This window comes from Thermosynechococcus sp. NK55a (genome assembly GCF_000505665.1).
Classification (GTDB): Bacteria; Cyanobacteriota; Cyanobacteriia; order Thermosynechococcales; family Thermosynechococcaceae; genus Thermosynechococcus.
Genome location: NC_023033.1, coordinates 284,591 through 741,414 on the forward strand (window position 1 = coordinate 284,591; position 456,824 = coordinate 741,414).

The 456,824-nt window shown below is 53.9% G+C and carries 435 protein-coding genes, 8 tRNA genes, 1 other RNA gene, 12 pseudogenes and 2 riboswitches (2 of these 458 running past the window's edge); of the genes and pseudogenes, 229 read left to right on the plus strand and 227 right to left on the minus strand.

Features of this window, described 5'->3' with window-relative positions; translation table 11 throughout:
- On the plus strand, positions 1 to 421 hold the 3' portion of the coding sequence (gene pheT / locus NK55_RS01415; RefSeq protein ID WP_024124070.1) for a phenylalanine--tRNA ligase subunit beta. 2,042 nt of this gene lie to the left of the window's left edge; only the last 421 of its 2,463 coding nucleotides appear in the window; its start codon lies off the left edge, out of view; its stop codon occupies positions 419 to 421.
- Between the two features lie 10 nt (positions 422 to 431).
- Positions 432 to 1,442, plus strand: a complete 1,011-nt coding sequence (gene bioB, locus NK55_RS01420; RefSeq protein ID WP_024124071.1) for a biotin synthase BioB — start codon at positions 432 to 434, stop codon at positions 1,440 to 1,442.
- Between the two features lie 19 nt (positions 1,443 to 1,461).
- Here bioB and rsmA read toward each other — a convergent pair whose 3' ends face one another.
- Both rsmA and eno read right to left on the minus strand, forming a co-directional pair.
- Positions 1,462 to 2,262 (minus strand): 16S rRNA (adenine(1518)-N(6)/adenine(1519)-N(6))-dimethyltransferase RsmA, encoded by an 801-nt coding sequence (rsmA, locus tag NK55_RS01425; RefSeq protein ID WP_081711804.1) that lies wholly within the window; start codon positions 2,260 to 2,262, stop codon positions 1,462 to 1,464.
- Between the two features lie 3 nt (positions 2,263 to 2,265).
- Complete coding sequence (gene eno, locus NK55_RS01430; RefSeq protein ID WP_024124073.1) at positions 2,266 to 3,546, minus strand: phosphopyruvate hydratase; 1,281 nt, start codon at positions 3,544 to 3,546, stop codon at positions 2,266 to 2,268.
- 226 nt (positions 3,547 to 3,772) lie between these two features.
- On the opposite strand from eno, the gene NK55_RS01435 reads away from it, so the two are divergent.
- Entirely contained in the window at positions 3,773 to 6,097 is a 2,325-nt protein-coding gene (locus tag NK55_RS01435) for a heavy metal translocating P-type ATPase (RefSeq protein WP_024124074.1), read from the plus strand.
- Here the strand turns inward: NK55_RS01435 and NK55_RS01440 are convergent.
- The 6 genes from NK55_RS01440 to NK55_RS01465 all read right to left on the minus strand — a co-directional run bounded on the left by NK55_RS01440 (position 6,069) and on the right by NK55_RS01465 (position 12,303).
- Positions 6,069 to 6,833: a pseudouridine synthase gene (locus NK55_RS01440; RefSeq protein ID WP_024124075.1), complete on the minus strand. Its 765-nt coding sequence runs from the start codon at positions 6,831 to 6,833 to the stop codon at positions 6,069 to 6,071. The genes NK55_RS01435 and NK55_RS01440 overlap by 29 nt on opposite strands.
- Before the next feature lie 370 nt (positions 6,834 to 7,203).
- Positions 7,204 to 8,973 (minus strand): ABC transporter ATP-binding protein, encoded by a 1,770-nt coding sequence (locus tag NK55_RS01445; protein WP_024124076.1) that lies wholly within the window; start codon positions 8,971 to 8,973, stop codon positions 7,204 to 7,206.
- A gap of 27 nt (positions 8,974 to 9,000) precedes the next feature.
- A complete protein-coding gene (locus tag NK55_RS01450) occupies positions 9,001 to 9,354 on the minus strand; it encodes a hypothetical protein (RefSeq protein ID WP_024124077.1) in 354 nt (117 codons plus the stop codon).
- Positions 9,355 to 9,408: 54 nt separating this feature from the next.
- On the minus strand, positions 9,409 to 9,798 hold the full coding sequence (locus tag NK55_RS01455) for a YkgJ family cysteine cluster protein (RefSeq protein WP_041428912.1): 390 nt from the start codon (positions 9,796 to 9,798) through the stop codon (positions 9,409 to 9,411).
- A gap of 4 nt (positions 9,799 to 9,802) precedes the next feature.
- Positions 9,803 to 11,833 (minus strand): ribonuclease catalytic domain-containing protein, encoded by a 2,031-nt coding sequence (locus NK55_RS01460; RefSeq protein WP_024124079.1) that lies wholly within the window; start codon positions 11,831 to 11,833, stop codon positions 9,803 to 9,805.
- Positions 11,834 to 11,871: 38 nt separating this feature from the next.
- On the minus strand, positions 11,872 to 12,303 hold the full coding sequence (locus NK55_RS01465) for a Holliday junction resolvase RuvX (RefSeq protein ID WP_157869621.1): 432 nt from the start codon (positions 12,301 to 12,303) through the stop codon (positions 11,872 to 11,874).
- Positions 12,304 to 12,345: 42 nt separating this feature from the next.
- Between NK55_RS01465 and NK55_RS01470 the strand changes: the two genes are divergently transcribed.
- Together NK55_RS01470 and NK55_RS01475 are read left to right on the plus strand one after the other, a co-directional pair.
- On the plus strand, positions 12,346 to 13,941 hold the full coding sequence (locus tag NK55_RS01470; RefSeq protein WP_024124081.1) for a DUF6930 domain-containing protein: 1,596 nt from the start codon (positions 12,346 to 12,348) through the stop codon (positions 13,939 to 13,941).
- 6 nt (positions 13,942 to 13,947) lie between these two features.
- Positions 13,948 to 14,691 carry a type 1 glutamine amidotransferase gene (locus NK55_RS01475; protein ID WP_024124082.1) on the plus strand — a complete coding sequence of 248 codons (744 nt, stop codon included), beginning with the start codon at positions 13,948 to 13,950 and terminating at the stop codon, positions 14,689 to 14,691.
- Here NK55_RS01475 and miaA read toward each other — a convergent pair.
- Positions 14,634 to 15,572, minus strand: a complete 939-nt coding sequence (miaA, locus tag NK55_RS01480) for a tRNA (adenosine(37)-N6)-dimethylallyltransferase MiaA (RefSeq protein WP_024124083.1) — start codon at positions 15,570 to 15,572, stop codon at positions 14,634 to 14,636. The two genes, NK55_RS01475 and miaA, sit on opposite strands and share 58 nt — an antisense overlap.
- A gap of 126 nt (positions 15,573 to 15,698) precedes the next feature.
- Here miaA and gyrB point away from each other — a divergent pair.
- The 11 genes and pseudogenes from gyrB to NK55_RS01530 all read left to right on the plus strand — a co-directional run bounded on the left by gyrB (position 15,699) and on the right by NK55_RS01530 (position 32,938).
- Positions 15,699 to 17,620: pseudogene (gyrB, locus tag NK55_RS01485) on the plus strand (DNA topoisomerase (ATP-hydrolyzing) subunit B).
- 37 nt (positions 17,621 to 17,657) lie between these two features.
- Positions 17,658 to 17,844: non-coding RNA, 6S RNA (gene ssrS, locus NK55_RS12630), on the plus strand.
- 10 nt (positions 17,845 to 17,854) lie between these two features.
- Entirely contained in the window at positions 17,855 to 18,442 is a 588-nt protein-coding gene (locus NK55_RS01490) for a pseudouridine synthase (RefSeq protein WP_024124084.1), read from the plus strand.
- 88 nt (positions 18,443 to 18,530) lie between these two features.
- Complete coding sequence (locus NK55_RS01495) at positions 18,531 to 19,694, plus strand: ABC exporter membrane fusion protein (protein WP_024124085.1); 1,164 nt, start codon at positions 18,531 to 18,533, stop codon at positions 19,692 to 19,694.
- Positions 19,695 to 19,703: 9 nt separating this feature from the next.
- Positions 19,704 to 20,858 carry an ABC transporter permease DevC gene (gene devC, locus NK55_RS01500; protein ID WP_024124086.1) on the plus strand — a complete coding sequence of 385 codons (1,155 nt, stop codon included), beginning with the start codon at positions 19,704 to 19,706 and terminating at the stop codon, positions 20,856 to 20,858.
- 9 nt (positions 20,859 to 20,867) lie between these two features.
- A complete protein-coding gene (locus tag NK55_RS01505; protein WP_024124087.1) occupies positions 20,868 to 21,563 on the plus strand; it encodes a DevA family ABC transporter ATP-binding protein in 696 nt (231 codons plus the stop codon).
- 392 nt (positions 21,564 to 21,955) lie between these two features.
- Positions 21,956 to 25,282: a DNA-directed RNA polymerase subunit beta gene (rpoB, locus tag NK55_RS01510; protein ID WP_024124088.1), complete on the plus strand. Its 3,327-nt coding sequence runs from the start codon at positions 21,956 to 21,958 to the stop codon at positions 25,280 to 25,282.
- Between the two features lie 76 nt (positions 25,283 to 25,358).
- The gene (locus NK55_RS13930) at positions 25,359 to 27,227 is read left to right on the plus strand and encodes a DNA-directed RNA polymerase subunit gamma (RefSeq protein WP_024124089.1); all 1,869 of its coding nucleotides are present in this window, start codon (positions 25,359 to 25,361) and stop codon (positions 27,225 to 27,227) included.
- A 19-nt stretch (positions 27,228 to 27,246) separates the two neighbouring features.
- On the plus strand, positions 27,247 to 31,230 hold the full coding sequence (locus NK55_RS01520; protein ID WP_024124090.1) for a DNA-directed RNA polymerase subunit beta'': 3,984 nt from the start codon (positions 27,247 to 27,249) through the stop codon (positions 31,228 to 31,230).
- Between the two features lie 209 nt (positions 31,231 to 31,439).
- Positions 31,440 to 32,270, plus strand: a complete 831-nt coding sequence (locus NK55_RS01525; protein WP_024124091.1) for a M48 family metallopeptidase — start codon at positions 31,440 to 31,442, stop codon at positions 32,268 to 32,270.
- Between the two features lie 2 nt (positions 32,271 to 32,272).
- Positions 32,273 to 32,938: a cytochrome b/b6 domain-containing protein gene (locus NK55_RS01530; protein WP_024124092.1), complete on the plus strand. Its 666-nt coding sequence runs from the start codon at positions 32,273 to 32,275 to the stop codon at positions 32,936 to 32,938.
- Here the strand turns inward: NK55_RS01530 and NK55_RS01535 are convergent.
- The 3 genes from NK55_RS01535 to NK55_RS01545 all read right to left on the minus strand — a co-directional run bounded on the left by NK55_RS01535 (position 32,922) and on the right by NK55_RS01545 (position 33,978).
- Complete coding sequence (locus tag NK55_RS01535; RefSeq protein WP_024124093.1) at positions 32,922 to 33,524, minus strand: HAS-barrel domain-containing protein; 603 nt, start codon at positions 33,522 to 33,524, stop codon at positions 32,922 to 32,924. The two genes, NK55_RS01530 and NK55_RS01535, sit on opposite strands and share 17 nt — an antisense overlap.
- Positions 33,525 to 33,527: 3 nt before the next feature.
- The gene (ndhS, locus tag NK55_RS01540; RefSeq protein ID WP_157869622.1) at positions 33,528 to 33,860 is read right to left on the minus strand and encodes a photosynthetic/respiratory NAD(P)H-quinone oxidoreductase subunit S; all 333 of its coding nucleotides are present in this window, start codon (positions 33,858 to 33,860) and stop codon (positions 33,528 to 33,530) included.
- Positions 33,861 to 33,886: 26 nt separating this feature from the next.
- Positions 33,887 to 33,978: transfer RNA gene (locus NK55_RS01545), tRNA-Ser, on the minus strand.
- 226 nt (positions 33,979 to 34,204) lie between these two features.
- On the opposite strand from NK55_RS01545, the gene NK55_RS13755 reads away from it, so the two are divergent.
- The 5 genes from NK55_RS13755 (at position 34,205) to NK55_RS12635 (ending at position 38,371) form a co-directional block, all read left to right on the plus strand.
- A complete protein-coding gene (locus NK55_RS13755) occupies positions 34,205 to 34,873 on the plus strand; it encodes a TolC family protein (protein WP_051372750.1) in 669 nt (222 codons plus the stop codon).
- 77 nt (positions 34,874 to 34,950) lie between these two features.
- A complete protein-coding gene (locus NK55_RS13760) occupies positions 34,951 to 35,961 on the plus strand; it encodes a TolC family protein (protein ID WP_398507939.1) in 1,011 nt (336 codons plus the stop codon).
- 3 nt (positions 35,962 to 35,964) lie between these two features.
- On the plus strand, positions 35,965 to 37,044 hold the full coding sequence (gene gmd / locus NK55_RS01555) for a GDP-mannose 4,6-dehydratase (protein WP_024124095.1): 1,080 nt from the start codon (positions 35,965 to 35,967) through the stop codon (positions 37,042 to 37,044).
- A 2-nt stretch (positions 37,045 to 37,046) separates the two neighbouring features.
- Positions 37,047 to 37,988 (plus strand): GDP-L-fucose synthase, encoded by a 942-nt coding sequence (locus NK55_RS01560; protein WP_024124096.1) that lies wholly within the window; start codon positions 37,047 to 37,049, stop codon positions 37,986 to 37,988.
- A gap of 101 nt (positions 37,989 to 38,089) precedes the next feature.
- A complete protein-coding gene (locus tag NK55_RS12635) occupies positions 38,090 to 38,371 on the plus strand; it encodes a GxxExxY protein (protein ID WP_255325337.1) in 282 nt (93 codons plus the stop codon).
- Between the two features lie 35 nt (positions 38,372 to 38,406).
- On the opposite strand, the gene NK55_RS13765 is transcribed toward NK55_RS12635, so the two are convergent.
- From NK55_RS13765 to NK55_RS01575, 4 genes are all read right to left on the minus strand, one after another.
- Positions 38,407 to 38,544: a hypothetical protein gene (locus NK55_RS13765; protein WP_225871770.1), complete on the minus strand. Its 138-nt coding sequence runs from the start codon at positions 38,542 to 38,544 to the stop codon at positions 38,407 to 38,409.
- A 42-nt stretch (positions 38,545 to 38,586) separates the two neighbouring features.
- On the minus strand, positions 38,587 to 38,745 hold the full coding sequence (locus NK55_RS13770) for a hypothetical protein (RefSeq protein WP_225871771.1): 159 nt from the start codon (positions 38,743 to 38,745) through the stop codon (positions 38,587 to 38,589).
- Positions 38,746 to 38,839: 94 nt separating this feature from the next.
- A complete protein-coding gene (locus NK55_RS13370) occupies positions 38,840 to 39,013 on the minus strand; it encodes a hypothetical protein (RefSeq protein WP_162147160.1) in 174 nt (57 codons plus the stop codon).
- A gap of 29 nt (positions 39,014 to 39,042) precedes the next feature.
- Positions 39,043 to 40,290, minus strand: a complete 1,248-nt coding sequence (locus NK55_RS01575; protein WP_162147161.1) for a pitrilysin family protein — start codon at positions 40,288 to 40,290, stop codon at positions 39,043 to 39,045.
- A gap of 224 nt (positions 40,291 to 40,514) precedes the next feature.
- Between NK55_RS01575 and NK55_RS01580 the strand changes: the two genes are divergently transcribed.
- Positions 40,515 to 43,109 carry an EAL domain-containing protein gene (locus NK55_RS01580; protein WP_225871772.1) on the plus strand — a complete coding sequence of 865 codons (2,595 nt, stop codon included), beginning with the start codon at positions 40,515 to 40,517 and terminating at the stop codon, positions 43,107 to 43,109.
- Here the strand turns inward: NK55_RS01580 and NK55_RS14190 are convergent.
- Positions 43,053 to 44,470 (minus strand): annotated as a pseudogene (locus NK55_RS14190) (sugar transferase). The gene NK55_RS01580 and the pseudogene NK55_RS14190 sit on opposite strands and share 57 nt — an antisense overlap.
- 260 nt (positions 44,471 to 44,730) lie before the next feature.
- On the opposite strand from NK55_RS14190, the gene NK55_RS12640 reads away from it, so the two are divergent.
- From NK55_RS12640 to dxs, 3 genes are all read left to right on the plus strand, one after another.
- Positions 44,731 to 45,126: a cofactor assembly of complex C subunit B gene (locus tag NK55_RS12640; protein WP_255325338.1), complete on the plus strand. Its 396-nt coding sequence runs from the start codon at positions 44,731 to 44,733 to the stop codon at positions 45,124 to 45,126.
- A 355-nt stretch (positions 45,127 to 45,481) separates the two neighbouring features.
- On the plus strand, positions 45,482 to 45,727 hold the full coding sequence (locus tag NK55_RS13375) for a hypothetical protein (protein ID WP_041428920.1): 246 nt from the start codon (positions 45,482 to 45,484) through the stop codon (positions 45,725 to 45,727).
- 177 nt (positions 45,728 to 45,904) lie between these two features.
- Positions 45,905 to 47,821, plus strand: coding sequence for a 1-deoxy-D-xylulose-5-phosphate synthase (gene dxs, locus NK55_RS01600; protein ID WP_024124099.1), 1,917 nt, complete (start codon positions 45,905 to 45,907; stop codon positions 47,819 to 47,821).
- Here dxs and NK55_RS01605 read toward each other — a convergent pair.
- On the minus strand, positions 47,818 to 48,912 hold the full coding sequence (locus NK55_RS01605; RefSeq protein ID WP_024124100.1) for a beta-ketoacyl-ACP synthase: 1,095 nt from the start codon (positions 48,910 to 48,912) through the stop codon (positions 47,818 to 47,820). The two genes, dxs and NK55_RS01605, sit on opposite strands and share 4 nt — an antisense overlap.
- Before the next feature lie 40 nt (positions 48,913 to 48,952).
- On the opposite strand from NK55_RS01605, the gene cutA reads away from it, so the two are divergent.
- The 13 genes from cutA to cobU all read left to right on the plus strand — a co-directional run bounded on the left by cutA (position 48,953) and on the right by cobU (position 59,461).
- On the plus strand, positions 48,953 to 49,324 hold the full coding sequence (gene cutA, locus NK55_RS01610; RefSeq protein ID WP_225871773.1) for a divalent-cation tolerance protein CutA: 372 nt from the start codon (positions 48,953 to 48,955) through the stop codon (positions 49,322 to 49,324).
- 72 nt (positions 49,325 to 49,396) lie between these two features.
- Entirely contained in the window at positions 49,397 to 49,534 is a 138-nt protein-coding gene (locus NK55_RS14265; protein ID WP_398508286.1) for a hypothetical protein, read from the plus strand.
- A gap of 41 nt (positions 49,535 to 49,575) precedes the next feature.
- Positions 49,576 to 50,757: an ABC transporter permease gene (locus NK55_RS01615; RefSeq protein WP_024124102.1), complete on the plus strand. Its 1,182-nt coding sequence runs from the start codon at positions 49,576 to 49,578 to the stop codon at positions 50,755 to 50,757.
- Positions 50,754 to 51,287: a hypothetical protein gene (locus NK55_RS01620; RefSeq protein ID WP_157869623.1), complete on the plus strand. Its 534-nt coding sequence runs from the start codon at positions 50,754 to 50,756 to the stop codon at positions 51,285 to 51,287. The genes NK55_RS01615 and NK55_RS01620 overlap by 4 nt, the downstream gene beginning before the upstream one ends.
- Positions 51,288 to 51,345: 58 nt before the next feature.
- Positions 51,346 to 52,905: an NYN domain-containing protein gene (locus NK55_RS13380; RefSeq protein ID WP_024124104.1), complete on the plus strand. Its 1,560-nt coding sequence runs from the start codon at positions 51,346 to 51,348 to the stop codon at positions 52,903 to 52,905.
- Complete coding sequence (locus tag NK55_RS01630; protein WP_024124105.1) at positions 52,878 to 53,582, plus strand: biotin--[acetyl-CoA-carboxylase] ligase; 705 nt, start codon at positions 52,878 to 52,880, stop codon at positions 53,580 to 53,582. The genes NK55_RS13380 and NK55_RS01630 overlap by 28 nt, the downstream gene beginning before the upstream one ends.
- Before the next feature lie 69 nt (positions 53,583 to 53,651).
- Positions 53,652 to 54,941 (plus strand): hypothetical protein, encoded by a 1,290-nt coding sequence (locus NK55_RS01635; RefSeq protein WP_024124106.1) that lies wholly within the window; start codon positions 53,652 to 53,654, stop codon positions 54,939 to 54,941.
- A gap of 4 nt (positions 54,942 to 54,945) precedes the next feature.
- The gene (locus NK55_RS01640; protein ID WP_024124107.1) at positions 54,946 to 55,350 is read left to right on the plus strand and encodes a DUF3119 family protein; all 405 of its coding nucleotides are present in this window, start codon (positions 54,946 to 54,948) and stop codon (positions 55,348 to 55,350) included.
- A 7-nt stretch (positions 55,351 to 55,357) separates the two neighbouring features.
- Positions 55,358 to 56,308: a DUF3086 domain-containing protein gene (locus tag NK55_RS01645; RefSeq protein ID WP_024124108.1), complete on the plus strand. Its 951-nt coding sequence runs from the start codon at positions 55,358 to 55,360 to the stop codon at positions 56,306 to 56,308.
- 24 nt (positions 56,309 to 56,332) lie between these two features.
- The gene (gene plsY / locus NK55_RS01650) at positions 56,333 to 56,968 is read left to right on the plus strand and encodes a glycerol-3-phosphate 1-O-acyltransferase PlsY (protein WP_024124109.1); all 636 of its coding nucleotides are present in this window, start codon (positions 56,333 to 56,335) and stop codon (positions 56,966 to 56,968) included.
- Between the two features lie 140 nt (positions 56,969 to 57,108).
- Positions 57,109 to 58,023, plus strand: a complete 915-nt coding sequence (argF, locus tag NK55_RS01655) for an ornithine carbamoyltransferase (protein ID WP_024124110.1) — start codon at positions 57,109 to 57,111, stop codon at positions 58,021 to 58,023.
- 4 nt (positions 58,024 to 58,027) lie between these two features.
- Positions 58,028 to 58,873 (plus strand): ABC transporter permease, encoded by an 846-nt coding sequence (locus NK55_RS01660; protein WP_024124111.1) that lies wholly within the window; start codon positions 58,028 to 58,030, stop codon positions 58,871 to 58,873.
- Between the two features lie 21 nt (positions 58,874 to 58,894).
- Positions 58,895 to 59,461, plus strand: a complete 567-nt coding sequence (gene cobU / locus NK55_RS01665; protein ID WP_024124112.1) for a bifunctional adenosylcobinamide kinase/adenosylcobinamide-phosphate guanylyltransferase — start codon at positions 58,895 to 58,897, stop codon at positions 59,459 to 59,461.
- A 3-nt stretch (positions 59,462 to 59,464) separates the two neighbouring features.
- Here the strand turns inward: cobU and radA are convergent, their stop codons facing one another.
- Genes radA through NK55_RS01680 form a run of 3 tightly spaced genes read right to left on the minus strand, consistent with a single transcriptional unit; the run spans position 59,465 to position 61,667 of the window.
- Positions 59,465 to 60,856 (minus strand): DNA repair protein RadA, encoded by a 1,392-nt coding sequence (gene radA / locus NK55_RS01670; protein ID WP_024124113.1) that lies wholly within the window; start codon positions 60,854 to 60,856, stop codon positions 59,465 to 59,467.
- Between the two features lie 8 nt (positions 60,857 to 60,864).
- The gene (locus NK55_RS01675; protein WP_024124114.1) at positions 60,865 to 61,353 is read right to left on the minus strand and encodes an FKBP-type peptidyl-prolyl cis-trans isomerase; all 489 of its coding nucleotides are present in this window, start codon (positions 61,351 to 61,353) and stop codon (positions 60,865 to 60,867) included.
- The gene (locus tag NK55_RS01680; protein WP_024124115.1) at positions 61,347 to 61,667 is read right to left on the minus strand and encodes a phasin family protein; all 321 of its coding nucleotides are present in this window, start codon (positions 61,665 to 61,667) and stop codon (positions 61,347 to 61,349) included. Before NK55_RS01680 ends, NK55_RS01675 begins: the two co-directional genes overlap by 7 nt.
- 120 nt (positions 61,668 to 61,787) lie before the next feature.
- Between NK55_RS01680 and secG the strand changes: the two genes are divergently transcribed.
- Positions 61,788 to 62,021 carry a preprotein translocase subunit SecG gene (secG, locus tag NK55_RS01685; RefSeq protein ID WP_024124116.1) on the plus strand — a complete coding sequence of 78 codons (234 nt, stop codon included), beginning with the start codon at positions 61,788 to 61,790 and terminating at the stop codon, positions 62,019 to 62,021.
- A gap of 10 nt (positions 62,022 to 62,031) precedes the next feature.
- Entirely contained in the window at positions 62,032 to 62,529 is a 498-nt protein-coding gene (locus NK55_RS01690) for a GNAT family N-acetyltransferase (protein WP_024124117.1), read from the plus strand.
- Here the strand turns inward: NK55_RS01690 and NK55_RS13385 are convergent.
- The 5 genes from NK55_RS13385 to NK55_RS01700 form a co-directional block, all read right to left on the minus strand.
- Entirely contained in the window at positions 62,513 to 62,809 is a 297-nt protein-coding gene (locus tag NK55_RS13385; RefSeq protein ID WP_051372753.1) for a hypothetical protein, read from the minus strand. The genes NK55_RS01690 and NK55_RS13385 overlap by 17 nt on opposite strands.
- A 3-nt stretch (positions 62,810 to 62,812) precedes the next feature.
- Positions 62,813 to 63,073: a hypothetical protein gene (locus tag NK55_RS13390; protein ID WP_051372754.1), complete on the minus strand. Its 261-nt coding sequence runs from the start codon at positions 63,071 to 63,073 to the stop codon at positions 62,813 to 62,815.
- Positions 63,074 to 63,142: 69 nt separating this feature from the next.
- Positions 63,143 to 63,640 carry a protein kinase domain-containing protein gene (locus NK55_RS13395; protein ID WP_051372755.1) on the minus strand — a complete coding sequence of 166 codons (498 nt, stop codon included), beginning with the start codon at positions 63,638 to 63,640 and terminating at the stop codon, positions 63,143 to 63,145.
- On the minus strand, positions 63,621 to 63,899 hold the full coding sequence (locus tag NK55_RS13400; protein WP_051372756.1) for a hypothetical protein: 279 nt from the start codon (positions 63,897 to 63,899) through the stop codon (positions 63,621 to 63,623). The genes NK55_RS13395 and NK55_RS13400 overlap by 20 nt, the downstream gene beginning before the upstream one ends.
- Before the next feature lie 36 nt (positions 63,900 to 63,935).
- Positions 63,936 to 64,586: a hypothetical protein gene (locus tag NK55_RS01700; RefSeq protein WP_024124118.1), complete on the minus strand. Its 651-nt coding sequence runs from the start codon at positions 64,584 to 64,586 to the stop codon at positions 63,936 to 63,938.
- Between the two features lie 495 nt (positions 64,587 to 65,081).
- On the opposite strand from NK55_RS01700, the gene NK55_RS01710 reads away from it, so the two are divergent.
- The 6 genes from NK55_RS01710 to NK55_RS01735 all read left to right on the plus strand — a co-directional run bounded on the left by NK55_RS01710 (position 65,082) and on the right by NK55_RS01735 (position 68,642).
- Positions 65,082 to 66,137, plus strand: coding sequence for a phytoene/squalene synthase family protein (locus tag NK55_RS01710; RefSeq protein ID WP_024124119.1), 1,056 nt, complete (start codon positions 65,082 to 65,084; stop codon positions 66,135 to 66,137).
- 93 nt (positions 66,138 to 66,230) lie between these two features.
- Complete coding sequence (locus tag NK55_RS01715) at positions 66,231 to 67,103, plus strand: 6-carboxytetrahydropterin synthase (protein WP_024124120.1); 873 nt, start codon at positions 66,231 to 66,233, stop codon at positions 67,101 to 67,103.
- Entirely contained in the window at positions 67,104 to 67,517 is a 414-nt protein-coding gene (locus NK55_RS01720) for an MAPEG family protein (protein ID WP_024124121.1), read from the plus strand.
- 48 nt (positions 67,518 to 67,565) lie between these two features.
- Positions 67,566 to 68,051, plus strand: coding sequence for a Fe-S cluster assembly sulfur transfer protein SufU (gene sufU / locus NK55_RS01725; RefSeq protein WP_024124122.1), 486 nt, complete (start codon positions 67,566 to 67,568; stop codon positions 68,049 to 68,051).
- The gene (locus NK55_RS01730) at positions 68,051 to 68,539 is read left to right on the plus strand and encodes a Ycf51 family protein (protein ID WP_024124123.1); all 489 of its coding nucleotides are present in this window, start codon (positions 68,051 to 68,053) and stop codon (positions 68,537 to 68,539) included. Before sufU ends, NK55_RS01730 begins: the two co-directional genes overlap by 1 nt.
- Before the next feature lie 29 nt (positions 68,540 to 68,568).
- Positions 68,569 to 68,642: transfer RNA gene (locus tag NK55_RS01735), tRNA-Val, on the plus strand.
- Positions 68,643 to 68,742: 100 nt separating this feature from the next.
- On the opposite strand, the gene NK55_RS01740 is transcribed toward NK55_RS01735, so the two are convergent.
- Positions 68,743 to 69,198: a hypothetical protein gene (locus tag NK55_RS01740; protein ID WP_041428937.1), complete on the minus strand. Its 456-nt coding sequence runs from the start codon at positions 69,196 to 69,198 to the stop codon at positions 68,743 to 68,745.
- A 296-nt stretch (positions 69,199 to 69,494) separates the two neighbouring features.
- Complete coding sequence (gene metE, locus NK55_RS01745) at positions 69,495 to 71,771, minus strand: 5-methyltetrahydropteroyltriglutamate--homocysteine S-methyltransferase (RefSeq protein ID WP_024124125.1); 2,277 nt, start codon at positions 71,769 to 71,771, stop codon at positions 69,495 to 69,497.
- A gap of 284 nt (positions 71,772 to 72,055) precedes the next feature.
- A riboswitch (cobalamin riboswitch) is annotated at positions 72,056 to 72,201 on the minus strand.
- 229 nt (positions 72,202 to 72,430) lie between these two features.
- Between metE and NK55_RS12290 the strand changes: the two are divergent.
- Positions 72,431 to 72,859, plus strand: a pseudogene (locus NK55_RS12290) (SufE family protein); the annotation flags it as partial.
- A gap of 22 nt (positions 72,860 to 72,881) precedes the next feature.
- On the opposite strand, the gene NK55_RS01750 reads toward NK55_RS12290, so the two are convergent.
- The 3 genes from NK55_RS01750 to clpS all read right to left on the minus strand — a co-directional run bounded on the left by NK55_RS01750 (position 72,882) and on the right by clpS (position 75,147).
- A tRNA-Leu gene (locus NK55_RS01750) sits at positions 72,882 to 72,963 on the minus strand.
- Between the two features lie 55 nt (positions 72,964 to 73,018).
- Entirely contained in the window at positions 73,019 to 74,734 is a 1,716-nt protein-coding gene (locus NK55_RS01755) for a diflavin flavoprotein (protein ID WP_024124126.1), read from the minus strand.
- Positions 74,735 to 74,862: 128 nt separating this feature from the next.
- Entirely contained in the window at positions 74,863 to 75,147 is a 285-nt protein-coding gene (gene clpS / locus NK55_RS01760; protein WP_011056930.1) for an ATP-dependent Clp protease adapter ClpS, read from the minus strand.
- Between the two features lie 93 nt (positions 75,148 to 75,240).
- Here clpS and NK55_RS01765 point away from each other — a divergent pair, with 93 nt between their 5' ends.
- Genes NK55_RS01765 through NK55_RS01775 form a run of 3 tightly spaced genes read left to right on the plus strand, consistent with a single transcriptional unit; the run spans position 75,241 to position 78,534 of the window.
- Complete coding sequence (locus NK55_RS01765; protein ID WP_024124127.1) at positions 75,241 to 75,657, plus strand: DUF2237 family protein; 417 nt, start codon at positions 75,241 to 75,243, stop codon at positions 75,655 to 75,657.
- An 18-nt stretch (positions 75,658 to 75,675) separates the two neighbouring features.
- Complete coding sequence (locus NK55_RS01770; protein WP_024124128.1) at positions 75,676 to 77,736, plus strand: zinc metalloprotease HtpX; 2,061 nt, start codon at positions 75,676 to 75,678, stop codon at positions 77,734 to 77,736.
- Between the two features lie 3 nt (positions 77,737 to 77,739).
- Complete coding sequence (locus tag NK55_RS01775; protein WP_024124129.1) at positions 77,740 to 78,534, plus strand: PD-(D/E)XK nuclease family protein; 795 nt, start codon at positions 77,740 to 77,742, stop codon at positions 78,532 to 78,534.
- Here NK55_RS01775 and NK55_RS01780 read toward each other — a convergent pair.
- A complete protein-coding gene (locus NK55_RS01780) occupies positions 78,466 to 79,101 on the minus strand; it encodes a ribonuclease H-like domain-containing protein (protein ID WP_024124130.1) in 636 nt (211 codons plus the stop codon). The two genes, NK55_RS01775 and NK55_RS01780, sit on opposite strands and share 69 nt — an antisense overlap.
- Before the next feature lie 14 nt (positions 79,102 to 79,115).
- Positions 79,116 to 79,445, minus strand: a complete 330-nt coding sequence (locus NK55_RS01785) for a hypothetical protein (RefSeq protein ID WP_011056925.1) — start codon at positions 79,443 to 79,445, stop codon at positions 79,116 to 79,118.
- Between the two features lie 135 nt (positions 79,446 to 79,580).
- Here NK55_RS01785 and NK55_RS01790 point away from each other — a divergent pair, with 135 nt between their 5' ends.
- Complete coding sequence (locus NK55_RS01790) at positions 79,581 to 80,921, plus strand: TldD/PmbA family protein (protein ID WP_024124131.1); 1,341 nt, start codon at positions 79,581 to 79,583, stop codon at positions 80,919 to 80,921.
- Here NK55_RS01790 and deoC read toward each other — a convergent pair whose 3' ends face one another.
- The gene (gene deoC / locus NK55_RS01795; protein WP_024124132.1) at positions 80,922 to 81,575 is read right to left on the minus strand and encodes a deoxyribose-phosphate aldolase; all 654 of its coding nucleotides are present in this window, start codon (positions 81,573 to 81,575) and stop codon (positions 80,922 to 80,924) included.
- A 196-nt stretch (positions 81,576 to 81,771) separates the two neighbouring features.
- Between deoC and NK55_RS01800 the strand changes: the two genes are divergently transcribed.
- Positions 81,772 to 82,086, plus strand: a complete 315-nt coding sequence (locus NK55_RS01800; RefSeq protein ID WP_225871774.1) for a DUF760 domain-containing protein — start codon at positions 81,772 to 81,774, stop codon at positions 82,084 to 82,086.
- Positions 82,087 to 82,089: 3 nt separating this feature from the next.
- Positions 82,090 to 83,196, plus strand: coding sequence for an A/G-specific adenine glycosylase (gene mutY / locus NK55_RS01805; RefSeq protein ID WP_024124134.1), 1,107 nt, complete (start codon positions 82,090 to 82,092; stop codon positions 83,194 to 83,196).
- Here mutY and pgl read toward each other — a convergent pair.
- The 12 genes from pgl to NK55_RS01860 all read right to left on the minus strand — a co-directional run bounded on the left by pgl (position 83,193) and on the right by NK55_RS01860 (position 94,248).
- Positions 83,193 to 83,918, minus strand: a complete 726-nt coding sequence (gene pgl / locus NK55_RS01810) for a 6-phosphogluconolactonase (protein ID WP_024124135.1) — start codon at positions 83,916 to 83,918, stop codon at positions 83,193 to 83,195. The two genes, mutY and pgl, sit on opposite strands and share 4 nt — an antisense overlap.
- A 23-nt stretch (positions 83,919 to 83,941) precedes the next feature.
- The gene (locus NK55_RS01815; protein WP_225871775.1) at positions 83,942 to 85,894 is read right to left on the minus strand and encodes a DUF3769 domain-containing protein; all 1,953 of its coding nucleotides are present in this window, start codon (positions 85,892 to 85,894) and stop codon (positions 83,942 to 83,944) included.
- A 68-nt stretch (positions 85,895 to 85,962) separates the two neighbouring features.
- Positions 85,963 to 86,079, minus strand: a complete 117-nt coding sequence (locus tag NK55_RS01820) for a photosystem II reaction center protein I (RefSeq protein WP_024124137.1) — start codon at positions 86,077 to 86,079, stop codon at positions 85,963 to 85,965.
- Between the two features lie 63 nt (positions 86,080 to 86,142).
- Complete coding sequence (locus NK55_RS01825) at positions 86,143 to 86,616, minus strand: Tic20 family protein (RefSeq protein ID WP_024124138.1); 474 nt, start codon at positions 86,614 to 86,616, stop codon at positions 86,143 to 86,145.
- Between the two features lie 10 nt (positions 86,617 to 86,626).
- Positions 86,627 to 87,061 carry a hypothetical protein gene (locus tag NK55_RS01830; protein ID WP_157869627.1) on the minus strand — a complete coding sequence of 145 codons (435 nt, stop codon included), beginning with the start codon at positions 87,059 to 87,061 and terminating at the stop codon, positions 86,627 to 86,629.
- Between the two features lie 46 nt (positions 87,062 to 87,107).
- On the minus strand, positions 87,108 to 87,704 hold the full coding sequence (locus tag NK55_RS01835) for an ATP-dependent Clp protease proteolytic subunit (RefSeq protein ID WP_041428943.1): 597 nt from the start codon (positions 87,702 to 87,704) through the stop codon (positions 87,108 to 87,110).
- A gap of 72 nt (positions 87,705 to 87,776) precedes the next feature.
- Positions 87,777 to 88,748, minus strand: a complete 972-nt coding sequence (gene egtD, locus NK55_RS01840) for an L-histidine N(alpha)-methyltransferase (RefSeq protein WP_024124141.1) — start codon at positions 88,746 to 88,748, stop codon at positions 87,777 to 87,779.
- 301 nt (positions 88,749 to 89,049) lie between these two features.
- Positions 89,050 to 89,313, minus strand: coding sequence for a hypothetical protein (locus NK55_RS13945; RefSeq protein WP_398507961.1), 264 nt, complete (start codon positions 89,311 to 89,313; stop codon positions 89,050 to 89,052).
- A gap of 38 nt (positions 89,314 to 89,351) precedes the next feature.
- A complete protein-coding gene (locus tag NK55_RS13950) occupies positions 89,352 to 89,969 on the minus strand; it encodes an ABC transporter substrate-binding protein (RefSeq protein ID WP_255325290.1) in 618 nt (205 codons plus the stop codon).
- Between the two features lie 67 nt (positions 89,970 to 90,036).
- Positions 90,037 to 92,901 carry a translation initiation factor IF-2 gene (gene infB / locus NK55_RS01850; protein WP_024124142.1) on the minus strand — a complete coding sequence of 955 codons (2,865 nt, stop codon included), beginning with the start codon at positions 92,899 to 92,901 and terminating at the stop codon, positions 90,037 to 90,039.
- Positions 92,902 to 93,101: 200 nt separating this feature from the next.
- The gene (rimM, locus tag NK55_RS01855) at positions 93,102 to 93,653 is read right to left on the minus strand and encodes a ribosome maturation factor RimM (RefSeq protein WP_024124143.1); all 552 of its coding nucleotides are present in this window, start codon (positions 93,651 to 93,653) and stop codon (positions 93,102 to 93,104) included.
- Positions 93,634 to 94,248: a precorrin-8X methylmutase gene (locus tag NK55_RS01860; protein WP_024124144.1), complete on the minus strand. Its 615-nt coding sequence runs from the start codon at positions 94,246 to 94,248 to the stop codon at positions 93,634 to 93,636. The genes rimM and NK55_RS01860 overlap by 20 nt, the downstream gene beginning before the upstream one ends.
- A 184-nt stretch (positions 94,249 to 94,432) precedes the next feature.
- Here NK55_RS01860 and NK55_RS01865 point away from each other — a divergent pair, with 184 nt between their 5' ends.
- The 3 genes from NK55_RS01865 (at position 94,433) to mtnA (ending at position 97,079) form a co-directional block, all read left to right on the plus strand.
- Positions 94,433 to 94,924, plus strand: coding sequence for a CGLD27 family protein (locus NK55_RS01865; RefSeq protein ID WP_024124145.1), 492 nt, complete (start codon positions 94,433 to 94,435; stop codon positions 94,922 to 94,924).
- Positions 94,925 to 94,967: 43 nt separating this feature from the next.
- Complete coding sequence (locus tag NK55_RS01870) at positions 94,968 to 95,915, plus strand: asparaginase (RefSeq protein ID WP_255325291.1); 948 nt, start codon at positions 94,968 to 94,970, stop codon at positions 95,913 to 95,915.
- A 93-nt stretch (positions 95,916 to 96,008) separates the two neighbouring features.
- Complete coding sequence (mtnA, locus tag NK55_RS01875) at positions 96,009 to 97,079, plus strand: S-methyl-5-thioribose-1-phosphate isomerase (RefSeq protein WP_024124147.1); 1,071 nt, start codon at positions 96,009 to 96,011, stop codon at positions 97,077 to 97,079.
- Here mtnA and NK55_RS01880 read toward each other — a convergent pair.
- Complete coding sequence (locus NK55_RS01880) at positions 97,076 to 97,423, minus strand: hypothetical protein (protein ID WP_024124148.1); 348 nt, start codon at positions 97,421 to 97,423, stop codon at positions 97,076 to 97,078. The genes mtnA and NK55_RS01880 overlap by 4 nt on opposite strands.
- An 87-nt stretch (positions 97,424 to 97,510) precedes the next feature.
- On the opposite strand from NK55_RS01880, the gene NK55_RS01885 reads away from it, so the two are divergent.
- The 3 genes from NK55_RS01885 to ilvD are packed head-to-tail and all read left to right on the plus strand — an operon-like array spanning position 97,511 to position 100,507.
- Positions 97,511 to 97,816, plus strand: a complete 306-nt coding sequence (locus NK55_RS01885) for a hypothetical protein (protein WP_041428947.1) — start codon at positions 97,511 to 97,513, stop codon at positions 97,814 to 97,816.
- Positions 97,806 to 98,783 (plus strand): stage II sporulation protein M, encoded by a 978-nt coding sequence (locus NK55_RS01890; protein WP_024124150.1) that lies wholly within the window; start codon positions 97,806 to 97,808, stop codon positions 98,781 to 98,783. Before NK55_RS01885 ends, NK55_RS01890 begins: the two co-directional genes overlap by 11 nt.
- Before the next feature lie 41 nt (positions 98,784 to 98,824).
- Positions 98,825 to 100,507: a dihydroxy-acid dehydratase gene (gene ilvD / locus NK55_RS01895; protein ID WP_024124151.1), complete on the plus strand. Its 1,683-nt coding sequence runs from the start codon at positions 98,825 to 98,827 to the stop codon at positions 100,505 to 100,507.
- On the opposite strand, the gene NK55_RS01900 is transcribed toward ilvD, so the two are convergent.
- The 4 genes from NK55_RS01900 to rsmD all read right to left on the minus strand — a co-directional run bounded on the left by NK55_RS01900 (position 100,504) and on the right by rsmD (position 103,192).
- Positions 100,504 to 101,274 (minus strand): cobalt-precorrin-6A reductase, encoded by a 771-nt coding sequence (locus NK55_RS01900; protein ID WP_024124152.1) that lies wholly within the window; start codon positions 101,272 to 101,274, stop codon positions 100,504 to 100,506. The genes ilvD and NK55_RS01900 overlap by 4 nt on opposite strands.
- A 2-nt stretch (positions 101,275 to 101,276) precedes the next feature.
- The gene (locus NK55_RS13650; RefSeq protein WP_024124153.1) at positions 101,277 to 101,453 is read right to left on the minus strand and encodes a hypothetical protein; all 177 of its coding nucleotides are present in this window, start codon (positions 101,451 to 101,453) and stop codon (positions 101,277 to 101,279) included.
- Between the two features lie 21 nt (positions 101,454 to 101,474).
- Positions 101,475 to 102,437: an aldo/keto reductase gene (locus tag NK55_RS01910; RefSeq protein WP_024124154.1), complete on the minus strand. Its 963-nt coding sequence runs from the start codon at positions 102,435 to 102,437 to the stop codon at positions 101,475 to 101,477.
- 206 nt (positions 102,438 to 102,643) lie between these two features.
- Positions 102,644 to 103,192 carry a 16S rRNA (guanine(966)-N(2))-methyltransferase RsmD gene (gene rsmD / locus NK55_RS01915; RefSeq protein WP_024124155.1) on the minus strand — a complete coding sequence of 183 codons (549 nt, stop codon included), beginning with the start codon at positions 103,190 to 103,192 and terminating at the stop codon, positions 102,644 to 102,646.
- Between the two features lie 861 nt (positions 103,193 to 104,053).
- Here rsmD and NK55_RS01920 point away from each other — a divergent pair.
- The 3 genes from NK55_RS01920 (at position 104,054) to NK55_RS01930 (ending at position 105,059) form a co-directional block, all read left to right on the plus strand.
- Positions 104,054 to 104,127: transfer RNA gene (locus tag NK55_RS01920), tRNA-Pro, on the plus strand.
- A gap of 57 nt (positions 104,128 to 104,184) precedes the next feature.
- Complete coding sequence (locus NK55_RS01925) at positions 104,185 to 104,838, plus strand: DUF3318 domain-containing protein (protein WP_024124156.1); 654 nt, start codon at positions 104,185 to 104,187, stop codon at positions 104,836 to 104,838.
- A gap of 2 nt (positions 104,839 to 104,840) precedes the next feature.
- Positions 104,841 to 105,059 carry a hypothetical protein gene (locus tag NK55_RS01930; RefSeq protein WP_024124157.1) on the plus strand — a complete coding sequence of 73 codons (219 nt, stop codon included), beginning with the start codon at positions 104,841 to 104,843 and terminating at the stop codon, positions 105,057 to 105,059.
- Between the two features lie 67 nt (positions 105,060 to 105,126).
- Here the strand turns inward: NK55_RS01930 and NK55_RS01935 are convergent, their stop codons facing one another.
- A complete protein-coding gene (locus NK55_RS01935) occupies positions 105,127 to 106,203 on the minus strand; it encodes a chlorophyll a/b binding light-harvesting protein (protein WP_024124158.1) in 1,077 nt (358 codons plus the stop codon).
- Positions 106,204 to 106,435: 232 nt separating this feature from the next.
- Between NK55_RS01935 and NK55_RS01940 the strand changes: the two genes are divergently transcribed.
- Positions 106,436 to 108,112, plus strand: coding sequence for a diguanylate cyclase (locus NK55_RS01940; protein WP_024124159.1), 1,677 nt, complete (start codon positions 106,436 to 106,438; stop codon positions 108,110 to 108,112).
- An 83-nt stretch (positions 108,113 to 108,195) separates the two neighbouring features.
- Entirely contained in the window at positions 108,196 to 108,837 is a 642-nt protein-coding gene (locus tag NK55_RS01945) for a response regulator transcription factor (RefSeq protein WP_024124160.1), read from the plus strand.
- Between the two features lie 57 nt (positions 108,838 to 108,894).
- Here NK55_RS01945 and NK55_RS01950 read toward each other — a convergent pair whose 3' ends face one another.
- From NK55_RS01950 to NK55_RS01960, 3 genes are all read right to left on the minus strand, one after another.
- Positions 108,895 to 111,321, minus strand: a complete 2,427-nt coding sequence (locus NK55_RS01950; RefSeq protein ID WP_024124161.1) for a sucrose synthase — start codon at positions 111,319 to 111,321, stop codon at positions 108,895 to 108,897.
- A gap of 82 nt (positions 111,322 to 111,403) precedes the next feature.
- A complete protein-coding gene (locus tag NK55_RS01955; RefSeq protein ID WP_024124162.1) occupies positions 111,404 to 112,834 on the minus strand; it encodes a sodium/glutamate symporter in 1,431 nt (476 codons plus the stop codon).
- 55 nt (positions 112,835 to 112,889) lie between these two features.
- Positions 112,890 to 113,816, minus strand: a complete 927-nt coding sequence (locus NK55_RS01960; protein WP_051372757.1) for an alpha/beta fold hydrolase — start codon at positions 113,814 to 113,816, stop codon at positions 112,890 to 112,892.
- Between the two features lie 66 nt (positions 113,817 to 113,882).
- Between NK55_RS01960 and sat the strand changes: the two genes are divergently transcribed.
- The 4 genes from sat (at position 113,883) to rlmB (ending at position 120,205) form a co-directional block, all read left to right on the plus strand.
- A complete protein-coding gene (sat, locus tag NK55_RS01965) occupies positions 113,883 to 115,079 on the plus strand; it encodes a sulfate adenylyltransferase (RefSeq protein WP_024124164.1) in 1,197 nt (398 codons plus the stop codon).
- A 1,254-nt stretch (positions 115,080 to 116,333) separates the two neighbouring features.
- The gene (locus NK55_RS01975; protein WP_024124165.1) at positions 116,334 to 117,893 is read left to right on the plus strand and encodes a glycoside hydrolase family 3 N-terminal domain-containing protein; all 1,560 of its coding nucleotides are present in this window, start codon (positions 116,334 to 116,336) and stop codon (positions 117,891 to 117,893) included.
- A gap of 77 nt (positions 117,894 to 117,970) precedes the next feature.
- The gene (locus NK55_RS12295) at positions 117,971 to 119,290 is read left to right on the plus strand and encodes an META domain-containing protein (protein ID WP_024124166.1); all 1,320 of its coding nucleotides are present in this window, start codon (positions 117,971 to 117,973) and stop codon (positions 119,288 to 119,290) included.
- Positions 119,291 to 119,317: 27 nt separating this feature from the next.
- Positions 119,318 to 120,205, plus strand: a complete 888-nt coding sequence (gene rlmB, locus NK55_RS01985; RefSeq protein ID WP_024124167.1) for a 23S rRNA (guanosine(2251)-2'-O)-methyltransferase RlmB — start codon at positions 119,318 to 119,320, stop codon at positions 120,203 to 120,205.
- Here the strand turns inward: rlmB and NK55_RS01990 are convergent.
- Both NK55_RS01990 and dxr read right to left on the minus strand, forming a co-directional pair.
- The gene (locus NK55_RS01990) at positions 120,202 to 121,410 is read right to left on the minus strand and encodes a 4-hydroxy-3-methylbut-2-enyl diphosphate reductase (protein WP_024124168.1); all 1,209 of its coding nucleotides are present in this window, start codon (positions 121,408 to 121,410) and stop codon (positions 120,202 to 120,204) included. The genes rlmB and NK55_RS01990 overlap by 4 nt on opposite strands.
- 41 nt (positions 121,411 to 121,451) lie before the next feature.
- Positions 121,452 to 122,639, minus strand: coding sequence for a 1-deoxy-D-xylulose-5-phosphate reductoisomerase (dxr, locus tag NK55_RS01995; RefSeq protein WP_024124169.1), 1,188 nt, complete (start codon positions 122,637 to 122,639; stop codon positions 121,452 to 121,454).
- Positions 122,640 to 122,754: 115 nt separating this feature from the next.
- On the opposite strand from dxr, the gene NK55_RS02000 reads away from it, so the two are divergent.
- Positions 122,755 to 123,933: a DNA double-strand break repair nuclease NurA gene (locus NK55_RS02000; RefSeq protein WP_024124170.1), complete on the plus strand. Its 1,179-nt coding sequence runs from the start codon at positions 122,755 to 122,757 to the stop codon at positions 123,931 to 123,933.
- Positions 123,934 to 124,040: 107 nt separating this feature from the next.
- On the opposite strand, the gene NK55_RS02005 is transcribed toward NK55_RS02000, so the two are convergent.
- Positions 124,041 to 125,426, minus strand: coding sequence for a hypothetical protein (locus tag NK55_RS02005; protein ID WP_200865509.1), 1,386 nt, complete (start codon positions 125,424 to 125,426; stop codon positions 124,041 to 124,043).
- A gap of 117 nt (positions 125,427 to 125,543) precedes the next feature.
- On the opposite strand from NK55_RS02005, the gene NK55_RS02010 reads away from it, so the two are divergent.
- Positions 125,544 to 126,245 (plus strand): YggS family pyridoxal phosphate-dependent enzyme, encoded by a 702-nt coding sequence (locus NK55_RS02010; RefSeq protein ID WP_041428957.1) that lies wholly within the window; start codon positions 125,544 to 125,546, stop codon positions 126,243 to 126,245.
- 126 nt (positions 126,246 to 126,371) lie between these two features.
- Here the strand turns inward: NK55_RS02010 and NK55_RS13035 are convergent, their stop codons facing one another.
- On the minus strand, positions 126,372 to 126,515 hold the full coding sequence (locus tag NK55_RS13035; protein WP_157869628.1) for a hypothetical protein: 144 nt from the start codon (positions 126,513 to 126,515) through the stop codon (positions 126,372 to 126,374).
- Between the two features lie 279 nt (positions 126,516 to 126,794).
- On the opposite strand from NK55_RS13035, the gene cysH reads away from it, so the two are divergent.
- The 3 genes from cysH to NK55_RS02025 are packed head-to-tail and all read left to right on the plus strand — an operon-like array spanning position 126,795 to position 129,285.
- Positions 126,795 to 127,505 (plus strand): phosphoadenosine phosphosulfate reductase, encoded by a 711-nt coding sequence (gene cysH / locus NK55_RS02015; RefSeq protein ID WP_024124172.1) that lies wholly within the window; start codon positions 126,795 to 126,797, stop codon positions 127,503 to 127,505.
- Positions 127,506 to 127,509: 4 nt separating this feature from the next.
- Positions 127,510 to 128,397, plus strand: a complete 888-nt coding sequence (gene glyQ, locus NK55_RS02020; protein WP_024124173.1) for a glycine--tRNA ligase subunit alpha — start codon at positions 127,510 to 127,512, stop codon at positions 128,395 to 128,397.
- 24 nt (positions 128,398 to 128,421) lie between these two features.
- Positions 128,422 to 129,285, plus strand: coding sequence for a polysaccharide deacetylase family protein (locus NK55_RS02025; protein WP_024124174.1), 864 nt, complete (start codon positions 128,422 to 128,424; stop codon positions 129,283 to 129,285).
- On the opposite strand, the gene NK55_RS02030 is transcribed toward NK55_RS02025, so the two are convergent.
- Positions 129,282 to 129,782 (minus strand): hypothetical protein, encoded by a 501-nt coding sequence (locus NK55_RS02030; protein ID WP_041428959.1) that lies wholly within the window; start codon positions 129,780 to 129,782, stop codon positions 129,282 to 129,284. The two genes, NK55_RS02025 and NK55_RS02030, sit on opposite strands and share 4 nt — an antisense overlap.
- A gap of 103 nt (positions 129,783 to 129,885) precedes the next feature.
- On the opposite strand from NK55_RS02030, the gene NK55_RS02035 reads away from it, so the two are divergent.
- The 11 genes from NK55_RS02035 to NK55_RS02085 all read left to right on the plus strand — a co-directional run bounded on the left by NK55_RS02035 (position 129,886) and on the right by NK55_RS02085 (position 142,829).
- Positions 129,886 to 130,506: a flavin prenyltransferase UbiX gene (locus NK55_RS02035; protein WP_225871776.1), complete on the plus strand. Its 621-nt coding sequence runs from the start codon at positions 129,886 to 129,888 to the stop codon at positions 130,504 to 130,506.
- Positions 130,506 to 131,039, plus strand: coding sequence for a LapA family protein (locus tag NK55_RS02040; RefSeq protein ID WP_024124177.1), 534 nt, complete (start codon positions 130,506 to 130,508; stop codon positions 131,037 to 131,039). Before NK55_RS02035 ends, NK55_RS02040 begins: the two co-directional genes overlap by 1 nt.
- Before the next feature lie 29 nt (positions 131,040 to 131,068).
- A complete protein-coding gene (locus NK55_RS02045) occupies positions 131,069 to 131,731 on the plus strand; it encodes an SDR family oxidoreductase (RefSeq protein WP_024124178.1) in 663 nt (220 codons plus the stop codon).
- A gap of 10 nt (positions 131,732 to 131,741) precedes the next feature.
- Positions 131,742 to 132,410: a glycoside hydrolase family protein gene (locus NK55_RS02050; protein WP_024124179.1), complete on the plus strand. Its 669-nt coding sequence runs from the start codon at positions 131,742 to 131,744 to the stop codon at positions 132,408 to 132,410.
- Positions 132,411 to 132,546: 136 nt separating this feature from the next.
- Positions 132,547 to 136,098, plus strand: a complete 3,552-nt coding sequence (gene metH / locus NK55_RS02055) for a methionine synthase (protein WP_041428962.1) — start codon at positions 132,547 to 132,549, stop codon at positions 136,096 to 136,098.
- A 479-nt stretch (positions 136,099 to 136,577) separates the two neighbouring features.
- Complete coding sequence (locus tag NK55_RS02060) at positions 136,578 to 137,921, plus strand: four-carbon acid sugar kinase family protein (protein WP_024124181.1); 1,344 nt, start codon at positions 136,578 to 136,580, stop codon at positions 137,919 to 137,921.
- 105 nt (positions 137,922 to 138,026) lie between these two features.
- The gene (locus NK55_RS02065) at positions 138,027 to 138,401 is read left to right on the plus strand and encodes a cytochrome c (protein ID WP_024124182.1); all 375 of its coding nucleotides are present in this window, start codon (positions 138,027 to 138,029) and stop codon (positions 138,399 to 138,401) included.
- Positions 138,402 to 138,493: 92 nt separating this feature from the next.
- Entirely contained in the window at positions 138,494 to 138,709 is a 216-nt protein-coding gene (gene sipA / locus NK55_RS02070) for a regulatory protein SipA (protein ID WP_024124183.1), read from the plus strand.
- Positions 138,709 to 139,833, plus strand: coding sequence for a glycosyltransferase family 2 protein (locus tag NK55_RS02075; protein WP_024124184.1), 1,125 nt, complete (start codon positions 138,709 to 138,711; stop codon positions 139,831 to 139,833). The genes sipA and NK55_RS02075 overlap by 1 nt, the downstream gene beginning before the upstream one ends.
- Before the next feature lie 58 nt (positions 139,834 to 139,891).
- A complete protein-coding gene (rlmN, locus tag NK55_RS02080; RefSeq protein WP_024124185.1) occupies positions 139,892 to 140,905 on the plus strand; it encodes a 23S rRNA (adenine(2503)-C(2))-methyltransferase RlmN in 1,014 nt (337 codons plus the stop codon).
- A 55-nt stretch (positions 140,906 to 140,960) separates the two neighbouring features.
- Positions 140,961 to 142,829: an NYN domain-containing protein gene (locus NK55_RS02085; RefSeq protein WP_024124186.1), complete on the plus strand. Its 1,869-nt coding sequence runs from the start codon at positions 140,961 to 140,963 to the stop codon at positions 142,827 to 142,829.
- On the opposite strand, the gene NK55_RS02090 is transcribed toward NK55_RS02085, so the two are convergent.
- Entirely contained in the window at positions 142,826 to 143,554 is a 729-nt protein-coding gene (locus NK55_RS02090; RefSeq protein ID WP_024124187.1) for a response regulator transcription factor, read from the minus strand. The genes NK55_RS02085 and NK55_RS02090 overlap by 4 nt on opposite strands.
- A 468-nt stretch (positions 143,555 to 144,022) precedes the next feature.
- On the opposite strand from NK55_RS02090, the gene NK55_RS02095 reads away from it, so the two are divergent.
- Both NK55_RS02095 and NK55_RS02100 read left to right on the plus strand, forming a co-directional pair.
- Positions 144,023 to 145,690: a DUF3370 domain-containing protein gene (locus tag NK55_RS02095; RefSeq protein WP_024124188.1), complete on the plus strand. Its 1,668-nt coding sequence runs from the start codon at positions 144,023 to 144,025 to the stop codon at positions 145,688 to 145,690.
- An 11-nt stretch (positions 145,691 to 145,701) separates the two neighbouring features.
- A complete protein-coding gene (locus NK55_RS02100; protein WP_024124189.1) occupies positions 145,702 to 146,433 on the plus strand; it encodes a metallophosphoesterase family protein in 732 nt (243 codons plus the stop codon).
- On the opposite strand, the gene lspA is transcribed toward NK55_RS02100, so the two are convergent.
- Both lspA and NK55_RS02110 read right to left on the minus strand, forming a co-directional pair.
- Positions 146,430 to 146,906 (minus strand): signal peptidase II, encoded by a 477-nt coding sequence (gene lspA, locus NK55_RS02105; protein WP_024124190.1) that lies wholly within the window; start codon positions 146,904 to 146,906, stop codon positions 146,430 to 146,432. The two genes, NK55_RS02100 and lspA, sit on opposite strands and share 4 nt — an antisense overlap.
- The gene (locus NK55_RS02110; protein WP_024124191.1) at positions 146,903 to 147,982 is read right to left on the minus strand and encodes an Mrp/NBP35 family ATP-binding protein; all 1,080 of its coding nucleotides are present in this window, start codon (positions 147,980 to 147,982) and stop codon (positions 146,903 to 146,905) included. The genes lspA and NK55_RS02110 overlap by 4 nt, the downstream gene beginning before the upstream one ends.
- 230 nt (positions 147,983 to 148,212) lie before the next feature.
- Between NK55_RS02110 and guaA the strand changes: the two genes are divergently transcribed.
- The gene (guaA, locus tag NK55_RS02115) at positions 148,213 to 149,820 is read left to right on the plus strand and encodes a glutamine-hydrolyzing GMP synthase (RefSeq protein ID WP_024124192.1); all 1,608 of its coding nucleotides are present in this window, start codon (positions 148,213 to 148,215) and stop codon (positions 149,818 to 149,820) included.
- A 61-nt stretch (positions 149,821 to 149,881) separates the two neighbouring features.
- On the plus strand, positions 149,882 to 151,747 hold the full coding sequence (locus NK55_RS02120) for a hypothetical protein (RefSeq protein ID WP_024124193.1): 1,866 nt from the start codon (positions 149,882 to 149,884) through the stop codon (positions 151,745 to 151,747).
- A gap of 173 nt (positions 151,748 to 151,920) precedes the next feature.
- On the opposite strand, the gene NK55_RS13040 is transcribed toward NK55_RS02120, so the two are convergent.
- The 7 genes and pseudogenes from NK55_RS13040 to NK55_RS02155 all read right to left on the minus strand — a co-directional run bounded on the left by NK55_RS13040 (position 151,921) and on the right by NK55_RS02155 (position 156,793).
- Entirely contained in the window at positions 151,921 to 152,106 is a 186-nt protein-coding gene (locus NK55_RS13040) for a hypothetical protein (RefSeq protein WP_200865510.1), read from the minus strand.
- A 413-nt stretch (positions 152,107 to 152,519) separates the two neighbouring features.
- Positions 152,520 to 152,972 (minus strand): annotated as a pseudogene (locus NK55_RS02130) (type I restriction enzyme endonuclease domain-containing protein); the annotation flags it as partial.
- Between the two features lie 120 nt (positions 152,973 to 153,092).
- Positions 153,093 to 153,875 (minus strand): annotated as a pseudogene (locus NK55_RS02135) (N-6 DNA methylase); the annotation flags it as partial.
- A 243-nt stretch (positions 153,876 to 154,118) separates the two neighbouring features.
- On the minus strand, positions 154,119 to 155,468 hold the full coding sequence (dnaB, locus tag NK55_RS02140) for a replicative DNA helicase (RefSeq protein WP_024124196.1): 1,350 nt from the start codon (positions 155,466 to 155,468) through the stop codon (positions 154,119 to 154,121).
- Between the two features lie 14 nt (positions 155,469 to 155,482).
- The gene (rplI, locus tag NK55_RS02145) at positions 155,483 to 155,941 is read right to left on the minus strand and encodes a 50S ribosomal protein L9 (RefSeq protein ID WP_024124197.1); all 459 of its coding nucleotides are present in this window, start codon (positions 155,939 to 155,941) and stop codon (positions 155,483 to 155,485) included.
- 194 nt (positions 155,942 to 156,135) lie between these two features.
- The gene (psaJ, locus tag NK55_RS02150; protein ID WP_011058244.1) at positions 156,136 to 156,261 is read right to left on the minus strand and encodes a photosystem I reaction center subunit IX; all 126 of its coding nucleotides are present in this window, start codon (positions 156,259 to 156,261) and stop codon (positions 156,136 to 156,138) included.
- A 37-nt stretch (positions 156,262 to 156,298) separates the two neighbouring features.
- On the minus strand, positions 156,299 to 156,793 hold the full coding sequence (locus NK55_RS02155; protein WP_024124198.1) for a photosystem I subunit III precursor, plastocyanin (cyt c553) docking protein PsaF: 495 nt from the start codon (positions 156,791 to 156,793) through the stop codon (positions 156,299 to 156,301).
- 364 nt (positions 156,794 to 157,157) lie between these two features.
- Between NK55_RS02155 and NK55_RS02160 the strand changes: the two genes are divergently transcribed.
- The 5 genes from NK55_RS02160 to NK55_RS02180 all read left to right on the plus strand — a co-directional run bounded on the left by NK55_RS02160 (position 157,158) and on the right by NK55_RS02180 (position 162,603).
- The gene (locus NK55_RS02160) at positions 157,158 to 158,357 is read left to right on the plus strand and encodes an adenylate/guanylate cyclase domain-containing protein (protein WP_024124199.1); all 1,200 of its coding nucleotides are present in this window, start codon (positions 157,158 to 157,160) and stop codon (positions 158,355 to 158,357) included.
- 239 nt (positions 158,358 to 158,596) lie between these two features.
- A complete protein-coding gene (psbU, locus tag NK55_RS02165) occupies positions 158,597 to 159,001 on the plus strand; it encodes a photosystem II complex extrinsic protein PsbU (protein WP_024124200.1) in 405 nt (134 codons plus the stop codon).
- A 46-nt stretch (positions 159,002 to 159,047) separates the two neighbouring features.
- Positions 159,048 to 160,688 (plus strand): L-aspartate oxidase, encoded by a 1,641-nt coding sequence (gene nadB, locus NK55_RS02170; RefSeq protein WP_024124201.1) that lies wholly within the window; start codon positions 159,048 to 159,050, stop codon positions 160,686 to 160,688.
- Between the two features lie 41 nt (positions 160,689 to 160,729).
- On the plus strand, positions 160,730 to 161,944 hold the full coding sequence (locus NK55_RS12300) for an MlaD family protein (protein ID WP_051372759.1): 1,215 nt from the start codon (positions 160,730 to 160,732) through the stop codon (positions 161,942 to 161,944).
- A gap of 125 nt (positions 161,945 to 162,069) precedes the next feature.
- Complete coding sequence (locus NK55_RS02180) at positions 162,070 to 162,603, plus strand: tetratricopeptide repeat protein (protein ID WP_024124203.1); 534 nt, start codon at positions 162,070 to 162,072, stop codon at positions 162,601 to 162,603.
- A 104-nt stretch (positions 162,604 to 162,707) separates the two neighbouring features.
- Here NK55_RS02180 and NK55_RS02185 read toward each other — a convergent pair whose 3' ends face one another.
- The 6 genes from NK55_RS02185 to pyk form a co-directional block, all read right to left on the minus strand.
- On the minus strand, positions 162,708 to 162,824 hold the full coding sequence (locus NK55_RS02185) for a photosystem I reaction center subunit VIII (protein WP_011058237.1): 117 nt from the start codon (positions 162,822 to 162,824) through the stop codon (positions 162,708 to 162,710).
- 50 nt (positions 162,825 to 162,874) lie between these two features.
- Positions 162,875 to 163,342: a photosystem I reaction center protein subunit XI gene (locus NK55_RS02190; RefSeq protein ID WP_024124204.1), complete on the minus strand. Its 468-nt coding sequence runs from the start codon at positions 163,340 to 163,342 to the stop codon at positions 162,875 to 162,877.
- Positions 163,343 to 163,504: 162 nt separating this feature from the next.
- Positions 163,505 to 164,677: a molybdopterin-synthase adenylyltransferase MoeB gene (gene moeB, locus NK55_RS02195; protein ID WP_024124205.1), complete on the minus strand. Its 1,173-nt coding sequence runs from the start codon at positions 164,675 to 164,677 to the stop codon at positions 163,505 to 163,507.
- 71 nt (positions 164,678 to 164,748) lie between these two features.
- Positions 164,749 to 166,050 carry a DUF3370 domain-containing protein gene (locus tag NK55_RS02200; protein WP_398508289.1) on the minus strand — a complete coding sequence of 434 codons (1,302 nt, stop codon included), beginning with the start codon at positions 166,048 to 166,050 and terminating at the stop codon, positions 164,749 to 164,751.
- 60 nt (positions 166,051 to 166,110) lie between these two features.
- Positions 166,111 to 166,818, minus strand: a complete 708-nt coding sequence (locus tag NK55_RS02205; protein ID WP_024124207.1) for an SIMPL domain-containing protein — start codon at positions 166,816 to 166,818, stop codon at positions 166,111 to 166,113.
- A 52-nt stretch (positions 166,819 to 166,870) separates the two neighbouring features.
- Positions 166,871 to 168,304, minus strand: coding sequence for a pyruvate kinase (gene pyk, locus NK55_RS02210; protein WP_024124208.1), 1,434 nt, complete (start codon positions 168,302 to 168,304; stop codon positions 166,871 to 166,873).
- A 148-nt stretch (positions 168,305 to 168,452) separates the two neighbouring features.
- On the opposite strand from pyk, the gene NK55_RS02215 reads away from it, so the two are divergent.
- From NK55_RS02215 to NK55_RS02225, 3 genes are read left to right on the plus strand one after another with little or no spacing between them, the layout of a single operon-like run.
- The gene (locus tag NK55_RS02215) at positions 168,453 to 170,177 is read left to right on the plus strand and encodes an ABC transporter permease subunit (RefSeq protein ID WP_024124209.1); all 1,725 of its coding nucleotides are present in this window, start codon (positions 168,453 to 168,455) and stop codon (positions 170,175 to 170,177) included.
- Between the two features lie 19 nt (positions 170,178 to 170,196).
- Positions 170,197 to 171,336: an anhydro-N-acetylmuramic acid kinase gene (locus NK55_RS02220; RefSeq protein ID WP_041428972.1), complete on the plus strand. Its 1,140-nt coding sequence runs from the start codon at positions 170,197 to 170,199 to the stop codon at positions 171,334 to 171,336.
- Entirely contained in the window at positions 171,333 to 172,877 is a 1,545-nt protein-coding gene (locus NK55_RS02225) for a bifunctional ADP-dependent NAD(P)H-hydrate dehydratase/NAD(P)H-hydrate epimerase (RefSeq protein WP_024124211.1), read from the plus strand. Before NK55_RS02220 ends, NK55_RS02225 begins: the two co-directional genes overlap by 4 nt.
- Here the strand turns inward: NK55_RS02225 and gatB are convergent.
- Together gatB and NK55_RS02235 are read right to left on the minus strand one after the other, a co-directional pair.
- A complete protein-coding gene (gene gatB / locus NK55_RS02230; RefSeq protein ID WP_041429431.1) occupies positions 172,833 to 174,353 on the minus strand; it encodes an Asp-tRNA(Asn)/Glu-tRNA(Gln) amidotransferase subunit GatB in 1,521 nt (506 codons plus the stop codon). The genes NK55_RS02225 and gatB overlap by 45 nt on opposite strands.
- Before the next feature lie 135 nt (positions 174,354 to 174,488).
- Positions 174,489 to 175,637 (minus strand): citrate synthase, encoded by a 1,149-nt coding sequence (locus tag NK55_RS02235; RefSeq protein ID WP_024124213.1) that lies wholly within the window; start codon positions 175,635 to 175,637, stop codon positions 174,489 to 174,491.
- 198 nt (positions 175,638 to 175,835) lie between these two features.
- Here NK55_RS02235 and bchB point away from each other — a divergent pair, with 198 nt between their 5' ends.
- The 10 genes from bchB to NK55_RS02285 all read left to right on the plus strand — a co-directional run bounded on the left by bchB (position 175,836) and on the right by NK55_RS02285 (position 188,931).
- Positions 175,836 to 177,362: a ferredoxin:protochlorophyllide reductase (ATP-dependent) subunit B gene (gene bchB / locus NK55_RS02240; protein ID WP_024124214.1), complete on the plus strand. Its 1,527-nt coding sequence runs from the start codon at positions 175,836 to 175,838 to the stop codon at positions 177,360 to 177,362.
- A gap of 83 nt (positions 177,363 to 177,445) precedes the next feature.
- Positions 177,446 to 177,826: a hypothetical protein gene (locus NK55_RS02245; protein ID WP_024124215.1), complete on the plus strand. Its 381-nt coding sequence runs from the start codon at positions 177,446 to 177,448 to the stop codon at positions 177,824 to 177,826.
- A 50-nt stretch (positions 177,827 to 177,876) separates the two neighbouring features.
- A complete protein-coding gene (ahcY, locus tag NK55_RS02250) occupies positions 177,877 to 179,166 on the plus strand; it encodes an adenosylhomocysteinase (RefSeq protein WP_024124216.1) in 1,290 nt (429 codons plus the stop codon).
- A 371-nt stretch (positions 179,167 to 179,537) separates the two neighbouring features.
- Positions 179,538 to 181,097 (plus strand): ferredoxin--nitrite reductase, encoded by a 1,560-nt coding sequence (locus tag NK55_RS02255; RefSeq protein WP_024124217.1) that lies wholly within the window; start codon positions 179,538 to 179,540, stop codon positions 181,095 to 181,097.
- Positions 181,098 to 181,170: 73 nt separating this feature from the next.
- Positions 181,171 to 182,490 (plus strand): CmpA/NrtA family ABC transporter substrate-binding protein, encoded by a 1,320-nt coding sequence (locus NK55_RS02260; RefSeq protein ID WP_024124218.1) that lies wholly within the window; start codon positions 181,171 to 181,173, stop codon positions 182,488 to 182,490.
- A gap of 25 nt (positions 182,491 to 182,515) precedes the next feature.
- Positions 182,516 to 183,361, plus strand: a complete 846-nt coding sequence (ntrB, locus tag NK55_RS02265; protein ID WP_024124219.1) for a nitrate ABC transporter permease — start codon at positions 182,516 to 182,518, stop codon at positions 183,359 to 183,361.
- A gap of 63 nt (positions 183,362 to 183,424) precedes the next feature.
- Positions 183,425 to 185,419, plus strand: coding sequence for a nitrate ABC transporter ATP-binding protein (locus NK55_RS02270; protein WP_024124220.1), 1,995 nt, complete (start codon positions 183,425 to 183,427; stop codon positions 185,417 to 185,419).
- A 28-nt stretch (positions 185,420 to 185,447) separates the two neighbouring features.
- Positions 185,448 to 186,263 carry an ABC transporter ATP-binding protein gene (locus tag NK55_RS02275; protein WP_024124221.1) on the plus strand — a complete coding sequence of 272 codons (816 nt, stop codon included), beginning with the start codon at positions 185,448 to 185,450 and terminating at the stop codon, positions 186,261 to 186,263.
- A gap of 7 nt (positions 186,264 to 186,270) precedes the next feature.
- Positions 186,271 to 188,442, plus strand: coding sequence for a molybdopterin oxidoreductase family protein (locus tag NK55_RS02280; protein WP_024124222.1), 2,172 nt, complete (start codon positions 186,271 to 186,273; stop codon positions 188,440 to 188,442).
- 33 nt (positions 188,443 to 188,475) lie between these two features.
- Complete coding sequence (locus NK55_RS02285) at positions 188,476 to 188,931, plus strand: nitrate reductase associated protein (protein WP_024124223.1); 456 nt, start codon at positions 188,476 to 188,478, stop codon at positions 188,929 to 188,931.
- 117 nt (positions 188,932 to 189,048) lie between these two features.
- On the opposite strand, the gene NK55_RS02290 is transcribed toward NK55_RS02285, so the two are convergent.
- From NK55_RS02290 to NK55_RS02340, 11 genes are all read right to left on the minus strand, one after another.
- On the minus strand, positions 189,049 to 190,101 hold the full coding sequence (locus tag NK55_RS02290; protein ID WP_024124224.1) for an anthranilate phosphoribosyltransferase family protein: 1,053 nt from the start codon (positions 190,099 to 190,101) through the stop codon (positions 189,049 to 189,051).
- Entirely contained in the window at positions 190,082 to 190,990 is a 909-nt protein-coding gene (locus NK55_RS02295) for a LysR family transcriptional regulator (protein WP_041429436.1), read from the minus strand. Before NK55_RS02295 ends, NK55_RS02290 begins: the two co-directional genes overlap by 20 nt.
- Positions 190,991 to 191,207: 217 nt before the next feature.
- Positions 191,208 to 191,654 carry a molybdenum cofactor biosynthesis protein MoaE gene (locus tag NK55_RS02300; RefSeq protein WP_024124226.1) on the minus strand — a complete coding sequence of 149 codons (447 nt, stop codon included), beginning with the start codon at positions 191,652 to 191,654 and terminating at the stop codon, positions 191,208 to 191,210.
- Between the two features lie 7 nt (positions 191,655 to 191,661).
- On the minus strand, positions 191,662 to 191,925 hold the full coding sequence (moaD, locus tag NK55_RS02305) for a molybdopterin converting factor subunit 1 (protein ID WP_041428977.1): 264 nt from the start codon (positions 191,923 to 191,925) through the stop codon (positions 191,662 to 191,664).
- Positions 191,909 to 192,967: a cyclic pyranopterin monophosphate synthase MoaC gene (gene moaC, locus NK55_RS02310; protein ID WP_024124228.1), complete on the minus strand. Its 1,059-nt coding sequence runs from the start codon at positions 192,965 to 192,967 to the stop codon at positions 191,909 to 191,911. Before moaC ends, moaD begins: the two co-directional genes overlap by 17 nt.
- 4 nt (positions 192,968 to 192,971) lie before the next feature.
- A complete protein-coding gene (gene moaA, locus NK55_RS02315) occupies positions 192,972 to 193,937 on the minus strand; it encodes a GTP 3',8-cyclase MoaA (protein WP_024124229.1) in 966 nt (321 codons plus the stop codon).
- 5 nt (positions 193,938 to 193,942) lie between these two features.
- On the minus strand, positions 193,943 to 195,118 hold the full coding sequence (locus NK55_RS02320; RefSeq protein WP_024124230.1) for a molybdopterin molybdotransferase MoeA: 1,176 nt from the start codon (positions 195,116 to 195,118) through the stop codon (positions 193,943 to 193,945).
- 11 nt (positions 195,119 to 195,129) lie between these two features.
- A complete protein-coding gene (locus NK55_RS02325) occupies positions 195,130 to 195,825 on the minus strand; it encodes an urease accessory protein UreF (RefSeq protein WP_024124231.1) in 696 nt (231 codons plus the stop codon).
- Positions 195,815 to 196,249 (minus strand): urease accessory protein UreE, encoded by a 435-nt coding sequence (gene ureE, locus NK55_RS02330; RefSeq protein WP_041428983.1) that lies wholly within the window; start codon positions 196,247 to 196,249, stop codon positions 195,815 to 195,817. Before ureE ends, NK55_RS02325 begins: the two co-directional genes overlap by 11 nt.
- Positions 196,249 to 199,437: an ATP-binding protein gene (locus NK55_RS12305; RefSeq protein WP_024124233.1), complete on the minus strand. Its 3,189-nt coding sequence runs from the start codon at positions 199,435 to 199,437 to the stop codon at positions 196,249 to 196,251. Before NK55_RS12305 ends, ureE begins: the two co-directional genes overlap by 1 nt.
- A 56-nt stretch (positions 199,438 to 199,493) precedes the next feature.
- Entirely contained in the window at positions 199,494 to 204,119 is a 4,626-nt protein-coding gene (locus NK55_RS02340; protein ID WP_024124234.1) for a glutamate synthase-related protein, read from the minus strand.
- Positions 204,120 to 204,496: 377 nt separating this feature from the next.
- On the opposite strand from NK55_RS02340, the gene gyrA reads away from it, so the two are divergent.
- The 4 genes from gyrA (at position 204,497) to NK55_RS02360 (ending at position 209,746) form a co-directional block, all read left to right on the plus strand.
- On the plus strand, positions 204,497 to 207,058 hold the full coding sequence (gyrA, locus tag NK55_RS02345; protein ID WP_024124235.1) for a DNA gyrase subunit A: 2,562 nt from the start codon (positions 204,497 to 204,499) through the stop codon (positions 207,056 to 207,058).
- On the plus strand, positions 207,055 to 208,044 hold the full coding sequence (hpnA, locus tag NK55_RS02350; protein ID WP_024124236.1) for a hopanoid-associated sugar epimerase: 990 nt from the start codon (positions 207,055 to 207,057) through the stop codon (positions 208,042 to 208,044). Before gyrA ends, hpnA begins: the two co-directional genes overlap by 4 nt.
- A gap of 49 nt (positions 208,045 to 208,093) precedes the next feature.
- Positions 208,094 to 209,176 (plus strand): class I SAM-dependent methyltransferase, encoded by a 1,083-nt coding sequence (locus NK55_RS02355; RefSeq protein WP_024124237.1) that lies wholly within the window; start codon positions 208,094 to 208,096, stop codon positions 209,174 to 209,176.
- Between the two features lie 120 nt (positions 209,177 to 209,296).
- Positions 209,297 to 209,746 (plus strand): hemerythrin family protein, encoded by a 450-nt coding sequence (locus NK55_RS02360; protein WP_024124238.1) that lies wholly within the window; start codon positions 209,297 to 209,299, stop codon positions 209,744 to 209,746.
- Between the two features lie 9 nt (positions 209,747 to 209,755).
- Here NK55_RS02360 and NK55_RS02365 read toward each other — a convergent pair whose 3' ends face one another.
- The 3 genes from NK55_RS02365 to NK55_RS02375 form a co-directional block, all read right to left on the minus strand.
- Positions 209,756 to 211,492 carry a diflavin flavoprotein gene (locus NK55_RS02365; protein WP_024124239.1) on the minus strand — a complete coding sequence of 579 codons (1,737 nt, stop codon included), beginning with the start codon at positions 211,490 to 211,492 and terminating at the stop codon, positions 209,756 to 209,758.
- A gap of 103 nt (positions 211,493 to 211,595) precedes the next feature.
- Positions 211,596 to 213,014, minus strand: coding sequence for a D-alanyl-D-alanine carboxypeptidase/D-alanyl-D-alanine-endopeptidase (gene dacB / locus NK55_RS02370; protein WP_024124240.1), 1,419 nt, complete (start codon positions 213,012 to 213,014; stop codon positions 211,596 to 211,598).
- Positions 212,980 to 213,435 (minus strand): GNAT family N-acetyltransferase, encoded by a 456-nt coding sequence (locus tag NK55_RS02375; protein WP_398508292.1) that lies wholly within the window; start codon positions 213,433 to 213,435, stop codon positions 212,980 to 212,982. The genes dacB and NK55_RS02375 overlap by 35 nt, the downstream gene beginning before the upstream one ends.
- Positions 213,436 to 213,774: 339 nt before the next feature.
- On the opposite strand from NK55_RS02375, the gene NK55_RS02380 reads away from it, so the two are divergent.
- The 3 genes from NK55_RS02380 to NK55_RS02390 are packed head-to-tail and all read left to right on the plus strand — an operon-like array spanning position 213,775 to position 217,323.
- Complete coding sequence (locus NK55_RS02380) at positions 213,775 to 215,505, plus strand: succinate dehydrogenase/fumarate reductase flavoprotein subunit (protein ID WP_024124242.1); 1,731 nt, start codon at positions 213,775 to 213,777, stop codon at positions 215,503 to 215,505.
- 4 nt (positions 215,506 to 215,509) lie between these two features.
- Entirely contained in the window at positions 215,510 to 216,559 is a 1,050-nt protein-coding gene (locus NK55_RS02385) for a TrkA family potassium uptake protein (RefSeq protein ID WP_024124243.1), read from the plus strand.
- Positions 216,556 to 217,323: a TrkA family potassium uptake protein gene (locus NK55_RS02390; RefSeq protein WP_024124244.1), complete on the plus strand. Its 768-nt coding sequence runs from the start codon at positions 216,556 to 216,558 to the stop codon at positions 217,321 to 217,323. Before NK55_RS02385 ends, NK55_RS02390 begins: the two co-directional genes overlap by 4 nt.
- Here the strand turns inward: NK55_RS02390 and NK55_RS02395 are convergent.
- The 5 genes from NK55_RS02395 to psbH form a co-directional block, all read right to left on the minus strand.
- On the minus strand, positions 217,320 to 218,138 hold the full coding sequence (locus NK55_RS02395; RefSeq protein WP_024124245.1) for a carbohydrate ABC transporter permease: 819 nt from the start codon (positions 218,136 to 218,138) through the stop codon (positions 217,320 to 217,322). The genes NK55_RS02390 and NK55_RS02395 overlap by 4 nt on opposite strands.
- Before the next feature lie 130 nt (positions 218,139 to 218,268).
- Positions 218,269 to 219,486: an ABC transporter permease gene (locus NK55_RS02400; RefSeq protein ID WP_041428988.1), complete on the minus strand. Its 1,218-nt coding sequence runs from the start codon at positions 219,484 to 219,486 to the stop codon at positions 218,269 to 218,271.
- A 72-nt stretch (positions 219,487 to 219,558) separates the two neighbouring features.
- The gene (pth, locus tag NK55_RS02405) at positions 219,559 to 220,176 is read right to left on the minus strand and encodes an aminoacyl-tRNA hydrolase (protein WP_024124247.1); all 618 of its coding nucleotides are present in this window, start codon (positions 220,174 to 220,176) and stop codon (positions 219,559 to 219,561) included.
- A gap of 5 nt (positions 220,177 to 220,181) precedes the next feature.
- The gene (locus NK55_RS02410; protein WP_024124248.1) at positions 220,182 to 220,415 is read right to left on the minus strand and encodes a TatA/E family twin arginine-targeting protein translocase; all 234 of its coding nucleotides are present in this window, start codon (positions 220,413 to 220,415) and stop codon (positions 220,182 to 220,184) included.
- A gap of 3 nt (positions 220,416 to 220,418) precedes the next feature.
- On the minus strand, positions 220,419 to 220,619 hold the full coding sequence (psbH, locus tag NK55_RS02415) for a photosystem II reaction center phosphoprotein PsbH (protein ID WP_024124249.1): 201 nt from the start codon (positions 220,617 to 220,619) through the stop codon (positions 220,419 to 220,421).
- An 86-nt stretch (positions 220,620 to 220,705) separates the two neighbouring features.
- Here psbH and psbN point away from each other — a divergent pair, with 86 nt between their 5' ends.
- Complete coding sequence (psbN, locus tag NK55_RS02420) at positions 220,706 to 220,837, plus strand: photosystem II reaction center protein PsbN (protein ID WP_011057227.1); 132 nt, start codon at positions 220,706 to 220,708, stop codon at positions 220,835 to 220,837.
- Positions 220,838 to 220,839: 2 nt separating this feature from the next.
- Here the strand turns inward: psbN and NK55_RS02425 are convergent, their stop codons facing one another.
- Entirely contained in the window at positions 220,840 to 221,427 is a 588-nt protein-coding gene (locus NK55_RS02425) for a photosystem I assembly protein Ycf4 (protein WP_024124250.1), read from the minus strand.
- A gap of 226 nt (positions 221,428 to 221,653) precedes the next feature.
- Between NK55_RS02425 and clpB the strand changes: the two genes are divergently transcribed.
- The 5 genes and pseudogenes from clpB (at position 221,654) to NK55_RS02450 (ending at position 227,642) form a co-directional block, all read left to right on the plus strand.
- Positions 221,654 to 224,269 (plus strand): ATP-dependent chaperone ClpB, encoded by a 2,616-nt coding sequence (clpB, locus tag NK55_RS02430; RefSeq protein WP_024124251.1) that lies wholly within the window; start codon positions 221,654 to 221,656, stop codon positions 224,267 to 224,269.
- Positions 224,270 to 224,636: 367 nt separating this feature from the next.
- Positions 224,637 to 225,886 (plus strand): annotated as a pseudogene (locus tag NK55_RS02435) (MFS transporter).
- Between the two features lie 9 nt (positions 225,887 to 225,895).
- Positions 225,896 to 226,645, plus strand: coding sequence for a creatininase family protein (locus NK55_RS02440; protein ID WP_024124252.1), 750 nt, complete (start codon positions 225,896 to 225,898; stop codon positions 226,643 to 226,645).
- Positions 226,646 to 227,530 carry an alpha/beta fold hydrolase gene (locus tag NK55_RS02445; protein ID WP_024124253.1) on the plus strand — a complete coding sequence of 295 codons (885 nt, stop codon included), beginning with the start codon at positions 226,646 to 226,648 and terminating at the stop codon, positions 227,528 to 227,530.
- 38 nt (positions 227,531 to 227,568) lie between these two features.
- Positions 227,569 to 227,642 (plus strand) — tRNA-Pro (locus tag NK55_RS02450).
- A 231-nt stretch (positions 227,643 to 227,873) separates the two neighbouring features.
- Here NK55_RS02450 and NK55_RS02455 read toward each other — a convergent pair.
- The 8 genes from NK55_RS02455 to egtC form a co-directional block, all read right to left on the minus strand.
- On the minus strand, positions 227,874 to 228,662 hold the full coding sequence (locus NK55_RS02455) for a hypothetical protein (RefSeq protein ID WP_024124254.1): 789 nt from the start codon (positions 228,660 to 228,662) through the stop codon (positions 227,874 to 227,876).
- Positions 228,655 to 229,974 (minus strand): ParA family protein, encoded by a 1,320-nt coding sequence (locus tag NK55_RS02460; RefSeq protein WP_162147163.1) that lies wholly within the window; start codon positions 229,972 to 229,974, stop codon positions 228,655 to 228,657. Before NK55_RS02460 ends, NK55_RS02455 begins: the two co-directional genes overlap by 8 nt.
- Positions 229,975 to 230,071: 97 nt before the next feature.
- On the minus strand, positions 230,072 to 230,545 hold the full coding sequence (locus tag NK55_RS02465; RefSeq protein WP_024124256.1) for a hypothetical protein: 474 nt from the start codon (positions 230,543 to 230,545) through the stop codon (positions 230,072 to 230,074).
- Between the two features lie 3 nt (positions 230,546 to 230,548).
- Positions 230,549 to 232,156 (minus strand): 2-isopropylmalate synthase, encoded by a 1,608-nt coding sequence (locus NK55_RS02470; RefSeq protein ID WP_024124257.1) that lies wholly within the window; start codon positions 232,154 to 232,156, stop codon positions 230,549 to 230,551.
- Between the two features lie 127 nt (positions 232,157 to 232,283).
- Positions 232,284 to 233,306 (minus strand): sirohydrochlorin chelatase, encoded by a 1,023-nt coding sequence (locus tag NK55_RS02475; protein ID WP_024124258.1) that lies wholly within the window; start codon positions 233,304 to 233,306, stop codon positions 232,284 to 232,286.
- A 32-nt stretch (positions 233,307 to 233,338) separates the two neighbouring features.
- A riboswitch (cobalamin riboswitch) is annotated at positions 233,339 to 233,483 on the minus strand.
- A 32-nt stretch (positions 233,484 to 233,515) separates the two neighbouring features.
- A complete protein-coding gene (locus NK55_RS02480) occupies positions 233,516 to 235,042 on the minus strand; it encodes a peptide ligase PGM1-related protein (protein WP_024124259.1) in 1,527 nt (508 codons plus the stop codon).
- Between the two features lie 83 nt (positions 235,043 to 235,125).
- Positions 235,126 to 236,250 carry an SUMF1/EgtB/PvdO family nonheme iron enzyme gene (locus NK55_RS02485; RefSeq protein ID WP_024124260.1) on the minus strand — a complete coding sequence of 375 codons (1,125 nt, stop codon included), beginning with the start codon at positions 236,248 to 236,250 and terminating at the stop codon, positions 235,126 to 235,128.
- Complete coding sequence (egtC, locus tag NK55_RS02490) at positions 236,225 to 237,007, minus strand: ergothioneine biosynthesis protein EgtC (protein WP_024124261.1); 783 nt, start codon at positions 237,005 to 237,007, stop codon at positions 236,225 to 236,227. The genes NK55_RS02485 and egtC overlap by 26 nt, the downstream gene beginning before the upstream one ends.
- Before the next feature lie 136 nt (positions 237,008 to 237,143).
- Here egtC and NK55_RS02495 point away from each other — a divergent pair, with 136 nt between their 5' ends.
- Positions 237,144 to 237,854 carry a DUF2232 domain-containing protein gene (locus NK55_RS02495; RefSeq protein ID WP_024124262.1) on the plus strand — a complete coding sequence of 237 codons (711 nt, stop codon included), beginning with the start codon at positions 237,144 to 237,146 and terminating at the stop codon, positions 237,852 to 237,854.
- On the opposite strand, the gene fni is transcribed toward NK55_RS02495, so the two are convergent.
- The 10 genes from fni to NK55_RS13405 all read right to left on the minus strand — a co-directional run bounded on the left by fni (position 237,851) and on the right by NK55_RS13405 (position 245,173).
- Complete coding sequence (fni, locus tag NK55_RS02500) at positions 237,851 to 238,912, minus strand: type 2 isopentenyl-diphosphate Delta-isomerase (protein WP_024124263.1); 1,062 nt, start codon at positions 238,910 to 238,912, stop codon at positions 237,851 to 237,853. The genes NK55_RS02495 and fni overlap by 4 nt on opposite strands.
- A 69-nt stretch (positions 238,913 to 238,981) precedes the next feature.
- Positions 238,982 to 240,118, minus strand: a complete 1,137-nt coding sequence (locus NK55_RS02505; protein ID WP_024124264.1) for a geranylgeranyl reductase family protein — start codon at positions 240,116 to 240,118, stop codon at positions 238,982 to 238,984.
- Positions 240,119 to 240,174: 56 nt separating this feature from the next.
- Entirely contained in the window at positions 240,175 to 241,065 is an 891-nt protein-coding gene (locus NK55_RS02510) for a cation diffusion facilitator family transporter (protein ID WP_041428995.1), read from the minus strand.
- 15 nt (positions 241,066 to 241,080) lie between these two features.
- Positions 241,081 to 242,382, minus strand: a complete 1,302-nt coding sequence (gene ctpC / locus NK55_RS02515; RefSeq protein ID WP_024124266.1) for a carboxyl-terminal processing protease CtpC — start codon at positions 242,380 to 242,382, stop codon at positions 241,081 to 241,083.
- A 123-nt stretch (positions 242,383 to 242,505) separates the two neighbouring features.
- Positions 242,506 to 242,844: a hypothetical protein gene (locus NK55_RS02520; RefSeq protein ID WP_024124267.1), complete on the minus strand. Its 339-nt coding sequence runs from the start codon at positions 242,842 to 242,844 to the stop codon at positions 242,506 to 242,508.
- Positions 242,845 to 242,910: 66 nt separating this feature from the next.
- Entirely contained in the window at positions 242,911 to 243,798 is an 888-nt protein-coding gene (gene argB / locus NK55_RS02525; protein WP_024124268.1) for an acetylglutamate kinase, read from the minus strand.
- Between the two features lie 19 nt (positions 243,799 to 243,817).
- Entirely contained in the window at positions 243,818 to 244,288 is a 471-nt protein-coding gene (locus tag NK55_RS02530) for a hypothetical protein (RefSeq protein ID WP_051372760.1), read from the minus strand.
- A 174-nt stretch (positions 244,289 to 244,462) separates the two neighbouring features.
- Positions 244,463 to 244,708, minus strand: coding sequence for a chlororespiratory reduction protein 7 (locus tag NK55_RS02535; RefSeq protein ID WP_024124270.1), 246 nt, complete (start codon positions 244,706 to 244,708; stop codon positions 244,463 to 244,465).
- Between the two features lie 64 nt (positions 244,709 to 244,772).
- A complete protein-coding gene (locus tag NK55_RS02540; RefSeq protein ID WP_051372761.1) occupies positions 244,773 to 245,021 on the minus strand; it encodes a CAP domain-containing protein in 249 nt (82 codons plus the stop codon).
- Positions 245,000 to 245,173 carry a CAP domain-containing protein gene (locus NK55_RS13405; RefSeq protein WP_162147156.1) on the minus strand — a complete coding sequence of 58 codons (174 nt, stop codon included), beginning with the start codon at positions 245,171 to 245,173 and terminating at the stop codon, positions 245,000 to 245,002. Before NK55_RS13405 ends, NK55_RS02540 begins: the two co-directional genes overlap by 22 nt.
- Before the next feature lie 173 nt (positions 245,174 to 245,346).
- Between NK55_RS13405 and groL the strand changes: the two genes are divergently transcribed.
- Positions 245,347 to 246,978, plus strand: a complete 1,632-nt coding sequence (groL, locus tag NK55_RS02545) for a chaperonin GroEL (RefSeq protein WP_024124271.1) — start codon at positions 245,347 to 245,349, stop codon at positions 246,976 to 246,978.
- A 75-nt stretch (positions 246,979 to 247,053) separates the two neighbouring features.
- Here groL and bchD read toward each other — a convergent pair.
- Positions 247,054 to 249,050 (minus strand): annotated as a pseudogene (gene bchD, locus NK55_RS02550) (magnesium chelatase ATPase subunit D).
- Positions 249,051 to 249,160: 110 nt separating this feature from the next.
- On the opposite strand from bchD, the gene NK55_RS02555 reads away from it, so the two are divergent.
- Together NK55_RS02555 and petM are read left to right on the plus strand one after the other, a co-directional pair.
- Entirely contained in the window at positions 249,161 to 249,523 is a 363-nt protein-coding gene (locus tag NK55_RS02555; protein WP_024124272.1) for a hypothetical protein, read from the plus strand.
- A gap of 86 nt (positions 249,524 to 249,609) precedes the next feature.
- Positions 249,610 to 249,711: a cytochrome b6-f complex subunit PetM gene (gene petM, locus NK55_RS02560; protein WP_011057256.1), complete on the plus strand. Its 102-nt coding sequence runs from the start codon at positions 249,610 to 249,612 to the stop codon at positions 249,709 to 249,711.
- Positions 249,712 to 249,722: 11 nt separating this feature from the next.
- Here petM and NK55_RS02565 read toward each other — a convergent pair whose 3' ends face one another.
- Genes NK55_RS02565 through NK55_RS02580 form a run of 4 tightly spaced genes read right to left on the minus strand, consistent with a single transcriptional unit; the run spans position 249,723 to position 252,538 of the window.
- On the minus strand, positions 249,723 to 250,652 hold the full coding sequence (locus tag NK55_RS02565) for an AEC family transporter (protein ID WP_024124273.1): 930 nt from the start codon (positions 250,650 to 250,652) through the stop codon (positions 249,723 to 249,725).
- The gene (cbiM, locus tag NK55_RS02570; RefSeq protein WP_024124274.1) at positions 250,615 to 251,301 is read right to left on the minus strand and encodes a cobalt transporter CbiM; all 687 of its coding nucleotides are present in this window, start codon (positions 251,299 to 251,301) and stop codon (positions 250,615 to 250,617) included. The genes NK55_RS02565 and cbiM overlap by 38 nt, the downstream gene beginning before the upstream one ends.
- Complete coding sequence (locus NK55_RS02575) at positions 251,301 to 251,780, minus strand: carboxypeptidase regulatory-like domain-containing protein (RefSeq protein ID WP_024124275.1); 480 nt, start codon at positions 251,778 to 251,780, stop codon at positions 251,301 to 251,303. The genes cbiM and NK55_RS02575 overlap by 1 nt, the downstream gene beginning before the upstream one ends.
- Positions 251,777 to 252,538 (minus strand): hypothetical protein, encoded by a 762-nt coding sequence (locus NK55_RS02580; protein ID WP_024124276.1) that lies wholly within the window; start codon positions 252,536 to 252,538, stop codon positions 251,777 to 251,779. The genes NK55_RS02575 and NK55_RS02580 overlap by 4 nt, the downstream gene beginning before the upstream one ends.
- A 172-nt stretch (positions 252,539 to 252,710) precedes the next feature.
- Here NK55_RS02580 and NK55_RS02585 point away from each other — a divergent pair, with 172 nt between their 5' ends.
- The 6 genes from NK55_RS02585 to acsF all read left to right on the plus strand — a co-directional run bounded on the left by NK55_RS02585 (position 252,711) and on the right by acsF (position 256,862).
- The gene (locus NK55_RS02585) at positions 252,711 to 253,295 is read left to right on the plus strand and encodes a thylakoid membrane photosystem I accumulation factor (RefSeq protein WP_024124277.1); all 585 of its coding nucleotides are present in this window, start codon (positions 252,711 to 252,713) and stop codon (positions 253,293 to 253,295) included.
- 26 nt (positions 253,296 to 253,321) lie between these two features.
- Positions 253,322 to 253,507: a hypothetical protein gene (locus tag NK55_RS02590; protein ID WP_024124278.1), complete on the plus strand. Its 186-nt coding sequence runs from the start codon at positions 253,322 to 253,324 to the stop codon at positions 253,505 to 253,507.
- A 10-nt stretch (positions 253,508 to 253,517) separates the two neighbouring features.
- Complete coding sequence (locus NK55_RS02595; protein WP_024124279.1) at positions 253,518 to 254,267, plus strand: dienelactone hydrolase family protein; 750 nt, start codon at positions 253,518 to 253,520, stop codon at positions 254,265 to 254,267.
- Between the two features lie 394 nt (positions 254,268 to 254,661).
- Positions 254,662 to 255,240 carry a hypothetical protein gene (locus tag NK55_RS02600; RefSeq protein ID WP_041429005.1) on the plus strand — a complete coding sequence of 193 codons (579 nt, stop codon included), beginning with the start codon at positions 254,662 to 254,664 and terminating at the stop codon, positions 255,238 to 255,240.
- Between the two features lie 24 nt (positions 255,241 to 255,264).
- The gene (locus tag NK55_RS02605) at positions 255,265 to 255,633 is read left to right on the plus strand and encodes an Npun_F0494 family protein (RefSeq protein ID WP_024124281.1); all 369 of its coding nucleotides are present in this window, start codon (positions 255,265 to 255,267) and stop codon (positions 255,631 to 255,633) included.
- An 86-nt stretch (positions 255,634 to 255,719) separates the two neighbouring features.
- Complete coding sequence (gene acsF, locus NK55_RS02610; RefSeq protein WP_041429009.1) at positions 255,720 to 256,862, plus strand: magnesium-protoporphyrin IX monomethyl ester (oxidative) cyclase; 1,143 nt, start codon at positions 255,720 to 255,722, stop codon at positions 256,860 to 256,862.
- Positions 256,863 to 257,183: 321 nt separating this feature from the next.
- On the opposite strand, the gene NK55_RS13410 is transcribed toward acsF, so the two are convergent.
- Entirely contained in the window at positions 257,184 to 257,321 is a 138-nt protein-coding gene (locus NK55_RS13410) for a hypothetical protein (RefSeq protein WP_162147164.1), read from the minus strand.
- Between the two features lie 2 nt (positions 257,322 to 257,323).
- Positions 257,324 to 258,313 (minus strand): carbohydrate kinase, encoded by a 990-nt coding sequence (locus NK55_RS02615; RefSeq protein WP_024124284.1) that lies wholly within the window; start codon positions 258,311 to 258,313, stop codon positions 257,324 to 257,326.
- A gap of 114 nt (positions 258,314 to 258,427) precedes the next feature.
- Between NK55_RS02615 and ndhC the strand changes: the two genes are divergently transcribed.
- The 4 genes from ndhC to NK55_RS02635 are packed head-to-tail and all read left to right on the plus strand — an operon-like array spanning position 258,428 to position 260,780.
- Complete coding sequence (gene ndhC, locus NK55_RS02620) at positions 258,428 to 258,790, plus strand: photosynthetic/respiratory NAD(P)H-quinone oxidoreductase subunit C (protein ID WP_041429010.1); 363 nt, start codon at positions 258,428 to 258,430, stop codon at positions 258,788 to 258,790.
- 35 nt (positions 258,791 to 258,825) lie between these two features.
- On the plus strand, positions 258,826 to 259,332 hold the full coding sequence (locus NK55_RS02625) for an NAD(P)H-quinone oxidoreductase subunit J (protein WP_024124286.1): 507 nt from the start codon (positions 258,826 to 258,828) through the stop codon (positions 259,330 to 259,332).
- 6 nt (positions 259,333 to 259,338) lie between these two features.
- Complete coding sequence (dprA, locus tag NK55_RS02630) at positions 259,339 to 260,454, plus strand: DNA-processing protein DprA (RefSeq protein ID WP_024124287.1); 1,116 nt, start codon at positions 259,339 to 259,341, stop codon at positions 260,452 to 260,454.
- A 41-nt stretch (positions 260,455 to 260,495) separates the two neighbouring features.
- Positions 260,496 to 260,780 (plus strand): DUF3288 family protein, encoded by a 285-nt coding sequence (locus tag NK55_RS02635; RefSeq protein WP_024124288.1) that lies wholly within the window; start codon positions 260,496 to 260,498, stop codon positions 260,778 to 260,780.
- On the opposite strand, the gene NK55_RS02640 is transcribed toward NK55_RS02635, so the two are convergent.
- Positions 260,777 to 261,340, minus strand: a complete 564-nt coding sequence (locus NK55_RS02640; protein WP_024124289.1) for a J domain-containing protein — start codon at positions 261,338 to 261,340, stop codon at positions 260,777 to 260,779. The two genes, NK55_RS02635 and NK55_RS02640, sit on opposite strands and share 4 nt — an antisense overlap.
- 108 nt (positions 261,341 to 261,448) lie before the next feature.
- Here NK55_RS02640 and NK55_RS02645 point away from each other — a divergent pair, with 108 nt between their 5' ends.
- Entirely contained in the window at positions 261,449 to 262,222 is a 774-nt protein-coding gene (locus NK55_RS02645; protein ID WP_255325300.1) for a WecB/TagA/CpsF family glycosyltransferase, read from the plus strand.
- Here the strand turns inward: NK55_RS02645 and NK55_RS12310 are convergent.
- Positions 262,190 to 263,410: a YcjF family protein gene (locus tag NK55_RS12310; RefSeq protein WP_024124291.1), complete on the minus strand. Its 1,221-nt coding sequence runs from the start codon at positions 263,408 to 263,410 to the stop codon at positions 262,190 to 262,192. The genes NK55_RS02645 and NK55_RS12310 overlap by 33 nt on opposite strands.
- Before the next feature lie 158 nt (positions 263,411 to 263,568).
- Here NK55_RS12310 and cfa point away from each other — a divergent pair, with 158 nt between their 5' ends.
- The 6 genes from cfa (at position 263,569) to NK55_RS02680 (ending at position 271,148) form a co-directional block, all read left to right on the plus strand.
- Positions 263,569 to 264,753, plus strand: coding sequence for a cyclopropane fatty acyl phospholipid synthase (gene cfa / locus NK55_RS02655; RefSeq protein ID WP_024124292.1), 1,185 nt, complete (start codon positions 263,569 to 263,571; stop codon positions 264,751 to 264,753).
- A 117-nt stretch (positions 264,754 to 264,870) separates the two neighbouring features.
- On the plus strand, positions 264,871 to 265,974 hold the full coding sequence (locus NK55_RS02660; RefSeq protein WP_024124293.1) for a type I restriction-modification system restriction subunit HsdR family: 1,104 nt from the start codon (positions 264,871 to 264,873) through the stop codon (positions 265,972 to 265,974).
- 260 nt (positions 265,975 to 266,234) lie between these two features.
- Positions 266,235 to 267,287 (plus strand): zinc-dependent dehydrogenase, encoded by a 1,053-nt coding sequence (locus tag NK55_RS02665; protein ID WP_041429453.1) that lies wholly within the window; start codon positions 266,235 to 266,237, stop codon positions 267,285 to 267,287.
- Complete coding sequence (locus NK55_RS02670; RefSeq protein ID WP_041429011.1) at positions 267,287 to 267,589, plus strand: DUF2499 domain-containing protein; 303 nt, start codon at positions 267,287 to 267,289, stop codon at positions 267,587 to 267,589. Before NK55_RS02665 ends, NK55_RS02670 begins: the two co-directional genes overlap by 1 nt.
- A 197-nt stretch (positions 267,590 to 267,786) precedes the next feature.
- A complete protein-coding gene (locus tag NK55_RS02675) occupies positions 267,787 to 269,664 on the plus strand; it encodes a sodium:proton antiporter (protein ID WP_024124296.1) in 1,878 nt (625 codons plus the stop codon).
- Positions 269,665 to 269,837: 173 nt separating this feature from the next.
- Positions 269,838 to 271,148, plus strand: coding sequence for an S-layer homology domain-containing protein (locus NK55_RS02680; RefSeq protein ID WP_225871778.1), 1,311 nt, complete (start codon positions 269,838 to 269,840; stop codon positions 271,146 to 271,148).
- A 3-nt stretch (positions 271,149 to 271,151) separates the two neighbouring features.
- On the opposite strand, the gene NK55_RS02685 is transcribed toward NK55_RS02680, so the two are convergent.
- Complete coding sequence (locus NK55_RS02685; protein WP_024124298.1) at positions 271,152 to 272,540, minus strand: NAD-dependent malic enzyme; 1,389 nt, start codon at positions 272,538 to 272,540, stop codon at positions 271,152 to 271,154.
- A 46-nt stretch (positions 272,541 to 272,586) separates the two neighbouring features.
- The gene (locus NK55_RS12315; protein ID WP_024124299.1) at positions 272,587 to 273,033 is read right to left on the minus strand and encodes a hypothetical protein; all 447 of its coding nucleotides are present in this window, start codon (positions 273,031 to 273,033) and stop codon (positions 272,587 to 272,589) included.
- Positions 273,034 to 273,501: 468 nt separating this feature from the next.
- On the opposite strand from NK55_RS12315, the gene NK55_RS02695 reads away from it, so the two are divergent.
- The 8 genes from NK55_RS02695 (at position 273,502) to NK55_RS02730 (ending at position 281,949) form a co-directional block, all read left to right on the plus strand.
- The gene (locus NK55_RS02695; RefSeq protein ID WP_162147165.1) at positions 273,502 to 274,179 is read left to right on the plus strand and encodes a hypothetical protein; all 678 of its coding nucleotides are present in this window, start codon (positions 273,502 to 273,504) and stop codon (positions 274,177 to 274,179) included.
- 252 nt (positions 274,180 to 274,431) lie between these two features.
- Entirely contained in the window at positions 274,432 to 274,704 is a 273-nt protein-coding gene (locus tag NK55_RS02700) for an RNA-binding protein (protein ID WP_024124301.1), read from the plus strand.
- 39 nt (positions 274,705 to 274,743) lie between these two features.
- Positions 274,744 to 275,295, plus strand: coding sequence for a DUF3172 domain-containing protein (locus tag NK55_RS02705; protein ID WP_024124302.1), 552 nt, complete (start codon positions 274,744 to 274,746; stop codon positions 275,293 to 275,295).
- Positions 275,296 to 275,304: 9 nt separating this feature from the next.
- The gene (locus NK55_RS02710; RefSeq protein WP_024124303.1) at positions 275,305 to 276,108 is read left to right on the plus strand and encodes an MlaE family lipid ABC transporter permease subunit; all 804 of its coding nucleotides are present in this window, start codon (positions 275,305 to 275,307) and stop codon (positions 276,106 to 276,108) included.
- A gap of 11 nt (positions 276,109 to 276,119) precedes the next feature.
- Entirely contained in the window at positions 276,120 to 276,500 is a 381-nt protein-coding gene (locus tag NK55_RS02715) for a DUF1818 family protein (RefSeq protein ID WP_024124304.1), read from the plus strand.
- 30 nt (positions 276,501 to 276,530) lie between these two features.
- A complete protein-coding gene (locus NK55_RS02720; RefSeq protein ID WP_024124305.1) occupies positions 276,531 to 279,419 on the plus strand; it encodes a GAF domain-containing protein in 2,889 nt (962 codons plus the stop codon).
- Positions 279,416 to 281,206: a ferrous iron transport protein B gene (gene feoB, locus NK55_RS02725; RefSeq protein ID WP_024124306.1), complete on the plus strand. Its 1,791-nt coding sequence runs from the start codon at positions 279,416 to 279,418 to the stop codon at positions 281,204 to 281,206. The genes NK55_RS02720 and feoB overlap by 4 nt, the downstream gene beginning before the upstream one ends.
- Positions 281,197 to 281,949, plus strand: a complete 753-nt coding sequence (locus NK55_RS02730) for a precorrin-2 C(20)-methyltransferase (RefSeq protein WP_024124307.1) — start codon at positions 281,197 to 281,199, stop codon at positions 281,947 to 281,949. The genes feoB and NK55_RS02730 overlap by 10 nt, the downstream gene beginning before the upstream one ends.
- Here the strand turns inward: NK55_RS02730 and NK55_RS02735 are convergent.
- The 9 genes and pseudogenes from NK55_RS02735 to NK55_RS02775 all read right to left on the minus strand — a co-directional run bounded on the left by NK55_RS02735 (position 281,935) and on the right by NK55_RS02775 (position 289,023).
- Positions 281,935 to 282,390, minus strand: coding sequence for an NUDIX domain-containing protein (locus NK55_RS02735; RefSeq protein ID WP_024124308.1), 456 nt, complete (start codon positions 282,388 to 282,390; stop codon positions 281,935 to 281,937). The genes NK55_RS02730 and NK55_RS02735 overlap by 15 nt on opposite strands.
- On the minus strand, positions 282,387 to 282,857 hold the full coding sequence (bcp, locus tag NK55_RS02740) for a thioredoxin-dependent thiol peroxidase (protein WP_024124309.1): 471 nt from the start codon (positions 282,855 to 282,857) through the stop codon (positions 282,387 to 282,389). The genes NK55_RS02735 and bcp overlap by 4 nt, the downstream gene beginning before the upstream one ends.
- Before the next feature lie 80 nt (positions 282,858 to 282,937).
- Entirely contained in the window at positions 282,938 to 284,056 is a 1,119-nt protein-coding gene (locus tag NK55_RS02745; RefSeq protein WP_024124310.1) for a hypothetical protein, read from the minus strand.
- A gap of 3 nt (positions 284,057 to 284,059) precedes the next feature.
- A complete protein-coding gene (locus NK55_RS02750; protein WP_024124311.1) occupies positions 284,060 to 285,358 on the minus strand; it encodes a hypothetical protein in 1,299 nt (432 codons plus the stop codon).
- A gap of 128 nt (positions 285,359 to 285,486) precedes the next feature.
- Positions 285,487 to 286,079, minus strand: a pseudogene (locus NK55_RS02755) (peroxiredoxin).
- 16 nt (positions 286,080 to 286,095) lie between these two features.
- Positions 286,096 to 286,506: a hypothetical protein gene (locus NK55_RS02760; RefSeq protein ID WP_157869639.1), complete on the minus strand. Its 411-nt coding sequence runs from the start codon at positions 286,504 to 286,506 to the stop codon at positions 286,096 to 286,098.
- Positions 286,507 to 286,537: 31 nt separating this feature from the next.
- Positions 286,538 to 287,326 (minus strand): TlyA family RNA methyltransferase, encoded by a 789-nt coding sequence (locus tag NK55_RS02765; RefSeq protein ID WP_024124313.1) that lies wholly within the window; start codon positions 287,324 to 287,326, stop codon positions 286,538 to 286,540.
- On the minus strand, positions 287,323 to 288,912 hold the full coding sequence (locus NK55_RS02770) for an ABC transporter substrate-binding protein (RefSeq protein ID WP_225871779.1): 1,590 nt from the start codon (positions 288,910 to 288,912) through the stop codon (positions 287,323 to 287,325). Before NK55_RS02770 ends, NK55_RS02765 begins: the two co-directional genes overlap by 4 nt.
- Before the next feature lie 38 nt (positions 288,913 to 288,950).
- Positions 288,951 to 289,023: transfer RNA gene (locus NK55_RS02775), tRNA-His, on the minus strand.
- 46 nt (positions 289,024 to 289,069) lie between these two features.
- Here NK55_RS02775 and NK55_RS02780 point away from each other — a divergent pair.
- The 3 genes from NK55_RS02780 to NK55_RS02795 all read left to right on the plus strand — a co-directional run bounded on the left by NK55_RS02780 (position 289,070) and on the right by NK55_RS02795 (position 293,030).
- Complete coding sequence (locus NK55_RS02780; protein ID WP_024124315.1) at positions 289,070 to 289,453, plus strand: DUF4359 domain-containing protein; 384 nt, start codon at positions 289,070 to 289,072, stop codon at positions 289,451 to 289,453.
- A gap of 402 nt (positions 289,454 to 289,855) precedes the next feature.
- Positions 289,856 to 292,438: an AAA-like domain-containing protein gene (locus NK55_RS02790; RefSeq protein WP_024124316.1), complete on the plus strand. Its 2,583-nt coding sequence runs from the start codon at positions 289,856 to 289,858 to the stop codon at positions 292,436 to 292,438.
- A gap of 163 nt (positions 292,439 to 292,601) precedes the next feature.
- The gene (locus NK55_RS02795) at positions 292,602 to 293,030 is read left to right on the plus strand and encodes an ATP-binding protein (protein ID WP_024124317.1); all 429 of its coding nucleotides are present in this window, start codon (positions 292,602 to 292,604) and stop codon (positions 293,028 to 293,030) included.
- Here NK55_RS02795 and NK55_RS02800 read toward each other — a convergent pair.
- From NK55_RS02800 to NK55_RS02825, 6 genes are all read right to left on the minus strand, one after another.
- On the minus strand, positions 293,027 to 293,938 hold the full coding sequence (locus NK55_RS02800) for a branched-chain amino acid transaminase (RefSeq protein WP_024124318.1): 912 nt from the start codon (positions 293,936 to 293,938) through the stop codon (positions 293,027 to 293,029). The two genes, NK55_RS02795 and NK55_RS02800, sit on opposite strands and share 4 nt — an antisense overlap.
- A 91-nt stretch (positions 293,939 to 294,029) precedes the next feature.
- On the minus strand, positions 294,030 to 295,040 hold the full coding sequence (locus tag NK55_RS02805) for a DUF389 domain-containing protein (protein WP_024124319.1): 1,011 nt from the start codon (positions 295,038 to 295,040) through the stop codon (positions 294,030 to 294,032).
- Between the two features lie 47 nt (positions 295,041 to 295,087).
- Positions 295,088 to 295,552: an MEKHLA domain-containing protein gene (locus NK55_RS02810; protein ID WP_024124320.1), complete on the minus strand. Its 465-nt coding sequence runs from the start codon at positions 295,550 to 295,552 to the stop codon at positions 295,088 to 295,090.
- A gap of 3 nt (positions 295,553 to 295,555) precedes the next feature.
- A complete protein-coding gene (locus NK55_RS02815) occupies positions 295,556 to 296,710 on the minus strand; it encodes an alanine--glyoxylate aminotransferase family protein (protein ID WP_041429016.1) in 1,155 nt (384 codons plus the stop codon).
- A 36-nt stretch (positions 296,711 to 296,746) separates the two neighbouring features.
- Positions 296,747 to 297,760 (minus strand): type I glyceraldehyde-3-phosphate dehydrogenase, encoded by a 1,014-nt coding sequence (locus tag NK55_RS02820; RefSeq protein ID WP_041429017.1) that lies wholly within the window; start codon positions 297,758 to 297,760, stop codon positions 296,747 to 296,749.
- Positions 297,761 to 297,847: 87 nt separating this feature from the next.
- Complete coding sequence (locus tag NK55_RS02825; protein WP_024124323.1) at positions 297,848 to 299,410, minus strand: photosystem II high light acclimation radical SAM protein; 1,563 nt, start codon at positions 299,408 to 299,410, stop codon at positions 297,848 to 297,850.
- A 218-nt stretch (positions 299,411 to 299,628) separates the two neighbouring features.
- Between NK55_RS02825 and NK55_RS02830 the strand changes: the two genes are divergently transcribed.
- Complete coding sequence (locus tag NK55_RS02830) at positions 299,629 to 299,985, plus strand: DUF1830 domain-containing protein (protein WP_051372764.1); 357 nt, start codon at positions 299,629 to 299,631, stop codon at positions 299,983 to 299,985.
- Entirely contained in the window at positions 299,982 to 300,662 is a 681-nt protein-coding gene (locus tag NK55_RS02835) for a RibD family protein (RefSeq protein WP_024124325.1), read from the plus strand. The genes NK55_RS02830 and NK55_RS02835 overlap by 4 nt, the downstream gene beginning before the upstream one ends.
- A gap of 23 nt (positions 300,663 to 300,685) precedes the next feature.
- On the opposite strand, the gene NK55_RS02840 is transcribed toward NK55_RS02835, so the two are convergent.
- Positions 300,686 to 301,435 (minus strand): HAD family hydrolase, encoded by a 750-nt coding sequence (locus tag NK55_RS02840; RefSeq protein WP_024124326.1) that lies wholly within the window; start codon positions 301,433 to 301,435, stop codon positions 300,686 to 300,688.
- Positions 301,436 to 301,507: 72 nt separating this feature from the next.
- Between NK55_RS02840 and NK55_RS02845 the strand changes: the two genes are divergently transcribed.
- The 12 genes from NK55_RS02845 (at position 301,508) to NK55_RS13415 (ending at position 312,493) form a co-directional block, all read left to right on the plus strand.
- A complete protein-coding gene (locus tag NK55_RS02845) occupies positions 301,508 to 302,110 on the plus strand; it encodes an aminodeoxychorismate/anthranilate synthase component II (RefSeq protein WP_024124327.1) in 603 nt (200 codons plus the stop codon).
- Between the two features lie 51 nt (positions 302,111 to 302,161).
- Complete coding sequence (locus tag NK55_RS02850) at positions 302,162 to 302,911, plus strand: MBL fold metallo-hydrolase (protein WP_024124328.1); 750 nt, start codon at positions 302,162 to 302,164, stop codon at positions 302,909 to 302,911.
- 65 nt (positions 302,912 to 302,976) lie between these two features.
- The gene (locus NK55_RS02855; RefSeq protein ID WP_024124329.1) at positions 302,977 to 303,948 is read left to right on the plus strand and encodes an ABC transporter ATP-binding protein; all 972 of its coding nucleotides are present in this window, start codon (positions 302,977 to 302,979) and stop codon (positions 303,946 to 303,948) included.
- A complete protein-coding gene (locus tag NK55_RS02860) occupies positions 303,941 to 304,768 on the plus strand; it encodes an ABC transporter permease (protein ID WP_024124330.1) in 828 nt (275 codons plus the stop codon). The genes NK55_RS02855 and NK55_RS02860 overlap by 8 nt, the downstream gene beginning before the upstream one ends.
- 12 nt (positions 304,769 to 304,780) lie before the next feature.
- Positions 304,781 to 306,322: a Gldg family protein gene (locus NK55_RS02865; protein ID WP_024124331.1), complete on the plus strand. Its 1,542-nt coding sequence runs from the start codon at positions 304,781 to 304,783 to the stop codon at positions 306,320 to 306,322.
- 10 nt (positions 306,323 to 306,332) lie between these two features.
- Complete coding sequence (locus tag NK55_RS02870) at positions 306,333 to 307,595, plus strand: chloride channel protein (protein WP_024124332.1); 1,263 nt, start codon at positions 306,333 to 306,335, stop codon at positions 307,593 to 307,595.
- Positions 307,596 to 307,777: 182 nt separating this feature from the next.
- The gene (gene psbA / locus NK55_RS02875; protein WP_024124333.1) at positions 307,778 to 308,860 is read left to right on the plus strand and encodes a photosystem II q(b) protein; all 1,083 of its coding nucleotides are present in this window, start codon (positions 307,778 to 307,780) and stop codon (positions 308,858 to 308,860) included.
- 107 nt (positions 308,861 to 308,967) lie between these two features.
- A complete protein-coding gene (locus NK55_RS02880) occupies positions 308,968 to 309,771 on the plus strand; it encodes a hypothetical protein (protein ID WP_024124334.1) in 804 nt (267 codons plus the stop codon).
- 771 nt (positions 309,772 to 310,542) lie between these two features.
- The gene (locus NK55_RS02885) at positions 310,543 to 310,746 is read left to right on the plus strand and encodes a DUF751 family protein (RefSeq protein WP_024124335.1); all 204 of its coding nucleotides are present in this window, start codon (positions 310,543 to 310,545) and stop codon (positions 310,744 to 310,746) included.
- 9 nt (positions 310,747 to 310,755) lie between these two features.
- Positions 310,756 to 311,358, plus strand: coding sequence for a DUF3038 domain-containing protein (locus tag NK55_RS02890; RefSeq protein WP_024124336.1), 603 nt, complete (start codon positions 310,756 to 310,758; stop codon positions 311,356 to 311,358).
- A complete protein-coding gene (locus NK55_RS02895) occupies positions 311,358 to 312,185 on the plus strand; it encodes a DUF4335 domain-containing protein (protein WP_041429018.1) in 828 nt (275 codons plus the stop codon). The genes NK55_RS02890 and NK55_RS02895 overlap by 1 nt, the downstream gene beginning before the upstream one ends.
- Positions 312,182 to 312,493, plus strand: a complete 312-nt coding sequence (locus NK55_RS13415) for a hypothetical protein (protein ID WP_041429019.1) — start codon at positions 312,182 to 312,184, stop codon at positions 312,491 to 312,493. Before NK55_RS02895 ends, NK55_RS13415 begins: the two co-directional genes overlap by 4 nt.
- Positions 312,494 to 312,497: 4 nt before the next feature.
- Here NK55_RS13415 and NK55_RS02905 read toward each other — a convergent pair whose 3' ends face one another.
- From NK55_RS02905 to NK55_RS02930, 8 genes are all read right to left on the minus strand, one after another.
- A complete protein-coding gene (locus tag NK55_RS02905) occupies positions 312,498 to 313,916 on the minus strand; it encodes a protein kinase domain-containing protein (RefSeq protein ID WP_024124337.1) in 1,419 nt (472 codons plus the stop codon).
- A gap of 43 nt (positions 313,917 to 313,959) precedes the next feature.
- A complete protein-coding gene (locus NK55_RS02910) occupies positions 313,960 to 314,604 on the minus strand; it encodes an FHA domain-containing protein (protein WP_024124338.1) in 645 nt (214 codons plus the stop codon).
- 168 nt (positions 314,605 to 314,772) lie between these two features.
- Entirely contained in the window at positions 314,773 to 314,982 is a 210-nt protein-coding gene (locus NK55_RS12860) for a hypothetical protein (protein WP_157869642.1), read from the minus strand.
- A 107-nt stretch (positions 314,983 to 315,089) separates the two neighbouring features.
- Complete coding sequence (locus tag NK55_RS12865; protein WP_051372766.1) at positions 315,090 to 315,281, minus strand: hypothetical protein; 192 nt, start codon at positions 315,279 to 315,281, stop codon at positions 315,090 to 315,092.
- A gap of 28 nt (positions 315,282 to 315,309) precedes the next feature.
- Positions 315,310 to 315,597, minus strand: coding sequence for an ATP-binding cassette domain-containing protein (locus NK55_RS12870; RefSeq protein ID WP_051372767.1), 288 nt, complete (start codon positions 315,595 to 315,597; stop codon positions 315,310 to 315,312).
- Between the two features lie 38 nt (positions 315,598 to 315,635).
- Complete coding sequence (locus NK55_RS02920) at positions 315,636 to 318,827, minus strand: efflux RND transporter permease subunit (protein WP_024124339.1); 3,192 nt, start codon at positions 318,825 to 318,827, stop codon at positions 315,636 to 315,638.
- Positions 318,828 to 318,946: 119 nt separating this feature from the next.
- Complete coding sequence (locus tag NK55_RS12335; protein WP_162147166.1) at positions 318,947 to 319,933, minus strand: GGDEF domain-containing protein; 987 nt, start codon at positions 319,931 to 319,933, stop codon at positions 318,947 to 318,949.
- A gap of 373 nt (positions 319,934 to 320,306) precedes the next feature.
- Positions 320,307 to 321,131 (minus strand): alpha/beta fold hydrolase, encoded by an 825-nt coding sequence (locus NK55_RS02930; protein WP_024124341.1) that lies wholly within the window; start codon positions 321,129 to 321,131, stop codon positions 320,307 to 320,309.
- A gap of 330 nt (positions 321,132 to 321,461) precedes the next feature.
- On the opposite strand from NK55_RS02930, the gene NK55_RS02935 reads away from it, so the two are divergent.
- From NK55_RS02935 to NK55_RS02945, 3 genes are all read left to right on the plus strand, one after another.
- On the plus strand, positions 321,462 to 322,277 hold the full coding sequence (locus NK55_RS02935) for an FAD-dependent thymidylate synthase (protein WP_024124342.1): 816 nt from the start codon (positions 321,462 to 321,464) through the stop codon (positions 322,275 to 322,277).
- Positions 322,278 to 322,345: 68 nt separating this feature from the next.
- Complete coding sequence (locus NK55_RS13960) at positions 322,346 to 322,480, plus strand: hypothetical protein (protein WP_024124343.1); 135 nt, start codon at positions 322,346 to 322,348, stop codon at positions 322,478 to 322,480.
- Between the two features lie 32 nt (positions 322,481 to 322,512).
- Positions 322,513 to 324,135, plus strand: a complete 1,623-nt coding sequence (locus NK55_RS02945) for an MBL fold metallo-hydrolase (protein ID WP_024124344.1) — start codon at positions 322,513 to 322,515, stop codon at positions 324,133 to 324,135.
- Here the strand turns inward: NK55_RS02945 and NK55_RS13420 are convergent.
- The 4 genes from NK55_RS13420 to NK55_RS02965 all read right to left on the minus strand — a co-directional run bounded on the left by NK55_RS13420 (position 324,132) and on the right by NK55_RS02965 (position 327,981).
- The gene (locus NK55_RS13420; protein ID WP_162147167.1) at positions 324,132 to 324,707 is read right to left on the minus strand and encodes a hypothetical protein; all 576 of its coding nucleotides are present in this window, start codon (positions 324,705 to 324,707) and stop codon (positions 324,132 to 324,134) included. The two genes, NK55_RS02945 and NK55_RS13420, sit on opposite strands and share 4 nt — an antisense overlap.
- On the minus strand, positions 324,674 to 325,549 hold the full coding sequence (locus tag NK55_RS13425) for a hypothetical protein (RefSeq protein WP_041429021.1): 876 nt from the start codon (positions 325,547 to 325,549) through the stop codon (positions 324,674 to 324,676). The genes NK55_RS13420 and NK55_RS13425 overlap by 34 nt, the downstream gene beginning before the upstream one ends.
- Positions 325,550 to 325,622: 73 nt before the next feature.
- On the minus strand, positions 325,623 to 326,798 hold the full coding sequence (locus NK55_RS02960) for a PP2C family protein-serine/threonine phosphatase (RefSeq protein WP_024124345.1): 1,176 nt from the start codon (positions 326,796 to 326,798) through the stop codon (positions 325,623 to 325,625).
- Positions 326,799 to 326,844: 46 nt separating this feature from the next.
- On the minus strand, positions 326,845 to 327,981 hold the full coding sequence (locus NK55_RS02965) for an ABC transporter permease (protein ID WP_024124346.1): 1,137 nt from the start codon (positions 327,979 to 327,981) through the stop codon (positions 326,845 to 326,847).
- A gap of 399 nt (positions 327,982 to 328,380) precedes the next feature.
- Here NK55_RS02965 and NK55_RS02970 point away from each other — a divergent pair, with 399 nt between their 5' ends.
- Genes NK55_RS02970 through NK55_RS02980 form a run of 3 tightly spaced genes read left to right on the plus strand, consistent with a single transcriptional unit; the run spans position 328,381 to position 330,288 of the window.
- Positions 328,381 to 328,782, plus strand: coding sequence for an AbrB family transcriptional regulator (locus NK55_RS02970; RefSeq protein WP_024124347.1), 402 nt, complete (start codon positions 328,381 to 328,383; stop codon positions 328,780 to 328,782).
- Positions 328,763 to 329,527, plus strand: coding sequence for a pantothenate kinase (locus NK55_RS02975; protein ID WP_024124348.1), 765 nt, complete (start codon positions 328,763 to 328,765; stop codon positions 329,525 to 329,527). The genes NK55_RS02970 and NK55_RS02975 overlap by 20 nt, the downstream gene beginning before the upstream one ends.
- Positions 329,527 to 330,288 (plus strand): carbon dioxide-concentrating mechanism protein, encoded by a 762-nt coding sequence (locus NK55_RS02980; protein WP_051372768.1) that lies wholly within the window; start codon positions 329,527 to 329,529, stop codon positions 330,286 to 330,288. The genes NK55_RS02975 and NK55_RS02980 overlap by 1 nt, the downstream gene beginning before the upstream one ends.
- On the opposite strand, the gene NK55_RS02985 is transcribed toward NK55_RS02980, so the two are convergent.
- The 3 genes from NK55_RS02985 to NK55_RS02995 form a co-directional block, all read right to left on the minus strand.
- Positions 330,222 to 331,496 carry an NAD(P)/FAD-dependent oxidoreductase gene (locus tag NK55_RS02985; RefSeq protein ID WP_024124349.1) on the minus strand — a complete coding sequence of 425 codons (1,275 nt, stop codon included), beginning with the start codon at positions 331,494 to 331,496 and terminating at the stop codon, positions 330,222 to 330,224. The genes NK55_RS02980 and NK55_RS02985 overlap by 67 nt on opposite strands.
- 2 nt (positions 331,497 to 331,498) lie before the next feature.
- Positions 331,499 to 333,247 (minus strand): mechanosensitive ion channel family protein, encoded by a 1,749-nt coding sequence (locus tag NK55_RS02990; protein WP_024124350.1) that lies wholly within the window; start codon positions 333,245 to 333,247, stop codon positions 331,499 to 331,501.
- Positions 333,248 to 333,330: 83 nt separating this feature from the next.
- Positions 333,331 to 333,567 carry a hypothetical protein gene (locus NK55_RS02995; RefSeq protein ID WP_024124351.1) on the minus strand — a complete coding sequence of 79 codons (237 nt, stop codon included), beginning with the start codon at positions 333,565 to 333,567 and terminating at the stop codon, positions 333,331 to 333,333.
- 259 nt (positions 333,568 to 333,826) lie between these two features.
- Here NK55_RS02995 and aspS point away from each other — a divergent pair, with 259 nt between their 5' ends.
- Entirely contained in the window at positions 333,827 to 335,632 is a 1,806-nt protein-coding gene (gene aspS, locus NK55_RS03000) for an aspartate--tRNA ligase (RefSeq protein ID WP_024124352.1), read from the plus strand.
- A gap of 10 nt (positions 335,633 to 335,642) precedes the next feature.
- Here aspS and NK55_RS03005 read toward each other — a convergent pair whose 3' ends face one another.
- From NK55_RS03005 to NK55_RS03015, 3 genes are all read right to left on the minus strand, one after another.
- Positions 335,643 to 336,188, minus strand: coding sequence for a gamma-glutamylcyclotransferase (locus NK55_RS03005; protein ID WP_024124353.1), 546 nt, complete (start codon positions 336,186 to 336,188; stop codon positions 335,643 to 335,645).
- Between the two features lie 381 nt (positions 336,189 to 336,569).
- Positions 336,570 to 337,049 carry a hypothetical protein gene (locus NK55_RS03010; protein WP_255325302.1) on the minus strand — a complete coding sequence of 160 codons (480 nt, stop codon included), beginning with the start codon at positions 337,047 to 337,049 and terminating at the stop codon, positions 336,570 to 336,572.
- Positions 337,024 to 339,069, minus strand: a complete 2,046-nt coding sequence (locus NK55_RS03015) for an NAD(P)/FAD-dependent oxidoreductase (protein ID WP_024124355.1) — start codon at positions 339,067 to 339,069, stop codon at positions 337,024 to 337,026. The genes NK55_RS03010 and NK55_RS03015 overlap by 26 nt, the downstream gene beginning before the upstream one ends.
- A 120-nt stretch (positions 339,070 to 339,189) precedes the next feature.
- Here NK55_RS03015 and NK55_RS03020 point away from each other — a divergent pair, with 120 nt between their 5' ends.
- Positions 339,190 to 339,459, plus strand: a complete 270-nt coding sequence (locus NK55_RS03020; RefSeq protein WP_024124356.1) for a hypothetical protein — start codon at positions 339,190 to 339,192, stop codon at positions 339,457 to 339,459.
- Here the strand turns inward: NK55_RS03020 and ruvC are convergent.
- The 4 genes from ruvC to psb29 are packed head-to-tail and all read right to left on the minus strand — an operon-like array spanning position 339,409 to position 342,494.
- Positions 339,409 to 339,888, minus strand: coding sequence for a crossover junction endodeoxyribonuclease RuvC (gene ruvC, locus NK55_RS03025; RefSeq protein WP_024124357.1), 480 nt, complete (start codon positions 339,886 to 339,888; stop codon positions 339,409 to 339,411). The genes NK55_RS03020 and ruvC overlap by 51 nt on opposite strands.
- Positions 339,889 to 339,893: 5 nt before the next feature.
- On the minus strand, positions 339,894 to 341,099 hold the full coding sequence (locus NK55_RS03030) for an NAD(P)/FAD-dependent oxidoreductase (RefSeq protein ID WP_024124358.1): 1,206 nt from the start codon (positions 341,097 to 341,099) through the stop codon (positions 339,894 to 339,896).
- Entirely contained in the window at positions 341,096 to 341,839 is a 744-nt protein-coding gene (locus NK55_RS03035; RefSeq protein ID WP_024124359.1) for an HAD family hydrolase, read from the minus strand. The genes NK55_RS03030 and NK55_RS03035 overlap by 4 nt, the downstream gene beginning before the upstream one ends.
- Complete coding sequence (gene psb29 / locus NK55_RS03040) at positions 341,826 to 342,494, minus strand: photosystem II biogenesis protein Psp29 (RefSeq protein WP_024124360.1); 669 nt, start codon at positions 342,492 to 342,494, stop codon at positions 341,826 to 341,828. The genes NK55_RS03035 and psb29 overlap by 14 nt, the downstream gene beginning before the upstream one ends.
- 71 nt (positions 342,495 to 342,565) lie before the next feature.
- Between psb29 and NK55_RS03045 the strand changes: the two genes are divergently transcribed.
- Positions 342,566 to 342,940, plus strand: a complete 375-nt coding sequence (locus NK55_RS03045) for a DUF309 domain-containing protein (protein WP_041429023.1) — start codon at positions 342,566 to 342,568, stop codon at positions 342,938 to 342,940.
- 67 nt (positions 342,941 to 343,007) lie between these two features.
- Here the strand turns inward: NK55_RS03045 and NK55_RS13060 are convergent.
- The 20 genes and pseudogenes from NK55_RS13060 to NK55_RS14140 all read right to left on the minus strand — a co-directional run.
- Positions 343,008 to 343,265 (minus strand): annotated as a pseudogene (locus NK55_RS13060) (integrase core domain-containing protein); the annotation flags it as partial.
- Between the two features lie 304 nt (positions 343,266 to 343,569).
- Entirely contained in the window at positions 343,570 to 344,817 is a 1,248-nt protein-coding gene (locus NK55_RS03050) for a glycosyltransferase family 4 protein (protein WP_024124362.1), read from the minus strand.
- A 15-nt stretch (positions 344,818 to 344,832) separates the two neighbouring features.
- On the minus strand, positions 344,833 to 345,666 hold the full coding sequence (locus tag NK55_RS03055) for a bifunctional 2-polyprenyl-6-hydroxyphenol methylase/3-demethylubiquinol 3-O-methyltransferase UbiG (protein ID WP_024124363.1): 834 nt from the start codon (positions 345,664 to 345,666) through the stop codon (positions 344,833 to 344,835).
- Positions 345,667 to 346,460: 794 nt separating this feature from the next.
- Entirely contained in the window at positions 346,461 to 347,405 is a 945-nt protein-coding gene (locus NK55_RS03060) for a hemolytic protein HlpA (protein ID WP_024124364.1), read from the minus strand.
- Positions 347,406 to 347,577: 172 nt separating this feature from the next.
- A pseudogene (locus NK55_RS03065) lies at positions 347,578 to 348,317 on the minus strand (GDP-mannose 4,6-dehydratase).
- A gap of 22 nt (positions 348,318 to 348,339) precedes the next feature.
- Complete coding sequence (locus NK55_RS03070; protein ID WP_041429024.1) at positions 348,340 to 348,834, minus strand: hypothetical protein; 495 nt, start codon at positions 348,832 to 348,834, stop codon at positions 348,340 to 348,342.
- 1 nt (position 348,835) lies between these two features.
- The gene (locus NK55_RS03075; RefSeq protein WP_041429025.1) at positions 348,836 to 349,165 is read right to left on the minus strand and encodes a hypothetical protein; all 330 of its coding nucleotides are present in this window, start codon (positions 349,163 to 349,165) and stop codon (positions 348,836 to 348,838) included.
- 632 nt (positions 349,166 to 349,797) lie between these two features.
- The gene (locus tag NK55_RS03080; RefSeq protein ID WP_081711751.1) at positions 349,798 to 350,409 is read right to left on the minus strand and encodes a glycosyltransferase family 2 protein; all 612 of its coding nucleotides are present in this window, start codon (positions 350,407 to 350,409) and stop codon (positions 349,798 to 349,800) included.
- 45 nt (positions 350,410 to 350,454) lie between these two features.
- Entirely contained in the window at positions 350,455 to 350,889 is a 435-nt protein-coding gene (locus NK55_RS03085) for a hypothetical protein (RefSeq protein ID WP_041429027.1), read from the minus strand.
- A 401-nt stretch (positions 350,890 to 351,290) separates the two neighbouring features.
- Complete coding sequence (locus tag NK55_RS12340) at positions 351,291 to 352,196, minus strand: glycosyltransferase (RefSeq protein ID WP_051372769.1); 906 nt, start codon at positions 352,194 to 352,196, stop codon at positions 351,291 to 351,293.
- A complete protein-coding gene (locus NK55_RS03095) occupies positions 352,193 to 353,074 on the minus strand; it encodes an alpha-1,2-fucosyltransferase (protein ID WP_024124365.1) in 882 nt (293 codons plus the stop codon). Before NK55_RS03095 ends, NK55_RS12340 begins: the two co-directional genes overlap by 4 nt.
- Positions 353,075 to 353,076: 2 nt before the next feature.
- A complete protein-coding gene (locus NK55_RS03100) occupies positions 353,077 to 353,439 on the minus strand; it encodes a hypothetical protein (protein WP_157869643.1) in 363 nt (120 codons plus the stop codon).
- 52 nt (positions 353,440 to 353,491) lie between these two features.
- Positions 353,492 to 353,644 (minus strand): hypothetical protein, encoded by a 153-nt coding sequence (locus NK55_RS13065; RefSeq protein ID WP_157869644.1) that lies wholly within the window; start codon positions 353,642 to 353,644, stop codon positions 353,492 to 353,494.
- A gap of 176 nt (positions 353,645 to 353,820) precedes the next feature.
- Positions 353,821 to 354,228, minus strand: a complete 408-nt coding sequence (locus NK55_RS03110) for a hypothetical protein (protein ID WP_041429030.1) — start codon at positions 354,226 to 354,228, stop codon at positions 353,821 to 353,823.
- Entirely contained in the window at positions 354,225 to 354,368 is a 144-nt protein-coding gene (locus NK55_RS13430; protein ID WP_162147168.1) for a hypothetical protein, read from the minus strand. Before NK55_RS13430 ends, NK55_RS03110 begins: the two co-directional genes overlap by 4 nt.
- A 22-nt stretch (positions 354,369 to 354,390) precedes the next feature.
- Entirely contained in the window at positions 354,391 to 355,266 is an 876-nt protein-coding gene (locus NK55_RS12345) for a hypothetical protein (protein ID WP_051372770.1), read from the minus strand.
- A 208-nt stretch (positions 355,267 to 355,474) separates the two neighbouring features.
- Positions 355,475 to 356,167, minus strand: coding sequence for a DUF268 domain-containing protein (locus tag NK55_RS03125; RefSeq protein WP_200865511.1), 693 nt, complete (start codon positions 356,165 to 356,167; stop codon positions 355,475 to 355,477).
- 154 nt (positions 356,168 to 356,321) lie between these two features.
- Positions 356,322 to 357,053: an FkbM family methyltransferase gene (locus tag NK55_RS03130; RefSeq protein WP_200865512.1), complete on the minus strand. Its 732-nt coding sequence runs from the start codon at positions 357,051 to 357,053 to the stop codon at positions 356,322 to 356,324.
- Positions 357,046 to 357,543, minus strand: coding sequence for a methyltransferase domain-containing protein (locus NK55_RS03135; RefSeq protein ID WP_024124368.1), 498 nt, complete (start codon positions 357,541 to 357,543; stop codon positions 357,046 to 357,048). The genes NK55_RS03130 and NK55_RS03135 overlap by 8 nt, the downstream gene beginning before the upstream one ends.
- Complete coding sequence (locus NK55_RS14140; RefSeq protein ID WP_024124369.1) at positions 357,540 to 358,088, minus strand: DapH/DapD/GlmU-related protein; 549 nt, start codon at positions 358,086 to 358,088, stop codon at positions 357,540 to 357,542. The genes NK55_RS03135 and NK55_RS14140 overlap by 4 nt, the downstream gene beginning before the upstream one ends.
- Before the next feature lie 216 nt (positions 358,089 to 358,304).
- On the opposite strand from NK55_RS14140, the gene NK55_RS03145 reads away from it, so the two are divergent.
- The 4 genes from NK55_RS03145 to cobS all read left to right on the plus strand — a co-directional run bounded on the left by NK55_RS03145 (position 358,305) and on the right by cobS (position 366,570).
- Positions 358,305 to 361,394, plus strand: coding sequence for an ABC transporter ATP-binding protein/permease (locus NK55_RS03145; RefSeq protein WP_024124370.1), 3,090 nt, complete (start codon positions 358,305 to 358,307; stop codon positions 361,392 to 361,394).
- A 90-nt stretch (positions 361,395 to 361,484) separates the two neighbouring features.
- A complete protein-coding gene (gene polA, locus NK55_RS03150; RefSeq protein ID WP_024124371.1) occupies positions 361,485 to 364,322 on the plus strand; it encodes a DNA polymerase I in 2,838 nt (945 codons plus the stop codon).
- An 8-nt stretch (positions 364,323 to 364,330) separates the two neighbouring features.
- The gene (locus NK55_RS03155; RefSeq protein ID WP_024124372.1) at positions 364,331 to 365,842 is read left to right on the plus strand and encodes a pitrilysin family protein; all 1,512 of its coding nucleotides are present in this window, start codon (positions 364,331 to 364,333) and stop codon (positions 365,840 to 365,842) included.
- The gene (cobS, locus tag NK55_RS03160; RefSeq protein ID WP_024124373.1) at positions 365,839 to 366,570 is read left to right on the plus strand and encodes an adenosylcobinamide-GDP ribazoletransferase; all 732 of its coding nucleotides are present in this window, start codon (positions 365,839 to 365,841) and stop codon (positions 366,568 to 366,570) included. Before NK55_RS03155 ends, cobS begins: the two co-directional genes overlap by 4 nt.
- Here cobS and NK55_RS03165 read toward each other — a convergent pair.
- Complete coding sequence (locus NK55_RS03165; RefSeq protein WP_024124374.1) at positions 366,501 to 367,214, minus strand: ComF family protein; 714 nt, start codon at positions 367,212 to 367,214, stop codon at positions 366,501 to 366,503. The genes cobS and NK55_RS03165 overlap by 70 nt on opposite strands.
- Positions 367,215 to 367,232: 18 nt before the next feature.
- Complete coding sequence (locus tag NK55_RS03170; protein ID WP_024124375.1) at positions 367,233 to 367,520, minus strand: Mo-dependent nitrogenase C-terminal domain-containing protein; 288 nt, start codon at positions 367,518 to 367,520, stop codon at positions 367,233 to 367,235.
- Positions 367,521 to 368,051: 531 nt separating this feature from the next.
- Here NK55_RS03170 and NK55_RS03175 point away from each other — a divergent pair.
- The gene (locus tag NK55_RS03175; protein WP_024124376.1) at positions 368,052 to 368,933 is read left to right on the plus strand and encodes a universal stress protein; all 882 of its coding nucleotides are present in this window, start codon (positions 368,052 to 368,054) and stop codon (positions 368,931 to 368,933) included.
- A 57-nt stretch (positions 368,934 to 368,990) separates the two neighbouring features.
- On the opposite strand, the gene NK55_RS03180 is transcribed toward NK55_RS03175, so the two are convergent.
- The 4 genes from NK55_RS03180 to NK55_RS03195 form a co-directional block, all read right to left on the minus strand.
- A complete protein-coding gene (locus NK55_RS03180; protein WP_024124377.1) occupies positions 368,991 to 369,305 on the minus strand; it encodes a DUF5132 domain-containing protein in 315 nt (104 codons plus the stop codon).
- Positions 369,306 to 369,435: 130 nt separating this feature from the next.
- On the minus strand, positions 369,436 to 369,642 hold the full coding sequence (locus NK55_RS03185; RefSeq protein WP_041429482.1) for a hypothetical protein: 207 nt from the start codon (positions 369,640 to 369,642) through the stop codon (positions 369,436 to 369,438).
- Between the two features lie 84 nt (positions 369,643 to 369,726).
- Positions 369,727 to 370,902, minus strand: a complete 1,176-nt coding sequence (gene bioF, locus NK55_RS03190) for an 8-amino-7-oxononanoate synthase (RefSeq protein WP_024124379.1) — start codon at positions 370,900 to 370,902, stop codon at positions 369,727 to 369,729.
- Between the two features lie 56 nt (positions 370,903 to 370,958).
- Entirely contained in the window at positions 370,959 to 371,705 is a 747-nt protein-coding gene (locus tag NK55_RS03195; protein WP_024124380.1) for a response regulator transcription factor, read from the minus strand.
- A gap of 246 nt (positions 371,706 to 371,951) precedes the next feature.
- Between NK55_RS03195 and NK55_RS03200 the strand changes: the two genes are divergently transcribed.
- Positions 371,952 to 374,933: an ABC transporter ATP-binding protein/permease gene (locus tag NK55_RS03200; RefSeq protein ID WP_024124381.1), complete on the plus strand. Its 2,982-nt coding sequence runs from the start codon at positions 371,952 to 371,954 to the stop codon at positions 374,931 to 374,933.
- A gap of 23 nt (positions 374,934 to 374,956) precedes the next feature.
- Here NK55_RS03200 and NK55_RS13070 read toward each other — a convergent pair whose 3' ends face one another.
- Both NK55_RS13070 and NK55_RS03205 read right to left on the minus strand, forming a co-directional pair.
- A complete protein-coding gene (locus tag NK55_RS13070) occupies positions 374,957 to 375,154 on the minus strand; it encodes a hypothetical protein (protein ID WP_157869645.1) in 198 nt (65 codons plus the stop codon).
- Between the two features lie 32 nt (positions 375,155 to 375,186).
- On the minus strand, positions 375,187 to 376,425 hold the full coding sequence (locus NK55_RS03205; RefSeq protein ID WP_024124382.1) for an aspartate aminotransferase family protein: 1,239 nt from the start codon (positions 376,423 to 376,425) through the stop codon (positions 375,187 to 375,189).
- Positions 376,426 to 376,580: 155 nt separating this feature from the next.
- On the opposite strand from NK55_RS03205, the gene nrdJ reads away from it, so the two are divergent.
- Positions 376,581 to 378,854, plus strand: a complete 2,274-nt coding sequence (nrdJ, locus tag NK55_RS03210; protein WP_024124383.1) for a ribonucleoside-triphosphate reductase, adenosylcobalamin-dependent — start codon at positions 376,581 to 376,583, stop codon at positions 378,852 to 378,854.
- 24 nt (positions 378,855 to 378,878) lie between these two features.
- On the opposite strand, the gene NK55_RS03215 is transcribed toward nrdJ, so the two are convergent.
- A complete protein-coding gene (locus NK55_RS03215; protein WP_024124384.1) occupies positions 378,879 to 380,453 on the minus strand; it encodes a serine/threonine-protein kinase in 1,575 nt (524 codons plus the stop codon).
- 359 nt (positions 380,454 to 380,812) lie between these two features.
- On the opposite strand from NK55_RS03215, the gene yqeK reads away from it, so the two are divergent.
- Both yqeK and NK55_RS03225 read left to right on the plus strand, forming a co-directional pair.
- The gene (gene yqeK, locus NK55_RS03220) at positions 380,813 to 381,463 is read left to right on the plus strand and encodes a bis(5'-nucleosyl)-tetraphosphatase (symmetrical) YqeK (RefSeq protein WP_024124385.1); all 651 of its coding nucleotides are present in this window, start codon (positions 380,813 to 380,815) and stop codon (positions 381,461 to 381,463) included.
- Between the two features lie 45 nt (positions 381,464 to 381,508).
- Positions 381,509 to 382,354: an ABC transporter permease gene (locus tag NK55_RS03225; protein WP_024124386.1), complete on the plus strand. Its 846-nt coding sequence runs from the start codon at positions 381,509 to 381,511 to the stop codon at positions 382,352 to 382,354.
- Here NK55_RS03225 and NK55_RS13435 read toward each other — a convergent pair.
- The 3 genes from NK55_RS13435 to phoU all read right to left on the minus strand — a co-directional run bounded on the left by NK55_RS13435 (position 382,351) and on the right by phoU (position 385,010).
- Positions 382,351 to 382,788, minus strand: coding sequence for a hypothetical protein (locus tag NK55_RS13435; protein WP_041429034.1), 438 nt, complete (start codon positions 382,786 to 382,788; stop codon positions 382,351 to 382,353). The genes NK55_RS03225 and NK55_RS13435 overlap by 4 nt on opposite strands.
- 17 nt (positions 382,789 to 382,805) lie before the next feature.
- Positions 382,806 to 384,227 carry a caspase family protein gene (locus NK55_RS03235; RefSeq protein ID WP_041429035.1) on the minus strand — a complete coding sequence of 474 codons (1,422 nt, stop codon included), beginning with the start codon at positions 384,225 to 384,227 and terminating at the stop codon, positions 382,806 to 382,808.
- 132 nt (positions 384,228 to 384,359) lie between these two features.
- On the minus strand, positions 384,360 to 385,010 hold the full coding sequence (gene phoU, locus NK55_RS03240; protein ID WP_024124387.1) for a phosphate signaling complex protein PhoU: 651 nt from the start codon (positions 385,008 to 385,010) through the stop codon (positions 384,360 to 384,362).
- A gap of 170 nt (positions 385,011 to 385,180) precedes the next feature.
- Between phoU and NK55_RS03245 the strand changes: the two genes are divergently transcribed.
- Both NK55_RS03245 and NK55_RS03250 read left to right on the plus strand, forming a co-directional pair.
- Entirely contained in the window at positions 385,181 to 386,431 is a 1,251-nt protein-coding gene (locus NK55_RS03245) for a branched-chain amino acid ABC transporter permease (protein WP_024124388.1), read from the plus strand.
- A 58-nt stretch (positions 386,432 to 386,489) separates the two neighbouring features.
- Positions 386,490 to 387,233, plus strand: coding sequence for an ABC transporter ATP-binding protein (locus NK55_RS03250; RefSeq protein ID WP_157869767.1), 744 nt, complete (start codon positions 386,490 to 386,492; stop codon positions 387,231 to 387,233).
- A gap of 132 nt (positions 387,234 to 387,365) precedes the next feature.
- Here the strand turns inward: NK55_RS03250 and dnaG are convergent, their stop codons facing one another.
- Positions 387,366 to 389,450, minus strand: coding sequence for a DNA primase (gene dnaG, locus NK55_RS03255; RefSeq protein ID WP_024124390.1), 2,085 nt, complete (start codon positions 389,448 to 389,450; stop codon positions 387,366 to 387,368).
- Between the two features lie 192 nt (positions 389,451 to 389,642).
- Here dnaG and NK55_RS03260 point away from each other — a divergent pair, with 192 nt between their 5' ends.
- Entirely contained in the window at positions 389,643 to 390,752 is a 1,110-nt protein-coding gene (locus NK55_RS03260) for an ATP-dependent 6-phosphofructokinase (RefSeq protein WP_024124391.1), read from the plus strand.
- An 11-nt stretch (positions 390,753 to 390,763) separates the two neighbouring features.
- Here the strand turns inward: NK55_RS03260 and miaB are convergent, their stop codons facing one another.
- Positions 390,764 to 392,116, minus strand: a complete 1,353-nt coding sequence (gene miaB, locus NK55_RS03265; RefSeq protein WP_024124392.1) for a tRNA (N6-isopentenyl adenosine(37)-C2)-methylthiotransferase MiaB — start codon at positions 392,114 to 392,116, stop codon at positions 390,764 to 390,766.
- A gap of 15 nt (positions 392,117 to 392,131) precedes the next feature.
- Positions 392,132 to 392,827: a nucleotide exchange factor GrpE gene (gene grpE, locus NK55_RS03270; RefSeq protein WP_024124393.1), complete on the minus strand. Its 696-nt coding sequence runs from the start codon at positions 392,825 to 392,827 to the stop codon at positions 392,132 to 392,134.
- A gap of 387 nt (positions 392,828 to 393,214) precedes the next feature.
- Between grpE and NK55_RS03275 the strand changes: the two genes are divergently transcribed.
- The 8 genes and pseudogenes from NK55_RS03275 to cobJ all read left to right on the plus strand — a co-directional run bounded on the left by NK55_RS03275 (position 393,215) and on the right by cobJ (position 400,394).
- Positions 393,215 to 393,613: a hypothetical protein gene (locus NK55_RS03275; RefSeq protein WP_200865513.1), complete on the plus strand. Its 399-nt coding sequence runs from the start codon at positions 393,215 to 393,217 to the stop codon at positions 393,611 to 393,613.
- Positions 393,614 to 393,760: 147 nt separating this feature from the next.
- Positions 393,761 to 394,456 (plus strand): aldehyde oxygenase (deformylating), encoded by a 696-nt coding sequence (locus NK55_RS03280; protein WP_024124395.1) that lies wholly within the window; start codon positions 393,761 to 393,763, stop codon positions 394,454 to 394,456.
- A gap of 44 nt (positions 394,457 to 394,500) precedes the next feature.
- Positions 394,501 to 395,529: a long-chain acyl-[acyl-carrier-protein] reductase gene (locus NK55_RS03285; RefSeq protein WP_024124396.1), complete on the plus strand. Its 1,029-nt coding sequence runs from the start codon at positions 394,501 to 394,503 to the stop codon at positions 395,527 to 395,529.
- A 23-nt stretch (positions 395,530 to 395,552) separates the two neighbouring features.
- Complete coding sequence (locus NK55_RS03290; protein ID WP_024124397.1) at positions 395,553 to 396,527, plus strand: acetyl-CoA carboxylase carboxyltransferase subunit alpha; 975 nt, start codon at positions 395,553 to 395,555, stop codon at positions 396,525 to 396,527.
- Positions 396,524 to 397,231, plus strand: coding sequence for an SDR family oxidoreductase (locus NK55_RS03295; RefSeq protein ID WP_024124398.1), 708 nt, complete (start codon positions 396,524 to 396,526; stop codon positions 397,229 to 397,231). Before NK55_RS03290 ends, NK55_RS03295 begins: the two co-directional genes overlap by 4 nt.
- Positions 397,232 to 397,279: 48 nt before the next feature.
- Positions 397,280 to 397,952, plus strand: a pseudogene (folE, locus tag NK55_RS03300) (GTP cyclohydrolase I FolE).
- Positions 397,953 to 398,057: 105 nt separating this feature from the next.
- Positions 398,058 to 398,540: a TM2 domain-containing protein gene (locus NK55_RS03305; RefSeq protein ID WP_024124400.1), complete on the plus strand. Its 483-nt coding sequence runs from the start codon at positions 398,058 to 398,060 to the stop codon at positions 398,538 to 398,540.
- A 3-nt stretch (positions 398,541 to 398,543) separates the two neighbouring features.
- Complete coding sequence (cobJ, locus tag NK55_RS03310) at positions 398,544 to 400,394, plus strand: precorrin-3B C(17)-methyltransferase (RefSeq protein WP_024124401.1); 1,851 nt, start codon at positions 398,544 to 398,546, stop codon at positions 400,392 to 400,394.
- On the opposite strand, the gene NK55_RS03315 is transcribed toward cobJ, so the two are convergent.
- Entirely contained in the window at positions 400,363 to 400,722 is a 360-nt protein-coding gene (locus tag NK55_RS03315; protein ID WP_024124402.1) for a phage holin family protein, read from the minus strand. The genes cobJ and NK55_RS03315 overlap by 32 nt on opposite strands.
- Before the next feature lie 42 nt (positions 400,723 to 400,764).
- Entirely contained in the window at positions 400,765 to 400,977 is a 213-nt protein-coding gene (locus tag NK55_RS03320; protein WP_024124403.1) for a hypothetical protein, read from the minus strand.
- A 140-nt stretch (positions 400,978 to 401,117) separates the two neighbouring features.
- Between NK55_RS03320 and NK55_RS03325 the strand changes: the two genes are divergently transcribed.
- The gene (locus NK55_RS03325) at positions 401,118 to 402,365 is read left to right on the plus strand and encodes a site-2 protease family protein (protein ID WP_024124404.1); all 1,248 of its coding nucleotides are present in this window, start codon (positions 401,118 to 401,120) and stop codon (positions 402,363 to 402,365) included.
- A gap of 67 nt (positions 402,366 to 402,432) precedes the next feature.
- Here NK55_RS03325 and NK55_RS03330 read toward each other — a convergent pair.
- The 3 genes from NK55_RS03330 to NK55_RS03340 form a co-directional block, all read right to left on the minus strand.
- Positions 402,433 to 402,505, minus strand: a tRNA-Trp gene (locus NK55_RS03330).
- Between the two features lie 8 nt (positions 402,506 to 402,513).
- The gene (rplS, locus tag NK55_RS03335; RefSeq protein ID WP_024124405.1) at positions 402,514 to 402,876 is read right to left on the minus strand and encodes a 50S ribosomal protein L19; all 363 of its coding nucleotides are present in this window, start codon (positions 402,874 to 402,876) and stop codon (positions 402,514 to 402,516) included.
- A gap of 65 nt (positions 402,877 to 402,941) precedes the next feature.
- The gene (locus NK55_RS03340) at positions 402,942 to 403,538 is read right to left on the minus strand and encodes a nucleoside triphosphate pyrophosphatase (protein WP_024124406.1); all 597 of its coding nucleotides are present in this window, start codon (positions 403,536 to 403,538) and stop codon (positions 402,942 to 402,944) included.
- Between the two features lie 113 nt (positions 403,539 to 403,651).
- Here NK55_RS03340 and NK55_RS03345 point away from each other — a divergent pair, with 113 nt between their 5' ends.
- The 5 genes from NK55_RS03345 (at position 403,652) to NK55_RS03365 (ending at position 409,222) form a co-directional block, all read left to right on the plus strand.
- The gene (locus NK55_RS03345; protein ID WP_024124407.1) at positions 403,652 to 405,628 is read left to right on the plus strand and encodes an AMP-binding protein; all 1,977 of its coding nucleotides are present in this window, start codon (positions 403,652 to 403,654) and stop codon (positions 405,626 to 405,628) included.
- Between the two features lie 5 nt (positions 405,629 to 405,633).
- Entirely contained in the window at positions 405,634 to 406,080 is a 447-nt protein-coding gene (locus NK55_RS03350) for a YlqD family protein (RefSeq protein WP_041429038.1), read from the plus strand.
- A gap of 73 nt (positions 406,081 to 406,153) precedes the next feature.
- Entirely contained in the window at positions 406,154 to 407,398 is a 1,245-nt protein-coding gene (locus NK55_RS03355; protein ID WP_024124409.1) for a dihydrolipoamide acetyltransferase family protein, read from the plus strand.
- Between the two features lie 3 nt (positions 407,399 to 407,401).
- Positions 407,402 to 408,049 carry an energy-coupling factor ABC transporter ATP-binding protein gene (locus NK55_RS03360; RefSeq protein ID WP_024124410.1) on the plus strand — a complete coding sequence of 216 codons (648 nt, stop codon included), beginning with the start codon at positions 407,402 to 407,404 and terminating at the stop codon, positions 408,047 to 408,049.
- A gap of 3 nt (positions 408,050 to 408,052) precedes the next feature.
- Entirely contained in the window at positions 408,053 to 409,222 is a 1,170-nt protein-coding gene (locus tag NK55_RS03365; RefSeq protein WP_024124411.1) for a glycoside hydrolase family 10 protein, read from the plus strand.
- Here the strand turns inward: NK55_RS03365 and ilvB are convergent.
- The 3 genes from ilvB to efp form a co-directional block, all read right to left on the minus strand.
- Positions 409,219 to 411,027, minus strand: a complete 1,809-nt coding sequence (gene ilvB / locus NK55_RS03370) for a biosynthetic-type acetolactate synthase large subunit (RefSeq protein ID WP_024124412.1) — start codon at positions 411,025 to 411,027, stop codon at positions 409,219 to 409,221. The genes NK55_RS03365 and ilvB overlap by 4 nt on opposite strands.
- A gap of 194 nt (positions 411,028 to 411,221) precedes the next feature.
- Positions 411,222 to 411,701 carry an acetyl-CoA carboxylase biotin carboxyl carrier protein gene (gene accB, locus NK55_RS03375; protein WP_024124413.1) on the minus strand — a complete coding sequence of 160 codons (480 nt, stop codon included), beginning with the start codon at positions 411,699 to 411,701 and terminating at the stop codon, positions 411,222 to 411,224.
- Between the two features lie 11 nt (positions 411,702 to 411,712).
- Positions 411,713 to 412,270 (minus strand): elongation factor P, encoded by a 558-nt coding sequence (gene efp, locus NK55_RS03380; protein WP_011057134.1) that lies wholly within the window; start codon positions 412,268 to 412,270, stop codon positions 411,713 to 411,715.
- Here efp and NK55_RS13080 point away from each other — a divergent pair.
- From NK55_RS13080 to NK55_RS03395, 4 genes are read left to right on the plus strand one after another with little or no spacing between them, the layout of a single operon-like run.
- Positions 412,269 to 412,415: a hypothetical protein gene (locus tag NK55_RS13080; RefSeq protein WP_157869649.1), complete on the plus strand. Its 147-nt coding sequence runs from the start codon at positions 412,269 to 412,271 to the stop codon at positions 412,413 to 412,415. The two genes, efp and NK55_RS13080, sit on opposite strands and share 2 nt — an antisense overlap.
- Positions 412,416 to 412,450: 35 nt before the next feature.
- Positions 412,451 to 412,693: a NifU family protein gene (locus tag NK55_RS03385; RefSeq protein WP_024124414.1), complete on the plus strand. Its 243-nt coding sequence runs from the start codon at positions 412,451 to 412,453 to the stop codon at positions 412,691 to 412,693.
- Between the two features lie 28 nt (positions 412,694 to 412,721).
- Entirely contained in the window at positions 412,722 to 413,198 is a 477-nt protein-coding gene (locus NK55_RS03390; protein ID WP_024124415.1) for a CRR6 family NdhI maturation factor, read from the plus strand.
- A gap of 3 nt (positions 413,199 to 413,201) precedes the next feature.
- Positions 413,202 to 414,458 (plus strand): FGGY-family carbohydrate kinase, encoded by a 1,257-nt coding sequence (locus tag NK55_RS03395; protein WP_024124416.1) that lies wholly within the window; start codon positions 413,202 to 413,204, stop codon positions 414,456 to 414,458.
- On the opposite strand, the gene NK55_RS03400 is transcribed toward NK55_RS03395, so the two are convergent.
- The 5 genes from NK55_RS03400 to NK55_RS03420 form a co-directional block, all read right to left on the minus strand.
- Complete coding sequence (locus tag NK55_RS03400; protein ID WP_024124417.1) at positions 414,434 to 415,822, minus strand: GTP-binding protein; 1,389 nt, start codon at positions 415,820 to 415,822, stop codon at positions 414,434 to 414,436. The two genes, NK55_RS03395 and NK55_RS03400, sit on opposite strands and share 25 nt — an antisense overlap.
- A gap of 62 nt (positions 415,823 to 415,884) precedes the next feature.
- Positions 415,885 to 415,958 (minus strand) — tRNA-Arg (locus NK55_RS03405).
- 37 nt (positions 415,959 to 415,995) lie between these two features.
- Positions 415,996 to 416,586, minus strand: a complete 591-nt coding sequence (locus tag NK55_RS03410; protein WP_024124418.1) for a peroxiredoxin — start codon at positions 416,584 to 416,586, stop codon at positions 415,996 to 415,998.
- A 29-nt stretch (positions 416,587 to 416,615) separates the two neighbouring features.
- Entirely contained in the window at positions 416,616 to 417,800 is a 1,185-nt protein-coding gene (locus NK55_RS03415) for an NAD(P)H-quinone oxidoreductase subunit H (protein ID WP_024124419.1), read from the minus strand.
- Between the two features lie 88 nt (positions 417,801 to 417,888).
- A complete protein-coding gene (locus NK55_RS03420) occupies positions 417,889 to 419,178 on the minus strand; it encodes a glucose-1-phosphate adenylyltransferase (protein ID WP_024124420.1) in 1,290 nt (429 codons plus the stop codon).
- Positions 419,179 to 419,321: 143 nt separating this feature from the next.
- On the opposite strand from NK55_RS03420, the gene NK55_RS03425 reads away from it, so the two are divergent.
- The 6 genes from NK55_RS03425 (at position 419,322) to NK55_RS03450 (ending at position 425,321) form a co-directional block, all read left to right on the plus strand.
- A complete protein-coding gene (locus NK55_RS03425) occupies positions 419,322 to 419,525 on the plus strand; it encodes a hypothetical protein (RefSeq protein WP_024124421.1) in 204 nt (67 codons plus the stop codon).
- A gap of 21 nt (positions 419,526 to 419,546) precedes the next feature.
- Positions 419,547 to 420,038, plus strand: coding sequence for a photosystem II cytochrome c-550 (gene psbV, locus NK55_RS03430; protein WP_024124422.1), 492 nt, complete (start codon positions 419,547 to 419,549; stop codon positions 420,036 to 420,038).
- Positions 420,039 to 420,068: 30 nt separating this feature from the next.
- Positions 420,069 to 420,596, plus strand: coding sequence for a photosystem II cytochrome PsbV2 (gene psbV2 / locus NK55_RS03435; RefSeq protein WP_024124423.1), 528 nt, complete (start codon positions 420,069 to 420,071; stop codon positions 420,594 to 420,596).
- A 135-nt stretch (positions 420,597 to 420,731) separates the two neighbouring features.
- Positions 420,732 to 421,034, plus strand: coding sequence for a cytochrome c6 PetJ (gene petJ / locus NK55_RS03440; RefSeq protein ID WP_071823292.1), 303 nt, complete (start codon positions 420,732 to 420,734; stop codon positions 421,032 to 421,034).
- Positions 421,035 to 421,260: 226 nt separating this feature from the next.
- The gene (locus NK55_RS13440; protein WP_051372772.1) at positions 421,261 to 422,286 is read left to right on the plus strand and encodes a PAS domain S-box protein; all 1,026 of its coding nucleotides are present in this window, start codon (positions 421,261 to 421,263) and stop codon (positions 422,284 to 422,286) included.
- On the plus strand, positions 422,253 to 425,321 hold the full coding sequence (locus NK55_RS03450; RefSeq protein ID WP_255325339.1) for a response regulator: 3,069 nt from the start codon (positions 422,253 to 422,255) through the stop codon (positions 425,319 to 425,321). The genes NK55_RS13440 and NK55_RS03450 overlap by 34 nt, the downstream gene beginning before the upstream one ends.
- A gap of 8 nt (positions 425,322 to 425,329) precedes the next feature.
- Here the strand turns inward: NK55_RS03450 and NK55_RS03455 are convergent, their stop codons facing one another.
- Genes NK55_RS03455 through rpsF form a run of 3 tightly spaced genes read right to left on the minus strand, consistent with a single transcriptional unit; the run spans position 425,330 to position 428,245 of the window.
- Positions 425,330 to 426,199 (minus strand): S-methyl-5'-thioadenosine phosphorylase, encoded by an 870-nt coding sequence (locus NK55_RS03455; RefSeq protein ID WP_024124425.1) that lies wholly within the window; start codon positions 426,197 to 426,199, stop codon positions 425,330 to 425,332.
- Positions 426,200 to 426,250: 51 nt separating this feature from the next.
- A complete protein-coding gene (locus tag NK55_RS03460; RefSeq protein WP_041429039.1) occupies positions 426,251 to 427,861 on the minus strand; it encodes an ABC transporter substrate-binding protein in 1,611 nt (536 codons plus the stop codon).
- 39 nt (positions 427,862 to 427,900) lie between these two features.
- Positions 427,901 to 428,245, minus strand: a complete 345-nt coding sequence (gene rpsF, locus NK55_RS03465; RefSeq protein ID WP_024124427.1) for a 30S ribosomal protein S6 — start codon at positions 428,243 to 428,245, stop codon at positions 427,901 to 427,903.
- A gap of 115 nt (positions 428,246 to 428,360) precedes the next feature.
- Here rpsF and NK55_RS03470 point away from each other — a divergent pair, with 115 nt between their 5' ends.
- From NK55_RS03470 to pgsA, 4 genes and pseudogenes are all read left to right on the plus strand, one after another.
- Positions 428,361 to 429,170, plus strand: coding sequence for a fumarylacetoacetate hydrolase family protein (locus NK55_RS03470; protein ID WP_024124428.1), 810 nt, complete (start codon positions 428,361 to 428,363; stop codon positions 429,168 to 429,170).
- Positions 429,171 to 429,466: 296 nt separating this feature from the next.
- Positions 429,467 to 431,701 carry a glycoside hydrolase family 57 gene (locus NK55_RS03475; RefSeq protein ID WP_024124429.1) on the plus strand — a complete coding sequence of 745 codons (2,235 nt, stop codon included), beginning with the start codon at positions 429,467 to 429,469 and terminating at the stop codon, positions 431,699 to 431,701.
- Between the two features lie 173 nt (positions 431,702 to 431,874).
- Positions 431,875 to 432,919: pseudogene (gene glpX / locus NK55_RS03480) on the plus strand (class II fructose-bisphosphatase).
- Between the two features lie 88 nt (positions 432,920 to 433,007).
- On the plus strand, positions 433,008 to 433,514 hold the full coding sequence (pgsA, locus tag NK55_RS03485) for a CDP-diacylglycerol--glycerol-3-phosphate 3-phosphatidyltransferase (RefSeq protein WP_024124430.1): 507 nt from the start codon (positions 433,008 to 433,010) through the stop codon (positions 433,512 to 433,514).
- On the opposite strand, the gene NK55_RS03490 is transcribed toward pgsA, so the two are convergent.
- Positions 433,499 to 435,154 carry an alpha/beta hydrolase gene (locus NK55_RS03490; protein ID WP_024124431.1) on the minus strand — a complete coding sequence of 552 codons (1,656 nt, stop codon included), beginning with the start codon at positions 435,152 to 435,154 and terminating at the stop codon, positions 433,499 to 433,501. The two genes, pgsA and NK55_RS03490, sit on opposite strands and share 16 nt — an antisense overlap.
- Positions 435,155 to 435,374: 220 nt before the next feature.
- Here NK55_RS03490 and rpiA point away from each other — a divergent pair, with 220 nt between their 5' ends.
- Positions 435,375 to 436,082 carry a ribose-5-phosphate isomerase RpiA gene (gene rpiA / locus NK55_RS03495; RefSeq protein ID WP_024124432.1) on the plus strand — a complete coding sequence of 236 codons (708 nt, stop codon included), beginning with the start codon at positions 435,375 to 435,377 and terminating at the stop codon, positions 436,080 to 436,082.
- 151 nt (positions 436,083 to 436,233) lie between these two features.
- Here rpiA and NK55_RS03500 read toward each other — a convergent pair whose 3' ends face one another.
- Genes NK55_RS03500 through NK55_RS03510 form a run of 3 tightly spaced genes read right to left on the minus strand, consistent with a single transcriptional unit; the run spans position 436,234 to position 440,121 of the window.
- Positions 436,234 to 437,166: a 5'-nucleotidase gene (locus NK55_RS03500; RefSeq protein WP_024124433.1), complete on the minus strand. Its 933-nt coding sequence runs from the start codon at positions 437,164 to 437,166 to the stop codon at positions 436,234 to 436,236.
- A complete protein-coding gene (locus NK55_RS03505) occupies positions 437,150 to 439,024 on the minus strand; it encodes a tetratricopeptide repeat protein (protein WP_024124434.1) in 1,875 nt (624 codons plus the stop codon). The genes NK55_RS03500 and NK55_RS03505 overlap by 17 nt, the downstream gene beginning before the upstream one ends.
- A 2-nt stretch (positions 439,025 to 439,026) precedes the next feature.
- Positions 439,027 to 440,121, minus strand: a complete 1,095-nt coding sequence (locus NK55_RS03510) for a hypothetical protein (protein ID WP_024124435.1) — start codon at positions 440,119 to 440,121, stop codon at positions 439,027 to 439,029.
- Between the two features lie 264 nt (positions 440,122 to 440,385).
- Between NK55_RS03510 and NK55_RS03515 the strand changes: the two genes are divergently transcribed.
- Both NK55_RS03515 and NK55_RS03520 read left to right on the plus strand, forming a co-directional pair.
- Entirely contained in the window at positions 440,386 to 440,883 is a 498-nt protein-coding gene (locus NK55_RS03515; RefSeq protein WP_024124436.1) for an orange carotenoid protein N-terminal domain-containing protein, read from the plus strand.
- Between the two features lie 77 nt (positions 440,884 to 440,960).
- On the plus strand, positions 440,961 to 441,371 hold the full coding sequence (locus NK55_RS03520; RefSeq protein ID WP_024124437.1) for a nuclear transport factor 2 family protein: 411 nt from the start codon (positions 440,961 to 440,963) through the stop codon (positions 441,369 to 441,371).
- On the opposite strand, the gene NK55_RS03525 is transcribed toward NK55_RS03520, so the two are convergent.
- From NK55_RS03525 to NK55_RS03535, 3 genes are all read right to left on the minus strand, one after another.
- A complete protein-coding gene (locus NK55_RS03525) occupies positions 441,340 to 441,714 on the minus strand; it encodes a hypothetical protein (protein WP_024124438.1) in 375 nt (124 codons plus the stop codon). The genes NK55_RS03520 and NK55_RS03525 overlap by 32 nt on opposite strands.
- A 111-nt stretch (positions 441,715 to 441,825) precedes the next feature.
- On the minus strand, positions 441,826 to 442,290 hold the full coding sequence (sixA, locus tag NK55_RS03530; protein ID WP_024124439.1) for a phosphohistidine phosphatase SixA: 465 nt from the start codon (positions 442,288 to 442,290) through the stop codon (positions 441,826 to 441,828).
- An 87-nt stretch (positions 442,291 to 442,377) separates the two neighbouring features.
- Positions 442,378 to 443,637: a bifunctional oligoribonuclease/PAP phosphatase NrnA gene (locus NK55_RS03535; RefSeq protein ID WP_024124440.1), complete on the minus strand. Its 1,260-nt coding sequence runs from the start codon at positions 443,635 to 443,637 to the stop codon at positions 442,378 to 442,380.
- Positions 443,638 to 443,750: 113 nt separating this feature from the next.
- Here NK55_RS03535 and NK55_RS03540 point away from each other — a divergent pair, with 113 nt between their 5' ends.
- Positions 443,751 to 444,653, plus strand: coding sequence for a ChaN family lipoprotein (locus NK55_RS03540; RefSeq protein WP_225871781.1), 903 nt, complete (start codon positions 443,751 to 443,753; stop codon positions 444,651 to 444,653).
- 6 nt (positions 444,654 to 444,659) lie between these two features.
- On the opposite strand, the gene NK55_RS03545 is transcribed toward NK55_RS03540, so the two are convergent.
- Positions 444,660 to 445,340 carry a response regulator transcription factor gene (locus tag NK55_RS03545; RefSeq protein ID WP_024124442.1) on the minus strand — a complete coding sequence of 227 codons (681 nt, stop codon included), beginning with the start codon at positions 445,338 to 445,340 and terminating at the stop codon, positions 444,660 to 444,662.
- 74 nt (positions 445,341 to 445,414) lie between these two features.
- Between NK55_RS03545 and NK55_RS03550 the strand changes: the two genes are divergently transcribed.
- On the plus strand, positions 445,415 to 446,164 hold the full coding sequence (locus tag NK55_RS03550) for a hypothetical protein (protein WP_024124443.1): 750 nt from the start codon (positions 445,415 to 445,417) through the stop codon (positions 446,162 to 446,164).
- Between the two features lie 9 nt (positions 446,165 to 446,173).
- Here the strand turns inward: NK55_RS03550 and NK55_RS03555 are convergent, their stop codons facing one another.
- Entirely contained in the window at positions 446,174 to 446,869 is a 696-nt protein-coding gene (locus tag NK55_RS03555; protein WP_024124444.1) for a hypothetical protein, read from the minus strand.
- A 747-nt stretch (positions 446,870 to 447,616) separates the two neighbouring features.
- Between NK55_RS03555 and coaD the strand changes: the two genes are divergently transcribed.
- Together coaD and NK55_RS03565 are read left to right on the plus strand one after the other, a co-directional pair.
- On the plus strand, positions 447,617 to 448,123 hold the full coding sequence (gene coaD, locus NK55_RS03560; RefSeq protein ID WP_024124445.1) for a pantetheine-phosphate adenylyltransferase: 507 nt from the start codon (positions 447,617 to 447,619) through the stop codon (positions 448,121 to 448,123).
- Positions 448,078 to 448,710 (plus strand): ATP synthase F0 subunit B, encoded by a 633-nt coding sequence (locus NK55_RS03565; protein WP_024124446.1) that lies wholly within the window; start codon positions 448,078 to 448,080, stop codon positions 448,708 to 448,710. The genes coaD and NK55_RS03565 overlap by 46 nt, the downstream gene beginning before the upstream one ends.
- Before the next feature lie 99 nt (positions 448,711 to 448,809).
- Here NK55_RS03565 and NK55_RS03570 read toward each other — a convergent pair whose 3' ends face one another.
- Complete coding sequence (locus NK55_RS03570) at positions 448,810 to 449,769, minus strand: alpha-E domain-containing protein (RefSeq protein ID WP_024124447.1); 960 nt, start codon at positions 449,767 to 449,769, stop codon at positions 448,810 to 448,812.
- A 57-nt stretch (positions 449,770 to 449,826) separates the two neighbouring features.
- Between NK55_RS03570 and NK55_RS03575 the strand changes: the two genes are divergently transcribed.
- The 4 genes from NK55_RS03575 to murQ all read left to right on the plus strand — a co-directional run bounded on the left by NK55_RS03575 (position 449,827) and on the right by murQ (position 453,173).
- Entirely contained in the window at positions 449,827 to 450,159 is a 333-nt protein-coding gene (locus NK55_RS03575) for a DUF565 domain-containing protein (protein WP_024124448.1), read from the plus strand.
- Positions 450,160 to 450,590: 431 nt separating this feature from the next.
- Positions 450,591 to 451,619: a pyruvate dehydrogenase (acetyl-transferring) E1 component subunit alpha gene (pdhA, locus tag NK55_RS03580; RefSeq protein WP_024124449.1), complete on the plus strand. Its 1,029-nt coding sequence runs from the start codon at positions 450,591 to 450,593 to the stop codon at positions 451,617 to 451,619.
- A 58-nt stretch (positions 451,620 to 451,677) separates the two neighbouring features.
- A complete protein-coding gene (locus tag NK55_RS03585) occupies positions 451,678 to 452,250 on the plus strand; it encodes a hypothetical protein (protein ID WP_024124450.1) in 573 nt (190 codons plus the stop codon).
- On the plus strand, positions 452,247 to 453,173 hold the full coding sequence (murQ, locus tag NK55_RS03590) for an N-acetylmuramic acid 6-phosphate etherase (RefSeq protein WP_024124451.1): 927 nt from the start codon (positions 452,247 to 452,249) through the stop codon (positions 453,171 to 453,173). Before NK55_RS03585 ends, murQ begins: the two co-directional genes overlap by 4 nt.
- On the opposite strand, the gene NK55_RS03595 is transcribed toward murQ, so the two are convergent.
- Complete coding sequence (locus tag NK55_RS03595; RefSeq protein WP_024124452.1) at positions 453,170 to 453,466, minus strand: hypothetical protein; 297 nt, start codon at positions 453,464 to 453,466, stop codon at positions 453,170 to 453,172. The two genes, murQ and NK55_RS03595, sit on opposite strands and share 4 nt — an antisense overlap.
- Positions 453,467 to 453,992: 526 nt before the next feature.
- On the opposite strand from NK55_RS03595, the gene NK55_RS03600 reads away from it, so the two are divergent.
- The 4 genes in view from NK55_RS03600 to NK55_RS03615 are tightly spaced (at most 23 nt apart) and all read left to right on the plus strand, a layout consistent with a single transcriptional unit that may run on beyond the window.
- The gene (locus NK55_RS03600; protein WP_051372774.1) at positions 453,993 to 454,442 is read left to right on the plus strand and encodes a hypothetical protein; all 450 of its coding nucleotides are present in this window, start codon (positions 453,993 to 453,995) and stop codon (positions 454,440 to 454,442) included.
- 12 nt (positions 454,443 to 454,454) lie between these two features.
- Complete coding sequence (locus NK55_RS03605) at positions 454,455 to 455,444, plus strand: o-succinylbenzoate synthase (RefSeq protein ID WP_024124454.1); 990 nt, start codon at positions 454,455 to 454,457, stop codon at positions 455,442 to 455,444.
- A 23-nt stretch (positions 455,445 to 455,467) separates the two neighbouring features.
- Entirely contained in the window at positions 455,468 to 456,781 is a 1,314-nt protein-coding gene (locus tag NK55_RS03610; RefSeq protein ID WP_024124455.1) for a nicotinate phosphoribosyltransferase, read from the plus strand.
- A protein-coding gene (locus NK55_RS03615; RefSeq protein WP_024124456.1) for a nicotinate-nucleotide adenylyltransferase crosses the window boundary here: on the plus strand, positions 456,778 to 456,824 show its 5' portion. 514 nt of this gene lie beyond the right edge of the window; the window shows 47 of its 561 coding nt (coding positions 1–47); its start codon is at positions 456,778 to 456,780; its stop codon lies beyond the right edge, outside the window. Before NK55_RS03610 ends, NK55_RS03615 begins: the two co-directional genes overlap by 4 nt.

The window sequence follows — 456,824 nt, forward strand, 5'->3', positions numbered from 1 at the left end:
GTTACACCCGCAGTATGCCGCCGCCCTAGAGCTTCCCGCTGCCGTTTATGTTTTTGAACTAGACCTGGAGGTCCTCCTGAGTTGCCTTGAGGAACGCTATCAGCAGATTATCTTTCACCCCTTTTCCACCTATCCCGCCAGCGATCGCGACCTCGCCTTCTTTGCGCCGGCGGCTCTCACGGTGGCGGAACTCAGTCGCACCATTTGGAAAGCAGCGGGGGGACGCGACTCTCTCCTGGAGAGTGTCGAACTCTTTGATGAGTACAGTGGCAGCGGTGTCCCCGAAGGGCAGCGCAGTTTGGCCTTTCGCCTCAGCTACCGCGCCAGCGATCGCACCCTCACCGAGGCTGAGGTAAATGAACTCCATCAGCGCATCCGCGACAGCCTTGTGGAAAAATACGCTGTTACCCTTCGTAGTTAAGAGCACCCCCATGAGTACTGTATTGACCACTGACTGGCAGCACCTTGCCAATTTAGCCCTTGCCGACGAGTGCCTCAGCCGCGATCAAGCGCGAGCGGTGCTCCAGGCCCCCGATACGGAACTCCTGAATCAACTGGCGGCAGCCTATCGTGTCCGCTACCACTACTGGGGCAATCGGGTACGGCTCCACTATCTCCTGAATGCCCAAAGTGGTCTGTGTCCGGAAGACTGTCACTACTGCTCCCAGTCCAAAATCTCGACGGCTGAGATTGAAAAGTATCCCCTGCTCTCGCAGGAAAAAATTCTTGCCGCCGCCGATCGCGCTGCCCAACTCAAGGCCGGTACATTTTGCCTGGTTATTTCCGGGCGATCGCCCAGTGAGAAGGTGTTTGAGCAAGTGCTCGGCGCTATTCGAGCAGTTAAGGAACGCTATCCCCTAAAAATCTGTGCCTGCTTGGGCTTACTCACCGCTGAGCAAACGGCACGGCTGGCGGCAGCCGGTGTCGATCGCGTCAACCACAACCTGAATACCTCGGAAAACTTCCACAGTGAAATTTGTACCACCCACACCTTTAGGGATCGCGACCAGACCTTAGCAAATATCCAAGCCGCTGGGATTACAACCTGCTCTGGGGGCATCTTAGGCATGGGGGAATCCGATGACGATGTGATTGATCTTGCCCTCTCCCTGCGGCAGCGTCAGGTGACTAGTGTACCCGTGAACTTTTTGATTCCAATTCCGGGGACGCCCCTGGGCGAACAGCACAACCTCAATCCCCGCCAGTGTTTACGCATTCTCGTGCTGTTTCGTTTGCTCTTGCCGCGCCAAGAGATCCGCATTGCCGGTGGCCGCGAAGTGCATCTGCGATCGCTCCAACCCCTTGGCCTCTACGCCGCCAACTCCATTTTTATTGGCGACTATCTGACCACTCCCGGGCAAGCTCCCCACCAAGATTGGCAAATGATTGCCGATGCCGGCTTTGTTCTTGAAGACCCCAACGGGCGGGCGATCGCCCCTTAAACCTTGCTCAGCAGCCTTCTCACCGATTGGGCCGATGGGACGGTTCTAGGATGTCACTCAGGGCGAGCCAATCCTCTAGGCTCAGGGCTTCGGCACGGCTATTGGCATCTCGTCCCAACTGCAGGAGGGCTTGGCGTACCTGCGCCGGCGCCACAAGGGACTTGAGGGCATTGGCCAGCATCTTGCGGCGAGTGGCAAACCCCTGTTTCAGTAGCGTTTCTAACCATTGGGGCGATCGCACCCTTGGCAGTGTCCTGTGGGGCCGCAGACAAACCACCACCGAATCCACCTTAGGCGGTGGCTGAAAGACACGGGGGGGCACTGCACACACCTTCTCACAGGTGGCCAGAAATTGCACCCGTACAGAGAGGGCACCGTAGGCCTTGCTGCCGGGTGAGGCCATCAGGCGATCGCCAATTTCTTTTTGCACAAGTAGAATCAACCGCTCAAAGGCTGGGCGACGCGGTCGGGCAATACTGCCAAGCAAATGCCCCAGCAATGGCCCCGTGATGTTGTAGGGGATATTGGCCACCACTTTGTTGCACCCCAGGGGGCTTAAGTCCAGCCGCAGAATATCCCCCTCAATCAACTGGAACCGCTCACTGTCAAACTGCCGCTGCAATTGGCCACAGAGATCCCGATCCAGTTCAACGGCAACCACCTCAGCACCGCTCCCTAGCAGCGGTCGAGTCAGGGCACCCCGACCAGGACCAATTTCTAGGACGCGATCGCCCGGATGCAGTTCAGCGGCTGCAATTATCTGAGCTAAAATCGATTCACTGCGCAGCCAATGCTGGCCAAACCGTTTGCGGGCACGAATCACCTAGCACGGCCCCAAGCCCACCCTGGGCGCATAGACCGCCTGATCCCCCAGTTCTGCTTCAATGCGCAGCAGGCGATTGTACTTGGCCACTCGTTCACTGCGACACAAGGAACCCGTTTTAATTTGACCCGCACGGGTCGCGACAGCCAAATCCGCAATCGTGGTATCCTCTGTTTCCCCAGAGCGGTGGCTAATCACCGAGCGGTAACCCTTGCGGGTTGCCAGATCGATGGTTTGCAGGGTTTCGGTTAATGAACCAATCTGATTGAGCTTAATCAAGATGGCATTGGCCACACCATTGTCAATCCCCCGTTGCAAACGCTTGGGATTGGTGACAAACAGATCATCCCCGACCAGTTGAATGCGGCTCCCCAGGGTTTCCGTCAAGAGTGCCCAGTTGTCCCAGTCCTCCTCGTGCAGGCCATCCTCAATGGAAATGATGGGATAGGTACTCACCAGTTGGTCGTAGTAGCGGATTAACTCAGAGGCGCTACGGCTGGCATGATCAAACACATATTTGCCGTCTTCATAAAACTCACTGGCGGCGACATCGAGGGCCAGGGCAACGTCAGTGCCGGGGCTGTAACCGGCTGTTTCAATTGCCTGAAGCAAAATATCCAAAGCCGCTTGGTTGGAGTCTAGGTTAGGCGCAAAGCCTCCTTCATCCCCGACACCGGTCAGTAACCCCTTATCAGCCAGCACCTTGCTCAGAGCAGCAAAAACCTCTGCCCCCCAGCGCAGACCCTCCCGAAAACTAGGGGCACCAATGGGCATGATCATGAATTCCTGAAAGTCAATGTTGTTGGCCGCATGGGCCCCGCCGTTGATGACATTCATCATAGGCACGGGTAGGACATTGGCCAGAGGCCCCCCCAAGTAGCGGTAGAGGGGTTGACCGAGATATTCTGCGGCTGCTTTAGCCGTGGCAAGGGACACCGCCAGAATGGCATTGGCACCGAGGTTGGATTTATTCTCACTGCCATCTAGTTCCAAGAGGCACTGGTCAATCACCGTTTGATCAAGGGCGTTGAGATCCACAAGGGCACTGAGAATCCTGGTTTCAATGTTTTCAACGGCGGTGAGGACGCCTTTGCCACCATAGCGCTTGGGATCGCCGTCCCGCAGTTCATGGGCCTCAAAACTCCCTGTTGAGGCACCACTAGGAACCTGAGCCAGTCCGACAACGCCACAATCCAGTTCAACTTCTGCTTCTACCGTGGGGCGACCCCGCGAGTCGAGAATTTCGCGGGCACGAATTGTTGCGATCGCCGTATCCATCATCTGCTTATCCTCAATATGCAGCTAGATTGTACGATAGATGCCCCATCAAACTGAAATACTTTAAGGATAACCTAGGCTATAAAGTGTCCTGTATTACATTGCCTTTTTTGTCTGAGACGGGTTTCATATGCGTCAATTTGGTGTAGATTATCCAAAAACTGGGCAGAAATGATTACCTAGACGTTATAGTCAGCTTCATTGGCCCGACCATTTGTAGGAATTCATCATGACCACCCTTGCCCAAAGTTGTTCCCCACAGTCTGAGATACCTGCCCGCCCTATCACCACAGAAACCGTTCACTATCAGGTTGTGCATTGGATTAGGGGTCGCTTTCGGATTCGTATTCCTCGGTTGGGCTTTGATGTTGAATATGGGGAAAGGCTGCTTTACATTGTTGGCAGTTTACCCGCGGTGACAACGGCGCGCATTAACCCCCCGGCTTGCTCCCTTGTGGTGGAATATAGTCCCAAGCTTTTTGGAGAAGCCCTAGCAACGATTCAGGGGCAAATTTTTGAATCGATTCAAGTGGCGGCCAAGCCAGACCTTCCCGCCTTTAGCACTGAGAAAGCCACCCCTGCGGCGGCAGCGCACCAAATTAACTATTGGGAACGCTTGGGCTTACCAGCTCTTGGCTTGGGTTTGAGTGTGGCCTCCCTAATGGGGATACCGATTCCCGGCTATGTGATTGCTGGTGTGGTGATTGCCGGGGCAATGCCAGTGTTTCAGCGAGCATGGGAAGCGATTCAAGAGGAGAAACAGTTAACGATTGACTTCCTCGATGGGTTGGCAATTTTTCTTCATACCCTGCAAGGCCACTATTTTGCTCCCTCCTTTATGCTGGGTTTGATTGAGGGGGGGGAAGTGATCCGCGACCTCACAGCACGGGGCTCGGAACGGGCAAACCTTGATTTGCTGGACTGTCTGGGCAAAACCGCCTTTGTGGAGAGGGACGGCCTTGAGGTGGAAGTGGAAGTCAAAGACCTCGTGGAGGGCGATCGCGTTGTTGTCTATCCGGGGGATCAAATTCCCGTTGATGGCATCATTTTGCGGGGCACAGGCCTGATTGATCAGTGCAAACTGACGGGCGAGTCAGTACCCGTAACGCGCACTGAGGGGATGGAGGTTTTTGCTTCGACGCTACTGGTGGAGGGTCAATTGGTGATCTTGGCGGAGCGGGTGGGCAACAATACCCGTGCGGGTGTGATTGTCAACTTGATGCAGTCGGCACCGGTGCATGACACTCGCATTGAAAACTATGCAGCCACTGTCGCCAACCAAATGGTGGTTCCCACGTTGGCTATTGGCGCAGGCGTGGGGGTGCTCTCGGGGGATTTGAATCGGGCGATCGCCCTGCTGACCCTTGATCTTGGTACGGGGATTCGCGTCTCTGTGCCCACCACGATTTTGTCGGCCCTTACCTATGCTGCCCAACATGGCGTGCTCATTCGCAGTGGCCGGGCAATTGAAAAACTGGCTCAAATCGACACAATTGTTTTTGATAAAACCGGCACCCTGACCCAAGGTCATGCTGGTGTGACGGATATTAAAGTCATGGATCCTCGCTTCAGCGCCGATGACATCCTTAGTATGGCCGCCAGTGCTGAGCAGGGACTCACCCACCCCGTAGCCGAGGCAATTGTCCGCCATGCCCGCGAAACCCATCAGCCCCTCTTTGACTGTGAAGACTGGGAATACCGCGTTGGCCTTGGTGTGGCCACAAAAGTGCGGGGTGTCGATCTGCGGGTGGGCAGCCGCCGCATGATGGAGCAGGAAAACATTTGCCTGATTGATCTGAATGCCCGCTTCCCTGACCTCGATTCTGGGCGGGCTTCGATTGTCTATGTGGCTGGGGATGGACGTTTGATTGGCGTGATTCTCTACAGCGACCCGATCCGCAATGAAAGTCCCGCAGTTATCCGTGAACTCAAGGAGGCAGGCATTATTCCCCATATGCTGACCGGTGACATTGGCCGCGTTGCCCATGCGGTGGCCAAAGACTTAGGGATTGCTCCCAATAATATCTACGCCGAAGCCTTCCCAGAAAAGAAAGTGGAGGTGGTGCGTGCCCTCCATGACAGCGGTAAAGTGGTGGCCTTCTGTGGCGATGGTATCAATGACTCCGCAGCTCTCGCCTATGCAGATGTGTCTATTTCCTTTGCTGGGGCAACCGATATTGCCCGTGAAACTGCAGATGTGGTCCTCATGGAGGATGATTTGCGGGGACTGACCCTTGCCATTCGCATTGCCAAGCAGGCAATGGAGATCGTCTGGCAAAATACGGCGATCGTTGCTATTCCCAATATTGGTGCGCTGCTGTCGGGGATATTCTTTGCCCTTGACCCAATTTTGGCAGTGGTCATTAACAATGGCACCGCCATCTTAGCGGAGTTCAATGGGTTGCGGCCCTTGGCAGGTCCCGGTGGCTCGTTGCCCTTACCTGCGGTCAAAGATACGAAGGAATTTCTCGCCGAATGGGAAGCTACCCACCCGGATCACCCGGTGCAGCATAGGCCGCCGGCAGTCACTGGCTCTCAGGCTGGGTCTTCGTAGTTGGCTGGGTAGTTGGCTGGAGGGCGGCCAATTCATGGCGGCTAAGGGGACGAACCGCTCTGGGTCGAAGATTACCTAGGCGAACTGGGCCAATCGCGATCCGTTGCAAGGCCACAACAGGATAGCCAAGTTGCTCGGCTACACGGCGAATCTGGCGGTTGCGGCCTTCCTGGAGGATGATTTCCAAAAGGGAGCGATCGCCTTCGGTGCGAAGCAGCTTAACCGCTGCGGGTAAGGTCATCACACCCTCCAAGGGAATCCCCTCTCGCCATCTTTGCAACGCCTTTTCGGGCGGTTGTCCCTGTACCCAAACGCGGTAGGTTTTGGGGATGTGATGGCGGGGATGACTGAGATAGTAGGTGAAGGCCCCATCATTTGTGAGCAGGAGGGCGCCACTGGAGTCAGCATCTAAGCGACCCACAGGATGCAGCCCCCCCGCGCGCTGATACATTGGGGGCAATAGGTCGAGAACCGTGGTTCGACCTTGGGGATCGTGACAGGTACAGAGCACCCCCTTGGGTTTATGGAGGAGCAGATAGAGCCGTTGGGGTGGACGGGGCGGGTTCAGGCGCTGTCCTTTGTATTCAATGCAATCACGCTTTGGATCCACTTTGTCCCCCAATTGGGCCCGCTGACCATTGACAAAGACCTGACCGCTGCGGATGAGGGCTTCCGCATGGCGTCGCGAGGCCACTCCCCAATGGGCAAGGACTTTTTGTAATCGCTCAGTGGGCATAGGGGGTAGAGTTGCTCTCTAGGTTTCGGTGGTACTTTTGAGGGGAATCTCTATGGCAGATGGTTGCCCGGCAGTTGCCAATGCCGCAGCAAACTTGATAGAAAAGAACTGTTTAATCCTTACCTAATTACTTACCGTGAGGAGTTCTATGAAATCTCTTTACAAGCTTGCTGCTTTGATCTTGATTTTAGTTGGTTTTTCTACCACACTAGTGGCCTGCGGGGGCGGCGGTGGTACGACTAATAACCAAGCACCGACGGAGTCTCCTAGTCCACAAAAGCCAGGGCAGTAGTTCCCTTTAACCCTTACTAGCATATTGACGACACCAACTGGGGTAGCCGATTTACTTTGGATGTAGTGGTCGGCTCCCCTAGGCGAGGGAGCTTTCCAGTTGATACTGCTCCCAAAGGAATTGATACAGTCCCTCGGTGGCCACGAGTTCATTGTGGGTTCCCTGTTGAACAATCCGCCCTTTGTCCATGACAAGAATGCGATCGCAGGTTGCTGCTGCTGATAGTTGATGGGAAATAAACAGCACGGTACGCGTGCGCCGTTGTTCCCGTAGCGCCCGCAAGATTTGGCTGGCGGTTTGGTTATCAACACTGGCAAGGGCGTCATCTAAAACAAGGATGGGCGCTTCTACCAGCAGAGCACGGGCTAAGGCGGTTCGCTGTCGCTGTCCCCCCGAGAGGGTAATGCCCCGCTCCCCCACTAGGGTTTCGTACTGCTGGGGAAAGTTGCGAATTTCGTTGTGAATTTGGGCTTGGCTGGCAGCAGCAATGACCTTGAGTTCGGTGGCGTCAGGTTCGCCATAGCGAATGTTGTTTTTGATGGTGGTGCTAAAGAGAAAGCTTTCTTGGGGCACGTAGGCGATCGCCCCCCGCAGATCGGCAAGGCGCAACCGTGTAATGTCAATGCCATCAAGGAAAATTTGATTGGGGGCAATCTCTAGCAAACGAGGCAGGGCACTGGCCAAGGTGGATTTGCCACAGCCAATGGGGCCAACGATCGCTACCATTTCCCCCGCTTGAATTTCAAAACTGAGGTGATTGAGAGCGGGGGTGCTGCGATTCGGGTAGGTAAAGGTCAAGTCCTGACAACAGAGGTGTCCCTGAACGCGATCGCGGGGGAGGGCAATGGCAGCGGGGTCATCCTTAATGCGCGGTTCGACACTCAAAATCGCTTCAATACGGTCAATGCTCACCTCCCCCCGCTGGTAGGTGGTAATCGTAAAGCCCAATAGCGCCGTCGGGAAAATTAGCCGCTCAATGTACAGCAACAGGGCAATAAAATCCCCCACTTGAATTGTATGAGCAGCAATCATGCGGCTGCCAAACCACAGGAGAATCAATAGGCTAAAGCTGACCATCCCCCCCAAAAGCGGAAAGAGAATGTTGCGGGTTTTGGCCAGTACCAAGTTATTGCGGAGTAGGTCTTGATTTAACTGGTGAAATTGGCGCTGCTCGTTGGTTTCTTGGCCATAGATTTTAATGAGGGCAATGCCACTCATGTCCTCTTGGATGAGCTCGCTCAGTTCCGAGAGGCTTTGTTGCACCTCTAGCTGCTCTGCCCGCAGGCGATCGCTAAAACTTTGGACAATAAAGAGAACTGCTGGATAGACGGCGATCGCCCCTAAACTCAACCCCGGATGAATTGCCAGCATCACCGGCAGCGTCATACCATAGGCAAAGACTGTGTTGGCGGCACTCAAAAGAGCAAAGCCCACGAGCCGCCGAATGTTATCCACATCACTGGTGGCACGGCTAATGAGATCCCCAGGGGTGTTTTCCGCAAAGTAACTGGGTTCTAAACGCAGGAGATGGTCAAAGAGCCGTTGCTTGAGGTCAAATTCCACCAATCGTCCGGCACCAAAGATCCACAGGCGCGAGGCCATGCGAATCAGCCACATCAAGGAGGCTAAGCCAATCAGCAGCAGGGCATAGAACACCACCCGTTGAAAGTCAAACTTGGTCTGCAACTCATCAACGGCAGTGCCGATCAGTAGGGGCAAATAGGTCCCTAGGAGGTTGACAATGAAAAGCGCTGCAATGCCCCCCCAGATTTTTGTTTGGTGAGGACGCAGATAGGCCAGCAGGCGACGAAAACGGCCAGAGCGGCCAGCTTTAGGAAGAGTAACCATATCCTCAACCTAACAGATATTGCCCCCCTAGGGGGTAGCGCTTTCAAGAAACTGGTTGAGGTCTTCCACAAGACGATTGAGTTCTGCCTCAGTCATTAAGCGCATGCGCTGATCGCGTACCGTCAAAAGAACTTTAGCAGCGTAGGGGTTTGGCCAGATATTCGGATTACAAAACACTTCAAGAAAGACTTCGCCAACGTGCTGGTATTCCATCGCCGCTTGCGCGGCCAAAGGCGTACCGCTGGCTTTGGCTCTGGCGATCGCCCGCATCCGTTCCATTAAGGCTTGAATCTCTTGGCGTAGAGCCTCTGCCGCTGGGCGCGAAAAGCAAAAACTTACCGAGCCTTCTACCAAGTTAACCCGCATCCACTGCTCGCTCATGGCTCTGGCTGAACACACTTGCTGTCATTTGCTGTCATTATAGAGGGCAGTGTCTCAGTGACAAGGTGGGGGATCTGCTTGGGGAGAATCTACGCTACGCCCGACTAGATATTCATAGCGCAGCAGTTCAAAACTCCGTTCACCGTAGCGATCGCAAATGTGTTCACAGCAACACTGAACCGCAAACTCATCCAGTTCCGCCGGTAGGATGCCGTACAAGTCCTCAAAAACCTCTGGGGTGACGCGGCAAAAGCGGGGGCGATTCTCATAGATACGACAGCGGCGGCTCAGGGGTTCAAAGTGAATACACCAGCCATCGGCACCAATGAGGGATTGGTAGAGGGCAAATTCCGCGTCATTGAGAATAGTGGGCACCTCTGGGCGATCGCTCAAGTCAAGGTAACAGCAGGCCCCACACCCTTGCATACACTGCCACTTTTTCATGCTTTTAGGATAATGCAACGGTTTCTGCGGGCATTGGTGTCTCAGCAGGCACCTCCTCCAGCCAAATTTGATCACTGCGGGGATCCACACGACTGACGCGCACCAGCACACACTCTCCCAACTTGGCCTGCCGTTGAAAGCGCATTGCCAGTTCCACCGCCAAATCCTCCAACAGAACCAGCCCCAGCCCCTCCTCAGGACGCAACCAACGCAGTAAAATGCCCCGCCACACCTCTTCGCGATGCCGCCGCAGATACTCTAAGCACCAATAGCGGTTGGTTTGCCGCTCCACAAGGGAAGACTCCTGAAGGGAAGACACCAGCCCCAGGAGAATTTCATTCAGTTGCTCGGGTGTTAGGGGTGGGGTTTCCCCCCGCAGGTGGGCTTTAATCTGACGGTGTGCCAGCAGATCCGTGTAGCGGCGAATGGGGGACGTCACTTGGCAGTAGGCATCAAGGCCAAGGCTCGCATGGGGATTGGGTTGGGTACCCATTTCACTGCGGGGCATACAGCGGCGAATGGCACAGTCGCGCACTATTCCAGCGGGTAGTTGCAGCAATTCCTCCTCTGAGGGCAGTTCTGGCGGCGCTTGACTGCGAAAGGGCAGGGGGATGCCCTCACGGGCGCCAAAATGGGCAGCCACTTCACCGGCAAGAATCATCATTTCTGCCACGAGCTGGCGGGCGGGTGAATCATGGAGGGGCGAGATTTCCACCTCTTCACCAGCCACTTTAATGTTTGGTTCAGGGATGTGGATGCGAATCGCTCCCCGTTGCCGTCGCCACTCACTGCGCCGCTGTCCCCATTGGGCGATCGCCAGCAGATCCGCTTCTCCAGTTACCCCTTGCTCCAAAATCATGTCCACATCGTCATAGCTAAGGCGATAGGTGGGACGAATCCAACTGGGGCAAATTTCGTACTCTAAAACCTCGCCACTCTCAGCCAAAAGAATGCCAAAACTCAGGGCGCAACAGGTTTGTCCCGCAACCAAACTCATCGGGCCTGTGGCCAACTCGGTGGGAAACATGGGAATCATCCCCGTCGGCAGATAGACTGTTGTGGCGCGGCGGCGAGCCTCCTGATCTAAAACATCATCCACCATCACCCAGCGGCTGGGATCGGCAATGTGAATCCAGAGCTTTTGGCGATCGCCCAGGACCTCTAGGCTAAGGCCATCGTCAATTTCTTGGGTGCTTTCATCGTCAATCGTATAGACCTTGAGATGGGTGAGATCGCGGCGCAGGGGAGCGTCAATGTCCGTGGGGGGTGAGGTCAGGCGTTCATGGGCCACAGCAAGTACCTTGGCAGAAAATTCAACATCAATTTGACTCCGGCGCAGGAAGAGATTTTCGTGCTCCGACCAAAGGCCGAGATCCACCAGCAGTTGGAATGCCCCTAGGGGTTGAGTAGGACGCTTTAACTCACTGAGGAGATCAATGGCAGCTTGGTGTTGGGCACTGGATTCAATGGCTATAGCATAACGTTCTAACTGTTCCAGGCGCCTGCGATCGCTGGCCGACCACTCCACAGCTTCGCCCCTAAGGGCTTGAGCTAAATGTTCGCGAAAGCTGACTTCCTCCGCCAGGCGTTGGGCTTCCCGCTGGCTTTGATGTTTGAGTTCTGCCACTTGAGCCGCTGGCCGAGGCTCGTAGGTTTCTCCCTTGAGCTTGAAATAGAAGCGATCCTCGCTGAGAAGATAGTAGGCGGCATAGCAGGCCACCGCCGATCGCTCCGAAAAAAGCAGCTCGGCTAAATCCGCCGGTGTAATGGTGCGGTTTTCCTCGCGGATAATTTCCCAAGCCACTTCTAAACTGTCGGCATCCAAGAGGGGCTGCACCTGCTGCCAAAATGTGGGAATCTCTTGGGGGCGAAACCGCTCTTCGGGCACCGTAAATGTGAGTTGGCGCGGATGGATGGTGTGGGCTTGCAGATGCTGATCAATGGCAATCCAATGCTTTTTACCTTCGGGGCGATCGATGACCGCCAAGCGACGCTGGTTATTGACCCGAAATTCAATGAGGGTGCCTTTCTCCACGGCTGCCGTGCTGTACTGTAATCCGACAATTATAAAGTTTATTGCCTCTGACTGAGCAGCAGAGGATAGCCACAGTAGCGTTCCAATAAAACAATAGCCACAATGTCGTCAATGGGGCGGGGGGGCACGCGCAACCCCTTGGGAATGAGCCGTTGCCAACTGCGGGGTGGAAAGAGTTGCCAATAGCGATCGCGGGCCTCTAGGGTACTATTGCGCTCATCCACTGGAATAATTTCCACAGCTAAAGCTGCTTGCAGTTGCTGCTGCCACCGGCGGGAGGTGGTTTGATTGCCTATAATCACCTGTTCAAAGGGGTAGGCTTGGTGCCACTGCTGCACACAGGCGATCGCGCGATCGCTGGCCACCACTTCATGGCGCACCACTTCTTGACCAAGGGCAAGGGCTAGACCGCACTTGTCTTGCCCCGGATCAAACCCCAAAAAATACTTAGTGCGACCCATTTTTATCATTTGCTAGAGTGGAAGGGTTATGGAATTGGGAGCGATCGCCCTGTGAACCTACCCACTGCGACCATCCGTCGTCTGTTGAATTTACCGCAAGTTGCCGCCATTTGGGTGGGTGGCGGTCGCAGTCTCGGTACTGACAACGATGAGGCCTTTTGTGCTGCTTGGCTCGATCCTAAGGAGCAGGTGATACGCAGTATGGGGATCGGTCAGTTTCCACCTACCCCAGAGCAACTGACGCGGCTGTTGGTGCAGGCGATCGAATATCCCCGTCATCCCGAAGCTCAGCCCTGCCGTCCCGACGCCATCATCGTTGATGACCGTGAGTTGCAATTTTTCCTGCGCGGTGTGGTTGCTCCCCTCGACATCCAGGTGGAGTATCAAGCCCAGGTTCCCCCCCTTGATGATTTTTTTGAATTTATGGCGGCGGCAGCAACCAGGGATGATCAAAATGTCAAGGTACTCCCCCGGGAATACGTTCCCCTCTACAAACAGAAAATTGGGGAATTTGCCCAGCTGGATATCTGGCGGCGCCTCAACAGTGTTACCCCCCTTCAACTCCACTGCGATGCTTGGGACTCCCCCACCCTTTTTGCAGTACTGGTGAGCCCCCAGGGGGCCAAGCGTGACTTTGGTTTGATGCTCTACCGAGGGCAGGAGGCACTGCGCAACTTTTGGCAGCAGATTGATCAAGAGTATCCCTACATTGATGAAGAGGACGCTGAACGCCTCGAGGAAACGGTTTTGCGCAACGATTGTTTCTTCTTGAATTTTTCCGAGGTTGATGAGGAGGATTTAGGCAACGATCTCTCTTTCGTCCTTAGGGGGCATGCTTACACCATTGAACTGGGGGTCATCCATCCTTTGGAGGGGATCCGTCACTTCTATGCCCCTGAAGAGGCTGAGATGGTCTATGTGGCGATCGCGGCGCTGATCAAATTCTGGAAAAAGACAAAGAAACAGTTTGAGAAGGAAGAGTACCCTGAACTGAATCTGCGGTTCAAGATTCCTTCACCCTGCCATTTTGCCCTTGGTTATCAGGTGCAAGTGGCAACAGCGCCCCAGATGATACCGGGCATTGATGAGGACACTGAGGACAGCAAATCACAGCGCCAGATTCCCATTGATACCGCAGCGATTCCTGAGGAGGCCTACATTCTCTTCAAGCGGTTTCCTCCTAAGGAGCTAGAGGAATTACAAGCAGCGGTTGCTTACCATCAACGGGGAGAGATTCCCGAGGAGTTTAAGGGCTATCCTGTGTTGACGATTCAAACCAAAAAATCAGCGGCGGCGGCGCTCACCGCCAAAATTGTTGAGGAGGGCGGCATTCACCATCTGACGGTCTTTCCCCTCTCCGGCCCTGAGCAAATCGTCATGCTCCTGGCTCAGACAAACGCCAATCATCTGTGGCTTTTGGATACCTTTGACGCCGCAAGTGGTTCGCTGCTCCTCGACTGGATCAAGGAAGTCAATGACCTTGGGGGCACCTGTGGCCTTGCTGTGGCCTATGGCCTGACGGGCAAAACCCGGATGCAGCCAACCCTCCAGCAAAACGTGGGACTCTTTGAAACCTCCCTTGTGTTTAGTTTTGTGGACACCCAGCGCCCGCCAACCCCTCAGCCCATTGAGATTTCTAAACCCTAGAAAACTGTGAAGTCCCTAAGAATTCTACTGCTGCAGGCACGGGGCGATCGCGCCACCCAGCAAGAGGAACTATCGGAATTTATTCGCTTCAGTGGCCTGGCTGCCGAGCAATTTACAGTCCTCAATGGCTTCGCCTGTGATGACTTTACCCCCGACTGTATTCAAGGCTTTGATGCACTTTTTATTGGCGGCTCCAGTGATGCCACAGTGCTCAAGCCAGACCTCTATCCCTTTGTGCCACCAGCCATGGACTTAATTTTGGCCTGTATTGAGCAGGGGATCCCCGTGCTGGCCTCCTGCTTTGGCTTTCAATTGGCAGTGCAGGCCTTGGGGGGACGGGTAATTGTGGATCGCGCGGCCATGGAAATGGGCACCTACCCTCTGTATCTCACCCCGGCCGGAGTCGCGGATCCCCTGTTTGCTGGCTTTCCCAATCCCTTTTGGGCCATTTCTGGACATCAGGAGCGCGCCTTGACCCTGCCCGCGGGAGCAACCTTACTGGCCTACAGCGAGTTGTGTCCCTACCATGCTTTTCGTTTGGAGGGGAAACCCTTCTACGCCTTTCAGTTTCATCCCGAGGTGGACGATCGCGACCTCCTTGCCCGCATTCGTCGCTATTGCGATCGCTATCAACTGAGCACTGCAGACCTGGAAAACCTCAAGCAAACGGCTCGCCCCACCCCCTATGCCAATCAGCTCATCCGCCGCTTTGTTGCAGTGGTGTTGGGGCAGAGAGTTAATTGTGCTTGAATCTCTGCCAGTTGCCCTTCTAGGGTGGTGGCTTGCAGCCAATGGATGCCCGGTTCTGCCCGGAACCATGTCCGCTGTCGTTTGGCAAATTGTTGGGTGTGCTGCACTGTGAGGGCAATAGCCTCCGCGAGTGTAACTTCTCCCCGCAGATATTGGCGCATTTCCCGATAGCCCAAGGTGTCTAGGAGGGGCAAATCCTCCCCGTAGTGCCTTTGCAGTTGCCGAATTTCATCGAGCCAGCCCATGGCTAGCATCTGCTCAGTGCGGGCTTCGATACGGCGGCGCTGCTGTTGGCGATCGCCCCCCGTGAGGGCAAAGTACCAAATCCGGTAGGGAGGCGGTTGGCGCCGTTGCTGCTGGCTGAGGGGCCGCCCAGTGGTGTAATAGACCTCCAAGGCGCGCAGGGTACGCACTTGATCGTGGGCATGGATCCGTTGCGCCGCCACAGGATCCACCTGCTGCAGCCACTGATAGCATTCCTGCTGACCCAGAGCCATGAGTTGGGCCCGTAGATGGGGTTGCGGTGGGACTTGGGGCATGGTTAGCCCTTGGGTAATACTGCGGATATACAATCCTGTCCCCCCCACCAAGAGGGGCGTGATCCCTTGGGCGTGGTAGTGGGCAATCAGGGCTTGAGCCTTGGCTTGGTAAATTGCTAGGGTCAGCGTATCGCGGGGGTCACAAATATCAATGAGGTGGTGGCGCACCTGCTGTTGCTGGGCTGGGGTGGGCTTGGCTGTGCCAATGTCAAAGCCGCGATAGACCTGGCGGGAATCGGCACTCAAAATGACGCTCTTCAATTGCTGGGCAAGGGCGATCGCCAGCGCCGTTTTGCCCGTAGCCGTTGCCCCCCCAATAACAATTAACCCTGCATCCCCCACTCAAATACAGCCTGAAAATTTCCTAGAATCGCCTATAAGCCTTATGTGCTAAAATTTAGGTCAGATTTGACATTTAGGCAAGTGAAAACGCATTTGCCTCAATTCTATAGCAGTTAGGGAGTTGCCATGACCGCCGAGTATTCCTCTGCCCAGTTGCGGGTGCTCAAAGGCCTTGAACCCGTGCGGACACGACCGGGGATGTACATCGGCAGCACTGGCCCCAAGGGACTTCACCACTTGGTCTATGAAGTCGTGGACAACTCCGTTGATGAGGCCCTGGCCGGTTACTGCTCCACCATTTTAGTCCAGATCAATGCCGATGGCTCCGTCACTGTCACCGACAATGGGCGCGGCATTCCCACGGATATTCACCCCGATACAGGCGTCTCTGGAGTTGAAACCGTGATGACGGTGCTCCATGCGGGGGGCAAGTTTGGCGATGGTGGCTACAAAGTCTCAGGGGGGTTGCATGGGGTGGGTGTCTCTGTGGTGAATGCCCTCTCGGAATGGTTAGAGGTGACAGTGTGGCGCAATGGTTTTGTCCATCATCAGCGCTATGAACGGGGGGTTCCCACGACTCCCCTCGAAAAGACCCCCGATACTGAGGAACGGCGCGGCACCTCAGTGACCTTTTTTCCCGATCGCCAGATTTTCACTGAAACGATTGAATTTGATGCCAAGGTGCTGATGACACGGCTGCGGGAACTCGCCTACCTCAATGCTGGCATTCGCATTGAATTTAAGGATTTGCGTGTTAGCCCCCCCCTGGCTGAAACCTACTGCTATGAAGGCGGCATCCGCGAATATGTCCGCTACATGGTGCAGGAAAAGGAACCGCTGCATCCGGAGATTATTTATATTCAAGGGGAAAAAACGATGTGCAGGTGGAGGCAGCCCTACAGTGGTGTGCCGATGCCTATAGTGAAAATCTCCTAGGCTTTGCCAATAATATCCGCACCATTGATGGCGGTACCCACATGGAAGGGCTCAAGGCGGTGCTGACGCGGACCCTCAATGCCCTTGGCCGCCAGCGCAACAAACTCAAAGAAAACGATCCCAACCTTGCCGGGGAAAACATTCGCGAGGGCCTCACAGCCATTATTTCGGTAAAGGTGCCCAACCCTGAATTTGAAGGGCAAACAAAAACAAAGCTGGGCAATACAGAAGTGCGCGGCATTGTCGATGCCATTGTTGGCGAAGCCCTCACGGAGTACCTTGACTTTCATCCCAACATCACCGACACGATTTTGGAAAAAGCCATCCAAGCCTTCAATGCGGCTGAAGCAGCGCGGCGGGCACGGGAAATGGTACGGCGCAAGTCGGTGTTGGAGTCTTCAACGCTGCCAGGGAAATTAGCGGATTGCAGTTCACGGGATCCGGCTGTCTCAGAAATTTTCATTGTCGAAGGGGATTCTGCTGGTGGGAGTGCTAAACAGGGGCGCGATCGCCGATTCCAAGCAATTTTGCCGCTGCGGGGCAAGATTCTCAACATTGAAAAAACCGATGATGCCAAAATTTACAAGAATAACGAGGTGCAGTCTTTAATTACTGCCCTTGGTCTGGGCGTGAAGGGGGAGGAATTTGACCCTGCCAAGTTGCGCTATCACAAGATTATTCTCATGACCGATGCTGACGTAGATGGCTCCCATATCCGCACCTTGTTGTTGACCTTTTTCTACCGCTATCAGCAGGAGCTAGTGAACCAAGGGTTTATCTATATTGCTTGCCCACCCCTGTATAAAGTGGAACGGGGCCGCCAGCACTTCTACTGCTATAGCGATCGCGAGCTGCAACAGCAGATTGCCTCCTTCCCGGAAAATGCCAACTACACCATCCAACGCTTTAAGGGTTTAGGGGAAATGATGCCAGAACAATTGTGGGAAACAACGATGAACCCAGAAACCCGCATTCTCAAACGGGTGGAGATTGAAGATGCCGCTGAGGCGGATCGCATTTTTACAATCCTCATGGGCGATCGCGTGGCACCTCGGCGTGAATTTATCGAGACCTATGGCCCACAGTTGGCACTAGAGAACCTCGATATCTAAAGCTAGCCCCCAAAGTAGATGTGCTATAGTAGCTCTAGTCTAGCTGCGACGTTGGTGACTGCCAATATTGTTTTGTGATCTACAATTGCAAAACATTTGGGAATCAACACTGCGGGCGGCAGTAAACTGGTCTTTCAACCAGAAACTTCTAAGTCTGCAGTTGGCATTCCCCCCTAGTTTTTACTAGGTCATAAACTGAGGTAAAACGGCGTCGCGGTTAGACTTTTCCTAACCATGAATTATCGCTATATTCTCTTGTACAAACCCTATCGGGTTCTGTGCCAGTTTCAAGATCAAGAGGGGCGATCAACCCTTAAAGATTACGTTCCTATCCCCGATGTTTATCCCGCTGGCCGCCTAGACTACGACAGTGAGGGGCTAGTTCTCCTCACCAATGATGGTTGGTTGCAACACCGCTTAACGGATCCTCGCTATGGTCATCCGCGCACCTACTGGGTACAGGTGGAAGGTGAGCCCGATACAGCAGCCCTGAGCCAATTAGCAGCGGGGGTAGTGATCCAAGGCTATCGCACCCGACCCGCTCGCGTGGCAGTCCTCGATCAAGACCCCCCCTTGCCGCCACGGCATCCCCCCATTCGCTATCGCCGCCATATCCCCACGCAGTGGCTAAGCCTGACCCTATGGGAGGGGCGCAATCGCCAAGTCCGCCGCATGACGGCTGCGGTAGGATTTCCCACACTGCGTTTGGTACGGGTGGCGATCGCCAACTTGCAATTGGGCGACCTTGCCCCCGGACAATGGCGGGACATTCTGCCTTTAGAACGGCAAGCCCTTTGGCGATCCTGTGGTCGGCGACCTTAGCACTTCTTCATAATCGCGTAAGCCTATATTAAGATGAAGTCATAATTATTAACCTTAACTGCCCTGCAGGGATTGATGAGGTCGTCCCATGGGACAGCCATTTCTGAGCAAAATTGGTCGTCCATGGCTGATCGGGGGGGCGATCGCCATCGGATTAGGGAGCTTACTCCTGAGCTGGAACTATTGGCAGCAGCTTCAGCGAGCCCGTGAGGAACAAGCAATTCAAGCTGCCCTAGCCAACCCTATCAGCGATCGCATTACCGCCCTTGGTCGACTCGAGCCAGAAGGGGAAGTGGTGGCGGTGAGTGCCCCCTCGATGACGGAGCGATTGGGACAGTTGTTGGTACGCGAAGGCGATCGCGTGGTTGCCGGTCAACCCCTTGCCTATTTAGATACCTATCCGGAGCGCAAAGCCGAACGAGACTTGGCGGCCAGTCAATTGCAGGAAGCCCGCCTACGCTATGAGGCTGAAACCCGCTTAGCCCTTGCTCAAATTGCCGAAGCCGAGCGGCGTCGCGATCGCGCCAATGAACCCGCTATTGCCGCCATTGCTGCCCAGCAGGCCACCATTCAACGTATCCAAGCGGAACTCGCAACTGCCAATCGGGAATATCAGCGCTTTGCCCAACTCTTTGCCGATGGGGCAGTGTCGCAACAGGATCTCGACGATCGCACGGTCCGTGTTCGCAGCTTACAGGAAGAACTGCGCAATGCCCAGGCCAACCTCGTTCGCTTACAGGAAGAGCGCCGCACAGAACTGGCCACTGCTAATGCTGCAGTGGACGCTGCCCAAGCGAATCTAGGACGCGTACAAACCCAAGTGCAACTTCTTTCAGCGGAGCGCAATCTAAAGCTGGCGGAAGCCCGCCTGCAGCGGACAATTATTCGGGCACCGCGCAAAGGCCGCATTCTGCGCATTCACACCCGTGCTGGCGAAAACATTAATGAACGGGGCATTCTCGAACTGGGCAATACTGACCAAATGTATGCCGTTGCGGAGGTGTATGAAACCGATGTGCCCCGGGTGCGTGTGGGTCAGCGGGCTGAAATTCGCAGTAGTGCCCTCAGGGCGCCCCTGAGTGGCCGTGTCGCTCAGGTGGGGTTGGTGGTGGCCAAAAATGACGTGACCGATACAGATCCGGCTGCAAAAACAGATGCGCGGGTAGTGGAAGTCAAAATTCGTTTAGATAACAGTGAACCGGTGGCAGGTCTGACCAATATGCAGGTGGAAGTGGCCATTGATCCCCGTTGAGGTGTACCGATGATTTTTGCAATTCCCCTTGCTTGGTTGCAATTGATTCGGGAGCGGATTCGGCTGTTGGTGGCGATCGCCGGTATTGCCTTTGCGGTTGTACTCATGCTGATGCAGTTTGGCTTTCGCGATGCCCTCTTTAAGGCCGCAGTGCGCTTCCACGAGAGCTTAAACACCGATATTGTCCTCATTAGTCCGCAATCCACGGCGCTGATCGCTATGCGCAGCTTTCCGCGGCGGCGGCTCTACCAAGCAGCGGGCTTTGAAGGGGTCGAGTCTGTTTCTCCCCTTTACCTCAGTTTTGGCCTCTGGCGCAATCCCATTAATAAAAGTACTCGCCAACTGATGGTGATTGGTGTGGATCCGATGGCCGTCTCCATTGCCGTCTCCGATACCCCCCACTGGCAGGATGCCATTAAGCTCGCGGATCACGTTCTTTTTGATGCTCAATCCCGCGCTGAGTTTGGGCCAATTCCTGAGCTATACCGCCAAGGGGAGCAGGTGACAACCGAAGTCTCTGGCCGCAAAATTACCGTGGCAGGCTTATTTCGCATGGGAGCCAACTTTGGTGCCGATGGTAACTTGCTCACTAGCGATTTGAACTTTTTGCGGCTGTTCCCGGAACGCAATCCTGGCCTAATTGATGTGGGGCTCGTGCGGGTGCGGCCGGGGGTAAATACAAAGGCCCTGGCACGGCGGATGAATGCTGCCCTTGGGAATGATGTGCTAGTGCTGACCCACGAGGAGTTTGCTGAATTCGAGCGCAGCTACTGGGAAAAGAGTACCTCCATTGGCTTTATTTTCTCCCTCGGTGCCCTGATGGGATTTATCGTTGGCTCTGTCATTGTCTATCAAATTCTCTACACCGATGTTACGGATCACTTAGCAGAGTATGCCACCCTCAAGGCAATGGGCTATCGCGATGTCTTCTTCTATGGCGTGGTGATGCAGGAGTCCCTCATTCTCTCCTGTATGGGCTATGTGCCCGGCTTTATTGTTTCGTTTTTACTGTATATCGTTATTGCCAATGCCACCTCTCTGCCAGTTTGGATGACCGTAGAACGCGCCAGTTTGGTCTTTACACTGACGGTGTTAATGTGTACCCTTTCGGGGGCGATCGCTATGCGGCGGATTCAAGCAGCTGATCCTGCCGATATTTTCTAGGATGGTGTTATGGAGCCAGTGATCCACATTCAAGGCCTCAATCACTATTTTGGTCAGGGGCAACTGCGCAAGCAAATTCTCTTTGATCTGCATGCTCGGATTGAGGCGGGCGAAATTGTGATCATGACGGGGCCTTCGGGATCAGGCAAAACAACACTTTTAACGCTGATTGGTGCCCTACGCTCGGCTCAGGAAGGCAGTCTGCGGGTGCTTGGTCAGGAACTACGGCATGCCACCAAAGAGCAGCAAATTCAAATCCGGCGACAAACGGGCTATATCTTCCAAGGCCACAATCTTCTCCATGCCTTGACGGCTCGCCAAAATGTGCAGATGGCGCTGGATTTGCAACCCCACCTCAGTCAACGGGAAGTGCGCGAGCGGGTGGATGCAATGCTCTGTGCCGTTGGTCTAGGAGAACGGCTAGACTATTATCCCCATGAACTTTCCGGAGGGCAAAAGCAGCGGGTAGCGATCGCCCGCGCTCTAGTGGGACATCCAAAAATTGTGCTTGCCGATGAACCGACGGCTGCCCTCGATAAAAAATCCGGTCGCGATGTAGTGGAAATTATGCGCACCCTTGCCCGTGAACAGGGATGCACCATTTTAATCGTAACCCACGATAACCGTATTCTCGATGTTGCCGATCGCATTATTCACATGGAAGATGGCCACCTCTCAGAGACCAGCCTTGGGATTTCTGCCTAAGAACGCCATCCCAGGGCAGGCTGCACCGGTGAAACTCGCCGATTATCCTTTAGGTTCCCAACAGAGAGCGCCCATTGCCCTTTATAGACCCAAAGGCAAACCGCAAGCTGGCGGACCCTATCATTGCTCGCCAACTCAGGGGTAGCAGCTCCAATTCCTCTCCGCGTCCTAGTGCTGAAACATAGCAACTCTGTGTTATCGTCGTAGGTAGCGGCTTGCAAGCGCGGCAGTGGCACTTGTCAACTTTGCTTGTTTTCAACAGCTTCATTCTTTGCGAGGTCTCCGGCGGCACCTTTGGCCGTAGGCGGAGCTTTTGGTGTGCTTGACAGGGCGACGCCTCTTTGCTTATGATGCAAGATCCGCGTTTTAGCGATACCCTCTAGAGGATATACATGGCTAGTAATCAGATTTACACGCCACCCGCCTTTACCTTGCCAGACCTTGTCGAGATTCAGCGGGCCAGCTTCCGATGGTTTCTTGAAGAAGGACTCATTGAAGAGCTAGAGAGTTTCTCCCCTATTACTGATTATACCGGCAAAATTGAGTTGCACTTTTTGGCCAAAGACTACCGACTCAAGGAGCCGAAGTATAGCGTAGATGAGGCCAAGCGGCGGGATGCCACCTACTCAATGCAAATGTATGTCCCAACTCGCCTCATTAATAAAGAAAACGGCAATATCATTGACCAGGATGTGTTCATTGGGGATCTACCCCTGATGACCGATCGCGGCACCTTTATTATCAATGGTGCAGAGCGCGTCATTGTCAACCAGATTGTCCGCAGTCCTGGTGTTTACTACAAATCAGAAACCGACAAAAATGGTCGTCGCACCTACAATGCCAGCCTGATTCCCAACCGGGGCGCTTGGCTGAAATTTGAAACTGATAAAAACAATCTACTGTGGGTACGCATTGACAAAACCCGTAAGCTCTCGGCGCACGTTCTCCTCAAGGCCTTGGGATTAACCGATAGCGAAATCCTAGAGCGGTTGCGTCACCCCGAGTACTACCAAAAAACCGTTGAAAAAGAAGGCAAATTCTCTGAGGAAGACGCCCTCATTGAACTGTACAAAAAACTGCGTCCAGGGGAGCCGCCCACGGTCTCGGGGGGACAACAGTTGCTAGAGTCGCGCTTCTTTGATCCCAAGCGCTACGACCTTGGCCGGGTGGGTCGCTACAAGCTCAACCGCAAGTTGCAGTTAAATATTCCTGACTCGGTGCGCATCCTCACCCCAGAGGATATTCTTGCCGCCATTGATTATCTCATTAACCTAGAGTTTGACCTGGGAACGATTGATGACATTGACCACTTGGGCAACCGCCGTGTCCGTTCTGTCGGTGAGCTGTTGCAAAACCAAGTGCGGGTTGGCCTCAATCGCCTAGAGCGCATTATTCGCGAGCGGATGACGGTGTCTGACACGGATTCTTTGACGCCCACTTCACTGGTGAATCCAAAGCCCTTGGTAGCCGCCATTAAGGAATTCTTTGGCTCTAGCCAGCTTTCCCAGTTCATGGATCAAACCAACCCCCTCGCGGAACTGACCCACAAACGGCGCTTAAGTGCCCTAGGGCCCGGTGGTCTCACTCGGGAGCGGGCAGGCTTTGCTGTGCGGGATATTCACCCTAGCCACTATGGTCGCATTTGCCCCATTGAAACCCCTGAAGGCCCCAACGCCGGGTTGATTGGCTCCCTGGCTACCCATGCCCGTGTCAATGAATATGGCTTTATTGAGACGCCTTTCTATCCCGTGAAAGATGGTCGCGTCCTTAAGGATCAGCCTCCTATTTACATGACGGCTGACGAAGAGGATGATAAGCGGGTGGCGCCGGGGGATGTGCCCACCGATGAAAACGGTTACATCCTTGGTGATGTGGTACCTGTGCGCTATCGTCAAGATTTCACAACCACAACCCCTGATCAGGTGGACTACGTGGCGGTTTCGCCAGTGCAGATTATCTCTGTGGCTACATCCCTGATTCCCTTCCTAGAGCACGATGACGCCAACCGTGCCCTTATGGGCTCTAATATGCAGCGGCAGGCCGTTCCCCTGTTGCGCCCGCAGCGTCCTTTGGTGGGTACAGGCCTAGAGGCCCAAGCAGCCCGGGACTCTGGTATGGTGATTCTCAGCCAGACCAATGGCGTGGTCAGCTATGTGGATGCCAATCAAATTCGCGTCAAAACGGATAATGGCCCTGAGATTACCTACACGTTGCAAAAATACCAGCGCTCCAACCAAGATACGTGCTTGAATCAACGGCCGATTGTCTTTGTGGGCGATCGCGTGCAAGCGGGACAAGTCATTGCCGATGGTTCTGCCACCGAAGGGGGTGAACTTGCCCTTGGCCAGAACATCCTTGTGGCCTACATGCCCTGGGAAGGCTATAACTACGAAGACGCCATCCTAATTAGCGAACGGCTGGTGCAAGAGGATGTTTATACCTCTATCCACATTGAGAAGTACGAGATTGAGGCGCGGCAAACCAAACTCGGTCCTGAGGAAATTACCCGCGAAGTGCCCAACGTCTCTGAAGAAGCCCTGCGGCAATTGGATGAAAACGGCATTATCCGCATCGGTGCCTTTGTAGAGGCAGGCGATATTCTCGTCGGTAAAGTCACCCCCAAAGGGGAATCGGATCAACCCCCCGAAGAAAAACTGCTGCGTGCCATCTTTGGTGAAAAAGCGCGGGATGTGCGGGATAACTCCCTGCGGGTGCCCAATGGTGAAAAAGGTCGCGTTGTCGATGTGCGCGTCTTTACCCGTGAGCAAGGGGATGAGCTACCCCCCGGCGCCAATATGGTGGTGCGGGTTTATGTGGCCCAGAAGCGCAAAATTCAAGTGGGGGATAAAATGGCTGGTCGCCACGGCAATAAGGGGATTATTTCCCGCATTCTGCCGGTGGAGGATATGCCTTTCCTGCCCGATGGTCGGCCGGTGGATATTGTCCTCAATCCCTTGGGGGTGCCCTCACGGATGAATGTGGGGCAAGTCTATGAGTGTCTTTTGGGCTGGGCTGGAGAATGCCTTGGTCGTCGCTTTAAAATTACCCCCTTTGATGAAATGCACGGCAAAGAAAAATCCCGCGAAACAGTCCATGCCAAACTGCAAGAGGCCAGAGATGTCACGGGTCAAGATTGGGTCTTTAACCCTGAGAATCCAGGCAAAATGGTCGTCTATGATGGCCGCACGGGTGAACCCTTTGACCGACCAGTGACGGTGGGAATGGCCTATATGCTGAAACTGGTCCACTTGGTGGACGATAAGATCCACGCCCGCTCCACCGGTCCCTACTCCTTGGTTACCCAACAGCCCCTCGGTGGTAAAGCCCAGCAAGGTGGTCAGCGCTTTGGCGAAATGGAGGTGTGGGCACTGGAGGCCTATGGTGCCGCCTATATTCTCCAAGAGTTACTGACGGTCAAGTCCGATGATATGCAAGGACGCAATGAAGCCCTCAATGCCATTGTGAAGGGGCAATCCATTCCACGACCGGGCACGCCAGAGTCCTTTAAGGTGCTGATGCGGGAGCTGCAATCCCTGTGCTTAGATATTTCTGTGCGCAAGGCCAGTATTCCCAGCTTTGATGACGATGGCGAAATGAAACCTGACCCCGAGGTGGATTTGATGGTGGATGTCAGTCCTCGCCGTACGCCGGCACGACCCACTATTGACTACAGTGCCCTAGACGACACGGACGATAAAGAAGGGGCAACGACATTCTAAACACTCAGAACTGAGTCAGCTTGTTTGGGGGCGATCGCCCCCCTGATCCATTTACTGCCAAAGGATTTGTGAGCTTATGCCCAGACTCGAGCAACGCTTTGATTATGTAAAAGTGTCTCTGGCCTCACCCGAGCGCATCATTCAGTGGGGACAGCGCACTCTCCCCAACGGTCAAGTGGTGGGCGAGGTAACCAAGCCAGAAACTATTAACTATCGCACCCTCAAGCCGGAGATGGATGGCCTCTTCTGCGAGCGGATTTTTGGCCCTGCTAAGGATTGGGAGTGCCACTGCGGTAAATACAAGCGGGTGCGCCATCGCGGCATTGTCTGTGAGCGCTGCGGCGTTGAAGTCACCGAATCACGGGTGCGCCGCCATCGCATGGGCTACATTAAGTTGGCTGCCCCAGTTACCCATGTCTGGTATCTAAAGGGGATTCCCAGCTACATGGCAATCCTGCTGGATATGCCCCTGCGGGATGTGGAGCAAATTGTCTATTTCAACTCCTATGTAGTCCTGAATCCAGGCAATCACCCTGACCTCAGCTACAAGCAGCTCCTGAGTGAAGATCAGTGGCAGGAAATCGAAGAGGAGATCTATAGGGAGGACTCGGAGCTAGAAGGTGTTGAGGTGGGCATTGGGGCTGAAGCCATTCAACGCCTGCTGCGGGATTTGGATTTGCAAGCGGAGGCCGACCAACTGCGGCAGGAAATCCTCAACTCTAAGGGGCAAAAACGCGCCAAGCTCATCAAACGCCTGCGGGTCATTGATAACTTTATTGCCACTGGCTCCAAGCCGGAATGGATGGTCCTGACCGTGATTCCCGTGATTCCACCGGATCTGCGGCCAATGGTGCAGTTAGATGGCGGGCGCTTTGCCACCTCTGACCTTAATGACTTATACCGCCGTGTCATTAACCGCAACAACCGCCTCGCCCGCCTGCAAGAGATTCTGGCGCCCGAGATTATTGTCCGCAATGAGAAGCGGATGCTTCAAGAGGCGGTGGATGCCCTGATTGATAATGGTCGTCGCGGTCGCACGGTGGTGGGTGCCAATAACCGTCCTCTGAAGTCCCTGTCCGACATTATTGAGGGGAAACAGGGACGTTTCCGCCAAAACCTGCTTGGGAAACGGGTGGACTACTCTGGTCGGTCGGTGATTGTGGTCGGGCCAAAACTGCAAATGCACCAGTGTGGCCTGCCGCGGGAAATGGCGATTGAACTTTTTCAGCCCTTTGTGATTCACCGCTTGATTCGCCAACAAATTGTCAACAACATTAAGGCGGCCAAGCGCATGATCCAGCGCAATGATCCTCAAATTTGGGATGTGCTGGAGGAGGTCATTGAGGGTCACCCGGTGCTGCTCAACCGTGCGCCGACACTCCACCGTTTGGGGATTCAGGCCTTTGAGCCGATTCTGGTGGAAGGGCGGGCGATTCAACTGCACCCCTTGGTGTGTCCTGCCTTCAACGCCGACTTTGACGGTGACCAAATGGCGGTGCACGTGCCCCTTTCGATTGAGGCCCAGGCGGAGGCGCGGATGCTGATGCTAGCCTCGAATAATATCCTGTCGCCGGCCACGGGCAAGCCAATTATTACCCCCAGCCAAGATATGGTTTTGGGCTGCTATTACTTGACGGCAGAAAATCCTAAGCTGCCGGATTATAGCGATCGCTACTATGCCAACTTCCAAGACGTGGTCATGGCCTACGAACAGGGGCACTTGCCTCTCCATGCCTTTGTTTGGGTGCGCTACGACGGTGAGGTGGACGATGGCGACACCAGTGAACCCCAGATTACGACCTATGAAGATGGCTCCCGTTTGCTGGAGTATTCCCTGCGTCGGATCAAGGAGGATGCCAACGGTCAACGGATTTCCCAATACATCCGCACCACCCCCGGTCGCATTATCTACAACCAAACGATTCAAGAAGCCCTAGCCAGTTAATTTGGGAGACCCCAACACCATGACTGAGAAAAAGCCTATTTTCTTTAACCGCATCATTGACAAAAAAGGCTTGCGGGACCTGATTGCTTGGTCCTTTAGCAACTTTGGCACTGCCCGCACAGCGGAAATGGCCGACAAAATCAAAGACCTGGGCTTTCACTATGCCACGCGCGCCGGCGTCTCCATCAGTGTTGATGACCTGCTGGTGCCCCCCAAAAAACAGGAACTCCTCGCAGCGGCAGAAAGGGAAATTAAAACCGCTCAGGAGCGCTACTCGCGGGGTGAAATCACGGAGGTGGAACGCTTCCAAAAGGTCATTGATACTTGGAACAGCACAAACGAAGAATTGAAAAACGAGGTGGTGCGGCACTTCCGCAATACTGATGTCCTCAACTCCGTGTACATGATGGCCTTCTCCGGGGCGCGGGGGAACCTCTCGCAGGTGCGCCAGTTAGTGGGCATGCGCGGTTTGATGGCTAATCCCCAAGGGGAAATCATTGACCTGCCGATTAAAACCAACTTCCGCGAAGGTCTGACGGTGACGGAGTACATTATCTCCTCCTACGGTGCACGCAAAGGACTGGTGGATACGGCACTGCGGACGGCGGACTCCGGTTACCTGACCCGGCGCTTGGTGGATGTCTCCCAAGATGTGATTATCCGCGAAGAGGATTGTGAAACGGAGCGAGGCATTACGCTGCGCAGTATGACCGTGGGGGATAAGGTCTTGACGCTACAGGATCGCCTTTTGGGTCGGGTGGCCCTCAATGATGTGTGCCATCCGCAAACGGGCGAAGTGCTGGTGGCCAAAAATCAAGCCATCTCCGCTGATATCGCTAAGAAAATTGTTGATGCTGGTATTGAAGAAGTGGTGGTGCGATCGCCCCTCACCTGCGAGGCCACTGGCTCTGTGTGTCGTCTTTGCTACGGCTGGAGCCTTGCCCATGCCCGACTGGTGGACATGGGAGAAGCGGTGGGCATTATTGCTGCTCAATCCATTGGCGAACCCGGCACGCAATTGACGATGCGCACGTTCCACACCGGCGGGGTGTTTACCGGGGAAGTGGCCCGCCAAGAGCGCGCTCCCTTTGCCGGTACGGTGGAGTACGGCAAGAAATTGCGGGTGCGTCCCTACCGCACTCGCCACGGTGATGATGCCTTTATTGTCGAAACCGCTGGCAAGCTTGTGATCAAAGGCGGTCAGCAAAGTCAAGAATTTGACCTCTCCCAAGGGTCAATTGTCCTGGTGGCGGATGGCGAAACCGTCGAAGCGGGTCAATTATTGGCGGAAGTGGCCCAGGCCTCCCGCAGTGTCCGTAAGTCCACGGAGAAAGTAACTAAGGATGTGGCCTCGGATTTGGCGGGTCAAGTGAAGTTCGTCAACCTCGAAGTGGAGGAGAAGCGCGATCGCCAAGGCACTACAACGCGCATTGCCCCCAAGGGTGGGTTAATTTGGGTACTGTCTGGGGAAGTGTATAATCTGCCCCCTGGTGCTGAGCCGGTTGTTCAGAATGGCGATCGCATTGAAGCGGGGGCCGTGCTTGCAGAAACCACTGTGAAAACCGAGCATGGAGGTGTGGTGCGTCTTCCTGAACAACAGGACAGCAAAGGCAGTCGCGAGGTGGAAATTATTACCGCTTCGGTGATGCTGGATAAAGCGAAAGTGCTCAAGGAAACGCAGCAGGGACGCGAGCACTACATTATTGAGACCGCCACTGGCCAGCGCTTTTCCCTGAAGGCAGCTCCTGGCACCAAGGTGGCCAATGGCCAAGTGGTGGCTGAGCTGATTGACGATCGCTACCACACCACGACGGGCGGTATCCTCAAATACGCCGACATCGAAGTGGCCAAAAAAGGTAAGGCCAAGCAGGGCTATGAAGTCCTCAAAGGGGGGACCCTCCTATGGATTCCCGAAGAAACCCATGAAGTGAACAAGGATATTTCCCTGCTGATGGTGGAGGACAACCAATACGTCGAAGCGGGGACTGAGGTTGTCAAGGACATCTTCTGTCAAAACAGCGGTGTTGTCGAAGTCATCCAGAAAAACGACATCCTGCGGGAAATTATTATTAAGCCCGGTGAACTTCACCTTGTGGATGATCCGGAAGCTGCACGGCTAAAGCATGGCATCTTGGCCCGTCCCGGTGAAGAGGTCCTCCCCGGCCTTGTGGTCGAAGCCCTCTCGCAAGTAGATTATCTGGAGGACACCCCCGAAGGACCAGCGATTCTTCTGCGCCCCGTTCAAGAATTTAACGTTCCTGATGAGCCATCGGTACCCAGTCAGGACTCCAGTGATAATTCAGGGCAGTCGATTCGCCTGCGGGCCGTGCAGCGGTTGCCCTACAAACACGATGAGCGGGTCAAATCCGTTGATGGCGTTGATCTGCTGCGGACGCAGTTAGTCCTTGAAATTGGCAGCGAAGCCCCACAACTGGCTGCTGACATTGAAATTGTCACGGATGAGGTGGATCCAGAAGCCCAGCGCCTCCAACTGGTGATTCTGGAGTCCTTGGTTATTCGCCGTGACATTGCTGCGGATCAGACCCAAGGGAGCACCTTTACCTCCCTTCTGGTCAAAGATGGTGATCACATTCGCCCCGGTGCTGTGATTGCCCGCACGGACATTAAAGCCAAGCAAGCGGGTGAGGTGCAGGGAATCTTGCGCAGTGGTGAATCTGTTCGCCGCATTCTGGTCGTTACTGAGAGCGATCGCCTGCGGGTACAGACCAATGGTGCCAAGCCCACCGTCAAAGTTGGCGATCTGGTGCGTCCTGGCGATGAACTGGCCAAAGGGGTCACCGCTCCTGAAACTGCCGCTGTCATGGCAGTGGCCGATGACCACGTGATCCTGCGCTTGGCCCGTCCCTACCTGGTCTCGCCGGGGGCCGTGCTGCAAATTGAAGAGGGCGACCTTGTGCAACGGGGGGATAACCTCGCGCTGTTGGTGTTTGAGCGGGCGAAAACGGGTGACATCATTCAGGGGTTACCTCGGATTGAAGAACTCCTTGAAGCTCGCCATCCCAAGGAAAAATGCGTACTGGCGGTGCGCCCCGGCACCTGTCAAGTCACCTACAACAGTGACGACAGCGTAGACATCAAAGTCATTGAAGAGGATGGCACGATTCAGGAATACCCTGTCTTGCCGGGCCAAAACCCCTTGGTGGTGGATGGTCAAAAGGTCAATCTTGCTGACCCCCTCACCGATGGTCCTGTGGATCCCCACGACATCCTCTCAATTTACTTTGAGTACTACAAACCCCAAGGGTTGCTCAAAGCTGCCCAAACTAGCCTTGAGAAGGTGCAATCCTTCTTGGTCAACGAGGTGCAGTCGGTGTATCTCAGCCAAGGTATTGAGATTGCCGATAAACACATTGAGGTGGTTGTCCGCCAGATGACCTCCAAGGTTCGGATTGACGATGCGGGCGATACAATCCTGCTCTCCGGTGAACTCATGACTCTGCGTCAGGCGGAACAAGCCAACGAACCCATGGCGCTTACCGGTGGTGCACCCGCCCAATATACCCCTGTTCTGTTGGGGATTACCAAGGCCTCCCTGAATACCGATAGCTTCATTTCAGCCGCCAGTTTCCAAGAGACGACCCGGGTACTCACTGAAGCGGCCATTGAAGGTAAGTCCGACTGGCTGCGGGGACTCAAGGAAAACGTGATCATTGGCCGTCTCATCCCAGCGGGTACCGGCTTCAACAGCTACGAGGAAAGTGGCAACGGCGATGAAGAGTGGGAAGAGGGTGAAGATCGCTTGGGCCAAACCCACGTTATCAGCCCCGAACCTGAATCACCAAAGATGACGACGGTCAATGTGACTGCTGACCTTGGTGAAGATGTCCTCATTGATGATGAAACCGCACCCCATGTGATTGAAAAGATTACGGGAGGGGCTCGCGATTTTGAATTCGCCAGCAGTGATGTTGAGGATGAGGAGGACGAACTCGCAGACGAGGACGATGACTATGGGGATGAAGAGGAGGAGGATGCCTTCTAACTAAAATTCCCTTGATTAAAGAAGGCTACGGTAGGACTTGGCACCCAATCCAGTAGGAGGTTGTCGGTGCCCTCGCCGTAGCTTTTTGGGTCTTAGGCGAGAAGAGCATGCCAGCGCAGAAAGCGCAGAATGTTTTTGCAGGGATGCGAGAAGTCTGTGCCATACTCTAAAATTGGCAGTGGAGGGGTCAAGGTAAAAATTACGATTTCATGCCTGTTCCAGCGTCTGCCAGCCTGAGGGCCGATCAGTTTCGTCATCCCCGCGATCGCGAGGCCACCCAAGCACTCCAGCAACTGCCGGGGTTAGATATTCTCGTGCGATCGCTTTTAGGTTCGGTGGCGGAGCAGGCCTTTTACCTGGAGAACATTGGCAGTAGCCTGCGCCTGAGTGAACGGCAATTGCCAGAGATTTACGCCCTCCATCTGGAAGCATGTCGTATTTTAGGCCTAGAGCCGCCCCAGTTGTATCTCAAACAACACCCCGTTGCCAATGCCTACACCTTTGCTATGCAGGGCAAACAGCCTTTTGTGGTCCTGCACTCGGCGCTCGTGGAACTGCTGACACCCAAGGAATTACAAGCGGTCTTAGCCCATGAGTTGGGTCACCTCAAATGTGAACATGGGGTTTATCTGACCGTCGCCAACCTGTTGCTGTTGGCCACCAGTCAATTGTCTCCTTGGGGTTTGCTTTTGGCCCAGGGACTGCAAATGCAACTGTTGCATTGGCTTCGCTGTGCTGAACTCACCTGCGATCGCGCTGCCCTATTGGTGACCTGCGACCCCCGTATTGTTGCTTCAGTTCTGATGAAACTCTCTGGAGGTTCGCCACAGTGGAGCGATCGCCTGAATCTCGACGCCTTTATTGCCCAAGCGCGGGATTATGAGGCGGCCGATCGGGGCTGGTATGGGCTTTTCAAAGAATTACAGACCGCGCAGCTGACCCACCCGCTACCGGTACTGCGGGCACGGGAAATTCTGGATTGGGCGGAAACGCAGCAGTACGATCGCCTCGTCAAGCAATTACACCCTGCTTCCCAATAACGATGGCCAAACCTATTCCCTATCAACCCCTTTCCCTGCGCCTTGTCCACGGGGCAATTGCGATTTTGGTGCTCCTTGCTCTCCTGTCAGGGTTTTGGGTCTATAACACCTACGATGGCCGCTGGGGATCACTGCCCCTACCCAAGATTCCCGATATTCAAGGCCTCCACGGTACAATTGCCCTGGTGCTGCTATTGCTATTCCCCTGCTTTGCCCTTTACTGCTTCCATTGGGGCGATCGCCGGCTGTTGTACAAAAAATCCTTGGCGCAACTTTCCCAAGGGAATTGGCTTGCTTGGCATCGGTTAGCAAATACCCTAATGCTGGTGGCCGTCACGTTTGCCCTGATCACGGGGCGGATGATGAAAGAGGAGTGGTTGCCCGCAGGGGAGCTCAATCGAGGCTGGTACTTAGCTCATTTAGCGGCTTGGAGTGTGGTGCTCCTGAGTTTGCTGGCTCACCTCATTCTAGGGGCAAAGGCGGGGGGGCAGCCACTTTTAGTTTCAATGCTCAGTTTTGCAATCCGGCCAGAGGATCGGCGGGTCAGGAACTGGTGGCGGGGCGGTAGGCTTAAACCTGCCAGTCCTCTGTTGATCGGCCTAGAAATCATTGTTTTACTGGCAACGGGGGCGGCTTTTGTCTTGCCGGCTATCATAACTGCTCAATAATGCCCCGCAGGCGATCGTAGTCATCCTTGAGGAGTTGGTTCAGGTATTGGGCTGCCTGCACTAGCCACTGGCGATCGCGCTGTCGGAGTTGATACAAGGAACGGAGGGTTGCGGCCACCAGGGCATCACCGGGACCATAGCGCAGGGTCAACAGGGTTCGCAAAAAGGTCAATGTGCCACTGAAGGCAATCACCTCCTCCGGGGGACACCCATAGACCTGCTGGTGCATTTGGGGTGGGTGGGGGGGCAAATGGTGATAAAAGTGTTCCCTTTCCTGAAAGCCAGCAATGGCGATCGTGACCTCGGTTTTCAACATGGCAAAGATATGGGGCTGCTCTTGCCGTAGTTGCTCTAGGGATAGCCCCAAGGCGGTGGCACGGTGAATTGTGTCAATGGGCGCCGTGACTACGTAGGCAACAATGCCATAAATCACGCGATCGCTTTCCGGGATGCGCACCCAACTGCCCAGGGCAGGCACAGCCGGAAAATCTAGGGTAGCGGGCTCGTGGCACTGGGCAATGCAGTGATCCGTTGCTGTCTGGATAATCTCAGCAAAGGGCTGGGGGGGAGGCGATCGCCACGCCATCGTTTACTTTTTGGCTTGCGCTTTTTTCTTGGGCGTGCTCACCACTGGCTCTAGCTCGCTGGCCTGAAAAGTAACCAATTTATCCCAGTTTCCTCCTTCAAAGAGCACTGCTACTTTGCCGTCTGTGACCCGCTGCACAATCCCCTGAAATTGGTAATAAGTATCGTTGGGATTGGTGACCTTCACGGTCATGCCGGGGAGAATCGTTATTATTAAGTCACTGGCCATCGTTTTATCCCAAAGCTGTTTATGTGAGTTTATTATCTCCTGCCCTTGACCCATTCGGGCTTTGCTCAGGGAGAGCAAAGGATAAGGGTCAGTTATTGGCTTGATCATATTTTCTTTAACTTCTTTTTCTTTAACGGAGAGGGAGGGATTCGAACCCTCGGATAGGAGTTACCTGCCTATCAACAGATTAGCAATCTGCCGCTTTCGACCACTCAGCCACCTCTCCTGATTTGGCAGATTCCCTATTCTAGATCAGTTTTATCCCCCTTTTCAATCCTCGTGGTCTGCGGCGGCGGCTCTAGCAGGCGATCGCAACTGAGAATCCATGCTAGAGTTTTGCAGAATGGGTGTGTTGTGGGAGTGAAGCAAATGGCTGGATGCTGGCAATCTTCACCAGTGCTTAGGCGCAGTTCTACCGTCGCTAACTTGAGCAGGTTGCACTCTAAGTTCCCATGTTGAATGATTTTGCCCTGAATCTCCCCAAAATGCTGCTGTCGGGACTCCTTGCACTTGCCCCTGTGACGCTGCCTAGCCTCGCTCAAGCTGCACCCAAAACTACTCCAGTGGTACAGGCGTCTTCTCAAGCCCCAGGGGCGGATGCCCTCACGCCTCTCAATCCCAATCCCGATAAACTGGCGCTTCCTGAGACGCTCAACATTGATCTCAATCAAGCCCTCACCCTAGAGCAAGCGATTGAGGTGGCGATTCGCAACAACATTGGTCTCCAAATTAGTGAGCTACAACTACAACAGGCACAGGCCCAACTGCGACAGGTGCAAGCCCAGCTTTATCCCACCCTGACCTTTCAAGCTAGCATTGGCCAAAATACTACCCCCGGCGGCCAGCCCGCCTACCTCCCCCTCAACTTTCAGCAGCAGCTCTCTTTACAACAGCAGCAACAGCAACAAACTCAGCAACAGCTTCTGGCTCAGCAACTGGCTGCCAGCAGTCTTTTGAATACTCAGGTGCAACGGCTCCAACAGCGATTTCAAGGCCCCCAACTAACGGCATTTTCAGATCAGCAAAACCTTGAGCTGCAACAGCAACTCCAGCAACTGCAAAACAGTGCCAGCCAAGCTGCAACCCCCCCAACGTTACCCGAATTACCTTGGCACCTGTGAATCAACTGAATTACAGAAATTTTTTCACTAACCTTTTTGGTGCCACCGCTGGCGCCACTGCCAACGCAGCACTCGTGATGAACTATACCCTGTTTGCTGGGGGAGGGCGATCGGCGGCCATTCAAGCGGCTCGCGACCAAGTGCGCCTCAGTGAACTGGAGGTACAACGCCAACTCCAACAACTCATCCTGGATGTTACAAACGATTACTATTTGGCGCAACAGGCCAAGGTGCAGGTACAAATCGCTGAAGCAGCAGTAGCCAATGCCCAGGTGACCCTGCGGGATGCCACCGCCTTTGAGCAAGCAGGGATTGGGACGCTATTGGATGTCCTCACGGCCGAGGTGAACCTTGCCAATGCGCAGCAAAACTTGAATCAAGCGCGCAATTTGGAAATCACGACCCGCCGACAGTTGGCACAGCGATTGAATGTGAATCAGATGGTGGACGTGGCGATCGCTGAGCGCGTTGAACCCGCTGAGAAATGGTCACTTTCCCTTGAGGACAGTATTCTCCTTGCCTATCAGAACCGTGTGGAGTTAGAGCAGCAACTGCTGCGGCGTCGCATTGCCCTAAGCAATCGTCAACTGGCCTTAGCTACTACCCGCCCTCAACTCAGTCTCTTTGCCAGTGGCAATATGCTGGACAAAGTCACAGATGATCTAGGCCCTCGCTTTGGCTATGGGGTAGGGCTGCAAATGCAACTAGCCCTCTTTGATGGTGGCAATGCCCGGGCAAGTGCCGCTCGTCAAGAAGCCCTTGCAGCCAGTGCCGAGGAACAGTATGCCAACCAAAAGGACAGCATTCGCCTTGAGGTGGAAACAGCCTACATCAATCTCAAGGCCAACGAGAAAAACATTGCCACTGCCCAAACTGCTGCTACCCAAGCCACTGAAGGACTGCGCCTAGCGCGGTTGCGCTTCCAAGCGGGAGTGGGGACTCAACAGGAAGTGACTAACGCCGAAGCTAATTTGACCCAAGCCCAAGGCAATCTGCTTGCAGCTATTTTGGACTACAATCGCTCTTTAGCAGCGTTAAAGCGGGCCGTGGGTTATCCAGAACGCACAGGTTTAGGAGGAAGGCAATAACGGATGGGCGATCGCAAGCGGGCATTGATCACCGGTATCACTGGCCAAGATGGCTCCTACCTCAGTGAGCTGCTCCTAGAGAAAGGCTATGAAGTGCATGGCATTATTCGCCGCACCTCCACATTTAATACTGATCGCATTGACCACATTTACGTTGACCCCCACCAAGAGGGGGCTACTCTGCGCCTACACTATGGCGATCTCACCGATGGCGGCACCCTGCGGCGCATTATCGAACTTAGCCAACCTGATGAAATTTATAATCTGGGGGCACAATCCCACGTGCGGGTAAGCTTTGATGCCCCCCAATATACCGTTGAAACTGTTGCCATGGGAACCCTGCGGCTCCTAGAGGCCATTCGCGAATACCAAGAGCGCACCAGCAAACAGGTGAAGTTTTACCAGGCGGGTTCTTCGGAGATGTTTGGTCTGGTGCAGGAGGTACCGCAGCGGGAAACGACGCCCTTTTATCCCCGCAGTCCCTATGCCTGTGCCAAGGTCTATGCCCATTGGCAAACGGTCAATTATCGCGAGGCCTATCACCTTTTTGCCTGTAATGGCATTCTCTTTAACCACGAAAGCCCGCGGCGGGGTGAAACATTCGTGACCCGCAAAATTACCCGTGCCGTTGCCCGCATTGTGGCTGGCCAGCAAAACAAGCTCTATTTGGGCAACTTAGACGCCAAACGGGACTGGGGCTACGCCAAAGACTATGTGCGTGCCATGTGGCTGATGCTGCAACAGGAGCAACCCGATGACTATGTGGTGGCCACGGGGGAAACCCACTCTGTGCGGGAATTTCTCGAGCTGGCCTTTGGGTATGTGGGTCTGAACTGGGAGGATTACGTGGAATTTGACCCCCGCTATCTGCGTCCCACGGAGGTGGATCTACTCTTGGGAGATCCCACTAAGGCAAAAACAGTATTGGGTTGGCAGCCCTCGGTTACATTTCCTGAGCTGGTGGCCCTGATGGTGGAAGCGGATCTCCATGCCGTGGGGATTCAAGGAACCACTCCCAAAACCAGCTCCGACACCGTGCTGGACCTCATTGCGCAGCGACAGTTTATCAGTAAGGCAGACTAGCCATGGATTTGAGTCAAAAAAGAATTCTCGTTACAGGAGGGGCAGGATTTTTGGGATGCCATGTGGTGGCACAGTTGCAGGTAGCTGGCGCCGTCCCTGAGCAAATTACGGTGGTGCGATCGCGCGACTACGATCTACGGCAACTGTCCGCTTGTCAAGCTGTGGTTCAAGGCCAAGATATTGTCATTCACCTTGCTGCCCATGTGGGAGGGATTGGTCTCAATCAAGCCAAGCCCGCCGAGCTGTTTTATGACAATTTGATCATGGGGGCCCAACTCATTGACTGTGCCCATCGCGCTGGCGTGGAAAAATTCGTCTGTGTGGGGACGATTTGCGCCTATCCTAAATTTACCCCCGTTCCCTTCAAAGAAAGTGATCTCTGGAACGGTTATCCCGAAGAAACAAACGCTCCCTACGGCATTGCTAAGAAAGCCCTTCTCGTGCAACTGCAAGCCTATCGGCAGCAGTATGGCTTTAATGGTATTTATCTTCTGCCGGTAAACCTCTATGGCCCCGGAGATAACTTTGATCCTGAGAGTTCCCATGTGATTCCTGCCTTGATTCGCAAAGTGCATACTGCCCAGCAACAGGGGGATTCTCGGATTGCCGTATGGGGCGATGGCACTCCTAGCCGTGAATTCCTTTATGTGGAGGATGCTGCCCGCGGCATTGTCATGGCTACCCAAGCCTACAATGATCCCGATCCTGTTAACCTTGGCACCGGTGAGGAGATCACCATTCAAAATCTGGTGGCTCTAATCTGTGAACTGATGGGGTTTCAAGGTCAAATTCAGTGGCAAACCGATAAGCCCAATGGTCAACCCCGGCGCTGTCTCGATACCACTAGGGCAAAGGAGGCCTTTGGTTTTCGTGCCCAGGTTTCCCTTAAAGAAGGCTTAGAACGTACAATTTCTTGGTACCGTCAGCACGCTACATCCCTATGAAGGACTGGCTCCAGATAATTCAGGAGATTGCCCAAGACATCTTTTGAGAATTAGGAAGTGGTTTTAGCGAGGCGATCTACCAAAAAGCTTTTGAGGTTGCCCTGCGGGAACGGCAAATTGAGTACGAAGAACAACGCAAGGTACCGATTTTCTTTCACGGTTATTTTGTAGGGGAAGCTATTCCCGATCTCATTGTCCGTGACAATGGCCAAGGGGTTGTTGTGGTTGAACTCAAAGCTGTTCAGAATATTGGCGATAAGGAAGTCAAGCAAGTCAGGAAGTACATGGCGACCCTGAAGATTCCTGTGGGGGTTGTCATCAATTTTCCTGCTTCCACAGCAGCAGATCGGCCACCAATCATTGAGGTAAACCTAAGTTCTTAATCCTTCAGAATTCCCCTCTCCTAAAGGCTTGCCCGCTACTGAGCCAGTAGGGCAATCACCGGCATCAGCACCTCTTGATTGGGGGGCGAGGCGTCAACCAAAAAGTTTAGGAGGGCAAGATGGCGTTTAGCTTCGATTCTAGCTCGGCAAGCTGCTCGTTCTGCCTCTGCCATGTTCTTCAATCATTCTTCGTTGCTCTTCTGTAATTCTTTTCTTTAAGGCTCTGCTTGTGCCAAGCGATCTGTTTCTCGATTTCGACGGTTCCACTCAAGGCCGCGATTAACCACTGCCACCAGGAGGGCTGCCACGGTGAGTCGGTTGCTCCAGATGCGGGGGGGCAAGGTATCCGAGGAGGGTGCAGTCGGTCTGGTCATAAAATTTCAGAAAGGTCTGTATCGATAGTCTAGTGATGATTGCTTCACTTGACGCACCTGCACCATATGCTGAATGTCAAAGTTGGTTGCGCCCTTAGGCTGGGTGTTGTCGTTGTTGGCAATTGGTTGTGGGACAGGGGACGCGATCGCCCACAATTAGGGTACGCCATTGGTCTGGCTTTAAGCGGGTTTGTGCCACCCGTTGCAGATCCGCCGCGGTTGCTGCTTTGACAGCTTGCTGATAGCGGAAGATAAAATCCTTCGGCAAATCATAGTATTCGTAGCGCAAGAGGCGATTTAGAATTTGCAGGCGATCGCGAAAATTAAAACAAATGAGTTGAGAATGCTGTCCTTGGCATAATTTAGTTCTGCTGAGCCAACCGGTTCCTGTTGCAATCGCTCAATTTCCTGGCGGAGGGCGCTGAGAAACTTGGCTGTGGTCTCTGTTTGGGTTTGGCCGACACCATAAAACACCCCCGGATAGTCAAACTCCGGACTCCAAGCGGCATAGACACTATAGGCCAACCCTTGGCGCGATCGCACTTCATTGAAAAGACGCCCGCCAAAGCCATTGAGAACTCCATTGAGGACATAAAGGGTAAACACATCTGGATCCTTGAGGGTTCCCCCCAATTGGCCGGTATAGATGTAGCTTTGGGAGAGATGGGGCCGATGAATTACCACTGTTGCTGGGGAGGTATCAGCCGTCACTGGCGGCAAGGGAGGCAGGGGCGGTAAGTTCGGCGGATCCTGCCATGGGCCAAAAATTGCCGCCAGGCGATCGCCCATTTCCGAGGCATCAAAATCGCCCACCAACCCCAAAATGCAGCGGGAGGGAGCCAGATAGGTCCGGTAAAATTGCTGCACATCGGCAGGGGTAATGTTGGCAAGTGTTTCTAGCTCTTGAGTGCGGGCGTAGGGACTCTTAGGGCCATAAATCAGCTTGTAAAATTCCCGTTCTGCTTGGGCATTGGGTTGATCATCACGGCGTTGAATAATTCCCTGGCGGCGCCGAATCGCCAATTCAAAGCGCTCTGGTTCTACTGCTGGGGCTTGGAGCATTTCCGCCAGTAGGTTCAGTACTGCCTCGCTGTGTTCCTTAAGACTGTTGAAATTAATCCGTCCTAAAGTTTTGCCGACGCCGGATTCAATAGATGCCGCCCGATCCTCCAACCATTCGTCAATTGCAGCAGCCCGGTGGGCTTGGGTGCCCCCTGTGCGAATTAGATCGCCGCTGATTTCTGCCAAACCCACCTGCGCCGGTGGATCCCAGCGACTACCTGCCCGAAAGATCACAGTTCCCCGCACTAGAGGCCACTCGTGATCCTCAAGGAGATAGACCACCATGCCATTGCTCAACTGACGGCGCTCATAGGCCGGTACTTGCAGTTCTGGTAATGGGGGAAAGGTCAATTCGGTGTAGTGCTTGGGGGTCATGGCCATTGCCGGGGAGGGTGGGATCAACCATAGCAGCAGCGCAGATAAAACACCAAGACAGAGCGATCGCCCAAATGAGCGGCACAGTTGTAGACAGACAGCCATCATGGGAATCAGCAGCGGCTAAGAACAAGATAATTGAGTGAAGCTCACTCAGTATCAATAACAGTCAGCAAAAATGACTCTAAGAATTTAAAGAATGGTTAACTCATTCTAGGCAGTGTCAAGAAAAGATTGCATCAGAGTCAGGGAAATTTTCTGGAAACAGGATCAAACTTCAACCCCTAGAATAGGAATCGCAGTATTCTGTCTGCTACCAAAACGGGTGGGATTTGGTAAGCTTTAAGCAAAAACGATTCCCTCAAGTACTCCTTGCCGAGGCCATTGATGTGAAGTCTGATCTGCCGCAGAGATGGCGCCATCTCCTTGTCATTCAGGATCGCGAAGGCCGGCGTACCATTCACTTGGAAGCTGGCACCTATACCATTGGGCGGCACCCCAGCAATAGGATTGTGCTTAAGTCGCCAATGATTTCCCGTCAGCACGCGGTTTTGCTACGGATGTTGGATTCTAGCAGCGGTAACTTTTTCTTTCGCCTCATTGATGGTGACCTCCAAGGAAGGCGCAGTGTCAATGGTCTGACTGTCAATGGCAAGCCCTGCCAGTCCCACATTCTTCAGCATGGAGATGTAATTGTCTTTGGGGGTGATGTGCGCGCCCGCTACCACGTGATCGCTGACATTTCTGACTCAGGGCTCGATCGCTACACGCGCGCCCTCGAAAGATGTAGCCTTCCAGATCAAGCGGTGGCCTCCTGGGGAACTGCCTTCAGCAGCAGTGAAATGTCAGAGGTGACGGAAATTCAACTGCTGCGGTTATCCTCGTTTCCAGAGTTAAGTCCCTATCCCATTATTGAACTGGCTGCCAATGGTCAACTCACCTACCTCAATCCAGCGGCGATTCAGGAATTTCCCGATCTAGGAGAACTGGATGGGCAACATCCGCTGCTATCGCGCCTCAAAAGCTGGTCGTTGCAGGAAAAGCGATTTGCCGTCGAGGAAATCAATGTTGGCGATCGCACCTACGAAGTGACGATCCATATGCTGCGGGAGAGCCAATTAATTCGCTGCTACCTCACTGACATTACGGAGCGCAAACGTTCAGAACTGGCCCTGCGAATTAGTGAGGAACGCTATGCTCTGGCGGCTGAAGCGGCCAATGATGGCCTCTGGGATTGGCACATTAGCAATCGCTCCGTGTACTATTCTCCCCGCTGGGAGCTGCTGATTGGGGAGCCTGCCGGTACCCTCCAACCCACCATCGAGGAATGGTGGCGGCGAGTCCACCCCGATGACCTAGAGCAGTTGCGCCTGAACATAAAGGAGCACCTCTTCGGCACCCGTCCTTACTTTGATTGTGAATTTCGGATAAGGCATCGCGACGGCAGTTACCGCTGGATGCGATCGCGGGGAAAAGCCCTGCGCAACGAGAAGGGTCAGCCCTACCGCATGGGAGGTTCCATGACCGATGTCACGGAGTACCACCTAATTCAGGAGCAAATTCTTCACGATGCCCTCCACGATGCCATGACGGGTCTGGCCAACCGCGTTCTCTTTGTAGACCATCTGAGCCAAGCCATTGCTCGCCGCCAGCGGCGTCCTAACTCCCTCTTTGCGGTGCTGTTTTTAGATGTGGATCGCTTTAAGGTGATCAACGATAGCCTAGGGCACTTAGCTGGGGATCAACTCCTGATTGGCATTGGCCAGCGACTGAGGGCTTGTACTCGCCCTGAGGATACGGTCGCCCGCCTTAGTGGCGACGAATTTGCGATTCTGCTAGAAGACCTCACTGATCCAGCCCAGGCGATGAAAGTAGCAGAACGAATTTTGAACACCCTGGGCCGTCCCTTTCTGCTGGAAGGCCGTGAAATCTTTACCAGTGGCAGTATTGGCATTGCCTTTCCGAGCGAGGACAGTCAGACCCCTGAGGACCTACTGCGGGATGCCGATACTGCTATGTACCGCGCCAAATCCCTTGGCAAGGCTCGCTACGAGGTCTTTAGTATGACGATGCGTGCCCAGACGATAGCCCTCATGAAAATGGAAACGGAGCTGCGACAGGCGGCAGAGCGTGAGGAATTTTTGGTGTACTATCAGCCGATTGTTGATCTATCAACGCTCAAGATTGTGGGTTTTGAAGCGCTGCTGCGTTGGCAACATCCCGAACGGGGCATCATTTCCCCTGGCGAATTCATGGCGGTGGCCGAAGAGATGGGGTTGATCCTACCCATCAGTTGGTGGGTCATGGCAGAGGCTTGCCGCCAAATGCAGCGCTGGGCAGTGGTCTTTCCCCGCAGTCGTGGACTCAGGATTAGTGTCAACCTCAGTGGACGTCATTTTCAACAGGCGGATCTGCTGCCCAAGTTAAGGTCTATTTTGGCGGAAACGGGATTTCCAGCACAGCGACTCTGCCTTGAGGTCACTGAAGGGATTCTCATTGATAACAAGGAGGTGGCGATCGCCACCCTTGAGGAAATTCGGGCCATGGGCATCCCCGTGTACATGGATGATTTTGGCACAGGCTATTCTTCCATGAGCTATTTGCACCGCTTTCCCATTGACACCCTTAAAATTGATCGCACGTTCATTTCTGGCCTCAATTGTGAGGAATCTTCGGCAACAATTGTGCATACCATTCTTATGCTGGCACATTCTTTGCGGCTAAAGGTGGTGGCGGAGGGCATCGAAACCCGCGAACAGTGTCGTGTCCTGCAAGCCCTAGGGTGCAACTATGGCCAAGGTTATTTCTTTGCCCGCCCCCTCTCGGCGCTGCAGGTGGAAAAATTATTAGCGAGACAATCTTTACCGCCTCTAGTACGCCCCAGTACCGAAGAGCACAATACGCAGAGTCTCCACAAGAATTTCTAAATCCAGATTCAGGGACCAGTTGTCAATGTAGTAAAGGTCAAGGCGTGCCGCTTCATCAAAATTGCTAATCCGAGAGCGGCCAGAAATTTGCCACAGCCCTGTAATGCCGGGCATCACCTGATGGCGAATATGATGCCAGGAATGGAAACGGGCAACATCCCGCAGGGGTAGGGGACGGGGTCCCACTAAGCTCATATCTCCCCAGAGGACGTTCAACAGTTGGGGCAGCTCATCAATGCTGGTTTTGCGCAGAAAACTGCCGAGGCGGGTGCGGCGGGGGTCGTTTTTTACCTTGAAGAGAATGCCATCGGCGGATTCGTTTTGTGCCTCCAAATAGGCTTGGAGTTGCGGTGCATCGGCACGCATGGTGCGAAATTTCCACATCTGAAAGACTTGTCCATGGAGTCCCACTCGCTCTTGGCGAAAAAAGATAGGACCTGGGGAGGTGAGTTTGATGGCGATCGCCACCACGACAAATAGGGGCGCCAGGACCACAAGGCCAATGAGGGCCAAAATCACGTCCAAATAGCGTTTCAGCCGATACTCCCAGCCATTGAGATAGGTCATATCTACCCGCAGGGTGGGCAAAGCCGCCACAATTTCCGGGGCGCCCCGTCGGTAAAGCATTTCCAAGCTGGAGGGGATCAACCGTAGGGAAATGCCCTCTTGGCGCAGTTGCCAATAGAGTGCTGAGGCGAGGTGGGCGGGGGGAGGCCTTCTACGATCACCTCTTGGGCTTGGCAGTTGAGAATCTCCGTCAAGGTTTGCGGTTCGTTGGCCATAGCAGCGATCGCACTGCCGACAATTTTGTAGTTGGCGCGTTGTTCCAGCAGGGCGCTCAGATACTCCTGCCGCTCTGGGGGGGCCACCAGAAACGCCCGTATGGGGCGCCGCAGGGTGAACATTTTGAAGCCCAAACTTACCCCTAGGCGCAAGATCACGGCCAACACGACACTTAGGCCCCAAGCACTAAAAAACAGTGAGCGCGGCAAATCCACTTTGGGGTCATAGAAGTAGGCGATCGCCAGCGCCAACAGGTAGCCCAAGCTCAATACCTTGGCGAGGCGCAAATAATTTTTCCAATGGCCGCGCGGATGATACAGCCCACTCACAGCAATCAAAAACAACAGACCCGCTGCAAACAGCCAAAAGACACTGGGCAATCCCCACCAATACCACCCTGCCAAATCAGGGGGCAAGGGCGCATAGAAGCGATTGAGTTGTAAGCCCAATTTCCAAGCCAACACCAGCCCCCCGAGGTCACTGGTCAGTAGCAGCAGGGCAAAAGCCGTTTCTGAGCGCAGCCCCCTCCAACGGCAGCGGGGTGCCCGAAGATCACGGAGAAAAGCTTGCGAACGCATTATCGAAGCAAGACAACAACAATGGCTAGGGTTTAGTATTCCGCAGAACTGAGGGTGGCGATCGCAGTGCAAGATCTCTTTGCAGACCCCAATAGATGCTTGAGAATGGGGATAGATAGCCCATCAAGCCCCCTGAAAAACGCCATGTCCAGCGACTTAATTTACCCTTCCACCCTCCTGCTCACGAGCCTCTTGGCCATTGGGTTTGTATTTTTATTCGTGCCTCCACCAAAGAACGCATTGAAACCAAAGAATGGTTCATTGCCCAACCCCTTGCTAAACTTGCTCCCCAGCTCAAGCACTATTTCCAGCAGCGGGGCTACCGGCTCCACGCCGTCAGTGCCGATGGCGCTGAAGTGACCTTTCAGGGACAGGTTGCCGCCAGTCCCTGGATGGCTGCATTCCTCTTTGCCCTAGCTGTTGCCACTACCACAGCCATTGCCTTAGTGTTGATGGTGCTCTTTCCCAACGGCGGTATTTTGGCCTTTGGTCTCGTTGGCCTCACCCCCATTGCCCCCTGGTTCTACTGGCGCGGTGCCCAGCGGCTCGAAACTGTCAAACTCTCGTTGCAACCCCATGGGATCGGAACCCAAGTCACCCTAGAGGGACATCGCGATGAGCTAATCACCTTTGAGGATACTGTGCTGAGGGCATAGGAGAAAGTCGGGGGCATGCTTTAGATCAGGCGCATAACCCAAAAGACAGCACAGGATAATTTTTTGACCACCTGTAATAGAACGGGCAATGACCGACTCCCCGACTACCAGTGCCACCGACCAACGCACGTTTGGCCAACTCCTCCTTGACCTTGATATTCACCTCAGTCCCGAAGAGGTGGATTTTTAGGGGGTAAATTTCGGGTGTATTTGGCCTGTAAGAGCTATCCCTTGACGACAGTGCTCTACGGTGGTGTGAGCGTCACACCGACAGCGAGGGTCGCTTGATTGCTGAAACGGTCAAGCCCGGTTCCTTTGAAATAAATGCCTCCTTCGAGGGAGCCGCCCAATGCAGATGTCCCTGAGTCACCTCAGTACGATGAGCCAACGCTTGCTGGGAGGTCTCCAAGACTTGGCCACAAGCTACGGTTACCCCAAGCGGTTGGAAACGGATCTCGCGCGGGGAATTCTCGCCAACTATTGGCAACAGTGGCGGCGGGAACGGTTTTACCAATGGGTGATTTGGTTGGTGGAAAATTACACCAATGAATCGACGGCAGAAATTCGTAAATTGAGCACAATAATTGAGCACAATCTATGAAACAGCGTTAGAAATTTATGATTAACTGTTTCGTGATTATTGCGGCTTTTCACCGCGTCTAGGGGCGAAATAATCCCCAACTTCAGCGGGGGACTTTGCTAGAATCAGTCAACAGATAGTTTTTCTGTGGTCAGCGGTAGGCTATCGCTCCTAGGTATCTTGCGAGGTCGGGTTTTTATGCACCTAAGTGAACTTACCCATCCCAACCAGTTGCATGGGTTGTCCATTGCCCAATTGACTCAAATTGCCGCCCAAATTCGCGACAAGCATCTGGAAACTGTGGCGGCGACCGGCGGCCACCTTGGTCCTGGCTTGGGCGTTGTTGAACTCACCCTCGCACTCTACCAAACCCTTGATTTAAATAAGGATCGCGTGGTCTGGGATGTGGGGCACCAAGCCTATCCCCACAAAATGTTGACCGGTCGCTACAACAACTTCCACACCCTGCGCCAAAAAGGGGGGATTGCTGGTTACTTAAACCGGCGGGAAAGTCCCTTTGATCACTTTGGGGCTGGGCATGCCTCCACGAGTATTTCGGCAGCTTTGGGGATGGCGATCGCCCGCGATCTCAAGGGGGAAAACTTCAAGGTAGTGGCCATTATTGGCGATGGCGCCCTGACGGGGGGCATGGCCCTAGAGGCCATTAATCATGCCGGCCACCTGCCCCACACCAACCTGATGGTGGTGCTCAACGACAATGAAATGTCTATTTCCCCCAATGTGGGGGCGATTCCCCGCTATCTGAATAAAATCCGCCTCTCACCGCAGGTGCAATTTATTACCGATAATCTCGAAGAGCAGTTCAAGCATATCCCCTTCTTTGGTGAAAACCTGACCCCGGAGATGCAGCGCATCAAGGAGGGGATGAAGCGCCTTGCGGTTCCTAAGGTGGGCGCTGTCTTTGAGGAATTAGGCTTTACCTATGTAGGCCCTGTGGATGGCCATAATTTAGAGGAGCTGATTGCCACATTCCAGCATGCCCACACCATTCCTGGCCCGGTACTCGTCCATGTTGCAACCGTGAAGGGCAAAGGCTATGCAATCGCCGAGAAAGACCAAGTGGGCTACCATGCCCAAAATCCCTTTGATCTGGTCACTGGCAAGGCCAAACCCTCTAGTAAACCCAAGCCCCCCAGCTACTCCAAGGTCTTTGGCGAAACCCTGACGAAGCTGGCAGAAAATGATCCGCGCATTGTGGGCATTACAGCGGCGATGGCCACGGGCACAGGCCTAGATATTCTCCAAAAACGGGTGCCAAAACAGTACATTGATGTCGGGATTGCCGAGCAGCATGCGGTAACAATGGCGGCGGGGATGGCCACCCAGGGAATGCGCCCCGTAGCGGCAATTTACTCCACATTCCTCCAGCGCGCCTATGACCAAATTGTCCATGATGTCTGCATCCAAAAGCTACCGGTTTTCTTCTGTATGGATCGGGCGGGGATTGTCGGTGCCGATGGCCCTACCCACCAAGGGATGTATGACATTGCCTATTTGCGCTGCCTACCCAATATGGTGCTGATGGCACCCAAGGATGAGGCGGAACTGCAACGGATGATTGTAACAGGCATTAACTACACCGATGGACCGATCGCCCTGCGCTATCCCCGCGGCAATGGCTATGGTGTCGCCCTCATGGAGGAAGGCTGGGAACCCCTTGAAATTGGCAAAGGAGAGCTTTTGCGCTCTGGTGAAGATCTTCTCCTAGTGGCCTACGGCTCAATGGTCTATCCGGCGATGCAGGTGGCGGAAATCCTCAAGGAACACGGCCTGGGTGCTGCCGTGATCAATGCTCGCTTTGCCAAGCCCTTGGATACGGCGTTGATTCTGCCCTTGGCAAAACAAATTGGCCGCGTGGTCACACTGGAGGAGGGCTGCCTGATGGGGGGCTTTGGCTCGGCGGTACTTGAGGCACTGCAGGAGGCGGATATTCTGGTGCCGGTACTGCGTTTGGGGGTACCGGATATCTTGGTGGAGCACGCCAGCCCCGATGAATCAAAGGCCGACTTGGGACTGACGCCCGCCCAAATGGCGGAAACCATTATGCAAAAGTTTGGGGTTCCTCAACGGACAACCGTTGTCGCAGCCTCCTAGGCGCGGGCGAGGACAACAACTGCATTTTGCCCCCCAAAGCCATAACTACAGCAGAGAATGTGCTCTAGGTGAGCAGAACGTGTCTGTTGGACAATATCCAACTCAAAGTTGGGGGTTTGACAGCCAACACAGGGGGGAATCTGTTGTTCCCGCAACGCTAGGCAGGAGAGGGCGATCGCGATCGCCCCAGCAGCCCCTAAGGTATGTCCAAGGGCCCCTTTGTGACTGGTGACTGCAACCCCTTGACCAAAAAGGGTTTGAATCCAAGCGGCTTCGGCGGCATCGTTACGCCGCGTGCCCGTACCGTGGCTATGGATACAGTCAATCTGGCGCGGTGTTAGCTCTGCCTGAGCCAAGGCCTTTTGAATCGCTAGGAGAGCACCGGTTTGGTTGACACTGGGCGCAGCCATATTCTCAGCATCGGCACTGAGACCCACCCCAGCAATTCGGGCATAGGGTTCAATACCTCGCGATCGCGCCCGTTCTGGAGATTCCAAGACAAGAAGGGCGCCGCCGGCCGCTAAGCCAAATCCCTGCCGCTGGCGATCGAAGGGAGCTGCCCGCTCCTGAGCCAAGACCCCTAACTGGCGAAAGCCGGCCAAGGTTAAGGGGGAGATGGCGGATTCAACGCCTCCAGCCAACACCAAATCGCAATCCCCCTGGGCAATCAACAGTGCCCCTTGGGCAATTGCCCAGATTCCCGTGGCACAGGCGGCTGTGGGATTGAGCACTATCCCCTGAATGCCTGCAATTTGTGCTACCTGCTGCGAAACAGTTGCTGGCAAGGTTTGTAACCATGTTTCTCGCGAAAGAGCAGGCTGTCGTAACCATCTTTCCCACTGGGCTTGAAAGCCGCGACTGGAGCCGACCACTGCCCCGGCACTGCCCAGGGGAGCCGTTAATTTTGCATCCTTGAGCGCTTGAGTCGTAGTCGTTTCAATAATTTTCTCGACAGGCAAGCTCGTTGCACCCACCAGTCCTTCAGGGGTGGCTATGAGTGCTGTCTTGCCCTGACAGTACCGCTGCCATGTGGCGATCGCGGTGTCCCCAAGCGCTGTCCATAGACCAATGCCAGTAATAACAACATTCACTGCACAATTAATTCAAGATATGATCAACCTAATCAACATCGTGACGCAACATCCTGACGTGAGGACAGCAGGTTTGGAAACGGCGGCAGAGTACTGTGTAGTGATTGTTACTACAGCTACGGAAGCTGAGGCACTCTCCTTGGCCGATCAACTGGTGGCGGAGCACCTGGCTGCCTGTGTGCAGGTTCTACCTGTTCAATCAATATACCGTTGGCAAGGAGCGGTGCATCGCGCTCCAGAATGGCAATTGCTGATTAAAACCCGCATCGCTTTATTTGAGCAGGTGCGCGATCGCCTGCTGGCATTACACAGTTATGAAGTCCCAGAGATCATTGCCATGCCAATCATTGCTGGTTCTTCTGCCTATTTGAACTGGATCAAAGAGCAAACTCAAAAGCCACCTGGAGGTTAAGAAGATCTGAATCCAAGATCATCAAGATCATAAAGTTTCTATTACATTACCCATGTCAATAACCTACCCTCTATCTTTCAGTATGGTATTCTTTCCCACTCACAAGTTATCGAGCGTCGTCTTTTTCCCCCCTACCGAGTGAATTTTGAGCCAAGGATTTCCTATGGGCTTGTTAGGGCGATCGCGAATCTCTGTGCGCCAACTGGCTGAAACACCTAGACACCGCTTCAGCTAAAACTTAAGATGGAAAAATGGTCTCCCTTGCTCGAAAAAATCTTTTAGAAGACTTTAGTCGCTTTCTCGTTGCTCAACTGGGCATCACGTTTGCTGTCAGTCTCGTCACTATTCAAACGGGACTCCTTGAGGGATTTAGTCGCTCCGCCACTCTCTTGGTGAGCAAAAGCCAAGCGGATTTCTGGATTGCCTCGAATGAGCTGCGTTATTTTGGCCTGACATTGCCCATTGAGTATCAAGTTGTCCTTGATGCCCAAGCAGTTGAAGGGGTTGCGGCTGCAGAACCACTCCTGATGCAGTCGGCCATGTGGCGCCGTTCAGAGACAGAGGCGATCGATCCAGTGCAAGTGGTGGGTGTTGAACCGACAGGAACCTTGCTGCCTTTGACGACAGTTGCTGGTGCAGCCCTGAGGAAGCTAGAGGAACCCTACAGTGTCATCGTGGATCGCATTGACCTCAATGCCCTTTCCCTCACGGCTTTGGGGGAGAAAGGTCGTGTGAATAACTACCCAGCGACGGTCATTGGCTGGACGCGCGGTGTTAAATCAATTGTCTCTAGTCCCTATGTCTTTACCTCGCTGGAAACTGCGAACCTTTACTTGAACTTCCCGCGGTTTGATCCCAGTGAACCGGTACCCGAATTTTTGCCGTTGGTCTCCCCGAGTACCCGCATCACTTATGTCATGGTCAAAGCAAAGCCGGGAGAGGATTTAGCAAAGGTGCAGGAGCGATTGCGGGCAGCGTTTCCCAACTATCAAGTGCTCAGTCGTGCTGCCCTGACTGAAATGACCCGGCGCTATTGGTTGGCCAGCACCAGTGTGGGGTTCATTTTGGGTCTAGGGGCAGGGGTGGGCATGGTTGTAGGGATAGTGATTGTGAGTCAGATTCTCTATTCCTCCGTGAGCGATCGCCTACAGGAGTATGGCACCCTGAAGGCAATGGGGGCTTCTGACGGGTACTTGTATCGAATTATTATTGAGCAAGCCCTGTGGATGGCTGTACTGGGTTATCTGCCCGGTTTAGGCCTGTCCTGGGGGTTGGGGATGTGGACCATGCAAGCTCGTGCCATCCAAATCATCATTACCCCTCAACTTGCCTTAGCCGTTTTTAGTGCCACCGTGGCCATGTGTGTCAGCGCTTCCCTATTGGCAGTGCAAAAAGTGATGCGCCTTGATCCTGCCCAAGTCTTTCGAGCTTGAATCATGCCTCACCCTGTCCTCCCTTGGTCAACCGCTCCGCCGCCAGCGAAACCTGTTCTCAGTGGTTGGGAACAGGCCTGAAGTGCCCCATTGCCCCCCTTATCCCCCAGATGATCCCCTCTCCTCGCGCGGCCTTTGCCTGTGCTCTCCATATGCAGCAGCCGACAATTCCAGTAGGGGAGGACGGCCGCCTAATCAGTCACTTGCAGTATATGCTGATGCATCCCCATAAGGAGGACAATTACAACGCAAGTCAATTTCTTTGGTGTTATTGGCGCATGGGGGATTGGATGCCCCAGTTGGTGACTGAGGGCTGTCAACTTCGGATAATGCTCGATGACTCCGGCAACCTGCTTTGGGGTCTGGAGCAGATGGGGCAAGAGGAAGCACTGGCGGCCCTGCGGCGGATTACCGTGGATACCTATGCCCCCTACCTGGAGTGGCTGGGTACCTGCTGGGGACATGCGGTGATTCCCTCAAGCCCAGTTGCCGACATTGAGTTGGACATTCGCGCTTGGCAGCATCCATAAATCTGTAGAATAAACTATGGCATGGCAGAACTGGTACATACCTCCTTTAGGAGCAATTGTGGCGGGCTCCCTCGCTGTCACCCTTACCCGTGAACCGCTCCCTGTGGTGGCGGTCAGTTCTGTGGGGGCATTGGTGGGCACTTGGGTACAGGAGCGTCAATGTCATTCCCTTACTCCCCACATCGAGGACCTGCTGCAGCGTTTAGAGGAAAGACTGGAGCATCTTGAAACCGGAATGTCTGGGCATCACCAGCGCTGCACTGCTATTTTCTACGATATTGAAAACTTGATTAAAGGCTACAACATCAAAGCTGCAGATGTGGCCAAAATCTCCCTAGGTGCCATCCAAACCCATATTCGCCAAGCCTACCCCATCGACCGAGTGCTACTGCAACGTGCCTATGCCAACTGGAGTGATGCTCGCCTTGGGTCACTGCGCCGTGAAATGCACCAATTGGGCATTGAGCCTGTACAAGTCTTTGGCTTTTCCTACGAAAATCGCAAAAATGCCGCCGATATTCAATTGGCTATTGATGTGGTGGACTTGATTTTTCAGGATGACCGCTTTGATACATTTGTGATCGTCTCCGGGGATGGTGGCTTTGGCTCCCTTGCCAAGAAGTTACGGCAGTACGGCAAAACGGTGATTGGCTGTGCCTACGAAGATGCCGCTGGCAAGAGTTTTCAGGCCATTTGTGATGCCTTTGTGCACATTCCCGATCCAACGGTGAAATCCCGCCCGCCTGTGGTCAGTCCCGCCTGCCCCATGGAAGCTCCGGCATCAACCATCACCCCCGCCACCATTCCCTTAGATGCGGATAATCGTCGTTTGTGTGCCGATTTGAGTGTCAGTTTGGTTCGCCATGCCGAGGGGGCGATCGCTAAAACGCGGCAGATTCTCGATTGGTATCGCCGTGATTTGCTGTGTGGCAAGCTTCTGCGGGAGGAAGGGCTACCTATTAGTAAAGTCCAAGGGGCAGTGCAAGTCCTGCTGCCCAACTTTGACATTTTGCTGTTGGGGATGGTCAAGTTTTCGGAATACTTGCGCTACGTTTGCAAAAACACGATCTTCTGTGTCTTTTATTGCCAAGGCAGTGCCAATCAACTGCGTCTTGGTCTACGGGAGCATCTTCCCGCCGGTGCTGTGGTGATGGCCAATTTTGAAAAGCGTCCCCTCCACAGTCTGGCAACCTATCGGGCCCTGCTTAGTCACGAACGGGTGGCGATCGCCCAACCTACAGCCTTGGCTCATACTCTAGCATGGCTCCTTGACCATTACGAGGGCGTTGCTACCTTAGAGGAACTGGCCACTATGATTGAGAAAACCGCACCAGCAGAGATTAGTTCTAGCCAAATTGCAATTGCTTTGAATAACTGCCAAAGGGCCAATATTCTCGTGCCAGCTCCCCACGGTGGCGATCGCTATTTTGTCGCTGCCAAAATCACAACACTTCGCGAAGGCTATGCAGCACTGGCACAGTGGCTACACCAGATCCTTCAGGGTTTTTTGAACGGGTGGGGACGGAGCCGCAACCAGAACTGTTACAGGCACTCATTGAGCCCTCTGTTTCAGTGCCCAGGTAGATCGCCATGGATTTTCCTTGGTTGGTGTGGCTAGAGACCTGTGGGAGCACGAATACATGGGCGCTGCGCCATGCCGATCAGCTCTACGGCGGCCAAGTCATCTATACTCAGGCCCAAACGCGGGGGCGAGGTCAGTACAACCGCCCTTGGCAATCCCCCCAGGGAGTGTTGACGGCCTCCTTTATTTTGCCCCATTCGCCAGCGATCGTTGCTCCCAGCGTCCAAGCAGGGATAGCGGTGATGCGTGCGTTGAGTGGGCTGCGGCCAGCGCTGGATCGCCATCTGCAATTGAAGTGGCCCAATGATGTTATGGCTCAGGGCAAGAAACTAGCGGGAATTCTCTGTGAAAGCTGTTCCCCTTGGTTGGTGGTGGGGGTGGGGCTGAACCGCTGTGTAGATGTTGAGGCAATGGGCCTTCCCCAAGCTATGAGTCTTCATCAGCTTCTTGATCCTTGGGAAGCAGTACCCACAGATTTGGAACTCTTGGCGACCATTCGTGCTGAACTGCTTTGGTGTTGGCAACGGTCACAGTGGGCGGGGGTGGCTGCGCAGCGCGACTTTCTGCGGGGGCGATCGCTCACTCTTGTCCAAGGAGAACAGAGGTGGCAGGGCATCAGTCTGGGAATTAGCGATCGCGGGACATTGCAGGTGCGCCTAACTAATGGCGAAGTGCGGGAATTTAGCAGTGGCCATGTGATCTACAGCCCCTAGAATTGGTTGCGGAAGTGGGCAGCCCGTCTGCGAAAATTGTCCTTGGTACTACAACCATCTGAGGTGCGCATGAAGGGTTGGCAGGTCTGTTGGCAACGGGCGATCGCTTTGGTTCTCAGCATCGTTCTCCTCTGGTCAATGGGGGACATCGCAGCGGCAAAATCCAGTGGCTCGCTGGCAGAGGTGGCAGCTCCTGTGGCCATTGAGGATATGAAAAATTGGTTCGATCGCTATGAACCCCGGCTGAAAATTCTCACCCCCGAAGTCAACCAAACGCTCCAAAGTCGCAACGTCACTGTCAAGCTCAGTGTCCAAGGGCTACGCCTGTTTCAGGATCAGCCCACAGGCTTGGGCCCCCATGTGGAGGTGGTGCTCGATGATCTGCCCAGCCGCAGTGTCTATGACCTGAGCACCCCCATTGAATTGACTAACCTTGAGCCGGGAACGCACCTTCTCCGTGCTTTTGTCGTCTACCCCTGGGGGGAAAGTCTGAAAAATCCCCTTGCCTATGCTCAAACCGTGTTTCATCTCTACACCGCAGATGAGGACACTCGAGCTGCTAGTCTTCCCCTGCTCACCTACAATCAGCCCAGCGGTACCTATGGCGCTGAACCGGTGCTCCTCGACTTTTATCTCAGCAACCTACCCTTGGATCAGCTACTAAACAACGAGAAGGTGTGGCAGGTGCGCTGCACGATCAATGGTCAATCTTTCACTGTCGATCGCTGGCAGGCCTACTATCTCACTGGACTGCAGCCGGGGGATAACTGGGTGCGGCTTGAACTCCTGGATGGGAATGGTCAGCGGATTCCCTCTCCCTACAATCCCATTACCCGCCTTGTCACCTATCAACCCAATGGCAAGGATGTCCTCTCGCGCCTGCTACGGGGAGAACTGGCGGCGAAAAATCTCCAAAGCAGCCTCAGTCCAGATCTGCCCAGCAACCTCCCCCCTGAACCCACCCCAGAACCAATGCCTGTTGTTGAGGCACCCCCTACTCCCGTTGCTCAGGAATCCCCACCCACACCCCAGCCAGTAGAGGAAGTCCCACCCACCCCTGAACCCCCAGAAGAAACCCCTGTTGCCCCTGAGCTAACCCCAGAACCAACAGTTAGGGTTGAAGCAGAAAAAGAGACACCAGCACCGCAAAAACCCTTCTGGCAGCGTCTGAATCCCTTCAAAAAAACAGAAACTCCAACTCGTTCTGTTCTCGCTAGCCCGCGCGTCCCTGCTCAACCCGCTCCTTCTGGGGATGAACCCACCCCAGCGGCTCCTGCATCTGAAGTCACTGAAGAGGCGACTGCTCCCACTCCAAAGGATTTGCCACAATTAGAGGAGTCAACCCCCCCTCAGGAGTAAACCCATGCAAGAAACCTCCTTAGCCACTGTTCGCCTTCAACCTTCATTTGCTGTCCCTCTCGGTGTGCTGCTGTTGAGTGTGCCCCTGTGGTGGCTGCGTTGGTGGTTGGGGTTGCCCCTTTCACTCTTTGCCCTATTTTTGGCTGTGCAGGCGGCAACGCTACGCCTGGAGTTTACGTCAACCGCTCTCGATGTCTATCGGGGTAGCCAACAGATTCGGAACTTTCCCTATCAGCAATGGCAGCACTGGGAAGTCTTTTGGCCGACCTTTCCTGTTCTTTTCTATTTTCGGGAGGTCAAGAATATCCACTTTCTGCCGATTCTGTTCGACGCCAAAACTTTAGTACAATGCCTCCAAGAACGCTGCCCACGTACAGCCTTTATTTCCACGGTTCACAATGACGGATGACCCTACAGTGACTGATCCCTCTGAACCCACCTCAGAGGAACTAGCAACTCTCAAAGCCCAGCGCGATGCCCTCAAAGCTGAAATTCAAGCCCTCGATGCTGAGTTTCATCGTTTGGTCCACGATCGCCTCAAGTCCCTTGAAGAGCGGCAGCAAAGTCTGCAACTGACCATTGAACAACTAGAACGGCGCAAGGAACGCATTGAACAGGAGCTACGCCGTAATTTTGTGGGTGCCTCCCAAGAACTTGCGATTCGGGTGCAGGGGTTTAAGGAGTTCCTAGTCAAGAGCATGCAGGAGTTGGCGGCCACCGTTGAGGAAATGGAATTGCTGCCCCCGGCACCCGCTGTAGCGGAAACTGTCCCTGCCCCAGCAGAAACGGCCACAACACCCCCTAAGTTAATTCTGGATGAGGGCTTTCAGGAGGAAGCGGATCGGATTCGCCGTTTGCTAGAGCAATATCGGAGTAGTCCCAACTACTACGGCCCTCCTTGGCAGTTGCGACGCACCTTTGAGCAAGTTCACGCTGAGCGGGTTGAAAGTTGGTTCTTTGATCTGGGGGGACGAGGTGCCCTGCGATCGCTCCCGAGTCGGTTGCAAAATATCCTTGTTGCCTCGGCAGTCATCTCGATCCTACGGGACTTCTATGGGGAGATGTTGCGGGTTTTGGTTTTGGCTGATTCCCCTGAGCGCTTGGGAGACTGGCGACGTGGCCTCCAGGACTGCTTGGGAATCACTCGCCAAGACTTCGGCCCCGACCAAGGGGTCGCCCTATTTGAATCCGCCGATGCCCTCGCCTTTCGTGCGGATCGCCTCGAGCAGGAGGACTACATCCCCCTGATTCTCATTGATGATTCCCAACCCCAAGTCAGCCTTTCGCTGCTGCAATATCCCTTGCTCTTGGGTTTTGCCCCTGAACCCCAGTTGCGTCCTAGCCGTAGTTCTGATTTCTTTGAATAGTTTCAGTCCCCTTTGGAGGCTCCTGTGACCACTGCACTGATCCTTGGACTGCTGGCGCTCATTAGCTATCTGCTTGGCTCGATTCCCACAGGCTACCTCCTGGCAAAAGCGCTGCGGGGTATTGATATTCGTGAGCATGGCTCTGGCTCAACGGGGGCGACCAATGTGCTGCGGGTGGTGGGCAAAGGCCCCGGATTGGTGACGTTTTTAGTCGATGTGGGCAAGGGCCTAGGAGCAATTCTTGTGGCGCGTTGGGTCTTGGGGCAATCTTGGAGTACAGTGCCCGCTGGTTGGTTTGAATTTGTGCTGCTGGCGATCGCCTTCATTGCCGTTCTGGCTCACAGTAAGCCGATTTGGTTAGGCTGGCGGGGCGGCAAATCCGTTGCCACTGGTTTAGGGGTGCTCCTTGCCCTGAATGCCCCCACTGCATTGGCCACCTTTGGGGTGTTTCTGGTGGTCTTGACGGTCAGCCGCATTGTCTCCCTGAGTTCAATTACTGCTGCTATAGCCTTGCCCTTTTGGTTTTGGTTCTTTACGCAGTCGTGGCCGTTTGTGGGCTTTAGCGTGATTGCAGGGGCTTTTGTGATTTGGCGACACCAGAGTAATATCCAACGCCTCCTTGCAGGAACGGAGCCGCGGTTGGGAGCCTCGCAGGGATAGATCTCTTAGAAGGTCACTTTTGAACAGGCCGGGAGTTCCTCAATGCCCCCGTATTTTAGAAAACGGCTGTATTTGTACCATTGCAAGGCCTCTGAGATTGCTACCATGAGTGGATACCAGTTTTGGTGGGGAGATTTGTGATGGAAACACTGCGGGGCCGTGATTTGCTGAGCATCGCCGACCTCTCACGGGCAGAGGTGGAATATCTGCTGGATTTAGCAGCCCAGATGAAAATCGGCAAGGTGGCTCCCCAGTGTCCTAAGGTCTTGGGGCTGCTGTTTCAGAAGGCCTCCACCCGTACCCGTGTCAGCTTTACGGTGGCAATGTACCAACTAGGCGGCCAAGTCATTGACTTGAATCCCCAATCCACACAGGTGGGGCGCGGTGAACCGTTGCCCGATACAGCACGGGTATTGGATCGCTATTTGGATGCGGTGGCGATTCGCACCTATGGTCAGGCAGAACTGCAACTTTTTGCCGATTATGCACGGATACCGGTGATTAATGCCCTCACCGATCGCGAGCACCCCTGTCAGATTTTGGCGGATCTGTTGACGCTGCGGGAATCCTTTGGCACATTGACGGGACTGACCCTCTGCTACATTGGCGATGGCAATAATGTGGCCCATTCACTGCTACTGGGCTGTGCGCTCTTGGGGGTAAATATTCGTGTGGCTTCACCACCACAGTTTGCGCCTTTGCCCGATATTGTGGCGCAAGCCAAGGCACTGAGTGGCGGGAAAAGTGAAGTGACTATTCTCACGGATCCACAGGCAGCGGCTCAGGGTGCCCAGGCCCTTTACACCGATGTTTGGGCCAGTATGGGACAGGAGGCGGAAGCGGGCGATCGCCAACCCATTTTTCAGCCCTACCAAATTAATGATCAACTCCTAGCCCTTGCGGATCCGCGGGCGATCGTTCTCCATTGCCTGCCGGCTCACCGCGATGAGGAAATTACCGCCAGTGTGCTTGAAGGACCGCAGTCGCGGGTTTGGGAGCAGGCAGAAAATCGCCTCCATGCCCAGAAGGCTCTACTTGCCAGTCTCTTGGTATAGGGGAATGATCTACCACCGTTGGCAGAAATTCAGCCTCTCGGATTGGTTATTGCTGGTGGGAGGGGTCATTTGTGGGGCTTTTCTGCTATTGGCGATTCTTGCTCCCCTTGGCCAAGCCCTCGGTTGGATTGCCAACCCCCAAGAATTTCTTGACTTTCCGATTCATGCACCCCCCTCGCCGCAGCACTGGTTCGGCACCAATCGCCTTGGGTATGATGTGTTTGCGCGCACAATCTTTGGTGCCCAAGCGGCTTTGCAGGTGGTCTTTGTGGCAACGGTTTTGAGCTTGCTGGTGGGGGTACCCCTCGGACTGCTCAGTGGTTACCAAGGGGGCTGGCTAGATCGCGGGCTACTCTTTTTTATGGATACGCTCTACACGTTACCGGGGCTATTACTGGCGGTGACGGTGGCCTTTGTGGTTGGCAAGGGGGTGCTCAATGCGGCGATCGCCCTCAGTGTTGCCTACATTCCCCAGTACTATCGGGTAGTGCGCAACCACACGGTGAGCCTAAAAAACGAGGTTTTTATCGAAGCTGCCCGCGCCCTTGGTGCCTCTACTCCCCGAATTCTGCACCGGTATCTTTTGGTGAATGTGCTTCCCAGTATTCCGGTGCTCTTTACGCTCAATGCCGCCGATGCCATCCTCACCTTGGCAGGGCTGGGGTTCTTGGGCTTAGGGTTGCCGCCCCAGGTACCAGAATGGGGGCAAGATCTACGACAGGCCTTGGATGGGTTGTCGGTGGGTGTGTGGTGGACAACCCTCTTTCCGGGGCTGGCCATGACACTGCTGGTAGTGGGTCTCTCGCTCCTTGGAGAGGGGCTAGGGGAGCGTCTTGATCCGCGAAGTTGAGTTAGCCAGCAGGGCCTAATCATGCCTGATCATGTGTTGGTGACCGGTCCGACTCGCAGCGGCAAGAGTGAATGGGCAGAAGCCTTGGCTGCCCAAAGCAAACAACCTGTGATTTATATTGCGACGGCGATCGCCTCCCCAGGGGATAGGGAATGGTTACAGCGGATTGAACAGCACCGTGCCCGCCGCCCCGCTGCGTGGGAATTGCGAGAATGTCCCCTTGAACTGGCTGCCCTAGTGCGTGACCTGCCGCCTGATCATTGCGCTCTTGTGGACTCCTTGGGAACATGGGTGGCCAATTGCCTAGATCAATCCCAAGATCAATGGCAAGCAACCGTTGCCGAATTGCTGGCGAGTGTGCAAGCCTGTGCCGCTCAACTCATTTTGGTTGCTGAAGAGGTGGGTTGGGGAGTCGTTCCTGCCTCCGCCAGTGGTCGCTGTTTTCGAGATCGCCTCGGTGCCCTGTGTCAGCAACTGAGTCCGCTGATGGCGGAAGTGTATCTTGTAACGGCTGGCTTTGCCCTGCCCCTCCACCAATGGGGTATCTGCCTCAAGGGTCTTAGGGATAAATTGGACGCGCAAGGATAAGCCTCATGGGGATTCCCCAGGGGCAAGCGGGGCAAGGGCAGCCACAATAGCATCGCTAACGCGGCGCACCGGATAAATCTCTAGGCCGGCGATGGCACCGGCTTGGCTTTCAGGAATAATGGCACGGCGAAATCCCAACTTCAGCGCCTCCCGCAGGCGTAATTCCAATTGAGAGACAGCTCGCACCTGTCCCCCTAGACCCACTTCGCCAATGATCACCGTTTGGGGTTGCACCCAGCGATCGCGAAAACTGGCCACAACTGCCACTGCTACCCCCAGATCCGCAGCGGGTTCCGCCACATTCAGCCCCCCCGAGGAGGCCACATAGGCGTCTAGCTTTGAGAGGGGCACGCCTAGGCGTTTTTCCACCACTGCTAAAATTTGCAGAAAGCGATTGTACTCAATGCCTGTGGCTGTGCGGCGAGGAGAGGGATAACTGGTGGGGCTAACTAAACTTTGCAACTCAACCACGAGGGGACGGGTCCCTTCACAGGCAACAATGGTGGCACTGCCGGGGGTTGGCTCGCGATCGCCCAAAAACAGAGCGGAGGGATTTGTGACCTCGGCTAAGCCCTGCGCCCCCATTTCAAAAACGCCGATTTCTTGACTGGCCCCAAAGCGATTTTTTACACTGCGCACAAGGCGGTGACTGGCAAAGCGATCGCCCTCAAAGTAGAGCACTGTATCCACGAGATGTTCTAGTACCTTCGGACCGGCGATCGCCCCCTCCTTGGTTACATGACCAACAATAAATAAACTGATCTGCTCCCGCTTGGCTAAGCGCATCAAGGCGGCGGCTCCCTCCCGTACCTGAGACACCGATCCCGGAGCAGCGGTCAGTTGGGGCAAATACACTGCTTGGATGCTATCAATAATCGCCAGATGGGGTTGCAGATGGATGAGTTCCTGTAGGATGACGTCTAAATCTGTTTCTGCTAAAAGATACAGGGAAGGAGGAGCAGCAATACCCAGTCGTTGCGATCGCAACTTTACCTGTTGCGCTGATTCCTCAGCACAGACATAGAGCACCCGCTGCTGTTGCCCTAAGGTGGCTGCCATCTGTAACAAAAGGGTAGACTTGCCAATTCCCGGTTCTCCCGCCACCAACACCAGAGAGCCAGCAACAATCCCTCCTCCCAAAACCCGATCCAACTCAGTAAATCCAGAGGCAGAACGGCTCTGGGCCTGTTCGCTAACCTCTCCTAAGGCTTTGGCACTGAGGGCCTGCAGCGTTTTCGATTTTCGGGGTGCGGTCCAGCGAGCAGCGGTCTCTACCGGCGTAACCACCTGCTCATCAAGGGTATTCCACTGGCCACAACTGGGACAGCAACCAAAGTACTGGAGGTGCTGAGCACCACACTCGCGGCAAATGTACAGTACTTTAGGCTTGGGCATGCCTTGCCCTATTGCACCCCCAAAAGTTCCACATCAAAAATCAGCGTGGCATTGGGGGGAATGACCCCACCCACACCCCGCGCACCATAGCCTAGATTCGGGGGAATAATCAGCCGCCGCTGACCACCCACGTGCATTGAGCCAACCCCTTCATCCCAGCCTTTAATGACTTGACCGACACCAATTTGAAATTGGAAGGGCTGACCGCGATCGCGGGAGCTATCAAAAATACGGCCATCAGTGAGCATTCCTGTGTAGTGCACCGTGACGCGATCGCCCGCTTGAGGCTGTGCCCCTGAGCCGACAACAATATCTTCGTATTGCAAACCTGAAGCGGTAGTCACCACCTTTGAATTCCCCATAAGTCCTGCAGCCTCCGCTGACGCTTCCAGCGGCACACCGGCGATCGCCATTGGAGCGGCCACCAACCATACCACTACTAGGACAATACCACAGAGGAGCCAGCCGCAGACTCGATGTACCCGTTGTTTTACCATGAACGATTTTTTAACTCCCTAAGGTCACGTTCTAGGCGATCAATGCGTCCCCGCAGTTCATCAATTTCTGACTGTTGTGGCACCCCCAAGCCCTCTAAAAACTGGCGCGTTTGTCGTTGCACCGCTGCATCGAGGGAGGCGGCATCTTCTTTGAGGTGGGTCAGGACTTCATCCACCATTGCCTTGGCTTGATCGGCATTGAGGCGTCCCTCTTTCACCCATTGGTTGCTCACTTGACGTAACTTTTCGGCCACAAGGGAGGTGGTGCCGACACCAATTAAAAGCAATTGCTGAAGCAGATTTTGCTGGTTCATGGGGCACGTTCAAAACGCCTATCTTGTATTGTGCCACTGGTTCTTGGGGTTGCGGTAAGATGGAAAAGAGGTCAAATTGGATAGATTTTGTATAGATTCGCATCGCCAGCGAGGTGGAGGATGATTGAAAAAATTGCCATGGGTCTGTGGGCATTTTCAGCCGTCGGCCTGATTGTATTGGTCTTGCTCCACAGTCCGAAGGGGGATGGCCTCGGTGCTATTGGCGGTCAAGCTCAGCTGTTTACCAGCACCAAAAGTGCAGAAACCACATTAAACCGTGCCACGTGGACATTGACAGTGTTGTTTATGGCCCTCACGATTGCCCTCAGTGCCGGTTGGCTGCGCTCGATTTAGTTGAGGCGACGTGTCTTTCTCCTTTGCGATTCGTCCAGCGACGCCGGAGGATGTTCCCATCCTCTTCCAACTGATTCAAGCCCTTGCCGCCTATGAAAAACTCAGTCATGCAGTCAGCGGTACAGAGGAGGCGCTGCGGGAGCATTTATTTGGCGATCGCCCCTATGCCGAGGTACTCCTTGCCCATAGCCCTACAGAAATCATTGGCTACGCTCTCTTTTTTACCACCTATTCCACGTTCCTGACCCGCCCCGGCCTTTGGCTAGAGGATTTGTTTGTCCTCTCTGCCTATCGGCGCCAAGGGGTAGGCACTGCTTTACTGAAGGCATTGGTACGCCTGGCCAGGGATCGCGACTATGGCCGTATCGAGTGGACCGTCTTGGACTGGAATACCCCTGCCATTCAATTCTACGAGCGCCTGGGTGCCACTGTTCTACCTGAGTGGCGTATCTGCCGCCTGAGTGATGATGTCCTCAAGCACTTCGGAAGTCCTAACGAGCCTGGGTGAGCGGTCGCCCCAGATAGCGGCCAAGGGTGTAGGCCAACCATTCCAAATCTCTTGAGGTCACGTTAGGGGCCTTTTCGCTGAGTTCAATGCTTTGGCTGCCGGCACGAATCACCAGTTTGCTCGACAGCTCTTGGCGATTGCCCTCCAGATCGCGGTACGTACGGCAGGGCTGAAATTCAATCTGTTCAATCAATTCAAGGGGGAGAATTTTGGGGTCACGCCAGCGGTAACCAAGGATATATTCGTAGCAACGCAAATCCCTACGGGTAACGATCAGCACCTGCTATCCCAATAGCATGTAAAGAATACCGCCAATGAGGCCTAAACCAACCACAAGGTGACCCGTGGCAAAAACAGCCATCAGCCACATCAGCCAATTGCCAGAAGCAATTGCTATGCTGTACCAGAACACTAAAAAAACATTCCAAACCACTGCAAAGAAGAATAGATTGCCATCGAATCCAGCAGGGGGAATTTGTACCAGCAGTCCTTGGGGGGTTTCCCTCACCCGTAGGCGGGAACCGCAGGGGGGTGTTTTTGTCATGAGCGACGCATCGTTGGGTGACCTGTCCAATTGCTTTAGGGCTTGGCGAGCAGCGGTAGCAGAGCCAAATCACTCCTCAAGGGCGGGGGCGACCATTTTTTCAAGCCAGCGGATAAAAGGGGGACTCAAGGACACCAAAGGTTGAAACTGAACCCGCAGTTCTTTTTGGGGCAGCTGATCGGGGGGAGTGCCGGTTGCTAAATAGATGAGTGTCATTCCCAAGGCGTAGAGGTCGCTAGCGGGTAAGGTTTTACCGCCGAATTGTTCCGGGGGCATATAGCCATAGGTGCCAACCACGGTTTGGGCGCGGCTTGCTGTTGCTGTTTGTACTGCGCCAAAATCCACAAGATAGACCTTGCCCAGATCATGACCAGAGCGATCGCCCAAGAGAACATTTGTCGGCTTAATGTCGCGGTGAATGACGGGTGGTTGACGGCTATGGAGATAGATCAAAATATCCAGCAGGCGGTCAGCCAAAAGCCGCAAATCCTCTTCACTAAACACCCGTCCCTCTGCTTGCCATGTGGCGAGGGATTTTGCCTCAATGTTAGGTTTGGACGAGGGCAAAGCCCTTGAGATCAGGGGTATTGATTTCAAAATAGTCGAGATAGCGGGGAATAGCCGGGTGATCCAAGGTTTGCAGGACAGCCACCTCCCGTTCAAAGACCTTAAAGTCATCCCATGTCATACCGCCGCCAAAAAGCAGCAGCTGGAGCACCACCTGTTCATAGCGGTACCGATCCAACGCCAGATAAGTCCGCCGCCCCAGATGACACCCCAGTTCGCGTAGGAGTTCATAGCGATCGCCGAGAATTTGACCAATCATCTCCGCGGCATCTTTTTCTTGGTGGTCAACCCTATTCTAGCGAGTGAGTTGCTGAAGGATCTCTGGGGCAATTTCTGCGAGCACTTTGAGGGCCTTGAGGCTGCCTTGAATCAAGTGTGCCGCCCCAAGGGGGTTGCGGAGCATGGCGGTAGCCAGTGCCCCCGGCCGCAAACTCCCCTGCGAATCATAGGCTTGACTCAGGTCGGGTAGGTCGCGATCGCCCCCGTCACTGATCACCCGCACCATCACCACCGGTATCCCCGCTAAAGCCCTCAGCAGCGGTACCCCCTCCATATCCACCACCTCCACCCCCCAGCGAGCCGCAAGGGCTTGTTTTTTCTGAGCCTTAGAAAGGATTTTTGCCGTTGTGATGCCTTTGACCCGTCGCCACGAAGGCTCCAATTTCCCGAATAATCTCTGGTCTAAAGAATACATCTGCCCTGCCTCATCCTGACAAGTGGTGTAGACAACCACTTCACCGACGCGATCATTAGGACGTAAGCCGCCACAGACCCCCAAGATAAGAACCATAGCAGGGGATTCCCTGAGGGCCTCAATCAATCCTGGTGTAGTCACTGCGGCCGCCCCTGCTCGTATGGGAATCATCACCTCCTTGGAGGACTTTAGCCCCCGTTGTACGGCTTGATATTCTGCCCCTTGGGGCACAAGGACAAGGCATGGAGTCATTGTTCTCTGATGGGTTTTCTTATGGGGAGTACTGCTGCTGCCCTGTTAACACCACCCGCCACGCTGGGAGTAGACATTTTCAAGTTCACTAACGGCTTCACTTTTGATAGGCCGATCGCGGGCAATTTAGAAACTGACCAATGGAAAGAGTGTCACACTCAAGCGTCCGCTATGGTAGACAGGAGGCATTTTCCGCCAAATCTGATACCGTTGTTAATTGTTGAAGCTATGTTATTGTTCTGGCAAATTGTGAGCTATCCCCGATTCTCCCTCAGGCAAGCTGGGCAACTGTCACAGGCCACCTAGACAAACAAAAAATGAGTATGATAACTATAGACTTTGCTCAATTGTTATTTGTGGAAGTCGTCCCCTGCTGGGTTGCGATCGCGAGGCCTCTTCGGAGAATCGTGAATTGACTGCCCGAGAGCGTTGGCCCGAGGAACGGTCAAGGATTGACTCAACGATCGATCAATGCGTGTAGGAGTGAACCCCCCTATGATTCAAATGGTGCTGGAGAACCCAGTTTCCGTCAAGGATGCTGAGCGCTTTTGCCAAGAGATACTCCCCCAAGTCTCACGCACATTTGCCCTCAGTATTCGTTTCCTCCCCGGAAACTTGGGTCGGGCGGTTCTTGTGGCCTATCTTATCTGTCGCATTGCCGATACCGTTGAGGATGATCCGGTTGCCAGTATTGCCGCCAAAACAGCCCTATTGGATCACCTCCTGGAGTGTTTTGACAGCCCCGCCCTGGCCAATAGCTATGGTGAAACGGCACGGGGGGTTCAAGGGGAGCCAGCCCATGTGCAACTGGTGAAACATACGGGACTCGTCTTTGCCCTCTACCGTTCTTTACCCCGTACGTCCCAACAGCACGTCCAACGCTGGGTCAGCGAAATGGTGCATGGGATGAAAAAGTTTATTAACCTCTATCCCAACGGCATTCGCATTCAGACCCTCGATGAATATAAAGAGTACTGTTACTACGTTGCAGGTACGGTTGGCTATCTCCTGACGGATCTGTGGTACGAACACTCCCCCAGTATTGGAGCCGATGAATACCAAGTGCTGCTCAAGCGCTGCGCTGCTTTTGGCGAAGCTCTCCAAACAGTGAACATTCTCAAGGATATTGCTTGGGATGCAGAGCACGAAAACTCGATCTATATTCCCAATGAATCCCTAATACTTCAAGGCAGCAGTCATCAGTCCATTCTCAGTGCCGAGCATCTTCAGCAAAATCATGCAGCCATTAAAGAATTGATTGCCCTCGCTTGGCACGATCTCGATGAAGCCCAAGCCTACTTGCTATCCGTACCCAAGGCGGCGATTCCGATTCGTCTTTTCTGCGTCTTACCGCTGCTTTTTGCCTATGCCACCCTGCGGGAGCTCACCCACTCAACGGCGATGCTCCAACCGGGGGGTGGGGTTAAAATTAGTCGCGCAGAGGTGAAATCCCTCATGGTTATGGGGCCTTTATCTATTCTCAGTAACCACGGTCTCCGCTGGTTAATTGGCCAAGTGCGGCAGAAGCCTTTTATCCTTGGCGGCCTCTAGGGAAGTGTGTCAAAAAAGCCAATACTTAGGAGAGCCAGAATCCGTTACGATAAGGAGAGAGGGTACAATTGTTGCAAATCTTCATAAATTGACATGGATTGTATTATTCACCGCCGTGCTGAGTTTGCCGCCAGTCATCGCTACTGGCTGCCGGAATGGTCTGACGTAGAAAATCGGGCTCGGTTTGGTGGAAATAGTTACTTTCCCGGTCACGGCCACAACTACGAACTGATTGTTTCGATAAGGGGCACGGTGGATGACTTTGGAATGGTGCTGAATCTGTCTGAGGTCAAGCATGTTATTCGCCGTGAAGTCATTGAACCCCTGAATTTTTCCTATCTCAACGAGGTGTGGCCAGAGTTTCAAGCCACGTTACCCACGACTGAGCATATTGCGCGGGTGATTTGGGATCGACTCTTTCCCCATTTACCCCTTGTGCGCATTCGCCTGTTTGAACATCCCCGCCTTTGGGCGGACTATACGGGAGACCCTATGGAAGCCTATCTTTCTGTTGGTACTCACTTTAGTGCGGCCCATCGCCTAGCCCTTCAGGACCTCAGCTACGAAGAGAACTGCCGCATCTATGGCAAGTGTGCCCGCCCCCACGGCCATGGCCACAACTACCACGTGGAGATTACGGTTAAGGGCTCTATTCATCCGCGTACCGGCATGGTTGTGGATTTGGTCAAACTCGAGGAAGTCCTCAGGGAACAGGTGATTGAACCTTTGGATCACACGTTTTTGAATGAGGATATTCCCTACTTCGCGACGGTGGTGCCAACGGCAGAAAATATCGCCATTTACATTGCCCAGTTGTTGCAGGAGCCGATTCGCCAATTGGGTGCGACGCTTCATAGGGTAAAGTTGATTGAGAGTCCCAATAACGCTTGCGAAATCCTCTGCGAAGAATTGCCCCCTCGAAATGAGGGGATCAGTGCTGCTCTACCGGTGTTGGAGCGAGCCTAGATGATGTTGAGCAATATCCCTTGGCTACTGGCTGCCAGTTTACTGATGGCAACACTGCTTATCTATTTCCCCTACATTTTTGTGGTGGTAGGACGCCTGCAGGCGGGCTTTGATATGGCGGCTCCCCGTGCCCTTTTTGTGAAGCTCCCTCCCTTTGCGCAGCGGGCGGTATGGGCCCATGAAAATAGCTTTGAAACCTTTATGCCTTTTGCTGCGGCGGTGCTGCTAACTCTCTTTGCGGGTGTGAATGATGCAACGGTGGCGATCGCCAGCCTTAGTTTTGTCGTAGCTCGCTTTTTATACAGTATTTGCTACATTGCCAATTTTCCCTTAGGGCGCTCCCTGATGTTTGGTGTCGGGACGGCAGCCACCCTGACGCTTTTTTGGCAAAGTCTTACCACCCTCGCCACTTAAGATAGTTTAGTTTATTGGGGTAGATGCACCAAGCATAGAGTACTCTCAATGTCTATTGATAATCTTCGCACCCTCTACCAGCAGGTTATTCTGGACCACTATAAGAAACCCCGCCATCGGGGTCGCACCCAGCCTGTGGATCGCCAGCAACGGGGACATAATCCCTCCTGTGGAGACACGATTGATTTAACCGTTGCCCTACAGACAAATGAGCAGGGCGAAACAATCATTAAGGATATTCAGTTTGAGGGGGAAGGCTGCGCGATCGCGATGGCCTCAGCAGACTTGATGGCCGATGCCCTGCGGGGTCAGCCCGTCAGTCGCGCCCTTCAAATGGTGGAGCAGTTCCAAGCCATGATGAAGGGGCAATTTGAGTTTCCCCCAGAATTCCGGAAGCTGAATGTGATGCGGGGGGTGGCTCAGTTTCCCGTACGGATTAAGTGTGCCACCTTGACCTGGCATACCCTCCGCGCAGCCTTGCAACAAGATCAAGCCCCTGTGAATGGCTTTGTCAGTAATGAGGAGGAACAGTAGTGCTGACCCCCACTGATTTTGCCACCTATAGCCGCTGGGCAGGCATTGCCACCCTTGCCATGACCGGCTTGACTGCACTCGCTTTTGTTTTTCGCTGGGGTGTGCGCTTTCGCTTTGTCGGTATTAGTGGGTTTCTTGGTGTTGTGACGGTCGGACTCTTTGCCCTGAGTATTGTGCCGATTGTTCACTCCCCAGTGCCTGGTGCCGGCAAATACACCCTCGTCTATGACAATGGTGCCACTCAAGCCGTGATCACTGTTCCTGCCGATATTGACTTCAGTACCCTTGAAGCAACGCTAGTACAAGCAGCCAATGATTTATTTTCCTTGGGACGGCTAGGCCGAGGGGGCGATCGCCTGACCGTGATTGCCCGTACTATCCAACATCCTGAACCGGGGGTAAGTGAGCCGGTCATTTTAGGGGTGGCTACGCGGTCGTTGAGCGATCGCGCCGATACAAATGTAACGGTTAAACTGCTGCAAGATTAGCCTTGTGTATGCTAAACTAGTAAAGCCAAGGACGCATAGCTCAGTTGGTTAGAGCACCACGTTGACATCGTGGGGGTCACTGGTTCGAGTCCAGTTGTGTCCATAACCAACCAACTGTTTTAAATAAATCTAGAAAGAAGGATTTTTAAGCAACCTATTTACTAGGCCTCAATTCATTGGTTCTGGTATAGGCAAATCCAAAGCTACTGCATAGTTTGGCGCTGCCCTTGACAAATAGCTGGCTGAAACTCTTGCCAATTTCTACGCACCTGTTCATAACATTGAGGCGGGGCGATCGGTAAGTTCTTCAGATAGAAAAACGTTACTCGATTAAAGGATTCCAAGAGGAATATTAATTCGGTAGCTGGATGGTAAGAATCCACTGCTTCCAAAATGTGGGCAGTCATAAAGTGATGGCGCAAAATCACAGTATCAGGAGCGGCTAACCAAGCATTTAAGAAGGGAGCAAGGCGGGAACGGGGAACAAAGTGGGTTCGGAAAGATTCCCCTGCAATGCCAAACTCAGGAGAATTGGTACTGCAAATAACCACTCCTCGCTCACCCCATAGGTAACCTGCCCAAGCGTTATATCCAAGTACTAACAAATTCGTGGCAATAAAGGCTTGCTGCCAATGTGGCATTTCCGATAGTTCATCCATTAGTTTCTCCTTAAGAGAGCCATTCAGGCCAGAACTGGACTCAACAGGATTAGGATTGCCCCTGGACATAACAGTCCTTCGCTGAGATATCGCGGTTGCTTAGGAAGTTGATATTGCTAATTCCTACCGATGACCAAAAGTCCAACTGTGTAGGGTAGGCCACCGATAGGAATTGAGCCCAGCCTCTCAATCACTGTGGGAAGGAATGCCATTGTCAACCCTAAACACCATCTCTTCCTCACCGACATCCGGAATATACTGCTACCTGGGTTTTGCCAGGAGCTACAACAGAGTGTCTAGGCGTTATTTTGAGATTGCATCGCCTCTTGCCGGATAGTTCTGGTGGCTTCTACCATATTTTTCAGGGATGGAATCACTTCCTCCCAGCGGCGCGTCTTTAATCCACAATCAGGGTTGACCCAAATCTGTTCAGGGGGTAAATTTTCAACTGAAGTTCGGAGCTGTTGCACTAGCTGCTCAACACTGGGCACCGCTGGGCTGTGGACATCATAAACACCGACGCCGACTTGATGTCTGTAGCCGGCATCCGTAATTTGAAATAGGGTCTCATTGTTGCTGCGGCTATTTTCAATTGACAACACATCCGCATCGAGCCGCTCGATGTGCTCAATGATGTCACCAAACTCGGAGTAGCACATGTGGGTGTGAATTTGGGTCTCAGGCTTAGCAACGCCAGCAGCTAACCGAAACGCATCCACAGCCCAAGACAAATACTCATTCCAGCGTTCTGCTTTCAGGGGTAGCCCCTCCCGCAGGGCAGGTTCATCAATCTGTATTATCTTCGCACCGGCTGCTTCCAAATCCGCAACTTCATCTCGCAAAGCAAGGGCAATCTGCATTGCCTGTTCACTGCGAGGAATGTCAGTGCGGGTAAATGACCAGTTAATCATAGTGACAGGCCCAGTCAGCATCGCCTTAACAATTTTGTCGGTGAGGGATTGTGCCACCTTAAACTCGCGAACGGTCATTGGCTGAGTGCGGGCAACGTCACCATAAATAATGGGTGGACGTACACAGCGGCTGCCATAGCTTTGCACCCAACCGTATTCTGTAAAGGCAAATCCAGAGAGCTGCTGGCCAAAGAACTCGACCATATCGGAGCGCTCAAACTCACCGTGCACCAACACATCTAGACCCACTTCCTCTTGTAACCGGATGCACTTGGCAATTTCCTCATCGATTGCTGCTTCATACTCGGCTTGGGTAATTTCATGCCGTTTTAACTTCACCCGCAGTTGCCTAACCTCGGCGGTTTGGGGAAATGATCCAATCGTTGTCGTTGGAAAGGGCGGCAGGGTTGGCTGGAGTGTTCGACGTTGCTCGTAAGGCAGCGGGCGCTCTAAATCACGCACACTCAGATTGCGAAGCCGCGCCTGTACCGTTGGATTGACAGGGCTAAATTGCTCAAAAGCTTGCCATTGAGCTTGTATGGCTATGAATTCGGGGTTTTTCGTTAAGATTTCGCGATGGGTTCCATCATTGCTATTGAGCACCTGAGCCAAGAGGACTACCTCATCCAGCTTTTGCTCAGCAAAACTCAAGACCTCTCGCAGAGGCTCTGGTAGCTTGACCTCTCGCTTTGCATCATAGGGGACAAATTGCAGGGAAGATGAAGGATGTAGCCGAATATTGGCGGTGATGCTTTGAATCGTTTTCAAGGTTGACAACACCGATTCAGGCCGAATTTTCCAAATATTGCGGCCATCAATAATTCCTACCCCCAACTGCTTATCTGCTGGGAAGCCATGCTGTTGCAGCAGGGCTAGGTTGTGCCCACGGGTAAAGTCTAAACTGATGCATGTCACAGGTAACTCCATCACCCACGGCCAGGCTGCCCCTAGGTCATCAAAGTAGGTCACAAGATGGATCGGTAGGTTGGCTTGACGCAGTGTATCAAATGTGGATTGATAGAAGCTCTTAAGGCTATCAGCGTCTTCTAAGACCAAGGCGGGTTCGTGTATTTGCACTTCAACGACACCTAGATTTTTGAGTTCCCTCAACAGGATGAGATAGCGATCGCCCAAGTAGGAAACAGCTTGCTCTAGGTTCGTCTCTAGCCGACTGAGCCGTAGGAGGGTGAGAGGCCCCAGCACGATTGGAACGGCGCGATCGCCCAAGAGGGTTTGAGCACGACGAACAGTTTCTAGGAAATCACTGAAGTCAGTTGGTTGAAAAGACTCACTAATTTCAGGTACTAAATAGTGATAGTTGGTATCAAACCACTTAGTCATCTCAAGGGCTGGAATACCATCCTTGCCCCTTGCCATTGCAAAGTATTGATCCAGACCTGTAAAAGAGCGGTACCGCTCTGGAATGATGCCAAGCCGGATGCTCCAATCTAAAACAGAATCGTAAAGACTCAAATCACCAATACCAATGCGATCAATGCCCGCCTCAAGCTGCTTTTGCCAATTCTGCAATTCAATGTCTTGCGCTTTTTTGAGCAAAGCTTCTGCATCCAGTTGATTGCTCCAAAAGGCTTCTAGGGCCTTTTTTAACTCACGGTTTTTGCCAATACGGGGATAGCCTAGGGTTGCGGTTTGAATGTTCATCGTTTGCCTAACCTAAATTGTGTAGAATTGTGTAAGTCCAATGGAGAAGCTAGCTGCTTCCGGATTCAGAAACAGCGCCATTCAGGAACTCGCGGAGATGGCTAACTAAAATCCGCGAAAAGTCGGCAAAAAGCTAGTTGCCACCTTTACACCAGCAGCACTACTCCCTAGCAGCAGTTGGTTAAACTCAGATAGTTTGGCCTCGGGGGGTCAAAGCTTGAAGTTCGACAGTAATAGAAATCAAAAAAACTTGCTTTTATCATCTGTACCTCGCAGATGTTGACGTATCGGGTTGACCACTCGGCGGGCATTCTGACTTAGAGAGGGATATCTCTCCTCACAGCTGCGGGACAGCGGCAGATTCACACTGCACTTTCCCCCTTACGTCTGATGGCTGATCCCCACCAGAACCGAGCAACTAAGTGAACCATAGCATAACCCAGCGGGGATATCAAAGCAAATCCCAAGGAAGCCAGCTCTTGCTCAATAGAAGTAACAACTTTGGGTGATGAATCCGGATCTGGGAATGTCATTGTAGGTTTTAAGTTTAGCCCAGGCAGCCGATGGGGGGTCACAGGGGGTCTCCCTAGGCAAGTGAAGGTATAATCGAAGTGAAAATGATTTTCACTTTCTGTCGCCAGCTCGTTGCTAGAATCGCCATGTCACCTTTTTTCCAGCCCTTGCCTCCCCGTCTTGAGCAGATTGTCCAACGTTTTCAACAGATCCCAGAGCAGCGACGGCGCTATGAGTATCTACTTTCATTTGCGAGGTGCCTACCCCCTTTCCCTGAGGAGCAAAAGGTACCGGAAAATAAAGTTCCCGGCTGCGTCTCTCAGGTATATGTGACTGCTAGTTTGCAGGAGGGGAAAGTGATCTTTCAGGGAGATTCTGACTCCCAGCTCACTAAGGGATTAGTGGGGCTGTTAATCGAGGGGGTAAATGGCTTGACTCCGGCAGAAATCCTCCAGTTAAAGCCTGATTTTATTCAGCGAACGGGCCTCGAAATTAGCCTAACCCCCTCGCGGGTGAATGGTTTTTACAACATTTTTCGATTTATACAAAAGAAAGCAATTGCCTATTATTTGCAGGAGTCTGGATCAGATTCTAGAGTGCGGACGGAGGGACTTGAACCCACACACCTTGCGGTACTAGAACCTAAATCTAGCGCGTCTGCCAATTCCGCCACGTCCGCAGCAAACCTAGTTTAGCGCAATTTTAGCCGGGGGCGATCGCCCCCCTCGTCGAGTTTAGTAATGGTTCCCTACTTTGCGATGGTGAACAGCGGTCATGCCATCGGGCTTGGAAACGCGGCCACTGTCAACGGTGCTATAGACAATCCAGTGATCGTGGGCATCCAGACGACTGACAACAGTGCATTCCAGATAGGCAAGGGCGTCGGCCAAAATCGGACTGCCATTACTGGCGGGATAGGTTTTCACATGGGCAAAGCGATCGGCCCCTGGGGGGAATCGTTTCAGGAAATGGCGCATCAGGGGTTGGTAGTTCCCCTCTTCGAGAACGTTGAGGACAAAGGTATCCCCCACATGCAGAAATGACTCAATTGCCCGATCCTTGGCCACGGCAATGGAAACCCCCAAGGGTTCGGTACTGGCCTGCGCTACCCAAGAGGCCAACATGGCACTGTTAATGGCGCCTTTTTGGGCTGTGATAATGTACAGGCCGCCACTGAGGCGACCAAGGGCCTTATCGAGATCAGTGTTTAGGGCCTTCATTTGCTTGACTGTGCGATCGCGCAACAGCCATTGACCCATGTCAGTGCCTGCTTCTTCCGCCTGTTGAAAGAGGGCGTCGGTGGGGGTGGCGGTTACCTGAATCACTGGAAATGAGGGCACTAGACCGGCATCCCGAAATTGGTTGAGCAGCGGATAGGCGGGTTCAGCATCGGCCACGCCACTTTCAAAGACACCAATGGCCTGTTTGGCGTGGGCGGCAGCGCGAATTGTACTGAGGGCCGTTTGAGCCACAGCGGTCGCCGGTGGTGTGCCGATAATAATTCCAGCGGCAATCTCCGTCAGTTCACGAATATCTTGAGGTTCAGCCGTGAGCAGATCCATTTTTTCAACCACCACCCCTGTTTTGGCGGCACCCCGTTCAATGGCCTCTGCCAAGGCATTGCTATAGCCATAGTTGGCAGCATAGAAAATGGCTACGGTTGTAGCGGCCTTAGCCTGCTCTTGGCTCCAATTGCGGTAGGACTCCAGCCATTGATCCAAATGATGGCGCAATAGCGGACCGTGACCAGTGGCAACGAGCTGCACCGGTGGCAGGGGTTCTAGGCGCTTGAAGGCGGAGAGAACAGAGCGGGCATTGGGCCCCATGAGACAGTCGTAGTAGAACTTGAAATCTGGCGCCAGCAGTTCTGGCTCGCTGTCAAAGGGATCATCGTTGCAGAAGTGAGCGCCAAAGACATCGCAGGTAAAGAGCGTCTGGGTGCCGTGGTCGTAGGTGAGGATGGTGTCTGGCCAGTGGAGATTCGGTGCCATGACAAACTCAAGAACATGCCCTTTCCCTAAATCAAGGCGATCGCCATTTTTCACCTGCTGCTGACTAAAGGGCTGATGGATCAAATCCCCAAGAAACTGCAATGCCACCTTTGAGGCCACCACGGTTACATGGGGGGCTTTGGTCAATACGTCCTTGACGAGGCCACTGTGATCGGGTTCGGTGTGGCTGACGATGAGATAGTTCAAGTCACTGGGGTTCACTAGTTGCCAGAGTTGATCGAGGTAGCGATCGCCAAATTTGGCATGGGAAGTATCCACAAGGGCAATGCGTTCACCCTTGATTAGAAACGAGTTATAGGTGGTGCCGTTTTCAAGGGCAAACTCAATATCAAAGCGATCGCGATCCCAATCTAGGCAACGAATTGCCGTCGTCTCAGGGGCAATGTCCAACACCTGCAGGGTTAAGCGGGGTGGGCGTTTGGTCGTAGTGACGGGCATAGGCAGTTCCTCAATCTCTGGGACTACCTTTTATCCTGACATATGAAGAAAGGTAACAGGATTCAAAGTTTTTAATAGCCGTGATAACACCCTAACACCCTTTATAAAGGACTGATAAATAACAATCCTTATTCGGGTTCGAGGGGCGCCATTGTCAGGCCCGCCCGCAAAAGTTGCTCATGGTACAGTTCTGCCTGTTCTTGGGGACCCACCCAAACAATGGCTTGGCCTTCGTAATGGACTTGGTTCGTTAATTCCCAAGCGCGATCGCTGGTCATGTTGGGAATGTACTTCATCAAACAGGCAGCCACGTGCTGAAAGGTATTGAAGTCATCGTTAAGGACAATGACTTTGTAGTTGGGGTAGTGTTTGCGGGTAACCTGTTGCCGTTCTTGAGGAACAACACTCGGCATAGACCAAGTTAGGATGGTAAGGGTACCGTCTCCTAGTTTAGCTGATGGCAAAGCAATTGGGTGCAATCAGGACATTCAAGAAATTTCTATGCTATGGCTAAACTGAGAGTTAAGGACTTGGGGACATTTGTGATGACGGCAATGAATGTGTTGGGAACCCCCTTAGAGTGCTGCTGTCAAAATCCACTCACAGGATTCTATCGGGATGGTTTTTGTCGGACGGGGGCGGGGGATGTCGGTGCCCATGTGGTCTGTGCAGAAATGACGACAGCATTTCTCACGTTTACCCGTTCGCGGGGCAATGATCTTTCGACCCCTGTGCCTGCCTATCAATTTCCGGGGTTGAAACCGGGCGATCGCTGGTGTCTGTGTGCCTCCCGTTGGCGTGAAGCCCTTGAAGCAGGTGTTGCTCCCCCTGTGATTCTAGAGGCCACCCATGTCAGTGCCCTTGAGTATGTCTCCCTAGAGGATTTGAAAGCCCATGCCCTCGGTGGTAACCAGCAACCGTGAGCTAGGGAATACTTGGATATGCCTGATCCAGAATCTGATTTTCGCCTAGATCCTCGCTATGTTGCGGGTTTGGCTGCCTTTAATCGCGGCGATTATCAACTGGCGATCGCTGCCTTCAAAGCAGTCATTGCCAGCTACGGTCAACGCCGCGAAGGTCTGAAGGCTCACCTGCACCTGATTAAAGCCTATGCCCACACTCACCAATGGCAGGAGGCCATTGATCTGTGCCAACTCTTGGCGCGATCGCCCCTGCCACCAATTCGGGCTTGGGCACAAAAACATCTACCAGCACTAGAACGCTATATGGATGAGGAACCGACCTCCCCCCATCTTGTATTTGTTGCGGCAAAGGCTTCCAATCCACCCATGGAACTGCGGCAGGTGCCTCGCATCTATCTGTGGCTAAGCCAGGGGGCAACACTGCTGCTAATTGCTTGGCTGCTGCAAGGGGTGATTGCTGTCATTCTCAGTGAGGTCAATGAGCAACTGGGAGTCCTGCAGGGCTGGGAAGGGCTGATGGCGTGGTTTTTGGTGGGTTGCTTGGGGCTGGGGCTGCTCAGTGGCGGCAGTTGGCTGTGGTCGTGGCGATTGAGCGCCTGTTATGGTCTGCGTCCTGTTAGTCCTGGCGAACTTGAGGAGTATAGTCCCGAAACGGTGATGCTCTTGGGGCGTTTGCCGTGGTCATGGTGGCAACCCCGTCCCCAAGTGGCCTGTCTGATGACGGCAGCACCGGTGATTTTTAGCTATGGACGGTGGCAGCGGCGAATTATTGTCAGCGAAGGTTTGTTGCGATCGCTCTCTAGGGAGGAACTGCTGGCTCTAATGGCCACTGAAATTGCCCAACTGCGGCTGGGGCTCAATACGCTAGTAACGCCCCTTGTACTGCTGTTGCAACTGCCCTATGACGTTTACTATTGGTGTAGCCGTTGGGGGGATCGCCATGCACCTCCCTACAGCCGCCAGTGGCAACAAAGACTCCTTAGGGGAACGGTTTATGGTTTGTGTGCCCTCCTGAGTCAGGGGAGTTATCTCCTATTTCGGGGGCTAGAATTGCTCTGCTTTTGGAGCAATCAACTGCGGCAGTACTATAGCGATCGCCAAGCCGCCGCCCTGGTGGGGAATCCCAATACCCTTGTGATGGCTTGGTTGCGCCTCATGGAAGTCACAGCAACGGCCGTGCGTGCCCAAGGCGAAATCGGTGCTTCCCTAGAATCCCTGCGCCTGCTTCTGCCTCTAAACCCCACCCAAGCTGCCCTGTGGGGCGATCAACCCCTCGATTGGCCAGTGCTGCTCCAGTGGGATACCGCCCACCCTCTGCGGTATTGGTTTCGCTTGACCTCTTCCCATCGTCCCCTTGGACTGCGCCTGCAAGCCCTGATGACCTATGCGCGGCAATGGCAACTGGATCCCCTGCTTTCCCTACCCTCTGCCTCCTCCCCTCGCTGTCAACGGGCTTGGCAACAACTTGCTCCCTTCTGGGGGGCGATCGCCGGCCTTGTTGTCGCCCTCATACTCACAGGTATTGGCCAACTTGCCCTGTGGCTGGGTCCGGTCGCATTTCCCCTTTGGTGGTTAGCCGATGGGTTGACGCTGGCGCGGGGCTTCATTGCCATTGGTATTGGTTTAGGTCTGCTTCTGCGGTTCAATGCCTACTATCCCCTGCGACAACCGCAAACCTACACCCTGAGTCAACTCCTCCATTATCCCTCGGCCCTGCCCCTCGACAGTATCACCGTGGAGCTGAAGGGAAGGTTGTGTGCAGCTAAGGGCTTGCGCAATGGCCTCGGACAGCACCTGTGGCTGGAGACGGATCATGGCTTGTTTCTGCTGCGCTGCTGGCATAGAGCTTGGGGGCCGATTTGGCCAATCCTTGAGCCAGCCTATCTCAAAACCTTGTCGGGGCGATCGCTAGTGATTCGCGGTTGGTTTCGACGGGGTACCCTGCCCTTTGTGGAAGTCCAAGAGTGGCACTCCCCAGACCACCAACGAAAACGATTGTGGGCAGCTCCCTATTGGGCGATCGCCACTGCCACGCTGTGGATTCTCTACGGCATCATGACACTATTGGGTTGGATCTAGGCCATGGAACTTTCCCAAGCCCATCTGCGCACTCTGCAAACCTGTCCACGGCGATATCAGTACCGCTATCTTGAGAGCTTGATGCTGCCAGAGGCCACACACTTGATCCAAACGGCAGCCCAAAAGCGCGGTCGCGACTTCCACCGCTTGCTCCAACAACATTTTCAAGGACTCGATGTCAGCCCTATTCTTGAGGTTCAGCCCGAATTAAAATCCTGGTTTGCGGCCTTTCAAGCAACCCCACCGCCGATGATTGCAGGTCAAGGGGAAGCAGAACATCTGCGCAGTCTGGGCTGGCAGGAGTTTACCCTTGTGGGCATTTATGACTACGTGATTTTTGGCCAAGGGCAAGCACAAATCCTCGACTGGAAAAGCCATGCCCACCCACCCGCCCCAGAAATCCTCATCCACCATTGGCAGACTCGCCTCTACTGTTATCTTTTAGCTGCCACCAGTCCCTACTCCCCCAGCCAGATTTCCATGACCTACTGGTTTCCTCGAGGAGAGAAGGGGGCGAATTTCTATACCTTTCCCTACGGAGAGGCAATGCATGAGGAAACCCGCCAGATGCTACAGCAGTGTTTTAGTCAATTGCGCCAATGGCTGCGAGCCTATGAACAGGGGCAAAACTTACCCCAAGTTCCCGAAGCGAAGAGGCAGCAATACTGCGATGGGTGCCCCTTTTGTGAGCGTTGCCAGCCCAGCTCTGTTTCAAGTCTTGATCCGTTTCTAGCCGTGTTCAAAGACTTGGGTGTAACCTGCCAAGTCCAGATCAACGATCGCAGGCAGGCAACTTAGGGCCGTCTGGAATAACTCAAAGCGTTCTTCCCGTTTTAACATCGCGGTTAGTTGCTGCCGCAGAGGAATGAGATAGCGCACATCATTGGCGGCATAACGCAGTTGATCTTCCCGCAGTGCCATGGCATTGCCCCAGTCAGAGCTTTGGGCCGATTTATCAATTTCCACCCCCAGCAAATCCAAAACCAAATCCTTAAGGCCGTGGCGGGGTGAATAGGTACGGGCAATCTTGCTGGCAATTTTGGTGCAGAAGATAGGATGAACACGGATACCCAAGTGGTAGCGCAATGTGGCCAGATCAAAGCGAGCATAGTGGAAGATTTTGGTAATGCGGGGGTGCTCTAGGAGTTGCTGAAGGTGGGGTGCTTCTTTTTGTCCGCGGCCAATCTTGACCACTGCCACTTGTCCTTCGGGGTCACACACCTGCACTAAACACAGGCGATCGCGGGGGATATTCAAGCCCATTGTTTCCGTATCCACAGCCAACTGATCGGCATTCAGAAAGTGCGCCAAGGCAGTGGTACTCAAGTCGTAGTCAAAGCACTCCAGGGGAAATTCCAGATCCATGATTCACTCGCAAACTAGGTCGGGGGCAATTCTGAGGACTGCTCTTTGGCAACATCAATGCGTTCCAATTGCCAGAGAATTTGGTTGCTTTCACGGCGTACCCGCGAGATCTGCCAGTTGCGCCATACCCATTCTTCACCGCGACTGGTGACGGCACTGGCGTGCACATCCATCAATTCTGCCAATTCGCCACTAGTAATCAAGTATTTACCAGCCGCCAATTCATCGGCAATTCGCAGTGTCACAATTAGTTCTTCAAGGCGGGCACGGCGCTCAGACCACTGGGGTGATTTTCCCCCCAACCATTCACCGTCACCATCAAGCCCCAAGGATGGTTGCACCATGGTTTTTTCTCGCGATTGACCTTGCTCCAAAAATCTTAGCGAGAAATGGTGATTTTTTGCCCATTGGGGCGATCGCCCGCAGTGGCGAGGATAGGGTTAGAATAGTTTTAAGATTTATTAATTAAACCGAGCGTCATGACGGCAACCTTGACCTGTGCATCCACCCTTCACGAGCGAGTTGCAACGATTGCCCGCCGCCTTGGTATTGAGAAGTTTGACCTGGGTGGCTCCCATGTGGATGAGGTGAGTGTCCAAGTGCAGCAGGGAGAACCCAAACAGGTGAAGGCCTCCCAGCGATCGGGTATTACCGTGCGCGTGTGGAACTCAGCAGGTCGCCTAGGGGTGGCCAGTACCACCCAATTGGACGATCGCGGTCTGGAAACCGCCCTAGAAATGGCAAAAGAGGCCAGTGCCTTTGGGGTGACAGAGGACATCCCCGACTTTAGCCCCCTGGCCACTGCACCCCTTGGCGAGACAACGGTAACGACACCTGATGTGCCCCTTGCTTCGGCAAAAACCCTCTTGGATCAATTGATTGCTGCGGAGCGAGAACTGCTGAGCCGACATCCGGCGATCGCCAGTGTCCCCTACAATGGCCTCAGTCAGCGGCGCCTCGAACGCTTTTATCTCAACAGTGAGGGCGCCAATCGCCAACAAACCACCACCACCACCACCCTCTACCTCTACAGCAAAACCGATGAGGCGGGTCGCAAACCCCGCAGTGCGGGTGCCATTCGCCTGAGTCCCGACCTTGAACATTTAGATATTGCCGGCTGCATTGATGAGGTGGCCGACAAAACCCTTCGCCATCTGGCCTATGAACCCATTGCTTCGGGTCAATACCCGGTACTGTTTTCGGCCGCTGCCTTCCTCAGCTTGCTCAACGCCTTTAGCAATCTCTTTAATGCCCAAAGCATTTTGGATCGCCAGAGCCTCTCCACACCGGAGTCTCTGCATCAGGCGATCGCTAGCCCCCTTCTGAGCATCTATGATGACGCTCGCCACCCTGAAAATGTCGGTCAACCCCTGTTTGATGGCGAAGGCACACCCACCCGCCGCATCCCTTTGATTGAGCAGGGGGTTCTCACAGGTCTCTACCACAGTGCCGGTACTGCCCGCCGTTTTCAAACCCAACCCACGGGGCATGCCAACCTGGGAGCAAAGGTGACGGTGAGTGGTCACTTCTACGATGTTGCCGCGGGCGCAGGGGGCGATCGCGCCGATGGCCTTGTCTGGATTGATGAACTTCATGCCCTGCACGCCGGTGTTAAAGCGCTCCAAGGCTCATTTTCCTTGCCCTTTGACGGTTGGCTCTTGCGCAACGGCGAAGCCATTAGTATTGAAGCAGCCACTGTAGCTGGAGACATTCGCAGCCTGCTGAAAAATATCTGCCATCTGGGCACTGAGGTGGAAATCACCCCCTACGGCTGTTGTCCGCCCGTGTGGGTGAGTCCCCTTGCCATCACCGGTGAATAGCTAGACTTGCATCAAGTCGAGACTGCGGGAGGTGCCCAAGCGCGTGGCACCCGCATTGATGAGTTCAAGGGCTTGCTCACGGGTACGAATGCCGCCAGAGGCCTTGATGCCCACGCGATCGCGACTCAGGCGCTTAAGAAGACGCACATCGGCAACCGTTGCCCCACCGCGCCAGCCAGTACTGGTTTTCAGGAAGGCCACCCCAGCATCCAAGCAAATATCCACCGCCAGTTGCTTTTCTGCCTCCGTGAGCACTGTGGTTTCCAAAATTGCCTTGACCGTCACCCCCGTTTCAGCACAGATTTGGGCAATATCGCGATAGACAGCCTCTGTGTTTCCCTCCTTCAGCCAACCCCAGTTAATGGCCACATCCAATTCCGTTGCGCCACTGTCAACCGCCTCTTGCGCCTCATAGAGTTTGGTCGGACTGGTGTGGGCACCACTGGGAAAGCCAATGACAGTACAGACTTTCACAGGTGTACGATGGAGTAATTGGGCTGCAGTCTTGACCCATACGGGCATCACACAGACAGCAGCAAACTTCCATTGCTCGGCCTCCCCACAGCAACGTTCAATATCCGCTCTGGTTGCCAAGGGGTCCAGCTGGGTATGATCAATGTAGGGCGCAAGGTCAAACAAATCATGCTCCGTCATAGAGACTTTCCAAGTACAACCCTATTTTCAGTACTTGAATAATAATAAAAACAGGGCGGAAAATGAGACCTGCGGAGATCGGTTCTCCCACCCCCTACTTAAAATTCACCGCTGCTAGATTAAATCTAGGTTATCGCAGGCAACAACACCTGTGGACCACACTATCTCTTTGGGAGGACACTTTATGGAGCCAACCATGAACCCTCGCAACCTTCAGGAAAGTGCCGATTCCCTCTGGAACTATCTGCAAAGTTTGGATGCAGAAGTGGTGGCTCGCCTGTCCCGTCCCGCGTCGCCAGAAATGGCTATTGTGATGGAACGCCACATTGGTAACCTGCTGGGCTACTTGCCACCGGAGGGGTTTGAGGTTTCCATTACAACCAATCGGGAGCACCTTGGGCGTCTCTTGGCTTCGGCAATGATGAGTGGTTACTTCCTGCGAGGTGCCGAACAACGCCTTGAGTTCGAGCGATCGCTCCAAGCAGCGGCTCAAGCGGAAGACAGCAAATAATCCATGCCAACGGTACAGGACAGGGGGGGCGGGTACGCATTACCTGCCCTTCGTTTTGCCCTCTTAAATTGGTATCAGCAGCAGGGGCGGGACTTACCTTGGCGGCACACGCGCGATCCCTACGCCATCTGGGTCTCAGAAATCATGCTCCAGCAAACCCAAGTGGCCACGGTGATTCCCTACTACCAGCGTTGGCTGGCCACCTTTCCCACCCTTCCCGATTTGGCCGCCGCGGAGCTAGAAACGGTTCTGAAACTGTGGCAGGGACTCGGTTACTATGCACGGGCACGGCACTTACATCGCGCTGCCCAACAGATCATGACCCATCACGCCGGCAAGTTTCCCCGCACCTACGAAGCTGTGGTGGCATTACCGGGAATTGGCCGCAGTACTGCAGGTGCGATCCTGAGTGCCGCCTTCAACCAACCCCAGCCTATCCTCGATGGCAATGTCAAACGGGTTCTTGCCCGTCTTTACGGACTCACGGTTCCCCCAAAGCAAGCGGAAGCCCAACTGTGGCAGTGGTCAGCACAACTGCTGTGTCCCCAGTCTCCCCGCGATTTTAATCAAGCCCTCATGGATCTGGGGGCAACGATCTGTACACCCCGCCAACCCCTGTGTCATGCTTGTCCTTGGCAGCGCCATTGCTTGGCCCATCGCCACCAGTTAACCCATGAGATTCCTCGCAAAATGAGCCGTTCCCCCTTACCCCACAAAAAGATTGGCGTCGCGGTGATTTGGAATGAGACAGGTCAGATTCTCATCGATCGCCGGCCACCGACGGGTCTATTGGGAGGACTATGGGAATTTCCGGGGGGCAAAATTGAACCCAACGAGACGGTTCAGGAATGTATTCAGCGGGAAATTCGTGAGGAATTGGGGATTGAGATTCGTGTTGGCGAGCACCTAATTGACATTGATCATGCCTATACCCATTTCCGGGTAACGCTCTATGTTTACTACTGTCAGCATCTTTCAGGAACTCCTCAGCCTCTGGGATGCGATGCCATCCGTTGGGTGACCCCTGAGGAATTGCAGCAGTTTCCCTTCCCCAAAGCCAATACCGCTATTATTCAGGCCATTCACGAACGGGGCAGGCCCACAGCCTAGGCATTTTCAAGGACACCCTCAGCGGCCGCCTCATCCAAAAACCAAAGGGCATTGCCAGTAATCAGCCGCGCCGGATAGAGATGGGGATCACCGGTATCGGCAAAAATATGGCGCAGGGCAGTTTGTTTATTAGCGCCGCTCACAAGAAAAAGAATTTGGCGGGCATGGTTAATCAGGGGAACGGTAAACGTCAGGCGAGACTGACCATCCTTGTTGCCCACGGTCATCAGGCGATCGCTCACCGTCAGGGCTGTTGTGTGGGGAAAAAGGGAAGCCGTATGGCCATCGGGCCCCATCCCCAACAAAATCAGATCAAAGCTGGGAAATTCTCCTTCAGGGGTGCCAAAGGTTTGGCGCAGGAGTTGCTCATAGCGATCGGCAGCGGTCTGCGGATCCGCATCCTCCGTGGGCATTGGGTGAATCTGGTCTCTAGGAATCGGTACATGATTGAGCCACGCCTGAAGGGCCATCCCCGCATTGCTATCGGGATGATCGAGGGGCACATAGCGTTCATCGCTCCAGAAAACATACCACTGTAACCAAGGAGTATCCGCACCAACCAGGCTTTCGTAGAGGGGTTTGGGTGTCTTACCACCGGCTAAAGCAACTGTGAATCGTCCTCGTTGGGCGATCGCCCCCCTCGCCTGCTCAAGAACAAACTGCCTTGCCGCCGTCGTCAGGGCAGCCAAATCTGGAAAAACACGTCCATTGGGTGTTGGCATAGGGGCATCCTCCTAATTAGATCCTAATTAGAGCGAATCACACCATCAGTTACTGTGCCCAGTCCAGGACTGGAAAAGGGATCCGCATTGCCGCGCCAGTTAAATCCATTGATACGAAATAGAATCGCACCCAGCCGATTATCCAAGTTATAGCGAAAAATCACCCCATAGGTGCGCCGACTATATTCCACAATGATGTCTGTATCAAAGATCCGGCCCGTGTCCACATTAATTTTCATCTGTGTCCCTACTCGCAGAGGACCGTAAACCTGCTGCAACAATCCCACATTCAAGACACTAAAATCAGTAATACGATCAAAAATAAATGGTGAGGATGGCTCCCCCAGCGTCTGTGTAAATCCCAGATTAAAACTTGTGTAATCCAACCAGTTGCGGGAAAAATGACCCACTTGACCGCGAAAACCTGCCCCTGCAACTAAGGCGGGTTGAGTACTGCCATTGGTGTAGTAGTTAGCTGCACCGCCCAACTGACTATAAAACTCCAGGAAGGGTTGTACAGGACGTGGGCTATAGCGCAGCCCTTGGGTTTGTGTCGGCGGTAGGGGGGTACCCCGCCAAAGGGGCAGGGCCCAGTTAAGACTTGCGGCAGCTTGAAGACGGCCTAGGCTGGGCTTAGGGGGTAGGGATGGATCATCGCTGGCGGCCGTGACGTATTGTCCTCCCACCAGATAATTGAGGGCTAGGCCTTGAGTTAAGGGAATGTCTGTACCACTGAGCGTGCCCCCAAGGCTACTGCTAATTTCCTGCTCCCCAAGGGAATTAAAGACGCGCTGGCGATAAATGGCAGACACGGTCAGGAGATGGCGTGCACCAAGATTGTGGAACAGGTCTATTCCTGCCCGTGAGGTACGTGGCCAATCACTGGGGTCTAGGGTGTTTAAGAAACCGTAACCCCGCAGGCGGGTTTGGGAGGTGAAGCGATGCCCCACTTCGATCGCCCCGCCATAACTATTGGCGTCAAAGAAATTAAAGTCATTGCTAACGATCCGTTCTAGATAAATGGATGGTAGAAAAGTGACTTGGGTATTGGGGGTATTGATTGCTCTGTAGCGATAGAGAAGAAATAGCCCACCGCGATCGCGCTCATCATAGCCAAACTCAAAGGGCAGAATCTCATAGGGACGACCCACAACAAATTGCCGCAGGACAATGGGTAAAGCCACGCGCTGATCAAAAACAATCCTGCCTCGTCGAACTTTTAGCAGGGTTTCATCATCGGCACGGACAAGGGGTTCTGCTATTGCTTCCTGTGCCCGTGCTTCAAGTTCCGGAGGATTAAAGGGGTCATTGGTGATCCGAAGATTAGTTGCAAACCAACGGCGGCCATCAAACTCCAAGCGATCGGCCTCAAAGCGCAGGCGATCCAAGCTTTCCGTGGCGGCGGCTTGGGGCTCCACCTGCTGTTGGCCAAAGCCGGGGAGAGTCCTAGGGGGTAGAGAGTCAGGAGAAAGGGTCAGGTTCAAGTCCCGATTCACCCTGGCAGCACTGACAACGCCGCGGGCATTCGTGAGGGAGCCTTGATCCAGTCTCAGGTTATACTCCAAGCGATCGCCCTGTAGGACTTGATCACCGCGGGTAATTGTTACATTCCCTTCCGCCACCAGAATTTGGGCGTCAATATCCGTTTGAATGCGATCGGCGCTAAGTTCGGCTTCCTTGAATCGCAGGAAAACATTGCCAATGGCATTGAATAACCGCCGCAGCAGGTCAAATTCTTGGCGATCCGCGGTCACCTCTAAGGGTTGATCACGGACAACAGAGGTTTCAGCATTTGCCTGCCCCAGGGGAAAGGGGGCTGTAAAATCAGGTCTTGGCTCAGGGCTGATCGGCGTTGTATTGCTTAGATCAGGGGCTACCGTTGTTCCAAGTAAGTCTGCTTGTGAGGTGCCGATAACCGCTGTCAATTCTGCGGGTTGGGTAGGGGGGGGCAGACTAACAAAAAGGGGTAAGAACAACAACGGTCAAACTTCCTCACGACCACTGCCTAGTTACCTTACCCGATGCCTGCCCCCTTTGGCGAGGATTACTCGAGATCCTTGCGCTTGGGATTACGAGCTGGGTCACCCGAGAGGAACCCGAAAACAAACAGCAGTACAAAGAAGGTTACAACGACATAAACGGTAATCTTGAGTGTTTCCATGATGTTGTGTTTTTCGTAGCGTCAACTTCTGATCATACGGGATGAGGGACTTCCTCGCATCCCCTAAAACACTTGGCTTTTTGTCGCATCTGAGAGTGTGGGAATTTCGGCATAGATGCCGCGCACAGACTGCACCACCCCATAGACAACGCCAATCACTGTGGCAATAAAGATAAAGTTGAAGAGCACCTTAATCAACAGGTCAAAACTAGCAATGCGGACAAGGAGTTCTATTAGCAGTTGGGCAATAAACAACACAATCCCCATCAACAGTGCTTGCATTGTGTTGTAGCGAATAAAGAGACTCACACGGTTATTGCGTACCACCAGCAGGTACAGAAGCATAAAAACGAGTAGCCCCGCAAAGGGAATTGAGTAGATTAAGGCAACGGGCAGTACCACCAAGACTAATGCTTGCAGCGGCGGAAATAGCTCAAATAAAAAGCCGCCAAAGGGCATGACGTAGAACAGGGGTAGTAGATAGGCTAAACTGGCGAAGATACGATCCGGCACAGTGGTGGTGGCACGCCAACTCATAGATTGCTCCTTAGAGTGTAGAGGGGGATTGACTCATCACCTTCAGTAGGAGTTCGGGGGAAATCATGTTGCACTCTATGGTTTTACTAATCAAGGGTGGTCCTACCCGCGAGGCAATAATGAGTTGAAGCTCAGGGCTGTTCTTAATCGAGAGCATGACCGCACCCATAATCGAGCTAGGATCAGGCGCTGAATTGCTGCTATTGGTGGGAAGCATTTGGATCAACTGGGCAATATCGGCGCAACTAGCCCCTGATACGTATTTTGCAAGGGCATCACTCATCTGCTCAACTGTGGTTTTCATCATCTCTGGCGGCAGAGGACTGGCGCCCTGGGCACGCACTGGCTGAACTGTTCCCATTGCAATCAGGGTACCCAAAAGAAGAGGCAGACTGCTCACCGATAAGCCCATGTCAATGGCACGCTTCAGCGATCGCCACATCATAAGTCTCAATACCTCAATAACATCTTAGATAACCCCTTTGGGCAGGCTAGTTAGCACGCTCCTCAATCACCCGATCAATCAGGCCGTAGTTTTTTGCCTCTTCAGCGGACATGAAGAAGTCGCGATCCATATCCCGCTCAATTTTTTCCAGGGGCTGGCCCGTATGGTAGGCATAGAGCTCATTGAGTTGGCGCCGTACCCGTAAAATTTCGCGAGCCTCGATTTCAATATCCGTTGCTTGGCCACGGGTGCCACCGGAGGGCTGGTGAATCATGATGCGGGAGTGGGGGAGTGCCAACCGCTTGCCTTTGGTGCCAGCTGCAAGGAGGAAAGACCCCATCGAGGCAGCCAGACCGACACAGATAGTGACGACATCCGATTTAATATGTTGCATCGTGTCGTAAATTGCCATACCGGCGGTGACGGAGCCACCCGGGGAGTTGATGTAGAGCATGATGTCTTTGCCCGGATCTTCGGAGTCAAGGTAGAGCATCACCGCCACAATTTGGTTGGCAATCTCATCATCCACTTCTTTACCCAGGAAAATAATCCGCTCGCGATAGAGACGGTTATAGATGTCAATCCACTGGGTGTAGGGTTCACCGGGCATCCGGTAGGGGACTTTGGGTACTCCGATGGGCATAGAATCCTTCCAGGCTGAGCTATCAACGCCGCTTTTCTCCCTGATTCTAACCTAATTCCTAGAGCCTTCGCTCTACACTTGGCAAAGGCAGAGGGCAAACCACTGCTGAGGATCAGTAAAGGTGTTGATCCATTGGAACCCGGCAGCGGTGAATGCCTCCTTGAGGGCAGTAAGGTCAAACTTGCGGGAAATTTCGGTGAGAATTGGTTCACCAGCAGCAAAGGTGCACTGAAAATCAAGGGCAGCCAAGGTAACGGCTTGTCTCTGTTGCGAATCTAGATACATTTCAATTTGCTGGGCAATTGGGTTATAGATGGCGCGATGGGCAAAGGCTTCGGGCTGAAAATTTCCTTGAAAGCGCCAATTGAGGTGATGGAGGATATTGCGGTTAAAAGCAGCCGTCACCCCTTGGCCATCGTTGTAAGCAGAAAGCAAAATACTCGTGTCTTTGATGAGATCCACGCCCAGCAGGAAATAGTCCCCTTTCTTAAGAACCCGATGCACCTGTTGAAACAGGGTCTGGCATTCGCTGGGGGAAAGGTTGCCGATTGTACTACCGAGAAAGCAGAGCAAGCGGCGGGGGGCTAAGGGGGGTGGTAGGTGCTCTAAGCCTACTTGATAGGTGCCAACAAGGCCATGAATGCTCAGCTGGGGGTAATCGGCAAGAAGAGCCATGGCACTGGTCTTGAGGATCGAGCTGCTGACATCAATGGGACAGTAGTAAAGATGGGATTGCACTTGAGTATAGGCGGACAGGAGGAGGCGAATCTTGCGATCGCTACCGCTTCCCAGTTCCACAAGTTCACAGGCGCCCGTGAGTTGGGCGATCGCCCCGGCGGCGGTCTTTAAAATGCCCAATTCTGTACGAGTGGGGTAGTATTCCGGTAACTCACAAATTTGTTCAAAGAGGCGCGATCCCGCAGCATCATAGAAATAGTAGGAGGGAAGAGACTTGGGTTCCTGAGTCAGACCCCGGATGACATCTTGGCCGTCCTGTTCTGTGGTGAGACTGGGTAAGTGGGTCAGGCGTAGGCGATCGCTCACAGGGAAAACGGCTCCAGAATGGGCAAGTCTTAGGATATTCTAGCTTTTAGCCGCTGCTCCAAACGGCGCCCCCACCCCGCGATCGGCAAATTCATAAAATTCCTAAGGCGCCATAGGGAAGTGCCAAGGCTGCCACTCCCGCTGTCTAGGTATTCACTGCAGTTGCAAGGTTCATGTGGACTCACACTGCACCAACACCGCATGGGTAATCATGGGAGTATTGCCAAGCCCTGGCCAGTGCAGAAACAGAAAGGGGGATGGTCAGCCATCGAGGATTTTGGGTTACACCGGTTGCTACTGCTTAAACAATACCAATTTGCGCCTGTTGATCATTCCACATGTTCCACTTTTCGTAGATGCGGCGCAGTGTGCCATCTTTCTTGAGGATATCAAGGGCTTGGTCAATCTCTGTCTTGAGGGTTTCTGCTTTGGGGTTGTTTTTGTTAAAGGCAATAACATAGTTATTCAAAAAGATTGGGACACCAATTAGCCGTAGGTGATTGTTTACTTTGCCCCCCGGACCGGTGCCAAGAACGTAGTAGGCAACAATTGGAAAGTCTAGCATCACGGCATCAAGGCGCCCCTGAGCCAACTCATCAAAGATCAGGTTGTTACTAGAGTAGGTACGGGTTTTAATTTTTTATCCCCTTCAAGAATTTCTTGGGCTTTGTAGTCAATGCCAGTGCCAACGGTCATGCCAGCCAGATTGGCAAGGCTGACTTCCCTAGTAGAAGTGTATTGTTCGAAGCGGGGATCATCGGCTCGGACTACGATCTGTTGGCCATAGCGATAGTAGGGCTGGGAAAAGAGTTGAAGGCCCTGGCGATCGGGGGTGATTTCCCAACCGTTGAGAATGATATCAAAGCGGTTGGCAGCAAGGGCAACCAGCAGTTGTTCGTACCCAGTGTCAACGAATAGGGCCTTAACTCCCATCAAGCGGGCGATCGCAGCGGCAATTTCCACCTCAAAGCCAACTAAGTTTTTGGGATCAGTAGGGTCATAAAAAACGTAGGGAGCACCCTCAATGGCCTCAGCCCCCCAAACCAATGTACCCGGATTGAGGAGACCCCTGCTGGAGATGGTGCCCGTGGTTGAGGTTCTGGAGGTTGAATCTACATTACCGGCACAGGCTGTGAGGAGGCTTTTACTGCCTGTGGCGATCGCCATCGCCCCCATTCCCTGCGCTACACAACGCAAAAACGTGCGGCGGTGCAACTCCATAGCGCTGTCCTTGTATGAGGTTGAGCATGAGTTGAGGGTTATTGTATCGGATCAACCCAGCCCCGGTTTAGTTTCTATCACCCCCACTGCCAAGACTACGACGTTTTGTTACTGTTTGAAAGGCGTAAATAATATCTCCTTCCTGCCATTGTTGGAAATCATCCAGGCGTACACCACATTCATAGCCAGCCGCAACCTCGCGGACATCCTCCTTCATGCGTTTGAGCGAACTCAAGATCCCCGTGTGAATGGTGTTTTGCTGGCGCAGCACCCGTACTTTGCAGTTGCGCACCAGCTTCCCATTGAGGACATAACAGCCGGCCACCATGCCTTTGCTGAGGGGGAAGATAGCTCGCACTTCTGCTTGACCCAGTTCTTCCTCCACCAGTTCGGGTTCCAGCATCCCCTCCATTGCCCCTTGAATATCATCAAGGAGCTTATAGATGATGTTGTATTCGCGGATATCCACGTTGTGCTGCTCCGCTGCTTGGCGTGCTCCTGAAGCGAGGGTAGTATTAAAGCCAATGATGACGGCACTACTGGCAGCGGCAAGGTCAACATCGGTTTCGGTAATTTCGCCGGGGGCCGCCAACAAAATCCGCAACTGCACTTGATCTTGGGGCAGTTGGTTGAGGGCCGTTAAAATCGCCTCAACCGAACCTTGAACGTCAGCTTTGAGAATGAGATTGAGTTCCTTGAGTTCCCCTTCGCGGGCTTGGCTAGACAAGGAAGTGAGGGAGACCCGCCGGGCGGCGGCGGCTTGGGCAAGGCGGGATTGACGTTGGGCGGCGGCGCGCTCCTCTGCAAGGGCACGGGCGGCTTTTTCATCGCTGAGGACTTCAAATTCATCTCCCGCAGCAGGGACATCTGCCAGACCCAAGACTTCGACTGCAAAGGAGGGGGTTGCTGCCTCGACCCGCTGGCCGCGATCATCAATCATGGCGCGAACCCGACCAAAACAGGCACCCGCCACTAAAATATCACCGACCCGCAGTGTACCGTTTTGTACCAGCAATGTGGCCACTGGTCCCCGCGCCCGATCCAAGTGGGCTTCAATGACGGTGCCCTTGGCGGGGCGGTTGGGATTGGCGTAGAGGTCCTCCACCTCTGCCACCAGCAGGATCATTTCCAGGAGCGTATCGAGATTTTGCTGTTGCAGGGCACTGACGGGCACCATAATCGTGTCGCCGCCCCACTCTTCGGGCACTAGACCGTATTCAGTGAGTTCTTGCTTGATTCGCTCTGGTTGGGCAGACTCTTTATCAATTTTATTAATGGCGACGATGATCGGAACCTTGGCTGCCCTGGCGTGGCTAATGGCTTCAATAGTTTGCGGTTGTACGCCATCATCGGCGGCAACGACGAGAACGGCAATGTCAGTGACCCGTGCCCCCCGTGCTCGCATAGCGGTAAAGGCTTCGTGACCGGGGGTATCGAGAAAGACCACCTGATGTTTCTCGCCGTTGTGTTCGACGTCCACGTGGTAGGCGCCAATGTGTTGGGTGATGCCGCCTGCTTCCCCTTGGGCAACCTTGGCATTGCGGATGGCATCGAGGAGGGTGGTTTTGCCATGATCGACGTGACCCATAATCGTGACCACAGGCGGACGCCGTTGCAGGTGATCAAGGTCACTCGACTCCAGCATTTCAGTGACTTTTGTGGCCTCGACTTTGTGCTGTGCTGTTTCCACCGCGATCCCCAATTCCTTGGCCACGAGTTCGATCGTTTCGATCTCAAGGGTCTGGTTGATGGTGGCGGCAATTCCCTTAAAGAAGAGAATTTTAATGATTTCTGCCTCGGGGCGACGCACTAAAGTGGCCAATTCCTGCACCGACATTGGGCCTTCAATCGTAATGTGATCGGGTGGGGGTGCTTCCGCTGGTTCTCCGTGACGGCGATCGCGATGGCGGGATTGTTTTTTCTCGCTGCTTTTTTCAGTTTTTGCCGCTGGTGTAACGGGGCGGGCGGGACGGGGAACCTTGGGCTTGGGGGGCCGTTGCAGGGATTGACTGACATCAACCGTTACTTGGTGTACTCCGACCAAACGGCTAGTGAGTTCGAGTTCTTCCTCTTCGTCAATGATTTCTTCGCGCAATTTGACGACGCGGGAGGATTTCCGTTTGTGCTCTTCATCATCAAAGTCTTTGTGACGGTGGCGGTCTTTGATGACTTTGCTAACGGACTTGTCATCGAGTACCTCAACGGTTTCGGTGACGGGCTTTGGTGGATTGGCTGCCCGCACGGGTTTGGGTGGTGGTTGTAGCTCGGGTAAAGCTGGTTTGGGCGCTATTTCTGGGGGCTTGACGGGGGCAGGGGGAACGGCCCGCTGGACAATTTCAATGCGATCTTGGCTCCTGGGTTTTGCGGGGGCGATCGCCCCCTTTTCTTTTTTGGGGGGGTCCTTTAGCTCCTTACGGGGCGGGGGAGTGGCAGCGACGTTTTCCTCTTTCTTGGTGGGGCGGGCCGGTGGGGGAACTAAGGTAGGCGCTGGACGTGGTGGCGTTGGTTCGGGTTTTGCGGGGGGGGCAGGGGGCTTGGGAGCCACAGGTTCCACTGGCTTCGTGGCAACGGGCGCAGGGGGGGTAGGCCGCGTAGGCGCTTGGGGGCGAGCGGGGGGCTGTTGTAATTGGGGCTTGGGCGCTTCTGGTATTTCAGAGCGGGTTTGGCTGTGCACAGCAACAATTTGCTGCGTTTTTTGGGGGGCTGGGGCTTTCTTCACAGGGGGCAGTGTTTTTGAAACTTTATGGGGAGAGGCACTATGGGGTTGGTAGGTTTTAGCAGCGTCGCGAATGCGATCGGCATCGGCATCGGAAATTGTGCTGCTGTGGCTTTTATAGGGAATCCCCAATTGTTCACAGATCGCCAATAAATCGCGATTATCTAGGTTAAGTTCTTTTGATAGGTCATAGATGCGGACTTTACCAATACTCATGCTGTCTCTCAAAGGCTCTGAAATCTCTATGAAGGGGCAAACGGTAGGGCGATCGCGCTCGCCTAGGTCAAGACTACCGTCAAGGTGGAATTAGGGGACTTTAAGGGATGGGTTGGGGCAGCTCACTGAACAATAATCTCAAGAGTCGGGACTACAAAAATACAAGTATTCCTATTATTAACGATTTTGGTAGGGATTGATCAGGGCAACAGCCCTAAGGGGGGATCAATTTCAATTCTTCGGGCTGCCAGATCAACCACCGGGACGATGGCTGGGACAAAGGGAATATACACCGATTGGGGGGCTGCTGGGGCAGGGTCGAGTAACTGCACTTCCAGTAGGTCATTGCCCGCATTGACCAAGCCCACTACTTCGCCAACCCGCTTACCTTGGTGATAGACCGCCAGTCCAATCAGATCCATGAGGTGGTATTCATTGGCCGCAAGGGGTGGGCGATCGCTGGCGGGGACTAAAATTTCTGCCCCCTTGAGCGCCTCCGCTGCGGTGCGATCGCTAATTTCGGCAAAGGTAACCACAAACTGTTCGGCACGGGGTAAAAATCGGCCCCGTAGGAGGGTAACCGTATAGGGCTGGGGCTGGCGGGGCGATCGCAACCAACGGCAACCAGCCACTGTAAAGCGTTCGGGAAAATCACTAAAGGGCTTGACTTTGACCTCGCCCCGCAGGCCGTGGGCACCAACGATTTGACCAATACAGAGCCACTCATTCACCTCAGGGAAGGGGGTCACCATAGGCCGTCCAAGCCAACTTCAGTAAACCGTTCATAATTGCTGTGGCAACGCTCACGCCCCCCTTGCAACCCTTAATGGCAATGTGGGGTACCCAAGAGTTTTGCAGGCGATCCAAGGTGGGGGGGAGAAAATTGGGGGCAGCGTCAATAATTAAGGCGGGGCGAATTTCCTGAGCCTCCACTAAAGTCAGGAGGGGTTCTAGGGCTGAATGATCACTACTGAGAACAAAAATAGCCGTGGGATGCCGTCGTGCCAAGGTTTCAATACCAAAGGCAATGCGAGATTTTTCCTGCTGCGGCCGGGTGAAGGTTTCTGCCCCACAGTAAATGGGATTGCCAAAGGTGTTTTGGGTGTAGGAGAGCACCCCCACCTGTACCATCGTTACATCCACCACAATCGGGGTATGAGCAGCAAGGGCAGCCACACCAGATTGCAGAGCCTGCTCTGAATAGACAATCAAATTCAGGTATTCTAAATCCCCCGTTGCATAAATCACACGGCGTGTAATATCGTACTGGGCTGGACTCAGGTGATGCCCAGCCAGCAGCTGGTCAATCAGGCGTAACTGCGCAACATCAAAATGGTGCCATTCCATCCAAGGTGCCGCAAGGGAATTAGGGAATAATCAATATAGCAGCAAAGGTTTCCCCACTAGACGCAGGGTGGGATTGCCATCCTCTAGTGTAAGGGGCGATCGCCCAATTTCATGCACACTGGGGCGATCCACGATTTCAGCGAGACTGGTATGCTGGAAACAGCGTCCTTAAACTTGTGCCACTGTGTCTCAGAGTCTCTGTCCTGTTCCGGCAGATCAGCGACCAATTAACGAATATCGTGACCTCAAAGCCTCTTGGTTTTTTGAATGGTCGAGTTGGCCGCGGCCGCGTTTTCAACGGCGTTTGCTGCTGCTGTGGGGGATGGCTTGGCTAGTCAGTGGACCGGTGGCGATCGCCAGCTTTTCTCTAAAAGAAGCACCCCTTCACACCTTCTTGGCCGCTGCTGTAGGAGCCAATTTCCTGTTGTTACTCATTCTTTTGCGCCTTGTGTTGGGTTGGGCCTACGTGGGCGATCGCCTGCAACGTCCCACCGTGGTTTATGAAGAAACGGGTTGGTATGATGGTCAAGAATGGCAAAAACCCGAAGCTGAATTGACTCAAGATCGCCTGATCTATACCTACGAGTTGCGCCCGATTTTGCAACGGTTACAGGTGACATTTTTAGCGCTTGTGATCTTTTCTTTGGGACTTGCCCTTGGTTGGGCACTCCTGTAGCTGCTGCCGATATTGTTGCTCACTTACCCGCATGACCGAACCGATGTCCAAACGCACCCAAGCTCCTGCCCTCGATGTTTACTTACTGCGGGAAGGGATTGTTGAGTCGCGCCACCATGTCCATGCCGTTGTCTGTGATGCCCGGGGACGGATTCTTGCCCTTGCGGGAAATGCTGAAACCGCTGCTTTTATCCGCTCTGCCCTCAAGCCCTTTCAAGCCTTGGCAGTGACGACAACGGGAACAATGGAGCGGTTTGATTTGAGCGATCGCGACCTTGCGATTATCTGCAGCTCCCACCAAGGTCGTATTGAGCAAGTGCGCCAAGTCTTTAACATCCTTTGGCGTGCCGATGTGGATCCCACCGCCTTGCAATGTCCCGTTCCCCCCGGTCGCCAAGGGGCACTTCAGCACAACTGTTCGGGTAAACACGCGGGGATGCTAGCGGTTTGTCAACGGCGCAATTGGCCATTGGCAAGCTATCTCCACAAAAATCACCCCGTTCAAACGCTCATCCTCGCCAAGGTGGCGGAACTGCTGAAGATGCCCGCCGCCGAGTTTATCTGTGCCCACGACGACTGTGGGGCGCCCACCTACTTAATGCAACTGGTGCAGATGGCTACCCTTTATGGCCAACTCGCCTCTGGCAATGACTGGGCAATGGAGCGCGTGGTTCGTGCCATGACCCACCACCCTGATTTTGTTGCAGGCCCCGGTGCCTTTGATAGTGAGCTGATGCGCCTCACGGAGGGGGAAATTCTCAGTAAGTCTGGGGCTGAGGGGATTCAATGTGTGGGGCGTGTGGGGGAAGGCATGGGATTAGCCATCAAGGTCAGTGACGGTGCCCAGCGTGCCAAATACGCCGTTGCCATTCAACTGTTGAAGCAACTCGGCTGGATTACCCCCAGTGTGGCGGAGGCCTTGGGGGAGCAGTTTCTAATTCCCAACCCATTTACCCGCCTCGAGGTCAATGGTGAACTGACCTTTGCCTAGGGGTTGATTGGTTGCCGCGGGCTAATGGTTAAAATGAATTTTTACCCTAGGCGATGATGAGTAGTCAATTTAGATGCACCTACGGAGGCTGTTGTGGCTGTCACAGCAAATGTCGGAACCATCTTTCCTGTGGTGTGGGCGGGCGATCGCGTGCAATTAATTGATCAAACCCGCTTGCCAGAACAGTATGAACTCAAGGACATCACCACCGCAGCGGAGATGGCCACCGCCATTCGGACGATGATTGTCCGGGGCGCACCAGCAATTGGTGTGGCAGCAGCGTTTGGCATGGTTTTGGGAGCGCGGGAATACAGGGGCAGCGATCGCGAGGGCTTCTTAGCCCACCTTGAGAATATTGCTTCGGAATTGCGCCAAACCCGGCCGACGGCAGTGAATTTATTTTGGGCCATTGATCGCATGCTAGGAGCAGCCCAACAGCCCACAGCCACCCTTGGGGAACTTCAGCAACACCTCCTTGAAACTGCACAAACCATTGCCCAGGAAGATGTGCAAGCCTGTCAAGCCATTGGTGAAAACGGCCTTAAGGTTCTGCCGAAAACTCCCGAGAAATTGCGCCTCCTTACCCACTGCAATGCGGGGGCCCTAGCGACAGCAGGCTATGGAACAGCCTTAGGGGTGGTTCGTGCCGCTTGGGCGGCGGGTCGCTTAGAGCGGGTCTATGCCGATGAAACCCGGCCCCGGCTTCAGGGAGCCAAATTAACTGCTTGGGAATGTGTCCAAGAGGGCATTCCTGTCACTCTGATTGCTGATACCATGGCCGCCCACTGTATGCAGCGGGGGATGATTGATGCGGTGGTGGTAGGGGCGGATCGCATTGCCCTGAATGGAGATACCGCCAACAAAATTGGCACCTACAGCGTTGCCCTGGCCGCCCGGGCCCACAGCATTCCTTTCTTTGTTGCCGCGCCCCTTTCGACAATTGACACCAACATTGCCACTGGGGCCGCAATTCCCATTGAGGAGCGGCATCCCCAAGAAATTTATCAGGTGGGGTTTAGCCGTATTACGCCTGCGGGGGTGGATTTCTACAATCCGGCCTTTGATGTTACACCGGCTTCCCTCATTAGCGGCATTATCACCGAGAAGGGGGTTTTTGCCCCCGCCGAGCTGGCCCAAGCCATCGGCGCTGCAAGCCCCGACTAATTATGGCAAACCGCCCGGGCAATGTCACCGCCGATTGTGCCCGGAGGATAACTTTGGCTACCGTCCCACTCCCAACCGTAGTACTCACTTTTCACATCGTAGGGGTCGCAGGAGGCGGTTGCCGGGTGCCAATAGTCATCTCCACGGGTCGAGAGGTGAAAATCTACTTGGACAATGCCATTTTGATTGGTATAGAACCGACGGGAATCCATATCAACGGTGTAAACATGGCCCTTACTGTCGCGAGCAACTTCCACCTCCTGTTCTGCAAAGGCCGGGGGAGCGATCGCTAGACCTAGGCTCAAGGTGGCTGCCCCCACAAGGGCGACATGGGTCCGCAACATTGTCAAAAACCTCTTTCTTTGCTAACACGATCGTAGCAACTGTGCTAAAACATCGTTATTCTTAGTTCAAAAACCTCTATAGAAAAAATGATTTCCTCGCCCTCTCCGTTGACCACCACCGACCTCAATGCCCTGGCTGAACGTATCCGTATGGCAGCGGCCCAAGCCAATGGAAATGTCCATGATCTGTTGGCACTGCTGCGACTTTTAGAGCAATTGCACCGTGAAATTTGTGACAATCAGTTTCAGGCAGCGTTGCCCACCAATCGCCAAGCCCTCTATAAACTGCTGCGGGATATTGAAACCAATGGCGGCTGGCCCTACATTCCCCGTAGGCGTCTAGAGTCCTTTTTGGGGCTAGTTCAAGAGGCATCCGATCCCGATGAATGTTGAACGCTGGCTAATCCGGCAGGAGCCCCAGTGGCTAGAGCTAGAACAACTGCTCAACCGTGCCGAAATTGAGGGAATTCAGGGCTGGTCAGCAGCGGAAATTCGCCGCCTCAGTCAGTTGTACCGCCTTGTCAGTGCTGATTTGGCGCGGGCAAAAACTCGCCGCCTAGGCAGTGGCATTGTCAACTATTTGCAGGGTCTCACCTTGCGAAGCTACAGTCAGATCTATCAGGGTCAGCACTCCCACGATGGGCGCAAGGTGTGGTGTTTTTTGCAGCGGGGCTTCCCGGCGGTTGTGCAGCAAACATGGGTCTATACGGCCTTGGCCTTGGGGGTGTTTCTGGTGGCCGCCGCGATCGCTTGGTGGTATGGGTGGCGCGATCGCCAGTTTTTGGAACTGCTGGTGCCCCCAGACATCCTCTCCGTCGTGGAAAAGGAGGGCAAGCTGTGGATGGGATCAATTGTGGGGATTGAGCCCTTGGCCTCCAGTGCCATTCTGACGAATAACCTGAGTGTGGCTTTGGCAATGGTCGCGGGAGGCATCCTGGGCGGCCTGGGAACCCTCTACATCCTTTGGAACAACGGTCTGCACATTGGGGGGATCGCTGCCCTTGTGGCGCAAAACAACCTAGCGTATCCCTTTTGGGCGTTTGTCAGTCCCCATGGTGCCTTAGAGTTGCCCGCGATTTTTTTGGCGGGGGCGGCCGGTCTGTTGCTGGGGCAGGCAATTCTCTTGCCAGGGCGCTACCCTCGCCTTAGGGCCTTGAAACGCAATGGTGCCTTGGCGGCGCAACTCATGTTTGGAATTGTGCCACTGCTGGTGATTGCGGCTATGATTGAGGGCTTTTGGTCGCCCAATCCGCTGATTCCCAACAGTGTGAAGTATCTTTCCGGTCTCGGTTTGTTTGCTGCTTTAGTGTTTTATTTGGCTTGGCCCATAGAGCGATCGCCCACAGGTGAGAGAAAATAGAAAAATGCTTTATTGACGTTTAGGCCGATCGCGAGAACACTATGGCAGAAAATTGGCGCAGTCGCATCATTACAGAAGGCATTCAACGCACCCCCAACCGAGCCATGCTGCGAGCTGTGGGTTTTGGCGACGAGGATTTTAACAAGCCCATAGTTGGGGTGGCCAGTGCCCACAGCACAATTACTCCCTGCAATATGGGGATTGCTGCCCTTGCCAGTCGCGCCGAAGCAGGAATTCGTGCCGCGGGAGGGATGCCGCAGTTGTTTGGCACAATTACGGTCAGCGATGGTATTTCCATGGGCACTGAAGGGATGAAATACTCCTTGGTCTCGCGGGATGTGATTGCTGATTCGATTGAGACTGTCTGTAATGCCCAAAGTATGGATGGGGTGCTGGCGATCGGTGGCTGTGACAAGAATATGCCCGGCGCGATGATTGCCATGGCACGGATGAACATTCCGGCCATTTTTGTCTATGGGGGTACGATTAAGCCCGGTCATTGGCAGGGTCAAGACCTTACGGTTGTCAGCGCCTTTGAAGCCGTGGGTCAGTTTAGTGCCGGCAAAATGGATGAAGCAACGCTCCATGCCATTGAACACCATGCCTGTCCGGGGGCAGGTTCCTGTGGCGGAATGTTCACAGCAAATACAATGTCCTCGGCTTTTGAGGCAATGGGCATGAGTTTAATGTATTCCTCAACGATGACGGCGGAGGATGCCGAAAAAGCTGACAGTACTGAGTTGGCGGGCAAGGTGCTAGTGGAGGCAATCCGCAAAAATATCCGCCCCCGTGACATTATTACCCGCAAATCCATTGAAAATGCCATCAGTGTGATTATGGCTGTGGGGGGATCCACAAATGCAGTGCTGCATTTTCTGGCGATCGCCCACAGTGCCGAGGTCCCCTTGACCATTGATGATTTTGAAACCATTCGCCAGCGGGTGCCCGTCCTTTGCGACCTCAAGCCCTCGGGTAAATACGTCACTGCGGATCTACATCGGGCAGGGGGCATTCCCCAAGTCATGAAAATGCTCTTCAATGCCGGATTGCTCCACGGGGATTGCCTAACGATTACTGGAGAAACCATTGCCGAGCGGCTGCGGGATGTGCCCGATACCCCCGACCCCAACCAAGATGTGATTCGTCCTTTTGATCAACCTTTGTATGCCACGGGTCACCTGGCCATTCTCAAGGGCAATTTAGCCAGCGAGGGTGCTGTGGCCAAAATCTCCGGGGTGAAAAATCCCCAAATTACCGGGCCTGCCCGCGTCTTTGACTCCGAGGAAGCCTGCCTTGACGCCATTCTGGCGGGCAAGATCAACCCCGGCGATGTCATTGTCATTCGCTATGAAGGCCCCGTCGGTGGTCCGGGGATGCGGGAAATGCTGGCTCCCACCTCTGCCATTATTGGCGCGGGTTTAGGGGATAGTGTTGGCCTCATTACCGATGGTCGCTTTTCGGGAGGCACCTATGGCATGGTCGTCGGTCATGTGGCGCCGGAAGCGGCAGTTGGTGGGACGATCGCCCTTGTGGAGGAGGGAGACTCGATTACCATTGATGCCCATCGGCGGCTCCTACAACTCAATGTCAGTGAGGAAGAACTGGCGGCGCGGCGGGCTAAATGGCAGCCCCCTGCCCCTCGCTATACCCGTGGTGTGTTGGCCAAATATGCCAAACTAGTGTCTTCGAGTAGCCTGGGGGCGGTGACTGATCGCTTTGTCTAGGAACGAGACAGTTCTTGCAAAAGTTCTTGCAAAAAGGCCTCGATGCCAGCGCGATCGCTCGTTTGCCGGGGATAAACCATGGGCGGACGTTGCAGTGTAATCAGCTTCACCTGCAGTTCCTGGGCAAGGGTTTGCTTGATCTGCTCACTCGCGGTACCCGAGGCCTTGGTGACCACCGTTGTAATTTGCCACTGTTGCCAGAGGGCACGCTCTAGCTCCCGCGACACAGGGGGGAAAATGGCAACTAACCGCTGGCGATCGAACCCCACCGCCAAGGCAGTTTCTAAGGCTGTCACCGTGGGCAGAATCCGCGCAAAGAGGGTCGCCTGCCCCTGAAGGGGCGCAAAGGCCGCTAAATGCTTGACCCCTAGGGTCAGCAATACCCGCTCACCCACCAAGAGATTGCTGCACAGCAGGGATGGCAAATCCGTAACCAGACCAGTTGTGTGGGCAGACTCTGGGCGTTCAAAGCGCAGGTAGGGTAACCTCAGCTCTTGGCTTATGGCCACAGCCAGGGTAGAAATTTCCACCGCAAAGGGGTGGGAGGCATCTACAACTGCTTGAATAGAGCACTGCCGGATAAACTCACGGGCGCCCTGGGGGGTAAAGCGCTCAACATGGCAGTGTAGGAGGGGATGGGGGGCATAGAGATGGCAGGCCTCAGGGGTAGTCACGGTTACCCAGCAGCGGATGCCATAGCCAACGATGCACTCAGTAATCCAGCGGCTCTCTTGAGTACCGCCAATTAACCACAGGGAGAAAGCCACACCTATCCTAGGAGGGCACGGCGAAAGTTCTGACGGTAGGACTTATTCAACAGCAGCGGCAACCAGAGCACACTGAGGACAAAGCGGGATTGGGTGTAGTAGGTGCGATGAAAACCCTGCCAAAAGCGCAGTGCAATAAGGAGGTAGAGGACAATAATGGCAAAACCAAGGAGTTCCATAAACACAGCGCTGAATCTGAACTACCACTTCCACATTACTGGATTCTTTGGGTCCAAGGTGGCAATGACTGGCTGGCTAATTTCATCCAGCATGGCCAAGATGGACCTATCCAACTGCAGATCCGCCGCTTTGATATTTTCCAGGACTTGTTCTGGATGGCGGGCACCGACAATGGCACAGGTTTGGGGCTGATGCAGGAGCCAAGCCAATGCCAAGTTCCCTACCGTTGTGCCTAAACTGGTGGCAATGGGTTTCATCAACTCAATCGCTTCAAGGGCACGGGCATAGGTTTCCCCTTGAAAGAGTTGGTTTTTAGAGCGGTTATCTTCGGGTTCAAACTGGTGACCCGGACCAAAGCGCCCCGTCAGCAGCCCTTGGGCAAGGGGCGAGTAGGCCAAAACCGTCATCTCATGCTCAATACAAAAAGGAATTAATTCTGCTTCTGCCCAGCGCCAAAAGAGGGAATAAGGGGGCTGGACGCTCTCAATGCGCCCATACTGCATTGCCTCAGCCAGTTGGGCACGGGAGAAGTTGGAGACACCAATAGCACGAATTTTGCCGGCAGCTTGCAACTCCACCATCGCCTGCATGGTTTCCTCAATGGGCACGATTTCTGAGCCAAAGGAACCGGCGGGCCAGTGGATTTGGTAGAGATCAATGTAGTCGGTGTTGAGGTTACGGAGCGATCGCTCGCAGGCGGCAATCACGTCTTTGTAGCGCAAGTGGTTGGCGAAGACTTTCGTCGCATAGACACAGCGATCGCGCAAGTCTCCCACGGCTGCAGCCACAATCCGCTCTGAATGACCCTCCCCATAGACTTCAGCCGTATCAATGGTGGTCATCCCTGCTTCGACAGCAGCACGAATGGTGCGAATGGACTCTTCATCTTCAATGCCAACCCACCAACGTTTGCCCGCTTGCCACGTGCCAAGAATCAGGGGTGTGATTTGAATCTCTGTGCGACCAAGGGAACGGGTTTGCATACCATCATTGAATCAGCCCAACAGTAGGAGTTTTGGGGGGATAGGGTGAATGGTGTAACAAGTTGATGATGTAGTTGCCCCGAACTGTAGTAATGACAATCCTGTTGTGCAAAACTCCATCGTCACTCTACCGCGATCCGCACTTTCCTGCAACTGATAGAGCTTTTTCAGGGACTAGTGGTGGGGGCTAAAAGCCGCTCATCGTTCTAACGGCTCAAGAAAATGACCATTGTGCTGCCATAGGTTTTAATGCGTTGCTGCTGCCAGCCGATCGCCAGAATCGCCTCTAAATCTGGTGGATTTTTTGTGCGACACTCAACGGCAATTTCCCCCTTAGGACTGAGACGCTCCTCCTGCCAAAGCAACTGGAGAACGGGTAGATATAAATCACTATTGTAGGGGGGGTCAAAGTAAATAAACTCAAACTGGAGAATAGGGACTTGAGGCAGCTTCTGGCGCACATCCCCCCGCAAAACCAGGGTGTGCTGATGGGGTTGGGCAAGGGCTGACCAGTTTTCACGGATGACTTGGCAGGCTTGGGGAGACTGTTCAATACCAACCACCCACTGGGCACCGCGCAGTAGGGCTTCCGCCCCCATTGCACCGGTACCAGCACACAAATCTAGCCAGCCACATCCTTGGAGGCGACCCTGCCAGATATTGAAAATCGCTTGGCGAACTTTGGCACTTGTGGGACGGGTACTGTGACCGGGAAGGGTTTTGAGCGATCGCTGGCCCGAAATTCGCAAAGGCATATTTTTAAGGTAACGGCTTTAGCCCAAAATAAAAAGCCCTAGGAGTCTTGCCGTGTTTCGACCCTAGGACTTTTGTTTGCGAATCACTCCTCACTAACTCAACAATACTCTGAGGGTCTGGGAACCTGTAGAGCGGCACATGACACTTTCTCAAGTGACACCTGTTTTCTAGGGGGAGGGTGCTGACTTCATTGTCGTGGCTGCTTTGATTTGGACACAGTGGTCAGTGACCCGATCCATCAGCTCCATCAGCAAAAGACTCTACTGCGCCAACCCAACCATTCAGTTTGATTCAGGCAAAACACTGTTGTTCCTCCAGAGAACCAACGCCCGCGTTGGTAAGAATTTAATATCTCAAATAAGATAATTAAACTTATAACAAGTCTTTTAATGAAATTAAAAATCTCATAAGAGATACTCTTCGGGAAGGGGCCAAAGGAATCGGAACAGGAGGGCCTGGCTGGCGGACTAGAGCTGTCTTAGGGGTAGGGACCCAAACGAATCAAGGCAAACCCTCGATCTAAGGTGATCTCAAACTCTGAGCCCCCTTGAGAGGGGGGATGCTCTTCTGCCTTCGCGGTCGGTTATCCTGCTGAAGCTGTACTGCCTTGAGCTCCGCTGTAGAGGCAGGAGCCGGCGATCGTAAGAGAGTCTAAAGCAGCGCATCTGACGTGCTTGACTGATCTCGGTTGACCGATTGTGGGTGCCGCAATAGAGCAAATTTCTCAAAGCTTTTCCTAGAGCGAGTTTTAGCTGCCCTGACTCGAATAATGGACTAAAGTTGGCCTAAATTTCCTTGCTGCACAATCTCCCCTGCTCAATTGAGGAAAAAGCCAGCAAATGCTATCTTAGATAAGTTGTCGGGATGTAGCGCAGCTTGGTAGCGCACTTCGTTCGGGACGAAGGGGTCGCAGGTTCAAATCCTGTCATCCCGATCGGTCAGCACACAACTGTTAAGATAGGTAAGAAATACCCTAGGATTGTGTTGTGCTATGACCTCGGCTGCATCCTCAGTTGCCCGTTCTGATTTAGCAGAATTGCGTCGTCTCAAGTCTCTCTTGCCGCCAGAGCTGCAAAGCTGGGTGATGATCGAACCAGCAAGTGGGGTGAATCCTCCCCTCATTACCTGCGAGGAAATTGGCAAGGATGAGGTGGAAATTCAAATTGATTTAGCACGTTGGGATCAATTGGCCAAGGATCAGCGCAACCTCCTCTTTTGGCACGAGGTTGCCCGCATTCAAAATGACACGATTCCTCGCGATGGCTGGGAAATGGCGGCACTGGCGATTGGCCTGGGGGGTGCCGTGGGAGAACTTTGGGTACAGGATGGCTTGCTGCTGCTCCTTGCCCTTGGGCTGTGTGGCTTTTCGGGCTGGCGGCTTTACCAGCGCAATAATGGCGAAAAGGTTCTCAAGGAAGCTATTGCCGCTGATGAGCGAGCGATCGCCCTCGCCACCCGCTTCGGCTATGAATTGCCCAATGCCTACAAAAGTCTTGGCAGTGCCCTCAAGCTTTTGATCGAGCAGGCCCCCAATCGCCGCCAACGCAAACGCTATGAGCTGCGTCTGCAGGCCCTGAAGAAGAGCGCGGCTAAGGCCAAGGCTCGCATGCAGGCCATGCAAAACGACACTCCAGCAGGCTCCTAGTCATGGCTCGCCCAAAACGCCAACGGCTGCTGCCAATAATCATTCTCCTGTGGACAGTGGCCAGTCTAGGATTTATGGCCCAGTGGGATTTACATCCAGTGCTGCGGTACTATGGCTGGGTCTTTACGGCTCAAATTGCCTTTTTGCTTTTCTTCTTGCCGCAGATGGGACGACAGCTCAGGGGTGTCCAACGCTCCCAAGGGAATGACAGTCTTCCCTAAGTGACGCCAAAAAACCTCGATCAGGACGATCGAGGGTAGGAGGGTAGCTAACAGGAATTTATTGAAATTAATTTTCAATAGCTGGACTGAGAAAAGTTTCCAACTCCTTGAAATTAAATCCCATGGCTCGCAGGGCGTGCCAAAGGTGACCCTGTAGGAAGAAAAAAGCAAGGAAGAAGTGGGCATTGGCTAGCCACGCACGGGGAGTATGTTGGCCAAGGGGCAATTCAATGGTGTCTGCGAAGTAGGGCGCAATTCCCAGCTTGACTTCTAGGGGTGGTCCATAAAACGCGACCGGATAGGCGAGTGTATTCACTGCACAGAAGTAGGCGGCCACAAACCCCGCCAAGGCAATTCCCCCAAGTGAATAGGAGAGAATTGCTTCAGCATTAAACATCAGCACCTTCCGTGCCCAAGCCAACGGCGGTACAAGAATGTGCCAAATGCCACCTGCAATTAGCAAAATGGCAATGTAGATATGCCCTCCCACTAGGTCTTCCAAACTATTAATGCTGGCAAAGTGGGTTTGGTAGCCATAGATAACAAAGGGATCCAACGTGGGCTGCGCTACAAGGCGTACCGTTTGCAAATTGGCATCGTACAACCCACCCCAGATGGTTGCTTTGAGAACCAACAGCAGGGCACCGAACCCCAAAAAGAGCAGATGATGTCCTAAAATAATGCCCAGTTGTTTTGGATCATCCCAGCGGAAGTGGAAGCGACGGGCCCGACCAGTGGCTGTACTGAGATCATGGGGGGCACGAAAGGTATGAAAGAGCGCACCGGCCCCTAGGACAGCAGAGGAAATCAGATGCACTGCCCCAATCACAAAGTAGGGGTACAAATCCACCACTTTACCCTCCTCGCCGATGCCAAACCCCAAGGTTGCTAGATGGGGCAGCAAAATCAGGCCCTGTTCTCCCATAGGCAGATTGGGGTTGTATTGGGAAATTTCGTAAAGCGTAAAGGCGCCGGCCCAGAATACGGTCAGAGCTGCCTGTGCCACATGGGCGGCAATGAATAACCCTGAGAGGTTTACAAATCGGGCATTACCGGCCCACCAATCATACTTGACGTTGGCTTGACCGTAGGTTTGTAAGCCGGCAGCCATCACAGGGGTTGGAGATTCACTGGCGATCGCCATCCTGTCCTCCTTTGTTGATAAATAGATTGGACGTCAATATTGGGATTTATTGAGCATTAATCTCAACAAACCCAGGTCTACTATAGCAGGTTTATTGAGAATTAGTAGCATCTAACAAGAATGCAAATATAAAGATATGTAACTAATGGCTAGGGGCATTCTCCTTTCAGAAGGTTGAGCAATAGGCAGGTAAGGCAGTAGAGTAGTAGCGACAGGTACTTGGCGGTTAGGTATGGCCATTTTGCTTTATCACGAAAATGTGGCAACGGCGGCCACATTGGTCTCGATCCTAACCACTGCCGATCATCGGGTGGATGTGGTTGCCCGATCCGAGGACCTCTGGAGCTTACTAGCCAGTCGTCGCTACCACCTCTTGATTGTGGATGAGTCCCATTTGGGCACAACAGTTGAGGTCTTTTGCCAGAAAGTGCGCGATCGCGGATTTCAGGAACCTATTTTGATCCTCACGGGCCAAGATTGGCCAACCCAGCCAGATACCCAAGTCATTTATTGTCGCTATCCCTGCTCCCCAGCAGCACTCCTTGAGATCGTCCAGCAACTCCTCAGTGCAATCGCCACCTCTAAGCCTGAGCAGAACCGCGATTCCGGCCTGCCCCTTGTCCTTCACATTGACAACGACACCGACTTAATCCGTTCCCTTGAGGAGCATTCTGCCGATAGTGGTTTTCGCTATGTGGCCATAGATAGCTGGCCCGTCGTCAATACCTTTCTGCAGGAGTGCTGGCCCAATGCTGTCATTCTCAATCCGGAAGTAATGCCCGATAAAGTGACCACCCGCGAGTTTTTGCAGCAATTGCGCCAACATCGTCCGCCCATCCCCGCACTCGTGTTTACTGCCCGTGACACGTGGCGCGATCGCTTGGCGGCTATTCGCCTTGGCTCGCGGATGACCCTGAGTAAGCCCGTTGATGTCGAGCGGCTGTTGCAAACCCTCGAACAGTTACTCCAGCCCCAAGAGATGACCTCCGCCAGCATTCTGGCTGTGGACGATGATGCCGTCACCCTGGCCATCCTGAAACGCCTCTTGGAACCTTGGGGAATGAGCGTCACCTCACTTCAAGATCCCGATCAATTTTGGGATGTGCTAGAGACCACCACCCCCGAATTGGTGATTCTCGATGTCCAAATGCCGGGCATCAACGGCCTAGAACTCTGCCAAGTTGTGCGCAATGATCCCCGTTGGAATCAGCTCCCTATCCTCTTTCTTACGGCAACCACTGACCCGGCGCTGGTGAACCAACTCTTTGCCGCCGGTGCTGATGATTTTGTCAGTAAACCCATTGCTGGTCCTGAGCTGATAACGCGGATCATCAACCGCCTAGAGCGTACCCGCCTTCTGAAACGCTTAGCAGAGGTCGATCCCCTCACAGGACTCAGCAATCGGCGTAAAGCCACAGAAGACATTGAACGCTTTTTAACCCTTGCCAGCCGCCAACAGCAAACCCTTTGCATTGCCGTTTTAGATTTAGATTATTTCAAACGCATCAATGATACCTACGGTCACGATGTCGGCGATCAGGTATTGGTGACTACCGCTCGGATGTTGCGCCAGTCCCTGCGCATGGAGGATGTTGTCGCTCGCTGGGGCGGCGAGGAATTTTTAATTGCGTTGTATGGCATTTCCCTTGAGGTGGCCAAGCACCGCCTTGCTATCTGTTTACAGCGATTGCGGAATCACACCTTCCACGCCCCCAACCATGACAGCTTTAAGGTGAGTTTTAGTGCCGGTATTAGTCAATTTCCCACCCATGGAAAGAGCTTAGTGCAACTGGTGAAGACGGCGGATGATGCCCTCTATGCCGCCAAGGCAGCAGGACGTGCTCAAATTATGACGGCCCTAAAGGAAATACCCCCAGAACTTGCCAATGCCTCCTCCCAAGAGGAATAAGCTATTCTAAAGGAGCACGCTCATTCTCAGTAAAACTCGGCCCCAGCACCGTTGACTGTCCTAAATGTATGACCTTATAATCTATGACCTTTGAGGCATCCTCTGGACAAAAAGCCACCATTCTCTTGGTAGATGACGATCCCAACCTGGTGCTCTTGGTCAAGGATTACCTTGAGATGCAGGGATATCGCGTGCTCACCGCAGCCCATGGCAATGAAGGGCTGGCAATTCTTCGGCAACACACTCCAGATTTAATTATTTGTGATGTGATGATGCCGCAGATGGATGGCTATAGCTTTGTCAGTGCGGTGCGACAACAGGCACACCTCAGTTGGTTGCCAGTGCTCTTTCTCTCCGCTAAGGGGCAAACCCACGATCGCATTAAGGGGTTGCAAACCGGCGGTGATGTTTACCTGGTCAAGCCCTTTGAACCGGATGAACTCCTAGCCCAAATCCAAGCCCTCCTCAAACAAACGGCTCGCCTGTGGGAGGCTCAAGGACGACAAGCCCCCCCTGGGCCACCCCCCCCTGGTGTCGAACTCACCCCCACAGAAACGCGAATTCTCCAATATGTCGCCCGGGGAATGTCGAATCGTGAAATTGCTGCAGAGCTACACGTGAGTCAGCGCACAGTGGAAAGCCACGTCAGCAATATGCTAGGGAAAACGGGTTGCCACAATCGCACTGAGTTGGCTCGCTGGGCGATCGATTATCATTACGTGTGACCTGCGCTCTTTATGAGGGGCATCCTCCAATACCTTAGCTGCTGTAACTCGCCTGTGTCACCGCTGCATGTGCTCGGCCAGTAGGGCTTGGGCGCGGGGTTTATAGAGTAGATGGAACAGCGCTTCCATGTAGCGCATCATATCTTCGCGGTTTTCTTGAGAAGAGAAGTTCCAGAAGCCATAGATCTTGGCAAGGGAGAGCAGGCGGCTGCAGTGAATTTTCCAAGTGTAGGTGCTATAGACCCGCTCGATGCCGGCTTTGGAAATCCGTTGCCACTCCTGGGGATCGCGATCGCAAGCCTCCAGAAAGCGGACGATGGTTTCGGCCATTTCTTCTAAGTGGGTTGGGTTGATATAAAAGCCATTCACCCCATCTTGGATAATTTCCAGAGGGCCACCAAAGCGCGTACCAAAGGTGGGCAGACCACTGATCATTGCCTCCAGAATCGTTAAGCCAAAGGCTTCAAACAAAGCAGGCTGGACAAAAATTCCTTGGCGATCGGCAATAATGCGATAAATTTCCCCCGAATCTGCTTTTGGTAAACGAATCCCTAGCCAGCGAATTTTGCCATGAAGATTGTATTCATGGATGATTTGGTAGAGCTTCTCAATCTCGGCAATTTCCTCGCGATCGCTGGAGTCTGCGGTGCGTAACTTGCCCGCCACCAAAATTAAGTTGCAGCGCTCCTGCAGTGCTTTGCTGCGGCCAAAGGCTTCCGCTAGGCCGGTGAGGTTCTTAATCCGATCCAGCCGTGCCATCGAAAAGAGGGGGCGTTTTTCAGGAGCCTCTAAGTAACCATAGATCTGCTGCGGGTCTTCAAGGGTAAAGAGCAGTTCCTCCAACCGCTGGCGATCGCCCTCTAGTCGCTCCGTATAGTGGTAGTAGGGAAAGTAAACTTGTTCATTCACCCCCGGTGGCACCACATTAAACTTCGGGCTAAAGAGTTCAATGCCATTCACCACATGGTACAGATCGGGCATTGTAAAGGACTGATAGGACTCGTACTGGCCGATGCTGTCGGGTGTGCCCACAATCTCTTGGTAGGTACTGCTGATAATAAAGTTGGCGGCATTCATGGCAATCAGATCCGCCGTAAATTGCAGCGAGAAGTGATACTTATCCTCCAAGTCCTGCCAGTAGAGGTTACTAAACAGGTATTTCGATTTCTCGAGGGCATGGGCAATGTTGCACTGGGTAACCTTCAGTCGCCGCGCCAAGAGGAAAGCCACTAGGTTGCCATCGGAATAGTTGCCAATAATCAAGTCGGGGACATGGCCAAACTCGGCTCGCAACTCTCGCTCCGCATCAATGGCAAAGGTTTCCAAATAGGGCCAGATTTCAAAGCGAGAAATCCAGTTTTGCGTCACCTTAGGATTAAATTCCCGGAAGGGGACCCGCAGGATCCAAGCATCATTGGTGCCGTAGATTTTCTCTAGGCGTTGGTTGCACAGGGTCCCTTCGGCGTTGGGAATCAAACGGGTGAGCACAATAATTTTAGGCCGTGCCTCGAGTACCCCCAACCCCGCCAGTTCTAAATCCTCCCGCATTTGTTTTTCAAGGCTTTTCACTTGGTCGAGGATATAGACCACCTGCCCACCGGTGTCGGGTCGCCCCAGCACCCCCTCTTGGCCAAACCAGCCGTGGGGAGAAATCAGGGCAATGCGAAAGAGCATCGGAATCCGCGAGACAAAGGCCTCCAGCACTTGGTGATCGGGAGAGTCCAAGAGTTGATCCAAAATTTCTAGGGTGTCCCGCACCCGGGCGACAGTATTGCCCCAACCCGGTTCAAAGCCGAGATTTTGCAGTTCAAAGCGAAACTCACTATAGGCCGCGGCGGGGGCGCGATCGCTTAGGGTTACAAGAGCTTGTTTCACCTGTTCTGAGAGGTGTTGAGGAGAGCGAATCCGCTCATTAATCAGGAGTTGATAGCCGTTGTAGCGGTGAATTTGCAAAAAGTTAAAAAGGTTTTGCTGCCACTGGCGCGGGTCTTGGAACAGCTTACTAGATAAGTAACGATTGAGAAATTCCACCCCCTTACCGATATTCTTGGCATCGCGGATGATCGGCGAGTAGTCATAGAAAGGCTGAACATCAATTTCAAAAACATCCCCCTCGTTGGGATGGTAGTGATTGACAAGGCGATCGCGCAGATCCAATAGCTCCGGGATCGTCATCGGCACAATTGTCAAATCCTCCACCAGCAGCCGACACACCTCCTGCTGCGCAATCCGTGGCCGAATAATCCAGCAGAGACTTTCGTTGTCAACAATGATCTCTTGGGTGTAGAACACCAGCTTACTGAGGCGTGACTCTGAGGGTGGGGGGACAGGTCGCCCTTGATTGCGACAGTAATCTGCAAAGGCATCCAGAATATCATTGCGCAGGAGATAACCTTTTTCTCCTAGTTGCAGGATGCGTGAAAACTGGCGCAGATCGGCACGTTCATCACTTTCAACAACGGATTTGAGGAGCACAGAGGTCATCGGCAAACTCAGAACACGGCTTTTACTTGAGACGGCACAGGGGCTTGGGTCGTTTCCATTCTAGGTTTCTCCCTGAATAGGGTCAATTTTGCACCAGCGATCGCCGGATTTGGCCATAGTTCCAAAAACCAAACCACAACCACAACAGCAATAGGCCACTTGTCAGTCCCAGCACCGGTGCAACGCCAAAATTGCGGATCAGAATCGGTGCTGCAGCAGTAAACAACCCACCCCCGACAATTGGCTCAAAGAGAATTTGCTTGTAGGCAAAACTTTCCAGTGCCCCCGATTGATTGCGGGGGTCTACCATACGAATCAGCAATAATCCAGTAGATGTCACTCCCATTGATTGCCCCATGTCACCAATCCCACGCTCAAACCAGAATATGGGCAAAATTCGCGGCGCTAAATAGAGCATGACAAAGAGATTCCAACCAATTCCCCCCAAACTCAAGAGGATAAAGGGGATGAGATTTTCACCAATGGCCGTTAAAGAGAGGGTGGCCAGGGCGGTAATAATCGTCACATCCAAAGCTACACCGCCAATGTGGTTAATCAGTGGCCGGCTAATCAGGTACTGTTTGCGCCAACGGGTCAAGATTAACTGCACAATAATGCCACCGATGAGAGCCAAGGGAAATAGGGGCACATAGGCCATGAGCTTCAAACCCGTGTGTCCCCAACTGACACGCTCTAAGAGCCGCAGGGCCTCAAGAATCACCCAGCCCACAAGAATCGCCAAGCCGACAAAACAGAAATTTAATGACAAAGGATCAATGAGTAACTCCCGCAGCAGTTGTTGGCGCCGCTGCCGTGTTTCTGCGTCATCGTGGGGATGGGGGTCTGGATTCTCCTCAGCTTTGAAGTCTGCCAAGGGTTGGATCTGGAGGCGTCCCGTGCGCCGTGCCCAGTTAATCAGTGCCACCCCAAAAACCACCCCAGAGACCAAACCCACCGTCGCCAAGCCCAAGGCCATATCAGCACCCGCACTAAAGTTTAACTCCCTAAAGGTATCGGCCATCCCAGCGGCAGTTCCATGTCCCCCCTCAAAGGTGATCTCAATCAGGGCACCAGCAATCGGATCCATGCCAAATACGGGAGTGAGAACAAGCCAAGTTAGCAATAAACCCACAACATATTGCCCCCAAGCCAGAATCTGACCAAAGGCGACCTGCGGTGAGGCTTTCTGCCAAATTTCCCGAGGGCTAGGGATGATCTCCCCTAAAAATAGACAGGCGAAAACAATGTTGATGAAAATACTCGGGGATTGCTTCCAAACTTCACGGATATCTTCGGCAAAAAGGCCATTGACCAAACCCGAGGCGGGAGCAATGTGGCTGGCGATCGCCCCCAGCACACTAGGACCAAGGATGAGTCCCAAGATGCCCGCAATCACTGAACTGGGCATATAGAGGGATCTCATGAGTGCCCAACGCTGCCGCACAATTCGCCCCCCCAGCAGCAAAACACCCATGAAAATAAACGCCCAAAAAACTGTCACTAGCCTAAACATCTGCGATGCCAACTCCTAAAGATTGCCGTGATCATAGAGCCTGCAACAGCAGGACTCAACCCCTCAAAAGTTCGTGGCGGCGCAACCAATCCAAAAGTAGGCCATTGACGCGATCGGGCTGTTCATCGTGGGGGCAGTGCCCGCTGTGATCGAGCGCCACCACTTCCAGTGTTGGCTGGACCTGTTGAAACTGCCGGCTAAGGATTGGGGGGATGAAGCGATCCTGTTTTCCCCAAATCAGCAATAGGGGTTGGGACACACGCTTGAGCATCCTCTTGGCGCTGGGTCCGAAGTCTGGACGGCTCATGGCGCGAATGATTTGCCCAAAGGCGCGATCGCTATGGCGGTCGTAGGCCGGGGTAAGCAGAATTTCCAGCAATTCATCATCCACACAGGCGGGGTTGGCGTAGGCCAGTTGGGCCCAGCGCTTGACAATAAAAGGACAGCGAATTGTGTAAAACAGAGCGCGCAGCAGCCAAGGGGCGGTAAAAATCTGTTCAATTGTCCCCACAAGGGGTGCGATCGCCCGTGGAATCAACTCTTCACGCAGGGCTGGATCCGGCAGACTCAACATCACCACTCCCGCCGCCATCTGCGGGTAGCGGTAGGCGCAGGTGAGAGCAATCAAGGCGCCAATGGAGTTGCCAACCATCACTGCTGGTTGCCCCACAATTCCTTGCCAAAAGGCATGAACCTGAGCCGCCCAAAACTCAGCACCATAGGCAGCAATGGGCTTTTCTGCTGCCCCGAACCCCATCAAATCAAGGGCATAGGTCGGCTGATGCTCTCCCAGCAGCCGCAAATTGTACCGCCAGTGCCCTAGAGATGCCCCAAAGCCGTGCAGCAAGATCACGGGAGACCCCCGATCCCCCTTGGAAGCAGGTCGCCAAAAACCATAGCGACTCTGCCAGCCCCGCCAGCACCAATCCCGCTGGACGCCATAGCGATAGGGCTCCACCAGTTGTCTCCTGTACCCATTCATCCAATAATGACTTCTATCTTATGAAGTTTTGCAACAGATTCATCCAGACCCAAAAGGAGTTCGACCTTGAGTCCATCAGCAACCGTACAAACAAAGGACGCGATCGCCCCCCACGGCGGTATCCTTGTCAATCGTATTCTGTCCCCCGAACAAAAACAGGCTTGGCTTGCTCGCGCCGATCAATTGCCCCGCGTGACCCTCGATGAGCGAGCTGTCTCTGACTTGGAACTCATTGCCATTGGTGGCTTTAGCCCTCTGACGGGATTTATGGGACAGGCCGACTATGAGCGAGTTGTCGAAGAAATGTATCTTACCAATGGGTTGCCCTGGTCAATTCCCATTACCCTCTCTGTCAGTGCTGAGGTGGCGGCTCCCCTGGAAATTGGCCAAACCATTCGCCTAGATAATGCAGCGGGTCAGTTTTTGGGAATTCTTGAACTCACCGAAAAATATACCTATGACAAACGCCGTGAGGCTCGCTGTGTCTATCGCACCGAAGATGACAAACACCCCGGCGTTAAGGTGGTCTATGAACAGGGAGAAGTCAACCTTGCAGGTCCGATTTGGCTCCTAGAGCGACATCCCCATCCCCAATTTCCCAACTATTGCATTGATCCAGTGGATTCCCGTGCCCTTTTCCGCGCAAAAGGTTGGCGGACGATCGTTGGTTTTCAGACCCGCAACCCGATCCACCGTGCCCATGAATATATTCAAAAATGTGCCCTTGAAATCGTTGATGGCCTCTTTTTGCATCCCCTTGTGGGCGCCACCAAGGAAGATGACATTCCTGCGGACGTGCGGATGCGCTGCTATGAAATTGTGTTGGACCACTATTTTCCCAAAGATCGGGTGATTCTAGCGATCAATCCGGCAGCCATGCGCTATGCAGGGCCACGGGAGGCAATTTTCCATGCCCTCGTCCGCAAAAACTATGGCTGTACCCATTTCATCGTTGGTCGCGACCACGCTGGCGTGGGAGACTACTACGGCACCTACGATGCCCAACATATCTTTGATGAATTTGATCCAGGGGCCTTGGGCATTATTCCCTTGAAGTTTGAGCACGCCTTCTACTGCACCCGCACTCAGTCGATGGCCACCAGTAAAACGAGTCCCAGCAAACCTGAAGAGCGCATTCACCTCTCAGGGACTAAGGTACGGGAAATGCTGCGCCGAGGAGAATTGCCGCCTCCAGAGTTTTCGCGGCCAGAAGTTGCAGCAGAACTGGCACGCGCTATGCGACAACCGCAACCCACGCCATAGCCCAAAAATAAAACGAGGGGGTCAAGCTGACGGCAGCAAGACCCCTAAGAAGTTAGCAACGACGATAGAGTAACTCAACAACTAAGGTGGACAACTTGTGGTTTCAACTGGCGACTCAAACCCCACTCGGCGATCTTAACCGATCAGGCTTGGAGCATGGACACTAGGTACTGAATTGCTGTCAACGTTGACGACCTCGGATATTGGGAGGTTACCTAGCTTTGCCTTAACTCCCATGGACACAGGATGGGGACTTCGGCAGTAACCACACAAACGATAAGGCTGGATAAAGCGAGAGGACAAATACACAACGGTGAAGCTCAAAGGATTAATTTTGATGTTACCCGCAAGACAGGAGTGAGATTTATCTTGGAGTAACTTTGCTTTATCCTGAACTCAAGGACTGGGAGGCACAAGCCTTAAGTTCACTCTTATCGTTAACCTTTCTTTCTGTGCCTACTTTTAAGTTAGCATAGCCCTTTGGGAATCCTCAAATGTTAACTGAAAATTCAATATCTGAAATATTCCTTAACTGATTCTGCAATATGCCGTTAGATTTAGTGGTTGCGCCCTTTTGGTGGTATTTTTCGACCGAACATTTTCGACCGAACATTACTTTTAACAGTTGGGGCGATCGCCCCCAGCTCATAAAAAACTGCACCCGCCCCCTCCTTGCCACTATGGCGGAGCTGATGCAGAACTATACTGGTTATTTTTACCTGTAAAGTCTCTATAGGGGTTCTGCTTGCGCAAGACAGTAACTAGCTCTTACGGGCGGGTGTCCCCGTGAAGGGCTGTGCTCCTGTGGAAGGATAGTGATCATTCCGCGGGGTGAAGATGCGTCCAAATGCCTCCATCAAAAAGACCATCATACTTTGCAGTTTCTCCCGTATTGCTCTTAACATAGGTCAACTCCTAAAGAAAGTGATTTAGGCTTCCGCCTGTGGCTGAATGAATGAACACCGCAGGAAAAACTCGAAACTTGCTCTACCGGAGCAACGGGATCGGACTTTGTCTCCGGGCCATTAGGTATAGCCCTTTTCCCATGCATGGAACACACTCACAACCGGGAAAGCTCCTATAGGAGAAGATCGTTTTCCCGCCTGCAGCCCATCCATAGAAAAGGACTCTAAAGACTGTACTTTTAGTATAAAAAATCAGACCCGTTGCCTGAGAGAGTTTGAGACAATTTTTTATATCCTGAATAAGGAAGTTATTGATTTGTGAAATTCTGTTCTCAATGAGATTCCACCCATGACATTTCTTCCCCCTCTTTCTGATCTTTCGCTGCGCTCGCAGGTGGCGCAAATGGTGGTTGTGCGAGCCAGTGGCTACCTCTACGATCGCCAGATTCAGTATCCCGCTTGGGAGCCGCCCCAAAACACCTTAAAACACTGGATTAAAGACTGGGGAGTAGGCGGGGTGATTCTCTTGGGGGGCAGTGCCGTCGAAGTGGCAGAACGCTGTCAGCAGCTTCAATCTTGGGCGACGATTCCCCTATTACTCGCAGCGGATATTGAGGAGGGGGTCGGCCAACGCTTCAGTGGTGCGACGCAATTTCCGCCGCCAGCGGCTTTGGGAGCCATTGCCAAAAAGAATCCACAACGGGCGGTTGAGCTGGCTAGGGCAATGGGAGCCCACACCGCAGCTGAGGCTTTAGCCATTGGCTTAAATTGGGTGCTTGCCCCAGTGGTGGATGTGAATAACAATCCCGCGAACCCAGTGATTAATGTGCGTGCCTTTGGCGAGGAGCCAGACATTGTGAGTGCTCTGGCAACCGCTTTCATCCAAGGGGCACGTACCCATCCAGTGCTAACAACGGCAAAACATTTTCCCGGCCATGGGGATACGGCAACGGATTCCCATTTGGAGCTACCCGTGATGCCCCACGATCGCGATCGCCTGCAAGCCATTGAATGGCCGCCCTTTATTGCTGCCATTGCTGCAGGGGTGGATGCTGTCATGAGTGCCCATGTCCACCTACCTGCCTTGGATGCCGAGCGGCCCGCCACCCTGTCTCCCCCAATTCTCACGGGAATTTTGCGCCAACAGATGGGGTTCAGGGGGCTAATTGTCACCGATGCCCTGGTCATGGGGGCGATCGCCAACGCCTACGGTACCGCCGAAGCCGCCGTCAAAGCTGTAGAAGCCGGTGCCGATATTTTGCTCATGCCCTCAGATCCCCCAGCAGCCATTGAAGCAGTGGTTGCTGCCGTTGAGTCAGGGCGGATTCCTTCTGAACGCATTCAGGCTGCCGTAGCCCGCCTCCAAGCTGCAAAGGATCGCCTTCAGCCCTTGGCATTGCAGTTGGACTATTTCCAAACCACACCAGCAGTTGAGGTGGCCACCACTATTGCCCAGGAGAGTCTTGAGCGTGCCGGCCCCGCCTTGCCAGCAGTGACCTCTGGGGTCAATTGTCTGATTGTGGATGATGCCCTACAGGCGAGTTTTTTGAGCCGTACCTCTCCAGCCCTCACCCTGCCTCCCACTTGGGGATTTAGCCAACGACTGGTGGTTGATCAGCAAACACCCCTGACGATGATTGAGGCCTTGCCCAAGGCACCGACCTTAGTGCAGGTGTTTAGTCGCGGCAATCCTTTCCGAGGCAAAGCGGGTTTAAGTGCGCCAGCGATCGCCACCCTCGAACAACTGCAAACCCAAAATCAACTGGCGGGTCTGGTGGTTTATGGCAGTCCCTATGCCTACCAGGAGATAACCCAGCGGCTTCACCCCAAGGTGCCCCGCGTCTTTAGCTATGGACACTACAGCATTGCCCAAGGTCTGGCGCTGGCGTACTTACTAAAGGTTTCTTGATCTTTTGTGAGGGAATCCATAGGAAACCCCTATACTGCTTTCACGTCCCTAGAGATACCCCCCTAGGATTTGGTGCCATGATAAAGTTTCCTACGGTGGCTGGCTTGGCAACTCTCTACACAGTTGCCACAACCCTAGCGATCGCCCCCATGAGTTTTGCAGCTCCCCAGTCTTGGCTCGATCAACCGCTGCGTAACTGGAATCCCAGCCTGCCTCTCCTAGACATTCCCCCGCGGGGCAATCCAGATCCCGGTGAGTTGAACCGCTGTCGCAGCACACTGCGTTCTCCTCAATCCATGGCCGATCGCCTGATCCAACAGCGGGGCTGGTATCTGGTGGGCACACCCATTCGCCATCAGAATGTGGAAATTATCCTTGGTAATACTAGTTTTGATGGTATGTGTCGCCCGATGGGGTATCAGGCCTTTGTTTTTGCCCGGGGACGTTACTTGGGAACATTGTCGCCAAATCTCATGGATTCCCGTGCCGATGGCTCGTTCCTTGGCAAGGTCAAGTTCCAAAGTGATGGCACCTTCACCGCAGACTTTGCCCGCTATCACCCCAACGATCCCCTCTGTTGCCCTAGTCGCATCAGTACCGTGACCTATCGCCTTGAAGGGGGACTACTGCCTCTGCCGCGCTTAGTGCCGGTGGTCGTTTCCACACAAGCAACGGGGAATCACCCTCCCGACCTGAGCCTCAGCGGTCCGGACCTCAGCCTTAGCGGTCAGCGGTGGCGTCTCAGGCGCATCGCTAATGAAGCCGTGCCAGTGGATACCGCCTTCATTGAGTTTGAGGGTGCCAACCGCCGTGCCAATGGCTTTACTGGCTGTAATCATTTTAATGGTGGCTACATCGCCAACGGCCCACGTCTCCTTTTTGCCCCCTTAGCAACCAGCCAACGTCACTGTGGCCAAGAACAGCTTCAGAGTGTGGAAACCCAGATGCTACAGGGCCTCAACCGCACCAACCGCTACCGTATTCAAGGAAATACCCTGCAACTTTTTGAGGGTAATCGCCTATTGTTGACCTTTGAAGCGGGTGCGACTGCAAGTCCCCTCAGTGGCCGCTGGCAACTTCAGCGCCTCGGGAATCCGCCGCTGCCACCGCGTAATCCCATGGATACCGTGTTTATTGAGTTTGATCCCAGTGCCCAGCAAGCAACAGGTTTCAGTGGCTGTAATAACTTTACCAGTGGCTACAGCGTCAATGCCCAGCAATTGCGGTTTTCAGCAGTTGCGACAACGCGGCGAGCCTGTATGGGTCCATGGGCACAAAGGATAGAGATGTCGTTTTTGCAGAGCCTCGAGCAAACGAACCGCTACCGCATTGAGGGAAATACATTGACGTTCTATGATGGCGATCGCCCCCTTGCGATGTTTCAGCGAACACCCTAGGGAAGATCTGCCATTGAGTGATTCTTCATGACCGAGAAACCTCGTCCCCGCAAAAAAAATCGCCCGACAGCGACCCGCCCTCCTCGCCCCCAGCGACGCACTCCAGCCAAACCAATTCAGAAGGCACCCCCAACTGCCCCGGTGGAGGATGCCCCCGAACTCCTCTATGGTCGCCATGCGGTGCTCTCAGCCCTTGAAAGTGGCCGTCCCTGCAACCGTATTTGGGTGATTCCTTCGCTGCGCTACGATCCGCGTTTTCATCAACGCTTGAATGAAGCCAAACAGCAGGGAGCAATTATTGATACCGTCACTCCGGAGCGCCTCGATCAACTCTGCCAGCGGGGACGACATCAGGGGATCGCCATTCAGGTGGCTGCCTATAACTATTGGTCCCTTGAGGATCTGTTGGCCAAGGCTGCAACCGTGAATCAACCGGTGCTATTGGCCGCTGATGGCATTACGGATCCGCAAAATCTTGGTGCCATGATCCGCACTGCAGAGGCCCTAGGGATGCAGGGGGTGATTATTCCCCAACGACGGGCAGTGGGTATTACCGCAACCGTGGCCAAAGCAGCCGCAGGCGCCTTGGAGTATTTACCGGTGGCACGGGTGATCAACCTCAACCAAGCCCTTGAAACCCTGAAGGCAGCGGGCTATTGGATCTATGGCCTCTCGGAGCGCGGCGCTGTGCCCCTACCGAAAATCACCTTTGATCGCCCCACCGTTTTTGTGGTTGGCAGTGAAGGGGATGGGATTAGCCTGCAAACGCAAAAGCATTGCGACGAAATTGTTGCCATTCCCTTGGCAGGGCGCACCAGTAGCCTCAATGCCTCAGTGGCGGTGGGGATTGCCCTCTACGAGATCAGTTGTCAGCGATCGCCCGCTTGGGATTTGACTCAGGGACCCCAGGGCTAGGACACTGTTGCCACAGACCGCAGGGCAAAAATTTTATTGAGAACCTCCTCAACCACCTTATCGGGGGTGGAGGCACCGGAGGTAATGCCAATCGTGATCGGGCGATCGGGCAGCCAGTTTTCAGCCACGGTGGGATTCTGATGCAGGGGCTTGTGCTCAATGCGATTTCCCGGCCCAATGCGATCGGCAGAATCAATGTGGTAGGAGGGAATCCCATGCTCAATGGCAATTTCCTGCAGGTGGGTGGTATTCGAGGAGTTGTAGCCACCTATGACCACCATTAGATCCAAGGGTTCCTTGACCAAGCTGAGCATTGCATCTTGGCGTTCTTGGGTGGCATCGCAAATCGTATTGAAGCTCATAAAGTGCTCATTGAGGCGATCGGGCCCGTATTTTTGGATCATCGTACGCTCAAAGAGTTTGCCGATTTGCTCTGTTTCCCCCTTGAGCATCGTTGTTTGGTTGGCAATGCCGACCCGCACCAGATCGCGATCAGGGTCAAAGCCAGGGGAACAGGCCTTGGCAAACTTGGCCATAAATGCGGCGCGATCGCCCCCCTGGAGGATGTAATCGCAGACATAGCGGGCTTCCTCTAGGTTGAGCACAATCAAATACGTGCCGGCAAAGGAACTGGTGGCAATGGTTTCTTCGTGGTTGTATTTACCGTGAATGATCGAGGTGAAACTTACCTTTTTGTGCTTCTCAACACTGTGCCACACCTTCGAGACCCATGGGCAGGTGGTATCCACAATCGTGCAGCCGCGCTCATTGAGCAATTGCATTTCTTGGACACTGGCACCAAAGGCCGGCAAAATCACCACATCCCCCGGGCGCACCTCACTAAAGTCCTTTACCCCATTCACAAGGGGGATAAATTCCACGGCCATTTGCCGTAGGCGCTCATTCACGGAGGGGTTATGGATAATTTCATTAGTGATCCAAATGCGCTCTGTAGGAAAGTGGGTGCGGGTTTCATAGGCCAGGGCAACGGCACGTTCAACTCCCCAACAAAAGCCAAAGGCTGCCGCTAAGCGAATCGTCACATCCCCCTGCTGCCAGCGATAGCCATTGGCGCGGATTTGCTGAATCAGAGAACTTTGATACTCCCCTTGGAGCTGCTGGTTCACTGCCTCGCCGTGGCCAAAGCCTTTGCGGTGGTAGTTTTCTGAACTGTGTAGCGATCGCTTGAATGCGCGGGTATCCATTGGTTCTCCTCTGAGGCAATCTGATGGTATTTTGACACACTCTAGAGAGCAACCATGGGGCTGACGCCCCGCTGGGCTAACTCCTGCACTGTTGCTCGCGCCCAGCGATCGGCGGCCAAAATATCCTCTAGGGTGGGATTAGTGATGTTTTGAGCAGAGTAGCGATCGCAGGCCATCTCAATGAGGCGGGGAATCTCAAGGAACGAAATCGCCTCGGCAATAAAGAGGGCTACCGCCTGTTCATTGGCGGCGTTGAGGACTGCCGGCATGGCCCCCCCAGCACGACCAGCAGCATAGGCCAGTCCCATACAGGGATACTTTTGGTGATCGGGCGATCGGAAGGTCAAATCCCCCGCCTTCACTAAGTCTAAGGGCGACCAATTGGTGGGGATGCGCTCGGGCCAAGCGAGGGCATATAACAAGGGCAAGCGCATGTCCGGCCAGCCCAACTGCGCCAGCACCGAGGTATCCTGCAACTCAATCAGGGAGTGGATAATACTTTGGGGATGGATGACAATCTCGATATTGTCGTAGTCCATGCCGAAGAGGTAATGGGCCTCAATCACCTCTAGGCCTTTATTCATCAAGGTTGCCGAGTCCACGGTAATTTTTGGCCCCATCGACCAGTTGGGATGTTTGAGGGCATCGGCCACCGTCACCTGGGCGAGTTTCTCCACTGGCCAATCGCGAAAGGCGCCTCCTGAGGCCGTGAGAATGATTTTCCGCAGTCCGCCTTCGGGCACCCCCTGCAAACACTGAAAAATAGCGGAGTGCTCAGAATCAGCAGGCAGCAGCTTGACACCGTACTCCTGAAGCAGCGGCAAGACCACAGGACCACCGGCAATTAGCGTTTCCTTATTGGCTAGGGCAATATCTTTGCCCGCTTTAATGGCGGCGATCGTCGGCACCAGACCGGCACAGCCGACAATGCCCGTGACGACAACTTCGGCATCTCCATAGGCGGCCACCGCTGCAATACCCGCTTCCCCAGCCACTAGTTGCGGTTTTTGGGGCAGATCAGCCAATGCCGCCTCTAGCTCCGGCAATTGTTCAGGATCGGCAATACTGACAATCTCCGGCTGAAATTGGCGAATTTGGGGAATCAGTCGCTCCAGGTTGCGCCCGGCAGCAAGGCCAACCACGCGAAAGCGATCGGGATATTGGGCAACAATGTCAAGGGTTTGCGTACCAATGGAGCCGGTGGAGCCAAGGAGATTGAGTGCCTTCACAATTTTTGGGAGGGTCAGTGGACACCTTAATATCTACCGCAGGAGGGGACACAAGGCAAACCCATACCTATTCCGATGAGAATAGCAACAGGCGTTTCTTGAGTCTTTCCCAGTTATGGTGTTACCCCTTTCCCAACTGCTGCAGCAACTGAATGATAAAAAGGATGAATTTCTCAGGTATGACACTGCCTTTGCTGAGGTGCGACAGGCCTATCAAGAGGCCCTAGGGAGATGGCAGCAACAAACGATTCCCAAGGTTACCGCTGCCATTGATCCGCAGATTACCCATTGGGGGGCACGTCCCATTGAACCTTGGAATCAGGGGTGGTGCATTCCCTTGGGGGTACAGTGGCCCCATCGGCAGGCAGCACAGGGGTGGGCAATGGCCCAACTCATGGAGGTCACCACTGTTGCGGTGGATGGCTCCCAGATGGTTCCCAGTGAGGAGCTATTTTTGCCCGTGGGTGTGGTACAGGCGGGCTGGTTCCTCAATCACCATCGGCGCGATCGCCCCTACGCCAAGGAAATTGCCCTTGAACTGATCACACCAGCGGAACTGCGCCAAGCAGAGACAGAACTGGCTCAACCCCAAACATACCGCCTCCACGAGCGCTACATTCACCTGCGCCGTTTTGAACTGGAATTAAAAACGCTACGGGAGCGCATGGCCGAGGTAACCGCACCCGCGTTGCTACTGTTTGATGGCTCTTTTGTGGCCACGTTTGCGGAGTCCTATACCCCCCAATGGCAGGGGCGATATGTGGCAGCTCTCTGCCAGACCCTAGAGGCTAGTTGGGAGCAACGGATTCCACTGCTGGCCTACATTGATAGCTCCCAAGCCCGGGATTTAGTGACCCTCTTGGGACATCTGGATCGCCTCCCCCCTAGCCCGCACCTCTGCGATGCCCAACTCTTGAACACTGTTTTGACCCAGTGGGGCGATCGCTCCCCTCTGTTTATCTGCGATCGCGGCGGTATCCTTGAAAATTATGGGGCTTGGACCAGGGGTATTGGCTTTTGCTACCTCAAGGCCCATCAAGGCTATCCGGTACGTGTTGAACTCCCCCTGTGGATCTACGAAGCAGGACTACTGGAGGCGGTGATTCGCTGGCTCTGTGGCGAACTGATTACGGGTCAGGGCTATCCCTATGCCCTTGAGGTTGCCGATCAAGTGGCCGTTCTCCAGGGGAGCGATCGCCAGGCGTTCCTCAAGCAACTACAAGTCTGGGCAGAGGGCGTAGGCATAGAACTCCGCTTTAGCCGCAAATGGGTGAGTAAGCAGCAGCGGCGCTAGCTTTATGGGGGTGAATAGTGCAGCGCCTTTAGTGCTTGTTCCAATTCCCATTGTGACCTTAACAGCCAGTCTTTGCCCCGCAATGCCGGAACATTTCTAGGGCTTCCTCACGGGTCTGACCCGTAGTTTTGTTGGTGGCGTTGCCAGAAGTCTTCCCACCAGCCGCGGGGTTCCTGCTTGCTGCCTGTGTATTCCGTGGGGCGACCCGTATCACCATCGATGACGAGGCTACCGACATAATCGGCATTGCTATAGACCTTGGCAATTTGATCCTTGATGTGGCGCATATCCTTAGCAGAGACAACGCCATTGTCGGTCGCCTTATAGAATTGCACCGTCACACGGATTGGGAAGCGGGGATCTCGCTCGATGGGCAGGTTATCAATTTCAGTGAAGGGGCCTTCCACCGCGCCATAGCTAATTACTGCCGCCTCTACATTGGAGCGACCAGCGCTGGGTGCGGCTTTCATCAAAGTGGGGGCGGCCATCGGGAAAAAGGGCATCGCCGGTCGTGGCCACGGGGGCTGCTTCAGAGGCACTTGGATCAGCATCACCATATTCATCCCCGCGGCTTCCGCTTGGGCAGAGGTCATTTCCCTACCGCCGCTGCTGACGCCAAAATCACTGGCGCGTTGTCCCACCAGACTTGCCCGTTCGCCATTCTTGTTGAAAAATAACCGCTGTCCCCAGGTTTGGCCGGCTGCAAAGGCATCCCGCTGATTGTCAATGACAGTGGCACTGGTACCTTGGCGGGTGACGAGAATTGCTAAAACCGCTGGATTTTTTTCGTAGCTCTGGTAGTTAAAGAGGACGGGGTTAAAGGTGGCTTCCCCTTGGGGTGGAATCGGTAGGAAACAGGCTTGGGCACTCACCAGCACATGGCTATCGCGATCCGCCAAAAGGGAGCGCCCATTCCCCGCCCACGAGCGCGGGTTGTGGAGATAGTTGCGGAAGTTACCGAGGAATTCCTTGAGGTTGACCCGCTGGAGCGACTGGCCCTTTTCATTGCCCACAAAGATAAAGAAGCGTTCGAGGGGAATATCGGCCGTGCGATCGCTAAAGTTGGGAAAGCGAATCACTGGCATCAGACTCAGTTCATACCCCTTGGTGCGTGGGTTGTACTGCTGGATTTGAATTGTCATATCGCTGATATTGGGACCCACAGCAGAGTTGTGGTAGCGAGCCGTGTCTTCCCAGGTGATGTCAAGAATATTCAAGCCATACTGCTGGGCAAGGCGCTGCGCCTCTGGGTTGTGGATCATGCTGCGGGTGCGCTCAATCACTTCGTGGTAGCGATCGTAGTCAGCCACAGAAACGCGCGGTGGGGGGTCGGGTTGAGGGGATGGGGTTGGGGCTGATTCAATGCCCCAATTGGGTTGACCTTGGGCGGCAGACAGCCAGTTTTTTCCTGGGGAGAGCAACTCCCCCCCTAAAAGAGGGCCAAGAGCGAGTAAACCAATGAGGCCAAGGGAGAGCTTGAGGGGCACAGCCATAGAAGTGTTCTGAATCCTACCCCCTAGCCTAGTCAACGAGACCGACAATCCTGCCATGGTTTCACTTTTTGCAACAGGGTTTTACGATCAAAAAGCATCCTTGCCCAGACATTGCCTGTGTTATCCGCTGCTGAAATTCGCGATCGCGCCAGCCACCTCAAATCAACGCTGCCCCCCCAGGTCCGCCTGATTGCCGTCAGCAAGTTTATGCCAGCGGCTGCGATTCGTGCTGCCTATGAGGCCGGCATTCGGGATTTTGGCGAAAGTCGCGTGCAGGAAGCTGCCAGCAAACGCGCTGAATTGGCTGACCTCACGGACATTACATGGCATCTGATTGGCCATTTGCAAACAAATAAAGTACGGCAGGCGCTGCAACTCTTTGATTGGATTCACACCGTTGACCGCTGGAAGTTGGCCGAGCGGATCGATACCCTCCTCAAGGAGACGGGGGCAGCCAGTCCCCGCTGTCTCTTGCAGGTAAAACTCCGCCCCGACCCCCAAAAATATGGCTGGGAAAAATCAGAGCTAGAGGCCGCCCTGCCCCAACTGGATGCTCTCTCCCATCTGTGCTGCTGTGGTCTGATGACCATTCTGCCCTTGGGGTTGGCCCCCTCAGAACAGTTGCAAGTATTTCAGGAATTGCGGGCTTGGGGTGAGGAACTGAGCACAAAGCCATGGCAGCAGCTCCAGTGGCAGGAGTATTCGATGGGGATGACCCAAGACTATCCCCTGGCGGTGCAGGCCGGCGCAACGATGGTGCGCATTGGTACGGCTATTTTTGGCGATCGCCAATCGGCGTTAGCAATTCGGCAGGAGTAATGCCCTTGCAAGGGATTGGTTCTGAAATCGTCTCCAGTGGTGAAAAAGAAAACTGCCCGGCGATCAAAGCTCAAGGCCATCACAGTGTTGATTGTCATGCTCAGAATCGGTGGTGACTCCCGCAGCTTAGGACCAGCCGAGAGCAAGGTGGGCCGCATTTTTGCTACCAAGGCCGATTTTGACAGTGATGCCCAGCAGCAGATAGACCCGACGCTCAGCCGCGGCGGGGGCAATGAATTCATCCTGTAGGTGGCATTGGCCAATGGACATGATGAGCTTGCCTGCTGGATGGTAAGCCGGCAGTAAAGGGCGGGTGTAGACGGCATTGCTTAGATGCCACCACGCACCGAAGATCTGCTCAGTCTATAGGTTGCTGTTAGACTTTCAGAGGGACTTGGCTCCTCTGATTAACATGGCAGCGCTTTATCACAAAACAAAGAAAAATAAAGCTGTCCCTTAGACCGGTGGTCGTGCGTAGCAGGGCGGGTCCTTAGACCCAATTCTTTGGTAAGCTAAAGGATGCTTTCTAAAACCCTGCTAACACCGCCTATGGCCGCATCCCTAAGCTTTGACCTCGATGCCCTCAACCAACGCTTTGAAGGGGCACACCCTCGTGACATTTTGGCATGGGCCGTCACCGCAATTCCCCAGGGGCTGGTGCAGACCAGTGCCTTTAACGTGGATGACATGGTGATTACAGACCTCCTCTACCGTGATCTGCGCCCCAATCCGCCGGTGCCCGTTCTCTTTTTGGACACACTGCATCACTTTGCCGAGACCCTAGCATTTGTGCAGCAGGCCAAGGAAAAATACGGTCTGGATTTGCGCACCTACAAAACCCCCGATGTTGACAGCCGCGAAGCCTTTGCTGCCCGCTATGGCGACAAGCTTTGGGAAACCAATGTTGAGCAGTTTCACCATCTCACTAAAATTGAACCGCTGCAACGGGGCTTGGCAGAACTGAATACTGTGGCTTGGATTACGGGACGGCGTCGAGACCAAGCGGTCACCCGTGCCAATATGCCCTATGTGGAACTGGACAAAGAGGGTCGTCTGAAAATTAATCCCCTTGCTGCTTGGACACGTAAACAAACTTGGGCCTATGTGATGGAGCACGGGGTGATTTACAATCCCCTCCACGATCGCGGCTATGCCAGCATTGGCGATGAACCCCTCACCACCCCTATCGCCGATGGCGAAGATGAACGGGCAGGTCGCTGGCGCGGCATGGGCAAAACTGAGTGCGGGATTCACATCTAAGCCCATGTACTTTCAGGACGTTATTGCCACACTGCACCAATTTTGGGCGGCTCAGGGATGCCTGATTGCTCAGCCCTACGATGTGGAAAAAGGCGCCGGTACCAAAAGCCCCCATACCTTTTTACGTGCCCTCGGACCTGAACCTTGGGCAGTGGCCTATGTCGAACCCTGTCGGCGGCCAGCGGATGGCCGCTATGGCGAGAATCCCAACCGCTATCAGTACTACTACCAGTACCAAGTGCTGATTAAGCCCTCTCCTGATAATATCCAAGAGATTTATTTGGAGTCACTGCGCGCCCTTGGCATTCGCCCCCCAGACCATGACATTCGCTTTGTCGAAGACAACTGGGAGGATGCTGCCGTTGGCGCGTGGGGCGTAGGCTGGGAGGTGTGGCTAGATGGCATGGAAGTGACACAGTTTACCTACTTCCAGCAGTGTGGTGGTCTGGATTGTCGGCCGGTTTCCATTGAGATTACCTACGGCCTAGAACGGTTGACAATGTATCTCCAGGAGGTGGATGCGATCGCCAGTATCCGATGGAACTCTACCCTCACCTATGGCGATGTCCATCTCCAAGGAGAAATTGAGCAATCCACCTACAACTTTGAAGCCTCCGACCCGGAACGATTGTTCACCCTTTTTAGTCTCTACCAGCAGGAGGCGGAGCAGCTTCTGGAAAAGCAGTTGGTACTGCCCAGTTTGGATTATGTGCTCAAGTGTTCCCACACCTTTAACCTGCTGGATGCCCGCGGTGTCATTTCGGTGGCAGAGCGTACGCGCTACATTGGTCGCATTCGCGGCTTGGCCCGGCGGGTCGCCCAAGCCTATGTCCAACAACGGGAAGCTCTGGGGTTTCCACTGCTGAAGGAGCCGGCGCCGATCGCCCCCTAAGTCACAATTCTCTAAGGAGCATCCATGGGACGGCAGTGGCACCTGTTGGTGGTCTTGACTGTGTTTGCGGCATCGGCAACGCTGGCAGCGGATGTGCCGCACTTTGTTAGTCCTAGAAAGTTTTGGAGGCAGTTGGTCTATCAGGTCAAACCGCTGCCGCCCGAAAAAGTGGTGGCCCTCACCTTTGATGATGGCCCTTGGGGAGCCTCAACTCGCCAAGTTCTGCAAATTCTCAAAGAGGAGGAGGCCAAGGCCACATTTTTTATCCTGGGCAAGCACGCCCTCATGTATCCCGATATCATTGCTGACATTGTCAAAGGGGGTCATGCCGTTGGCAACCATAGTTGGAGTCATCCCTACCAACCCGTTGACCCTAAAGTAGCTAAGCAGGAAATTGAAAACACCTCTGCACTGATTGCCAAGCAAAGCCAAGCCCAAACGCGCCTTTTTCGGCCACCGGGGGGCAATTTGACCACAGGGCTAGTGGACTATGCCAAGTCGAAAAACTATGCCGTCATTATGTGGTCCGTGGATCCCCATGACACTCGACCCAACACAACAGCCGCAGATATTGTGGAGCGTACCCTGAAGAATGTCAAACCGGGCAGCATTATTCTGCTCCACGATGGTGGCGGCGATCGCGCCACGACCCGCAAGGCCCTCCCCACGCTGATTCGCCGCCTGCGGCAAAAAGGCTATCGCTTTGTCACTGTGCCGGAACTGCTGCAACTAGTGAAAGCCCCCCCACCAAAGCCTGAGACACCCACCCCTCAACCGACAATCACTCCGACACCGACCCCAGAAGGTCTGCCCACTCCTCAGTTGACGCCTAGCCCCCCTAGTCGCAGTGAACCGCAATTGCAGCCACGCTCTCTGCCCCCTCGCTAAGGCTCTAGGGGAAATTCATGAATCTGTGGCGTCGAGGTACCATTGAGGGTTTCCCCCAGTTGATTCAAGGGTTCATAGATTGGTTCTAAGCTGGCCTGAGTGTCAGCGATCGCCCGCAGTAGTTCAGCCGTGAGATATTCCAAGGGATGGGGAGGGGGCGGTTGGCGGCGCCGATACTTGGGGGTGGGCACAAACTCACTGGCCACGGCCTGAAGCTGATAGGCCAACGCTTTCACCTTGGCAAGGTACGTCAAGGTTTCCTCAAGGTGCTGGGCAATTTGCTGGTGCTGAGCTTGCAGGTGTTGCCACTGTTCGGGGGCGATCGCTGCGGGTTTGAGATCCAGGGGAGTTAAATCCTGAAACAGAGCTTCTAAGTCCGGGGTTTCACTACTCACGAGTCCCTCCAACAAGGCCGCATCAAACAACTCCCCGAGTACTTCGGGAGAGACAACTGCCCACTCACTGGGGGAAGAAGATAGAGGATCAGGGGCTGTCATGGGCATTTACCAAGTCCTGTTGGGGGAGATTGCAGATCATGAAAAGGGGGCAGTTGCCCCAACTTTGTTAACCTTATAACGGTTTTGTTTGGTGATTGCGGTTGTGACCTCCTCTTCTTTGCCAATTGTGTTGGGTGTAACGGGTGCGTCTGGGCTCATTTATGCAGTGCGCGCCATTAAATTTCTATTACAAGCCAACTATCCTATTCAACTTGTGGCATCGAAGGCCGCACATCAAGTGTGGCAGGCAGAATATGGCCTCACTCTGCCAATTCAGCCCGATAAGCAGGAACTGTTTTGGCGCGAACAGGCCCAAGTTTGGGAAGGTTGCCTCACCTGTCATCGGCCAACAGATGTGGCAGCGGCAATCGCCAGCGGTTCCTTTCGCACCCTGGGCATGGTGATTCTCCCCTGTAGTATGAGTACGGTGGCCAAGTTGGCGGCAGGCCTGAGTTCCGATCTCCTAGAGCGGGTGGCAGATGTCCACCTCAAAGAACACCGTCCATTGGTGTTGGTGCCCCGCGAAACCCCCTTTAGTCTCATTCATCTGCAAAACCTGACCCAATTGGCAATGGCCGGGGCGCGCATTGTACCCGCCATTCCTGCTTGGTATCACCGGCCACAGACCATTGAGGACTTAGTGGATTTTGTGATCGCCCGTGCCCTTGATCAGTTAGGGTTGGATTGTGTGCCTCTGCAACGTTGGCAAGGACCCCTTTCCTAATGCGTGCTTGGATTTATTTGGGGGCGATCGCCCTGCTGACAACACTTGCCATCCAAAATTGGCAGCCGGTGGTCTCCCTGCGCTTTTTAGGACAGCAAACCCCGGCCCTTCCCCTTGCCGCTTGGATTGTGGTGGCCGCCCTTTCAGGGATCGTGGCTGGCCAGTGCTTACTCTGGTTAACCCTCGAAACACCGGCTCCAATAGCGCGGCCAACCCCGCGATCGCACCCCCCTGAACCTGAACTGGATGCCTCGATGCGTCCGCCGCTGGATGAGCCAGAGATGGATACTGGCGATGTCGAGGATTGGTTTAGCGAGCCAGAGCCAGCCCCGCGCGAACCAGACCTTGAACCAGACATTCAAGATCGCCCCCCCACAACCTACTCCTATCAATATCGTCCTTCCCGCAAAGCCACTGCCAAAGCCCCACCGCCTCCCCCTCAAGTTATGGATGCTGAATACCGCATTCTGACGCCGCCGCCCTCCAACGACAATCCCCCTGAGGATGAAGAAGACTGGGATATTCCCCTATGATCAAAGGCGTTGCATCGGAGGGATCTGCTGTGAAGGTTGCAGTGGTTGGTGCTACAGGCCGCACCGGTCAGCGAATTGTGAGTGCCCTACAATCATCTGAGCATCAGGCAATTGCCGTTGTGCGTAACCCCGCCAAAGCCCAAGGGCGGTGGCCAAGGGTCGAGATTCGTACTGCCGATGTCACCCAACCCCAGACACTTCCCCCCGCCCTTAAAGATTGCGAGGCAGTGATCTGTGCCACGGGCGCTAGCCCCAGTCTTAACCCCCTAGAACCCCTGAGTGTTGATTATCTGGGCACCAAAAATCTTGTGGATGCCGCCAAAGCCGCCCCAGTGCAGCAGTTTATTCTTGTCTCGTCGCTGTGTGTCTCGCAATTTTTCCATCCCCTGAATCTTTTTTGGCTAATTTTGTATTGGAAGCAGCAAGCAGAACGTTATCTCCAAGAAAGCGGTCTAACTTACACGATTGTGCGGCCAGGGGGTCTGAAGGAAACCGATGAGGGTGGCTTTCCGATCATTGCCCCAGCGGATACCCTCTTTGAGGGCAGTATCCCGCGATCGCGGGTGGCAGAAATCTGTGTGGCAGCCTTGGGCGAGCCAAGTGCCTACAACAAAATCTTTGAGGTGGTGAGCCGTTCCGATCAGACGCCGGTGGCCTATCCAGAGTTATTCCGCTCAGTTGCGGCGGTGTGAGGATAAGTTGATGCGCTTTTCCCGTTGGTTGGGGGCGATCGCCGGTCTGGTGGCGATAGGCTATTTCTTTTTGGGGACGCGTTCAAGTGCTCTCTGGTGGTACTGGTACCGCTGGCAGCCGGGTCAAATTGCCCCCTTAGTGATGCAGGGGGGGGATCCCTATGTACGGGCCCTGATGCGCACCATTTCTGCCAGTGAAGCCAATGATGCCAATCCCTACACGCTGCTCTATGGGGGGGAGCACGTCCAAGACCTCAGCCAGCATCCCGATCGCTGTATTCCCATTCGCCAAGGCGCCAATCAGCACCTGTGTACCACGGCTGCCGGCCGCTATCAATTTCTCACCACCACTTGGCAAGAAAAAGCCGCCCGCTATCATCCCCAACCGCCAAGCTGGTTTTGGCAGGGCTATAGCTTTGCCCCAGAGTATCAGGATCAGGTGGTCTATCGCTGGCTCACGGATCCTGCCGCTTGGAATGCCGATATTCCCCAGCTCCTGCGGGAAGGCCGAGTACAGGAGGTCTTTGCCCTCCTGTCGGATACATGGACCAGTCTGGGCTATGGCATGGAGAGCAACCGGATCACGCCCTACCTCGAAGAGATCTACCAGCAATTGTTGGCTCAAGAATTAGCCGCCTTCCAGACCGCCCAATCTGCGGGGAGGAGCCCATCGCCCTAGTTCATTTTCTCTGCCGACGGCTGCTCCAATCGCTGATTCTGGTCTTGCAATGCACTCAGTAACAAAGAGGCTTTCCCTTGCCCCCACAGATTAAAATCAAAAGAACCCTCTGGTGCAAATTGGCTGGCCTTAGTAGATGTCTATGTCGTTTCTTGAGTATCTCCATGCAGAACCCCGTCGTGTCATTGTCTTTGATGGCGCAATGGGCACAAATCTTCAGGCACAAAACCTGACGGCAGAGGATTTTGGTGGCAAGGAGTACGAAGGCTGCAACGAATATCTGGTCATTAGTCAGCCAGAGGCGGTGGCCAAAGTGCATCGCGATTTTTTGGCAGCAGGAGCCGATGTCATTGAAACGGACACCTTTGGCTCGTCTTCAATTGTTCTAAGTGAATACAATTTGGGCGATCGCGCCTACGAAATCAGCAAGAAAGCCGCTGTGCTTGCTAAATCCGTGGCCGCTGAATTTAGCACCCCCGAAAAACCCCGCTTTGTTGCCGGCTCGATGGGACCAGGTACTAAACTGCCCACCCTGGGCCACATTGACTACGACACCCTCTACAGGGCCTTTCGCGAACAGGCTGCTGGCCTCTTTGACGGCGGGGTGGATCTCTTTATCATTGAAACCTGCCAAGATGTCCTGCAAATTAAAGCAGCCCTCAATGGGGTGATGGCCGTCTTTCAGGAGCGGGGAGAACGCCGCCCCCTGATGGTTTCCGTGACGATGGAGCAGCAGGGCACGATGCTGGTGGGCTCGGAAATTGGCGCCGCCCTGACGATTCTGGAACCCTATCCGATTGATATTTTGGGTCTCAACTGCGCCACTGGCCCCGATTTGATGACGGAGCACATCCGCTACCTTTCGCAGCACTCCCCCTTTGTCATTTCCTGTATTCCCAATGCCGGCTTACCTGAAAACATCGGTGGCCATGCCCACTACAAGCTGACGCCGATGGAATTGCGGCTGGCCCTAACCCGCTTCGTCGAAGACTTTGGGGTACAAGTGATTGGCGGCTGCTGTGGCACGCGGCCGGATCATATTGCAGCCCTGGCAGAAATTGCAGCGACCCTGACCCCCAAGGCGCGATCGCCCCAACGAGTTCCCGCTGCCGCCTCCATCTACAGTCCTCAGCCCTATGACCAAGAGAATTCCTTCCTGATTATTGGTGAGCGACTCAATGCTAGTGGCTCCAAAAAATGCCGCGATCTCCTCAATGCCGAAGATTGGGATGGTCTCGTTGCCCTGGCCCGTGCCCAAGTGCGTGAAGGTGCCCACATCCTGGATGTCAACGTGGACTATGTGGGGCGCGATGGGGTGCGGGATATGCGCGAGCTGGTATCGCGGCTGGTTACCAACGTAACGCTGCCCCTGATGCTCGACTCGACTGAATGGCAAAAGATGGAAGCGGGTCTGAAGGTGGCCGGGGGCAAGTGCTTGCTGAACTCCACCAACTTTGAGGATGGTGAACCCCGCTTTTATAAGGTCCTAGAACTGGCAAAAACCTACGGCGCCGGCGTGGTCATCGGTACCATTGATGAAGAGGGGATGGCGCGAACGGCTGAAAAAAAGTTTGCCATTGCCCAACGGGCCTACAGGGCAGCCCTTGACTACGGCATTCCCCCCTGGGAAATTTTCTTTGACCCTCTGGCACTGCCAATTTCCACAGGGATTGAAGAGGATCGGGGCAATGGTCGAGAAACCATTGCGGCCATTCGGCGAATTCGCGCTGAACTCCCCGGCTGCCATATTCTGCTGGGGGTTTCCAATATCTCCTTTGGCTTAAATCCAGCAGCTCGCCAAGTCCTCAACTCAATGTTTCTCCACGAGGCCATGCAGGCGGGCATGGATGCTGCGATCGTCAGTGCTGCCAAGATCCTGCCCTTGGCCAAAATTGAGCCACAGCAGCAGCAGGTCTGCCGTGATCTCATCTACGACCGACGGCGATTTGAGGGGGAAGTGTGTGTCTATGACCCCCTTGCGGAACTGACTCGTCTGTTTGAGGGCAAGACCACCAAGCAGGATCGCTCCCCAGTGGAAAACCTGCCCCTTGAGGAGCGGCTCAAACGCCACATTATTGATGGCGATCGCCTTGGCCTCGAGGAGACCCTTGCCAAGGCCCTTGAAACCTATGCCCCCCTTGAAATTATCAATACATTCCTGCTCGACGGCATGAAGGTGGTGGGCGAACTCTTTGCCTCTGGGCAGATGCAGCTTCCCTTTGTTTTGCAGTCGGCAGAAACGATGAAGGCGGCTGTGGCCTACCTCGAACCCTTTATGGAAAAATCCGCCACCGGGGACACTGCCAAGGGCACCGTCGTCATTGCCACCGTGAAGGGGGATGTCCATGATATTGGTAAAAACTTAGTGGATATTATCCTCACCAACAACGGCTATCGCGTGATTAACTTGGGGATTAAGCAGCCGGTTGAAAATATCATCCAAGCCTATGAGGAGCATCAGGCAGACTGCATTGCCATGAGTGGCCTCTTGGTCAAATCCACCGCCTTTATGAAGGAAAATCTCGAGGTCTTTAATGAGCGGGGCATTACCGTTCCCGTCATTTTGGGGGGAGCCGCCCTCACCCCCAAATTTGTCTATGAGGATTGCCGGTCCACCTACCACGGTCAAGTGATCTACGGCAAGGATGCCTTTGCCGATTTGCATTTTATGGATCGGCTAATGAGTGCAAAGGCCGCAGGTCAGTGGGACGATCGCCAAGGATTTTTGGATGGTACAACGATCTCCACCCCAGAGGCAGGGAGCACACCCGCGATCGCCCCCGAACCCACCGCGGTTGCTGAACCCGACACATCAGAAGTGGTGGATACCCGCCGCTCTGAAGCTGTTGCTGTAGATATTCCCCGCCCCACACCCCCCTTCTGGGGCATTTGTCACCTCAAGCCGGATCAGATTCCACTTTCTGAGGTCTTTGCCTATCTGGATCTCCAAGCCCTGATTGCAGGTCAGTGGCAGTTTCGTAAACCTAAGGATCAAGACCGTGCCACCTACAACGTCTTCCTTGCGGAGAAGGTCTATCCCATCCTTGAGGAGTGGAAACAGCGCATCCTTGCTGAAAACCTGCTCCATCCTGAACTGATTTATGGGTACTTCCCCTGCCAAAGTGAGGGCAACACTGTCTATATCTATGATCCCGAAAGGGTAGGGGATAAAGAGGCCTGTGTCCCTGAGCGGGCGATCGCCCAGTTTACCTTCCCCCGCCAAAAGGGTGGCCGTCGTCTGTGTATTGCCGACTTCTTTGCTCCTGTGGAATCGGGCATCATTGATGTCTTTCCCATGCAGGCCGTCACCGTTGGTGAAATTGCCACCCAAGTGGCGCAGCAGCTATTTGCCGCCAATCAATACAGCGATTACCTCTACTTCCACGGGATGGCGGTGCAAACGGCTGAAGCCCTCGCCGAGTGGTGTCATGCCCGCATTCGCCGCGAGTTGGGGTGCACCCCTGATCCCGAGTCCATTCGCGATATTCTTGCCCAGCGCTACCAAGGCTCCCGCTATAGCTTTGGTTATCCTGCCTGCCCCAATATGCAGGACCAATATACGCAACTGCGACTCCTTAATAGCGATCGCATCGGCATGTACATGGACGAGAGCGAACAACTCTACCCTGAGCAATCCACGACAGCCATTATCTGCTACCATCCCACCGCCAAGTATTTTAGCGTCTAAGCCCCAGCTTTCCTTGGACCAATCGGAGCGAAAACCCTGTTGGCTGAGCAGTTCTTTGAGGACTAGCTGCCCCTGACGCCTCCCAAGGCCAATGGCAGCAACCAGTTGTCTCTCAATGTTTCGCCAGCATTTTTGGGCACTTGTAGTCCCTCAACGAGGGCAGGGACTTGGGGCACTGCCACGGGTTCTAGGTGAACTCTCCTGATCCCCTAGGGATAACCTGTTGTCGAGTCATGGTGGCGGGTTGCTGGTTCCCTTTGATGCGTGGCGGTATAGACTTGATCTTTCCCTCCTTGCAAGAACCGAGTCATTTGGGTTATCGGTCCACCGCTAAACCAGAGGGCAGGTTTTGATCGGCGGCGGCAAGTTCATCCCTTAGCAACTCTGATTGCAAGGGTGGAGTCCAGCCAATGCAATTGCTATTGATTGAGATCAGCGATCGCCCCAATGATAAACTGCAAACGTAAAGAGTGCCGGAGATGCCCGCGGTGACGCGCCCAAAAATTATTGTCCTAGATGATGACCCCACCGGTTCACAAACGGTGCACAGTTGCCTGCTGTTGACCCGCTGGGATGTGGATACCCTCTGTCGTGGCCTTGCTGATAGCGTACCCATCTTTTTTATCCTCACCAATACCCGTGCCTTGCCAGCAGAAATGGCAGCAGAGGTGACGCGCAGGGTTTGTCGTCATCTCAAGGAGGCGATCGCCCAAACGGGCACAACCGATTACATGATTGTCAGTCGTTCCGACTCCACCCTCCGCGGCCACTATCCCCTCGAAACGGATATCATTGCTGCGGAACTGGGTCCCTTTGATGCCCATTTTCTAGTGCCTGCCTTTTTGGAGGGGGGGCGCATTACCCGCGATAGCCAGCACTACCTCATGGTCGAGGGTCAGCCTGTGCCTGTCCATGAAACTGAGTTTGCTCGCGATTCTGTCTTTGGCTACCGCCACAGCTATTTGCCCGACTATGTGGCCGAAAAGACCCAAGGGCGAATTCCAGCCGGCGCTGTAGAACGCTTTTTACTGGCGGATTTGCGGCACCCAGCGGCCTTGCTCGATCGTTTAGCCCGCTTGCAGGGGAATGTCTGCGCCGTTGTGGATGCTGAAACCCAAGGGGATTTGGATCAGTTTGCTGCGGCCGTGCTCCAGGTGGCCAGTCAAGGAAAACGCTTTTTGTTCCGCAGTGCTGCCAGTTTACTGACTGCCCTCGCACAACTGCCCCCCCAACCCACCCCGCCAGCGGCAATGGCCACCTATTGCCGCCCTGGGCGCTATGGGGCAGTTTTAGTGGGTTCCCATGTGCGCAAAACCACTGAACAACTGACCGCCCTGCTGAAGGAACCCGATGTGTTTTCCATTGAAGTGCCCGTAGCACGATTGCGGGACAGTGCGGTGGCTGAAGCAGAAATGATTGCTGAGGTCTTGGCGGCGGTGGATCGGGCGATCGCCCAGGGGAAAACCCCTGTCATCTATACCAGCCGTCAGGAACTCACCTTTGCAGATGCACCGACACGCTTAGCCTTTGGGCAGCGGGTTTCTGAAGTGCTGATGGCGATCCTTCAGCAGCTCCCCGCCGATTTGCGCTATCTGATCAGCAAAGGAGGCATCACTTCCAACGATGTGCTCAGTAAGGGCTTAAACCTGGCCACGGTTCGCCTCTTGGGGCAAGTGATTCCCGGCTGCTCCGTGGTGCGCACCGCTGCCGATCATCCCCGCTTTCCAGAATTACCCGTGGTGCTGTTCCCCGGTAATGTGGGCGATCGCGAGGCACTGCGCACGGTCTATCATCGCTTTCAGGGCAGTGGCACTGCAATTTAGGAATGATTAGGAATGATTCCCCACTCCCTTGAATCTCGCTGAGTTCAGGGTTTAGAATGCAGTTGCAACAATAATAAACAATTTTTAATCTTTCCCGATAAGTGAATGAGTTTAGTCAACACGGTTGGGGCGAAATCAACGGTATGGCGGTGGCTACTGCCTGTTTTAGTGGTACTGCTGGTGGGCGGCGGTTGGATGTTGGCTCTCCTGTTGCCCCTGCGGGATCCCTACATTCAAGCTGTACGGGCGGCGGTGGGCAATCCCAGTCGCGGCGAACAAATTTTCATCCTCAACTGTGCGGGTTGCCATGGCATTGATGGCAAGGGGGAAGTCGGCCCTAGCCTCGTGCAGATTAGCCACCGGCGATCGCAGGTACAGCTCATTCAGCAAATTATCAGTGGCAATACCCCGCCCATGCCCAAGTTTCAAGCCCAGCCCCAAGACATGGCTGACCTATTAAGCTACTTGAAGACACTCTAAAAATTTTGACAAAAATCCCCCAGGTAAAGCTGGTATATTAAATTAAAAATTGTGTTATTAGCATTGCCAATTTCGAGCATCCTTTGGTGGGAATGGAAGAAGTCTTTGCAGTGGGCGATCGCGTTCGCCTTGTGGAACTGCCACCCTATGTGAAAACAGCGGAACCAATGCCAATGTTGCGTCCCGCCAGTATCCTCACCCTCGGTGAAGAAGGGGTTATTCTAGGCCAGCAACCGCGAAACTATTGGGTGGTGCGGCTCGAGCGGGGTGCCTTTTTGCTGGAAGCCAAGTATTTGGAGCGGGTTTAATGGCTCCCCTGCTGTCCCTGTGCATGATTGTCAAAAACGAGGCCCATCAATTGCGGCGTTGCTTGCTGTCGGTTCAGCCTTGGGTGGATGAAATCATTATTGTGGACACAGGCTCCACCGATGAGACGATCGCCATTGCTCGGGAATTTACACCCCACGTCCATGCCGTTGCTTGGCAAGCGGATTTTGCAGCCGCCCGTAATGCCGCCTTAGCCCAGGCCACTGGGGAGTGGGTCTTTTACATTGATGCCGATGAAGAATTGGTGGTTACGGATGCCCACTGGCAAGACCAATTGACGGCGCCGGGTGCCCATGCCATGAATCAGTGGAGTCTGCTGCGCCGTGAACAGTCTAGCGATCGCAACTGGAGTGAATTTTGGAATGTGCGCTTTGGCCGCCGCTTCCCCGACCTCCATTTTGCCGGCGCCCTCCATGAGCAACTCTACTATCGAGAACGAGAAGCGGTGGTGGGTCAATTGCAGGGGGTTTATCTCATTCACCACAACCAAGAAAGCCAAGAGCAATTCCTTGCCAAAATTCGCGATCGCAATATCCCGATCCTTGAAAAAATGGTGCAGCAGGGCGATCGCCGCCTGCAAAACTTGGTCTGCCTTGGGGATCACTACGCCGCCTGTGGCGATAGCGATCGCTCCCAAGCATGGTACGAACAAGCCCTCGAGCAGATTGCCCCTGCCGTCGAACAGGGGATACTCCCTAGGGACACCACATGGCTCCGTCATCTTCTCTTTTGGGTTAGCTACCGCGCCTTTGAAGCCAAGGACTACGAAACCGCCCAGTATTACCTCAGCTATGGCCTGCGCTTCTTTGATCGCTATCCGCCCCTGCTCTATGTAGCGGGGCTACTTATCTTTGAATTGGGCCTGCAGCGAGGGGCGCTGCCCTACTTTCACCGCTGTTTAGATCTCCTTGAGCAGGGAACCTACGATCGCGCTGAACCCTTTGATCGCCAGTGGATGACCACCCAGCCCGCCTACAGTTTGGGCTACACCTATATGACCCTTCAGGAGCGCGATCGCGCCATTGCCTACTTTCAAAAAGCCCTTGAATTTAACCCTGGCTATACCCCTGCCCAGATATACTTGCAGCAACTTCAGAAAATTTAGAAAAGCGTAGGTTAGTAGTTTGCTAGGATCAAATAGGAAAGTAAAGCAGTTAAACAGGATGGCACTGCTGGGACAGTCCGCAGCAGAACTGAAAGCATGGGTAGAAGCCCAAGGACAGCCCGGCTATCGCGGGCAACAACTCCATCAGTGGCTCTATCAAAAGGGGGCGCGATCGCTCCAAGAGATCACTGTCTTTCCGAAACAGTGGCGCGATGCCCTGACAGGTGTAGAGATTGGCCGCTCAGAAATTCGCTACCGCCATGATGCCCAGGATGGCACCGTAAAGCTGCTGTTGACCTTAGCCGATGGTGAAACCATTGAAACCGTAGGCATTCCCAGTAGCGATCGCCTGACGGTCTGCGTATCTTCCCAAGTAGGCTGCCCAATGGCTTGTGATTTTTGTGCCACCGGTAAAGGGGGCTACCGCCGCAATCTGGCCTGCCACGAAATCGTGGATCAGGTGCTCACGATCCAAAGTGAAATGGAGCGCCGTGTCAGCCATGTGGTATTTATGGGCATGGGCGAACCCCTGTTAAACTTACCTGCCGTTCTCCAGGCAATCACCTGTCTCAATCGCGATATTGGCATTGGTCAGCGGCACATCACCATTTCCACCGTGGGCATTCCCCAACAAATTCAGCAACTGGCACAGCACCAATTGCAAACCACCCTTGCCGTCAGCCTCCATGCCCCCAACCAAGCCCTACGGGAGCAACTCATTCCCAGTGCCAAACACTATCCCCTCAGCCAGTTAATTGCCGACTGTCGTGGCTATGTGCAACAAACCGGTCGCCGCATTACCTTTGAATATACTGTTCTGGCGGGGGTCAACGATCGCCCCCAGCACGCCGAGGAGCTGGCGCAGCTATTGCGGGGCTTCCAAAACCATGTCAACCTGATTCCCTACAATCCCATTCCTGAGGCAGCCTATCAACGTCCTACGGATCAGCGCCTGCGGCAATTTCTCAGTCAACTGCAAGCCCGAGGGGTTACTGCCAGCATTCGGCGATCGCGGGGTCTGGATCAGCAAGCCGCCTGTGGCCAATTGCGCCAAGGCCAACTCATTCCCTAAACATTTTTTGCTATCATAACTTTCTAATTTCCTGTAATTCCTATCCCATTATTGAATGAAGCCAGAGCTTTGGTTCGTTGCTCCCATTGGCGCGATCGCCCTCGGTGGTATTGCCACCCTGATTCAACCCCAACAACCCTTAGCAGCCCTTTTAGGGAGTGGCATTGGTGCCCTTGCGGGGGCTCCCCTCATTGAAAAGAACCAGCGCCGTAGCGATCGCCTGCTTCAAGACATTCACACCCTCCTCGCATCCTTTCCAGAGACTACGGAACTCAAGACACTTCTCCTGCAAGAACTCAAGCAACAACGCCTCACTGACCTTGCCCAGCAACTACACGAAGCACTTCCCGAAGCCCGGCGCCCGATTCGCAACCAGATAGCCCAGCCACTGGAAACCCTCAAGGACAATTTAAGAGACACCTCCCCACTGAGTGCCCAGGAACTAGAGCCACTGATTGAAGCCATTCACGCCCAGAGTGCGGCTCTGCAAACCATTCAGACACTCCTCCAAAGACCCCAACCCCCCGCAAATACCCTAAAAACCGCTGTCCTCTATGACATTGAGAACTTAGTCTTTAACCAAGGGCAGCGATTAGACCCCGCCAAAGTCAATGAGCTTGTGTCCTTAGACAAGATTCTGGAGTCAATTAAAAGCACCATTGATCTGGGGGAAATTGCCATCAAGCGCGCCTATGGCAACTGGCAAAATAAAACGCTTCAAGCCCTTAACGATCAACTCAAGCGCTCACAGATTCAACGGGTTCCTGTCTATGGCCACAATCGAGATCAACGCAATGCCGCTGACATTCAGCTCGCCCTCGATGCCATTGACCTAATTCACCACTATCCTGACATTAACACCTTTGTTCTAATCTCTGGTGATGGTGGGTTTGGCTCCATTGCCCTGCGCCTGCGCGACTACGGTAAAACTGTGATTGGCTGTGCCTATTGGAATGCCGCTAGTCTTAGCTTTCAGAAGGTTTGCCACCAATTTATCTTTCTTGAGAATCCCTTCATTGATTCCCCTCCCCCAACCAATGGCAGAAACGGCACACCTTTCCCGCCTCAATCCAAGCCAGCCAACACGACGAGTCAGGCTTCACCTTTATTGTCTTCTCGTTTACCCATTGAGCCGTTGAACTATCATCAAATTCCTGTGAGCGCTATCGGCCAACGGGAAACCGAAAAACTACTGGAACTGTTGTCTTACTATACAAGCGATCCGGCAAAATCCCAGGAACTCGTCAACGGAATTGTTTTTGATACTGTCTTTTGGGATATCAAATCGGTACTCCCCCAACTGGACCCATTGCGGTTTGGTTTCCTCAAGCCCTCCGGCTGGGTGGCTTATCTAGCCGATCAGCATCAGTTACCTATTTGCGTTGCAGTGAATAGTCAATTGCGCAAAGCTGTTCTCTGTTGGCGAAATAAGCTCCCCGAGTACTGCACAGTTCATACCCATGGGCCACAGAGTATCCACACCATCTCAATTTATCGCGCCATTTTTGCCCAGGAAGTCGCAGGAGATGCCCTCTTAACTAACGTGGGACACTGGTTAATAGCCCATCGCCCCCGCAATGTGGCCTCCAGAAGAATGACTAACGCCATTTTTGAGCAGAGCCACAGGGAGGGGCAGCCAATGAGTGAGACAGGAATCAAGCGGGCGATCGCCAACTATGTCAAAGCGGGTATTCTAACGCGCGCCTTATCCTCCAGTGGTGACACCCTGACCCTCAACCCTGCCATCAAGGACTTTTCTAGTTTGGTTATCGAGCTACAAAGCCGCTTTCGCCAAGCTGTGGAAGAGCGCCTCAGCAGGATTGGTGAGACAATCAATGAGCAGGTCTTTGCCCAAGCGGTTCCCCTCCAGCCGCTACAACTGCCTACAAAGAGTCCAGAAAAGGCACCAGAACCTCCGTCCTAGGACGCATTGGGGGGTTCAATATGACTTGGCAACTCTAAACAATACCCAGCACCATAAACCGTTTTGATATAGCGAGGATTGCGGGGATCAGGTTCCAGTTTGGTGCGCAGGTGACGCACATGGACGCGGATGGTTTCAATGTCATCATCGGGGTCATAGCCCCAGACTTCCTTAAGGATTTCACTGGGAGAAACGGTTTGGCCGTGGCGTTGCAGCAGACAGTGGAGCAGTTCAAACTCAAGGCGTGTCAGCTTAATGATTTTGCCAAACCAAGAGGCCTCAAATCGTTCGGGCACTAGCGTCAATGGACCATAGCTGAGGATTTCTCGATGGCCCGCTGTGGCAGGAATGCGATCGGCCCGTCGCAAGAGGGCGCGTACCCGTGCCAGCATTTCCTCCAATTCAAAGGGTTTGGTGAGATAGTCATCGGCGCCGGCATTAAACCCCTCCACCTTGTTATGGGTTTGGCTCAGGGCCGTCAGCATCAAAATCGGAATATCTTGGGTGCGCGGATCGCGCCGCAGGCGTTGGCAAATGGTAAAGCCATCCACTTGGGGCAACATCAGGTCAAGGAGAATGAGGTCGGGAGAGAGTTGCACAGCGAGGGCTTGCCCTTGCATCCCATCCAAGGACTTTGTGACCTCGTAGCCCGCCATTTGCAGGTTAATTGCCAAAACGTCAGCGATCGCAGGGTCATCATCAATGATTAAGATGCGGGGCTTCATAGGATGAACGGTACTCAATCCTCATAGGCGGCGGACTACCGCTTCTGAGAGAATTATAAACATCGCTGCAAAAACCTTAAGAGTTTGCTGAGTTTCTTTAGATTTTCTCAATATTTGAGGCCAATCTAGGGATATAGACCTTTTCTTTCTAAAATTGGACTATACCCAGCACATAGGATGTTGTCCTACAACAGCTTTACAAGGTTGAGGGGTCACTGAACCCTCTAAATGGGCCTAGACCACGTTCTAATCAGCCCTGGGTAGAGTTTGAAACCCAGTTCTAGGGTGCTATACGCAGAGCTACCCAAGCTGGAGGTACGTTTATGCTGCAAGCTTTATGCGCTCTTGAGGGGATTTTCCACAAACCTAGGCTATACTTTGGGAATGCAACTTTTGGTCAGAAACGATGACCCTGTCCTGACTTTTGCGAACTGCTCACTCACTGTAATGCTGTGGTTTGGATCAGATATGCTGGCTCCCATTCTTGTGGCACAAGCCGCTCTAGCAACTCCACCCCAACATTCAGCCACCGTCATACAGGAATATTCGCCTCGCTCAAATGTTGTTGTTCAAGCCAATGCCGTACCCGTCAAGGTCCTACCCCCTGAAGTCTCTTCCCCACCGGCTACAACGGCCTACGTCACACCCACCCACTTTGCCTACTTTCCCCAAGACATTCGTCCACTCCCCGGCCAATTAGACGATGTGCCAGTCTTTAATAGCAACAGTCCAGAGATGGTGCGCTCGGAGGGGATTCTCCTCTCGACGTTTCCACCCCAAGGGAAATGGCAACCAGCGGCTCACCTGAACTATCCCCTAGAGGGGCGCTTTGATGTTTTTGCCCACCACATTACTCAATCCAATCGGGCGGTGAGTACGCCAACCCTCTATTTAGGGCTACTGGCCTACAACCCAACGGATCGCTATGTCACGGTGAGATTTCATCAAGCCGCTAGTTTTTTAAGTACTCCAGATGCCCCTTTCCGCAATTTGCCCGCCATAGTCGATAACCCCACTGGCTTTGTTTTTTCAGGGCCTGGGAGTCGAGTCACCAACCAAGTGCTGCGGGGGGTACGCCAGACCTTCTTTCCCTCACAGGTCACGATTCCTCCTCGCGAAGCGCGGCTGCTGGCTAATCTGCCGTTGCCGTTGCCCACCCAATTTCCCAATGCAGTACTCAATCGTGTCCGCGCAGAGTTGATGCTCAATGCCGATGGCGCGGTCGGTCCCAAGTTGCCCTTAATCCCGGATACGAATCCCTTTGGTGATGTCTCCTCCTCCAATGGCCGCTCAACCCTAATGTACTTAGAAAGCAGTGGCCCGATTTATCTGGCACAAATGTCAATGTTTGCCCGCGTGAACGAGCAGGGCATCGAACGGGCACCCACCCTAGAGGAATGGTGGGCACTGCTCCACCGGGGTCAACTGGTTACTCCCCGCGACATTCCACCCACTCCCCCCACCAGTGATCGGTTTGGTCGCTTCTTCTATGGCCGTGTGGCCGGGGTTAGTCAAGGCTCCCGCTGGCAAGCCACCCTTACCGATCACCAAACCCATGGACAGGCTTTAACAATTCCTGCACCGGGGCGGGCCATCTCCTATGGGATTAGTACGCTCCACCGCGGCACCCTTGGCACCGGTCAAATTCAAAGTGCGCCCATGTTGGTACGCTATCCAGACACTGCCTACTATGCCCACGGCAATTACGGCGTTCACTATAGTTTGACCTTGCCCTTGGTCAACAATACCGGTCAGTTGCAGTCCGTCGTGCTAACGCTGCAAACCCCTGTCAAGCAAGATCACCGCAGTGTTGTCCTCAAATTTTTGGAACCGCCAGCCCCCCAAGTCTTTTTTCGAGGAACGGTGCGCGTCCGCTTCACAGATGATTTAGGACAGATGCAAGAGCGCTATGTTCATTTAGTACAACGGCGGGGTCAGCGGGGAGAACCGTTAGTAACGTTAAATATGCGTCCAGGTGAAAAAAGGAATGTTACTGTGGATCTGCTCTATCCCCCCGATGCAACGCCACCCCAAGTGCTGACAGTGGCGACATTACTTGGCCCTAGCTATGAGAACACCACTCAAGTGCCCGCCGCTCCCAATTCTCTCTCCCTCACACCTGTCACTACACCCTAGGAGTCACCACGGTGGACAGCCGCCTCATCCTAATTGGGGATGTGCATGGTCACTACGAGGGTCTGTGCCGTTTGCTGGATCTCGTTTCCCCCACAGTGGGCGATCGCCTCTACTTCCTTGGTGACCTTGTGGATCGAGGCCCCAGGAGTGCGGCCGTAGTTGAATTGGTGCGACAGTGTGGCTATGGTGCCCTACGGGGTAACCATGAGGATATGATGCTTCTCACCTTTGAGGGCAAACAAATCAATCCGGCACGACTCTTGGTTTGGTCCCAAAGTGGTGGAGATGAGACGCTTGCCAGCTACACCTCCACAGAGTTGCTTTGGGAACACTTGGATTGGCTGCACACGGTGCCCCTCTATCAAGATTTAGGGAATGTGTTTATTGTCCATGCGGGGCTGAATCCGGCATTGCCCCTAGAACAGCAAACTCATCAAGAGTGTTGCTGGATTCGCGAGTCCTTTTTGGCTCACCCCAGCCCCTACTTTCCAGATAAAACTATTGTGGTCGGACACACCATTACCTTTACGTTTCCCAGGGTTCAAGCAGGACAAATTGTGCGGGGTGCCGGTTGGCTAGACATTGAAACCGGTGCTTACCATCGCCGCAGTGGCTACCTGACGGCCCTCGACTGGACCAATCAATGGGTCTATCAAGTGAATGTGCTCTACGGTGGTACTCGCCAGGGGGAACTGGACACATTTCTTGTCGATTTGGCAAAGTTGTCTTGGAATAGGGGCTAGCGTTGGTGCGACGCGGACCACAAAAGACACACAATGCCGATGTTGATGGCAATGTCTGCCACATTAAAGACGGGAAATTGAATCCAGCGAAAATCCAAGAAGTCAACCACCTCACCCGTGAGCAAGCGATCAATGCCATTGCCCAAGGCGCCACCCAGTAAACAACCATAGCCCACCTGCTGCCAGCGATCTAACCGCGGACCTAGAATTGCCCAAGTGATCAGCCCCAAGCTAACAATGAGGGACAGCCAGCGCAACCAGAGACTGCCATTGGCAAAGAGGCTAAAGGCTGCCCCAGTATTCGTAACGTAGGTAATGTGAAAGACACCCGGGATAATGGGCGTTGTTTGCGGCGGCACTGTGAGGGCATAGGTGGCCACAATCCATGCTTTGGTCAGGCGATCGCTAGCTAAGGCGAGACCAGCGACCCACCAAAAGAGGAAGTTCTTGATCTTCAACCGCTGACTGTTCATCCCACAGAGCTCAGGGCAGCCACAGAGACTCGTGCTGCCACCTGTTGGGCGATCGCCCGCAGCGCTTGAGCGGCAGCCGACTGCGGATCCGCAATCAGAATCGGTTGACCCAAATCCCCCCCTTCCCGCACGGGCAATTCCAAGGGTATCTGTCCCAAAAGCGGCACACCCATTTCCGCTGCCAAGGCTTCGCCACCGCCACTGCCAAAAATGTCATAGCGACGATTGGGCAGATCAGGGGGAATAAAGTAACTCATATTTTCCACTAACCCCAGGACCGTTACCCCCAACTGCTGAAACATCCGCAATCCCCGCCGCGCATCCCCAAGGGCAACGGGTTGGGGCGTTGTTACAATCACCACACCCGCCATGGGCACCGCTTGAGCCAGGGTGAGTTGGGCATCCCCAGTGCCCGGGGGCAAATCCACAATCAGATAGTCCAATGCCCCCCAATTACTTTGGTAGAGAAATTGGCGAATAATGCCGTTGAGCATGGGACCACGCCAAATGACTGGCTGATCGCGATCAATTAGGAAGGCCATGGAGACCACTTTCAAGCCGTGGGCCACTGGGGGTAACAGGACATCGCCTCTTGCTTCCTTGCGCACTTCGACAATGGCCTCCTCTAGCCCCAGCATCGTGGGGACATTGGGTCCATAGATATCGGCATCAATAATGCCGACGGCAGCCCCCGCTTGGGCAAGGGCCAGGGCTAAATTCACAGCAACGGTGCTTTTGCCAACTCCTCCTTTACCACTGGAGACAGCAATAATATTTTTGACCCCCGGTACATTGGTACGATCGGGCAGACTTTTTTGCTGGGGCGTTTCAGCGGTCACTGCCACTTGCACATCCATTACCCCCGGTAGGGCAAAGACGGCCTTTTTGCAATCTTCGACAATGAATTCCCGTAGGGGGCAGGCGGGGGTTGTCAGCACCAGTGTAAAACGAACCGTGCCATCCTCAATGGCGACATCGCGGATCATGTTCAACTCCACCAGCGATCGCCGCAGTTCCGGATCTTCAACGGGGCGCAGTGCTGCTAAAACAGATTCAACGGTTAGGGGGGCGCTCATGGGGTAGTGAATAACTGACGTTTATTGAGTAGCTTAGGTAGCGATCGTACCATGTTGGGCAAGTTCCCCTGTCGCCAACAGCAGCGATACCGCTGCGCTGCCAAGAAGTTAAGCCTCTGAAAACCGCTAAAGTCACCGTGGGCGAGAATCACTTCCCCCAGGCCATAATTTCTAGAAAAGGGCGGTATTCTGGAAAGTATGAGCCATTTGGGATCAGAAGGATTGCAACGTTGACTCACTCCACCCTCCACCAACCGGATACAGCCACTGGCCAAGGCCTGCAACGCCAACTCATTGTCATTCTCGATTTTGGGTCGCAATACTCGGAACTGATTGCCCGCCGCATTCGGGAGACCCAAGTCTATTCCGAGGTCATTTCCTATCGCACCACTGCTGAGCAACTCGCCCAATTGGCACCCAAGGGCATTATTCTCTCCGGTGGCCCCAACTCTGTCTATGACGAAAATGCGCCCCAATGCGATCCGGAGATCTGGAACCTGGGGATTCCCATTCTTGGGGTGTGCTACGGCATGCAACTGATGGTGCAACAGTTGGGGGGAAGGGTGGAGCGAGCGATCGCCGGCGAGTATGGCAAGGCGGCGCTTTTTATTGATGACCCCACGGATCTGCTCACCAATGTTGAGCAGGAAACAATTATGTGGATGAGTCATGGCGATAGTGTCACGGAGTTGCCCCCGGGTTTTCGGGTCTTGGCGCATACCCACAATACGCCAATGGCAGCGATCGCCCATCCCGAGCGGAAACTCTATGGAGTTCAGTTTCACCCAGAGGTGGTGCATTCCCTGGGGGGCATTGCCCTGATCCGCAACTTTGTCTATCACATTTGTGATTGCGAACCCACTTGGACAACTGCTGCCTTTGTTGAAGAAGCCATCCGGGAAGTGCGAGCCAAAGTGGGGGACAAACGGGTGCTCCTTGCCCTGTCGGGGGGGGTAGATTCCTCGACGCTGGCCTTTTTGCTGCACCGTGCCATTGGCGATCAACTCACCTGTATGTTTATTGATCAAGGGTTTATGCGCAAAGGGGAACCCGAGCGACTTCTCAAGCTCTTTCAGGAGCAGTTTCACATCAAGGTGGAGTACGTCAATGCCCGCGATCGCTTCCTTGCCCAACTGGTGGGGGTCACCGATCCTGAAGAAAAGCGCAAACGCATTGGCCATGAATTTATCCGCGTTTTCGAAGAAGAATCACAGCGGCTAGGTCCCTTTGACTACTTAGCGCAGGGAACCCTTTATCCCGATGTCATTGAATCTGCCAATGCCAACATTGACCCCCAAACTGGTGAGCGCGTAGCCGTGAAAATTAAAAGCCACCACAATGTTGGCGGCCTGCCGGAGAACTTGCGTTTTAAGCTGGTGGAACCCCTACGCAAGCTCTTTAAGGATGAAGTGCGCCAAGTGGGGCGATCGCTGGGGCTACCCGAAGAAATTGTGCGGCGGCATCCCTTTCCCGGTCCTGGTTTAGCAATTCGGATTCTGGGGGAAGTGACCCCGGAACGCCTAGAGATTCTGCGGGATGCGGATCTGATTGTGCGGCAGGAAATTAACCGCGCTGAGATGTATCACGACTTTTGGCAAGCCTTTGCGGTGCTACTGCCGATTCGTACCGTGGGAGTCATGGGGGATCAGCGCACCTATGCCTATCCGGTGGTGCTGCGATTTGTCACTAGCGAAGATGGCATGACCGCCGACTGGGCACGGGTCCCCTACGACCTCCTGGAGCGAATTTCTAACCGCATTGTCAACGAAGTGCCGGGGGTGAATCGGGTGGTCTATGACATTACCTCCAAGCCGCCGGGAACCATTGAGTGGGAGTAAATTTGCTGGCAGGGGGAGCGATCAGTTTCCCTGGGAGAGATGGTGGTGTGAGGGATGTGGCATGAATAGTAAATGGACGCTGGCCCTTAGCTTCGGTGCAGGTGTGTGGCTGCCCCTAGGGGCAACGGCGCAATCTGGTCCACCCCAGTGGCAAATTGAGGCTCGGCCGACAACTCCCCCAACCTTTGAAGTGGTACCAACGCCGGAAACTCCCCCCCAGTGGCAAGCTGGTCCTGAACCCAGTGGCGATCGCCCGTGGCAGCCAGCGACCTCAGAGGAATTGGCGCAACCGGTTTTACCTCCCGTCGCTGAGCAGGCACCGAGACCGGTCATTGCCGAAGAACCCCAGTATCGCATTCCCCCCTTAATGCGTCCGCCTACCCGTCTCTTTAACTTGGAGACGGCCAATATCCTGCCCGAGCAAACCCTTGAACTGCGGGGGGGAATTCGCAACTATGATCCCGAAGTGGCTGGCGGCGGCGGCGGTCTACAAATTTTCTATGGCTCCATTGACTATGCCATCAATCATCGTTTGCAAGTGAGCTTTAGTGGCAATTACTACGACGACCCCTTGGGACGCTTGGTGAATGGGCTACAACCTGACCTTCAGTTTGGGGCGATCGCCGGTGGTTTCAAATATCAAGTGCATCGTGGCAAAAACCTCTCTGTAGCCGTGGCTGGCTCCCTAGAGGCGGTGCGGCTGCGATCGAGCAATTTTCTCTTTACGCCTGCTGCGGCGCCAACAGGGACATGGACGGTGGCTGCTTCACTCCAAGTTCCCCTTACCTACACCTTCAATCCCCAGTTACAGTGGCACTTTACACCAAACCTCACCTACTTTCCCGCCACCATTAACGGCGGGGCAAACTTCTACGACACCAACGTCAACTTTGGCACCGGCATCAGTTGGCAACCCCATCCTCGGTTTAACCTCTTTGCCGATGTGAATATGCCGGTGGGGCCTGGGGGCAATGCGGTGCGCAGTAGTGATGGCGCGATCGTCAACCTGCCCGTGTGGAGTGCTGGTGTGCGTTTCCTCGTGAACCCCTCGGTGAGTATTGATCTGGCAGCAACCAACGCCTTTGGAATCACCCCTGCAAGTCGTACCTTGGCTTTTTTGCCCGGTGCCGATCAAGTGGGCATCATGGCGGGATTAAGCTATACCCCCAATATGGGACCTGATTTTGCTCCCCCTTTTCTGCCCAGTTTTCGCAGCGGGCCGCGGCAACCCCTCACAGATCGCGATCGCCAGCTGCTCCTTAATGGTCTGACTCTTACTTCCCCCAGTACCCTCGATCCAGGTATGCTGTACCTGCGGGGCAATAGCGGCACCACAGGAACCGGTTTTCAGGTGGGCTTTGGGCTGGCCTACGATGCCCAATTGACTGTTGCCATTGAACAGTGGGAGCGCGGCAGAACCCTCATCGAAAACATCAACTACAGTGGCAACCTGCAGTTGGGGCTGGCAGCCAAGTTGCGCTTCCTCGATCAGGCTCAAGGAGATCCCTTTTCTTTCGCCTTTCAAGGCTCATTTAATCGTGGCATTGAGCAGGGAGGGGGTGCGAGTCGTTCCCTAGGGGGTTTGGAACTCGCCTTTATGTATGAGCCAACCAAGAATGTGGCACTGCTGCTGAATCCGAAGTTGGGGATTTTGACGCCGGCTCAAAAAGTGGTGGGTGGCGTTGGGATCGGCCTCAATGTTGAAGTTGTCCGCAACCTCCAATTTATTGCCGAAGCCACACCTGTCTTTGGGCAAACAGGTGTTTACAGTGCAGGATTGCGCTATGTCGTGCCCCAGTGGGGTCTGGGAATTGATCTCTATGGCTCAACGGCAGTTGGCAGCAGTATTCCCAATTCAGGTCTCATCGGTCAAGAGTCCCCAGGGGTAGGGGTTAATCTCCATTGGTTATTTGGCGGATCGCGGTAGTAAGATCACTGGAACCAGCGCCCTTCTGGGTTCCCCGTCTGAGCACTGATGACTCAGCGGCTCATCAACACCAGCCTCCAAGAGAATCCTACACTGGCTTAGACGTCTACCCAGAGAGCATTCTCCTCCTCTTAGGTCTGCTTAGGTCTGCAAAAAAACGCAGACCCTAGGATCTAGCTATAGATGCCCTTCTCATTGCATTGGAAGAGGGCTTTGATGTGCTCCCAAGGTTTCATCAGGGTATTCTCTTCATCATTCGACTCCTTTAGCACCTCATTAGAGGCTGTGATGAACTGAGACTGTGCTGCCTCCGAGAGATCTGCGCGCACCTCTGGGGAAATGTCCTCTGGACTGGACAACTCCCCCTCCGGTTGACGATCTGTCGGGGATCAGATGAGCGATGCCATATTCTCCTGCAAGCATTTTTCCAGCAGCTTCTTGATGTAGGTGGCCTGGTCCTCCTGCTGGAAAAGAACGTTCCGTGCCTCGAAATCATCTCTGGTCATACCCCCATTCCACCAATGAATCTGATTCAAGGGCGTCCTGGAAATGTCGTCTGGTAGTTTATCCACTTTCTGCCTTATGGGCTTCGACGACAAAGGGTCGGCGCACAAGCAAAAATACACATCGGCGATGTGACTCCTCAAGATGCTTTGATCAATTTCTCTTACTTCTCAAAAGCTGCTGATATGTCCTCCGGTTTCCAATGACCCAGTTCAGCAGCGGGCTGCGCAGCGGACTGTCCGTTGGAAGTGGTTGTTAGATACCCCGTTCAGGCGATCGCCCATTCTGCAGACAGAAGCTCTGTCTGTTCTAACACCGTCTGCGTCGCCTTTTCCTGCTTGTCCGGCGGGTAACCGTATTTGCGCAAGATGCGCTTGACCAGGCGCCGCAGGTTGGCGCGAACGTTTTCGCGCACCGTCCAGTCTATGGTCACGCTTTGCCGCACGATCTGCACAAGCTCCCGGGCAATCTGCCTGAGCGTGGGCTCGCCGAGCACTTTCACCGCGCTGTCGTTGGTCTCAAGCGCGTCGTAGAAGGCCAGCTCCTCTTCTGACAATTTCAGCTCTTCGCTACGGCGGTCCGCCTCGCGCATCTCTCTTGCCAGCGCAATGAGTTCTTCGATCACCTGCGCTGCTTCGATCGCCCGATTCTGATAGCGACGGAGTGCCTGTTCGAGCAACTCCGCAAAGGAACGCGCCTGGACGAGATTCTTCTTGCGGCGCAGGCAGCAGCGCGAGCCACTCCTCAGGCCTGCCGGTCTTTCAGGCCATTCAGGCGAAGCGAACACACCCTACAGACTCGACAACAGCCCATCCACTCCCATTCAATCGGCAGCCCCTGTCTAGGGCAGTTCCGGAAGTCCGAGCTCTTTTAGAAACACATTATGCCGATCGCGAGCCTCCTCGATCTTACGAGTCAACTCGACAAGCTCTTTATGAACCTGTTGTAAATCTATTTCCGGCTCTTCTTTAGCCGTGCTGACATACCGGGGGATGTTGAGATTGAAGTCGTTTTCCTCAATCTCCTTCATGCTCACCCGACGGGAGGCGAACAAGGCGCCGTTGTCGAGTTCTTCCTTCACCTCGCGGCGAAACTGGTAGGTCTCGACGATCTTGTCAACGTGCTCGGAAAGAAGCCGGTTCTGGCGCTTGTCCTTCTCGTAAAGCTCGGCGGCGTTGATAAAGAGCACATCGTCAAACTTCTTGGACTTCTTGAGTACTAAGATGCACACCGGGATGCCGGTGGAGTAGAAAAGATTGGGCGCCAGCCCGATCACCGTGTCGATGTTGCCGTCGAGCAGCAGCTTCTTGCGGATCTTCTCCTCCGCTTTGCCGCGAAAGAGCACCCCGTGCGGCAGAATGATGGCCATGGTCCCTTCACGGTGTAGGAAGTGAAACCCATGCAAGAGGAACGCAAAATCCGCCGCTGATTTGGGGGCTAGCCCGTACCCCTTGAAGCGAAAATCATCCGCCATGGTTTCGGCAGGTTCCCAGCGGTAGCTAAAGGGAGGATTGGCCACCACCGCGTCGAATTCGATCTTCTTGGCCGGGTTCTCCTCGCGCAGAATCGGCCATTCGTTCAGCAGCGAGTCGCCATGTTCGTTATCACTGAACTGCTTAAACAGCTCGGAGTCATCTTGGAGCAGCGCGAGTATCACCCGCTGAAGCGCCCTGTCGTGCTCGATGCGGGCGTTCTGCTTGTCGGAATTCTTGCGGGCATTTTGGTAAGCGGCGTCAGCCGCCATGCGGGCAGGAATCTCCTCGGTGATGAGCTGGCGCAATCGGGACTTGCCCCCAGCATAGATAGGCGTCAATCCCATTGATCCCGAACCTCGGTGAGGAAAAAGCAGAACACTGTGCCCCCTTGACTAATCGCGGGCAAGGTTTTCAAAGCGGGTGTATTGAGGGTCAAACAGCAGCTTCACTGTGCCCACAGGGCCATTGCGGTGTTTGGCAATCAACAGCTCACAAATCCCGCGATCGGGGGTGTCGGGATTGTAATAATCATCGCGGTACAGCAAAATGACGAGGTCAGCATCCTGTTCAATCGATCCCGATTCCCGCAGGTCCGACATCAGGGGACGCTTGTTTTGCCGCGATTCAACGCTGCGGCTGAGTTGAGAAAGGGCAATGACGGGAACATTGAGTTCCCGCGCCAGGGCCTTGAGGGAGCGGGTAATTTTGGAGAGTTCTTGGACGCGGCCTTCACTGGTTTCTTCGCCGCCCATGAGTTGCAGGTAGTCAATCAAAATGAGGCCGAGACCATTGGGATGCTCGGCATGGAGTCGGCGGGCAGTGGAGCGAATTTCCCCAAGGGTGGGATTTGGGGTGTCGTCAATGTAGATGGGCAGTTGCGAGAGAATCCCGATCGCCCGACTCAGGGGTTCCCACTGGTGTTGGCTGATGCGCCCCGCCCGTAAATAGTTGCTGTCAATGCGGGCTTCACTGGCCAGGAGCCGTTGCACCAGTTGTTCCTTAGACATTTCAAGGCTGTAGATGGCCACCCCCAGATTGTGAATTTCAGCAATGCGGCGGGCAATTTGCAGGGCGATCGCCGTCTTGCCCATAGAAGGGCGCCCCGCAATGATAATCAAGTCCGATCGCTGGAAGCCTTGGGTCAGGTTGTCCAGGTCATAAAAATTGCAGAATAAACCCGGCTGAATATTGCCGATCGCCCGCTGCTCCAATTCCGCGAAGGTACGGGTAAGAATCTCATCGGTGCGTGTCAATCCCTGCTGAATACGATCCTGGGTAACGCTAAAGATTTGCTGTTCAGCGCGATCCAAAATGGTATTCAACGAAAGGCTGGTATCGTAGCCTAGCTTGACCACTTGGTTGCCCGCTTCAATGAGTTTGCGGCGCAGATACTTTTCTTTGACCAAGAGGGCGTAACGATCAATGTTAATGGCACTGACCGTCCGTTCTACTAATTCTGCCAGTTTGGCCTGTCCACCCACTTTCTCTAATAGCTCTTGATCCTGTAGCCAAGCAGTGACACACAGCAGATCCGTAGGGCTGCCGCGGCTGTGGAGAGAAACCATCGCCCGATAGATCTCGCGGTGGGCCCTGAGGTAAAAAGCCTCAACCGGCAAAATATCCACCACCCGGTTGATGGCTTCCGGATCTAAGAGAATACCCCCCAAAATCCACTCTTCGGCTTCGAGGTTCTGGGGGGGAATCAGTTCACTATCAAGCTGAAAACTCGGCTCCTGAACCATTAGATAGGTTCGCCCTAGTCGGGAACAACTTGAATATTGAGTTTGACACTCACTTCGGGATGGAGCTTGATTTCAGCGGCATAGGTGCCCAATTTACGAATTTCCGGCAGAACTATGTCACGACGGTCAACGGTTTCGCCCGTGATGGCCTGGATTGCCTCGGCCACATCCTTGGGCGTGACACTGCCAAAGAGCATATCTTTTTCACCCGCAGGCATGGAGATGGTAATAGTGGCCAGTTTTTCCAGGGTGGCTTTTTGTTTTTCAGCAACGACCTTGAGTTCAGCAAGGCGCTGCCGTTCCTTTTCTTGGAGCCGCTCTACCCGCCGTAGGGCACTGGGGGTTGCTGGCTCGGCAATCCCCCTCGGAAATAGGTAGTTACGGGCATAGCCGGGGGCGACTTCGACGACTTGACCCATTCGCCCGAGTTTATTGACGGTTTCATTCAAGACAACTTGCACCCGCTTTGCCATGGGGATCCTCTTTCAGTGTATACGGATTAACAGCAAGCGTCAGCGCTAGTGGCTACGGCTGCTATTTTAGGACAAACAACTATTTTATAGTCTTCGGGGGCGAACACCTAGGGTGCACTGCGCGATCGCGACAAAAAAAGGGCAGAACACTGTTCCACCCTTAGACCGAGTTTGTTCAAAAGTTAAGGGTTCACTTAGAGGGGATGGAAGAGCAAGTCGGGATAGAAGCGATTAAATTCAATCAAAATCCCAGCGGTAATCGTCATCCAAATGGCGGCCAGCACGGGCGCAGTAGAAAGATAGGTCAAAAAATGTTTCATGGTACGTTGTCCTTAATCACAGTCAACGGCAGTGAAGTTAGCGAGGAGAAACAGTGATTTCATTGTCTTTGGCGGTGAGTTCACCCGCTGCCAGCTCCTTGAGGGCGGCCAAAGGCCAGGCAAACCCCGTAAGCATAAATTTAATGGCAAGGGGGACATCAATAATGATTTCTTTTTCGTTGGCCTCACCGCTGTTGCGCACGGCAATTAAGTAGGCGCGACCCACCCAGCCAATCCAGCCGGCAATATACAGGAACAGCGCACTGGGAATCAGAAAATCACCGGCGCGGCTGAGGCGACCATCCACAACAAGGTGGGGCAAGCCATCTTGGCCACAGAGGGCCTGGCTGTAGCGCTCAAACCGTTTTTGGCCGGAGGCGGGATCAGCGGTGGTATTGACGGCAGCAGCGGCCCGCTTTTGAAATGCCGGGGAATCTTTGCAAGGAACGAGTCCGGCCACGTCAGCAGAAGCTAGGGGGGTAAAGCCTAGCCACAGGGTCAAAACAAGGAGTAGGGCTAACAATCGACGCATGGAGTGTTGTCCTCAAATGCAGACAGGTCAAAGTGCATTCGCGGAGAGAGCAATCCCTCCCAAAGCTGCCATCATTTTAGCGGATGGGCCTCAACCCAACCCTAGGGGAAAGGTTAATAATTTTTACGAGGGCAAATAGTGACTAATGCTTCCTCTGGCGATCGCTCTATCAATGCCAGCGATCCCACAGTAATCTCAGGCAGCAGCGTCAAGGCTTATTCCTATTGAGATAACCCCAGCCCCTTTGCTAAATTGGATCCATGCCTTATAAGCTAAAGCTTTCAAGCATTTGCGCGTCGGTCTAGTCGGGGAAAAGCAACCCAAGATGAGCGGCTTTTGGTTTTAGCACCTATGAAGAATTGGTATGCAACATTTTTCTCCTGCCTTGCCCCCCATGGATGCTGACCCGACGTTTGACTTGCCTGAGAAGAAGATTCTAGAGACCTTACCTCCCCAACAATTAGTGGCGATTATTTTGCGTCAGCAGCAAATTATTAATCAACTGCGCCATGCCCTCTTGCAAATTCCCGGGGTCCCTGAGGTCCTTCATCCGGGAGCGCCGGCCCCTCCAGAACCTCATCTAGCGCTGGTGAGCGAGGACACGGTTTGTTATTTTCCCTTAACGGGGGGGAACTGCTGGACAATTGGCCGCAGTGAAGACAATTCCATTGTCCTCAGCGATCGCTGGATGTCACGGAACCATGCCATGATTCAGCGCCTCGGACAGGGGGAGTTTTATCTCATTGATCTCGGCAGTCGCAATGGCACGTTTGTCAACGGTCGCCGCGTCAGCATTCCCGTTGCCCTGCACAATGGCGATCGCATTACCTTTGGCCAAACGGAACTCGACTTTTTTAATGAACCCTTTGCCCCCCTGTTTGCCGACAATGCCGCTTTGTCTTTGCTGCAATCCGAAGGCTCCTCCACGGCCCTTCTCCATGTCCGCCGCCTATTGACGGTTCTGGTCGTGGATATTCGTGACTTTACGAAACTCACACGGCAGTTAGAAGAGGAGCTGCTGTCGGAACTCATTGGCACGTGGTTTCATCGGGCAGGGGAAATTATTCGGCAATATGGTAGCTGGGTGGACAAGTACATCGGGGATGCGGTAATGGCAGTTTGGATCCACGAAAGCGAGGAGATTGGCTGTCAAGAAATTTGCCACACCCTCTCTGCCTTAGAGGATTTACGGCTCATGACGGGAGAACTGCACCAGCAATATCCCTTGCCGTGGCCATTGCGCATTGGTTCTGGCTTGAATACGGGCTATGCAATGGTGGGCAATACAGGAAGTGGCGATCGCCCAGATTACACTGCTTTGGGAGATACCGTTAATGCTGCTTTTCGCCTTGAGAGTGCCACCAAAACCATTGCCGCTGATTTGGCCATGGGAGCAACCACCTACCACTACCTTGTGCAATCTTGTCCAACCCCTGTGCCATTTCAACTTCAAGTCCTGAATCTGAAGGGCTATGAAGCCCCTGTGCCTGCCTATGTAGGCACCTTTGATGACCTGCATTCCTTCCTTGACCAAGCCCTCAAAAGCAGAGACACCCTACATTAAACACCTTGAAAAAGGCGATGAAGGGACGGCTTCTGTCTGGTATGATTGAATCACCTGTAGGGGGCAGCCTAGACAGTGGTCTATATGTAGGTGTAATGCCTCAGGTGCCTCTGTCATCCTGCTGGCGATCGGTGACTGCCGCCTGCGCTGGCTGTGCGATGTGGTCAGTTCTTTGCTTTCATTCTTAATGAACCGCTGTTTTTGGTAATGACCTGTGAGATTTGGGAGGTAAAGGAATTATGCAACGTTTGGGCCGCTGGCTAGCATTGGCTTACTTTGTGGGCGTTAGCCTGTTGGGCTGGATCAACTGGAGTGCCCCAACCTTGGCGGCAACTGCATCCACCGCGGAAGAACTGGTCAATGTGGTCGATGAGAAACTCGGCACTGCCTATGGCGAAAAAATTGACCTCAACAATACCAACATTGCCGCCTTCATCCAGTACCGCGGCCTCTATCCAACTCTGGCTAAATTAATTGTTAAAAATGCACCCTATCAATCCGTTGAAGATGTCCTCAACATCCCCGGTCTAACAGAACGGCAAAAGGAAATTCTGCGCCAAAACCTGGATCACTTCACCGTCACCGAGGTGGAAACGGCTCTCGTTGAGGGGGGCGATCGCTACAATAATGGACTATACAAGTAGTCAGCCTCGTTAGCTATATTGGCAATAACATGCTTTTGGGTTAGCGTTGACTCCCGCAACTTCTGGATTTGATGTCTTAATCATTGGCAGTGGTGCTGCGGGTCTCAGTGCTGCCCTTGCCCTTCCTGCCACCTATCGCGTTGGCCTGATCACAAAAACCGATCTCCAGCAATCGGCCAGCGGCTGGGCCCAGGGCGGTATGGCTGCGGCCATTGATCCTACGGATTCTCCCTCGCTCCATGCCCAAGATACCCTTGCTGCGGGGGCTGGTCTCTGTGATCCAGTGAGTGTCCAGTTTTTGGTTGAGCAGGCACCGACACAGGTGGAGCGCCTGTTGGCAATGGGGGTCGCCTTTGATCGTGCGGGCGATCGCCCGGCTTTGACCCTCGAAGCTGCCCATTCTCGTCCTCGAGTACTCCATGCCGCTGATACCACCGGACAAGCCCTAATTACGACACTGCTCAAACAGGTGACTGCTGCACCCCATATCACGCTTTTGCCCAATAGCTTTGTCTTTGATCTGTGGCTAGAGTCGGGGCGATGCTGTGGGGTGTGTCTGTTGCATCAGGGACAGCTCCAGTGGCTGCGCTCGGGGGCGGTCATTCTCGCTACGGGGGGTGGCGGTCAAGTGTTTGCCCAAACTACTAATCCCCCCCTCAGTACTGGCGATGGTGTGGCAATGGCCTGGCGAGCCGGCGCCCACATTCGCGATGTCGAGTTTTTTCAGTTTCATCCCACTGCCCTAGCCGTCGAGGGGGCACCGCGATTTCTCATCAGTGAAGCAGTACGGGGTGAAGGGGCGCATTTAATTGACAACACAGGTCATCGCTTTGTAGCGGATTACCATCCTGCTGGCGAGCTGGCCCCCCGGGATATTGTCAGTCGTGCCATTTACCGTCACCTTCAGCACACCCATGCCCCCCATGTCTGGCTAGACTTACGACCCCTTCCCCGCGATCGCCTGCACCACCGCTTTCCGAAAATCATTGCTGTCTGTCGGCAGTGGGGCATTGATGTTGAGCAGCAACCCATTCCGGTGTCTCCGGCAGCCCATTACTGGATGGGGGGAGTCGTCACCGACTTACAGGCCAAAACCAGCCTTCCCGGCCTCTATGCCGTTGGCGAAGTAGCTAGTACTGGTGTCCATGGTGCCAATCGCCTAGCCAGTAACTCCCTTTTGGAATGTTTTGTCTTTTCGGCTCAACTTGCCCACCTGGATCCTCAGCCCCTTCCCTTGGCAGTGTTCCCTGTTGGCCAGAAATCCCTTGAAATTGAGCCAGTGAGCTTTCGTCAGTGGCGCCAAGAGTTGCGGGAACTCCTGTGGCAAAGTGCAGGGATTTGTCGCGATGCTCCCCCATTGATGGCCGCTCTTTCCCAAGTGAAGGAATGGCGCCAACAATTGCTGGCTCATCCAGTTGCGATCGCCTTTCATGAACTAGACCCCAATTACTCCTACACCCTCAGCAATCAAGCCGGGCAGGACACCCTTTGGGAATGGGGCGAGCTACGCAATCTCTTGGATATTGCCTATTTAATTCTCAAAAGTGCCCTCTTTCGTGAGGAAAGTCGCGGTGGTCACTACCGCCAAGACTACCCCCAACCCGATCCCAACTGGCAAATGCACACCCTGATTTGGGGAGAACACTGGCAAAAAGCAGCAATTCAAGGCCTTCAGAGTAAACTATAGTTGCTATAGATTCCAAAAATTTTTTGCGGTGATCTATCCCTATGATGCAGTCACGGCGTGTGCAGGAAAGTTTGGTGGGCCTGGTTATCCTTGCGGGCTTAGCAACATTGGGGGTCGGCCTCCTCTGGTTGCGGGGCCACCTTGCCGGTGCCAATAGCTACACCCTTGAGGTGGAATTGGACACAGCACCGGGCTTAGCAGTGGGAACACAGGTGCGCTATCGGGGTGTCCAGGTGGGACGAGTCACGGCCATTGGTTTTGATGCCAATGGTGTCCAAGTGAGTGTGCGCATCAATAATGTGTTGATTCCGCGGAGTGCTGTACCGGAGATTCGCCAGTCGGGCTTTCTTGGTCAGGCCTTCTTGGACTTTACTCCCAAGGAGCGGGTACCGGAGATTCCCAAGGAGGTCACCGCCTTTGCCCCCAAGTGCCAACCAGCGGTGGTTTACTGCAATGGCGATCGCGTGACCGGGGTGCGCACTGCCAGCCTAGAAGATTTGGTGCGAGCCGCAACTCGTTTTACCACTGCCCTTGAAGAATCAGGCCTTATCAACAACGCCAATACCCTCATTTTGGGGGCAACCCGCGTTGTGAACCGTGCTGATCAATCCCTGACAAAGGTCACCACTGCCCTCGATAGCTTCAACGCCCTCAGTAATGAAGCCCGTGTTGAACTACGGAACTTTGGCACGGCCTCGCAAGCAGTGACTCGTGCAGCCAACCAAATCAGTGAAATCGTTGAAGTGAACCGCGATACAATTAACTCTACTTTGCGCAACATTGACGGTGCTGCCCGAGAGTTGAGAACCACACTCAAAGCACTGCGCCCCCTGACAAATCAACTGGAGCAGGGGGAATTGCTAGCGAATTTGGATGCCCTAATTAAAAATGGTGCCCAAGCAGCCGCCAATCTCAATAAAGTCTCTGGGGCGTTAAGTAGTCCTATCGTTATGCTGTCGATCGCCCAAACCTTAGATGCCGCGCGGGCCACATTCATCAATGCCCAGAAACTCACCAATGACCTCCTTAAACTAACCAGCAATCCATCCTTTCAGTCCGATTTACGGCGCTTAATTCAAATCCTCAGGCGCCTGCTGGCCTCAAGCCAAGACCTTGAGCAGCAATTATTAGCTCTTCATGCCACCTCCCTAAGGGCAACTGAAGCTGCGCCGCCAACGCTTGTACCCATTCCCACTGTGGCTGCAACACCTCCTAAAGAAAACGAAGAGGAAGCAGCTATCTCCAGAGATCCCTAACGTCCTCCCTAACTGGCAATGGGAAGATTGCTAGGCGGAACTGGGTCAGCGCTGTTTATCATAGACCTAGGAATAAATGCATAAAGTCGAAATTTGCAAGGAATTGATTGAGGATAAAACCAATCATGGAGAATGCCTTACCTGCGGTTTATTTAAGTGTGTTGATTATTCTACTGGGCGTCTCAGCTTGGTTTGTGGTCAAACAAATTCTTAAAACCCGCCGTATTGAGTCTAGCTTGGCACGCCTCCAACGGAAACTCAAGCAAGAACCGGGCACTACCCAAGAATACTTTGAGCTAGGCAGCATTTACCTCACTAAGAAACTCGCTAGCCAGGCAATTCCCCTGTTTCAAAAGGCCCTGAAGGCGGCTGAAAGCGAAGGCGAAACCTGTCTTGCCCCCATCTACAATGCCCTTGGCTATGCCTACTTCATGCAAGAGCAGTATGACTTGGCGATTCGCCAGTACAAAGAAGCCCTCAAAAATCAACCGGCGTATGTGACTGCAGCCAACAACCTAGGTCACGCCTATGAGAAGAAGAACCTCCCCCAGCCAGCCCTTGAGGCCTATCAGCACACGCTGAAATACGACCCCAACAACGCGATCGCCCAACGGCGGGTGAATTCTCTGAAAAAACGACTCAGTGGTGCGGCAGCTTGAGGATACCTAGTCAAGCAAAAACTAGTTAGCAAAAAAACTGGCCAGGACATTTCCCAACCAGTTCTCAATTCTTTGGTATTTATCTGGGTAAGTTAGCCCTCGGCTTAGGCTTCTCCTTCAATGTAAAGAAACAGCAGCCCCATCACCACCGTGGGCATTAGCCAACAGACCACGGGAATAAAAATCCAAGGCAAAAAGGATGCAGCATAAGATCCCATCATAATCAGCGGTTCTCCTTCTGGGTAATCAAAAGCAAAGTGTGACCAAGGCTCTAGTTAAAGAGGCCAGTCATGATGCCATCAACAACAGCAAAGTTTTCAAGGAGGAAAAAGGCAACAAAGGCACCCCCCATGGCACCCACAAAGAAGCCAGCCGTGAACTGACTCCAACCTTCACCGCTTTTCAGGGAATCGCTGCTACTGCCCCCCTTTTGAAAACTGACCAGACCATAGGCCGCTAAGCAAGCCGTGGCAATTAAAATGAGGGCGATCCCCGAAATTAAGCCGCCTAGGTTGGCTACATCAGAGTCCCGCAGCGGACCAAGCTTGACCCAAGGGCCAATGAGGAAGTAACCATGGGCCATACCCACTTCCAAGCCCCGCAGAATTGGGGAGAGGCCTTGACGATAAGCGGGTAGGTTGCCAATAAACGTCTTCACGAGGCCAGAGTCAGAAACGGGTGTTGAGAGGTGACCCACAAAGGGATCGCCATTGTATGGCTTAATCAGTTCTTCTGCCATGATTTTTATTTCCCTAGCATTCCGTCATGTCCGCGCACAGGCACAGACCTAAGTGGTTATTCTAGGCAAGGGCGGGCGATCGCGCGAGAGACAGCCTGCTTCTCTTCAAGAAAGTTCATGTATCGCAACATCCCCTTACGCTGCCCTGCCCCCGAGCTTGGGTTAGTAGGTGGGTACGCTGGGATCGACTTCCTGACTCCAAGCGTTGATGCCCCCTTTGATATTGATTCCCTCAATGCCAGCCTGTTTGAGGATGCCCAAGGCTTTGGCAGAGCGCCCCCCCATCTTGCAGTGCACCAAAAGGCGATGGCCATTCACCAAACTGCGGATTTTTTCCACACCCGAGCCATTTTCAATTTCCGATAGGGGAACAAGAACAGAGCCGGGAATCCTAGCAATTTCGTACTCATTGGGGTTGCGCACATCCACAAGAACGTAATCTTGGGCGCCACTGTCCATCAAGGCTTTGAGTTCCTGCACTGTCATTTCGGGAATGTCTGCCATTTGGGCGGCCTCCTGAGCTTTCGCTTGGCGAATACCACAGAATTCTTCGTAGTCAATCAGCTTGTCAATGACTGGTCGCTCGGGGTTGGGACGCAGTTTGAGTTCACGGAATTTCATGTCTAAGGCATTGAAGAGCAAAAGGCGACCACTGAGGGTTGTGCCTTTACCAAGAATGATTTTAATGGTCTCCGTGGCTTGGATGACCCCAATAATTCCCGGTAGGATGCCCAAAACGCCCCCTTCGGCACAGGAGGGTACCAGACCCGGCGGCGGGGGTTCCGGGTAGAGATCGCGGTAGTTGGGGCCGCCTTCATAGTTAAAGACTGTGGCCTGGCCTTCAAAGCGAAAGATGGAGCCATAGACATTGGGCTTATTCAGAAGCACACAGGCATCGTTCACCAAATAGCGGGTGGGGAAGTTATCGGTGCCATCCACCACAATGTCATAATCCGCCATAATCTCAAGGGCATTGGCGGCGCTCAAGCGAGTTTCGTACAGATCAACTTGGCAGTAGGGATTGATTTCAAGGATGCGGTGCTTGGCCGATTCAATTTTGGGCTTGCCCACCCAGGAGGTGCCGTGGATGATTTGCCGTTGCAAATTGGAATTATCGACAACATCAAAATCTACAATGCCAAGGCGGCCAATACCCGCAGCGGCGAGATAGAGCAGCAGGGGCGATCCCAATCCACCGGTGCCAATGCAAAGCACGCTGGCAGCTTTGAGGCGTTTTTGACCCTCGACACCCACCTCCGGCAAAATCAGATGGCGGGAATAGCGTTCATAGTCCTCTTTCGTTAGTTCAATCGTAGAAAGGTCTGGATTTAGCATGGTAGCCCTTCATAAAAAATGCGGCTGATCTAACCCGATCAGTAAGGGTGAGGGGATGATTTCCATTTTACTTAGGGGCGCGACAGGGGATCTGCCAAAGTTTCAATTGTCAACACTTGGGGTGGTGTCGCATCTGGCGGATAGAGCATGGTGAACTGTACCCAGCGGATTTCTTGGGGCTGTAGGGTGAGCCGCACAAGATCGTCCCCCTGCTGTCCTTGGCGTTGGACAAGGTGAATGATTCGACTTTGGGGGGTGCTTTGATCATCGCGGAAGCGCAATCGGACACTGCCTCGGAAGAAGATACGGTTGGGCGGCTCAGCAAAAAACTGCAATCCAGGGGCGGGGGCATCGAACTTGATGGGGGTTTGGAGGGCAAGGCGAACGGTCTGGGGGCGATCGCTGGTGTTTTGGAGGGGCAGCACTAAATCATATTCAACCCCATAGTTGCCGTGGGCAGCATAGGCCGTATCCGGATAGCGCACCACGAGGGGAGCCGTTTGCACTTGTCCTGTGCCCAAGCGCCCTGCCACTAACGAACTAATAGGATAGGACAAGGCGGTACCCCCTGTGGGAATGGGAATTGGTTGCTGTTGGGGATTGTGCCAGCGGGAGCCGAGGGCAACGCCGGCGACTCGGCCATAGATGATCTGGCCCCCCTGATTGGGGGAGGTGGGGGCGCGATCGCGGGGAGTGACGAGTTCCCCTGTCATTAGGGTCTGCTGCCATTGCTCTAGGGTCGGCGGTTCATTGCCAAAGCGGGCTAAACTGGCGAGGTAAATGTTGCCACTGCTGCGGGCACGAATCAGCAGCGAACGGCCATTGAGGGGTGGGTCTAGCCCCTTCACAGGAATCGGTAAATTGGCAATCAGGGCATAACTGCGTGGGGGAATTCGGATTTGTGCTGGCCAGCCCGATTGCCGCCGTTGTCGCAAAATATCCAGCATGACGCGATCGCCCGGACCCGCAAAAATTTGGCCTAGATCATTGGCCTGCTGACTGGGCAGGGAGCGGAAGGGAGCATCGGGTTGACTCAGGTAACTGGCGGCATAGATCAGGTTCACCGTTACCGCTTCAGAACTGGGGTTGTAGGCGAGAATCCCTAGGTAGAGGGTGGTGAGATTCTGCGGGTCAAGGGGCTTAGCAATATGGTGGACAAAGATATCAAAGCGATCGCGAAAGGCAAAGTTCAAGTGGGCCTTGGGAGTCCCTTTGCCCTCTGGTGGAAAGGTAGAAAGAAGGATGCCCGGTCGCTGTACCACCTCTGGGCTATTGCTATTAAACACAGGCACCTGATCGAGGGCCCCCGGTAAAGGGAGGACTTTTTGGGGTTTTTCAATCGTTGCCGGCCCCTGAGCCAACCCTGGAGACATAGCAACCAGTGCCGCGCAGCTCCCCAACCACCAGCGGAAATCAATCGCCATCACCGAGACCTAGTAGCTAATTTGCAGCGTTACACTCGCCTCCACCTGCAATTCCCCAGAGACGACAGGGGTGCTATCGGCCATCGTTGCTGCACGAACGGTGAAGAGTTTTGGGGGAGGTGCCGCCTGACTAATTTGAATGCTCAACACTTGGCGCGGTTGGAGATTGAGGGCACTCAGCACTGCTTGGGCTTGGCTTTGGGCATCTTGGGTCGCCCGCTGCAGGGCAGTGCGTTGGGCAGCGGCAATAGTGGCCTCTGGTGCCGTAAAGCTAATATTGTCAATCGTGGTTGCGCCAGCTTGCACGGCAGCGTCAAGGAGTGGCCCCACGCGATCGCTAGCAATGCGAAAACTCACGGTATTGCGCCCGATATATCCCACCAGTATCCGCTGATTGTCGGTGTATTGATAATTTGGATTGAGACTCAGCCCTGTGGTTTGCAGTTGAGTGACCTCCCGTGCCCGCAAAACCGCCAAAACTGCATTGGCTCGCCGCGCCACCTCCTGCTGTACCTCCTGAGCCGTGCGACCTTGAACCTCAACCCCAAGGCTGACTTGGGCCAGGGTTGCTGAAATGGCTTCTGTCCCTCGACCTGTGACCGTCAGGATACGTTGGGCTTCTTGACTCACAGCAGGTTGCTCAGCAATCACCATAGCTCCCCCAACCAGCAGAGTAGCAAGACCGAGGGTATAAAAAGGTGTCAACGGATGTTTCACAGCGGCACTCACCACAAACTCTCGTGGACCTTGTTTCTCTCCAGACCGCCTCTCACTGGGATTCTGTTCCCCTTTGGGCGCCAATGGTATGAATTTTAATAAAATTCGTTCCTTGGGGGGTTTGGGCAGGAATGCCACCTAGAATCAAAATTTTATCGCCCTCGCTGACCACCTGGCGCTTTTTGAGCTGGTTTTCGGCCACGGCAATCATCCCTTCAAAGCTCATAGGGAGCGTTTCCAAAAGAATTGGCTTCACACCCCAGAGCAAATTCATCCAATGATAAACCCGCGGGCGATCGGTAAAGGCGACAATCATCGGTTTCACCCGTTCCCCAGCGGCAATGGTTGCGGTGTAACCCGTTTCTGTAAAACAGGCGATCGCCCGCAGATCGAGGATTTGGGTAATGGCGGTTAAGGCTTCACCCAGTGCATGGGTCTCATCATTGCGGTAGGCGGGCATATTGTCAAACGTAAGGTGCGCCTCCACGTCTACTGCAATTCGCCCTAGCATCTTCACCGCCTGCACAGGAAAGGCACCCACCGCAGATTCGCCCGACAACATCACTGCATCTGTACCATCGAGAATGGCATTGGCAACATCACTGACCTCTGCCCGTGTCGGTCGGGGATTGTGGATCATACTCTCCAACATTTGGGTCGCTGTGATCACAGGAATAGAGCGGTAGTTGCACTCGCGAATAATTTGCTTTTGCAGCAGCGGCACCTTTTCGACCCGCATCTCCACACCGAGATCGCCTCGGGCAACCATAATCGCATCGGCTACCCCCAAAATGGCTGCGAGATTTTCCACCGCTTGGGGTTTCTCAATTTTTGCCAGTACGGGCATATCACCGGCACCATGAGCCGCTAAGTACTGCCGCAACTCCCAGAGATCCTCAGCTCGGCGCACAAAACTCAAGGCGATAATATCAACCCCCTGGGCAATACCAAATTGAATATCCTGCTTATCTTTGTCTGTGAGGGAAGGCAACCGCAGATTGAGATCCGGTAGGTTCACCCCCTTCCGGCTTTTGAGGGTGCCCCCCTGCACCACCCGGCAAGTGACCCGATCTCCCTCAATGGCCTCGACCACTAATTCCAAAAGACCATCATCCAAAAGCACCTGCATTCCCGGCTGCGCCTCTTCGGCAAGGTAAGGATAATCAATGCCAATGCCCTGCGTCTTTTCCTTAGTCAGCGGCACGAGGTGGACTTGCTCCCCTTCCACTAATTCAATCTTCCCTTTAGGAAGCTGGCCGACACGAATCTTAGGACCTTGCAAATCTTGCAGTAGCGTCAGGGGGGTTGCTTCTTCATTGGCCACTTGTCGCAGCAGAGCAATAGTTTCGGCATGATCTTTGTAGTCACCGTGGGAGAAATTTAACCGTGCCACATTCATGCCACCGGCCAGCATCTGCTGAATCACTTTCCGCGATCGACTGGCAGGGCCAATGGTAGCGACAATTTTGGTGCGACGCAAAAGCATAGGAGCGGGGGGTAGCTTAATGCTCTCCTAAATCTTAGACATAGGTCAGGGAATTCAGTGGTGTCCTGGCTTGCATTCACTATTAACTTTTACGGCTACAGGGATGTGGCTATAATTTGCCTCGTGGAGATAACCGCTGGAGGCCGCGATGACACGCCCCCTTACCCCCGATAATCAAACACTGAATCGTGCTTGGACCTGGCAAGATGGCCTGATTATTTTGGCCTTGATTGCCCTGATCTTTTGGATTGTCAGCACAGCGGCTCAGTTTACAGGACGCTATGACCCCACAATCACCATTGAGCTGAGTCCGGCGGTCTTGCCAAGTTATACTGCTCAAACGCTGCTGCGGATGCTCATTGCCTACATTATTTCCTTGGTCTTTAGCATCCTCTATTCCTATATCGCCTACTATAACCGCACTGCTGAAAAAATCCTGCTACCCCTGCTGGATATTCTGCAATCGATTCCCGTGCTGTCATTTTTGCCGGGGGTGGTGCTGGCCCTCATTGCTCTCTTTCCGGGGAGCCGTATGGGCGTAGAACTGGCAGCTATTATCCTCATCTACACGGGGATGGCTTGGAACATGACGTTTAGCTTTTACCAGTCTTTGACTAGCGTGCCCCAGGAGCTGCGGGAGGTAGCAAAAATTTATCGCTTGGGGTGGTGGCAGCAGGTGTGGACGCTAGATTTACCGGCGGGCGCCATTGGCCTGATCTGGAATAGTGTGATGTCGGTGGCTGGCGGCTGGTTTTTCCTGATGGCGATCGAGTCCTTTACTATTGGCGAGAAAACCTTTACGTTGCCAGGGTTAGGCTCCTATCTGGCGGAAGCAGCCAACCAACAGGATTATGCCGCTTTGATCTACGGCTTGGCAGTTCTGATTGGAGTCATCATCATTGTTGATATTTTGGTGTGGCGCCCTCTGATTGCCTGGGGCGAAAAATTCAAGATCGAAATAGTCGAGGCGGAGAATGTTCCTAAATCCTTCGTTCTTGATTTTCTGCGGCGATCGCCAACGTTGCGAGCCTTCCACCAAAACCTCTTTGCCCCCCTCTGGGAACAACTAGATGAGCAGTTGCGCCCCAAACACCCCCGTCAATCCTTCACACCCCAGAATCGCCAAGGTAACTGGCCGATCACCCTCATCATTTTGCTGATTTTTGTTGTGTTCGTGGGTTGGGGGGCGATCGCCTTTCTGCAGCAAATGTTCAAGGTGAGTTGGCAACAATGGCAGCAAATTACTCTGGGGGCAGTACTGACAACCCTGAGGGTAATGACGTCACTCATTCTCTCGCTACTGTGGACGGTGCCTGTGGGGGTGGCGATCGGTCGCAATCCGCGTGCTGCTCAAATCTTGCAACCCATTGTTCAAATTGCAGCATCGGTGCCGGCCACGGCTTTGTTTCCAGTTCTGCTGTTGGTCCTGGCCAATGTAGGCGGGGGCTTGGAGATTGGGTCTGTGGCGCTGATGATGCTGGGCACGATGTGGTACATCCTCTTTAATGTGATTGCCGGTGCCCAAGCGATTCCCACAGAATTATTCGAAGCAGCGGTGGTCTATCAACTCCCTTGGTGGCAGCGGTGGCGCACGCTAATCTTACCCGGAATTTTTCCCTATTTGATTACGGGCATCATTACCGCTGTGGGGGGAGCTTGGAATTCCAGCATCGTCAGTGAATATGTGGAATTTCAAAATCAAACGGCGCAAACCCTTGGCTTGGGGGCCACCATTTCCGAGGCTAGCGTTCGGGGAGATTTTCCGCTACTGATGGCAGCAACGGCGGTGATGTCGTTATTGGTGGTTTTGACCAACCGCCTGGTTTGGCGCCCCCTCTACCGCTTGGCGGAAACAAAATATCAACTGTTGTAATCAACTGCTGGGGGGGCAGATGATGCGTGTCATTGGCCTGATGAGCGGAACCTCTGTCGATGGCATTGACGCGGTGTTAGTGGAGCTACAGGGGGGCGATCGCGACCTTCAGGTAACGGTGCTAAATTTTTGTACGGTGCCCTATCCAGACGCCCTGCGGCAACGTATTCTTGAGGTTTGTGGTGCGAAATCCTTGACCCTGGCTGAGTTGGCGGCGTTGGATGAGGCGATCGCCGCGGCCTTCGCCCATGCGGCGCAAACGGTTCAACAGGGCTATCCACGGGCAGAGCTTATTGGCTCCCACGGTCAAACGGTCTTTCATCGCCCCCCCGCGGGCGATCGCCTAGGCTACAGCCTGCAACTGGGACGGGGGGATTGGATTGCTTGGAGTACAGGCATGACCACCATTGCCAACTTTCGCGCCCAGGATATTGCCTTGGGTGGTCAGGGGGCGCCCCTTGTGCCGCGGGTGGATTGGTGTCTGCTGGGTCATCCCACGGAAGTCCGTTGTGTGCAAAACATCGGTGGGATCGGCAATGTCACCTACTTGCCCTCTCAGCTTGAGGATCCTGAGGGGAAAGGGGTCATGGGCTGGGATACCGGTCCCGGCAATATGCTGCTTGATCTGGCCGTAACGGAGTTATCGGGCGGTGAATTGACCTATGATGCTGATGGCACATGGGCACGGCAGGGCAAAATTATCGAGCCCCTGGTGGAGCAGTGGCTGCAGGATCCCTTTTTTCAGCAGTCGCCTCCGAAGTCCACTGGCCGCGAATACTTTGGTCTGCCCTTTTGGCAACGGTGCCGCGCCGATGCCACGGGTTTGGCACCTGCGGATATTCTAGCGACGCTAACGGAATTTACAGCTCGCAGTATGGTTGAAAGCTATGGCCAATTTTTGCCCCAAAAACCACAGCGGATCTTGCTCTGTGGCGGCGGTGCCCACAATGGATTCCTCAGGGAGCGCCTTCAAGTACATTTAGGAGAAATTCCCCTGGAAACCACGGCGACGGCTGGCCTACCGGTGGATGCAAAGGAGGCGATCGCCTTCGCCATTTTGGCCTACTGGCATGAGTTGGGCCTGCCGGGCAATTTGCCCCAGGTCACGGGGGCGCGCCAAGCAGTTCCCTTGGGTCAACGTTGGCTGGGACAGCGATGAAACCGACATTTCCAGCGATTGTCACCACTGCGGAAATGCAGGCAATTGAGGGGGCAATGTTCGATGCCGGCTTCCCCATTCCTGCCCTAATGGAAAAGGTGGGGCAGCGATTGAGTCACTATCTGCGGGAGCATTTTCCAACCTCCCAGTATCCCTGCGTGGCGGTCTTGGCAGGGCCTGGTCACAATGGCGGTGATGCCCTGGTGGTGGCGCGGGAACTCTGGCACCGCGGCTATCGGGTCAAACTCTGGCAGCCCTTTGAGCGGCTCAAGCCCCTGACGGCGGATCATGCCCGCTATGCTCGCTTTCTGGGTCTGCCCTTTGTGGAGAGAGTGGAGGCGTTGCAGGAAGTTGACCTGGTTGTGGATGGTCTCTTTGGTTTTGGCCTAGAGCGGGAACTGACAGGTGAACTGGCCTATGCCATTGATCAGATCAACACTTGGGGGCAACCGCGGGTGAGCATTGATGTCCCCTCGGGGCTACACAGTGATACGGGGGTAGTGTTGGGCACCGCAATTCAGGCCGATCGCACCCTCTGTTTAGGACTCTGGAAGCGGGGGCTACTGGTGGAGGAGGCACAACCTTGGGTGGGACAGGGTGTCTTAATCCCCTTTGATATTCCCTCAGTAGTGATTGAAACAGCCTTGGCTACTGCGCCTCGGCGATATTGCCTGGATGCTTCCTGTTGGCAAGCATTGCCCCTGTCGCGATCGCCTATTACCCACAAGTATCAGCAGGGTCAGCTTTTACTCATTGGCGGCTCTGCCCACTTTGGTGGCAGTATTCTCCTCAGTGCCCTAGCCGCCCGCTGTACGGGTGTGGGAATGCTCGTGGTGGCCGTGCCCCAATCCCTGAAGTCCCTTGTGCTATCACGAGTCCCCGATGCCATTGTTGTCGGCTGTCCCGAAACAGCTAGGGGGGCGATCGCCCGCTTGTCCGAGAGCCTAGAGTTAGGGAAATTTTCCGCCATTGCCTGTGGGCCGGGGCTAACCCCTGAGGCAGGCTCAGTGGTGGAAACAGTGCTCAGGGCAGGGAAATCCCTCCTCCTGGATGCAGATGCTCTGAACATCTTAGCGACCCTCTCCCCATGGCCGCTGCCCAGGGGCACAATCTTGACCCCCCATTATGGTGAATTTCGACGGCTCTTTCCTGACCTTGTCAGCGCCGGGGGCGATCGCCTTGATCAAGTGATTGCAGCCGCTAGTCGTAGCAACGCCATTGTGCTTCTCAAGGGGGCACGGACGGCCATTGCCTCTTCGAGCGGTGACCTCTGGATCAACCCCCACAGTACTCCTGCCCTTGCCCGGGGCGGCAGTGGCGATGTGCTCACTGGACTCATTGGCGGCCTTTTGGCACAGCAGGAGGCGCTTAGAGCAACCTATGGGGGTGTTTGGTGGCATGCCCAAGCAGCCCTTGCAGCGGAACAACAGGCGACCTCCCTAGGGGTTTATCCCGAACAGTTGATTGCTCACCTGTTGCCGACACTGCGCCGCGCCCTAGCTGCCAGGGTTGAGCTTTTTAGCCAAGAGTTGATTTGCTAGCTTCGGATCGGCACGCCCGCCACTTTTTTTCATCAGTTGGCCAACAAAGAAGCCTTGAAGTTTGGTCTTGCCAGCGCGGTATTGCTCCAGTTCATTGGGATGTGCTGCCAGTACCTCATCAATCATTGCCTCTAGGGTGGCAACATCAGAAATTTGGCTGAGGCCTTTGCGCTCCACAAGGGCTTTTGGAGAACCCCCTTGGGAAAGTAATTCGGGCAAGATCTCCTTGGCAATTTTGCCACTAATGGTGCCCGCCTCAATGAGTTGGATCAACTCCGCCAATGCCGCCGGTTGCAGGGGTAGTGCCTCGATCGCCAGTTTTTGTTCCTTGAGATAGGCGGTAATATCCCCCATGATCCAGTTGGCCGCTAATTTTGGGGGTGCCCCTGCGACAACGGTCGCCTCAAAGTATTCAGCAACGGCTCGCTCATCGGTGAGAACGCGGGCATCCTGCGGCGGTAATCCCCACTCAGATTCATAGCGGTGGCGTTTTTGGGCAGGGAGTTCGGGCAGCTCAGCGCGCCATGCCGCCAGTTGCTCAGCACTGACCTCAATAGGTCCGAGATCGGGTTCAGGAAAGTAGCGATAGTCACTGGAGCCTTCCTTGACCCGCATGGTTCGCGTTTCTTGCGTGGCCTCATCCCAGAGCCGGGTTTCTTGAACGATGGGTTCCCCCGCTTTGAGGGCAGCCACTTGTCGCTCAATTTCATAGTCAATGGCGCGTTGGATGGCACTAAAGGAGTTCATGTTTTTAATCTCCACCTTTGTGCCAAAGGTCTTGCTGCCCACTGGCCGCACGGAGATATTGACATCACAGCGCAGCGAGCCCTCCTGCATATTGCCATCACAAACCCCCAAGTAACGAAGAATGCGCCGCAGTTCTTGGGCATATTCTGCCGCCTCTTGACCGGTGCGCAGATCTGGCTCGGAGACAATCTCCACAAGGGGCACCCCTGCTCGATTCAAGTCCACTAGGGAGTAAGTGGAGCCAGACAGGCGATCGCTCCCCGCATGCACCAACTTGCCGGCATCTTCCTCCATGTGCAGGCGAGTAATGCCAATTTTTTTACGGCGGGCCGTCCCCTTGTCGTCCACCAGTTCAATCTCCAGATAGCCATGCTGGGCAATGGGCAGATCGTACTGCGAGATTTGATAGTTCTTCGGCAAGTCGGGATAAAAATACTGCTTGCGATCGAACTTGCTGTAGGGGGCAATCTGACAATTGAGGGCTAAACCTGCCTTTACGGCATACTCGAGAACCTTTTCATTCAACACAGGGAGCGTCCCCGGCAAACCCAAACACACTGGATCAATGTTGGTATTTGGGGGTGCTCCAAACTGGGTCGAGCTAGAGGAGAAAATTTTTGTTTGGGTACTTAGTTGGCAGTGAATCTCTAGGCCAATCACCGCCTCGTAGGTGAGACTAGCGGCATCTACAGGGGTGGGTTCAGGGGCAGCGGTTGCTGCCTGCTGCATCGGGGTTGATTGAGTGGCTTGCGACGCTTTTGATGCTTGCCGTTGATTTGATTTTGCCTTTGCCATCAGAAACTCCACAGGGGTACCGTCACTATAAAGCAGCTTAGTCAGGAATTGCAGATCAAGAGTTAAGAGTTAGGGGCGATGATTGCGTTCCTCCATGGGCACATAGGGCCGATTGTGGGCACCCGTATAGACTTGGGTGGGGCGATAGATACGGTTGGCCTCCAGTTGTTCCTTCCAGTGGGCTAGCCAACCGGCGACGCGGGCGATCGCAAACACCGGCGTAAACAAATCACTGGGAATTCCCAACCGCCGATAGACAAGACCAGAGTAAAAGTCTACATTGGGATAAATTCCCTTGTAGCTGAGGTATTCGCCCACCACTTCCTCCAGTTTCAGGGCAATGTCGTAGTAGCGATCGCCGCCGAACTTATCAAACAACTGCTCCGCCAACTTTTGCAAAATCGTGGCGCGGGGATCTTTGACCTTATACACACGGTGGCCAAACCCAGCAATTTTGATCTTATTTTGGATACACTTTTCCACATAGGGACGAACATTCTCGACACTGCCGATTTCTTCGAGCATATTGATCACATCTTCATTGGCGCCCCCGTGGAGTGGCCCTGCCAGCGTACCCACCGCTGAAGCAACCACGGCGTAAGGGTCTGTCAACGTCGAGGCCGTCACCCGCGCCGAGAAGGTAGAGGCATTCATCGTGTGCTCCGCGTGGAGAATCAAGCAAATATCAAATACCCGCGCTGCAAAGGGATCCGGCCGCCGCTCATTCAGCATATAGAGAAAATTGGCCGCATAGTCCAGTTCATCACAGGGCATGACTGGATCATTTCCCTTGCGGATCAGTTGAAAGGCCGCCACCATCGTTGGAATTTTTGCCAGAAGGCGAATCACCGCTGCCCGAATGTACTCTGGATCGTCGAGTGCCCGCCGTGAATAGAACAATCCCAAGGCTCCCGCCGAGGCCTGCAGCGCATCCATGGGGTGGCCACTTTCGGGAAAGCATTTCATCATGTCGCGAATGCGATATTTAACGCGGCGGTGGTAGGTAATATCGTGCTCAAAGGCCGCCAACTCCTCCTTGTTCGGCCAGTAGCCCCAAATCAAGAGAAAGGCGGTTTCCAAAAACGTGCTTTTCTCCGCTAGTTCCTGAATCGGGACACCGCGATACTCAAGAATGCCTGCTTGGCCATCCACATAGCTAATGGCCGATTGAGCAACGGGAATACCGTCAAGACCGGGGCTAAATTCGCAAGCAACCATGCGTGGGTGTCCTTAAAAGGGGCAAACTAAGTTGGAATTGCAGTATTTATCAATTTTACGGGAGAGAGGAAAGATGTTGGTATGTTAAGCGGCTTTCCCACTTCCTTCAAGTTTTGCAACGTGTTGGTGAGCTAGGGAAAGAGCCTCGCTACGATCGCGATCGGACATCAAAACACCTTTGCCCCAGGAGTTGACGCGATGAAACTTGCCTACTGGATGTATGCAGGGCCTGCCCACATTGGTACTCTGCGGATTGCCAGTTCCTTCAAAAATGTTCACAGCATTATGCACGCGCCCCTTGGGGATGACTACTTCAACGTCATGCGATCAATGCTCGAACGAGAGCGCGACTTTACACCTGTCACCGCCAGTATTGTGGACCGCCATGTCTTAGCACGCGGCTCCCAAGAAAAAGTCGTGGACAATATCACCCGCAAAGACACTGAAGAGCACCCTGATTTAATTGTGCTCACCCCCACTTGTACCTCCAGCATTCTGCAAGAAGACTTGCAAAACTTTGTCCAGCGCGCCAGCCTCAGCACGACTGCCGATGTTCTCTTAGCAGATGTCAATCACTATCGCGTCAACGAATTGCAGGCCGCCGATCGCACCCTTGAGCAAATCGTTCAGTTTTATATTGACAAAGCCCGCCGCCAAAGCACCTTAGTGACAAGCAAAACCCCCACCCCTAGCGTCAACATCATCGGCATCACCACCCTCGGCTTCCACAACCAGCACGATTGCCGCGAACTAAAGCAACTGATGGCCGAGCTTGGCATTCAGGTGAATTTGGTGATTCCTGCGGCGGCCAGCGTCCAGGATCTGGCGCGACTCCCCCAAGCGTGGTTTAACCTTGTCCCCTATCGGGAAATTGGTGGCCTCACCGCCCAATACCTAGAAAGGGAATTTGGCCAGCCGAGCGTCCGCATTACGCCAATGGGTGTGGTAGAAACCGCCCGTTGTATCCGTGCCATTCAAAGGGTGCTCAATGCTCAGGGGGCAAATGTGAACTATGAAGCCTTTATCCAGCAGCAAACACAGGAGGTGTCCCAAGCCGCTTGGTTCTCCCGCTCCATTGATTGCCAAAACCTCACTGGTAAAAAGGCGGTTGTTTTTGGGGACAATACCCATGCAGCAGCGATGACAAAAATTCTCAGTCGGGAAATGGGTATCCACGTTGTTTGGGCAGGCACCTACTGTAAATACGACGCCGATTGGTTCCGGGCAGAGGTGGCGGGCTTTTGTGACGAGGTACTGATTACCGATGACCACACAGTGGTTGGGGACGCGATCGCCCGCGTTGAACCTGCTGCTATCTTTGGCACGCAAATGGAACGCCATGTGGGCAAACGCCTCAACATTCCCTGTGGTGTCATTGCTGCCCCCATCCACATCCAAGACTTTCCCGTGGGCTATCGGCCCTTCTTGGGCTACGAGGGCACCAATCAACTGGTAGACTTAATCTACAACTCCTTCACTTTGGGCATGGAAGACCACCTGCTAGAGATTTTTGGTGGCCATGATACCAAGGAAGTGATCCACAAAGGACTCTCCGCCGACTCGGATTTGACATGGACAGCGGATGGGCTAGCGGAATTGAACAAGATTCCGGGCTTTGTGCGCGGCAAGGTAAAGCGCAACACTGAAAAATTTGCTCGCGAACGGGGGATTAGCGAGATTACTGTGGACGTCCTCTATGCCGCCAAAGAAGCCGTGGGGGCTTAAGTCCATCCTCAACCCTGTATGAACCTGACCGTTGCAGCGTATAACAGTTGGCATCTAACCACCAATTGTTATCACCAATTGCTATGGTATTGCTCAAACGCATCATTGCCCTTGCTTTACTGGCAGCAGGGGTGGGCTTTGCGCCGAGTGCCCTTGCCCAGCGGGTACCGCGTTTACGCCAAGGCATGAGTTATGCCGATGTCCGTCAACGTCTCATTGAGCGTGGTTGGCAACCCGTGGTCAATCCAGCAATGGCGAATCCAACAATGACAACACCAACTGTGGCCTATCTGCTCAGTCAGGGCTATAGCGAACTGATGGCCTGCCAACGGGTGGGGGTGGATATCTGCACCTTTCAGTTTCGCAATCGCAAAGGGTATCTTTTGGAAATTGCCACCGTGAATTTGCCCATTGTTCCCGGTGGTACGGTTACCAGTTGGGCCTTGCGGAAGAATTCCCCCTAGGCAATTCTTGCGTATAATGGGGAGCCGTAGCCTTTTTCAGGAACCGCAGTATGGTGTCTTCTCCCATAAAATCTGAAGCCCCTGTTCGTCACGATGTCAAAGACTTGAGCCTTGCCCCTTTAGGGCAGCAACGGATTGAATGGGCCAGTCGGGAAATGCCAGTACTGCGCCAAATTCGCGATCGCTTTGAGAAAGAAAAGCCCTTTGCAGGTATTCGCTTGGCCGCCTGCTGCCATGTGACCACAGAAACCGCTAATCTGGCGATCGCCCTCAAGGCCGGAGGAGCCGATGCAGTGCTCATTGCCAGTAATCCCCTCTCCACCCAAGACGATGTGGCCGCTAGCTTGGTAGTGAACTACGGCATCCCGGTCTTTGCCCAGAAAGGGGAAGACACCGCCACCTACAGGCGCCACGTCAACATTGCCCTTGATCACCGCCCCAACATCATCATTGATGACGGCTGTGATGTGGTTGCCACCCTCGTCAAGGAGCGCCAGCACCAGCTCAGCGAGATTATTGGCACCACCGAAGAAACCACCACCGGGATTGTCCGCCTCAAGGCCATGTTCCGCGATGGCGTCCTGACTTTCCCTGCCATTAACGTCAACGATGCTGACACCAAACACTTCTTTGATAACCGCTACGGCACGGGTCAATCCACCCTAGATGGCATTATTCGGGCAACAAACATTCTCCTTGCCGGCAAAACCGTTGTCGTAGCTGGCTATGGCTGGTGCGGTAAAGGGACAGCTCTGCGGGCACGGGGCATGGGTGCCAATGTGATTGTCACCGAAATCGATCCCGTGCGCGCCATTGAAGCGGTTATGGATGGCTTCCGCGTCATGCCCATGCTCGAAGCTGCACCCCTGGGGGATATTTTCATCACCGTGACGGGGAATAAACATGTCATTCGGGCAGAGCACTTTGCCGTCATGAAAGATGGAGCAATGGTTGCTAATTCCGGTCACTTTGACATCGAAATTGACCTCGCCACCCTGAAAACGCTTGCCAAGGAAGTCCGTGTCGTCCGCAACTTCACCGAGGAATACATTCTCCCTAGTGGCAAATCCATCATTGTTTTGGGTGAAGGCCGCCTGATTAACCTTGCGGCTGCCGAAGGCCACCCCGCCAGTGTCATGGATATGAGCTTTGCCAACCAAGCCCTTGGCTGTGAATATCTCGTTAAAAACAAAGGTCACCTGGCTGCCGGCATCCACCCCATTCCCGCAGTAGTGGATCAGGAAATTGCCCGTTTAAAACTCCAAGCCATGGGCATTGCCATTGACACCCTCACCCCTGAACAGGTGGAGTACATGAACTCTTGGACCTCTGGCACTTAGACACACCGGCCGATCCGTAATAATCCGTAATAAAGCATTTTCTGCTGCATCCTCGCTGAATCTATAAGGATGCAGCTTTTTATTTTTTCTTGAATGATTGTCAATTTATGATCAGCAATAGCCTGTTTCTAAAAACGGGCTACCTCAACCAATTCAACCAATCTAGTCTTGTCATACATTGATTTTGACTGTTTTAGTTTTTGAGCAGATTTAGCCCCCGCCCTGAATTTAGCGCTAGATACACCCTGAGTATCTTGATGATACGAAAAATGCATATTGAAAAAACAAGTGTAGCAATATTTACAAATATTCACGATTGATGTGGCTAAAGTTAGCTTTCAAAGAACCTATTAAAGACAAGGGCAACAATCGTGAGCAACAAAATCGAAGCCATTAAAAAAGAAAAAGATGGCTTGGCGGTTAAACAGGAGTTAGAAAAGTTTGCAGCCATCGGTTGGGAAAACATTCCTGAAGCCGATCGCGATGTCCGTCTCAAGTGGTTAGGGATTTTCTTTCGTCCCGTCACCCCTGGCAAGTTCATGATGCGGCTGCGGGTGCCCAACGGTATTCTCACCAGTCAGCAACTGCGAACCCTCGGCGAAATTGTGGATCGCTACGGCGAGAACGGCAGCGGTGACATTACCACCCGCCAAAATATTCAGATTCGCGGCCTACCCATTGAGGATATCCCGCAAGTCCTCGAGCAACTCCGCGCCTGTGGCCTCACCTCAGTTCAGTCGGGGATGGACAATGTGCGCAATCTAACTGGCTCCCCCGTGGCGGGCATTGATGCGGCCGAACTCATTGACACCCGCCCCCTACTGATGAAGTTGCAGGCCATGATTACCAACAATGGTCAGGGAAACCCTGAATTTAGCAACTTGCCGCGCAAATTTAACATTGCCATTGAGGGCGGTCGGGATAACTCCGTCCACGCCGAGATTAACGACATTGCCTTTGTACCTGCCTATCGGCAAGGGCGTTTGGGCTTCAACGTCTTGGTGGGGGGTCTCCTCTCTGCCCGCCGGTGCACGGCTGCTGTACCCCTGGATGCATGGGTGCCTCCCGATGAGGCTGTGGTGTACCTCTGCCGTGCCATCCTGGAAATTTTTCGTGACCATGGCCTGCGGGGAAATCGCCAAAAGGCGCGGCTCAGATGGCTCATTGACGAGTGGGGCATGGAAAAATTCCGGGCCGCCGTTGCCGCCAAGCTTCCCTTTGCACTTCTAAGTGCCGCCCCCAAGGATGAAATCGCCTGGGACAAGCAGGATCATTTGGGGGTCCATCGCCAAAAGCAGCGGCGCTTAAACTATGTGGGATTGCACGTTCCCGTGGGGCGGCTCTATGCCCCTGACTTCTGCGAACTAGCCCGGATTGCCCAAGTGTATGGTCAGTCAGAAGTGCGCCTCACGGTGGAGCAAAACGTGATCATTCCCCATGTGACTGATGCCGTTTTGCCGAGCTTGCTGCGGGAACCCCTCCTTGGCAAGTTTCGGCCGGAACCCCCCTCCCTAGAGCGAGCCCTTGTTTCCTGTACTGGCGCACAATTCTGCAACTTCGCCCTCATTGAAACCAAAAATCGTGCCCTTGCCCTTGCCCGCTGGTTAGATCAACAACTGGTACTTGCCCAACCAGTGCGTATTCATTGGACCGGCTGTCCCAACTCCTGTGGTCAACCCCAAGTGGCCGACATTGGCCTCATGGGCACGAAAACCCGCCGCAATGGCGAAACTGTGGATGCCGTGGATTTGTACATGGGCGGCAAGGTTGGTAAGGATGCCAAGCTGGGCACCTGTATCAAAAAAGGGATTCCTTGTGATGAACTGCCTGAAGTACTGCGGCAACTGCTAATTGAGCAATTTGGGGCAAAACCAAGGGGGTTGGAAGTGCCTCCCGTACCCACCCTGGCGGTGGCCATGATGGTTTCCTAACACTGTCTGCATTCTCCGCTATTGACTGCATTGACTCTATTGATTCCCTAAGAACTGAAGGAGTTGTAAATCGATGGCAAATTTTTCGCGGCGTCGCTTTCTGATAACCACTGCCGCCACAGCAGCTGCAACATTAATTTCCCACGCCTGTAGCAACAGCCAGCAAAGTGGTGACGTTGCCCAACCCACCACCGTAGCAGAAACCCCAGAGGTGACGGGTGCAAAACTTGGCTTTATTGCCCTCACGGACGCGGCTCCTCTAATTATTGCCAAGGAAAAGGGCTTTTTTGCCAAGTACGGGATGCCCGATGTGGAGGTAATTAAGCAGGCCTCCTGGGGCGTGACCCGCGACAACTTGGTCTTGGGTTCTGGCGGGGGTGGCATTGACGGTGCCCATATCCTCACACCGATGCCCTACCTGATGACGGCTGGAACCATTACCGGTGGCAAAAAAGTACCCATGTACATTCTGGCACGGTTAAACACCAATGGTCAGGGGATTCTCTTGGCCAATACTTACAAAGGGCTCGATGTTAGCACCGATAGCAGTCCCCTCAAAGAAGCCTTTGCTAAAGCCCGAGCTGAACGCCGCACCCGCAACCAAGAGGAGAACATCAAAGTTGCGGTAACCTTTCCGGGGGGCACTCACGACCTGTGGATGCGCTACTGGTTGGCTGCCGGTGGCATTGATCCTGAAAAAGACGTGTCTGTAATTGTGGTCCCCCCACCGCAAATGGTAGCCAATCTCAAAACAGGGACGATGGAGGCCTTTTGTGTCGGTGAGCCGTGGCCCTTGCAAACCGTCAATCAGAAGGTGGGTTGGGGGGCCGTTACCACCGGGGAGTTGTGGAAAGACCACCCTGAAAAATCCTTGGCATTGCGCGCGGATTGGGTCGATAAACATCCAAAGGCTACCAAAGCCCTGCTCATGGCGGTTATGGAAGCCCAGCGGTGGTGTGATCAGGATGCAAACAAACCGGAAATGGCACAAATTCTCTCGAAGCGGGAGTGGTTTAAGGTGCCCGTGGAAGACATTTTGGATCGCTCCCTCGGCAAGTTTGATTTTGGCAATGGTCGCACCCTAGAGGATAAGAACCTGATGCAAAAATACTGGCGGGACAATGCTTCCTATCCCTACCAAAGTCATGAGTTGTGGTTCTTGACGGAGGATATACGCTGGGGCTATTTACCGGCGCAGACGGATACCAAAGCCCTAATTCAGCAGGTGAACCGGGAGGACCTATGGCGGGAGGCCGCTAAGGCCATCGGGGTACCGGCAGCGGAAATTCCGACCACCACTTCCCGCGGAGTAGAAACCTTTTTTGATGGGGTCGCCTTTGACCCCCAAAATCCCCAAGCCTATTTGAGTAGTTTGAGTCTGAAGAAAGTTTAGATCTACAGCAGCAGGGTAGACGACAATGGCAATTCGTTCTCTAGGTTTAGGTCAATCTGGGCAACGGCGCTGGGTTAAAAAACTGCAACGATCGCCAGTATTACGCAAGGTAGTGCTGGGCAGTTTGGGGGTGCTGTGTTTTCTAGTCATTTGGCAGTTTGTCTGTATGACGGGGCTACTGCGCTTACCCAGCCCCCTCAACGTCATTGCCGAAACTTGGGAGCTCATTGTTGATCCCTTCTACAAAGGTAGCGGCACGGATGTAGGGTTGGGGTGGCAAATTCTCTCGAGTCTGCGGCGAGTGGCGATTGGCTTTTCCTTGGCGGCAATCACGGGTGTGGGTCTGGGAATGTTGATTGGCTCTAGCCGGGTGCTCTACGATGCTGTGGATCCCATTTTGCAGGTGTTGCGTCCGGTGCCGCCCCTGGCGTGGTTGCCCATCTCCTTGGCGGCTTTACGGGACAATGAACCGGCAGCAATTTTTGTGATTTTCATTACCGCCATTTGGCCAATTATTATCAACACAATTGTCGGTGTGCAGCAAGTTCCCAAGGATTACAAAAATGTAGCGCGGGTCTTGCGGCTGTCTCGCAAGGAATATTTCCTAAATATTCTGGTGCCCGCAACGGTGCCCTATGTGTTTACGGGGCTGCGGATTGGCATCGGGCTATCCTGGTTGGCCATTGTGGCAGCGGAGATGCTCATTGGCGGTGTCGGTATTGGCTTCTTTATTTGGGATGCCTGGAACAGTTCTCTGGTTAGTGAAATTATCGTTGCTGTGATTTATGTCGGCATTGTCGGCTTGGTGCTGGATCGCTCAGTGGCCTTTGTGGGCCGCCTGCTTAGCCACGGTGAAGAGCCGCATTCCTAGCCTCCTCATCTAACTCATCCTCTCCCCTTTTCTCCTACTGTCAAGCATTAGGTTTTTAGCCCTATGGCCAAGTCTTTACCGTTTCTTGAAATTGACCATGTGGATCAGGTCTTTGAACTGCCCGGGGGCGATCGCTACATTGCCCTTAAAAATATCCAACTGGAGGTCCAAAAAGGGGAATTTATCTCCTTGGTGGGGCACTCTGGTTGTGGCAAATCGACACTTCTAAACATTATTGCTGGGTTTCAGCGGGCCACCAGTGGTGGTGTGGTGATGGCCGGGCGGCAGGTGACGGAACCCGGTCCAGATCGCATGGTGGTGTTTCAAAACTATTCCCTGCTGCCTTGGAAAACCGTGTACCAAAATGTGGCCCTGGCAGTGGCGGCGGTGCTGGGGCATTTGAGCAAGGCAGAGCAACGACAGCGGGTAGAGGCGGCCCTAGAACAGGTGCACCTTAGTAAAGCTCGCGAGAAATTCCCCGCCCAACTGTCGGGGGGGATGAAGCAACGGGTGGCGATCGCCCGCGCCTTGGCGATTCAACCGGAGGTACTGCTGCTAGACGAGCCCTTTGGTGCCCTCGATGCTTTGACTCGAGGCTCCTTGCAGGATGAGTTAATGCAGGTGTGCCAAAGCAGCGAAACCACTTGCATTATGGTGACCCATGATGTGGATGAGGCATTGCTCCTCTCAGATCGGGTGGTGCTGCTCACCAATGGCCCTGAAGCCCACATCGGCCAAATTCTGAAAATTCCTTTTGCCCGCCCCCGCAATCGCCATGATGTTTTGAATCATCCCAGCTATTATGGCCTGCGCAATGAGATGATTGCCTTTCTCAATCAGCAGAAACGCCGCCGTTCTTCCTTGGCGGTACCGGCCATTGGGCCAACTACCCCTGGAGAACTGACCCTTGGCTTTATTCCCCTCATGGACAGCGCCCCCCTCATTGTTGCCAAGGAAATGGGCTTTTTTGCCAAGTACAACCTTGACCATGTGACGCTGCACCGTGAAGAAAGCTGGCAAGACTTGGTGATGGGGGTGATCACGGGTCGCTTGACGGGGGGGCAAATGTTGGCGGCAATGCCCTTAGCCATGACCTTGGGGCTAAACGGTCAGCCTTCACAACCGCTGATGACCTCTTTAGTCCTGAGTCGCAATGGCAATGCCATCACCTTTAGTCGCAAGCTCTGGGCACAGGGAGTAAAAACCGCTGAGGACTTGCGAGCCTACATTCAGCGCACCGGCGATCGCCCCTGTTTCGGGGTTGTCCATGCCGCCTCAATGCACAACCTCCTGCTGCGGTACTGGCTTGCCGCCGCAGGCATTGACCCTGACCAAGACGTGGAATTGCTGGTACTGCCCCCGCCGCAAATGGTTTATCACCTCAAGGCCGGTCACATCAGTGGCTTTTGTGTTGGTCAGCCCTGGAACTCCCATGCAGTGCGCGAGGGGATTGGGGTGATTGTTGCTACGGATTTGGATATTTGGCCGGGGCACCCGGAAAAAGTTTTGGGTCTGCGTCCCGACTGGGTGCAGGCCAACCCACAGCAACACCAAGCACTGATCAAAGCATTGATAGAGGCCTGTGAATATTGCGATACAATCAAGCGTCGCCCTGAAATTGCCCAACTGCTTTGTCGGCCAGAGTATGTGGGCTGTACAGCGGCGGATGCCTATGCGGGTTTTGTTCAGCCCCTGGAGCGGGGGGAGGGCATAGCTACTGCCTTTCAACCCCGGTTTCACCAGTTCTATGTAGATCGCTCCCCCTTTCCTGGGCGCTTGGAAGCCCTGTGGATCATCACCCAGTTAGCTCGCTGGCAACTCACTCCCTTCCCGAAGAACTGGCTGGAAATCGTCGAACAGGTCTGGCGGGTGGATCTCTTTGGGGCGGCAGCGCGAGCGCTAAGGATGCTAGATAATGAACCGGATTGTTGCCCCTTTGCCCTCTTTGATGGTCTGTTTTTTGATCCCAATGACCCTCTCAGCTACATTGAAGCGACGACCCTCCGCCGTGCCCTCAATATTCAGACGATTGACCTCCAAGCGGTTGTTGCCGTTTAAGTTTTGTTGTCCTTGACGCCGAGAACCTATGGAAACTCTCTATCGCCTTGATCCAAAGCTGACTGCTACCCAACACCTGCGCATTGAAGGGGTGAGCAAGTCTTACCCTAGTGCCAATGGTACCCATGTGGTGCTGGAGGATATTCACCTTGAGGTGCGCAGTGGTGAGTTTGTCTGTTTTATTGGCCATTCTGGCTGTGGCAAAACCACCCTCTTGAACATAGTTGCTGGTTTTACAACCCCCACCCAGGGAGAAGTGAGCCTCAATGGGGTGCCTGTGGGCCGTCCGGGGCCGGATCGCATGATGGTGTTTCAAAATTATGCGCTGCTGCCTTGGTTGACAGCCTACGAAAACGTTGAACTGGCGGTGAAGTCGGTCTATCCCCAGAAGACGCGCCAACACCGTCGCCAAATTGTCGAGGAATATTTGGAACTGGTGGGTCTGACGCCGGCGGCCCACAAACGCCCCGCTCAACTGTCGGGGGGGATGAAGCAACGGGTGGCGATTGCCCGTGCCTTGGCGATTCAACCGGAGGTACTGCTGCTAGACGAGCCCTTTGGTGCCCTCGATGCCATCACGAAGGAAGAGTTGCAGGATGAACTCCTAAAAATTTGGCGCAGCCACCGGCTGACGGTACTCATGATTACCCACGACATTGATGAGGCACTCTACCTTGCGGATCGGGTGGTGATGATGACCAATGGCCCTGCTGCCCACATCGGTGAGATTGTCGAGGTTCCCTTTCCACGCCCCCGCCGGCGATCGCGGCTTCTTGAAAACCCGCAGTACTACGATCTGCGTAACCAGGTGCTTGACTTTCTGTATACTCGCTTTGGGCAATAAGTAAAGTATGCTTACCCCAGTGTCCTCGCTATGTCCTTACTGTGGTGTAGGCTGTGGCCTAGAGGCTGTGCCCCAAGGCAAGGGAGCCTACAAAATTCGTGGCGATCGCCAGCATCCCTCGTCCCAGGGCATGGTCTGTGTGAAGGGGGCAACTATTATGGAAGCCCTTGATCGCGATCGCTTGGCCTATCCCCTCTGGCGGGAGCGACTCGATCACCCCTTTACGGTGATTTCTTGGGATGAAGCCCTGACTCGCCTTGTGAAACGCCTCCAGGGGGTGCGCTGTGAACAGGGAGCCGATGCGATTTGTATGTACGGTTCGGGGCAATTTCAAACCGAGGACTACTACGTGGCACAAAAACTCCTGAAGGGGTGCCTCGGCACCAACAACTTCGATGCTAACTCCCGACTGTGTATGTCCTCGGCGGTCTCAGCCTACACAGCCAGCTTCGGCGCAGATGGTCCCCCCTGCTGCTACGACGATTTGGAGGCCACCGACTGTGCCTTTCTCATTGGCACCAATACCGCTGAGTGCCACCCCATCGTCTTTAACCGCCTGCGCAATCACCACAAGCGAGATGCGGGCGTCAAGCTGATTGTGGTCGACCCACGGCGGACCCCCACAGCGGAAGTCGCGGATCTCCACCTGGCCATCCGCCCAGGCACAGATATTGATTTGCTCCACGGCATTGGTCATCTGCTGCTGGAATGGGGACACGTAGATGCCCAGTTCATTGAAGAGTGTACCGAAGGTTTTGCCGACTATGTGAAGCTCCTGGCGGCCTACCCGCCGCACTGGGTGGCAGAACGCTGTGGCATTGCTCAAGGCGATCTAGAGCAGGCGGCTCGCTATTGGGGTCACGCCCAAGCGGTGCTTTCCCTTTGGTCAATGGGCATTAACCAATCCGCTGAAGGAACAGCTAAAGCTCGCTGTCTGATTAACCTGCACCTGCTGACGGGGCAAATGGGTCGCCCGGGGAGCGGACCCTTTTCACTGACAGGGCAACCCAACGCCATGGGGGGACGCGAAGCCGGCGGTTTGAGCCATTTGTTGCCCGGCTATCGCCAAGTCACCAATCCCCAGCATCGCCAAGAGGTGGAGGATTTTTGGGGACTACCGCGGGGGCAACTTAGCGATCGCCCTGGTCGCACCGCATGGCAAATTGTGGAAGGCTTAGAACGAGGAGAGGTTGGCTTATTGTGGATTGCTGCCACGAATCCTGCGGTCAGTTTTCCCCATTTAGAGCGCGCCAAGGCAGCCTTTCTCAAATCTCCCTTTACTGTCTATCAGGATGCCTACTTTCCCACTGAAACGGCGGCCTATGCGCATCTGATTTTGCCTGCAGCTCAATGGAGCGAGAAAACGGGTGTCATGACCAACTCCGAACGTCGCGTTACCCTTTCCCCCGCCTTTCGCTCGCCCCCCGCTCTTGCTCGACCCGACTGGGAAATTTTTGCTGAGGTGGGTCGCCGCTTGGGGTACGAACGTCTCTTTCCCTTTGCCACTGCCGCTGACGTCTATGCTGAATTTGTCCAACTTACTGCCGGTCGTCCCTGCGATCAATCGGGTCTGAGCCACGAGCGCCTCGCCCGTTTAGGGCCCTTGCAGTGGCCCTGTCCTGTGGGGATGAGCGATGAAGAAGCTCGCAAACCCAAGCGCCTCTATACAGACCGGCGATTTCACACCGCCAATCAACGGGCAGTCTTTTGCCTTGCCCACAGTCAAGGCGTAGCTGAACCCACCGACAAAGTCTATAGATTTACCCTGACCACTGGTCGTCTTTATGGCCACTGGCACACCCAAACCCGCACCGGTCGCATCCCCAAAATTCAAAAAATGCACCCCAATCCCTTTGTGGAAATGCACCCCGAAGATGCCGCCACCTTAGACCTCAAGGAGGGGGATTGGGTAGAAGTGCGATCGCGCCGCGGTCAAGTATGCCTACCCGTAACCATAACCGAAGCCATTCGTCCGGGGACGCTTTTTGTGCCCATGCACTGGGGCTTTCTCTTTGCCAAGAGTGGTGAGGTCAACCAACTTACTCACCCAATTGCCTGTCCAGTCTCACAGCAGCCAGAACTCAAAGCCTGTGCCGTGCAGGTGTTGCCCGTAAAATTGCAGCAGAGCCCCCATATCTCCCTGGTGCAGGAAAATGGAATTGCCCTTGAGCAGTCGTAGAATCTAATTCTTTGTGGAGAGCTGTGGTTATCGATGTCTTACTTCTTTGATTTTGAAGCTGAATTTGCATCTTCATTGCGCTGTATACCCATGATTGTCCGCTACAAACTGGATATGTGTGGGGTTAAGCTCAAGTTGCTCCACTGGTTGCAACTCTCCCACAAGCAGCGACAATGGCTAGTGGTGACCCCCTGCGATACCCCTGAAGATCAGGCAAACTATCGCCAGCAACTGCGAGATTGGGTGACCAAAAATCATGGCAGTCCCCCCAGTGACTTAGAAATTTCTCAGCCCTACCCTTGGAATATCACCACTAAACTGCCAGAGGTAATTCAACAACAACTGACGAAGGTACCCCACCATGGCCTGACGGTAGAAAAATGGGCGGCCTTGACGCCTCTGCAACGCTTTGCTCTCCTTAAACTCAGCCAGCCGGGTCATGAAAATCGCAATTTTTGGCCAGCGTTACAGGAATTTGGTCTGGTCTGAGGTCTTGGCAAAGTTGCAGTCAGACTGTTTCAGGAAACTATCGGAGCACAGGAGTAAGTCAGGACCCAAGGATGACGCTGATGAGTTGGAGTTCAAGCATCGTCAATTGGCGGATCCCTAGAATTTTTCCAAGGTAGTTTGCAACCGATGCAACTGTTGAGCTACAGCACCACTGCAGAGCAATTCACTGCTTAGCGCTATTCCCTCATCCAGACTATTGGCTTTGCCCCCCTGCCACAGGTAAAAGCCACTATTCCAGAGGACAGAGGTGGTCAGGGGCTGCTCCTCTGGCTCTAAAACAGCAGCCATCATCTGGGCAGCGGTTGTTGTGTTCTTTGGCCATGGGACATTCCTGCCGGCCATCCTGTAGTCTTGGGGATGTAGATGCAAGCGCTGCCAAGGGTTATCGCCCTTACGAGCAAGGCCAATAATTGCGGTCCGTTCACGGGGCAAATCACAACTGCCTTCAAGGCCTTTGACGGTGGTAAATTCCTGAATGCCGTGGAGGTGGAGGGCATCGCGCATGATTGTTTCAGTTGGTGGATGGACAAACCCTGCCACGAGGTGGCTTTGACCTTGGTAGGGATTCCAGATTAATTCCAGTGTGGCAATCGGGGGGCGTTTACCAATTTGCTCACGGTAGGGGACTAGTCCTTGGGCAGCAGGAAAGTGTCGCGGCAGGTAGACAAAGCCTAAGTTGGTTTGCGCTAGGCAATGGGCAACTTGCCCTAGGGTAAGTGTCGACCAGTCCACCCCTAGGCATTGCCATAGCGTCAGCAGGGGAGTTCCCTCCTTCGTGGGCATGCGATCGCCCCCATGTTGGAGTACTGGTATTCCAGCGGCGGCCAGAACCAGTGCTGTCAAGGGGCTGAGCGGAAAGGTGCGATCGCGACCATCATAGGGCTGACTCAGGATCATGACAGGGCTACTGGTCTCAACGGCAGGAATCTTGGGACCCAGCTTGTTGTATGTGTCGAGCATTCCCGCCATCTCTTCTGGGGTGGGTCGCTTAATCCGATGGGCAATGAGAAACGCCCCAATTTGGGCAGGGGTTGCCACTTGCTCCAGCATCAGTTGCAAAGCTAAGGCTGCCTCAGTGCGGGTTAGGTCTTTATGGGTATGGGCGCCACTGCCAACTTTTTTTAGCAAATCACGAAAGACAAGACTCATGGGCAGCCTGCTCGCGGATCAATTTGAGCAATTGGGCAACAGGGGGTAAGGTCAGGCGATCGCGGGTGGTAATGGCCAACACTTGCCGCGGCGGTGGGGGTGCCGCCAAATCACGAATCACTAGGGTGGGATCCTCGAGAGCTTCCTGGAGAGCTGAGCGCGGTAGCAAAGCCACCATTTCACTTTCGCGAATCACTGCAATAAAAGCCTCAGGAGTGTTGAGTTCTAGGGCAGGTTGCCAAGACAGGCCTCGACGGCTAAATTCTTCGTTCACTAAGCGGCGCATGCCATAGCCGTCTTTGAACACTACATGGGGAAAAGTGGCCAATAGTTGCCATGGCAAGGTTTCGTTAACCGCGAGGGGGTGTTCAGCAGCCATTAGCACTTGCACTGGCTCACTGTAGAGGAGTTCAACTACCCACTCAGACTGTTTTAAAAGGTGGCGATCGCCCATGACAATGGCTAAATCCACTAGTCCGTCTTGGAGAACCTTGAGGGCGCGATCGCTCCCCAGGGCTGTTACTCGCAACTGCATTTTGGGAAACGCTTGGCAAAACGCTGGTAACAGTCCGGGCAAAAAGTAGCGGCAAATGGAGTGAATAGCAGCAATGCAGAGTTCCTGCTGCTGGCCATTTTGCATGGCTTTGAGTTCAGCATTGGCTGCCCGCCACTCTTGGCAAATGCGCTGAGCGCGGTGCAAAAAGAGATCTCCTGCCACTGTCAATTTGACTGGGTTCGAGCGGTGCAAGAGTTGCATCCCAAAACATTGTTCTAAGGCCTGAATTTGCCGACTAATTGTTGGCTGTGTCACTCCACACCGTCGCGCTGCCGCCTGAAAGCTTCCTGTTTCAGCAATAGCCAAAAAGGATTGCAACTGATCCAGTCGCAACATTCCCTCTGTGCCTCAATGGTTTAACCGCTCCCAATGCTATGCGATTCCTACATAGCAAAGGGTATTCAGTGATACAGCTTTGGAAAATTCTCGATTCTGTGTGGCACATCAACCTTCGGACGGGATAAGGATAACCTGAGATTTCCTCACTGTTTATGTTTATTTATGTTTATTTGCTGCTGCCATGGGAATGACTTTTCCCGTTAAAGAGGATTTAAAGAGCACTGGAATGGCAATGGTTACGACAAGATACCCAAACCGCTGGCTCATCTAAATAGTATTCCTTTTTCCAAATGGGCAGGCGGTGTTTGATTTCATCAATGATGTAGGCCGCACCAGCAAAGGCTTGTTTGCGATGAGGTGCCGTTACCCCTACCCAGACAGCAATCTCGCCAAGAGTAAGTCTTCCATAGCGATGGCAGGCGATCGCCCCCAGCAAGTCAAATTTCTCAATGGCTTCTGCTAGAACTTGGTCCCCTTCCTTGAGGGCCAAGGCGGGATAGACCTCATATTCTAGGGCAGTGACGATCTTGCCGTGATTGTGATTGCGTACCCAGCCCTCAAAGCTAACAAAGGCACCGGCCCTCAAGCTGGCAAGGGGCTGCCACAGCTGGGCTGGCTCTAGGGGTGTATTAGTTAGAGAAAACTGCTGAATCACCATCGGTTAGTTAACCCCCAGCAACGGGGGGAATAAAGACGACCTCATCTCCAGCTCGTAGGGGTTGATCCAGTGCCACAAACGTATCATTAGCCGCAACCTTAATCTGAGCCAGATCAAGGGTAAACCCGTACTGGGTCTTTAGTTCTTGGTATAGCTCACCATAGGTTTGGGCAGTGGTCACTCGCTCCTCCTGTTCCCGTGCGCTTTGCTCCCGCAGCTGGGCAAAGTAGCGCAAGTAAATTGTTCTAGGTGTTTTAGGGGCGTCGGACATGGTGTAGAGCTTCAAGATACTCTTCGGGGGTGTTGATGTTGGCAGTAATCGTCGGCTGAGGTGGGGTGATGCACTGGCAGGGCGATCGCTGGAGAATTTTCACAGGGCAGTAGATCTCCTCTGCATAGGCAGCTTCAAACACTGGCAGAGCTTGGGGGGTATAAATCGCACACAGTGGCTCTGGGAAGCCCTCTTGGGGATGGTGATAGCAAGTGGCCACCACATCTTCGCGGTAGTGGTGCAGTAGGGGAGCAAGGGTTTCCGCGGTCAAATAGGGTAAGTCACAGGCCACCACGAACCAGTTCACTTCGGGATAGGCGCGCAAGGCAGTTAAGAGACCGGCAATTGGCCCAATCTGGGGAAGGGTGTCTGGGAGAGTGGGCAGATCAGCAAGGGGCGTTCCCTGCCATTGATTGGTTCGGGCTGAAAGAAAAACCTGTTCACAGTATTGTGCCAACAAGTTGTAGAGGTATTGGGCATGGGGTTGGCCGTAATAGTCAAGAAGAGCTTTATCCTGTCCCATGCGCTGACTTTGGCCGCCGGTGAGCACAAGACCAAAGAGGGGATATTGACCTAGGGTTTTCTTGCCACCACTTTTGGCCAGAAGGCGCACCTCCCGAATCCCAATTTGGGGACTGAGGGCTTTGCACATGTCATAAATTGTTAGGGCTGCAATCGTCACTCCATGCAGACTTTCCATTTCCACCCCGGTGCGATCGCGGGTTTTGACTTCACAGCGCAGGCGAATCCGAAGGCCACTCTCCAGGGAGTCAATGTGGGTTTCAAAACGACAGCTGGTAATGGGTAGCGGGTGGCAAAAGGGAATGGCTGCGGCGGTACGTTTCACCGCCATTGTGCCGGCAATAATTGCCGTTTGCAGCACCGGCCCTTTTTTCAGGAAGAGCTCCTCCCCTTCCCTATAGGCCTGAAAGACAGGCGGCAATTCAACGAGGGCTTCTGCCACCGCCCGGCGATCGCTTACCGATTTCTCGCTAATATCCACCATCTGAGGTTGCTGGTTCTCATTGATGTGGGAGAGCATTCTCTTAGCCTCCAATTTGGTGCATCGCATGGTGAACTTCTGCGCTGCGCAGGCTGGGTTTCATTCCTAACACTTGCCCATAGGCAGCATAGCGTTCAGCTTTGCTCAAGCCCCGCAGGGAAACCCCCGCTTCTTTAAATAGACACGCCCTTAAGACACCATCTGCCGACAATCGCCAGCGAGAGCAGTGGCCACAAAAGGGCTGCGATTCTGAAGCAATGAAGCCAATCTGAGCCCCACAGGCGGTCTCAAAGTTAAACGAGGTGGAATCTTGAGGACGAGGGACAGGACGCAAATCGTAGTACTGGCGCAGGTGCTCAATCATGGTGGCGGCACTAACAAAGCGATCACTCCCCAAGTGGCAGGCATGGCCAATGCGCATCAGTTCCAAAAAACGCACCTCAACCCCTAAGGCTTTGGCGTACTCCACCATTGGCACCAACTCGTGATCATTGACGCCCGCCATCACAACCATGTTTAGCTTGACTTGAAACCCTTGGTCAGCAGCGGTGGCAATTGCTTCCTTGACTGCTTCCAAATGGTGGCCATGGCTAATTGCTGCAAAGGTCTGGGGGTCTAAGCTATCAAGGCTAATATTTAAACGTCGTACACCATAGCGATCAAGCAGGGGCAAAAAGGGAATAAGGCGAATGCCATTGGTGGTTAAGCGCAGTTCCGGTACACCCACTGCTACCAAAGCGGCCACAATCTCAGGAAACTCCGCTCGCAACAGTGGCTCGCCGCCTGTCAGCCGCACCGATTCAATCCCCAGTTCCACCAGTTCAGCTACAATCGTGGCATACTCAATTGGGGTGAGGTAGGTCTGGGTAGGCATGAAGGCTGCATCTAGGGGCATGCAGTAGGTACACCGCAAATTACAGCGATCCGTAACTGAGAGGCGTAACTTGCGAATTGAGCGCCCTTGGGTATCCCGCAGATGTTGTCTAGGAATGGCCCCGGTTACAACCATGACTCCTAACTCCACGGAAAATAGCGATAGCACTCGCCCGCGGCAAAGGCTTCTTGAGAGGCAGGCAGTTCTAAAAATCCATCGCTATCAGCCAAAACCAAAAAATCACCAGAATTTTGCATCGGCCGAGGGTGGGCAATCAGCTCAGCGGTTTTTGTAGTTTCTAGTTTAACGGGTAAAAAGTAGGTTAAGGGTTTCTCAAAGTAGAAGGGAGCAGCCAAGCGGGCATAGAGGGGCGGAATGTCCAATAGATAGCGGTGTAAACATACCAAACTGGAAACCGGGTTCCCCGGCAAACCAAATACGGCCGTTTGCTGGCGGTGATCCACGCCAAACCAGAGAGGCTTTCCAGGACGCTGGGCAACACCGTGGATATACTGCTGGACACCTTGATTGCGCCAGAGTTGTGGCAGATAGTCAAACTTACCCTTGGAAACGCCACCGCAGTAAATCAGAAGGTCGTAGTCTTGGCTCGCTTGGCAATAGTGGGTTGCCAGTTGTACTGGATCATCGGGCAAATGGGTGATGCTGACTTGGGTATAGCCTTGGTGCTTGAGGGCGGCCATCAGAGCATAGGCATTGGAGAGTCGCAGCTGATGGGGCTGGGGTGTTTCGTGGGGCGCAATCAGTTCATTGCCTGTAGCAATGATTTGGGTGCGGGGGGTGCGCTGAACACACACTTCGGTCTGTCCCACAGAGGCAAGAATGCCCCACGCCGGACTGTGCAAAGGGGTACCAGCGGCCAAAACGGGTTGACCGGCAGCAGCATCACTGCCACAGCGGTGGACAAATTGATAGGACGACCACGCTGCCGCACGTAGGATATGGGCAACACCGTCGCGAATCTCTAGGGCTTCATAGGGAATCACCAGATCACAGCCTTGGGGCAAGGCCGCACCGGTCATAACTTCAAAACAGGCTTGCGTATCCGTGAGTGTTGGCGGTACTTCACCCGCGGGAACCACCCCCAGAATCGGAAAAGCACGCTGACCAGACTGATAGGCTGCCCAGTTAAGGGCAATGCCATCCACCATGATGCGGTCAATGGGCGGGTAGGGGCGATCGCTGGTAATCGCTACCGCCAGTCTGCTGTACCAAGGCTCAGTCAAGGAAATGATCTCTGTGCCCCAAGCGGGCAAATGCTGCTGAATAAGGTCAACGGCTGTTTCAACGGAAATCATGGGCTAGACAATTAACTCCGAAATAGGCGGCAGTAGAGCGTTTCGTGCTGCATACTGGCGAGGGCTAAGCCCAACGTACAGCTTTCTAAGTTTAAGTTATCGTCTAAGTGATGGTCAGTCACATTTAAGCTTTGCTGTACCGTCTGCTGAATTTGCGGCTGAAGTTGGCACAGGAGTACTTGCCCTGCTGTCTGACCAAGGGGAATCAGTTTCACCGTTGCATTGATCAGGGTGGTGACCCAACTGTGGAGATAGCCTAAAAGTGCGTTTTCTAGGGGAATGTCTGCAAGGGCAGCGGCAATACAAAAGGCAACACTGGTATTCCAAGGGTAGGGCTGGCCAGTCTGAAGTTCGGGGGGTAAGCGACCGAGGGCAGCGACAAGGTTGATCAATGCTGTTCCCATTTGCCAATTTTGGGCGCGCAGTTCGGCACTTTCGCGGGCAGCCGAGAGCCATGCATTCCACTGGTGAACGGCGTCAAAATCACCCTTGGCGATCGCTCGATAGACCCGCACCATGACTACTGTTTCCAAGTGGGCACTGCCAAAGGCCAGTTCAAAGCTTAGCCAGTCCTGTAGGGCTGCTGCTGAGGTGATCTTGCCTTGGGCAATGAGAGTCTCCAAGCCCTCGGAGTAGTTAAAGCCGCCAATCGGTAGAGCCGGACTCGCCCACTGAAGCAAGGCTAAAAGCGCTGAATCAGTGAGCATGGTAGGCACCGCGTTCGGGACAAAAGGGAGCGACTTCAAACGTCACCGTCAAGCCCCGCTGTTCAAGCATGGTTTGCAACACGGAATCTGCGCCCAAGCGAAGATAATCGGCGTGAATTTCCAAGGGGACGTGGCGATTCCCGAGATGGTAAGCGGCCTGTAGAAGGTCAAGGGGAGTGGTAGCCATCACCTTTAGCGTGGGTTCGGGTTTGGCGTGAACTGTGACTACCACCGTGCCGTCCTCGTCCCGAAGGCGATCGCCCGGCTGTAGGGTGATTTGACGGGGCAGCTTCAGATACAGTGACTCCCCCTCATCACTGTGGCAATGGAGACGACTGCGACACCGTTCCTCTGCGGTCAATGAGAGGTGCAACTGACGGGCATTTTCCAATGGTGTAGGGCAAAGTTGCGTCAGTGTGAACATTAAATCAGCGTTAATTCAACAATCTTATCAAAGCGAAATGTTTTCACTAGTTGCTGCAGACCGGCAATCAAGGCGGCTTCTTCGGGTGGGATCTCAGCAATCAGTTCGCGAATACGTTTGGCATTGAGCTTTTTGGCGGCGGCTTGGAGTTCAGCAATCCAAGGGCGAGGCATCACCATTAAGGCGGCTGGATCAAGTCCCTGAGGAGGGGGGGCACTTGGGGGGGATAGGGCATCCTCGTAGGCATACTCTAGGTGCAACTGGGCGGCGAGTTGTTCAAAAATCGTTTGCGGACGGAAGGGCTTGGCAATATAGTCATCACAACCAAGATTCAGCAGTTCCTGTTTGTCCTGCTCAAAGCTACTGGCGGTAACGGCAAGAATTTTCGGGGAGCAGACGACTTCGCCGCGCCGCAGGCGATCGCCCACTTCTTTCTTGATCTGTCGCGTGGCCGTTTTACCGTCCATGACGGGCATCCGAATATCCATGAGAATGGCATGGGGCTGCCATGCTCGCCAGATCTCCACTGCCTCTTGACCATTGCTAGCTTCGCGACAACGAAATCCGACCGGTTCTAGGAGTTGAGTGAGGAGTTGGCGATTTTCAGGAATATCATCCACCACCAGAATGCGGACTTCTGAGGTGGGCGATCGCAGGCCAACAATAGCTTGTGCCTTTTCCTGCTGTAGCGATCGGGGATCTCCAAGGTCAATTGGCACTTCGAAGTAGAAGTGGCTGCCTTTCCCCTTGGTGCTACGCACCTGAATATTCCCCCCCATCAATTGCACAAACTGGCGGCTAATGGCCAACCCCAGACCGGTACCTTCGCTGACTTTTTTACTGCTATCGGTTTGGACAAAGGGCTGAAAAAGCATCTTCAACTCCTGCGGAGTCATGCCAATACCTGTATCACTGACTTCAAAGGCAAGGCGAGGGGGATCTGGGGCTGGATAGCTGACCTTGAGGCAGACGCTCCCCTCCTTGGTGAATTTAATGCCATTTCCCAGGAGGTTGACTAACACCTGGCGGAGCTTCATTTCATCGGTCGTCACCGCCACAGGCAGATTAGCAGGCAAATCAAAGACCAGACGTAACCCCTTGGCTTCAGCTCGCACCTTCAGCATCTCTTCCAGATCCCGCAGCATCCGCCGCAAATCAAAGGTGGTTTTCTGAAGTATCATCCGTCCAGCCTCAATTTTGGCCATGTCTAGGACATCGTTAATCAAACCCAGCAGGTGTTCGCCACTGCGATTAATCTTTTCAAGGGTTTGGCGATGCTGCGGTGCAAGGGTGCGATCGCTGAGCAAAATTTGACTAAAGCCGAGAATGGCATTGAGGGGGGTGCGCAGTTCATGGCTCATATTGGCCAGGAAAATACTTTTGGCTTTATTGGCGGCCTCCGCGGCTTCCTTAGCCTTGAGCAGCTCCCGCTCCGCTTGATGGCGTTGATGAGCAGCAAGGGCAATGGTCACAATATCAGCGACATTGGAGACAAAACTGCGTTCCTCCACTAGCCAAACCCGATGCTCACCAATACTCTCAACACAGATCACTCCCAATAATTGGCCATTGAAGATGATCGGGGCATCAATGCGGGAATACACCCGTTGCACTCTGGCATACTCCCGCAGTTCGTGGGTGCGCGGATCCGTGAGTAAATCATTGACGACAAGGGGTTCACCCGTACGCAGCAGTTTTAGGTACTCCGGATAGGGGGAATGGGTGAGGTACGTGGGTTGAGAATGGTTATTGGCGGCGGGGTCATACTGCACAACACACTTCAGGCGATCGCCCTGGAGTTCCCATGCCGAAGCCCGCTGGACGCGCAGTGTTGTTGCTGTGACCTGAATAATCTCCTGCAAGGCCATGCGAAAGTGCCCCTGCTGTACATGGGGAGATTGGCTGAGCTGAACAAGGGCAACATTGTGGTCATGGAGCACCCGTTCTTTTTCGCTCAGTTGTTGGTTGGCGGCCTCAAGGGCAGCAGTACGCTGTTTCACCTTTTCTTCAAGCCGCTGATTAAAGTGGTGGAGTTCATCAAAACTCTCCTGGAGTTGTGCCGCCATATCCACAAAGGTGCGACCGAGGTTCCCCAACTCGTCTTGGCTGTGGGTATCTACCTCCTCTGCAATGTCCAGATTGCCGAGGGCAATTTTGTGAGCAGCGGCAGCCAACCTCTGAATTGGGCGCACCATATAGCCGGTAACCCCCAAAGTCACCAGACTAATCAAACCAAAAGAGACGACGAGTATCAGCAGACCTGCCCATGTTTCTTGATGAATAAAATCCAGCAGCGCCTCTTCCCTCACCCGGATGGCCAGGCTCCAACCAACTTCGGGAATTGGGGTGTAAAAAAACCATTGCTGCTCATTGGAGACCCAATCAGTCATCCAAAGATGGCCACTGTGGCCACTGATCATCGCTTTAGCCAAAGCCGCCAGATCACTGCGGTTGTACTCCTTGGCAATGTAGAGGATTGACTGGCCAATGAGCTGAGGATCCCCGTGGAAGATAATCCGTCCCTTGCGATCCAGAACAAAAAACTGCGCCTGCCGTAGCCCTTGGATATCGATTTCCTGTTGCAGCGTTGGCAGTGCCACATCCACCGTGGCAACACCGCGAATTTGCCCCTGGCGGTAAAAGGGAACGGCATAGGTCACCATCCAGGCATTACCTGCCCCTGCATCGAAGTAGGGATCACTCCATTGCGGTTGGCCAGTGCGGATAGCTTCCCTGTACCAGTCCCATCTGACCTGGGTGTAGTCGTAGATGCGCCCAGTGTCCTTTTGTACCAGTCTGTTGCGATGTATGTCTCTGTAGACGTAGGGGGCAAATAAGCGTTTGCGAGGGGAGAAGCTGTAGGGGGTGAAAGCGATTGCTGTCCCATAGGCTAAACGGCTGATTTTGAGATTGCGACGCAGAAATGAATACAGCTCCTCCTCACGGACGGCAGGAAACGCTTCTAAGGCATTGGCACTGGTGGTTGCCAGCCCCGTGATTTCCTGTAGAGCATTGCTAAATTGCTGGGCATAGAGTGACGCTAATTCCCGCTGCCACGCTTCATAGTCAGCGGTACTGCGGCGGATGACCCGCGAGCGAATGTAGAGAAAGAGGCCAGTGTAGATGACCACAATGGGCAATAGCGTTCCCAGCAAGAGCTTATGGCGAAAGGATAGCTTGCTGAGCATGGCGATCGCCCCCCTATGTTTTTTTTATTTTAGGCTAGCTAGAAAAGAGCAAGGCTTTAGGAAAGGGGACTCAGGACTTTACTATCCGTCTGGGGTGCTGCCTCCCCCACCACCTCCGGTGTATTGGCTTCCGAGGGCGGCACCACCTGCCAAAAGAGGGGCAAATACTGCTCCCATCGCTCGAGAATCATGGCCGCCTTGGCACTGCCCGTGCGCTCGTGGTGGGCAATAATGAGTTGCTTGAGTTGAGCGGCGCCAATGGCAGAGGTGACCCGCTGCAGCTTGACAATTTCAGGGTTGACCTTGGCGGGGAAGTTACCGGCTTCATCCAAAACGTAGGCCAAGCCCCCCGTCATACCGGCAGCCACATTGCGACCCGTGGTACCCAAGACCACAACCACCCCACCGGTCATGTATTCACAACAGTGATCCCCTGTGCCCTCCACAACCGCATAGGCCTTGGAGTTGCGAACAGCAAAGCGCTCACCAGCACGGCCATTGGCAAAGAGGAACCCACCCGTGGCGCCATAGAGGCAGGTATTGCCAATAATGACGTTGTCCGCAGCTGCGTAAGGGGCATTGGCAGGGGGCTTGATAATGATTTCACCCCCGTGCATTCCCTTGCCCACGTAATCGTTGGCCTCGCCGGTGAGGTTCAGAATCATCCCCGGCAAATTGAAGGCCCCAAAGCTCTGGCCAGCACTGCCTCGGAAGTTGAGGGTAATCTGACCTTCAAAACCAGTGTTGCCGTACTTTTTGGCAATGACACCGGCAATGCGTGCCCCCACGGTGCGATCGGTGTTGACAATGGGCAGCTCTAGTTCAACGGTTTGCTGCTTCTCAATGGCGGCTTGCACCTCTGGGCGTGCCAAAATTTCATCATCGAGCACGGCACCGTTACTGTGCACGGTTTCGTGCTGCAACCAGCGGCGATCGCTCCGCGTATCGGGCAGCTTTGTCAGGCAAGCCAAATTCAGGGGGCCAGTCTTGGTCAGGGTGACATCCTGCCGCGGCACCAGTAAATCGGCGCGGCCAATGATCTCATTGAGGGTGCGGTAGCCCAGTTTTGCCAGAATGGAGCGCACCTCTTCAGCAATAAAGAGGAAAAAGTTCACCACATGCTCAGGGAGGCCGGGGAAACGCTTGCGCAGGTCCTCTTTTTGAGTAGCCACCCCCACGGGGCAGTTATTGGTGTGGCAAATCCGCGCCATGATACAGCCCTCAGCAATCATGGCCACCGAACCAAACCCAAATTCCTCGGCACCCATCAGGGCTCCCATGACCACATCCCAGCCACACTTGAGGCCACCATCCACCCGCAGAATCACGCGATCGCGCAGTTGGTTTTCTAGGAGAACGCGGTGCACCTCCGTTAGGCCCAGTTCCCAGGGACTGCCGGCATGCTTAATCGAACTTAGGGGTGACGCGCCAGTGCCACCATCGTGACCGGAAATTTGAATCACATCGGCGTTGGCCTTGGCGACTCCAGCAGCAATCGTACCAATACCAATTTCGGCCACCAGCTTCACAGAGACTTGCGCTTGGGGGTTGATCTGATGCAGATCAAAGATGAGTTGCGCCAAATCCTCAATGGAGTAAATGTCGTGGTGGGGCGGCGGTGAGATCAAAGACACCCCCGGCTTGGAGCGCCGCAGCATGGCAATGTAGGGGCTGACTTTGCTGCCCGGCAGTTGCCCCCCTTCCCCCGGTTTCGCCCCCTGGGCAATCTTAATTTCAATTTGCTGGGCATTGATCAAATACTCGGGGGTGACGCCAAAGCGACCGGAGGCTACCTGTTTAATTGCTGAGCTAGCGGTATCGCCATTGCGCAAGCCCCGCAGATGGGGAAATTGGGGAGAGTGCCCCTGGGCATCCACATCCGTGAGCACTTGAAAACGAATGGGATCTTCACCGCCCTCGCCGGAGTTGGATTTGGCGCCGAGGCGGTTCATGGCGATCGCTAGCACCTCATGCGCTTCCCGCGAGAGGGCCCCCAAAGACATCCCCCCCGTACAGAAGCGTTTGACAATTTCACTGGCGGGTTCAACCTCCTCTAGGGGAATACTGGGGCGATCGCTTTGGAAGTCTAATAGATCCCGCAGTGCTGTGGGTACCCGACCGGTGAGTTGGCGACGATAGACCTCGTAATGGTCATAGCTATTGCTACTCACCGCCTTGTGGAGTGCCTTGGCCATCTCCGGATTATTCATGTGGTACTCGCCACCAGGACGGAATTGGACAAAGCCAAAGTTCTCCAGTTTCTTGGCGGTGAGTTCGGGGAAGGCCTTGTGGTGAAAGGCAATTGTTTCTTGAGCCAAGTCTTGGAGGGTAAGACCCCCCACCCGCGACGTGGTGCCAACGAAGGCCTTCTTGAGCAGGTCATCGCCAATGCCAATGGCCTCAAAAATTTGGGCACCGCGGTAACTAGCAATCAAAGAGATGCCCATCTTGGAGAGGATTTTTAGGAGTCCCTCCTCGACTGCTTTGCGATAGTTGGCCTGCACCTGTTGCAGCGTCAGCTGCGGTAGTTTGCCCTTGGCCATCAAGCTTTGGGTGCGATCGCTATGCCACCACTGGCGAATCGTTTCCCAGCTCAGGTAGGGACACACTGCCCCCGCCCCATAGCCAATCAGACAGGCAAAGTGATGGGTACTCCAGCATTGAGCGGTTTCCACCACCAGGGAGACCCGCCGGCGAATGCCCTGGGCAATCAAGTGGTGGTGCACTGCACCGACGGCCAATAGGGGCGGAATGTAGGAGGTGTCCGCATCCAAAAGATGGGGTTCGCCGGCAAGGTTGTGGCGATCGCTGAGCACCAGGATTTCGGCACCTGCTGCCACTGCAGCGGCGGCCTGTGCGCAGAGCCGATCCACAGCAGCCTCAAGCGCCGCAGGCCCCCCGGCGATCGCAAACTGCGTTGAAAGGCGAGTGGCGCCAAAGGGGGCCTTGAGAATTTCCTCTAGCTCCGCCTCGTTGATCAGGGGTGAATTGAGTTGCAGGAGGCGAGCATGTTCCGGCCTTTCAACGAGCAGATTCCCTCGCTTACCAAGGCGAGTCACCAGTGACATCACCAGTTTTTCCCGCAGCGGATCAATGGCGGGATTGGTCACTTGGGCAAAGCGCTGTTTGAAGTAGTCGTAGAGCAAGTGGGGTTGCTGAGACAGCACCGCCAAGGGAATGTCGTCCCCCATGCAGAAGGTGGGTTCCTTGCCGTCCTTCGCCATGGCCTCAATGATCATTTCCACATCTTCGGCACTGAAGCCAAAGGCCATTTGCTGTTGCAGGCAGGTTTGCGGATCAAGTGTGGGGGCTTCGCCGTAGGGTTGGGGAGTAAGCTCTTGGCGATAGGTTTTCAGCCATTCACCGTAGGGCTGCTGCTGCGCCACCCGCTGCTTGATTTGCCAGTTGGTGAGCAGTTCTTGGTGCTCCAAGTCAACGGCAATCATCTGCCCGGGGCCTAGACGGCCTTTTTCAATCACCGTTGCTTCGTCAATTTGAATACTGCCCGCCTCCGAAGCCACAATCACTAGGTCATCACTGGTGAGGGTGTAGCGGGCGGGTCGCAGGCCATTGCGATCGAGGGTGGCGCCGACAATTTTGCCATCGGAAAAGGCCACCAAGGCAGGACCATCCCAAGCCTCTTGAAGGCCGCCGTAGTATTCATAAAAGTCCACCACCTCTGGGTGATCCGCCAAATCGGGCTGATTTTGATAGGCCTCGGGAACCAGCATCATCATTGCCTGCAAGGGCTGTCGTCCCGATTGCACCAGCAGTTCAAGAACGTTGTCGAGGTTCGCGGAGTCGCTGTTTTCGGCATTAACAATGGGCAGCAGGTCGGCAAAGGCATCTCCCCAGTAGGGATGGCTCAATTGAGCAGAGCGCGCCCGCATCCAGTTAATATTCCCTAGGAGGGTATTGATTTCGCCATTGTGCCCCAGCATCCGCATTGGTTGCGCCAAGGCCCACTTGGGCATTGTGTTGGTACTAAAGCGCCGGTGATACAAAGCAAAGGGGGTAATGTACTTCGGGTTGCGTAGATCGTCGTAAAACTGGGCCAGCACCACCGATCGCACCATGCCCTTATAGACAATCGTGCGGGTCGAAAAGGAACAAATATAAAAGTCCCGTTGCCAGTCGGCTTTTGTTTGGGCGATCGCGCGCTCAATGCGCTTGCGGGTCAAATAGAGTTGCCGCTCCAGTTCATCGCCACTGGCTTTGCTCGAAGCCACAAAAAGCTGCTCAATCTGAGGCTGAGTTTGTTTTGCTTGCACCCCCAACACACTGGGGTTCACGGGCACAGGTCGCCAGCCCAACAGGCGCAGCTCATTTTCACCGAGGACTTTTTCAACAATGGCTTTGGCCACTGCTGTTGCCGCCCCTTGGGGTAAAAAGATCATCGCCACCCCAATCCGCTGTCGCGGCACACCAAACTCCGGCAACAATTCCCACGGAATCGCCGTCATGATGCCAGCGCCATCCCCGGAATCGCGATCGGCACTGCAGCCCCCCCGGTGTTCAAGGCAGGTCAATCCCTCAAGGGCTTGGGTCAAGATGCGGTGACTGGCCACCCCCTTGCGATGGGCAACAAAACCCACACCACAGGCATCTCGCTCGGCCACAAGCCAAGGCTGTCCATGGTAACCAACTTGATGCACGGAGGAAGCAAAGGTGGATTGTTGCATGGGTCTGAAAGCGTTCAATCGACTGAGGGATTCAAACGTTGTCTTGGCAACAGCAACCTGCTCTAGGGACTGAAAAACGCCACGACTCCCACGGGTGAGCCAAGGCGACAGTTAGGGATTAGAGAGTGCTGGCAATGGAGCAACGTATAGGGTCTTTCGCTATTATAGGGGTTTCTTTTGGATCCAGAAACGCCAAAGCAAGAGATTGTTAAGGTTTGGCCATCGGCCCAGCAAAACCAGCGCTCGCCGCGGCGGACTTGAGGGCTAGAATGCCGCAGCAGAGAGGGGTTGAGGTTGGCTTCGGGGGAGCGTGATATCATTAAATTTTCCACCTGAACAACAAGGCTTCCAGATCAATTGCTTGGTAGAACACGCCCATGAGCTTTGCTGCTGATTCTTCTCGGATCATTCCCACTGAGTTACGGGAGGAAATTTCGCGCTCCTACCTTGAATATGCCATGAGCGTCATTGTTGGGCGTGCCCTTCCCGATGCCCGCGATGGTCTCAAACCCGTCCACCGCCGGATTCTTTATGCAATGCACGAGTTGGGGCTGACCAGCGATCGCCCCTTTCGCAAATGTGCCCGTGTGGTGGGGGAAGTGCTAGGGAAATATCACCCCCACGGCGATTCGGCGGTCTATGATGCCCTGGTGCGGATGGCTCAGGACTTCTCCATGCGTCACCCCCTCATTGAGGGTCATGGCAACTTTGGCTCCATTGACAACGATCCACCGGCGGCAATGCGGTACACCGAGTGTCGGCTGCAAGCCCTGGCCACGGAAGCCCTGTTGCAGGACATTGAGCAGGAAACCGTGGACTTTGTGGATAACTTTGATGGCTCCCAGCAGGAACCCCTGGTTTTACCGGCACGCATTCCCCAGTTGCTGCTCAATGGGACCTCCGGTATTGCCGTGGGGATGGCCACGAATATCCCGCCCCATAACTTGGGGGAACTGGTGGATGGGCTGGTGGCCCTAATCCATCATCCTCAGATCAGCGATCGCGAGCTAATGCGCTACATTCCGGGACCTGATTTTCCCACCGGGGGGCATATCCTCGGCCAAGGGGGGATTGAAGAGGCCTACACCACCGGTCGCGGTTCGATTACGCTGCGGGCAGTGGCCACGATTGAAACCCTTGAAGCGCCGGGTCGCCAACCCCGTGAGGCCATTATCGTTACGGAGTTACCCTACCAAACCAACAAGGCAGCACTGATGGAAAAAATTGCCGAGTTGGTCAATGAGAAAAAAATTGAGGGCATTGCCGACCTGCGCGACGAAAGCGATCGCGATGGGATTCGGGTGGTGATTGAGCTAAAGCGGGATGCCTACCCCCGCGTGGTGCTGAACAATCTTTACAAGCAAACGCCGCTACAGGTCAATTTTGGGGCCAATATGCTGGCGATCGTCAACGGCGAGCCGCAACTGCTGACCCTCAAGCGCAGTTTAGAGGTGTTCCTTCGTTTCCGCGAAGAGGCGATCGCCCGCCGTACCCGCTATGCCCTGCGCAAGGCCGAAGAACGGGATCACCTGCTCCAAGGATTGCTGGTGGCGCTGGCCAATCTCGATGCCGTGATTCAACTCATTCGCAGCGCCAGTGACACTGCCCTTGCTCGCCAGCAATTGATGCAAACCTATGCCCTCAGTGAGGCCCAAGCCGATGCCATTTTACAGATGCAACTGCGGCGCCTCACCGCCCTAGAGGCGGAAAAAATTGAGCGGGAGCATGCGGAGCTGCAGCGGCAAATTGCCGATTACCGGGATATTTTGGCCCATCGGCAGCGGGTACTGGAGATTATTGAAAAAGAAGTGACAGAACTCAAGGCCAAGTATGCCACGCCGCGGCGATCGCGAATTGTACAAGCGGATGGGGAGATTAGCGACACCGATTTAATTGCCAACGATAAATCCGTCATTCTCGTTACCCAGCAGGGCTACATCAAGCGGATGCCGGTGGATACCTTTGAAGCCCAAAGTCGCGATGGCCGGGGACGCAAAGGAGCAGAGATTAAGGAAGATGATGCCGTTGAGCACTTCTTTAGCTGTAATGATCACGATCGCATTCTTTTCTTTAGCGATCGCGGTTTAGTCTATGCCTTGCCCGCCTACCAAATTCCCAGTGGCTCCCGCCAAGCCCGCGGCACCCCCATTGTTCAACTGCTACCCATTCCCCGCGAGGAAAAAATTACCTCCGTCATTGCTGTCCAAGAATTTAGTGAAGATGAGTATCTCGTGATGCTCACCCGTAAGGGCTTCATTAAGAAAACACCACTGGCGGCCTTTAGTAATATCCGCGCCAATGGCCTGATTGCGATTTCCCTTGAAGAGGGAGATCAACTGCGGTGGGTGCGCCGTACCCGCGAAGAGGACACCATTATCATCGGCTCGCGCCAGGGCATGGCGATTCATTTTCGCGCCAGTCACGATCAACTGCGCCCCCTTGGCCGTGCCACCCGGGGGGTCAAATCCATGAGCCTGCGGCCGGGGGATGAACTGGTGGGGATGGATATTCTACCGGCGGCGATCGCCAACCGTTTTGCCGCCACCCCTGAGGATGACCGTGCCGAGAGTGAAGATGCTGAGGAAACAGTCGTTCACAGTGAAGGCCCTTGGGTACTGGTGATCACCACCAATGGCTACGGCAAGCGGGTACCGGTGCAACAGTTCCGGCTGCAAAACCGCGCTGGCATGGGCATTACCGCCACCAAGTTCAAAGCCAAAAGCAATGAGGATCAACTGGCGGCGCTGCGGATTGTCAATGCCGAGGATGAACTGATGATTGTTACCAGTCGCGGTATCATCATTCGCCAAAAGGTGATGGACATTTCCTCACAGTCGCGATCGGCCACGGGCGTCCGTCTGCAACGGCTAGATGAGGAGGATGCAATTGTCACGGCAGCGGTCCTGCCCCCCGGTAGCATGGAGGCAGCGGCAGATTGAGCACTACCGCCTTTCTCACGGGTGCCAGTGGCTTTGTCGGTACCCATGTGGCTCAGGTTCTCGCAGAAAGGGGCTATCGCGTCCGTGCCCTGGTGCGACAACCGCAGCGGGCCGATCATCTCAAGCCATGGGATGTGGAGCTGGTGCAAGGGGATTTATGCACTAGCGACCTCGTCACCTTGATGCAGGGGTGCCAAGTGCTCTTCCATGTTGCAGCCCATTACAGTCTGTGGCGGCGCGATCGCCGCCTTCTCTATGCCGTTAATGTGGAGGGCACCCGTCGCATCTTGGCCGCTGCCCGTGAGGCTGGTATTGAGCGCACGGTTTACACCAGTTCCGTCGCCGCCATTGGTGTTGATCCCAGTGGCCAACCCACCACCGAAGCCTACCAAAGCCCCCCCGAAAAGCTAATCAGCGAGTACAAGCGCTCCAAGTACTGGGCAGAGCAGGTGGCTCACGAGGCAATCTCCCAAGGCCAAGATATTGTGATTGTCAACCCCAGTACCCCCATTGGTGCTGGGGATGCAAAGCCCACCCCCACCGGTGAAATCATCCTGCGCTTTTTACGGCGACAGATGCCCTTTTACGTCAACACGGGGTTGAACCTGATCCATGTGCGGGATGTGGCGATCGGTCATCTTTTGGCCTTAGAAAAAGGCAAAACGGGTGAACGCTACATCCTCGGTCACCAAAACCTAACGCTGGCAGACATTCTGGGACGATTAGCCGCGATGACTGGGCTGCCGCGCCCCCTTGGCGAAATTCCCATTGGGATTCCCTTAGTGGTGGCTTGGTTGGATGAAGTGGTGCTGGGGGCTTTGGGCAAACCCCCCGCGATTCCTGTGGATGGGGTGCGCATGGCCCAGCAAAAAATGTTTTACGATGCCCGCAAAGCTGTGGCTGAATTGGGTTTGCCCCAGACGCCGATTGATGAGGCACTGCGGGACGCTGTGACTTGGTACCGCGAACGGGGGTACTGCCCCTAGGGTTTGCGATATAGTGGGGAATGGAAATTATGAAGTTTAGTTAAGAGCTATGTTGGTTGCGCCCTTTGCCTCTCAGTTGCCCTTTGTGGAAGAGACGCTTCACAGTAGCTATCAAGCCCTGCAATGGGGTAAAAACATTTTTGCGATCGCCCACAAAACCCTGAGTGCGCGGCTTTTGAATACGGTCTTTCCCACGGAAGAACGGACGCAACCCCTCAGCCCCGAATTGCAAGCCTGGCTCAAGGAACGCTACGAAACTCTACTCCAGCAAGATTGGCAGGACGCCGCCGCAGGTTTCTATCCTGCTGCCCTGCTCTTTGATGCCCCTTGGGAAGAGTTCCTCCGCTTTTATCCCCTGCTGTTGCTAGACTTGCCGCAGATGTGGCAGCGGGCGCGATCGCGCCAATTTCAGGAGTTTGCTAAAAACCTGCGCCTTGAGGACTATCCGCAGTACTATCGGCAGAACTTCCACTACCAAACCGATGGCTACCTCAGTGAAACCTCCGCCAACCTCTACGATGTCCAAGTGGAACTGCTCTTTGGTGGCACGGCAGATGCAATGCGGCGGCGGGTGATTGCCCCCATTGCCCAACATTTTGTTGCTCATCCCCCCGCGCCACCCCTGCGCATTCTCGATGTTGCCTGTGGCACCGGTCGCACCCTAAAACAACTGCGCTACGCTTTCCCAGCGGCGGTGCTCTTTGGCCTTGATTTGTCCCCCGCCTACCTGCGCAAAGCCAACGCCCTACTGGCGACCCAGGCGGGTGCGCTGCCGCAACTGATTCAGGGCAACGCTGAAAGCCTGCCCTACGTGGATAGCTATTTTAGCGCCATCACCTGTGTCTTTCTCTTCCATGAACTGCCCGCCCCCGTGCGCCAAAACGTGATCTATGAATGCGCCCGCGTTCTGCAGCCGGGAGGCATCTTTGTCATCTGTGACTCAATTCAAGCCTTGGATTCCCCAGAGCAGCGTCCGATGATGGAAAACTTTGCCAACCTTTTCCACGAGCCCTTTTACCGCAACTATATCGAGGATGATCTCAACATTCGCTTAGAAAAAGCGGGTCTGGTGGTCAAAGAGGTGCAGCACCACTTTATGAGTAAGTATTGGGTAGCGGTTAAGCCTTCTTAGCCCAAAAGCCCTAGTCCAGTACGGTTTGTAACAGTGCCTACCTGCTGCAATGGGAAGCGGCTAGGCTGAAGGCAATAGGTCAAAATAGTTTTTCCCCGTTGCAATCGGGAGGGTTTATTCATGGATGGGCTGGCATGGCAGGCGGCGTTTGTCTCTGGCTTGGCGAAGGTCGATCAGGAGCATCAGGCACTCTTGGAGATGTTACAGCAGCTACGCTCGGCGATCGCCGCCGGGGCAACCTTTTCCCAGGTCAAGCCGCAGTTACAAGCCTGCGCCAGGGAAACGGAACGCCACTTTCAGCACGAAGAGACCCTGATGGCTACTGCCAACCATCCCCTCTATCTCTCCCACCGTGCCGCTCACCAAAATTTGCTGCGAGATTTGAGTGGCCGGCTTGAGGAGGTGCACAGGCATCCTGAAAACCTAACGCCGGCAACGATAGAGGCCATTGGTACTCTGGTGGTCCGCCATATTTGCGAAGAAGATTTGCCGATGCTTTATCTGCTCACCCATCCCGAGGAGCTAGCGCAGCAACAAGGGGCTGAATTAACCGCTGAAAACGCGTTCTAGATGCCTGGGCTAACTGCTGGTTTTGCGATGTTGGATTGCAGTTAAGCCACTGGTTTGCAGCAACTCGCCACTCTCGACCACGGCATAGATGAGCCAGTGATTGCCACAGTTCATGCGGGACTCTACGGTGCACTCCAAATAGGCAAGGGCATCGAGCAAAATGGGGGCACCACTCTCAGCGCTTTTGAGGCCAAGCGTCGCTAGCTGTTGCTCCCCCAGGCGTTGCGCCTGCTGAAATTGACGTACTAGGGGACTGCCTTCCTTGAGAATATTCAAGACAAAGCGATCGCCCACTAGGCAGAGGCTTTCCGCCCATTCCTGGGGCAAGGACACCGTGATGCCAGGGGGATGAAAAGAGGCTTGGGAGACCGACGACACCAAAATAGCCGCCGCTTGGGTAAGGTGAAAACACCCTTCGGGTAGGGTGGTCAGAACACACAGGGAACCGACCACCCGATTCACAGCCTGTTCGGTGCGATCCACTTGTGCCTCCGCTAGACTGGGAGGGCGAACAGTGCGGCTCTTGCGCAGTTTTTTCAGGGCTTGGGCAAACTCGCTGGCAGCAATTTGGCATTTTTCCAGATCGCTAGCTGTGGGGGTAAACTTCACCCGCAGCGTTTCAAAGCCAAGGGTATAGCCGGCATCAACGAGCTTTTGCTCAATGTCATCAATGGCCTCGCCACTCCAACCGTAGGAGCCAAAGACCCCAGCCAGCTTGGTTTGGCTGCCTTCTGCCAAGATAAAGCCCAAGGCGGTCTGCACCTGGGTCGGCATGTGCCCTCCTAGGGTGGGCGAGCCAATGATAAAGCCGTCGCTACTGTGGATCAAGGCTTGCATTTCCGCTGGGGGAGTGGTTTCACAGTTAACAGCTTCCACTTGAACGCCGGCGGCGGTTAGCCCCTGGGCAATCGCATTGGCCAGAATTGCCGTATTGCCATAGGCAGAGGCATAGAAAAGCGCTACCTTGGTGTCCTGTGCCGTTTGGGCTTGGCACCAGTCGCGATAGTCCTGAAAGAGGCGGCTACGGCTAAACTTGACAATCGGGCCGTGGGCGGGGGCATAGAGGCGCGGGGGCGGTGTCAGTTCTGCCAAGCGATCCAAAATGCTTTCCACTTGGCGGGTTTGTGCTGCATGCAAACATTCAAAGTAGTAGGCACGATCCTCATCCAGTTTTTTCCACTGCTCATCGTAGAGACTATCGCCACAGACATGGGCACCAAAGAGCTTGTCGCTGAACACAATTTGATTTTGGGGATCAACGGTCATTAGACCATCGGGCCAGCGGGGCGTAGCAGCGGCAATAAACATGAGTTGGCGATCGCCCCCCAACTCCAAGGGGGTTTCCGCCCGCGGAATCCAGAGATTCAACTGCTCACCAACCGCAGAGCGCAATGCCACTGCTGCAGCCTTAGAGCAGACAATAGTGATCTGGGGCGCTTTTTCCAGCAAGACCTTGACGGTGGCAAGGCGATTGGAGTTGACATGACTGAGAATCAGGTACCGCAGTTGACTGAGATCAATGTGCTGCTGGAGTTCTTGTAAATAAATCTGGGTAAAGGATTCCCCCGGCGGATCTAGAAGCGTGGGTTGGGGGGCCTGAATGAGGTAGGAATTGGAGGTGGTTCCCTGTTGGCGGCCATATTCTACTTCAAACTTCAGCCGATCCCAAGTGCGCGATCGCAGAACCAAAATCCCCGGTGCAATTTCCGCCACTTGAACGTCCCGCGGACGCGTTTCCGTTAGCATTGGATACCTCCTAAAATTTACCCCGCCGATTGCCGACAGCCTGAGCACTGCTCGCCAAGATTCGGCACCCCTTTTTGAGAACACTATAACGCAGTTCCCTAGATTACAAATGACGGTGGAACCCTAGCCCCCAGCGATCGCCCCCAACCTCTGAGGCGCGATCGCAAGCCCGCAATTGGGCGAGCAGAACCACCATCCGATCCAACCCCGCACGCAGGTGTGCCGTTGTTTCCCCTGCTTGATTGACAACCATGCTAAAGACTAGGGGGCGATCCTCGAGGGGTTCCACATAGCCTGCTAGGGCAGCCACCCCTCGCAAAGTCCCTGTTTTGGCCCAGACGCGATCCTGAGCTGCCGTATCCCGCAGACGCTGGCGCAGGGTTCCGGATCGCCCCGCAAGGGGGAGCGATCGCCGCCACAGCAAGGCATGATCGGTGCGCGCCATTTGTTGCAACAGCGTCACTAAACCATTGGGGGTCAGCCAATCTTGCCGCGACAGTCCGGAACCATCCACTAACACAGCCCCTTGCACCCCAATCTGCGCCAAGTAACGTTGGCGATAACCGGGTTGTGCAGCCTCCAGAGCTGCAAAGAGCATTTCTGCATAGAAATTGTCACTCTCTTGGAGAATTGGCAAGATTAACTGGCCTAGGGGGGGTGAGGCATGGCGCACCAATAAATCCGGTAACGGCTCTGCTGTTTCCACAGGGCGAATCTGCTGCACCTGAATGCCTGCTTGGGCAAAGGCACGCTGCACCTGCTGCTGAAGATAGGGGATGGGCTCCCGCAGGGGAATGCGCATTTCTGCTGGCTCACTGCCCCTATGGAGTTGACCGCGCACAATGATCTGCTGGCCGCGCACCTCACTTTCCAAAAATTCCGGCTCAGAGGGAGCCACGGTGCGGGTCTCATTGACCACTCGAAAATTAGTCTCCGGCTGCCGTAGGGCTAAGGGTTGACCCAACTGTTGCGGTCTCACCTCTAGGTTGAGGGCATTTTGATTGATACTTAAGCGCAGAATGACGGCCGCATTACCCATCGTGAGGTCTTCGATTGCCCATGTGGGTTCAATCGTCACGGGTGTTACGCCGCCAAGCTCCAAGACTTGAATCTGGCGAATCCCCTGCTGAGCAAGGCTAGTGGCCATTTGTTGCAGGGCTTGGCTGCTGAAACTGGGATCAAAACTGCCCTGAAGACGCAGGGTTGTTCGGTCGGGCGATCGCGCGCTCAGGGTGGTGACAAAGCGATGACTCGCTCCCCAGTAGTCAAGGGCGGCAGCTACCGTGGTCAGCTTCACATTCGAAGCCACCAAAAAGAGTTTTTCCCCTTGGTGGTTGTAGAGCACCTCGCCACTGCTCAAATCCCGCACCACAATGCCCCACTGTCCCCGTTGCCATTGGGGGTTTTGGATCTCCTGTGCAATAGCGCGAGCCAAGTCTTGGCGGCAGAGACCAAAGACGGCAGGGGAAACCAGCAGGAGAATAAGACTAGCAGGGGGCAGAAGCCATCGAAGCCATACCATGGAGCACTACGTCCTTGACATAGACCCGATCGCAGCGCTGCGTTTCCACACCCGTGGCGGGCCGATAGCCCGCCTTCTCGTACAAATGTACAGCCACAGTCATCACTGAGGCGGTTTCAATCCAGATTTTGCGGTAGCCCGCCGCTTGAATTGCTGCTTCCAGATGGTGCAGGAGGAATGTCCCTAGACCTTGGCCACGCACCCGCGGATGAAGGTACATCTTGCGAATTTCCACAGCCGCTTCGCCCCGCTGAATGGGATAGAAAGCAATTGTGCCAACGACTTCCGCAGCTTGCTCCACCACCCAAAATTGTCCACCCCGGCGATGGTAGTAATCTTCAACGTGAACCACATCGGCATCGGCTCCCTCGGGTTGCCAAGAGAGGCCAAACTCACTGAGGACATTGGCAATGAGGTGCATGACCGCTGCCCGATCGCGATCGCACCAATGGCGCACCCCACACCCCCCATAGTGAAGAAAAAATGCACTCAAGGACGGCTGCCTCCAGTAGAATGACAGTTCTTTTCACAGAGAGAGAACCCAGGCAAAAGCATCAAAACCACTCTGCCTCAACGGTCGTGGCGAAGACCGGCCTTCAGGCACCCCACTGAAAAAAGAACTGTACTGCCACTCTAACGATTCAGCGTGAGGCGCGCAAGATCATTTTGCTACTGTTTTTATCTTGGTTTCATCTTTGCTGCCGCCGTCACTCTCCTAATCGCCAAACTAGTATAGGAAAGGATGCTGAACAAACGGACGATGCAAGACTTTGGCGTTGTGATTGTCGGTGGTGGCCTAGCAGGCTGTCGGGCTGCTTTGGAAATTTGCCGGCTGGCCCCCGAGACCCCCATTGCCCTTGTGGCCAAAACCCATCCCATTCGTTCCCACTCCGTTGCCGCCCAAGGGGGCATTGCGGCTACCCTCAAAAATGTGGACACCGAAGACTCTTGGGAAAGCCATGCCTTTGATACGGTCAAGGGGTCAGACTTTCTTGCGGATCAGGATGCTGTAGCCATTCTTGCCCAAGAAGCGCCCGGTGTGGTGATTGACCTTGAGCACTTGGGGGTGCTCTTTTCTCGCCTGCCCGATGGCCGCATTGCCCAACGTCCCTTTGGCGGTCACACTCACCCGCGCACCTGCTATGCCGCCGACAAAACGGGTCATGCCATTCTCCACGAACTCTACTGCAATCTCCTGAGGTACAATGTCACCTTTTTGAGTGAGTGGTATGTGCTGCGGCTGATTGTCGAGGAGCAGCAGGCCAAGGGGGTCGTTGCCTACCACATTGAAACGGGTCAACTGGACATTCTGCGGGCATCCGCCATTCTTTTTGCCACAGGGGGCTATGGTCGGGTCTTTAATACCACGTCTAATGATTTTGCCTCCACTGGGGATGGCTTAGGGATGACGGCACGGGCAGGCTTACCCCTTGAGGATATGGAGTTTGTCCAATTTCACCCGACGGGGTTGTATCCAGCGGGTGTCTTAATTTCTGAGGCGGTGCGCGGCGAAGGGGCTTATCTACTCAATGCCGAGGGGGAACGCTTTATGGCACGCTATGCCCCCAGTCGTATGGAACTGGCTCCCCGTGATATTACTTCGCGGGCGATCGCCATCGAAATTCGCGAAGGGCGGGGCATTCACCGTGATGGTTCTGCGGGTGGGCCTTTTGTCTATCTCGATGTCCGCCACTTGGGTCGCGAAAAAATCCTGAATCGCATTCCCTTCTGTTGGGAGGAAGCCCATCGCTTGGCGGGGGTGGATGCGGTGGTGGCGCCGATTCCTGTGCGTCCGACAGTGCACTACTCCATGGGGGGCATTCCGGTCAATGTCAATGGTCAGGTGCGGGCCAATGCCACAGAAATGGTGACAGGGTTTTATGCCGCCGGCGAATGTGCCTGTGTCTCGGTGCACGGTGCCAATCGCTTGGGCAGTAATTCTCTCTTAGAATGTATAGTCTATGGCCGCCGCACCGGTGCCGCGATCGCCAAGGATTTACCGAGTCTGCCCCGCCCCCAATTGGACCCCCAGCCCTATCTACAAGCAGCAGAGCAGCAGATTCAACACCTCTTTGATCAAGCAGGGGATCTGCGCCTTGCCCAACTGCGGCGGCAAGTACAGGATTGTATGACCCAATACTGTGGTGTCTTTCGCACGGCTGAGTTAATGCAGCGGGGCTTAGGGGAATTGCAACAGCTCAAGGCTGCCTATGGCCGGATTCGTCTTGACGATCGCCAGCGCTATTGGAACACAGAGCTGATAGAAGCCTTTGAGTTGGCCAATATCCTAGTGGTTGCTGAAGTCATTTTAAGCAGCGCCCTTGCCCGCCAAGAGAGTCGTGGTGCCCACTTCCGTGAGGACTATCCCCAGCGGGATGATGTCAACTTCCTATGCCACACCCTAGCCACCTATCACAACAGCAACGGCATTCAAATTGACTATCTGCCCGTCACCATTACCCTGTTTCCCCCCCAAGAGCGCACGTATTAAAGCCATGCGACGGTTACCTGCAACCCCTGCCCTCAACCGTTTTATTATTGGCATCACCCTCTTTATCCTCATCATGTTGGTGGCAGTGGCGGGCTATACCAGCTTTGGCTGGCACTGGCTTGATGCCCTCTATATGTACGTGATCACCGTGTTTGGCATTGGCTATAGCGAAGTGCGACCCCTGATTACGCCGGCGCAACGCTTCTTCAACATGATGATTATTGTGGCCGGCAGTGCTGCAACCGTCTATACCATCGGTGCAGTGGTGCAACTGTTTACCGAAGGGGAGATTAAGCAACTCCTAGAGATGCAGCGGGCCAGCCGCGACATTAACAAACTCAAGCACCACGTTATTGTCTGTGGCTTTGGCCGCATTGGCCAGGTGGTCGCTCAGGAGTTAACCGCCACCAAAACCCCTTTTGTGATTTTGGATGTCAATGAACAGCGCATTGATTTAGCCATCCAGTCGGGCTATTTGGCCTATTTAGGAAGTGCGGTGGAGGAGGAAACGCTACAAGCGGTGGGCATTGATCGGGCGATCGCCCTTGCTACAGTGCTGCCCAATGACACGATCAATGTCTTTATTACGCTGACGGCGCGCTCTATGAATCCGAGTTTGCTGATTGTGGCGCGGGCGAATTTCGCTACGACAGAATCGAAGCTACGCCTGGCAGGGGCAGATCACATTGTCTTGCCGACAAAAATTGGCGCCAGTCAAATGACGAACCTCATTCGGCGGCCCCGCATTGATTTCCTCGAACAAACGGGCGATCGCGAAACCCTCAACGACCTCTTGAGCCATATTGATGCCCGCCTCGAGGAACTGGAGATTACCCCCGATTACCCTTATGTAGGGACGCGCTTGACAGGACTGGAGGTACGCGGTCAAGGGGCATTTATCATTGTTGGCTTGCGCAAAAGCGATGGCCAACTATTCCCGACCCGCACCAATCCCCTTGTGGAAGTGGGCGATACATTGATTTTATTGGGGCACGCCCAAGATGCCCCCAAGCTCATTCGTAAGTATACCGCCCGGGTCCGCTACCCCCAATGACACCCCCCTCTCATCTTCCTGAGCTCAAGGAGCACGTCATCATTTGCGGCTATGGTTCTCTAGGTCGCACCTTGGCGAGGAACTTGGCCGCCGCCCAAATTCCCTTTGTTGTGATTGACAACCAGCGGCAGCGACTACGGCTTGCCCAGCAGTCAGGGCACCCTTTTTATCGCGGTGATGATCTGATGGATGAAAATGAACTCTTGGCCGTGGGGGCAGATCGCGCTCGCACTTTGGTGGCGGTTTTAGACGATGATGCCAGCAATGTCTTTATTACGCTAATTGCCCGTCGCCTCAATCCCAAATTGCAAATCTTGGCCTACGGTGAATTACCCACCACAGAGTCCAAACTGCGTTTTGCCGGCGCAGATCATGTGGTCTTGCCCTCGAGTATCAGCGCCCAGCGCATGGTACAGCTCATTACTCGCCCCACAGTCTTGGATTTTCTGGAGGAAAAAGAGGAGCGCAGTCACCTCATTGAGCTGCTCAGCCAGCTTGATCTCCAAATTGAGGAGTTTACGCTGCCCCCAGAGTCGCCCCTAGCAGGGCTAGAGATCGCCGATGTGGAAGCAGAAGGCCGCGGGCGCTTTATTATTGTCGCTGTTCGCCATCCCAACGGCGCCTTGGTGACCCATCCCCCCTTAACCCTGCCCCTAGCGGCGGGGGATACCCTCATTGCCCTTGGCCGAGCAGCGGAAATTCAAACCTTCTTCCGCCAACATGCTCACCGCCAGAGGAGTCGCTATCGCAGCCTAAGAAGTTAACCCTTCAGGCCAGCACCAGTGTGTGAGGGAATTATATATCGCTGCAAGAAAATAAATACAATGAACACGGGCACAATGGAAATTACTGAGCCAGCGGCAATGAGTCGCCAATCCAAGGAAAACGTGCCCGCCAAGGTCACCACACCAATGGGGAGCGTATAAAGTTCCGGTTGATCCAAAACCAACAGCGGCCAGAGAAAATCACTCCAAGCGCCAATAAAAACAAAAATCCCAAGGGTAACGAGGGCAGGGCGAATAGCAGGCAGCATCACAAACCACCACAGCCCCAATTCTGAGCAGCCATCGAGGCGAGCCGCCTCCTCTAGTTCCTTGGGCACTGCCATAAAAGCCTGCCGCAATAGAAAGATACCAAAGGCAGAAGCCAAACTCGGCAGCATTATTCCCAGATAGGTATTGCGCAGACCCAACTGCACCGCCAAAATAAACAGGGGAATCATGATGATTTGAAAGGGAATCATGATCGTGGCCAAAATGGCGGTAAAAATCACCTCCCGCCCGCGAAAGGACAGCCGTGCCAAGGGATAGGCGGCCAAGGCTGAAGTCAGGAGATTACAGGCCACCGTTAAAACCGCCACCAGTGTACTGTTGAACAGGTACTGGCCAAAGGGATTCGTTTGCCAAACCGTCACAACATTTGCCAATGTGGGTTCGGCGGGCAGCCAGCGGGGCGGAAAGGCAAAAATATCTTCATTGGCAGACTTAAAGGCGGTACTGGTGAGCCATACCAACGGGAGGAGCATAGCAATCGCGATCGCCCCCAACAGTAGGTAGGTCAAGCCTTGCCGCAGGGTCATCGCCGCGTCCAAAGATTGGTAAACATCATCAACAGACCACCAATGACAATGGCGATCGCTAGACCGCCAGCCATCCAATCCAGCGTTGTCGTTTCCATCTGCAATTTCCCAAGGGTACTCTTAAACACTGCTAAACACTGCGCAGGGCAACAATCGGATCCAGCCGCGCCGCCCGCTGAGCGGGAACCACCCCAAAGAAGAGGCCAATACTGCCCGAAACACCGACAGCCAGAGCCACAGCAACGGGGGCAACACCAGCCTGGAGGGGGGTTAGGATCGCCACCAACATGACACCGCCCACACCGAGGCCAGTACCAATTAGGCCACCGAGGGCAGAGAGGATCATCGCCTCAATCATAAACTGTGCCAGTATATCCCGCTGAGTAGCACCAATGGCCTTGCGCAGGCCAATTTCTTGGGTACGTTCTGTGACGGACACCAGCATAATGTTCATAATGCCAATACCCCCCACCAGCAGCGAAATGCCAGCGATCGCCGCCAACATCAAGGTCAGGGCATTGCTGATATTGCCGATAATTTGCAGGGCTTCCTTTTGAGTTTGAATAGTAAAATCATCCTCATCCACAATTTGATGCCGCAGCCGCAGTAGGTTAGTTATCTGAAACTTAGCAGCATCAATGCTTTGCTCATCGCGGGCAGACACCGAGATAAAGGTTAAAGAAATTCCATAGGGAGAGCGCTGCCCAACAATGCGGGAAGACATCGTCGTAATGGGAATGTAGGCCGCCTCATCCTGATTATTGCCGAGGAAGGCGCCCTTTTCAGCCATGACACCAATCACCTCAAAGGAAAGATTCTTAATCCGCACCTGCTGACCCACAGGATTCTCGTTGATAAAGAGCTTCTTCGCCAAATCCGAGCCTAAAATCACGACGCGGCGATGCCGTTCCATATCCTCATTAGAGATAAAGCGCCCCTGCGCCACAGTAAAGCTGCGCACTGAGGGAAAGGTCGGGGTGGTACCCACAATCAGCACATTGGTGTTGCGGCCGCGATAGGTTACCCGTTGTTGCACTTGGATTTGCGGTGCCACTTCCTTGACCGTGGGCACTTGGGTGGCGATCGCCTTGGCATCCTCCAGGACAAGGGTTTGTGGCACATTAAACGTGCGGTTACGGGCTTGGGGGGTCCCCGGCACAATAAAGAGTGTATTGGGTCCCAAGGATTCAAACTGGCTAGCGGCATAGCGCTGTGCCCCCTGACCCACACCGACCATGGCAATCACTGCCGCATTGCCAATGATAATGCCCAACATCGTTAGGCCACTGCGGAGCCGATTGGCCTTGAGGGTGGCGATCGCCATGCGCACACTTTCGCCAATGTCCATACTTTGCACCGAAAACACCTGTCTTTAATCTAACTTGGGATCTGCTTTACCCTCAGACCTCCAGTTGTGGGTTCAGGATTGGGGTAGGGGAATACTTTTGCCGTTGTAGAGATTCATGGCCACTTCAACCCCAGACTGAATACTCAACTCAATCGCATCCACAGCAAGGTCAAGCACAGCGGGTAAAATAGCCAGTTCAGTGGCTGAAAAATGTCCCAAAACAAAGGGCACAGCGTTGCGAGGTCCCATTTGCTGCTTCAGGCGATCGCCAAAGGCAATGCCCACCTTCAGGCGAGGAAACTGTTGGGAATGACAATGCTGAATAATGGATTTCATCCCGTTGTGTCCCCCCGCTGAGCCACTCAGGCGCAAGCGCAGCCGCCCCAGGGGCAAATCAGCATCATCATAGACCACAAGGGTTCGTTCGAGGGGCAGCTTATAAAAGTTCAACAGGGCATAAAGAGATTGCCCCGAGCTATTCATATAGGTGGTGGGCTTGAGGAGGCGCACCTTTTGACCATGAATCAACACCTCCCCTACCTCCCCCAAGAAGCGCCGCTGCTGGGTCAGCTGCACCCTATAGCGCTCTGCTAGGGCATCGAGGACACGAAAACCAACATTGTGGCGAGTTGTGGCGTACTCTATTCCTGGATTTCCAAGGCCAACAATGACACAGGGCTGGAGTGCCATGCCACCTAAAGGGAGGTTTCCCGAGGCGATTCAGCCTCTGCCTTGGCCTGTTGTTCCTCCTCGAGGGCAGCGGTCTGCCGCTTCATTTCATCTTGGAATTCGCGGGAGGCTTCCTCAAAGGCGCGCTTTGTTTTGCCAAGACTGCGGCCAATTTCCGGCAACTTCTTCGGGCCAAAGATGAGCAGTGCCACCACCAAAATGACGATGAGTTCCGGCAGACCGATCCCAAAAACGTTCATGGATTATCCCAGTGCTTTCCAACTCACGTTAACACCATCGATGATCAGTGTTGAGTTATAGATTTCCAGAATGATCAGCAAAAAGACCAAAAATAGCCCCATAAAGACCGCCATCAGGGGCGTGGTACCCCAACCGGGAGCGACTTTACCGTATTCAGAGTTCAAGGGGCGGAGAATATCCCCGAGCCAAGTCCGTCGTGCCATAAATTCCTTTTTTGAACGAAATGAACAGCGTTTTAATGTTTCGTAATATTATAGAAGCATATCTTGCTCCCATTTAGTACGCTTCTATGGAACCTGCAACAGTTCTTAGCATTGCTCTCGCTGCCGTCTGCATTGGTGTGACTGGTTACTCCATCTATCTTTCTTTTGGCCCCCCCTCAAAGGAGCTAGCGGATCCCTTCGACGATCACGAAGACTAAAATCACAATCCCTCGACGGGAACCCCCAAAAAGCTGGCGATCGTTGCTCCCTGGGTTTCCAATTCAGCCAAGGGCAGGGGGGTGCCCACGCGAGTCAAGGGGACTTCACCCCGGCCTTTTATCTTCAGGTAGAGGGCCCGCTTTGGGTTGAGTCCCTCTTTAATGACAATTTTCACAGCTTGGACATCGCCAATGGGGCAGCTTACCTCAATTTGGCGGTTTTTACCGGGGAAGCCCCAGCGAAAAATGCGCACAAAGCCCGTTTCTTTGTTGAACTCATTAAAGCCACCGCCCACATCCCAGGCGATCGCCAGCCACAAATAGGTTGCCAACAGAAGCGCCGCCAGCCCATAAAAGCCAATGGCAATCCCTTGGGGAATAAAGACCAAATCAATTGGGTTGCCGATGGGCAAGAGGTTGCGGTGCAAGTAGCTAGAGAGGCCAGCTAGAAAGAAACCAAGGCCACCAATGGAGACCGCTGTTGCCCAAAAGTAGTTACTAGGGCGACGGGATCCCAGCACCCTATAGCGCAGAACGGACTCTTGACGGGGGGATGGCTCAGTTATAGGAGTTATAGGAGAGTTCGTCATAGCTCGCGTTGCCAAAGTTCAAGCACCTTACATCTTAAGAGAAACTGGGGGTATTCCCAAAGGAAGAATCCCTGTGCTCCACAAGGCTCTGCATAAAAGCTAGGCTAGAACTACCCTTGGGTGGCTAATTCTACCGGTAGAGTAGGGAAGTCCGAAAAAGGGTTTTTCTTGCAATCCATACAATATAAATAGTTATAAACTGTAAAAACGGGTCAAAGGGTCAGCTATGCAACCATCCAATCCAAATCAATTTACCGAAAAAGCATGGGCAGCGATCGCCCGCACGCCGGATCTGGCCAAGCAGGCACAGCATCAGAATCTGGAAAGTGAACACCTGATGAAATCGCTGCTAGAGCAAGAGGGACTGGCGACACAAATTTTCCAAAAAGCTGGCTGTTCGGTGCAGCGAATCCGGGATCTGACCGACGAGTTTATTAGCCGTCAGCCAAAAATCAGTCATCCCAGCGGCGTCTACCTTGGACAGAGCCTCGACAAGCTTCTCGATCGCGCCGAAGAGGCACGCAAACAGTTTGGCGATGAGTTTATCTCAATTGAGCACTTGGTGTTGGCCTTTGCCGAAGACGATCGCTTTGGCAAGAAACTCTTTCAGGACATTGGCCTTACCGAAAAAGTGCTGCGGGAAACGATTCAGCAAATTCGTGGCTCCCAAAAAGTTACGGATCAAAACCCAGAGGGTAAATATGCGGCACTGGAAAAATATGGCCGTGATCTGACCCTCTTGGCTCGCCAAGGGAAACTGGATCCGGTGATTGGCCGCGATGATGAAATTCGCCGCGTGATTCAGATTCTCTCACGGCGCACCAAAAATAACCCCGTCCTGATTGGTGAGCCGGGGGTGGGGAAAACCGCGATTGCTGAAGGCCTTGCCCAGCGGATTGTGGCGAGGGATGTGCCCGATTCCCTGCGCGATCGCCAGTTGATTGCCCTGGACATGGGCGCCTTGATTGCCGGTGCCAAGTATCGCGGTGAATTTGAAGAGCGCCTGAAAGCTGTTCTCAAGGAAGTCACAGATTCCAACGGTCAAATCATTCTCTTCATTGATGAGATTCACACCGTTGTTGGCGCAGGGGCAACCCAAGGAGCCATGGATGCCGGCAACCTCCTCAAACCAATGCTGGCACGGGGGGAACTGCGCTGCATTGGCGCCACCACCCTAGATGAGTACCGCAAATACATTGAGAAGGATGCGGCGCTTGAACGGCGCTTCCAGCAGGTCTATGTGGATCAACCCAGTGTGGAGGACACCATCTCCATTTTGCGGGGTCTCAAGGAACGCTATGAGATCCACCATGGTGTAAAAATTTCCGATACCGCCTTGGTGGCAGCGGCGACCCTCTCCGCCCGCTACATTAGCGATCGCTTCTTGCCCGACAAAGCCATTGACTTGGTGGATGAAGCGGCGGCCAAATTAAAAATGGAAATCACCTCGAAACCTGAGGAACTGGATGAGATTGACCGCAAAATCCTGCAATTGGAGATGGAGCGGCTCTCGCTACAAAAGGAAACCTCGGCTGCTTCCCGCGATCGCCTTGAGAAACTCGAAAGAGAGCTAGCCGACCTCAAGGAGGAGCAAAGCCGCCTCAATGCCCAGTGGCAAGCGGAAAAAGAAGTTATTGACCGTCTCCAAGCCATCAAAGAGGAGATCGAAAAAGTCAACATCGAGATCCAACAAGCGGAACGCAACTACGACCTCAACCGTGCCGCCGAACTCAAATACGGTAAACTCACAGAACTCCACAAAAAACTGGCGGAAGCCGAAGCCAAACTGCGGGAGATTCAAGTGGGGGGTCACTCCCTATTGCGGGATGAAGTGACCGAGGCCGACATTGCTGAAATCATCTCCAAATGGACTGGCATCCCCGTGAGCAAACTGGTGGAGTCGGAAGCCCAAAAACTGCTGCACCTTGAAGAAGAGCTGCACAAACGGGTGATTGGTCAGGATGAGGCGGTCACCGCCGTCGCGGAGGCCATTCAGCGCTCCCGTGCCGGGCTAGCGGATCCCAATCGTCCCATTGCCAGCTTCATCTTCCTGGGGCCAACGGGTGTCGGTAAAACGGAATTGGCTAAGGCCTTGGCAGCCTTTATGTTTGACACCGAAGAGGCGCTGGTGCGCATTGATATGTCCGAGTACATGGAAAAACATGCCGTGTCTCGGTTGATTGGGGCACCTCCTGGTTATGTGGGCTATGACGAAGGCGGTCAACTCACGGAAGCTATTCGCCGCCGTCCCTATGCTGTGGTTCTCTTCGACGAGATCGAAAAAGCCCATCCTGATGTCTTCAACGTGTTTCTGCAAATTCTTGATGATGGCCGCGTCACTGATTCCCAAGGGCGCACGGTGGACTTTAAGAACACGATCATCATCATGACCAGCAATATTGGTTCCCAGTACATTCTCGATGTGGCCGGCGATGACAGTCGCTACACAGAAATGTACAACCGTGTTATGGAGGCAATGCGGGCCCACTTCCGACCGGAATTCCTCAACCGCGTGGATGAATTTATCATCTTCCACAGCTTGCGCAAGGATCAATTGCGGCAAATTGTTCAATTGCAGGTGCAGCGGTTGCAGCAACGCCTCAGCGATCGCCAAATGACCTTGTCCCTCACTGAGAAGGCGATCGACTTCTTGGCCGAAGTGGGTTATGATCCTGTCTATGGTGCCCGCCCACTGAAACGCGCCATCCAGAAACAACTGGAAACCCCCATTGCTAAAAGCATCCTGCGGGGTGACTTCTTCGACGGCGATACAATTCTAGTGGATGTGGGCGAAAGCGAACGCCTCAGCTTCCGGCGCCAAGTGGAACTCGCAACCGTTTAGGCGCAACTGAAGGTCAGACGGGAGGACTGAGTGGGGCTATCCCTTCGGTCCTCTTTTGATCGGTAGCATTGTCCAGGGCCTTCGCCGGCCTAGCCGATGACGCCGGTGTTCAGTTAACTGCTACTCCCGATAGTCAGAGCATTGCCAGATCAAGGAAACCTGCTGCTAGACAGTGTAGGTGTTATCAATACCAGCAATGACGGCGCCTATCCCATGGAGTTTTACTCCCCTTGTGCGTGTTAGAGGGCCAACAAGGAGCAAGAAAAAGGGCGTGTATCCTAGGCTGTGACGGTATATTGGATTCAGGCTGCCCGCCCCAATCTTTGGTGATGAGGAAACTTGTGTTCATAGTCGGTGAGCAACAGCAATGGTAAGTTCTGGTCCCCAGCCCCGTCCAGAAGGGTTTGCTGCTCTGATGCGGAACAAGAATTTCCTCAAGTTATGGGGCGGTCAAATCATCTCCCAACTGGCGGACAAAATTTTTCTCGTCCTCCTAATTACACTGGCGGTTTCCTACGATGCCAGCTATGAGCTGCCGGGCTCTAAGGCCTCAGCCGTAATGATCGCCAATACGCTACCAGCGGTTTTTTTGGTTCAACGGCGGGCACCTTTGTGGATCGCTACCCAAAGCGGGAGCTAATGAGCATTACCAATATTTTGCGGGGGCTACTGGTCTTTGCCCTGATCTTGATTCCAAAGCGGTTTACACTGCTGCTCCTGATTGCCTTTTCTGAGTCCATCCTCACGCAATTCTTTGCCCCAGCAGAACAGGCGGCAATTCCCCTGCTGGTGAAGGAGGAAAATCTCCTCTCGGCAAATGCCCTCTTTATCACAACAATGATGGGGTCACTGGTGGTGGGATTTGCCATTGGCGAGCCATTGCTAAGTGGTGCCGTGGCCATAGGCGGTGTCTATGCCCGTGAAATTGTTGTCGGTGTGCTGTATGTCATCGCGGGGTTGGTTTTAGCCTCGATTCGCTACCGAGAAGCAGTTCATGAGGGCGATCGCCACCTGAATGTTTGGCAGGACTTGCGGGAGGGGTTTGACTACGTGCGCAAAAATCGCCTCTTGGGCACTGCGATGCTCCAGTTAACAATCCTCTACTGTGTCTTTGCCGCCTTGACAGTGCTGGCGGTCAGTATAGCCCAAGAAATTGGCTTGCGGCCCAACCAGTTTGGCTTTCTCTTGGCCGCTGCAGGGCTGGGGTTGATTTTAGGGGCGGGGGTTTTGGGTCAATGGGGGGAGAAATTGCATCATCGGCCCCTGCCCTTGATTGGCTTTTTGGTGATGGCAGCTGTCTTGCTGGTCTTTGCCTTTGTACATCATCTGTGGCTGGGTCTGGGCTTGAGTATTTTGCTGGGGATGGGAGCGTCTTTAATTGGTATTCCCATGCAGACCCTGATCCAGATGCGGACTCCTGCGACGATGCGGGGTAAGGTCTTTGGCTTCCAAAATAACGTTGTCAATATTGCCCTCAGTGTGCCCTTGGCGATCGCGGGCATTCTTTCCGACTTCCTTGGCCTCACGGTGGTCATGGTGGGGATGGGGGGCGTGGTGGCGATCGCCGGGATTTGGGCGTGGCGGAATACACGCGCGGTTCTTGAGGATGCGATTTAGGAGGGAGGGATGCCCCTACTACATTTGAGTACTTGGCCAGAGGTCGAAGCCTATCTCAACACTTCCAAGGGGATGATTATTCCCATAGGCTCTACGGAGCAGCATGGCCCTATGGGTCTAATCGGTACTGATGCCCTCTGTGCTGAGGCGATCGCCAAAGGGGTCGGGGAAACCACCCAAGCGCTTGTTGGCCCCACCATTGCCGTGGGCATGGCTCTACACCATACGGCTTTCCCCGGCACCATTAGTTTGCGCCCTAGTACGTTAATTCTGGTGATTCGCGACTATTTAGTGAGCTTGGTACGGGCAGGCTTTCAACGCTTCTTTTTCATCAATGGTCACGGCGGCAATATCGCTACAGTCAAAGCGGCCTTTGCTGAAACCTATGCTGTCTTGACAGATTTACAAATTCCAGAGGCTGATCAAGTGCGCTGTGAATTGGCCAACTGGTTTATGTGTAGTTCGGTGATGCAACTGGCGCGAGAATGGTATGGCGATCGCGAGGGTTCCCATGCCACCCCCAGTGAAGTCGCGGTGACCCAATTTCTCTATCCAGAGGCCATTAAGCGGGTTCCCCTCAATCCCGAAGTCAATAGCAGTCATGCTATCTACAGTGCCGCAGATTTTCGCCGCCGCTATCCTGATGGTCGTATGGGGGCAGATTCCAGTTTGGCCACCCCTGAGCATGGACAGCAATTTTATCAGCGGGCTGTTCAGGAGTTGAGCGATCGCTACCGTCAATTTCTTCAAGCCGACTAAATGACTGTCTCTCTCCCCTCTCAAACATGGCACTGGCAAGGATACCCGATTCTCTATCGGTATCAAGGTAGCCAAGGTACCCCCCTACTGCTGATTCACGGCTTTGGTGCCTCTAGTTTGCATTGGCGCAACAATATTCCTCCCCTTGCCGCTTACCATCGGGTCTACGCCATTGATTTGTTGGGCTTTGGTGGCTCCGCCAAACCCGCTCCCTCGACTCTCCCCTACACCTTTGAGACCTGGTCAACCTTGGTTTTGGCCTTTTGCCATGAGGTGATTGGCCAGCCTACCGTTCTTATTGGTAACTCTATTGGCTGCTTGGTCGCTTTACAGGCCGCTGTTTTCCAGCCAGCGTGGGTCCGTCAATTGATCCTGCTCAACTGCTCTCTGCGTCAGCTTCACGATCGCAAACGACAGCAACTCCCTTGGTACCGCCGCTGGGGAACCAGCCTACTCCAGCAACTTTTAGCCAATCGCACCCTTGGCACCTACTTTTTCCGCCAAATTGCCCAACCCCGTACTGTGCGCCGCATTCTCCACCAAGCCTATGCCAACGCTGCCGCGGTCACCGATGAACTAGTGGAGATATTACTCACCCCTGCCCAAGACGCCGGGGCTGCCGATGTCTTTCTGGCCTTTGTGCGTTATTCCCAGGGCCCCTTACCCGAAGACCTGCTACCGCAGATCACCTGCCCCACCTATTTCCTTTGGGGCGCCGCCGATCCCTGGGAACCGATTGATGAAGCTCAGAAGTTAGCTAAGTTTCCCTGTGTGCAGGAGTTTGTTGCCTTACCAGAGATTGGCCATTGCCCCCAAGATGAAGCACCTGAGCAGGTGAATACCCACATTCTGAAATGGTTGGGCAAAATTTCCATCAGCACCTAGGATATGCTCTGAACTCATGTTATACTGATAAAGCTTAACGGGGCGTAGCGCAGCTTGGTAGCGCACCACTTTGGGGTAGTGGGGGTCGTGGGTTCAAATCCCGCCGCTCCGATCTTGAGAGTATTGAAAACTTGGTTAGGGCGATCGCTCTCCTTCTGCGCTTTGACGGTGAACTTTATTATTCCTATCGAGCGATCGCTCCTCTATGCTGAACCCGTTTACCTCGAAGCCGATCCAGACCATCTCCCCACTTTGGCACGGGGGGTGTCATGGATAATCAGCAAATCGTCATCGCTCCCACTTGAGAGGCGGGTCTTGAGTAACTGTCCCCGTGGTAACCCGCTTAATTAAAGCAAATGCTGAGAGAATCCCACTGGCCTGAGGGGGCGATTTCTTTCAACTCATCAACCGACCGAAATTTTCTACCCCCTTGGTGGTTTCTATACCTTTCGAGGCGTCCAATAACAACCTGAGCCTCGTCGATGGTCAATCCCGGAACACGCTGCTTAAGACTCTCAGCATCTCTGTAGCGGTTGATGCGAATATTTCGCCGCTTTTGTAATGGGGTGGGGGATGACTCTAGGATGTTCCTAAGGATTTTAACTTGTTCTGAGAGATTCATCACCTGCTGAGATTGCTCAGTCATTTCTTGATGGATGCTTTCTATCTGTTTTTTGAGTGGTTGCAGATAGCGATCGAGGATGTTCGTGAATTCTGAGGCTGACAGAGGCAACTGTAAGTAGACCCCTTCCTGTTGAGGGGGATGCCCTTGGGCATTGATTTGCATCAGCGTTTTGATACGCTCTTGGAAATCTGAGACTTCTTGGTCATCCGCCAGTTCAACTCTGGTGGCCCACAACTGCTTAATCCCCAATTCCCGAGCAAAGTCCACAACTTCCTTGCCAAAGACAACTTCGTACTCTACATCCCCTGTCTGGCTGGTGACTGAGCGAATAATTAAGGGAATCAGGTTGGTCTGGTACTTTTCTAGATCCTCACGGATCAAAGTCGGTGAAACATACAGTAGCGCTTGGGGATAGTCATCGGGAACTTTTAGGAGATCAATGTGCACCTGACCCTGATGCACATCGTATAGACCAAGGTACCTTGAGAGTCTGTTGGATTTACTCATGCTGTGGAAATGCCTCAGTGGAAAGATGGCGCGCCAAATTTTCAAATGTTGTCGTTAGCTCATCAATTGGTTCTTGATCTGCTCTTGATAATTCCGCATATAGATTTCTGCTAAATATGGGTTGCTGTAAATCTGTTGCTTTTTCTATAGCAGCGCGCTTAGGAATCCATGTGTCTTTAGGCAAGAGATTAGAAACGACAGCATACTCGCGAGCTACTCTCTCAAGGATATCCTGGAGCCTCTCTTGCATCTGCGCATTGACAGCAGAGTTCCTCTGATCGTACTTATTAACGGCAATACCCAGAAGCCGCGGCGGGTTATCCATTACAGGTCTGAAGGCTTCTAGGCGGGCCAAGACATACTCAATCGCCCGTATGGGGTAAGGGGCAAATTCTATCGGAATCAGAACCCCATGGGAAGCCATCAAAGCAATGGCATTGACTTTACCAAAGGCAGGGGGTGGATCAATTAGGATGATATCGTAGGGGTGGTTTCTTAGCTTTCTTTGCAGGACGCGATCGATATCTATTGTCCTAATCAGGTCGGCTTCTTGGTCTGCGAGGCGAATGTGGGAGGGGACAACGTCTAAGTGGAGATTGTCCCAACGCTTTCGATAGACGACTTCCTCGAGGGTGACCTTTGGTTCTAAGAGGAGGTGAGCAATGTCTTTCCGGCCTTGATCCTCAATATCCCTCAGGGGATCAATGCCTAAACCAATGCTAAGATTCGACTGCGGATCAATATCAATGAGTAGCACGCGCTTGCCCATGGCAGCAAAGGCAGCACCTAGGTTCAGGGTAAGGGTTGTTTTCCCCACTCCCCCTTTATGATTAAAGACAGTAATAATCATGGCAGTCCTCTGAGGATGTGTTGAGGGAAAAGCATAATTTTTTTGCAATACTTTTTCAAGGTGATGATAAATCTTGAGTTGCTCTTGGGTTAGGGCGCTCACGAGCGCTTCAGCAGCATTGCGGTGCAGTACCTTGGTCAGTTTTTGAATGCTTTTTCGCTCCAACTGGCCGGCGGCCCACTTGAGTTGGCACAGGGGCTTTTTTAGGGGATTTTGATAAAAGAGTTGGTAATCTTTACCATTGATTAAAAGGCCAAAAACCGCTTGAGCTGCTGCCATGTATTCCCGCAGTTGCTGTTGACCGCTGAGCCTTGACTCATTTGAGGATTTGACCTCAATCACAAGGTAGTTGAAGGAGCGATCGCCCGCCAGCGGCAAGGAAATGAGAAAATCGGGATAGCCATTCCCTAGCTTTGGCTTGATCCAATAGTTTTGAAGATCATAGCCCCATGCCTTTAACAAAGGTAGGACTATCTTCCGTTCAATCTCGGCTTCGTTACCCCTAGGCATTGCTCAGTGTCCTTGCCGTTACCTTCTGAGTGAGTGCCAGTGGCTAAAATTAAAGGGAACGCTGCCTAAGGGGAAGCCGCCAAAAAGGCGTGGGCAACAGCCCAGCAAACACTCGTAGAACAATGAGTGCGTGCGCAAAAAAGGTCAGAGCTACCCAAAAGCGGGGAAACCAATAGGCACGTGGGTCGCTACTGAGGGGGGGAAAAAGTTGATAGCCCAGCCAAATTAAGGCGGGAGGCAAGGTTACCAATAAAACTGCCAGAATTATAGCCGTATAGGTGAGGCTAGCGGGGGGCGTGTTGAGCGATCGCCAGTTGGTACCCGTCCACTGCCAGCGAAATGCCATGGCACTGTCTTCGAGCCGTGCTGTTTGATGGACAAAATCCAAGCTGAGAATATGGCGGCAAAAGTTACAGGCATAGGTATCCATCAGTACCATCGGCGCAATTTGCCCGTGACGGCAAACGGGGCATAAATAGATGCCATTGGCTTCCAAGGGCTTAGCAGGGGTGGACTCTGGCATAAGCTACGCTTGGGGATGTAGCGCCCGTTGTTCAAGACCGCGGTAGAGACGGTTCAGGGCATTCATATAGGCTTGGGCAGAGGCCACAATAATATCCGTGTTAGCGGCATGGCCAGCATAGATGCGATCCTCGTGCTGTAGCCGAATTGTTACCTCACCGATAGCATCAATGCCGGCGGTAACGGATTGCACCGAGTATTCAATGAGGCGATTGGGAATTTGCACCACACGGTTAATGGCACGATAGACCGCGTCCACAGGGCCAGTGCCAATGGCGGCATCGGTCAACTCTTCACCACTGGGGGTACGCACGGTCACCGTTGCTGTTGGGCGGGCATGATCACCGCAGGAAACTTGGACAAATTCCAGTTGATAGCCCCGCAGATCAATCCCTTGGCTTTCATCCTTGGCGATCGCCTCCAGATCCCAGTCAGTGATTTCTTTTTTCTTGTCGGCGAGATCCTTAAAGCGCAAAAAGGCCTTATTGAGTTCCGTTTCACTGAGTTCAAAGCCCAATTCCCGTAGGCGGGTGGCAAAGGCATTACGGCCAGAGAGCTTGCCCAAGACAATTTGGTTATCGGCAAGGCCAATCAGTTGGGCATCCATGATTTCATAGGTTTGCTTGTGCTTGAGGACGCCATCTTGGTGAATCCCCGATTGGTGGGCAAAGGCATTGGCACCCACGATCGCCTTGTTGGGTTGAATCAGCATCCCCGTTAGGTTTGAGACCAAGCGGGAGGTTTTATAAATTTCACGGGTGTTGATATTCGTCAAGGGTTCCTCTGATTCGGGTGGGCGACCTAGGAAAGGATTGAAGTACTGCCGCCGCACATAAAGTGCCATAACCAATTCCTCAAGGGCAGCATTCCCCGCACGCTCACCAATGCCATTAATCGTACACTCCAGTTGCCGGGCGCCATTTTTCACCGCTTCCAGGAAGTTAGCAACCGCCAAACCCAAGTCATTGTGACCATGAACCGAGATGACGGCGCGATCGATATTGGGCACATTTTCCTTAATGCCTTTGATCAGGGCACCAAACTCGGCGGGGGTGGTGTACCCCACAGTGTCAGGAATGTTGACCGTCGTTGCACCAGCGTCAATGACCCGCTCTAGAACTTCATAGAGAAACTCAGGATCTGAACGCCCAGCATCCTCTGGGGAAAACTCCACATCATCCACAAAAGACTTGGCATAGGCCACCATTTCTTGCGCAATTTCCAGTACTTCAGCGCGGGTTTTCCTGAGCTTGTACTCTAGGTGAATATCGGAGGTGGCAATAAACGTGTGAATGCGAGGATAGTAGGCAGGTTTGAGGGCTTTTGCGGCGGCTTCAATATCTTGGCGGGTGGCACGAGCCAAACCACAAATGACAGGACCGGTTTCAGTGCCTACAGTTTCGGCAATCCGCTGTACGGCTTCAAAGTCGCCAGGGCTGGCAAAGGGAAAACCCGCCTCAATAATATCCACCCCCAGGCGAGCCAGTTGACGGGCGATCGTCAGTTTTTCATCCACATTCAATGAGGCCCCTGGGGACTGTTCACCGTCCCGCAGTGTGGTATCGAAAATTAACACCCGATCAACGGTCTGGGGAGGATATTTAATGCGCATAGACAAGCCCCATCCAAGCTTGAGAAAGAGTACCAGTCATTTTAACTCTAACATTTTCGCTGGGGAGCAATGGTTAGCTTTTGCGGCGGGAAGCCCTGCGTCTTATCCGCTGGCGGTCGGGAGTCGGTCACGGAACCTGCCAAATGCGTTGGTGATAACTGGGCAAGTGATCTAGGTCCACGCTTGATGCATGGTGATGGGGGTGACCCCCAGGATCGTGGCTGTGGGAGGGGTGCTCATGATCGTGATGATGGTGGTGAAGATGGCCATGGCCTGCCACCAAGCGGAATTTGCAGGTTTCACAGTTCATGGCCACCTGTCCCCCATAGGTCTCAATTTCCCGCCGCCGCGTTAGATAAAACAGTTGCGGATGCAAGCCAATTTCCGGCAGGTTCACGTATTCAACATTGGGATAGGCGGCTTGGGCTTCTGCGGTGAGGGCATAGATTTTCTTGACGAGTGCCCCTGTAAACATGAAGTGGGGCAGGACAATCACGCGGCGGGGGCGGTGAAGATTCGCCCGCGCAAACCCTTCGGGTAGGCGAGGATGGGTGATGCCAATGAAGCACACCTCAACCGTTTGGTACCCACTGCCCTCCCAGAGCATACGGGCTAGCTTAAAGACGTCGCCATTGGCATCGGGATCGCTGGAGCCGCGTCCCACCATTAAGAGAACGGTTTCTTCACGGCCAATGCCTTGGGGGTTAAATTCTGGGAAGTCCAGTAGTTCGAGGCGCGATCGCCAGAGGCTCAAGATTTCTGGGGCAAGGCCATAGGGGCGGCCATAGTGGTAGCGCAACTGCGGAAAAGCACGCCGGGCCCGATCCAACTCGTTCGTAACATCAAATTTATTGTGGCGAGCAGCAAAGAGCAAAATCGGCAGCACTGACAAATCGGTATAACCTGCGGCCGCACATTGGCTCAGAACCTCAAAAATCGAGGGTTCGGTTAACTCCAGAAAACAGGGAAAAACAGGCCGACAGGAATCCAGTTGATAATAGGCTTGGGCAAAGTCCAAAAATGCTTGGCGACCCTCAGCATCACGCGTGCCATGACCAATGAGCAAGAGGGGGCGAGGCTGGGGGAGAGGGGGTAAATCGAGACTAAAACCAAGGGGATTGAGAATTGAATCGTTAAGCGCAACAACCACGTTGAAACTCCATGCCCGTGCGACGCAGGCAAATAGAGTGAACCACAGCAAGTAGGCATTCTGGCTGAGGGGAGTTCCCCATCACAGCTGCGGCACAGCACCAGACTTGCACTGGGTTTTCCCTACAGGCTGCTTTTCACAGTGAACGTTGCCAATTCTAACGAGATTCTCAAACCCCTGTCTATGCGGGGGGTAGGCACATTAGGTGCTTATAGCGCCGCGGCATCGAGAACACCAATCGTTTGATTGTAGATGGCTTGGGCTTCTTCGGGGGTGTTGCCAATACTGACAAGTCCAAGCTTACCAAATTCCGAAAGTGCCCCCATGAGGTGAAAGACGGTGCCCGTTTCGGTACTGGAGTCAAAGTGCAAATGGTAGCGAGCAATCATATCCAAGAGATCATTGGGCAAGAGGCCGCGATAGTGGGGCTGGCAGAGGTTATCGGAGGCAATGTAATACTTAGGACGGCGGTGCTTGCTGTAAAACAGTCCAGAGGCTAGCTCATAGTGGCCATCGGTGAGGAATTTTAAGGTCATAAAGGGGTGCGTAGTACCGCCTTTGCGCAGGTTAATTTCAATGGCATAAAGCTCCCAGCCTGCTGTTGTCTGGGTTGCAACAACGTCCACACCAAAACAGCCGATCACTCCCTGCTGTGCCAAGTACGTCCCTACTTTTTGCCCCAGTTGTTGCAGTTGCTGGCGATAGTCGGCATGGGCAGGAAATTCACAGCCAATAAAAATTTGACCTGTGGGGGCATTGAGTAACTGTTCATGGGTCGAAACAATTTCAACACTGCCTTTGGGGGTAATACACCCTTGGACACTGGGCGATCGCTTGACTGTCCCTTCAACAAAGGCTTCGACAATCCCCCCCAGATCTGTAAACCGCTGCCGATAGGAGGCCCAAGTTTCATTGGGAGCTTGAAAGACCATGTCCTCTAGGCTATTCTCAATCCGCTGGAGATGCTCGGGGGTATGCGGGCTGCCCAAGGGGCGCAGGGGGCGGAGGTCGAGAAGAGCATTGCCTTCTCCAGAAAAGGCTGCGTTGAGTTTCACCACCAGCCGTTGAAGGTCAGGGCATTTTTCCTGTAGATGAGCGATCGCCCGCACCAGTTCTGGCACCCCCTGCAAAAAGCCACTGCCAATCGGGTGGAGGATTCCCGCCGCTGCAAACAGTTCTCGGCTGCCGGCCTTGGTTCCCCAATAAAGGAGATCCGGATCCGTAGAGTAGAGGGGAACGCCTAAGCGTACCGCCAGTTCCCGCTCCAAAGGGGTGGAGTTAAAACACACCATGTAGGCTTGGTTGGGACGCAGGGCTTGACGAATACGCTCCAAGAGGCGAGGTCGCTCTAAAATTTTTGCGGTGAGGGGTTTATCGGAGCGATCGTAGGTGGCCAGCAAGAGCAGGCGATCGCGGGCATGGGAACTGGGCACCCCCGGCAGTAAATCTAAGTAGTAATCCACAATACTGGGATGCAGGGGCTGGGATGTGACATAGATCATGCGGGTACGCGGATTGCGCAACTGGATCAGCGTATAAAGCTGCCGCTCCTCGTAGTGGGTGTAGCCTGTGATCTTGCCTAGCTCCGGTTGGGGAAAACTGAGGGAAGGCACCACCACAATATCGCGCTCAATGCCGCCGGGGCCTCTGGGCAGTTCCGGGATAAAGGTTTCTGTTCCGTCCCAGCACTCCAAGAGCCGCGTTTGCAGTTGGCGGAACTCCTCGGCGATCGACATCTCTACCTTTCCAGACTATTTTCCCTAGTGTAGAAAGTGCGGGGTCTCTCTCGGATCATTTGACCCCCTTTTTCAAACTTTCTTCACTGAGAAATCAAATTTTCTTGGTGAACATAGCGTGCGCCGGCAAAGACCTCACGGGTGCTGCGGCTATACCAATTGCGAAATGAGGGCCGCTTGAGAATGGGGCGCGTCCAGTGACTCCCCCCCTTGAGGACAAAATGCTCACCATCAAAGTAGGGGGCAGAATAACCACGGTAGGGATAGCTCTGGAAGCCCGGATAGGGGGCAAAGGGACTTTGGGTCCACTCCCAAACGTAGCCCCGATTCAAGAGTCCCTGCTGGGCAGCAATTTCCCATTCCCGTTCACTGGGTAAACGTTTGCCTTGGGAATGGCCATAGGCTTCTGCTTCGTAGAAACTGAGTCCCCACATGGGGAGATCCAAGTTCTCAGGGATGGGGTAAAACGGTGCGGTAATTTTTTCTGCTTCGCGCCATTCCCAGCCACTGCTGGACCACCATTCCCGCTGCTGGTAACCACCCCGTTCAACAAAGGCGAGAAATTCCCGCCACGTCACCGGTGCTGCATCAATCCTAAAGGGGAGTGTTTCGACCCACTGGCTGGGCTGTTCGTTATCTAGAGCCAAAAGGTCTGCACTGCCAATGGCATACCGGCCAGCGGCAATCCGTTGGTGTTCCTGTGGCAGCGATAGGCTAGGGGGTAACGTGGCAAAGATTCCCTGCATCGCCAGCACCATTTGCATTGTTTCACTGTGCTGAGCTTCATGCTGCAAAATCCACCACCAGAGACGAGCTTCCTGTTGCCATTGCGTGTCGCTCAGGCAGTGGAAGCGATCGCCCGTACGTTGGCGAATCTCTGCGAGGTACTCCAGTAATTGGCGTCGTGGTGGCAAGTGCTGTCGCTCCACCTTAGGTCGGCCATCGGCGGCATACCAATAGCGATCGCGATCTCTGAAACCGGAATCTTCAGGTAATAGCCAAAAGGCCTCAGTATAACCAATGTGTCCCAAATGCCACCCCACGGGACTATAGAGGGGATGGGGCTGAGCACAAAGAATTACCTCGCTCAACTGGGCAACTAATTGGAGCGTAAATTGCCGCTGGTTTTGAAAGGCTTGCCAAAAAACTTCGCGATCAAAGGCATGCCAGCGGGTCGAGGTCTCAGAAGGCGTAAATTTCTGGTTCACTGTGCAAACTCAGCAACAGCAATTTATTTTCTGGTAAAGGATACCACTCCGCTTGAGTATCTACGGGTTCTGAGGTGAGTTGAATCTTCTCGGCATCCTGACTCCAGTACAGGGTGGGGGGTGGTGTGCCCTGGGAGCAGCGGCTGGCGAGAATATACAAACCATCGGTGAGAATCATGGCGGCACTGACACGGGTAGACGCTGCCTGCGCTAGGGAAAAGACGATTTGCAGTGTTTGCCGCAGAACCATCACCGGTGACAATTGCGGATTCAACACCAATTCATTGCAAAAGAGGGCAAAGAGATGTTCAGAATCCGTCGAGCCTTCAACAATGTTGTAACAAATATCCGACAGGCGATCGCGCATTGGGCGGTGGAGGGTTTGGCGAAAGTTGTCGATAAAGCCATTGTGCATCCCCAGCCAGCGTCCCCAGCGAAAGGGTTGGGTATTCGTCATCTGCACCGCTTGCCCCGGTGTGGCACTGCGGACATTGGCCAAAAAACAGGCAGATTCAATGTAGCGGCTTAAATGCTCAGTAAAGTTGATATCATGCCACATGGGTATTGTTTGCCGATACAGAAAGGGGGGCACATCTTGGTGGGCAGCATACCAGCCCACCCCAAAGCCATCTGCATTCAAGAGTCCCGCTGTCATTTCGCGGGGTTGGTAACTTTGTACCAACAGGGAATGGGGAGCATCCACTAGGGCATGGGCAAGGGAGGTTTTGCGCCCCATATAGGCATAAAGACGACACATAGGAACATACGAATTTGTAAAATACCCTACCCACGATTCTAACTTTCAGCAAAGGATTTTTCGGGGAGCGATACCCAGTTTGAGGGCCGGCAGTAAAGCTTGCTAAAGTGTAGAGAAAAAAGGCTATCTGCAATCAATGAACCCGACGGACTCCCTAGAGGATGATTTTCCCGACATCGAAGCCCTTGTGCCCCCTGAGAAAAGCCAAAGCGTGGGGCGATCGCAAATTCAGCGTACCCTCGTCATTACGGAAACAGCCTTCCTGGCTAGTACCGCTGCCCTGCTCTGGGTGGTTAACTTTTATTTACCCGCTGGCCCAGTCCTGCGCCTGTTTTTTCCGATTCCCATTGCGTTGGTTTACTTACGCTGGAACCGCCGCGCCGCGTGGATGGCGGCCATTGTGAGTGCGTTGCTCCTTTCCGTTTTGATGGGGCCACCCCGCAGTCTGCAATTTCTCTTGCCCCACGGCATTATGGGGGTCATTTTTGGCGGCTGCTGGGCAAAAAAAGCGGGCTGGGGACGCTCCATCCTCAGTGGGGCAGTGATTGGCACTGCAGGATTTTTCTTTCAGATTAGTCTTGTGTCCATTCTCCTGGGGGAAAACCTCTGGGTTTACTTCAATCGGCAGGTCACGAATTTTATTGATTGGGTACTGGTCAATCTAAATTTGCTGCTGGAGCCAACGGTGACCTTGATCCAAGTCGTGGCACTACTGCTGGTCTTTTTCCAGTCCACGGTTTATGCCTTAGTCGTGCACATTTTGGCATGGACACTGTTGGAGCGATTGGGCAATCCCATTCCGGATCCACCGCCGTGGCTGCGCACCATCCTTGAAGAGCCTCGCTAAATCCTCTCGAGACAGCGGCGCTGATAGAGAGCTTGGGGGGTCGCACTGCCGGTACAAAATAGCACGGTTTTCAATTCCTCAAGGATAAAGTCAATGCGTTGAGCCAGTGCTTCCTCTGATTGATGGGCTGCCTGCAAAAGGGGGCGAGCTAAACCGGCAAGACCTGCACCAAGGGCCAAGGCTTTGGCTACATCAATGCCATTTTTCAGTCCACCGGAGGCAATCAGGGGCGTATCTGGTAGGGCAGTGTGAATTTGCTCAAGGCAGCGAGCCGTAGGAATACCCCATTCAGCAAAGGTGTCTCCGAGAAACTGTTGACGGGCATCTTGGGCACGCGCTGCTTCCACTTTTGCCCAAGAGGTTCCCCCTGCCCCCGCCACATCAATGGCCGCTACACCCACATCCACCAATTGCTTGGCTACATCAGCACTGATACCATTGCCCACTTCCTTGACAATCACGGGCACAGGTAGGGAACGACAAAGGACGCCAATTTTCGTTAACAATCCCTTAAAGTTGCGATCGCCCCCCGTTTGCACGGCCTCTTGCAGCGGATTCAAGTGCAAAATCAGGGCATTCGCTTCTAAGAGGTCAATAATTTTTTGGCATTCACTAACGCCACAGCCATAGTTCAACTGCACTGCGCCAAGATTGGCCAACAGAGGAATGGTGGGTGCCTCCCTGCGAATCGCAAACGTGGTTGCCACCTCCGGATGCTCCAGCAGCACCCGTTGGGAGCCCACACCCATGACAATTTCCTTTTGCTGCGCCACCCGTGCTAAACGGCGATTGATTTCTCCTGCTTGGGGTGTGCCACCGGTCATGGAGGAAATCAGCAGGGGTGCTGCCAGCCGCCAGCCAAGAAACTCAACCCTCAGATCAATCTCGGCAAAGTCCAGTTCGGGCAGGGCACAATGGCGAAAGCGATACTTCTCGAAACCCGTGGTGACTTCTTGATGGCTGACATCACTTTGAATACAAAGCTTGAGGTGCTCGGCCTTGCGCTGCTCAATGGGACTGTTCACCAGTAATGTTCCTAAGTTGGGCTGCACCAACATTATAGGGGCAAGGTCTCCAAGGCTTTTTGAGCAGCTACTCACCTACATGACCAACACTCATGACCAACATTAGCGTCGAACCCCAGGCAGCCTGAAGCCCGATGCCAACAATTTCAGGCCATTGGCTGCCACATCGCGGTAGCGTAATTGGCCACAGAAAATTTGCCCCATCCGCTGTCGAGCACTTAAACGCTTGACGGCGAGTTCATAGGCAGTGCGGGGCATCCGATAAAAAAGGGTGGAGAGCCGCTTTGCCCAGATCATATCGGCGCCCCATTCCTGCTGTACTTGCTGTGAGTAATTGGCAAGGGCTTCTGGATCTCCACTGAGGGCGCGATCGATGGCGTGGGCAGCCAACATCCCAGTCAACAGAGAGGGGCGAATGCCCTCGGCAGTAAATGGATCAACGACACAGGCAGCTTCGCCAGCCAGGAGGGCATTTTGGGTATGCAGGCGTTGGTGCTGCTGCCAACAGTAGAGAGGGTGGCCATAGACCTTGACTTGATTGAAATCAACTCCAAAGGTTTCAGCATACTCTGCCCCGATCGCCCGCAGGTTTTGCTTACGCCCCAAGGCCACTGTGCCTACCCCAATAGAGTAGCCATCGCGTTTAGGAAAGTTCCAAATATAGCCATTGTGGAGGCGACCAAAGTCAAAGTGGGCTGCCGTGAGGGAATGATCAGGCATCGCTGCTTCAATCTCAATCGCTGCTCCCACCCGCTGCTGACGACCCCTAAATCCGAGCCACTTGGCCATCGAGCCTTTGGCACCGTCACAGCCAATCAGGTACTGGGCTGTAAAATCCCCTGAGGGGGTGTGTACCTGCCAGCGATCGCCCCCCCATGTCAGACCCGTTACGGGGGTTTGAGGGCGCAACTCTGCTCCCTGTCGCTGGGCCTGTTGAATTAAGAAGTAGTCAAAAACATCGCGGCGCACCATCCACATTGGCTGCTCTGGTGGAAACTCCAGAAGTTGAGCCTCTTCCCCCTGCCATGTACAGACCATTTGCGTCACTTTCAAAGAGATGGCCGGACTAAAGTCAAAGTCAAACCAGGATTGCACTTGGGGCGACACACCACCCCCACAGGGCTTATAGCGCGGCAGCGCCTCCTTTTCCAGCACCAAAACCCGTCGCCCCCGCTTTGCCAAGTGATAGGCAGCCGCACCCCCTGCAGGCCCTGAACCAACAACAATGCAATCGTACACCTGCAATAGCTTCCTTTAGTGATCCTGGCTTCAAACAGATTCTAACTCAAAAGTTCCTAGGAAACGCTGATCTGGCTCGATTGGTAGTCCGGGGGTTCAACGTGGATGACGATGCGAGCAGGTCCGTAGCGCTCCTGCAGCAGGGCTTCAATTTGCTCAGTAATGTCATGGGCCGTGGGAATATCTTCCGCCTCCACGATTAAGTGCATCTCAATAAATACTTGCCGCCCCACCATCCCCCGTGAGCTAATGTCGTGGCAATTAACTACACCGGGTACGGTCATCACTAGCTCATGGATGGCTTCGGGAGCGATCGCCACCGCATCCACCAGCCAAGGAATGTTACCTTTGAGAACTTCCCACGCACTCCAAAACACAAGAGCAGCCACCGGAAATGCCAGCACCACATCCAACCAATCCCAGTTGAAGGTCCAGACGCCAATCAGCCCTAAAAGCACAATGACGGTTGTCCACACATCGCTCAGGGTATGCTTGGCGTCGGCAATTAAAACAGAATTTTTCAGCCGATGCCCCATATGGTGCTCATAGAGGGTAAGGCCAATATTGATGCCGAGAACCAAGATCACAATCCAGAGTTCTACCCCTGTAATTGTTACAGTATGGGTTTGATGTAAAAGGCGTTCAACGGCACTTTGTAAAATCTCAAAGCAGACCATGCCCAAAAAGGCAGCAATCCCCACTGCACCGAGGGCTTCAAACTTTTGGTGACCGTAGGGATGATCGCGATCAGGGTGGGGATTCGCCCACTGCATAGCCACTAAGCCCAAGATACTGCTAGCGGCATCGGTCAGACTGTGTAGAGCATCGGCTTGTAAACTCAAGGACTGACTGAGAACCCCAACAACAGCCTTGATGACGGTCAGGGCGACATTTACCCCTAGCGCCAAGAACAATACCCGCTGGGCTTGTCGGCGACGGTCGGCCATAGTCATCACCAAACTCTAAGGATGGGCGGGCTGAGCAGGGAGTGCCGATTGAGTATTGCGCCGCTCCGCTAGGATGCGTTCATTGAGAACCGCTAGCGCCCGCATAAATTGGGGATCGCGATCAGTGGCAATGTCATCGCGCGTGAGTTGCTGCCGCTGCTGCTCCGTGAGCGTGACTTCAACATCGGGTTCAATGCCCTTCTTGTTAATATCACGGCCACTGGGGGTAAAGTATTTGGCGATCGTCACCGCAATCCCTGCCCCTTCTCCCACCGGCTGGACCGACTGCACCAAGCCCTTACCAAAGGTGCGCGTTCCCACCAATACAGCACGGCCATTGTCCTGTAGGGCACCCGCGAGGATTTCGCTGGCACTGGCAGACCCGCCATCAATGAGTACCACCAGGGGCTTATTGGTGAGGAAGCCGCGACCAGCGCGTAAGCGTTCTGCTTCCCCTTGGCGATTGACCGTAGAGACAATATCCCCCTGCTTTAGAAACATGCGGGCAATTTCAGCACTGGCAAAGAGGAGGCCGCCCGGATTGGAGCGTAAATCTAGAACATAGCCTTCAACACCTTGCTTTTCTAACTCACGGATAGCTGTGCGCATTTCCGCTGCTGCATTAGAGCTAAAGGTAACCAGGCGAATATAGCCCACCCGTCCTTGGGGAGTTTGGCGCAGGCTGTAGCGCACAGGATGAATTTCAATACGGGCACGGGTAATCTCATAGTTCAAGATTTGATCGCCCCGCCGGATCGTCAGGCGCACTTTTGTATTCACAGGTCCACGGATCATGCCAACTGCTTGGTTGAGATCCATGCCCTTAGTGGATTTGCCGTCAATTTTTAGGATCACATCCTTAGCCATTAAGCCCATCTCAGCGGCTGGACTCCCTTCAATGGGAGAAACCACCGTGATCTCTTTTGTCTTTTCGTCCTGGGTAATTGTGATACCTACCCCCGTGAGTTCACCAGAGGTTTCAATTTGCATGGATCGAAATTGCTCGGGATCCATAAAACGGGTATAGGGATCATTGAGCTTTTCTAGCATTTCCCGCGCCGCTTTGTAGGCCTCTTCGGGTTTGGTATAGTTGCGGGAGAGAAATTCCCGCCGCACCGCACGCCAATCATTGCCATTGAAGGTGGCATCAACGTATTCACGGTCAATGACCTGCCACACTTCATCCACCAGTTCCTTCGGACTTTGGCGAAAACCCGCTAGGCTACGGGACCAGTGAAGACCCGCACCCGTGACCGCAACCAATGCCGTCATGACCACTGTCGTACTGACAACGAGCGTGCGGTGTGTGATTCCCATATGATTCGTCCTAAATTTTCAACCCTTTAGCCTACGCCCAATCTAGCACAAAGACTGGCCTTGGCTGTGGGCGATCGCCAGCTCAAGCTAATTTGAAGAACGTTACTTCCTGTCAAAAAGTTCCTAGCCGCCAAATTGCCGCCGCACACAATAGTTTACACTCTCATCTAAGACACGCTGCGCCTGCCGCTGGCGACGGGACTGGGGTTGGCCACCATTGGGATCAAGGTCTTGAAAATCGGCGTAGCTCAACCGCTCCTGAATATAGTTGATGGAGCACTGACAAATGTTACTCATCACCGAGCGAGCTAAAATGGGCGCCGATCGCCGGCCACGCTCAATGCAGGTATCCATAAAACTATTCACAGCCACTTGGGGGTAGGGTTGGGGAATGGCGCGTGCTAGCAGTGTCAGGCTAGTGGCTAAGCCGCTACTCATTAAAATCAAAGAGAATAGTTTCATAAAATAGACGCTTACACTAAAACATCCTTGTTATACCTGAGGACGCCCTTTTTCATGCAAAAAGTTTCAACCACTAAAGGCGCTATCATAGGCTGCATTGGACCCCACTAGCATCGAGCCAATCCCTGAATCGGTAAAAATCTCCAGCAACAGGGCGTGGGGCACTCGGCCATCAATAATGTGTGCTGCTTTCACGCCTTGAGCGAGCGATCGCACGCAACAGGTGACTTTGGGAATCATCCCCCCCGAGACAACCCCCTCTTTAATCAGTTGCCGCGCTTCAGCAATGTCAAGGCGATAAATAAGGGTACTGGGGTCGCGATAATCCCGTAAAATGCCGGCGGTGTCCGTCAGTAAAATCAGCTTCTCAGCCCCCAAGGCCGCTGCAATCTCGCCAGCAACCGTATCGGCATTGATGTTGTAGGCTTGCCCAGTATCATCGGCAGCCACACTGGAGATGACAGGAATATACCCTTTCTCCACCAGTGCTGTAATCACACGGGTATCCACCCCCTGCACTTCACCCACAAAGCCAATGCTATCTTCCCCTTTGGCACGGGCACGAATCAGGTTGCCATCTTTCCCACACAGCCCCACCGCTTGCCCGCCCGCCTGATTGATCAGGGTCACAATTTCTTTGTTGACGCGGCCCACCAAGACCATCTCCACCACATCCATCGTCGCGGCATCGGTGACGCGCAGCCCATTTTTGAATTGCGGTTCAATGTTGAGCTTGGCGAGCCAAGTATTGATCTCTGGGCCACCCCCATGAACCACCACAGGGCGAATCCCCACATAGGAGAGAAAGACAATATCGCGAATCACGGAATCTTTGAGCTGCTCTTCCTTCATGGCGGCGCCGCCGTATTTGACGACAAAGGTGCGCCCAGCAAAGGCTTGGAGATAGGGAAGGGCTTCACTGAGAACACGAACGCGATCGCTATCGCTGAGCATAGTCTTCTCTCTTGTCAGTCTAAAAATCTAAACAGGGATCAATGGGGGGCTTGGCAGAGGGGGGCTCCTTCTCAGCGGCGATCGCCAAACGGGCGGCCAACACTGCCGCATAGTCGCGAATCAGGGACCAAATCAGGGGAGCCAGCCAGCCCCGCAGCATCACTGAGCAGGAAATCTGACTGCCACAGACCGTCGATTCTAAACGATAGGTCACCCGTTCCTCTACTCCCGGCAAAACCAAAATGCGAATACTCAACAGTTTCCCTGGTGATACCCGTTCGACAAAAATCTGAATCGGCCAAGGAATCCAACGGGTCATTGCTTGGAAAATAAACCCCGGCTTAGGTACAAGTCCGTAGGGCACATTCGTGCGCAAAATCAAGGGATGCCACGACACATCAGCCAAATTCACCACTTTGCGCCAGATCAAATCCACCGATGCAGAGCTGAGGGCCTGATAGGTGCCTGCCAACGGCCAACTATAGGTCATTTGTTGTTTTTTCTTTGGTTGACGACGGCGATCGGCCACAGTTTTGCTACCCTGATATTCCTGAGGAGTTGGACACCAAGAAAGAATCAATAATCGTCTGATTATTGAGCTAAGAGCCTTATCTATATTAGAACGGAATTTTCCGAGCAGGAGTTTCGTAACCCTGTGTAACAATTATTTTTCTAAACGCACGGCGTACCACTGGAGGTAGCCACCATTGGCCAATGGCAGTTCACAAGCCGTTGTCATGAGGTACTGGGCACGACTTTCCACATCAGGCAAGGCCAGGAGATCTGGTGCGAGGGAAACCTCTGTTTCTGTCAAGTACTCAATCAGCTTGGCCTGTAGCTCCATGGGGGTGAGAAAGGTCTCATCGCTGGTAGTGGATTCAAGGACAACGTACATTTCTTCAGTGAACATGGCGCATGTGACTAGCTTTGATGACATTGACATTCTTCGATCTGTTGACTAAGTTTTGCTCCCCTTACTGGGGTGGCAGCGCAAACATTTGTACAGCATAGACCTTGTCCCCTACGGAATTCAAAGCAATGCCAAAACCAAAACGGGTAAATTCAGGCCGAAGGATATTTTGGCGGTGCCCTTCACTATCCATCCAACCTTTGTGGCAGCGCTCAATTAGCTGATAGTGGAGCACCAATCCGGGGGTGCCCTTCTGCTGCATGATATTTTCACCGCCGCCACCGCGACCCCCTAGGGCGATAAAGCCATCCATTGGCGATTGTCCCTCAAAATTGGTATGGCTAAAGTATTGGCATTTGAGCATATCTTCGGCTGTTGTGCTGCCTCTGCAAGTACCTGATCGGCAACAAGGGGCGGCAGTCCATTGAGCTGGCGATCGCGATTCACCCGCCGACGGTCAGCCATGGCCAAGAAGCTTGTTGATGTGTGGCCGGTATAGGCGAGCAAGTGCGGAATCCCCCACATCTTTTCGTATTGCCCTGAGACACTGCTGCAGAGTATCGTGAACATTGGCTTGCAGTCTGCGAAGTTTGCAGTTCCTCAATTCTGATCTCCAAGTTATTAAAGGATAGCCACCGATGGCAAAGTTAGTTGCATTTCATGAAGAGTCCCGGCGATCGCTCGAACGCGGAATTAATGCCCTTGCCGATGCCGTGAAAATTACCCTTGGCCCCAAAGGGCGCAATGTGGTGCTCGAGAAAAAGTATGGTGCACCGCAAATTGTCAACGATGGCGTGACGATCGCCAAAGAAATCGAACTGGAAGATGCCTACGAAAATACTGGTGCTCAACTCATGCGGGAAGTAGCCGCCAAAACCAATGATGTGGTTGGGGATGGCACAACCACCGCAACCGTCCTTGCCCAAGCCCTGATCCGGGAAGGTCTCAAAAACGTGGCTGCCGGTGCCAACCCCATTGCTCTTAAGCGGGGCATGGAAAAAGCCATCAAAACAATTGTGGATGCCATTGCCGAAGTAGCCAAACCTGTTGAGGGGGAAATGATTGCCCAAGTGGCAACCGTTTCTGCCGGCAACGACCCCGAAGTGGGGGCAATGATTAGTGAAGCCATGGCCAAGGTGGGCAAAGATGGCGTGATCACCATTGAAGAATCGAAATCCCTGAATACAGAAATGGAAATTGTTGAGGGGATGCAGTTTGATCGCGGCTACATCTCCCCCTACTTTGTCACCGATCCAGAGCGGATGATTGTCCAACTCAACAATGCTTATCTGCTCCTGACGGACAAAAAAATTACGAGCATCCAAGACCTAATTCCCACCCTAGAAAGGGTGGCTCGCAGTGGTCGTCCCCTCGTGATTATTGCCGAAGACGTGGAAGGAGAAGCCCTGGCCACACTGGTGGTCAATAAACTGCGGGGCGTCCTCAATGTGGTCGCTGTTAAGGCTCCAGCCTTTGGCGAACGCCGTAAAGCCATGCTCGAAGACATTGCCATTCTCACGGGTGGTCAAGTCATTTCTGAAGAAGTTGGTCTGACCCTAGAGGATGTGGAACTCACAATGCTGGGGGAAGCCTCTTCTGTCACCGTCACCAAAGACACGACAACCCTTGTGTCGGAGAAGGGCAATAAAGCCGATATTCAAAAGCGGGTCGAACAGCTCAAGAAGCAGTTAGCTGAGACCGACTCCGAATACGACAAAGAAAAGCTACAGGAGCGGATTGCCAAGCTCGTGGGCGGTGTGGCTGTGATCAAAGTAGGTGCCGCCACCGAAACAGAATTGAAGGATCGCAAACTCCGCTTGGAAGATGCCCTCAATGCTACAAAAGCAGCAGTGGCTGAAGGGATTGTCCCTGGCGGTGGCGTGACGTTGCTCCACTTGGCCAGTCGCATTGACGCACTGCTGCCTCGCCTTAGTCCTGAGGAACAAACGGGTGCGCGCATCGTCGCCAGTGCCTTGGCGGCGCCAGTGGCTCAAATTGCTGACAATGCTGGTGCCGAAGGAGCCGTTGTCGTCGAAAATGTCCGTGCTGGTGACTTTAACTATGGCTTTAATGCCGCAACCGGCACCTATGAAGATCTGGTCAGTGCAGGTATTATTGACCCGGCCAAAGTGGTACGCTCTGCCCTGCAAAATGCAGGTTCGATCGCTGGCATGGTACTGACCACAGAAGCCCTGGTGGTCGAAAAACCGGAACCTAAACCCGCAGCCCCCGCTAATGGCGGTATGGGGGGCATGGGCGGCATGATGTAGGCTACCTGCCCTCATACTTTCCTATTTTCCTATTTTCTCTCCTCTCTAACTGGGGGGAGAGTTTTTGATGCGTAGCTAAAATTGCAGGGCGTTCTGGGTTACTTGGGCGATCGCCTGATCGGTGGCCTTAGGTAGATGGTAATACTTACCCCCCGCTTGCCGTGCCAATTCCTTGCCCATCCCTGTGGAGACAAACTTATTCTCAGTATCAATTACCAAGAGCTTTAGACCCAGGGCTTGAATCTTGGCGGCAATTTCCAGTACCTCGGCTTTGACATCCGGCTTGGTCTGCGGCGGTATGGTTTCCCCAAGGGAACGACTCAAGGGGACATTCCCCCGACCATCGGTGATAGCCACAATCATCACTTGACCAATTTCACCGCTTTGCCGGGCATTCAAGCCCACCCGTACCGCTTGGGTTAGGCCATGGGCAAGGGGAGAGCCACCCCCACAGGGCAGCGTTTCCAGGCGGCGCCGCGCTGCTTCAATGGAGCGAGTGGGGGGTAGGAGCACCTCTGCCTGTTCACCGCGAAAGGGAATGAGAGCCACCATATCACGATTTTGATAGGCTTGGGTCAAAAGGCGGAGGACGGCTCCTTTGGCGGAGTTCATGCGGTTCAGCGCCATCGACCCAGAGGCATCCACAACAAAGATAATCAAGGCACCTGCTTTGCGCACTAGGCGTTTGATCCGCAGATCACTGTTTTCAACAATGACACGGCGTTGGGGTTGACGTAGGCGACGGGATTTTTGGTAGGGAGCCGCGCTGCGCAGGGTGGCATCCACGGCAATTCGACCCCCTCGACCACGGGGCAAAATGGGGCGGATATAGCGACCGCGATCTTGGGAGTAAATGAGGCTGCGACTCCCCGATTTCCCTTGACGTTGGGTCAATTGGGCAAAGTAGAGCACTGACTCATCCAAGACCGTGCCATCGGCTTCAAAGACAAATTCTTCAGGAATGGCTGGAGTCTCCTGCTGCTCTTCCGGTGGCGTCTCTGACTCCTCGGGTTCTGCTTCGGGGTCAGACTGCTGATTTTCTGGGGGGGTGGCGGTGGCTGCTCCGGCGGCGGTTCCACTTGAGTGGCTCGCGGCACAATTACCAATTCCACAGCGCGGCGTAGGTCCTCGGCATTCACTTCACTGCGACCATTAAGGGCAGCGTGGGCTTTGGCCACCCGCACCGCAAAGAGTTCTGCCCGATGACCCTGCACACCGCCTCGGAGGGCTTCGGTGACGAGATAGGCAATTTGCTGTCGTTGAATTTTCACCTCCTTGAGCCATTCCCGCGCCAGAATAATTTGGGTGCGCAGATCTTCTAGCTCAGTCTCGTATTGCTGCAAAAAGGCTTGGGGGGAATCAGCAAATTGGGTGGCATGATCCACCGCTGCAACCCGCTCATCCAAGCCCAGCACCTGATCCGCTGACAGAGCGATCGCAAACCGATCCAGCAGATGGGGCGGCACCTCCCCTTCTTCGGGGTTAAACGTGGCAATTAAAAGGGGACGACAGGGATGATCTAGACTAATCCCCTCCCGTTCGATTTGGTTGCGCCCAGCACTGAGGACCGCCATCAGCACGTTGGCCAATTGCTCATCCAGTAGATTAATTTCATCCACATAGAGCACTCCCCGGTGGGCCGCTGCCAGTAGGCCGGGCTGAAAGACCGCTTCCCCCCGCTGCACCGATTGACTCACATCCACGGCCCCCAAGAGGCGATCCTCCGTTACCCCTAGGGGAATTTGCACAAAGGGGGCTGGAATAACTTTGGTTTTCAACTCCACATGGGGATGGCTTTGCCGCCAAGCCTGCAAGCGGCTATCCCACTCTTGAGGGCGTTCCGGGTCGGGGTTGGCAATGATCGGTACGGGAATTTCCCCCTGATCAATGACTTCAATGGGGGGCAATAGGGCATGAATTCCCCGCGCCAGCACGGATTTGGCAGTACCGCGCCGCCCCGCAATGATCACTCCCCCCAAACCGGGATCAACGGCGGCCAACAGCAATGCTAGCTTAATAGCCTCTTGACCAACGATGGCAGTGATGGGAAAGGGGGCGATCGCGAGCGTCATTGAATCCTTTTGGGTAAACACTAGTCATCATTCCTATCTTACCGAGGGCAGAAACGCTTTCTCGCCTCCTTGGCTAGACTGGAGTGAGAAACCCATGGGGAAGCCTACTCATGAAATACCTTGGGCAGACAATTGCGGCTGTGACCCTGTTGAGCCTGACCCCTTTGACTGCCCTGGCACGTCCCCTTGCCTGTCGCTCCTACGAGAGGACGTTTCTAGCCACGCAGACCCGCAGCTATTGGGTGAATATCTGTGGGGGCGATCGCCCCGCCTACTATATGGCACGACACAAGCAGGATGCGCGCCTATCGATTCGTCTGCCCCTGCGGGATTGGAGTCCTCAAGGGGACTATTTTGAAGCAGTTAATGGCGAGTACACGTATCTATTGACCAAAACACCCCGGGGGATGTTTTTGACCGTCAATCGCGGTACCTATGAATTGCTGCGCGAACCTGTTTTGCAGCCATGGTAAACAAAGGCACCCAATTCGCTAAAGTACCCGGAGGGGGAATTTCACGGGAAATGTTAGAATCAGTTCTTGTTAGCTGAGGCCGCTCTATGGCAGAAGAGATTTTCAATACTGCGGTAATTACGTTTACGCTGGTTCTGGTGGGTTTAGGTGCAGGCTACCTGCTGTTGCGCTTGACCCCAGACGATTAAGCAAAATGCCCCTAGCCGGCAAAGAGCACGAGCCACAGGGGCAATAAAAGAATTAAGACAAAGAGACTGGTCAAAATTAAGCTAGCGGCAAAGGCGCGATCTAAGTGATAAACATCGGCTAAGACCAGCGTCATAAAGGCAGGGGGCATCCCTGCTTGGAGTACTATTCCTAGGCGGGGCGGACCCGTAACCCCCATCAAGGTTAACCCTATCCCCAGCAGCAGCGGCACCAACAGCATCTTGATGCTCAGACAGGGAATAATTCGCTGCCATTGGAGCTTGAGGGGGGCTTCCCCAAGGCAGATGCCCATATAGATGAGTCCAGCAATCACCATGAACCATGCCAAGGTCAACAGTCCCTGCTGGGCGATCGCCGGTAGGGGATGTTGTCGTAGCAGCAGTCCGACGCCGACACACCAGAGGGTTGGATTACGGCCAATGTGCCACAGCAGTTTTGGGATGGAAATTGCGCGATCGCCAAAACTGGCCGCCACGCCAATGCCAGCACTATAGGAAATGAGGAGTGTTCCCATCAGATCAAAAAACAACGCCCAGCTAAAGTGATGCGGCCCCAACAGTCGCCAAGTCATCGGAAAACCAATAAAACCCGTGTTGCCCACCATGGTCGCCAAGAGAAAACTGCCCTGCTCCTGCCGAGTGTGAGCAGGATATTGCTGCAACCACAGCCACGCCAAACCGCCGCCGATTCCCATCCCTAGCCACGCCAACAGGGGAGCGAATGTGCTGTGACCCGCAATTTTGGTTGTGAGAATAAAACTCAATGCCGTTAGGGGCGTCCCCACCCAGAATAGCCCTTGCGCCAGCCAAGCCCCTGTCTTTGGTGGCAAAAAGCGGCTACTGCCATAACCAATCCCCATGCATAGAAAGACTAATCCGTACAGTTCAGCGAGGGTTGGCAGTAGGGTAAGGAGAATTTTCACGGGAAAAGGACAGGCCTTGGGACAGGAATTCGGGCTTGACTTTGGCCAAAAAGACCAGCAGTGAAGCCGTAACCACTCCCTCCAAGATAGCAAGGGGCAGATGGGCAATCACGATTGCAGTAATGGCTAACCATTCCCGCTGTTGATCCAAGGTTGCTGGCAAGCTAAGGACAACCACTGCGCTAAAGAGGAAAACCGCCAACAACACTGCCCCGCTGCCCAAAAGAAACCCCAGGAGCGATCGCCCCCTGGGTGGACAGCGATGCCACACCCCCCGAAAAACAGCCGCCGCCAGCAGTGCTGGTATCCCCATGATCAGAGCATTGAGGCCAAGGGTGGTCAGGCCACCATGGCCAAACATGACTGCCTGTAGAAATAACCCCACCACCACAGCAATCATTGCCCCTTCCCCCAAAAGCACCCCCAAGCTGCCAAGGAATAGGGGATGGACACTGGCGGGGGGCACTGGAATATAGACAGCGGAAGCCGTGAAAAAAGCGGCTGTCAACAGGGCCAAGCGGGGGACGATCGCCAGCGTGTCCACCGTCGCCCGCTGCAAACGGCGGCAAGCCCCCCAGAGAAGGCCTCCACTAACGGCGTAGCCCAATCCGCACCACAGAGGCGGAACTAAACCATCGGGGATGTGCATTACTCCACCTGTACTCGCCGTCGTGACCACGCAAAGCAAGCAGTGCCAATGGCACCCCACAGCACCGCCAAGACCATGACGGTGATTTGCGCAGGGGTGTATTGACTCAGGGAAACGGTTGCTGGCACCTTTGGAGCAACCGCAATCGCTGCTGCCGTTGTTGTTTGCCCCTGCGGCGCGACCGCAATGGTCAGCAATCCCCCATGACCGGCTTGGCGTACCTGTACCTGCCACTGACCGGGGCGATCCGGGACAAACTGAAATTCCCCTTGGGCATTGGTGGTACCACTGATAACGGCTGTTTGGGGGCGATCGGGGGCAAAGACTTGCACCCTAGCATCTGCCAGCGGTTGACCACTGTCGTACCTCGCTGTAATGCGAATGACCTGTTGGGGTTCGTAGTGCAAATCCACCCCATGGGCAAGGGCTTTGGGAACCACAAATCCGAGGATGGCACCGCTCACTAAAATGGTCTTCATAAGGAAACCTCCCGACAGTGACCTTCACCCACATGCCCCAGACTCCCGAGGGCTTTGCGCAGTGTTTCCACCTCTTGGGGGCTGAGTCTTTGCTGTAATCCTGCCCAATCAACCCTGACTCCCTCAGGGGTAGCGATCGCGGCAAAGGGGTCAAAACCCACCGCATCTCGATTGATCTCTGTGCTTGGTGGTTCAGCCCCATCCCCAAAAAGATGATCAAAGTGCAGTGTGATCTCTACATCAGCAGTGCTATTGGCTGCCACAATCCCCTTGCGCTGATCGCCAATGTAGTCGCCACAAACAAATGCCAAGGGCTGATCCAACCTAATGTTAAAGGGCACCCTGACACCGCCTCGTTGTGCTGTGCCCACCAGTTGTAAGCTGGGTGGAACAGTCTGCCACTGCAGGGCATTGAAGTGACCCACTGCCGCCACAGCACTGCCCCCCAGGGGACGCTCATCCCCCACCAAATCCACCGTCACTGGATCGCTAAAGACAACCGTGACTTCACTTTTGGGGCGATCGCCCCCCTCAGGATCGAAGGGGGGATTAGTTTGATAGGCAGTCACCCTTCCTAAGGTTAAATACACATGGTCAAACTGAAGCTGCCAGCCATCTTTGGTTGTCCATCCCGTTTGCAAGCGTTCTTCGCCATTGGCATAGAGCTGCAAAGTCCCCTTTTGTGAGGCTGGGGCACAACTTGCCAGTAGTGCTGTACTTAAAATGATGACCGTCCCTAAACGTTGGTACAAATTCATTTGTTTGCTCACCCCGAAAAAGCCCCAGAAAGAGCACCTCTGTAGCCAGTGGCAAAAGCCGTAAAGACCCCTTTCCTACCTTAGAAGGCGCGGCATCGGTTCTACAATGCACCAGAGGGGGATAGCGTGACGGTATAGTGTCTTTACAGAACGGGATTTGATGGAGCAGAAAATGAAACAGGTCTGGGGTTGGTTAGGACTTGTCCTACTGTTGTGGGGACTGTGGACCGCACCGAGTTGGGCGGGGTTACAAGACGATCGCTACGATGGGAATATCTTTGCTCTTTATGCTGGCAATGGCTCCTTGGTGCCCCCCAAAGTGACCCTCGAGAAATCGCGCCAGAGCGATCGCGCCACGTTGCTGCTGTTTTATGTCAACGATAGCCGCGACTGCAAGCAGTTTGCCTCCACCATTTCCCAGTTGCAAGGCTACTATGGTCGCGCCACGGATTTTATCGCCATTGATGTGGATGCCTTGCCCTTTGGGGCGCAGTTCTCCCCCAATGAAGCGGGCTACTACTACAAAGGCCGGGTGCCGCAAACCCTGATTTTTGATCGTCAAGGGCAATTGCGGCAGGAATTTATCGGTACCGTGCCCTTTGAAACCCTCGATGACACCTTGCGGGAAGTCTTTGACCTGCTGCCGCGCTCTCAATCTTTGGAACTGCGGCCGCACCCTGTAAATGAAATTAATGTGGAACTGGCGCCCCCCACACCCCTTCAAGGGCAGAATCCGTCCAAAGGAGCGCTACAGTAAAAGTGAGCCTTGCAGCGAGGTCAACCATGGAATTATCCACACTACAAGAACGTCTGGCCATTGTTTTAGCGAAGCGAGAGAGCCTTAAAAAGCTTTTGGAACTCCCCGGTAATGGCACCCTCAGGATTGACATTGAATCCGCCCTCGCGGAACTGGATGAATTGATGAGCGACTTCAAGCGCACCTTTCCTGACCTCGACATTTCTACCTAGGAGGTTCACGATGGTGGAGATGACTAGTCGTTGGGTCAAGGTCGTCAATGGCGAGCTGCTGATTGATGCCTACTTAGCAGAGCCAGTGGCTGCCGGCCGCTATCCAGCAGTGATTGTCTTTCAGGAAATTTTTGGCGTCAATGCCCATATCCGCGATGTGACCGAACGCATTGCCCGCGAAGGCTATGTGGCGATCGCCCCCGCCCTTTACCAACGCTTTGCCCCCGGCTTTGAAACGGGCTACACTGCGGCTGATATTGATTTGGGGCGACAGTACAAAAACCAAACCAAAGCCGAGGAACTCCTCAGTGACACCCAAGCCACCATTGCCTATCTGCGTGGCCTCGAAAAGGTGGATAGAGATGCCATTGGTACGATTGGCTTTTGCTTTGGGGGGCATGTGGCCTATCTGGTGGCCCAGTTGCCGGACATTAAAGCCACGGCCTCATTCTACGGTGCTGGGATTACAACCATGACCCCCGGCGGTGGCCTACCCACGATTGAAATTACACCCAAAATTCGCGGTACGCTCTATGCCTTCTTTGGCGATCGCGACCAAAGTATTCCCATGGAGCAGGTGAAACAAATTGAAACAGCGCTGCGCCACCATGGCATTCGCCACCACATCTTCATCTATCCTGCGGATCATGGCTTTTTCTGCGATCAACGGGAGAGCTACGATGCAGCAGCAGCGCGGGATGCCTGGGAACAGGTGAAAGAACTCTTCAACACCGTCCTACGGCAGCAATCGCGACAATGAAAGTCCTTTTCACAAGGATGCAACATGCTCAACACTCTGAAAGCCACCCTCAGAGAGGCTCAAAGCTCCTTGACATCCCCTGTGTTGTCGAAGAGGGCTGTGTTACCTCATCTTTACAGAACCTTTACAGAACCTTTACTTTGATGTCGTTGTTTGATGTAGTTGCAGCAGCATGGGTTCAATACAAAGGGCTATAGTATAAATAATTAAGTTGGGTTCGGCACTGTTCCCCCTTACCTAAACAATACCAAAGACATTTGTCAAAATTTAAGATTTTTTACAAAAATCTTCATCCCCACTGTTGCTGTCTATGACTACTCCTACCCACAAAGTCCTACTGAAGCAGGGAGCTCTTGTTCTCAAACAGTGTAAAAAAGCGCTTTTTGAAGGGAATATGGCTGTGCTTCAGCAGCAGGCACGCATTTTACAAGTCGCAGCAGTGGCATCACGACAAACGCTGATTGAGGCAGAAGCTCGACTCTTGGAGCAGGCGGCCCAGCAAAATCAACCCCGCCGGGCGGCGGAAATTCTCATGAAAATCAAGGAGTGTTTGGTTGCCCTAGCGGGAGATCGGCGTGATTTTGAGAGCCTGCCGGGCGTGACAGCAGAGACTGAGGCACATCCGAAAAAGCCCGCCGCTGCCCAGCGTCCCCATGATGACAGCTACACGAAGCGCTTGGGGAACTATCTCGTCGAGGCAGAATTGGTGACACCGGCGCAAATTGAAGTCGCCTTAGCAGATCAGCGAGCCACAGGGGCAAGACTTGGCGATATTTTGGTGGCACGGGGATGGGTACGCAGGGGCACAATTGAGTTCATCATGGAGCGGGTGATTTTGCCTGATCGCCGTCGTCAGGAGGCAGAAGCCGCCTCCTCGCCATCAACTTCTCCAGCGGCTCAATCACCTCGGACACCCCCTGCCAATACATCATCAGTGCATGAGCGAGCAACCTTCATTGATAGCGGCTATTGAGGTTTTCTGTTAAGGAGATACCCTGTGGCGATCGCGTATTCTCCGAAGGTTTTGGCACGGGCCGATCGCGCCCTGCGCTGTAGTCCCTTTTTGCCGCCCTTGTTTCAAACAATGCAGCAGCGGAGTGTAGCGCTTTTAGAAATTGCTGGAGCGGCGGGTCTCAAATCCGGATTCACGCGATCGCCTTTGCCCGCGCTCGTAGCAGAAGCAGAATTGGACTGGTTGATCCGCGTCGGTTTACTGCGCCGCGAAGTAGACGGCCAAGGCCTCACCGATCGCTACCGCCTCACTCCCTTGGGGCAACAGTTAATTCAAAACTATCGCCAACCCACATGGTCGGCCTCTTGGGGCGATCGCTGGCGCAATCAACTCAGCCGCTGGTGGGGAATGTAACGGTTCTGTAACGACCTGTAACGCATCGGTGATTTTCGCTACCATGCTCTATGAGTGCCGTTAGCAAAAGCGAGACGCAGCTTTTTATGGTCAATACCGTCGCCAAACCACAGTTTGAAGAACTGCGGCCGGGTATCAAAGCCCCTGCCAAAGAAACCATCCTCACGCCCCGCTTCTACACCACCGACTTTGAAGCGATGGCCAACATGGATATTACTGAAAACAAAGCAGAACTTGAGGCCATCCTTGAGGAATTCCGCTGCGACTACAACCGCCACCATTTTGTGCGGGACGAAGAATTTGAACAGTCTTGGGATCACATTGATGGCGAAACTCGCCAGTTATTCATTGAATTTTTGGAGCGCTCCTGCACAGCCGAATTTTCTGGCTTTCTCCTCTACAAAGAACTCAGCCGCAAGCTCAAGGATCGCAACCCCCTACTGGCGGAGTGCTTTGCCCTTATGTCTCGCGATGAAGCCCGCCACGCTGGGTTCCTCAACAAAGCCATGGCTGACTTTAACCTGTCCTTGGATTTGGGCTTTTTGACCCAGCACCGCAGCTACACCTACTTTGAACCGGAATTCATCTTCTACGCTACCTACCTCTCTGAGAAGATTGGCTACTGGCGCTACATTACGATTTACCGCCATCTGGAGAAGCACCCCGAACATCGCATCTATCCCATCTTCCGCTTCTTTGAAAACTGGTGCCAAGACGAAAACCGCCACGGTGACTTTTTTGATGCCGTGATGCGTTCCCAACCGCAAATGCTGGATCGGCCACGCACCTTCTGGCAAAAGATTAAGGAAATCCCCCTCTCCCTCTCTGGTCAGAAATGGGCACGCTACTTCATGGTCTGCTGGCTACCACCAAAACTGTGGTGCCGCTTCTTCCTGCTGTCGGTCTTTGCCACAATGTATCTCAACGATTTGCAGCGGTCGAAGTTCTATGCTGCTATTGGCTTGGATGCCCGCGAGTACGATCGCGAGGTCATTGCCAAAACCAATGAAACCGCAGGCCGTGTTTTCCCGGTGATTCTCGATGTCGATCATCCAGAATTTTATCAGCGGTTAGAGCGGTGTGTCGAAAACAACGCTAAGCTCACAGAAATTGCCAAGCAAAACGGGGGCTTCCTCAAGAAACTTCCCCTTTATCTGTCAAATCTGTGGCAGATGATCAAGTTATTCTTAATCCCCACCAAGGAACCGACACCAGTTACTGTGCGTTAATTTCTTCCCTTGGTTAGAAATTAGTGTGATCTCCATGGGTTGAGTCTGCGGACTCAACTTTTTTTATTTTTCCTACGATTGATATCCGTATTATTACGGAGTATTGCGGGAGTATGAAAAGAATCTAAAAGCAGTTTTGACCACTGGGGATCGCTAAAACTCACTTCCTAGGCCCCTTTGACCCTGTGATCGCTGAAAAAGTCCCTGAGGACAATTTCATAGGATGGAAGGTAGAGAGTCTAAAGATTTTACTTCGGAGTTGATCCCCGCGATGGATAGCCCAATTGTCACTCCCACAACTTGCCGCTTTTGTCGCTTTTATTATTCCGAAGGGCGACGCGGTGGTACCTGCGAAAAACTGAATGTGCCAGTGCGGGGATTTTGGCGGGCCTGTCCCTTGGGGGCAGCCATCCCTGCCCGTGGGAATGAGCCAGCGATCGCCGCCAGACCATCAACCACTGCTAGGCCGTTGAGTGCGTTCGTATTTTTCTCTGGGGATGATCCCGAAGCCATTGCGTAACCTCAGCAAGGGTCGGTTGACCCGCGATCGCTCCCCGTTTGGTCGTCACTAGGGCCCCCACCACCGTGGCAAATTCTAAACAGGCCGCTTGCCATTCGGGATCACGGTAGGTTTCTGGAGTGCCCTGCCATAATTGGGCAATCCAACCCGCAACAAAGCCATCACCGGCACCAGTGGTATCCACAACTGACATCGAGGGGGGTTCTAATTCCCCTTGATTTTCGTGCCAAAAGTAGCGAATAGCTTGATCCCCGTCAGTAATGACCACCCCATGGTCAGGCGCCCTCCCCCAAAGTGCACGGTAAACAACTTGGGGATCACTGTCAGAGAAAAATAATTCCGCCTCCTCCTTGGCAAGTTTTAGGAAATGCGCCTGTGCCAGAAAAGGACAAATGCGCTCAGGAGCAACCCTTGGATCAGGCCAAAAGATCGGTCGCCAATTGGCATCAATGAGAACCAAGGCACCTTTTTGCCGCAGTCGTTGCACCAGATGGTCAATGGTCGTGGCGGTGGGTTCACTGGCGAGTCCGAGCGTCCCAGTGACAAAAAATCGTGCCCCAGTCAGTAAGGATGGGGAGACCTGCTGGCCGCAGAACTGCATATCCGCAAAGACAGAGGTTCCCGCTGGCGCAAACCCGACAAACCGGCGATCGCCCCCCACCAATTGAACCCGCACTTGCCGCGTCGGCAGCCCAGCTACCCGCTCAACCGCTTCGATATTGACGCCCAAGGCGGCCAATTCGGCACAGGCTCGCTGGCCCAAGGCATCCTCTCCCACAGCTCCTAAAAAGGCCGCACTCACTCCCAACTTCACTAAACCACAGGCAACATTAGCCGGGGCACCCCCCAGAAAACATTGGGGGGGAGCGGGGGGGAGTTCTAAACAATCAAAGAGAACTTCGCCAGCACAGAGGACAGTTGGTTGGGACATTGCTAATGATTCGCTATAGGGCAATTTAGTTTTTTCTATTGATCCCTAGCCTAGCGATCGCTAGGGGAGTGTGTCAAAATGGTAGCGATTCCAAGATCGAGGGACACGGCAACTGTGTTTGTTCTCAGTGGTTACGAATATTTTCTCGGCTTTTTGATTATCTGTAGTCTGGTGCCGGTACTGGCCTTGGCTGCCTCTGCACTATTGCGTCCCAAATCGGGGCGGCTGATCCGCTTGACCACCTACGAATCGGGGATGGAACCCATTGGTGGCGCCTGGATTCAGTTTAATGTGCGCTACTACATGTTTGCCCTGGTCTTTGTTATTTTTGATGTGGAGACGGTCTTTTTGTATCCCTGGGCAGTGGCCTTCCATCAGTTGGGATTGCTGGCCTTCATTGAAGCCTTGATTTTCATTGCCATTCTGATCGTGGCTCTGGTTTATGCATGGCGCAAACGTGCCCTCGAATGGTCCTGAGTGAGTCGATAGCCGTTTAAGTTGGAGCAGCGAACATGAGTGACACCCCCCAAGCCCCCATTGTTGAAGCTGGCCCTGTGGGCCGTCTCCTACAGTCTCAAAACCTAAGTGTGGAATCCCTCGGTAGGGATGCCTCTGGTGTAGAAATGATTAAAGTCGATCGCGATCGCCTGCTGGCGGTCTGCCAAGCCCTCTATGCCGATGGCTTCAACTACTTGCGCTGCCAAGCCGCCTATGACTCGGGTCCCGGCCAAGATTTGGTAAGCACCTACCATCTAGTCAAGCTCACAGACAACGCTGATCGTCCCCCTGAAGTGTGCATTAAGGTCTTTTTGCCCCGCCATGATCCGCGGCTGCCGTCAGTGTACTGGATTTGGAAAACCGCCGACTGGCAAGAGCGGGAGTCCTACGATATGTTTGGCATTGTCTATGAAGGGCACCCAAACTTGAAGCGCATCCTCATGCCCGAGGATTGGGTAGGTTGGCCGTTGCGCAAAGACTATATCACCCCTGACTTTTACGAATTGCAGGAAGCCTACTAAGCTCCCTTGGTTCCCCCTGATGCTGCCTACTGGTATAGCTGGTCACAGGTACCTGGCCTGGGTCCGATATTACTCAAACGACTCTGGCAGCACTTTGGGGATTTGAAAACTGCTTGGGAAGCCCCCATAGCAGCTATTGGACAAGTAGAGGGGATTGGTCCTAAACTCCAAGGGGCGATCGCCCAGTATCGGCAGCAGTGCCAACCCCTAACCCTCTACGCACACCATTGCCAGCTAAATCCCCACCATTGGGTGCTGAGTGACCCCCATTATCCACCGCTGTTGCGGGACATTCCTGATCCACCCCCCTTGCTTTACTATGGTGGTAACCGTATTTTAGAAATTCTCAGTCAACCCACACCAAGCGTTGCCATTGTCGGTACCCGTGATCCTTCAGAATATGCCCAACGGTGGGCGCAGAAGCTGGGGTATGCGCTTGCGCGGGCTGGCTTGATTGTTGTTTCGGGAATGGCTGCAGGCATTGATGGGGCAGCACATCGTGGCTGCTTAGATGCTGGCGGTGCCACACTGGCGGTCTTGGCGACGGGGGTGGATATGATCTACCCCCCGGAAAATCGTTCCCTTTACTACCAGATTCATGAACGCGGGGGATTCTTGAGCGAGTACCCTAGGGGCGTGGGTGCCGATCGCCCCCAATTTCCCCGCCGCAATCGCATCATTGCCGGCCTGTGCCGGGCGGTGATTATTGCAGAGGCCCCCTACAAATCCGGTGCTCTGATTACTGCTCGCTATGCGGCCGAGTATGGTCGCGATGTCTATGTGCTGCCGGGGCACCTGGATAACCACCGGGCCAAGGGTGCCCTTAGTTTAGTGAATGAGGGGGCACACATTATTTTGGGAGAAGAAGCGCTCCTTGAACAATTATTAGGGCATACACCCCCCCTTGATCCGACACCCTCCTCAGCGCTATCGCTCCCGCAGCAACAGATTTTGGAGGCGATTCAACAACTGAGCCAAGGCAGCCATAGTGTTGCCTTCGATGACATTGTGCACCGAGTGTCCTTGGACACGGGGGTAGTCATGGCAGAATTAATCCATCTAGAGCTGATGGGCTGCGTAGAGCAGCAGCCAGGGAATCGCTATCGCAGAATTGGCTGTTAAAACATTTGTTAAAACATTGAACTTGTCACTTGGAGGCTGCAATGACCAACTTCCAGAACCTACAACATCCTCGCGAAGCTCAAGATCGGTTAGTCCTCGAGCGTCTGCGGCAAGAGGGCATCAGTGATTACAACTTAGCGGAATTGGGGCGATTGCTGATTCGCTACGATGGCTTCCCCGGGGCCGAGACAAATAAGAAATTAATGGCGGAGCTGCTAGAAAAATGGCAACTGACGCAGGAAGAACTCTTTAAGCGTACCCGTGCCATCCACGCTCGCGGCGGCGTTTACAAGGTGGGCAGCAATAAACAGGAGGATTGGACTTAGATTGCTTTGCCGTAGAGGCGATCAAGGGTACGAAAGTCCTTTTCGACTGCTTGCCAAAGGCTACGGTTATCCGGATCTGCTTTTAGGGCTCGGTGCAAGTATTCCCGTGCCGCTTGGGGTTGGCGATCGCGAATGAGTTGCCGCGCCCAGCACTGATAGGTGACGGCTTGCCACTGCCGTACTTCTGCATCTTGGGGCAGTCGCCTGGCCAACCCTTCCACAAGGGAGATGGCACGTTGATAGCAGCGATATTTGAGGAATTCCTGAAGTTGGCGGTAGCTGGCGTGTTTCAGTTCAATGTCAAAGGCAGACAGAGGTGGCGGTGTTTGGGGCGGGCGAGTTTGCGGTTCTGATTTGACGGGGGTAGGGCGGGTGCTGCCCGCCCGCCCTAGTTTTTCATAGGCCTGTTGGAGGAGAATAAACTTCTCATGGGCCGTGCGATCGCCGGGGTTGACATCGGGATGATAGCGTCGTGCTAGCCGGCGATAGGCGGATTTAACTTGGGCTAAGGACGCTCCCTGCGACAGCTCCAGAATGCGATAGCACTCGTCTAGATTCATTCGGCAGGACGCAACATGAGATTTGCATTGCATTGTCGGATCTTCACTTTAATTCTGCCATCACTCCCCTACGCTGGAATCAAGTGAAAGATGCGGAGTAGCTCCAACGTGCCGTCAGTACACATTTTAGGAACACGGATTGATGTCACTACTTACAGCCAAGCCTGTGATCTCGTGGCTGAATGGATTGGTCAAGGCCAGGGGGGCTATGTGGTGGCTGCCAATGTCCATGTGGTCATGACGGGGGTGTGGCGATCGCCCTTCCAGCGGGTGATCAATGGTGCCCAACTGGTGACTTCTGACGGCATGCCTTTGGTGTGGGGCCTACGGCTGTTGGGTTTTCCGCAAGCAGAGCGGGTCTATGGTCCTGATTTGATGCTGGCTCTGTGCGATCGCGCTCAAAGGGCAGGCTGGCGTATTTTCCTCTACGGTAGTGAACCCCTCGTGTTAGAGCGGCTACAGCGGAATCTGCGGCAGCGCTTTCCTAATCTCCAGTTGGCGGGTGCCTACGCCCCTCCCTTTCGTTCCTTGACCCCTGAGGAGGAGGCCAGCGATCGCCAGCGCATCCTTGATAGCCGGGCTAATTTGGTCTTTATCAGCCTTGGTTGTCCAAAGCAGGAGGAGTGGATGGCTCGCCAAAGCCCTTTTTTGCCCGTTGTCTTGGTGGGTGTGGGAGCGGCCTTCAACTTTCACAGTGGCACTGTGGCGCAAGCACCGCGCTGGATGATGGCGATCGGTTTAGAGTGGCTCTTTCGCCTGCTGCAGGAACCCCGCCGCCTCTGGCAGCGCTATCTGATGAACAATCCCGCATTTGTTGTGCTTTTTGCGGGGCAACTCCTGCGCCACTGGCTACGCCGACGGCAAACCAAGAGAGTGTCCTAGGGTTTGCAAGGGAGAGCGTCCCACCTGTTGCTGTGCCCACCGAAGACTTTGCTGCAAGCGAGCCACCAAGGGTAGGGATGGCGCTTGGGGAGCAGTCTCAAAGTAATGAATCAAGCTCAGACCACTCAAGCGCAACACGTAGGCTGCCGTTGCCCCCTGCAAACAACTCCCCGCCAGATAGGTGAGGGAATTGCCCTTGAGCCACTGCCCTAGGGACTGGGTCGACAGTTCCACAGCCCCCAATTGCACCATGAGCCGCAATAGCTCCTTAGCCAGGGGTTCAGCATCCGCCAACCGGAAGGAGCGCTGGTAGATTTGGCCTAAGTCCCAGGTGAGGCGCACCAAGAGCCCGCCGGCCATAACGAGATCCAAAAGGGGGAGGGGATTCACCGCCGTTGCCGCTGCCGCCAGCCATTGGTAGCGCTCAATGATGGGGGTGGCTCGTTCTTGGCGATAGCGATTGAGGGCAGCTTGTGCCTGTTGATGGAGTTGTTGGGCACGGCGATAGGTACCGGCTAGGACAAGGTTGGCTTGCTCCTGGCTGAGGTACTGTAGGAGTCTTGAGGTCAACGATTCAGGGGCCTGCGCTGTAAAGGGAACGAGTTGCTCCTCCGGCATCTGGAGATCTCGCAATTGCTGTTTTAGACACAGGGCCACGCGATCGCGCTCCTGCACCGTTTCTGGGTCCCACACCACAAGCACGTGATAATGTCCTGCTTGCAACACCCGCAGCATCTCAAACTCACTGGCGGTGAGGGCACCCCTTACCGTCAAAAGCACTAAGTCCGCTTGGGGAACAGTGGCCAGGGTTTGCTGCTGAAGGCTACAGCGATTAAGTAGTGTGGCGACGGCATGGTACACCTGATTGACAGCATAGGCCGACTGCCCAAGGACACACACCTCAACCCTTGGGTTATCTAACCGCTGTTGTAGTTGGCGACGGGTCGATTGGAGAGAGGCTTGGCGCTCTGGGGGAAGTTCCTGCAAAAGGCTCTGAGTCTCTGCCAGTTGCTTTTCAATTAATTGGGGATCTAAGGGAGATTGAGGGGAAGCCACGTTTGGCGCAGCGGGCGATCGGCGCCAGTACCAATAGCCCAACCCCAAACTGAGAATCAGTAGCCATCCCCAGGGATGGTCATTGACCCAGCCACTCAACAACAAGAGAATGATAGCGGCAGCAACAGCCATGTCCTTTACCCCAAGCAAGATCCTCTGTTTGTTAGCTTACCTTGACTGGTGAGCAGCACTCAAATTGGCGAAGCTTGAGGAAATGCAGCCTGAATTTTGTGCCCGCCTTTCAAGTGAAGCGGGTTCCGATGTTATGCAGAATGCATGAGGAGGGGTGCATGACAGAACGTGAGCTGGCTTCTCATACGACGGTATCGTCCACGCCCTCAACCCCATCATGGATACTCCACCGCTTTGCCTATGATTACGCCGGACAATTACTGAATACCGCCGGTATTACGATCAACGGTTCACAGCCATGGGACATTCGCGTTCACGACGAGCGGCTCTATCTCCGTTGCCTTTTGCACGGCTCGCTCGGTTTGGGCGAAGCGTACATGGATGGGTGGTGGGATTGCGATGCCATCGACGAGTTCATTTGTCGCTTGCTCCAGATTCAGGCACCGGTGCAGGTAGGTTGGCTCGTTAACTTCCCGCTCTGGATCGATAGCCGATGGCGTAACCGGCAACGCGGTAAGGGTGCGTTTATCATCGGTCAACGCCACTACGACATCGGCAACGATCTCTATGCTGCGATGCTCGACCGCCGCATGATCTACAGTTGTGCCTATTGGGAAGGCGGTGCGCGTACCCTCGATGAGGCGCAGGAGGCGAAGCTCGATCTGATCGCCCGGAAACTCGATCTCCAACCTGGGATGCGTGTGCTCGACATTGGGTGCGGTTGGGGTGGCACAGCTCAGTATCTGGCCGAACGCTACGGTGTCCACGTTGTGGGTATTACTGTGTCGAAGGAGCAGGCCGAACTGGCGCGCGATCGTTGCCGTGGTTTACCGGTCGACATCCGGCTTGAAGATTATCGCCAGACGACCGGTGTCTTTGACCGCATCATCTCGGTCGGTATGTTCGAGCATGTAGGTTATCGCAACTATCGTACCTTTATGAGAACGGCTCGCCGCCTGCTCGCCGATGATGGTCTCTTGCTCCTCCACACGATTGGTTCAAATGTCGCTTACCAGGGTCGCGATGCGTGGATCGAACGATACATCTTCCCCAATTCAATGTTGCCGTCGCCCCGTTTGCTAACTGCGGCATTTGAGGGGTTGTTTGTACTCGAAGATTGGCATAACTTTGGTGTCAACTACGTTGCAACTCTCAAAGCGTGGCATACCAATTTCGAGCAGGCATGGCCACGCTTAGCGCAGCGGTATGGCGAGCGCTTCTACCGTATGTGGCGTTTGTATTTACTCATGAGTGCAGGGAGCTTCATGGCCCGAGCCAGCCAACTGTGGCAATTGGTGTTGTCACCGCGTGGTGTACGCGGTGGCTATCGCTCGGTTCGATAGTGATGGCAGTGATGGCGCAGCGGCACCGCGCAGCAGCGCCGGGTGGTTATACGTGCCTCTGCCTCTGATGCCGTAAGGCGTTGAGCACAGTACGGGGTAAAGAAGTAAGGTCCATCAATGGCAATTTCAAACCACATAGAACAGGTTCGAGAGCGTCTACGACGCGGTGAGTTTATATCTGAGGCTGCTGTTTCCCAGGGAATTCTTCTTCCGACCTTGCATGAACTGGGATGGCCCGTATTTGATACAAATGTGGTTGTTCCCGAGTTCTCGGTCCAAGGGGGCCGTGTCGATTTTGCACTATGTAATCCTCCCCGTCGTCCATTTATATTTATTGAGGTCAAGAGGGTTGGCATTTCGGAAGGAGCTGATAGACAGCTATTCGAATACGCTTTTCATTCGGGAGTTCCAATAGCTGTTCTGACAGATGGACAAGAGTGGAGTTTTTATCTTCCCGGTGAACAGGGCCGATATGATGAAAGGAGAGTATATAAGCTCGACCTTCTTGAACGTGAGATCGCAGAAGCAGTCAGCAGGCTTGAAAGATATCTCCAATATGAAAGAGTGTGTTCTGGCGAAGCTTTAAAATCTGCACGTGCAGATTATCAAAACGTGGCCCGAGGTAGAGAAATTGAGGCAACGCTCCCCAGAGCTTGGGAGAGTTTGCTTGAAGAGCCTGATTCATTGTTGTTGGAATTATTAGCCGAAAAAGTTGCAGATCTCTGTGGCTATAAGCCGGATTTGGATTTGTGTAGCGAATTTTTAAAATCGAATCGCCAGCTTGGCGTAGTTTCTGCATATCCGATACCGTCGCATCAACAAACGGCTATGCGCCGGGCACCAGAACACCGGGAGCAGATTTCTCGATCCAGAACCACAGGCAGTTTTTCATTCGTGTTTGAAGGCAAGACGTACGAGGCTGCATCGGCGGTAAAGGTCATGGTAACGGTCTTCCGGTTGTTGGCGGAAGCGGATGCTGGTTTTCTTGACCGATTTGCATCAAGAAAGCATGGAACGAAACGGAGATACATAGCCCGTAATAGGCAGGAACTCTATCCGGGCCGACCGCACTTGGCGGAAAAACACTTTATTGAACTCGTTCCTGGATGGTATATGGGAACAAACTATAGTCGAAAGCGTATCCAGGAGATATTGGATTCGGCACTTGAAGTTGTTGACCCAGAGCTTCGTTCTACAATACAGGTAAACGTCTACAGGTAAACGTCGAGTAATCCCCCAACAAGCTTTTTAGCCGGCCGGCCTTCGGGGGGCTGAAGCTCATGCCGTTGAGTGCCTCTACCTCTGATGCCGTAAGGCGTTGAGCACAGCACAATGCAAGTCACCTCAGTTGAGTGTTGGTTTATCCGCAGCAAAAGGACCAGGGTTCTCCTTTGCGTGAAGTCAAAAAGCGATATCATCAAGACTTGCTCTCAGCGCAAGGGACAATTATCTTTAGGGGTGACGAGTTTGCAAAGGTCTCAATGAAAGCCCAAGTGTTCCGAGGGGTAAATCAACTCAGCTACGAAGAGATTCCGATTCCTGAAATTGCTGCTGATGAAGTATTAGTGCGGGTCAGGGTGGTTGGGTTGTGCCAATCGGACATCAAGAAAATTCGCTATCCCCTCTATGAGCCGCCCCGTATTTTTGGCCATGAAACAGTGGGTGAAATTGCCGCGGTGGGCGATGCGGTGACGGGTTGGCAAGTGGGTCAGCGGGTGGTGGTCATGCACCACATCCCCTGTATGCGCTGCGCCTACTGTTTGAACGAAAACTACTCCATGTGTCATGTTTATAAAACAGTAACGACAACGGCAGGCTTTATTCCCAGTGGTGGTGGCTTCGCTGAGTATGTGAAAGTGCCGGGACACATCGTGCAGCATGGGGGACTGATTCCCATTCCCGATCATATTAGCGATGAGGAAGCCAGCTTCATTGAACCCACCAACTGTTGTCTCAAGGCAGTGAAGAAAGCGGCGATCGCTCCCGGTCAAACGGTGTTGATTACGGGAGTAGGGCCTATTGGTCTGATGTTCATTATGTTGGTGAATCTCTTTGGAGCGCGGGCGATCGCCACCGATCTCCTACCCTCGCGGATTGCTAAAGCCAAAGAAGTGGGGGCTGCTGCTGCCTTTGATGCCCGCGATCCGGATCTGAGTGCCAAGGTGCAGGCCCTGACCCAAGGCTTGGGGGTAGATGTCAGTCTCTTGGCGGTCCCCAGTGAAAAAGCCTTTTGCCAAGCCCTAGAGTGTACGCGCAAGGGGGGCAAAATCCTGTTTTTTGCGGAGTTTCCCGATGAAGTGGAGATTCCCCTCAATCCCAACATTCTCTACCGCCGTGAGATTGACCTCATGGGGAGCTACAGTTCCTCCTATCGCTTGCAGTCCCTTGCCTGCGACATCATCTTTAACCGCCGTATTGACGTCAAAACCCTCGTCAGCGATCGCTATCCCTTGGCTCAACTAGCTGAGGCAGTGGAACGGGCAGTGCATCCCACCCCGGAAACTTACAAAATCCTCATCTATCCAGAGTCCTAATGCACGCTCTATCAATTCCCACGTGGATGGTGCATATTTCCAGTGTGCTGGAGTGGATGGCAGCCATTTGGTTTGTGGCACAACTGGATCGCCGCTGTCCAGAGCAAGGATGGCGATGGTTAGCCTGGGCAATGCTACCGGCTTTAGTGAGTGCCATGTGTGCCTGTACGTGGCATTACTTTGATAATGCAGTGACACTAGCTTGGTTGGTGGATTTGCAAGCCCTGCTCACATTCTTTGGCAACTGTACCCTCTGTGGTGCAGCGGCCTGGCTCTGGTGGCGATCCCAAAGCGCGCTGTAGCCCCCTTCTGGAGGCAAACCTTAGCAAAATTAACTGAAATTGGCAGTGCCCAAGGACTTCCAGTATCCTGTAATCAGGTTCCCCTGCCATGGGGTGTAACAAATGCAACGGTCCAGTATTGAACTTTGACATAAAACAAGGAGGAATGCTTGCCCGCCAGTCTAGCCCTAAACGCCTAAACCTCTGTGGAGGCTGCGATGGAAAGTAGTGCCGAACTCACCGCCTTGTTCGTGATCACAGTTGTTCTGGGCATTGGTGCCCAAGTGGCTGCTCACTGGCTACGGCTGCCCAGTATTGTCCTGTTGTTACTGGTAGGAATTCTCTCAGGGCCAAGTGGCTTGGGATGGGTTCATCCCGAAGTGTTAGGGGAGGGCATAGAAGTTTTGGTTCCCCTCTGTGTCGCACTCATTCTTTTTGAAGGGGGGCTGAGCTTAGATCTCAGTCGTGCCGACCAAGATATTACAGGTAGCCTGTGGAAGCTAGTGACGGTGGGGGGATTGATGACGTTTGTGGCTGGGGCAATGGCTGCCCACTGGATTGGTGAGTTCCCTTGGCAACTGGCGTTTCTCTATGCCTCCCTTGTGGTGGTGACGGGACCGACGGTTGTGGGTCCCCTGTTGCGCCAAGTGGGTGTTGAGCACAAGTTGGCGGTGATTCTGGAAGGGGAAGGTGTGCTCATTGACCCCATTGGTGCCATTCTGGCGGTCGTCGTGCTGAACGTAGTGCTCAATCAAGACCTCGGCATGGGGGCGATCGCCCTTGGTATTGGTCAGCGCTTGGCTGTAGGTGCCTTGATGGGGGGCATCGGCGGCTGGTTTCTCAGCCGTTTTCTGCGTCGCGCTTGGTTTCTCGCCGACGATCTCCGCAATTTACTGGTGCTGGCGGTTCTTTGGGGCTTGTTTTGGCTCTCGGATCAACTGGTGAGCGAGTCGGGTCTGATGATGGCGGTCGTTCTCGGCTTGGTACTGCGCTGGGGTGAAGTGCCGGGGGAGCGACTGCTGCGCCGCTTTAAGGGACAATTAAGTACCCTTTCAATTTCAGTGTTGTTTGTGCTCTTGGCTGCCGATCTGTCGATCGCGGGTCTGTTGGAGCTGGGTTGGTCGGGGGTGCTCACGGTTCTGTGTTTGATGTTGATCATTCGTCCCCTCGGCGTGGTTCTGTGCACCTGGGGCAGTGATCTCAGTTGGCAACAGAAGGCCTTCCTCAGTTGGATCGCTCCGCGGGGAATTGTGGCGGCCTCGGTGGCATCGCTCTTTGCCATTACCCTGACCAATGCTGGCATGAGTGGCGGGGATGCCATTAAGGGACAAGTCTTTCTAACGATCCTGATGACGGTGTTTGGCCAAGGCTTAACAGCGCGTTGGGTGGCCACTCAACTGCATGTCCGTGCCCAAGGGGCTTCAGGGGTGATGATTGCCGGTTGTACCCCCCTCGGTAGGCTGCTGGCGCGGATTTTGCGCGATCGCGGCGAAGAGGTAGTGATGATTGATACCGATCCAGAGGCGGTGGAGCAGGCTCGCCGTGACCACCTGCCCGTCTATCTCAGCAGTGGCCTTGACTTGAATATCTTGCAGGAGGCCGGCATTACCCAGTTGGGCACCTATTTGGCGGTTACCAGTAACACAGAGGTGAATGCCGTGTTGGCACAGCGCGTCCTCGAAGAATTTCACCCGCCACGGGTCCTGGCTGCCCTTGAGCTAGAGGATTGTCCCTTGGGGTTGAGTCCAGCCTTTGCCCTACAACTGTCGATCAAAAAATGGAATCAATATATCAACACGGAGGCAGTTCGTCTTGGGGAACTGGTCATTGAGGAGGAGCGATCGCAATTGCAACGCCAGCACCTTGACGCCTTGATACGCTCTGGAAAAGTGCTTCCCCTCCTGGTGGAACGGCCAGAGGGATTGCGGGTGGTGCGAGCCAATGAAGAGTGGCAAGTGGGCGATCGCCTGATTTACCTGCTCCACAGCCCCAAACCCCACACACTGCCGGCGGCCCTTATTTCTGGCTGGCAGATGAATACCCAAGTGGAATCAGTTCTTGTCCCCAGTGAAGCCCCTACCCCCAAAGGAACCTAATCTACAGCGCTGCGTCCATAGGAATCAGCAGAGTCGCCCCTTGGCCTGTTTTCCCTGTCAAAGCCGCTGAGGGGTCAACCCTCGCAGCTAAGTCTTTAATACCGTCTTACTTGGAGAGATTTGCAATGCAGAGCCTAGCACAGCGCAGCTTGGCCCTTCTGAGCTGCGGTTTAATGAGTTCTAGTACCCTTGCCCTTCTGGTCGCTGTTCCGGCTCAAGCCCAATCCCGTTTTACCGATACCCAAGGTATTTGGGCACAGGCCTGTATTGACCACCTTGCCAATCGCAACATTATCAGCGGCTATCCCGATGGCACATTTCGCCCCTTTGCGGCAGTCACGCGGGCTGAATACGCAGCCATGCTGGGGAAGGCGTTTCCCAATGCCCCAGTGGTACGCGCCCCCGGTACGTTTAACGATGTCCCCAGCACGTTTTGGGCAGCGAGTGCGATTCAAAACGCCACCCGTACCGGCTTTTTGAGTGGCTACCCCGGCAATGTTTTTCAGCCCAATCAAAATATTCCTCGCGTTCAGGCAATTGTTGCCCTTGCCAGCGGCTTGCAGTATCCCACACCGCCTTCTGTGGAGGGGGTCTTAGCCCAGTTCAATGATGCGGCTGCGATTCCCGCCTATGGACGAGCCGGTGTAGCTGCGGCTACAGCTAAACAGGTGGTGGTCAACTATCCCAATGTGCAAGTTTTTGGCCCTAATCAACTGGCCACCCGTGCCGATATTGCGGCATTCCTTTGTCAGGCAACCCGTGCCCCCGGTGCCCAAGCCCTTGTCCCAACACAATACATTGCGGGTGCAGTCACCACTTCACCCATTGCACTGCCGGCTGGTCAACAGATTCCGGCTCGTTTTCCCGATGCAGAGCGGATTGTTCTGAGTCCCAGTGAAACGCTTGCCCTGCGCTTGGTGACGGCTGCCGATGTCCGCGATAGTCAGGGTCGAGTCGTGATTCCCGTGGGCAGTGAAATTTTTGGCCAGATCCAGCCCGCCCAAGGAGGCTCCCAGTTTGTGGCGAATACAGTAGTGATCAATAACCGCCAGCTACCGATCGCCGCCAATTCCCAAATCATTCGCACCATTCGCGATGCCCGTGACCCCAACATTGGCAATGTCTTCCGCAATGCGGCCATTGGGTCAGCGGTGGCTGCTGGATTGTCTGGCCTGCTGGGCAATCAAAAGATTACCCCCTTGAAGGTCCTTACGGGAGCAGCAACGGGCGCAGCCATTGAAACCAATCAGGAGCGTCCGGCAACTTCAATTATTCGGGATACCCTAATTGGGGCAGCCCTTGCCACCGGTGCTTCGGCGGTGATTGGCGATCGCAAGATTACGCCCGAAAAAGTGATTACCGGTGCTGCCGCCGGTGCCACGATTGGGGGTGTGATTGATCCGGCCGTGCGGCAACTAGTGGTTGTTGATGCCAATACGGATTTGGGCCTGACCCTGACTCAGTCCTTTACTGTCCCGCAATAGAGACTAGGCACGCGCTAACCCCAGCGATCGCCCGCAGGCCTCCACTGCCTGGGCCACCGCCGCTGCCACCCGTGGATCAAACACCGAGGGAATAATATAGGCGGCCTGTAGTTCAGAGGGACTCACCAAGGCCGCAATCGCCTCCGCTGCCGCGAGGAACATCTCCTCGGTCATTCGCGGTGCCCGACAGGCAAGGGTACCCTTAAACACCCCCGGAAAGGCCAGCACATTGTTGATTTGATTCGGATAGTCACTGCGGCCGGTAGCCACCACCGCCACATGGTTAGAGATGAGTTCGGGTTGGATTTCCGGAACGGGATTGGCCATCGCAAAAACAATCGCTTCCTTGGCCATGCGCTGCACCATTTCCACGGTGAGGACGCCAGGGGCACTCAAGCCAATGAAAACATCGGCGTCCACAAGGGCATCGGCAAGGGTTCCTGTTTGGGCAACAGCAAATTCCTGTTGAGCAGGAGTTAGGTCTGCCTGCACCGAGAGAATCCCGCGGCGATTACATAAAATTAAGTCTTTGGCCCCAGCTTTGCGCAGGAGTCGTGCCACGGCAATCCCGGCTGCCCCTGCACCATTAATAACAATGCGCACCGTTTCTAAGGATTTACCCACCAATTGCAGGGCATTTTTGAGGGCAGCGAGGGTGACAATAGCAGTGCCATGCTGGTCATCGTGAAACACAGGGATATCCAATTCTTCCTGCAGACGGGCTTCTATCTCAAAGCAGCGGGGGGCACTAATATCCTCCAGGTTGATGCCCCCAAAGACAGGGGCAATCCGCTTCACAGTGGCAACGATTTCATCCACCTCTTGGGTGGCCAAGCAGATGGGAAACGCGTCCAAGCCAGCAAATTCTTGAAAGAGCATCGCTTTGCCCTCCATCACCGGTAGGGCAGCCTCTGGGCCGATATTGCCCAATCCCAACACAGCGCTCCCGTCACTGACAATGGCAATGGTATGGCTTTTAATCGTGAGTTTGTGAACCAAGTCTGGATCGTCAGCGATCGCCTGGGATACCCGACCCACACCCGGCGTATAGGCCATCGCCAGATCGTCATATCCTTGCAGAGGATGCTTGCTTTTAACGGTGATTTTGCCCCCCTCATGGAGGCGAAATGTGCGATCGCTCACCTCTAGCACTGTGGCTTGGGTGTCAGATTTGACAGCATTGACAATGGCCTCAGCATGATCGCGGCTGGCAGCCACCACCACCAGTTCCCGTAGGATTTTATTGGCGGTTTTCTCAATGAGCGTAATGGAATCCACTTGCCCGTGTTGCCCGCCAATGATCTGCAAAACAGTGCCCAATTCCGTCGGATCTAAGGAGGTCTCTAATCGCAGGGTCAGACTATAGGCAGGCGTCGGGGTTAGCTTAACCATCTAAAATTTAATGGCAAAAGGTACTGTCTGATGATAACACCTCTACCTAGCTTCCTGTGTGGGTGACAATGGGTAGTGGTTCGGCTGCGCAGGTGGCCAAAATGGCGCGATCGCTAGGGCTCAAGCGAGGCAAACTATAGAAACTGAGTAAATCAATTTCTGCTTGGTAGGGCTCTTCTTCATAGGTAGGCAGAACCGTCACCTGCAGCTGGCGATCGCCGACGGTACCCCGAAAACAATCAAAGGAGGAATTGGGCAGATAAAGCGCCCCGTAAACCTTACGATCTTGCACTGCAAAGACAATGTAACTACGACCTACTCGCTGCGGTTGGGGAGATTCACCAAAGAGGTAGAGTCCATTCGCCAACGGCAATTGATGTTCTCCTGCTAAAGGGAGTGTCGGTCCCGCGATCGCCAACCCACTGGCTGACCAAAGGGCAATAGCTCTCAGTAAAACCGACAGTGACCAGCTCAATCGTGCCAAGGCAGTCATTCTATTGTCCTACCTGAAACGAGAAATGGCTTAAACCAGCATTCTGCGGTGTCAATCTAGGGCAGGGCAGTGAGGTAACGCTGATACTTTAGATCGTGACAGGTTTATCGCGGTCTGTGGGTGGAAGTATGCCAGCAGTGGCACAGGCACAAATTGACGGAATGCTCAGGAGTGACCATTTCATCGGGAACAAGAACAGGAACACAAGCGGCCATAGGAGCGTCTAGCACGTCAAAAGCTGCTAAAGCCGCCCACATCAAGGGTTTGCGTATTATTACCGATTATTGATTGCATCAGACCCTCCCCAATGTGCATCAGACCCTCCCCAATGTAGGGAGGGAGGAGGAGATGACTATGAAACTTTCGAGAAACACAAAACTTAACTTCATTGTTACTCTTCTTTTTATCACTTTTGGCGCAACACTTTCCCTAGCCCAAACGCCCTCGAAGCGAAAGGGGCCTCCGCCCATGTTTACCCCAAACGTCATCAACGACCGGACGCTGCCGAATAAACCCGAGATTGAGGGACCGGTTGCGCCGCCAGAGCTCGAAACCCCACCCTTTCTGAAATCACCTGTGCCGCCGCGTCAACCGGAGCCGCTACCCATACCCGATGAGATCGAGGAGCGCCAAGCCTCACCCGACTTGAGGAGTGCTCCCCAAAAGCCCTGTCCAAAGACCATTGTCCTCCAGGCGCCCCCGCCCCCGACCACCACGCCCTATGGCCCGGACTTCCCTAGCACACCCGGTCCGCAATGGATAGAGCCGAACTTCAACGGTACGACACCAAACCGCCAGGTGCGGCATACTTTCCAGTGGCAGGGCTGCAAAGAATGCTGCTGCGAGGTGCAAAAGGCTAAGCTAGTGGTCACCCTCAAGGCGCTACAGAATGGCCAATCGCACCAAAGCCCTGATGCAGGTAATGACAGCATCTCCCTCTGGAAAAACGGCAGTGTGTTGTACTGGCAGTACCTGTGGCCCAACACTGGGGTGAGTGCCGGCACGACAACAACCCTCACGATTCCGATTGCGCCCTCTTGGCTGAACGGCTACCGGCTGAGCTTCCTGGTTCAAGACGATACGGCGGTGCTAAATGCTAAGCTGGTCGTCACTGGCTGCTGTGTGAAGCCCAACATTCAACCATAATCCAAACCATAATCCACTTTTCCACTTTTCCTAGGCGCCCTGAGGGCGCCTGTTTTTTGCCTGAACTGCTGTAGTCAGCTATTACAGTTGACTGAGAGGGAAGGATTAATTTCTTTTTAATCTCCATATATTTTAAGTCCGATAGAAAACGTTAATTTTCTTTGCAAAGTCCTCGGTTGTGTAGCCTGGATCGCACAGAGAAATCAAGGCAAAAGGCTATCATGATTGTCAAATTGCGTCTGAGTTCGGGTTATGACACTGTACATCGGCAACCTCTCCTACGAGGCCACTGAAAACGATCTTCGCGAAGTTTTTGAAAAATATGGTGCCATTCGCCGGATTGTGTTGCCGGTGGATCGCGAAACCGGTAAGCGACGGGGCTTTGCTTTTGTTGAACTGGCAGATGAAACTCAGGAGGCCGTTGCCATTGATGATCTTGATGGTGCTACATGGCTAGGGCGAGTCCTGAAAGTGAACAAGGCCAAGCCAAAACAGGCGGGGGGGCAGGCAAACTCTTCCTTATAAGGGCATACTGGTAGGGAAGTGCTGTTCACTTTTGCTGCTATGCCTCGACGTTCGCCATCTCCACCGCGTCCCCGTCCCCAAACTCGTCGTCCGCCAGAGCCAGAATCCAAGTCAGCGGTGAACACCCGTACCTTGGCAATCTTAGGTGGCGTTTTCATTATTGGGGTTGGCGTTGGCGTCACCTTTAGCAAAACCACGACCCTTAACCCCGATAATGTGGCCTCGACGCAGTTTATTGATCAAGCAGCACCCAATCCCGATATTTGCGTGCAATTTGGTGCGAGCGCGATCGCGGTGGATACGCGGATTTTTGTGACCTTTAATCCCTTTTCAGTTTTTGTGTCCCAACCCTCTATGCAACCGGGCTGTGTTCTGCGGGCCAATAACGTTGCCCTCCTAGAACAGCGACAACTCATTACGGGTGAACAGTTGCGCAGTTGTCGCCAACGGCTGAATACCTTTGGCTATGTCGGCAACCTAGACGCCAAGCCTGAAATTAGCTGTGTCTATCAGAGCACAACGGATAAAAACCTCTTCCTCAAACTCTCAGGCTTGGGTAATGGTGCTGCGGGTGAAACCGGTAATTTCTAGGACGCAACCATGAAGGCGATGAAGTGGCCACGGCTACGCTGGCGTGCAAGTCAGGGTGTACAACGCTTGGGTACAGCCTTTCTCTTAGCGGGTCAAGTCACCTATCATTTGCTGCGGGGGCGGATTGCTCTGCGGAACTTGATTGAGCAAATGGCTTTGGTGGGGCCTGCTTCCCTCAGTGTTGCCCTGATTACAGCCGCTTTTGTGGGTATGGTGTTTACGATTCAGGTCGCCCGTGAATTTATTACCTTTGGTGCCACCTCTGCGGTAGGTGGGGTGCTGGCGATCGCCCTTGCACGGGAACTAGGGCCTGTGCTGACAGCAGTGGTGCTCGCCGGGCGGGTGGGCTCCGCCTTTGCGGCTGAAATTGGGACTATGAAAGTCACTGAGCAGATTGACGCCCTCTATATGTTAGGCACTGATCCCGTAGATTACTTGGTGGTGCCACGGTTTATTGCCTGTGTGCTCATGTTGCCAATTCTTAATATCTTAGCCCTGGTAACGGGCTTGTGGGGGGGCTTGATTATTGCTGATTATCTCTACGGTATTCCCCGGGCGATCTATATTGAGTCCATTCAGAACTTTCTGCAAACTTGGGATCTTTGGAGCTCAATTATCAAATCGGGCATTTTTGGTGGTGTGGTGGCCATCATTGGCTGCAATTGGGGCATTACAACCACAGGGGGCGCCAAGGGCGTCGGTCAATCCACCACGGCGGCGGTGGTGATCTCGCTCCTGGCCATTTTTATTCTCAACTTTTTCCTGTCTTGGGCACTCTTTGGCGGCAACAGTAGCCTCGTACCCCCGTTGTAGAGGGTTGGCCGATGGAACTGCGAGTCGGACAAGGCTGGCGGGTGGGCCGGCGCAGTGATCAACACTATGCAGGTCTAGTGGGGGCAGAGGATTGGGCCACCGAACTCACTGACAGCGAGTTTAGGGCATTTGTGGAGTTATTTCGCCAACTCCATGGGCAGCTGCAGGCGATCGCCCCGGAATTGATGCCCGAGGAAATGATTACCCTCAGTGGTAGCAACGACGCGGTGCACTTGGAATTGGAGGGCTATCCCCATGCCTATAGCCTGCATCTGATTGTGTTGGGCGATCGCCGTGTTGAGGGTACATGGCCTGCCCCTGTGCCCCCCGACTTTCTCCTTGCCTGCTGTGAACTCGAGCACAGGATTGCGAAGGAGCAAAGTTTACAATAGAAAACATCCTTCTCGGTTGCGATCGCCCCTATGACCTCTGCGAAATCCCCGAAGGTCAGCCCCCCCTTGGCGGCACTGGTCAACACCATCAAACAGTTACAACAGCAAGAGCAAATTGGGGGACTCATTGCTCCTTTGGTGAGCTTTGCCCAAGAAGCCCTTGGCATGTCCTTTCTTTGGTTGGGGCTGTACAATGAAGGCTCCAAACAACTCATTGGCCAAGGGGGCACAACGCCCCTCGGTGATCATCCCTTTCTCAAACAGAAACTGACCCTTGCTGCAGGCAGCCTTCTCGATCAGGTGTTGATGAACCGCAAGCCCATTAGTTTGCCCAGTCTCAAGGAAGAACCTCGCCTAGGAGAATTACGGGAAGCCGCTACCCGTTTGGGTATTGAAGGCACCGCTATCTATCCCATTGTCCGCCATCGTCAACCCCTTGGCATTCTTATAATTGGCTCCACCACATGGGGCGATACACTGCGGGGAGATGATTTGGCCCACATGAGCCTCCTAGTCAGTACCCTGGGCCCGGAACTGGAACGCCTAACAGCGACCAAAGCAACGAAAGCGGTACCAGAAGCAAAGCAAGCGGCTGCTCCCACAATTACCAGTGATGACCCCATACGCCATCTGCTGCAGGAGGCCAGCCGTGCCAATAGCTTCGGCCAACGTATTGAAGCGCTGTTGCTGGCAGTACACCAATTTTCTCAACCTCAACGTACCAGCCTCTTTTGGCGAGATTTGGAGCAACCCCTCTATCGGCGGCGTAGTTACACTGTGGGTAAACCCCAGGGCCGCGAGAGCCAGCGGCAACCCCTAGCGATTACGCAGCAGGAGTTAGCCGGTTGTTATACTGCCTTTGCCAGTGGCCAAATCGTGAGCGTCAGCGATAGTCAAAGTGTCGTCAGTGCCACCGCACCCTTGCGGCTGATGCAAATGCTCAACTGCCGTGCCCTTCTGGCAACCCCGATTCTGGTGGGCACGGATGTCGTGGGCTTTCTCACATTCGAGCGCAATGAGCCTTACCCTTGGAACGACAACGAGAAGAAACTCCTGCAAGTCACCGCAGAGCTATTGGCCTTGGCAGCGCCCACTGAACGCCTGGAACATCTCTTGGCCCAAACCCGGCATGCCCAAAGCTTGGCGAGTGAGTTGGCTCAAGCCATCTGTGAGGAGCAGGACTGGAGGCGGGTGCTCCACCGGGCGGGCGAAAAGTTAGCGGCGGATCTAGGGGCGCAGTGGGTCTTTTTGCTGACCTATAACTCCCTGACCCAAGCCTTTGATGTCCTGTTTCAGTATCCCGCTCCCCGGGGGCGCGATCGCCATCCGCCCTTCCCGCCATTGCCAAAAATGGATTGGCAGCTTCTGGAAACAGCCACAACCGCCATTGCCCTTGAGGACTACAGCAATGAATTGCGCCTTTACTCTTGGAGGGAGGTTCTCAGCAAGCTGAATATCCAGTCCCTTCTGGTGGCAACCACCACCCCTGGCCATTCCTTGGAGGCGCTGCTGCTGGCGGGGCGCACTGAACCCACCGTTTGGGGCAAAAGTCAGCAAACTCTTGTGCAGGAGGTGGCTCGTATCCTTGGCCTGATTAGCCATCAGTGGCAACTGCAAAACACCAATACGCAGCAGGAGCAGGTACGATCGGCAATGTTGGCGGGGTTAAGGGCCCTGCAACGCACCCAAAACCTCGAGCGTCTTGAAATGACGGGCTTGCAGCAGCTCATGAATTTGATGCAGGTGCCCCTTGTGGCTTTAGTGACTTGGCGACCCGGTCAAACCGTTGGCTCAATTGTGGCACCGCCCCCCAGCCATCCCAAGTTTGCCATTCGCAACGACACTGAGATTGCCATCTACGAGGATCCCTTGATCCACAGTGCCCTGATGGCCTCCCAAGCCGACGTCAGTGGCAATCCCTACGCTTGGTTGATTCAAACCACGGCCGCTGAACTGGATCCCCGTACCCGTGAGTGGCTGTCAGGCCCAGACATGGGCCAGATTTTGGCGATCGCCCTGCGCACTGATCCAGAATATGAACCGTCGGGAGTGCTGATTGTTGCCGATCGCCGCGATCGCCTCTGGTCAACCTTGCACCTAGAGGCCTTCATTACCCTTGTCAACCATTTAGCTTGGGCACACCGCAGCACCTCCCTCATTCAGATGCTCACCCAAGGCTGGCAGACCCTTGAAACCCTCAACTGGTACAAACACCGTCGCCTTGAACAGGTCTATGGTCAACTCGCGAGTCTCTGCAATCAGTTGACGCAATGGGTTCAGCAGCACCCCGAGGCAGATTCACTGCTGCGGCGGTTGGGCACGCTCCTGCAAACCCAGCTGGAATCTCTCCATCCTCTCTTGAGCCATGAGGTGTGGCAACTGGACAAAGCCACCCAGACAGCAGGCCTAGCGGTAGTCCTCAAGCGAGTGATGGATCGCATTGAAAACTGGAAGCAGCGCAAACAACTGTGGATTCAAGTTCACAATCAACCTGTGCTCACCCTCAATGGTGACCTTAGCAAGCTGGAGTTAATCCTCTATGAATTGCTGCTTTTTGCCTGCCAGCGATCGCCCTCCCAAGGCCGCATTGACATTTGGTGCCAGCAAATGGAAGGTATGGGTCAGGGGGGGAAAATGGAGTCTTGGCTGGAACTCTCCATTACCGACAATGGGGAAGTGGAGCCACAGTTACTCATTAAACTGCACCAACTGGAGCATCTTGACTGGCTTGCTCCCTCTAGCCTTGATCAGCCCCCCGGGCGCCACCTCAAAATTTGCTGCCATCTTTGTCAACGCCTAGGCTACAGCCTCGACATGTATAAGTTAGAAGATGGCCGCTTCCTGAGTCGTCTGCTCATTCCCCTAAATAATGGCGACACGGGTACCTTCGAACTGCAATCTTCACAGCCACGCCAATGACCCCCAGCACGATCGCCCTTCTGGGGCTCCCCAACACTGGTAAATCGACATTTTTCAATCGCATTGCTGCTGCCCGTGCCCATGTGGGCAACTGGCCGGGGATTACCGTGGACTTAGCAGAAGCCGAGATTTTCCTCAATGGTGAGAGGGTTAAGCTGGTGGATTTACCGGGCATCTACGATCTGGCGGGGACAGCTGCCGATGAAACCATTGTGCGTGAGTTTTTCCAACGCGTGCCGGTGCGGTTGGTGTTAGTGATTCTCAATGCCAGTCAGATTCAGCATCAATTGCGCTTAGCCCTTCAGGTGAAGGCTTGGGGGCTACCCATGGTGGTGCTTTTGAATATGGCTGATGAAGCTCGGCAACTGGGGATTCAGATTAATACTGAGAAGTTGAGCGATCGCCTGGGGGTGCCCGTCGTTGCTCTCAGTGCCAAATACGGTGGTGGCTATTGGGAGGCCTACGAAACCATTTGCCATGCTCTCAAGGAAGCACCTATTCCCCAAGACCCGCTCCTCCAGCCAACGTTGCCAGAGCTTGATTTGGGAGCGATCGCCCCCCTATTGGCGGACACCGTCACTTTCCCCAGTCGCACCGTTCGCAGACTAACCGAGCAATTGGATCACTGGTTGCTACACCCCCTGTGGGGATTGCCCCTCTTTTTTGGGGGGCTATACCTTGTCTTTCAAGGGGTATGGGTACTGGGCCTAGGGCTTCAAGGCTGGCTCAGTGACACCTTTGAAGCCTTTCAGGCACAGGTGCTGGCGCCATTCTTCGCAGGGCTTCCCCCCTTGCTCAGCAGTTTGCTAATCGAGGGCATCTATGGCGGCATGACCACAGTGGCAGCGTTTGTGCCCTTAGTAACCATCTTCTTTATTGTGATGGCGATCGTCGAGGACAGTGGCTACCTGGCCCGTGCTGCTTATCTCATGGATGGCTTGATGGCACGCTTGGGTTTGGACGGCCGCAGTTTTGTTCTCAGCTTGATGGGCTTTGGCTGCAATGTGCCGGCCTTGATGGCCACCCGGATTATTCGCTCGCCGGGGCTGCGGCTGCTGACAATGCTGATCATTCCCTTTTCCCTCTGTTCAGCACGGCTACAGGTGTTTGTCTTTCTCATTGCCTGCTTGTTTCCACCGCAGTGGGGGGCAGCCGTCCTGCTGTCCCTCTATGGTTGGAGCATCCTTGCAGCCTTGTTCACTGCCCTCTGTTTTCAAGGCTATTTCCCGAATACGGATCCCTTTTTGCTGGAGTTGCCCCCCTATCGTTGGCCGACGGCACAACAGGTGCTCCTGCGGGCGTGGGGCGAGGTGCGGCACTTTCTCTCGCGGGCAACGGGCTTCATTATGATCGGTGTCTTAGGGGTGTGGGCATTGACCCATTTGCCCTTGAATGCAACGCCCGCCAGCCCAGAAACCTGGGCGGGCCAACTGGGAAGAGCGCTACAACCGCTTTTAGCACCGGCGGGCATTACCCCTGAACTGACGATCGCCCTCATTGTCGGTTTTGTGGCCAAGGAAATTGTCATTGGCGCGTTGGCAGTTATCTATCACCTTTCGGGTACCTCCCTACAGCAGGCGATCGCCCAGGACTTGACCCCGCTGCAGGCCTACAGCTTTATGCTTTTTACTCTCCTCTATACCCCCTGTCTCAGCACCCTTGCCACCCTCTGGAGTGAATCCAAACGCAAGCAGTTTACAATTTTTGCTATCCTCTATGCCTTGGTAATGGCGTGGGTCGTCAGTGGCAGTGTGTATCAGCTTGGGCACTGGTGGGGATGGGGCTAGTGACCACTCTTTGCGGCATTGGCATAGGACCTGGCGATCCCGAACTCATTACCCTTAAAGGTTGGCGACGCCTACAACAAGCAAGGGTGATTGCTTTTCCGGCGGGGCTACAGAAACGGCGTGGTATTGCCGAGGAGATTATTTCTCCCTACAAACAACCCCAGCAAATTTACCTTCCCCTCGAGTTCCCCTATGTTCTTGAGCAAGATATCTTAAAACGGGCATGGCAAAAGGCAGCCGATCAAGTCTATGCATACCTTGCTCAGGGCACTGATGTGGTCTTTGTGTCTGAGGGGGATGTCAGTTTCTACAGTACGTTTTCCTATCTAGCAGCAGCCGTCCAGAACCTTGACCCCCATATTGCCCTTGAGGTGATTCCGGGAGTTTGCTCCCCCTTGGCAGCAGCGGCCAGTTTAGGGGTGCCCCTCACCTTGGGGAGGGAGCGCCTAGCGATTTTGCCAGCGATGTACCACGGGGATGAGCTCCCACGGGTATGGGCATGGGCAGAGGTGGTGGTTTTAATGAAGGTGCGATCGGTGTATGGCTCCGTCTGGCATTGGCTCAAGGAACATAATCTCTTGGAACAGGCGGCAGTGGTGAGCTGGGCAACAACGCCCAAACAACAAATCTACACCCCCCTTACAAACTATCCAGAGTTAACCCTGCCCTACTTTTCGCTGCTCATTGTTTGGAAGCGGCGCCCAATCTTGGAGAATGTTCTCGAGTGCCTAGGTCAATCCTAGATGTCCACTCAAATAGTCCTGTAACTGTCGGGCATGGTCGTGGGCTAGATCGGCTAAAGGCAGGTCACTCAGGGGAAAAGCCTCTACTGCCCGCACTTCCTTGGCGTCCAACACCTGCGGCTCACCAACCACCCGGGCAGCGATCGCGATACACACGGCATGGACACGGGGATCTCGCTTCGGGTCAGAGTAAACCCCCACTAGGCCTTCAAAGCTCTGGAGGCGCAGCCCTGTTTCTTCTGCCAGTTCGCGGGCGCCCGTCTCAAGAATGGTTTCTCCCCAATCCATCATACCCCCGGGCAGCGACCATTGACCGGTATCGCGGCGTTGCACCAAAATCAGGCGATCGCCTGCGGTCAAGGCAATGACTGACACCGCCACAAAGGGATGCCGCCAGAATCCCTTCAGGAAAAAGCCTAGAACTCGCCAAAACCCACTCACCCTTGCAGCCGCTCCAGATCCGCTAGCACTTGCGCCACGTGGGCATCGGGTTTGACCCGCCGATAAATGGCGGCAATTTTACCCGTGGGATCGATGAGAAACGTATCCCGATAGACACCCAGATATTCCTTGCCCAGGAACTTTTTCGGGCCATAGCTGCCGTAGGCCTGGGCAACCTTGGCATCCCCATCTGCCAGCAGCCGAAAGGGCAAGTCGAGCTTTTGCTGGAATTTGGCGTGGGAGGCGACACTGTCGGGGCTGATGCCTAAGATAACGACGTTGCGATCGCCCAAAGTGGCACTAACCTCACGGTAGGCGCGGGCTTCTTTGGTGCAGCCAGGGGTATTGTCACGGGGATAGAAATAGAGAATCACCCACTGACCTTGAAAGTCAGCCAAACGCACCAGCTGACCAGTGGCATCCGCCAGTTCAAAGGGGGGAGCGATCGCCCCAGGGGTTAGGGACATCTTTGAGCAATTCCCAATGGTTGACCACTTCTATCTTCCCCTAGTTTGGCGCCTGCTGGGGTGGCCAAGGAGGGTAGCCTCTAGCCCTTAGAGAAAAAGAGGCGAATCAATAGGTACAGCATGAGCTGGCGATAACGATAGAGCAGGAAGGCGATCGCCGGTGTCAGAACCACAAAAAAGCCGTAGAGACCGACCACGGTGGCTAAATCGGTGTGGAAAAAGTCGCGGGCAAGGCGAACAAAGTCGTGATCAATGCCCCCCTTACCCATGAGGTACATCTCCCGAAACACAGGATTAAACTGCAACTGCCAAGCAAAGCGCATATTAAAAAACACAATGAAAAACCCCAGCATACTGTAGAGGGGACGTTCAACGGGGTAGCGGCACCCCCAACCACTGAGGGCACGGTAGAGAAAAATCACGGCAAAAATCAGTTCAAAGCCATGCCCCATGGCCACAAAAAGCATTTCATGGATAGGACTAAAGGCCACAAGGCTGTAGAGCAGCGTCAAGACCCCAAGGCAAATAAGGGTAAGCCGATTTTGACGGTAGAAATAGGCCAAGGCCAGTAATCCTGCATAGATGAGCAGGACAAGACCCCCTGCGCGATCGCCATGGAGGGTGACGCCACCACCGTAGCGAAAATCAAAGGCCGGAACCGCTGGATAGCCAAAGAGCCACGCCATCACTGCATGACCCAGCTCGTGAACCAGAGTCACCAGCGGACTGAGCAAAAATGTCACCTGCTCTGAAGCAAGGAGCAAAAGCGATAGACCCAACCCGGCTGCGATCCCTTGCCCATCTTGGGTGCTGAGGGGTTGTACAGGAATGCCAAACTCCTCCCTGCGGGGAGGGGTGGGGAGCTGCTGACGCAGGTGCTCCCCCTTGGCAAGGCGCAGTAACTCATGGGGACGGGTCAGGTCAAGCACCGCTTCCCAGAGATCGTTGCTGTCTTGGGAAGCTGTGATCAGGAGACTACTGTGGGCATAGCTTGGCCAATGGATCAGTTCGCGAGCAAGTAGTGTTAGCACAATCGCAGCCGGGACAGCTGTTGGACACTGCAGGCGCAACAGGAGAGATTCTGGCTGCTGACCCACTGTGACCCCTATCCCCTGGGGGGCAAGGGCCGCTGCTAGGAGGGCTTGAATGGCCTCAAGATTCCCTCTGGCAGCCACTCGGCGTAGAGCAGAGCGGGTCATGATCTATTCCGATTCCAGGCGGCGTAGCCACTCGCGATCAATGGCTTCCGATTGGGCGAGTTCCTGCTCCACTAAATCCTGATCTGAGCGATAAATGACATCCTGTTCACGGATTTGCCGCTGCTGGGCATAGGCTTGAGCGGCCCGTAATTTGGCACGCAACTGGGGTGTGGGATTGGCCAAGAGATTAGCGAAGTGGTAGCGGCGGGCATTGCGATCGCGAATGCGTTGATTTTGCCACAGTAACCAGTAGTACCGCCCCAAGGGAACCCCCAAAAAGCCAATGCCATAGCCAAGTAAAATCCAAAAGATCGAGGCAACAAAGGCCACCAGTCCCCCCAGCTCTTGGGCGATCGCCCCATCTCCCAGCAGGTACCACAGCATCAGTGCACCGATGAGATTGACACAGCCCAAGCCAATGGCCACCATAACTTGCCAAGCGGGCGCCCGACTAAAGCGCCAGAGCTGCTCCTCCAAGATGGGGGGAAGTGTCGGCTGTGGCCCTTGGCGAGTTTGCGCCGTCGTTTGTAACTCAGGAAAGCAATAGATAATTTGCCCTGTCTCTGTAACCTGCGGACGACCATTAAAGTGGGTGAGCACAGGCAGCATGTACCACTCATCGTCCCCCGGATTGGTTTCTAAATCGAGATAGGGGGCAATTTGCTCTGCCGTAACTGCCCCGCCATTGTTGCGAATGACCTGGCCAATCAGCTGCCAGCGGCGTTCTTCAAGGTCAGCATTGGGATTGCCATCGCCAAAGAGGAAGGAATAGACCCCCTCAAAGAAGCTCATTTCCTCGCCATTTTCCCTTGATGGGGAGCGCGATCGCTGGGGGGAAGGATCGCCAAAGAAATACCAAAAGTCAGGAAAGACCCAAAAATTGAGGCCACCGCCCCCCCAAGAGCTGTCTTGGCCGCGATCGTCACCGTCTCGGCCTTGACTGGAAAGGGCAATCAAAATGATGGCGATCGCCAGAAAAATCAGGACAATCGAAATAATGAGAAAAATGCCAAAGGAAATGCGAATGAGATAGAAAACTATGCCCCAAACCCGCTGCGCTACCGCCCGCAGGCGCAGTTGCCAGTATTTTGCTTGCAGGATACTGCGGAAATTTCTTGGGAAGACGTAGACAATATCGCCGCTTTCGGCCACTTGCAGCGTTCCCCCAACATCGGCAGCCAGGGCCATTAATCCTTTTTCGGCCGTTTGTAGCGGTAATCCCACTGTACCCGCCACATCCCCTGCGGTAACTCGGTACCCCAGTGTGTCTACAGCCTGCATCAGGCGGTGATCAACCGTCATGTTTGCCTCCCTATTCGGCAAAACCCCTCTTGTTCCACCCTAGCGTTTTCCCACGGGTCTTGGCGAAGCAAAAAAGAACCCACCTCAGGGGCAGGTTCCCAAGGGATCAGTCTAAGAAAGAGGAGCCATTAGCCCACTGCTTCAAAATAGACCTTGGATTTGACGGGGTCAGGGTTCATCGTTTTGTCACCAGGTTGCCAGCCCGCAGGGCAGACTTCATCGGGGTGAGTTTGAACGTATTGAATCGCTTGGAGCACCCGCAGGGTCTCATCAACGCTGCGGCCAAAGGCTAAGTTATTGATTGTTGCGTGTTGAATCATCCCTTCTTTGTCAATGATGAACAGGCCGCGCAGGGCCACTCCTTCTTCGGTCAGCACATTGTAGGCAGTGCTGATTTCTTTTTTAGGTCAGACACCAAGGGATATTTGAGATCGCCGACACCACCAGCTTTGCGATCGGTTTGTGTCCAAGCCAAGTGGGAGAACTGGCTATCCACAGACACGCCAAGGATTTCGGTGTTCAATTTGGCAAATTCATCGTAGCGATCGCTAAAGGCAACAATTTCCGTGGGGCAGACAAAGGTAAAGTCCAAGGGATAAAAGAAGAGAACAACGTACTTACCGCGATAGTCCGAGAGCTTGATGGTTTTGAACTCTTGGTCATAAACAGCAACCGCTTCAAAATCGGGGGCGGGTTGACCGACACGCAGACAGTCAGACATAGAAAACCTCGTACTCCTAACTAGGATAGGTTGAATAGGGCTGTTTACATTTTTTAACAGCTATGCCTAATATATCATACTCATAACGGTTTTGATTATGAAATAGTTGATCGCTGCCACCGCCGCTCAAGGAAGCGGCAGAGCCGTGACAGGGGAAAGAGAGGGCAAAATAGAACATTGTCCCCAAAATATAAACAAAGAGCTTCTGCTGCGGATTTGTCATGGAATTGGCAAACGCGCTCGTCATATTTTGCAGTTCGGGCACCCCAATCCCCCCCAAAAGAGGGCCGTCCTGTATCAGCGTCATGAAGTTATTGGTAAAGGGGGCAGGATAATCAAAATGGCTTGGGGAAGAATAATTGCCATAGGATTTGCTGACCCGAGAGACCGAGGCTGAGGCTGGCTTCCGTTTGTCCAACGGTGGCACCTGCTGCCTTCTCGGAAAACCGTCATTTTTGTCAGGAGGATGATACCATCTTGTTTTCCAGGACACCATTCGCACCATCGGAAAAGTAGGCAAGGAATTCCTGATTGCCCGCAGGCCCCAAAATCGGCGAGGGAGTGACACCGTAGCACTGCCACCCCAAAGCTGCGGCTGCGGTTATCACCTGATCCACCGCTTCTTGACGCGCCTTGGCATCGCGCACTACACCCTTTTTGCCGAGGCGATCGCGCCCCACTTCAAATTGCGGCTTAATTAGAGCAATAAGCTCTCGCGGCGGCCGCAGTAATTCCCATAGGGCCGGCAACACTTTGGTTAAGGAAATAAAAGAGACATCCACCACCCCCAGATCGGGTCGGGGTCCATCGTCGGTGTACAGATCAGCGGGGGTTAGATAACGCAGGTTAGTGCGTTCCCTGAGAATAAGGCGCCGGTCCTGGCGCAGTTTCCAATCCACTTGGCCATAGCCCACATCAATGCCATAGACCAATTGGGCTCCCGCTTGCAGCAGACAATCCGTAAAGCCGCCTGTGGAAATACCGCCATCCAAACACACGCGATCGCGCACCACCACCGGAAAGACCCCCAGGGCATGGGCAAGCTTTTCACCCCCCCGCGAAACATAGGCGGGTTTTGCTTTCACCTGAATTGTGGCATCCACAGCCACCAGCGTCCCCGGCTTATCAATGGGAATATGGTTGACTTGAACTTCGCCAGCACGAATCCAGCGTTGTGCCTGTTGGCGGCTCTCACACAGATGCCGCTCCACAAGAAGACTATCCAAGCGTTGCTTTCGGGGAGTCATTGATTCTTCCGCAGGGGGGCAAAGGCAAAGAGCTGGTTGACATCAAGGGCTAACCCCCGCAACTGGGGTTGGGCAAAGAGGGTGGTTTGACTCTGCCACAGGGGCAAAAAGGCCACGGCCTCAGCATTGAGTTCCTGAAGCTGACGCAAGAGGGCGCCGCGGCGTTGGGGATTGGCCTCACGGCGACTGGCAACAATGAGAGCATTGGCCTCAGGACTGTAGAAAAACGACCCCCACGCAGCACTGGCACCCCTTTCACAGCCGGTGGCTACGGAACCGCGATCGCAACTCAGGAAGGGTTCAAGGTAGTTATCGGCATCGTAGAAATCACCGTACCAGTCGAGCAAGACCAAGGGATAGGCTCCACTTTCTAAATTGCGGTAGATCGTGGCGGAATCGGCACTGTCTAGTTGCACCTGAACGCGATCGCCCAAATCCCGCTCTAGGGAGGCTTTCAGAACCGTTGCCGCCAAGACATTACTGGGAACATTGGCACGGTACCAAAGGTTCACCACCAAGGGCTGCTGCGGTGAAATAGTCGTGTTCTGCAACCAGTGCTCTATTTGGCTAGAATCGCCGTCTCCATAGCGATCGCGAAAGACGGGCTCACTCACAGGAAATAAACTCGGCACTAAGGAGTACAGGGGTTCTGCTTCCCCCAAAAAGACTCGTTCTACGAGGCGCTGACGATTGACACTCGCAGCCAAAACCTGCCGCGCCGCCAATTGATCCCAAGGGGGTTGGCGCACATTGATGCTCAGGACGGTCACAGCGTTGCCTGCCCCCGTAATTACCTGCCAGTGCTTCGTTGGCGCTTGCCTCTTGAGGGCGCGAATTTGATTCGGATCGAGAGCACCGATCACCACATCCACTGCCCCCGTGCGAAAGGCATTGTAGAGATTGGCACTACTGGAGAAAATTTGCACACGAATGCCAGCATTTTCGGGTTTGGTGCCCCAATAGTCAGCAAAGGGTTCAAGGCGCACCCCATCCGTCCTGTAGGCCGCTAGGCGGTAAGGGCCTGTGCCCACAAATTGGGTCGGCAAGAAGCGATTGCCCGCTGCGCCATAGGCCGTAGGAGAAACAGCACACAAACCACTAAAGGCCAACAAATGGGGAAGAGCCCCAAAGGGTTCCTTAAGGCGAATTTCCAGCAAGTCCTCGGCGATCGCCTTAATTTCTTTGACTCGTCCTGCGAGCAGGGAGGCGGGCTGGCCACCACTATTCATAAATCGCTGCAGGGAAAAGGCCATGGCCGCAGCATTAAAGGGCGTCCCATCGTGGAAGTAAACCCCCCGCCGAAGGGGAATGCGGTAGGTGAGGCCATCTTCGCTAACTTCGGGTAAGGCAGTGGCCAGTTGGGGAATGAGGTCTTTGCCTTTGTAGGTATAGAGGCGATCGCCCAAATTGAACAGAAGCAGGCCCGCCAAGTTTTCGTAGGCATCAGCGGGGTCAAGGGTGCGCAGGCGAGCCGTGGTGCCAATGACAAGACTGTGATCCCCTTGGCGCGACCCCTCACCGCCACAGGCAACCAGCAGCAGGCTCAGCAACAGTACAAGACATCCCCACAGTAGCCGTTGTGCCACAGACACACCCGCTCGGTACATTATCCACTAGAATAAAGGGCGAGCGATGGGACTCGAACCCACGAATGGTGGAACCACAATCCACTGCCTTAACCACTTGGCTACGCTCGCCATGCCTCCTAAGCTAGTTTTCTAGCATAGCATAGAGAATTCTCCCATGAAAGTGCCTCTCCTTTCCCAAATCAGGGCACGCCCTCTCTGGTGCAGCGGTGGTGCCTTCTTGCTGTTGGGGATTATTGCGGCCTGCCTCACCAATCCCACCCCTGCCGACTATCAACGCCATACCGCAACGGAAATCAATACCTTCCTTTTGACTCAGGTGTGCCCAGAGATCATCAATCGCAATAGCGGCATAGCTATGGTGGCTTTGGAAGTCTGTGACCAACTCGAATCCCGCCCAGCAGAAGAGATTGAACGTTACATCGCCTACAACACCCAAGCCTATAACCTTGGCGTTGCCACCCTCTTTGTAACTGAACTGCCCATTCAAACCATCTGGAGCCTCGGCCTTTTTGGTCAAATTATTCCGCTAAGGCTATAAAGGCTGCTTTCCCCTAGTGGCAGGTGTAAAATGCAAGAATCCAGCGCCCAAGGTACCGAGCTAGTTCTTTGAGAAATTTGAGGAAATACTGTCCCCAGGGCGATCGCTCAAGGGAGACCTTTGAGTTTTCCCGGCCCATGCCATTGGGAGTGTGGGCTGTTTCCTACTGAGCCTCGTCGTCAGTCTATTCATGATCCTGCGGTAGCGGCATCGAGTCCTTTTATCTCCTCTTTTGCAATGTCTGGTTTTGCAATGTCTGGGAGTGCAAGGGTGGTTTTCCTATCTCCTGTGCGGCATGCGATCCTTAGCGCCAAATACCCCATGGGGGCACTCTGATGGTGGAGCGGGGAAGGGCTGTGCCAAGATATATCAACAAGGAGACGCCGGTAAAAAACAATTATCATGATTGGGAAAACCCTTGGCGGGCGCTATAAACTCATTCGAGTCTTGGGAGCTGGGAATTTTGGCCAAACGTTTCTGGCAGAGGATGTTCATCGGCCTATTCGGGCCAAGTGTGTTGTTAAATACCTGCGCCCTGCCCGTAGGGATGCGGCCTTTCTCCCCTTGGCGCGATCGCTCTTTCAGCGCGAGGCACAAATTCTAGAGCGGCTGGGCACTCATGACCAAATCCCCCGCCTCCTTGCCTACTTTGAGGAGGACAACGAGTTTTACCTTGTCCAAGACTTCGTTGAGGGTCAAGTCCTACGGCAGGAATTGTTGCCGGGCTGTGCGTGGTCAGAGGCACGGGTGATTGAGCTGCTCCAAGATGCCCTCGGAGTTCTCAGCTTTGTGCATGAATGTGGTGTCATCCACCGTGATGTTAAACCCGATAACTTAATTCGTCGCCAGTTGGATCACCGCTTGGTCCTCATTGATTTTGGTGCTGTGAAGGAAATGGGGGTCTCCATTGGCGGCGGTACCTTAGTGGGAGATGCGAATCCGCAGACGATCGCCATTGGCACACCGGGGTATATGGCACCAGAGCAAGCCCAAGGACGGCCCCGCCCGGCCAGCGATCTCTATTCCTTGGGAATGGTGGCTGTACAGGCATTAACGGGGTTGAGTCCCCTGCAACTCACCCAAAACCCCTACGGCTGTTGGTGTTGGCAAGCCACTGAACCGGTGAGCGATCGCCTAGTGCAGTTTGTCAATAAGCTCATTCACCCTTCTCCCTATGAACGCTTTGCTACGGCTGCCGATGCCCTTGCCAGTCTGCAACAGGTAGAGGTGCCCAAATCTTTTTGGTTTCGCCTTGGCAAATTTCTCAGAACTCCCGTTCAAGACCTCTGGCGATCGCCAAAGGCAGGTGAGGCGCCACCCCGTCCACTACCCCCTGTTTCCACGCTACCCCCCAAAGCCACCGAACCCAAACCGCTGTCCTCACCACCGGCAGCCACCGCCGCCTTTCCCAACCAAGGTCGCCGTATTTTTATCAGTCACTCCAGTCACGGCACCGATTTGCAATTGGCAAGTGCGCTCCAAGAGGCCTTGCAAAAGGCGGGTCACCAACCCTTTATGGCTAGCCAAAGTATCCGTCTCGGGGAAGCATGGGCACAGCGGATTGATCAGGAGCTCAAACAGTGTGATTTTTTTGTTCTGTTGCTCTCGCAAACGGCAGCTCAAAGTGAAATGGTGCTCGAGGAAGTCCGCACCGTCAAACAGTTGCAAGCCCACCGGGGCGATCGCCGTCCCTTTATCTTGCCTGTGCGGGTCAATTTTCCGCTGGATATGCCCTTGAACTATGAGTTGCGGGGCTACCTGCATCGACTGCAACAGCGCTTCTGGCGATCGCCAGCGGATACCGACACCCTGCTGCAAGAAATTCTCGACTTGGTGAATGCGACCACGGCCCCTGTGGCCACCAGTAGCGATGCCCCCCAAGAAACCATTGCTGAACCCGATCAAAAGAATACATTCGTTGGTGATAGTGCCCCTGTTCCCGTGGCTGAGCCAGAACTGCCGGAAGGGCAAGTGGAAGTGGCCTCGGCGTTTTATATTGAGCGGCCTCCTATTGAGCAGCGTTGTCGGGAAACCCTCTTGCAACCCGGCTCCCTGATTCGCATCAAAGCTCCCCGCCAAATGGGCAAAACCTCACTCATGGCACGGCTGCTCTACCGCGCCACCCAAGAGGGCTATGGCACTGTTCCTCTCAGTTTCCAACTGGCGGATGCCCAAGTCTTCAGTGATTTGGAAAAACTACTGCGTTGGCTCTGTGCCAGTGTTGGACGGCGCCTAGGGCTAGAAAACCGCCTCAATGAGTATTGGGATGACATTTTTGGCAGTAAATATAACTGCACTGCCTATTTTGAGGAGTATCTCTTACCCAATTGCCAGAAACCGGGGACACAATTTGAGGGTCGCCCCCTTGTTCTCGGCCTAGACGAAGTGGATCGGGTGTTTGAATATCCGGAAGTGGCCAGTGATTTCTTTGGCCTGTTGCGGGCATGGCATGAGGAGGGCAAAAACCGCGATATTTGGCGCAATCTCCGTCTAATTGTGGTGCATGGCACCGAGGTTTACATTCCCCTGGATATTAACCAATCTCCCTTTAACGTTGGCTTAGCCATTGATCTGCCGGAATTCACCCAAGCACAAATTGCTGAGTTGTGCCGCCTTCACGGCCTGAGTCTCTCAGAAGAGCAGCTTCAAGACCTTCAGCACTTGGTGGGGGGGCATCCCTACCTGATTCGTCTGAGTCTTTATCATCTCGCCCGCCAAGACCTCACATGGCAGGAGCTAATGGCCAATGCAGCCTCAGAAACGGGGTTATATCGAGATCACCTGCGGCGACAGTGGTGGCATCTCCAGCAGCAAAAAGACCTGGTACCCGCCTTTAGGAAGATTCTGCAAGCAGACAACGGCAGTGTTGTTGATAGCACTATTGGCTTTAAGCTCCACAGTTTGGGACTGATTACCCTAGAGGGGAATTTGGCTAAGGTGCGCTGTGATCTTTACCGCCGCTATTTTGGCGATCGCCTGCATTAGGCCCCCCAAAGATTGGCCAGCCAGGCGGCGGTTGTGTGAGCAACAACTCCCTTGCTAAGCTAAAGGGAGAGGGGTTCGGTTATCCGCCAATGACTCTCATCTGTCTCGGATCTGTATCCCGCTGCCCAGTTAGCCTTCGCGGGTTATGCCGTCTATGACGTTAATGTACGTTGCGCCTCAGTGGCAGACCCTAGCATTTCCCTCGACACTTTTTCTCCAACCCATCCTCGAGATTCTCATCAGTGATCTTCCCCCCCAATACAAAGACGAAATTAGGCTCGGCCTCCAAGAAGCCCTCGTTAATGCGGCTCGCCACGGCAATCAACTCAACCCCGAGAAGTTAGTTCTGGTGCGTTATACCTTTGCGCCTGATCAGTGCTGGTGGGTGATTACGGATCAGGGGGATGGCTTCTCCCCCCCCAGTAATGTTTCTGAAACCGCTGATGAGTTGTTGCCAGCCGCCGACTGTGAATGTGGTCGGGGCTTATTTTTAATCTATGCGATCTTTGATGAGGTCTATTGGAATGCCCAGGGTACTGAACTGAGGCTGTGCAAGTATCTCACCCCAACCGATCAGAATCGCTTGAGCTAGAGCGGAATGACATCAATCCAATGGCGATACTGCGGCTCTCGGCCTTCAACGATCGCCTGTAATTGTTTTTGCAGTTGGAGTGTCAGGGGGCGATCGCTAGGCAGAGTGTAGGTCTCAATACGACTGACGGGCACAATTCGCGCAGCCGTGCCGGTTAAAAAGACCTCATCCGCAATCAACAGTTCCGTGCGATCCACGGGTCGCTCCATCACCTTGACCCCAGCTGCTTGCGCCAGTTCAATGACACTGCGGCGGGTGATGCCCTCAAGAATATCCTGATCCACGCTCGGCGTAATCAGTTGTCCATCCCGCACCAAGAAGAGATTCATCCCCGACGCTTCACAGACTTTTCCTTGAGCGTTGAGGAGAATCGCCTCATCAAAGCCCGAGGAAACCGCTTCTGTCTTGGCCAAGGCGGAGACAATGTAGGAGGTGGTGAGCTTGCCCCGGAGGGGAAAGGAGCGATCGCACTGCCGCTGCCAGGAGCTAATACGACAGGTAACACCAGTGGCTGAAAGATAATCCCCAAGGGGCATGCCGTAAATCAGAAAATCCTTTTCAATATCGTGGAGCCGGGGTGCAATTCCTAACCCGGAGGTATAAACCAAGGGCCGAATATAGAAAGGCACGCTGGGCTGATTTTTCTGCACCCACTCAATGATTCTTGCTTTAATGTCACTGGTTGGCAATTCATAGCCCAGATAATGGGCACTGCGACTGAGGCGCCGACAGTGATCCTCAAGACGGAAAAGGAGAATTTCCTTTGAATTGGCAGGATTGGGAAGACCACGCAAGCCGCCTAAAGCGGCTGTTCCATAGTGGAGGGCATGGGTGGCCACGGAAATTTTGGCTTCTTCAAAGGGCACAAATTGACCCTTGAGGTAGGCATAGGGAAGAAAATCACTCATGCGTGAATAGGCAGCGTTGACAAAGAGCAGATGACACCGAAATTAGGGTGGAGTCCCAATAGTTTAACATTTTCGCTTGACGCTCAAAAAACTAGGGCGTTGACTCTTCTGCGGTTACTTCTTGCACACTAGACACCTGTAGGACTAAGCGAAAAGGGCGACCCATGTGCTGATGGATAAACTCTTCCATCAGCCTGACTTGCTTGGGTGTCACAGGTTCACGGGCCCGCACATTCAGGAGCACAATGGGTGGATCACTGACCCAGTCGGTCTCGCTACTCAGTAAATCTAGTCGCTGAAACGTGAGCGTACCCCGCACCAGCGCTTGCCGTACCTGATACTGGAGGCGTGCCTGTTGCAGAAGGCGACTAAAACTAATTGCCAGCGGTACGACTAAGACAGCCGTTAAGGCCCCAGCAATAAGCAGTGGACGGCGACTGCGGTGGAGGGGAATGTAGCCGGTGATAACAAAGAAAACCATACAGGCAAGGGCAATGCCCAGCAGATTGGTGAGATACAGCAGGATAGCCCCCAGGGTGAGGCGGGCATTCCCTTGGGCAAGCCCTAGGCCAATCGTGCACACTGGTGGCATTAGGGCAACCGCAATGGCAGTTCCGGCTAAGGTATTGGAAATACGAGGCTCGGCGATCGCGTAAGCACTCACAACACCGGCCACGACGGCAATACCAAGATCAAGGAGCGTAGGCTGGGAGCGAGCCATAATTTCACTCCCATACACTTCAAGACGCACAAATAGGCCAATCAGCCATGATATCCCAATAGCAAGTAAGGTGCCTGTACCTAGAGCGAAAGCTGCCTCTCGAAAGAGTCTGATATTCCCACTTAAAGAGGCAAAGGCTAGCCCGCGAATGGGTGCCATCAAGGGGGCGATAATCATTGCCCCAATAATCACCGCTGCACTATTGGCCAGTAGCCCAAGGGTGGCGATCGCGCAGGAGGTGACAATCAAGACGATATAGGGAACACTCAAACGGGACTCCACATCAAGTGTGCGGGTCAGCTGATCGAGGCTTTCTGGCTTGCGGCGATGGTAGCGGAAGGCTTGTAGCTGATGCAACCAATGGAGAAAGAGTTCTTTCATAGGTGATCTGACGAATTCAGAGGAAAGCAGAATTAGTTAAATCAATCCTACAGAAAACGCCAGTGATCAAAGGTGGCAGCTTGTCCCACTGGGTTGCCTGCCTCATCTAGGACTGTCCAAATGCAAGCATTTTCAATGCGAAACCGTCGCCCCGTGCGGGAGATACGAATGCCACTGTAGTGACTGGTATACCCTTGGCGAGCAGCCTGGGCTAGGAGTGTTGACCGTTCAGCTTGAGCCATCGGTTCAGCCGTAAAGCGGGAGGGAAGCTGCACCCATTCCGTCCAAAGGTATTCCCAGAGGGTGAGGGCAGCTTGGTTGCCGTAATTGAGAATTGGATCTGCCTCACTCCCATGGGATAGAACAGGCTGGGACCAGTCAAACAATTGCTGCCCTAGGCTCCAGTCATCCTCAGCAGGATTGGGGAGGAGCGATCGCCCCGTCCAGCGCTGAAAACTGACACAAATGCGTCGTGCCTGCCGGAGTGCTGCTGGCTGTAACCAAGGTTCCATCCCTTAGGCTGCGGTCAATACACGACTAGCGGCGGCCACCCCGGCCCCTGGAGTAAAGTTGCTGTAGCCCAATTCCCCCAGCACAGCTTCGAGGGCACTGATAGCTGCCAAAATATCGCGATCGCTAACAAAGCCCAAGTGACCTATGCGGAAAATCTGTCCCTTCAGGTGATCTTGGCCCCCCGCGAGGGCAATGTCAAAGCGTTTTTTCATCAGGTTGCGAATTTTTTCGGCCTCTACCCCTTGGGGTGCCACGGCAGTAATGGCGGGACTGGCACAGTCATCCGGCGCATAGAGGGGCAAGTTGAGTGCCTTCATGGCCGCACGGGTGGCCTGCATCAAGCGCTGGTGGCGAGCAAAGATACTGTCTAGACCCTCCGCCTGCATCATCTCCAGTGCCGTCTTTAGGGCAAAAAAGAGATTCACTGGTGGCGTAAAGGGGGTTGTGTTTTTGGCGGCATCTTTGCGGTATTTGCCAAGGTCAAGATAGAACTTGGGCAGCGTTGCGGTTTTGTAGGCTTCCCATGCTTTGGCACTAACGCTGACAAAGGCCAATCCCGGTGGAATCATATAGCCCTTTTGGGAACCAGAACCAACCACATCCAGTCCCCACTCATCAATAGGGACATTCACAGCGCCAAGACTGGTGACGGCATCCACAATGATTAGGGCTTGGCCGTGGGCTTTGACATGGCGGTTAATCGCTTCTAAGTCGTTGATCACCCCCGTTGAGGTTTCGCTGTGGGTAACAATTACCGCTTTGATGGTTTTAGCCGTGTCCGCCTCGAGGGCTGCTTTGAAGTCATCGGGGTTGAGGGGTTGTCCCCAAGGGGCAGTAATGCGCTCCGTCTTCAGGCCATAGGCATCGCACACTTCTCCCCAGCGATCGCCAAATTTGCCGTTACAGCCCACCAGGACGCGATCGCCCGCACTGAGAAAGTTAATGATCCCGGCTTCCATTGCCCCTGTGCCGCTGGCCGTCAAAATCAGCACATCATTCGTCGTCTGATGCAGCCATTTCAACCCTGCCGTCACCGCTGCCATGATCTCGCTAAAGTCACCGCTGCGATGGCCAATAGGATGTTTACTGAGAGACAGAAGAACCGATTCCGGCACCGGCGTTGGACCCGGAATCATTAACATCGACTTATCTTGCATTGTGAGTTGCGAACCAATTCCTAAGTAATGAAACAACTAAGCCCAGTGGGTGGCCATGTGCTCTGCCAAGTCCAGAACCCGCTGGCTATAGCCCCACTCGTTATCGTACCAAGCTACCACTTTTACCAAATTACCCCCCAGCACCATCGTTAGGGACGCATCCAAAATTGAGGAGGCATTGTGACCCCGATAGTCGGAAGACACAAGCTCCAGTTCACTGTAGTGGATAATCCCCTTCATAGTGGTTTCAGAGGCCTCCTTGATCACTTGGTTGACCTGCTCAGCAATGGTGGGTTTTTCCACCTGAGCAACAAAGTCCACCACAGAAACATTGGGGGTGGGTACCCGCAGGGCAATCCCGTTCAGCTTCCCTTGCAACTCGGGAATCACCAGCCCGACTGCCTTAGCAGCCCCCGTAGAAGTGGGCACAATGTTCATCGCTGCTGCCCGGGCTCGCCGCAGATCGCGGTGACTCGCATCGAGCAGGCGTTGATCCCCGGTGTAACTGTGGGTCGTTGTCATCATCCCCTGCTGGATGCCAAAGGTTTCATGGAGCACTTTGACAATCGGGGCTAGGCAGTTGGTGGTGCAACTGGCATTGCTGACGATATCCTCACTGGGATCGTAGGTGTGGTGATTCACCCCGACCACATAGGTGGGGATATTGCCTTTGCCGGGTGCTGTGATCAGCACTTTTTTCGCACCGGCGCTCAGGTGTTTGCTTGCCCCCTCGCGGCTGGTAAAGACCCCCGTGGCTTCAATGACCAGATCAATCCCCCAAGCGCTCCAAGGCAGATTTTCAGGGTTGCGATCAGACACGCATTTAACCGCATGGCCGCCGGCATAGATACAGTCGTCGTCAGCAGTGATTTCGGCATCATGGAAAATGCCTAACATCGAGTCATACTTTAGCAAATGGGCATTGGTGCGGGGATCGGAGGTATCGTTGATGCCTACAATCTCTAGCTTGCTATTGGCTTTCCGCTGTAACCAGCAACGCATGAAATTCCGACCGATGCGCCCAAAACCATTGATAGCGACTCTAACCACCTGATCCCTTCCTCTGTTTACTAACTCATGGCCAGAAATGATCTAGGAAACATTCTAAGGGGGAATGGTCATTTTATTTCGCTTTTTTTAACGATGCACCAAAGGAGGTTCCTCAAGAGGAGCAGATAAGGCCGCCGCCAAAGGGGCACGGCCAAAGCGCTCCTCCAGTAAATCCATCACGGTGCGGCCAAAGTCATTGGGATTGAGTCGCCAAGCCGCAAGGCACACCTCCCCAAAGACGGATCCCATGGGTTCCGGGTTCCAAAGCAGTTTTTTGGCCGTCCACGGCATGAGGCTCATGGGGTTGTAGCCAGGACGCAAAATGCCGCGCTCGAGGGCATATTCCTCAAGGTGGGTATGGGGTTGCAGACCAATGAAGAAAATGGCTGGCTCAACGTTGTCTGCACCAAAGATGCGTTCCAGTTCGCGGTGGTAGGCAATGGTTTGGGCAATGGTGTCGGGGCGTTCATCAATGACATTGAAGGAATAATTCACAGAGACAAGGGCGTTGAACCCAGCGGCTTTCAAATCACGGCAGTTCTGCAGCACTGTTCGCAGGTTGTAGCCCATGCGCATTTTTCGCACCAGTTCTTGGGAGCCACTGGTGATGCCGATTTCAAAGTAATTCATCCCCGTTTGCACCATTAGCTCACACAGCTCGGGGGTGAGGTTGTCGGCACGGATGTAGGCCGCCCAGTGAATATCATTCATGCCTGCTTTGAGGATTTCCCGCAGCAGGGCGATCGCGGCGGGGATAAATTTACGAGCGGGGATAAACTGGGCATCGGTAAACCAAAAGTTGCGCACACCGCGATTGTAGAGCTGGTGCATTTCAGCGACGACTTCTTCAGCAGGGTTAATGCGCACCTGTTTGCCTTCAACCACGGTATAGACGCAGTAGCAGCAGTTGTGGGGACAGCCCCGCTTGGTTTGCACCCCGATATAAAAGTCGCCCCCCTGAAGGTAATACTCAAATTCCGGCCAAATGGTCTCAATGTAGTCGTAGTTGCAGGCGGTTTTTTCGATGGGGGTTGGCCATTCGTGAATGAGGCGATCGCGGGGCTTGTCAACACCCGCAACATAGCAACGCTCCCCGGAAATGGGTTGGTTCGTTAGGACTTTGTGCAGCAGCGTTTCCCCTTCGCCAACGGAAACAATGGTGCCTTTAGGCAGTTGAGAGCCCAACTGCTCATAGAAGACACTCACTGCGCCGCCACCGACAATGGTTGTGACTTCTGGATGGTGACGCTTGGCATGGTGGAGTCCCAAGCGGATTAAATTGAGGTTGCGCCAAAGTTCACCATAGTAGGCGCTCATCACCCGCAGACCCCCGATCGCTCCCCGCAGCTTCACCAAAGGATTGCGAGCGTAATAGACCTCAAAGGCATGTTGCAGGGGATTGCCCCCCCGTCCCCCCACCGGGGCATAGATTTGAATATCTCGCCAAGAAAAAACCAGATGGGTGGGTCGAAACTCATCAATGACTTGGGCGAGGGCAGGCCGAAAATCGAGGGGCGGCACTGTCCCCAAATCAAAAATCCGTTGCTCAATACTTGGTAATTGCTTATGAATATAGTCTGCAAGATAGACAACCCCAATGGGAAAAATCGGGTTACAGGGGAGACGGACGTAGAGGACACGCGGCGACATAGGTTAGCCCAAGACAAGATCTATGGAAAGGCTAAATTCTTAATAAATCTCTATAGCTGTTTAGTTTTTAACACATTTGCGCCTTTCCAGCAGGAGATCACGGTAATTCAAGGAAGGGATCAACTGTCGATCCTGTAGTTGAGTTTACAACTGCATCGAATTGGCAATGTTAGGCTAACGAGGGTAAAGACATGTCCTATAACAAATCCTTACTCCCTATGCCGCAAATCTTTGATCCCGTCCCCAGCGATAGTTGCGATCGCATCCTCTGCTGTTATGTCAATGCCACCAGCAAAATTCAGGTGGTACGCATTACAAATATTGCCAACTGGTATTTCGAGCGGGTGGTTTTCCCGGGGCAACGACTGGTGTTTGAATCGCCACGGGCAGGACAGCTGGAAGTTCACAGCGGCATGATGGCGAGTGCCATTCTCTCCGACACGATCCCCTGTAGTGAGTTATTGGTGCAAGAGGGGGGAGATAATTTTTTTCCGAGTGATCCTGCCAGCCAGCAACGGCTAGAATTGCTCAATGAGACTCCGGCACCAGCGACTGAAAAAGTGATGATCCCTTGAGCCAGCCCCGGCCCATTTCCCGCCCCTACACGACTGCAATTTTGGCCAGTAGTTTAGATGGCTGCCTGGCTCGGGCCGATGCCCGCGGTCAGCGCATTGCCTCGGCCTATGACTTTCAGCACCTGGAACAGCAGGTAGCGCAGGTGGATGCGGTACTCTTTGGGGCAACAACACTGCGTTTGGGGGGGACAGCGATGCGCCTTCAATCTTCTCATCTGATTGCTGAGCGCGAACATCAAGGGCGATCGCCCCAACCCTTGCAAATTGTCTGCTCTGCTAGTGGTGAACTAGACCTCAATCTTCCCTTCTTTCGCCAGCCGATTCCCCGTGCCCTACTGACGACCGAGAAAGGCGCCAGCCGTTGGCAAGGATCCACTGCCTTTGATCACTGTTGGTGCACTAGGGGAGAGGCGATTGACTGGCCGCAGGCTTTTGCCCACCTTCAAGCCTCTGGGGTGCAAACCTTGGCCGTGCTGGGGGGAGGACAGCTTTTCGCTTCCCTGTTACAAATTGCTGCCATTGATGAATTGTGGTTGACCCTCTGCCCACTCCTCCTTGGATCGGCAGCCCCTCGCCTCTATCCAGAGGAGATCCCCTGCTCAGGGAGGTTAAGCCTCCTGAATGTCTTGCCGGTGGGCAATGAGGTTTATCTCCACTATCGTCTTAGTTACCCTTGACCCTTTGTTGCCACTGAGTCTAATTAGTTCTCATCACTCCTGATCTGGATCTCCAAGGGTGAGGCAAGGATGCAATCACAATAATTCAACGCTGGTGGTCTATGCCAACCCCAGGTGACACCAATGCTGGCCGCTGCGCCTCCCCGCTGTGCCATGAGGCCATCACTGTCGGCATCCCCAATGACGACGGTTTGTTCGGGCCGCACCCCCAGGCGATCGCACGCCCTCAGGAATACCTGCGGATCGGGCTTCGTGGGTAGCTCATCTGCCCCCTGCCAGAGTTGGAAAAAGGGCTTCAGGTGATAGGTGTCTAAAAAAGCCTCAATCTCTGAGGTGCGATCGCTAGAGATAATTGCCAAGGCACATCCTAACCGATGGAGCCGTTGCACTAGCTCAATGACCCCCGGTAGGGGTGGGGTTAACGGTGCTTTGGCGCTAAATTCTCGGTCTGCTTCCCCAAAGGCAGCGTTGGCCCGTTCTAAGGCAGCAATCCAAGGAATTCCCTGTGTGGCCACAAAGGCGGCGGCGGCAATCAGGTTCTCCTGCCGTGTCCCCACAGCTTGCAACCCCGTTGGATCAAGGTGATCACCAATCACCCCAAAAGCCTGAAGTAACGACTCCTTAAGATTGGGAAAGGGTTCGGCAATTTTCACAGCACGGGCGATCGCCACCACCCTCAGGTAATGGGCAACATCGGCTAGTGTGCCATCCTTGTCAAAGATCACCGCTGCTATAGGGCGAAAACAGTGTCCCTGACACCATAGCTGCACCATTCCCCCAACCCCTTGAGTAGTAGGATCAAGACACATATCAAGACACACAGAAGATGAGAGGACCCTTCTCCCTTGATTATCGTTATTGACAACTACGACAGCTTCACCTACAACCTTGTCCAATACTTAGGGGAGCTAGCGCGGGAGTTCCCAATTGCTGGGGATCTGCGGGTCTTTCGCAACGACAAGATCAGCCTCGATGAGGTTGCTGCCCTTGCCCCTGCGGGTGTCGTGATTTCTCCCGGCCCTGGTCGCCCTGCGGATGCGGGGATTTCCGAAGCCCTGATCCGTAGCTATGCTGGACAACTGCCCATCTTGGGGGTTTGCTTGGGACATCAAGCCATTGGCGAGGTTTTTGGTGGTAAGGTGACGCTCGCACCAACCCTGATGCACGGCAAAACGTCGGAAATTTACCACAAGGGTGTGGGGGTATTTCAAGACTTGCCTCAACCCTTTAGTGCCACTCGCTACCACAGCCTCGTCATTGATCGCGACAGTTGCCCCGAGGTGTTGGAAATTACCGCTTGGACGGAGGATGGCCTAATTATGGGGGTGCGCCACCGCCAATATCCGACGCTGGAAGGGGTGCAATTCCATCCCGAGAGCATTCTCACCACCTGCGGCAAAGACCTGCTACGGAACTTTTTGCGACGGCTGTCCAGTCCACCGTTGTGAGCCCGCCACTTTTCGGTACACTGAGCTGGAATAGGAGTGTGGGGAGAAAAAATGGAACGGCGGCAGTTCTTGCGTTTGGCTCAAGTGGGCGCGATCGCCAGCCTTGGTGGACACTGGGCAGCCCATGCCCAAGGGGGTAGTCTCTCGCTCCAGTGGTTTGGCCACACCTGCTTTCTCTTTACCGGCAGTGGTCAGCGGGTACTCGTCAATCCCTTCCGCCCCCTTGGTTGCACCAAAGGATTGCGGCCTCCCCGCGTCACCGCTGATATTGTCATGATTAGCAGTCGCCTCTTGGACGAGGGCTACATCCAAGGCTTACCCGGTCGGCCTAAACTGCTCTTGCAGCCAGGCTCCTATAAAGTCAATGGTTTAAGTATTCAGGGCATTCGTACCAGTCATGATCGTGTTGGTGGCTTCCGCTTTGGTATCAATGTGGTTTGGCGCTGGCAGCAGGGGGGCATCAACCTCCTGCACATGGGCGGCATTGCGATGCCCATCACCGTCGAGCAACGCATTCTTATGGGTCAACCTGATGTCATGATCGTGCCAGTGGGAGGCGGTGCCAAAGCCTATAGGGCTGAGGACGCCAAGGCGGCCATTGAAGTTTTACAACCGCGTTTGGTTATTCCTTGCCACTATCGAACCGCTGCCGCTGACCCCAATAATTGTGATCTGGCGGGGCTAGAGGACTTTTTGAAAGTCATGGAGGGAACCCCAGTTCGCCGCAGTGGGGGTGCTGCCCTCAGTCTATCGGCAGCCAATCTGCCCCAGAAGACCACTATTCAAGTCCTCAGCATTTGATTAAAAAAAGGCTATATTTTGTGTCAGTGTTTCCCGTAGAACCAGTAGCGAGTTGAGGAAACGCCATGATTCAGGTCGAACACCTGACCAAGGTTTACGGTACAACCATAGCCCTACGGGATGTCAGCTTTTCAGCCACTAGTGGTGAGATTCTCGGTCTCCTTGGCCCCAATGGCGCCGGTAAAACCACCACAATGCGGATTTTGGCGGGGTATTTGCCGGCAACCAGTGGCACTGCAACCATTGCCGGTTATGAAGTCCACACAGATCCGATGGCAGTGCGGCAGCGCATTGGCTATCTGCCAGAAAATCCCCCCCTCTATACCGAAATGACGGTGGCGGGCTATCTGCACTTTGTGGCTCGCATCAAGGGCGTCAGTGCGGGCGATCGCCCCCAGCGGGTAGAATACGCCCTCAAAAGCTGTGGTCTCTGGGATCAGCAACGGACAATTATTCGCAAACTCTCGAAGGGCTACCGGCAGCGGGTCGGCATTGCCCAAGCGATCGTTCACGATCCGCCAGCCATCATCCTGGATGAACCCACGGTGGGTCTGGATCCGCGCCAAATTATTGAGGTGCGCAACCTGATTAAAAACTTGGCAGGACAGCACACAGTGATTCTTTCCACCCATATTTTGGCGGAAGTGAGCATGACCTGCGATCGCGCCGTGATTATCCACAAGGGCGAAGTGGCAGGGGTAGGCAAGCTAGATGAACTGCTGCAACGCCTCAGCAGTAACTACACCTATGACCTTGAACTGGCAGGCGATCGCGCCCAAATTCAATCCCTCCTGCAACAGTTGCCTGAGCTGCAACAGATTACATGGGAAAATCGCCCTCTTCAGGGACGACAGCAGCTTCAGGTCAGCAGTCCTTCAGAAATTGGCGCCGATCTTGCCAGTCTCCTTGTCCAAAATGGGGTGCAACTCTTTGAAATGCGCCGCTCCCGTGCCAACCTAGAGGAGGTGTTCTTGAAGCTAACGACCGATGAACCCACCGCAGAACCCAGTGATGCCACCGAAGAAGCCCATGCTTAGCGTTTCCCTCCACGGGCTGCGTGTCCTTCTTGCCAACATTCTTGCCATCTATCGCCGTGAACTCCAAAGTTACTTTAGTACCCCCTTCTACTATGTGATTGCGGGGGTGTTCTGGCTCCTCAGCGGCCTGTTTTTCCTCACTGTCATGACGACAATTATTAGCCAAGTGGCTCAGCAGGATTTGCTCCAACAGCAGTTTGGAGCGCCGCGCCAAGCCATTGACGTGCCCAAGCTGATTTTCGAAAGCTTTCTTGGACTCCTAGGCTCCATTTCCCAAGTTATTTTGCCGATGCTCTCAATGGGACTCTACACCGAAGAGCGTAAACGCGGCACCCTTGAACTGCTAGCCACCTCGCCGATTACGAACTGGTGTGTGGCAACGGGTAAGCTCCTAGCAGTGCTCACCTTCTATACCACGCTTCTGCTGCCCGTGGTTGTCTACCAATTTGTAGCCCTGCGGCAGAGTACGCCCCCCCTCTCCCTTTGGCTCATTCTCGCGGGCAATGGCGGATTGATTCTCTTGGCGGCGGCAGTTCTCTCCCTTGGGATGTTTCTCTCGTCCTTGACTGATAGCACGATCTTGGCAGCCATTTTGGGGTTTGCTGTGTTGCTGATTCTTTGGGTGCTGGACGTCTTGGCTAAAAATACTGGCGGAAACCTCAGTGATATCCTCACCTACCTCTCACCCCTAGAGCACTTTACCAACCTGAGCCGAGGCATTTTCCGCACCAGTAGCCTTTTTGTTTTTGGCAGTTACGTTTTCCTAGGCATTTTCCTCACAGCCCAGTCCATTGATGCTTTTCGTTACCAGCGCAATTAGGGAGTACAGGTCATGAAACGCTTTGCCCTAGGCTCACCCGAACGATGGACCACGGTATTCCTGTGGGCGGCGCCACTGTTCATCATCGCTGGGTTGAGTGCTGGCCTCGTCACCAACCGCTGGAATTGGCTGCCCTTGGGTCTTTTAGCCTTAGGGGGGATTGCCCTGCTGCTATGGCTAATCCAGCAAAGTCGGGTCTCCACAGGGTTTTGGGGACGGCGTTCCACCCAAACAAATGCCAATGCTATCTTGACTGTGGTTGCGGTGATTGCGCTATTGGGCATCATTAACTTTTTGGCCGATCGCTACAGTGTTGAAATCGATCTCACCGAAAACCGTGCCTTTACCCTAGCGGCAGAAACCCGTGATGTTCTGCAAAATCTGGGTCAGCCGGTGCAGGTGTTGGTGTTTGATGCCAATGCTGCCAGTCGCGATCGCCTGCTGTTGGAACAGTATCGCCGTCAGGCTCATAACCGCTTTTCCTTTCAGTTCATTGACCCCCAAGAGCAACCCGCCCTTGCCAAAAAGTACAACGTGACTCAAGTGGGACAAGTGATTGTTGTTGCCGGTGAGAAAACCCAGCGCATTGATGAAGACCTTTCCGAAAGCAACCTCACCCCCGCCTTGATTCGCGTCACTAGCGATCGCACGATCCGCGCCTATTTCACCACAGGACACAATGAACTCCCCCTCACTGGTGGGGCCGCCAGCCTCAGTGAAGTGGCCAAACTCCTCGAACAGCGGGAGGTGAAACTCCTGCCCCTGAATTTGCTGGAGACGGGGAGAATTCCCGAGGATGCCAATGTGATTGTTGTCGCTGGACCCCGGCAGCCTTTTTTACGCCTTGAGCAGGATCTTCTCAAGGAGTACCTCAATCGTGGCGGTAGCCTTTTGCTGATGCTTGATGTGGATGTCAACGCAGGTCTTGATGATTTACTGAAAAACTGGGGACTCACCCTCGATAATCGCTGGGTCATTGATGGCTCTGGTGTGGGTCAGCAGGTGGGACTTGGGCCCGACACAATTATTGTCACTACCTATGGCAATCACCCCATTACTGAGCGCTTTGCCCAAGGTCCCAGCGTCTTTCCCCGAGCGCAAGCCATTCGCATTAATCCTGTAAAGGACGATAACATTGTTGAAATTGCCCTTTCGGGCTCGCAAACTTGGGCAGAAACCGATTGGAAGTCGGGCAACCTTGAATTCACCGAAGGCGTAGATACCAAAGGCCCGCTGCCGATTGGCGTGGCTATTACCCGTCAGTTGAGTGACAATCCACCGAAGGAAGCCCGCCTAGTGGTCTTTGGAGATTCGGAGTTTGCTACCGATGGCGTGATTGCCTATCAAGGGATTAATAGTGATCTCTTTGTCAATTCCGTACTCTGGTTGGGCGATCGCGACCAAAAGGCACTCTCGATTCGTCCTCGCCAAACCACGAATCGCCGCCTTCAACTCAATGTCACCACCAGTCGTTGGTTAGAGATTATCAGCGTCTTTCTCTTGCCCCTTATCGGGTTTGGTTCTGCCGTCTTTGTCTGGTGGCGGCGACGCTAACACTTCTGCCATGGCAAGAGCCTCCTGCCCCTATCCCCGTTTGCTCCTGTATGCCCTAATCATTGGTCTTCTCGGCGGCTGTGTGGCCACGGCTTTTTATCTGGGTCTCAAGCTAGGGTTTGCGCTGTTGTGGGGGACTGAGCCTAACCAAGTGAGCATTGGCACGTGGGCACATCTCTATCCTTACATTCCGCTGGTTACGGCCTTTGGCGGCTTGCTGGTGGGTTTATCGGTCAAATTCTTTGGGGCAAAGGGGGAGATCGCGGCGGCGATCGCAGAGTTACACCATGAGGGTCGGTTCAGTTATCGCTTTCTACCCGGTATGGCATTGGCTTCTGGCCTATCCTTGCTATTTGGCAGTAGTGCTGGCCCTGAAAGTTCAATGATTGACATCAATGGTGGCTTAGGCACTTGGTTGGCAGCTCGTTTGCATCTATCCCCAGATAGCACCCGCATTCTCACCCTCTGTGGGATGGCAGCGGGCATGGGCGTGTTTTTTGAGTCGCCCCTTGGTGCAACGCTATTCGTTTTGGAACTCCCCCATCGCCGTAGTCTTGAGTTTTATGAGGCAATCCTGCCAGCCTTGATTTCTGCTGTTGCTGGGTTTACCCTTTTTCGGGTGATTACAGGCACAACCATTGGCGGCATTTACCGCTTTCCTACCTACGATAGCCTGCGTCCTGAGGATATTGGCTTTGCAGTGTTGATCGGCATCATTGGCGCAGCCGTGGGAACGCTCTTTGTCTTTTTAGATCGGCAGATTCAACGCTGGCTGACCCCCTATCGGCAATATCCTCTCCTCTTGATCGTGGCAGTGGGGTTTCTGATTGGCTTAATTGCCCTGATTCACCCAATCACGCTGTTCTACGGTGAGCGCCAAATTGAACAAGTCATCCAAGTGGTGAACCGCTACAGCATTGGCATTTTGCTGAGGGTTGCCTTCTTTAAGCTCCTTGCTCTGAGTCTTTGTCTGCGGGGAGGGTTCCGTGGGGGGGTAGTCTTTCCCCTATTTTTTGTAGGTGCTTGTGTGGGTATGGCTGTGCACCAAGCACTCCCGAATACGCCCTTGAGTGTGGCCTTGGCTGGCATGATGGCGGCAGTCACGGTGGTGGTTACCAAAACGCCTTTGGGCCTGGCGATAATTCTGACGGTGATTTCCCATACGACAATGCTGCCCCTGATTACGATCGCGACTCTAACCAGCTATCTATTGACCTTGCCTATTGCTTGGATCCCCAGCCAGCGATCGCGCCGGGACCCCCCTGATCCCTGAGAAAATCTTAACAGAATATAAAATTCAGACATAACCCTTTACATTTTTCTGAGAGATTGATTAACATAGGGTTACATTCCGTTGCACAGCCAGCGAGTGCTCCTGAAGCCTCTCAGGCATTCGGTTTGGCCCTGTGAGCGGTTTGTAACCCTCATTCATTTTGTTCAACAGGACTTATCACTATGACGACTGTTTTACAACGTCGCGAGCAACTGAACCTGTGGGAGCAATTTTGTAGCTGGGTCACCAGCACCAACAACCGCCTCTATGTGGGCTGGTTCGGCGTGTTGATGATCCCCACTCTGCTCGCTGCTACCATCTGCTTCGTGATTGCTTTCATCGCTGCTCCCCCTGTGGACATCGATGGCATCCGTGAGCCTGTCGCCGGCTCTTTGCTCTATGGCAACAACATCATTACCGGTGCCGTTGTCCCCTCTAGCAACGCCATTGGCTTGCACTTCTACCCCATTTGGGAAGCTGCCTCCCTCGATGAGTGGCTCTACAACGGTGGCCCTTACCAACTCATCATCTTCCACTTCTTGATCGGTGTCTTCTGCTACATGGGTCGGGAGTGGGAACTCAGCTACCGCCTTGGGATGCGGCCTTGGATCTGCGTGGCCTACTCCGCTCCTGTGGCTGCGGCTACCGCTGTGTTCTTGATTTACCCCATTGGTCAAGGCAGCTTCTCTGACGGGATGCCCCTCGGTATCTCTGGTACCTTCAACTTCATGCTGGTGTTCCAAGCGGAACACAACATCCTCATGCACCCCTTCCACCAACTGGGTGTGGCCGGTGTCTTTGGTGGTGCTCTGTTCTCCGCCATGCACGGTTCTCTGGTGACCTCCAGCTTGATCCGTGAAACCACTGAGACCGAGTCTCAAAACTACGGTTACAAATTTGGTCAAGAGGAAGAAACCTACAACATCGTGGCTGCCCACGGTTACTTTGGCCGGTTGATCTTCCAATACGCCAGCTTCAACAACAGCCGTGCGCTGCACTTCTTCTTGGCGGCTTGGCCTGTGATTGGCATCTGGTTTACTGCCCTGGGTATCAGCACCATGGCCTTCAACCTCAACGGTTTCAACTTCAACCACTCCGTTGTGGATGCTCAAGGCAACGTGATCAACACCTGGGCGGACATTATCAACCGTGCCAACTTGGGGATGGAAGTGATGCACGAGCGCAATGCTCACAACTTCCCCCTCGACTTGGCCAGCGCTGAGTCTGCTCCTGTGGCAATGATTGCGCCGAGCATCAACGGCTAATTTCCAGAGCAACTCTAACTAGTGTTTTAGCTAAAGGAACCGCCTCTGTACTAGGGGCGGTCTTTTTTATGATGGTCAAAGGGTAGAGACTTTATTAATGAATATTAATGAATAGTTGGATATCCCTCTTAGAAGTCGCAGTGCTCCTTGTGGTTCAAGCAGCAACACCAGCCCCGGAGATTATCACGCGGGCGATCGCGATCGCGGCCGAGCAGTTTGGTGAGGAACCAGCGCAAATTAGCGTGGTTCAAGTTCACCCCAAAATTTGGTCCGATGGCTGTTTGGGCTTGGGGGGATTGCGGGCTGATTGTGCTGAGCGCTTGACCCCCGGTTGGGAAATTACCCTGACGAATCCCAATGCTCCTTATCCTCAACAGTGGGTCTATCGCACCAATCAAAGTGGTTCCCTGATTCTTTGGGATGCTGCTGGCAGTCAGATGATTGGCACCCTCATTCAGCGACCTCAGCGCCTGAACCCAGAAGAGTTGCCGCCCCCTCTGCCTGAGGGCGTGAGTTTTCGCGTTATTCGGCAAAGTGGTGCCTCTGGCAATCGTCCACCTGCAACAACAACGACACTCCTCTATAACGATGGTCGGATTGTGCAGGAAACCACCAGCACTCGTGGGCAAACTCTCAGCCGCACCCTGCGCACAGTTACATCTACTCAAGTTAGTCAGTTTAATCAATTGTTGAGCGATCGCCGGTTTGAGCGCTTCAATGGCTTTGATTTTGTACCCATGCCCCTAGAGCGAGCGGTGCCTATTAATTTTGTTTCTACCCCCACCGCAACGGTGCGCTTCGCTGAAGCCAATGAATACCGCCTTGCCTCTGATTTAGTTGCCGTTTTGCGGGCATGGGAGCTATTGGTTGCCAAAGGTCAGCTGCCTAAACCCTCATCAAATTCAAAGTAGGATAATGTAGCCTTGTTCCCATGGAATAAGATACGAATGGAATATGACGATAACTTTATCCCAAGAGCCTAGTGGCGAAACTTTGTTCAGCTCATCCAAAGACTGAAATCTTTTACCTTTTTGAATCTGATGGATGATTTTTTCGGCTTCTTCAACTTTTAGACCTGGAACAGGATTGGCAAGATTCTCAGTTTTTCTAGAGCAATTGATCGACTAGACACTCTACTCTAATTCAGCAAAGCTTCTTTTGACTTTATCCAATTCATCCAATTCCATCTAATTCCTGAGCCAGCTTTTCGAGTCTATCTATAATGTCTTAATTTGGTTATTTAAGCCCTTCTGAAATTCATTAAATAATGTTCAAATACAGTTCAAATATAGCTACTTTGAAAGGAAATGAAGAGATAGATTATCCTTGATGAGTCCTCTAATATCCTTAAAGAACATCAGCTATAGCTTAGACTGACGAGAGCAGATTATCTCCTATGTTAAGCAAGGTGGCAAATTTATGAGGTGATTTGCAATTATTATTGTACTGCCTAATGTCTCATTCTTTGTTAGAATAGCTATAACTAAGAATCAGGTTGCTTATCTGTAATTTCTCTAAATTAGAACCTCTTCGTCTTCAAGCTCAATTCTTGATGCCCACAGGCCAACTCGACTACCTCTTTACCAAGGATAGTTTCATACTCTGTTCAGAGTCTCCGTTGGAGTAGTATCATGAAAGCAATTTCAAGCCCACTGGCGTCACTAAGTTAGGAGCATCAATCAATGGATGGCTTTTGGGAAAATGTCCTGCGCTACCAACGGTATTTTGTTACGGTTCTATTGGGCGTAGTATGGAATTTTGTTGAGCCATTGGTGCCTCTTTTTAAGCGTCCGCTGAGCGCGATCGCCCTTATTGGCCTCATGGCGGGACTCCTCACGTTTGTGGCACTGACGTTACGAGCAATGTTGGGTTTAACCGCCGCATAAGGTAGCACGATGGCCCCTTCCCTGCCCATCAAGGCACAAATTGACCTGATTTTGCTGAGTCTCGAAGCCTTGGCTCATGTGGGTTCAGCAGAGGTCCTGGCATTGGCAGAAGCTATGGGGTTTGAGGCCTACTTGCCTGATCGTGTGGGGTTATGGCGACTGCGGCAATCGAGTCCCCTGCGGCGGGGTCGCAATGGCCGACGCAAACTAGATGTGGACGAAGCCCGTGCCTTGGCCTTGATCTGCAGCCGCTTAGCCCAGCAGCACCAACAAACCATCCGCACCGCCATTGAATGCTGGCAACAGCAGACAAGTCAAGGTCGCCCCCCCCACTTAGATCCGGTTCTTGGGGATTATATTGATCGCTTCACTAGTTTGTATCAAGACCGAATGGCTGACGACAGCAGGGATGGCACTGAATTAGCACAACTGGCCTTAGACTTACTTGTGGATTTGCTCTTTTACAGTACGCCTCAGGGGGCACGCCGCCTTTGGATCACCCTGCTAGAGCGCACTACTCCTGCGCCCCCTTCTCTGTTATTGGTGGAACCTGAACCAGTACCTGCACCAGCCCCTGAACTGCCCACCCTGTTTCCCCATTCCGATGTCTAATGAGTACTACCCTCAGCTATTCTCAGCCCACTTGCCAACTGGATGTTGCTGCTGAATTTTTTCCTTTTAGTCAGAAGCTGCGCCGTGCGCCCGTGCGATCGCTCCACTTTACGCTGTCTCTCGGAGAAAAACTCAGCTTTGAGGGCAACGATCGCCAGCTCTATCAACTCAAAACGCTCGTCAACGAGTATATTGAGGCTTTCCTGAGGCATCACCCAACACCGACAGAAGTGACTGCAGAGGGCTTTGCCCTGCGATCGCGATCGCCTCTTGAACATGAACTCCATCTACCCGATGGGCAGGTGATTCTTCTGCAACTGACAGAACTATACGACTTGGTGACCGTTCTTGATAACTGGTCTGCCGTCATGGAACCGTTGCCAGAACTGGTGGAGCGCGCCCAATCAACCTTTGCTCAAATCCCAGTCTGGGCCAAAAGTGCAGCGGTAGCCGTGGCCGTAGTTGCTGCCTTTACCCTTGTCAGCCAACGCTGGCCAATACCCCCAGCTCCGATGGTTGTCAGTTCCTCTAAGGCGAGCCGTGAGGAACCCAACCTGCCTCACCTAGCGATGCCATCGCCTTTGCCAGAACCTGCGGAACCCCCACAACTCACTCCCCTACCTAGCCCGCCACCAGCTCCCCCTGAAACTTCTACGCTTGTGCCGCTGCCTTCACCCCCAGAAATGCCGCCCCCAGCGATCGCGCCTGCCCCACCCCCGCCTCCTGTTGCCCAAGAGGCACCTCCCCCCAGCCCCCTGATCAAAATAACCTGGTGGTGCAAGCTCCCACTAAGCGCGCACCTGCTGGTATTGAAGTTGCCCCAATGAGCACTCCCCCAGCTGAAACAACCCCCATCCCTGCAACTACCCTGCGTGAGGTGAAAACCTATTTTCAAGACCGTTGGCGCCCGCCGGCCAGCCTAGACACGAGTCTGGAGTACCGCATTGTCCTCAATCCCGATGGCACCCTTGCCCAAGCACTGCCCCTGAATGGTGCGGCAGTTCGTTTTATTGATCGCACGCCAATACCTTTACAGCAAAGTCCTCTGGCCAGTCCCTTTGGGGGCGATCGCCCGATTTTACTGCGGTTGGTCTTGATGCCCTCTGGAAGCGTGCAAGTGCTGGGTGAAAATTGATGTTCTATGAAGCACTTGAAGAGACTGCGGGGGTAATAGTTGCAATTTCCTGCAAGCGTTTCTTGACTTCGGCAGCATTAGGATAGCGTTCCCGAGGATCGGGGTGGGTCAAGCAGTTAATCAAATCCACCATTAGCGGATCTAAATGGGGAATGTCCTCGGCATAGAGACGATACTCACGGGTGCCCCAGCGGAAATAGGTCTCCGGTTCATAGCCCGTGAGTAAATACACCATTGTTGCCCCCAAGGCAAACAGATCTGAAGCGGGCTCGGGTTTTCCCTCCTGTTGTTCTGGTGCCGAATAGCCCACAGTACCAATAAATGTTCCAGATTCAGAGGTTAAGACGGATGCTTTACCCCAGCCCACGAGCACGAGTTCTGTTGCTTGCCGTTTGACGTAGGGATGAATGAGATTGGAGGGACGAATGTGTAAATGCAACACAGGGGGGTCTTGCTGGTGCAGCATTTCAAGCAACTCACACACAGGAATGAGCCAACGACTGACCTCAATCACGTTCATTGACCCTTGTTTTTGAACCCGCTGCTTGAGGGATTGGCCATAGACCATTTCCGAAACCAAATAGGAATCACTGCCGCACTGAAAGGCTTCCCAAAATTGGGGTAAGACCGGATGTTGGATGTTGCACAATTGCCGCGCTTGGCGCCGAAAGGCACGGATTTCCTCCCGTGAGGCAGCAAGACTATGTCCCTTAATCACTGCTGCTAGGCCACTGCGCCACCCCAAATAAATATTGCTTTGACCAAGGGCACGAATAATCTGGTAGTTACCGAGGGTTTTCCAGACCCGCAGAGGCACACCGCAATCAATGCAAAAAATATCGTTTTCTTGGGCATGGTTGTGCTGGCAATCGGGGGGAGCACGCCACTCGCTGAGTAAATGAACTGGCAGTTGACCTGTGACTGCAAACTCAGCCTCTTCCTCCTCTTGGGCGGTGACACTGCTACTACTGGAGGTGGGGGTGCTTTCTTCGGCACGGGATGGGGGTTCGGCCGCTGTACCAATGGCTTCTTCTTCCCCTGCATAGGTGCCCTTCTCAACATCTACTAAGCGACCTTCAGGCACCGTTTCCATGCGGGCACTGGGAGTGGCAGGACGCTGATCAGAACCAAGGCGAATTTGAATATTGGGGCCAGAGCGTGCCAAGCGCAGGATGCCACCATCCGTCAAGGTTGCCTGCTGAATGCGTTTGCCATCCAAATAGGTGCCGTTAGTGCCAAGGTTGACCACTTCCCATTGCAAACCATTACGACGGAGCTCCACATGGTGACGCGACACTACCGCGCTATAGAGCACGACATGATTATCAACTGCTCGGCCAATGCGGATAACATTTTCATTCTCAAAGGTCCAGCTTTGGACTGGGGTGGCTTGAACCGGATGGAGCAATGTCAATGTAATCACCTTGTCTAACCGCCTCTTCGTACCTGAATACACTCTAAAAGAACTAGGACATACGTTCATAGATAAAAGTGACTAAATCTCCCTTGCCCAATGCAATGCGATCGCCCGATTGCAGGCGGTGACGATTGCCCGGATATAGGGGAGTATTGTTAATGTAAGTTCCATTGGCACTTCCCACATCTTCAATATAGTGGGCATTCCCCTCAATGCGCAGATCCGCGTGGATACGGGAGACAATTTCTGAGTTGGGAAAGCCAGCCACATCAATATCGGGGGGAATACGATCATTGGGCTTGCCAATATGAATAACAGGACGCCCCGTGGGAATGTGCAGTTCGGTGCGAGTTTGCACATGAATCAGCTTAGCTTCAATAGTGGCAATCTCAACGGAGAAGACATGAGCCGGTGGTGGGGGCGGCGGGGATAGCCTTGGCAGGCGGCCTTGATGGGCAACGGGTCCCACTGTTGGTGCAGCACTGGCTGTCTGGTGCATCACCTCTGGCATTGGGGGTGGGCTGACGGCAATGCGACGCAAATTAAAACCACATTGGCCACAAAAACTAGCCTCTGGTTGAACTGGGGCACCACAATTTGGACACGGAGTCATACTGGGCATGGGCGAAAAGCACGCTTCACATTGAACAGCACCAACGGGATTGGGATGGAAACACTCGGAACAGATAATCATAGATATGATGCCCTATTCCACGACCCATCCAACCAACCTAAGATTCCCATGGCTTATCTCTATTTCCCGAGGTAAAGCTAAACAACCTAGCCTTCTCTACATTTAGGTTAGCTTTTACACCCCAATTCTATACGGGTTCATTGCCAAACGGCTGCTCATTGGGAACACCTAGAACCGACCACTGACATAATCGCGGGTTGAGGGATCTGCTGGCCTTTGAAAAAGTAAGGAGCTGGGAGCGTACTCAATCAGTTGCCCCGTTGTCTGTCCCTGGCTATTGGTTTGCAGGGCTAAAAAGGCCGTCCAGTCGGAAATCGGCGCTACCTGTGGCAGGTGATGGGTTGCCATGATCACAGTTAGGTGTGTTTGAGGTGACACAGACACTCCTCACATAAGGCGAGTAGCAGCAGTATCTAGCCCCATGCAGGGGTCATCCAGTAGCAAATCTCCGGTTGCAGGGCGATCGCCCACGCTAGGCAAAGACGCTATTGCTGCTCTAGGGGCAGGTGTAATGCCAGCTCGCCTAAATGATTTTTCAGAGTTTGCCACAGATCCACCTGTTCCAAGGAAGATTGCACAAGGGCATCGAGATCCCCCTGATAGCCATGCACACGGGCACTAAAGGCAACGTTGTCATAAATTGATTTTGGAAATAAAGACTGGGGCTTCAGGGGCATACGACAGCGCAGTTGTGATACATTCCACCTACTTGAGGGCATGCTGCCGATAGTGAATTTCTCCAGTCATGTGGAGATTCGGAAAAAGTTCAATCAAGCGGTTCAAACACCTTAACAGTAGGCTTGTGCCAGACCCCGAGGCACCGATCAATGTCACCCATTGTCGCGGGTAAATAGTGAGGCTGACATTCCTAAGCAGCGGTTGATTACGGGAGAACACACTCAGTTGGCGTACTTCGAGGAGGGTATCTTGGCCAATGGCAATAGGGTCAACAGTGGTCATCGGCAGGACTTGGGCAGCAGCGTCACTACCCATCTAAACCGTAATCTAAGCCGTAATGTTGAGCTACTGCATTAGTGTTGCTGAAGCTCCTCAGGGGAGGCGCCCGTTGGGGGAACAGCGGGTGCTGGCAATGGCGCAGGAAGACTGCGGTGGGTGGTACGCTCAAAGCCATGCAGAATCACATAAAAACAGGGAATGAGAAAGAGGGTGAGCAGTGTTGCCACCGCTAAGCCAGAAAACACAACAATGCCAAGGGGCTGCAAAAATTCTGAGCCTTCCCCTAGCCCCAATGCCAAGGGGAACATGCCCACCACCGTTGTAATCGTGGTCATCATAATCGGGCGCAGACGGGCAGGGGCAGCTTTGCGAATGGCTTGGCTACGGCTACAGCCCTGCTGCTGGTAAATTTCGTTGGCCAGTTCCACCATGATGATGGCATTGTTGACGACAATTCCCACCAGTAAAATGGCCCCGACAATTACCGTGGCGCCAATGGCCGTCCGTGTCAGGTACAAGCCCCAAATTCCACCGGCCAGAGCCAAGGGAATGGTAAACATAATCACTAGGGGGTCAAGCAGCGAGTTGTACTGTACCGCCATGACCACAAACACGAGAAAGGCCGCCAAACTGCCCAAGACCCCTAAGGCCTGCTGCAATTGCTGATTGGCTTGAGCTGCTGTACTGGGCATCAGGGACACCCCCGGTGGGAACTCAAGCTCCCTCAGAATGGCGTTGGTCTCAGCAAGTGCCGCACTGAGACTGGCGCCTTCGACCAGATTACCCGCCAGCATAAAGACTTGCTGCCGATTGATCCGCCGAATTTCCGCCGGTGCTTGACTGGGTTCGATGCGAGCGACATCCCCAAGGCGGAGGGGATGGTTATTGGCGGTAAAAAGGGGAATCGTGGCCAGGTCGGCAGGGTTTTGGATGCTCTCACTGTTGAGTTGGACGCGAATATCGACGAGGCGATCGCCCCGTTGCAGCCGCGTTGGCACAAACCCCGTCAAGGCTGTTTGAATCGTCTGGCCAAGATTGAGGGTATTCAGCCCTAGTTCGCCGACCCGCTCCCAATCCGGCAAAATTTGAATTTCGGGTTGGGGAGGATCGGCATCGGGACGAAAGCGCACTAATGTGGCCTTTTCATCAAGGACTCGCAGGACTTGGCGACCAAAGCGGCTCAGGGTGTCTTCATCGTTGCCCCGTAGGATTACGTCCAGATCTGCGCCGCGCACGGGTGAGTTGGTGAGAATAATGCCACGCACCTGGCCAGGGCTCAGACGCAGCCGCACTCCCACCAGGTTGAGCTGATCAAGGGCTTGTGTGGCTACTGTGATATAGCGATCCACCTTAACACCCCGCCGCAGAATAATGTTGCTATTTGCCCGCAACGGATTGGCAATCGTATTCGTGCCAAGGAGGGCGCCACCCGTTGTGGTAAAGACTGCCTCTGTGCCGGGTTGGGCCATCAGCACCTCATCCACTGCCGCCATGACACGGCGACTCTGGGGCAGGGGTGTTCCGGGCGCAAAAATGGCGCTCAGGTTGACTTGACCAGTATTAATCCGTGGTAGCAACTCTTGGGGAATTTGCTGGCTGAGGAGCCAACTGCCACCGCCCAAGAGGGCGATCGCCAGCCCAACCACTAGCCAGCGTGCCCGTAGCACTTGCCCCAAGGCCCATTCATAGCGTCCCCTCAGCCAGAGGAACTTTTCATTAAAAAGGCGAATAAAGGCCACCTGCCGTAGGCGATTTTGCACCCGTACCCCCAAAAGGCGGGAGGCTAAGGCCGGCACCACCGTGAGTGCCACCAGCAGCGATGCGGCAACGGCAAAACTAATCGTTAGAATCAACTCATTAAAGAGCAGTGCAATCAAGCCCCCCAACAACAAAAAAGGCAAAATAGCAACCAAGTTAGTGAGGGTAGATGCTACAAGCGCTGATTCAATACCTTGGCTACGCCGTTTCACCTCCTCAAGGTACTGTTCTTGGATCATGTGCTGAGGGTCAATCTCCGCCAAAGTTTCTAACATCACAATGGCGTTATCCACGACGATGCCAACCCCGAGCGCCAGGCCACCCAAGCTAAAAACATTCAGAGAGAAATTAAATAGCCCCATCAGCAGTATCGCCGCCATCGTGGACAGGGGAATGGCCAGCAAAATAATCAGGGTTTGCCGTACCGAACCAAGAAACAGCAGCACAGCGATCGCCGCCAAGAGGGTTCCCGTCAGACCTGCAGTGATCACATTGTTCAAGGCGTTGCGGATATAAACCGACTCATCAAGGACAGGAATAATCCGCGCATCGCGGGGGACGAGATTGGCTGCCTGTAGCGCCGCTAAACGTCGCTTGATCCCATCGGCCACTTCCACTGTATTGGCTGCCGGTTGCTTGAAAATGCTGATTTTAACCGCGGGTTGGCCATTGAGTGTCACAAATACCCGTTGTTCGGCACTGCCATCGACAACTTGTGCCACATCCCGCAGATAGACCCGCTGACCATTGGTGCCTGTCAGCACCACATCCTCAATTTCACTGAGATTACGAAAGCGCCCCACTGTTCGCGTTAAAGGTTCTGCGCTTTGGCCGCGAATACGTCCGCCTGAGACATCTTGGTTGCGATCGCTCAGCGCCGTTAAAATTTGGTTTAACCCCACCCCTGTGGCCTGCAATCGATCCAGATCCACAAGAATTCGTACTTCTTCGGTCGTCCCCCCAGAGACATCCACCCCTGCCACACCAGGGACGATACTGAGTTCGCGCTCCAAATCCTCATCGGCAAAGACTCGTAACTCGCGGCCACTAAGGGTTTCTGAGGTCAGTGCAAACTCATAAACTGGCAATTGCGATGGATCAAACTTAAACAGTCGCGGCGACTCAATAATATCGGGCAAGGTACTGCGGGCACGGTTAAAGGCAGCGGTGACCTCATTGAGGGCCTGATCAACATCGCCACCGGGCTCAAAAAATAGGTCAATACTGACTTGCCCTTCACGGGTTTGGGAATAGACCTGCACCACCCCCTCCGTGCGACTCAGGGCTTCCTCAAGGGGCTTGGTCACCTCCTCAACAGCAACACTAGGTATCACCCCCGGAATATTCAGCCGTACACCAATGCGCGGGTAGGTAATCCCCGGGAGTAGATCCACTTGCAGACGCAGAAGGGTAAAGACCGCCAAAACCACGACTGTGAGGGTCAGCATCAGAGTGCCGATGTGGCGGGTTACCGCCAAGCCACTAAAACTAAAGCGTGGGGAGGTCATGGCAGGTCAATTACCCTAGTCAATTACTGTAGCCAATTACTGTAAAAGTCATCTTTTTAGACACCGCTACTTTAACATCGTTTCCCAGCGGTCGGACTGCTTCCCAAAAGCAATGGGGTCTATGCCCACACCCAGCGATCGCGCCCCCCATGTTTCGCCTGATACAAAGCTTGATCAGCACGAGGAATTGAGTCACTGAGCACCTGTTCCCCCGTTCTAAACAGAGTGACACCCAAACTAATTGTCACAGATAAAAACTGCTGATCTGCGAGTTCCACGGGCTGGCTTCTCACGACTGAGCACAGTTCCTCGGCCGTTGCTCTCGCCTCCTCTTCGTAGGCAACAAAAAACAACAGGACAAATTCCTCGCCTCCCCAGCGGACCAAAATGCCCTCTTTGCGGTCTTCTAACACCTGCTTTGCCCTTGCCGCCAAGGTGCGCAGAACCACATCCCCCTGATCGTGACCATAGGTATCGTTAATGCGCTTAAAGTGATCAATGTCAAAAATCATGACCGTGAGCAGGGCTTCTCCCGTAGCGGCCTGGGATTCATAAGCCTCAACTCGACTCAACAGAAAGCGACGATTGAAAGCGCCAGTGAGGGGATCTAACCAAGCCAGAGCCAAAAGTGCTTGCTCCCGCTGCCGCATATCACTGATGTCAGAAAAGATCCACACGCGCCCTAGGCGACTATCGCCACGCACCGGGTGGGTATCAATGAGAAATGTTTTCTCACCCATCCGACACTCCCCCTGCGCACTGAAGTTGCCATTAGCAGCCAGCCCTTGAAAAATGTTGACTAGCTCATCGCGGTTATCGCATCGCTCCCGCGCCTGTTTCATGTGCTCGGCAACAATCTGAACTGGATGGCTGCCCGCTGGCAGTTGCAGCCATTGAGCAGCGTAGGAATTGACCATTGCTGTAGAGCCATCCCCTTTGATTAAAACCAAGCCCAGCGGCACTGTGTCGAAAATATCTTGGAATTGCACTTCAAAGATGAAGCTATTTTGACTTTGACGATGATGGATCAACAGTTGGCGGTACAGAGCCGCAATGTAGCCTTTCTGTTCTGCGAGTTGCCGCAGCGGGCCTTCGACGGGATTCACCAGTAGCAACCCCTGGCAACAATCCTCTGGGTCACCGCAGGGGATGTAGACAATTCGCTCAACCTTATTTAAAAGACAGAAAAAAATAGAGGGCAGTTTGAGAAAAGGCAAAACATCAATAACAGCTCCCTGGACCAAATCTCGCCACGGCCCGATGATTTGCAGATTGGGAAATTTGGTAGTGCTGGTTGTGGTGATAATTTGTGCGCAATTGCCTTGCTGATCAATCGTTAGGGCGAGAACAAGCTCAGATTGCGACCAATTTGCGATTAGATGACAAAATGCTGTGATAGTATCGGGCGCGGGAAGAAGCTGGCGGGGTAGGTGTTCCTGCACTTTTTTTAGCATGCCCTAACCAGAATAGATTGTGCATTTATATGCTTATGTATTTTTTGAGTAAAGAACCAACGGCTGTGGGATGGGTCATGTGGGGAAGATGGCCTTGAGCGTCGATCCAATCAAGGGTACTGTGGGGCAGGGTGGCATGTAACCACAGGGCGACCCCTTGGGAAACTACGAAGTCATTGCGGTTAAAAATCAGGTGTACAGGCTGCTGTACCTTGCCGACAAAGGAGCGGGTATCGGAGTCAAAAATCATCCGGAGAGTGCGCAGGGCAATCCCTGGCTGCAATCGAAAGAGGATCTTAGAAAAGTCAGCTAGCTGGTGCTCCTCCTTCACCCCAAACATGAGTGGGGCAAAACCCGCAGCCCATGCTTGATAGTTCGTCACCATTGCCTCATAAATGGCCTGTAGGTCGGCGAGGGTTAGGGTGCCAGGATAGTTCTCATCCTTGAGATAGTAAGGGGAGGGACCAATCCAGATGTGTCGTCGAAATAGGTCCGGTCTGGCGATCGCGGCAATGGCACCGATCATGCAACTGACCGAGTGGCCAACATAGATGCAAGATTGGACGCCAAGATTATCCAGCAATTCAATGAGATCATCGGCATAGCCATACAAATGGCTGTGTCTTTGGACATCATAGCGGTGTTGCGTATCCTCATCGGAGCCACAGCCTGCAAGATCATAGCGGATATAGGTGAAGCCCTTAGGGAAGAAAGGGTTTAAATAGTCCCAAGCGCTTTTATCAGTACCAAAGCCATGTCCAAGCACCACAGGAACCTCACCCCAGCCATCCATCTGGACGTAGGGCTTGAGAGACTCGGGAACACAGGGAACTTGACTTGTAATTTGCATAGAAGTTTCGCACTGATAAAAGCTGGAGTTAGTTTCTTTAGCTTTTAGTGAATGAATTGAGCTGGAAACCCCCAGAAAAATTCTACAAAAAGCATAACATCTCTAAGAGTGGCGCCAAATGATTTAGCAAAAGTTTATTACTGCCTCGCAGTGAGTAAGCGGTCTTGAACAGCTTATTGACCGGCCAACCGCTGCCGCAGGGCAGCCCCTGTGCCACGAGCTGCTGCTGGGACAGCACCGATTAACCTTCCTAAGTCAGGTTCTGCAAAATAGCGGATGGTGTTCCCCTTACACTAGCCTAGAAAAGGCAGAGATTCAGAAGAGACAAAGATGCAAGATGGGCGTGTAATTGCCGATTCAATTTCGCCAGCAGGGGTGCGCTTGGTGACGCTTCAACTGACGTATCCGCGCTTTATCCATAGTGAACTCCTCACCCATCGCGTGTTTTCTCGCAATTCCGCCAGTTCGCGAGCCGTTCCCGTGGCTAAAATGATGGCACAAGTGGAACAGAACCCAGTCATCCCCTACCATTGGGGAAAAAACCAGCGAGGGATGCAGGCGCGTGAAGAAAGTGAACAAAAGGAGGCGGCAAAGGAAATCTGGCTGAAAACTCGCCTCGCAGTTCTTGAGGGGGCACGCCAGCTCCATGAGCTGGGAATTCATAAGCAAGTGGTCAACCGCATGCTTGAACCGTGGATGTGGATGCAAACGGTTGTCAGCAGTACCGAGTGGGATAACTTTCTGCGCCTGCGCAATCACCCCGATGCCCAGCCAGAAATGCAGGCCTTGGCCAAGCTGATTCAGCATTTGCTGGAGACCCATGAACCCACTCCTGTGGCTGTGGGAGATTGGCACCTACCCTACATCGATCCGACTGAGCGCCAGCAATATAGTCTCGAGGAGTGCAAGTATATGTCTGTGGCCCGTTGTGCACGGGTGTCCTACTATCTGCGGGATGGTCAACGCAGTGACCCTGCCTCTGATCTTGCCCTCTATGAGCGCTTGGCGGGAGCAGAACCGAAGCACCTCTCTCCCCTCGAGCACGTGGCGGAATGTATGGGCGATCGCCAGTCCTACGCGAATTTTGTTGGCTGGCGACAACTCCGTTACTTTGAGGAGAGAAAATCAGCAAGTCCCCGCAAATGATCCGCGATACACTGAGTACCAGAAGAGGCTTACTTGACTATTTACTTGACTATAGCGAGGCGTGAACTATGGATGCTGTGATTAGCGTAAAGCCCATTCTGCTGGCCATGACGCCTGTATTTATTCTGTTGTGTTTGTTTTTTGGCACCCGCAATGGCTTCTACGACACGGATCAGTACCACGGCAACGGTTCTGCTCATTAAATCTAACTAGGGAGGGTGACTGATCGCCATTCATGATCGAGTGCCTCAACTATGGGGTGGGTCACGCTGAGGAGGGGGTGTGCATTGGCTTAGGAATTGGCACCTATCGAATTTTGCTGGACTGCGGTGTGCCGTCTCTTGATGTCCTGCCCCTTGCTGAGATTGAACAGCATCCCTTTGATCTAGTGCTCTGTAGCCATGCCCACGCGGATCATGCCCGCAGTTTGTTGGCACTCCATCGCCGTTTCCCCCATATTCCGATCTATGCCAGTGAAGTGACAACGCAACTGTTGCCCCTGAATTGGCCAGATGAAACGGTGCCTCCCTTTTGCCGTGCCTTACCTTGGCGATCGCCCGTGGAGTTTGGCGATGGCCTAACGGCTGAACTCTTTCCTGCGGGGCATCTGCCGGGGGCAGCGGTTTTTGTCCTCACCTATCACGATCCAGACCCAGAGCAACCGCCCCTGAGCGTGGTTTATACGGGGGATTTTTTCCTGTCCCATACTCGCTTTACGGAAGGACTACCCCTTGCGGATCTACGGGGATTGCAACCGGATGTGCTCATCATTGAGGGCAGCTTGGGCACAGCGCGACACCCCCACCGCCGGCAACAGGAAAACCAATTGGCGGAGCGCATCCGCACAGCGATTGACCAGGGCTATAATCTATTGCTTCCCCTGCCTCCCCTCGGTACTGCCCAAGAAATTCTCATCCTCCTGCGCAGTCATCATCTCTTTACAGGACAGCCGATTCAGATTTGGGTGGGGCCAGCGATCGCCCGCGGTTGCGATGCCTACCTCACGGTTTTGCCCCATTTACCCACCGCCATTCAAAACTTTGCCCACCACCAGTCCCTCTTTTGGGATCAGCGGGTCAAACCCCAAGTGCAGCCCTTGAGGAATTTGGCGCAAATTCGAGGTGAAGTCCCTACCATTATTCTTGTGGAGGAGGATCAAGACCTGCGCCCCTACGTGACCCAAGGGGGACGACCTTGGCTAGTGCTCTATCCACGTTTACGCTATGGTCAACCCGTACGGGAAGGCTATCCTGAGTTTGGAGACTTACCCAATGTGGAGGTGGATACGTTTTTACTCTCCCTCCATGCTGATGGTCCTGCAACAACTCAACTGATTCACAATATCCGACCGCAGCATGTGGTGCTGATCCACGGCAATCCCAACTACCTTGCGGACTTGGCTAGCCTGAATGAATTGAGTAACCGCTACCATCTGCACACCCCCACCAGTGGCTCAACGATTCAATTTCCCATTGGCCAATTGACCCTTTCGACGCCCAGTTCATTGGTGCAACTGGCCTATGAGGGAGAGGTGAGTGAGTGGAATCATGAAGTCATGATTCACCTACCAGCTTCTATTACCACCGATCCGCGCTGGCGACGGCTGGCAGATACCGGTTTTGTTCTGGCCTCTTGGCAAGGGGAGCAATTACTGATTCGCGGCATGACTCCCAAAGAAGTACTCGGTGGTACTTCAGCCCTAATCCTGCCCGACCAGCCCAGTTGCTTTAACTGTCAGTTTTATCGCGGTCAACGCTGCTGGAACGAAGCCTCTGCCCTCTACAACTTCAAAGTGGCACCGGAGGGCTATTGTCCAGCCTTTGAGCGGGCGGAAACGCAACCGGAACCCGAAAGCTAGGGAGTTTGTAACTGTCGCTGCAGAACCACAGTGGGGCTTTCCGCGCCTGTTTTGGGGTCAATGGCGATCGCCATCAGGGCAATGGAATAGACCCTAGAAGGCACGTCAATGTGAAGGACAGTTTGCCAGTAATCCCCATAGGGATAAAAGTCAAACTCCACTAGCCAGCGGGGGCCAGCGATTAACTCCCCTGTTTCGCCATTGGTGATCCACACTTTGACGGAGCAACCCCGTTGTGTTGCAGGCAAATTCACCTTCAGGTGCAGCGGCGATACCAGTGGCTCCGGTGACAGCAGGAGCTGGGGTGGGGTCAATACATAGGTACTCTCAGGATTTGTCGATACTGGGGGTGTGGTTTCAAGGGGGGGCGCTAACTCAGCCAACTGCTGCAATCGCGACCAAAATCGCTTTTGGCGATCAATGGGCAAATCGCGAGGCGGTGATACAGTAACCGCAGACAAGGGCTGGCAAAAGCTGGGCAAATCCACAACAACGGGCGCTTTCACAGGCTTCAGTTGGGGCGGTAGGGAAAAACCGCTCACCGGCACAGGTTGGAGGGCCGTATCCCCCAAGATGGGCAACTGCGGGCCAGTGGGCGTTTTACGCTTCGGGGGGAGGGTTGGGGCGGCGCAGAGACGGCAGGGATCTCGGGTGCCGGGAGCACCGTGACCATAAAGGCTTGGACTTGGCGAAGATCCCTGTGTTCTAGGGGTTTGTTGGGTAGGAGGCGGGCTTCCCCCACCATGACTGGATAATCTGCCAAGGGGGTGAGTGTACACTGAAACCCCCATTTTCCCTCGCGGGCGATCGCTGGCACTGAGTGCTCCTGTACCACATCGCGGGTGACGGGATTGCGCAAGCGAATCACCACTGTACCGGGAACGGCAACTGTGCCTTCCAAAACCAACGTTTCATCGGCAAAGATTGTGTAGGCACTTTGGGGCAGCTCAATCAGCGTCGTGGGCAACTGCGCAGGGGAGGGTTCTTGGGGCTGAGGGGGGTCGGCGGCTTTAACTGGCTGCTCTGGAACCGCAGGCAAGGTTTCTGGTGTGGGCAAGTCCCATGCTTCGCTTTGGGCAAGGACATCAAGGGCGATCGCAAACACCTCTGAATCCAGCACCCCCTCTCGCGCCACACGGCATCGAAACTCCCAACGCCCCGGCTGCAAATACGTAAAGGGCAGAATACCCATGAGTCCTGTGGAACTGCTGCGGTGGGTGCGGCGTTGATAGCGTTGCTTGGACACCCCCTGATCATCGTAAAGATGGGTAATTTGCACTTCCACAGAGGTTTCGGGAACAGGACAGCGCGCCATCAAGCGGTAACTGCCCTCCAAAACTTCCGCCGAGGGTGGCTCTAGGGGCAACCAAGCACGATCGCCCTCCTTTTGCAATAAAAACTCCCATCCGCCCATAGCTCACCTTCACTCCGCTACTGCTTAGGATATTGCACAGAAGATGCCGTATTATGCAATCTGGAGCCCCCAGTTAGGGGTGGGAGAACGCCACTTGCACCAGTGAAACATCATCGCTGCCAAAGGCAGCGGGCGCTGCATGCCTTTGCACCTGGGAAATCAACTGGGACAATGGGGGCACAGGGTTTTGGGTATGGGCAGCAATCAGTAATTCCCTAAAGGCTTCCAGACCCCAAACCTGATTGTCGGTTGTTTCAAACTCATAGACGCCGTCACTAAAGAGATAGAGAACTGCCGAAGGGGAGACTTCAATCGTGGCTTGGGTAAAGACCATGTCAGCAAACATACCAATGGGAATGCCCGGGGTCTTGAGGAGGGTAGCTCGCCATTGATCAGCCTCAGGGGTGAGGAGGAGTGCCGGCGGGTGTCCACCACTGGCATAGGTCAACTGCCGCGTTTGGCGATCGTACACGCCGTACCAAATCGTGAAATACTTTTCGTGCTGAGCCGTCATTTGAAAGCCATTGTTGAGGGCTTCAAGAACTTGGGCAGGTTGGAGGAAATCAAACGTGCCGCTGGTTTGCTCCCGCGTTGTGCTCCGCAACAGATTCAAAACGGAGACCGAAGGCAGAGCCGCCCCCAAGCCATGGCCTGAAACATCGAGAATGTGGAGCACTAAATAGCGATCGCCCACCCAGCAAAAGTCAAAGCAATCGCCCCCCAACTGACTGGAAGGCAAGAAGTAGTAGTTAATTTTGCAGGGAGCTTCTTGGGGAGCCGGCAGGAGCGACCGCACATAATCAGCAGCCTCGTGAAGCTCAGCCTCAAGGAGTTGTTTTTGCTTAAGCAGGTCCTGACTCAGTTGATAGAGGCGCAGACCCGCCTGAATTCGTGCTCGCAGTTCGTTAGGGTCAATGGGCTTTGACAAGAATTCATCGGCACCAGCATCCAAGCCTTGAATGCGATCCTCCAGTTCCCCTTTGGCCGTGAGTAGAATAAAAAAACTGCGGGAGAGTTCCTGATCCTGCTTGATGTGACGGCACACCTCTAGGCCGTCCAGTTCGGGCATCATCCAGTCGCAGATAATCAAGGCGGGTTTCTCGGCGGTGGCGATCGCAATCCCCTCGCGGCCATGACTGGCAACGGATACCTGATAGCCCAAATCCCTTAGGATTTTCCGCAACAGGAATCGGGTGGTGGGATCATCATCAATAACCAGAATTTGATAGGGCTGGCGATCGCCACTCATAGCCTAATTCTAAGAATCTCCCCCTAGTGTATCCCAAGGGCTTTGGCTATTTTTGTATCCGCTTGGGATCAAGGGCATCCCGCAGGCCATCGCCGACAATGTTGAAACACAGCACCGTAAGCACAATCAGTGTGGCCGGCGCCCAGACCAACCAGGGCTGTAAGACCAAGATTGAGGCATTGGTTGCCAAGGAAAGCATATTCCCCCAGGAGGGATCCGGCTGTTGGATCCCCAAGCCAATGAGACTGAGCACCGATTCCGCCACAATAAAGCTGGGAATCGAGAGCGTTGCCGCAATAATCACGTAGGTCGCTGTTTGGGGAATAATGTGCCGCACAATAATGTAGAGCGATCGCCCCCCCATGACCTGTGCCGCTTGGACAAAGGCCATTTCCCTAATGCCTAGAACCTGACCACGAATGACTCGCGCTAGCCCTGCCCAGCTCACAAAGGACGTGATCACTGTAATCAGCAGGAATCGCTCACCACTACTGAGCCCCACCGGGAGTACTGCCGCCAAGGCCACCAGCAGATAGATGGTCGGCAGCGTCATCAGCACCTCAACACCCCGCATCAAAACTGCATCGAGCCAGCCGCCAAAGTAGCCGGAAATGGCACCCACGAAAATGCCAATCGGGAAGGCGATCGCCACCCCCACAAGCCCAATACTGAGGCTAATGCGGGCACCAAAGAGCAGCCGACTCAGCTGATCGCGTCCTTGGTCATCGGTTCCCAACAGGTTTAGATAGCCCTTGCCCACCGTGCCAAACAGGTGGCGATCGCTGGGAAACCCCGCAAAGAGAGTACGCGGTTCAATTTGCGGATGGGTGAGACTCCAGCGCCTCGGTAGGGGCAGGGTAATTTCCAAGAAGCGATAGGGGCTACCCTTAACAAATAGGCGAATCGGCGACGGTTCCTGCCAGTCCACAATCAAAGGCCGTTCCCCCGTTTCCAAGTTCACAGGACCTAGGCGAGTGGGATAGACATGGGGCCCAAGCCACTGACCATTGGGGGTGCGCCAGTAAATCCGGGTGGGGGGCAGTAGGGCACCATCCACTTGAAAGGCATAGGGACTATAGGGGGCAATAAAATCTGCAGCGATCGCCAGCAGGTACAAAGTCAGCAACACCCCCAAACTGACCATCACTAAGGGGTTGCGCCGCAGCGTTTGCCAAGGGGTCATTCGTCACTTATCCGCGAGGGTACAGACTATACAGCCTTTTTTCTATCCTAGGGCTGCTGTAGCAGACTGAATGCCTACACGTATTCCACACTTTTTAGAAAGGCACCACTGCGCTGTAGGTAAGTTTTAGCCAAAAATCAATAGGCGATCAATAAAACTTAACAAAGCAATGATAAATTTCTCTTCTTGTTCGGTAGGACTGATTGACTCAAATTAACATTTTCTTAAAAAGAATACTTCTCCTTTGCAATAAAGTGGTAGCTTTATTAAATGTAATCATTCTTTAGTCAGATCATTCTCGCAAACACCCTTTTTCTGGTGTGGGCACCTGTTGATTAAAAAATAATTGAGTTGCTTGATTCATTTGAATATCGTTCTGATAGAGGAAGTACAGAGCGAATGAAAAAACCGAAGCCCCTAACTGGTAAAGCGCTCCTGCAGCGATTACGTGAATTAGGTTCTGCATCCCGTAAAGAAGCAGCAAAGCTCTGTGGCTACTATCGCGTCACAAAATCCGGTCAGGTGCGTGTCAACTTAGGGAAATTTTACGAAGCGGTACTCGCTGCCGGCGGACTCGAAGTACAGCCGTCGGAGCAGGAAATCAATGGTCACTCAGGACGGGGGCGATCCCCCTCCTATCGGGTAAAAGTGCACCAAAATGGCCAGATTGTGATTGGTGCTGCCTATACCAAAGCGATGAACCTAAAGCCGGGGGATACGTTTAAAATTAAGCAGGGGTATAAACATATTCATCTCTACCTCATCGATCCAGAAGCAGTGGATGACGCCCCCGCAGAGTAATCAATGGTTTGCCCTGATTATTGGCAATACTCGGCAGCACTGGGCACTCTTTAGGGGTGAGCACCTCAGCCGCACTTGGCACCTGACCCCTGAGGAAGCTGCCTTCAATCCTGCCCAAGACTACCCCAACCTCCCCTGCTGGGGGGCCAGTGTTGGTTCTGTGCCCTTGCACCAAGTCTATCCGAGGGCGATCGCCCTCACCCTCGAAGATATTCCGATTCCCCAGATGTACCCCACCCTAGGGTTGGACCGTGCCCTTGCCCTCTGGGGAGCACTTCAGGTCTATGGGGCACCGGTGTGTGTCGTGGATGCCGGCACCGCCCTAACGCTGACCCTAGCCAACGATCGCCGTGAATTTGCTGGCGGTGTGATTCTTGCCGGTGTTGGATTAATGGCGCGAGCCCTAGCGGACTACACGGCAGCTTTACCCTATGTGACGCTGCCCACAGACCCCCCCCGCCGTTGGGGCACTACCACCACTACCGCTATTGAAAGCGGCCTCTACTATGGCACTGCCGCCATTTTGCAAGCCTATCTGGCCGCCTTTTTTCAGGAGTTTCCCCAAGGCACAGTGATTGTGACCGGGGGCGATCGCCCCTTTGTCAGTGACCTGCTGCGGACATTTTTAGATTCCGATCGCTGGTGTGAGGATGATCATCTTGTTTTTTGGGGCATCCGCGCTCTCCGCAATCTAGCCGCTAAGATAGAAATGCACCCCATCAAAAGGATTGACGAATTCCGCTAATGGAGCGACGGGATGACTTTACGGATTTGGCCTTAGGACTGGTCTCAGCCCAGAGCTTTCCGGCGATCGTGGGTATTGCTGATCACATGCTCAAATCCTCCGATGTCCTCCTAGTGGGCTATGAAAAAATTGGCGGTGGTCACTGTAGTGCGATCGTCCGCGGGCGAATTGCCGATGTGCGCCTTGCGGTGGAAGAGGGCGCTGAGCGGGCGCAGCAATTTGGTCAAGAACTTAGTACGTTAGTGATTCCCCGACCTGATCCCAACCTAGAAAAAATTCTCCCCATTGGCAGTCTTCTTGCCCAGATTGCTTCTAAAAGTCGCGGCCATCGCCTCAGTAGCCATGCCGTGGGTCTTCTGGAAACGCGGGGATTTCCGGCCATGGTGGGGGCAGCCGATGCCATGCTCAAGGCCGCCGATGTGATGCTGACGGCCTACGAAACTATTGGGGCAGGGTTATGTACAGCCATTATTCGCGGTACGGCCTCCAATACGGCGATCGCCCTCGAGGCCGGAATGGCAGAAGCGGATCGCATTGGCGAACTCCATGCAGTGATGTTGGTGCCCCGTCCGCTGGAGGATTTGGATCAATCCTTGCCCTTGGCACCTGCCCTCCAGCGGGAACTGCAACCCCTGCGTCTGCCCCTCACCCTCAAGCAAAAAGAAACCGAACCCCTTGCTCTCCAAGGGGCGGCTCAAGAGAGTGTGGCTGTGGAAGCCGCCGCCGAAAGAGTGTCCGTCGACTCCCCTGCCAATCCCTGACCGGCAATCCAGCCTGTTGTCCAGGCACTTTGCAGGTTAAAGCCCCCCGTCACACCATCCATATCGAGAATTTCGCCGGCCAGGAATAGCCCCTCACAGCAGCGGCTAGCCATTGTCTTGAAGTCCACTTCCTTGAGAGCCACCCCACCGCAGGTCACAAACTCCTCCTTGAAGCTGCCTTTGCCAGCGATCGCGAATGTGCCTCGGTGTAAGACCTCCGCCAGAGCCAGCAGTTGCTTTTTACGCAAATGTGCCCAAGTTTGCTCAGGGGGAATACCAAGGGTGGTGGTCCAGTAGCTCCAGAGGCGACGGGGCAGCGGAAAGGGACAATGGTTAGCGATCGCCCGCTTCGGGGTATGGCTGCGACAGGCTGCCAACTCCCCTTGAATCTGCGGCAGCGATAGGTGGGGGAGCCAGTTGATCACTAAGAGGCCGCGATAGTTGTGAGCCGCCAAGGCACGCGCTCCCCATGCCGAGAGTTTTAGGACCACGGGGCCACTGAACCCCCAATGGGTAACGAGAATTGCGCCTGTTTGCGTCAAGGGCGGCTGCTGCGGCAGTTTGAGGGTAGCTTGCACAGTTGGGACACTGAGGCCTGAGCGCTCCTGCAAGAGGGGGTCATTAATTTGAAACGTAAACAGCGAAGGTACCGGCGGAATAATCGTGTGTCCCAATTGCGCCGCCAACCGATAGCCATGGGAACTACTGCCCGTGGTCAAAAGGACGCGATCGCCCACAAGGGGTTGAGCCTGCTGAGCAATCGTGACGTGAAACTGGCTGCCCACTTTGGCAATGTCCTTGACCGCTGCACGGGTACGAATGCGAATGCCCAAGGCTGTTGCTTCCTGCACAAGGCAGTCAATAATCGTTTGTGAGTCATCACTCACAGGAAAGATCCGCCCATCGGCCTCAGTTTTCAGCTTCACTCCCCGCGCCTCAAACCAAGCGATCGTGTCTTGGGGTTGGAAGCGACTAAAGGCACCCCGTAAGGCCTTGCCACCACGGGGATAGTGTTGCGCCAACAGCGCCGGATCAAAACAGTGGTGGGTGACATTGCAGCGACCACCACCAGAGATGTGGACTTTGCTGAGCACCGCTGCCCCAGCTTCTAAAATAGTGACGCGATCGCGAGGATTAGCCGTGGCACAGGAGATCGCCCCAAAAAATCCAGCGGCACCCCCGCCAATGACCAAAATCTGCCGAGTCACGATCAAGATTCCAAGGGAAAAGGATAGGTCTTTTCATTGTTGCCGTTTTTGCCGTTGCGATCGCGCACCAAATGAAGCTGTTGATGCAGCCGACCCACGGCAATCCCCTCTGCAGCCATGAGGTTGAGGAGACGACGGCGAAACTCCCGCCCCACAGCCCATTGCTGTCCCGGTTGTGTCTTAATCCAAATGCGCACGAGTAAGCCACTGGCAGTAATCTGATCAATTCCTAAGATCTCTGGCCGCTCCAGCATCTTGAGTTGCCACTCAGGTTCTGCGTAGAAGTGGGTACTGACGTCATTCAGCAGCGACAACAGGCGATCGGGATTGGTTTCAATATCCACCCACAGCTCTAGGTTGACACGTGACCAAGTACGGGTGAGGTTGGCCACCTTTGTAATCGTACTATTGGGAATAGTGATGAGATGCCCCTCCGCATTGCGTAGCTGCGTAATCCGTAAGTTGAGATTTTCTACCATTCCTGAATAGGGTTCAATTGCCACCACATCCCCAATACCGTATTGGTCCTCCCAGACAATTAACAGGCCATTGATCACATCCTTAACCAAATTTTGGGAACCAAGGGAAATAGCCAAGGCGAGAAACCCCCCCACAGCCAGAATGGATGAGACAGGCATGCCCAGCGAACTCAGAATCACAACCAGCCGCGTTAAATAAATAACTGCAGTCTTCAAACTCCGCATCACTTCAATGGTGGTGCTAATCCGCAATGTTTGGCGCTGGGTATCGGCAAACTTGAGGAGATTATTTTGCTCCCAGAAGACACGAATGCGATCAAAGGCCAAATCGGCAAATTGATTCAGCAGCCCAGTGCCAAACCAGACCACCATCCAGAGAATCGGCAGGCCATAGACTTGAGAACTCAGCCCGCGAGTCATGGGGAAGAGCCGCAGAATTGCTGCTAGGCCGAGCAGCCAGAGAGCCACTTGTACCCACAACAGCAGATAGCGAACGAGACTAATGAGTTTAATGCGCTGCTTGAGAAAAAAGTGATGTCGCAGGTGGGGTAGAAGCGGCAAAACCCATTCGGGTTCGGCGGTTTGAGGGGTCGCTGTGTCCAGTTGCCCTTGCAGATGCTTGCGTTGGCGGATTAAGAATCGCTGTACAATTAAAATGACAAAACTGCCTGCTCCCACCTTCAAAAAAATCAAGACAGCCTGCTGGATTTGCCTGATTAGGGCAGCGTGGGTGCGTTCTTGAATCGCTTGGTTCATCTGCTGCTGCAAAATGTCTCGCCACTGCTGGGCAAGGGTTTCGGGAGGTAGTTGATGGTAGTTGCTGTCGGCCTCTGTTACCGTCAGGAGGCGAGTGGTGCGTTCCGCTTGGCCAATGCGAGCACTGATCACCAAAGCATTATGGAGGCGGGCAACACCAATATCTACTCTCGCGGGCGATCGCCGATCGTCCTCAAGGGCACTATGAAGTACCCGTCGCAGATTAGACTGGATGAGCTCGGCCCGGAGTTCAACGGGCATGACATCACCGAGTTTGCTGCGATCGCGAATTGTCGGTGCAGCAATTGTAAAGAGTGTATTGCCATCAAAACGCACATCGGTAATTTCTAGTTCACCCATGCGAGTGACGCCAGGGGGCAGCGGAGTGGCAGGGGTTTGATTGATTGCCGGTAGGGGGAGTTGAGCCAGGCTCGGCCAAGGAGAGAGAATGGCTAAAAAGAAGGTCAGAAAGGCGATCGCTCCCCAGCGCCAGAATTGTTTATGCCAGTTGATCATCTACTGCCAATAGTTTGCTTGAAGGCAAACAGTGCTACAAGTATCCTCTCACCTTTTGAGGGCTTGACCCAGTTCAAGGTTCCCTAGGGGCGATTGCCAAGGTTGCGGGGAGTGCAGTCGCTAACCACATCGCGGATTAAGGAAAGACGCGAGGAAATGTACCGTTCCAGATGATAGCGCTGGTGGTGCTCCAGGGGGTAAACATCACTAAACTGCGTCACTAGCCACCCCTGTAGGGAGTGATCGTCCATACTCAACAATCGTCCCACCTGTGCTTGCTCAACAAAGTGCCAGAACTGACGAAGGAGAGAGGGGGTCATACTTGCCCTCCTTTTAAGGTTTTCTTTAGATTTTGCCTATCTACTACCATACGTCGAGCCTGGGATGTTGGGGAGGAATCTGCGGAAGCTGCAACTAAAGTTAGGGAATCCACATGAAGTTCTGTAAACTTGTGTTGCGATTTCTCACTCCTCACTGTAACCCGTGATTCCTTGGGGATGCCCCGCTAACGGTAGGACGGTGAACCGCTAAAATAGTAAGGCTTTGCTTTACCAACATACTCAGAAATCATTGGGGTCTATGCGCACGCACTACTGTGGCGATGTTCGGCTAAGGGATGTCGGAACAACGGTCACCCTCTACGGTTGGGTTGATCGGCGCCGAGATCATGGCGGCGTTATCTTTATTGATTTGCGCGATCGCTCCGGCATTGTCCAAATTGTCAGTGATCCCCAGCGCACTCCCGACTCCTACCCCCAAGCCGATCGCCTGCGCAGTGAGTATGTGGTGAAAATTGTTGGCCGTGTTAGCAAGCGCCCTGCGGATTCGGTGAACCCGAAATTGGCCACGGGGGACATCGAGATCTACGCCGATTACATTGAGGTGCTCAATACGGTGCGCCAACAGCTCCCCTTTGCCATCTCCAGCACTGAGAATGAACAGGTGCGCGAAGAGGTGCGGCTGCGCTATCGCTATCTTGATCTACGGCGAGAACGGATGGCACGGAATTTGCAGTTACGCCATCGGGTTATCCAAGCTATGCGGCGCTTCCTAGAGGACGAGGCGGGCTTTATTGAGGTGGAAACCCCCATCCTCACCCGCTCGACCCCGGAGGGTGCTCGGGATTATTTAGTGCCTAGTCGTGTGAATCCTGGGGAATGGTTTGCCCTCCCTCAATCGCCGCAGTTGTTCAAGCAGTTGTTGATGGTGGCGGGATGCGATCGCTATTACCAGATTGCCCGCTGCTTTCGCGATGAGGATTTACGGGCCGATCGCCAACCCGAATTTACCCAACTCGACATGGAAATGAGCTTCATGGATCAAGAGGAAATCCTGGAGCTCAACGAAGCGCTGATTTGCCACATTTTCAAAACTGTAAAGGGCATTGACCTACCGCGCCCCTTTCCCCGCCTAAGCTACCAAGAGGCCATGGATCGCTATGGCACCGATAAACCCGATACCCGCTACGGCCTCGAACTGGTGGATGTCTCCGATATTCTCAAGGACTCTGGTTTCAAAGTCTTTAGTGGGGCGATCGCCCAAGGGGGTGTCGTGAAAATTTTGCCGATTCCCAATGGCAACGATCGCATCTCCAACGTCCGCATTAAACCCGGCGGCGATCTCTTCCAAGAGGCCGCCACTGCAGGTGCCAAGGGACTGGCCTATATCCGCGTTCGTAACAATGGCGAAATTGATACCATTGGTGCTATCAAGGATAACCTCTCTCCAGAGCAAAAGGCTACGCTCCTAGAGCGCACGGGTGCCGAGCCGGGGCATCTTCTCCTTTTTGGGGCAGGGGACGCTGCCACGGTGAATAAGACCCTGGATCGGCTGCGGCAGACCATTGCCCGCGAGTTTGATCTCATTGATCCAATGGCAACCCACCTTCTGTGGGTGGTGGATTTCCCGATGTTCGAGTGGAATGCCGAGGAAAAACGTCTTGAGGCCTTGCACCATCCCTTTACCGCGCCCCACCCTGACGACCTTGCGGATCTAAAAACCGCCCGTGCCCAAGCTTACGATCTCATCCTCAACGGCCATGAAGTCGGTGGTGGCAGCTTGCGCATCTATCAACCGGAATTGCAGCGGCAGGTGTTTGACATCATCGGCATTGATGAAGCCACTGCCCAAGAAAAATTTGGCTTCCTTTTAGAGGCCTTTGAATTTGGAACTCCGCCCCACGGGGGCATTGCCTATGGCTTGGATCGTTTGGTCATGCTCCTTGCTGGCGAAGATTCCATTCGCGACACCATTGCTTTCCCCAAAACCCAACAGGCCCGTTGTCTGCTCACCGGCGCCCCCAGCAGTGTTGAACCGCAGCAACTCAAGGAACTCCATGTGACGCCCGCCAAGCTAGCAAAAACCACCACTCAAACCAAAGCCTAGGCACATAGATTTATTGGCGATTTATTGGCCGATTCCACACCCCCTCTGGCAGCCACTCACCATTGAAATCCCGCACGCGCTCAGTACTCATGATGTAAGCCCATGCTGTACCCAAGGGTTGATGAGTCAAGTCATACACTGGCACCTCTTGGCGACAGTAGACATTCACCTCAGGAGACAAATTGGGACTGTAACCTTCAAAGGCATCCAGCTGCGTCAAGAGGCTGGCAGGTGGATCATCAAAGAGTAGTAACTCCCCCTGCACCCAACCTTCCTCAGCCGTTAGACCGGGGTACCCCATCGGCAGGTGATAAAGGCGGCCTCTCACCAATGCCGTTTGATGGCCACTTAGCCAAGGCCGACAGAAGAGGTCATGGGGTGGATAGCCGGGTTTGAGGGTGCCATAGACAAAAAGGCGTAGTACCGTCATGTTGCAAAGGAATAGCATCAATTTGCTGACAGAACTTACTTTACTGAGTTTGATAGCGGTTTGCCCTGCTCCGGACTGCCCTCGACAATCCACTGCCCAGCGAGCCAAAATGAAAAATTCGAGCATGGGGGTTAGGGCTCCCGCGCCAGTTTTGCCCCATTTTTGCAGAAGTGACTCCCCAAAAAAGCAACCAATTTATCCATTGCTTCTGCGTGCTAGCGTTAAACCATAGTGGGAGGTCGCCCTTTGCCAAGTGGTGTGAGCCACAATCAGTGCCCCAGCAGTGCGTACTGCAGTTAAAGCCAAGGATAAATTGACTAACCAGAAAGAATGTTACCAAAACAGCATTGAGGGCTATTTGCTTAGCTTGTGGTATGGGGGGGAGGTTTTGCCATGGGGGTGCTGGGAATGGCGCCAATGGGGTCTGCCATCGGAAATCGGGCAGCCAGTGTTCCTAGCCAAAAGGAGAGGATTGAATGCACCGTTGCCAGATATTCCTGAAAAAAGTCAGCTATTTAGAACAGCAAGAATCTCGTGGCTAATGGCGCGCAGTTGGTTTTGCAGATCTTCAGTGGGCAGATTGTTGCCACTAAAAACCCCCTGACCAATACTGCTGAAGCGCCACTGCTTACTCATATAGCTAAACCCCACAATCTCTAGGCCAATGGCCCGCCGTTGGGGAGAGTCTGGCTCACCATAGAGGCGGATTTGCAGGAGCAAACTGCGGGCTTGCCAGCGGCGACTCCAACCGGGCAGGTGAAAGCCAATGTCAATTGAATCGGGATCCACCAAGTTGCGGGTGTGGGGGTCATCGGCCCAAGGGTGCAGGTCTGCCTGCAGATCCGGATTGCACTGCTTGAAGAGATGGACGATCGCCCCCAATTTGCTAGCCATTTGCACCGTCACTGCCTGCTCTGCTGCATTCACCGTGGTTGTCTCCGCAACACCGCTGTTCTCAAAGTTAGCGAGGGGAAACGGCTTGATCAACTCTAGGGGTTGGCAGCAGTGTCAAAGAACGATCAAAGCGGGGTTGCCCCACAGAGTAAGTCAGGGCATAGCTTTGTACCAAAAGCCAAAACCACAACTGCGGCGCCAGGGGCTCCAGCCAGGGCTGACAACGGCGGATCAAGGGGGGCAGCCAGAACCCAAAGAGGGCATGGTACAGGGCATCCAAGCTAAAACTGAGGTAGCTTTGCAGCCAGCGCAGCAGATCCCAAAGCCCCACCATTTCGTAGATCCACCAGAGGAGACCGGGATTTTGCCAGGCAGCTCGCAGCGCCATGCGGTTAAAGGGTAGCCAACCGGCACGGTCTTTGATAAAGCGATCGGCCAATTCCGGAGATTCCTGCCCAAGAATGCCAAAAAAGGTGTTGAGCATGGCATTGACCCGCTCGGGGGGCAGGGGGCGATCGCTGGGCACCATCATTCCCCGTGAAAAGAGCCACGTCACCGCGGTATTGCTCTGATAGGCGCGAATTTGGTTGAGGAAGGGCTGTTGCACAAGGTCATGACGCAGGGCAGTATCCAGCAGATCCGTCAAGCGTGGCAGGTTGCGCACCAGCGAGCCAAAACCGGTGAATACTAAAGGAGATTGCAGTGAGGCGGCATCGCCAATGGCCAAGACGCGATCAAATGCCACGGCGCGATCGCTCCGGTGGTGGCTAAAGTAGCCGGGGATGTAACCAAATGTCGGCTTTACCCAAGTCAGTTGATCTAAATCGCAGCGGCGGTACTCTGGCAAGATTGTAAAGAAGTCTTCGTAGAGTTCTAGGAGAGAGCCGGGAAACTCGCGGTGGATGTGGTGGTAGTGAAACAGGTAAATGGTGCGCTCTTCGCCTGACCCCGGAAACAGCTCCCAAATGAGTTGCCGTCCTCGCGAAATATCGCCGTGGCTAAAGAGCACATCGCCATAATCCCCGTCCCACACTTCCGGAGCAATACCCTTAACAATCGCCCCCACCGTTGGACAAACACTATCATAGGCACGACCGCCGTTCAGTTGCCGGGCAATTGGCGAGGCAGTACCCATGGCATCAATGAGGACGCGAGCGATCGCCTGTCGCTGTTCTTGGGTTTGGCGGTGCTGGGTTTGCAAAACCACACCATTGGGATGAATTGTGGCTGTTTTAAATTCTGTCCAATCCCAAATCTCACCGCCCGCTTGGCGCAGTTTCTCACCGCACAGATGCAGGAATTTGGCCGAGTCGAGGGCAATGTTAAGAACGGTTGGGGTGTGCAGTACCGGTGCCCGACAATGGATAGGGCTGGTGGCATCAAAGAACTTGTTAAAGCCATCACGGTACTCGCGGGCAATCAGGCTTTCAAACTCCGCGGCGGTAAATAGCCCCAGATCAATCAGGCTCTGAAATTCCAGGCGGGAGATATTCCACTCCCGATTCATGCGGCCAAAGGGCAACCGCTCCATCAGCAGAACCCGATAGCCCAACCGCGCCATCACCGCCGCATGGACAACCCCCAAAGCACCACCCACATAAACCAGGTCATAGGTAGGGGGATCACAGGGGGTTGTTACCCTGTGCACAACAGGGACAGGGGGGGTAGGCTGTTGGAGACCTTGGCGCCAGCGTTGCTCCCACCAATAGACGCGCTCTAGATCCGCCTCACCTTGGGGCATACGTTGAAAGTATTTCACCGTCAGGGGATAGCGATCGGCCAAGGCCTCAAAAATGCTCTGACCAGCCGGCCAAGGGGGCGGCTCCTCGGCCTGGAGGGGGAAGGCCAAACGCAGCTCCCGCTGAAGGTGTTGGAGACAGGCGCGCTCTTGGGGGAAAGGCCGCTCTCCCCAGCGCATCACCTTGAGGTATGTAGTTCGCTGTAAGCTCCACAGGAAAATGGCGAGTTCCGTTGCGGTTTCGGGAACCTGCCAACATCCCCCAGTGGGTTTTGGCGCAATGGTGCCCATGGAGGGCGCAAAAGTGTGGTGCAGCCAGTGAATGACCGCTGCGGTATGGGGAGTGGGTACCTCAAGGTATAACAGTTGTTGCATTTTGCTTGATGAAGTCCACTAAGAAGCTTGACAACGGCACAATTTGGCGTAAACTTCACTGTACTAAACAGTTTAAGAGTTAAGAGAGTTTACGATTTCTCAGAATTGCCCTGTTGCCCTATGCATTATCCCATTCCTCGCACGCTCGAAGAAATGACAGCCCTCAGCCAGCAACCCGTCAATGGTGATCTAGTGGCATCAGCGATCGCCGGCGTGATTACGATTTGCCGTGCCCAGGGCCACAGTCTGGCGCAGGTTCAGGAATGGGTACTTGCAGAGGATGATCTACTGGATCAAAAAACGCGCCAATGGCTTAGTGAAGCAGTGGCAGTGGCTTGGTCAACCGTCGATGTGGCCGCAGTGACGACTGGCCGTGAGGGCGATCGCTAGGGCATCAGCGGCATCATCGGGCTGGGGCAGGGTGCTGAGATGGAGTTCCCGTTGCACCGCCTGCTGCACCTCTATTTTGCTGGCATTGCCATAGCCGGTGAGGGCTTGCTTCACTTGGGGGGGCGTGAGTTCTAGCAGTGGACAGTGCAATTGGCTCAGGACCAAAAGAATTACCCCCCGTGCTTGGGCAACCCCAATGGTATGGCTCATTTTGTAGAAAAAGAGCCGCTCCAAAGCCACTACATCTGGCTGGAGGGTGGGAATTAGCGTGTGCAGATCGTTATAGAGACTTTGGAGGCGATCGCCCGTAGGCAGATCGGCGGGGGTAGTAATTACACCAAAATCCCACACTTGGCAGGTGTCCCTGTGCACCTCAATACACCCATAGCCAAGGGTAGCTAGGCCGGGGTCGAGGCCCAGAATGCGCACTGGTGCTAACTAGCGATGGTGGTCAGGAGATCCAAAAAGGGCTTGGCCAGCCAGTTCAACCCCACCTTCAGTTGATGTTCGAGGGTGGGCATGCGGTAGAGGTAGGCCAGTCGCCGCGCCAAGTAGGCGAGGGGGCCATCAAGGGTCAGTCCTAGGCCGGCCAATGCAGCGCGATCGCGGCCGAGGGTGAGCATTTCGCCCAGGTGGGAGTAACGACAGGGAAGTAGCGGGCGATCGCTGAGACTGGCCCAAAGGTTCCAAGCAGCATAGTCCGCCTGCTGAAAAGCCGCCTGTGCCGTATGGGGAATGGGTTGTCCCTGTTCATCCACCGCATCCGCCGCATCCCCAAGGGCAAAAATATCGGGGTGATCAACCACTTGCAGTGTGGGCGCCACCTGGAGCCGACCGGTGGCAGTTTTGGGCAAATCAAGGGCCGCAATCACCGGCGAAACGGCTGTGCCAACGGTCCAAAGAACAATGTCCACGGGCAACTCGTCCACCCGGTCTTTGTATTGCAGCGAAATGCGATCGCTAGTTACAGCAACTGGCGTGGTCTCTAGATCAATCCAAACGCCACGATCTTCGAGGGCACGGCGGGCCGCCTTGCGATTAAATTCAGGGGAGGACTTCAGGATCTCTGTGTTGCGATCCACCAGCCGAATGCGACCTCGGCTTCCCAGTCGCTCCGCCAGTTTACAGGCCAATTCCACCCCACTCGGACCAGCACCAACAACGACAACGCGGATGCGATCGCGATCAGAGTGCTCGCACCGTTGCAGCGCTTCTTCAAGGCGGTAGGCGTCACTGAGGGTACGGAACGTCAAGGCGTACTCCGCCCCACCGGGGATAGGGCTTTTCGGGGTTTCACCCCCTAGGGCGAGAACGAGTTTTTCATAGGTGAAGGGGTCGCCCTTGCTGAGGTGAACGGTTTTTTCCTGGAGATCAATAGTGGTCACCGTTCCCTGATGAAAGACCACTGGTGTATCCCGCAGCAGCTCCACAAAGGGAGGGGCAATTTCCCAGGCCTCTAGCTCCCCCGTAATCAGTTCGTAAAGCAGGGGCGTAAATACAAAGCGATCGCTGTGATCCACAAGGGTGATCCCTAGGGGGGAAGACCACGGGAATTGCGCCAAGCGGAGGGCTGTATAAAGCCCACCGAACCCACCACCTAGAATGCAAATTTCGCTTCTCACCGCTGATTCCCTGATCATGCTGTCCCCCTCAGTATAACTTGCGCCTTTGTGAGGTCAGCAATTTGGGGCACGGCTAGGGGCTCGTTGAGGGCTGGTTCTGGCAGCAAGGGGCGATCGCGCCGCAGCCAAATGGCCTGCAAACCCGCTCCTTGAGCACCGCGGACATCCCCCTCCCAACTGTCGCCAATGTGCCAGACTTGGGAGGCCCCATAGGAAGCCACTGCCCGCTCAAAGATCAACCGATCCGGTTTCGCTGCCCCCACCTCACTGGAAATCCACACCGCCTGGAAAAAACGGGCTAACCCCAAGGCCTCAAGAACCCCATAGAGACGGCTATCAAAATTGGACACCACCATCAGGGGAATATCCTGCGCTTGCCAATTCTCCAAAGCAGGCAAAACATCCTCATAAAGGCACCAGGGTTCAGCGGTAGCGTAGTAGGCAAAGACAGGGGCAAAAAACGTCTCAAAATCAACAAATTGATCCAAGACCCCCGCGCGGCGAAATGTCTCTGCCGCAACCCCTTGCCACCACCGCAATTCTGCCTCTGCCCGTTGTGAAACCTCAAGCTCAGGGAAGGCGCAGGGAGGAGCCGCCTTAAAGGCCTTAAAGAAGGCCACATCCAAGGCTGCTGGATCAACCTGAACCCCGACTTCAGCCGCAAAGCGACCATAGACTGTGCCCACAGATTCCTGTAAGCCAAAGAGGGTGCCGACGGCATCTAGGGTAATGAGCTGGGGCGGATCAAGCGGGTGCATCGGAACTGGCATCCACAGCGGGTGGCGCGGAGGTCTGCTGAGCACGGCGCTTGCGTTCCTGCTCCACAAGTTCCCTCATCAAACTGCGAGCCTGATTGATTTTGTCGAGGTTACTGCGGTAGAGTTCGAGATCGCGCTTGACTTTCTCAATGGGCAGTTGGATCACAGGAGCCAGTTGATCCAGTATTTCGTTGAGGTTGACTGTCAGTTCTCCTGCCAGCTCTTGCAGGAAGGCATAGAGTCCCACGGCATGAAGGCGGCTATATTTGCCCGCGTGGTTGAGGCTGTTGAGGGGGGCACTGGGTTGGCCACTGTTGAGTTCACCAAGGATTTGACTCAAGGGGCGGCCTTGGTACTGTTGCCAACTGGCGGCATCCTCCTTCAGCTGTTGCGGGTTCATTTCCTCAGCAACACAGAGGGCATGAAAAATACGGTTGCCATCGCCCTCGGGCTGATAACCCTCCATAAACTGGTCAAAGGCAGTAACAACCCCAAGAGCAAAGAGGGGAGAGTAGCGAAAATCTACATTGACGCGCAACAGATGGATTTCGACAAGCAGTTCTTCAATGAAGCGACGGTAGATCGAGTGAATCGGTCGCGTGTAAGCCGCATAAAAGGCGCGTTTGGTATCAGAGACAGTTCGAGGATTTTGCACAAGCTCTGCCGATATTCGTTAAAAAATGTCATGATTCTTTACTATTATCGCCCATTGCGCTTTCCCAATCAATGATGCATTCGGAGCTTGCCCTAGCTATTGCCCAATTTAATAGCGGCGAATTCTATGCCTGCCATGACACCCTCGAAGCTCTCTGGCTAGAGGCCAGTGAACCTGAGGGCACGTTTTACCAAGGCCTGCTGCAAATTGCTGTCGCCTGCTATCACCTGAGTCGGGGCAACCAGCGGGGGGCAATTTTACTCTTGGCGGAAGGACGGCGTCGCCTTGAACAGTGTGATCCTGACTACCAGGGTTTAGACTTAGCAGCCTTCCTAGCAGGAGTGGCCGAGTTACAAGCGCAGCTTCACCTCGCAAAAACTCCCCTTGACTCAGCGCCCAAAATTCAGTTGCATCTTCCTGTTGCTGAATCCCTAGATCAAGCCTAGATGCCAAGACCCGGGACATGACCTACCTTTGAAACAACTACTCTGGTCGCTCCATTTACCACGTTCAGAGTTTCTCGATGGGTATCATGTGGTCCCAAGTGGGTTGGGGAATTCGGTGACTGTGCGTCCAAAGGTAGCCTGTGAGCGTCTCTTGCAGATCAGCGGCGGAGACAAACGCTCAACGCGCAGAATCTCGGCAATGCGACCGTTGAGGCGCTCGACCATGATTGGTTTGCGGGTGGCGAGGTTGGATAAGCCGATGCTGGATTCTCTTCTTCCCACAGAGATAATCGAACGGATGGCGTCCGGTGGGTTGGCGATCGCCCGTGGTAAGATAAACAACTTGCCAGGTCTTGACAGCAGCCCTCCAGAACAACAATAACAACCCCAGTGCGAAGCGCAAAGCAGCCGTCGTCAAGCTGAGGCTGTATCGCCCGATATCCCACGTAGGCTTCCGAATGGTCGACACCCTACACATCTCCATTGGCGCGAAAAACAGACACACAGCGCTACGCTCAGGACACCTGCACCGCCTATCGCAGCCGCGATGACTGTTCCTACAGGATGATAAGTGCAGCAACGATCTCAGGACTGGATGTCATAGGGGGCACACACTAAGGGAGCTTGAGTCATGAGCTTGAGTCATTTAGGGCAGCCTCATAGACCTGTAGATATTTTGCAGCAACGATTTCACTAGCAAAGCAGTCGACCGCACGAGCCCGTGCGTTTTTTCGAAGCTGTAGATGGCGCTCTGAATCCGAAAGCACCCACTGAATGCCCCGTGCCAGATCTTCTGGATCAAACGGCTGAGCCAGATAGCCCGTCTCTTTGTGCAAGACGATATCGCGCAAACCAGAGGTGTTGAAGGCAACAACAGGCGTGCCACAGGCGTGGGCTTCGGATGTAGTCTGGCCAAATGCCTCTAGCCGTGATGGAACTATCATTACATCAGCCGCGCTATACAAAATGCGTAAGCTTAAATCGTCAGCTAAATGCCCGACATAGTTCATCGAAAAGCCAAGATCAGGAGGTTTCCTAGGGCAGAGTTCGCCAAAGATTACCAATTGCAGCTCTGGAAGTTCGCTGCGTAAATGCTGAATTGCCTTAAGCAGAAGATCGAACCCCTTCCTTGGGTCCCGCCCTCCCCCCATTGCACCAAATAGAAGCAAGGGCGTACCCTTAGGCAAACCAAACAGTTCTCGCGCCAAGTTTGTCTCGAGCGGCTGCCACCGTTCGGTATCAATAGGATTTGGGATCACGCTCAATGGCCACTCGTGCATCAACGCACTTTCTTGCACGCACTGCGCCAGCCAACGACTGGGGGTAACGATGTGGATGGGATGCTTCCAACACTTGCGCTTACGCGTCCAGGTCCAGCGGTTGAGATCAAATCCTCTCTCATAGCTAGGCCGGTTGTTATGCCTGTAGCCCTCACGCCAACGATGATCTTCAGTGTAATGTTCAGCTCCGCAAAAGGCCCACATGTCATGTAACGTCCACACCACGGGTTTACGCAGCCGGCCAATATCTTCAATAGACAGCATTTCCCCCTGTACCCAATGCAGGTGCAAAATGTCGGCGTCAGAGCTATTCAGTGCACGGACCCTGCCGGATGGAAGGAACGCCGGGGAATGAAGAATCGGGTTGCCGGTTTTAAGTACTGACTTGACCAGTCCCCTGCCAAGCGCGCGGCGCAGTATGGCCAATCCTTTACCGAAGTTTGTCGTTGGCCCCTCCACCGTCCAGTCGCCAGAGGCGGCAACATCAACCCACAGCCAGGAATCGACGCCCACCCGCCTTAAAGCGTGATGAATCCGATAGGCCGCACGAGCGGCGCCGCCAATGATATCGAAGCAGTTGAGATGAATGACTTTCATGTGATACCTATGGACTCAAACAGTGGTGAGCACGTACCTAAGTAGACGGGCCAGTCCACCAGGCAGGTGTTGGGTAAATCGCCAAAGCATCAACGACTGCTGTTCAACCTTGCGGGCTGCCACAAGGTCCAATCGGTCACAGCGAACGAATGCACGACCATAGGCTACCTTCTCGGCTGGTTGCAAGCCTAAAGCTCGTAGAACTTGATTCCAAGAATAGCGAAAGTGAAAAGTTTGCGGCAGGTGGCAACGTATGACTGGGAAGAAACAGTTAGCAATTAAGTAACGCCCACCAATGCGAAGGTGTTGTGCTGTCTCATACACCAGTTGCAGTGGATCCGGCACATGTTCAAAAACATCAATTGCCAAGAGAATATCATACTCTCCGAGCATTTCCGTTTGGTAGCGGACATTCGCAGTTTTTTCCGCGCGGGCGATCGCCAATAGATGCGGATGGGGCTCGATTACCTCAATCAACGCATCGGGGAGTGCTAGTCCAATCATACGTGCCAGGGTACCGAATCCACCCCCAAACTCCGCCACACGGTTAGGAGAATGCTTTGCAACCCAATCCTTAAATTGCTCACGATATTCCCGGCTTTGGTTATGCTGCTCAATAAACAGGCCATTTAGCAGCCAGACTGGATGACGATAGAAAGCATCAACTGAGGCATCCATCACCTCGGCGTCGCATCCCAGAGATACCCAAGCCTCGTCCATCAAGCCCCACATCTGTTCCAAATCTGGATAACCTCCAAAGCGTTCAAAAACTTGGGCCAACCATTGGCGCTCTTCGAGCTTAATCAATGGCAACTCATCGGCGGAAATCCACTGCGTCAAATCAGCCATCGCACACTTACCCCCCAGGCTCAGTAGGTGCAAAAAACAACCGTGCCTTCACGCCTCTATGTAGAGTGATTCCGCAAGCGACGCATTCACGCACCAAGCCGTTCACCAGCAAGCGCGGCACATGCTCGAGAAAATGCGACGAATAGAGACGAATAGGTACGAGGCTGTGTTACTCGGCAACGGCAAGTGGTTGAGTAGGTTGACATGTCGGACAGCTCATAAAATCGGAGCGAAATCCAAATTCAGCCACTCTGGGAAATCGACAAAAAACAGCCACAACCAAGATTGACCTTAAGCATGACTCACCTTCCTTTTAAGCATGCCCCATAGGTTACCCGCAGCCCAGCGACGGTAACTGCATAAATCATAAAATATAGGGGAAACATTCCTTACAACCATCAAAAACATGCAAAAACATGATCAAAGAATGCAAAAACATGATCAAAGACATAACAATCAGCCGACACATCTTAGCACACATTGTTTGGGTGAGTGATGATGCCCAGACTCTGGATGGCCATTTCAGGAAGTAGGCTATCTATATCTGTTGTATGAGTTATCTCAGGCAGAAAGCCAATGTTGCTGAGGAGGTTCGCATTTGGCGTGGCAGTGAGACCACCTTCTCGGTGCGTCCCAGGTCAGCAAAAGGGTCAACGAGAGGCGCCGACACACATTTGCGGACATAACCTCCCCCAACATCCAGATACCGACCTTTGACGGGTTCGCCTAGCATCCAATACAGAGCTCCGGCCAATTTGCAGGGGATCGAAAAGTTTCTCATTACCAGCCCGGTATCAGCAGCGGCTATAGCGCTTGCGTAAGCTTCCTCCTAACCCGGCAAGTTTATTGTAAACACGCTTAACAAATGGTCCCTGAAAACATTTGACATTGCTGAACCTATCGGCCTGGTTATTCCTGATTACTCCTACAGGGTGCACCAAAGGAAAATTCATCGGCACGCGAGCCATATTGGCCAATTCGCTTGTCCTCCTCGTATGAGTAGCATTAGGACCGAAGCCGATATTCGAGATCAGGTTTGTTGCTGGTAGGATGGTTAGCCGACCCTCAACCCAATTCGCAAAAGTCCACTGATAATCCCAGGTATCAATTTCACCGCGATATACCGACTCGAAAATGTTTTTCCAGTAACGCGCTTCGCTTGCATTGCCCACCATATCGACTAGCCAGCCTTCATCGCGGATGCGTGGCCATTTGGACATTGCGATGTCGTAGCTACCGACCCACCGGTCACGCCATGTCGCCCAGCCCCAGATGTGCGTGTATTTCGAGAAGTAATAACTGTCGCCATTGCGACGACGACCGAACTGGAAGTTGTTGCCGCTGATCATACCAATGCGCTGGTCGTGGCGATAGCGTTCCAGTAGTTCCTGGCAAAACCGGAAAAATGTTTGGTCGGGCAGGCAATCGTCCTCGAGGATGATGGCTTCTTCCACCTGTGAAAAAACCCAGTTGATGCCGCTGGAGACGCGCTGCTTGCAACCGAGGTTTGTCTCGGAGAAATTGGTCAGCACTTCGCACTCCCAATCCACGCGTTCAACGACGGCGCGGGCGGCGGCAACCTTTTCGGCCTCGTCTTGTCGATTAACGCGTGGGCCATCGCCAACCACCAATAATTTCGGCGGCCTGGCCTTGGCGATCTCGGCAAAGACACGCTCGGTGGTGTCCGGACGGTTGAAGATGATAAAGGCGACCGGCGTGGTCAAATGAAAGTCGGGCATCGAAAACACCTTCCAAGATAAAAGGCCGCGTTGGCAAGACGTCGTTAACTGTGGAATATCAGATGTTCCTTATTCCCCAGGCGTATTGCCACAAGCTCGCCGTCAACAACCATGTTGTAACGGATGGAAGCAATTCCTATCAGACATCCTACAAAAACAAGTCAGGCGGAGATCAGCTAGCCAGTAACTTCCGGAAATAAGCAATAGTCTTACTCAGCCCGTCTTCAAGGGTTACCTTCGGTTCCCAGCACAGCTTTTCCTTTGCCAGGTTGATGTCGGGTTGTTGTTGGCGCGGTTTATCTGTCGGAAGGGGTTTGAAAGTGAGTTTCGAACGACCGCCAACCAGCCTCAAGACATTTTCCGCTAGTTCCAGCATAGTGAATTCAACAGATTAATTGGCCCAGTAAAGCCCTTTTAACTCTCCATCAGAAGCCCAAAAGCATCAATCATGTCGTCTACATAGCAGAAACTACGCGTTTGCAAAGCGTCGCCGTAGATATTTAATTTATATTTATATTCTCGATATTCTCGCATTTTAACATCTGCACCATAAAGGTAGACCTCAGAAGTGAAAGCTTGAAAGATTCTGGCTTTCAAGCCCTTGGATAGGCCAAGCATGTCAATCGCCCCATGTACGCTTGTTTTCGTACTCTGCAAAGGGTCCCGCTGATAGTGCACCGGCGAGGCGGGGCAAGCCAGGTTGTATATCTGATCGACCTCGACATAAAGCGGGAATGTCACGCCGTCCCGCATCAGCTCGAAGTAAGGATGCCCTAGCAAATGTGCGATGTTCGTTTTACTACCGGTAAAGAAGTTGTCGACGCAAAGAACATCGTGGCCATCCTTGATCAGGCGATCGCAAAGATGGGAGCCAAGAAAGCCGGCACCGCCGGTAACGAGCGTGCGTTTCATATTCTTTAGTCCGTAAAAAAGATCAACGAGTCGAGGACATGTATTCGCCCGTTACAGAGCCGTGCCTGAAAATCATCGGATCGGCATGCATACACTCACATTGCAAATTCGCCTTTTTCATCAGTATGAATAACGCATTCATCATCCAATCGATTCCGATCACGCGTAGCCAAGGTCTTCTGGTTAGCATTTCATGAAAGACACTCACCAGCGACCTGCTCATCAAATAGACACAGGTGGTGTTAGTCACAGGCTTTCGGTAATACCTGAAGGAATCGTCCTTACCCGTTTGTAATTCGTCGACCCTCAGTGCTTCACGTGAGAGTCCGCCTGCTAGATCAACATAAACAAGATGGCTGCCATGCGGGTTTTTTCTGACAAGCCTGTCGAGCAGACCCGCCAGTCGCTGCACGCTGTCATCCTTGAACACTGCGTCGTCTTCGAAGCAGAGGAGGAAATCCGCATCCGTATCCAAAAACGTCGCCCAGGCGCGAATGTGCTTGTCCGTAAGCACCATCTCAATGGCGCTGCTGCGTCGCCACCCCCCCGCGCGAGTAGCGCCCAGACGTCAAGCTACGCAGCAGAAAGCTGGCAATATGCCGTGGAAGGAAGATCGTTGGTAAAAGCCTGTAACGCAGCCAGTCACGATCCAGTACTTGATAGATGACATCCCGGAAAAACGCCATGAGCATGGTGTGAGGCTTGATCTCGGGCTGGTACGCCACCTCAAACAACTTGACATCGAACCCCGAGGAAAGAGCGGACTGCAGTTCCTCCAGGCGCGGTCGGATGTAAGCGTTGCGCTCAGCGTTGTGGTTGTGGATGAGAGCGATGCTGACTTTATTCATGATGTCTCTTGAGGTAGTAAATAAGGCATAAGTTGAAGAGGGTGATGGGAGCGGGCATTTTTTACAGCTTGTGAAAGAAGTTAGTGGTTTCCTATTTGAGACCTCTGACTTGCCTACGTTGGCTGCATCCCATACTCCCAAACCAACTCCTCCCGGATCTATCTTATCCCCGGCCAAGGCCGCTATCGCCATTTACATGCTCTTCACCAGGCAAAGCAGTAAAAAGTCAAAGCAACAGCCTATACTCTCCTTCTTGTGAATAAGAGAGGTGGCCTTTTTTATGTAGAAAATTAATTCTAATCTTAACAATAAAATACACCAAGTACTCCCCCAGTACAATTTTCAGAAGTGATTTCATGAAATGTTTCATTACTGGCGCCATACTCGTGTCTCTCTATCCTATCTTAGGCCCATACATTTAATGCCTTGCTTCAAAATATCACGAACCGTCCTAGCCCATACTTTAAGCAAATGCCAGGGAATATACATTTTTGGGCTAGACAACAGTATAAACATAGACCAATGAATCGGATTGTTAACGTACTTATTTGAAAAATATTTTGTCAAAAAATCAACAAATGAATCGGACTCAATGTTTCTATATCCAGTTGTCATCTCATTAAATGATATGGTCAGCTCTGGTGATGTCCGTAGAGGAATGCCCATTCTATAAGCGCGTATAGTGTACTCATAATCAGACAGATAGTGGGGGAGCAGCCTGGGAAAAAATCACCCACCTGCTTTATTACCGACAGATACATGAACAATCCCCGCGTAGGCAGGCAATTGATGCGTTCAGGACTTGACGCTGTCTTGAATGTGAGTTTTCTCAAATCTGCCTCGACACCTGATTCTTCTATGCATCCACTCCTGGTGTTCAGCACTTGCGGAAGTAGCATGCCACGGTACCCCTGAAGCAACTCCACAGCTTTCATGAGAAACTCGGGGCCAAATGTCACATCGTCATTAATGAATAAGACGACATCATCGTCGGCAGCGTTGCGCTTTAGCCACTCAATCCCCTGCTGCAAGCTACCAGCCCACCACCAATCGCCCACACCGCGAAGGACAGTCAGATTGTTGATTCTTTCGCTAACCATTTCACTTGTGCCGTCTGTAGAGCCATCATCAATTAGAAGTAGATGATAATTCCTGTATGACTGCGCACAAAGGCACTCTATGAATTTTTCTGTGACTGCACGCCTGTTGTACACCGGCAACAGGATATGCACTAATTCCATCATGGCTTCTCCAGAACAAACGAAAAGTTATCGCCCATGCCGAGGCCATCAAACAAACGAGTAATCACGAGTAATCACATGATTCAATTTGCTCCTATGAGCGAACGAAAGAACTTTGACGATTGCTTTTTCATGTAAAGCGGCATCACCTATATCACGAGACCAGAACCATAATGGTTTACCAGGTACTGGGTAAGTAGCCAGATGTATCCGTTGGTAATGCAGCCAATTAGAATTAGTGACGGTATCAAACCTTGCAAGCACCAAACCAGACTTCTCGGCCGCTAGGCGCATCGATTTGGGGGTAAAGAACTGAAGATGGTATGGCGCATACCAATTCATCCAGCGTTTGCCGAATAATTTGACACCCCAGCCATGTGCATTAGGTGTGCTTAAAATGGCTGTGCCGCCGCGTTTGAGAATCCCCACCATTCCCCGTAACATTGTGATTGGCTGCATGATAATATTAATTACCTGAATCATCCTAACAACGTCGAAAAATTTTTCTCATATACTTTATTATCAAACAAGCCGACATGCACTTTATAACCGAACCTCTCAGCCATACAGCAGATATTTTCACTCCACCCTGTAAACGTCGCACTCTCGTGCACAATGGTAACCAAGTGGTTCGCCAGAGCTGCAACCAATCTGCAATCCCTTCTTGGAGAGGGATATTACCACCGATATCATGGTTCCAGCTTATCGTCTGGCAATTGACGAAAGCAAACGCTGGACCTTCAATGAAAAATGAAAAATAATATACCTTAAAATAATATACCTTCGACGAAAGTTGATAATTTTCTTCGCCCCTTTGAAATTCGACAAGGTCCATAAAACCAAGACGTCCTTTACCCCGAATCCTTCGGGACAGGTCTGCCGCTTCAGGGTAATCCAATTGCTGGTAGCAGCTCTATCGCTGGCAGCCAACCGACAAAACACCTCGTAGCTGCTTGACAAAAGAACCTGCCGGAATAGCGGCTCAACAGGCTTACAAGGCTTGGTAGAAGGCGTGAGGTGTACCCCCTGCCTTCCCGCAGCATTTCAACAATGCCATCGATTTCCCCGTCATCCAGATCAGGCAGCAAAGCCCGCCAGTGCCGGATGCGTACCGCATCGGCCCGGTCCTTCTGCTCTTCTGACTTCCGGGAAGAAGTCTGCGCCGTATGAACCCGATAGCGCAGAACAATCTCCGGCACATTGACGAGACGGTACCCCGCAGCCCAGGCACGTTGCCAAAGGTCATAATCCTGCGCAAGAACAAATTCCGGCTGGTATCGCAAGCGGTCGAAGGCCTCGCGCCGCCCCATGACAGTGGGATGCGCAAAGGGTACCTCAAACAGCAGCCGCACTTCACAGGCCTCATGGGTCAAAGGGTAACGCCACAAGGCTCGCCAGTCGCCGAAACACGCAACCGCGCCGCCGCAGAAATCCGCTTTTGTCGCCTCCAGGTGCTTCACCTGCAAAGCCAGGCGTTCGGGCAGGGCAACGTCGTCGGCGTCCATTCTGGCGACCCATTGCCCGCGGGCAAGCCCGATGCCTTCGTTGAGCGTTGCCACCAGCCCGCGGTTTTCGCGACTGACCAGCCGAATGCGAGGATCCCTTGCCGCATACCGTTTGAGAATGTCCAAAGAGCCATCGGTCGATCCGTCATCGATGATGATGAACTCGAAATCCTGGAATGATTGCCTCAGGATGGACTCGATCGCCTCGGCAACATAGCGTTCGGCGTTGAATACCGGCATCAGCACCGAAACGAGCGGTGAGGTTTTCGCAGTTATGACACTCACAGCACAGTCCACCCCGAGCAATACAGATCACGCGTGTCGAAGTCATCGACGTTGAACCAACGCTTCGGCGCGATCACGAGCTTGTGCGGCTGCGAATTCAGCCACGCGCCCCACCAACTGAAGCTGCTGTTGGCCAGGATATGGTGACGACAGGCGCTCATGAGCTGCATGTCGCGGAAGCTGTGTTCACCACGGTTGTGGTCGATCACGATCATAGGCGCAGGGAGCTTCAAATTGGCGCGCACCCAATCGGGGTCGTCGGAAAAGACATAAAAGCGGGGTTCGCGCATGCGCTCCATCAGTAGTGCGACGGCGCGCGGGTAATAGGCCGATAAATCCACGCCATGCACACGGCGAACGACCGGATCCTGGACGAAGTCTCCCCTCCTCACGTGCAGGGAGACGCTTTCGCATGCCGCCATCTCCTCGACGATCTGCCGGTTCCTCTCGTCCAAAGGCTGCGCAAAACGAAAGGCTGCGCGCACGGCGTCCTGATATTCCGAAAAGTACCGTTCAGACTGCCAGTAGCCGTCGAGATACGCCTTCGGACCCAGCGCCTCAAACCCAGGCCAATAGTGAAAATGCGGCTCCAGGGCATAGCCTTGCGGCAGCAGCCAGCGCAGACGTCTGCGAACGAGCAAGCGCCGCACGAGCGGATGGGAAAAACTTCCAAGCACCTGCCGCATCTCCGAAGGGGCCGCCCGTGGCAGGTCGAGGTCGAATACCCGGTGCAATTCCAGGCCCTGGTGCAAACGCACACCATCGAACCAATCGAGATCAAAGCGCAGCGGCACGGCATGCCGAAGGGATAGCGCCAACCCCGCTGCGTATTGGAACATCTGATTGCCAAGGCCGCCGTACAACCGCACGATGATCATGGTCAGCTCAACTTTACACTCAACATGGGAACGAAGGCTGCCGATGTCCGCAGGTGCGGGTAGCCAACCATGACCGCGCCCCCCGTCGCCAGCAGCACAGCCGCCGCAGGCCCATGCCAAATGCCCAAGGCGAAAGATCCAGCGCATAGGCCAATGCCGCGCTCAGCACACTGCCGACAGCGCCAACGGCAGGCGCCACGTATGGCTGGTAGTTTTGTTGCCAGTGCGCTCATCGTCCATGGGTTGATTGTAAGCCTCGCCACCTCGAGCAAGCAACCGAACACCAGCCACTGCGGCGCGGCATGGTAGGCCGGCCCGGCTAGCAAAAACAGGAATTGCGCCGCCATGACGAAAGATTCTATCACCGACGTCATCTGCGCCGGGACACTCAACGCGACCAGAAACACGCCGAGGGTCTCAGCCGGCCAGTGCCGCTCCAGCACGAAGCGGTAGCCATTGCCCTCCAGCCACATCGCCCCGGTCACGAGGGAAGCGCCAGTAGTCCCGCTCCTTGAAAAAAGGCGGCGCTGGCTGCTGTGGGGCCGTCGCCTGCCGGGCAGTGAGCCCCATCCGGTAGATGGCCACACGAACGCCCAGGAACGCCAAACCAGCCCCCGTGGCCTGCCCGGCAAACCAGAAGACGGCGTCTGCTTGCCACAGCACGGCGAGTGTCGCGGCCAGGAGCGGCAATCCCGCTGCGATAGCCCCCCATGCCACGGCTGCCAGGCGGTGCCCCAGTGCGTTGATCACAGCCCCATAAGCCTGTGCTGTGCGGCGGTCGAGAACACGATGAATGCGGCGACCGCCACGCCCGCCACCAGGGCAAACGCCCAGCCATGGGCAATCAGTGCGCCATACCAGACGCCTGCCGCCGCACCGAGCGCCAACGCGAACCAGCCCCAGTAAATCAGGTTCTCCCTCAGCCGCAGCCCTAGTTCGGCGCCATCGTGCCATTCGTGCAGGTGCCGTTGCAGCCACTGACCCGATGGGTTTATGAACAACAAGCCTGCAAATGCAGCGAACCCGTTCAGGAGTGCGACCAGAGCATACTCGGAAGGCGGCAGGAGCCGGGTCATCGCCGCAAAGCCGCCAAGCGCGACAACGGCATTCAACACGCGCCCGACCGCGATGATGACCGCTTCGCTCTTGTTCATTCGGGACAAGCCTTCAGCGCGGCGACGATGCCGCCGGCCACGGTCTTGGCAAAACATTGCACCGAGAAACGCTGCGCGGCCTCCGAGACCAGAAAGGCAGCGATCGCCCGCTGATAGGCGAGATAGCGATCTTCCGGCATGGAACGCAGGAAAACGTAGAGATCAGCGTAGGAGGCAAAGCGCCGGCGGTCGATGAAACAGTCCGCGGGGATATATCGGTGACATCCTCGGCGCCCCAATACACCGGCACATTGCCGGCACAGAAAACGCATCGAAGATCTTTTCCGTGATATAGCCGCGCAGCCCCGCGACGTTTTCATAGACGAGGGAAGAGCGCGCCCGTTCGAGCACCGGCGCCTTGGCGGGTATGGCGCCCCGCCACGAGGGAAACCAACGCACAAATCTGGGCAAGCTCCTTTCGACCTTATGAATGACCCCACCCAGCCGAGTCGGGAGTCGTGGTGACAAATCCCACCCGGGGCCATAGAGCGCAAAATCCTGCGGCGCATGGCGTTCGAACCAGCGAATCGCCCGCACCCGCTCCCGATAGAGATCCTGAGCGGGTCGCCAGACCGGCAGTGCCTTGTTGGCGGCAATCATCACCAGAAGCTGGGGCCGCCGGGCGTAACCATCGACCCTGCCCTTGCCCAAGGGATGCGCCAACCGAATCTGGGTCGCCAGACCCTTTTCGACCAGCTCCGGCATCCACGTGAACACCCCCTGGTACCGGCGCAACCGGTGCTCATCGACATTGGGCGGATGCACCAGCCCGCATTCCATCAGGATCGCAAAGGTGGGAACGGCATGCCGGGTCGCATGGGCGTTGACGTGAATGACGAAATCCGCCTTTCGGCCGTGGAGATCATCCGTGGCCAGCAGTTCCAGACCCGCTGCCCGAAGTTCATCGCGCAACGCCAGCCAAGGGCGGCTTAACCCGTCACGCGTGCTCGGGTCGAGAAACGCCGCTGCGGAACCGTTAGTGTAGGAAAGAGCACCGAGCAGCGCTGCCGAAGGGGATGCAGAAACAGCCCGCATCATTCACTCAGAGGCGACATGAGTAGGGACGAGGTTTTTCGCCGCCCAGCTCTCCCAGACAAACTCATAGTTCCACATCTCGACATGACTTGCCGCCAGCTTTTCACGAAGCGCACGTCTGCGTTCCATTGCATTCGGAACGAAGTGATGAAACTGGATCTGGAGAAAACGCACCCGCTCGATCCATTTGAATGCCTAGGAAAACATCGCCTTAAGACTCGGCATCACGGCATTTCTCAAATGTAAATATTGCCAAGCAATATTTTTGTTGACCCGTGTGCAGCAGGGCTTTCTCTAAATCTTCAGATACCACAAACTTATTACTATCCTCCGCGTATGCCAATCCTTTAAGCAGCAAGCCTTGCTCCGCTGCATACCGAGCTATCTTGAATGGATCAATAATACAGTGCGCATTGAATTCCACGCGCTCGCGACCAACAGGTGCCGACAAGTAAAAGATCCCACCAGGCTTGAGCATTTTTGCCATATTCTTTAAACCCAGCAAATGCCCATCCGGTGCGATCGGATCGCCATAGCGGCCCAATCCGAAATGCTCCAACGCATGCAGGCACGACAATGAATCACAATAATTGTGAAATGAATCTGGCAGATTCATCACATCTGCTTGCTTGAACACAATGCCAGGAACTGGCGCAGTAATCGGCCGCACATCAATTACCTCGATCTCCCTGAAACTTGCGACGTGTGCAACAAAACCGTCTACACGGGAACCCACATCGACATGTTTTTCGGGAGCGTCCGCATGTATCAGCCGGGCAACATAAAGGTCCTGCCAGAAGTATTCGTTGGAGGTGGAGCCCCCTTCTTCAAACCAATCGTGCAAACATGGCATGAATGAGATTGAGCCACCGTACCTTGCCTTGAATCGTAACAAGTCGGCCAAGTAAGCGGGGCAACCCCTTGAGTGCCCTGCCAAAACGCCTCACGTCCAGACCGAGCTGGACACATAATAGCCAATGCAATTTATAAAGAAGGTTTCTCACACTCGACATTCAAGCTGATCAGAAATAGTAAGTAGCGAAACCGTTCCCGCGTCATCAAATTTGTTTCCAGCGTTGTTGCCATCGACGATTATCGACAAAAATTGCATTTATATAAGTGTCGGCATACAAAAAATAATCATTTTGCAGCATTTCATTTAATATCTCTTGTCTTCTTTTCGGCTCTTGACGCGTCTCATATTCAATTACCTCGACACATACACAAAAAGGCCTAAATTTTTCCCATTCGATTGCCTCAATTATTTCGTAGTCAAGCCCCTCAACATCTAGATTCAAAAAGTCCAAATAGTCAAATTCTGACAAGATTTCATTTATGCCTTTTACTTCGACTGAAACAGTATCAATGATACGATGCCCGTTTGCCACATAACGGCGAGCCTCTTCCTCAGAAAATGTGCTCAAGGTAGGAGGATCCATTATAAAAAAATCTGCATACCCATGCGTCGCAGAAATACCGCATTGCATAATTTTGTCTCGTTGTCGCTTTCGTCGAAGAAGTTTTGCATAGTATGGGTTGGGCTCAACCAAAACCCCACTATGTCCAGCTGCATATAATAGGGCTGTATTCGATAGAAAATAGGGGTGATGGGCTCCAATATCTAGATATCGAAGTTGCTTTTTACCGTTAGTAAAGTTGGTCAAGATAAAATTTATAATTAAATCTTCTCCACACTGGGAATAAGAAGTTCTTTTGTAAAAAGAAGACGGAACATTGCTCTCAATTATCTGCTTCAACATACGCATAAACACCGCTTTCAAGTTAAACATAAACACCGTTTGCGTGCGGCACGTAGGCCTGGGAGTAATCATCCACATCGGCATGCTCGGTGTGCCGCCAGTCGTAGCGGCGCACGTTGACGAAGCCCGCCTCGGTGAGGTTGCGCGAAAGCGAGTCGAAGTCGAAGACGTTGTAGTGGATGTTGTAGAGATAATCCTGCCGGCCAAACAGCGGGCCGATCACGAGGTCGAGTTTGCCGAAGCGGCGGTAGACCTCGCAGATCTGCGCGAAGTCTGGCACGGAGATGCGCAGCACCCCGCCCGGCCTGAGCACGCGATGCCATTCCTTCAGCACCCGCGGCACGTCACGCCGCTTGAAGTGTTCCAGCACATGGCAGTTGTAGATGAGGTCGACCGAGCCATCCGGGATGAACGACAGGTTGTCGATGGTAGCGACATGGTCCACATGGGGATAATCGATGGCATCGATATGGACGAAGCCGGGAATGTGGCGCTTGCCGCAGCCCAGGTGGAGTTTCATGATCTTACCCCCTTTGCGTTCAAGGCCTGGCGCCCGTTTTCCCGCCGGATTTCGGCGGGGAGCAAGGTTTTCACAATGCGCGCCGGTACGCCAGCAACCAAGACGTCCTCTGGCACATCCTTCGTTACAACCGCTCCCGCAGCAACGATGCTGCGGCTGCCGATTCTGACCCCCGGAAGAATGATGGCGCCTGTGCCAATCCAGACATCGTCGCCGATTTCGACGGATTGATTGATGCCGACCGCGGTGATGGGCAGTGCAGCAGGATCGTGCGTGGGAGTCACGATGCGGGTATCAGCCGCGATGGCGCAGCGTTCGCCGATGCTGATATGGCCTTGCGAGGAAGCCCACAGGTAAACGCCGGGGCCTATCGAGGTGTTGGCACCGATGCGGACATGCCGCGACCATGCGATTCTGACGCGATCGTAAATTTGCGCACGCGGCCCCAAGTACCCCAGCCGCAGACGGAAATAGGTCATACGGATGCGCATGAAAGCTTTGCTCGGGAGGGCGAAGGCGTAGGCGATTGATTTCGCAAAGGTCATCTCATCAGCTTTGTAAGCTTCGTATCATAGTATCTGCTAAGGGGGGCGGGCGTCTAGGGATTAGTATACTCAGAGATTGCAGCCCCACTCTCAGGGTGTTTTAGGCAGAGTTCTGTACTACCTATGTTGACTTCAGGACTTGTCTCCCAATCTTTTGGTTAAGGCAGTCAGAATCCAGTACACTGACTGGCATCAAGCTTCTTTGGCACCAGGGTCATGACTCAAGCAGCGTGGTTAGAACTGGTCAAATCAGTGAGTGAGCAGGGCGTCCAGTTACCCACCGGCGGACTGAAAATTGGCCGTGCCCCTGATAACGACCTTGTTCTCAACGATCCTTCTGTTTCCCGCCACCATGCTTACTTGGGATGGCAAGAAGGGAGAGTACATTTAACTGATCTGGGCAGTAAGGCAGGTACCCATCTCAATGGCCAGCCAGTTGTGCCCAATACCCCTATTCCTCTAGAAAATGGTGACTTAATCACGCTTGGCAACTCAGCAGTGCGTTTTCGCCTGGTTTGGCAGTATCAGGAATATCAGCCCGGCACTCTCGAGGTGGGTGGGCCTACTGAAGTTCCTGTGGTTGAAGTTCGCACAAAAACGTGGCGACAACGTTGGGGATTAAGGGAGCAAACTAGTCTTTTGGGAACGCATCCTGGCTGCGATGTCGTGGTGGATACTCCTGAACTGCTGCCCTGCCATTTGAAGTTGCGCTTTGTCGATCAGCATCTTCAGGTCATTGATCTCAGTAACCCGCAGCCAGCGATGCACCCGTATTTGGGAATCGGGGAAAGCTATGCTCTGACAGAGTTTGTTACTCTCACCTATGTAGGACAGGAGTTGCCTGATTGCATTGATACCCAGCGCCATGCCATTGCCTTTAGCCCAGCGACAGAGTTGCGTTTGACCAACACGGCAACGGTACTCGCCATTCCTGAGGCAGATGGCACACCCACTGTCCCTGTGAAGACGATTTCGCTGGTGGGATACAACACGTTCACGATCGGCCGCGATCCTAGTAATGATTTAGTCATTGAGCATCCGACAGTCTCGCGTCACCACGCCAAAATTGAGCGCCGCAATGGCGATTTAATTCTCACGGACTTGGCATCCAGCAACGGCACGTTTGTCAACGGCCGTGAGGTAGAAACACCCACACTGCTGCGGGTGGGGGATAGTATCCGCATTGGCAGCGATCGCCTTGTTCTCAATGTCGATGAAACCCTGACCCAATATGCTGAATCGGGTCACATGCGCCTGGATGCCATCAACCTCACTAAGGTGGTGGGTAAAGGGACGCGAATTCTCCACGATATTTCCCTATCAATCATGCCCAAAGAGTTTGTGGCCATTCTGGGTCCCAGTGGGAGCGGTAAGTCAACACTCCTCGATGCCCTCAATGGATTGCGGCCAGCAACAACGGGAACTGTACTGGTCAATGGCACAAATTTCTACCGCAACTATCAGGCCTTTCAAGCGCAATTGGGCTATGTACCACAGAAAAATATCATTCACGAGGAACTGACGATCGCCCAAGCTTTGGAATATGCAGCAAAACTACGGATGCCCCCCGATACAACTGCAGCAGAACGCCAACGGCGGGTGACAGAGGTGTTAACAGAATTGGGACTGAACCACCGTCGGGATGTGCCCATTTCGCGTCTGAGTGGGGGTCAACAGCGGCGAGTATGTATTGGAGCAGAATTGCTGACCCAGCCCAGTCTTTTCTTCCTCGATGAGGCGACCTCTGGCTTGGATCCCGGCACTGAGGCGGACCTGATGTTTTTGCTGCGGCAGTTGGCAGATCAGGGGCGAACGATCCTCATCATTACCCATGCCACCCAAAACATCCGGGAGTGTGATCTGGTGATCTATTTGGCGGAGGGCGGACGGCTCGCCTACTTTGGCCCCCCTGATCAACTGCTGCCCTATTTCCGCGCCACCTTTGGCGATCGCTTGAGTGGCATCAAGCTCGAGGATTTCTCTGGCATCTACCGTGCCTTAGACAAGGAGAAAAACCCCCATGCCCCCACTTCAGAAGAGCTAGAGCAGGCCTACCGGCGATCGCGCCTCTATCAGGAATATGTTGTGGGACGCCAACAGGCGCTGGCTTACATGCCCGATGAAAGTCAGCGGTCCCCCAAGGGCAAGTCCGGTCGCAGCAGTGAACCGAAATCCAAAATCTCCCCTTGGCAACAATTTCTCATTCTCATCCACCGCAATCTCACTATCCTCAGTCAAGATCGCATCCAGCTGCTGCTGACCCTCTTAATTGCTCCCTTGCTCGCTAGTCTGAATTTTGTCTCTTGGCGGCGGGATCTCTTTAATCCCGAAACGGGGAATGGGGGTCAAGCCCTGACGATGATTTTTGTCACCAGTCTCATTGCGGTGATGATTGGTGCGATGACGACAATGCGCGAGTTGGTCAAGGAGGTGGAAGTTTATCGGCGGGAGCGGTTGGTTGGCCTGCGACTGTTGCCCTACCTTGGCTCTAAGGTGGCGATCGCCCTTGGTCTGGCCCTTTATCAAGCGGCCACCTACCTTGCGGTAACAAAACTAGCAGTGGATTTACCGGGAGATTGGGGTGTCACCTTTGCCATGTACATCACCTTTGCCCTTGCCATTTTTGGCGGTATGGCGATGGGCCTTTTGGTGTCTGCCCTGGCCCCTAGCCAAAACATTGTGCCTCTGCTGGTGCTAATGTTTTTAGTACCACAAATTATCTTTAGTGGCGGTATTCAGCCCGTTTCTTCCTTTGGGTTGCCGGGGCAGATCATCAACCATCTGACGGTGATTAAATGGCCCTTTGAGGCGATGGTAAAGCTCACGGGTATGGGAGATGACATTGCCAATGACCCCTGTTGGCGGGAGCCAGAGGAAGAGCGGCAAAAAATGACCGAACAGATGCAGCGGGAGTTTTGTCTTTGCTATGGCCCCGGCCTCTTTCAAACCTGCAACTTCCCCGGAATTCGCTCCAAATACGTACCCACAGTGGATGAACCCGCACCGCCGCAGCCAGAGCCTCCCGGCGATCCCCCCAATGATCCGGCGGCGCTCCAGGACTACCTCCGACGGCTGCAAGCCTATCAGGCGGCAATGGACGAGTGGGAAGTAAAATACTCCGAGTGGAATCGCCAGCGCAGTCGCGCCATCAATGAAGCGCAGGGCACCATCAGTCGCTTCCAGCGGGATCAAGGGTATATGTTTACCGTGAATGTGCAACGCCATTGGCGGGATCAAAGCCTTCTCATCTTGGCAATGCTGGTGGCTTTACCCTTCTGTCAAAAACGCCGGGACTTTGGCCGTTGAAATCCTGCAAGCTTTTAGGCCAAATTTTTTAGTGATTTTTTAATCAATAATGAATAAAGTCATCCGTCGCCATTTTGTTTTTACAATCCTATGTCCGCCCCCAATCTACTGCTGATTGATGGTCATTCCTTGGCCTTTCGTGCCTACTACGCTTTTAGCAAGGGGCGGGACGGGGGCTTGCGCACCTCTACGGGGATTCCTACCAGTGTGTGTTTTGGCTTCCTCAAGAGCCTCCTAGAGATTCTGGAGCAGCAGCAATCCGACCATGTAGCCATTGCCTTTGACTTGGGGGAGCCGACATTTCGCCACGCCGCCGATGAAAACTACAAAGCAGGTCGTGCCGAAACCCCGGAGGACTTTATTACCGATATTGCCAATTTGCAGGCTCTGCTGCGGGCCCTACGTTTGCCCCTATTGAGTCAGCCGGGCTATGAAGCGGATGATGTGATTGGTACGGTGGCTCACCGCTTGCGATCCCAAGGGTGGCAGGTCTCCATTGTCAGTGGCGATCGCGACCTCTTTCAATTGATTGATCGCAAGGGTCAAGTCCAGGTCTTGTATCTAGGGAATACCCTTGGCCAGCGCAAACAGGGTCTGGAGGCCTTTGATGCCCTCAAGGTTAGGGAAAAAATGGGGGTTTGGCCAGAGCAAATTGTGGACTATAAAGCCCTCTGTGGCGATGCCAGCGATCGCATTCCGGGTATTAAGGGCATTGGCCCAAAAACCGCTGTGCAATTGCTGAGTCAATACCCCACCCTGGAGGACATTTACGCCCACATCCATGAGATCATGCCCCTCAGCCTGAGAACCAAGCTGATCAATGGGGAGGCCGATGCCCGCCATTCCCGTACATTGGCCCAAATTGTCCACGATGTTCCCTTGGAACTCTCCCTAGAGGAACTGCATCTGACTCCCTTTGACTGGCCAATGCTGGATCACCTATTAGATCAGTTGGAGTTTCGCGCCCTGCGAATGCAACTTCAGGAGTGGCACCGACGCTTGGGGGGCATACTCCCCGATTTAGAGACTGACTCAGAGGAAACGTGGTTTTTTGCGCCCACGGATACCCCCCCTCCCTTGAATGTGCAACTCATTGAAACGCCAGAGCAACTGCAATGGCTGATTAGCCAGTTAGAAACCTGTACAGATGCAAATCATCCCGTGGCTTGGGACACGGAAACAACGGCCTTGAACCCCCGCGATGCTGCCTTGGTGGGCCTGGGTTGCTGTTGGGGAGCCGCTCCCGATCAGGTGGCCTATCTGCCCTTGGGGCACAAAGAGGGCCAGAACCTCCCCCTGCAAGACACTCTCACCGCTTTGCGACCGATTCTGGAGGGCGATCGCTACCCCAAAGTCTTGCAAAATGCCAAATTTGACCGCTTGGTGTTGCGCTTTCAGGGGATTCAATTACGGGGGGTAGTATTTGACACAATGCTGGCCAGCTATGTGATTAACCCCGAAGCCAGCCACAACCTTAAGGATCTGTGTCAACGCTATCTGCCCCTCCCAGCCCAAAGCTACCGCAGTCTTGTCGGCAAAGACCAAACCCTTGCGGACCTGTCACCAGCCACGGTGGCCCAATACTGTGGCCTCGATGTCCATACCACCTATCTTCTCAAGGAGAAACTAGAGGCAGACCTAACCCCCCGCTTGCGGCAACTGCTCCTAGAGGTGGAATTGCCCCTCGAACCCATTCTGGCGGAAATGGAAGCTACGGGCATTCGCATTGACAGTGACTATTTGCGGCAACTCTCCCAAGAACTGGAACAGCAACTGGCAGCCCTGCAACAACAGGCTTGGGATGCTGTGGGACAACCCTTTAACTTGGCCTCCCCCAAGCAACTGAGTGAACTGCTCTTTGGCACATTGGGGCTGGATACGAAAAAGACCCATAAAACGAAATTGGGCTATTCCACCGATGCCGCAACCCTTGAAAAACTCCGGGGAGATCATCCCGTGATTGACCTCATTTTGAGCCATCGCACCCTCGCCAAGCTCAAATCCACCTATGTTGACGTGTTGCCCACTCTGGTGCGTCCAGACACAGGCCGTGTTCATACTGAATTTAACCAAGCGGTGACGGCGACCGGTCGCCTCTCGTCCTCCAATCCCAATCTGCAAAATATCCCCATTCGCACCGAGTTTAGTCGGCAAATTCGGCGCGCCTTTATTCCAGAGCCGGGCTGGCTACTGGTGACAGCGGACTATTCCCAAATTGAGTTGCGCATCCTCGCTCATCTGAGTCAAGAGCCTGCCCTGGTGGCGGCCTACCAAGAGGGGGCGGATGTCCATCGCCTCACGGCGCAGTTTCTCTTAGAAAAAACCGATATTAGTTCCAGTGAGCGTCGCCTGGGCAAAATTATTAACTTTGGCGTCATTTACGGGATGGGCCCCCAGCGGTTTGCCCGCGAGGCCGGCGTGAGTGTTGCCGATGCTAAAGTGTTTATTCAGCGGTTTTACGATCGCTATCCACGGGTCTTTGACTATCTGCGGCACATGGAACGGCTTGCCCTCAGCCAAGGCTATGTGGAAACTATTTTGGGGCGGCGGCGCTACTTTGCATTTGAGAGTCGCGAATTACAATCCCTGCGGGGCAAGCCCGTGGAAGTCTTAGCCGATGTCGATCCCAGTAAGCTAAAGATGAGCAGTTATGAGCGGGGACTGTTGCGGGCGGCAGCCAATGCCCCGATTCAAGGTTCCAGTGCCGATATTATCAAGTGTGCAATGGTGAAGCTGGCACCCCTGTTGCCGCCAGAAAAGGCTCGCCTGCTGCTGCAAGTTCACGATGAATTGGTGTTGGAGATGCCCCCTGAGGCGTGGGAACACCTGCAAACCACGATTCCTGAAGTGATGAGTACGGCGGTGCCCCTGCGTGTGCCCCTGGCGGTGGATATTTACGCAGCAGCCAACTGGCTGGAGGCCAACTAGGTTTGTTGATGCGGCAGCAACACCCCCGGCAAGTGTCCTTTTGGCAAATTCTTCTCTGCCTTCTTGTGGGGGCGATCGCCTTCTGCTGGCCTGCTGATGCCCAAACAATTCGCCCTTACATTGACCGTGCCATGGATCAAATGAGTGAATTCTATCTTGACAATGGGATGCACTTCATTGTCATGGAGCAACACCAAGCCCCGATTGTGGCATTTCTCACCTATGTGGATGTGGGGGGCGTGGATGAACCCGCAGGCCAGACTGGTGTCGCCCACTATCTCGAGCACTTAGCCTTTAAGGGTACCCGCCGTATCGGCACAACGGATTATGCTGCCGAAAAAGAGAAACTTGCCCAACTAGATCGCCTCTTTGAGCAACTGCAAGCTGCAACCGATGAGCGGCAACGTCAGGCATTGATCACAGAATTTGCGGCGGTGCAGCAGGCGGCCGATCGCTATGTGATTCGCAATCAATATGGCCAAATTGTTCAACAAGCTGGGGGAGTAGGTCTCAATGCCACCACCTCCGCCGATGCCACCCGTTACTTTTACAGTTTTCCCGCCAACAAATTGGAACTGTGGATGTCCCTAGAGTCAGAACGCTTTTTGGAGCCCGTCTTTCGCGACTTCTATCAGGAAAAAGCAGTCATCCTTGAGGAGCGGCGACTACGCACAGAAAATTCCCCCACAGGGCAGCTTTTTGAGGCTTTTTTGGCCACGACCTTTCGGGAGCATCCCTACCGCCGACCCGTCATTGGCTACCGTGAGGACATTCAAAACCTGCGCCGCGCCGATGTGGAGCAGTTCTTTCGCCAGTATTACACCCCCGAGAAAATGACAATGGTACTGGTGGGAGACGTGGATCCTCAACACGTTAAGGAATTAGCAACGGTTTATTTTGGTCGCTACCCCAGGGGAACGGGCAAGACCACAACCATTCCCCCCGAACCACCGCAAACAGCCCCTCGCCAAATCACCCTCGAATTGGCAAGCCAGCCCCTCTACATCGAAGCCTATCCCTGCCCACCCCTGCGCGAACCTGCCTATCTGACCTATGAAATTCTGGCTCGCCTCCTCACTGGCGGTCGCACCTCCCGTCTCTACCGTTCCCTGGTGCTTGAGCAAAAACTTGCCCTCAATGTGCAGGCCTACGTGGGGTTTCCGGGTAATAAATACCCCAATCGCTTTCTCATCTATGGGGCGCCAGCTCCGGGGCAAACAACGGCTGCCCTTGCCGCAGGCATTGCCCAGGAACTCAAGGCACTGCAAACTACCCCCGTGACCGCACCAGAATTGGATCGGGTGAAAACCCAACTGCGAATGGAGCTGCTGCAAAACCTGATGTCCAATGAGGGCATGGCCAAACTCTTGGCGGAGTATGCCGTAAAGGGGGGTGGCTGGCAACAACTCTTTGCTCGCCTAGAGGCGATTAATGACATTACCCCTGCCGATATTCAGCGGCTGGCTCAATCCCTGAAACCTGAGCAGCGAACTGTGGCGCAGATTCAAACCCGTCCATGAAATCCCTTTGGCAGGAATGGCTGGGGGCGATCGCCTTCTACACCTGTTTGCCCATCTCCCCTAGCTGGCCAATTCAATTGGCAGGGGCAGCCAAGTGGTGTCCTTGGGTGGGGACTGTGCTGGGGGGAATACTCTGGGGAGTGCAGTGGCTGCTGGATTTTTTGCAGGTTCCCTCCCCTGTGGCGAGTGTGGTGCTGGTAGCCCTTTGGTTGGCACTGACGGGCGGATTGCACTTGGATGGTGCGATGGACACTGCCGATGGTTTAGCTGTCAGGGATCAACAACGGCGTCTTGAGGTGATGGCAGATAGTCGAGCAGGGGCTTTTGGCGTCATGGCCGCAATTGTGATCCTGCTTTTAAAAGTCACAAGCTTAAGCAGTCTGGCAAAGGGCAGCGTCTTGGTTTGGGTATTGGTGGTGGGGCGCCTGGCTCAGGTGTGGGCGATCGCCCGCTATCCCTATTTGAAGCCCCAGGGCACGGGTCAGATCCATAAAACCAGTGGTGTCTTTCCCCGCGATTTTTGGCCGAGTGGTTTACTTGTGCTCTTCCTCAGCTTCCTGCTGCCGCTTCCCCTTGGGCAATTGCTTTTTGGTCTGCTTTTAATTCTCTTGATCCCTGCATGGTTTCAGTGGCAGTTGGGGGGTCACACGGGGGATACCTACGGTGCAGTTGTGGAGTGGACAGAAGCCTTGATGCTGGTTGCCTTTACAGTGGGATCAGCCAGTTGATCGGGTAGTGCCACAGCCACGGTGATGATGCCCAAAACTTTGTATCCTGCATTGCGTAAGACGGTGGCGGCGCTGCCTGCCGTCGTCCCCGTTGTATAGATGTCATCGCACAGCAATAGCCAGCGTTGTCGCTCCAGACCGTGTCCAAGGCAAAAGGCATTGGCCAAATTGGCCTGGCGTTCTTTGAGGGATAGCTGAAACAGGGCCTCCGTTGGCCGTTGGCGGATGAGCCCCGCCGCCGCTAGGGGGAGTTCTAGGGTACGGCAAAAGCCCTTGGCAATGAGCGCCGCTTGATTAAAGCCGCGGCTTTTCAATTTATCGCGATGGAGGGGAATGGGCACAATCTGCAAGGGTAGATGTTGAGCTACCTTGGCCTCAAACCAGCTTAGGGCCAACCATTGGCCAAAGAGGTAAGCCAGCTCCGGCTGGTTGTGGTATTTCATGGTGGCGATCGCTCGCTTGAGGTCTTGCTGATAGTATCCCCAGGGAAAAAGGGGCAGACTGCCCCGCCAGTAGCGTTGCCGTTGGCGCACTTCCCATGACCTCAGGCGCCGTGCACAATCCCTACAAATCGTTTGGGAACTTGCCCGACCACAACAGCAACAGCGCTGCTGCACCAAAAAGGAGGTCAGCGATCGCCACACCAGCGCACCCCCTATGGGCTAACAGTAAGCACTAATATCCTCATGGCACTCATTCGCCAAGTAGCAAAGGGCGCGGTAGCGCAGCACCATCAGTTCTTCATAGAGGGGATTCAGGTGGCACAGCGGCGGAATGTGAATGTGCCATTTGGCAACCACAATATCACGTTCAAAGGGACACTGGGCCGGGATCAAGCGGCACAGACGATGGGCAAGCTGGCGATCGCGCACTTCCAGATGCTCTAGCCACTGCCGTACCGGCCACAGGAGCGTGCGGAGCAGACGTTGCCCCAACGTAAAAATCATCATCAACTCAACACCTCAACTCAATCATTGAAGTTAGCAGCAAAAAATTCCCTTCCCCACCGTTTAAGAAGGCAATGGCAATCACTTAAAACAATGTCTAAACGATGTCTTAAGAAGGGCAAATTTATCACTGCCTCTGATGGCAAAAAAGTCGTTCTGATCCACTTTGGATCATCCTTAGCAAGGCGCGATACCCTAGAGAAATCTCAATGAAAATCGCATCACAATAGACAATCTCCTTGTTTCAGAGAGATTTAGTAGTAGTGGATACATGGTTGAATTGAATGATGATCCTGTATCCATCCTTATTTTAGTGACTTCTGTTGAAGTTGACGATGAGGTTTTCCGAAAAGTTGCCCTTACAGCCACTGAAGTCCGCGGCGGCAACTGCAGATTCAGAAATTATAGCCTTGGAATTCAACAGATGAGGGGGCATCCTCGCAACCGTAGGTGAATGCTCATAAAAGCCTAGTAGCACAGGTCCCCCTTTCTAAGCTAATCTGCAATTAGAGTCTGGCATTGGGGAGCACTGGTATGTTTAAGAACATATTGATTCCAACAGATCTCCATGATGGCCTCCCCAAACTCACCCACTACCTTGAGGCCCTGCAAACCGCAGGTGCCCGCAAATTGATCTTTTTCCATGCCCGCCCCATAAACGAGGATGGGGATAAGCCGCGGCTGCGGGAGGAAAAGCTGCAACAGGCGCGTGAGTTACTCAAAATTGACCCCACCAATGTCCCAGCCGATCTTAAAGCAGAGGTGATCATTGAAAACCGCCGCCCTGCTGATGCCATTCTGGACACCGCTGAAAAACATCAAATTGACTTGGTACTGGCTAGCCGTCCCGTCCGCAATCTATTGGATGAGAAACTCTTCGGCAGTACAACCATTGAGGTACTGCAACGGATTAAAGTCCCGGTCATGATTATGCGCCCGCACCTGTTGTGGGTCATGACCACCGCAGAACTAAATCTCCGCTGTCAAAATCTCTTTCGTCATCTCCTTGTCCCCTACGACCACAGTCCCTCAGCTCAGCACCTCGTCCAAAAACTGCGGCAGGGTGTCCAACAGCCAGATCAAACGAGCATTACTTCCCTAACGTTTTGCTGGATTATCAGTGATGCGGGTCAAAGGGAGCTGGGGATTGCTGAGGAGCGCCCCAAGGCAGAAAAAATCCTGGCCCAGCTGAAGCAGGAATTCACGGGCTATGGCCTGAGCGTTGAAACAGAGATTCGCTTTGGCAGTCCCGTTGTGGAAGCCCAGTTGGCAGCTTACGATCGCGACATCTATGGAATTGTGGTTTCCTCTAGTTCCGTTGGTAAAATTTGGGAATTATCAATCCCCAGCTTTGCCGGGGAAATCATTCGCCGTTGCCACTTTCCTGTAATCTATTTTCCGCCCGCTGGTCGCTAATTGATTAAAGGATGGGGCAGCAAAACTACCCCAAGGAGTTTAATCGGGAGCCAAGACCTAGCTAATCGTCACTTCGCGGGGTTCCTCAGGAGCGGCGGCCTTTGCTGCTTTTTGCTCCATCATTTCTGAGCGCGCTTCGGCAACCAAGTCCTGGAAAGACTCACTGGCTTCGGCGATCGCCGTCTGGGCTTTCTCATAGGTTTCAAACGCCCACATCAAACCTGATTTTGCCGCATTACGAGCTTGCTCTGCCAAGTTGTGACCAGTCATTGAGTCAACAGCACCCACAACCGGCGCAACAGCAACAGCACCAACCCCAAGGGCAAGCACGGCGAGTGGTTCTAAACCAAGTAACAGGGCTTCCAACTCCATTCTGCGGCATCCTCCAAAGAAAAAGCAAGATGAGTACATCGCACCTATGATAGCAAAGGTGCAGGGAGGGCCATATCCCCACTCGCTTAATCGCTCCACCAAGAATCTTATGCAGGACTGAGCCAAAAGATTAGGAGAGCTTGAGGGCAGTACTGGGAACCTCATCCCAAGAGGCCACGGTACGCAAGCGAACTTGCCAACCGGCAGCTTTTTGTTCTGTTGTCAAGTTTTTCTCAAAGGACTGCACACACTCTCTCGCCTGTGCTTCATTACAACAGGCAATACAGGCATAAAGCAAGCCAGAAGGATCAATTTGCTCGCTCACCCAAATCGTGATCATCGCTCACTCCTTGGTGCACTTTGCCGATTTCACAGAACTATCTACAGCCTAGGCGAAACACAGCCAGACCGTCAGCCCTTCTTAACAGCACTTTAATAAAGCGGCCAATGCTGCCAGTAGTTGTTCAATGTGCCCAGGGGTGTGATCGGCTCTTAAGGTGATGCGCAGACGACTAAAAGGCACGGTCGGTGGCCGTACCGCCGCCACCCAACATCCAGCATCTTGTAATTTCTGACCCCATTGGAGGACGGTGGCTGGATCGGGAGCAGGCAGGCAAAAGATAGGGGTCGGTAAGGGACGGGGCAAAACCGGGCAGCCCAATGCTTGCAGTCCTTTTTCTAGTTGTTGAATGCGCTCCCCTAGGGCTTGGCGCAGGGAAGGATCTGTTTGTAGTTGCTCAAGGGCAGCAAGGGCAGCAGCAGCATCCGCCGGTGAGAGGCCAGTGCTATAGATCCATGTGCTGGCACGGTGTTGCAGATAGGTGATCAGGGCTTGGGAGCCGGCAATGTATCCCCCTAAACTGCCAAGGGCTTTGCTGAGGGTACCCATTTGAATGATGGTCGGGCTAGATTGCCCCAAGGCGGCTAAGGTACCAGCACCATTGGTTCCCAACACCCCTGTGCCGTGGGCATCGTCGACGAGCACCATTGCTATATAGGCCTCGGCTAGCCCTAGTATCTCCTCTAGGGGGGCGACATCCCCATCCATACTGAAGACACCATCGGTGAGGATTAGACAACGGCGGTATTGGGAGCGATGGGTCTCTAGGAGTTGAGCAAGGGCGGCAACATTGTTGTGGGGGTATTCATAGAACGTAGCGCGACTGAGGTGGGCGCCTTTTTTCAGACAGGCATGGTTGTAGGCATCCCCAAGCACCAAGTCCCGTTGATCCACAAGGGCAGCAATGGTGCCAAGATTGGCCGCAGTACCGGAACTGAAGACCAAGGCAGCTTCTGTACCCTTCCACTGGGCGATCGCCCGCTCGAGTTGGGCGTGGAGGTGACGCTGACCACTGAGAAGGCGCGAGCCTGTGGCTCCGGTTCCCCACTGTTGAATGGCTGCAATGGCGGCGACTTTCACCTGCGGGTGGTTGGCCAGACCTAGATAGTCATTGCTGCAAAAGTTAATCAATGGACGGGGCGGCTCTCCTACACTCACTACTGCTGCCGGTGCGCCACTGAGCAGGGGCTGGCGATACCAATGGGCACGGTGCAGCGTATTTAGGGCAGGTTCTAGCCAGTCAAAGGGATCGCTCATTTGAGAATATTTTGGGGCAGAGTTGACAAAGCCTAAAAATACGTGATCTAAACCAACTAAACCAATACGTGGCGGGGCGATTGCGGGGGACGAAGTTTATTGCCATTCTGCGGGTAGCGCCCATTCAATGGCTCAAGGTGCAGCCGATAACCGACATTGCGCACGGTTTGAATCAAACGTGGCTGTTGCGGATCCACTTCAATTTTCTTGCGCAAAGATAAAATATGCGTATCGACGGTGCGGGGGTTATCAATGCCCTCTGGCCAAGCCCGCCGCAGCAACTCCTGACGACTCAAAGGCGTGCCCCCCATTTGGGTGAGGACATAGAGCAAGCTAAATTCCTGCGGTGTTAAGTCCACTGGGACATTGCGTACTACCACTCGCCGCTGCACTAAATCAATTTGTAGCTCACCTAGGTTCAAGATGCTGGGTAAACAGGGGCGTGCTCGCCGTGCCAAGGCCTCGATGCGGGCAAGAAACTCCTGCATCCCAAAGGGCTTGGCCAAATAATCATCGGCGCCTGCCCGCAGCGCCGTCACCACATCCGCTTCATCTTCACGGGCGGACAGGACTAAAATCAAAACGGCGCCTTGATGGTGCAGCCAGCGGCATAATGCCAAGCCATTCCCCTCATTTAAGTCTAGATCGAGGACGACCAAATCGGGATGCCGCAGTTGAAACACCTCCTGTCCCTGTTGACAGCCACTGGCAAGATGAACAATGTGCCCCCCTTGTTGTAGGTGCCAGCCAAGGAGGGAACGCAGGTGGGGGTTGCTTTCAATAATTTCAATGTGCATCAACATGAGTACATCCCCACAACAAGATGTCGTTCTACATTTCTGGGAGATTTTGCCAGAAGGTGCAACAGGATGGCAGTATTTGAATGAATTGGATGCTAATCTAGCAAATCTAATACCTATCATTTCGTAACGAATAATACTTTAGGGTTTTTTCTTGTTCCCGCAATAGAAAATTCTTACCCCTTCTCTAGTGACAAAATTCTAGTGACAAAATGAAGTGGGGTTTCTAAACGTTTCTAAACAAGGGATATGGCTGTGCCCATTCTCAACCTCTTAGGGGCTGATGGTTCACGACAGCAAATTCAACTGGGGCGCGATCGCCTGATCATTGGTACTGACCCCCAAAGCCAAGTGATTCTTGTCGGCGAGGGGATTTCCCGCCACCATGCCTTGATTCTTCCCACTGAAACGGGCTACCAAGTGGCGGATCTCGGGAGCGCCAGCGGCACTTTTTTGAATGGCACAAAGCTGCGGCCGCGCACCCCTGTGGTTCTCAAGGCGGGCGATCGCCTCCGCATTGGGGACTTTGAAGCCATTTTCGATCCAGATGGCAGGGCAACAACGGAACTGCCAGGCACGGTCGTGATGGGGGCTGCTAGTACGCCAATTTTGCAGGTGGCAACGCCTCACTGGTTGCAGGAGTTTCCGCTGCTCAAGGAGGAACTGATTCTCGGTCGGGACCCAAAGGCAGACATTACCATTGACCATCCCTTTGTGTCCTTTCACCATGCCAAGCTGGTGCGATCGGGGGATCACTACAAAATCATTGACTTGGGCAGCAAGAATGGCCTTCACTGGCGCGGCACAACGATGAGCGAACATACCTTGGCACCGGGAGATGTCATTCATGTGGGGGAATCGCTGCGCCTCACATATCTGTTGATGCCTGCCACGGAGGTTGTTGAGCAAACTCGACCCCTCCCACTGCGCGATCGCCAGCAGGTTCGCATTGGCCGCGATCCCAGCAATGATATGGTGCTGGATCATCCCGTCGTCTCACGGTTTCACGCTCGCCTTTATCTCCAAGAGGGACAGTGGTACATCGTCGATCTCAACTCCGCCAATGGCACCTTTGTCAACAACCGACGCCTTGAACCCCGCAAACCTGTAGTCTTGCCAACGGGTGCGCTGGTGCGCATTGGTCCCTATAGTTCTGTTTTTACCCCCGACGAAACCATTGTTCCCCACAATGACAGTGGTAACCTGCGTCTCGACGCCATCCACCTCAGTAAAACCACCCCTAAGGGGGCGAAGCTCCTTCAAGATATTTCTCTTTCAATTTTGCCCCGCGAGTTTGTGGCAATTGTTGGTGGCAGTGGTGCTGGTAAATCAACGCTGCTCGATGCCCTCAATGGTTTTCGTCCTGCCACGAAGGGCATGGTACTGGTCAACGGCCATGATCTGTACCGCTACTTTGGAACATACCGCACCCAGATTGGCTATGTGCCTCAGGATGACATTATCCACCGGGAGTTAACTGTGGCTCAAGCCCTAGATTATGCAGCACGACTGCGCCTACCCGCTGATTTTAGCGATCAAGAGCGACAGGAACAGGTGAACCGGGTTCTGGCGGAGTTGGAGTTGACAGCGCAGCGGCATGTCCTTGTTAAGCAACTGAGTGGTGGTCAGCGCAAGCGGGTGTCGATTGGTGTGGAATTGCTCACCCGCCCCAGTTTGTTTTTCTTGGATGAGGCAACTTCTGGCTTAGATCCGGGCACGGAAACCCAAATGATGCGGCTGTTGCGGCAGTTGGCGGATCAGGGGCGAACGATTTTACTCATTACCCATGCCACTAAGAATGTGATGCTCTGCGATTTGGTGGTGTTTTTGGCGCGGGGCGGCTACCTTGCCTATTTTGGTCCACCGGATCAAGCCCTCAGCTATTTTGATGTTCAAGATTTTGATGAAATTTACCTCAAGATTGAGAGCGAAGCTAATCCGGCCCTATGGCAGCAACGCTATCGCCAGTCTCATCTGTATCAAACCTATGTGGTGGAGCGACAGCGTCCCCTCAATGTGGATACAGGGGCAACGCGACAGGTCCAGCCCCAACATCAAAAAGCAACGATTCCCCGAGTGGCACCATGGCGGCAGTGGTGGATTCTCATCCGGCGAAACTTGGCCATTTTGCGACAGGATCGGGCGGCCCTCATTCTCATGCTCTCTTTGGCGCCGATTTTGGGAGCCTTGGATTTTGTCCTCTGGAAGCCAATGATTCTTGATCCAGATCAAGGGGATGCGGGGCAGGCATTTACGATGGCCTTTGTTACTGTGCTCATTGCCGTGATGGTGGGCAGCCTAGCCACGATGCGCGAAATTGTTAAGGAACTGGAGATCTATCGCCGTGAGCGGATGGTGGGGTTGGGGCTGTGGCCCTATATTTTTTCAAAGCTGGGCCCAGCAGTGGTCCTGGCACTATACCAAGCAGCCATTTTCTTGGGGATGAAGTTTTTGGCGATCAATCTTAGCCTCGGTATTGGGGCGATCGCTGGCCTTTACTTGACACTGTTTCTGGTGACCTTTGGTGGCATGGTAATGGGGTTACTGGTTTCTGCCCTCTCCCCCACTCAGACGGTTGCTCCTCTACTCACGATTCTCTTTTTGGTGCCGCAGATTACCTTTGCCGGTGCCATTATTCCCCTCAAGGATCTAGGGCCAGTGGGCAATTGGATCAGCGATGTCACCTTGACCCGCTGGGGCTATGCCAATGTGGTTTCCCTCTTGGGCTTTGGTCAGGATGTGGCTCAAGATCCCTGCTGGCAGCAACCGAAGTCGGTACGGGAGAAGCGAAGTCCTGAAGCTTTGGCTCAGTGTCCCTGCTTTGGCGAGAACCTCTTCCGGCGTTGCCACTTTCCAGGGGTGCGCAAGGAGTACCACCCCGCTGTGGATGAACCAGAACCCCCCCAACCTGCGGAACCAGGTGATCCACCGGCACTGCCCAAGTCCGTCTTAGAGTTGAATCAGGCCTATCGCGATCGCGTCGAGGAGTACAATCAGCGGGTCAAAGCCTATCAGAGGGCCATGGATCGCTGGCAAGACCAATTTGCCCTCTGGAAAGAGCAGCGGGGGCGGGCGATCGCCAGCGGTGAAGCCCTCATTGATCGCTTTTGGAGTCTTCAGGGGCAGACCTTCAACGCCAATGTTACTGCCAATCACCTGCGCTTAGGGGGCATTATTGCCCTGATGCTGGGACTAGTGGGGGTCTTTCAAAAGCGTAAGGATGTGCTTTAGTCTCGAACAGTAGGGTTACCGTTTCAGCGGCGGATCAGTTCCGAAGCCAGCACCCATGGGCTAGCCACCAGCGCCCTTTGAGCCATTTCTCCAACACTGAGCATCCCTGCGGCAAGGCAAAGCTCATACCAAGGGCACAGCCAACCACAGATGCCCCAGCAGGGCACAAAAAAATAGCACTGACCAGACAACCCGCTGACTGTGCTAAACAGTTTGGCCACCTTCTGGTTCCTCATCTGCTGAGGTTCAAGTATTAGGCTGCTAGGTGGGCAAAGGCGCGGCTCATTGCCCCTAAGGCCATATCAATCTCGGCAGCACGGACAATGAGAGGAGGGACAAAGCGTACCACCTTCGGCCCCGCCGGCACCAGCAATAGCCCCTCAGCAAGGGCAGCTTTGACGACTTCAGCAGCGGTGAGAGGGGTGTCGGGTTGGAGTTCAAGACCGTTGATCAGCCCCCAGCCGCGCACCTCGGCAATGAGTTGGGGATAGGTGGCCGCCAGGTCCTGTAGTCCTGTCCGCAGTTGCTGCCCGCGATCGCGCACATTTTCGAGGAGATTCTCTTTTTCCAGAGTTTCACAAACGGTGAGGGCTGCTGCCGTGGCCAAGGGGTTACCGCCAAAGGTACTGGCGTGATCCCCCGGCTGAAAGACGGCACAAAACTCCTTGGCAATCATGGCACCAATGGGAACGCCCCCGGCAAGGCCTTTGGCAGCGGTGAAAACATCCGGTTCGACACCGAGGGTTTCATAGCCCCACAGGGACCCCGTGCGACCCATGCCCACTTGCACTTCATCAAAAATCAGGAGAATGCCTTTTGCTGTGCAGAGTTGGCGTACCTGCTCAAAGTAGGCGCGATCGCCGGGGCGGACTCCCCCTTCCCCCTGCAAGGGCTCCAAAAGAATGGCTGCCACCTGCGGTTCCGGTTGATCCAAGGAGGCCACGAGGGCTTCTAGAGCACCTAAGTCGTTGTAGGGCACATAGGCAAAGCCGGGCACCAAGGGGTCAAAGTGTTTTTGGTATTTTGGTTGTCCCGTAGCGGTTATCGTCGCCAGGGTACGTCCGTGGAAGCTGGCCTGTGCTGTAATGATGATTGGGTTGGCAATGTGGCGAACGGTATGGGCATATTTACGGGCCAGTTTAATGGCCGCTTCGTTGGCTTCAGCACCAGAATTGCAGAAAAAGACGCGATCGCCACAGGAGTGAGCCACCAACCACTGCGCCAATGCCCCCTGTTGGGGAATGTAATACAGATTCGAAACGTGGTGCAGCGTTTGCATTTGGCGGCTGACCGCCTCCACTAAGGCTGGATGGGCATGGCCGAGGGTACAGGTGGCAATGCCCGCCACAAAGTCTAGATAGCTGCGGCCTTGATCATCCCAAACCCGACAGCCTTCACCGCCCACGAGCGCAATCGGAAAGCGGCTATAGGTGGTCATCACCACTTGGTCAAAGGCATCAGTACTGAAGGAGGTCGAGGGAGCAGCAACCATTGACTCTGGACCCAAAGCAAAAACTTCCTGCTATCTTAGCATCTCCCTATCGGTGTGGCAGGGCAGTTGGGGATCACCCTATAATTAGTGCTTATTGACCGCCAAGGATGGCTTCGGTACACTACACCTAGTATTAGCCATTGAATCCTAACCCTATGGTGCAAAATCCTCCCCGTCCCCAAACCAGCTTCCCCACTACAGCCCCCACAGCCTATCCCGTGTTTTACCGTACCTACAGCCGCCAAAATGAAGCGGGCGAGCGGGAGAGTTGGCCACAGGTGTGCGATCGCACCCTCAAAGGCCTACAGGAAGTGGGGCACCTCACCGAAGCGGAAGTGGCACTGCTGAGGGAAATGCAGCAGGAGCTGAAGGCCCTGCCCTCTGGCCGTTGGCTGTGGGTCGGCGGCACCGATTGGGTACGCCAGCCCGAGAACTTTTCCGGTGCCTACAACTGCACCAGCACCAATGTTGTGGATTGGGATTCCTTTGGCCTCATGATGGACTTGGCCATGCAAGGCTGTGGCACAGGGGCAATTCTGGAACCAAAATACATCTCTCAGTTACCTCCCATTTGCAATCGCCTAGAGGTCACCGTTATCGGCGCAATTGGTCAAACCCCCAGGGAAGCGCGTCAAGAGCACACCACCGTCACACTCACGGGGCAGACCTGCCAGATCAAAGTGGGGGATAGCCGCCAAGGCTGGGTGAAGTCTTACCAAACGCTTCTTGAACTAGCCAGCAACCCGCACCTCGGTGGTTCAGTTCAGGTCACGATTGACATCAGTGATGTGCGTCCGACAGGTGAGCGGCTCAAGGGGTTTGGCGGAGTGGCCAATCCAGTAAAGCTGCCAGACCTCTACCATCGCTGTGCTGTCCTGTTAAATGCCGCAGTGGGTCGGCAGTTGACCTCTGTGGAGTGCTGTCTGCTGATTGACGAGGCAGCCGTTGTCGTCGTTGCGGGTAATGTGAGGCGATCGGCGGGCATGCGTCAAGGCGCTAGTGACGATGAGGCCTTTGCCCAGGCCAAGCAAAACCTCTGGCAGCAGGATGAGCAGGGCAATTGGCGCATCGATCCCAAGCGGGATGCTCTACGAATGGCCAACCATACCCGTGTCTTCCACAGGAAGCCGAGTCTTGAAGAATGTATCAATGCGGTGCGAAGTCAGTTCTATTCTGGGGAAGGCGCTATTCAATGGGCAGGGGAGGCGATCGCCCGCGCCAACGCCGATCTTCTAACCACACCCCATCTGAAGCAGGCTTTTCTCCGTGCCTATGAAAATCAACAGGGGGACGCCTTTTTGCAGAAGCTCTTGCCTGCCATGGATCAGCGGGAGCTTGCCCATCGCCTTGGTCGCTATGGCCTCAATCCCTGTGGGGAAATTATTGGTGCGGATTTTCACTGTAACCTTGCAGAAATTCACCTCAATCAGATTGATCCAGCGGATACAGCCACCCAAGAAAAAGCCTTCAAAGCGGGTGCCCTCTCCGTTGCTGCCCTGTTAAACCATCGGTTTGTTGTTGAGCGCTATCAATACTCCCGTGCCATTGATCCCATCGTTGGCGTCAGCTTTACGGGACTCTTCGATTTCTTTGTCCATGCCTTTGGTGTGCCTTGGCTGGAATGGTGGGCCGCCGGACGCCCCGATACACCCCAAGGGCGCCAATTCAAAGCCCAAGAAGCCGCTTTCCTCCAACGCTGGCGGTGGATTGTCCATGAGGCCGTTTGGGAGTATTGCGATCGACATGGCCTCAAGCGCCCCAATCGCTGTACCACTGTCCAACCCTCCGGTACTAAATCCCTGCTGACGGGTGCCTCTCCCGGTTGGCATCCCCCAAAGGCCCAACGCTTTATTCGGCGGATTACCTTCCGCAAGGGCGACGCAGTGGCGATGGCTTGCTATGACTATGGCTACAATGTCATCCCCTCCCAGTCCGATAAGGATGAGACGGGTAAGCTTCTGGATGATCCCTTTGATCCGCGGTGTACCGAGTGGCTAGTGGAAATTCCCGTTGCTGTCTCTTGGGCAGATCTAGCGGGGGCAGACACGATTGATGTTAGCCAGTTTTCCGCCTTAGCGCAGTTTGACTTCTATATGCAGGTGCAGCAACATTACACCACCCACAACACCAGTGCCACCATTGAGCTACGGGAAGCCGAAGTGGAACCCCTTGCCACAGCAATTTACACGGCGATTCAGCAGGATCAAGGGTATATTTCTGCGGCACTCTTGGCACGCTTTGATGCCCATGAAACATTTCCCCGTCTGCCCTTTGAACCCATTAGCAAAGAACGCTATGAGCAGGAAATTGCTGCAGTTGCTCAGCGCAAGCGGGTCAATGATTTCCATGAAGCCCTCTCCCGCTATACCCAACCCCTGGCGGAGGCAGGGCCAGCCGGCTGTGACTCCGATAAGTGTTTGATGTCCTAAGAGAAGGGGGGCAAACTTGCCCCTCTATTTAGGCAACTTTGTAAACCAGTTCTTCTTGGCGCGATCGAGCTGACCTTGAACAAACCCCGAGACCATACTAAAGTCTGCTCCAGAAATGTCGGCACCAGTAAAGTTGGCTCCCGAGATCGAGGCATCCAGTAGTTTTGCCCCCTTCAAATTTGCCCTCTCAAAGTTGGCTTGCACCAGATAGGCACCGCAGAGATTGGCATCATTCAGGTTAGCTCCCTGAAAATTGGCTTCCCGCAAGACAGCATTGGCAAGAATACAGCCTTTCAAATCTGCATTGGTAAAATTGGCATTGGCAAAGTTAGCCCCCGCCAGATCCGCATTGCGGAGAACAACGTTGGAGAGATCGACATCGATAAAATCTCGCTCTCCCCGTTTATAGGCTGTGAGCACCTGTGCCGCTGTCATCCGTGGTGTGACTTTGGCACGGAGGTGTTGACCGGGGCCAGTTCCGACAACCGGTGGGCCTCCCAATTGGGTCCCTGTCATCCGTGATTGGCGCACTCGCGCCGCTTGGGCATTTTGACTCACCGATGAGGCATAACTGGAGCGCTTAGGTGCTTCAGGCACACGGGGGCGGCCTTGGGTCGGCGGGGTCGAAAGGGCATTGCTGAGGTCATCATCCTCTGCGGAAACAGTAGGAGCAGCGACACTAGCTGGTTGTTTGGACTCAAGTAGTTGCAGATCCGCAAGGACATCCATGGCGGTTTGGTAGCGATCTTTAACCGCATCCTGGAGCATTTTGTTAAGGAGAGCAGCAAACGCAGGGGAAATATTTTTGACGTAGCGCTGCCAATGCCATTCGCCCGTGCGCGGATCCCGTTCAATTTCCTTGGGGGATTTAGCAGTCAGTAAGTAGACACAGGTGACCCCGAGGGCATAAATGTCACTGGCATAGACCGGACGCATGGCCATTTGCTCTGGCGGCGCATACATGGGGGTTCCCACTGCGAAGTTGGTAAATGTGGATAGCTCCGGGGCATTTTCCACCATAGCCTGCGTAACTTTGTCTTTTACCGCCCCAAAGTCAATAAGCACCAACTTGTTATCAATATCACGGCGGATGAGATTAGCCGGCTTAATGTCGCGGTGAATGACACCATTGGTGTGTAGGTAATCAAGGATGGGGAGCACTTCCTGCAAAACCTGCTTTACCTCTTCTTCGCTTTTGGGGCCAAAGCGCTTGACCTCCTGTTGCAGGGTAAGGCCACCCACGTATTCTTGAATCAGGTAAAATTCATTTTCATTTTCAAAGTAGCCGAGCAGCCGAGGCAACTGTGGGTGATTGCCAACTTTACCCAAGGTGGTGGCTTCCCGCAAAAAAAGCTCCCGCGCCATCGCTATGATGTGGGGAGCTGTGGCTGCTGGTCGCAACTGTTTAATCACACAGGTGGGATTGCCAGGCAGTTGCGTATCAATGGCCAAAAAGGTAGCGCCGAACCCCCCTCGCCCTAGAACTTTAATTGCCTTGTATTGATTATTGAGTAAAAGTTTGCTGCCGCAGGCTTGGCAAACATCGACATTGTCAGGGTTGTCCGGTTTGGTACAGTTCGGATTTAGGCAGTAACTCATAAGCAGCCAAGAAGATGAACAGCACGTTCAACAAGGGGGGAAGGGAGATAGGGTGACCTGTTTTTTTGAAGTCAAAGCTTACAGAAAGATGCCCCCACCGCTAGCATAACTCAGTAGTTTTCACAAAATGACGCTGTTCTTTTACGATACTCTTTTTTCTTTGCCTCACCCTATCCGTGAAATTACGGAAGTTTGACAGGAAGCCTGTAGCCCTTTTCTAAAGTATTGGGATGCATAAGGAGAAAGCTGATCCTTTCCGGCAGGGGCTTTGACTGTTTTGAAGCTCTTCCAAGCTTGTGAAAAGAGCCTTTGCTATACTACAAGGGTAGCACTTCATCCTCCCTGGTGTGGCTTTGGCTATGACCCCGCTTGTGACAGCTAGTCCGAAGGACTTCCTATGCGATCGCCAGCAGGTTTTGGCCTGGCTAACGGCAAATGTACCTGCGCCACGACTACAGCACATCCTGAGGGTGGAAACAATGGCGGCGGAGCTAGCTCTACACCATGGCTTGGATGTGGATCGCGCTGCTTGGGCTGGATTACTGCATGATTTGGCGAAGTACTTTCCTCCAGAGCGATTGTTAAGTATGGCACAGGAGGCGGGGCTACCCATTACAGAGGTAGACGAAGCAGATCCCCATTTGCTCCATGCCGACATCAGTGCTTTGGTGGCGCGGCAGCAATTTGGTGTGACTGATGAGCAGGTCTTAGCAGCCATCGCCAATCACACCTTGGGTCAAGCCGGAATGGATGCCTTGAGTTGTGTCGTGTTTCTTGCGGATAGCTTGGAGCCAGGGCGGGGCCAGACGGTGGAGCTCGAGGAATTGCGCAAGGTGGCTCACCAAAATTTACAGGAGGCGGTGTGGCGAGTGTGCGATCGCACGCTGTTGTGGCTGATTGATCAGCATCGCTTAATTCATCCACGCATGCTCCTCACCCGCAATTGGGCAATGCAGGTGGCACCAGCAAAGCCGAAAAAGAGCGAAAGGAAAGCTACCGCCAAGGTTTAGAGGCATTGTTAACCTAGAAAGTAGGTTTAATCTTGGAGTTGCCCTATGAGCACCGCTGCAGCAACGGCTGTTCCCAGTATTTTCTCAGGTGAATTTGTTCAGGAAACACTGGCTTTAACCCGTCGCCTGTTTATCCAACTGCAACGGCGCCCTTCCACACTGGTGGCGGGGGTGGTACAACCCTTGATTTGGCTGGTCCTCTTTGGTGCCCTCTTCCAAAATGTGCCGCAGGGCCTCTTTGGCGAGAGCACGAGTTATGGTCAGTTTCTTTGCGCTGGCATTATTGTCTTTACGGCCTTTAGTGGTGCCCTCAATGCGGGGTTGCCGGTGATGTTTGACCGTGAATTTGGGTTTTTGAATCGGCTGTTGGTGGCACCGTTGGCTTCGCGGTTTTCAATTGTTCTCGCCTCGGCGTTGTTTATTACCACCCTAAGTCTGATTCAGGTGGTGGCGATCGCCAGCTTGGGGGCACTCCTAGGAACGGGGCTACCGAATTTAGCGGGTATTGGGGTTGTCTTGGCAACGGTGCTGATTTTGGTTTTCGGCGTAACGGCCTTGAGCCTCGGTCTTACCTTTGCCTTGCCGGGGCACATCGAATTGTTGGCCGTTATTTTTGTCATCAACCTACCGTTACTCTTTGCCAGTACCGCCTTGGTGCCCCTGTCGTTTATGCCTCGCTGGTTGCAGTGGATTGCTAGCCTCAACCCCCTCAGTTTGGCCATTGAACCAATTCGCTATGTCTATCTGCACCCCGATTGGCGGTTGAGCGATGTGGTGATGGTGGCTCCTTGGGGGTCACTGAGCTTGGGAGCGGCACTGCTAATCCTTTTGACTGTCGCCCTAGGAATGAGCCTACTGATCCAACCGCTATTACGGCGCCGCTTGGCCTAGACCACCCGCAATGTGAAGCCTTGGGTACACCACTCCCGCACATCCAAGCAAAACTCATTCCCTTCCGGTTCACTGCTGAGATCCCCTAGCAGACCGAGAACCAAGGCAAGACTATCCTCACCAGAAATTAGGAATGGCTCTGAATGGTTGGGGTGGCTACTCAGTTGACTAAAACGGCTCAGAGGACGGGGGCTGCTGATGATAAAGACCTTCAGCCATTGGCAAGGGCGATTCAGCGTCCAAGTATAGAGGGGAATATTCAAGCCGGGGGCAACTGCCAACTGCCACGACTGCGTTTGCAGCGGCAGCAGGAGCATCCCCTGACTGCTATCCCAGGCAAGGGCGACAATGTTGAGGGGGCGATCGCCATAGTTGTAGAGGCTCCAGCGGCAAGTATCTCCCTTGGCCAAGGTGAGGGGGCTGTGTAAATTCATGGCTGGCAGCTTGGTGCTCAGGACATCTGGAAGGGGATTGGGACTGCGGGGGGGGATTGGCGGCTCAAGAGTTTTGCCGTTGGCGATAGTTGTTCAAGAGTTGTACACACAGCCACCTGACTGGAGGTGGGATTGAGCGTTAGGGTCAGCCATTTCTGGGCCAGGAGGGCATTCAGTAGGGGGTTCAAGCGACGGATACCGGCTTTGGCGGCTTCATTGCTACCACTACAACTGTGTTCCAACAACGTCCCTACTGGCCACTCCAGCCCATAACTGCCCGCTGTCTCACTTTTGGTGAGAACCACATCCGGCAGGGAGTCACTGCTGTTGAGGACAGCAACTTTTTCTTCATTGGCCAGGGCATTGATGGCATCCACGCGCTCAATTTTGCTGAGGTTGGTGTCGAGGGCCACCTGCAGCTGGAGATTTTTCCCTAAACGCCGCTGTTGTTCATAGAGGCGATCGCCCACTTGCAGAGGCTGACTGCTGACTCCTTGGGCCAGCAGGCCATTAAAACTCGCCATGTCAACCACGGTGCCACCATCGGCAGTGCTCCAGCGACTGTGGGGATGACAGTAGGTCAACAGCCAAGGACTGAGGCCGCCACACCAGATTTGTAGGGAGCGATCGCGCCCTATTCCCTGCACTACACCATCAAATCCTGGGGATAGGGTGAGGTTCGCCGCTAACCCGTCGCTCACCAGACGCATTTCTGCCCCCGTTTGCCAGCGCAGTTCATCGGCTGTGTACATCAGGCTCGTTGCCAAGGGGCGATCGCCCCCCAAAGCCGCTAGATAATGGCTAAAACTAGCAGTAAAGAGTCCCATAGGGACACCATTCAGGTGTGTTTCTACCCCCAAATCAGCCCAGAGGAGATGATCTTTGGAAACTTCGCCTCTGCCACGGGTCTCTCCAGGGTGCAACGGGACAAATCGCCAACGCAACATCTCCCCCTCAATGGGGGGCGGGCTAAAGCGAGTGTCGAGCCATACCTGTACCCCTTTGGTACGCAGTAATTCAGCAAGAGGTAAGATGCCCTCACCGGATCTTGTGGCATCCGCCAAAACCAGCGCTGGTTGTTGCTGCCAGAGGGTGCCATAGCCACTAAAGTAAACCAAAAGGGGCTGACCAGAGCGCTCCAGCACCCCTAGGGTTTCTTGGACAGCATCCAGGGTTGCCGCCTGTTCCGTCAGTAGCGTAATGTCACTGTCCGCCAGCCCCCACCCGTCTAACAACAGGTTTTTCACTAGCTGAACATCCGTCAGACAACCCGCTAAGGGGGGCACACCGGCCAACTGGGGATAGTGGTTAATGCCAATCAGGAGTACTTGCCACGGACGAAGGGAGTCTGCCCAGGAGCCGCCTGCCGTTTGCCAAACCCACGGCATCAGTGTCAGTGCCGCAGCACCATACAAAAAAGAACGACGGCTTAACCGCATGCCTTACCTCCCAACAGACCCATCCTCAGGTTAGAGCACGGGCACAACAACACTTATGAATTAGGACTAGTTCTATTCTCAAAGGTTGTGGACTCAATTAGGTCCACAGCGAGCATAAAACATCAATTTTTCCTAAAGGCCTTCCCCCCGCACAATGAAGCGGACACGCTGGCTAATAGTTGTCGCATGGTCACCAATGCGCTCCAAGTTGCGAATCAGCAGCAGTAGGATCAAGCGCAGTTCCACCGGCTCTTGGGGATTCAAAGGGGCGCAAAGTCGCCCATAAAGGCGTTGGTAGTCGGCATCGACGGCATCATCGCAGTTGGCTAGGGCTACTCCCGCCTCAGGATCAAAATTGGCAATGGCGGATAGGGCGGCCGATAGCAACAGTTGCGCTCTCTCGAACATCAAGCGGACGTCTTCAAGATAAGGTGGAGGTGGGTACCGTAGCAGCGTTTGAGCAGCACGGCCAATTTCAAGGGCATCATCGCCGATGAGCGCTAGATCGCGACAGAAGTGGGAAAGCATGACCAAAAATCGCAGATCCTCTGCCACAGCGGCTTGCAATGTCAGCAGGGCGATCGCCTGGCGATTGAGTTCTTGAGCACTGCGGTTAATGTCTTGTTCCCTTTGGATCAACTGCTCAACACTGAGGAGATTTCGCTCAATCAGAGCACCATAGGCCAGTTGACAGGCACTTTCCACCAGTGCCCCTAGGCGCAGCAAGTCACTGCGCAGACGTTGTAGTTGCCGCTCAAAATGGGTGGCCACAGTCTCAGGCACCCACCCTTGCTCAAATAACTGTGCTCCCTAGTGTGCCAAAAAATGGGGTGAGTTGTGCCTTGGGCACAGCCGGAATCAATTGATGTATAAAATATAGGCATTTTGATTCTTGCATCCACTGGCGCGATCGCAACAGCGCAGCTGTATTGGCCTTAACTTCCAGGACCTCAATGGTTGGTTACCTCATTTCCCTTGGTATTTTCACTGCCACCTTTGCCCTCTTTAGCTTGGGGCTGAATTTGCACTGGGGCTATACGGGGCTAATTAACTTTGGCCATGTCGGCTTTTTGGCCATTGGTTCCTACACCACGATTTTGTTGGGGATTGCTGGCGTGCCGATGTTCTTTGCCGTCCTGGCTGGGGTGGTGCTGGCCATGGGACTAGGCTTTTTAATGGGGATTGCTACGCTGCGACTGCGGGAAGATTACCTGGCAATTGTGACCATCGGCATGGCGGAAATTGTCCGCCTGATTGCCCTCAATGAGGATTGGCTAACCCGAGGGGGTCGGGGAGTGTATGGGTTTCCGCTGCCCCTTGCTCAGTTCAATCCCAATATACCGACTAAGCTGGGGATGATAGCTCTTTTTTGGGCTGTGGTGGGGGGGGCTGCATGGCAGTGGTGGCAATGGTTACAGCGGCAGTATGGGCGATCGCACCCCGGCTGGTTACTCCCGAGCTATGCAGCGTTATTGATTGCCAGTACCCTCAGCCTTTGGGCAACGTTACTGCCTTTGAGCTTGGGACGGGGAATTGCCATTTTGCCTCTTGTGTTGACACTGGTGACCTTTGGTGGCGCGATCGCTCTCCTGGGCTACTATTGCCGTCCAGAAAGACGAGCGGTGCTTCCCATTGCCCTGAATACCTTGGCCGCTGCCTTGGTTGGTCTTGTGGTCAAAGCCCTCACCCTTGGCCTATGGGAGTTTAGTTACCGGGCTGGGCTATTGTGGCTTTTGGTCTTGGTTTTGGCTTTGGTGGTGTGGCAGTTAGAGCGTTGGATTCATTCCCCCTGGGGACGGGTACTCAAAGCAATCCGGGAAGATGAGGAAGTGGCCAAAGCTCTGGGCAAGGATGTCTTTGCCTACAAAATGCAATCGCTGTTGTTGGGGGGAGCGATCGCCGCGGTGGCAGGGTCTTTTTATGCCTGGCAGCTCACATTTATTAACCCCGATGGCTTTTTATCTCTGATTACATTTCAGGCGTGGACAATCGTGGTTTTAGGGGGGGCAGGCAACAACATGGGACCTCTCCTCGGTGCCGCCCTTTTTTGGGCCTACACTGCACTGACCCGCTTTATTCCCCTGGATGGCGGTCGCTTAGAGGCGCTGCGGATGATGCTCATTGGCCTTGTCCTCATTGTCTTGATGATGTGGCGACCCCAGGGTATCTTGGGCAAAAAGGAGGAACTTAGCCTTGGTCGATGAGCCTTCTCTCGCGCCCGTCTCTAGCGGTGTCAGTCAAGTCTTGCCCTCAGACCTCCTAGTGGCCACAGGACTATGCAAAAGTTTTGGTGGCATTCGCGCCGTCGATCATGCGGAAATTCGGGTTGCCCGTGGCAGTATTACTGGTCTCATTGGTCCAAACGGTGCCGGCAAAACCACCCTATTCAACCTCTTGTGCAACTTCCTTACGCCCGATCAAGGCCGTGTGATTTTTGATGGTGTCCCCATTAGCCATCTGCCAACCCACCAAGTTGCCCTTCAGGGACTCCTGCGCACCTTCCAAGTGCCGCGGGTACTCTCACGCCTATCGGTTCTCGAAAATATGCTCTTGGCAGCGCCTCTGCAAACTGGGGAGAAGTTGTGGAATAGCTGGCTTCAGCCCCTGCGCATTCGCCAAGAGGAACAGGAGCTGCAGCAACGGGCGTGGGCAATTTTAGAGTCTGTGGGGCTAGCAGCCAAGGCCAATGACTATGCGGGTGCATTGTCGGGAGGGCAGCGAAAACTCCTTGAAATGGCGCGAGTCATGATGCACCGTCCCCGCATGGTCCTCCTCGATGAGCCAGCCGCCGGCGTCAATCCGACCTTGATCAACCAAATTTGTGGGCATATTGGGCGCTGGAATCAGGAGGGCGTGACGTTTCTGATTATTGAACACAATATGGACGTGGTCATGTCCCTGTGTCAGCACATCTGGGTCTTAGCGGCGGGGAAAAATCTTGCTGACGGTCCTCCGAGTGAGATTCAAAGCAATCCTGAGGTCTTGAGAGCTTACCTTGGACAATAAACCTTGAATGATAAGTCCTTTGGGGTGGGTCAGTGGTTCTCGCCTCTATCGCTTCTCACGTGACGTTGCTCATGTTTTTTGGGGACAGCCCTCTTCGCAGCGATCGCCCACACTCAACACCCCGAAAGCCAATCAAGAATAGTCACGGATCACCCCCAAGGAAGGACAGCGCTGCTGATCCAACTGCTGAAGGTATTTGCGATCCCGATAGTAGTCACGGCGCAGTTGTTCAAGGAGTTGCAGCCCCTCTGGTACCACACTGGAAATATCGTCAATCTCAGTGTCGCTGTTGGTGAGTACTAGGTAGCGGCGTAGGTCTTCAGTGGCAGGAGATTCACTTAAAATCAAGGCAACAGTTTCCTGCCAAGACTGCAGGAGGTGGCGACAGCGCTTTTCAATGGCAATGCGCTCAAGGGCAGCGGCGGCGGCCTGGATGACTAGTTTGGGGCGATCGAGACTGCTGGCAGTAGTCTCATCTAAATGGAGTAGCGGCGTCAGCAGAGAAGCATCTTCTGCTTCATTGAGGCGATCAAAAAGATGACTGACCAAATCCAAGTCCGTCAGTGGTGTTCCGATCTCCGTGGGTGAATGCAGTGGCCATTCAGTGTTATAGGGATCATCGGGGGCAGGCAGGCCGGCACAGTGTTCTTCTTCAATGGCTAAGATCTGCCGCCACAGCCAACGGTGGTGGGAGAAGCTAAATTCAATATCCCGTGCTTGCAGCGTTTGCCGAATGAGGGGGCGATATTCGCCACAGTGGAGGTAGAGGCGCAGTAGCTGTTCTTCAGCTGCTTGACGCAAATTATAGTCCGCTGGACGTTGCCATTTTTGCGATCGCCCCTGCCAGCGGTGCCCCCGCACCTGTTGCCGCAGCGCCTCTTCAATACGGAGCGTCAAACGACTATCGTGGCGTCCCAATAGCTCAGCACAGTGGTGAATGTAGTGGCTGCGCAGGGTGGCGTTGGGAAGCTTCGCCAAAAGTTCACTGAGGGCTTGGCTGGCTTGCTGAAATTGATCCCCCTGCTCAAGATCGTACTGCTGCACAAGGGTCTGAATTTGCCAGTCCAGCCAAAGGGGGGCTTGATCCAACAGGCCTTGGTACGCTGCCTGCTGTGCCGCCAAGGTTGCCTCATCCCCTGTGAAAAAGTCCGCCGCATCCTTACCCGCTGGCAAGGTGAGAATCCGCAGTCGCAGATCCCCCCGATAGGCCAAATCCGCAGCCTCGCCAATGGCGCGATCGGCAGCCCGCTGTCCCGCCTGATCTGCATCAAAGTTGAGGATAATTTGCTTTGACTCGGTGTAGCGCAGTAGCAACTTAATTTGGGCTTGACTGAGGGCAGTCCCTAAACTGGCCACCGTCTGGGGAAATCCCGCCTGGTGCAGAACCATCACATCAAAGTAGCCCTCAACAACGATCGCCTGATCCCTTTGGGCAATCGCTTGCCGTGCCTTATCGAGGCCAAAGAGCAATTGCCCCTTTTTAAAGATCAGGGTCTCTGGGGAGTTGAGATACTTGGGCTCCTGGTTTCTCAGGGTGCGACCGCCAAAGCCTACTACCCGTCCCTGGGCATCCATAATTGGGATCATCAGGCGATCGCGAAAGCGGTCGTAGTAGCCATCCCCGTTGGACCGCGGCAGAATTAAGCCGGCCTGTTCCACAAGGGCAGGGGGATACCCCTTTTGCTCCACAAGATAAGTGTAAAGAACTTGCCACCCTGGGGGGGCATAGCCCAAGCGAAACTGCTGGATGGTTTCCTCCCTGAGCTGGCGCTGCCGCTGCAAATAGTCTTGGGCGTCTTGACCAACGGGTTGCCGCAGGGCGTGTTCATAGAAACGGGTGGCGATCGCCAGAATCTCGTAGAGTTGCTCTTGAAGGGACAGCCGCGCCTGTAGTGCTTGTTTTTGCTCACTATCGAGGGTGCGCACTGGAATCTGATGGCGTTGGGCAAGGTCGAGCACCACCTCAGTAAAGGAGCGCTTTTGCAGTTCCATCAGGAACTGAATTGCATTGCCGCCGGCACCACAGCCAAAACAGTAGTAAAAACCCTTTAGGGGGCTGACCGTAAAACTGGGGGTTTTCTCCTCATGAAACGGACAACAGCCAACATATTCTTGGCCGCGCTTGCGTAGGACAACGTGCTCGGCCACCAGATCAACAATGTTGACCGCTTGCCGCACAGCCTCAATTGTGTCGGGGTGTAGGGGAGGAATGTCCATAGACCATTAGTTTAGCCGATCCCCTAAATCAGAGATTCCCCTCCGGCAAATTCAACAATTCCTGAGCATGTTGCAAGCTCTTAACTCGAGCAGTCAAGGGCGATTCACCTTCGCTAGGATGTTGACGTTGCCCTTGTTGGGCGCAGAGGCAGGCTTTGAGGCCATAACCGTTGACATAGGGAGCCAATATTCATGAGTACCAGCCGCAAACGACTTGGTGTGTTCACCAGTGGCGGAGATTGCCCAGGTCTAAATACAGCTATCCGTGCCATTGTTGCCCATGCCACCTTAAGTTACGGTTGGGAGGTTCTTGGCATTCTCCACGCCACTCAGGGGCTAATTGAGCGGAAGGCGATCCCCCTCAATGCAGAAGGCCTCGGGGGCATGGATGTACTGCTCAACATGGGGGGAACCATTCTCGGGGCAATTAATAAGGGCGATACCCTTGGCCATGCCGATGAAGTGATTGCCGGGTACTATGAATTGGGCTTGGATGCCCTCATTGCCATTTGTGGCGATGGCAGCCTGAAAATTTTGCATCAACTGGCGCAAAAGGGAAACTGGAATTTTCTTGCAGTGCCGAAAACCATTGATAACGATGTCGCCTTGACCGATCGCGCCATTGGCTTTGATACCGCTGTCAACACTGTTGTCGAAGCTCTGAGTCGAATTACCTCCACCGCCGCTAGCCATGATCGTGTTTTTGTAGTGGAAGTGATGGGGCGCACCGCTGGTCACTTGGCTCTGTATTCGGGCATTGCCGGAGGCGCTGACATTATCCTGATTCCAGAAATTCCCTACTCCATTGAAGGCATTTGCCAACACCTCCAGAAGTTGCGCGATCGCTGGGGACGCAAGTTTGCCCTCATCGTCGTTGCTGAAGGCTCCAAGGAACTAGAGGAAGACGCCAACCATCCTCGTCATTGCAGTATTGGCCAGTATATTGCCGATAAAATTGCCCAGTACAGTCCCATCCCCATTGAGCTACGGGTTTCGGTGTTGGGGCACATTCAGCGGGGGGGCGCCCCGATGGCCATGGATCGACTGCTGGCAGCAGGCATGGGCAATACCGCTGTAGATTTGGCGGCTCAAGGGACGTTTGGCCGCATGGTGGCGTGGCAGGCGGGGCAAGTGGTGACGGTGCCCATTGCCGATGTTGTTGCTAAATCCCCGCGCCATGTGGATCCAAATAGCTTCTTGATTCGCACAGCTCAAGGATTGGGGATTTACGTTGGTGACAAGCCGATGCTGCCCTACGTAGATCCCACCCTCTGCCGTGATCAAGTGATTTGCGCGATCTAGAACCCCCTGAATCAGCAAACTAAGGAGTAGTCTGCAAGGGGCACGCCACTGAGGCTAAAAGCTCGCGCCGCGGTAATGCGGACACGCACCAGTTGTCCCCGTAGGGTCTCAATATCGCCAGGTAGGTACGTGAGGCGGTTACCATCGGTGCGGCCATAGACTTGCTGCGAATCCTTGGGATTCACCCCCTCCACCAGCACTACTTCTTCCCGTCCGAGATAGCGTTGGGAGCGATCGCCAGCAATCTTAGCCACTAAATGATTCAGCCGTTGGAGGCGATCCTCTTTAATTTCTTCTGGCACTTGATTCTGCCACGTGGCCGCTGGTGTATTGGGTCGCGGCGAATAGGCCGCCGTATTCAGTTGGTCAAACCCCACCACCGCCACCAGATCGAGGGTGCGCTGGAATTGTTCTTCTGTTTCACCGGGAAAACCAACAATGGCATCCGCACTAATGGCAGCATCCGGCATATAGCGGCGAATCGTTTCAATGATCTGTAAATAGCGCTCGCGAGTATAGCCCCGTGCCATTGCCTTGAGAATCTCGTTATCTCCCGACTGAAAGGGAATGTGGAAATGCTTACACACCTTGGGCAGCTCGGCACAAGCCCGAATCAATCGCTCCGTAAAATAACGGGGATGACTGGTGGCAAAGCGAATCCGTTCAATCCCAGGAACATCATGGATGTAATAAAGCAAATCGGTAAACGTGTGCTGTCGCCGGCCCTCTGGAGTAATTCCCGGCAAATCACGACCGTAGGCATCAATGTTTTGCCCAAGGAGTGTCACTTCTTTATAGCCTTGAGCTGCCAGCTCCTCAATTTCAGCGCGGATTGCCTCGGGGCGGCGGGATTGCTCTTGTCCCCGTACCCCCGGCACTACACAGTAGGTACAGCGTTCATTACAGCCATAAATCACGTTAACCCAAGCGGTAACCGTACTATCGCGCCGGGGTTTGGTAATGTCCTCAACAATCTGCAGCGGCTCTGTGGCCACCACTTGGCTGCCATTCCACACCTGCTCAAGCAGCTCACCCAGGCGATTGGCATACTGTGGCCCCATCACCAGATCCACTTCAGGAACTCGCCGCAGCAGTTGCTCCCCCTCCTGTTGAGCGACACAACCAGCGACAATCAGCGTTAGGTTGGGGTCTTGATGCTTGCGCTTAGCCTGCCGCCCTAGGTAGGAATAGAGCTTTTGCTCAGCGTTGTCCCGAATTGTGCAGGTGTTGTAGAGCAACACATCGGCCTCATCCGGTTCGGCGGCCAATTCTAGGCCCATCGCCTCCAAGACCCCGGCCATGCGCTCGGAGTCGGCTTTATTCATTTGGCAGCCAAAGGTGGTAATGTAGTAGCGGCGTGGCATTCCCTTGAGGCGCCCCTATACGTCGGTCACATCATTGGTGGGATTTGTGTTATCAGCACTACCCTCTTCAGGGGGAGCGGCCACTTTAACCATGGCATGGCGCAACACGCGATCGCCCAGCATATACCCCCGTTTGAGTTCTTCAATTACTGTGCCTTCGGGATGTTCATTGGTTGCCTCCCGCAGCACAGCCTCGTGGAGGTTGGGATCAAAGGGCTTGCCTTTGGCCTGCATCGCCGAAACGCCAATGCGCTTCAGGCACTCCACCAGTTGCTTGTAAACCCCCTGATAGCTGCGGTGAATTTTTTCTTCCGCCTCTGTTTCCGTTTGAATGTGGGTGCGGGCTAGCTCAAAGCTATCCACCACAGGCAGTAAATCAGCAATGACACTGCACTTAATCTGTAGCTCTAGCTCCTCTTTTTCCCGCTGCGTGCGTTTGCGGAAGTTCTCAAAGTCAGCGGCAAGGCGCATATATTGGCTATTGCGCTCCTCCACCATCTGCGAAAGACTAGCCTTGGCAGCTTCAAGGGCAGCAACTTTCTCTAGCAAGTCCGCTGCATCCGCAGAGGTTGCCTCAGATGCTTGACCCTCTTCGCCCGTGGTGGCTTCTGCGGGATTCTCAACATTCCCAACCGCATTCTCAACGGCGTCAGGGGTAATTTCCCCTTCTTGGGCTTCAGCAGCGGGGTTGGTTACGGTTTGATCACTCATAGCTTGACTCAGGTTATGCCCTCTAGACTGTGGATTGCGCACCGCAGTGCGTTTAACTCATGCAATCTTTTTAGCCTATCATCTTACCCATTGTATCAACAGGGGCGAGGCATCCGTCTATTAGGAGCTGCTCTACTACGGCTCTTTTCACAGGGCTGGCAGCCACCCCAACACCTAACCCAAAACCTCAGAGGTACTATGGGAGAAGGTCGCATCCATCTTTGATGCCTCCCCTATTTTAGGGCAAGGTCTTGACTGGTCTTGGCACTGAAAGATTCAGTTGCTCGTACCCTAAGGACTACGTTCTGGCCAAGTAAAGTTTAGGAGCAGGAGTTTTCGTTGATGTCCTTGCGCTCCATAAAATTCAGCCTAGGGCTAGCCTGCACATTGACAGTTGTAGCTCCAGTGCTAGCACAGACAGAGCCACCGCCACGGGAAAACTTCAATCCCTTTGGGGTGGATAATCCAGTCCTACAGCGAGCACGGAATTGGGCACGACAGGCGGCAGAGCGGGCAAATGGCGGGTTGAGTCGCTACCGCGCTGAAGCATCCATGTTTGGGCCTGCAAGTCAATCCCCCTACGTGGATAATGGTGATGGGACGTTTACCTTTCGTTTTCGAGGGGGGCCACCCGCGGAGCCACCAACCATTGAAAGTATTGTCACGGTGAACCCCGACCCAAGCAATCCAATGATTCGTATTGACTACAATGGCCCTATTCGGTCGGTGGCCCCTCCTCAACCGTTGCCAGAAATCCCATCCCCAAGCAATATGGGGAGCTTTTAGGGGTATCAGTGCATAGAGATTCGCCTATTCAGGAACTCGAAAATCTCTGGTACGCTACCCCTCGTCAGGAGATCGCTGCTGCGGTATGATAGGGGAAGGCTTCCTACCTCATCACCTCTAATAAATTTGTGTCTAGGAGAGTTCGCAATGACAACGGCTACCGCCACACCTGACTTGGACTACCATAGCGATCGCTACAAGGATGCCTACAGCCGCATCAACGCCATTGTCATTGAAGGCGAACAGAAAGCTTGCGATAACTATATTGATTTAGCCAAGCTGCTGCCCCAACACCAAGAGGAACTCACCCGCCTTGCCAAGATGGAAGCCCGCCACAAAAAGGGGTTTGAGGCCTGTGGTCGCAACCTGAATGTAACGCCAGATATGGGATTTGCCAAAGCGTTCTTTGAAAAATTGCACGGTAACTTTCAAGCAGCCCTGGCGGAGGGAAAAATTGCCACTTGTCTTCTGATTCAAGCTTTGATCATTGAATGCTTTGCGATCGCCGCCTACAACATCTACATCCCAATGGCGGATCCCTTTGCCCGTAAAATTACTGAGGGTGTTGTTAAGGACGAATATAGCCACCTCAACTTTGGTGAAATCTGGCTCAAGGAAAACTTTGAAAGCGTCAAAGCGGAGCTCGAAGAAGCCAATCGCGCCAATCTACCCTTGGTCTGGAAAATGCTCAACCAAGTGGAAGCCGATGCCAAAGTGCTCGGCATGGAAAAAGATGCCCTTGTGGAAGACTTCATGATTCAGTACAGCGGTGCCCTAGAAAATATCGGCTTTACCACCCGCGAAATTATGAAGATGTCGGTTTATGGCCTAACTGCGGCATAATGGTGACTTAATATATCGTTACATTTCAGTCACCGCACGCTTGTATGTTTGGATTAATTGGTCATCTGACGAATCTGGAGCACGCCCAAGCCGTTGCCCAGCAGTTGGGTTACCCCGAATATGCCGATCAAGGCTTGGAGTTTTGGTGTATGGCACCGCCGCAGATCGTCGATGAGATTACGGTGACGAGCATAACGGGCAAGACCATCTATGGCAAATACGTTGAGTCCTGCTTTTTACCAGAGATGCTGGCCAACCAGCGGGTGAAGGCAGCGACTCGCAAAATCATTAACGCCATGGCCCATGCCCAAAAGCACAACATTGACATTACGGCCTTGGGGGGCTTCTCCTCAATCATCTTTGAGAACTTTGATCTAGAGAAAATCTCCCACGTTCGCAACATTGAGCTGGACTTTCGCCGCTTTACAACGGGGAATACCCACACCGCCTATATCATCTGCCAACAAATTGAGCAGGCGGCGCCCCAAGTGGGAATTGATTTGCGGCAGGCCACCGTGGCTGTTTGTGGAGCTACGGGGGATATTGGTAGTGCCGTCTGCCGTTGGTTGAATACCTGTTTGGATGTGCCAGATCTCTTACTGGTCGCACGGAATCGCGATCGCCTGCTGGAGCTACAGGCGGAATTGGGACGGGGGAAAATCCTTGACTTGATGGAGGCGCTGCCCCTTGCCGATATTGTGGTTTGGGTGGCCAGTATGCCCAAGGGAGTTGAGCTGAGCATTGAGCAGTTAAAGCGTCCCTCCCTGATGATTGATGGCGGTTACCCCAAAAATATGGCCACCAAAATTCAGCACCCCCAGATTCATGTTCTCAGTGGTGGCATTGTCGAGCACGCCCTAGACATTGACTGGAAAATTATGGAAATTGTGAATATGGATGTGCCCTCGCGGCAGATGTTTGCCTGTTTTGCAGAGGCTATGCTTTTAGAGTTCGAGGGCTGGCACACCAATTTCTCTTGGGGGCGCAATCAAATCACTGTGGAAAAGATGCAGCAAATTGGTGAGGTCTCCCGTAAACACGGATTTAAGCCACTCCTGTTGAACCCTCAGTAAAACCAAAAGGAACCCACTCGCCTATGGCAAACGAACGTCGCACGCTTCTGTTGGAGTTTGAAAAGCCCCTCGTGGAGCTAGAAGCCCAAATTCAGCAGGTGCGGGATAAGTCTTCGGAGTTTGGTGTTGATGTCTCAGAGCAAATCCGTGAATTGGAGGAGCGCGCCAGGCAACTGCGCTATGAAATTTTTAGTAAGCTGACACCGGGACAAACCCTTCAGGTGGCTCGCCATCCGCGCCGTCCCAGCACGTTGGATTACATCCAAGCCATTAGTGAAGAGTGGATCGAACTTCATGGCGATCGCCGGGGCAGTGATGATCCCGCCATTGTCGGTGGTATCGGTCGGCTCAATGATCAACCGGTCGTGATGCTAGGGCAGCAAAAGGGTCGCGACACCAAAGATAATGTGGCTCGCAATTTTGGCATGGCCTCCCCCGGGGGCTATCGCAAAGCCCTGCGTCTGATGGAGCATGCCAACCGCTTTCAGATGCCCATCCTCACCTTCATTGATACACCGGCGGCTTGGGCGGGGGTGGAGGCGGAAAAGTTTGGCCAAGGGGAAGCCATTGCCTACAATCTACGGGAGATGTTCCGCTTTGAGGTGCCAATCATCTGTACTGTGATTGGCGAAGGTGGGTCTGGTGGTGCTTTGGCCATTGGGGTGGGCGATCGCCTGCTGATGTTTGAACACGCCGTCTATAGTGTGGCGCCGCCGGAGGCCTGTGCAGCAATTCTCTGGCGCGATGCCCAAAAGGCGCCCCAAGCAGCGGAAGCTCTGAAAATCACGGCTCGCGACCTGCTGAAGCTAGGGATTGTTGATGAAATTGTGCCCGAACCCGTTGGTGCTGCCCATAGCAACCCCGTAGAAGCAGCAGAAAATCTCAAGGCAGCTCTCCTGCGAAATTTGGCGGAAGTGCAAGCCCTCAGCAGTAGTGAACGGCGGGAGTTGCGCTATCAGAAGTTTCGGCGCATGGGTGTCTTTGCTGAAGCGGTATGACCCAACAAGTCCTAATCACCGGAGCCAGTAGTGGCATTGGGGCAGCCACGGCCATTGCCTTTGCCCAAGCGGGATTTAATGTGGTGCTCTTGGGGCGATCGCCCGCCAAACTGGCCGCTGTCCATGCCCAGGTGGTGGCCTATGGCGTTCAAGCCCACACATTTAGTGTGGATTTCAGTGATCCAGAACCCCTGCGATCGCGCCTTGATGAGATTCTCAGTAGTGTTGGCGATGTCCATGTACTGGTGAATAATGCAGGGATGGCAAGAACCGCTCCCCTCATTGATCAACCCTTGGCGGACTGGCAGCAAATCCTGAACGTCAACCTCACCAGTGCCCTCATCTGCTCCCAAGCGGTACTGCCGCAACTACGATCTCGCCAGTGCGGTACGATAGTCAATGTTGTTTCAATTGCTGGACGCCAAGTTTTTCCCGACTGGGGCGCCTACTGTGTCTCGAAGTTTGCCCTCATGGCCTTGACCAAAACGATGGCGGCTGAAGAACGCGCCCACGGTATCCGCGTGATTGCCATCTGTCCCGGCGCCGTTGACACCCCCATTTGGGAAGACGTAGCAGGAGACTTTGACCGCACGGGGATGCTCAGCCCCGAACACATTGCTAACACCATTTTGTACACGACTCAATTGCCGCAAACGGCTTTTGTGGAAGAGCTAGTGGTCATGCCCCTCGGCGGAACCCTCTAGACTCCACCTTGTCCTTTACTTGTCACCCTTTTTATGGCAACGTTCAATATGCCCGATTCGATCATTAACGGTAAAGCGGCCACACCGGCAATTCTGCCCGATCGCAACACCCACCAAGGCAAAGAAGCGATTCCCCACCACCCCCCCAGAGGTTGCCAAGGAAGAAATGATGGCGGCAGTACGCACAATTCTACTGAATGTGGGCGAGGATCCCGATCGCGAGGGGTTGCTGAAAACACCCAAGCGGGTCGCTGAAGCAATGCAATTTCTCACCAGTGGTTACAGCCAATCCCTTGAAACCCTTGTCAACGGCGCGATTTTTGATGAAGGCCACGATGAAATGGTCTTGGTGCGCGACATTAACTTCTTTAGCCTCTGTGAGCATCACATGTTGCCTTTCATTGGCAAAGCCCATGTGGCCTATATCCCCAACCAGCGAGTGATTGGCCTCAGTAAATTGGCCCGGGTTGTGGAAATGTATGCGCGGCGGCTGCAAGTTCAAGAACGCCTGACCCGTCAGGTGGCTGAAGCCATTGAAACCGTTCTCGATCCGAAGGGAGTGGCTGTGGTTATGGAAGCAACCCACATGTGCATGGTGATGCGCGGTGTCCAAAAACCCGGCTCTTGGACAGTGACCAGTTCGATGCTGGGGGTTTTCCGTGAAGATCAAAAGACCCGTGAGGAGTTTCTCAACTTGATTCGCCATCAGCCGAACTTTTAGGGAGCAGTCCTTGGGGGGCGATCGCCCCCTTTGGGGTTCTCAAGAACTTAGGCTAGGATGGATAATGAGTGAGATCCTCATGGGCGCATTGTGGAAAGATTTCACTTGTCTCAGTCTGAACATCGCCAACACCCCCAAACGCAACCCCCCTCCCTGAGTGTGGCGAATGCCTACCTGCTGTGGTGTTTGAGCCTCGTCGGGGTCTGCGGCCTGCAACGCTTTTATGTCGGGCAGCCCCTAGTGGGTCTGTTGTACCTAGTCACCTTCGGCGTCTGTGGTGTCGGTCAATTCATTGATCTGTTTCTGATTCCAGGGCTGGTGGATCGCCACAAAACCTACCTGCGGGGACGCTATCTAACAGCAGAGAAGGACCCTGACCTCAGCCCTGCCTCTGGTAGATCGATACACCGTTTACTGCAAGTCGCAAAAGAACATGGGGGCGTTCTCTCAGCAGCCCAAGTAGCCCTCTATACCCATCTAGATCCCCAAACAGTCGAGGAATTGCTCTTTGAGGCTCAGCGACTCGGCTATGCCACAGTATTCAATGACCCCGAGACAGGGGCAGTGCGCTATCGCTTTGATGTCTAGTTCATGCTGCCCTTAGACCCGTTTCAACCCATGGGGGCGATCGCCACCACTTCCCAGGGACTGGCTCAACTCCAGCGCATTGTTGATGTAGGCATTCCCCTCAGCATTTGGGTCTCGCCCCAGTTAGGTGCCCACCGCCCCGTACAAACCTACGAGGGTCCTCTGGCAGCCCATTTACAGAAACACTGGTGCCACTATCGCGCTTGGATCTTTGCCTTGGCCTGCGGTGCTGTGGTGCGGTTAATCTCACCCCTGTTGACCCACAAAAGCCAGGATCCGGCGGTTTGCGTTCTTTCTGAGAATGGCCAATGGATCGTGAGTTTGCTGGGGGGGCATAGTGCGGGGGGCGATCGCCTCTGTCACATCCTCAGTGCTACCCTTGGCGCAACACCAATTCTCACAGGGGCAAGTTATAGCCAAGGCTACTTTGCCGTGGATACTTGGGGAACAGCCTTGGGGTGGCAACGGGGGGCAGGAGACTGGCATGCGATCGCCAGCCAACAGGCGCAGGGAAAGGCGCTGCAAGTGTATCAAACCTGCGGTAGCGCTTTGTGGCGCACAGGTCTCAGTTCAGACCAGCCCCTTGAGTTAGTCAGCACCCCACCCCTAGAAAATGCGGTGTGGATTACCGAAAAAGTGTTACCCTCCTCTGTGACCTCAGGGGTAGCTTGGCATCCACGGGTTCTGTGGCTAGGTATTGGCTGTGAACGGGGAACATCGGCAGCCCTGATCCAGCACGCCATTGATCAGACCCTTGCCCAAGCGAGACTCAGCCCCCTCGCGATCGCCGGCCTTGCCAGTATTGATCGCAAAGCCGATGAAGTGGGGTTATGTCAAGTGGCTAAGGCGCACGATTGGCCCAGCCGCTGGTTTTCCGCACAAGAATTGGCACCTGTTACAGTGCCTACCCCCTCAGCAATTGTGGCTGCAGAGATGGGAACCCCCAGTGTTGCCGAAGCCGCAGCAGTGTTGGCCAGCGAGGGAGGTCGTTTAATTGTTCCTAAGCAGATTTACCGTCAAGGGGGTGAGGGGGGGGCAGTGACGATCGCCATTGCCCAATCTGAACGGGAATTCATTCCCCGCCAAGGCTCCCTGAGCCTCATTGGCACTGGTCCGGGATCTTTGGATCAACTCACCCTCGGAGCCCGCTCTGCCCTTTTGGCCGCTGATATTCTTGTGGGCTATACCCTTTACCTCGAATTGATCGCTCCCCTACGGCAACCAGGACAGATGGTGGCGGCCTATGGCATTACCCAAGAGCGACAACGTGCCCAAGTGGCGATTGATCTGGCACAGTGGGGACTCAATGTCGCGGTGGTTTCTTCGGGCGACTGTGGCATCTATGGCATGGCGGGTCTGGTACTAGAGCTATTGGCAGAAGCGGACATCACCAATTTACCGGTAGCGGTGTTTCCAGGGGTGAGTGCTGTGAATGCTGCCGCGGCTCGCTTGGGGGCACCCCTGATGCACGATTTTTGCACCATTAGCCTCAGCGATCGATTGACCCCTTGGCCAGTCATTAAGAAACGCCTACAGGCGGCGGCAGAAGCGGATTTTGTTACCGCCCTTTATAATCCTCGTTCCCGCGATCGCCAGCAACAATTGGTGGACGCCAAAGCTATTTTCTTAGAATATCGTTCACCACAGACACCAGTGGCAATTGTTCGTGCCGCCTATCGCCCTGAGGAGCACATCACCCTTACCACCCTTGGGGCATTTGAACCAGCAGCAGTGGATATGTTCAGCTTGGTGTTGATTGGCAACGCCAGCACCCGCCGCTTCCAGGATTGGCTGATTACCCCTCGTGGCTATCTAGGGAACCCTAAAGCAAGCCTGTCTGACCGAGGAGATTAAAACAAGCCCAGTTGACGATACTGAGGGCGATCGAGCCAAAAAAGGCACTCCAAAAACCATTTCGGAGGGTAAATCCATCCACAAAAGCAGCAGCAAGGGCAAAAATGGCTGCATTAATGATCAGGGCAACTAAGCCAAACGTGAGAAAAATAAAGGGGAACGTTACAAACTTGAGCACTGCGCCAAGGGTGGCATTGAGCAGACCAAAGACAATCGCCGACCACAGAGCAGTTGAGAACTTGTCAATTTCTACCCCCAAAAATGAGAGGCGAGACACAATAAACAAGCTAATACTGGTCACAATCCAAGTAATGAGTAAACCCCACATAGGCAGCTCCTATGATTTATTTAGATAACTATTGAGATAACGCTAGATAACAATCAAGAAAAAGGGGAATACCGGTACACCAAAGGTCACACTGAACCAGTAGCTAACCAGACTGAGGAGAAGGCTCAAGAACAGCGAAAGACACAGTGACCACAGCAGATAGGAGGCAACCTCGTACATCCTTTGCCAAAAGGAATCAAAGGGCAGGTCTAGCACATATCCATTGGCAGAGACCCGTACAGGGGCTTGAGACATCGCACGATCCTCTAGCAGCATTGCTTTTATTTTAGGCCAGGGATGAGAACGTAACATTTTGAGACACAAATTTTTGTAAATCATGTGTGTTCAGAATCTGGGGCGATAATAGAGATAGAGCGCGATGCACTGAGGTGGGCATGGGACAAGGTTGGCAAGTGGGCCGTGTCTTTGGCATTCCCCTGTATATTGATCGGTCGTGGTTTCTGGTGATTCTGCTATTTACTTTTCTCAATGGTAGTGACTGGCAGGACACGTACCCGCAGTGGGGAGCACTGGTATGGCTGATGGGATTTGGGGTTTCCCTACTGTTGTTTGCCTCAGTATTACTCCATGAATTGGGGCACAGTCTAGTGGCGCGCTCCCAAGGAATTACAGTACGCTCAATTACCCTCTTTCTCTTTGGTGGTGTGGCAGCCATTGAACGGGAATCCAATACTCCTGGTCAAGCCTTTCAGGTGGCGATCGCCGGGCCCTTGGTGAGTTTTGCCCTTTTTGCCCTGTTGCAGGGGGTAGCTGTCCTACTGCCGGGAGGTCATCCCCTCCATGAACTGTTACTCTATCTGGCGCACATCAACTTTGTCTTAGGGGTCTTTAACCTCTTACCTGGACTTCCCCTCGATGGTGGCCAAGTCCTCAAAGCAGCGGTTTGGAAATTGACAGGCAATCGCTTTCAGGGGATGCGTTGGGCAGCGCGATCGGGACAAGTGTTGGGCTGGTTGGCCATTAGTTTTGGGCTATTTGTAACACTCCTTGGCAGTGGCAATGGCCTGTGGTTGGGTCTATTGGGGTGGTTTGCCCTGCAAAATGCCACGCTCTACGATCGCCTTAGCCGACTCCAGGAAGCATTGGTGACCCTGACGGCGGCTGATGCCATGACACGGGATTTTCGGGTGATTGAGGGAACGTTATCCCTGCGGGAGTTTGCCGATCGCTATCTCCTACTGGCCGATCGCCAGCCCACAGCCTACTTTGTCGCCACCGATGGCCGCTATTGTGGCTATTTAGATTCCCAAGCCCTGAACCATGTGGAGCGCAGCCGTTGGGAAGTAACGCCAGTCGCGGAATTAGCCGTACCCTTGCGGGCGATCGCCACCGTCAAAGAATCCGACTCTCTCGCCAAGACTGTTTGCACCCTAGAGGAGCAACAACAACGCTTTATTACTGTTTTAACCCCTGCAGATGCCGTAGCGGGCGTTATTGATCGCGGTGATGTTCTACTGGCTTTGGCCAAACGGTTGCACTGGCAACTGGGGAAACAGGACATTCAACGCCTCAAGCAAGAAAGGCACTATCCCCCAGAACTGCAATTATTGGAACTGGCAAAAACAGCCCTGCAATTTCAGGGGGGGGATGGCGGAATAGCGGTTGCTTCACAAATCCGCTAGCTTGTTTTAGCAGCCGACAATCAGGATGGAGAAAAATGGCAGCCTTGATTGTAGCTGTCTGCCCTAACGCGCCCTGGAGGACTCGAACCCCCGACATCCGGTTTTGGAGACCGACGTTCTACCAACTGAACTAAGGACGCAAGCCTGTTTACAGGGGGCGATCAAACCGTGGCTTGATCCGCGAAGCTTTACCCATGCGATCGCGCAGGTAGTAGAGCTTGGCCCGGCGCACTTTACCCCGCTGAATTACTTTTATACTATCAATTCGTGGCGAATGCAGCAAAAAGACTCGCTCAACGCCCACCCCTTGAAAGACACGGCGCACGGTAATGGTGCGGTTAATACCCGTGTTGCGCATAGCGATCACATCCCCTTCGTAGGGCTGGACGCGCTCCTTATCGCCTTCTTTAATTTTGACCCCAACCCGAACGCGATCGCCCACATGAATCACGGGCAAGTCAGTCTTCATTTGCTCCGCTTCAATCGAGCGAATAATCTCTTGGGCGTTCATGACAGTTCCTTAACTCGCAATCTCTTAGCGTACCCTAAGCGTTTAGACTTGTCTAGGCCAATTTTTTATTTTTTGCTTTGCACATCGCCAAGGGTGTATCCCAACTTCAGCAGCAGCCGCCGCAGTAGGGGCAAGCTCAAGCCAATTACATTACTGGGAGTACCGACAATCTTCTCGACAAAGGCACCCCCTTGGCCATCGAGGGCAAAACAGCCAGCACAGGCAAGGGGTTCACCGGAAGCCACATAGGCAGCAATTTCGGCATCGCTAATATCGGCAAAGACAACTTGGGTAGACTCCACCTCAACACAGGTGCGACCCTGTGCCAAATCAATCAAAGCATGGCCTGTCAGCAGGTCTCCCGTTTGACCGCGCATTTTCTGCCAGCGGGCGATCGCCATCTCTGGCGAGGCCGGTTTACCGTAAATTTCTCCGCCAAGCACCAGCACAGAATCACAGCCCAAAATTAAGGCGGGGGCTGAATAACTCTGAGCGACAGTTTCTGCTTTGCACCGTGCCAGTAACCGCACCAGTTCTGTTGGCGTTGTTGCTTGAATAACCGACTCATCAAAGTGACTGGGCTGAATAATGGGATCAATGCCAATTTGTTGCAGCAATTGGCGGCGTGCCGGGGAGGCAGAGGCAAGAACAAAGGGCACCATAGGGCTGTGTTTGAGGCAACCAGTCTTTATGATCTCATATTGAAACTATCAAACCTGCATGAGGTGTCCTATTGAGGGTTTATTATCTAGGTGTTGCGTCTGGAGTCAGACAAATGACGAGTGCGGCCTACACCTACACTCCCCCCAGCGGACTACCCCAGGATGCACCATTACCCGATCACTTTTTGACCTACAAAAAACTCCAGTCGCTGCCGGAAATGTGGCCCCTATTGGCGCAACGTCATGGGGATGTGGTGGCTCTTGATGCTCCCTACGAAGATCCCCCGACCCGCATTACCTACAGTGAACTCTATCAACGCATTCAACGCTTTGCAGCTGGCCTACAGGCTCTGGGTGTCGCTGCCGGCGATCGCGTGGCCCTATTTGCTGACAATAGCCCCCGCTGGCTCATTGCCGATCAAGGCAGTATGATGGCTGGTGCCATCAATGTGGTGCGCAGTGGGACCGCCGCTGCTCAAGAACTGCTCTACATTTTGCGCGACAGTGGAGCCACCCTACTGCTCATCGAAAACCTAGCCACCCTCCGGAAGCTGGAAGGGTCTTTGGTGGATACAGCAGTCAAAACAGTGGTGCTCCTGAGTGGAGAATCCCCTGAATTGACAGGTTTTCCCCTGCGGCTTTTGAACTTTGGTCAAGTCTTTACGGAAGGACAATATGGCACAGTGCGGGCAGTGGCCATTACCCCCGCTGACCTAGCAACGCTAATGTACACCTCCGGTACCACGGGTCAACCCAAGGGGGTGATGGTTACCCATGGGGGGCTCCTGAGTCAAATTGTTAATCTCTGGACAATTGTGCAACCGCAGGTGGGCGATCGCATCCTCAGTATCTTGCCCATTTGGCATGCCTATGAACGGGTGGCCGAGTACTTTCTCTTTGCCTGTGGCTGCAGCCAAACCTATACCAATCTCCGCCACTTCAAGAATGACCTGAAACGGTGTAAACCCCACTACATGATTGCCGTCCCCCGCATCTGGGAAGGCTTTTACGAAGGGGTGCAAAAGCAACTGCGGGATAGTCCGGCTACAAAGCGGCGTCTTGCCCAGTTTTTCCTCAGTGTTGGCCAGCACTATATACTGCAACGGCGACTGCTCACGGGCCTGAGCCTGACCAACCCCCATCCCAGCGGCTGGCAGAAATTGGTGGCTCGCGTGCAAACCCTCCTCCTCAAGCCCCTCTACGAACTGGGGGAGAAGCGTGTTTATAGCAAAATTCGTGAAGCCACCGGCGGTGAGATTAAACAGATAATTAGTGGTGGCGGTGCCCTTGCTCCCCATTTGGACACCTTCTATGAAGTGATTAACCTAGAAGTCTTGGTGGGCTACGGTCTCACCGAAACGGCCGTAGTGCTAACCGCTCGCCGCCCTTGGGCAAACCTACGGGGATCCGCTGGCCGTCCAATTCCCGATACCGCCATTAAAATTGTTGACCCAGAAACTAAAGCCCCCCTTGAGTTTGGCCAAAAAGGACTGGTGATGGCCAAAGGGCCACAGGTGATGCGCGGCTACTACAACCAACCAGAGGCCACCGCTAAGGTGCTAGATGGGGAGGGATGGTTTGACACCGGCGACTTGGGCTACCTCACCCCCAATGGAGATCTGGTGCTGACGGGACGGCAGAAGGACACGATTGTTCTCAGCAACGGTGAAAATATTGAACCGCAGCCTATCGAGGATGCCTGTGTCCGCAGCCCCTATATTGACCAAATTATGCTGGTGGGTCAAGATCAAAAAGCTCTTGGTGCCCTCATTGTGCCCAATTTAGAGGCATTGGCGGAGTGGGTGGCTGCCAAGGGGTACCGACTGGAGTTGCCAAACCGACCGGCAGGAGCGGGCAGTGGTGAGGTGGTGACGCTGGAAAGCAAAGTCATTATTGATCTCTACCGTCAAGAACTGCTGCGGGAAGTGCAAAATCGCCCCGGCTATCGCCCAGATGATCGCATTGCCACGTTTCGCTTTGTCCTCGAACCCTTTACGATAGAGAATGGTCTTTTGACCCAAACCCTAAAAATTCGCCGTCATGTCGTGAGCGATCGCTACCGCGATATGATTAACGCCATGTTTGAGTAATCTTCATGACAGACCCTATGGATAGCAAACTGCTCCTGCGGCGCCAGATTATGGTGAAAGCCATTGTCACTCCCGAGTGGAAAGACGATGCCCAAAGGCAGCTTCAGGCACAACTCAATCAAGTGGATGCCCAAATTCAGCAGTTGGATCTGCAAGTGCAGCAAGTGATTGACGAACTGCGCAAAAGTAATGAAGCAGCGGATGTGGTCAATGCCCGTATTCAAGACGTTCAAGGGCAAGCCAACAACCAAAAAGCACAACTCTTACAGCAAAAAAATCTAATTCTTCAGCAATTGGATCAGGTGCAACGCCTACAAATGGGTCAGGAAGTGGATCAAGGTCAGGTGGATAATTTTTTCTATGTCACCAAAGGGGATAACCTGATTCAAAAGATGCAGGTGGAAATTCTCCTGCGCAATGGTGTCATCGAAGAAATTCGTGGCACGCTCTAGGTTTTACCCTTTATTTTTTAGGGAATTTGAGATTTGACTCCCTTTCAATTGCCAACTAAGGATAGCAGCCTCTATGATTCGTGAACTGTTCATGCCCGCCCTCAGCTCCACCATGACCGAAGGGAAAATTGTCTCTTGGCTGAAATCTCCCGGGGATAAGGTGGCTAAAGGGGAAACCGTGCTGATTGTGGAATCCGACAAGGCCGATATGGATGTGGAGTCCTTCTACGACGGCTATTTGGCAGTGATTACCGTACCTGCTGGCGAAGTAGCAGCCGTTGGCTCCACCATTGGCCTTGTGGCAGAAACAGAAGCAGAAATTGCGGAAGCAGAGGCAAAGGCCAAGTCCCTTGGGAAGGCTACCAGTTCTGACCGGGCTCCAGCCACGAGTAATGGCTCAGGAACGGCTCCTGCCGCCAGTGCTGCCGCTGTACCGGCTGGGCGAGTGATTGCCTCCCCCCGTGCCCGCAAATTGGCCAAGGAACACAAAATTGATTTGAAGACGCTCAAGGGAACTGGCCCCAATGGTCGGATTACAGCCGCCGATGTGGAAGCTTTGATTGGTGCGCCTGCACCCCCCCCCGTGGCAACGTCCCCTGCCCCTCTCCCCACCGCCCCCCCTGCTACTGCTCCGGTGGTGGCTAAGGAGGATTTGGTGCCCCTGACAACGCTGCAAAATGCCGTTGTGCGCAATATGGTGGCCAGCCTGGGCATTCCCGATTTCCACGTCGCCTACACGATCACAACCGATGCCTTGGATCGGCTGTATCAGCAAATTAAGTCCAAAGGGGTGACAATGACGGTGCTCCTTGCCAAGGCGATCGCCCTGACATTGCAAAAACACCCAATTATGAATGCCTACTACACAGAGCAGGGGATTCAATACCGTCGTGATATTAACATTGCTGTTGCGGTGGCGATGCCGGGGGGTGGTCTGATTACACCGGTGCTAAAGAACGCCGATCAAATTGACATCTACAGCCTCTCGCGTACTTGGAAAGACTTGGTGGAACGGGCACGCGCCAAGCAACTGCAACCCGATGAGTACAGCACGGGCACCTTTAGCCTCTCGAACCTCGGCATGTTTGGAGTTGACTTCTTTGATGCCATTCTCACGCCCGGTCAAGGGGCGATTATGGCGGTGGGGGCGTCGCGTCCGACGGTAGTTGCCACAGAGGATGGCCTGCTGGGGGTAAAACGGCAGATGAAGGTGAATATTACCTGTGATCACCGGGTGATCTATGGTGCTGATGCAGCTGCCTTCCTTCAGGATTTGGCAAAACTGATTGAAACTAATCCCCAAGCATTGACGCTCTAAACAGTGACTGCCCTGCTGGAAATCAGGGATCTTCATTTTGGCTATGGAACAACCCCCTCACTGCTCCAAGGGATTGATCTGAGGGTGACGGGGGGCGATCGCTTTGGCATCATTGGTGACAATGGTTCTGGCAAAACCACACTCCTCCTTCTCTGTGCTGCTGTTCTCAAGCCACAGCGGGGAACGATTACCTGCTTGGGGCAGTCAGTGGTGGCTGGACAGTTTCAACCCGCAGTGGGCGTCGTGCTGCAGCACCCAGCGGATCAGTTAATTGGGACTACTGTGGCTGAGGATGTCGCCTTTGGCCCTGAGAATTTAGGTTGTTCAACCCTAGAAGTGCAGCAGCGAGTGTATCAAGCCTTGGCGATGACCGGAACTTTGCATTTGGCCAATCGCGTGCCCCATCAACTGTCGGGGGGAGAACAACGCATGGTGGCGATCGCCGGCATTTTGGCCATGCAGCCCAAGCTAATCCTCTACGATGAACCCACTGCCTTTTTAGACCAACGGAGTTGCCGCACCTTGATTGAGTTTCTGCAAACCAATGCCACTCCCGGTCTAGTTGTCAGCCATGACCTTGCGTTTTTACGCGCCGTCTGTACGCAGATTTTTCTCCTTGAGTCAGGACATCTGTGTCCCCTAGGGTTGTAGCCCATGCTGCGTCGTCGTGTTTGGTTGTTGTTCATTCTCTTCTGTTGGAGTTTGTGTTGGGCGATTGGGCCCGTACAAGCACAAAACCCAAGGTTCATTCGTGGGGTTTGGCTGACCAAGAATGATTTCCCAATCCTGCGCGATCGCCCGCGGTTGGTGGCAGCCCTCAATGATCTACAGCGACTAAACTTCAACACCCTTTACCCCGTTGTCTGGAATTCCGGCTATGTCAGTTTCCCCAGTACTACCGCCAAGAATCTGGGAATTCAGCCCTTTGTGCTGCGGGGAATCCAAGACTACGAGATTCTCGCCGAACTCACCCAGCAGGCGCACTGCCGCAATCTCTTAGTCATTCCCTGGTTTGAATTTGGCTTTATGGTGCCAGAAACCTCAGAACTCGCCCTTGCCCATCCGGACTGGCTCACCCAGGCTATCAATGGTCAGACCACTCGCTTAACGGCGGCCGGGGAAGTGGCTTGGATGAATCCCTTTCATCCACAAGTACAAGAATTTCTCACCAATATTGTCCTTGAGGTACTGCGGCAATACCCGGTGGATGGTGTGCAGTTTGATGATCACTTCAGCCTGCCCGTGGAGTTTGGCTATGATGACTACACCCGTGCCCTCTATCAGCAGGAAACCCAAAAGCCCGTTCCCGACAATCCCCGTGATCCGGACTGGATGCGCTGGCGTGCTGACAAACTCACTGCCTTTGTGCAAACGTTGCGGCAGCGAGTAAAGCAGGAATTTCCCAATGCCATTTTTTCCCTCTCACCGACCACATTGCCAACCGCCTACCAAACGTTTCTCCAAGATTGGCCGCGGTGGGTCGCCCTTGGACTCCTCGATGAAGTAATTGTGCAAGTGTATCGCTACCATCTCTCCAGCTTTGTGCAACAGTTGACGCAGCCGGAGATACGCCAGGCCCAAGCTAAAGTTCCCACTGCCGTTGGTGTCCTCACGGGGCTACGTACCAACCCTGTGCCGATGGCCCTAGTGGATGCCAAGGTAGAGGCTGCCCTGCGAGCCGGGTTAGGAGTGTCCTTTTTCTCCTTTGAAACCCTGTGGGAACGGGGTCCGGATCCCCGCGATCACCGCCAAAGTCGGCTCCTCTTTCATTTTCGCCAGCCCCTGCCACGGCGGCTCTTTAACCAAACTTGTCCAAGGACCTAGAGCTTGCTGCCACACTCTGGACAAAAGCGATGGGTTGAAATGGTCTTGGCTCCACAATTGGCACAGTAGACCAGTTCAGCAGCCTTTTCAAGAACCTTGGCTTCCGGCAGACCAAGCATTTGAGAGTTAGGCTTGCCGGGGGCAACCATCGGGTAGCAGTTTTCATCGCGGGTGACATGGGCATCCAGCAGCACTGGCCCATCGTAGGCCAAAACCTCTTGGACAATGGCATCCAAATGCTGGCGATCGCTCACCCGTAACCCCTTAACCCCATAGGCCTCCGCCAATTTCACAAAATCGGGCATCCCCTTGGCCATATTGGAATGGGAATAACGCTCCTCGTAAAAGGCCTGCTGCCATTGCCGCACCATTCCTTGCCAAAAGTTATTAATAATGACAGTCTTGACAGCAATACCGTACTGAGCCAGGGTGGCCAGCTCTTGGGAATTCATCTGGAAACTGGCATCGCCACTAATACAAATCACCTGTTGATCGGGCAAGGCCACTTTGACTCCCATAGCCGCAGGCATACCAAAACCCATTGTGCCCAAGCCAGCACTAGAGATCCAACGCCGAGGGCCATTTTTCAGGAATTGTGCTGCCCACATCTGGTGCTGACCCACATCAGTGGTGTAATAGGCATCGGGGGCGTGACGGCCAAAAGCCACAATTACCTCCTGCGGCGAGAGTTCACCACTGGGTTCGGGAACAATGAGGGGATAATCCTGTTTCCAGATATTGATACGCTCTAACCAGGCTTGGGTCTGAGGTTCAACAGCTTGACCACTGTCTTCAATGTGCTTGAGAAGCTGCTGGAGCACTGGTTTGACGCTGCCAACGATCGGCACATCAGGTACACGGTTTTTGCCCACCTCAGCAGGATCAATGTCAATGTGAATGACCTTAGCGCGGGAGGCAAATTCATCCAGCTTACCGGTCACGCGATCGTCAAAGCGTGCCCCCACAGCAATTAGCAGATCACATTCACTGACGGCAAAGTTGGCATAGGCGGTGCCATGCATCCCCAACATACCCACAGAGAGGGGATGGGACTCAGGAAAGGCCCCCTTCCCCATGAGTGTTGTGGTCACCGGAATCTCGAAGAGCTCGGCTAACTTGAGTACCTCCTCGTGAGCACCCGCTGTAATTGCCCCGCCCCCCACATAGAGCAAAGGTCGCTTGGCCTCACGAATCAATTGGACCGCTTGGGCAATTTGACGGGCATTGCCGCGAATCGTGGGGCGATAGCCCCGCAGCTTGACCTGCCCCGGCTCGACCGGCTCATACTCACAGACCTCTAACCCCACGTCCTTGGGAATATCCACAAGCACAGGCCCAGGCCGACCAGTGGTGGCAATGTAAATGGCCTCAGCAATGATCCGTGCCATGTCCTTGGCTGCACGCACTACGTACGAGTGCTTAACAATGGGCAGCGTAATGCCAAAAATATCTGTTTCCTGAAAAGCATCCGTGCCAATGGCAGAGCGAGGTACCTGACCCGTGATCACCAGTAGCGGAATTGAATCCATGTGGGCTGTGGCAATGCCTGTCACTAAGTTCGTCGCCCCTGGTCCCGAAGTAGCAAAACACACCCCCACTTGACCTGTGGCACGAGCGTAGCCGTCAGCGGCATGGGCTGCCCCCTGTTCGTGGCGCACCAGAATGTGCTGAATGATGCCCTTGGACTCAGCACGGTAAAGTTCATCATAGATGGGTAAAATGGCTCCACCGGGATATCCAAAAATATGCTTAACACCGTGACGGCATAGGGTATCAATCAGAATGTATGCTCCAGTTGCTTGCACAGGCCGACCTCGTCAGGCAGTGGTGGTAGATATTTTTAAATTCTAATTTTTCAATGAGGGTCTCGGCAAGAGCGCAACGGCTTGAAAGCATTGAATTCTTGGCCTTCAACTCCTCAATGCTTAACATATCTTTGCAATTAGTCCCTGCCTTTTTTGGCGGCAAGAACAGCGTTTATTTAAGTATTTAAGTTCACTTAGCTAGGCAAAATGCGCATTAAAGTTTGGCCATACTCAATTGGTTCAGCATTTTGCACCAGAATTTCCACCACTTGGCCATTGACTTCGGCTTCAATTTCGTTCATCAGCTTCATGGCTTCAATGATGCAAACCACTTGGCCTTTTTTGACTGTGTCACCCACTTCAACAAAGGGGGGTTCATCGGGAGCAGGGGCACGATAAAAGGTTCCGACCATTGGCGCCACAATATCTATGGTTTTGCGATTGGCAGGGGGTGGCGTTGGTTCCGGATCGGGGGTAACGGCTGGAGGGGGCGCAGGTGTGGGTGTGAGGGTTGATGCCGGAGCTGGAGCCACAACCACAGGGGTGCTGCCACTGATCTGCTCACGCTTGCGGAGTTGAAGTTCTAGTTCGCCACTCTTGAGGTTGAGTTCGGTGACACTGGTTTGGTCAAACATTAGTAGCAGTTCGCGTACTTGGTTGAGGTCAAGCTCCACACCCATTACTCCTATTCGCGGCCAAGATACGTATCTGAGCGAGTGTCAATGCGAATCCGTTCGCCTACGGAGATAAATAACGGTACCATGACTTGGGCACCGGTTTCGACAATGGCGGGTTTTGATCCACCGGTGGCGGTATCTCCTTTAACTCCCGGATCGGTTTGCACCACTTCTAAAACAACGGAGTTGGGTAGCTCCACCTCAAGGACTTGCTCACCCCATTTGACGATATTGACCTCCATGCCTTCCTTGAGATACTTGGCGCGATCGCCCACTTGTGCAGGGGTGAGGCGAGCTTCCTCATAGCTTTCCATGTCCATAAAGACATAGTCTTCGCCATCTTTGTAAGTATGCTGCATGGTGCGTTTTTCAAGGGTGGCTTGGGGAACAGTCTCGCCGGCGCGGAAGGTGCGCTCAATCACGTTGCCCGTTTGCACATTCTTTAACTTTGTCCGCACAAAGGCAGAACCCTTACCGGGTTTGACGTGCAAAAATTCGACGACTCGCCAGACAGCACCATCTAGCTCAATACTTACACCGGGGCGAAAATCATTACTGGAAATCATGTCCTACCGTGCAGTTCACCAAGCTATTATTGTATCCCTGAGCGCTGCCGTTCCTAACCCTGTTGAGCAGATTTCCCTAGAGCAGGATCCATTGGCACCCCTTGGAATTCCCAAAGGGCGATCGCTCCTGTCAATGCTACACTGAAAATCAATGTGAATGATACGCCAAGGACAGTAACAATGGCTGCAACCCTTGAATTGAGTCAAGAAAACGTCGAAAAAGTCCTTGATGAACTCCGCCCCTATTTGATGGCCGATGGCGGCAATGTCGAGCTGGTGGAAATTGAGGGGCCTGTGGTACGGCTGCGGTTGCAGGGTGCCTGTGGTTCCTGCCCCAGCTCAACCATGACGCTGCGCATGGGCATTGAGCGCAAGTTGAAGGAATCCATTCCAGAGATTGCTGAAGTCCAGCAGGTTCCCTAAGTTACTGGCTGCTGGGGAGAGATAGAAAATGGCGATCGCCATCGAGTTAACCCCAGAGCAGATTGATCGTCTGGACTTATCTCCCCTACAACAAGTACTTAACCCCCTGACTGCAGAGCAGCTTCTGGATTACCACCAAGCACTGCGTTTTACGATTGATTATCCGCGGCCAGTGGATGAGCCTGATCTGGAACTTTCGGAATTGGCGCCCGTGCGCCTTTGGTTCATTCGTGCCGATGTATCCTACCCGTGGCTGCCCTACTTACTGGATTGGTCAGCGGGTGAACTGGTGCGTTATGGGGCGATGCTGGTGCCCCACGAATTTCATCCGCAGCAGGGGATTATCTTCAACCCGCAAGCCCTTGATATTTTTGTGATGACCAAGGTGTTTACCCTTTGGCAATGGCTACGGGGCCAGGGCTATCCTGCCATTGAAAAAATTAAAGGCATGGCGGCGATGTTTGGCTATGAGCTGGATAGTGAGCTCTTTACGCTGCTCCAATAAGTCATGGGAAAAACGGTCACAGCCCTAGGCGTTGATTTTGGGACCTCGGGGGCACGGGCGATCGCCATCGATCCTGAGGGCAATGTTCTGGCTACTGCCCGTCGGCCGCTACACCAACCCGATCAACCCCAAGAATGGGCAGCAACATTGTGGGCGTTGATTTTAGATATTCCAAGCGCTATCCGTCAGCAAATTCAGCGGATTGCAATTGATGGAACCTCGAGCACTGTTTTCCTCTGTGATGCTCAGGGGCAGCCCTCCTCGCCCGTCCTTTTGTACAACGACGATCGCGCCCAAGATTATCTTCAAAGGTTGCGGCAGATTTTAGCCACAGATCACCTTGTCCTTAGTGCCACCAGTAGTCTGGTCAAGCTGTTGTGGCTCCAGACCCACTATGCCACTGCCAATGCCTTTTTCCTACACCAAGCTGACTGGCTAGCCTTCTTACTTCACGGTCAACTGGGGATTTCCGACTGGCACAATGCCCTGAAGTTGGGCTATGACCCCGCAAAGGAAGCCTACCCCGATTGGTTCAGCCACCCCATACTTGCACCCTTGCAGTCCCTGCTGCCTAAGGTCGTTCCTCCGGGGACCGTTCTGGGAAAGGTCACAGCCACTGATCTAGGCTTCTCTCCAGAGTGTCAGGTGTGTGCGGGTACTACCGATAGCATTGCCGCGTTCTTGGCTAGTGGTGCCTCTGAGGTGGGTGAAGCCGTGACCTCCTTGGGCTCAACCCTTGTGCTGAAGCTTTTGAGTGCCTCTAGGGTAGAGGATTTGACAGCAGGCATCTATAGTCATCGCTTGGGCGATCGCTGGCTCGTGGGGGGCGCCTCCAACTGCGGTGCAGCGATTTTAGCCCAGTTTTTTAGCCCAGAGGAACTCGAACACCTCAGTGTCCAAATAGATGTCAGTCAACCCACGGGTTTGGACTACTATCCCCTACTCAAGCGGGGTGAGCGCTTTCCCATCAATGATCCTCACCTAGCGCCTCGCCTAGAACCACGCCCCGATGACCCGCGCCTCTTTTTGCAGGGCCTCCTTGAAAGTCTCAGTCGCATTGAGGCCCAAGGCTATGCCCAATTGCAGCGTTTGGGTGCCTCACCTCTGAAACAGGTCTGGACAGCGGGAGGGGGTGCCCGTAATCCAGCATGGTTAGCGCTGCGCCAGCAATACCTAGGGGTTCCGGTGGCCATTTCACCCCACACTGAGGCCGCCTATGGAACAGCGCGTCTTGCTCAACTCGGGTACAACTGCTCCTGAATTTCTAACTTCAGCCGATTGAGGATATGGCGCTGATCCAGTTGACTGAGGATTTGCTGAACAACCGTTTTTGGCCCTGCCGCCCCCCAGCCTGCGCCGTTGGCAAAATAGGTTTTGGCCACCTGTCCCATCGTATAGGAGGAAAAGCCAGCTATCCCCGCCTGGGTCATAGCCACCGATAGATAAGGGCCAAGGGAAAGGCCACCGCTCATTGGCGTAGCCAATCCCAACAGTCCCTTGAGGGAACTCAGTCCCAAATTAACGGCAAATTCCCCTAAGCTAATGCTGCCCATGGCAAGGGCAATCGTTTGGAGCAGTTCCTTGGCCCCTGCTTCTGTGAGTTCAATGTCGTAGAGGCGCGAGAGCAGTTGAATCGTCGTCAAGTCAATGACCGCACTGCTGACCATATCGAGAACGGTGACCGGGTTGAGGGCGATCGCCAGCGCCTTAGCAACAGCCCCTTTCCAAATCAGGTGGTTGGCCTCCTGATCCCGCAGTTCCAGCTTGTAGCGGGCCAATTCCTCACTCACCCTATTGGCAAAGAGCATTGAATTGAGAGCAATCAGGGCCTTGCCTTCCCGCTCTAGGACCTCCAAGATTTTCCGTTTGAGGGGTTCCACTTGGGGGGCACCGACAGTCATTTTCACCTGTAGCCGTCCTTGGCTATCCCGCTGCACCTGGGGCACAAGGGGCGCTGCCGCCACCATCACAATTTCTGCGGGGGAGAGGAGTTCCTTGACGCGCTCATCGCGAATTTTGGCATAGATGACCTCGCGATCGGCCTCTGGATACTGATCCACTTTGTTAAAGACCAGAATCATTGGCTTGCCTGCTTGCCGCAACTCACTGAGGGCTTGGTATTCAAGACGAGTCAAGTCCCCAGCAATGACAAAGAGAATCAAATCCGCTTGGGCAGCCACCTCCCGTGCCAGTTGTTCCCGGGCGGCACCATTGACTTCATCTAACCCCGGTGTATCAATGAGGCGAATGGGATTGCCACGCTGGGCTGCAGAGATTTGCCAAAGGGCACTGGCTTCCTCTTGGGTGACACCATGAATGGGTCCAGTGGCAAAGTAGGGTTCTCCGAGCAGCGCATTGAGCAGGGAGGACTTTCCCCGCCCCACCATGCCAAAGACAGCAATTTGCACCACACCCTGGTGGAGTTTGTCGAGCATGGCTTCGAGGTCAGCGATCGCCCGGACGAGGGAAGCTTTTCCAGTGCCAGTGGCTTTGCACTCGCCCAGTAATTTTTCAAGAGCACTCTTGGCCGCTGCATAGCTAAGGGCACTTTGGTAGTCTTCAAGGTCATCAATGGTCCCTTGAAGTTCCTTCAGGAGAGACTGCGCTGGCGATCGCTCTATCACAGATGCCACACTGAGGTTACAAAGACCTTACAGATATTTGCCTTTTATTGTAAGGCCAAGGACGGGACTGGTGCGATTTGAACGCACGGCCTAGCGCTTAGGAGGCGCTCGCTCTATCCGACTGAGCTACAGCCCCAAAGGGATACCTTCTATCCTAGCGAGTTTCGACGCTCCTAGGCTGCTGTCGCTACTGTTGCCCCCTGAGCTAAAGCATCAATCTCTTGAAACAAGCGCTCTAGGGGAGCATTGGGTTCTAAAAACGAGAAGAGATGTTTGTAGCGCAGCTTGCCTTCCGGATCAATGAGAAACTGGGCCGGCAGCGGTGCCCCCAGGGCTTGACCCGTGCGGTATTTGCGAAAGACTTGGCAACTGGGGTCATAGAGCAAGGGCATCTTTAGGGCCATATTCACCTTGACCTTTTCGCTTTGCTGGGCATCGGTACTGGTAACCACAAGAACGGCCACTCCCTTGCCTTGAAATGTTTCATAGTTTTCATTCAAGGTCTTGAGATAGGGGTAGCACAGTGGGCAGTATTGGTGCTCCGTGAAGATACGGGTAAACACTAGCAGCAGCGGCTGCTCTTTCCACACCTTTGAAAGGCGAACAGGGGCACTGAGCCCTACAGCGGGCAGCTCCACGTCTGGAACCAGCGCCCCCCGCTGCAGTTGATTTTGGGGCGGTACTGGCCACGCATTTTGCCAAAACCGCTCATTAAAGAGGCCACTAAAGTTGGTAGAGGTGAGGAACGGTAATTGAACAGCCATAGTTTCCTCGCGGGTGGCTCAGTAGTTGCCTAGCGATCGACGGATCCCATAATCACATCGATACTGCCCAGGATAGCCACAATATCGGCCACTTTCATCCCCTTCAGCAACTGGGGCAGCACTTGCAGGTTATTGAAATCCGGTGGACGAATCTTCCAGCGCCAAGGGAAGACGTTGTCATCTCCAATCAGGTAAATGCCCAGCTCCCCTTTGCCCGATTCAACCCGCACATAGTGCTCCCCCTTAGGAATTTTGAAGGTGGGAGACAGCTTCTTGCCAATGTACTGATAGTCAAAGCCGTTCCATTCTGATTTGGCACCCTCCAGCATCCGCTTGGCTTCTAGGTTTTCGTAGGGGCCACCGGGCAGGCCATCTAAGGCTTGACGAATGATCTTCACCGATTCGCGCATTTCCTGAATACGAACAATGTAGCGAGCAAGGCAGTCGCCTTCGGTGGCCACCGGTACATCCCAGTCAAAATCGTCATAGCACTCGTAGTGATCCACTTTGCGCAGATCCCACTTCACACCAGATGCACGCAACATCGGCCCCGATAGCCCCCAGTTAATGGCCTCCTCACGGCTAATTTTGCCCACCCCCTGTAGGCGACGCACAAAGATGGGGTTGTTGGTGATCAGGCGCTCGTACTCATCAACTTTGGGTAGGAAGTAGTCGCAAAAGTCACGGCATTTCGTTACCCAGCCATAGGTGAGGTCAGCGGCCACTCCTCCGATGCGGAAGTAGTTGTTGTTGATGAAGCGCATCCCTGTAGCGGCTTCAAAGAGATCGTAGATGTACTCCCGCTCGCGAAAGATATAGAAAAAGGGCGTCTGGGCACCGACGTCCGCCAAGAAGGGGCCTAACCACAGGAGGTGATTGGCAATGCGGTTCAACTCCAGCATGATCACGCGGATATAGCTGGCGCGTTTGGGCACGGGAATCCCCGCCAATTTTTCTGGCGCATTAACGGTGACCGCTTCGTTAAACATTCCTGCGGCGTAGTCCCAACGACTGACGTAGGGAATGAACATGATGTTGGTGCGGTTTTCAGCAATTTTTTCCATGCCGCGATGGAGGTAGCCAATCACCGGCTCGCAGTCAATGACATCTTCGCCATCAAGGGTCACCATTAATCGCAACACCCCGTGCATTGAGGGATGGTGTGGCCCCATGTTGATGACCATGGGTTCAGTGCGAGTCTCTATCGTGGGCATAGATGGCAGTTCCGCTAGAGGGTTGGAGGCTTACTGTTGATATGCTACACAGGTTTTCACCACTTGCCAATTCAAATTTGCTTATGGCTTAGATAATGGTGCCGTCGGGGATCACGGCATTTTTGATGATGACGACCACACCGCTGCGAATATAGAATCCCTGATCCTCTCGATTGGATTCTTCAACGTTGTCTTTGTTGATGATTTTGACATCGCGGCCAATGCAGGCATTTTTATCCACAATTGCCCGGCGAATGACACTGTTGGCCCCAATGCCGATGGGGATTTTATGTTGCAACCGTAGCTGGCTGCGGTGAGCTGAGTCTTGGTAGTAGTCTGCCCCCATCAGCAGGGAGTGATCAATGACACAGCCGGATTCCACGCGCGATCGCACCCCCAAGACCGAGCGGTGAACTTGGCATTCCTTGAGGATACAGCCCTCACTAATGATGGACTCCGTGATGGTGGCACTGAGAATCTTACTGGGGGGCAAATAGCGGGGACGAGTATAGATGGGGGCGTTTTCATCGTAGAAGCTAAAGGGCGGCTGGGGCTGTTGGGTGAGGGCAAGGTTGGCTTCGTAGAAGGAGCCAATGGTTCCAATATCTTCCCAATAGCCATTGAAGAGATAGGTTTGGACAAGGTGGGAACGGGCCGCAGCGGGGATGATTTCTTTGCCAAAGTCCGTGGCATCGGCCATTTGCTCCAACAGATCAATGAGGACTTGCCGCTTAAAGACATAAATCCCCATCGAGGCAATGTAGGGTTTGCGATGGGCTTCCTCGCTGGTCAGGCCATAGCGGGTGGTGTCCACTCGCATATCCCGGAGGGCATCCCCGCTGGGCTTCTCGCGAAAGTCAGTCACTCGCCCCGTACTATCTACCTTAAGGAGGCCAAAACTAGAGGCCGCCTTTTCCTCCACCGGCAGAACGGAAAGGGTAATATCGGCACCGGTGTCGCGGTGGCGTTGGACAAACAGGCGATAGTCCATGCGGTAGAGGTGATCTCCTGAAAGAATCAGGTATTCATCCACATCCCAGTCCGCCAACAGCCACAGGTATTGACGTACCGCATCAGCAGTGCCCTGAAACCAGTTGGGATTTTCGGGGGTTTGTTGGGCTGCCAGGACTTCGACAAAGCCGCCCGTCAGACCGGGAAAGGTGTAGGTACGGGCAATATGACGATTGAGGGAGGCCGAGTTAAATTGGGTAAGGACGTAAATATTATGGATTTCGGAGTTGATGCAATTGCTCACAGGAATATCAATGAGGCGATATTTTCCAGCAAGGGGAACCGCAGGCTTGGCGCGACGCTTGGTCAGGGGATACAGACGTGTTCCGGCACCGCCCCCAAGGATAATCGCCAGGACTCGTTTCATTGAAAACTCCATCTGAACGGCCACATCAACAGTGTACGCTGTGGCGGCACTTCTCTTTGCGAAGGGGACGCCTTTTGGTAAAGAAGCTACGTAATGGCATGATAATGATACTTGGTCGTTGATCCCAAGCGGGGAGTGGCAGCATGGGATTTGTGGACATTGCGATCGCGGATCTGGCGGCGGACTACGGCGTATCGGTCGAAACGGTCTGTGCGTGGTGCGATCGCTTAGGTATCCGCTATACCAGCCCACAAACACGCTTGCCCCTGGAAGATGCCAAAGCAATTATTTTGGCGTTGACGACCCCGGCGCCCGCCAACGATCAACCAGACACACCGCAATCGTAAGACCTGCTTATTGGGAGAACTATGTTAAAAAAATGCGTTTGGCTTGCGGTCGCTCTCTGCCTCTGCCTCTGGCAACTCACCACGGGCACAGCACTGGCCGCCGAACTGACCCCTGAAGTCCTGACTGTCCCCCTCAACAGCGAGGGCAAAACAATTACGCTGACGGAAAAACAATACCTAGAGGGTAAGCGCCTCTTCCAGTATGCCTGTGCCTCCTGCCATGTGGGAGGGATCACCAAAACCAACCCCAGCTTGGATTTGCGCACGGAAACCCTGGCCCTAGCCACGCCGCCACGGGACAACATTGAAGGCCTGGTGGACTACATGAAGAACCCCACCACCTACGATGGTGAGCAAGAAATTGCTGAGGTGCACCCCAGTCTGCGCAGTGCCGACATTTTCCCGAAAATGCGCAACCTGACGGAGAAGGATTTGGTGGCGATCGCCGGCCATATTCTCGTCGAACCCAAAATCTTGGGTGATAAATGGGGCGGTGGCAAAGTTTATTACTAATGACTCGTAACCAGGATTTCCCCAACACCCATGTACCAACCTCACTTTTGGCAACGATCTATCGGCTGGCTTTGTAGTGGTCTTTTGATTCTGCTGCTGACCTGGGCAATGGCGCCGGCAACAGCACTGGCAATCGCCGGTGTAGATAACTATGTGATCCAATACCTCAAGGTAACGGATACCGTAGAACTACCCCTCAATGCTCGCGGTGAGACCAAAACGTTCACCGCAGTTGATTTGACCCGTGGCAAGCGGCTCTTTGAGGAAAACTGCAAAAACTGCCATGTCGGTGGCAGTACGTTACCCAATCCTTTGGTGTCACTCTCTCTGAAGGATCTCAAGGGGGCAACGCCGCCACGGGATACGATCGCCAGCCTCGTGGCTTTCCAGCGATCGCCGCGATCCTACGATGGCAGCCAAGAGAGTTATTCCTGTCGCCGCGTGAGTGAGGACTGGTTGACGACGGAACAGCTTGAGACCTTAGCTGCCTTTATTTTGCGAGCGGCAGCCGTAGCCCCCGGTTGGGGCGTAGAAAGCTTTCCGGACAGTGCCCCCTAGGTTGGGAACTTTGCTACACTGACCTTTGATGAATCTTGCACCCCTTGATTTTTGGGGCCTTATCCATACCCTGACGCATTCCATGGAAGGAGAACTCCATTGAAAAAGCTATTCATTAGTGTTTGCGCGATTGCAATGGTTCTATTTGTCGGCCTTACCCCTGTGGCCTTTGCGGCAGATTTGGCCAATGGTGCCAAAGTCTTTAGCGGTAACTGCGCAGCCTGTCACATGGGGGGCGGCAATGTGGTAATGGCGAACAAAACCCTGAAAAAAGAAGCCCTTGAGCAATTTGGCATGTACTCTGAGGATGCCATTATCTACCAAGTGCAGCACGGCAAAAATGCAATGCCCGCTTTTGCCGGTCGTCTCACCGATGAACAAATTCAAGATGTGGCCGCCTACGTGCTCGATCAAGCCGCTAAGGGTTGGGCAGGTTAGGATTGCCCCCTCTGAAAATAACGATAAATAACGATTGAGGAAGGGTGTAGGGCTTGCTTCTACATCCTTTTTTGTTCTGTCACTGCCCTCCAGGTCCTACAAAGAGAAGTAGGGTGTTCTGTACCGCCTAGGGGACCCTCTCTGGCGCCAGGGCAATCCCTATAATGATGAAAGACTTGCATAATGTGCAAGGTTTGCTCCTACAAGAAGGCGGTACATTTGGGCTATGCCTGCTGCTCCATTGCCAGCAAATGAATCGGAACGACAACGTGCCCTTGAGCAGTATCGAGTCTTAGATACGCCCCCGGAACCGATCTTTGACGAGATTACCAATCTGGCGGCAGCAATTTGCCAAACTCCCATTGCTCTCATTAGTCTGGTTGACCGCCAGCGGCAGTGGTTTAAGTCTAAGGTGGGCATTGATGCCTGTGAAACTCCAAGGGACGTTGCCTTCTGTGCCCATGTCATTCTGCAAGATGAGCTAATGGTTGTGCCAGATGCTCGCCTTGATCCGCGCTTTGCCGATAATCCCCTGGTTACAGGCCCCCCCTATATCCGCTTCTATGCCGGGATGCCCTTGGTGACGCCGCAAGGGTATGGGATTGGTACCCTTTGCGTCGTGGACTACCAGCCGCGGGAGCTCAAACCTCTTCAACAGCAAACTCTGCGCACCCTTGGCCGCCAAGTCATTAATGAGCTGGAAATCCGCCATCACTTGGAGCTTACCCGGCAACAACTGGCCCACATCGAGCAGATGAGCAGTCTCCAAGGGGCGATCCTCAATAGTAGTAACCACGCCATTATTGCCACCCGTACCGATGGCATCATTACCTTGATGAATCGAGCTGCCCAGGAATGGCTGGGATACCCTGCCTCAGAACTAGTGGGCAAAGCGACTCCCGAACGTTTTCATGATCCCCAAGAGGTGGAACGCTATGCTCAGATTCTCAGTGCACAATTGGGGGAATCCATTCCTGCGGGGTTTGAGACTCTGGTGGCCCGGGCACGGCGTGGCTTGGCGGATGAGCAGGAGTGGACATTTGTACGGCGCGATGGTTCTTGCTTCCCTGTGTCCCTGTCAATCACCCCAATTCATGATACCCAAGGCCAACTGATTGGCTTTTTGGAGTTGGCAGTTGATATTACTGACAAGAAAAAATTGAGGCGGAGCTGCGACTGCGGGAGCGAGCCATTGTTGCCAGCACCAACGGCATTGTCATTACCGACTACCGCCAACCAGACAATCCAGTGATCTACGCCAATCCCGCCTTTGAGCGAATGACGGGGTACCGTGCTATGGAAGTGATTGGTAAGAATTGCCGCTTTCTGCAGGGGGGCGATCGCCAGCAGCCGGGGTTAGAAATGCTCCGCAATGCAATTAAAAAAGGTCAATCCTGCCGTGTAGTGCTGCGCAACTACCGCAAAAACGGCCAGCTTTTCTGGAATGAACTTGCCATCTCACCCATTTATAACGAGTTTGGCGAAATTACTCACTACATTGGCATCCAAAGTGATGTCACCGAACGGCAGCGGGCACAGCTGTTTTTACAGCAGCAGGTGAAGCGCACGCTCCTGCTCAATCGTATTACTGAGGAAATTCGCCAGCAAATCGAGCGGGAAAATATCTGCCGTACAGCAGTTCAGCAAGTAGGAGCAACCCTCAATGTCAGTCGTTGCCTTTTGTTTGTCTATCAGGAGAATGCCCCTTCGCCAATGCAACTGGTGGCAGAATACTGTGCGCCGGGAGTGCCCTCTGTCAATGAGTGCGACCTTGATTTGACACAGATGCGTGCCCCGTTTCTGGTTTCGGTATTTGCCTCTGATGAGGTATTTAGCTGCGACGATGCGCAAAATGACGATCGCCTCATCCCCCTGCATGCCTACTGCGAAGCCTTGAGTGTGAAATCTGCGCTGATTGTGCGCACGGCCTATCGCAATCAAGCCAATGGTTTACTCATTTTGCACCAGTGCGATCGCCAACGGCGGTGGACAGATGCGATTAAAAGTCTCGTCAAGAGTGTGGCGGCCCAGGTGGGCATTGGCCTGGCCCAAGTACAGCTTCTTGAACAGGAAACCCGCCAACGTCAGCAACTGCAACAGCAAATGCAGCGGGCATTGCTCCTAAATCAAATTACCGAACAGATTCGCCAAAGCCTCGATACGGAAACGGTCTTTGAAACTACTGTGACCCAAATTGGGCAGGCCTTTGGTGTCAATCGCTGCTTGATTCATCGCTATGAACCCGGGCCGCCCCCCCGCATTCCAGATGTGGCTGAGTATCTGGAACCGGGCTACGCCTCCATGAGAGGCATCAGTATACCAGTGGAGAACAATCCCCATGCCTTGGCAGTTCTCAATGCGGATGCTGCTGTTGTCACCAATGATGTGACTCAGGATCCCCTTTTGGCTAATGCCATACACCTGTGCCATCAGTTCCAGATTCAGTCCATGCTGGCTATCCGTACCTCCTATAAGGGGGTGCCCAACGGCATCATTGGTCTGCATCAGTGCGATCGCCAGCGGCAGTGGACCCCCGAAGAAATTGAACTTTTGGAAGCCGTGGCCGCGCAAGTGGGGATTGCGATCGCCCAGGCGGAACTCCTACGCCACGAACAGCAGCAGCGACAATTACTCGCTCAGCAAAATCAAGAACTTGAACAAGCCCGCCTGCAAGCAGAACTGGCCAACCGTGCCAAGAGTGAATTTTTGGCCACCATGAGCCATGAAATCCGCACCCCCATGAATGCTGTTTTGGGCTTTACCAATTTGCTCTTGGATACCCCCCTCAATGAACAGCAACGGGACTTTTTACAAACCCTGCACCAGGCCGGTGAGGCACTGTTAACGATTATTAACGACATCCTTGACTTTTCGAAAATTGAATCCGGCAAATTGGTGCTCGAGCAGCAACTCTTCGATGTCCGCGAGTGTGTTGAGGACGTCCTCAGTCTGCTTGCCAGCAAGGCCGAGGAGAAACAACTAGAACTCCTCTATACCTGCACCCCCGAAACGCCAGCGCAAATCAAAGGGGACGTGACACGGCTGCGGCAGATTCTCGTGAACCTCGTGGGCAATGGCATTAAATTTACCCATGAAGGCCAAGTCGCTGTTCACCTAGGGGTGATCAAGCGCGAGGGCAAGGATTTTCTCCAATTTCAAGTTCAGGATACAGGCATTGGTATTCCCAGCAATCGCCTCAATCGGCTCTTCAAGCCCTTTAGCCAAGTGGATGCCTCAACCACTCGCCAGTATGGCGGTACCGGCCTAGGGCTAGTCATCAGCAAACGCCTCTGTGAGTTGATGGGCGGCGATATGTCCGTTGAGAGTACCGAAGGCCAAGGCACGACGTTCACATTTACAATCCTCGCTGAGGGAGCAAAACCCTATGTGCCGCCAATGGTTCATCCGGCTTTGGAAGGCAAGCGGGTCTTAGTTATTGATGACAATGCCGCCAGCCGTGAGAATCTCTGCACACTGCTGCAAAACTGGGGCATGTTGCCCATTGGCTATGGCGATCCCCAACTGGTTTTGGAGGCTCTGCCCCAATGGGATTTGGCGGTGATTGATTTGAATATGCCCCAAATGACCGGGCTTGAGCTGGCGGAGCGGTTGCAATCTCAGCCGTCCTTTCAGCAACAACCGATCGTGTTGCTCACGCCCCTGAGTTGGCTGGAACCCCCGAGTCACAAACAACTGATTGCTGCTCACGTGCCTAAACCTATTCGCCCCTTGAGCCTGCGGCAAACCCTGATTAGGGTACTCAGTTGTGAACTGGGAACCCAGTCTGCACTGCCTAAAACAGGCATTGATCCTAACTTGGGCACTCGTTTCCCCCTGCGTATTCTGCTGGCCGAAGATAATGCGGTGAATCAGAAACTGGCCTTGCACCTTCTCAAGCGGATGGGCTACCGCGCCGATGTGGCTGCCAATGGGCTGGAGGTGCTTGAAGCTCTGCAGCAGCGTCCCTACGACGTGATCCTCATGGATGTGCAAATGCCAAAAATGGACGGACTAGAAACAACCGAACGCATCTGTGCTCAATGGCCTCCCAGTCAGCGCCCCTGGATTATTGCCATGACGGCAAATGCCCTAGCGGGCGATCGCGAGCGCTGCTTTGCTGCCGGCATGGATGACTACATCAGTAAACCCATTAAAATTGAAGCCCTTGCCGCTGCCCTCAACCGCTGCCGCTGTCTCAATCCCAAGACCACCTATCCGCAACTGTGTGATCAGACGCACTTTGATAGCGACCATGGTCATCACAGTGCTACCCAATCAATCAGTTAGAGATATTTCTAGAGATATTTGGCTAGGAGCAAGTGGAGTTTCTCCTTAGTGGCTGTGGGTACTTTATCAAGGGGAGTGAGGATAGCATTCTTCAAGGCACAGTGGGCCTTAGAGACCGGTGGATGGGCATGGACACGTTTGACGGTTTCACAGATAATCGCTTGGGCATTTTTGACGTTGCGCTGCAAGTGACCCATAATCATCTCCACCGTTACTGAATCATGCTCTGGGTGCCAGCAGTCGTAGTCGGTAACGAGCGCTAGGGTTGCATAGGCAATCTCCGCTTCACGAGCCAACTTTGCTTCAGGGAGATTGGTCATGCCAATGACAGTTCCCCCCCAAGAGCGATACAGATTGGACTCCGCCAAGGTTGAGAAGGCAGGGCCTTCCATACATACGTAGGTACCTTGGCGATGAAGGGTGACATCGGGTAGGTTCAGATCAGCAATGGCATCCGCCAGAACCCCAGCAAGGACAGGACAAACGGGGTCAGCAAAGCCAATGTGCGCCACAATACCATCCCCAAAGAAAGTAGAAATGCGGTTGCGCGTGCGGTCAATGAACTGATCCGGAACCACGATATCAAGGGGCTTGACTGCTTCCTGGAGCGAACCCACCGCCGAGGCAGACAGGAGGTACTCGACCCCAAGGGATTTGAAGCCATAGATGTTGGCACGAAAGGGAATCTCCGTCGGCAGTAGATGGTGATGGCGGCCATGGCGTGCCAAAAAGACAACGGGAACCCCAGCAATCTTGCCGCAAATAAAGGCATCGGAAGGATCACCAAAGGGCGTAGTCAGGCGTACCTCTTCGACATCGGTAAGAGCCTCCATCTTGTAGAGACCACTGCCGCCAATAATGCCAATTTTTGCAGTCATGGAGATTCCTAAAACACCAATCGGCAATAGCTTAGCACTAGTTGGACGGTTTTAGATGCCACTGAGGGGATTGAACTGGTAGTTGGAGCCCTTGGGGCCATTGGGCCCCGGTGCCGCTTGGACGAGAGGAACCCGATTAAAGGTACCACTGGCGGTTTGCCCCTGAATTTGCACTCCTTGGCGCAGGAGCTGCTGGGTGCTGGCGCGATCGCCCCCTTTGGCCATGGCTTGGGCTAGGGCTTGGGTGGCATCGTAGGCCGTCGTGGTGCGCCAGCTAATCTGACCCCGCCACGCTTGCGCCGCCTGCTGAGCAAAGGGATCATTGGGGTTGGTACTCCAGGGCACCGCCAAAATCATGCCATTGATGGCACTATCTCCCTTGATCAAGAGATCGGGACCGTAGAGTTGATCACTCCCAAAGAATTGTAGTGGCGGAGTCTGGGTTTGATTGGCGATCGCCAGGGCAACGGCCTCGTTGACTCGAGCGCGACTGAAGGCCAAAACCACCGCATTGGCCGCCGCTTGCCGGGCCGCGGTCATCGCCGTGTTGGCATTAAAGCCGGCGGCCACATCCCTCTGTTGCACCACCTGAGCACCAAACTGCGGTAGGACGGCTGTCAACTTGCTTTTCAGTTCATTGCTATAGGGACTATCGCTGTTGTAAAAAAGAGCCACCTTAGCATGGGGTACTTTTTTCGCTACAGCCTCAGCTAGGGTCTGAGCGGCATTGTCAAGGTAGGTGTTGAGGAGTTGTTTCCCTTTTTCATTGAGGGATAGCGTCTGTACCTGCACCCTACTGTTGCCTTGGGGGATGACATTTGTGGTCAGGGGAGAAAGAGCGGCAATCCCTGCTTGTTCGTAAACCTGTAGGGCTGCACGACTGTTGGCGTCGGTCCCATGACCCAGTACCCCTTGAATTGAACTGTTGATTAAATCCTCGGCCAAGCTGGTCACACCGTTGGGGCTGTTTTCATTCACAATGACGACTTCGAGGGGACGATTAGGTGCACTGGCATTAAACTGTTCTTGGTATTGAGCCACACCCCGCAGCACTTCCTTGGCGGTATCGGGACTGGTGCCAATGGGAACAACGGCAGCCATTGTCATAGGGTTGCCAGCTTGGCGAGCACGGGCATTGTTGAGATAAATGCGTGACTCTGGATCATTGGGATCGAGGGCAACCAGTTCTTGATATTTGGCGATCGCCAGCGCCCAGTCTCCCCGATCAAAGGCAAGGGCGGCCTCCTGCTTGAGGGCTACTCGCTGGGGATTGGGTTCGCTGATGAGAATGCGTTCCCCTTGACTGATGTAGGCGGCGTTGCGGGCGGTGGTTTTGCTCACCAGTTGGCTGCCACTGGTCGATCGGCCCGACAGCGATGGCGGGTTATTCTCACGGTTGGTCAAGAACAGCCGATAACTGAGGAAGCCCATGCCGCCCATCAGGAGTAAAGCCACCCCAAGGGCCACAGCAACGAGGGGCAGGGGCGATTTTTTGCTGCTATTGGCCCTGTTCGCTGGCTCCATGGCCTCACGGGGGAGCCCACACACCGCACAGTCGGGGCCAAAATTTTCGTAGGGCGGATGGGCACCGCTGGCATTGGGGTAGGTTCTGCCGTTTTTAGGCACACCGTCGCAAATCCAAGAACTGGGAGATGGTGCCATGGTGCCCCCCTTCAAGGGAATGTGAGTCAGTGTACTGTTTTAGGCACGGGCAAGCACAGGATTTTCCTCTTCTGCGTCTTCGGTTTCAGTCTCTTCTTCGAGGACAATCGTCATGAAGCGCAGAATATTTTCATTGAGGCGCATGGCGCGTTCAAGGGGGGCGATCGCCGTCCCCGGAGCGGTATAGGTCATCAGAATATAGTAGCCCTCCCGCAGCTTCTTGATCGGATAGGCAAACCGACGCTTACCGCGATTTTGTACCTTGAGCTTTGTAGCGCCCTGTTCTTCTAAAAAAGCGCGAAATTGGCTAATGGTTTGCTCCAATTGCTCTTCGCCCACATCAGGACGAATAATATAAAGCGTTTCGTAGTTACGTGTGATCATTTAGGTCAACTCCCTTTGGACAAATGGCCTTTTGACGGATGCAAAAAGCAAGGCTTTATAATTCTAGCACCGCAGTTTGCCATTCTTGGCAAGGAGAAAAGGGGACTCATTCACTATGGTGGAACGATTTGTGCGGGTGCAGACCACGGGGGGACAAATTCATTACGGCACACTGCAACTCAATCGTGAAGTGATTATTTGGGATGCAGCACCGTGGCTCCACGGCCAACCCACCCACCAAGTCCTCAGTCCCGATCGCTACCAACTGCTGGCTCCCTGCTCCCCCTCGAAAATCGTTGCTGTGGGGCGCAACTATGTCAAACACGCTGCGGAAATGGGCGATAGTGTTCCCCCTGAGCCATTGATTTTTCTGAAACCACCGACAACGGTTCAAGCCCCCGGCTGTCCCATTTGGTATCCGCCCCAAGTGCAGCGCCTGGACTATGAGGGGGAATTGGCGGTAATCATTGGTCGCCGTACCCGTGCCTGCCCTGAAAATGAAGCCCTTGAGCATATTTGGGGCTACACGATCGCCAACGATGTCACCGCTCGGGATCTGCAACAGCGGGAGCAGCAATGGACACGGGCTAAGGGGTTTGACACATTTTGCCCCCTAGGTCCTTGGATTGTGCGAGAGGTTCCCAGTGATGCGCGGTTGCAAACGTTTATTAATGAGGCGGCACCACCGGTCCAATCAGCAACAATTGATCAGATGGTTTTCTCACCCGCAAAGTTGGTGAGTTTCATTAGTTACGTGATGACGCTGCTGCCGGGAGATGTGGTATTGACGGGGACACCCGCAGGAATTGGTCCATTACAAGTGGGCGATCGCGTGCGCGTTGAGATAGAGGGCATTGGTAGCCTGCTTTCAGTAGTCACAACACCTGAGACCCCTTGGACACCCTCCTTGGGTCGCGCCTACTAGGAATAACTTGCCCAACGCCACCAATTCAATGCAAGATATTCAACCGAATAGAAAACCGGTTAGACGGGGTTGCAGCTCTTCAGAGCTTTCTGTATTTCTGTAATGGTGAGGAGGGGCGGGCGAGCCATAGCCCATACCTTTGCAACGGCCGACATTAAGATATGACATTAAGATATTAAGATTTTTGCTGCTTTTGACATTTTACGCAACAAAGTGGTGATAGAAGAAACTCCCCTGAAATACTTGAAATACTAAATACTAGAGGAAGAGTCCTAAATACGGGGGGCAAGTTTGTTGTGGCGTATCCTTTGCATATAGCCTTCATTTGGCACCAGCACCAACCCCTCTACAAAAGTTGTCGCACTGGTCAATACCTGCTTCCTTGGGTACGGCTCCATGGCACTAAGGATTACTTAGACCTGATCCTAATCCTCGCCAAATATCCCCGCCTCAAGCAAACCGTCAACCTTGTGCCCTCCCTGTTGCTCCAAATTCAGGATTATGTCAACGGGACGGCTCTGGATCCCTACCTGACAGCTACACTGACCCCGGTCGAGCAACTCACGGATCAACAGCGCTGGTTTATCATTGAGCATTTCTTTGATGCCCACCACCGCACCATGATTGATCCCCACCCCCGCTATCGTGAACTCTACGAGCAACGGCAAACTCGCGGGAAAACATGGTGTTGGCAAAATTGGCAGCCCCAGGATTATGGGGATTTGTTGGCTTGGCACAATTTAGCGTGGATTGATCCTCTGTATTGGCAGGAGCCAGAGATTGCCCAATGGTTCTCCCAAGGGCGGGATTTTAGCCTTAGCGATCGCCAGCGAATCATTGCCAAACAGCGGGAAATTCTTGGCCAAATCATCCCCCAGCATCGCGCCCTGCAACAGAGGGGTCAAATTGAAGTCACCACCACCCCCTACACCCACCCGATTTTGCCCCTCTTGGTGGATACCGATGCCGCAAAAGTGGCGGTTCCCAACATTGCCTTGCCCCAACAGCGGTTCCAATATCCCGAAGATGTTCCTCGGCATTTGCGGCGGGCCCGAGTTCTTTATGAACAATTCTTTGGGCGATCGCCCCGCGGACTGTGGCCGTCAGAGCAATCCGTAAGTCCAGCTATTCTTGAACCAATTGTCGAGCAAGGATTTGAGTGGATTTGTTCCGATGAAGCAATCTTGGGCTGGACAACGGGAACCTATTTTCACCGCAACGAAGCAGGGGTTGTCCAACAGGCTGATGTTCTTTACCAACCCTACCGCCTGACCACAGCCAAAGGGGATCTCAACATTGTCTTTCGTGATCACCGCCTCTCGGATTTGATTGGCTTTACCTACAGTGCCATGGCTCCCGAAGCAGCGGCAGCGGATTTACTCAAACAGCTTGAGGGCATTCGCCAGCAACTCATTGCCTATGAAAACAGCGGCCAGACCAGTTTACAACAGCCATGGCTAGTGACCATTGCCCTCGATGGTGAAAACTGCTGGGAATATTATCCCCGTGATGGCCTGCCCTTCTTAGAAAGGCTCTATCAAGGGCTGAGTGAGAGCGAGCACTTTGCCTGTGTTTCTGTGGCAGAGTATCTGCAACACTATCCCCCGCGGGCAGTGATTTCGGGCGCTACTCTCCACAGTGGCTCTTGGATTGATGGCAATTTCTGCACGTGGATTGGCGATCCGGTAAAAAACAAAGCTTGGGAGTATTTAGGGGCTGCCCGCCAAACCCTTGAACGTCACCCCGAAGCAACAGAAACAAACAATCCAGCGGCATGGCAAGCCCTTTTGGCGGCTGAAGGCTCTGACTGGTTCTGGTGGTTTGGTGAAGGCCACTCCTCGAACCACGATGCCATGTTTGATCAGCTTTTCCGTGAGCATTTGATGGCGCTCTACACAGCACTGGGGGAGCCGATTCCTGAGGTTCTCAAGGAGCCCTTAGAAGTTCACGAAGCCAAGGATACCTACCCGCCCCAAGGCTTTATTCACCCTGAGATTGATGGGGGCGGTGATGAGCAGGACTGGAACTTTGCCGGCCGGATTCAAATTGGTGGCAGCCGAGGGACGATGCACCGCCAAACCCTGATCAATCGCCTCTGGTATGGGGTGGATCACCTAAATATCTATCTACGTCTTGATGCCCCTACCCAGAAACAGCCCTTTGGCCATGAGATCAGTGCCATCCATTTTTGCTGGTACTACCCCAACAGGGTGACGTACAATAGCCCCCTCTCGGATCTGCGAGATTACCCCGATGAAGCACCCCTGAATTACCTGTACCACCATCAACTGGTCATTGACTTTGAAAACCAACAGATGACCTTCAAGGAAGCGATCGCCAACTATCAGTGGCAAGAGCGCCCCACCCATGCCCGCTATGCCTTGGGCATCTGCCTAGAAGTAGCGATTCCTTGGGCGGATCTGCACCTGCATCCCGATTGTGGTCTTCATCTACTGATTGTGTTGGCCCAGGATGGCTATTACTTGGATCATCTACCCCCAGAGCAACTGCTCTTTTTGACCACACCTTAGACCATAGGGGGCAACCTTTGCTCCACAGCAACAGGAGAGTGCTTAGGCTTCCCGATCAAGCGACCATGGAGGGAGAATAATTTGCAGCGAGAGATTATTTTCTGCGTGCCAAAGTTCTGTAAGCTCAGATAGGAAACCTCTGCGGGATCAACTTGTGCAGTTAGGAGGGTTGTGTGGATAACGTCATCGGCTTAGAGATTATTGAAGTTGTCGAGCAGGCGGCGATCGCCTCAGCGCGGTGGATGGGCAAAGGTGACAAAAACATGGCGGATCAGGCGGCCGTCGATGCCATGCGCAACCGCATGAATCAAATCCATATGCGTGGTCGCATTGTCATTGGTGAGGGGGAACGGGATGAAGCCCCAATGCTCTACATTGGCGAAGAAGTGGGCATTTGTACCCGTCCCGATGCTGCCCAATACTGTAACCCTGAAGAGCTCATTGAAATTGACATTGCCGTTGACCCCTGCGAAGGGACAAACCTTTGTGCCTATGGTCAACCAGGCTCGATGGCAGTGCTGGCCATTTCTGAAAAAGGGGGATTGTTTGCAGCTCCCGACTTTTATATGAAGAAATTGGCAGCGCCCCCTGCTGCTAAGGGCAAAGTGGATATTCGCAACTCCGCGACAGAAAACCTGAAAATTCTCTCTGAATGCCTTGACCGCGCCATCGATGAATTGGTGGTGGTGGTCATGAAGCGCGATCGCCACAATGACTTAATTCAAGAAATCCGCGATGCGGGTGCCCGCGTTCAACTGATCTCCGATGGGGATGTCTCCGCAGCTCTTGCCTGTGCTTTCTCTGGTACCAACATTCATGCCCTCATGGGGATTGGCGCTGCGCCCGAAGGGGTGATTTCTGCCGCTGCCATGCGCGCCTTAGGTGGGCACTTCCAAGGGCAACTGGTCTATGATCCCGCTGTGGTCATGACCAAGGAATGGGCCAATCGCACCCGCGAAGGCAACCTTGAAGAGCTGAAAAAAGCGGGCATCACCGATCCCGATAAAGTGTATGAAGCCGAAGAATTGGCCTCTGGGGAAACGGTGCTCTTTGCCGCCTGTGGCATTACCCCCCGGCATGCTCATGAAAGGGGTGCGTTTCTTCAAGGGAGGTGCCCGTACCCAATCTCTGGTTATTTCCACCCAGTCGAAGACAGCACGCTTTGTGGATACGATCCACATGTTCGATAAGCAATTGAAGTCGCTCCAGTTGTACTAAGCACTGACTGCGACCAAAGATAGACCAAAGATAATGGACTCCCTCCCTGTGGGGGAGGCTTTTGCATGAGTTCAGCCTGTAAAGTGCCATGCCTGTGAACCTCGCCACCACGCTTACCTTTGCTCGCCTGTTGATCGTGTTCGTGATCCTAGGTTTGCTCTCCTTCAATGATGGAGCGGTCTACCGTTGGTGGGGGGTGAGTCTGTTTCTGGTGGCCGCCCTCACGGATTGGCTGGATGGCTACATTGCCCGCCGTTTCAATCAGGTGACGGATTTGGGCAAAGTGCTTGATCCGCTGGTGGATAAGCTGCTGATTCTTGTGCCTCTTTTGCTCTGTATTGCGTGGGCAGAGGTGCCTGCATGGTCAGTGGCGTTGATCCTCTTTCGGGAACTAGGAATTGCCAGCTGGCGGGTTCAGCAATCTCACATTCAGGGGGCGAACCTTTGGGGGAAAGCCAAAACCGTTAGCCAGATTGTGGCCGTGGCGTTGCTTCTGGCTCCCTTACCTCCTGCTTGGCAGGGGGGAATACTCATTGCTTATGGGGGGGCGATCGCCCTCACGCTGATTTCTGGAGCAGTTTATCTTTGCGGTTGAGCGCCAATGCGCCCCGCCAGCACTTCCTGTAACTGCTGCGGATTAATGCGATCAACCCAATAGGCTTGAAAGGTTGGCTGCGCCACTTGGCTAACAAACGTTTGACTCAAGAAGGGACGCAATTGCTCATTCTGTTGATTAAAGACTCCAAAGAAGGCTGCACTCACCCCCTTGAAAAAGGGCTGTGCCAACTGGGGATTCGGGCCAATGAGATCATTAGGTACTGGCAACACCCCCGCTTCGCTGACCCCTAGCGCCGAGAAGTGGGTACCGGGAACGAGCATGGCAAGATACTTGGGCTCGGCCTGCAACCATGTAAAGGGCAAAATCTGCTCCTCTAGCGGTGGCGCAAAGACATCTTTGCTACTGGAAACAATGAGCACAGGCACCTTGATATTGGCCATACCCCGTTCGTCAATCAGCATACTGCTCACTGGATTGACGGCAATCACAGATTTGACCCGTGGATCTACCAATGTAGAGGGCGCATCGGACAGACCGAGACTACGACATTGCAGAGGCAGGGAGATATTAAAGATAAAAAGATCATTCGCTGCTGCTAAACAGCGTTGCTTAACAGCATTCCAGTCAACGGTACCCCCCGCCGCCGCCAGTACCGTAAAGCCCCCCATTGAGTGACCAAAGAGACCAACATTCTTGGTGTCAATTTTCAGGGCAGGGTTTTTCTGAACCAAAGCGGCCACGGCATCTATCCCAAACTTTAAATCGAGGGGACGCTGCGCCCAGTCCTTCGGCAAGTTCTCGTAGTCGAGGGGTGCCCCTGAGAGGAAACTGCCAACCCGACTGGCATCGGAACCGGGGTGAGTGACTGCTAAGACCGCCAGTCCATAACTGGCCAAGTGCTCTGCCAAGTAGGCAAAGGTCGTGCGGTCTGAGGCTAAACCATGGGAAATGACAATCAGGGGCGCAGGCGCCGTGATTCCTATTGGGACATAGAGATCTGCGGGAATGGCGCCCGTGGTGCGATTGGGATTGGTAAATGTCATGTTTTGCTTTTGCCACTGGAAGGGCCCCTTCTGGGCAGGATAAAGACCACTGGGCAGCGACGTTCTTGGCTGGAGTTGCGCCAAGCGTTCGATAAAGTCTTGCGCCCGCTGTTCTTGATTCACTGCACGGATAAAAGCGCCCACTGCCGTTAGGCCCAATTCACCATTGACTTTCACACTCTTGCCGGGAAAGGCCTGTAGCACTGAGAGTAAAGTAATGCCTGAGGGAGAGCTGGCGGCGGTTGTCAGAGCTTTCCCAAGAGCCTGGCCACCATTGACATCATTATCGGCATGGATGACTTGGCCGATACGCTCTAAAAAGCTTTGACCCAGGGGACTGTTGACAAATTGGCTGACGGTGGTGGGTTTCAAGTCCATGCGGGTGGTTAAGCCTTCCCGCAGGTTGGCCTGTTGATCACTGGGGAGCAACTGAATTAAAAGTTTGAGATCCGAGCTAGCCTGACCGGTTGCCGCAAATGTGGCAAGGTCGCTCACTTGAATGTTGAAGGTACCAAAGGGTGGATAAACAAGGCTAATTTGTTCGGCAGCAAGTCCAGTCTGTGTCCAAATGGTTGCAGCTGCCCCCAAGAGGGAGAACCACTGCCATTTTTTCTTTGTGGGCGCGATCGCCATTTCTAAAACACCTTTAATTCCTGCAACATTACTTACTGTATTATTCTGATCTACAAACCAGTTTAATCCTCGCTTTGACAATGAAACTGCAGCCTCAATCCACTCCACGAACGCGAGGATAAAAAAGTACAGGCGAGTCCTGCCCTACCTGACGAGTGCCCTGAGGGAGAGGTTCCATGCTGTGGTATCGTGCTTTTGGAAAAAATAAGGGAACCCGCCCATGAGTGATAATGCAATTCAACAGATGAAGCAAGCTGTTGCCAAAGCCGCCGCCGATCGCGTGGCGTCGGGAATGGTGGTGGGCTTGGGGACAGGGTCAACCACGGCCTTTGTTATTCAGTTTTTGGGCGATCGCCTGCGCAATGGAGAGCTCAGTAACATCGCCGGTGTGCCCACCTCGTTTCAAGCCTCTGTCTTGGCCAAAAAGCATGGCATTCCCCTCGTCACCCTCGATGATGTGGAGAAACTCGACATTGCCATTGATGGTGCCGATGAAGTAGATCCCGCCAAAAACCTGATCAAAGGGGGCGGGGCAGCCCATACCCGTGAAAAAATCGTTGATTCCCTGGCAGAGCAGTTCTTGGTGGTGGTGGATAGTAGTAAACTGGTGCAGCAATTGGGTTCCACCTTCCCCGTACCGGTGGAAGTCTTACCCTTTGCTATCACTCCTGTCACCCGTGCCCTGCAGGCCCTGGGGGGGCGGCCGGAACTACGGATGGGGGTCAAAAAAGACGGCCCAGTGGTCACAGATCAAGGGAACCTTGTCCTTGATGTCAAGTTTGATGATATTCCTAACCCCGCTGAACTGGAGAAAACAATTAACAACATTCCCGGCGTTGTCGAAAATGGTCTTTTTGTCAACCTTGCTGATGTGATTCTCATTGGCGAAATCCTGGATGGCCAACCCCATGTGCGGGAAATGCGCTAAGGCGAGGCCGCTTGTTCTCTGTCGTTCATCGGCGGTCAACAGCAGCTAGAAACGGAGTGTCTTGAGCCCAGCCGCTAACTGACAATCGGGAAATCACACCCCCACATCGTTCAAAATTCAAAATTGATGTTCAAAATTGATGCCATGGGCCTCAAGTCTGCCCATGATTGCGCACACCAAAGGGCACGTGCACAGAGGGAATTGCTCCTGCTGCTGATTCCAGGTGGGTCCGTTGATCGTCGAAGAAAATGTGGGGTTTGAGTTGCCGAAGAATGCGCACTTTCTCGATACCCCCTAGGAAAAAGGTTTCATCGGGCATGACTCCCCAACTGTTGAGTGTGGTTACCACCCGCTCACTGGCCAGGATATTGCGGGCAGTGACAATGGCAATTCGCAATAGCCTCCGATAGCTGGCATCCTGTTGCTCTTTGACCATCTCTAACTGTTGAAAGGCCGACAGTTTTTTGAAGAGATCACTCAAGGGGCCTGGATTGTGGGGAATATCGGCCTTTTGCAGTTCATGGGCTTGAAATTGCTCGAGATCCCCTTGGCGAAAGACCACTTCGGCCTCATCATCCGCCAGTACGCCATCAAAGTCAAAGGCAATCCGCAACTCGGCATCCTCTTCGTGATCGGTGATGGTGGAGGGAATGACCATGCCTGCAGGATAACCAGCCTCGATCGCCTGCTGCACATCCGTTGCATTTGCCGAAAGAAACAGAGACACATTAAAGGCAGGAATGTAGGGGTGGGGAGATTTTCCCCCTAAAAAGGCGGCGCGGGTGATATTGAGGCCGTAGTGTTGAATTGAATAGAAGACCCGCTGACCTGTGTCCGGATCATTTCTAGAGAGGAGCACCACCTCCACTGGCTCCTGTTCGGGATAGGCACGGTTGAGATTCAGAAAGCGGCGAATAAAAGGAAACGCCACCCCCTTCGGCAAGACATCATATTTCCTTTCTCGCTGAAATTGGCGGTACTTTTCGGTCCCTTCATTGCGAAAGACATCATCCGCCTCCCCCAAATCAAAGAGGGCACTGGAGGCCACCGCAATCACTAATTTCTTTTCAATTGGGTATCCCATTGCTGCGTGTCCGATAGTGGGATTGAAGGGCACTGCGCAGTTGAGCGATCGCCCCCGGCCAATCGCCGCGCCGGGGTTGACGAATGAGCTGTGCTGAAGGATACCAAGGCGATCGCGATCCCTGAGAGAACCACCGCCAATCTGCCACAAAGGGCAACAGAATCCACAGGGGTTTCCCCAGGGCACCCGCTAGATGGGCCACGGCTGTGTCAATGGTAACTACGGCATCTAACTGCTGGATCAAAAGCGCCGTATCCAGAAAGTCCCCCATATAGGGCTGGCAGTCAATCACCCCCGCCTGCCGTAGGGATTCACCCTCCGCCGGCGATCGCTCCTTTTGCAGGCTATACCATTGGACATCCAATTCCTGCAGCAGCGGCAGGAAGTACTCGAGGGGACAGGACCGCTGGGCTGTGGTGCAGGTTTGACTATGGCTGGCCCAAACCAGACCAATCCGCGGTTTGGCCACATTAAACATACTGTGGGGTCGGGGGGCGGGTAACTGAAAATAGGGACTGAACTTGGGAAAGTGCTCTTGATCGATGCCTAAGTAGCCAGGCAAACTCAACAGGGGGCTGTGGTAGTCAAACTCCGGCGGGATATCCTCAGTACTGATCACCTGAATAGCGGGCAGGGTTTGACAGAGGCGCATCAAGGGGGGGTAGGCAGCAAAAATCACCCGTTGGGCACGGCGGGCCAGCAAAGGCAGTAAGCGTGCAAACTGAATACAGTCCCCTAGGCCTTGTTCACTATAGACAAAGAGTGTTTTTCCCGCCAGAGACTGACCTCGCCAGCGGGGTTGGGGATAAGAACGCAATCCCCCCTTGGACTGCTGCCAGCGCCACTCATATTCCTGCCATCCCTCCCGGAAGTGCCCCAACATGAGCAGGACCAAGGCCAAATTGAGCCGCACCTCCACCGCTTGGGGGTCAAGGGCAACGGCTTGGCGAAAGTGAAGGAGGGCAGCTTGAGGATCGCCGCTTTCCAGAAGGGCTGTGGCCAACCCTGCTTGGGCTGCACTATTGAGGGGATCGACACTGAGACAACGTTGGTAATAACTAATTGCCGCTGCAAAGTCTCCTTGAGTAAGGCAAATTTGACCCAGTTGCAACAGCGCCTGGGGGTGCTTGTTATCCCGCAGCAGCACTTCTTGGTAGCGATCGCGAGCAGCGGCGAGGTTGCCCTGTAAATGGAGGGCGTAGCCCAGGTTGTAGTGGGCGGCTAAGAGTTCTGGATTGGCACCTAGGGCAGCTTGAAACTGCACAGCGGCGGCTGCATAGTTCTTCAGTTCTAAATAGGCACTGCCCAGATTGTTGTGGACATCCGCTTGACCCGGTTCAAGGTACAGTGACTGTTCATAGCAGGCAGTGGCTTCTGTGAGTTTGCCTTGGGCGTGCAGACAGAGTCCCAAGTTATAGAGGGTCGTGGGCAAGTCGGGATTCAAGGAGAGAGCCTTTTGGTAGCAGGCGATCGCTGCCTCAGTATCCCCCAAGTCCAGATAGGCATTTCCCAAGTTGCTATGGGCTTCTACCCACTCCGGCTTGACTTCAAGGGCACGTTGATAATGGGTAAGGGCAGCCGCCGGTTGCTGCAGCAAATCATGGAGAACGACTGCCAAGCGATAATGGGAAGGAGCATGCCACGGATCAAGGGCGATCGCCTGCTCGTAGGCTGTCCGCGCCTCAAGGGGCTGTGCCAGTTGTTCAGCAATTAACCCCAATAGATAGTAGGCCTCTGGCTGCGGCGTCTGTTCAATAACTTGACGTGCACACTGCTGTGCTTTGCTCCAGTGCTGTTGTTGATACAGTTGCCAAGCCTTTTTTAGCAGCGAGGCAGTCCGCCACCCAAAGATACCCACGGCTATTGTGATGAGCAGTTATTCAAATAATAGGCAACAGCGGTGGCAATCGTAGAATTCCCGTTGAGATTCAAGGGGGTGGGGTCTTGGGGCGGCTGCGGTTCTATTCGCAGAAAATCCCAATGACCACCCAAAAACTCTTCATGGCTGAGGATTTGATGGTAGTGGTGTGCCTGTAATCCGGCTACCAAAAGGGGGCCTTCAGCAAAATCATCACGTCGAATCGTTGCCACCGGTACCCCCAAGCGACAGGCCTCGGCGTAGGTGCCATAGCCGGGCTTGGACACAACTCGACCACAGAGGGGCATCACATCCACCGGCCGCAGTTGACGACCACAGAGCTTCAGTAAGTTTGGCATATTCTCCGGCGCAGCTCCATCAAAAGTGAGAAACTGCCAATCGGGAAACGCCTTGAGGGCTTCGTAGGGAATGGCTTGCAAGCCCAAACCACCAAAGGTCAATAGAACCGTGCGATCGCGGGGGGTAGCAAGGCCAAGGCGCTGCCGCAACTCCTCTGGTTCAAAACGCGGTTCGGCTCCCGTCAGTCCCACCGGTTCCTTGCAGGGAAACGCATTGAGGGGCTCAGCAAAGGGCAGTTGAAACAGGCGATCGCACCCGCTATAAAGATCACTCACCCAATCCGCAATCTCAATAAAATCATCGCCAAAGGAGCGATAGATAAAATCCCAGCCAAAATTACTGGCCATCCAACAGGGCACCCCGGCTCCATGGGCGATCGCCACCGCCAACGGTGGAACATCCGCCAACACCAACTGCGCCCGATTCTGTTGAATAAAATCCACCTCCGCGCGGATTAACTCAGGGGCTGCCGCCTGCAGGGCCAAGAGCTTGGCACGGGTTGCGGTCAAATCCATGTGCAGACTATCGGCTTGTACAACCCCCAGATCAAGGGCACGGGGACGATGAATAAACTCCCCCTCCAGATTTGCCTGCAACAACCAATAGGGAGCGGCCGTCACGATGAGCGGCAAAAGATCCGGCACTTGGCGGCGAATGGCATTCACGAGCGCCGTTGTCCGCGCCACATGACCAAAGCCATGATTGGTGATTGCCACGTAGAGAGCCGGTCGAGCCACTGGGGTGTTTTTACCAAAACCGATGCAATCTTAACATTTGTAACAACTCGCTAGTGGTATTCCCAGAGTCTTTTTTGAATCACTCATTTCCCGCTGGGTACCTAGAATAGATTTACTCCAATCTATTCAAGCAATACATAAGATAGATTTATTGGTGGTATTTATGAATTTATGTTGCTTTCTATAAAGATATGTAACATACTATTGACTAGGAGGCAGAGATAACCATAGCAACACGCTAGATATTTAACATCTCTGAAGCATATGACCTACACCACCGATACTCGTTTCACTCCCTCAACACTCGCTACGGCCGTTCAAGAGGTCACCACGCTTTTCAACTGCCTGAGCGTCGATGACAAACTAGGAGTCCTGTGGTTCCTCTACACTGAAACGGGTCGTTCAATTACAGCCGCCGCCCCTGGTACGGCTCGCCTACAGCTGGCGGAAGGGCTACTCAATCAGGTCAAAGCCCTCAGTTTTGATGAGCAACTCCAATTTATGCGTGACTTGGTGGCCAATGTGGACACCCCTCTCACCCGTGCCTACGGGGTCTTTAGCCCCAACACCAAGCTCGGCTTCTGGTACCAACTGGCAGAACTGATGAAACAGGGGTTTGTGGTACCTGTGCCCCCCGGTTATACCCTGAGCCGCGATGCTGATCGCGTGTTTGAGGCCATCAAAGCCCTTGACTTTGGTCAACAGATTACCGTCCTGCGGAATGCGGTGGTCGCCATGGGTGTGGATCCCCTTGCCGTCTAATTGAGATGCCATGGGTTACGCCAGGGGGCAACTTGCTCCCTTTTTTTCTCGATTCAAACCCCTGAGGACCTGAAAATATGACCCATCTTGTTCATTCCATTCCCGGTATTGATGAACCGACGCTGATTGCCTATTTTGCTGCCCTCAATGGTGAACGCTACGAGGATGTGGCTGGCCTGTTTGCTGAGGAGGGAGTGCTCTATCCACCCTTTGAGGATCCCATCATTGGCCGTGGGGCGATCGCCCACTATCTCCACCTGGAAGCCGTGGGTATGCGAGCAGAACCCCGCACAGGAGAACTACTGAGCACAGAGGGCATAGAACGTCGCTACCGCCTCATCGGTAAAGCTAAGCTCCCCCTCTTTAGTGTCAATGTCGCTTGGCAATTTGGCCTCAATCCTAAGAATCAAATCACGTTTGTGAAAGTGGATTTGCTAGCCACCTTGGAGGAACTCCTCAACTATCAGCCTCTGCGTCAGCAGCGCTAGGGCGACTGGAAAACACCTCGGACTCTAAGGCCTCTACGCGATCGCGCAAATTGTGGAGAATACCAGAATGACTCAGGCGTACCGCTGCTAACTGTTCCCGCAGACGATCGCAGTTCTCGGACAGTTGTTGGCGCAGATAAATCACTTCACGGCTGAGAGCATTGACTCGTCGCTCTAGATTCGCCACCCGTTCAGGCAAATGATTGGCTTGGGTATAAAATTTGCAAACAATGTCAACAATTGCCGCCTCAAGGCTAGCCAATTGATGCTCCCGCTGATAGGCATACAGCCAACTGAGAACCTCTGGCGGTAAATGTTCTGTAATTGGCGACTCAGAATTCACGATTCTATCCTTTGGCAGGCAGTATTTCTATTTTGTTTTCTTTGTTTTCTATTTTGTCGCTTTAGGGAAAGTCGTGCGAGCGGGTCGAGGTATGGGAATAGACGCTTGTAGTCAGGCAAGGCCACGGCCACTGAGCAACAACTTGGGAGACGTCAGCCAAAAGAGTTGACTATTGCCAAGGGGATCAGTTTCTGGAATCTTCAAGCCAATGATGCCTGCCTTCTTGAGTTCGATGTGTCCCAAGGCTTTGCCACAGGTGAGAAGTTCTGCCCAGTGACTGAGATTGGGTTCATGACCCACCGCCATTAGGGCACCCGCATGTTCTTGACGCCAGTGGCTGAGCCAACGGAGCCATTCTTGCAGGCTGCCACTCGGAGCCAGTAGGTCAGAAATTATCAGCTCGGGAGCAACCCCCACTTCAAGGAGAATTTCTGCCGTTTGCCGTGCCCGCACCAGTGGGGAGGAGAGAATGAGTTCTGCCTCAATGCCTAAATCGAGTAACCGCCGCGCAATCTGCTGGGTTTTCTTTTCGCCTTTGGCCGTTAGGGGGCGATCGCTATCACTGCCTGCAAACATCTCCCGTTCGACCGCAAGGCCGTGGCGGAAAAAAAGACTGTTAGCTCCGTCATAAAGACCTAAAAGTTGACGACTGCGAACCGTGCCTCACTCCGTGCCGTGGAGGACATTGTTCTTGGGATTGACGAGGTGGAGGAGCTTCTGCTTAATCTGGGTATCGTAAACGCTCCACTTGAGTTTAGCGTATTCTGGATTCTCATTGAGCCCCGACAAGAAGCCCACGGGAATTTCAAAACCGCCAGCTTGGGAGCGACCACCACCAAAGAAGCGGCCCTGACTATCCTTACCAAAGGCCTCCTTGATAAACTCATCGGGGTCAAGGGTAATTTTTGTCGTGCGCAGCGAGCCAATAATCAGTTCTACCTCTTCATCTTCGTCGTGGACAAGGCCATAAACAACGGCGGTGTGGACGTTCTCCTCGGTTACCAGAAAATCTGCTGCTTGGGGAATGGCATCGCGGTCTTCGTAGCGGATGTAACCCACGCCAGATATTGAGAAATTGTTGTGAATAGAGCGGTTTTTCAGCGATCGCTCGATGACATCCATCACCTGCTTCGAGCGGTGGGACTGCAAAATGGTGTTCAGCAGTTGATAGTCAATGAAGCGACTCAAAAAGGCCGCTGCTAGAAAGTCCTCTTCTTTGGCTTGTTTGAGGCAATCGGTGTCGGAGCGCAGACCATGCATCAGAGCTGTGGCACATTTCACATGGACCGGGTTGCTACTATCGAGAGTGAGGAGCCCTGCTTGCAGGTATTGGGTAAAGATAGTGGCGGTGGCGCGGGTCGTTGGCCGAATATCTGTAAACTCGGCTTGAATAGTTTCTTGGAGACTGTGGTGATCAATAATGGCGATCGCTGGCAGCCTGGCCTCCTGCACCAGAGGGAGCAATTGGCTGGTGGTGCCTTGGTTATCAATGAGGACATAGCCCTGGTAGCAGCTACAGTCCCGCTGCTCTTTATTTTTAGTTCCCTGCACAGACCAGCGCACTAGGGGCATCCCCGTCAGCCGGGCTAGGGTAATATTCTCCTGATGGCTGAGGGCACCGGCGTAGGCAATATCGCACTGAATCTCAAATTGCTCAGCAATCAGCTTATAGGTCCATGCCGACGAGAGGGCATCTGGGTCAGGAAAGTCTTGGAGAATAATCAACTGACGCGTCCCACGATGGCGTTCTAGCATTTGCCGTAGGGCCTCAGCACGGGGGTCACTCAAGCGAACTTCTGCCTTCACTAAATCCGTTTTGCTCGTGTCTGCTTTCACCAGTGCGTTACCATTCAGTTCAAGGTGTGTCGCCTCAACGTCACTGGGAGCAGATTCACTGACTTCAACTGGATAGGGAGAGTGCATAGTTGTTTCAGCGTTGGATAGCAGGGTTGAACCCAATGGGGAACGCCCAGAAGAGAATTGTCGTCACTATACTGTCAACGACTCTATCTCGATCTTGGCAGATATTTTACCGTTTGGCATCCCCCCTTGGACAGCGGTTGTGGCAGGGGCGATCGCTCCCTCCCTGGCCGCCTTTAGTCTTCACTCTGGCGATCGCCCTCTTTTTCGCAGGAACCCCCAGCGGCAAAGCGCAGCAGGTGTGGCGAGGCACCGAAGCAGTCACCCTACAGCGAGCCTATGGGGAGTGGCAGCGGCAGCACATCCTCTACCTCGGTGAAACCCATGACAGCGTTGCTGATCATGCGGCACAGTTGTTGATTTTGCAGGAATTGCAGCGGCGGCGCCCCCTGGCGATCGCCCTAGAAATGATTCAGTGTCCTTTTCAAGCCGCCCTGGATGCCTACATTGGCGGTGAAATCACAGAGATGGAATTGCTGGTGCAAACCCAATATGCCCAGCGCTGGGGCTTTCCTTGGTCGCTGTATGCACCGATTTTTCGCTTTGCCAAGGAGCAGCAGATTCCCCTAATTGCCTTGAATACACCCACCGAAGTCACTCGCCAAGTGGCACGCCAAGGCCTAGAGAGCCTAGGGGAAGAGGATTTTCGCTATATTCCGCCCCTGGCAGATATTGACTTGAGTAACACCGCCTACCGCGATCGCCTGCAGGAGATTTTTATTGCTGCCCATGAAGGGGTAAGCCACAGTATGAATTTTGACTTCTTTTACCAAGCCCAAGTCCTTTGGGATGAAACCATGGCCAAAGTCGTTGCTAAACATCATCAGCAGCATCCCGATCGCCTGATTGTGGTGCTGACGGGGCGGGGTCATGTTTATTTTGGGGATGGCATTCCCCAACGGGTACAGCGACGGCTTTCCCCCAACCTCCGCCAAGCAATTATCCTCCTGAATCCCACAGCAACCGAAAAAGCCAAACCCGGCATTGCCGACTGGTTCTGGCAAAATGATCCACCCTAGCCTCTCCTAGTCAGCTAGGCCATGTTCAAGGGCAAAGCGCACGAGTTCTGTGCGGCTACTAGTACCCGTTTTCACAAAAAGGCGACTGACGTACTTTTCAATATTGCGAACACTGGTATTTAGTTGGCTAGCAATTTCCTTATTCATCAGACCCTTAACCACCAGTTGCAGGACACTGGCTTCACGGGGGGTGAGCTCCAGTTGAATCGGGGGAGCAGTAGGATAGCCTTTGCCCCGTTGGAGGAGCATTGCCCGCAGTTCAGCAATTTGTTGGGCTAGGTTAGCCAGATTGGGTTCTGCCTCATCCCGGGCAGCCGCTTGCCGGCGCAGCAGATTTTTAATAATGGCCACCAGTTCCTCGGGGTCAAAGGGTTTGGCCAGGTAAGCATCACAGCCAGCATCATAGCCTTGGATGCGATCGCGCGTCATGCCCCGCGCTGTGAGGAAGATGACGGGAATATGGTTGAGATGGGGCTGTTGGCGCACCTTTTCCAAAAAGGCATAGCCATCCATGTGCGGCATCATAATGTCCGTAATCATCAGGTCGGGTACATTGGTTTCTAGGTACTCTAGGGCAGCTTGGCCATTGGCCACTGCTGTCACCTCAAAGCCACTGTCCTCTAAATAGGCTGTCACTGCCTCGCGTACCCCTGGTTCATCATCCACTAGCAGTAATTTTGCTGTCATTGGCTATCTCCTGCGCCCGTAGGACTTCACTTTATGCTCTAACATAATTGGCAGTATCTAGGTGGAAGGATTGAATGGCGATTATTGTGCTGCGGGCATGGTACCTACCGCAGTATGAACCCCTCGAACAGCTCGAGCAACGCCCCCACGATTTACGGCTCAACAAGAGTAGCCTACTGAAAACGGCCCTGCGGGCTGACTTTCTTGATGACTTGGAAACAGTCCAGCGTTCGGAGTGGTTTCAACGCTATCGCCTCGGCGAAACGGTGGAATTTTATATTGAGGGCAGTGGTAGCTATACGATCGCTAACATTGATATTCTCAGTCATGAAATCTACTTCATCAAGAGCGATCGCCAGGCTTACTTAGAACCGATTCTCTTTTTCAGTGCCGCAGATAGCTCCAGTAGTGACGAGATTCGCACAGCTCTCAAAGCATTTGTGGCCAATACCCCCAGCCGCTTCCCCTTAGCACTGGTCGAAAGTCCACGCTCAGCCACTGCCCCTCTGCATCTCGATAGTCCTGTGATCAGCCAATTGCGTCGCTCGCTCCTGTTTATTGCCGATGGTACAGCAGTTGAAAATGGCCACTTGCCCACCCTGATTGCCCTGGAATTAGGCTACGCCCTTGCCAGTAAGCGGCGCAATCAAATCCTTGTTATTCAGCAGGAGCACCCAAGCCAGCGGGCACTTCTACCCATTGAAGTTCCCAGTCGTCAGCGTTTTGTCTATGACACTCCCCAAACGCTAAATGCAAACTTGGCAACTGTACTGCAAAGACTTTTAGAACCCTTTGACCTCTTTCGAGGGGAATCCCTCAGATAATTGCTGCTATCAATGAACCAGATCGTAGAACAAGTAGCAAGGAATCCCCGCTTCTAAAAGAAGGCGAGGAAGAATTGGCAGCACCGGACAGCAATGCTGAATGAAATTATGAATCCACTGTTTCAGGGTTTCTGCCTCCTGGTTAGTGAGCAGCTGGTCACAGGGTCTAAAGTCACGGTTGTGGAACTGCTCCACTTGAATTTTTGCCAGCCAGCTTTCACGGGGACGGGTCAGCAACCAATAGTTGGTGACAATCATTTTCCCTAGGTAGCGCACTGCCACTTCTGTAATGCGTCGAAAGAGCTCATAGTATTCGGAGAGCGTGGTGGCTTCTTGGTTGGCGGGAGGAGCAGGACGTTTGTTGTCTGTGTTAGCCAGTTCGCTAAAGAAGGATAACAGCTCTGTAATCGCATTCTGGGACACTGGCAGGTCAAGACCCACGAGATCAAAAATTCTTTGCTCAATGTGTTGTAGCTGAAGGGTTTGATGCGGGTCATTAGCTTTTATTTTTTGATGCAAATTGATAAGAAATTCTAATTGATTAAGCTGTGGATATGTTAAGTGGTTGAAGTTGATGTAGCGATCTAGATCCTCCTCATTATTGATCTTGCGTGGAGAGCGATCGCAACCCCCATAGGAGAGAATCGCAGGATGCTCTGCTAGTAAGCGCCGCACATAGTACCGAATCATGGGAGAAATTTGCATAGCAGGAACCCTCAAAGTCAGGACAGTACAGAGGAACGAAAAGCAAAGGCGCACGTGACATGAACATGGTTTCAGGTGTGCAAGGGGTAAGTGAATGATGAATACATAGTACCTACCTAACAAATCCAGAGGTTAGGGGAGTAAAAATTAGTAGAAATTAAAAATATCTTTAAAAAATAATTGCTACCCTCAGGGAAATGCCAGCCACTTCAGGTTTACAAGTAAACCTAAGGCATTGAAGTTAACTTAAGCTAAGCTTAAATTGAAGGAAAACCCAACTCCATTGGATGAAGTATGCTTCTTTTATAAGGTCTGAAATCTGGGATCGTCAAGTATTCAAGGATACAAATAGTTTTTTGTGTAAATGCCCTGCAGCATAGCCACTACGTGGCACCGTAAAATTTAATAAACCATTTACAAATTTACACATTGAGTCTGAACTTGGGAGCCAAGGCCACAAATATTGCTTATAGGCCTGTAACAATTATTTGTTTTTTATATTCTGATTACAATTCTTTACATCAATTTTATTGATTGCAGCAGCTCCATGTCTGTAGGCGGGTGGGGATCATTTATCGCTCTTGCTTCCAGGGTTGATTAGCAAAGATACTGTCCTTTTCAGAGAATTTCTAGGGCGATCGCCGATGGTCTGCTGATCCAGCGATGGCATGCGCTGTTCCGAGAAATCAGCGATGATCGTCTTACCCTTGATGCTGTTTAACCCTTCATCTCCTTATTGAACCGCCTATGCTTGCTGTTTATCCCGGAAGTTTTGATCCCATTACCCTAGGCCACTTGGATATTATTGAGCGGGGCGCTCGTCTCTTTAGCGAGGTCATTGTGGCGATCGCCCACAACCCTCAGAAAAAAGCCCTCTTTAGCGTCAGCCAACGGATCAAGCAAGTACAGGCGGCTACCAGCCACTTAAAAAATGTGCGGGTGGATACGTTTGATGGCCTGACCGTTGAGTACGCGCGATCCCAAGAGGCAAAGGTTCTTCTGCGGGGGCTACGGGTTCTGTCGGACTTTGAATACGAGCTTCAGATGTCCCACACCAATAAAAGCCTTTGGCCAGAGATTGAGACTGTGTTCCTCACCACGTCCAATGAGTATAGTTTCTTAAGTAGTAGCTTAGTAAAAGAAATTGCCCGATTTGGCGGTAATGTTCGTCATCTTGTACCAGCCAGTGTTGCAAAGGATTTAGAAGCATGCTTTACTCAAACACCAATCCCATCTCAACGACCGCCGGAGTAAAAGAAGCCCTTGATGTCCCTGCTCCTGCGCTGCAACTCCTGCAACAACTACAAAAACTGGAAGAACTCCTGATTCTTGAAGGAACGAAGATTCCGCTGACAGGGCGCAAACTCATTGATGAAGAGCAGCTCCTTAACCAGCTTGCCCACATTGAACAGGCGATCCCCGAATCAGTGAAGGCCGCGCAACAGATTCTCAATCAGCGTGATAAGATCATCGAGCGCGCCCAGCACCGCGCCCAAGAAATTCTTCGCGCCGCAGAGCAACGTGCTGCCCAAATAACTGATGAACTGCGGATTCGCCAGCAGGCAGAACTAGAAGCTCAGAAAATTCGCCAGCAGGTGCAGCAAGAGGTGGAATTGATGCGCCAGCGCGCGCTCGAGGAAATCAATCTGCTACGGCAAAATACAGAAAAAGAACTAGCCCATCTGCGCCAACTGACCCGCCATGAATGTCAGGAGCGACAACAAGAAGCGGACGCCTATGCCGATCGCACCCTTGCGGCAATGGAACGGCAACTCAAGGAAATGCTAGCGGTGATTCAAAACGGGCGCCAATACCTCAAGCAGCACCAAGCCCACCATTAACCCTAGGAAATTCTCCAACGTCAGTTTGTCAGTGCTTGGATCAGGGGGGCGATCGCCCAGGAACCCATACGGCCACCTAGACCCAAGGGAATTCTCACACTAACGGGCTTTCACAGGCTCTAAGGTAAAGAACGTTTGAAAAATTTGCGTATCCACCTCATTCATTTGCTGCTGCAAGTAATCGAGGAACTCGTGCATGCCTTGACTAATAATTTCATCAATTGTCAAATAGTCCAGTTGCGATCGCAGGCGTCCCAGTTGGCGTTCCACAGGCTGGTGCCAACTCCCCAAGGGAGTCCCTGTAATCCTGTAGAGGGATTTTTCCACCTGCAACAGACAAAAGCGAATCGCACGCGGAAACTCGTCATCGAGAATCAAAAACTCTGCTACCCCTGCGGGTGTAATCCGATGGGAACGGCGTTTACGGTACATCTCATAGGCACTGGCAGATTTCAGGAGCGCAATCCAGCCCAACTCATCAATGGGCGTGCCCACATCTTCCACCGAGGGCAACAGCAAATAGTATTTCACATCGAGAATCCGCGAGGTTTTATCGGCTCGCTCCAGTAACCGTCCCATTTGGCCAAAGTGCCACGCTTCATTGTGGCTCATAGTGCTGTCCATCACGCCAGCAAAAAGGTGACTGGCCTGTTTCACTTGTGCCAAAAAGCTGGCAATCTCTAAGCCCTCAGGGGCTTTAGCCGCCTCGCGCACCATTGTGTAGAAGGCATTCACCTGCTGCCACATTTCTGAGGAAATCACCTCGCGAATGGATGTAGCATTCTCCCGTGCCGCCCGCAAACACGAGATGATGGAGTTGGGATAGGTGGTGTCAAAGGTGAGGAACTGAATCACATTTTCAGCCGTAGCAGTGCCGTAGTGCTTCTGAAAAAAGGGCAAATCCCCCGTTGTTAACACGAGGGGATCCCATTGACTGGAAAGACTCGTGGGCAGATCTAGTAGCATATTCAAGTTGACATCCACAAAACGAGCAATATTCTCTGCCCGCTCAATGTAGCGATTTAACCAATACACCGCATCGGCAACACGACTTAACATATACTGGCAAGCATTCACTCTCTGCCCACTCTAGCAACCTTTGCCAGTCTTGAGTATATGCAGCGAACCCGTCTTAATACCCTGCTCGATCGTCTGGGCGCTGGGATTCAGGAGCAGTTAAAAAATCCGTGGCGACGGCTAGCGACACTGAGTATTGCCTTTCTTTTTGGGGTGTTCTTGGGCTTGGCAATTTCCTCTAGTGCGGGTCAACTGGGCTATTTAGATATTGTTGCCTCGACCATCGTGGCGATCGTTGCCGAAGTGATTAGTGCTGTGTTCTATGGCGATCGCTGGAAACTGCGGCAAACCCTCTTTGGCGAAATGCTCAATGCCCTGAAGTTTGGTTTGCTCTATGGCTTGTTCCTCGTTGCCTTCCTGCTGGGAAGTTAGTTGCTGATGCAATTGGGGATACCTGAATGAGCATCGCTGCAATTTTGACTGCGATTCCCGACCAGGAACCGCCAGAAGACCTGGAAGCGCTCATTGCAGCGGCGGAAACGGGAGACGGGCCAGTTGCATCCTAGAAAGCCCATGGCACGATCTGGATTGATGGCTGCTGCCCATAGCTCACCTTTCTTTGGAGTTTCTTTGGAGCTGCCGCAACCAAGAGCCTTGGCGATTTCTCTAGCACTGCGATCTACGGGACTTGTGAGCCAACCGGCAAGGGGCAGGAATACCTATTACTGTGATTAGGAAAGGCTGGAATTCCCTTGTTACTCCCCTATTTAAGAAAAAGGCTGTAATTTGAGTACAATAGTGGGGTGCCAAGGGCAGCTTGCCCTGTTGGTATGGCGTTTACCCTCAGTTAATCACTGCCTGCTATGGTTCAAGAGCGTAGTCTGCCCTCTTTGTCCATTCCCCAAACGACCATTACCCGTGAGCAGGGGTTAATGCTCTATGAGGATATGGTACTGGGGCGCACCTTTGAAGATAAGTGTGCCGAAATGTACTATCGGGGGCGGATGTTTGGCTTTGTGCACCTCTACAACGGTCAAGAAGCTGTCTCTACGGGCGTGATCAAGGCCTTGCGTCCCGATGACTACGTCTGCAGTACCTATCGCGATCACGTCCATGCCCTAAGTGCCGGTGTGCCTGCCCGTGAAGTGATGGCTGAACTCTTTGGCAAGGCCACAGGGTGCAGCAAAGGCCGCGGCGGCTCAATGCACCTGTTTTCTGCCAAGCATAATTTCTTGGGGGGCTTTGCCTTTGTTGCTGAGGGGATTCCTGTGGCTATGGGGGCTGCCTTTCAGACAATGTATCGCCGTCAAGTGATGGGCGATGCCAAAGCTGATCAGGTCACCGCTTGCTTCTTTGGCGATGGGGCCAGCAATAATGGCCAGTTCTTTGAGTGCTTGAATATGGCATCACTCTGGAAATTGCCGATTCTCTTCGTTGTAGAAAATAACAAGTGGGCGATCGGCATGGCCCATGAGCGTGCCAGTTCGGAAACAGAAATCTACAAGAAGGCCAAGGTCTTTGGCATGGTGGGTGAGGAAGTAGATGGTATGGATGTGTTGGCGATGCGTACAGTAGCTGAGGCAGCGATCGCCCGTGCCCGTGCCGGTGAAGGCCCCACCCTTATTGAAGCTTTGACGTATCGTTTCCGGGGTCACTCCCTTGCGGATCCCGATGAACTGCGCTCCAAGGAAGAGAAAGAGTTTTGGCTGAAGCGGGATCCTATCAAGAAGCTGGGGGCCTACCTCGTGGAGCAAGAACTCGCCACTAGCGAAGACCTACGGGCGATTGAGCAAAAAGTACAGGGGATTGTGGAGGATGCTGTGACCTTTGCCGAGGAAAGTCCGGAGCCTCAGCCTGAAGAACTCTATGACTATATCTTTGCAGATGAGTAATTGCGGCTCAATTCGGTTGACCACATTACAATAGAAAAAACTCTCCTAGAGCATTGGCATGCTGTTGACGCCTCACCTCCTATTTGCTTGGCTGGATGGTCTTTGGGATGGGATATTCTCCACCCAAGGAATTATGATCCTGCTGCTGATGGGCTATGCAGGGGCAATGTGGCTCTTTTTGTCCAGTGCTCCCACGGTTTACACCATCATGGTCTCGGATCTAGAGCACGCACGACAGTTCTATGAGCAGGAGTTGGGTTTACCCATTGCCGATGTGCCCCTACACTACTACTACAACTATGAGCAAACCCTTGGCGTGGCCTCGATGGATCCCCTCTATGTGCCCTCGGCCCTGAGCTACAGCAGTCCAAAGCGCCCCAGTCCCAGTGATGGTTTGTGGTACCAACTCAAGAAAAATACCCAACTCCATGTTATTAGGGGTGCTAGCAAGGGGGAACGCAATCGCCAGCGCCATCTCTGCTTTGACCGTGAGTGCCTTGAACTCCTGTTGTTGCGGATTCAGCGGCGGCAACTACGCTACAAAATGCGGAGCGATCGCCCCCTCAATTTCCTTGTGAAGGACTACGACGGCACTGTGATTGAAATGGCAGAAATTTCGGCGCGGCCATGACAAATCTCCAAGAACTCCCCAGTCGTGGCCATCTCTTGACAGAGCAGATCAATCCCGCCAGTCAAAACCTCGATCAGCTCACCCCCCTGGAACTGGTTGATCTTTTTAATCGGGAAGATGCCCAGACCCTGCGGGCGATCGCCCAAGCCCGCGAGGCCTTAGCCCAAACCATTAGTGCCACAGCAGCCCGCCTCCGCCAAGGGGGACGGCTTTTTTACATTGGTGCTGGCACCAGTGGTCGTTTGGGGGTTTTGGATGCTGCGGAATGTCCACCCACCTTTTGTACACCGCCCCATTTGGTTCAAGGTATTCTCGCTGGGGGTGACGCAGCCCTGGTGCGCAGTTCCGAAGGGCTGGAGGATCGCTACGAAGACGGTGCAGCCGTGGTGGGCGATCGCCAGATCACGGCTCAAGATGTGGTAATTGGCATTACCGCTGGCGGCACAACTCCCTATGTCCATGGAGCACTGGATGCTGCCCAAGGGGTGGGGGCGCTGACTGTGTTTATGGCCTGCGTTCCCGTAGAACAAGTGCAGCGCAGGGCTGACATTGATATTCGCCTGTTAGTGGGGCCTGAACTTCTTGCTGGATCCACCCGCTTGAAGGCGGGTACCGCAACAAAAATGGCACTGAATATCATTTCCACAGGGGTGATGGTGCAGTTGGGCAAAGTCTATGGCAACCGCATGGTAGATGTGGCCGTCACCAATCGTAAACTTCTGGATCGTGCCCTGCGGATTCTCACTGATCTCACAGGAATTGATCGCGCAGCGGCAGCGGCGCTTCTCGAGCGCAGTGGCTACCAAGTGAAGCGTGCCCTGCTCATGCACTGGACAGGCCTGGATGCCGTTGCTGCCCAAGCCCTACTGGCGCAACATAATGGCCAACTGCACGCGGCCAGAGGTGCTGCCCTTGACCCCTAGATGCCCACTTTGAAGCCGAAACCACGACCGTTGCGGGGTTCCTCAAACTGCCTGTACACCCTGGGTTCTGGGCGGGCAGGCACAGGGGAAATCTCTAGGCTGTTTTCAATCTCCGCCATACTACTTACAGGCTGGACGGCATTGGGACTTGCCCCAGGATTGGGGGCCGATTGCAGTGCCGATCGCAACTCGGGACTCACTCGAATCGTGCCAATGGCAGCAGAATCAGCAAAGGCAGGTAAAGCACTCAGCATACTGGCAACAATCGCCCAGGTGAGGGTGGAAAGACGCATAGGGAGAGACCTCAAAGGGGGTAAAACTAGGTATTTATAACCCCTAACTGCGTTGGGAGCATTCTCTATGTGCTCTATTTTAGCGATTGGGTAGGAAGCCTTGCGCCTTACGGTTGACGCAGCCTCGCTGAGTGTCGGGATGAAAGCCGTGCTGGCTGCGTGGAGTACTGCTAGCTACATGTGCGCAGCAGTAAGCAATCTCTGTTGCTGAAGGTGTCTTAGTTTTCGATGTATTTTCATAGGGTTAATACCGTGACACCTCCCCATGACGCAGTGAAATGCAACTCATACCAAAGCACATTTTTCCACTAGAGCTGATTCATTAATGGGGTAACCCCTATGAGACAGGGGGCGGTCGGGCATCCCGCCCTTAAAGCTCAGGAAAGCCCCGATGCAGGAGCAGAGGTCACGAAGAAGCCTGCACTTTAGGCGTCAGGATGGGCGTTGGAAGTATGTCACAAAAATTTCTGCTGATCTCTACCCCCACCCATAGGGTAACGATACAATCAGGACAGCCATTGGGGGTATGAGAAACGTGAATCATACATTTTTAGTGGATGGGGGACGGTGGCTGCTCAAGGGCACCTGGCTAGAGGCCAATCAAGAACCCCTTCCAGTGACGGGGAGGATTCTTGTCTCCTACGGCCAAGATGACTGGTTTTCAATGGCGGCCAAGATCACATTTCCCGATCAAGTTAAGCCAGAATTAGTGTTGCAGTCACGGGGAAAGTTGGAACTGGATGAGCAGGTGTTTACCTATGTGCTCCAACACAGCCTCTTGGGTCGGCTAGAAGGGGAGGGCTGGATTACCCCCCGTGCGATCGTGCAGCAGTTTATTTTGCTGGGGGATGTCAACCGCTGTACGGGTTTTGAGCACTACTGGCAGTTGGATGCCAATCACTACACCCTTCTTAGCGGCATTCACAACAACCATAAGCTCAAACATTTGCTTGAGGCCACCCTCGAGCGGGTTTAGTGGGGGCTAGGGATGCGCTGGCAATGGCGTATCTATGAGGAACCTCTGCAGGAACCTTTGACAACGGCGCAGGGGATCTGGCGATCGCGCTCAGGGATTTATCTGCGTCTGGAAGATGAACAGGGTCAAGTGGGCTACGGTGAAATTGCCCCCCTCCCCGGCTGGGGCAGCGAAACCCTCAATGCTGATATTGCCCTGTGTGAGCAACTCCCTGGCTACCTGACCCCAGAGATCATGGCCACGATTCCAGAGGCGTTACCGGCTGCCCAGTTTGGTTTTGCCACCGCATGGCAGAGTGTGGGGCGATTGCCCTATAGAGTGCGTCCTTGGCCAATCTGCGCACTTTTAGGGAGTGGTCAGGCCGCCCTTGAGCAGTGGCAGCAGCCTTGGCAGCGGGGACAAACCACCTTCAAGTGGAAAGTGGGTGTCCTGTGCCCAGAGGCGGAGCAAGAAATTCTCAAGGCGTTACTGGCAGCCCTGCCCCAAGGGGCAAAATTGCGCCTTGATGCCAACGGCGGCTGGGATGTGGCAACTGCAACCCACTGGTTGACTTGGCTCGATCGCCATGGGAACGGCAAAATTGAGTATGTGGAGCAACCGCTACCCCCTGACCAATGGCAAGCTCTATTGAGCCTTGCCCAAGCGGTGACAACAGCGATCGCTCTCGATGAAAGTGTGGTCAATGCTGCGCAATTGCAGCGTTGGGTCGATCGCGGCTGGCCGGGACTCTTTGTGATTAAGCCGGTTCTCTTTGGTCCTCCAGAAGCACTGAGTCTCTTGTTGCGTCGGGGTTTAGAACCGCAGCAGCTAGTCTTTTCCTCTGCCCTCGAAGGGGCGATCGCCCGCACGGCAATTTTTCATCTTTTGGAAACATGGCAACCCTGTTATGCCCTCGGCTTTGGTGTTGACCGCTGGCGATCGGCACCCCTGCTGACCACCTTGGCTGAGTACGACGCAGAATGGCATCGCCTTGACAATTATGGTAAAACTTACTATAAGTAAAACATCCTCGACATCCCAGAACAATGACAGGCTTCACCTTGGCCACCAGTGACTACAGTTTGTTGACGGATCTCTATCAACTGACAATGGTGGCCACCTACGCCGGCGAAGATTTGGCTTGGACACCCGCCAGTTTTGAACTCAGTGTGCGGCGATTGCCCCGAGGCTATACGTATCTGGTGGCGATGGGGTTGGCTCAGGTACTGGAGTATTTGCAACAGCTGCGGTTTACGCCTCAGCAAATTGATTACCTCAGAGGTCTGGCGGTTTTTGAACGTGCACCGGCAGCATTTTGGGAGCTATTGAGCCAGAGTGAGTTCCGCGGCGATGTCTGGGCGGTTCCGGAAGGCACAGTCGTCTTTGCCCAGGAGCCCCTGCTGCGCATTGACGCCCCCCTCTGGCAAGGCCAGTGGATAGAAACTTGTCTGCTCAATATCGTCAACTACCAAACCCTTGTGGCCACCCGTGCTTCCCGGCTGCGACAGCTGGTGGGGGAAGAGGTGGATCTCCTGGAATTTGGCACGCGGCGCGCCTTCAGTCCGCAAGCGTCCCTGTGGGCAGCCCGCTCTGCCCTAGCGGCAGGATTTACGGCCACTTCCAATGTCCTTGCTGCGCAGCAGTTGGGGATGGTTCCCGTAGGCACCATGGCCCATTCCCTAGTCATGGCGATCGCGACCCTCAAGGGTACGGAACAGGAGGCCTTTACGGTTTTCTTGCGCTACTATCCCGAAGGGGCACTCTTGGTAGATACCTATGACAGCCTTGCCGCCATTGGCACCCTTGCCGATCGCCAAGCCGCTGGGGAGATTTTGGTCAAGGCGGTGCGCATTGATTCCGGGGATCTCTTGAGCCTCTCCCAGAAAATCCGTCAACTGTTGCCCCACGTCAAAATCATTGCCAGTGGCGATCTCGATGAGGGGGAAATTCGCCGCCTGCGGGCAGCGGGTGCCTGTATTGATGCCTATGGCATCGGCACGAAGCTGGTTACGGGAGAACCGGTCAACGGTGTCTATAAGCTGGTGGAGATCAATGGTCAGGGGGTAATGAAGATCTCCAGTGGCAAAATGACCCTACCCGGACGCAAGCAAATTTATCGCCGCCCCAGTGGGGATTGCCTTGCCCTTGCCAGCGAGGAACAGGTTTGGGGTAAACCGCTCCTTGAACCAGTTATGAGGGAAGGGTGCCCCCTTTATCCGCCGGAGTCATTGATGACCATTCGCGATCGCCACCGCGCCAGCCTCGCGGAATTGCCAGAGACTCTCTTGGATGTGACCCAGCCCGTCGTCTATTCCCCTGCCCTTGCCGCCTTGATCCAACAGTTACGACAGCGCCCATGACCATTGCCCTTTTTGGTACCAGTGCCGATCCACCCACAGCCGC

What these genes read in the sequence shown, in the direction of transcription:
- bioB (WP_024124071.1), top strand. Translation starts at nt 432, where the DNA reads ATGAGTACTGTATTGACCACTGACTGGCAGCACCTTGCCAATTTAGCC.
- eno (WP_024124073.1), bottom strand. Translation starts at nt 3,546, where the DNA reads ATGATGGATACGGCGATCGCAACAATTCGTGCCCGCGAAATTCTCGAC.
- NK55_RS01435 (WP_024124074.1), top strand. Translation starts at nt 3,773, where the DNA reads ATGACCACCCTTGCCCAAAGTTGTTCCCCACAGTCTGAGATACCTGCC.
- NK55_RS01440 (WP_024124075.1), bottom strand. Translation starts at nt 6,833, where the DNA reads ATGCCCACTGAGCGATTACAAAAAGTCCTTGCCCATTGGGGAGTGGCC.
- NK55_RS01445 (WP_024124076.1), bottom strand. Translation starts at nt 8,973, where the DNA reads ATGGTTACTCTTCCTAAAGCTGGCCGCTCTGGCCGTTTTCGTCGCCTG.
- NK55_RS01450 (WP_024124077.1), bottom strand. Translation starts at nt 9,354, where the DNA reads ATGAGCGAGCAGTGGATGCGGGTTAACTTGGTAGAAGGCTCGGTAAGT.
- NK55_RS01455 (WP_041428912.1), bottom strand. Translation starts at nt 9,798, where the DNA reads ATGAAAAAGTGGCAGTGTATGCAAGGGTGTGGGGCCTGCTGTTACCTT.
- NK55_RS01465 (WP_157869621.1), bottom strand. Translation starts at nt 12,303, where the DNA reads ATGATAAAAATGGGTCGCACTAAGTATTTTTTGGGGTTTGATCCGGGG.
- NK55_RS01490 (WP_024124084.1), top strand. Translation starts at nt 17,855, where the DNA reads ATGAATTATCGCTATATTCTCTTGTACAAACCCTATCGGGTTCTGTGC.
- NK55_RS01495 (WP_024124085.1), top strand. Translation starts at nt 18,531, where the DNA reads ATGGGACAGCCATTTCTGAGCAAAATTGGTCGTCCATGGCTGATCGGG.
- devC (WP_024124086.1), top strand. Translation starts at nt 19,704, where the DNA reads ATGATTTTTGCAATTCCCCTTGCTTGGTTGCAATTGATTCGGGAGCGG.
- NK55_RS01505 (WP_024124087.1), top strand. Translation starts at nt 20,868, where the DNA reads ATGGAGCCAGTGATCCACATTCAAGGCCTCAATCACTATTTTGGTCAG.
- rpoB (WP_024124088.1), top strand. Translation starts at nt 21,956, where the DNA reads ATGGCTAGTAATCAGATTTACACGCCACCCGCCTTTACCTTGCCAGAC.
- NK55_RS13930 (WP_024124089.1), top strand. Translation starts at nt 25,359, where the DNA reads ATGCCCAGACTCGAGCAACGCTTTGATTATGTAAAAGTGTCTCTGGCC.
- NK55_RS01520 (WP_024124090.1), top strand. Translation starts at nt 27,247, where the DNA reads ATGACTGAGAAAAAGCCTATTTTCTTTAACCGCATCATTGACAAAAAA.
- NK55_RS01525 (WP_024124091.1), top strand. Translation starts at nt 31,440, where the DNA reads ATGCCTGTTCCAGCGTCTGCCAGCCTGAGGGCCGATCAGTTTCGTCAT.
- NK55_RS01530 (WP_024124092.1), top strand. Translation starts at nt 32,273, where the DNA reads ATGGCCAAACCTATTCCCTATCAACCCCTTTCCCTGCGCCTTGTCCAC.
- NK55_RS01535 (WP_024124093.1), bottom strand. Translation starts at nt 33,524, where the DNA reads ATGGCGTGGCGATCGCCTCCCCCCCAGCCCTTTGCTGAGATTATCCAG.
- ndhS (WP_157869622.1), bottom strand. Translation starts at nt 33,860, where the DNA reads ATGATCAAGCCAATAACTGACCCTTATCCTTTGCTCTCCCTGAGCAAA.
- NK55_RS13755 (WP_051372750.1), top strand. Translation starts at nt 34,205, where the DNA reads ATGTTGAATGATTTTGCCCTGAATCTCCCCAAAATGCTGCTGTCGGGA.
- NK55_RS13760 (WP_398507939.1), top strand. Translation starts at nt 34,951, where the DNA reads ATGAACTATACCCTGTTTGCTGGGGGAGGGCGATCGGCGGCCATTCAA.
- gmd (WP_024124095.1), top strand. Translation starts at nt 35,965, where the DNA reads ATGGGCGATCGCAAGCGGGCATTGATCACCGGTATCACTGGCCAAGAT.
- NK55_RS01560 (WP_024124096.1), top strand. Translation starts at nt 37,047, where the DNA reads ATGGATTTGAGTCAAAAAAGAATTCTCGTTACAGGAGGGGCAGGATTT.
- NK55_RS13765 (WP_225871770.1), bottom strand. Translation starts at nt 38,544, where the DNA reads ATGGCAGAGGCAGAACGAGCAGCTTGCCGAGCTAGAATCGAAGCTAAA.
- NK55_RS13770 (WP_225871771.1), bottom strand. Translation starts at nt 38,745, where the DNA reads ATGACCAGACCGACTGCACCCTCCTCGGATACCTTGCCCCCCCGCATC.
- NK55_RS01575 (WP_162147161.1), bottom strand. Translation starts at nt 40,290, where the DNA reads ATGATGGCTGTCTGTCTACAACTGTGCCGCTCATTTGGGCGATCGCTC.
- NK55_RS13375 (WP_041428920.1), top strand. Translation starts at nt 45,482, where the DNA reads ATGTCCCTGAGTCACCTCAGTACGATGAGCCAACGCTTGCTGGGAGGT.
- dxs (WP_024124099.1), top strand. Translation starts at nt 45,905, where the DNA reads ATGCACCTAAGTGAACTTACCCATCCCAACCAGTTGCATGGGTTGTCC.
- NK55_RS01615 (WP_024124102.1), top strand. Translation starts at nt 49,576, where the DNA reads ATGGTCTCCCTTGCTCGAAAAAATCTTTTAGAAGACTTTAGTCGCTTT.
- NK55_RS01630 (WP_024124105.1), top strand. Translation starts at nt 52,878, where the DNA reads ATGGATTTTCCTTGGTTGGTGTGGCTAGAGACCTGTGGGAGCACGAAT.
- NK55_RS01635 (WP_024124106.1), top strand. Translation starts at nt 53,652, where the DNA reads ATGAAGGGTTGGCAGGTCTGTTGGCAACGGGCGATCGCTTTGGTTCTC.
- NK55_RS01640 (WP_024124107.1), top strand. Translation starts at nt 54,946, where the DNA reads ATGCAAGAAACCTCCTTAGCCACTGTTCGCCTTCAACCTTCATTTGCT.
- argF (WP_024124110.1), top strand. Translation starts at nt 57,109, where the DNA reads ATGGAAACACTGCGGGGCCGTGATTTGCTGAGCATCGCCGACCTCTCA.
- NK55_RS01660 (WP_024124111.1), top strand. Translation starts at nt 58,028, where the DNA reads ATGATCTACCACCGTTGGCAGAAATTCAGCCTCTCGGATTGGTTATTG.
- cobU (WP_024124112.1), top strand. Translation starts at nt 58,895, where the DNA reads ATGCCTGATCATGTGTTGGTGACCGGTCCGACTCGCAGCGGCAAGAGT.
- radA (WP_024124113.1), bottom strand. Translation starts at nt 60,856, where the DNA reads ATGCCCAAGCCTAAAGTACTGTACATTTGCCGCGAGTGTGGTGCTCAG.
- NK55_RS01675 (WP_024124114.1), bottom strand. Translation starts at nt 61,353, where the DNA reads ATGGTAAAACAACGGGTACATCGAGTCTGCGGCTGGCTCCTCTGTGGT.
- NK55_RS01680 (WP_024124115.1), bottom strand. Translation starts at nt 61,667, where the DNA reads ATGAACCAGCAAAATCTGCTTCAGCAATTGCTTTTAATTGGTGTCGGC.
- secG (WP_024124116.1), top strand. Translation starts at nt 61,788, where the DNA reads ATGATTGAAAAAATTGCCATGGGTCTGTGGGCATTTTCAGCCGTCGGC.
- NK55_RS13390 (WP_051372754.1), bottom strand. Translation starts at nt 63,073, where the DNA reads ATGACAAAAACACCCCCCTGCGGTTCCCGCCTACGGGTGAGGGAAACC.
- NK55_RS13400 (WP_051372756.1), bottom strand. Translation starts at nt 63,899, where the DNA reads ATGATTGGTCAAATTCTCGGCGATCGCTATGAACTCCTACGCGAACTG.
- NK55_RS01700 (WP_024124118.1), bottom strand. Translation starts at nt 64,586, where the DNA reads ATGACTCCATGCCTTGTCCTTGTGCCCCAAGGGGCAGAATATCAAGCC.
- NK55_RS01710 (WP_024124119.1), top strand. Translation starts at nt 65,082, where the DNA reads ATGATTCAAATGGTGCTGGAGAACCCAGTTTCCGTCAAGGATGCTGAG.
- NK55_RS01715 (WP_024124120.1), top strand. Translation starts at nt 66,231, where the DNA reads ATGGATTGTATTATTCACCGCCGTGCTGAGTTTGCCGCCAGTCATCGC.
- NK55_RS01720 (WP_024124121.1), top strand. Translation starts at nt 67,104, where the DNA reads ATGATGTTGAGCAATATCCCTTGGCTACTGGCTGCCAGTTTACTGATG.
- sufU (WP_024124122.1), top strand. Translation starts at nt 67,566, where the DNA reads ATGTCTATTGATAATCTTCGCACCCTCTACCAGCAGGTTATTCTGGAC.
- NK55_RS01740 (WP_041428937.1), bottom strand. Translation starts at nt 69,198, where the DNA reads ATGGATGAACTATCGGAAATGCCACATTGGCAGCAAGCCTTTATTGCC.
- metE (WP_024124125.1), bottom strand. Translation starts at nt 71,771, where the DNA reads ATGAACATTCAAACCGCAACCCTAGGCTATCCCCGTATTGGCAAAAAC.
- NK55_RS01755 (WP_024124126.1), bottom strand. Translation starts at nt 74,734, where the DNA reads ATGCCCGTCACTACGACCAAACGCCCACCCCGCTTAACCCTGCAGGTG.
- clpS (WP_011056930.1), bottom strand. Translation starts at nt 75,147, where the DNA reads ATGCCGAGTGTTGTTCCTCAAGAACGGCAACAGGTTACCCGCAAACAC.
- NK55_RS01765 (WP_024124127.1), top strand. Translation starts at nt 75,241, where the DNA reads ATGGCTAAACTGAGAGTTAAGGACTTGGGGACATTTGTGATGACGGCA.
- NK55_RS01770 (WP_024124128.1), top strand. Translation starts at nt 75,676, where the DNA reads ATGCCTGATCCAGAATCTGATTTTCGCCTAGATCCTCGCTATGTTGCG.
- NK55_RS01775 (WP_024124129.1), top strand. Translation starts at nt 77,740, where the DNA reads ATGGAACTTTCCCAAGCCCATCTGCGCACTCTGCAAACCTGTCCACGG.
- NK55_RS01780 (WP_024124130.1), bottom strand. Translation starts at nt 79,101, where the DNA reads ATGGATCTGGAATTTCCCCTGGAGTGCTTTGACTACGACTTGAGTACC.
- NK55_RS01785 (WP_011056925.1), bottom strand. Translation starts at nt 79,445, where the DNA reads ATGGTGCAACCATCCTTGGGGCTTGATGGTGACGGTGAATGGTTGGGG.
- NK55_RS01790 (WP_024124131.1), top strand. Translation starts at nt 79,581, where the DNA reads ATGACGGCAACCTTGACCTGTGCATCCACCCTTCACGAGCGAGTTGCA.
- deoC (WP_024124132.1), bottom strand. Translation starts at nt 81,575, where the DNA reads ATGACGGAGCATGATTTGTTTGACCTTGCGCCCTACATTGATCATACC.
- NK55_RS01800 (WP_225871774.1), top strand. Translation starts at nt 81,772, where the DNA reads ATGAACCCTCGCAACCTTCAGGAAAGTGCCGATTCCCTCTGGAACTAT.
- mutY (WP_024124134.1), top strand. Translation starts at nt 82,090, where the DNA reads ATGCCAACGGTACAGGACAGGGGGGGCGGGTACGCATTACCTGCCCTT.
- pgl (WP_024124135.1), bottom strand. Translation starts at nt 83,918, where the DNA reads ATGCCAACACCCAATGGACGTGTTTTTCCAGATTTGGCTGCCCTGACG.
- NK55_RS01820 (WP_024124137.1), bottom strand. Translation starts at nt 86,079, where the DNA reads ATGGAAACACTCAAGATTACCGTTTATGTCGTTGTAACCTTCTTTGTA.
- NK55_RS01825 (WP_024124138.1), bottom strand. Translation starts at nt 86,616, where the DNA reads ATGAGTTGGCGTGCCACCACCACTGTGCCGGATCGTATCTTCGCCAGT.
- NK55_RS01830 (WP_157869627.1), bottom strand. Translation starts at nt 87,061, where the DNA reads ATGATGTGGCGATCGCTGAAGCGTGCCATTGACATGGGCTTATCGGTG.
- NK55_RS01835 (WP_041428943.1), bottom strand. Translation starts at nt 87,704, where the DNA reads ATGCCCATCGGAGTACCCAAAGTCCCCTACCGGATGCCCGGTGAACCC.
- NK55_RS13945 (WP_398507961.1), bottom strand. Translation starts at nt 89,313, where the DNA reads ATGCTAGACTTTCCAATTGTTGCCTACTACGTTCTTGGCACCGGTCCG.
- NK55_RS13950 (WP_255325290.1), bottom strand. Translation starts at nt 89,969, where the DNA reads ATGGAGTTGCACCGCCGCACGTTTTTGCGTTGTGTAGCGCAGGGAATG.
- infB (WP_024124142.1), bottom strand. Translation starts at nt 92,901, where the DNA reads ATGAGTATTGGTAAAGTCCGCATCTATGACCTATCAAAAGAACTTAAC.
- rimM (WP_024124143.1), bottom strand. Translation starts at nt 93,653, where the DNA reads ATGGTGACCCCCTTCCCTGAGGTGAATGAGTGGCTCTGTATTGGTCAA.
- NK55_RS01860 (WP_024124144.1), bottom strand. Translation starts at nt 94,248, where the DNA reads ATGGAATGGCACCATTTTGATGTTGCGCAGTTACGCCTGATTGACCAG.
- NK55_RS01870 (WP_255325291.1), top strand. Translation starts at nt 94,968, where the DNA reads ATGTCCAAACGCACCCAAGCTCCTGCCCTCGATGTTTACTTACTGCGG.
- NK55_RS01880 (WP_024124148.1), bottom strand. Translation starts at nt 97,423, where the DNA reads ATGTTGCGGACCCATGTCGCCCTTGTGGGGGCAGCCACCTTGAGCCTA.
- NK55_RS01885 (WP_041428947.1), top strand. Translation starts at nt 97,511, where the DNA reads ATGATTTCCTCGCCCTCTCCGTTGACCACCACCGACCTCAATGCCCTG.
- NK55_RS01890 (WP_024124150.1), top strand. Translation starts at nt 97,806, where the DNA reads ATGAATGTTGAACGCTGGCTAATCCGGCAGGAGCCCCAGTGGCTAGAG.
- ilvD (WP_024124151.1), top strand. Translation starts at nt 98,825, where the DNA reads ATGGCAGAAAATTGGCGCAGTCGCATCATTACAGAAGGCATTCAACGC.
- NK55_RS13650 (WP_024124153.1), bottom strand. Translation starts at nt 101,453, where the DNA reads ATGGAACTCCTTGGTTTTGCCATTATTGTCCTCTACCTCCTTATTGCA.
- NK55_RS01910 (WP_024124154.1), bottom strand. Translation starts at nt 102,437, where the DNA reads ATGCAAACCCGTTCCCTTGGTCGCACAGAGATTCAAATCACACCCCTG.
- rsmD (WP_024124155.1), bottom strand. Translation starts at nt 103,192, where the DNA reads ATGCCTTTGCGAATTTCGGGCCAGCGATCGCTCAAAACCCTTCCCGGT.
- NK55_RS01925 (WP_024124156.1), top strand. Translation starts at nt 104,185, where the DNA reads ATGACCTCGGCTGCATCCTCAGTTGCCCGTTCTGATTTAGCAGAATTG.
- NK55_RS01930 (WP_024124157.1), top strand. Translation starts at nt 104,841, where the DNA reads ATGGCTCGCCCAAAACGCCAACGGCTGCTGCCAATAATCATTCTCCTG.
- NK55_RS01935 (WP_024124158.1), bottom strand. Translation starts at nt 106,203, where the DNA reads ATGGCGATCGCCAGTGAATCTCCAACCCCTGTGATGGCTGCCGGCTTA.
- NK55_RS01940 (WP_024124159.1), top strand. Translation starts at nt 106,436, where the DNA reads ATGGCCATTTTGCTTTATCACGAAAATGTGGCAACGGCGGCCACATTG.
- NK55_RS01945 (WP_024124160.1), top strand. Translation starts at nt 108,196, where the DNA reads ATGACCTTTGAGGCATCCTCTGGACAAAAAGCCACCATTCTCTTGGTA.
- NK55_RS01950 (WP_024124161.1), bottom strand. Translation starts at nt 111,321, where the DNA reads ATGACCTCTGTGCTCCTCAAATCCGTTGTTGAAAGTGATGAACGTGCC.
- NK55_RS01955 (WP_024124162.1), bottom strand. Translation starts at nt 112,834, where the DNA reads ATGTTTAGGCTAGTGACAGTTTTTTGGGCGTTTATTTTCATGGGTGTT.
- NK55_RS01960 (WP_051372757.1), bottom strand. Translation starts at nt 113,816, where the DNA reads ATGAATGGGTACAGGAGACAACTGGTGGAGCCCTATCGCTATGGCGTC.
- NK55_RS01975 (WP_024124165.1), top strand. Translation starts at nt 116,334, where the DNA reads ATGACATTTCTTCCCCCTCTTTCTGATCTTTCGCTGCGCTCGCAGGTG.
- NK55_RS12295 (WP_024124166.1), top strand. Translation starts at nt 117,971, where the DNA reads ATGATAAAGTTTCCTACGGTGGCTGGCTTGGCAACTCTCTACACAGTT.
- rlmB (WP_024124167.1), top strand. Translation starts at nt 119,318, where the DNA reads ATGACCGAGAAACCTCGTCCCCGCAAAAAAAATCGCCCGACAGCGACC.
- NK55_RS01990 (WP_024124168.1), bottom strand. Translation starts at nt 121,410, where the DNA reads ATGGATACCCGCGCATTCAAGCGATCGCTACACAGTTCAGAAAACTAC.
- NK55_RS02000 (WP_024124170.1), top strand. Translation starts at nt 122,755, where the DNA reads ATGGTGTTACCCCTTTCCCAACTGCTGCAGCAACTGAATGATAAAAAG.
- NK55_RS02005 (WP_200865509.1), bottom strand. Translation starts at nt 125,426, where the DNA reads ATGGCTGTGCCCCTCAAGCTCTCCCTTGGCCTCATTGGTTTACTCGCT.
- NK55_RS13035 (WP_157869628.1), bottom strand. Translation starts at nt 126,515, where the DNA reads ATGTCCATTGGCCAATGCCACCTACAGGATGAATTCATTGCCCCCGCC.
- cysH (WP_024124172.1), top strand. Translation starts at nt 126,795, where the DNA reads ATGGCCGCATCCCTAAGCTTTGACCTCGATGCCCTCAACCAACGCTTT.
- glyQ (WP_024124173.1), top strand. Translation starts at nt 127,510, where the DNA reads ATGTACTTTCAGGACGTTATTGCCACACTGCACCAATTTTGGGCGGCT.
- NK55_RS02025 (WP_024124174.1), top strand. Translation starts at nt 128,422, where the DNA reads ATGGGACGGCAGTGGCACCTGTTGGTGGTCTTGACTGTGTTTGCGGCA.
- NK55_RS02030 (WP_041428959.1), bottom strand. Translation starts at nt 129,782, where the DNA reads ATGACAGCCCCTGATCCTCTATCTTCTTCCCCCAGTGAGTGGGCAGTT.
- NK55_RS02040 (WP_024124177.1), top strand. Translation starts at nt 130,506, where the DNA reads ATGCGTGCTTGGATTTATTTGGGGGCGATCGCCCTGCTGACAACACTT.
- NK55_RS02050 (WP_024124179.1), top strand. Translation starts at nt 131,742, where the DNA reads ATGCGCTTTTCCCGTTGGTTGGGGGCGATCGCCGGTCTGGTGGCGATA.
- metH (WP_041428962.1), top strand. Translation starts at nt 132,547, where the DNA reads ATGTCTATGTCGTTTCTTGAGTATCTCCATGCAGAACCCCGTCGTGTC.
- NK55_RS02060 (WP_024124181.1), top strand. Translation starts at nt 136,578, where the DNA reads ATGCCCGCGGTGACGCGCCCAAAAATTATTGTCCTAGATGATGACCCC.
- NK55_RS02065 (WP_024124182.1), top strand. Translation starts at nt 138,027, where the DNA reads ATGAGTTTAGTCAACACGGTTGGGGCGAAATCAACGGTATGGCGGTGG.
- sipA (WP_024124183.1), top strand. Translation starts at nt 138,494, where the DNA reads ATGGAAGAAGTCTTTGCAGTGGGCGATCGCGTTCGCCTTGTGGAACTG.
- NK55_RS02075 (WP_024124184.1), top strand. Translation starts at nt 138,709, where the DNA reads ATGGCTCCCCTGCTGTCCCTGTGCATGATTGTCAAAAACGAGGCCCAT.
- rlmN (WP_024124185.1), top strand. Translation starts at nt 139,892, where the DNA reads ATGGCACTGCTGGGACAGTCCGCAGCAGAACTGAAAGCATGGGTAGAA.
- NK55_RS02085 (WP_024124186.1), top strand. Translation starts at nt 140,961, where the DNA reads ATGAAGCCAGAGCTTTGGTTCGTTGCTCCCATTGGCGCGATCGCCCTC.
- NK55_RS02090 (WP_024124187.1), bottom strand. Translation starts at nt 143,554, where the DNA reads ATGAAGCCCCGCATCTTAATCATTGATGATGACCCTGCGATCGCTGAC.
- NK55_RS02095 (WP_024124188.1), top strand. Translation starts at nt 144,023, where the DNA reads ATGCTGGCTCCCATTCTTGTGGCACAAGCCGCTCTAGCAACTCCACCC.
- lspA (WP_024124190.1), bottom strand. Translation starts at nt 146,906, where the DNA reads ATGAACAGTCAGCGGTTGAAGATCAAGAACTTCCTCTTTTGGTGGGTC.
- NK55_RS02110 (WP_024124191.1), bottom strand. Translation starts at nt 147,982, where the DNA reads ATGAGCGCCCCCCTAACCGTTGAATCTGTTTTAGCAGCACTGCGCCCC.
- NK55_RS02120 (WP_024124193.1), top strand. Translation starts at nt 149,882, where the DNA reads ATGAATAGTAAATGGACGCTGGCCCTTAGCTTCGGTGCAGGTGTGTGG.
- dnaB (WP_024124196.1), bottom strand. Translation starts at nt 155,468, where the DNA reads ATGGTTCAGGAGCCGAGTTTTCAGCTTGATAGTGAACTGATTCCCCCC.
- rplI (WP_024124197.1), bottom strand. Translation starts at nt 155,941, where the DNA reads ATGGCAAAGCGGGTGCAAGTTGTCTTGAATGAAACCGTCAATAAACTC.
- psaJ (WP_011058244.1), bottom strand. Translation starts at nt 156,261, where the DNA reads ATGAAACATTTTTTGACCTATCTTTCTACTGCGCCCGTGCTGGCCGCC.
- NK55_RS02155 (WP_024124198.1), bottom strand. Translation starts at nt 156,793, where the DNA reads ATGCGTCGATTGTTAGCCCTACTCCTTGTTTTGACCCTGTGGCTAGGC.
- NK55_RS02160 (WP_024124199.1), top strand. Translation starts at nt 157,158, where the DNA reads ATGCAACATTTTTCTCCTGCCTTGCCCCCCATGGATGCTGACCCGACG.
- psbU (WP_024124200.1), top strand. Translation starts at nt 158,597, where the DNA reads ATGCAACGTTTGGGCCGCTGGCTAGCATTGGCTTACTTTGTGGGCGTT.
- NK55_RS12300 (WP_051372759.1), top strand. Translation starts at nt 160,730, where the DNA reads ATGATGCAGTCACGGCGTGTGCAGGAAAGTTTGGTGGGCCTGGTTATC.
- NK55_RS02180 (WP_024124203.1), top strand. Translation starts at nt 162,070, where the DNA reads ATGGAGAATGCCTTACCTGCGGTTTATTTAAGTGTGTTGATTATTCTA.
- NK55_RS02185 (WP_011058237.1), bottom strand. Translation starts at nt 162,824, where the DNA reads ATGATGGGATCTTATGCTGCATCCTTTTTGCCTTGGATTTTTATTCCC.
- NK55_RS02190 (WP_024124204.1), bottom strand. Translation starts at nt 163,342, where the DNA reads ATGGCAGAAGAACTGATTAAGCCATACAATGGCGATCCCTTTGTGGGT.
- moeB (WP_024124205.1), bottom strand. Translation starts at nt 164,677, where the DNA reads ATGCTAAATCCAGACCTTTCTACGATTGAACTAACGAAAGAGGACTAT.
- NK55_RS02200 (WP_398508289.1), bottom strand. Translation starts at nt 166,050, where the DNA reads ATGTCTCCAGGGTTGGCTCAGGGGCCGGCAACGATTGAAAAACCCCAA.
- pyk (WP_024124208.1), bottom strand. Translation starts at nt 168,304, where the DNA reads ATGCTTTTGCGTCGCACCAAAATTGTCGCTACCATTGGCCCTGCCAGT.
- NK55_RS02215 (WP_024124209.1), top strand. Translation starts at nt 168,453, where the DNA reads ATGACACGCCCCCTTACCCCCGATAATCAAACACTGAATCGTGCTTGG.
- NK55_RS02220 (WP_041428972.1), top strand. Translation starts at nt 170,197, where the DNA reads ATGATGCGTGTCATTGGCCTGATGAGCGGAACCTCTGTCGATGGCATT.
- NK55_RS02225 (WP_024124211.1), top strand. Translation starts at nt 171,333, where the DNA reads ATGAAACCGACATTTCCAGCGATTGTCACCACTGCGGAAATGCAGGCA.
- gatB (WP_041429431.1), bottom strand. Translation starts at nt 174,353, where the DNA reads ATGCAGCAGGCAGCAACCGCTGCCCCTGAACCCACCCCTGTAGATGCC.
- NK55_RS02235 (WP_024124213.1), bottom strand. Translation starts at nt 175,637, where the DNA reads ATGGTTGCTTGCGAATTTAGCCCCGGTCTTGACGGTATTCCCGTTGCT.
- bchB (WP_024124214.1), top strand. Translation starts at nt 175,836, where the DNA reads ATGAAACTTGCCTACTGGATGTATGCAGGGCCTGCCCACATTGGTACT.
- NK55_RS02245 (WP_024124215.1), top strand. Translation starts at nt 177,446, where the DNA reads ATGGTATTGCTCAAACGCATCATTGCCCTTGCTTTACTGGCAGCAGGG.
- ahcY (WP_024124216.1), top strand. Translation starts at nt 177,877, where the DNA reads ATGGTGTCTTCTCCCATAAAATCTGAAGCCCCTGTTCGTCACGATGTC.
- NK55_RS02260 (WP_024124218.1), top strand. Translation starts at nt 181,171, where the DNA reads ATGGCAAATTTTTCGCGGCGTCGCTTTCTGATAACCACTGCCGCCACA.
- ntrB (WP_024124219.1), top strand. Translation starts at nt 182,516, where the DNA reads ATGGCAATTCGTTCTCTAGGTTTAGGTCAATCTGGGCAACGGCGCTGG.
- NK55_RS02270 (WP_024124220.1), top strand. Translation starts at nt 183,425, where the DNA reads ATGGCCAAGTCTTTACCGTTTCTTGAAATTGACCATGTGGATCAGGTC.
- NK55_RS02275 (WP_024124221.1), top strand. Translation starts at nt 185,448, where the DNA reads ATGGAAACTCTCTATCGCCTTGATCCAAAGCTGACTGCTACCCAACAC.
- NK55_RS02280 (WP_024124222.1), top strand. Translation starts at nt 186,271, where the DNA reads ATGCTTACCCCAGTGTCCTCGCTATGTCCTTACTGTGGTGTAGGCTGT.
- NK55_RS02285 (WP_024124223.1), top strand. Translation starts at nt 188,476, where the DNA reads ATGTCTTACTTCTTTGATTTTGAAGCTGAATTTGCATCTTCATTGCGC.
- NK55_RS02290 (WP_024124224.1), bottom strand. Translation starts at nt 190,101, where the DNA reads ATGAGTCTTGTCTTTCGTGATTTGCTAAAAAAAGTTGGCAGTGGCGCC.
- NK55_RS02300 (WP_024124226.1), bottom strand. Translation starts at nt 191,654, where the DNA reads ATGGTGATTCAGCAGTTTTCTCTAACTAATACACCCCTAGAGCCAGCC.
- moaD (WP_041428977.1), bottom strand. Translation starts at nt 191,925, where the DNA reads ATGTCCGACGCCCCTAAAACACCTAGAACAATTTACTTGCGCTACTTT.
- moaC (WP_024124228.1), bottom strand. Translation starts at nt 192,967, where the DNA reads ATGCTCTCCCACATCAATGAGAACCAGCAACCTCAGATGGTGGATATT.
- moaA (WP_024124229.1), bottom strand. Translation starts at nt 193,937, where the DNA reads ATGGTTGTAACCGGGGCCATTCCTAGACAACATCTGCGGGATACCCAA.
- NK55_RS02320 (WP_024124230.1), bottom strand. Translation starts at nt 195,118, where the DNA reads ATGATTTCCGTTGAAACAGCCGTTGACCTTATTCAGCAGCATTTGCCC.
- NK55_RS02325 (WP_024124231.1), bottom strand. Translation starts at nt 195,825, where the DNA reads ATGCTCACTGATTCAGCGCTTTTAGCCTTGCTTCAGTGGGCGAGTCCG.
- ureE (WP_041428983.1), bottom strand. Translation starts at nt 196,249, where the DNA reads ATGTTCACACTGACGCAACTTTGCCCTACACCATTGGAAAATGCCCGT.
- NK55_RS12305 (WP_024124233.1), bottom strand. Translation starts at nt 199,437, where the DNA reads ATGCTCAGCAAGCTATCCTTTCGCCATAAGCTCTTGCTGGGAACGCTA.
- NK55_RS02340 (WP_024124234.1), bottom strand. Translation starts at nt 204,119, where the DNA reads ATGCAACAATCCACCTTTGCTTCCTCCGTGCATCAAGTTGGTTACCAT.
- gyrA (WP_024124235.1), top strand. Translation starts at nt 204,497, where the DNA reads ATGAGCTTTGCTGCTGATTCTTCTCGGATCATTCCCACTGAGTTACGG.
- NK55_RS02355 (WP_024124237.1), top strand. Translation starts at nt 208,094, where the DNA reads ATGTTGGTTGCGCCCTTTGCCTCTCAGTTGCCCTTTGTGGAAGAGACG.
- NK55_RS02360 (WP_024124238.1), top strand. Translation starts at nt 209,297, where the DNA reads ATGGATGGGCTGGCATGGCAGGCGGCGTTTGTCTCTGGCTTGGCGAAG.
- NK55_RS02365 (WP_024124239.1), bottom strand. Translation starts at nt 211,492, where the DNA reads ATGCTAACGGAAACGCGTCCGCGGGACGTTCAAGTGGCGGAAATTGCA.
- dacB (WP_024124240.1), bottom strand. Translation starts at nt 213,014, where the DNA reads ATGGTATGGCTTCGATGGCTTCTGCCCCCTGCTAGTCTTATTCTCCTG.
- NK55_RS02375 (WP_398508292.1), bottom strand. Translation starts at nt 213,435, where the DNA reads ATGCACCTCATTGCCAATGTCCTCAGTGAGTTTGGCCTCTCTTGGCAA.
- NK55_RS02380 (WP_024124242.1), top strand. Translation starts at nt 213,775, where the DNA reads ATGCAAGACTTTGGCGTTGTGATTGTCGGTGGTGGCCTAGCAGGCTGT.
- NK55_RS02385 (WP_024124243.1), top strand. Translation starts at nt 215,510, where the DNA reads ATGCGACGGTTACCTGCAACCCCTGCCCTCAACCGTTTTATTATTGGC.
- NK55_RS02390 (WP_024124244.1), top strand. Translation starts at nt 216,556, where the DNA reads ATGACACCCCCCTCTCATCTTCCTGAGCTCAAGGAGCACGTCATCATT.
- NK55_RS02395 (WP_024124245.1), bottom strand. Translation starts at nt 218,138, where the DNA reads ATGACCCTGCGGCAAGGCTTGACCTACCTACTGTTGGGGGCGATCGCG.
- NK55_RS02400 (WP_041428988.1), bottom strand. Translation starts at nt 219,486, where the DNA reads ATGGACATTGGCGAAAGTGTGCGCATGGCGATCGCCACCCTCAAGGCC.
- pth (WP_024124247.1), bottom strand. Translation starts at nt 220,176, where the DNA reads ATGGCACTCCAGCCCTGTGTCATTGTTGGCCTTGGAAATCCAGGAATA.
- NK55_RS02410 (WP_024124248.1), bottom strand. Translation starts at nt 220,415, where the DNA reads ATGAACGTTTTTGGGATCGGTCTGCCGGAACTCATCGTCATTTTGGTG.
- psbH (WP_024124249.1), bottom strand. Translation starts at nt 220,619, where the DNA reads ATGGCACGACGGACTTGGCTCGGGGATATTCTCCGCCCCTTGAACTCT.
- psbN (WP_011057227.1), top strand. Translation starts at nt 220,706, where the DNA reads ATGGAACCTGCAACAGTTCTTAGCATTGCTCTCGCTGCCGTCTGCATT.
- NK55_RS02425 (WP_024124250.1), bottom strand. Translation starts at nt 221,427, where the DNA reads ATGACGAACTCTCCTATAACTCCTATAACTGAGCCATCCCCCCGTCAA.
- clpB (WP_024124251.1), top strand. Translation starts at nt 221,654, where the DNA reads ATGCAACCATCCAATCCAAATCAATTTACCGAAAAAGCATGGGCAGCG.
- NK55_RS02440 (WP_024124252.1), top strand. Translation starts at nt 225,896, where the DNA reads ATGCCCCTACTACATTTGAGTACTTGGCCAGAGGTCGAAGCCTATCTC.
- NK55_RS02445 (WP_024124253.1), top strand. Translation starts at nt 226,646, where the DNA reads ATGACTGTCTCTCTCCCCTCTCAAACATGGCACTGGCAAGGATACCCG.
- NK55_RS02455 (WP_024124254.1), bottom strand. Translation starts at nt 228,662, where the DNA reads ATGAGTAAATCCAACAGACTCTCAAGGTACCTTGGTCTATACGATGTG.
- NK55_RS02465 (WP_024124256.1), bottom strand. Translation starts at nt 230,545, where the DNA reads ATGCCAGAGTCCACCCCTGCTAAGCCCTTGGAAGCCAATGGCATCTAT.
- NK55_RS02470 (WP_024124257.1), bottom strand. Translation starts at nt 232,156, where the DNA reads ATGCGCATTAAATATCCTCCCCAGACCGTTGATCGGGTGTTAATTTTC.
- NK55_RS02480 (WP_024124259.1), bottom strand. Translation starts at nt 235,042, where the DNA reads ATGTCGATCGCCGAGGAGTTCCGCCAACTGCAAACGCGGCTCTTGGAG.
- egtC (WP_024124261.1), bottom strand. Translation starts at nt 237,007, where the DNA reads ATGTGTCGTCTTTATGCCTATATGGGGCGCAAAACCTCCCTTGCCCAT.
- NK55_RS02495 (WP_024124262.1), top strand. Translation starts at nt 237,144, where the DNA reads ATGAACCCGACGGACTCCCTAGAGGATGATTTTCCCGACATCGAAGCC.
- fni (WP_024124263.1), bottom strand. Translation starts at nt 238,912, where the DNA reads ATGTTGGTGCAGCCCAACTTAGGAACATTACTGGTGAACAGTCCCATT.
- NK55_RS02510 (WP_041428995.1), bottom strand. Translation starts at nt 241,065, where the DNA reads ATGGCCGACCGTCGCCGACAAGCCCAGCGGGTATTGTTCTTGGCGCTA.
- ctpC (WP_024124266.1), bottom strand. Translation starts at nt 242,382, where the DNA reads ATGGGAATCACACACCGCACGCTCGTTGTCAGTACGACAGTGGTCATG.
- NK55_RS02520 (WP_024124267.1), bottom strand. Translation starts at nt 242,844, where the DNA reads ATGAAACTATTCTCTTTGATTTTAATGAGTAGCGGCTTAGCCACTAGC.
- argB (WP_024124268.1), bottom strand. Translation starts at nt 243,798, where the DNA reads ATGCTCAGCGATAGCGATCGCGTTCGTGTTCTCAGTGAAGCCCTTCCC.
- NK55_RS02530 (WP_051372760.1), bottom strand. Translation starts at nt 244,288, where the DNA reads ATGACCTATAGTTGGCCGTTGGCAGGCACCTATCAGGCCCTCAGCTCT.
- NK55_RS02535 (WP_024124270.1), bottom strand. Translation starts at nt 244,708, where the DNA reads ATGTTCACTGAAGAAATGTACGTTGTCCTTGAATCCACTACCAGCGAT.
- NK55_RS02540 (WP_051372761.1), bottom strand. Translation starts at nt 245,021, where the DNA reads ATGGATGGCTTTATCGCCCTAGGGGGTCGCGGTGGCGGCGGTGAAAAT.
- NK55_RS13405 (WP_162147156.1), bottom strand. Translation starts at nt 245,173, where the DNA reads ATGGCTGACCGTCGGCGGGTGAATCGCGATCGCCAGCTCAATGGACTG.
- groL (WP_024124271.1), top strand. Translation starts at nt 245,347, where the DNA reads ATGGCAAAGTTAGTTGCATTTCATGAAGAGTCCCGGCGATCGCTCGAA.
- NK55_RS02555 (WP_024124272.1), top strand. Translation starts at nt 249,161, where the DNA reads ATGAAATACCTTGGGCAGACAATTGCGGCTGTGACCCTGTTGAGCCTG.
- petM (WP_011057256.1), top strand. Translation starts at nt 249,610, where the DNA reads ATGGCAGAAGAGATTTTCAATACTGCGGTAATTACGTTTACGCTGGTT.
- cbiM (WP_024124274.1), bottom strand. Translation starts at nt 251,301, where the DNA reads ATGCACATCCCCGATGGTTTAGTTCCGCCTCTGTGGTGCGGATTGGGC.
- NK55_RS02575 (WP_024124275.1), bottom strand. Translation starts at nt 251,780, where the DNA reads ATGAAGACCATTTTAGTGAGCGGTGCCATCCTCGGATTTGTGGTTCCC.
- NK55_RS02580 (WP_024124276.1), bottom strand. Translation starts at nt 252,538, where the DNA reads ATGAATTTGTACCAACGTTTAGGGACGGTCATCATTTTAAGTACAGCA.
- NK55_RS02585 (WP_024124277.1), top strand. Translation starts at nt 252,711, where the DNA reads ATGAAACAGGTCTGGGGTTGGTTAGGACTTGTCCTACTGTTGTGGGGA.
- NK55_RS02590 (WP_024124278.1), top strand. Translation starts at nt 253,322, where the DNA reads ATGGAATTATCCACACTACAAGAACGTCTGGCCATTGTTTTAGCGAAG.
- NK55_RS02595 (WP_024124279.1), top strand. Translation starts at nt 253,518, where the DNA reads ATGGTGGAGATGACTAGTCGTTGGGTCAAGGTCGTCAATGGCGAGCTG.
- NK55_RS02600 (WP_041429005.1), top strand. Translation starts at nt 254,662, where the DNA reads ATGGCTGTGCTTCAGCAGCAGGCACGCATTTTACAAGTCGCAGCAGTG.
- acsF (WP_041429009.1), top strand. Translation starts at nt 255,720, where the DNA reads ATGGTCAATACCGTCGCCAAACCACAGTTTGAAGAACTGCGGCCGGGT.
- NK55_RS02615 (WP_024124284.1), bottom strand. Translation starts at nt 258,313, where the DNA reads ATGTCCCAACCAACTGTCCTCTGTGCTGGCGAAGTTCTCTTTGATTGT.
- NK55_RS02625 (WP_024124286.1), top strand. Translation starts at nt 258,826, where the DNA reads ATGAGTGACACCCCCCAAGCCCCCATTGTTGAAGCTGGCCCTGTGGGC.
- NK55_RS02635 (WP_024124288.1), top strand. Translation starts at nt 260,496, where the DNA reads ATGACCAACTTCCAGAACCTACAACATCCTCGCGAAGCTCAAGATCGG.
- NK55_RS02640 (WP_024124289.1), bottom strand. Translation starts at nt 261,340, where the DNA reads ATGAATCTAGACGAGTGCTATCGCATTCTGGAGCTGTCGCAGGGAGCG.
- NK55_RS12310 (WP_024124291.1), bottom strand. Translation starts at nt 263,410, where the DNA reads ATGGCTGTTGCTGCCGCTATCATTCTCTTGTTGTTGAGTGGCTGGGTC.
- cfa (WP_024124292.1), top strand. Translation starts at nt 263,569, where the DNA reads ATGACAGAACGTGAGCTGGCTTCTCATACGACGGTATCGTCCACGCCC.
- NK55_RS02660 (WP_024124293.1), top strand. Translation starts at nt 264,871, where the DNA reads ATGGCAATTTCAAACCACATAGAACAGGTTCGAGAGCGTCTACGACGC.
- NK55_RS02665 (WP_041429453.1), top strand. Translation starts at nt 266,235, where the DNA reads ATGAAAGCCCAAGTGTTCCGAGGGGTAAATCAACTCAGCTACGAAGAG.
- NK55_RS02670 (WP_041429011.1), top strand. Translation starts at nt 267,287, where the DNA reads ATGCACGCTCTATCAATTCCCACGTGGATGGTGCATATTTCCAGTGTG.
- NK55_RS02675 (WP_024124296.1), top strand. Translation starts at nt 267,787, where the DNA reads ATGGAAAGTAGTGCCGAACTCACCGCCTTGTTCGTGATCACAGTTGTT.
- NK55_RS02680 (WP_225871778.1), top strand. Translation starts at nt 269,838, where the DNA reads ATGAGTTCTAGTACCCTTGCCCTTCTGGTCGCTGTTCCGGCTCAAGCC.
- NK55_RS02685 (WP_024124298.1), bottom strand. Translation starts at nt 272,540, where the DNA reads ATGGTTAAGCTAACCCCGACGCCTGCCTATAGTCTGACCCTGCGATTA.
- NK55_RS12315 (WP_024124299.1), bottom strand. Translation starts at nt 273,033, where the DNA reads ATGACTGCCTTGGCACGATTGAGCTGGTCACTGTCGGTTTTACTGAGA.
- NK55_RS02695 (WP_162147165.1), top strand. Translation starts at nt 273,502, where the DNA reads ATGTTTACCCCAAACGTCATCAACGACCGGACGCTGCCGAATAAACCC.
- NK55_RS02700 (WP_024124301.1), top strand. Translation starts at nt 274,432, where the DNA reads ATGACACTGTACATCGGCAACCTCTCCTACGAGGCCACTGAAAACGAT.
- NK55_RS02705 (WP_024124302.1), top strand. Translation starts at nt 274,744, where the DNA reads ATGCCTCGACGTTCGCCATCTCCACCGCGTCCCCGTCCCCAAACTCGT.
- NK55_RS02710 (WP_024124303.1), top strand. Translation starts at nt 275,305, where the DNA reads ATGAAGGCGATGAAGTGGCCACGGCTACGCTGGCGTGCAAGTCAGGGT.
- NK55_RS02715 (WP_024124304.1), top strand. Translation starts at nt 276,120, where the DNA reads ATGGAACTGCGAGTCGGACAAGGCTGGCGGGTGGGCCGGCGCAGTGAT.
- NK55_RS02720 (WP_024124305.1), top strand. Translation starts at nt 276,531, where the DNA reads ATGACCTCTGCGAAATCCCCGAAGGTCAGCCCCCCCTTGGCGGCACTG.
- feoB (WP_024124306.1), top strand. Translation starts at nt 279,416, where the DNA reads ATGACCCCCAGCACGATCGCCCTTCTGGGGCTCCCCAACACTGGTAAA.
- NK55_RS02730 (WP_024124307.1), top strand. Translation starts at nt 281,197, where the DNA reads ATGGGGCTAGTGACCACTCTTTGCGGCATTGGCATAGGACCTGGCGAT.
- bcp (WP_024124309.1), bottom strand. Translation starts at nt 282,857, where the DNA reads ATGTCCCTAACCCCTGGGGCGATCGCTCCCCCCTTTGAACTGGCGGAT.
- NK55_RS02745 (WP_024124310.1), bottom strand. Translation starts at nt 284,056, where the DNA reads ATGACCCGCTCTGCTCTACGCCGAGTGGCTGCCAGAGGGAATCTTGAG.
- NK55_RS02750 (WP_024124311.1), bottom strand. Translation starts at nt 285,358, where the DNA reads ATGACGGTTGATCACCGCCTGATGCAGGCTGTAGACACACTGGGGTAC.
- NK55_RS02765 (WP_024124313.1), bottom strand. Translation starts at nt 287,326, where the DNA reads ATGACTCCCCGAAAGCAACGCTTGGATAGTCTTCTTGTGGAGCGGCAT.
- NK55_RS02780 (WP_024124315.1), top strand. Translation starts at nt 289,070, where the DNA reads ATGAAAGTGCCTCTCCTTTCCCAAATCAGGGCACGCCCTCTCTGGTGC.
- NK55_RS02790 (WP_024124316.1), top strand. Translation starts at nt 289,856, where the DNA reads ATGATTGGGAAAACCCTTGGCGGGCGCTATAAACTCATTCGAGTCTTG.
- NK55_RS02795 (WP_024124317.1), top strand. Translation starts at nt 292,602, where the DNA reads ATGTACGTTGCGCCTCAGTGGCAGACCCTAGCATTTCCCTCGACACTT.
- NK55_RS02800 (WP_024124318.1), bottom strand. Translation starts at nt 293,938, where the DNA reads ATGAGTGATTTTCTTCCCTATGCCTACCTCAAGGGTCAATTTGTGCCC.
- NK55_RS02805 (WP_024124319.1), bottom strand. Translation starts at nt 295,040, where the DNA reads ATGAAAGAACTCTTTCTCCATTGGTTGCATCAGCTACAAGCCTTCCGC.
- NK55_RS02810 (WP_024124320.1), bottom strand. Translation starts at nt 295,552, where the DNA reads ATGGAACCTTGGTTACAGCCAGCAGCACTCCGGCAGGCACGACGCATT.
- NK55_RS02815 (WP_041429016.1), bottom strand. Translation starts at nt 296,710, where the DNA reads ATGCAAGATAAGTCGATGTTAATGATTCCGGGTCCAACGCCGGTGCCG.
- NK55_RS02825 (WP_024124323.1), bottom strand. Translation starts at nt 299,410, where the DNA reads ATGTCGCCGCGTGTCCTCTACGTCCGTCTCCCCTGTAACCCGATTTTT.
- NK55_RS02830 (WP_051372764.1), top strand. Translation starts at nt 299,629, where the DNA reads ATGCCGCAAATCTTTGATCCCGTCCCCAGCGATAGTTGCGATCGCATC.
- NK55_RS02840 (WP_024124326.1), bottom strand. Translation starts at nt 301,435, where the DNA reads ATGGTGCAGCTATGGTGTCAGGGACACTGTTTTCGCCCTATAGCAGCG.
- NK55_RS02850 (WP_024124328.1), top strand. Translation starts at nt 302,162, where the DNA reads ATGGAACGGCGGCAGTTCTTGCGTTTGGCTCAAGTGGGCGCGATCGCC.
- NK55_RS02855 (WP_024124329.1), top strand. Translation starts at nt 302,977, where the DNA reads ATGATTCAGGTCGAACACCTGACCAAGGTTTACGGTACAACCATAGCC.
- NK55_RS02860 (WP_024124330.1), top strand. Translation starts at nt 303,941, where the DNA reads ATGCTTAGCGTTTCCCTCCACGGGCTGCGTGTCCTTCTTGCCAACATT.
- NK55_RS02865 (WP_024124331.1), top strand. Translation starts at nt 304,781, where the DNA reads ATGAAACGCTTTGCCCTAGGCTCACCCGAACGATGGACCACGGTATTC.
- NK55_RS02870 (WP_024124332.1), top strand. Translation starts at nt 306,333, where the DNA reads ATGGCAAGAGCCTCCTGCCCCTATCCCCGTTTGCTCCTGTATGCCCTA.
- psbA (WP_024124333.1), top strand. Translation starts at nt 307,778, where the DNA reads ATGACGACTGTTTTACAACGTCGCGAGCAACTGAACCTGTGGGAGCAA.
- NK55_RS02880 (WP_024124334.1), top strand. Translation starts at nt 308,968, where the DNA reads ATGAATAGTTGGATATCCCTCTTAGAAGTCGCAGTGCTCCTTGTGGTT.
- NK55_RS02885 (WP_024124335.1), top strand. Translation starts at nt 310,543, where the DNA reads ATGGATGGCTTTTGGGAAAATGTCCTGCGCTACCAACGGTATTTTGTT.
- NK55_RS02890 (WP_024124336.1), top strand. Translation starts at nt 310,756, where the DNA reads ATGGCCCCTTCCCTGCCCATCAAGGCACAAATTGACCTGATTTTGCTG.
- NK55_RS02895 (WP_041429018.1), top strand. Translation starts at nt 311,358, where the DNA reads ATGAGTACTACCCTCAGCTATTCTCAGCCCACTTGCCAACTGGATGTT.
- NK55_RS13415 (WP_041429019.1), top strand. Translation starts at nt 312,182, where the DNA reads ATGAGCACTCCCCCAGCTGAAACAACCCCCATCCCTGCAACTACCCTG.
- NK55_RS02910 (WP_024124338.1), bottom strand. Translation starts at nt 314,604, where the DNA reads ATGATTATCTGTTCCGAGTGTTTCCATCCCAATCCCGTTGGTGCTGTT.
- NK55_RS12865 (WP_051372766.1), bottom strand. Translation starts at nt 315,281, where the DNA reads ATGCCCCTGAAGCCCCAGTCTTTATTTCCAAAATCAATTTATGACAAC.
- NK55_RS12870 (WP_051372767.1), bottom strand. Translation starts at nt 315,597, where the DNA reads ATGGGTAGTGACGCTGCTGCCCAAGTCCTGCCGATGACCACTGTTGAC.
- NK55_RS02920 (WP_024124339.1), bottom strand. Translation starts at nt 318,827, where the DNA reads ATGACCTCCCCACGCTTTAGTTTTAGTGGCTTGGCGGTAACCCGCCAC.
- NK55_RS02930 (WP_024124341.1), bottom strand. Translation starts at nt 321,131, where the DNA reads ATGCAAATTACAAGTCAAGTTCCCTGTGTTCCCGAGTCTCTCAAGCCC.
- NK55_RS02935 (WP_024124342.1), top strand. Translation starts at nt 321,462, where the DNA reads ATGCAAGATGGGCGTGTAATTGCCGATTCAATTTCGCCAGCAGGGGTG.
- NK55_RS13960 (WP_024124343.1), top strand. Translation starts at nt 322,346, where the DNA reads ATGGATGCTGTGATTAGCGTAAAGCCCATTCTGCTGGCCATGACGCCT.
- NK55_RS02945 (WP_024124344.1), top strand. Translation starts at nt 322,513, where the DNA reads ATGATCGAGTGCCTCAACTATGGGGTGGGTCACGCTGAGGAGGGGGTG.
- NK55_RS13425 (WP_041429021.1), bottom strand. Translation starts at nt 325,549, where the DNA reads ATGGGCGGATGGGAGTTTTTATTGCAAAAGGAGGGCGATCGTGCTTGG.
- NK55_RS02960 (WP_024124345.1), bottom strand. Translation starts at nt 326,798, where the DNA reads ATGAGTGGCGATCGCCAGCCCTATCAAATTCTGGTTATTGATGATGAT.
- NK55_RS02965 (WP_024124346.1), bottom strand. Translation starts at nt 327,981, where the DNA reads ATGACCCCTTGGCAAACGCTGCGGCGCAACCCCTTAGTGATGGTCAGT.
- NK55_RS02970 (WP_024124347.1), top strand. Translation starts at nt 328,381, where the DNA reads ATGAAAAAACCGAAGCCCCTAACTGGTAAAGCGCTCCTGCAGCGATTA.
- NK55_RS02975 (WP_024124348.1), top strand. Translation starts at nt 328,763, where the DNA reads ATGACGCCCCCGCAGAGTAATCAATGGTTTGCCCTGATTATTGGCAAT.
- NK55_RS02980 (WP_051372768.1), top strand. Translation starts at nt 329,527, where the DNA reads ATGGAGCGACGGGATGACTTTACGGATTTGGCCTTAGGACTGGTCTCA.
- NK55_RS02990 (WP_024124350.1), bottom strand. Translation starts at nt 333,247, where the DNA reads ATGATCAACTGGCATAAACAATTCTGGCGCTGGGGAGCGATCGCCTTT.
- NK55_RS02995 (WP_024124351.1), bottom strand. Translation starts at nt 333,567, where the DNA reads ATGACCCCCTCTCTCCTTCGTCAGTTCTGGCACTTTGTTGAGCAAGCA.
- aspS (WP_024124352.1), top strand. Translation starts at nt 333,827, where the DNA reads ATGCGCACGCACTACTGTGGCGATGTTCGGCTAAGGGATGTCGGAACA.
- NK55_RS03005 (WP_024124353.1), bottom strand. Translation starts at nt 336,188, where the DNA reads ATGCTCGAATTTTTCATTTTGGCTCGCTGGGCAGTGGATTGTCGAGGG.
- NK55_RS03015 (WP_024124355.1), bottom strand. Translation starts at nt 339,069, where the DNA reads ATGCAACAACTGTTATACCTTGAGGTACCCACTCCCCATACCGCAGCG.
- NK55_RS03020 (WP_024124356.1), top strand. Translation starts at nt 339,190, where the DNA reads ATGCATTATCCCATTCCTCGCACGCTCGAAGAAATGACAGCCCTCAGC.
- NK55_RS03030 (WP_024124358.1), bottom strand. Translation starts at nt 341,099, where the DNA reads ATGATCAGGGAATCAGCGGTGAGAAGCGAAATTTGCATTCTAGGTGGT.
- NK55_RS03035 (WP_024124359.1), bottom strand. Translation starts at nt 341,839, where the DNA reads ATGCACCCGCTTGATCCGCCCCAGCTCATTACCCTAGATGCCGTCGGC.
- NK55_RS03045 (WP_041429023.1), top strand. Translation starts at nt 342,566, where the DNA reads ATGATGCATTCGGAGCTTGCCCTAGCTATTGCCCAATTTAATAGCGGC.
- NK55_RS03050 (WP_024124362.1), bottom strand. Translation starts at nt 344,817, where the DNA reads ATGAAAGTCATTCATCTCAACTGCTTCGATATCATTGGCGGCGCCGCT.
- NK55_RS03055 (WP_024124363.1), bottom strand. Translation starts at nt 345,666, where the DNA reads ATGGCTGATTTGACGCAGTGGATTTCCGCCGATGAGTTGCCATTGATT.
- NK55_RS03060 (WP_024124364.1), bottom strand. Translation starts at nt 347,405, where the DNA reads ATGCCCGACTTTCATTTGACCACGCCGGTCGCCTTTATCATCTTCAAC.
- NK55_RS03070 (WP_041429024.1), bottom strand. Translation starts at nt 348,834, where the DNA reads ATGGTGCTTACGGACAAGCACATTCGCGCCTGGGCGACGTTTTTGGAT.
- NK55_RS03075 (WP_041429025.1), bottom strand. Translation starts at nt 349,165, where the DNA reads ATGAATAAAGTCAGCATCGCTCTCATCCACAACCACAACGCTGAGCGC.
- NK55_RS03080 (WP_081711751.1), bottom strand. Translation starts at nt 350,409, where the DNA reads ATGATGGAATTAGTGCATATCCTGTTGCCGGTGTACAACAGGCGTGCA.
- NK55_RS03085 (WP_041429027.1), bottom strand. Translation starts at nt 350,889, where the DNA reads ATGATTCAGGTAATTAATATTATCATGCAGCCAATCACAATGTTACGG.
- NK55_RS03095 (WP_024124365.1), bottom strand. Translation starts at nt 353,074, where the DNA reads ATGATCATCGTGCGGTTGTACGGCGGCCTTGGCAATCAGATGTTCCAA.
- NK55_RS13065 (WP_157869644.1), bottom strand. Translation starts at nt 353,644, where the DNA reads ATGGGGCTCACTGCCCGGCAGGCGACGGCCCCACAGCAGCCAGCGCCG.
- NK55_RS03110 (WP_041429030.1), bottom strand. Translation starts at nt 354,228, where the DNA reads ATGAACAAGAGCGAAGCGGTCATCATCGCGGTCGGGCGCGTGTTGAAT.
- NK55_RS13430 (WP_162147168.1), bottom strand. Translation starts at nt 354,368, where the DNA reads ATGCCGGAAGATCGCTATCTCGCCTATCAGCGGGCGATCGCTGCCTTT.
- NK55_RS12345 (WP_051372770.1), bottom strand. Translation starts at nt 355,266, where the DNA reads ATGATGCGGGCTGTTTCTGCATCCCCTTCGGCAGCGCTGCTCGGTGCT.
- NK55_RS03130 (WP_200865512.1), bottom strand. Translation starts at nt 357,053, where the DNA reads ATGTTTAACTTGAAAGCGGTGTTTATGCGTATGTTGAAGCAGATAATT.
- NK55_RS03135 (WP_024124368.1), bottom strand. Translation starts at nt 357,543, where the DNA reads ATGAAACTCCACCTGGGCTGCGGCAAGCGCCACATTCCCGGCTTCGTC.
- NK55_RS14140 (WP_024124369.1), bottom strand. Translation starts at nt 358,088, where the DNA reads ATGACCTTTGCGAAATCAATCGCCTACGCCTTCGCCCTCCCGAGCAAA.
- NK55_RS03145 (WP_024124370.1), top strand. Translation starts at nt 358,305, where the DNA reads ATGACTCAAGCAGCGTGGTTAGAACTGGTCAAATCAGTGAGTGAGCAG.
- polA (WP_024124371.1), top strand. Translation starts at nt 361,485, where the DNA reads ATGTCCGCCCCCAATCTACTGCTGATTGATGGTCATTCCTTGGCCTTT.
- NK55_RS03155 (WP_024124372.1), top strand. Translation starts at nt 364,331, where the DNA reads ATGCGGCAGCAACACCCCCGGCAAGTGTCCTTTTGGCAAATTCTTCTC.
- cobS (WP_024124373.1), top strand. Translation starts at nt 365,839, where the DNA reads ATGAAATCCCTTTGGCAGGAATGGCTGGGGGCGATCGCCTTCTACACC.
- NK55_RS03170 (WP_024124375.1), bottom strand. Translation starts at nt 367,520, where the DNA reads ATGATGATTTTTACGTTGGGGCAACGTCTGCTCCGCACGCTCCTGTGG.
- NK55_RS03175 (WP_024124376.1), top strand. Translation starts at nt 368,052, where the DNA reads ATGTTTAAGAACATATTGATTCCAACAGATCTCCATGATGGCCTCCCC.
- NK55_RS03180 (WP_024124377.1), bottom strand. Translation starts at nt 369,305, where the DNA reads ATGGAGTTGGAAGCCCTGTTACTTGGTTTAGAACCACTCGCCGTGCTT.
- bioF (WP_024124379.1), bottom strand. Translation starts at nt 370,902, where the DNA reads ATGAGCGATCCCTTTGACTGGCTAGAACCTGCCCTAAATACGCTGCAC.
- NK55_RS03195 (WP_024124380.1), bottom strand. Translation starts at nt 371,705, where the DNA reads ATGTTGATGCACATTGAAATTATTGAAAGCAACCCCCACCTGCGTTCC.
- NK55_RS03200 (WP_024124381.1), top strand. Translation starts at nt 371,952, where the DNA reads ATGGCTGTGCCCATTCTCAACCTCTTAGGGGCTGATGGTTCACGACAG.
- NK55_RS03205 (WP_024124382.1), bottom strand. Translation starts at nt 376,425, where the DNA reads ATGGTTGCTGCTCCCTCGACCTCCTTCAGTACTGATGCCTTTGACCAA.
- nrdJ (WP_024124383.1), top strand. Translation starts at nt 376,581, where the DNA reads ATGGTGCAAAATCCTCCCCGTCCCCAAACCAGCTTCCCCACTACAGCC.
- NK55_RS03215 (WP_024124384.1), bottom strand. Translation starts at nt 380,453, where the DNA reads ATGAGTTACTGCCTAAATCCGAACTGTACCAAACCGGACAACCCTGAC.
- yqeK (WP_024124385.1), top strand. Translation starts at nt 380,813, where the DNA reads ATGACCCCGCTTGTGACAGCTAGTCCGAAGGACTTCCTATGCGATCGC.
- NK55_RS03225 (WP_024124386.1), top strand. Translation starts at nt 381,509, where the DNA reads ATGAGCACCGCTGCAGCAACGGCTGTTCCCAGTATTTTCTCAGGTGAA.
- NK55_RS13435 (WP_041429034.1), bottom strand. Translation starts at nt 382,788, where the DNA reads ATGAATTTACACAGCCCCCTCACCTTGGCCAAGGGAGATACTTGCCGC.
- NK55_RS03235 (WP_041429035.1), bottom strand. Translation starts at nt 384,227, where the DNA reads ATGCGGTTAAGCCGTCGTTCTTTTTTGTATGGTGCTGCGGCACTGACA.
- NK55_RS03245 (WP_024124388.1), top strand. Translation starts at nt 385,181, where the DNA reads ATGGTTGGTTACCTCATTTCCCTTGGTATTTTCACTGCCACCTTTGCC.
- dnaG (WP_024124390.1), bottom strand. Translation starts at nt 389,450, where the DNA reads ATGGACATTCCTCCCCTACACCCCGACACAATTGAGGCTGTGCGGCAA.
- NK55_RS03260 (WP_024124391.1), top strand. Translation starts at nt 389,643, where the DNA reads ATGAGTACCAGCCGCAAACGACTTGGTGTGTTCACCAGTGGCGGAGAT.
- miaB (WP_024124392.1), bottom strand. Translation starts at nt 392,116, where the DNA reads ATGCCACGCCGCTACTACATTACCACCTTTGGCTGCCAAATGAATAAA.
- grpE (WP_024124393.1), bottom strand. Translation starts at nt 392,827, where the DNA reads ATGAGTGATCAAACCGTAACCAACCCCGCTGCTGAAGCCCAAGAAGGG.
- NK55_RS03280 (WP_024124395.1), top strand. Translation starts at nt 393,761, where the DNA reads ATGACAACGGCTACCGCCACACCTGACTTGGACTACCATAGCGATCGC.
- NK55_RS03285 (WP_024124396.1), top strand. Translation starts at nt 394,501, where the DNA reads ATGTTTGGATTAATTGGTCATCTGACGAATCTGGAGCACGCCCAAGCC.
- NK55_RS03290 (WP_024124397.1), top strand. Translation starts at nt 395,553, where the DNA reads ATGGCAAACGAACGTCGCACGCTTCTGTTGGAGTTTGAAAAGCCCCTC.
- NK55_RS03295 (WP_024124398.1), top strand. Translation starts at nt 396,524, where the DNA reads ATGACCCAACAAGTCCTAATCACCGGAGCCAGTAGTGGCATTGGGGCA.
- cobJ (WP_024124401.1), top strand. Translation starts at nt 398,544, where the DNA reads ATGCTGCCCTTAGACCCGTTTCAACCCATGGGGGCGATCGCCACCACT.
- NK55_RS03315 (WP_024124402.1), bottom strand. Translation starts at nt 400,722, where the DNA reads ATGTGGGGTTTACTCATTACTTGGATTGTGACCAGTATTAGCTTGTTT.
- NK55_RS03320 (WP_024124403.1), bottom strand. Translation starts at nt 400,977, where the DNA reads ATGTCTCAAGCCCCTGTACGGGTCTCTGCCAATGGATATGTGCTAGAC.
- NK55_RS03325 (WP_024124404.1), top strand. Translation starts at nt 401,118, where the DNA reads ATGGGACAAGGTTGGCAAGTGGGCCGTGTCTTTGGCATTCCCCTGTAT.
- rplS (WP_024124405.1), bottom strand. Translation starts at nt 402,876, where the DNA reads ATGAACGCCCAAGAGATTATTCGCTCGATTGAAGCGGAGCAAATGAAG.
- NK55_RS03340 (WP_024124406.1), bottom strand. Translation starts at nt 403,538, where the DNA reads ATGGTGCCCTTTGTTCTTGCCTCTGCCTCCCCGGCACGCCGCCAATTG.
- NK55_RS03345 (WP_024124407.1), top strand. Translation starts at nt 403,652, where the DNA reads ATGACGAGTGCGGCCTACACCTACACTCCCCCCAGCGGACTACCCCAG.
- NK55_RS03350 (WP_041429038.1), top strand. Translation starts at nt 405,634, where the DNA reads ATGACAGACCCTATGGATAGCAAACTGCTCCTGCGGCGCCAGATTATG.
- NK55_RS03355 (WP_024124409.1), top strand. Translation starts at nt 406,154, where the DNA reads ATGATTCGTGAACTGTTCATGCCCGCCCTCAGCTCCACCATGACCGAA.
- NK55_RS03365 (WP_024124411.1), top strand. Translation starts at nt 408,053, where the DNA reads ATGCTGCGTCGTCGTGTTTGGTTGTTGTTCATTCTCTTCTGTTGGAGT.
- NK55_RS13080 (WP_157869649.1), top strand. Translation starts at nt 412,269, where the DNA reads ATGTCCTACCGTGCAGTTCACCAAGCTATTATTGTATCCCTGAGCGCT.
- efp (WP_011057134.1), bottom strand. Translation starts at nt 412,270, where the DNA reads ATGATTTCCAGTAATGATTTTCGCCCCGGTGTAAGTATTGAGCTAGAT.
- NK55_RS03385 (WP_024124414.1), top strand. Translation starts at nt 412,451, where the DNA reads ATGGCTGCAACCCTTGAATTGAGTCAAGAAAACGTCGAAAAAGTCCTT.
- NK55_RS03390 (WP_024124415.1), top strand. Translation starts at nt 412,722, where the DNA reads ATGGCGATCGCCATCGAGTTAACCCCAGAGCAGATTGATCGTCTGGAC.
- NK55_RS03395 (WP_024124416.1), top strand. Translation starts at nt 413,202, where the DNA reads ATGGGAAAAACGGTCACAGCCCTAGGCGTTGATTTTGGGACCTCGGGG.
- NK55_RS03410 (WP_024124418.1), bottom strand. Translation starts at nt 416,586, where the DNA reads ATGGCTGTTCAATTACCGTTCCTCACCTCTACCAACTTTAGTGGCCTC.
- NK55_RS03415 (WP_024124419.1), bottom strand. Translation starts at nt 417,800, where the DNA reads ATGCCCACGATAGAGACTCGCACTGAACCCATGGTCATCAACATGGGG.
- NK55_RS03420 (WP_024124420.1), bottom strand. Translation starts at nt 419,178, where the DNA reads ATGAAACGAGTCCTGGCGATTATCCTTGGGGGCGGTGCCGGAACACGT.
- NK55_RS03425 (WP_024124421.1), top strand. Translation starts at nt 419,322, where the DNA reads ATGGGATTTGTGGACATTGCGATCGCGGATCTGGCGGCGGACTACGGC.
- psbV (WP_024124422.1), top strand. Translation starts at nt 419,547, where the DNA reads ATGTTAAAAAAATGCGTTTGGCTTGCGGTCGCTCTCTGCCTCTGCCTC.
- psbV2 (WP_024124423.1), top strand. Translation starts at nt 420,069, where the DNA reads ATGTACCAACCTCACTTTTGGCAACGATCTATCGGCTGGCTTTGTAGT.
- petJ (WP_071823292.1), top strand. Translation starts at nt 420,732, where the DNA reads ATGGTTCTATTTGTCGGCCTTACCCCTGTGGCCTTTGCGGCAGATTTG.
- NK55_RS13440 (WP_051372772.1), top strand. Translation starts at nt 421,261, where the DNA reads ATGCCTGCTGCTCCATTGCCAGCAAATGAATCGGAACGACAACGTGCC.
- NK55_RS03455 (WP_024124425.1), bottom strand. Translation starts at nt 426,199, where the DNA reads ATGACTGCAAAAATTGGCATTATTGGCGGCAGTGGTCTCTACAAGATG.
- NK55_RS03460 (WP_041429039.1), bottom strand. Translation starts at nt 427,861, where the DNA reads ATGGCACCATCTCCCAGTTCTTGGATTTGCGACGGTGTGCCTAAAAAC.
- rpsF (WP_024124427.1), bottom strand. Translation starts at nt 428,245, where the DNA reads ATGATCACACGTAACTACGAAACGCTTTATATTATTCGTCCTGATGTG.
- NK55_RS03470 (WP_024124428.1), top strand. Translation starts at nt 428,361, where the DNA reads ATGGTGGAACGATTTGTGCGGGTGCAGACCACGGGGGGACAAATTCAT.
- pgsA (WP_024124430.1), top strand. Translation starts at nt 433,008, where the DNA reads ATGCCTGTGAACCTCGCCACCACGCTTACCTTTGCTCGCCTGTTGATC.
- NK55_RS03490 (WP_024124431.1), bottom strand. Translation starts at nt 435,154, where the DNA reads ATGGCGATCGCGCCCACAAAGAAAAAATGGCAGTGGTTCTCCCTCTTG.
- rpiA (WP_024124432.1), top strand. Translation starts at nt 435,375, where the DNA reads ATGAGTGATAATGCAATTCAACAGATGAAGCAAGCTGTTGCCAAAGCC.
- NK55_RS03500 (WP_024124433.1), bottom strand. Translation starts at nt 437,166, where the DNA reads ATGGGATACCCAATTGAAAAGAAATTAGTGATTGCGGTGGCCTCCAGT.
- NK55_RS03515 (WP_024124436.1), top strand. Translation starts at nt 440,386, where the DNA reads ATGACCTACACCACCGATACTCGTTTCACTCCCTCAACACTCGCTACG.
- NK55_RS03520 (WP_024124437.1), top strand. Translation starts at nt 440,961, where the DNA reads ATGACCCATCTTGTTCATTCCATTCCCGGTATTGATGAACCGACGCTG.
- sixA (WP_024124439.1), bottom strand. Translation starts at nt 442,290, where the DNA reads ATGTTTGCAGGCAGTGATAGCGATCGCCCCCTAACGGCCAAAGGCGAA.
- NK55_RS03535 (WP_024124440.1), bottom strand. Translation starts at nt 443,637, where the DNA reads ATGCACTCTCCCTATCCAGTTGAAGTCAGTGAATCTGCTCCCAGTGAC.
- NK55_RS03545 (WP_024124442.1), bottom strand. Translation starts at nt 445,340, where the DNA reads ATGACAGCAAAATTACTGCTAGTGGATGATGAACCAGGGGTACGCGAG.
- NK55_RS03550 (WP_024124443.1), top strand. Translation starts at nt 445,415, where the DNA reads ATGGCGATTATTGTGCTGCGGGCATGGTACCTACCGCAGTATGAACCC.
- NK55_RS03555 (WP_024124444.1), bottom strand. Translation starts at nt 446,869, where the DNA reads ATGCAAATTTCTCCCATGATTCGGTACTATGTGCGGCGCTTACTAGCA.
- coaD (WP_024124445.1), top strand. Translation starts at nt 447,617, where the DNA reads ATGCTTGCTGTTTATCCCGGAAGTTTTGATCCCATTACCCTAGGCCAC.
- NK55_RS03565 (WP_024124446.1), top strand. Translation starts at nt 448,078, where the DNA reads ATGCTTTACTCAAACACCAATCCCATCTCAACGACCGCCGGAGTAAAA.
- NK55_RS03570 (WP_024124447.1), bottom strand. Translation starts at nt 449,769, where the DNA reads ATGTTAAGTCGTGTTGCCGATGCGGTGTATTGGTTAAATCGCTACATT.
- NK55_RS03575 (WP_024124448.1), top strand. Translation starts at nt 449,827, where the DNA reads ATGCAGCGAACCCGTCTTAATACCCTGCTCGATCGTCTGGGCGCTGGG.
- pdhA (WP_024124449.1), top strand. Translation starts at nt 450,591, where the DNA reads ATGGTTCAAGAGCGTAGTCTGCCCTCTTTGTCCATTCCCCAAACGACC.
- NK55_RS03585 (WP_024124450.1), top strand. Translation starts at nt 451,678, where the DNA reads ATGCTGTTGACGCCTCACCTCCTATTTGCTTGGCTGGATGGTCTTTGG.
- murQ (WP_024124451.1), top strand. Translation starts at nt 452,247, where the DNA reads ATGACAAATCTCCAAGAACTCCCCAGTCGTGGCCATCTCTTGACAGAG.
- NK55_RS03595 (WP_024124452.1), bottom strand. Translation starts at nt 453,466, where the DNA reads ATGCGTCTTTCCACCCTCACCTGGGCGATTGTTGCCAGTATGCTGAGT.
- NK55_RS03600 (WP_051372774.1), top strand. Translation starts at nt 453,993, where the DNA reads ATGAGAAACGTGAATCATACATTTTTAGTGGATGGGGGACGGTGGCTG.
- NK55_RS03605 (WP_024124454.1), top strand. Translation starts at nt 454,455, where the DNA reads ATGCGCTGGCAATGGCGTATCTATGAGGAACCTCTGCAGGAACCTTTG.
- NK55_RS03610 (WP_024124455.1), top strand. Translation starts at nt 455,468, where the DNA reads ATGACAGGCTTCACCTTGGCCACCAGTGACTACAGTTTGTTGACGGAT.